At 60.4% G+C, this 453,922-nt stretch carries 435 protein-coding genes, 3 tRNA genes, 6 pseudogenes and 2 riboswitches (2 of these 446 cut by a window edge); of the genes and pseudogenes, 201 read left to right on the top strand and 243 right to left on the bottom strand.

What is annotated here, in order from left to right:
- A protein-coding gene (locus tag OF122_RS13795) for a metallophosphoesterase family protein (RefSeq protein WP_264224781.1) crosses the window boundary here: on the bottom strand, positions 1-282 show its start. The gene continues 549 nt to the left of window position 1, outside the view; 282 of the gene's 831 nt are visible here — the first part of the coding sequence; it begins with the start codon at positions 280-282; the stop codon falls past the left edge of the window.
- Positions 282-1,244 (bottom strand): diacylglycerol/lipid kinase family protein, encoded by a 963-nt coding sequence (locus OF122_RS13800; protein ID WP_264224782.1) that lies wholly within the window; start codon positions 1,242-1,244, stop codon positions 282-284. The genes OF122_RS13795 and OF122_RS13800 overlap by 1 nt, the downstream gene beginning before the upstream one ends.
- Positions 1,245-1,396: 152 nt before the next feature.
- Between OF122_RS13800 and OF122_RS13805 the strand changes: the two genes are divergently transcribed.
- Positions 1,397-2,842 (top strand): MFS transporter, encoded by a 1,446-nt coding sequence (locus tag OF122_RS13805; RefSeq protein WP_264224783.1) that lies wholly within the window; start codon positions 1,397-1,399, stop codon positions 2,840-2,842.
- 113 nt (positions 2,843-2,955) lie between these two features.
- Here the strand turns inward: OF122_RS13805 and OF122_RS13810 are convergent, their stop codons facing one another.
- Complete coding sequence (locus OF122_RS13810) at positions 2,956-3,672, bottom strand: RlmE family RNA methyltransferase (RefSeq protein WP_264224784.1); 717 nt, start codon at positions 3,670-3,672, stop codon at positions 2,956-2,958.
- A complete protein-coding gene (locus tag OF122_RS13815) occupies positions 3,662-4,861 on the bottom strand; it encodes a Ppx/GppA phosphatase family protein (RefSeq protein ID WP_264224785.1) in 1,200 nt (399 codons plus the stop codon). The genes OF122_RS13810 and OF122_RS13815 overlap by 11 nt, the downstream gene beginning before the upstream one ends.
- A 404-nt stretch (positions 4,862-5,265) precedes the next feature.
- Between OF122_RS13815 and OF122_RS13820 the strand changes: the two genes are divergently transcribed.
- Both OF122_RS13820 and OF122_RS13825 read left to right on the top strand, forming a co-directional pair.
- Positions 5,266-5,685, top strand: coding sequence for a hypothetical protein (locus OF122_RS13820; protein ID WP_264224786.1), 420 nt, complete (start codon positions 5,266-5,268; stop codon positions 5,683-5,685).
- A 148-nt stretch (positions 5,686-5,833) separates the two neighbouring features.
- A tRNA-Gln gene (locus OF122_RS13825) sits at positions 5,834-5,907 on the top strand.
- A gap of 147 nt (positions 5,908-6,054) precedes the next feature.
- On the opposite strand, the gene OF122_RS13830 is transcribed toward OF122_RS13825, so the two are convergent.
- Positions 6,055-6,288 carry a hypothetical protein gene (locus OF122_RS13830; RefSeq protein WP_264224787.1) on the bottom strand — a complete coding sequence of 78 codons (234 nt, stop codon included), beginning with the start codon at positions 6,286-6,288 and terminating at the stop codon, positions 6,055-6,057.
- Positions 6,285-6,785, bottom strand: a complete 501-nt coding sequence (locus OF122_RS13835) for a hypothetical protein (protein ID WP_264224788.1) — start codon at positions 6,783-6,785, stop codon at positions 6,285-6,287. Before OF122_RS13835 ends, OF122_RS13830 begins: the two co-directional genes overlap by 4 nt.
- A gap of 110 nt (positions 6,786-6,895) precedes the next feature.
- Between OF122_RS13835 and OF122_RS13840 the strand changes: the two genes are divergently transcribed.
- Positions 6,896-7,636, top strand: a complete 741-nt coding sequence (locus OF122_RS13840; RefSeq protein ID WP_264224789.1) for an SOS response-associated peptidase — start codon at positions 6,896-6,898, stop codon at positions 7,634-7,636.
- A gap of 245 nt (positions 7,637-7,881) precedes the next feature.
- On the opposite strand, the gene OF122_RS13845 is transcribed toward OF122_RS13840, so the two are convergent.
- The 3 genes from OF122_RS13845 to OF122_RS13855 form a co-directional block, all read right to left on the bottom strand.
- On the bottom strand, positions 7,882-8,532 hold the full coding sequence (locus OF122_RS13845) for a GIY-YIG nuclease family protein (protein WP_264224790.1): 651 nt from the start codon (positions 8,530-8,532) through the stop codon (positions 7,882-7,884).
- Positions 8,533-8,546: 14 nt separating this feature from the next.
- The gene (locus OF122_RS13850) at positions 8,547-9,158 is read right to left on the bottom strand and encodes a restriction endonuclease (RefSeq protein WP_264224791.1); all 612 of its coding nucleotides are present in this window, start codon (positions 9,156-9,158) and stop codon (positions 8,547-8,549) included.
- A gap of 110 nt (positions 9,159-9,268) precedes the next feature.
- Positions 9,269-10,422, bottom strand: a protein-coding gene (locus OF122_RS13855) for an IS3 family transposase (protein WP_408636244.1) whose coding sequence is annotated in 2 segments (ribosomal slippage) — positions 9,269-10,146 and positions 10,146-10,422 — 1,155 coding nt in all. Because the reading frame shifts where the segments join, the coding sequence is not laid out codon by codon here.
- 76 nt (positions 10,423-10,498) lie between these two features.
- On the opposite strand from OF122_RS13855, the pseudogene OF122_RS13860 reads away from it, so the two are divergent.
- Positions 10,499-11,436 (top strand): annotated as a pseudogene (locus OF122_RS13860) (IS3 family transposase); the annotation flags it as partial.
- A gap of 287 nt (positions 11,437-11,723) precedes the next feature.
- Complete coding sequence (locus OF122_RS13865; RefSeq protein ID WP_264224793.1) at positions 11,724-13,262, top strand: Fic family protein; 1,539 nt, start codon at positions 11,724-11,726, stop codon at positions 13,260-13,262.
- 264 nt (positions 13,263-13,526) lie between these two features.
- Here OF122_RS13865 and OF122_RS13870 read toward each other — a convergent pair whose 3' ends face one another.
- The 7 genes from OF122_RS13870 to OF122_RS13900 all read right to left on the bottom strand — a co-directional run bounded on the left by OF122_RS13870 (position 13,527) and on the right by OF122_RS13900 (position 21,008).
- Positions 13,527-13,949: a helix-turn-helix domain-containing protein gene (locus OF122_RS13870; protein WP_319019367.1), complete on the bottom strand. Its 423-nt coding sequence runs from the start codon at positions 13,947-13,949 to the stop codon at positions 13,527-13,529.
- A gap of 25 nt (positions 13,950-13,974) precedes the next feature.
- The gene (locus OF122_RS13875; protein WP_264224794.1) at positions 13,975-15,015 is read right to left on the bottom strand and encodes a Gfo/Idh/MocA family protein; all 1,041 of its coding nucleotides are present in this window, start codon (positions 15,013-15,015) and stop codon (positions 13,975-13,977) included.
- A gap of 96 nt (positions 15,016-15,111) precedes the next feature.
- Complete coding sequence (locus tag OF122_RS13880; RefSeq protein WP_264224795.1) at positions 15,112-16,110, bottom strand: ABC transporter permease; 999 nt, start codon at positions 16,108-16,110, stop codon at positions 15,112-15,114.
- Between the two features lie 12 nt (positions 16,111-16,122).
- The gene (locus OF122_RS13885) at positions 16,123-17,637 is read right to left on the bottom strand and encodes a sugar ABC transporter ATP-binding protein (RefSeq protein WP_264224796.1); all 1,515 of its coding nucleotides are present in this window, start codon (positions 17,635-17,637) and stop codon (positions 16,123-16,125) included.
- 108 nt (positions 17,638-17,745) lie between these two features.
- Complete coding sequence (locus OF122_RS13890) at positions 17,746-18,693, bottom strand: sugar-binding protein (protein WP_264224797.1); 948 nt, start codon at positions 18,691-18,693, stop codon at positions 17,746-17,748.
- Between the two features lie 188 nt (positions 18,694-18,881).
- A complete protein-coding gene (locus OF122_RS13895) occupies positions 18,882-19,856 on the bottom strand; it encodes an NAD-dependent epimerase/dehydratase family protein (RefSeq protein WP_264224798.1) in 975 nt (324 codons plus the stop codon).
- Between the two features lie 162 nt (positions 19,857-20,018).
- Entirely contained in the window at positions 20,019-21,008 is a 990-nt protein-coding gene (locus OF122_RS13900; RefSeq protein ID WP_264224799.1) for a sugar-binding protein, read from the bottom strand.
- A 337-nt stretch (positions 21,009-21,345) separates the two neighbouring features.
- On the opposite strand from OF122_RS13900, the gene OF122_RS13905 reads away from it, so the two are divergent.
- From OF122_RS13905 to OF122_RS13915, 3 genes are all read left to right on the top strand, one after another.
- Positions 21,346-22,086, top strand: a complete 741-nt coding sequence (locus OF122_RS13905; protein ID WP_264224800.1) for an ATP-binding cassette domain-containing protein — start codon at positions 21,346-21,348, stop codon at positions 22,084-22,086.
- Positions 22,087-22,158: 72 nt separating this feature from the next.
- Positions 22,159-23,163, top strand: coding sequence for an ABC transporter permease (locus OF122_RS13910; protein WP_264224801.1), 1,005 nt, complete (start codon positions 22,159-22,161; stop codon positions 23,161-23,163).
- A 134-nt stretch (positions 23,164-23,297) separates the two neighbouring features.
- Entirely contained in the window at positions 23,298-24,134 is an 837-nt protein-coding gene (locus OF122_RS13915) for an IS5 family transposase (protein WP_264224526.1), read from the top strand.
- 35 nt (positions 24,135-24,169) lie between these two features.
- Here OF122_RS13915 and OF122_RS13920 read toward each other — a convergent pair whose 3' ends face one another.
- Positions 24,170-25,189 carry a LacI family DNA-binding transcriptional regulator gene (locus OF122_RS13920; RefSeq protein WP_264224802.1) on the bottom strand — a complete coding sequence of 340 codons (1,020 nt, stop codon included), beginning with the start codon at positions 25,187-25,189 and terminating at the stop codon, positions 24,170-24,172.
- A gap of 296 nt (positions 25,190-25,485) precedes the next feature.
- On the opposite strand from OF122_RS13920, the gene OF122_RS13925 reads away from it, so the two are divergent.
- Positions 25,486-26,766 carry an MFS transporter gene (locus OF122_RS13925; RefSeq protein WP_264224803.1) on the top strand — a complete coding sequence of 427 codons (1,281 nt, stop codon included), beginning with the start codon at positions 25,486-25,488 and terminating at the stop codon, positions 26,764-26,766.
- Between the two features lie 550 nt (positions 26,767-27,316).
- Here OF122_RS13925 and OF122_RS13935 read toward each other — a convergent pair.
- Positions 27,317-28,347 (bottom strand): annotated as a pseudogene (locus OF122_RS13935) (IS110 family RNA-guided transposase).
- Between the two features lie 242 nt (positions 28,348-28,589).
- Here OF122_RS13935 and OF122_RS13940 point away from each other — a divergent pair.
- From OF122_RS13940 to tnpC, 4 genes and pseudogenes are all read left to right on the top strand, one after another.
- Positions 28,590-28,808 carry a DUF6500 family protein gene (locus OF122_RS13940; RefSeq protein ID WP_264224804.1) on the top strand — a complete coding sequence of 73 codons (219 nt, stop codon included), beginning with the start codon at positions 28,590-28,592 and terminating at the stop codon, positions 28,806-28,808.
- 111 nt (positions 28,809-28,919) lie between these two features.
- On the top strand, positions 28,920-29,411 hold the full coding sequence (locus OF122_RS13945; protein ID WP_264224805.1) for a hypothetical protein: 492 nt from the start codon (positions 28,920-28,922) through the stop codon (positions 29,409-29,411).
- A 73-nt stretch (positions 29,412-29,484) separates the two neighbouring features.
- Positions 29,485-29,649 (top strand): IS66 family insertion sequence element accessory protein TnpB, encoded by a 165-nt coding sequence (gene tnpB, locus OF122_RS19765; RefSeq protein WP_408636336.1) that lies wholly within the window; start codon positions 29,485-29,487, stop codon positions 29,647-29,649.
- Between the two features lie 68 nt (positions 29,650-29,717).
- A pseudogene (tnpC, locus tag OF122_RS13950) lies at positions 29,718-31,064 on the top strand (IS66 family transposase); the annotation flags it as partial.
- Positions 31,065-31,094: 30 nt separating this feature from the next.
- Here tnpC and OF122_RS13955 read toward each other — a convergent pair.
- Complete coding sequence (locus OF122_RS13955) at positions 31,095-33,167, bottom strand: recombinase family protein (protein ID WP_264224806.1); 2,073 nt, start codon at positions 33,165-33,167, stop codon at positions 31,095-31,097.
- A complete protein-coding gene (locus tag OF122_RS13960; protein ID WP_264224807.1) occupies positions 33,154-33,333 on the bottom strand; it encodes a hypothetical protein in 180 nt (59 codons plus the stop codon). The genes OF122_RS13955 and OF122_RS13960 overlap by 14 nt, the downstream gene beginning before the upstream one ends.
- 306 nt (positions 33,334-33,639) lie before the next feature.
- On the opposite strand from OF122_RS13960, the pseudogene OF122_RS13965 reads away from it, so the two are divergent.
- Positions 33,640-33,867 (top strand): annotated as a pseudogene (locus OF122_RS13965) (transposase domain-containing protein); the annotation flags it as partial.
- A gap of 146 nt (positions 33,868-34,013) precedes the next feature.
- On the opposite strand, the gene OF122_RS13970 reads toward OF122_RS13965, so the two are convergent.
- The 4 genes from OF122_RS13970 to OF122_RS13985 all read right to left on the bottom strand — a co-directional run bounded on the left by OF122_RS13970 (position 34,014) and on the right by OF122_RS13985 (position 41,030).
- Complete coding sequence (locus OF122_RS13970) at positions 34,014-35,051, bottom strand: hypothetical protein (RefSeq protein WP_264224808.1); 1,038 nt, start codon at positions 35,049-35,051, stop codon at positions 34,014-34,016.
- Positions 35,052-35,160: 109 nt separating this feature from the next.
- A complete protein-coding gene (gene gdhA / locus OF122_RS13975; RefSeq protein ID WP_264224809.1) occupies positions 35,161-36,516 on the bottom strand; it encodes an NADP-specific glutamate dehydrogenase in 1,356 nt (451 codons plus the stop codon).
- 225 nt (positions 36,517-36,741) lie between these two features.
- Positions 36,742-38,415, bottom strand: coding sequence for a dihydroxy-acid dehydratase (gene ilvD, locus OF122_RS13980; RefSeq protein ID WP_264224810.1), 1,674 nt, complete (start codon positions 38,413-38,415; stop codon positions 36,742-36,744).
- Positions 38,416-39,062: 647 nt separating this feature from the next.
- Positions 39,063-41,030 (bottom strand): methyl-accepting chemotaxis protein, encoded by a 1,968-nt coding sequence (locus OF122_RS13985; RefSeq protein ID WP_264224811.1) that lies wholly within the window; start codon positions 41,028-41,030, stop codon positions 39,063-39,065.
- Between the two features lie 444 nt (positions 41,031-41,474).
- Here OF122_RS13985 and OF122_RS13990 point away from each other — a divergent pair, with 444 nt between their 5' ends.
- Positions 41,475-41,915 (top strand): pseudoazurin, encoded by a 441-nt coding sequence (locus OF122_RS13990; protein ID WP_264224812.1) that lies wholly within the window; start codon positions 41,475-41,477, stop codon positions 41,913-41,915.
- A gap of 56 nt (positions 41,916-41,971) precedes the next feature.
- Complete coding sequence (locus OF122_RS13995) at positions 41,972-42,661, top strand: NnrU family protein (protein ID WP_264224813.1); 690 nt, start codon at positions 41,972-41,974, stop codon at positions 42,659-42,661.
- Here OF122_RS13995 and OF122_RS14000 read toward each other — a convergent pair.
- On the bottom strand, positions 42,658-43,179 hold the full coding sequence (locus OF122_RS14000) for a DUF2249 domain-containing protein (RefSeq protein ID WP_264224814.1): 522 nt from the start codon (positions 43,177-43,179) through the stop codon (positions 42,658-42,660). The two genes, OF122_RS13995 and OF122_RS14000, sit on opposite strands and share 4 nt — an antisense overlap.
- Positions 43,180-43,350: 171 nt before the next feature.
- On the opposite strand from OF122_RS14000, the gene nirK (OF122_RS14005) reads away from it, so the two are divergent.
- Positions 43,351-44,496, top strand: coding sequence for a copper-containing nitrite reductase (gene nirK, locus OF122_RS14005; protein WP_264224815.1), 1,146 nt, complete (start codon positions 43,351-43,353; stop codon positions 44,494-44,496).
- A gap of 80 nt (positions 44,497-44,576) precedes the next feature.
- Positions 44,577-44,900: a cupin domain-containing protein gene (locus OF122_RS14010; RefSeq protein ID WP_264224816.1), complete on the top strand. Its 324-nt coding sequence runs from the start codon at positions 44,577-44,579 to the stop codon at positions 44,898-44,900.
- Between the two features lie 13 nt (positions 44,901-44,913).
- Here OF122_RS14010 and murB read toward each other — a convergent pair whose 3' ends face one another.
- On the bottom strand, positions 44,914-45,969 hold the full coding sequence (gene murB / locus OF122_RS14015) for a UDP-N-acetylmuramate dehydrogenase (RefSeq protein WP_319019368.1): 1,056 nt from the start codon (positions 45,967-45,969) through the stop codon (positions 44,914-44,916).
- 117 nt (positions 45,970-46,086) lie between these two features.
- On the opposite strand from murB, the gene ccoN reads away from it, so the two are divergent.
- The 8 genes and pseudogenes from ccoN (at position 46,087) to OF122_RS14060 (ending at position 53,243) form a co-directional block, all read left to right on the top strand.
- Positions 46,087-47,736: a cytochrome-c oxidase, cbb3-type subunit I gene (gene ccoN / locus OF122_RS14020; protein WP_264224818.1), complete on the top strand. Its 1,650-nt coding sequence runs from the start codon at positions 46,087-46,089 to the stop codon at positions 47,734-47,736.
- 5 nt (positions 47,737-47,741) lie between these two features.
- Positions 47,742-48,533 carry a cytochrome-c oxidase, cbb3-type subunit II gene (gene ccoO, locus OF122_RS14025; protein WP_264224819.1) on the top strand — a complete coding sequence of 264 codons (792 nt, stop codon included), beginning with the start codon at positions 47,742-47,744 and terminating at the stop codon, positions 48,531-48,533.
- 4 nt (positions 48,534-48,537) lie between these two features.
- Positions 48,538-48,702, top strand: coding sequence for a cbb3-type cytochrome c oxidase subunit 3 (locus tag OF122_RS14030; protein WP_264224820.1), 165 nt, complete (start codon positions 48,538-48,540; stop codon positions 48,700-48,702).
- Positions 48,699-49,583: a cytochrome-c oxidase, cbb3-type subunit III gene (gene ccoP, locus OF122_RS14035; protein ID WP_264224821.1), complete on the top strand. Its 885-nt coding sequence runs from the start codon at positions 48,699-48,701 to the stop codon at positions 49,581-49,583. The genes OF122_RS14030 and ccoP overlap by 4 nt, the downstream gene beginning before the upstream one ends.
- A gap of 221 nt (positions 49,584-49,804) precedes the next feature.
- Positions 49,805-50,620, top strand: coding sequence for a DUF2189 domain-containing protein (locus tag OF122_RS14045; protein ID WP_264224823.1), 816 nt, complete (start codon positions 49,805-49,807; stop codon positions 50,618-50,620).
- An 11-nt stretch (positions 50,621-50,631) separates the two neighbouring features.
- Positions 50,632-52,881, top strand: coding sequence for a cation-translocating P-type ATPase (locus OF122_RS14050; protein WP_264224824.1), 2,250 nt, complete (start codon positions 50,632-50,634; stop codon positions 52,879-52,881).
- Between the two features lie 4 nt (positions 52,882-52,885).
- Positions 52,886-53,032, top strand: a pseudogene (ccoS, locus tag OF122_RS14055) (cbb3-type cytochrome oxidase assembly protein CcoS); the annotation flags it as partial.
- A gap of 79 nt (positions 53,033-53,111) precedes the next feature.
- The gene (locus OF122_RS14060; RefSeq protein ID WP_264224825.1) at positions 53,112-53,243 is read left to right on the top strand and encodes a hypothetical protein; all 132 of its coding nucleotides are present in this window, start codon (positions 53,112-53,114) and stop codon (positions 53,241-53,243) included.
- Between the two features lie 114 nt (positions 53,244-53,357).
- On the opposite strand, the gene OF122_RS14065 is transcribed toward OF122_RS14060, so the two are convergent.
- The 3 genes from OF122_RS14065 to nirK (OF122_RS14075) all read right to left on the bottom strand — a co-directional run bounded on the left by OF122_RS14065 (position 53,358) and on the right by nirK (OF122_RS14075) (position 56,281).
- Positions 53,358-53,828, bottom strand: coding sequence for a pseudoazurin (locus tag OF122_RS14065; protein WP_264224826.1), 471 nt, complete (start codon positions 53,826-53,828; stop codon positions 53,358-53,360).
- A gap of 355 nt (positions 53,829-54,183) precedes the next feature.
- Entirely contained in the window at positions 54,184-55,089 is a 906-nt protein-coding gene (locus OF122_RS14070) for a formylglycine-generating enzyme family protein (RefSeq protein ID WP_264224827.1), read from the bottom strand.
- 73 nt (positions 55,090-55,162) lie between these two features.
- The gene (nirK, locus tag OF122_RS14075; RefSeq protein ID WP_264224828.1) at positions 55,163-56,281 is read right to left on the bottom strand and encodes a copper-containing nitrite reductase; all 1,119 of its coding nucleotides are present in this window, start codon (positions 56,279-56,281) and stop codon (positions 55,163-55,165) included.
- 1,052 nt (positions 56,282-57,333) lie between these two features.
- On the opposite strand from nirK (OF122_RS14075), the gene OF122_RS14080 reads away from it, so the two are divergent.
- Together OF122_RS14080 and OF122_RS14085 are read left to right on the top strand one after the other, a co-directional pair.
- Positions 57,334-57,780, top strand: coding sequence for a hypothetical protein (locus OF122_RS14080; RefSeq protein ID WP_264224829.1), 447 nt, complete (start codon positions 57,334-57,336; stop codon positions 57,778-57,780).
- On the top strand, positions 57,746-58,969 hold the full coding sequence (locus OF122_RS14085) for an NnrS family protein (protein ID WP_264224830.1): 1,224 nt from the start codon (positions 57,746-57,748) through the stop codon (positions 58,967-58,969). Before OF122_RS14080 ends, OF122_RS14085 begins: the two co-directional genes overlap by 35 nt.
- Here OF122_RS14085 and OF122_RS14090 read toward each other — a convergent pair whose 3' ends face one another.
- Together OF122_RS14090 and OF122_RS14095 are read right to left on the bottom strand one after the other, a co-directional pair.
- Positions 58,970-59,332: a YbaN family protein gene (locus tag OF122_RS14090; RefSeq protein ID WP_264224831.1), complete on the bottom strand. Its 363-nt coding sequence runs from the start codon at positions 59,330-59,332 to the stop codon at positions 58,970-58,972.
- A 2-nt stretch (positions 59,333-59,334) separates the two neighbouring features.
- On the bottom strand, positions 59,335-60,543 hold the full coding sequence (locus tag OF122_RS14095; protein ID WP_264224832.1) for an NnrS family protein: 1,209 nt from the start codon (positions 60,541-60,543) through the stop codon (positions 59,335-59,337).
- 129 nt (positions 60,544-60,672) lie between these two features.
- Between OF122_RS14095 and hemN the strand changes: the two genes are divergently transcribed.
- Positions 60,673-62,043, top strand: coding sequence for an oxygen-independent coproporphyrinogen III oxidase (gene hemN / locus OF122_RS14100; protein ID WP_264224833.1), 1,371 nt, complete (start codon positions 60,673-60,675; stop codon positions 62,041-62,043).
- A 215-nt stretch (positions 62,044-62,258) separates the two neighbouring features.
- Here the strand turns inward: hemN and OF122_RS14105 are convergent, their stop codons facing one another.
- The 3 genes from OF122_RS14105 to OF122_RS14115 are packed head-to-tail and all read right to left on the bottom strand — an operon-like array spanning position 62,259 to position 64,599.
- A complete protein-coding gene (locus tag OF122_RS14105) occupies positions 62,259-62,447 on the bottom strand; it encodes a hypothetical protein (RefSeq protein ID WP_264224834.1) in 189 nt (62 codons plus the stop codon).
- A 56-nt stretch (positions 62,448-62,503) separates the two neighbouring features.
- Positions 62,504-63,112: a UbiX family flavin prenyltransferase gene (locus tag OF122_RS14110; RefSeq protein ID WP_264224835.1), complete on the bottom strand. Its 609-nt coding sequence runs from the start codon at positions 63,110-63,112 to the stop codon at positions 62,504-62,506.
- A complete protein-coding gene (locus OF122_RS14115; protein WP_264224836.1) occupies positions 63,109-64,599 on the bottom strand; it encodes a UbiD family decarboxylase in 1,491 nt (496 codons plus the stop codon). The genes OF122_RS14110 and OF122_RS14115 overlap by 4 nt, the downstream gene beginning before the upstream one ends.
- A gap of 125 nt (positions 64,600-64,724) precedes the next feature.
- Here OF122_RS14115 and ubiT point away from each other — a divergent pair, with 125 nt between their 5' ends.
- The 4 genes from ubiT to OF122_RS14135 are packed head-to-tail and all read left to right on the top strand — an operon-like array spanning position 64,725 to position 67,460.
- On the top strand, positions 64,725-65,231 hold the full coding sequence (gene ubiT / locus OF122_RS14120) for a ubiquinone anaerobic biosynthesis accessory factor UbiT (RefSeq protein ID WP_264224837.1): 507 nt from the start codon (positions 64,725-64,727) through the stop codon (positions 65,229-65,231).
- Entirely contained in the window at positions 65,222-66,199 is a 978-nt protein-coding gene (gene ubiU / locus OF122_RS14125; protein WP_264224838.1) for a ubiquinone anaerobic biosynthesis protein UbiU, read from the top strand. Before ubiT ends, ubiU begins: the two co-directional genes overlap by 10 nt.
- A 3-nt stretch (positions 66,200-66,202) precedes the next feature.
- Entirely contained in the window at positions 66,203-67,111 is a 909-nt protein-coding gene (ubiV, locus tag OF122_RS14130) for a ubiquinone anaerobic biosynthesis protein UbiV (protein ID WP_264224839.1), read from the top strand.
- Positions 67,098-67,460 carry a hypothetical protein gene (locus OF122_RS14135; RefSeq protein ID WP_264224840.1) on the top strand — a complete coding sequence of 121 codons (363 nt, stop codon included), beginning with the start codon at positions 67,098-67,100 and terminating at the stop codon, positions 67,458-67,460. Before ubiV ends, OF122_RS14135 begins: the two co-directional genes overlap by 14 nt.
- Here the strand turns inward: OF122_RS14135 and OF122_RS14140 are convergent.
- Complete coding sequence (locus tag OF122_RS14140) at positions 67,457-68,158, bottom strand: Crp/Fnr family transcriptional regulator (RefSeq protein ID WP_264224841.1); 702 nt, start codon at positions 68,156-68,158, stop codon at positions 67,457-67,459. The genes OF122_RS14135 and OF122_RS14140 overlap by 4 nt on opposite strands.
- A gap of 183 nt (positions 68,159-68,341) precedes the next feature.
- Between OF122_RS14140 and OF122_RS14145 the strand changes: the two genes are divergently transcribed.
- From OF122_RS14145 to istB (OF122_RS14185), 9 genes are all read left to right on the top strand, one after another.
- A complete protein-coding gene (locus OF122_RS14145) occupies positions 68,342-68,596 on the top strand; it encodes a DUF2249 domain-containing protein (protein ID WP_264224842.1) in 255 nt (84 codons plus the stop codon).
- A gap of 78 nt (positions 68,597-68,674) precedes the next feature.
- Positions 68,675-70,012, top strand: coding sequence for a hypothetical protein (locus OF122_RS14150; RefSeq protein ID WP_264224843.1), 1,338 nt, complete (start codon positions 68,675-68,677; stop codon positions 70,010-70,012).
- On the top strand, positions 70,012-70,323 hold the full coding sequence (locus OF122_RS14155; protein ID WP_264224844.1) for a DUF2249 domain-containing protein: 312 nt from the start codon (positions 70,012-70,014) through the stop codon (positions 70,321-70,323). The genes OF122_RS14150 and OF122_RS14155 overlap by 1 nt, the downstream gene beginning before the upstream one ends.
- Before the next feature lie 49 nt (positions 70,324-70,372).
- A protein-coding gene (locus tag OF122_RS14160) for an IS3 family transposase (protein WP_408636244.1) occupies positions 70,373-71,526 on the top strand; the annotation gives its coding sequence in 2 pieces (ribosomal slippage) (positions 70,373-70,649 and positions 70,649-71,526; 1,155 coding nt in all).
- A gap of 38 nt (positions 71,527-71,564) precedes the next feature.
- On the top strand, positions 71,565-71,789 hold the full coding sequence (locus OF122_RS14165) for a DUF2249 domain-containing protein (RefSeq protein WP_264227673.1): 225 nt from the start codon (positions 71,565-71,567) through the stop codon (positions 71,787-71,789).
- A gap of 7 nt (positions 71,790-71,796) precedes the next feature.
- Positions 71,797-72,366, top strand: a complete 570-nt coding sequence (locus tag OF122_RS19680; protein ID WP_319019369.1) for an iron-sulfur cluster assembly protein — start codon at positions 71,797-71,799, stop codon at positions 72,364-72,366.
- Positions 72,367-72,463: 97 nt separating this feature from the next.
- Positions 72,464-72,751: a DUF6455 family protein gene (locus OF122_RS19770; RefSeq protein ID WP_408636245.1), complete on the top strand. Its 288-nt coding sequence runs from the start codon at positions 72,464-72,466 to the stop codon at positions 72,749-72,751.
- Positions 72,752-73,708: 957 nt separating this feature from the next.
- A complete protein-coding gene (gene istA / locus OF122_RS14180) occupies positions 73,709-75,202 on the top strand; it encodes an IS21 family transposase (RefSeq protein WP_264224573.1) in 1,494 nt (497 codons plus the stop codon).
- A complete protein-coding gene (gene istB / locus OF122_RS14185) occupies positions 75,199-75,966 on the top strand; it encodes an IS21-like element helper ATPase IstB (RefSeq protein WP_264224574.1) in 768 nt (255 codons plus the stop codon). Before istA (OF122_RS14180) ends, istB (OF122_RS14185) begins: the two co-directional genes overlap by 4 nt.
- Before the next feature lie 373 nt (positions 75,967-76,339).
- On the opposite strand, the gene OF122_RS14190 is transcribed toward istB (OF122_RS14185), so the two are convergent.
- A complete protein-coding gene (locus tag OF122_RS14190; RefSeq protein WP_264224845.1) occupies positions 76,340-78,379 on the bottom strand; it encodes a copper-translocating P-type ATPase in 2,040 nt (679 codons plus the stop codon).
- Between the two features lie 178 nt (positions 78,380-78,557).
- On the opposite strand from OF122_RS14190, the gene OF122_RS14195 reads away from it, so the two are divergent.
- The 3 genes from OF122_RS14195 (at position 78,558) to istB (OF122_RS14205) (ending at position 81,843) form a co-directional block, all read left to right on the top strand.
- On the top strand, positions 78,558-79,352 hold the full coding sequence (locus OF122_RS14195; RefSeq protein WP_264224846.1) for a YdcF family protein: 795 nt from the start codon (positions 78,558-78,560) through the stop codon (positions 79,350-79,352).
- Positions 79,353-79,535: 183 nt separating this feature from the next.
- Positions 79,536-81,062 carry an IS21 family transposase gene (gene istA, locus OF122_RS14200; RefSeq protein ID WP_264224548.1) on the top strand — a complete coding sequence of 509 codons (1,527 nt, stop codon included), beginning with the start codon at positions 79,536-79,538 and terminating at the stop codon, positions 81,060-81,062.
- Positions 81,052-81,843 carry an IS21-like element helper ATPase IstB gene (gene istB, locus OF122_RS14205; protein ID WP_264224549.1) on the top strand — a complete coding sequence of 264 codons (792 nt, stop codon included), beginning with the start codon at positions 81,052-81,054 and terminating at the stop codon, positions 81,841-81,843. The genes istA (OF122_RS14200) and istB (OF122_RS14205) overlap by 11 nt, the downstream gene beginning before the upstream one ends.
- Positions 81,844-81,913: 70 nt before the next feature.
- Here istB (OF122_RS14205) and OF122_RS14210 read toward each other — a convergent pair whose 3' ends face one another.
- From OF122_RS14210 to OF122_RS14230, 5 genes are all read right to left on the bottom strand, one after another.
- Positions 81,914-83,095, bottom strand: a complete 1,182-nt coding sequence (locus OF122_RS14210) for a GNAT family N-acetyltransferase (protein ID WP_264224847.1) — start codon at positions 83,093-83,095, stop codon at positions 81,914-81,916.
- A 194-nt stretch (positions 83,096-83,289) separates the two neighbouring features.
- A complete protein-coding gene (locus tag OF122_RS14215) occupies positions 83,290-84,621 on the bottom strand; it encodes an HlyD family type I secretion periplasmic adaptor subunit (protein WP_264224848.1) in 1,332 nt (443 codons plus the stop codon).
- Positions 84,622-84,624: 3 nt separating this feature from the next.
- Entirely contained in the window at positions 84,625-87,123 is a 2,499-nt protein-coding gene (locus OF122_RS14220) for a type I secretion system permease/ATPase (protein ID WP_264224849.1), read from the bottom strand.
- 16 nt (positions 87,124-87,139) lie between these two features.
- Positions 87,140-89,092, bottom strand: a complete 1,953-nt coding sequence (locus OF122_RS14225) for a hypothetical protein (RefSeq protein ID WP_264224850.1) — start codon at positions 89,090-89,092, stop codon at positions 87,140-87,142.
- A gap of 83 nt (positions 89,093-89,175) precedes the next feature.
- Positions 89,176-90,417 carry a hypothetical protein gene (locus OF122_RS14230; RefSeq protein ID WP_264224851.1) on the bottom strand — a complete coding sequence of 414 codons (1,242 nt, stop codon included), beginning with the start codon at positions 90,415-90,417 and terminating at the stop codon, positions 89,176-89,178.
- Between the two features lie 654 nt (positions 90,418-91,071).
- On the opposite strand from OF122_RS14230, the gene OF122_RS14235 reads away from it, so the two are divergent.
- The 3 genes from OF122_RS14235 to OF122_RS14245 all read left to right on the top strand — a co-directional run bounded on the left by OF122_RS14235 (position 91,072) and on the right by OF122_RS14245 (position 93,285).
- The gene (locus OF122_RS14235; protein WP_264224852.1) at positions 91,072-91,851 is read left to right on the top strand and encodes a helix-turn-helix transcriptional regulator; all 780 of its coding nucleotides are present in this window, start codon (positions 91,072-91,074) and stop codon (positions 91,849-91,851) included.
- Between the two features lie 19 nt (positions 91,852-91,870).
- Entirely contained in the window at positions 91,871-92,368 is a 498-nt protein-coding gene (locus tag OF122_RS14240) for a hypothetical protein (RefSeq protein ID WP_264224853.1), read from the top strand.
- A 170-nt stretch (positions 92,369-92,538) separates the two neighbouring features.
- Entirely contained in the window at positions 92,539-93,285 is a 747-nt protein-coding gene (locus OF122_RS14245; protein ID WP_264224854.1) for an AfsR/SARP family transcriptional regulator, read from the top strand.
- Here the strand turns inward: OF122_RS14245 and OF122_RS14250 are convergent.
- The 5 genes from OF122_RS14250 to OF122_RS14270 form a co-directional block, all read right to left on the bottom strand.
- Positions 93,282-93,455, bottom strand: a complete 174-nt coding sequence (locus OF122_RS14250; protein ID WP_264224855.1) for a hypothetical protein — start codon at positions 93,453-93,455, stop codon at positions 93,282-93,284. The two genes, OF122_RS14245 and OF122_RS14250, sit on opposite strands and share 4 nt — an antisense overlap.
- A gap of 74 nt (positions 93,456-93,529) precedes the next feature.
- Positions 93,530-95,368 carry a glycosyltransferase gene (locus OF122_RS14255; protein WP_264224856.1) on the bottom strand — a complete coding sequence of 613 codons (1,839 nt, stop codon included), beginning with the start codon at positions 95,366-95,368 and terminating at the stop codon, positions 93,530-93,532.
- Between the two features lie 2 nt (positions 95,369-95,370).
- Positions 95,371-97,026 (bottom strand): hypothetical protein, encoded by a 1,656-nt coding sequence (locus OF122_RS14260; protein WP_264224857.1) that lies wholly within the window; start codon positions 97,024-97,026, stop codon positions 95,371-95,373.
- Positions 97,023-98,243, bottom strand: a complete 1,221-nt coding sequence (locus tag OF122_RS14265) for an NAD-dependent epimerase/dehydratase family protein (RefSeq protein ID WP_264224858.1) — start codon at positions 98,241-98,243, stop codon at positions 97,023-97,025. The genes OF122_RS14260 and OF122_RS14265 overlap by 4 nt, the downstream gene beginning before the upstream one ends.
- Before the next feature lie 266 nt (positions 98,244-98,509).
- Positions 98,510-100,006, bottom strand: a complete 1,497-nt coding sequence (locus OF122_RS14270; RefSeq protein WP_264224859.1) for an MDR family MFS transporter — start codon at positions 100,004-100,006, stop codon at positions 98,510-98,512.
- 266 nt (positions 100,007-100,272) lie between these two features.
- Here OF122_RS14270 and ggt point away from each other — a divergent pair, with 266 nt between their 5' ends.
- A complete protein-coding gene (gene ggt, locus OF122_RS14275) occupies positions 100,273-102,003 on the top strand; it encodes a gamma-glutamyltransferase (protein ID WP_264224860.1) in 1,731 nt (576 codons plus the stop codon).
- Positions 102,004-102,402: 399 nt separating this feature from the next.
- Here ggt and OF122_RS14280 read toward each other — a convergent pair whose 3' ends face one another.
- Positions 102,403-103,203 (bottom strand): IclR family transcriptional regulator, encoded by an 801-nt coding sequence (locus tag OF122_RS14280; protein WP_264224861.1) that lies wholly within the window; start codon positions 103,201-103,203, stop codon positions 102,403-102,405.
- Between the two features lie 109 nt (positions 103,204-103,312).
- On the opposite strand from OF122_RS14280, the gene OF122_RS14285 reads away from it, so the two are divergent.
- Positions 103,313-103,531, top strand: a complete 219-nt coding sequence (locus tag OF122_RS14285) for a hypothetical protein (protein ID WP_264224862.1) — start codon at positions 103,313-103,315, stop codon at positions 103,529-103,531.
- 208 nt (positions 103,532-103,739) lie between these two features.
- Here the strand turns inward: OF122_RS14285 and OF122_RS14290 are convergent, their stop codons facing one another.
- Both OF122_RS14290 and OF122_RS14295 read right to left on the bottom strand, forming a co-directional pair.
- On the bottom strand, positions 103,740-105,032 hold the full coding sequence (locus tag OF122_RS14290; protein WP_264224863.1) for a saccharopine dehydrogenase family protein: 1,293 nt from the start codon (positions 105,030-105,032) through the stop codon (positions 103,740-103,742).
- Positions 105,033-105,104: 72 nt separating this feature from the next.
- Positions 105,105-106,265 carry a carboxynorspermidine decarboxylase gene (locus OF122_RS14295; RefSeq protein ID WP_264224864.1) on the bottom strand — a complete coding sequence of 387 codons (1,161 nt, stop codon included), beginning with the start codon at positions 106,263-106,265 and terminating at the stop codon, positions 105,105-105,107.
- A gap of 130 nt (positions 106,266-106,395) precedes the next feature.
- Here OF122_RS14295 and cobF point away from each other — a divergent pair, with 130 nt between their 5' ends.
- The 7 genes from cobF (at position 106,396) to cobM (ending at position 112,677) form a co-directional block, all read left to right on the top strand.
- On the top strand, positions 106,396-107,145 hold the full coding sequence (gene cobF, locus OF122_RS14300; RefSeq protein WP_264224865.1) for a precorrin-6A synthase (deacetylating): 750 nt from the start codon (positions 106,396-106,398) through the stop codon (positions 107,143-107,145).
- A gap of 192 nt (positions 107,146-107,337) precedes the next feature.
- Positions 107,338-108,597: a hypothetical protein gene (locus OF122_RS14305; protein WP_264224866.1), complete on the top strand. Its 1,260-nt coding sequence runs from the start codon at positions 107,338-107,340 to the stop codon at positions 108,595-108,597.
- Positions 108,597-109,229: a precorrin-8X methylmutase gene (locus tag OF122_RS14310; protein ID WP_264224867.1), complete on the top strand. Its 633-nt coding sequence runs from the start codon at positions 108,597-108,599 to the stop codon at positions 109,227-109,229. Before OF122_RS14305 ends, OF122_RS14310 begins: the two co-directional genes overlap by 1 nt.
- Positions 109,226-109,960 carry a precorrin-2 C(20)-methyltransferase gene (locus tag OF122_RS14315; RefSeq protein WP_264224868.1) on the top strand — a complete coding sequence of 245 codons (735 nt, stop codon included), beginning with the start codon at positions 109,226-109,228 and terminating at the stop codon, positions 109,958-109,960. The genes OF122_RS14310 and OF122_RS14315 overlap by 4 nt, the downstream gene beginning before the upstream one ends.
- Complete coding sequence (gene cobJ / locus OF122_RS14320; RefSeq protein WP_264224869.1) at positions 109,957-110,718, top strand: precorrin-3B C(17)-methyltransferase; 762 nt, start codon at positions 109,957-109,959, stop codon at positions 110,716-110,718. The genes OF122_RS14315 and cobJ overlap by 4 nt, the downstream gene beginning before the upstream one ends.
- Positions 110,711-111,922, top strand: a complete 1,212-nt coding sequence (gene cbiE, locus OF122_RS14325; RefSeq protein ID WP_264224870.1) for a precorrin-6y C5,15-methyltransferase (decarboxylating) subunit CbiE — start codon at positions 110,711-110,713, stop codon at positions 111,920-111,922. The genes cobJ and cbiE overlap by 8 nt, the downstream gene beginning before the upstream one ends.
- On the top strand, positions 111,919-112,677 hold the full coding sequence (gene cobM, locus OF122_RS14330; RefSeq protein WP_264224871.1) for a precorrin-4 C(11)-methyltransferase: 759 nt from the start codon (positions 111,919-111,921) through the stop codon (positions 112,675-112,677). Before cbiE ends, cobM begins: the two co-directional genes overlap by 4 nt.
- Positions 112,678-112,697: 20 nt before the next feature.
- Here the strand turns inward: cobM and OF122_RS14335 are convergent, their stop codons facing one another.
- A complete protein-coding gene (locus OF122_RS14335; protein WP_264224872.1) occupies positions 112,698-114,557 on the bottom strand; it encodes a diguanylate cyclase in 1,860 nt (619 codons plus the stop codon).
- Between the two features lie 190 nt (positions 114,558-114,747).
- Between OF122_RS14335 and OF122_RS14340 the strand changes: the two genes are divergently transcribed.
- From OF122_RS14340 to OF122_RS14350, 3 genes are all read left to right on the top strand, one after another.
- Entirely contained in the window at positions 114,748-115,470 is a 723-nt protein-coding gene (locus tag OF122_RS14340; RefSeq protein WP_264224873.1) for a phosphatase PAP2 family protein, read from the top strand.
- A 135-nt stretch (positions 115,471-115,605) separates the two neighbouring features.
- Entirely contained in the window at positions 115,606-116,175 is a 570-nt protein-coding gene (locus OF122_RS14345; RefSeq protein WP_264224874.1) for a TRAP transporter small permease subunit, read from the top strand.
- Positions 116,168-117,553 carry a TRAP transporter large permease gene (locus OF122_RS14350; RefSeq protein ID WP_264224875.1) on the top strand — a complete coding sequence of 462 codons (1,386 nt, stop codon included), beginning with the start codon at positions 116,168-116,170 and terminating at the stop codon, positions 117,551-117,553. The genes OF122_RS14345 and OF122_RS14350 overlap by 8 nt, the downstream gene beginning before the upstream one ends.
- Before the next feature lie 147 nt (positions 117,554-117,700).
- Here the strand turns inward: OF122_RS14350 and OF122_RS14355 are convergent, their stop codons facing one another.
- A complete protein-coding gene (locus OF122_RS14355) occupies positions 117,701-118,804 on the bottom strand; it encodes a TRAP transporter substrate-binding protein (protein WP_264224876.1) in 1,104 nt (367 codons plus the stop codon).
- A gap of 268 nt (positions 118,805-119,072) precedes the next feature.
- Here OF122_RS14355 and mctS point away from each other — a divergent pair, with 268 nt between their 5' ends.
- From mctS to OF122_RS14390, 7 genes are all read left to right on the top strand, one after another.
- Complete coding sequence (gene mctS / locus OF122_RS14360; protein WP_264224877.1) at positions 119,073-120,449, top strand: two-component system sensor histidine kinase MctS; 1,377 nt, start codon at positions 119,073-119,075, stop codon at positions 120,447-120,449.
- The gene (mctR, locus tag OF122_RS14365) at positions 120,446-121,087 is read left to right on the top strand and encodes a two-component system response regulator MctR (RefSeq protein WP_264224878.1); all 642 of its coding nucleotides are present in this window, start codon (positions 120,446-120,448) and stop codon (positions 121,085-121,087) included. Before mctS ends, mctR begins: the two co-directional genes overlap by 4 nt.
- A 96-nt stretch (positions 121,088-121,183) precedes the next feature.
- Positions 121,184-122,308, top strand: a complete 1,125-nt coding sequence (locus OF122_RS14370; protein WP_264224879.1) for a microcin C ABC transporter permease YejB — start codon at positions 121,184-121,186, stop codon at positions 122,306-122,308.
- A gap of 2 nt (positions 122,309-122,310) precedes the next feature.
- Positions 122,311-123,405: an ABC transporter permease gene (locus OF122_RS14375; RefSeq protein WP_264224880.1), complete on the top strand. Its 1,095-nt coding sequence runs from the start codon at positions 122,311-122,313 to the stop codon at positions 123,403-123,405.
- 4 nt (positions 123,406-123,409) lie between these two features.
- Positions 123,410-125,017: an ABC transporter ATP-binding protein gene (locus tag OF122_RS14380; RefSeq protein WP_264224881.1), complete on the top strand. Its 1,608-nt coding sequence runs from the start codon at positions 123,410-123,412 to the stop codon at positions 125,015-125,017.
- A gap of 142 nt (positions 125,018-125,159) precedes the next feature.
- Positions 125,160-127,013 carry an extracellular solute-binding protein gene (locus OF122_RS14385; RefSeq protein WP_264224882.1) on the top strand — a complete coding sequence of 618 codons (1,854 nt, stop codon included), beginning with the start codon at positions 125,160-125,162 and terminating at the stop codon, positions 127,011-127,013.
- A gap of 58 nt (positions 127,014-127,071) precedes the next feature.
- Positions 127,072-128,331 carry an NAD(P)/FAD-dependent oxidoreductase gene (locus OF122_RS14390; RefSeq protein WP_264224883.1) on the top strand — a complete coding sequence of 420 codons (1,260 nt, stop codon included), beginning with the start codon at positions 127,072-127,074 and terminating at the stop codon, positions 128,329-128,331.
- Here the strand turns inward: OF122_RS14390 and OF122_RS14395 are convergent, their stop codons facing one another.
- A complete protein-coding gene (locus OF122_RS14395; RefSeq protein ID WP_264224884.1) occupies positions 128,332-130,458 on the bottom strand; it encodes a putative bifunctional diguanylate cyclase/phosphodiesterase in 2,127 nt (708 codons plus the stop codon). It abuts the gene before it with no gap.
- A 207-nt stretch (positions 130,459-130,665) separates the two neighbouring features.
- On the opposite strand from OF122_RS14395, the gene OF122_RS14400 reads away from it, so the two are divergent.
- From OF122_RS14400 to OF122_RS14425, 6 genes are all read left to right on the top strand, one after another.
- Positions 130,666-130,812, top strand: a complete 147-nt coding sequence (locus OF122_RS14400; RefSeq protein ID WP_264224885.1) for a hypothetical protein — start codon at positions 130,666-130,668, stop codon at positions 130,810-130,812.
- Positions 130,813-130,908: 96 nt separating this feature from the next.
- Positions 130,909-132,069: an alpha-hydroxy acid oxidase gene (locus OF122_RS14405; RefSeq protein ID WP_264224886.1), complete on the top strand. Its 1,161-nt coding sequence runs from the start codon at positions 130,909-130,911 to the stop codon at positions 132,067-132,069.
- On the top strand, positions 132,066-132,929 hold the full coding sequence (nadC, locus tag OF122_RS14410; protein ID WP_264224887.1) for a carboxylating nicotinate-nucleotide diphosphorylase: 864 nt from the start codon (positions 132,066-132,068) through the stop codon (positions 132,927-132,929). The genes OF122_RS14405 and nadC overlap by 4 nt, the downstream gene beginning before the upstream one ends.
- Positions 132,930-133,069: 140 nt before the next feature.
- The gene (locus OF122_RS14415) at positions 133,070-133,642 is read left to right on the top strand and encodes a PadR family transcriptional regulator (protein ID WP_264224888.1); all 573 of its coding nucleotides are present in this window, start codon (positions 133,070-133,072) and stop codon (positions 133,640-133,642) included.
- A 73-nt stretch (positions 133,643-133,715) separates the two neighbouring features.
- Positions 133,716-134,945, top strand: coding sequence for an efflux RND transporter periplasmic adaptor subunit (locus OF122_RS14420; protein WP_264224889.1), 1,230 nt, complete (start codon positions 133,716-133,718; stop codon positions 134,943-134,945).
- Positions 134,942-138,253 carry an efflux RND transporter permease subunit gene (locus tag OF122_RS14425; RefSeq protein ID WP_264224890.1) on the top strand — a complete coding sequence of 1,104 codons (3,312 nt, stop codon included), beginning with the start codon at positions 134,942-134,944 and terminating at the stop codon, positions 138,251-138,253. Before OF122_RS14420 ends, OF122_RS14425 begins: the two co-directional genes overlap by 4 nt.
- A gap of 32 nt (positions 138,254-138,285) precedes the next feature.
- Here the strand turns inward: OF122_RS14425 and OF122_RS14430 are convergent, their stop codons facing one another.
- From OF122_RS14430 to OF122_RS14470, 9 genes are all read right to left on the bottom strand, one after another.
- Positions 138,286-140,178: an ABCB family ABC transporter ATP-binding protein/permease gene (locus OF122_RS14430; RefSeq protein ID WP_264224891.1), complete on the bottom strand. Its 1,893-nt coding sequence runs from the start codon at positions 140,176-140,178 to the stop codon at positions 138,286-138,288.
- 52 nt (positions 140,179-140,230) lie between these two features.
- Entirely contained in the window at positions 140,231-140,557 is a 327-nt protein-coding gene (locus OF122_RS14435) for an ArsR/SmtB family transcription factor (protein ID WP_264224892.1), read from the bottom strand.
- Between the two features lie 99 nt (positions 140,558-140,656).
- Positions 140,657-142,900, bottom strand: coding sequence for a LysM peptidoglycan-binding domain-containing protein (locus tag OF122_RS14440; RefSeq protein ID WP_264224893.1), 2,244 nt, complete (start codon positions 142,898-142,900; stop codon positions 140,657-140,659).
- 51 nt (positions 142,901-142,951) lie between these two features.
- On the bottom strand, positions 142,952-144,538 hold the full coding sequence (cimA, locus tag OF122_RS14445) for a citramalate synthase (protein WP_264224894.1): 1,587 nt from the start codon (positions 144,536-144,538) through the stop codon (positions 142,952-142,954).
- A 27-nt stretch (positions 144,539-144,565) separates the two neighbouring features.
- Positions 144,566-144,940, bottom strand: coding sequence for a VOC family protein (locus tag OF122_RS14450; protein WP_264227675.1), 375 nt, complete (start codon positions 144,938-144,940; stop codon positions 144,566-144,568).
- Positions 144,941-144,981: 41 nt separating this feature from the next.
- A complete protein-coding gene (locus tag OF122_RS14455) occupies positions 144,982-145,482 on the bottom strand; it encodes a GFA family protein (protein WP_264224895.1) in 501 nt (166 codons plus the stop codon).
- Positions 145,479-145,961, bottom strand: a complete 483-nt coding sequence (locus OF122_RS14460; protein ID WP_264224896.1) for a GFA family protein — start codon at positions 145,959-145,961, stop codon at positions 145,479-145,481. Before OF122_RS14460 ends, OF122_RS14455 begins: the two co-directional genes overlap by 4 nt.
- Positions 145,958-147,364, bottom strand: coding sequence for a cysteine--tRNA ligase (gene cysS, locus OF122_RS14465; protein WP_264224897.1), 1,407 nt, complete (start codon positions 147,362-147,364; stop codon positions 145,958-145,960). The genes OF122_RS14460 and cysS overlap by 4 nt, the downstream gene beginning before the upstream one ends.
- Positions 147,365-147,838: 474 nt before the next feature.
- Positions 147,839-148,858: a fumarylacetoacetate hydrolase family protein gene (locus OF122_RS14470; protein ID WP_264224898.1), complete on the bottom strand. Its 1,020-nt coding sequence runs from the start codon at positions 148,856-148,858 to the stop codon at positions 147,839-147,841.
- A 124-nt stretch (positions 148,859-148,982) separates the two neighbouring features.
- Between OF122_RS14470 and OF122_RS14475 the strand changes: the two genes are divergently transcribed.
- Positions 148,983-150,110 carry a DUF2865 domain-containing protein gene (locus tag OF122_RS14475; RefSeq protein ID WP_264224899.1) on the top strand — a complete coding sequence of 376 codons (1,128 nt, stop codon included), beginning with the start codon at positions 148,983-148,985 and terminating at the stop codon, positions 150,108-150,110.
- Here OF122_RS14475 and gltX read toward each other — a convergent pair.
- From gltX to rpiA, 7 genes are all read right to left on the bottom strand, one after another.
- The gene (gene gltX / locus OF122_RS14480; protein WP_264224900.1) at positions 150,055-151,383 is read right to left on the bottom strand and encodes a glutamate--tRNA ligase; all 1,329 of its coding nucleotides are present in this window, start codon (positions 151,381-151,383) and stop codon (positions 150,055-150,057) included. The genes OF122_RS14475 and gltX overlap by 56 nt on opposite strands.
- Complete coding sequence (locus OF122_RS14485; protein ID WP_264224901.1) at positions 151,380-153,050, bottom strand: NAD+ synthase; 1,671 nt, start codon at positions 153,048-153,050, stop codon at positions 151,380-151,382. The genes gltX and OF122_RS14485 overlap by 4 nt, the downstream gene beginning before the upstream one ends.
- A gap of 130 nt (positions 153,051-153,180) precedes the next feature.
- Positions 153,181-154,119, bottom strand: coding sequence for a hypothetical protein (locus OF122_RS14490; RefSeq protein WP_264224902.1), 939 nt, complete (start codon positions 154,117-154,119; stop codon positions 153,181-153,183).
- A 136-nt stretch (positions 154,120-154,255) separates the two neighbouring features.
- Positions 154,256-155,632, bottom strand: coding sequence for a class II 3-deoxy-7-phosphoheptulonate synthase (locus tag OF122_RS14495; protein ID WP_264224903.1), 1,377 nt, complete (start codon positions 155,630-155,632; stop codon positions 154,256-154,258).
- 125 nt (positions 155,633-155,757) lie between these two features.
- On the bottom strand, positions 155,758-157,137 hold the full coding sequence (gene gor, locus OF122_RS14500; protein WP_264224904.1) for a glutathione-disulfide reductase: 1,380 nt from the start codon (positions 157,135-157,137) through the stop codon (positions 155,758-155,760).
- A gap of 109 nt (positions 157,138-157,246) precedes the next feature.
- Entirely contained in the window at positions 157,247-157,810 is a 564-nt protein-coding gene (locus tag OF122_RS14505) for a DUF2059 domain-containing protein (protein ID WP_264224905.1), read from the bottom strand.
- 30 nt (positions 157,811-157,840) lie between these two features.
- A complete protein-coding gene (rpiA, locus tag OF122_RS14510) occupies positions 157,841-158,506 on the bottom strand; it encodes a ribose-5-phosphate isomerase RpiA (RefSeq protein WP_408636337.1) in 666 nt (221 codons plus the stop codon).
- Between the two features lie 172 nt (positions 158,507-158,678).
- Between rpiA and moaA the strand changes: the two genes are divergently transcribed.
- On the top strand, positions 158,679-159,692 hold the full coding sequence (gene moaA, locus OF122_RS14515; protein WP_264224907.1) for a GTP 3',8-cyclase MoaA: 1,014 nt from the start codon (positions 158,679-158,681) through the stop codon (positions 159,690-159,692).
- Between the two features lie 100 nt (positions 159,693-159,792).
- Here moaA and OF122_RS14520 read toward each other — a convergent pair whose 3' ends face one another.
- Positions 159,793-160,269, bottom strand: coding sequence for an Lrp/AsnC family transcriptional regulator (locus tag OF122_RS14520; protein ID WP_264224908.1), 477 nt, complete (start codon positions 160,267-160,269; stop codon positions 159,793-159,795).
- A 325-nt stretch (positions 160,270-160,594) separates the two neighbouring features.
- On the opposite strand from OF122_RS14520, the gene OF122_RS19685 reads away from it, so the two are divergent.
- A complete protein-coding gene (locus OF122_RS19685; protein ID WP_319019370.1) occupies positions 160,595-162,118 on the top strand; it encodes a sensor histidine kinase in 1,524 nt (507 codons plus the stop codon).
- Here OF122_RS19685 and OF122_RS14530 read toward each other — a convergent pair.
- Together OF122_RS14530 and cobT are read right to left on the bottom strand one after the other, a co-directional pair.
- Positions 162,115-162,798 (bottom strand): glutathione S-transferase family protein, encoded by a 684-nt coding sequence (locus tag OF122_RS14530; RefSeq protein ID WP_264224909.1) that lies wholly within the window; start codon positions 162,796-162,798, stop codon positions 162,115-162,117. The genes OF122_RS19685 and OF122_RS14530 overlap by 4 nt on opposite strands.
- Before the next feature lie 86 nt (positions 162,799-162,884).
- Positions 162,885-163,901 (bottom strand): nicotinate-nucleotide--dimethylbenzimidazole phosphoribosyltransferase, encoded by a 1,017-nt coding sequence (cobT, locus tag OF122_RS14535; RefSeq protein WP_264224910.1) that lies wholly within the window; start codon positions 163,899-163,901, stop codon positions 162,885-162,887.
- A 149-nt stretch (positions 163,902-164,050) separates the two neighbouring features.
- Here cobT and OF122_RS14540 point away from each other — a divergent pair, with 149 nt between their 5' ends.
- Together OF122_RS14540 and OF122_RS14545 are read left to right on the top strand one after the other, a co-directional pair.
- Positions 164,051-164,797, top strand: coding sequence for an adenosylcobinamide-GDP ribazoletransferase (locus OF122_RS14540; protein WP_264224911.1), 747 nt, complete (start codon positions 164,051-164,053; stop codon positions 164,795-164,797).
- A gap of 17 nt (positions 164,798-164,814) precedes the next feature.
- Positions 164,815-165,501 carry a retropepsin-like aspartic protease family protein gene (locus tag OF122_RS14545; RefSeq protein WP_264224912.1) on the top strand — a complete coding sequence of 229 codons (687 nt, stop codon included), beginning with the start codon at positions 164,815-164,817 and terminating at the stop codon, positions 165,499-165,501.
- On the opposite strand, the gene OF122_RS14550 is transcribed toward OF122_RS14545, so the two are convergent.
- A complete protein-coding gene (locus tag OF122_RS14550) occupies positions 165,470-166,396 on the bottom strand; it encodes a LysR family transcriptional regulator (RefSeq protein WP_264224913.1) in 927 nt (308 codons plus the stop codon). The genes OF122_RS14545 and OF122_RS14550 overlap by 32 nt on opposite strands.
- Before the next feature lie 97 nt (positions 166,397-166,493).
- On the opposite strand from OF122_RS14550, the gene OF122_RS14555 reads away from it, so the two are divergent.
- The gene (locus OF122_RS14555; protein WP_264224914.1) at positions 166,494-167,117 is read left to right on the top strand and encodes a class I SAM-dependent methyltransferase; all 624 of its coding nucleotides are present in this window, start codon (positions 166,494-166,496) and stop codon (positions 167,115-167,117) included.
- Between the two features lie 6 nt (positions 167,118-167,123).
- Here OF122_RS14555 and dusA read toward each other — a convergent pair whose 3' ends face one another.
- Positions 167,124-168,074 carry a tRNA dihydrouridine(20/20a) synthase DusA gene (gene dusA / locus OF122_RS14560; RefSeq protein WP_408636246.1) on the bottom strand — a complete coding sequence of 317 codons (951 nt, stop codon included), beginning with the start codon at positions 168,072-168,074 and terminating at the stop codon, positions 167,124-167,126.
- A gap of 179 nt (positions 168,075-168,253) precedes the next feature.
- Here dusA and OF122_RS14565 point away from each other — a divergent pair, with 179 nt between their 5' ends.
- Complete coding sequence (locus OF122_RS14565; RefSeq protein WP_264224915.1) at positions 168,254-169,330, top strand: integrase; 1,077 nt, start codon at positions 168,254-168,256, stop codon at positions 169,328-169,330.
- Positions 169,331-169,427: 97 nt separating this feature from the next.
- Here the strand turns inward: OF122_RS14565 and OF122_RS14570 are convergent.
- Positions 169,428-170,557, bottom strand: a protein-coding gene (locus OF122_RS14570; RefSeq protein ID WP_264224916.1) for an IS3 family transposase whose coding sequence is annotated in 2 segments (ribosomal slippage) — positions 169,428-170,314 and positions 170,314-170,557 — 1,131 coding nt in all. Because the reading frame shifts where the segments join, the coding sequence is not laid out codon by codon here.
- 203 nt (positions 170,558-170,760) lie between these two features.
- On the opposite strand from OF122_RS14570, the gene OF122_RS14575 reads away from it, so the two are divergent.
- Positions 170,761-171,102: a hypothetical protein gene (locus OF122_RS14575; RefSeq protein WP_264224917.1), complete on the top strand. Its 342-nt coding sequence runs from the start codon at positions 170,761-170,763 to the stop codon at positions 171,100-171,102.
- Between the two features lie 179 nt (positions 171,103-171,281).
- Positions 171,282-171,566 (top strand): pyocin activator PrtN family protein, encoded by a 285-nt coding sequence (locus OF122_RS14580; RefSeq protein ID WP_264224918.1) that lies wholly within the window; start codon positions 171,282-171,284, stop codon positions 171,564-171,566.
- 361 nt (positions 171,567-171,927) lie between these two features.
- Here OF122_RS14580 and OF122_RS14585 read toward each other — a convergent pair whose 3' ends face one another.
- From OF122_RS14585 to OF122_RS14595, 3 genes are all read right to left on the bottom strand, one after another.
- Complete coding sequence (locus OF122_RS14585) at positions 171,928-173,226, bottom strand: flavin-dependent oxidoreductase (protein WP_264224919.1); 1,299 nt, start codon at positions 173,224-173,226, stop codon at positions 171,928-171,930.
- Positions 173,227-173,316: 90 nt separating this feature from the next.
- A complete protein-coding gene (locus OF122_RS14590) occupies positions 173,317-173,784 on the bottom strand; it encodes a DUF3237 domain-containing protein (RefSeq protein ID WP_264224920.1) in 468 nt (155 codons plus the stop codon).
- A gap of 131 nt (positions 173,785-173,915) precedes the next feature.
- A complete protein-coding gene (locus OF122_RS14595; protein WP_264224921.1) occupies positions 173,916-174,104 on the bottom strand; it encodes a hypothetical protein in 189 nt (62 codons plus the stop codon).
- Positions 174,105-174,191: 87 nt separating this feature from the next.
- Between OF122_RS14595 and OF122_RS14600 the strand changes: the two genes are divergently transcribed.
- The 3 genes and pseudogenes from OF122_RS14600 (at position 174,192) to OF122_RS14610 (ending at position 176,730) form a co-directional block, all read left to right on the top strand.
- Positions 174,192-175,643: an FAD-dependent monooxygenase gene (locus OF122_RS14600; RefSeq protein WP_264224922.1), complete on the top strand. Its 1,452-nt coding sequence runs from the start codon at positions 174,192-174,194 to the stop codon at positions 175,641-175,643.
- 87 nt (positions 175,644-175,730) lie between these two features.
- Positions 175,731-175,940: pseudogene (locus tag OF122_RS14605) on the top strand (glutamine cyclotransferase); the annotation flags it as partial.
- Positions 175,941-176,082: 142 nt separating this feature from the next.
- On the top strand, positions 176,083-176,730 hold the full coding sequence (locus OF122_RS14610) for a phosphoribosyltransferase (protein ID WP_264224923.1): 648 nt from the start codon (positions 176,083-176,085) through the stop codon (positions 176,728-176,730).
- Here OF122_RS14610 and OF122_RS14615 read toward each other — a convergent pair.
- The 17 genes from OF122_RS14615 to OF122_RS14690 form a co-directional block, all read right to left on the bottom strand.
- A complete protein-coding gene (locus OF122_RS14615; RefSeq protein ID WP_264224924.1) occupies positions 176,727-177,194 on the bottom strand; it encodes a host attachment family protein in 468 nt (155 codons plus the stop codon). The two genes, OF122_RS14610 and OF122_RS14615, sit on opposite strands and share 4 nt — an antisense overlap.
- A 23-nt stretch (positions 177,195-177,217) precedes the next feature.
- On the bottom strand, positions 177,218-177,565 hold the full coding sequence (locus OF122_RS14620; RefSeq protein WP_264224925.1) for a hypothetical protein: 348 nt from the start codon (positions 177,563-177,565) through the stop codon (positions 177,218-177,220).
- Between the two features lie 46 nt (positions 177,566-177,611).
- Complete coding sequence (locus tag OF122_RS19690) at positions 177,612-178,136, bottom strand: Gfo/Idh/MocA family protein (RefSeq protein ID WP_332844091.1); 525 nt, start codon at positions 178,134-178,136, stop codon at positions 177,612-177,614.
- Complete coding sequence (locus OF122_RS19695; protein WP_319019372.1) at positions 178,051-178,626, bottom strand: Gfo/Idh/MocA family protein; 576 nt, start codon at positions 178,624-178,626, stop codon at positions 178,051-178,053. The genes OF122_RS19690 and OF122_RS19695 overlap by 86 nt, the downstream gene beginning before the upstream one ends.
- Before the next feature lie 57 nt (positions 178,627-178,683).
- Positions 178,684-179,163: a heme-degrading domain-containing protein gene (locus tag OF122_RS14630; RefSeq protein WP_264224926.1), complete on the bottom strand. Its 480-nt coding sequence runs from the start codon at positions 179,161-179,163 to the stop codon at positions 178,684-178,686.
- A gap of 22 nt (positions 179,164-179,185) precedes the next feature.
- Entirely contained in the window at positions 179,186-179,950 is a 765-nt protein-coding gene (locus OF122_RS14635) for an SDR family NAD(P)-dependent oxidoreductase (RefSeq protein WP_264224927.1), read from the bottom strand.
- A 5-nt stretch (positions 179,951-179,955) separates the two neighbouring features.
- A complete protein-coding gene (locus tag OF122_RS14640; RefSeq protein ID WP_264224929.1) occupies positions 179,956-180,453 on the bottom strand; it encodes a 2,4'-dihydroxyacetophenone dioxygenase family protein in 498 nt (165 codons plus the stop codon).
- A gap of 24 nt (positions 180,454-180,477) precedes the next feature.
- Positions 180,478-181,230, bottom strand: coding sequence for an RraA family protein (locus tag OF122_RS14645; RefSeq protein WP_264224930.1), 753 nt, complete (start codon positions 181,228-181,230; stop codon positions 180,478-180,480).
- Between the two features lie 37 nt (positions 181,231-181,267).
- Positions 181,268-182,026, bottom strand: a complete 759-nt coding sequence (locus tag OF122_RS14650; RefSeq protein ID WP_264224931.1) for an SDR family NAD(P)-dependent oxidoreductase — start codon at positions 182,024-182,026, stop codon at positions 181,268-181,270.
- 7 nt (positions 182,027-182,033) lie between these two features.
- Complete coding sequence (locus tag OF122_RS14655; protein WP_264224932.1) at positions 182,034-183,092, bottom strand: ABC transporter ATP-binding protein; 1,059 nt, start codon at positions 183,090-183,092, stop codon at positions 182,034-182,036.
- 43 nt (positions 183,093-183,135) lie between these two features.
- On the bottom strand, positions 183,136-183,957 hold the full coding sequence (locus tag OF122_RS14660; protein WP_264224933.1) for an aldo/keto reductase: 822 nt from the start codon (positions 183,955-183,957) through the stop codon (positions 183,136-183,138).
- Between the two features lie 40 nt (positions 183,958-183,997).
- On the bottom strand, positions 183,998-184,828 hold the full coding sequence (locus OF122_RS14665) for a carbohydrate ABC transporter permease (RefSeq protein WP_264224934.1): 831 nt from the start codon (positions 184,826-184,828) through the stop codon (positions 183,998-184,000).
- The gene (locus tag OF122_RS14670; RefSeq protein ID WP_264224935.1) at positions 184,825-185,685 is read right to left on the bottom strand and encodes a carbohydrate ABC transporter permease; all 861 of its coding nucleotides are present in this window, start codon (positions 185,683-185,685) and stop codon (positions 184,825-184,827) included. Before OF122_RS14670 ends, OF122_RS14665 begins: the two co-directional genes overlap by 4 nt.
- A 72-nt stretch (positions 185,686-185,757) precedes the next feature.
- A complete protein-coding gene (locus tag OF122_RS14675) occupies positions 185,758-186,984 on the bottom strand; it encodes an ABC transporter substrate-binding protein (protein WP_264224936.1) in 1,227 nt (408 codons plus the stop codon).
- A 237-nt stretch (positions 186,985-187,221) separates the two neighbouring features.
- Positions 187,222-188,397, bottom strand: coding sequence for a mandelate racemase/muconate lactonizing enzyme family protein (locus tag OF122_RS14680; RefSeq protein ID WP_264224937.1), 1,176 nt, complete (start codon positions 188,395-188,397; stop codon positions 187,222-187,224).
- The gene (locus OF122_RS14685; protein WP_264224938.1) at positions 188,394-189,542 is read right to left on the bottom strand and encodes an iron-containing alcohol dehydrogenase; all 1,149 of its coding nucleotides are present in this window, start codon (positions 189,540-189,542) and stop codon (positions 188,394-188,396) included. Before OF122_RS14685 ends, OF122_RS14680 begins: the two co-directional genes overlap by 4 nt.
- A gap of 6 nt (positions 189,543-189,548) precedes the next feature.
- Entirely contained in the window at positions 189,549-189,980 is a 432-nt protein-coding gene (locus OF122_RS14690; RefSeq protein ID WP_264224939.1) for a VOC family protein, read from the bottom strand.
- Between the two features lie 183 nt (positions 189,981-190,163).
- On the opposite strand from OF122_RS14690, the gene OF122_RS14695 reads away from it, so the two are divergent.
- The 5 genes from OF122_RS14695 (at position 190,164) to OF122_RS14715 (ending at position 196,140) form a co-directional block, all read left to right on the top strand.
- Entirely contained in the window at positions 190,164-190,946 is a 783-nt protein-coding gene (locus tag OF122_RS14695) for an IclR family transcriptional regulator (RefSeq protein WP_264224940.1), read from the top strand.
- A gap of 16 nt (positions 190,947-190,962) precedes the next feature.
- The gene (locus OF122_RS14700; RefSeq protein ID WP_264224941.1) at positions 190,963-192,159 is read left to right on the top strand and encodes a mandelate racemase/muconate lactonizing enzyme family protein; all 1,197 of its coding nucleotides are present in this window, start codon (positions 190,963-190,965) and stop codon (positions 192,157-192,159) included.
- Positions 192,160-192,600: 441 nt separating this feature from the next.
- Positions 192,601-194,127 carry an IS21 family transposase gene (istA, locus tag OF122_RS14705; RefSeq protein WP_264224548.1) on the top strand — a complete coding sequence of 509 codons (1,527 nt, stop codon included), beginning with the start codon at positions 192,601-192,603 and terminating at the stop codon, positions 194,125-194,127.
- Complete coding sequence (gene istB, locus OF122_RS14710; protein ID WP_264224549.1) at positions 194,117-194,908, top strand: IS21-like element helper ATPase IstB; 792 nt, start codon at positions 194,117-194,119, stop codon at positions 194,906-194,908. The genes istA (OF122_RS14705) and istB (OF122_RS14710) overlap by 11 nt, the downstream gene beginning before the upstream one ends.
- A 155-nt stretch (positions 194,909-195,063) precedes the next feature.
- Entirely contained in the window at positions 195,064-196,140 is a 1,077-nt protein-coding gene (locus OF122_RS14715) for a CehA/McbA family metallohydrolase (protein WP_264224942.1), read from the top strand.
- Between the two features lie 23 nt (positions 196,141-196,163).
- Here OF122_RS14715 and cueR read toward each other — a convergent pair whose 3' ends face one another.
- From cueR to OF122_RS14755, 8 genes are all read right to left on the bottom strand, one after another.
- A complete protein-coding gene (cueR, locus tag OF122_RS14720) occupies positions 196,164-196,565 on the bottom strand; it encodes a Cu(I)-responsive transcriptional regulator (protein ID WP_264224943.1) in 402 nt (133 codons plus the stop codon).
- Positions 196,562-199,057: a heavy metal translocating P-type ATPase gene (locus tag OF122_RS14725; protein WP_264224944.1), complete on the bottom strand. Its 2,496-nt coding sequence runs from the start codon at positions 199,055-199,057 to the stop codon at positions 196,562-196,564. Before OF122_RS14725 ends, cueR begins: the two co-directional genes overlap by 4 nt.
- A gap of 86 nt (positions 199,058-199,143) precedes the next feature.
- A complete protein-coding gene (locus OF122_RS14730; protein ID WP_264224945.1) occupies positions 199,144-199,830 on the bottom strand; it encodes an RES family NAD+ phosphorylase in 687 nt (228 codons plus the stop codon).
- Positions 199,827-200,237: an MbcA/ParS/Xre antitoxin family protein gene (locus OF122_RS14735; RefSeq protein WP_264224946.1), complete on the bottom strand. Its 411-nt coding sequence runs from the start codon at positions 200,235-200,237 to the stop codon at positions 199,827-199,829. The genes OF122_RS14730 and OF122_RS14735 overlap by 4 nt, the downstream gene beginning before the upstream one ends.
- An 87-nt stretch (positions 200,238-200,324) precedes the next feature.
- Positions 200,325-200,909, bottom strand: coding sequence for a DUF6969 family protein (locus tag OF122_RS14740; RefSeq protein ID WP_408636338.1), 585 nt, complete (start codon positions 200,907-200,909; stop codon positions 200,325-200,327).
- On the bottom strand, positions 200,906-201,349 hold the full coding sequence (locus tag OF122_RS14745; protein ID WP_264224948.1) for a hypothetical protein: 444 nt from the start codon (positions 201,347-201,349) through the stop codon (positions 200,906-200,908). Before OF122_RS14745 ends, OF122_RS14740 begins: the two co-directional genes overlap by 4 nt.
- Entirely contained in the window at positions 201,346-202,560 is a 1,215-nt protein-coding gene (locus OF122_RS14750; RefSeq protein ID WP_264224949.1) for a YeeE/YedE family protein, read from the bottom strand. Before OF122_RS14750 ends, OF122_RS14745 begins: the two co-directional genes overlap by 4 nt.
- 89 nt (positions 202,561-202,649) lie before the next feature.
- Positions 202,650-203,552 carry a sulfurtransferase gene (locus OF122_RS14755; protein WP_264224950.1) on the bottom strand — a complete coding sequence of 301 codons (903 nt, stop codon included), beginning with the start codon at positions 203,550-203,552 and terminating at the stop codon, positions 202,650-202,652.
- A gap of 224 nt (positions 203,553-203,776) precedes the next feature.
- Here OF122_RS14755 and OF122_RS14760 point away from each other — a divergent pair, with 224 nt between their 5' ends.
- Entirely contained in the window at positions 203,777-204,712 is a 936-nt protein-coding gene (locus OF122_RS14760) for an AEC family transporter (protein ID WP_264224951.1), read from the top strand.
- Between the two features lie 98 nt (positions 204,713-204,810).
- Here the strand turns inward: OF122_RS14760 and cfa are convergent, their stop codons facing one another.
- Positions 204,811-205,926, bottom strand: coding sequence for a cyclopropane fatty acyl phospholipid synthase (gene cfa / locus OF122_RS14765; RefSeq protein ID WP_264224952.1), 1,116 nt, complete (start codon positions 205,924-205,926; stop codon positions 204,811-204,813).
- 96 nt (positions 205,927-206,022) lie between these two features.
- Complete coding sequence (locus OF122_RS14770; protein ID WP_264224953.1) at positions 206,023-206,283, bottom strand: hypothetical protein; 261 nt, start codon at positions 206,281-206,283, stop codon at positions 206,023-206,025.
- Positions 206,284-206,467: 184 nt separating this feature from the next.
- Between OF122_RS14770 and OF122_RS14775 the strand changes: the two genes are divergently transcribed.
- The 4 genes from OF122_RS14775 to OF122_RS14790 all read left to right on the top strand — a co-directional run bounded on the left by OF122_RS14775 (position 206,468) and on the right by OF122_RS14790 (position 209,609).
- Complete coding sequence (locus tag OF122_RS14775; protein ID WP_264224954.1) at positions 206,468-206,842, top strand: YciI family protein; 375 nt, start codon at positions 206,468-206,470, stop codon at positions 206,840-206,842.
- Positions 206,839-208,098, top strand: coding sequence for an RNA polymerase sigma factor (locus OF122_RS14780; protein WP_264224955.1), 1,260 nt, complete (start codon positions 206,839-206,841; stop codon positions 208,096-208,098). Before OF122_RS14775 ends, OF122_RS14780 begins: the two co-directional genes overlap by 4 nt.
- 71 nt (positions 208,099-208,169) lie before the next feature.
- Positions 208,170-209,093: an alpha/beta fold hydrolase gene (locus OF122_RS14785; RefSeq protein ID WP_264224956.1), complete on the top strand. Its 924-nt coding sequence runs from the start codon at positions 208,170-208,172 to the stop codon at positions 209,091-209,093.
- A 117-nt stretch (positions 209,094-209,210) separates the two neighbouring features.
- Positions 209,211-209,609 carry a VOC family protein gene (locus OF122_RS14790; RefSeq protein WP_264224957.1) on the top strand — a complete coding sequence of 133 codons (399 nt, stop codon included), beginning with the start codon at positions 209,211-209,213 and terminating at the stop codon, positions 209,607-209,609.
- Between the two features lie 744 nt (positions 209,610-210,353).
- On the opposite strand, the gene OF122_RS14795 is transcribed toward OF122_RS14790, so the two are convergent.
- From OF122_RS14795 to OF122_RS14815, 5 genes are all read right to left on the bottom strand, one after another.
- Positions 210,354-211,901, bottom strand: coding sequence for a carbon-nitrogen hydrolase family protein (locus tag OF122_RS14795; RefSeq protein ID WP_264224958.1), 1,548 nt, complete (start codon positions 211,899-211,901; stop codon positions 210,354-210,356).
- A gap of 165 nt (positions 211,902-212,066) precedes the next feature.
- Complete coding sequence (locus tag OF122_RS14800; protein ID WP_264224959.1) at positions 212,067-213,089, bottom strand: TRAP transporter substrate-binding protein; 1,023 nt, start codon at positions 213,087-213,089, stop codon at positions 212,067-212,069.
- A 124-nt stretch (positions 213,090-213,213) separates the two neighbouring features.
- Positions 213,214-214,356 carry a PQQ-dependent sugar dehydrogenase gene (locus OF122_RS14805; RefSeq protein ID WP_264224960.1) on the bottom strand — a complete coding sequence of 381 codons (1,143 nt, stop codon included), beginning with the start codon at positions 214,354-214,356 and terminating at the stop codon, positions 213,214-213,216.
- Between the two features lie 80 nt (positions 214,357-214,436).
- Positions 214,437-215,147, bottom strand: coding sequence for a D-lyxose/D-mannose family sugar isomerase (locus tag OF122_RS14810; protein ID WP_264224961.1), 711 nt, complete (start codon positions 215,145-215,147; stop codon positions 214,437-214,439).
- An 18-nt stretch (positions 215,148-215,165) separates the two neighbouring features.
- Positions 215,166-217,643 carry a beta-mannosidase gene (locus OF122_RS14815; RefSeq protein ID WP_264224962.1) on the bottom strand — a complete coding sequence of 826 codons (2,478 nt, stop codon included), beginning with the start codon at positions 217,641-217,643 and terminating at the stop codon, positions 215,166-215,168.
- Between the two features lie 111 nt (positions 217,644-217,754).
- Here OF122_RS14815 and OF122_RS14820 point away from each other — a divergent pair, with 111 nt between their 5' ends.
- Positions 217,755-218,237, top strand: coding sequence for a methyltransferase family protein (locus tag OF122_RS14820; protein WP_264224963.1), 483 nt, complete (start codon positions 217,755-217,757; stop codon positions 218,235-218,237).
- A 147-nt stretch (positions 218,238-218,384) separates the two neighbouring features.
- Here the strand turns inward: OF122_RS14820 and OF122_RS14825 are convergent, their stop codons facing one another.
- Positions 218,385-220,274, bottom strand: a complete 1,890-nt coding sequence (locus tag OF122_RS14825; protein WP_264224964.1) for an ABC transporter ATP-binding protein — start codon at positions 220,272-220,274, stop codon at positions 218,385-218,387.
- Between the two features lie 86 nt (positions 220,275-220,360).
- On the bottom strand, positions 220,361-222,226 hold the full coding sequence (locus tag OF122_RS14830; protein ID WP_264224965.1) for an ABC transporter ATP-binding protein: 1,866 nt from the start codon (positions 222,224-222,226) through the stop codon (positions 220,361-220,363).
- Between the two features lie 432 nt (positions 222,227-222,658).
- Between OF122_RS14830 and OF122_RS14835 the strand changes: the two genes are divergently transcribed.
- Positions 222,659-224,344 (top strand): sensor histidine kinase, encoded by a 1,686-nt coding sequence (locus tag OF122_RS14835; RefSeq protein WP_264224966.1) that lies wholly within the window; start codon positions 222,659-222,661, stop codon positions 224,342-224,344.
- On the opposite strand, the gene OF122_RS14840 is transcribed toward OF122_RS14835, so the two are convergent.
- The 9 genes from OF122_RS14840 to ccmI all read right to left on the bottom strand — a co-directional run bounded on the left by OF122_RS14840 (position 224,341) and on the right by ccmI (position 235,884).
- On the bottom strand, positions 224,341-227,238 hold the full coding sequence (locus OF122_RS14840) for a bifunctional [glutamine synthetase] adenylyltransferase/[glutamine synthetase]-adenylyl-L-tyrosine phosphorylase (protein WP_264224967.1): 2,898 nt from the start codon (positions 227,236-227,238) through the stop codon (positions 224,341-224,343). The genes OF122_RS14835 and OF122_RS14840 overlap by 4 nt on opposite strands.
- Positions 227,239-227,250: 12 nt before the next feature.
- Positions 227,251-228,666 (bottom strand): sensor histidine kinase, encoded by a 1,416-nt coding sequence (locus OF122_RS14845; protein WP_264224968.1) that lies wholly within the window; start codon positions 228,664-228,666, stop codon positions 227,251-227,253.
- Positions 228,659-229,330 carry a response regulator transcription factor gene (locus OF122_RS14850; protein ID WP_264224969.1) on the bottom strand — a complete coding sequence of 224 codons (672 nt, stop codon included), beginning with the start codon at positions 229,328-229,330 and terminating at the stop codon, positions 228,659-228,661. The genes OF122_RS14845 and OF122_RS14850 overlap by 8 nt, the downstream gene beginning before the upstream one ends.
- A gap of 52 nt (positions 229,331-229,382) precedes the next feature.
- Positions 229,383-230,903: a Do family serine endopeptidase gene (locus OF122_RS14855; protein WP_264224970.1), complete on the bottom strand. Its 1,521-nt coding sequence runs from the start codon at positions 230,901-230,903 to the stop codon at positions 229,383-229,385.
- A 149-nt stretch (positions 230,904-231,052) separates the two neighbouring features.
- Positions 231,053-231,811 (bottom strand): sulfite exporter TauE/SafE family protein, encoded by a 759-nt coding sequence (locus tag OF122_RS14860; RefSeq protein ID WP_264224971.1) that lies wholly within the window; start codon positions 231,809-231,811, stop codon positions 231,053-231,055.
- Positions 231,812-231,909: 98 nt separating this feature from the next.
- The gene (locus tag OF122_RS14865; protein ID WP_264227677.1) at positions 231,910-232,332 is read right to left on the bottom strand and encodes a cytochrome c-type biogenesis protein; all 423 of its coding nucleotides are present in this window, start codon (positions 232,330-232,332) and stop codon (positions 231,910-231,912) included.
- A gap of 38 nt (positions 232,333-232,370) precedes the next feature.
- Positions 232,371-234,347, bottom strand: coding sequence for a heme lyase CcmF/NrfE family subunit (locus OF122_RS14870; RefSeq protein WP_264224972.1), 1,977 nt, complete (start codon positions 234,345-234,347; stop codon positions 232,371-232,373).
- Positions 234,348-234,353: 6 nt separating this feature from the next.
- Positions 234,354-234,797, bottom strand: a complete 444-nt coding sequence (ccmE, locus tag OF122_RS14875; RefSeq protein WP_264224973.1) for a cytochrome c maturation protein CcmE — start codon at positions 234,795-234,797, stop codon at positions 234,354-234,356.
- A 4-nt stretch (positions 234,798-234,801) separates the two neighbouring features.
- Positions 234,802-235,884: a c-type cytochrome biogenesis protein CcmI gene (ccmI, locus tag OF122_RS14880; RefSeq protein ID WP_264224974.1), complete on the bottom strand. Its 1,083-nt coding sequence runs from the start codon at positions 235,882-235,884 to the stop codon at positions 234,802-234,804.
- A 142-nt stretch (positions 235,885-236,026) separates the two neighbouring features.
- On the opposite strand from ccmI, the gene OF122_RS14885 reads away from it, so the two are divergent.
- Together OF122_RS14885 and OF122_RS14890 are read left to right on the top strand one after the other, a co-directional pair.
- Positions 236,027-237,085, top strand: coding sequence for an FAD-binding oxidoreductase/lyase (locus tag OF122_RS14885; RefSeq protein ID WP_264224975.1), 1,059 nt, complete (start codon positions 236,027-236,029; stop codon positions 237,083-237,085).
- A complete protein-coding gene (locus tag OF122_RS14890; RefSeq protein WP_264224976.1) occupies positions 237,082-239,046 on the top strand; it encodes an FAD-dependent oxidoreductase in 1,965 nt (654 codons plus the stop codon). Before OF122_RS14885 ends, OF122_RS14890 begins: the two co-directional genes overlap by 4 nt.
- Before the next feature lie 5 nt (positions 239,047-239,051).
- Here the strand turns inward: OF122_RS14890 and OF122_RS14895 are convergent, their stop codons facing one another.
- From OF122_RS14895 to OF122_RS14915, 5 genes are all read right to left on the bottom strand, one after another.
- Positions 239,052-240,290: a hypothetical protein gene (locus tag OF122_RS14895; RefSeq protein WP_264224977.1), complete on the bottom strand. Its 1,239-nt coding sequence runs from the start codon at positions 240,288-240,290 to the stop codon at positions 239,052-239,054.
- A gap of 140 nt (positions 240,291-240,430) precedes the next feature.
- Complete coding sequence (locus tag OF122_RS14900) at positions 240,431-240,901, bottom strand: hypothetical protein (protein ID WP_264224978.1); 471 nt, start codon at positions 240,899-240,901, stop codon at positions 240,431-240,433.
- Positions 240,902-240,986: 85 nt separating this feature from the next.
- Positions 240,987-242,354: a sensor histidine kinase gene (locus OF122_RS14905; protein ID WP_264224979.1), complete on the bottom strand. Its 1,368-nt coding sequence runs from the start codon at positions 242,352-242,354 to the stop codon at positions 240,987-240,989.
- 101 nt (positions 242,355-242,455) lie between these two features.
- Complete coding sequence (locus OF122_RS14910) at positions 242,456-243,115, bottom strand: response regulator transcription factor (RefSeq protein WP_264224980.1); 660 nt, start codon at positions 243,113-243,115, stop codon at positions 242,456-242,458.
- 24 nt (positions 243,116-243,139) lie between these two features.
- Positions 243,140-243,439, bottom strand: coding sequence for a hypothetical protein (locus tag OF122_RS14915; protein WP_264224981.1), 300 nt, complete (start codon positions 243,437-243,439; stop codon positions 243,140-243,142).
- A gap of 35 nt (positions 243,440-243,474) precedes the next feature.
- On the opposite strand from OF122_RS14915, the gene OF122_RS14920 reads away from it, so the two are divergent.
- The gene (locus OF122_RS14920; RefSeq protein WP_264224982.1) at positions 243,475-244,059 is read left to right on the top strand and encodes an MBL fold metallo-hydrolase; all 585 of its coding nucleotides are present in this window, start codon (positions 243,475-243,477) and stop codon (positions 244,057-244,059) included.
- A 192-nt stretch (positions 244,060-244,251) separates the two neighbouring features.
- On the opposite strand, the gene OF122_RS14925 is transcribed toward OF122_RS14920, so the two are convergent.
- The 4 genes from OF122_RS14925 to OF122_RS14940 form a co-directional block, all read right to left on the bottom strand.
- Positions 244,252-245,001 carry a glycoside hydrolase family 108 protein gene (locus OF122_RS14925; protein ID WP_264224983.1) on the bottom strand — a complete coding sequence of 250 codons (750 nt, stop codon included), beginning with the start codon at positions 244,999-245,001 and terminating at the stop codon, positions 244,252-244,254.
- A 192-nt stretch (positions 245,002-245,193) separates the two neighbouring features.
- Positions 245,194-246,138 (bottom strand): DUF2793 domain-containing protein, encoded by a 945-nt coding sequence (locus OF122_RS14930; protein ID WP_264224984.1) that lies wholly within the window; start codon positions 246,136-246,138, stop codon positions 245,194-245,196.
- Complete coding sequence (locus tag OF122_RS14935; protein WP_264224985.1) at positions 246,135-248,531, bottom strand: baseplate megatron protein TIM-barrel domain-containing protein; 2,397 nt, start codon at positions 248,529-248,531, stop codon at positions 246,135-246,137. Before OF122_RS14935 ends, OF122_RS14930 begins: the two co-directional genes overlap by 4 nt.
- The gene (locus OF122_RS14940; protein ID WP_264224986.1) at positions 248,528-248,944 is read right to left on the bottom strand and encodes a hypothetical protein; all 417 of its coding nucleotides are present in this window, start codon (positions 248,942-248,944) and stop codon (positions 248,528-248,530) included. The genes OF122_RS14935 and OF122_RS14940 overlap by 4 nt, the downstream gene beginning before the upstream one ends.
- 291 nt (positions 248,945-249,235) lie before the next feature.
- Here OF122_RS14940 and OF122_RS14945 point away from each other — a divergent pair, with 291 nt between their 5' ends.
- The 8 genes from OF122_RS14945 to OF122_RS14980 all read left to right on the top strand — a co-directional run bounded on the left by OF122_RS14945 (position 249,236) and on the right by OF122_RS14980 (position 258,777).
- A complete protein-coding gene (locus OF122_RS14945) occupies positions 249,236-250,222 on the top strand; it encodes a peptidoglycan DD-metalloendopeptidase family protein (protein ID WP_264224987.1) in 987 nt (328 codons plus the stop codon).
- 88 nt (positions 250,223-250,310) lie between these two features.
- Positions 250,311-252,944: an outer membrane protein assembly factor BamB family protein gene (locus OF122_RS14950; RefSeq protein ID WP_264224988.1), complete on the top strand. Its 2,634-nt coding sequence runs from the start codon at positions 250,311-250,313 to the stop codon at positions 252,942-252,944.
- A gap of 204 nt (positions 252,945-253,148) precedes the next feature.
- Positions 253,149-253,946: an ion transporter gene (locus tag OF122_RS14955; protein ID WP_264224989.1), complete on the top strand. Its 798-nt coding sequence runs from the start codon at positions 253,149-253,151 to the stop codon at positions 253,944-253,946.
- Positions 253,947-254,056: 110 nt separating this feature from the next.
- Positions 254,057-255,535 carry an alkaline phosphatase gene (locus OF122_RS14960; protein ID WP_264224990.1) on the top strand — a complete coding sequence of 493 codons (1,479 nt, stop codon included), beginning with the start codon at positions 254,057-254,059 and terminating at the stop codon, positions 255,533-255,535.
- Between the two features lie 118 nt (positions 255,536-255,653).
- Complete coding sequence (locus OF122_RS14965; RefSeq protein ID WP_264224991.1) at positions 255,654-256,091, top strand: hypothetical protein; 438 nt, start codon at positions 255,654-255,656, stop codon at positions 256,089-256,091.
- A gap of 139 nt (positions 256,092-256,230) precedes the next feature.
- Positions 256,231-256,911, top strand: a complete 681-nt coding sequence (locus OF122_RS14970; RefSeq protein WP_264224992.1) for an ABC transporter ATP-binding protein — start codon at positions 256,231-256,233, stop codon at positions 256,909-256,911.
- Positions 256,908-258,236, top strand: a complete 1,329-nt coding sequence (locus OF122_RS14975; RefSeq protein WP_264224993.1) for an FtsX-like permease family protein — start codon at positions 256,908-256,910, stop codon at positions 258,234-258,236. Before OF122_RS14970 ends, OF122_RS14975 begins: the two co-directional genes overlap by 4 nt.
- A gap of 28 nt (positions 258,237-258,264) precedes the next feature.
- Positions 258,265-258,777: a copper chaperone PCu(A)C gene (locus OF122_RS14980; protein WP_264224994.1), complete on the top strand. Its 513-nt coding sequence runs from the start codon at positions 258,265-258,267 to the stop codon at positions 258,775-258,777.
- Between the two features lie 28 nt (positions 258,778-258,805).
- Here OF122_RS14980 and OF122_RS14985 read toward each other — a convergent pair whose 3' ends face one another.
- Complete coding sequence (locus OF122_RS14985) at positions 258,806-259,138, bottom strand: nuclear transport factor 2 family protein (RefSeq protein ID WP_264224995.1); 333 nt, start codon at positions 259,136-259,138, stop codon at positions 258,806-258,808.
- A gap of 57 nt (positions 259,139-259,195) precedes the next feature.
- Between OF122_RS14985 and OF122_RS14990 the strand changes: the two genes are divergently transcribed.
- On the top strand, positions 259,196-259,609 hold the full coding sequence (locus tag OF122_RS14990) for a winged helix-turn-helix transcriptional regulator (protein ID WP_264224996.1): 414 nt from the start codon (positions 259,196-259,198) through the stop codon (positions 259,607-259,609).
- A 105-nt stretch (positions 259,610-259,714) separates the two neighbouring features.
- The gene (locus tag OF122_RS14995; RefSeq protein ID WP_264224997.1) at positions 259,715-259,921 is read left to right on the top strand and encodes a hypothetical protein; all 207 of its coding nucleotides are present in this window, start codon (positions 259,715-259,717) and stop codon (positions 259,919-259,921) included.
- Positions 259,922-260,041: 120 nt separating this feature from the next.
- Here the strand turns inward: OF122_RS14995 and OF122_RS15000 are convergent, their stop codons facing one another.
- On the bottom strand, positions 260,042-260,527 hold the full coding sequence (locus tag OF122_RS15000) for a TlpA family protein disulfide reductase (RefSeq protein ID WP_264224998.1): 486 nt from the start codon (positions 260,525-260,527) through the stop codon (positions 260,042-260,044).
- 332 nt (positions 260,528-260,859) lie between these two features.
- Here OF122_RS15000 and ilvA point away from each other — a divergent pair, with 332 nt between their 5' ends.
- The gene (gene ilvA / locus OF122_RS15005) at positions 260,860-262,374 is read left to right on the top strand and encodes a threonine ammonia-lyase, biosynthetic (RefSeq protein ID WP_264224999.1); all 1,515 of its coding nucleotides are present in this window, start codon (positions 260,860-260,862) and stop codon (positions 262,372-262,374) included.
- A gap of 12 nt (positions 262,375-262,386) precedes the next feature.
- Here the strand turns inward: ilvA and dmeF are convergent, their stop codons facing one another.
- A complete protein-coding gene (gene dmeF / locus OF122_RS15010; RefSeq protein ID WP_264225000.1) occupies positions 262,387-263,367 on the bottom strand; it encodes a CDF family Co(II)/Ni(II) efflux transporter DmeF in 981 nt (326 codons plus the stop codon).
- 26 nt (positions 263,368-263,393) lie between these two features.
- Positions 263,394-263,666, bottom strand: a complete 273-nt coding sequence (locus tag OF122_RS15015; RefSeq protein WP_264225001.1) for a metal/formaldehyde-sensitive transcriptional repressor — start codon at positions 263,664-263,666, stop codon at positions 263,394-263,396.
- Between the two features lie 68 nt (positions 263,667-263,734).
- On the opposite strand from OF122_RS15015, the gene OF122_RS15020 reads away from it, so the two are divergent.
- A complete protein-coding gene (locus tag OF122_RS15020; protein WP_264225002.1) occupies positions 263,735-264,601 on the top strand; it encodes an alpha/beta fold hydrolase in 867 nt (288 codons plus the stop codon).
- Positions 264,602-264,827: 226 nt separating this feature from the next.
- Here OF122_RS15020 and OF122_RS15025 read toward each other — a convergent pair whose 3' ends face one another.
- Genes OF122_RS15025 through OF122_RS15035 form a run of 3 tightly spaced genes read right to left on the bottom strand, consistent with a single transcriptional unit; the run spans position 264,828 to position 266,741 of the window.
- A complete protein-coding gene (locus OF122_RS15025) occupies positions 264,828-265,454 on the bottom strand; it encodes an SCO family protein (protein WP_264225003.1) in 627 nt (208 codons plus the stop codon).
- A gap of 4 nt (positions 265,455-265,458) precedes the next feature.
- Entirely contained in the window at positions 265,459-266,337 is an 879-nt protein-coding gene (locus tag OF122_RS15030) for a copper chaperone PCu(A)C (RefSeq protein WP_264225004.1), read from the bottom strand.
- 50 nt (positions 266,338-266,387) lie between these two features.
- On the bottom strand, positions 266,388-266,741 hold the full coding sequence (locus tag OF122_RS15035; RefSeq protein WP_264225005.1) for a hypothetical protein: 354 nt from the start codon (positions 266,739-266,741) through the stop codon (positions 266,388-266,390).
- A 352-nt stretch (positions 266,742-267,093) separates the two neighbouring features.
- Between OF122_RS15035 and ytfQ the strand changes: the two genes are divergently transcribed.
- From ytfQ to yjfF, 4 genes are all read left to right on the top strand, one after another.
- Positions 267,094-268,068: a galactofuranose ABC transporter, galactofuranose-binding protein YtfQ gene (gene ytfQ / locus OF122_RS15040; protein ID WP_264225006.1), complete on the top strand. Its 975-nt coding sequence runs from the start codon at positions 267,094-267,096 to the stop codon at positions 268,066-268,068.
- Between the two features lie 180 nt (positions 268,069-268,248).
- Positions 268,249-269,766 (top strand): sugar ABC transporter ATP-binding protein, encoded by a 1,518-nt coding sequence (locus OF122_RS15045; RefSeq protein ID WP_264225007.1) that lies wholly within the window; start codon positions 268,249-268,251, stop codon positions 269,764-269,766.
- Positions 269,763-270,776 (top strand): ABC transporter permease, encoded by a 1,014-nt coding sequence (locus OF122_RS15050; RefSeq protein WP_264225008.1) that lies wholly within the window; start codon positions 269,763-269,765, stop codon positions 270,774-270,776. The genes OF122_RS15045 and OF122_RS15050 overlap by 4 nt, the downstream gene beginning before the upstream one ends.
- The gene (yjfF, locus tag OF122_RS15055) at positions 270,773-271,762 is read left to right on the top strand and encodes a galactofuranose ABC transporter, permease protein YjfF (RefSeq protein WP_264225009.1); all 990 of its coding nucleotides are present in this window, start codon (positions 270,773-270,775) and stop codon (positions 271,760-271,762) included. The genes OF122_RS15050 and yjfF overlap by 4 nt, the downstream gene beginning before the upstream one ends.
- A gap of 160 nt (positions 271,763-271,922) precedes the next feature.
- Here yjfF and OF122_RS15060 read toward each other — a convergent pair whose 3' ends face one another.
- The 4 genes from OF122_RS15060 to OF122_RS15075 all read right to left on the bottom strand — a co-directional run bounded on the left by OF122_RS15060 (position 271,923) and on the right by OF122_RS15075 (position 275,674).
- A complete protein-coding gene (locus tag OF122_RS15060) occupies positions 271,923-272,225 on the bottom strand; it encodes a GNAT family N-acetyltransferase (protein WP_264225010.1) in 303 nt (100 codons plus the stop codon).
- Positions 272,226-272,239: 14 nt separating this feature from the next.
- Positions 272,240-273,184, bottom strand: coding sequence for a DUF5996 family protein (locus OF122_RS15065; RefSeq protein ID WP_264225011.1), 945 nt, complete (start codon positions 273,182-273,184; stop codon positions 272,240-272,242).
- 251 nt (positions 273,185-273,435) lie between these two features.
- Positions 273,436-275,508, bottom strand: coding sequence for a recombinase family protein (locus OF122_RS15070; protein ID WP_264224806.1), 2,073 nt, complete (start codon positions 275,506-275,508; stop codon positions 273,436-273,438).
- On the bottom strand, positions 275,495-275,674 hold the full coding sequence (locus tag OF122_RS15075; protein ID WP_264224807.1) for a hypothetical protein: 180 nt from the start codon (positions 275,672-275,674) through the stop codon (positions 275,495-275,497). The genes OF122_RS15070 and OF122_RS15075 overlap by 14 nt, the downstream gene beginning before the upstream one ends.
- 407 nt (positions 275,675-276,081) lie before the next feature.
- Here OF122_RS15075 and OF122_RS15080 point away from each other — a divergent pair, with 407 nt between their 5' ends.
- The 3 genes from OF122_RS15080 (at position 276,082) to OF122_RS15090 (ending at position 279,336) form a co-directional block, all read left to right on the top strand.
- Positions 276,082-276,513 (top strand): universal stress protein, encoded by a 432-nt coding sequence (locus OF122_RS15080; RefSeq protein ID WP_264225012.1) that lies wholly within the window; start codon positions 276,082-276,084, stop codon positions 276,511-276,513.
- A 78-nt stretch (positions 276,514-276,591) separates the two neighbouring features.
- A complete protein-coding gene (locus OF122_RS15085; protein WP_264225013.1) occupies positions 276,592-278,169 on the top strand; it encodes an alanine/glycine:cation symporter family protein in 1,578 nt (525 codons plus the stop codon).
- A gap of 255 nt (positions 278,170-278,424) precedes the next feature.
- The gene (locus OF122_RS15090) at positions 278,425-279,336 is read left to right on the top strand and encodes a beta-1,6-N-acetylglucosaminyltransferase (RefSeq protein WP_264225014.1); all 912 of its coding nucleotides are present in this window, start codon (positions 278,425-278,427) and stop codon (positions 279,334-279,336) included.
- Positions 279,337-279,459: 123 nt separating this feature from the next.
- Here the strand turns inward: OF122_RS15090 and OF122_RS15095 are convergent, their stop codons facing one another.
- The 3 genes from OF122_RS15095 to OF122_RS15105 all read right to left on the bottom strand — a co-directional run bounded on the left by OF122_RS15095 (position 279,460) and on the right by OF122_RS15105 (position 282,655).
- Positions 279,460-279,843, bottom strand: coding sequence for a VOC family protein (locus tag OF122_RS15095; protein ID WP_264225015.1), 384 nt, complete (start codon positions 279,841-279,843; stop codon positions 279,460-279,462).
- A 122-nt stretch (positions 279,844-279,965) separates the two neighbouring features.
- Positions 279,966-281,864, bottom strand: a complete 1,899-nt coding sequence (locus OF122_RS15100; protein WP_264225016.1) for a glucose/sorbosone family PQQ-dependent dehydrogenase — start codon at positions 281,862-281,864, stop codon at positions 279,966-279,968.
- 152 nt (positions 281,865-282,016) lie between these two features.
- The gene (locus tag OF122_RS15105) at positions 282,017-282,655 is read right to left on the bottom strand and encodes a type VI secretion protein (RefSeq protein WP_264225017.1); all 639 of its coding nucleotides are present in this window, start codon (positions 282,653-282,655) and stop codon (positions 282,017-282,019) included.
- Between the two features lie 155 nt (positions 282,656-282,810).
- On the opposite strand from OF122_RS15105, the gene OF122_RS15110 reads away from it, so the two are divergent.
- Complete coding sequence (locus OF122_RS15110; protein WP_264225018.1) at positions 282,811-285,714, top strand: insulinase family protein; 2,904 nt, start codon at positions 282,811-282,813, stop codon at positions 285,712-285,714.
- 3 nt (positions 285,715-285,717) lie between these two features.
- Positions 285,718-286,083: an MmcQ/YjbR family DNA-binding protein gene (locus OF122_RS15115; protein ID WP_408636250.1), complete on the top strand. Its 366-nt coding sequence runs from the start codon at positions 285,718-285,720 to the stop codon at positions 286,081-286,083.
- Here OF122_RS15115 and OF122_RS15120 read toward each other — a convergent pair.
- Positions 286,080-287,393 carry a PQQ-dependent sugar dehydrogenase gene (locus OF122_RS15120; protein WP_264225019.1) on the bottom strand — a complete coding sequence of 438 codons (1,314 nt, stop codon included), beginning with the start codon at positions 287,391-287,393 and terminating at the stop codon, positions 286,080-286,082. The two genes, OF122_RS15115 and OF122_RS15120, sit on opposite strands and share 4 nt — an antisense overlap.
- 229 nt (positions 287,394-287,622) lie before the next feature.
- Here OF122_RS15120 and ilvD (OF122_RS15125) point away from each other — a divergent pair, with 229 nt between their 5' ends.
- The 3 genes from ilvD (OF122_RS15125) to OF122_RS15135 all read left to right on the top strand — a co-directional run bounded on the left by ilvD (OF122_RS15125) (position 287,623) and on the right by OF122_RS15135 (position 292,714).
- Complete coding sequence (ilvD, locus tag OF122_RS15125) at positions 287,623-289,467, top strand: dihydroxy-acid dehydratase (RefSeq protein ID WP_264225020.1); 1,845 nt, start codon at positions 287,623-287,625, stop codon at positions 289,465-289,467.
- Positions 289,468-289,602: 135 nt separating this feature from the next.
- Complete coding sequence (locus OF122_RS15130; RefSeq protein ID WP_264225021.1) at positions 289,603-290,607, top strand: DMT family transporter; 1,005 nt, start codon at positions 289,603-289,605, stop codon at positions 290,605-290,607.
- Between the two features lie 301 nt (positions 290,608-290,908).
- Positions 290,909-292,714 (top strand): ABC transporter ATP-binding protein, encoded by a 1,806-nt coding sequence (locus OF122_RS15135; protein ID WP_264225022.1) that lies wholly within the window; start codon positions 290,909-290,911, stop codon positions 292,712-292,714.
- Between the two features lie 15 nt (positions 292,715-292,729).
- Here OF122_RS15135 and trhA read toward each other — a convergent pair whose 3' ends face one another.
- The 3 genes from trhA to OF122_RS15150 form a co-directional block, all read right to left on the bottom strand.
- Positions 292,730-293,419 (bottom strand): PAQR family membrane homeostasis protein TrhA, encoded by a 690-nt coding sequence (gene trhA, locus OF122_RS15140; RefSeq protein ID WP_264225023.1) that lies wholly within the window; start codon positions 293,417-293,419, stop codon positions 292,730-292,732.
- Between the two features lie 127 nt (positions 293,420-293,546).
- A complete protein-coding gene (locus OF122_RS15145) occupies positions 293,547-294,584 on the bottom strand; it encodes a sensor domain-containing diguanylate cyclase (RefSeq protein WP_264225024.1) in 1,038 nt (345 codons plus the stop codon).
- Positions 294,585-294,693: 109 nt separating this feature from the next.
- The gene (locus OF122_RS15150) at positions 294,694-295,917 is read right to left on the bottom strand and encodes a lytic murein transglycosylase (protein ID WP_264225025.1); all 1,224 of its coding nucleotides are present in this window, start codon (positions 295,915-295,917) and stop codon (positions 294,694-294,696) included.
- Between the two features lie 215 nt (positions 295,918-296,132).
- Between OF122_RS15150 and aac(3) the strand changes: the two genes are divergently transcribed.
- Positions 296,133-296,936, top strand: a complete 804-nt coding sequence (gene aac(3), locus OF122_RS15155) for an aminoglycoside 3-N-acetyltransferase (protein ID WP_264225026.1) — start codon at positions 296,133-296,135, stop codon at positions 296,934-296,936.
- 12 nt (positions 296,937-296,948) lie between these two features.
- Here the strand turns inward: aac(3) and OF122_RS15160 are convergent, their stop codons facing one another.
- Positions 296,949-297,419: an SRPBCC family protein gene (locus OF122_RS15160; RefSeq protein WP_264225027.1), complete on the bottom strand. Its 471-nt coding sequence runs from the start codon at positions 297,417-297,419 to the stop codon at positions 296,949-296,951.
- 158 nt (positions 297,420-297,577) lie between these two features.
- On the opposite strand from OF122_RS15160, the gene OF122_RS15165 reads away from it, so the two are divergent.
- Both OF122_RS15165 and OF122_RS15170 read left to right on the top strand, forming a co-directional pair.
- The gene (locus tag OF122_RS15165) at positions 297,578-297,925 is read left to right on the top strand and encodes an ArsR/SmtB family transcription factor (RefSeq protein WP_264225028.1); all 348 of its coding nucleotides are present in this window, start codon (positions 297,578-297,580) and stop codon (positions 297,923-297,925) included.
- A complete protein-coding gene (locus OF122_RS15170) occupies positions 297,925-298,416 on the top strand; it encodes an SRPBCC family protein (RefSeq protein WP_264225029.1) in 492 nt (163 codons plus the stop codon). The genes OF122_RS15165 and OF122_RS15170 overlap by 1 nt, the downstream gene beginning before the upstream one ends.
- A gap of 46 nt (positions 298,417-298,462) precedes the next feature.
- On the opposite strand, the gene OF122_RS15175 is transcribed toward OF122_RS15170, so the two are convergent.
- Both OF122_RS15175 and OF122_RS15180 read right to left on the bottom strand, forming a co-directional pair.
- Positions 298,463-299,902, bottom strand: a complete 1,440-nt coding sequence (locus OF122_RS15175) for a TrkH family potassium uptake protein (RefSeq protein WP_264225030.1) — start codon at positions 299,900-299,902, stop codon at positions 298,463-298,465.
- A gap of 119 nt (positions 299,903-300,021) precedes the next feature.
- Positions 300,022-300,426: a curlin gene (locus OF122_RS15180; protein ID WP_264225031.1), complete on the bottom strand. Its 405-nt coding sequence runs from the start codon at positions 300,424-300,426 to the stop codon at positions 300,022-300,024.
- Positions 300,427-300,683: 257 nt separating this feature from the next.
- Between OF122_RS15180 and OF122_RS15185 the strand changes: the two genes are divergently transcribed.
- A complete protein-coding gene (locus tag OF122_RS15185; protein WP_264225032.1) occupies positions 300,684-301,871 on the top strand; it encodes a coiled-coil domain-containing protein in 1,188 nt (395 codons plus the stop codon).
- Positions 301,872-301,923: 52 nt separating this feature from the next.
- On the opposite strand, the gene csgH is transcribed toward OF122_RS15185, so the two are convergent.
- The 3 genes from csgH to OF122_RS15200 form a co-directional block, all read right to left on the bottom strand.
- The gene (gene csgH / locus OF122_RS15190; protein ID WP_264225033.1) at positions 301,924-302,334 is read right to left on the bottom strand and encodes a curli-like amyloid fiber formation chaperone CsgH; all 411 of its coding nucleotides are present in this window, start codon (positions 302,332-302,334) and stop codon (positions 301,924-301,926) included.
- A gap of 84 nt (positions 302,335-302,418) precedes the next feature.
- The gene (locus OF122_RS15195; protein ID WP_264225034.1) at positions 302,419-302,853 is read right to left on the bottom strand and encodes a curlin; all 435 of its coding nucleotides are present in this window, start codon (positions 302,851-302,853) and stop codon (positions 302,419-302,421) included.
- 164 nt (positions 302,854-303,017) lie between these two features.
- Positions 303,018-303,467, bottom strand: coding sequence for a YcgN family cysteine cluster protein (locus OF122_RS15200; RefSeq protein WP_264225035.1), 450 nt, complete (start codon positions 303,465-303,467; stop codon positions 303,018-303,020).
- Positions 303,468-303,593: 126 nt separating this feature from the next.
- Between OF122_RS15200 and OF122_RS15205 the strand changes: the two genes are divergently transcribed.
- The 3 genes from OF122_RS15205 to OF122_RS15215 are packed head-to-tail and all read left to right on the top strand — an operon-like array spanning position 303,594 to position 306,905.
- Positions 303,594-305,783 carry a transglycosylase domain-containing protein gene (locus OF122_RS15205; RefSeq protein WP_264225036.1) on the top strand — a complete coding sequence of 730 codons (2,190 nt, stop codon included), beginning with the start codon at positions 303,594-303,596 and terminating at the stop codon, positions 305,781-305,783.
- A gap of 4 nt (positions 305,784-305,787) precedes the next feature.
- Positions 305,788-306,363, top strand: a complete 576-nt coding sequence (locus OF122_RS15210) for a DUF1214 domain-containing protein (protein ID WP_264225037.1) — start codon at positions 305,788-305,790, stop codon at positions 306,361-306,363.
- Complete coding sequence (locus OF122_RS15215) at positions 306,360-306,905, top strand: DUF1254 domain-containing protein (protein ID WP_264225038.1); 546 nt, start codon at positions 306,360-306,362, stop codon at positions 306,903-306,905. The genes OF122_RS15210 and OF122_RS15215 overlap by 4 nt, the downstream gene beginning before the upstream one ends.
- A gap of 2 nt (positions 306,906-306,907) precedes the next feature.
- On the opposite strand, the gene OF122_RS15220 is transcribed toward OF122_RS15215, so the two are convergent.
- A complete protein-coding gene (locus OF122_RS15220; RefSeq protein WP_264225039.1) occupies positions 306,908-307,600 on the bottom strand; it encodes a hypothetical protein in 693 nt (230 codons plus the stop codon).
- Between the two features lie 460 nt (positions 307,601-308,060).
- On the opposite strand from OF122_RS15220, the gene OF122_RS15225 reads away from it, so the two are divergent.
- Entirely contained in the window at positions 308,061-309,212 is a 1,152-nt protein-coding gene (locus OF122_RS15225) for a DUF2336 domain-containing protein (RefSeq protein WP_264225040.1), read from the top strand.
- A 64-nt stretch (positions 309,213-309,276) separates the two neighbouring features.
- On the opposite strand, the gene OF122_RS15230 is transcribed toward OF122_RS15225, so the two are convergent.
- The 3 genes from OF122_RS15230 to OF122_RS15240 are packed head-to-tail and all read right to left on the bottom strand — an operon-like array spanning position 309,277 to position 312,397.
- Positions 309,277-309,612, bottom strand: a complete 336-nt coding sequence (locus OF122_RS15230) for a DUF1491 family protein (protein ID WP_264225041.1) — start codon at positions 309,610-309,612, stop codon at positions 309,277-309,279.
- Between the two features lie 11 nt (positions 309,613-309,623).
- The gene (locus tag OF122_RS15235; RefSeq protein ID WP_264225042.1) at positions 309,624-310,595 is read right to left on the bottom strand and encodes a peptidoglycan-binding domain-containing protein; all 972 of its coding nucleotides are present in this window, start codon (positions 310,593-310,595) and stop codon (positions 309,624-309,626) included.
- Positions 310,592-312,397: a sensor histidine kinase gene (locus tag OF122_RS15240; RefSeq protein WP_264225043.1), complete on the bottom strand. Its 1,806-nt coding sequence runs from the start codon at positions 312,395-312,397 to the stop codon at positions 310,592-310,594. The genes OF122_RS15235 and OF122_RS15240 overlap by 4 nt, the downstream gene beginning before the upstream one ends.
- 328 nt (positions 312,398-312,725) lie before the next feature.
- Between OF122_RS15240 and OF122_RS15245 the strand changes: the two genes are divergently transcribed.
- Positions 312,726-313,001 (top strand): hypothetical protein, encoded by a 276-nt coding sequence (locus OF122_RS15245; protein ID WP_264225044.1) that lies wholly within the window; start codon positions 312,726-312,728, stop codon positions 312,999-313,001.
- A 48-nt stretch (positions 313,002-313,049) separates the two neighbouring features.
- Positions 313,050-313,481: a SufE family protein gene (locus tag OF122_RS15250; protein ID WP_264225045.1), complete on the top strand. Its 432-nt coding sequence runs from the start codon at positions 313,050-313,052 to the stop codon at positions 313,479-313,481.
- On the opposite strand, the gene OF122_RS15255 is transcribed toward OF122_RS15250, so the two are convergent.
- The 10 genes from OF122_RS15255 to OF122_RS15300 all read right to left on the bottom strand — a co-directional run bounded on the left by OF122_RS15255 (position 313,478) and on the right by OF122_RS15300 (position 321,000).
- Entirely contained in the window at positions 313,478-313,963 is a 486-nt protein-coding gene (locus tag OF122_RS15255; protein ID WP_264225046.1) for a DUF6456 domain-containing protein, read from the bottom strand. The genes OF122_RS15250 and OF122_RS15255 overlap by 4 nt on opposite strands.
- The gene (locus OF122_RS15260) at positions 313,950-314,357 is read right to left on the bottom strand and encodes a helix-turn-helix domain-containing protein (RefSeq protein WP_264225047.1); all 408 of its coding nucleotides are present in this window, start codon (positions 314,355-314,357) and stop codon (positions 313,950-313,952) included. Before OF122_RS15260 ends, OF122_RS15255 begins: the two co-directional genes overlap by 14 nt.
- Positions 314,358-314,507: 150 nt before the next feature.
- A complete protein-coding gene (locus OF122_RS15265) occupies positions 314,508-314,930 on the bottom strand; it encodes a MucR family transcriptional regulator (protein ID WP_264225048.1) in 423 nt (140 codons plus the stop codon).
- 134 nt (positions 314,931-315,064) lie between these two features.
- Positions 315,065-315,418, bottom strand: a complete 354-nt coding sequence (gene mnhG / locus OF122_RS15270; RefSeq protein WP_264225049.1) for a monovalent cation/H(+) antiporter subunit G — start codon at positions 315,416-315,418, stop codon at positions 315,065-315,067.
- Positions 315,415-315,741, bottom strand: coding sequence for a cation:proton antiporter (locus OF122_RS15275; protein ID WP_264225050.1), 327 nt, complete (start codon positions 315,739-315,741; stop codon positions 315,415-315,417). Before OF122_RS15275 ends, mnhG begins: the two co-directional genes overlap by 4 nt.
- Entirely contained in the window at positions 315,738-316,217 is a 480-nt protein-coding gene (locus OF122_RS15280; RefSeq protein WP_264225051.1) for a Na+/H+ antiporter subunit E, read from the bottom strand. The genes OF122_RS15275 and OF122_RS15280 overlap by 4 nt, the downstream gene beginning before the upstream one ends.
- On the bottom strand, positions 316,214-317,806 hold the full coding sequence (locus OF122_RS15285) for a Na+/H+ antiporter subunit D (RefSeq protein WP_264225052.1): 1,593 nt from the start codon (positions 317,804-317,806) through the stop codon (positions 316,214-316,216). The genes OF122_RS15280 and OF122_RS15285 overlap by 4 nt, the downstream gene beginning before the upstream one ends.
- A gap of 13 nt (positions 317,807-317,819) precedes the next feature.
- Positions 317,820-318,197 carry a Na+/H+ antiporter subunit C gene (locus tag OF122_RS15290; RefSeq protein WP_264225053.1) on the bottom strand — a complete coding sequence of 126 codons (378 nt, stop codon included), beginning with the start codon at positions 318,195-318,197 and terminating at the stop codon, positions 317,820-317,822.
- Complete coding sequence (locus OF122_RS15295; protein ID WP_264225054.1) at positions 318,197-318,628, bottom strand: MnhB domain-containing protein; 432 nt, start codon at positions 318,626-318,628, stop codon at positions 318,197-318,199. Before OF122_RS15295 ends, OF122_RS15290 begins: the two co-directional genes overlap by 1 nt.
- Entirely contained in the window at positions 318,625-321,000 is a 2,376-nt protein-coding gene (locus OF122_RS15300; RefSeq protein WP_264225055.1) for a putative monovalent cation/H+ antiporter subunit A, read from the bottom strand. Before OF122_RS15300 ends, OF122_RS15295 begins: the two co-directional genes overlap by 4 nt.
- A 203-nt stretch (positions 321,001-321,203) precedes the next feature.
- Between OF122_RS15300 and msrB the strand changes: the two genes are divergently transcribed.
- From msrB to OF122_RS15320, 4 genes are all read left to right on the top strand, one after another.
- Positions 321,204-321,602, top strand: a complete 399-nt coding sequence (msrB, locus tag OF122_RS15305) for a peptide-methionine (R)-S-oxide reductase MsrB (protein WP_264225056.1) — start codon at positions 321,204-321,206, stop codon at positions 321,600-321,602.
- Positions 321,603-321,684: 82 nt separating this feature from the next.
- On the top strand, positions 321,685-323,763 hold the full coding sequence (locus OF122_RS15310; RefSeq protein WP_264225057.1) for a S9 family peptidase: 2,079 nt from the start codon (positions 321,685-321,687) through the stop codon (positions 323,761-323,763).
- Positions 323,764-323,885: 122 nt separating this feature from the next.
- A complete protein-coding gene (locus OF122_RS15315; RefSeq protein WP_264225058.1) occupies positions 323,886-324,485 on the top strand; it encodes a superoxide dismutase in 600 nt (199 codons plus the stop codon).
- Positions 324,486-324,634: 149 nt separating this feature from the next.
- Positions 324,635-325,177 (top strand): response regulator, encoded by a 543-nt coding sequence (locus OF122_RS15320; RefSeq protein WP_264225059.1) that lies wholly within the window; start codon positions 324,635-324,637, stop codon positions 325,175-325,177.
- A gap of 1 nt (position 325,178) precedes the next feature.
- Here OF122_RS15320 and OF122_RS15325 read toward each other — a convergent pair whose 3' ends face one another.
- Positions 325,179-325,709: a hypothetical protein gene (locus tag OF122_RS15325; RefSeq protein ID WP_264225060.1), complete on the bottom strand. Its 531-nt coding sequence runs from the start codon at positions 325,707-325,709 to the stop codon at positions 325,179-325,181.
- A 4-nt stretch (positions 325,710-325,713) separates the two neighbouring features.
- Positions 325,714-327,198 (bottom strand): helicase HerA-like C-terminal domain-containing protein, encoded by a 1,485-nt coding sequence (locus OF122_RS15330; RefSeq protein WP_264225061.1) that lies wholly within the window; start codon positions 327,196-327,198, stop codon positions 325,714-325,716.
- A gap of 136 nt (positions 327,199-327,334) precedes the next feature.
- On the opposite strand from OF122_RS15330, the gene OF122_RS15335 reads away from it, so the two are divergent.
- The gene (locus OF122_RS15335) at positions 327,335-328,657 is read left to right on the top strand and encodes a TIGR03808 family TAT-translocated repetitive protein (RefSeq protein ID WP_264225062.1); all 1,323 of its coding nucleotides are present in this window, start codon (positions 327,335-327,337) and stop codon (positions 328,655-328,657) included.
- 95 nt (positions 328,658-328,752) lie between these two features.
- Here OF122_RS15335 and OF122_RS15340 read toward each other — a convergent pair whose 3' ends face one another.
- Both OF122_RS15340 and OF122_RS15345 read right to left on the bottom strand, forming a co-directional pair.
- A complete protein-coding gene (locus OF122_RS15340; RefSeq protein WP_264225063.1) occupies positions 328,753-329,769 on the bottom strand; it encodes an asparaginase in 1,017 nt (338 codons plus the stop codon).
- Positions 329,770-329,857: 88 nt separating this feature from the next.
- Positions 329,858-330,187, bottom strand: a complete 330-nt coding sequence (locus OF122_RS15345) for an SH3 domain-containing protein (RefSeq protein WP_264225064.1) — start codon at positions 330,185-330,187, stop codon at positions 329,858-329,860.
- Positions 330,188-330,372: 185 nt separating this feature from the next.
- On the opposite strand from OF122_RS15345, the gene OF122_RS15350 reads away from it, so the two are divergent.
- On the top strand, positions 330,373-330,984 hold the full coding sequence (locus tag OF122_RS15350) for a PadR family transcriptional regulator (protein ID WP_264225065.1): 612 nt from the start codon (positions 330,373-330,375) through the stop codon (positions 330,982-330,984).
- Here OF122_RS15350 and OF122_RS15355 read toward each other — a convergent pair.
- The 4 genes from OF122_RS15355 to OF122_RS15370 all read right to left on the bottom strand — a co-directional run bounded on the left by OF122_RS15355 (position 330,974) and on the right by OF122_RS15370 (position 334,164).
- The gene (locus tag OF122_RS15355; protein WP_264225066.1) at positions 330,974-331,204 is read right to left on the bottom strand and encodes a hypothetical protein; all 231 of its coding nucleotides are present in this window, start codon (positions 331,202-331,204) and stop codon (positions 330,974-330,976) included. The two genes, OF122_RS15350 and OF122_RS15355, sit on opposite strands and share 11 nt — an antisense overlap.
- Before the next feature lie 220 nt (positions 331,205-331,424).
- Positions 331,425-332,234, bottom strand: coding sequence for a 3-oxoadipate enol-lactonase (gene pcaD / locus OF122_RS15360; RefSeq protein WP_264227679.1), 810 nt, complete (start codon positions 332,232-332,234; stop codon positions 331,425-331,427).
- 395 nt (positions 332,235-332,629) lie between these two features.
- Positions 332,630-333,997: an alpha-glucosidase/alpha-galactosidase gene (gene melA, locus OF122_RS15365; RefSeq protein WP_264225067.1), complete on the bottom strand. Its 1,368-nt coding sequence runs from the start codon at positions 333,995-333,997 to the stop codon at positions 332,630-332,632.
- 11 nt (positions 333,998-334,008) lie between these two features.
- On the bottom strand, positions 334,009-334,164 hold the full coding sequence (locus OF122_RS15370) for a hypothetical protein (protein WP_264225068.1): 156 nt from the start codon (positions 334,162-334,164) through the stop codon (positions 334,009-334,011).
- A gap of 237 nt (positions 334,165-334,401) precedes the next feature.
- On the opposite strand from OF122_RS15370, the gene OF122_RS15375 reads away from it, so the two are divergent.
- The gene (locus tag OF122_RS15375) at positions 334,402-335,244 is read left to right on the top strand and encodes a helix-turn-helix domain-containing protein (protein ID WP_264225069.1); all 843 of its coding nucleotides are present in this window, start codon (positions 334,402-334,404) and stop codon (positions 335,242-335,244) included.
- 66 nt (positions 335,245-335,310) lie between these two features.
- On the opposite strand, the gene OF122_RS15380 is transcribed toward OF122_RS15375, so the two are convergent.
- Positions 335,311-335,385 (bottom strand) — tRNA-Gln (locus OF122_RS15380).
- Between the two features lie 234 nt (positions 335,386-335,619).
- Here OF122_RS15380 and OF122_RS15385 point away from each other — a divergent pair.
- Positions 335,620-335,696, top strand: a tRNA-Pro gene (locus tag OF122_RS15385).
- Positions 335,697-335,907: 211 nt separating this feature from the next.
- Here the strand turns inward: OF122_RS15385 and OF122_RS19775 are convergent.
- The 5 genes from OF122_RS19775 to OF122_RS15405 form a co-directional block, all read right to left on the bottom strand.
- Positions 335,908-336,198, bottom strand: a complete 291-nt coding sequence (locus OF122_RS19775) for a tannase/feruloyl esterase family alpha/beta hydrolase (RefSeq protein ID WP_408636253.1) — start codon at positions 336,196-336,198, stop codon at positions 335,908-335,910.
- On the bottom strand, positions 336,087-336,998 hold the full coding sequence (locus OF122_RS15390; RefSeq protein ID WP_264225070.1) for a tannase/feruloyl esterase family alpha/beta hydrolase: 912 nt from the start codon (positions 336,996-336,998) through the stop codon (positions 336,087-336,089). Before OF122_RS15390 ends, OF122_RS19775 begins: the two co-directional genes overlap by 112 nt.
- A gap of 229 nt (positions 336,999-337,227) precedes the next feature.
- The gene (locus tag OF122_RS15395; RefSeq protein WP_264225071.1) at positions 337,228-338,562 is read right to left on the bottom strand and encodes an NAD(P)/FAD-dependent oxidoreductase; all 1,335 of its coding nucleotides are present in this window, start codon (positions 338,560-338,562) and stop codon (positions 337,228-337,230) included.
- Positions 338,562-338,726: a hypothetical protein gene (locus tag OF122_RS15400; RefSeq protein WP_264225072.1), complete on the bottom strand. Its 165-nt coding sequence runs from the start codon at positions 338,724-338,726 to the stop codon at positions 338,562-338,564. The genes OF122_RS15395 and OF122_RS15400 overlap by 1 nt, the downstream gene beginning before the upstream one ends.
- A gap of 118 nt (positions 338,727-338,844) precedes the next feature.
- Positions 338,845-339,459 (bottom strand): biotin transporter BioY, encoded by a 615-nt coding sequence (locus tag OF122_RS15405; protein ID WP_264225073.1) that lies wholly within the window; start codon positions 339,457-339,459, stop codon positions 338,845-338,847.
- A gap of 67 nt (positions 339,460-339,526) precedes the next feature.
- Here OF122_RS15405 and OF122_RS15410 point away from each other — a divergent pair, with 67 nt between their 5' ends.
- Positions 339,527-340,447, top strand: coding sequence for an MBL fold metallo-hydrolase (locus OF122_RS15410; RefSeq protein WP_264225074.1), 921 nt, complete (start codon positions 339,527-339,529; stop codon positions 340,445-340,447).
- Here OF122_RS15410 and OF122_RS15415 read toward each other — a convergent pair.
- Positions 340,415-341,233 (bottom strand): DUF1499 domain-containing protein, encoded by an 819-nt coding sequence (locus OF122_RS15415; protein WP_264225075.1) that lies wholly within the window; start codon positions 341,231-341,233, stop codon positions 340,415-340,417. The genes OF122_RS15410 and OF122_RS15415 overlap by 33 nt on opposite strands.
- Positions 341,234-341,237: 4 nt before the next feature.
- Positions 341,238-341,879 carry a pyridoxamine 5'-phosphate oxidase gene (pdxH, locus tag OF122_RS15420; RefSeq protein ID WP_408636254.1) on the bottom strand — a complete coding sequence of 214 codons (642 nt, stop codon included), beginning with the start codon at positions 341,877-341,879 and terminating at the stop codon, positions 341,238-341,240.
- Positions 341,880-342,018: 139 nt separating this feature from the next.
- On the opposite strand from pdxH, the gene OF122_RS15425 reads away from it, so the two are divergent.
- Entirely contained in the window at positions 342,019-342,987 is a 969-nt protein-coding gene (locus OF122_RS15425) for a J domain-containing protein (protein ID WP_264225076.1), read from the top strand.
- Positions 342,988-343,048: 61 nt separating this feature from the next.
- On the opposite strand, the gene OF122_RS15430 is transcribed toward OF122_RS15425, so the two are convergent.
- Positions 343,049-343,999 carry an L-threonylcarbamoyladenylate synthase gene (locus OF122_RS15430; protein WP_264225077.1) on the bottom strand — a complete coding sequence of 317 codons (951 nt, stop codon included), beginning with the start codon at positions 343,997-343,999 and terminating at the stop codon, positions 343,049-343,051.
- A gap of 72 nt (positions 344,000-344,071) precedes the next feature.
- Between OF122_RS15430 and OF122_RS15435 the strand changes: the two genes are divergently transcribed.
- The 5 genes from OF122_RS15435 to OF122_RS15455 all read left to right on the top strand — a co-directional run bounded on the left by OF122_RS15435 (position 344,072) and on the right by OF122_RS15455 (position 346,984).
- Positions 344,072-345,022 carry a histone deacetylase family protein gene (locus OF122_RS15435; protein ID WP_264225078.1) on the top strand — a complete coding sequence of 317 codons (951 nt, stop codon included), beginning with the start codon at positions 344,072-344,074 and terminating at the stop codon, positions 345,020-345,022.
- A gap of 16 nt (positions 345,023-345,038) precedes the next feature.
- Positions 345,039-345,272, top strand: a complete 234-nt coding sequence (locus OF122_RS15440) for an exodeoxyribonuclease VII small subunit (protein WP_264225079.1) — start codon at positions 345,039-345,041, stop codon at positions 345,270-345,272.
- Between the two features lie 15 nt (positions 345,273-345,287).
- Positions 345,288-345,875: an SCO family protein gene (locus OF122_RS15445; protein WP_264225080.1), complete on the top strand. Its 588-nt coding sequence runs from the start codon at positions 345,288-345,290 to the stop codon at positions 345,873-345,875.
- A complete protein-coding gene (locus OF122_RS15450) occupies positions 345,872-346,606 on the top strand; it encodes a TlyA family RNA methyltransferase (RefSeq protein ID WP_264225081.1) in 735 nt (244 codons plus the stop codon). Before OF122_RS15445 ends, OF122_RS15450 begins: the two co-directional genes overlap by 4 nt.
- Before the next feature lie 66 nt (positions 346,607-346,672).
- Positions 346,673-346,984 carry a hypothetical protein gene (locus OF122_RS15455; protein ID WP_264225082.1) on the top strand — a complete coding sequence of 104 codons (312 nt, stop codon included), beginning with the start codon at positions 346,673-346,675 and terminating at the stop codon, positions 346,982-346,984.
- A gap of 60 nt (positions 346,985-347,044) precedes the next feature.
- Here the strand turns inward: OF122_RS15455 and OF122_RS15460 are convergent, their stop codons facing one another.
- The 6 genes from OF122_RS15460 to fabI all read right to left on the bottom strand — a co-directional run bounded on the left by OF122_RS15460 (position 347,045) and on the right by fabI (position 352,547).
- Positions 347,045-347,311 carry a hypothetical protein gene (locus tag OF122_RS15460; protein WP_264225083.1) on the bottom strand — a complete coding sequence of 89 codons (267 nt, stop codon included), beginning with the start codon at positions 347,309-347,311 and terminating at the stop codon, positions 347,045-347,047.
- An 83-nt stretch (positions 347,312-347,394) separates the two neighbouring features.
- Entirely contained in the window at positions 347,395-348,474 is a 1,080-nt protein-coding gene (gene ribB / locus OF122_RS15465) for a 3,4-dihydroxy-2-butanone-4-phosphate synthase (RefSeq protein ID WP_264227681.1), read from the bottom strand.
- A gap of 2 nt (positions 348,475-348,476) precedes the next feature.
- The gene (gene aroC / locus OF122_RS15470; RefSeq protein ID WP_264225084.1) at positions 348,477-349,598 is read right to left on the bottom strand and encodes a chorismate synthase; all 1,122 of its coding nucleotides are present in this window, start codon (positions 349,596-349,598) and stop codon (positions 348,477-348,479) included.
- A 1,018-nt stretch (positions 349,599-350,616) separates the two neighbouring features.
- Positions 350,617-351,054: a group III truncated hemoglobin gene (locus OF122_RS15475; RefSeq protein ID WP_264225085.1), complete on the bottom strand. Its 438-nt coding sequence runs from the start codon at positions 351,052-351,054 to the stop codon at positions 350,617-350,619.
- Positions 351,048-351,674, bottom strand: coding sequence for a histidine phosphatase family protein (locus OF122_RS15480; RefSeq protein WP_264225086.1), 627 nt, complete (start codon positions 351,672-351,674; stop codon positions 351,048-351,050). The genes OF122_RS15475 and OF122_RS15480 overlap by 7 nt, the downstream gene beginning before the upstream one ends.
- Positions 351,675-351,746: 72 nt before the next feature.
- Entirely contained in the window at positions 351,747-352,547 is an 801-nt protein-coding gene (gene fabI / locus OF122_RS15485; protein ID WP_264225087.1) for an enoyl-ACP reductase FabI, read from the bottom strand.
- 144 nt (positions 352,548-352,691) lie between these two features.
- Between fabI and OF122_RS15490 the strand changes: the two genes are divergently transcribed.
- Both OF122_RS15490 and OF122_RS15495 read left to right on the top strand, forming a co-directional pair.
- Positions 352,692-354,104, top strand: a complete 1,413-nt coding sequence (locus tag OF122_RS15490) for an FAD-binding oxidoreductase (RefSeq protein ID WP_264225088.1) — start codon at positions 352,692-352,694, stop codon at positions 354,102-354,104.
- Between the two features lie 56 nt (positions 354,105-354,160).
- On the top strand, positions 354,161-354,721 hold the full coding sequence (locus tag OF122_RS15495; RefSeq protein WP_264225089.1) for a hemerythrin domain-containing protein: 561 nt from the start codon (positions 354,161-354,163) through the stop codon (positions 354,719-354,721).
- Between the two features lie 20 nt (positions 354,722-354,741).
- Here the strand turns inward: OF122_RS15495 and OF122_RS15500 are convergent, their stop codons facing one another.
- A complete protein-coding gene (locus OF122_RS15500; protein ID WP_264225090.1) occupies positions 354,742-355,764 on the bottom strand; it encodes an SDR family oxidoreductase in 1,023 nt (340 codons plus the stop codon).
- Positions 355,765-355,844: 80 nt separating this feature from the next.
- Here OF122_RS15500 and OF122_RS15505 point away from each other — a divergent pair, with 80 nt between their 5' ends.
- On the top strand, positions 355,845-356,405 hold the full coding sequence (locus OF122_RS15505) for a TetR/AcrR family transcriptional regulator (protein ID WP_264225091.1): 561 nt from the start codon (positions 355,845-355,847) through the stop codon (positions 356,403-356,405).
- Here OF122_RS15505 and OF122_RS15510 read toward each other — a convergent pair.
- Positions 356,402-356,635 carry a hypothetical protein gene (locus OF122_RS15510; RefSeq protein ID WP_264225092.1) on the bottom strand — a complete coding sequence of 78 codons (234 nt, stop codon included), beginning with the start codon at positions 356,633-356,635 and terminating at the stop codon, positions 356,402-356,404. The two genes, OF122_RS15505 and OF122_RS15510, sit on opposite strands and share 4 nt — an antisense overlap.
- 378 nt (positions 356,636-357,013) lie before the next feature.
- Complete coding sequence (locus OF122_RS15515; protein WP_264225093.1) at positions 357,014-357,760, bottom strand: SOS response-associated peptidase; 747 nt, start codon at positions 357,758-357,760, stop codon at positions 357,014-357,016.
- 48 nt (positions 357,761-357,808) lie between these two features.
- Between OF122_RS15515 and OF122_RS15520 the strand changes: the two genes are divergently transcribed.
- From OF122_RS15520 to OF122_RS15530, 3 genes are all read left to right on the top strand, one after another.
- Positions 357,809-358,216 carry an NUDIX domain-containing protein gene (locus OF122_RS15520; RefSeq protein WP_264225094.1) on the top strand — a complete coding sequence of 136 codons (408 nt, stop codon included), beginning with the start codon at positions 357,809-357,811 and terminating at the stop codon, positions 358,214-358,216.
- Positions 358,213-358,578: a TIGR02301 family protein gene (locus OF122_RS15525; RefSeq protein WP_264225095.1), complete on the top strand. Its 366-nt coding sequence runs from the start codon at positions 358,213-358,215 to the stop codon at positions 358,576-358,578. Before OF122_RS15520 ends, OF122_RS15525 begins: the two co-directional genes overlap by 4 nt.
- 113 nt (positions 358,579-358,691) lie before the next feature.
- Positions 358,692-358,967 carry a hypothetical protein gene (locus tag OF122_RS15530; RefSeq protein ID WP_264225096.1) on the top strand — a complete coding sequence of 92 codons (276 nt, stop codon included), beginning with the start codon at positions 358,692-358,694 and terminating at the stop codon, positions 358,965-358,967.
- 10 nt (positions 358,968-358,977) lie between these two features.
- Here OF122_RS15530 and OF122_RS15535 read toward each other — a convergent pair whose 3' ends face one another.
- Complete coding sequence (locus OF122_RS15535; RefSeq protein ID WP_264225097.1) at positions 358,978-359,706, bottom strand: TetR/AcrR family transcriptional regulator; 729 nt, start codon at positions 359,704-359,706, stop codon at positions 358,978-358,980.
- A 357-nt stretch (positions 359,707-360,063) separates the two neighbouring features.
- On the opposite strand from OF122_RS15535, the gene OF122_RS15540 reads away from it, so the two are divergent.
- Both OF122_RS15540 and OF122_RS15545 read left to right on the top strand, forming a co-directional pair.
- The gene (locus OF122_RS15540) at positions 360,064-360,555 is read left to right on the top strand and encodes a DUF6653 family protein (protein WP_264225098.1); all 492 of its coding nucleotides are present in this window, start codon (positions 360,064-360,066) and stop codon (positions 360,553-360,555) included.
- A gap of 4 nt (positions 360,556-360,559) precedes the next feature.
- The gene (locus tag OF122_RS15545; protein ID WP_264225099.1) at positions 360,560-361,828 is read left to right on the top strand and encodes a glycosyltransferase; all 1,269 of its coding nucleotides are present in this window, start codon (positions 360,560-360,562) and stop codon (positions 361,826-361,828) included.
- On the opposite strand, the gene rlmN is transcribed toward OF122_RS15545, so the two are convergent.
- The 7 genes from rlmN to OF122_RS15580 form a co-directional block, all read right to left on the bottom strand.
- Positions 361,797-362,849 (bottom strand): 23S rRNA (adenine(2503)-C(2))-methyltransferase RlmN, encoded by a 1,053-nt coding sequence (gene rlmN, locus OF122_RS15550; RefSeq protein ID WP_264225100.1) that lies wholly within the window; start codon positions 362,847-362,849, stop codon positions 361,797-361,799. The genes OF122_RS15545 and rlmN overlap by 32 nt on opposite strands.
- 281 nt (positions 362,850-363,130) lie before the next feature.
- On the bottom strand, positions 363,131-364,006 hold the full coding sequence (locus OF122_RS15555; RefSeq protein ID WP_264225101.1) for a bifunctional helix-turn-helix transcriptional regulator/GNAT family N-acetyltransferase: 876 nt from the start codon (positions 364,004-364,006) through the stop codon (positions 363,131-363,133).
- Positions 364,007-364,038: 32 nt separating this feature from the next.
- Entirely contained in the window at positions 364,039-364,608 is a 570-nt protein-coding gene (locus OF122_RS15560) for a TetR/AcrR family transcriptional regulator (protein ID WP_264225102.1), read from the bottom strand.
- A gap of 59 nt (positions 364,609-364,667) precedes the next feature.
- Positions 364,668-365,573 (bottom strand): lipid kinase, encoded by a 906-nt coding sequence (locus OF122_RS15565; protein WP_264225103.1) that lies wholly within the window; start codon positions 365,571-365,573, stop codon positions 364,668-364,670.
- A gap of 90 nt (positions 365,574-365,663) precedes the next feature.
- Positions 365,664-366,704, bottom strand: coding sequence for an L-threonine 3-dehydrogenase (gene tdh / locus OF122_RS15570; RefSeq protein ID WP_264225104.1), 1,041 nt, complete (start codon positions 366,702-366,704; stop codon positions 365,664-365,666).
- Positions 366,705-367,895 (bottom strand): glycine C-acetyltransferase, encoded by a 1,191-nt coding sequence (locus tag OF122_RS15575; protein WP_264225105.1) that lies wholly within the window; start codon positions 367,893-367,895, stop codon positions 366,705-366,707.
- A 189-nt stretch (positions 367,896-368,084) separates the two neighbouring features.
- The gene (locus OF122_RS15580) at positions 368,085-368,654 is read right to left on the bottom strand and encodes an XRE family transcriptional regulator (RefSeq protein ID WP_264225106.1); all 570 of its coding nucleotides are present in this window, start codon (positions 368,652-368,654) and stop codon (positions 368,085-368,087) included.
- A 257-nt stretch (positions 368,655-368,911) separates the two neighbouring features.
- Here OF122_RS15580 and putA point away from each other — a divergent pair, with 257 nt between their 5' ends.
- On the top strand, positions 368,912-372,586 hold the full coding sequence (gene putA, locus OF122_RS15585; RefSeq protein ID WP_264225107.1) for a trifunctional transcriptional regulator/proline dehydrogenase/L-glutamate gamma-semialdehyde dehydrogenase: 3,675 nt from the start codon (positions 368,912-368,914) through the stop codon (positions 372,584-372,586).
- Between the two features lie 60 nt (positions 372,587-372,646).
- Here the strand turns inward: putA and OF122_RS15590 are convergent, their stop codons facing one another.
- Entirely contained in the window at positions 372,647-373,984 is a 1,338-nt protein-coding gene (locus OF122_RS15590; RefSeq protein WP_264225108.1) for a dihydroorotase, read from the bottom strand.
- A 72-nt stretch (positions 373,985-374,056) separates the two neighbouring features.
- Between OF122_RS15590 and ygfZ the strand changes: the two genes are divergently transcribed.
- From ygfZ to OF122_RS15605, 3 genes are all read left to right on the top strand, one after another.
- Positions 374,057-374,887, top strand: coding sequence for a CAF17-like 4Fe-4S cluster assembly/insertion protein YgfZ (gene ygfZ, locus OF122_RS15595; RefSeq protein WP_264225109.1), 831 nt, complete (start codon positions 374,057-374,059; stop codon positions 374,885-374,887).
- 121 nt (positions 374,888-375,008) lie between these two features.
- Positions 375,009-375,611 (top strand): HD family hydrolase, encoded by a 603-nt coding sequence (locus OF122_RS15600; protein WP_264225110.1) that lies wholly within the window; start codon positions 375,009-375,011, stop codon positions 375,609-375,611.
- A gap of 139 nt (positions 375,612-375,750) precedes the next feature.
- Positions 375,751-376,305, top strand: coding sequence for a hypothetical protein (locus tag OF122_RS15605; RefSeq protein WP_264225111.1), 555 nt, complete (start codon positions 375,751-375,753; stop codon positions 376,303-376,305).
- Positions 376,306-376,369: 64 nt separating this feature from the next.
- Here the strand turns inward: OF122_RS15605 and OF122_RS15610 are convergent, their stop codons facing one another.
- Positions 376,370-377,404: a cell wall hydrolase gene (locus OF122_RS15610; protein ID WP_264225112.1), complete on the bottom strand. Its 1,035-nt coding sequence runs from the start codon at positions 377,402-377,404 to the stop codon at positions 376,370-376,372.
- A gap of 322 nt (positions 377,405-377,726) precedes the next feature.
- Positions 377,727-379,964, bottom strand: coding sequence for a putative PEP-binding protein (locus OF122_RS15615; RefSeq protein WP_264225113.1), 2,238 nt, complete (start codon positions 379,962-379,964; stop codon positions 377,727-377,729).
- A 360-nt stretch (positions 379,965-380,324) separates the two neighbouring features.
- Between OF122_RS15615 and ispH the strand changes: the two genes are divergently transcribed.
- Both ispH and rnhA read left to right on the top strand, forming a co-directional pair.
- Positions 380,325-381,299 carry a 4-hydroxy-3-methylbut-2-enyl diphosphate reductase gene (gene ispH / locus OF122_RS15620; RefSeq protein ID WP_264225114.1) on the top strand — a complete coding sequence of 325 codons (975 nt, stop codon included), beginning with the start codon at positions 380,325-380,327 and terminating at the stop codon, positions 381,297-381,299.
- On the top strand, positions 381,296-381,739 hold the full coding sequence (gene rnhA, locus OF122_RS15625; RefSeq protein WP_264225115.1) for a ribonuclease HI: 444 nt from the start codon (positions 381,296-381,298) through the stop codon (positions 381,737-381,739). Before ispH ends, rnhA begins: the two co-directional genes overlap by 4 nt.
- A 36-nt stretch (positions 381,740-381,775) precedes the next feature.
- Here rnhA and OF122_RS15630 read toward each other — a convergent pair whose 3' ends face one another.
- The 4 genes from OF122_RS15630 to OF122_RS15645 all read right to left on the bottom strand — a co-directional run bounded on the left by OF122_RS15630 (position 381,776) and on the right by OF122_RS15645 (position 386,352).
- Positions 381,776-382,756, bottom strand: coding sequence for a DUF808 domain-containing protein (locus tag OF122_RS15630; protein WP_264225116.1), 981 nt, complete (start codon positions 382,754-382,756; stop codon positions 381,776-381,778).
- Between the two features lie 54 nt (positions 382,757-382,810).
- Positions 382,811-384,847, bottom strand: coding sequence for a glycine--tRNA ligase subunit beta (gene glyS / locus OF122_RS15635; RefSeq protein ID WP_264225117.1), 2,037 nt, complete (start codon positions 384,845-384,847; stop codon positions 382,811-382,813).
- Between the two features lie 167 nt (positions 384,848-385,014).
- Positions 385,015-385,380: a VOC family protein gene (locus OF122_RS15640; protein WP_264225118.1), complete on the bottom strand. Its 366-nt coding sequence runs from the start codon at positions 385,378-385,380 to the stop codon at positions 385,015-385,017.
- A complete protein-coding gene (locus tag OF122_RS15645; RefSeq protein WP_264225119.1) occupies positions 385,381-386,352 on the bottom strand; it encodes an alpha/beta fold hydrolase in 972 nt (323 codons plus the stop codon).
- Positions 386,353-386,461: 109 nt separating this feature from the next.
- On the opposite strand from OF122_RS15645, the gene OF122_RS15650 reads away from it, so the two are divergent.
- Positions 386,462-387,112, top strand: a complete 651-nt coding sequence (locus tag OF122_RS15650; protein ID WP_264225120.1) for a TetR/AcrR family transcriptional regulator — start codon at positions 386,462-386,464, stop codon at positions 387,110-387,112.
- Positions 387,113-387,195: 83 nt separating this feature from the next.
- On the opposite strand, the gene OF122_RS15655 is transcribed toward OF122_RS15650, so the two are convergent.
- A complete protein-coding gene (locus OF122_RS15655; protein WP_264225121.1) occupies positions 387,196-388,215 on the bottom strand; it encodes a polyprenyl synthetase family protein in 1,020 nt (339 codons plus the stop codon).
- A gap of 216 nt (positions 388,216-388,431) precedes the next feature.
- Between OF122_RS15655 and OF122_RS15660 the strand changes: the two genes are divergently transcribed.
- From OF122_RS15660 to OF122_RS15675, 4 genes are all read left to right on the top strand, one after another.
- Positions 388,432-389,220, top strand: coding sequence for a tRNA1(Val) (adenine(37)-N6)-methyltransferase (locus OF122_RS15660; protein ID WP_264225122.1), 789 nt, complete (start codon positions 388,432-388,434; stop codon positions 389,218-389,220).
- 59 nt (positions 389,221-389,279) lie between these two features.
- Positions 389,280-390,143, top strand: coding sequence for a S49 family peptidase (locus tag OF122_RS15665; protein ID WP_264225123.1), 864 nt, complete (start codon positions 389,280-389,282; stop codon positions 390,141-390,143).
- A 2-nt stretch (positions 390,144-390,145) separates the two neighbouring features.
- Positions 390,146-390,367, top strand: a complete 222-nt coding sequence (locus OF122_RS15670) for a hypothetical protein (RefSeq protein ID WP_264225124.1) — start codon at positions 390,146-390,148, stop codon at positions 390,365-390,367.
- Positions 390,368-390,467: 100 nt separating this feature from the next.
- Positions 390,468-391,370: a glycine--tRNA ligase subunit alpha gene (locus OF122_RS15675; RefSeq protein WP_264227682.1), complete on the top strand. Its 903-nt coding sequence runs from the start codon at positions 390,468-390,470 to the stop codon at positions 391,368-391,370.
- Here OF122_RS15675 and OF122_RS15680 read toward each other — a convergent pair.
- Entirely contained in the window at positions 391,367-391,870 is a 504-nt protein-coding gene (locus OF122_RS15680) for a cytochrome b (RefSeq protein WP_264225125.1), read from the bottom strand. The two genes, OF122_RS15675 and OF122_RS15680, sit on opposite strands and share 4 nt — an antisense overlap.
- A gap of 121 nt (positions 391,871-391,991) precedes the next feature.
- Here OF122_RS15680 and OF122_RS15685 point away from each other — a divergent pair, with 121 nt between their 5' ends.
- Both OF122_RS15685 and OF122_RS15690 read left to right on the top strand, forming a co-directional pair.
- Positions 391,992-392,549 (top strand): LemA family protein, encoded by a 558-nt coding sequence (locus tag OF122_RS15685; protein WP_264225126.1) that lies wholly within the window; start codon positions 391,992-391,994, stop codon positions 392,547-392,549.
- Between the two features lie 5 nt (positions 392,550-392,554).
- Positions 392,555-394,435 carry a DUF2207 domain-containing protein gene (locus OF122_RS15690; protein WP_264225127.1) on the top strand — a complete coding sequence of 627 codons (1,881 nt, stop codon included), beginning with the start codon at positions 392,555-392,557 and terminating at the stop codon, positions 394,433-394,435.
- Positions 394,436-394,439: 4 nt separating this feature from the next.
- Here OF122_RS15690 and OF122_RS15695 read toward each other — a convergent pair whose 3' ends face one another.
- The 3 genes from OF122_RS15695 to OF122_RS15705 all read right to left on the bottom strand — a co-directional run bounded on the left by OF122_RS15695 (position 394,440) and on the right by OF122_RS15705 (position 398,823).
- On the bottom strand, positions 394,440-395,309 hold the full coding sequence (locus tag OF122_RS15695; protein WP_264225128.1) for a 4-(cytidine 5'-diphospho)-2-C-methyl-D-erythritol kinase: 870 nt from the start codon (positions 395,307-395,309) through the stop codon (positions 394,440-394,442).
- Positions 395,309-397,015, bottom strand: a complete 1,707-nt coding sequence (locus OF122_RS15700) for a tetratricopeptide repeat protein (protein WP_264225129.1) — start codon at positions 397,013-397,015, stop codon at positions 395,309-395,311. Before OF122_RS15700 ends, OF122_RS15695 begins: the two co-directional genes overlap by 1 nt.
- A gap of 155 nt (positions 397,016-397,170) precedes the next feature.
- Positions 397,171-398,823, bottom strand: coding sequence for an electron transfer flavoprotein-ubiquinone oxidoreductase (locus tag OF122_RS15705; RefSeq protein WP_264225130.1), 1,653 nt, complete (start codon positions 398,821-398,823; stop codon positions 397,171-397,173).
- 58 nt (positions 398,824-398,881) lie between these two features.
- Between OF122_RS15705 and OF122_RS15710 the strand changes: the two genes are divergently transcribed.
- The 3 genes from OF122_RS15710 (at position 398,882) to OF122_RS15720 (ending at position 401,596) form a co-directional block, all read left to right on the top strand.
- Positions 398,882-399,697, top strand: a complete 816-nt coding sequence (locus OF122_RS15710; protein ID WP_264225131.1) for a uracil-DNA glycosylase — start codon at positions 398,882-398,884, stop codon at positions 399,695-399,697.
- 17 nt (positions 399,698-399,714) lie between these two features.
- Positions 399,715-400,608, top strand: coding sequence for an NAD-dependent epimerase/dehydratase family protein (locus OF122_RS15715; protein WP_264225132.1), 894 nt, complete (start codon positions 399,715-399,717; stop codon positions 400,606-400,608).
- A gap of 103 nt (positions 400,609-400,711) precedes the next feature.
- Positions 400,712-401,596: an NAD(P)/FAD-dependent oxidoreductase gene (locus OF122_RS15720; RefSeq protein ID WP_264225133.1), complete on the top strand. Its 885-nt coding sequence runs from the start codon at positions 400,712-400,714 to the stop codon at positions 401,594-401,596.
- Positions 401,597-401,667: 71 nt separating this feature from the next.
- Here OF122_RS15720 and OF122_RS15725 read toward each other — a convergent pair whose 3' ends face one another.
- Entirely contained in the window at positions 401,668-402,597 is a 930-nt protein-coding gene (locus OF122_RS15725) for a DMT family transporter (RefSeq protein ID WP_264225134.1), read from the bottom strand.
- Positions 402,598-402,841: 244 nt separating this feature from the next.
- On the opposite strand from OF122_RS15725, the gene OF122_RS15730 reads away from it, so the two are divergent.
- A complete protein-coding gene (locus OF122_RS15730) occupies positions 402,842-403,729 on the top strand; it encodes an MFS transporter (protein ID WP_264225135.1) in 888 nt (295 codons plus the stop codon).
- Between the two features lies 1 nt (position 403,730).
- Here the strand turns inward: OF122_RS15730 and OF122_RS15735 are convergent.
- A protein-coding gene (locus OF122_RS15735; protein WP_408636244.1) for an IS3 family transposase occupies positions 403,731-404,884 on the bottom strand; the annotation gives its coding sequence in 2 pieces (ribosomal slippage) (positions 403,731-404,608 and positions 404,608-404,884; 1,155 coding nt in all).
- Between the two features lie 107 nt (positions 404,885-404,991).
- Between OF122_RS15735 and OF122_RS15740 the strand changes: the two genes are divergently transcribed.
- The 7 genes from OF122_RS15740 (at position 404,992) to OF122_RS15770 (ending at position 410,092) form a co-directional block, all read left to right on the top strand.
- The gene (locus tag OF122_RS15740) at positions 404,992-405,417 is read left to right on the top strand and encodes an MFS transporter (RefSeq protein ID WP_264225136.1); all 426 of its coding nucleotides are present in this window, start codon (positions 404,992-404,994) and stop codon (positions 405,415-405,417) included.
- 3 nt (positions 405,418-405,420) lie between these two features.
- The gene (gene moaB, locus OF122_RS15745; protein ID WP_264225137.1) at positions 405,421-405,957 is read left to right on the top strand and encodes a molybdenum cofactor biosynthesis protein B; all 537 of its coding nucleotides are present in this window, start codon (positions 405,421-405,423) and stop codon (positions 405,955-405,957) included.
- Between the two features lie 199 nt (positions 405,958-406,156).
- Positions 406,157-407,221: a PA0069 family radical SAM protein gene (locus tag OF122_RS15750; RefSeq protein ID WP_264227683.1), complete on the top strand. Its 1,065-nt coding sequence runs from the start codon at positions 406,157-406,159 to the stop codon at positions 407,219-407,221.
- Between the two features lie 36 nt (positions 407,222-407,257).
- Positions 407,258-407,779, top strand: a complete 522-nt coding sequence (locus OF122_RS15755) for a hypothetical protein (protein WP_264225138.1) — start codon at positions 407,258-407,260, stop codon at positions 407,777-407,779.
- 15 nt (positions 407,780-407,794) lie between these two features.
- On the top strand, positions 407,795-408,178 hold the full coding sequence (locus tag OF122_RS15760; protein WP_264225139.1) for a nuclear transport factor 2 family protein: 384 nt from the start codon (positions 407,795-407,797) through the stop codon (positions 408,176-408,178).
- Positions 408,179-408,219: 41 nt separating this feature from the next.
- On the top strand, positions 408,220-408,861 hold the full coding sequence (locus tag OF122_RS15765; protein ID WP_264225140.1) for a ribonuclease HII: 642 nt from the start codon (positions 408,220-408,222) through the stop codon (positions 408,859-408,861).
- Between the two features lie 94 nt (positions 408,862-408,955).
- Positions 408,956-410,092: a site-specific DNA-methyltransferase gene (locus OF122_RS15770; protein WP_319019373.1), complete on the top strand. Its 1,137-nt coding sequence runs from the start codon at positions 408,956-408,958 to the stop codon at positions 410,090-410,092.
- A 93-nt stretch (positions 410,093-410,185) separates the two neighbouring features.
- On the opposite strand, the gene OF122_RS15775 is transcribed toward OF122_RS15770, so the two are convergent.
- Positions 410,186-411,253 carry an A/G-specific adenine glycosylase gene (locus OF122_RS15775; protein ID WP_264225141.1) on the bottom strand — a complete coding sequence of 356 codons (1,068 nt, stop codon included), beginning with the start codon at positions 411,251-411,253 and terminating at the stop codon, positions 410,186-410,188.
- A gap of 38 nt (positions 411,254-411,291) precedes the next feature.
- Here OF122_RS15775 and OF122_RS15780 point away from each other — a divergent pair, with 38 nt between their 5' ends.
- The 10 genes from OF122_RS15780 (at position 411,292) to OF122_RS15825 (ending at position 419,790) form a co-directional block, all read left to right on the top strand.
- Positions 411,292-411,795: a DUF721 domain-containing protein gene (locus OF122_RS15780; RefSeq protein ID WP_264225142.1), complete on the top strand. Its 504-nt coding sequence runs from the start codon at positions 411,292-411,294 to the stop codon at positions 411,793-411,795.
- A gap of 119 nt (positions 411,796-411,914) precedes the next feature.
- Positions 411,915-412,628 (top strand): DsbA family protein, encoded by a 714-nt coding sequence (locus OF122_RS15785; RefSeq protein ID WP_264225143.1) that lies wholly within the window; start codon positions 411,915-411,917, stop codon positions 412,626-412,628.
- Between the two features lie 24 nt (positions 412,629-412,652).
- Positions 412,653-416,111, top strand: a complete 3,459-nt coding sequence (locus tag OF122_RS15790) for a chromosome segregation SMC family protein (RefSeq protein WP_264225144.1) — start codon at positions 412,653-412,655, stop codon at positions 416,109-416,111.
- A complete protein-coding gene (locus OF122_RS15795; RefSeq protein ID WP_264225145.1) occupies positions 416,111-416,485 on the top strand; it encodes a DoxX family protein in 375 nt (124 codons plus the stop codon). Before OF122_RS15790 ends, OF122_RS15795 begins: the two co-directional genes overlap by 1 nt.
- Positions 416,486-416,701: 216 nt before the next feature.
- Positions 416,702-417,073, top strand: a complete 372-nt coding sequence (locus OF122_RS15800) for an AtpZ/AtpI family protein (protein ID WP_264225146.1) — start codon at positions 416,702-416,704, stop codon at positions 417,071-417,073.
- Between the two features lie 25 nt (positions 417,074-417,098).
- Positions 417,099-417,872: a F0F1 ATP synthase subunit A gene (locus OF122_RS15805; protein WP_264225147.1), complete on the top strand. Its 774-nt coding sequence runs from the start codon at positions 417,099-417,101 to the stop codon at positions 417,870-417,872.
- Between the two features lie 47 nt (positions 417,873-417,919).
- The gene (locus OF122_RS15810) at positions 417,920-418,147 is read left to right on the top strand and encodes a F0F1 ATP synthase subunit C (RefSeq protein ID WP_014129708.1); all 228 of its coding nucleotides are present in this window, start codon (positions 417,920-417,922) and stop codon (positions 418,145-418,147) included.
- A 104-nt stretch (positions 418,148-418,251) separates the two neighbouring features.
- A complete protein-coding gene (locus tag OF122_RS15815) occupies positions 418,252-418,881 on the top strand; it encodes a F0F1 ATP synthase subunit B (RefSeq protein ID WP_264225148.1) in 630 nt (209 codons plus the stop codon).
- Positions 418,882-418,887: 6 nt separating this feature from the next.
- Positions 418,888-419,370, top strand: coding sequence for a F0F1 ATP synthase subunit B family protein (locus OF122_RS15820; protein WP_264225149.1), 483 nt, complete (start codon positions 418,888-418,890; stop codon positions 419,368-419,370).
- Between the two features lie 69 nt (positions 419,371-419,439).
- Positions 419,440-419,790: a RidA family protein gene (locus tag OF122_RS15825; RefSeq protein WP_264225150.1), complete on the top strand. Its 351-nt coding sequence runs from the start codon at positions 419,440-419,442 to the stop codon at positions 419,788-419,790.
- Positions 419,791-419,842: 52 nt separating this feature from the next.
- Here the strand turns inward: OF122_RS15825 and OF122_RS15830 are convergent, their stop codons facing one another.
- From OF122_RS15830 to OF122_RS15865, 8 genes are all read right to left on the bottom strand, one after another.
- The gene (locus tag OF122_RS15830) at positions 419,843-420,892 is read right to left on the bottom strand and encodes a DUF2332 domain-containing protein (protein WP_264225151.1); all 1,050 of its coding nucleotides are present in this window, start codon (positions 420,890-420,892) and stop codon (positions 419,843-419,845) included.
- 96 nt (positions 420,893-420,988) lie between these two features.
- On the bottom strand, positions 420,989-422,539 hold the full coding sequence (gene gcvPB, locus OF122_RS15835) for an aminomethyl-transferring glycine dehydrogenase subunit GcvPB (RefSeq protein ID WP_264225152.1): 1,551 nt from the start codon (positions 422,537-422,539) through the stop codon (positions 420,989-420,991).
- The gene (gcvPA, locus tag OF122_RS15840) at positions 422,536-423,876 is read right to left on the bottom strand and encodes an aminomethyl-transferring glycine dehydrogenase subunit GcvPA (RefSeq protein ID WP_264225153.1); all 1,341 of its coding nucleotides are present in this window, start codon (positions 423,874-423,876) and stop codon (positions 422,536-422,538) included. Before gcvPA ends, gcvPB begins: the two co-directional genes overlap by 4 nt.
- A 27-nt stretch (positions 423,877-423,903) precedes the next feature.
- The gene (gene gcvH / locus OF122_RS15845) at positions 423,904-424,269 is read right to left on the bottom strand and encodes a glycine cleavage system protein GcvH (RefSeq protein ID WP_264225154.1); all 366 of its coding nucleotides are present in this window, start codon (positions 424,267-424,269) and stop codon (positions 423,904-423,906) included.
- Positions 424,270-424,287: 18 nt separating this feature from the next.
- A complete protein-coding gene (gene gcvT / locus OF122_RS15850) occupies positions 424,288-425,433 on the bottom strand; it encodes a glycine cleavage system aminomethyltransferase GcvT (RefSeq protein WP_264225155.1) in 1,146 nt (381 codons plus the stop codon).
- A gap of 67 nt (positions 425,434-425,500) precedes the next feature.
- Positions 425,501-425,613, bottom strand: a riboswitch (glycine riboswitch).
- Between the two features lie 87 nt (positions 425,614-425,700).
- A riboswitch (glycine riboswitch) is annotated at positions 425,701-425,795 on the bottom strand.
- Between the two features lie 117 nt (positions 425,796-425,912).
- On the bottom strand, positions 425,913-426,473 hold the full coding sequence (locus tag OF122_RS15855) for a hypothetical protein (protein ID WP_264225156.1): 561 nt from the start codon (positions 426,471-426,473) through the stop codon (positions 425,913-425,915).
- Between the two features lie 16 nt (positions 426,474-426,489).
- Positions 426,490-426,981, bottom strand: a complete 492-nt coding sequence (locus OF122_RS15860) for a peroxiredoxin (protein ID WP_264225157.1) — start codon at positions 426,979-426,981, stop codon at positions 426,490-426,492.
- Positions 426,982-427,124: 143 nt separating this feature from the next.
- Positions 427,125-427,937, bottom strand: coding sequence for a protein-disulfide reductase DsbD domain-containing protein (locus OF122_RS15865; protein ID WP_264225158.1), 813 nt, complete (start codon positions 427,935-427,937; stop codon positions 427,125-427,127).
- Positions 427,938-428,071: 134 nt separating this feature from the next.
- On the opposite strand from OF122_RS15865, the gene OF122_RS15870 reads away from it, so the two are divergent.
- A complete protein-coding gene (locus OF122_RS15870; RefSeq protein WP_264225159.1) occupies positions 428,072-428,650 on the top strand; it encodes a YqgE/AlgH family protein in 579 nt (192 codons plus the stop codon).
- Here OF122_RS15870 and OF122_RS15875 read toward each other — a convergent pair.
- From OF122_RS15875 to coxB, 12 genes are all read right to left on the bottom strand, one after another.
- The gene (locus tag OF122_RS15875; protein WP_264225160.1) at positions 428,647-431,553 is read right to left on the bottom strand and encodes an EAL domain-containing protein; all 2,907 of its coding nucleotides are present in this window, start codon (positions 431,551-431,553) and stop codon (positions 428,647-428,649) included. The genes OF122_RS15870 and OF122_RS15875 overlap by 4 nt on opposite strands.
- Positions 431,554-431,627: 74 nt before the next feature.
- Entirely contained in the window at positions 431,628-432,224 is a 597-nt protein-coding gene (locus OF122_RS15880; RefSeq protein WP_264225161.1) for a GNAT family N-acetyltransferase, read from the bottom strand.
- Positions 432,225-432,237: 13 nt separating this feature from the next.
- The gene (locus tag OF122_RS15885) at positions 432,238-433,497 is read right to left on the bottom strand and encodes a M16 family metallopeptidase (RefSeq protein WP_264225162.1); all 1,260 of its coding nucleotides are present in this window, start codon (positions 433,495-433,497) and stop codon (positions 432,238-432,240) included.
- Positions 433,498-433,499: 2 nt separating this feature from the next.
- Entirely contained in the window at positions 433,500-434,900 is a 1,401-nt protein-coding gene (gene thrC / locus OF122_RS15890) for a threonine synthase (RefSeq protein ID WP_264225163.1), read from the bottom strand.
- Between the two features lie 34 nt (positions 434,901-434,934).
- Positions 434,935-435,756, bottom strand: coding sequence for an SURF1 family protein (locus OF122_RS15895; RefSeq protein WP_264225164.1), 822 nt, complete (start codon positions 435,754-435,756; stop codon positions 434,935-434,937).
- A gap of 129 nt (positions 435,757-435,885) precedes the next feature.
- Positions 435,886-436,272 carry a DUF983 domain-containing protein gene (locus tag OF122_RS15900; protein WP_264225165.1) on the bottom strand — a complete coding sequence of 129 codons (387 nt, stop codon included), beginning with the start codon at positions 436,270-436,272 and terminating at the stop codon, positions 435,886-435,888.
- A 47-nt stretch (positions 436,273-436,319) separates the two neighbouring features.
- Positions 436,320-437,156: a cytochrome c oxidase subunit 3 gene (locus tag OF122_RS15905; RefSeq protein ID WP_264225166.1), complete on the bottom strand. Its 837-nt coding sequence runs from the start codon at positions 437,154-437,156 to the stop codon at positions 436,320-436,322.
- 17 nt (positions 437,157-437,173) lie between these two features.
- Positions 437,174-437,713, bottom strand: coding sequence for a cytochrome c oxidase assembly protein (locus tag OF122_RS15910; RefSeq protein WP_264225167.1), 540 nt, complete (start codon positions 437,711-437,713; stop codon positions 437,174-437,176).
- Positions 437,714-437,716: 3 nt separating this feature from the next.
- A complete protein-coding gene (locus OF122_RS15915) occupies positions 437,717-437,881 on the bottom strand; it encodes a hypothetical protein (RefSeq protein ID WP_264225168.1) in 165 nt (54 codons plus the stop codon).
- Positions 437,881-438,810: a heme o synthase gene (locus OF122_RS15920; protein ID WP_264225169.1), complete on the bottom strand. Its 930-nt coding sequence runs from the start codon at positions 438,808-438,810 to the stop codon at positions 437,881-437,883. The genes OF122_RS15915 and OF122_RS15920 overlap by 1 nt, the downstream gene beginning before the upstream one ends.
- 87 nt (positions 438,811-438,897) lie before the next feature.
- Positions 438,898-440,553: a cytochrome c oxidase subunit I gene (gene ctaD, locus OF122_RS15925; RefSeq protein ID WP_264225170.1), complete on the bottom strand. Its 1,656-nt coding sequence runs from the start codon at positions 440,551-440,553 to the stop codon at positions 438,898-438,900.
- Between the two features lie 27 nt (positions 440,554-440,580).
- Positions 440,581-441,486 (bottom strand): cytochrome c oxidase subunit II, encoded by a 906-nt coding sequence (gene coxB / locus OF122_RS15930; protein ID WP_264225171.1) that lies wholly within the window; start codon positions 441,484-441,486, stop codon positions 440,581-440,583.
- A 313-nt stretch (positions 441,487-441,799) separates the two neighbouring features.
- Here coxB and OF122_RS15935 point away from each other — a divergent pair, with 313 nt between their 5' ends.
- Positions 441,800-442,294 (top strand): invasion associated locus B family protein, encoded by a 495-nt coding sequence (locus OF122_RS15935; protein ID WP_264225172.1) that lies wholly within the window; start codon positions 441,800-441,802, stop codon positions 442,292-442,294.
- A 159-nt stretch (positions 442,295-442,453) separates the two neighbouring features.
- Here the strand turns inward: OF122_RS15935 and OF122_RS15940 are convergent, their stop codons facing one another.
- Positions 442,454-442,660: a DUF1127 domain-containing protein gene (locus tag OF122_RS15940; RefSeq protein WP_264225173.1), complete on the bottom strand. Its 207-nt coding sequence runs from the start codon at positions 442,658-442,660 to the stop codon at positions 442,454-442,456.
- Between the two features lie 147 nt (positions 442,661-442,807).
- Here OF122_RS15940 and OF122_RS15945 point away from each other — a divergent pair, with 147 nt between their 5' ends.
- Positions 442,808-443,719, top strand: coding sequence for a LysR family transcriptional regulator (locus OF122_RS15945; RefSeq protein WP_264225174.1), 912 nt, complete (start codon positions 442,808-442,810; stop codon positions 443,717-443,719).
- 3 nt (positions 443,720-443,722) lie between these two features.
- Here OF122_RS15945 and OF122_RS15950 read toward each other — a convergent pair whose 3' ends face one another.
- Complete coding sequence (locus tag OF122_RS15950; RefSeq protein WP_264225175.1) at positions 443,723-444,307, bottom strand: MarR family winged helix-turn-helix transcriptional regulator; 585 nt, start codon at positions 444,305-444,307, stop codon at positions 443,723-443,725.
- A 72-nt stretch (positions 444,308-444,379) separates the two neighbouring features.
- On the opposite strand from OF122_RS15950, the gene OF122_RS15955 reads away from it, so the two are divergent.
- On the top strand, positions 444,380-445,357 hold the full coding sequence (locus OF122_RS15955; protein ID WP_264225176.1) for an ATP-binding cassette domain-containing protein: 978 nt from the start codon (positions 444,380-444,382) through the stop codon (positions 445,355-445,357).
- 14 nt (positions 445,358-445,371) lie between these two features.
- Positions 445,372-446,133: an ABC transporter permease gene (locus OF122_RS15960; RefSeq protein WP_264225177.1), complete on the top strand. Its 762-nt coding sequence runs from the start codon at positions 445,372-445,374 to the stop codon at positions 446,131-446,133.
- A gap of 1 nt (position 446,134) precedes the next feature.
- Here the strand turns inward: OF122_RS15960 and OF122_RS15965 are convergent, their stop codons facing one another.
- On the bottom strand, positions 446,135-447,514 hold the full coding sequence (locus tag OF122_RS15965) for a glutamate--cysteine ligase (RefSeq protein ID WP_264225178.1): 1,380 nt from the start codon (positions 447,512-447,514) through the stop codon (positions 446,135-446,137).
- A 101-nt stretch (positions 447,515-447,615) separates the two neighbouring features.
- Complete coding sequence (locus OF122_RS15970) at positions 447,616-448,356, bottom strand: 16S rRNA (uracil(1498)-N(3))-methyltransferase (protein WP_264225179.1); 741 nt, start codon at positions 448,354-448,356, stop codon at positions 447,616-447,618.
- Between the two features lie 72 nt (positions 448,357-448,428).
- Between OF122_RS15970 and ubiA the strand changes: the two genes are divergently transcribed.
- Entirely contained in the window at positions 448,429-449,355 is a 927-nt protein-coding gene (ubiA, locus tag OF122_RS15975; protein WP_264225180.1) for a 4-hydroxybenzoate octaprenyltransferase, read from the top strand.
- Between the two features lie 65 nt (positions 449,356-449,420).
- Here the strand turns inward: ubiA and OF122_RS15980 are convergent, their stop codons facing one another.
- Positions 449,421-449,933 carry a DUF6101 family protein gene (locus OF122_RS15980; RefSeq protein WP_264225181.1) on the bottom strand — a complete coding sequence of 171 codons (513 nt, stop codon included), beginning with the start codon at positions 449,931-449,933 and terminating at the stop codon, positions 449,421-449,423.
- Between the two features lie 266 nt (positions 449,934-450,199).
- Between OF122_RS15980 and OF122_RS15985 the strand changes: the two genes are divergently transcribed.
- Together OF122_RS15985 and OF122_RS15990 are read left to right on the top strand one after the other, a co-directional pair.
- Positions 450,200-451,039: a 3'(2'),5'-bisphosphate nucleotidase CysQ gene (locus tag OF122_RS15985; RefSeq protein ID WP_264225182.1), complete on the top strand. Its 840-nt coding sequence runs from the start codon at positions 450,200-450,202 to the stop codon at positions 451,037-451,039.
- Positions 451,040-451,042: 3 nt separating this feature from the next.
- Complete coding sequence (locus OF122_RS15990; RefSeq protein WP_264225183.1) at positions 451,043-451,279, top strand: DUF4170 domain-containing protein; 237 nt, start codon at positions 451,043-451,045, stop codon at positions 451,277-451,279.
- Positions 451,280-451,290: 11 nt separating this feature from the next.
- Here OF122_RS15990 and OF122_RS15995 read toward each other — a convergent pair whose 3' ends face one another.
- Both OF122_RS15995 and xseA read right to left on the bottom strand, forming a co-directional pair.
- Complete coding sequence (locus OF122_RS15995) at positions 451,291-451,512, bottom strand: DUF2093 domain-containing protein (protein WP_264225184.1); 222 nt, start codon at positions 451,510-451,512, stop codon at positions 451,291-451,293.
- Between the two features lie 46 nt (positions 451,513-451,558).
- Entirely contained in the window at positions 451,559-453,109 is a 1,551-nt protein-coding gene (xseA, locus tag OF122_RS16000) for an exodeoxyribonuclease VII large subunit (protein ID WP_264225185.1), read from the bottom strand.
- Between the two features lie 100 nt (positions 453,110-453,209).
- On the opposite strand from xseA, the gene purD reads away from it, so the two are divergent.
- Positions 453,210-453,922 carry the 5' portion of a phosphoribosylamine--glycine ligase gene (purD, locus tag OF122_RS16005; RefSeq protein WP_264225186.1) on the top strand. The gene runs 547 nt beyond the window's last position, so the window shows 713 of its 1,260 coding nt (coding positions 1-713); its start codon is at positions 453,210-453,212; its stop codon lies off the right edge, out of view.

Below are 453,922 nucleotides of genomic sequence, written 5' to 3' on the forward strand. Positions count from 1 at the left end.
GGCGCTGATGTGCCTGCGATAGTGCCCGTAGGGATTGATGAAGCGCTTGATGAGATTGCGTTCGGGCACGTCATGATTGCCGGGGACGGCTATGAATGGCGCCGGCAATTTATCGAGAAAGTCGCGCGCCCGGACAAACTCGCTGGCGCTGCCGATCTGGGTGAAATCACCGGAAACTACGATCAGATCGGGGTTCTGAAACGCGATTTCGGCAGCGAGCGAGGCCACGACGTTATCGTCGTGACGGCCGAAATGAAGGTCGGAGAGGTGGACAAGTCGCATCAGGCCGGCTGCCCCTGTGCTCCTGTTGTTTCCGACTGCTCATCGGCGATCTCTTTCTTGACCGCCTGGAGCGGGGCCAGAACCGAGAGGGCGCGGGGATAGATCTTGAACCGCAAGGGCGCCTCCATGGATTGGACTTCACCATCTATCATAAGCTGAAGCCTGGGTTTCTTGGATCGAATTGTAACAGAACGCGCCGTCGATATATCGAGCGCGTCATAATCGCGCCAATGACCGGCCAGCATGCCGGTCGCGAGCCTGAACACGTCTCCGGCCCGCAGATGACGCAGCACGTATATGGTCAAAAGCCCAGTATCGAGCTTGTCGCGATGGAAAAATCGGCCCAACCCTTCATCATAGGCATTGGACGCCACTGCGATGGCCTGTACCCGTTCGATCCGCGACCTGCCCTCGCCCGTCGTGATTTCCAACGCCAAACGGCGGGCACGTGAAATGCGGCGGAAGAAATAACGGATAAAGCCGATCTTGGCGCTAAAGCCTTGCCCCCGGATATATTCCCGGCCGGCAGCCAGTTCGGGAATTACCCCGATAACCGCCTTGTGCAGAAAGATGGTCCCATTTACCTCGGAGACGTCGATGGCGAGCGGTTCCATGTCACGCAGTGCCCCGATGGCTTCATCGAGATCGAGAGGCATGCCCAGGTCGCGCGCCAGCAAATTGGCGGTGCCGAGCGGCAGGATGGCAAGATTCTTGTCGGAATGGATGATTGCGGTCGCAAGGGCCGTCACCGTGCCATCACCCCCGGCGGCAATGATTGTGTCTGCGTCGCTGTCGACCGCGTTGCGGATGCGATCGGACAGTGGGGTATGGGGGTCTGCATCAATGGTCACCTCCAGCCCGTGCGCGGCAAACATTGCCTTAAGGGTGTCCGACGTCACCCCCAGCGCCTGCACGGTGCCGGAATTGACGTTAAGAACCAGATGGAAGCGGCGTTGAGACATCATGTTGCCCGATCGGTGAAACCCGATGCGTCAACGCGTTGGGTGGGTGAAAGGTTCGCAGGGTGGAAATTATCCTGTCGGCGCATTGTCAGGCCGCGCCTAAACAGCAATGATACGCCCAACAACAAGACTATCCATTCCGGTTCGGTTTATTGTCCCGCCTCATCCCCCTTATTCTGGCGGTCGCCCTGTTCATGGAAAACATGGACGCGACAGTCATTGCCACCTCGCTGCCGGCGATCGCCGCCGATATCGGTACGACGCCGGTGGCGCTGAAACTGGCGTTCACCGCCTATTTCGTGGCTCTGGCCATCTTCATCCCGATCAGCGCGTGGCTGGCCGACAAGTTCGGCGCCAAGTCGGTCTTTCGCGCAGCGATTCTTGTGTTCATCCTCGGCTCGATCGCATGCGCCTTCTCGGGCTCGCTGCATGAATTTGTCATGGCGCGCTTTCTCAAGGGCATGGGCGGGGCGATGATGAGCCCGCTGGCCCGGCTCATCCTGCTGCGCACCACCGAGCGCAGGGATCTGGTCAATGCGATGGCGTGGCTGACCATTCCCGCGTTGATCGGCCCGACGCTGGGTCCGCCGATCGGTGGTTTTCTCACCACGTTCCTGTCGTGGCACTGGATTTTCATCATCAACGTGCCGATCGGACTGCTCGGCGTCGTTCTGATCACCAAATACCTGCCCGAGGTGGAATCGGCCACGCTACGCCCAATGGATTTTCCGGGATTCTTCCTCACGGCAATCGCTTTTTCAGGGATCGTATTCGGGCTGTCGCTGCTTTCAATGCCCGTGCTTCCGTTCTGGGTCGCTGTCGTCTCCACGACCATCGGCCTTGCCGCGGCCGTCATCTATGTGCCCTACGCATTGCGCATCGAGCACCCTCTTCTCGACCCAAGGCTGTTCCAGCACCCCTCCTACCGCGCCGTCGTGTTCGGCACGACGCTCTTTCTGATCGGCGCTGGCGCCACGCCGTTTCTCTTGCCGCTCATGCTGCAGGTCGGGTTCGGCTATACCCCGTTCGAATCGGGGATGATTACCTTTGTGGGAGCGCTCGGCGCGCTCTGCATGAAGTTTGTTGCCAAACCCATCTACCAGCGCATCGGTTTCCGCACCGCGCTGATGGCAGCCGGCGTCTTTTCGTCTCTCGGGCTGGCCATTAAGGGCACCTTCGTGCCCCAGACCCCGATCGTCGTCATGATGGTGGTGATCTTTCTCGTCGGCCTCATCCGCTCACTGTATTTTACCGGCCAGAATGCCTTGGCATTTGCCGATATCGACGAAGAAGAGGCAGGCCCCGCCACGGCCATTCACTCCGTCATGCGCCCCATAGCCACAGCGCTCGCCGTCGCCATGGCTGGCGGCGTTCTGGAGTTTTCCAGCCAGATGCGTGGCCAGCCGCTGGGGGTTGATGACTTTCACACGGCCTTCTTTGTGATTGCCGCCGTGTCGTTTCTCGCCGTCATTCCCTTCCTGCGATTGGAAAAAGAGGCGGGCAGCGACATATCCGGCCAACGCACCGCGGCCCAACGCCAGGCGGCGCTCGAAAAGACCGAACAGCACGGATATCAGGGCCGCTCGCCGCGCTTTTAGAGCGTGTCCAGATAAAGTGGATGCCACTTTATCGGTTCGGACACGCGACAAAACAAAGACCTAGAGCAATTGAAGCGATTCAAAGAAGCGCTGAAATGTACTAGAGCGCCCTTTCAATCCTGCCGGCTGCCCTTGAACCCCCGCGCCACGAGATAGGTTTCCGCCGATTCCGAACGGCTCGATGGCGGTTTGGCGTGGAAGGTGGTCGCAAAATTGCGCTTGAGCATGGCCAGAAGCTCATGCTCGGTGCCGCCCTGAAACACCTTTGCCACGAACGTGCCGCCGGGCGCGAGCACGTCGAGCGCGTAGTCGGCGGCGATTTCGACCAGCGCGATGATCCGCAGATGGTCGGTCGGCTTATGGCCCGTTGTCGGGGCAGCCATGTCCGAGAGGACGATATCGGCCTTGTGTCCGCCCAGAAGATCGAACAGCGCCTGGGGCGCGTCTTCGTCGGTGAAATCCTTTTGCAGCAGCGCTGCCCCGGGCACCGGATCCATTTCGAGATAGTCGATGCCGACAACCGTGGGGTTTTCAGGATCGGATTTGACCGCCTTGACCGCGACCTGGCACCAGCCTCCGGGCGCCGCGCCCAGATCGACCACTCGCATGCCGGGCCTTAACAGCCCGTATTTCTCGTCGAGTTCGAGCAGTTTGTACGCCGAGCGCGCCCGCCAGCCCTCGGCCCGGGCTCGCGCCACGTAGGGGTCGTTGAGTTGGCGTTGCAGCCAGAGCGTGGACGATGTCGTGCGCTTGCGCGCCGTCTTGACGCGGGTCTTGAGGTCGCGATCGCCGCGGCGCCCCGCGCCCTTGCCGGTCGGCTTATTTGGCATTGCTGCCTCCCCTGCGCCTGCGTCCGGGACGGCCGCGCATCCACACGCGGTCCTCAGACATCATCGAAATCAAAATACCCTCGCGTAGTCCACGATCGGCCACCCTTATGCGCTTGCATGGCCATTCGCGCCGAATGGCCTCGAAAATCGCGCAGCCGGGGATCACCAGGTCGGCGCGCTCCTTGCCGATGCACGGATTGCTGGTCCGCTTGTCATAGCTCATGGCCAGAAGAACACGCATCGTGGCGTCAACATCATCGGCATGCATCCAGAGGCCATCGACCTTGGAGCGCTCGTAGCGTTCGAGCCCGAGATAGAGCCCGGCCAGCGTGGTGACGGTGCCCGAGGTTCCCAGAAAATGCACCGGATGGCTGGCCAGCATGCCGCGCAGCTTGTCCCGGCCACGGAAATGGCGGAGCTGGTCGGTCACGTGGCCCACCATGGCCTCGAAAATCTCCGGCGTCACATCGACGCCGCCGAATTTTTCGGCAATCGAGACAACACCGACCGGCAGGGATTGCCAGGAGCGAATGGAGGCTGACGTCTTGCCCTGATTGCGCGGGCGCCCGCCGCGGAAATCGAGCCAGGCCAACTCGGACGATCCGCCGCCGATATCGAACAGGATGGCGCCCGGCGCATCTGTTTCGATCAGATCGGCGCAGCCGGTCACGGCCAGTTCGGCCTCGGTCTTGCGGTCCACCACTTCAAATGTCAGCCCGACCTCGCGTTTGACGCGGGCGAGAAAGGCCGCCGAATTGGTGGCCGAGCGGCAGGCCTCGGTGGCGATGATGCGCGCCCTTACGCCCTCGTGCTGGGCCAGTTTGTTCCTGCAGATCTTGAGCGCCTCGATCGTGCGGTCCATGGCGGCTTCCGAAAGCCGCCCGGTCTGGCTCAGCCCCTCGCCCAGCCGAACGATGCGCGAAAAACCATCGAGCACACGAAACCCGTTTTCCGTCGGGCGGGCGATCAGAAGGCGGCAATTGTTGGTTCCCAGATCCAGCGCCGCATAGGCGGGCGCGCGCTTTTTGCGCTGCCCTGCGGATTTGGGTTGGGACGTCCACCGCGCTGCACGTTTGGCGCTCGGTTGCGCCTTGGCGTCTTCGCGTTCATGCCGGACAGGCTCGTTTGCGCGCTCGCGCAGAGACGCAGGAGCCGCCGACAGGGCGGTGGACCGACTTGAATCGGTCAACTCGGTTACTCCGTACTGCCCGGTCGCCGATGAGAGCAAGGCAGGCAACAGGCCCGCAATGGCTCGAATGGAAGGCGCCCGAGGCAGATCATTTCAGTTTCGGATCAACGGTAGTCCATCATGGCCCGCAACGCAACGATTGCCACATCGGCCGCCGCACCCGCCGCCTTGCCCAGATATCGCCACAAAACTCCAGTTTATGCCGGCCTTACGGGAGGGGGCCGCAATTGAGCACGGCCGCGCGCATCGCATCTGCGCAATGTCCCTGCCCTTTGCGGCAATAATCCCGCTTCGGCCAATCCGTTTGCCAACGGATAGTCTGCCGACCACTGGACAACAACACAGACCGACCCTGCCAATACGCTGGCTATAGCTGGCCGGGTCCAGCCAAGGACAAATCTAAAGTGACGCGTATTGTCTTATCGCTCCTGCTTGCCCTGTGCGCCGCTTCGGCCATCGCCACCCCATCCAATGCCCGTGATCCCCAGACCGTCATCAACGTCATGCTCAGCGAGCTGGGCAGCGTGCGGCCCTCGGGGTGTCCCGGACGCTGGTGCGCCTGCTATCTCGATACGGTTCTGGCCCGGGCCGGCCTTTTGCCAACGGGTTCGAACAAGGCGCGCGATTTCGCCAATTACGGCGAACAGGCCGATCCGGGCGCTGTCGGATCGATCATGGTCATGGCCAATCACGTCGGCGTGGTCGTGGGCGATTGCGGCAACGGCCAGGTGCAGATCGTCTCGGGCAATTACTCCAACACGGTCGCGCTGGGCTGCTACAGCCCCAGCCGCGCCATCGCCTGGCGCGCTCCGGTCACCCACTAGAGGCCTCAAACCGCGCCGGCGCCTTGTGCGGACGCTTGTGACAAAGAAGTGAAATTGCGGGCTTGAAATCGCCATCGTGTGCCGCTAAACAAGCGCCACTTCCTTCGGCCCCGCGCCGAAGCGAAACGCGCGGCACGCCCGCCTCTGCTGGGGAATAGGTTAACGGTAGACCCACGGACTCTGACTCCGTTAGTCCTGGTTCGAATCCAGGTTCCCCAGCCAATTCTTTTTTGTAAACAGAAACAATGACTTAGCAGGACCTCGTAGCAGGCGATCGTAGCACTTGTTCGATGCACTGAGCTGTGGATATCTTGGAAGCCCGGTCTCTTCTCTTCACCTATGCCCATGTCCAGGCCACGCTCCCGGCGATTACTCCTTCACAAACATCAGCGTGCCGCGGTCGATGTTCTCGATCGTCGTGTAAGGTCGTGACACGTTGAACTCGCCATTGACTGGATCGAAGATCGAGAAGCAAAAACCCACCATATACATGGCGATGGCCTCCTCGTATGTGAGCTTTGGATTTCGCCCGTCCCGACCATTGAGATGGATCGTATAGCGGCCCGGAATTTGCTCGTCGATTGGCGCAGGGTTGGACCTCATCGCGCTACTCTTTGCCGAACCGGCATGTCCGGCGCGTCCTCGTCGGTCAGGGCCCATTGGATGGTGGCGCCACTGGAGCCGCATTGCGGGCAGCGGGCCCAGCGCTCCAGCTTGGACAGACGACACTCGCTCCCATGGGTTGCCACAAGACTGCGCAGGTCCAGTTCGATGGGCGGACAGGCATTGACGCGCTTGAGGGCGTAGTGGCGCCGCAGACAGCGCAGGATCGGCCGCCATCTGTTGTGCTGGGCATCGGAAAGGCTGGCCCACCATGTCACGGACTCCTGAAACACAAAGGCCCGGCAATACCCTTCGGCCACGCGCTTGCATCCGCCGTCCTCGGCGACCTTTTTCTTCCACTCCGCCACCGTGATATCGGACCCATAGCGGCGGACGGCAGTGTGAATTTTCATCTCCCCGTGCCGCTTGCAGTCCTCGCATTTGATGACCAGGACCGGCGGCCCGAATTGTGTGATCTTGTCGGTTTCCTTGAACATGCCGCACCCGATGGACTCTCAAGGGACCGAGTCATAGAATAAGAACAAAATAAGAACAAGATTGCACGTGTTCACATTTTCGGTTGGTATGGGCGAAAGGGAGAAATCCGATGTGCAACCTTTATTCTGTGACCACCAACATCCAGGCCATCCGCGACCTCGTCAAAGGCTTCCGGGTGAACGAGGCGGCCATCGGCAACTTCCCGCCCCAGACGGCCATCTTCCCCGACTACCTCGCTCCCATCGTGCGCAACTTTGAAGGGGAGCGCGAGTTGACGCGGGTGCGCTGGGGCATGCCCACCAGTTCGTTCGTTCAATTCAAGGCCGCCAAGGCCCGAGCGGAAAAGCTGCAGAAAAAGGAAGGACGGGTGCTCAGCGAGGAGGAGTTCAAGACCCTGCTCGAAATGGAGCCAGATCGCGGTGTCACCAACGTGCGCAATGTCGACAGCAAGCATTGGCAACGATGGCTGGCGCCGCAGTTTCGTTGCGTTGTGCCCTTTACCTCGTTTTCCGAGTTCAACAAGGACGCCGGTGGCGATATCTGGTTCGCTTTCGATGACAGCCGCCCGCTGGCGTTCTTCGCGGGCATCTGGGCGCCCCAATGGACAAGCGTGCGCAAGGTCAAGGAAGGCATGGTCACCACCGACCTGTTCGCATTTTTAACGACGGAGCCGAATGCGGAAGTGGGCGCGATCCATGAAAAGGCCATGCCGGTGATCCTGACCGATCCCGACGACATCGAGACATGGATGACAGCACCCTGGGAGGACGCCAGGCGGCTGCAGCGCCCGCTCCCCGACGGCGTGCTTCAGATCGTTGCCAAGGGCGTGAAAGAGGATGGGGCGCAATGATGCTCGTGTCGGCGGTCGATCCGAAAACAAAAGAGCGCGCAAGGCTGCTTTCCCAATACCGCCTTCGTCCAACGACAAATGCGCCCATTCCGGACCAAAGGACCGGGAGAAATACTGTTGTCCACGAGCTTCTGAAGCGACCGAGACGGACGCCAACATGGCTGGCTGATAGTCGGGGCTGAAGACGAGGCGCTTGTTGATGGGCGGCCCATAAGGCCACTCTCGTGTCCCCTACTGAAGGCGATCTAACCCTTCTTTTGACCCACGCCCATCATATTCCAGGGCGGCTGGATCAGTTCTATCAGGCCCGCCTCAAGTCCAGCAGCTGTGGTGACGGGTAGCCCGTTCCAAGTCGTTGTTGGTGGCATTGCCAGATAAATCTCCACCTCTGTTCCAGCGCCAATATGCTCGAGAATGACAGCGTTGATCCTATGGCTCGTTCGCTGCCGAACGTGGCCCGCCCGATAGTTTTGCATCCGCTTGGCAAACCCCACGCGCGTGAGCCCGATATAGCGGACGAAGCCCTCGGTCGCGAAGGCATACACCCCAGGGTCGTGGGGTGCGGGAACACTCAACGCGATCCTACCTTTTTCATCAGAGATCCAGTCGCCCAGCTTGATGAAGCCGGCTTCGACCAGAACGCCAATCGGCGTCGGCTCTGGCACAATCACTTTTCGTAGTCGTCCAGGCGTTGCTGATGGAGGGGTTCCTCCACGTGACAGCCCGACGAGAATGCCTGCGTCCAGCATCACCTTGCGCGCGTGCTGATATCGTATGTCGAGGAGCTCGGCGATCTCCGTCCGCAGATACCCCTCTCGCGCCAGTGCCCGTATCTTGTCGGCTGTTTTCTCCAACCCCTCAACAACAACGGACGCTGGTTTGCGCTCGCTACTCATTCGCGTCGCTCTGTTTATATCGGCCAATACAGCCGGCGCAGCGGCAGGAGCTGTTTGGTCTCGTTATCCAGCTGCTCATAGTTATCGATTAGCGCCGCGACGAGTTCGTCGATATCCATAAGCGACAAGGGAATGTTGGCGCGCTCTGCTTCGTAGCGCGCGTCTTTTGAGAACCCACCAGTGCTGACATATAGACCTTTGTCGTCCTTGTGCCGCCCGCCTAGAAAACTGCGAATTTCCTGGCTGCCCATGGCGCCCTTACGGTGTTTCACTTCGACGACGATGCGTGGACTTTCAAAACCGAAACCATCGGGCGACGCCACAATGTCCTTGCCGCGATCCGGTCCAGCTGGCGAGATCTGAGTCTTGTAGCCCATCGCACGCAATAGGCCGGCTACGAGGCGCTGCATCTGCTCCCAATCGAGTTTTGCGGCCCGATCCTTGATGAACTCCAGCGCCCTGGTTTGCATGTTCTCGGCCAGCACCGCTTCCTCGGCCTCGATGGCTTCCGGCGGATCGGCCGGTGCTTGAGAGGTCATAGCGCGTCGCAAGTCTGCTGCGGCCTCTTTCGGCACAAGGAAAATTGTGGATATCGCGCCAAGGCTATTCTTCGTGTCTGCGCTCAACAAGTCGCGGCTAACTTCCCCGTCCCAACGAACCCTCTTGATATGAGGATGCTCCTTGCGCGCCGGGTCATTGAGCTACCCCCCAATCGCTGGACAGATTTCGGCGTAAATTAAGCTACTCGTTGCACCTGCTGGTCGGGTTGGTTTTGCTCAATGCGCTGCCAATAGATCACGGCAGGCGGTTTACCGCCAAGGGCGGAATGAGGGCGTCGATGATTGTAGAATTCCATCCAGTCGCGGACGCCAGCACGAGCCTGTGATCCAGTTTCCCAAGCGTGCAGATAGACGCATTCGTATTTGAGGGTGCGCCAGAGCCGCTCGACAAAGATATTGTCGAGGAACCGCCCCTTGCCATCCATGGAGATGCGCACTCCCATTCGTCGCAACCGATCGGTCCAGGCAAAGGACGTGAACTGGCTGCCTTGATCGGTGTTCATGACCTCGGGTGGGCCGAACTTGTGGACCGCCTCGTTCAATGCTTCGATGCAGAAGTCTGCCTCCAGCGTGTTCGAGATGCGCCAGGCCAAGACTTTGCGGGTGTGCCAGTCCATGATGGCCACCAGGTAGAGAAAGCCCCGGCGCATCGGAAGATACGTGATGTCCGCAGCCCAGGCCTGGTTCGGACGTTCCACCCTCAATCCCTTTAGAAGATACGGCCAAACCTTGTGTCCCTTGGCCGGTCTCGAGGTATTGGGCTTCTGGTAGATTGGCATCAGCCCCATGAGCCGCATCAGCCGCCGCACGCGCTTCTCGTTCACCAGGTGCCCTTCATTGCGCAGGTGCCAGGTCATCTGCCGGACTCCGAAGAAGGGTGTCTCCAGGAATTGCTCATCGATCCTGCGCATTAGCGCGAGGTTGATCTCGGTCTCGCCTTTCGGCGTGTAGTAGAACGAGGAACGCGAGAGCGACAGCAGCGTGCACTGCTTGCCAATCGAGAGAACGGGGTGATCAGGTTCTATCATCCCCCGTCTCACTTCCCGCCCCAGGGCTTGAGCTTTCGTGACAAAAAATCGTTGGCGACGGCCAGCTCTCCGATCTTGGCGTGCAGATCCTTGACCTGTTCATCGTCAATCTCTGGCTTTTTGCGCCCGCCACGCTCGAACACACCCGATGCCCCTTCGAGTAACGCCCGCTTCCATTGGTGGATCATCGTGGGGTGGATACCGAACCGGCTCGCCAATTCCGATACCGTCTCTTCGCCCTTCAATGCTTCCAGGGCGACCTTCGCCTTGAACTCGGGCGAATGCTGCTTTCGTTTCGACATCTCTGATCTCCATCGTCGAAGACCAGCAGACAACAATTCGTAGCTTACGTCAGCGTCCCATTTTCGGGGAGTAGCTCAGAAGGAACTGGCGCGCGTCACCGAGGAGCGCGACATCTTAAAAAAAGCCACCGCGTATTTCGCCAAGGATGCAAAGTGAGATACGCGTTCATTGCCGAGCATCGCCAGCAGTTCACGGTTCGGGCAATGTGCCGTTGCCTGCGCATCCGACCCAGCGGTTTCTACGCGTGGCTGAAGAATCCGCTGAGCAAGCGGGCGTTGGAAGATGCACGTCAGACGGAGCTCATCAGCAATGCCTGGAAGGAAAGCGGCAGGGTCTATGGCTACCGCAAGCTCCATGACGACCTTCTCGATCAGGGAGAGACCAGTTGTGCCAACCGCATTGCTCGTCTTGCGAGGCTTGCCGGGATCAAGGCGCAGATCGGCTACAAGCGACGGCCCGGCTCCTATGGCGGCAGGCCCTCGATCGTGGTCGACAATACCTTGGCCCGCCAGTTCGATGTGGAGGCTCCAGACAGGGCGTGGGTGACCGACATCACCTACATCAGAACCCAGGAAGGCTTTGCCTATCTGGCCGTTGTCATCGACCTGTTCTCACGTCGTGTCATCGGCTGGTCAATGCACAGCCGCCAGACAACCGACGTCGTGTTGCAGGCTTTGCTCATGGCAGTGTGGCGTCGAAAGCCCAAGAACAAGGTCCTGATTCATTCCGACCAGGGTTCCCAGTTCACCAGCATGGACTGGGCAGCATTTCTCAAGCATCACAATCTTGAGCATTCAATGAGCCGACGGGGGAATTGCCACGACAACGCTGTGGCAGAAAGCTTCTTCAATCTGCTCAAGCGTGAGCGGATACGGCGCAGAACCTATCGAACACGCCAAGAGGCAAGGCAGGACGTGTTCGACTACATCGAAATGTTCTACAACCCAAAACGAAAGCACGTCCGGAACGGGATGCTGTCACCCGTCGAGTTCGAACGACAGCAGGAAAACTAACCCGAGGGTGTCCACGAAACTCGGGGCTATTCAATGGTCGTCTGGTTGCCAGCCAGTTTGACTTTGGGGCGAAGCCAATATGTCAACGTGAGTTGACAAATTTGAGTGCCAATAAAGCGATGCTCTCATTGGTTTTGGCGTCGTAAGGCGGGCGCTAGCGAGACTGATAGACTAAAGATCGTTTTTCACGATAAGCTTCTGTGAGAACCATATTTCATGTGTTAGAATCAAAATTCAGGAAAAAGTAGTTTCTGACACCATACAACTTCGAGTTAGGCACGGTTTTCATGGCTTCGGCCTCTCAGAATCAATTTTCAGGCCCAGTTTCTGTTTTTCAGGAAAGACGCCTTCCTGAAACCGCGACGCCTGCTGGCTACAGCGCGCTGATTGATGCCTATGGGCTCGAAGTCCCCTTGCCGCGCACCCTTTGCGCTATAGGCGCTCATCACCGCATGCTGGAGCAGAGCAGCTGGCGGATCATGACACCACGCCATGCGCCAGACGCCAGCCTGGAAGGCCACCTGACCTTCGCCCTTAAATATGAAGGTCTCGATCTAGCAGTATTGAAACGCTTGTTCCTTTGTGTTGGGCCAGGCCCAATCGAAACCATCGCAAGGGAGAAGCCAGCCGGTACCTATGCGAGGCGCGTCTGGTTTCTCTATGAATGGCTGATCGGCGAGAATTTGGACCTGCCCGATGCCCAGACAGGTAAGTATGTTCCCGTGCTCGATCCTGACCTGCAATGGGGCATCGAAGGTGAAACAGCGCCACGCTACCGGCTGCGCAACAACTTGCCCGGCACCCCGGATTTCTGCCCGTTAGTCTTTCGCACCGGACGGCTCAAAGATTTCATCGCTGACGGCTTGGCGCAACGGGCCAGGGATGTCGTGGCCGATGTGCCGCGCGACGTCCTCGCTCGCACTGCCGCCTTCCTGTTACTCAAGGACTCAAAGTCCAGCTATGCCATTGAAGGGGAAAGCCCGCCCCAGGACCGCATTCAGCGCTGGGGCCGCGCTATAGGAGAAGCAGGCAAGCAGCCGCTTGATGAGCACGAACTGCTGCGCCTACAACGCATCGTTATCGGCGATGCTCGCTTCATCACACTTGGCTTTCGAGATGAAGGCGGCTTTGTCGGCCAACATGACCGGGAAAGCCGCCTGCCGCTGCCCGATCACATCAGTGCGCGGCCAGAGGACCTGCAATCCCTTCTTGCCGGTATGATCGCCTTCGATCATGGCCCAGCTCAACATATGGACGCCGTCATTGCCGCCGCCATCCTCGCCTTTGGCTTCGTCTATATCCATCCGTTCGAAGACGGCAATGGCCGCCTGCACCGCTATCTCATCCATCATGTGCTGGCCGAGCGCGGCTACAATCCGCCCGGCGTTGTCTTCCCGGTCTCGGCTGCGATCCTGGATCAGATCGACCAATACCGCGCTACGCTCGAATCCTATTCGCAGCGCTTGTTACCCAATATCCGCTGGAAGCCAACCGACAAATTCAATGTCCGGATTCTGGACGATACAGGCGATTTTTATCGCTTTTTTGATGCCACCCCGCACGCCGAATTTCTTTATGAGTGTGTCAAGCGAACCATTGAGCACGATCTGCCCTATGAGACAGACTTCCTGCGCCGCTACGATGAATTTCGACGCCATATCGAAGGCATGATCGACATGCCTGAGCGCACCGTCGATTTGCTGTTCCGATTTCTCGATCAGAATGACGGAAAGCTCTCAAACCGTGCCCGCACAAAGGAATTCGATGCGCTCACCGGGGAAGAAGTGACGCGGGTCGAATCCATCTATGATGAGATCTTTGGCTAGGTCGTGTTGAGAAAATGGTACACAAATCAAGTCAGTTCTGATTCAAAACTCCCCTTTATGGGGAGCGATGACGGCACGCGGCGCCACCTACCGCCATAGGCTTAAGGTACGCAGACGTTGCTCGATGCCAGCGACAACTGTGGTCAACAGATGTTGAGGAGTGTCCGGGGGTAGTGCGTCACTGACCGAAGCAATGCGGTCAGCCGCCAAGGTCTCGCCCGTTCAAAACCACCCCCAGTGGCGCGTTTGATCTTCGGCGCTCCATCAGATGAGATCCTCAATGTCAGAAGGGCTCGACTTGCGGCGCGGTTGCACAACCAGTTCAAGGTTGAGAGCCGCGAGCACTTCGGCAAGCGTTCTGAGCTGCGTGCCCGCCTCTCCATTTTCCAGCGCGGAAATGGTCGCCTGCCGGAGCTGTGTTCCGGCGGCTACGTCGGTCTGCGTCAGAGCGCCCTTCTTGCGATAGCGTCGCAGAATTGCGCCAAGCTGTTGGGGCGAGCGTGCGATGTCTATCTTATATCCTCCGACGCCAGTATACGGATTGGCGTATACCATCGCAATATACTGCTTGGAGTATAAAGACTCCTTATACGCCAGCGCGGATAAAATCGATCCATACGGTAGGGCGTATAATCTGCCAGCAGCACCCCTGCCAAAACTTTTTTGAAAGCCCTGCGCACTTGCCAACCCCCGCCCCCCTGCTGACCTTTCGCTAAATGGGCTCCATGCCTGTTCGCTCCCCTTTTTCGACCTGGACCCATGTGCCTGTTCGCTCGCTTTCAAAAATGGCGTCAAGCACATGCATTGAGTTAATAGCGTCCTCAATGCCATAATCACACTCGGCCTTGCCAAGCACGGCCAGCGCAAATGCGTTGGCCATCTCAGTATACTGATCGCTGGGGGCCAAGATCTCGCGACGCGACATATACCCATCATATGTCAGTCCTTGATCGATGATTAGCGCCGTGGCTTCATCTTGCGGTGCATTGTAGGGGATGACAATTTCGACACGTCCCTTAGTGCCGAAAATTTCGATCGACTGGCTGTTGACCAACTGGGTCGAGACCAGAAACACAAGCTGACGCCCCTTGCCAAAGTCGGCGATAACGCTGGCTTGCCGGTCCGTTCCAAAACGTGGGTCCCTGTCGATCAGGGCAATGACCCGCTCGGGCTCGCACTCGAAAAAGAAGCGCCCACCCGTCACCGGATAGCACCCAATATCGAGGATCGCGCCCCCACCAATCTCGGCCATGTTGCGCACGTTGTCCGGGTCATCGTTGAAATAGGAAAACACTGCACGCACTGCCCGCACGTCCCCGAGTTCCCCGGAGCGAGCAATTTCGCGGGCGCGCAGCCATTGCGCATGGAAGCGCACCATAAATCCTTCCATGATCAGTGCATCAGAACGACAGCCGCGCAGCAATTTCGCTTCTTGGGCACTGAGTGCTATAGGCTTTTCACACAGCACATGCTTGCCCGCGGCGTTCGCCGCGATCGTCATTTCAACGTGGCGATGATTTGGAAGCGGGTTATAGATCGCATCGATTTCCGGATCCGCCAGCATCTCTTCATAAGTTCCATAAGCCTTTTCAATCCCGAGTTTATCGGCAGCGGACCGCGCCCTGGCCAAGTCGCGAGAACAGATCGCCGTCACCTCGCAGTGCTCTGACTTCATGATTGCTGGCGTCACCTTCGTCATCCCGATATCAGCGGTCGAAAGGATCCCCCAACGGACTTTTGTTGCTTTGGACACGGATGCTCCTTGATGGCTCTGCTCACGAAATGCGGACGGATTTGACTGTAAGGGCCAGACGTCCCCGGGCCGTCGCCCACGCGATGTGACTTTCGGTCAGGACGTCGCCGCCGCTTGATGATTGAGGGCTTCGAACGCACGTGCCGCGCGCTGCCTCTCGCGATATCTGTTAAATTGCTGGTCGGCCAGAACACCTGCAAGAATGACGCCGCCCATCACCGCAAAATTGAGTGATGACGGGATGCCGAGCAAATTAACGAGGTTCTGAAGTTGCTGGATCAGCACAGCGCCCAAAATGACCCCGACAATTGAACCTTCCCCGCCCCGAAGCGAAAATCCGCCCAGAACGGCCGCAGCAATGGCATAAAGTTCATAGAAGTTGCCGTGCGATGATGGCTGGACCGACCTTGTGAACATCGCAAAGTAGATGGCTGCTATCGAGGTCAGCACTGCGCAAATGATATAGGCCGACGTGATGACGAGGTCAGTTCGCACCCCCGAAAAACGAGCTGCCTCTTCATTCTTGCCTACGGCATAAAGATGCCGACCATAGACGGATCGATGCAACACAAACCAAGCAACGACGCCCAAAACAAGCATAGCGATAAAAGAGTGCGGGACACCCAGTGTCCGGCCGATCGTAACCCATTCGAGACCAGGAAAGCTCGCGCCAAACGGAAAGCCTGCCGTTGCTTCCCCGGTATATCCTCGGGCCACACCTCGATAGATGAGCAGTCCGCAGAGTGTGACCACAAAAGGCTGCATTTTCAGTTTTGTGATCAACAGACCGTGGGCCAACCCCATCAGCGTGCCAGCCATCACAGCAATCATGATCGCCAACGGCCACGGCACCCCGAGCCGCCCGACCAGTTCGACAAACAACACCCCAAGCAGCGCTATCATCGACCCCACGGATAGATCGATACCGCCCGTCATGATGACAAAGGCCTGGCCGATGGCGAACAGCCCGAAAAGGCCGATAAGGTTGGCGGTATTTCCCAGATTGATCGGCGAAATAAACAGCGGGTTGCGCATATAAACGATCGCACCCACCACCAGGATCAATACGGCCAACCACAGATCTTTCTTGTGCATTTTTTGTGTTCCCTAATCTTCCGCGACGGCCAGCTTGAGCACATTGTGTTCTGAAAAGCTCGCACGCAGCAATTCGCCTGCAACCCGGCCCTTCCGCAGGACAACAATCCGATCGGAAACCCCAATGACTTCTTCCATGTCGCTTGAAATCATTACGACGCCGACCCCCGCATCAGCGAGTGCGCGCATGAGTTTGTATATTTCGGATTTGGCCCCCACATCGATACCGCGTGTCGGCTCATCAAAAATGATGAGCTTGGGCCTCATGGACAGCCACTTGCCCAGAACCACTTTTTGCTGGTTGCCCCCCGATAGCTCAGCGGCGTTGCGCAGGACGTCGCCCGACTTGATGGAGAGCCTTTCGCGCTGCTCGAGCGCCCGCACGACTTGTGCCTTGTGAGAAACGAACCCAAAGCGCGCAACAGAGCTCAGGTCTGCGAGCGAAATGTTTTCGCAAATCGAACTTTCGAGCAGAAGACCCGTTTTCTTGCGGTCTTCGGGAACAAGGTAGATGCCGGCGTTGATGGCATCGCGTGGCGAGCCGGGGCGAAACGGGTGTCCGGCCAACGCAAGCTCGCCTTCGATGATTTCGCTGATGCCGAAGATGGCCTCGGCAAGCTCGGTGCGCCCGGCACCGACCAGTCCAGCCACCCCGAGGATCTCTCCGGTGCGAACGTCCAGATTGACGCTTGCTTGCGGGTTGGCGGCAGTTCTGATGCCTTTAAGAGAGAGTATTGTGGACCCGACCTCGCGTGAGGGCGGCGTATATAGTGCCCTAAGGTCACGGCCGATCATCAGCCGGATCATGGCATCATGGCTGATCTCATCTTTTGCCAATTCACCAGCGACTTGGCCGTCCCGCAGCGCCAGGACGCGATCGGCGCACTCTTGGATCTCACCGAGCCGATGGGAAATATAGATAACCGATATGCCGTCGGCTTTTAGGGCGGCAATCACTTTCATCAGCGTCTGTGTTTCAGTCAGTGTGAGGCAAGATGTCGGCTCGTCCATGATCACGACACGAGCATCAATTGAAAGGGCTTTGGCAATTTCCAGCAATTGCCGCTCAGCCAGCGACAAATCCGCAACCGGTGTATCGGGCCCGAAGGTCGCACCCACGCGCATGAGCAGCGGCCTTGCCGCGTCATAACTGGCCTGGTTATCGACCAGACCGATGCCGCGCTGGCGGATTTCGCGGCCCAGGAATATGTTGGCGGCGACATCGAGATTGTCAAAGACGTTGAGCTCTTGGTGAACAAAAGCAATGCCTGCTGCCTGCGATTGGGGAACGCTTAACCGGTCGAAACGCTGGTCGACGAGTACGATTGCCCCCGAACTTGGCTCGATCACGCCGCCGAGCACTTTCATAAGGGTTGATTTGCCTGCACCGTTTTCCCCAATCAGGGCAAGGACCTCCCCTTTGTGAACGCGCAGCGACACCTCGGATAGGGCAACGACCCCAGGGTATACCTTGGAAATGTTTTCGAGCGACAGCATCGGCCGCTGTGTTTCGGTCATGATGGTCATTGGGCTGGTAAAATTCCCGGCGTTGCGCTGGCGAAAATCTTGATTGGGCGTTTTAAACCAGCCATGCCGCACCGGACCCTCGAAGGTCCCGTGCGGCACGGCAAATGATCAGCCGTTGATGCGTGCTTTAAGTTCAGCCTCGAACGCATCCACATTGCTCTGATCGATGACCTTTGTCGGAACGATCATCAGGCCGTCTTCGGGAATCTCCGAAGCATCGCCCTCAAGGAACTTTGCCATCAGGTGCATGCCCTGATAGCCCCACTGATAGGGATCCTGAACCACCGTTCCTGCAAAGGTCCCTTCGCGTACAGCCCCCAGGGTTATCGGATCCTCGTCAAACCCGATGACAGTGATCTCGCCAAGTTTACCGGCGGCCTGTAGGGCCTCATAGATCTTGGGCGGGTTGTATGAGTAAAAGCCGACCATGCAGTCGATATCGGGACTGGCAGCCAAAACATCATCAACGTTTGAGCGTGCACGGGCAAAATCTACATCGTCGCCGCGCACGTCCAGCAGTTCGATACCAGAACCCTCAACGGCCTGGCGAAAACCTGCGATACGCTCGATTGCGTTGTCGGCCCCCAAGAACCCGACAAAGCCCATGCATTTTCCCCCATCGGGCATCGCTTCAAGGGCAATTTCGCCCGCCTGAACACCGGCTAGCGTATTGGAAGAGCCAAGATAGGCAATGCGGTCACTGGTGGGGGCATCACTATCGGTGGTGAACAAAGGGACCTGACCGGCAATACGGTTGAATGCATCCACTGAGTTCTTTGGATCGGCCGAGGAGATCATAATCGCATCGGTACCGGCGGCAACAAGATCATCCATCAGCGCGTTTTGCAGCGCTGCAGTACCCTGGGCGGGATAGCGAAACTGTAGGTCGTAGTCGGGCAGTTCTTGCTGGGCCCTGTTCACGCCGGCTTCGGCGAGCTTCCAGAAATCGGACGCAGCGTTGACCACAAAGGCGAGCTGGGGCTTGTCCTGTGCTAGCGCAGGACCCGTGATTGCTGCAGCAAGAACGGCAACAGACAATGCAAATTTGAAGTTCATTCCTAACCTCCCAAATCGGCGACCAGTGGACATGCTCCGCTGGTCGTCATTTCTCCAATTGACCCGTCCCGCATTCATTTGCGTGAACGGTCGTACATATCCCTGGACGCCCGATCACACCGTGGCGCTGATAGCCACGCGCATCGGATCGTCTTGGATATTGCTGTTTCGAACCAGGCACTTCCGGATCATCCCGGGTACCAGACGGTTCGCGGATCATTGTCGGCGCGGACATAGCTCCACGCCTTTTCGATAAGGTGTTTGGTGTCCACGAGCGGATGCCAGTCAAGCAGCAGGCCGGCCTTGGCATTGCTGAGCCAATTGGAGAAATAGGGCGTAGCAATATCGGTTACGGGCAATTGGCGCGTCGCTTTCAGATGCGCTGCGATCTCAGCGTAATCGACCGGCCGGTCCATCGATATATTGAACAGCTGCCCCTTGGCCGCCGGGTTATCCAGCGCTGCAAGAATTGCGCTGACGAGGTCGCTGACATGCACGAAATTGCGTCTCAGAGGCGCACCATCTTGACCGCGCAGCAAAGGAATTGCCCCATCAGCGATATGGCGGCTGATCTCGGCTTGTGGCAGAAGGTCCTTCCAGGACGGGCCCCCAAACTGAGCCTTAAAGCTCAGCACATGCCGGAAATCGTCTTTCTCCATGATCCATGGCGCGCGAAGGCAGCAGCCATTAATGCCGTACTGGAACTGGTATTGTTCCAGCATGACCTCTTCAATGACCTTGGTTACCGCATAGCAGCCCGGGTAGGCGCGACGGGGCGCGCTCTCGGTGATCGGGTCGCGATAGTCATGGAAGATGTGGCCCACAGAGCAGTCTCCACCCATGAGGATGAACTGGTTTGCACTCTTAGAGCTGCGAAAAGCCTCAAGCAGGTTGAACATGCCTTTGACCCCGACATCCATCGCCAGGTCCGGGGATTCCTTGACTGCGGCCAGGTGCAGGACGTGGGTTACCTCCGACATCGCGGCCGCGACGTCCTCGCGGTCTGAAAGCGAGCCGCGAACGGACTCGACGTTGTCCATTTCAAGCATGCGGTTGTGGCACAAGGCTCTAACGGACCATCCAGCAAAGCGCTCGGCGCTCAGAAAGGCAGGCAGAAAATTTGAACCCACTTTTCCGGTCGCCCCGGTAATCAAAAGTTTCATTGCACTAGTCCTTGGTCCACGGCCGTCACCCGCACAGGTTCGACGTGTCATGGCCATCAGTCTGTTGGCAGGTTTGGGTGCGGGGCTTGTCGAGGGCATAGCACCCAAAGCGCCATGCCCTCTCACCCTTGGGCGAGTGTCGCGTGTCCGGTCCGCCCCGATTTACTGGGCGCAGAAACCCGGCTCTTCGTGGGTGCACACGTCAAGTCCCGTGTAGATCGGATCTTCAACCGCCTCGCCATTGATGAGTTGGATCATGACGTCAGGAGCGCGCTGACCCATTTCAAAGGGTCGCTGGCCGATCTGGGCATGGCTGCGGCCTTCATTAAAGGCTTGGACCTGTGGTGGCAGGGTATCGCCCGCCACAATGATCAATTCGTTGCTCTCAAGGCGGTCCATGACCTGATCGGTGACTTGCGCATAGGCCTGGGGCGCAAACTGAGCCCAGCCGCCGATCAAGATGAAGGCATCCAGGTCCGGATTGGCGGTGAATACGTCCGCCATTTGCTGGTTGGCCAAGTCGATCTGATCATTGGTAAAGACCGGACATCCTTCGATTTCGCTCCAGCCGCCTTCTCCGCTCAGCCGATCGGTACCCTCTGTGCCAGCGATAGTGTCGCGGAAACCGGCGGCGCGAGCATTGATGTTGTCGGCGGCGACGTTGCCCAATTGCAGGCAGATCGTGCCGCCTTCTGGTTTGAGCCGTTGGGCCTGTTCGGCCATCATCACGCCCATCAAGTAATTGTCAGTGCCCAGGAACGTGGCGCGCAGGGAACGATCGGCTTCCGAAAGATCAGCGTCCACCGTCATTACCGGGATATCGGGGGCGATCTCCCGCAGACGGTTGGCCATGGCGGGCGCGTTGGACGGGGAAATGGCAATGGCATCCACGCCCCGCGTGATCAGGTCATCCACGAGCTGGACCTGGCCGGCCTCATCGGCGCTTGACGCCGGGCCGGTGTATAGGCACTCAAAATCAGAGTCCGGATTGTTGGCTCCCCAATCCTGACACCCCAGGTTGATCTGCTCGAAAAATGGATTATCCAGCCCCTTGACCACGATGGCCAGGGTTCTTTTGTCCTGGGCAAGCGCCCCAGGGGCGACTAGCGCGAGTGTAACGGCAATAGCCGAAATTTGACGTACGTACCTCAACTTGAATCATCCTCCCAGTGTTGTACCCAGCCGCGCCCAATCCTTGGGACAATGGCCAGGATGAATTGCCGCTTTCGGGGTGTCCGTGCGCGGCAAAATGGTCCAATCGGCCCGGCTTCGCATTATCGCGCATTATTAGCGATCTTGAGCGGGTACGATTGATTATATAATATGCTAATATTATCGTTCTGCCTCTGATCGTCAAGCCCAATATTCGACATCGGGGGCCGAAAGGTATGTAGCTCTCCGCGCTGTGGCAGTGATAACGTGTGGTTGGTAGGGTCGCAGCGAGTTGAGTTCGGCCCGGCACCTGCAGGGCTGATTACGAGGGGCAAAAATGAGCGCACTCAGACTTGATAATATTAGTAAAAACTTTGGCGCAATTCACGCATTGGACAATGTATCTCTGGCCATTGAGCCAGGAGAGGTGGTTGGGCTGATGGGAGACAACGGCGCGGGGAAATCTACACTCGTTAAAGTCATTGCAGGAAACTTCGCACCCACATCAGGTCAGATCTTTATTTCCAATAAGCCTGCTGAATTTCACAAGCCGCTTGACGCGCAGCGGGCGGGAATCGAAGTCGTGTACCAGGACCTCGCGATCTGCAACAATCTCTCGGCCGCCTCCAATGTGTTTCTTGGCCGTGAGATGACCAAGCCGTTCGGGCCAATCCGCATCGTGGACTATGCCGGGATGCGCGCAAAATCAGCGCAGCTTTTCGAACGCATCAAATCGGAAACCCGGCCACGGGACCTGGTCCGGCGCATGTCGGGAGGACAACGTCAGGCCGTCGCGATTGCACGTACCCTGCTTTATGACGCCCGGATCGTGCTGATGGACGAGCCAACCGCCGCAATTTCGGTCCGCCAGGTTGCCGAAGTCCTCAAGCTCATCCGCTACCTCAGCGACCAGGGCATTGCAGTGGTTTTGATCAGCCACCGCATGCCGGACGTTTTCGAGGTCGCCGACAAGATTGCGGTGCTGCGCCGCGGGCGCCTGGTCGCAAGCAAGAAGGCGAGCGAATCTTCGCCCGAGGAAGTAACCGGGCTGATCACCGGCGCCATCGAGGCAGCCTGAACCAAGAGCTAAAATTCCGCTCCCAATTCCGCTGTTGCAAAAGACAGTCGTGGAGCGATCCGGGGAGAAAATATGTCCAATAGCAACGCTATCCACCAGGTGATTGATCGCTCCGAGCATAAGGACGCGCTCACGCGTCTTGCCAGCCACCAAACCTTCTGGGTGTTCATCGCCGCCCTCCTGGCGTGTCTCGCACTCACGATATTTACCGACACGTTCGCGACCGAACGCAACATCTTCAACGTCACCCGCAACTTCGCGTTCGTGGGAATTATCGCGCTCGGCATGACCGCGGTAATTGCCTCTGGCGGGATCGATCTTTCAGTCGGCTCCACGGTTGCGCTTTCGGCAATGGCGGTGGCCGTTCTGATGTCGTCCGGCTTGCCGATTTGGGTTGGCATCCCGGCAGCCCTGCTGGTGGCAGCGCTCGTGGGCATGGTCAACGGTGCGCTCATTGCCTATGCCGGCATGCCCCCCTTCGTTGTGACATTAGGCATGCTCTCAGTGGCGCGTTCACTGGCGATGGTGCTGTCCAACAACAAGATGATTTACGAATTTGGCCCCGACCACGCCCTGCTGTTGCAGCTCGGCGGCGGCGCCACCTATGGCATACCGAACCCTGTAATCGTGCTCGTTGTTCTAACAGCTCTTACCGCGTTTCTTTTTAGATGGACGCGCTGGGGCCAACATCTTTTCGCAATTGGCGGCAATGAACAGGCTGCCAAGCTGACAGGAATACCCGTCAAGCACCTTAAAATCTCGGTCTATGTATTTGCCGCGCTCATGGCTGGCATTACCGGGGTTCTGGAAGTCGGCTGGCTCGGCGGCGTCACCACAAATCTCGGTCAGGCGATGGAACTTACCGTCATAGCGGCTGCGGTTATCGGAGGAGCCAATCTTGCTGGCGGTGTTGGAACGGCCTTTGGCGCAGTTGTCGGTGCGCTGCTGATCGAGGTGATCCGCAATAGCCTCATTTTGTTGGGCATCAGCACTTTTTGGCAGGGCGCCTTTGTCGGCACCTTCATCGTAATTGCAGTGGCCTTTGACCGCTTTCGCAATTTTCGCTCATCGGAATAACCGCCACCCACGCAACAAGCGCCTCGCAGGACGCACGTATCACTCGGCAATTTCTCAGAGCCCAACCCGAAAAGAGTTGAGCAGTTTCAGCAGGTTGTGATTCAGTTCGGTTGCGAGACTGAACGGAGAACACAATGGCCTGGACCGAAACTGCCCGACACGAGTATGCGCGACGTGGGCGTCGTTATTCAAGCGATCTGACCGACCAGGAATGGGCGATCATCGCGCCCCTCATGCCGCCTGCGCGATCTATCGGTCGACCGAGGACCACGAATTTGCGGTCCGTGATGGATGCTGTGCTCTACATGGCCTCGAGCGGTTGCCAATGGAGCCTGCTGCCAGGAGAGTTTCCGCCACCATCGACGGTGCAGCGCTATTTCTATGACTGGCGTGACAGCGGTTTGCTCGCCATCATCAACCATCACCTGGTGATGATAGCCCGCGAGTGCGAAGGGCGTGAGGCTTCACCCTCGGCGGGCGTGATCGACAGCCAAAGTGTCAAGACCACCGAAAGCGGCGGGGTCCGGGGCTATGATGCAGGAAAGAAGATCAAGGGTCGCAAGCGCCATATCGTCACCGACACGCTGGGCTTAATGGTAGGGCTGGTCGTCCACAGTGCCGATGTCCAGGATCGGGACGGTGCTGCCACCGTGCTCCAATCGATCCGTTCGAGCTTTCCCTGGCTGCGTCATGTCTTCGCCGATGGTGGCTATGCTGGCCCCAAATTACGCGGTTCATTGGCCAAGATAGGCCGCTGGGATCTGCAAATCGTCAAACGCTCCGACACTGCCAAGGGGTTCGAGCTCTTACCGCGCCGCTGGGTCGTCGAGCGCACCTTTGCCTGGTTGGGACGCTGTCGGCGCTTGGCCAAAGACTGGGAAAGATCGGTCGCCAGCGCCCAGGCGTGGATCTTCATCGCACACATCCGAATCCTAACACGGCGGATCGCAAGGCACTGCAATTGCTCATAGAGTTTCGAGTCGGGCACTCAGGCGCTTTGGCGCGATCAACCGAACTGGGCGACGTCTTGCGAGGCTGTATCAGTCGATTCACGCGCGATTAATTCGCACGTGATTTTGGTGCGCGTCGGGGAAAGTTCCAGCCCCCCGACAGTATCGAGCAAAATTTCGGCGGCCGAGCGGCCCATTTCGTAAAGCGGCAGCACGAGCGTTGACAGCGGCGGGTGCAGGTACTGGGCAATTTCACGATCATCAAACCCGATTACCGCGACATCGTCGGGCACGACCAACCCCAATTCCTTGAGCGCATCAAAACATCCCAAGGCCGTCAGATCATTCGCGCAAAAAATTGCGTCTGGCCGATTATCTAGCTTCATGAGCTCATGCGTCATCTCGTACCCGGCTGAGGGCTCCCAGTTGCCCGGCCGCACCAGCGCGGGGTCGAATGGGATGTCATTGCTGGCCAGCGCTTGCTTGTATCCTTTTAGCCGATCACGCGCCGCATCCACTCCGTCTTGTCCATTGATGAACCCGATCCGCCTCCTGCCCATCGCCAACAAGTGCTCGGTGGCTGTCCTTCCTCCGATCAAGTCTCCTGGCAGAACGGAATGGAACTTGCGCTCGTCGTCATAACAATTGACCAAAACAAGACGCCGGCTGGCAAGCAATGGCGGCACCTGAACCCGCCGCGTGAGGATTGTCCCATACAGTACGCCGAGAATGGGAAGGCTGCCCAGTCCCGAAAGGATATTGGTCACGGCGTCGGCATCGCCGTGACTGACCGCTAGCAATACGCTGATGCCATATTCCAGTGCTTTGTCTCTGGCACCCTCGAACGCCAGCGACATCCACGGATCGGTGGATGTCTCGTCAGCGATGAAAACGATCGTTGACTTTCCATCCGGAGCCGCACGAGAACCTCGGCGGACAAATTTATAGTCCAGCTCCCGGGCGGCATCGAGAACCTTTCGACGGGTATGATCAGCGAGTCTCGCACCCTTGCTGCCGCTTAGGACGAGTGAAACTGTGGCTTGGGAGACACCCGCTGCGGCCGCAACGTCCATCATAGTGGCTCGCGCCCCCCCCGGTTTCTTATTGGATTTCGACATCAACTCCGTCGCGCTGCTAGAATTGGGATCAATTTGGTCTGGCTCCATCACGTTCGTATAGCACTATTTCGAGCGTACCCGGCAATTGCGCGGTCGCCAGTGAGCAAAGCAGAAACAAAGCCTCGCTCCCGACTCGATCAGTGGTCTGATCTCTGGATCGGCCATACCGGAAGCTGGTAAGCGAAAAGGCAGGTAAACCATCGGGGGCAGAGGAAACGCTGCCCCCATTTCTTCGTCCTTCAATGAGTAACAGTATGCTGTCTCGCCGCCCGTTGCCTACTTCGGCCAACACCCACGCTTTATATGGCTCGGTCTGGCAGGCTGCCTTACCTTTGATGGTCTTGGCGCTAGGCCACACAATCTCCAACCTCGTGCGAACGCTTCCGGCGGTCTCTGCTGATCTGGTCGCTCAGGACCTGATGGTATCCGCGGGCGATATCGCAGCAATGACCGGATTTTATCATTTGGCGTTCGCTGCCGGACAGATTCCGGTAGGGGTTGCCCTTGACCGCTACAGCGTCAAAGCGGTCGTCAGCACCCTCCTGGGCATCGTTGTCGTAGGGTCGGTTTTTGCTGCGCTCGTGCAAGGGCCGGCAGGCTTTGTCACAACGCAGATTGTTCTGGGCATCGGATGTTGTGGCATGCTCCTGTGTCCCCTCACTTATGCCGCACGAACGACCGACCCGAGCCGGTTTGCCCTCTGGTCAGCCGTGATTTTGGCGATCGGCAACACCGGCATGGTGATTTCGGCAAGCCCGATGGCATGGCTCATCGAGCAGTACGGCTGGCGACTAGCCTATGGTTTGCCCGCACTGTTTGCGCTGATCGTGCTCGTCACTGTGCAGCTGACCATTCGGCCGGTGCGCGCATCGCACGAACTGCCCGCCAGCGTGGGTTCGGAAATTAGAGAAGTGCTGAAAATTGGCATTTCGCCAGTACTTCGCGGTGTTATCGTCCTCGCCTTTGTATCTTTTGCGGTCATGATCGGCGTCCGCGGCATGTGGGGCGGACCCTGGCTGATGGGGGCCAAGGATATGGCTAGGGTCTCGGCAGGCAATGTATTGCTTGTCTTGACGCTCATGCTGATTGCCATGCCGATGATCGTTGGACTCATCGAAAGACGTTTTGGCCGCAGTTACATGTTGTTGGCGGTTGGCCATGTGCTGGCCGGTGTGGCCCTTGTTCTGCTTCCGGCCGGGGCAGAAAACGGCTTGCTTGCGCGCGTGATGGGCGTTGACGTTCTCTCGGCAAGCTTTGATATCACTTTGATTATTGCATTCGGTATCGTGATTTCGGTTCAGCCACTCTTGTTCGCGCTCGGACGCGCCTCCGTCGAACCCCGGCATGCCGGCAAGGCGCTTTCCGCGGTCAACCTGTCATTCTTTGTCGGGGCGGCCATTGTTCAGGCGGCATCAGCTCCAGTGAACGCCTCATTTGGTCTGGCGGGGGTCCTGGTGTTTTTAGGTGTACTCAGTATGCTGGGTGGATTGGCCTTCTGGTTCCTGCGAAAAATTGGGGCCGAAGATGTCCGATGACTTGGGCAGAGGAAAAATCGTCTTGCTCACGAGACCGCACGGCCAAGCATACGGCATGATGAATCGGTCCGGAAGCTCGGATTGGCTGCCTATAACGAGCCGATAGTGGAAATCGAACCAATTTCCGGACCGATGGGATGGTCATCCAACCTTGCAGCGGTTGTGGTTACCTCGCCAAATGGGGCACGATGTTTGGAAGGCGTCGCCGGTCTTGGCGAAACCCTTATCCCAGGATTTGCGCAAGCGGCTTGTCGAGGCCGTTGAAGAGGGCAGTTCGGCGCGGGCGGCGGCTGCGCGCTTTCAGGTGAGCCCTGCGGCGGCGGTCAACATCGTCCGGCGCGCCCGCACCTGGATGACCCGGACATCCACGCCGTCTTCCAGTAGATGGGTGGCAAAGCTGTGCGTTACGCAATCTGCTAAACGAGGCAGTTGCTTCCCGCTGCGCGGAATGATCTCAGCCACGTCCCGGCAGGGACGGCTCGGTGCGTTCGGTAAGGAACGCTGTCGGGTGAATGTCGGCAAATTCATCGGAGGCAGCGCAACTGTAAAATCAGGCAGGGGCAGGCGTTCCTTCGTGCCGATTGAACATCTCGCCTGTTTGAAGCATGGTATGCATGATCACTGCCAACTTGCGCGCCAGGGCGACGGCCGCTCGCTTGAAGCCAAGCCGTTCTTTCAGGCGCAAAGCCGAGACTCGCAAGGTGCTGTTATCCCTCGACCGGTTCAGAAGGACGGCGGCCGCCTCGTATAACAGACCGCGTAGATGACTGTCGCCACGACGAGAGATATGGCCGTCATGATCAATCTCGCCTGACTGGTAGCGCCTCGGGGTCAATCCCACCCATGCGCCCACGGCGCGAGAATTTCTGAAGTTCGCCGGGTCCTCCACGGCGGCAACGTAGGCGGAAGCTGTGACGGTGCCTACACCGGGCACTGACATCAGCAGGCGACAACGTTGGTCTTCACGTGCCATCGCGACGAGCTGTTTGCTCAACTCAGCTGCCCGGTATCGAATATCACTCCAGGCCTGAAGCATTGGCACAACGATGCGCGCCAGCGCTTTTTCACCTTGCAGAAGGTCGCGAACATTGCGCTCGAATACGCTACCCGCGCCTTTAGGCACAACGAGGCCAAAGGTCTTCATCAACCCATGAATTTGGTTGGACATCTGCAGACGCATCTTGAGAAGATGGTACGTGCGGTAATCAACGTGCGGATCAACATGCTGTCGAACCCTTTGACCCGAACCTCTCGATAGAACCCCACCTCGGCAAGATGTGCCAGGCCATCGGCATCGTTCGCATCGGTCTTGTTTACCGCCATGTCGAGCGCGGCCTTGGCATGCCGCGCATCGATACAGATCGCCGGCAGGCCCTCTGCCGTCAGCGCATGGTAGAACCATACCGACAATGGTCCCGTCTCGAACACGACCCGCCGGGCATACGGCGCGCGCTTGCGGATCACTGCGGCAATCAGTTGCGGATCGGACGCGCACTTGCCCCGCCAAATCCTATTGCCGTCCTTCCGGATCGATACTGCCGTCTCTTTCATGGATACGTCGAGACCGATATAGTGCTGCATGGCTGTCCTCCGTTCGATGCCTGGGCCCGGTTCTCATCGTGAGCCCGTACTTCATCCTACCGGGGGACAGCCAGCTGGCCAGACATTCCAACATCGCCGCCATATCAAACGGTGGCCGCCGCTCCCCGCGATTACATCATGTTCGTTCACCCCACCCCATAGCGTTCGTTGCAGTCCACTAGCCCATCCCGAATCTGCTATCGGTTGCCTCAAAACGGATTGGCGACGGAAAGAGACCGACCATGAGACCGAGCCTAAGGGCAAAAGCTATCTCCGTCTGCGACGATAAGATCGTGAAGAAGGGTGAAGGCGTCGGATTGTCATTCTACGCGTTCTTTGCGAACAAGAATGATAACCCTGATCTTCTTATGGAAGCTGCTGAATGGTGGATAAAAACCCATGGCCTGGATCACTTCGAAAAAGCGATCAAAATCCGTGAGATGATCAACGCCGGGCGATAAGAAATGGCTCACCAGGATAGGTCACCGAGCATGAGAAACCATCTGATTCGTCACGGTGCACCCGATTGCCCGCCACAGCCATCGCTATCAAGCAAGGAGTATCGCGGTTGGATGGACGCCTACCGCGCTGCGGGCATCATCGACAATCCTCCCGACTCTCTCAGAACGTGGTTGAAGGCAACTGGGGTGCAAAGCGTGTTTTCCAGTGTTCTGCCGAGATCCGTCCAGTCGGCGAGGGCCCTGGTAGGGTCGGAATATGTGCGAAGCTCAGCCTTGTTCAACGAAGCCGCTATCACAATCCCCCCGCTCTCGTTCCGCATGAAATCTTCTTTTTGGACCACTCTGGGCCGGATTATTTGGTTATGCGGCGGGGCTGCCGAGGAGCATGTTGCGGAATGCCAAGTGCGCGCACGTGCAATCGCAGACGTGTTGATGGAAGCCGCATCCGAATCTGAAACGGTCCTGATGGGTCACGGCTGGATGAACCGGATGACCGGGAAAGAACTGCGCAAAAGGGGATTTGAACGACTTACAGTCACGGCAAACGGCTTTTGGTCTCGCGCCAGTTTTCACAAACCCTCCCAAGCGTTTGGAAACGCATAGAGGGTGACAAGAGCTGCCAGACTGCAACGCACCGCAATCTGACCACGGGTCGCCGGCTGCCGCGACCACCGGCCTGGTTCTGGTGCACGAGCGGCTCGAGGGCTGCAAGTTCGTCTGGCCTCAGGTTCGCAATGGCGTTTTGACGCTTTCTCCCTCCCAGTTTTCTGCTCTGTTCGAGGGCATTGACTGGCGCATGGTGCGCCCGGAAGCCGAGCGTCGACCAACGGTGGCCCAATAGCTGCGGCTCAATGACTCAGGACGCTTTCGGCGATGGCGTCAGGGGCATTGTTGTGCATGATCAAGGTCATGACCGACGCCGCCCTTGCCCAAGAAAACGCCCGCCTCAAGGCGCGCCTCGCCGAGACCGAGGCTGCCCTGGCGGATGCCGTTGAGGCGCAGCGCCGGCTCGAGAGCATCATCAGCGAACTGCGCCGTGATCGGTTCGGGGCGCGCTCGGAAAAGCTCGATCCAGAGCAGTTCAATCTGCCTCTCGAAGACGTCGAGATGGCCCAGGGCATTCTCGATGCAGCTCAGGAGAAGGCCCAACGCGCCCTCAAGGGGGAGAAGGCCGCTCCCAAGCCTTCAGTCAAACGCGATCGCGGCCATCTCCCGGCACATCTGCCGCGGATCGAGAGGGTCATCGAGCCGACCAGCACGCTGTGTCCATGTGGCTGTGGTGAGATGGCACGGATCGGCGAGGACGTTTCGGAGCGGCTCGATATCGTGCCGGCCCAACTGCGTGTCCTGGTCACTCGGCGCCCGCGCTATGCCTGCCGTCGCTGCTCGGGTTCTGTTGTTCAGGCCCATGCACCCGAATACGTTGTTCCGGGTGGATTGCCGACCGAAGCTCTGATCGCCCAGGTCATCGTTTCCAAATTCGGCGATCATCTCCCCTTTTACCGACAGGCCGACATCTATACGCGTCAGGGGGTCGATCTCGACCGGGCAACGCTGGGCAATTGGGTGGGGCGAGCCAGCTTCCATCTCAAGCCGATCGTCGAGCATATGCGCTCCCATCTCCGAGACGCCGATCGCCTGTTCATGGACGAGACCCGCGCGCCGACCCTTGATCCTGGACGAGGACGAACCCGAACCAGCTATTTCTGGGCTGTCGTGCGCGATGATCGCAGTCACGGCGCCGCCGGGCCGCCCATTGTGATGTTCCACTACGCCCGAGGGCGCGGAGCCATCCATGCAAAATCCATCCTCGAAGGCTATCGCGGGCGTTTCCTGCAGTGCGATGGCTATGAGGCCTATGACAAGCTCACCGCCATCGATCGTCCCGAGGGAGGGTGGCAGCTGGTGCGCTGCTGGACCCATGTCCGGCGCCGCTTCATCAAACGACTTCAAAACGATGGTTCGCCCATTGCCGAACAGGCGCTGCGCCATATCGGTGAGCTCTATGCCGTAGAACAATCGGTCCGGGGATTTGCGCCCGAGGTTCGCCTTGCTGCCCGCCGCGAACTCTCGGCTCCCATCACTGCCGCGTTCCGTCCATGGCTCGAGGCCCAGCTCTCGCGCATCCCCAGAACCTCGACGCTGGCCGAAGACATTCGCTACACCTTGAGCATATGGCCTGATCTCATCCGGTTCCTCGACGATGGCCGGCTCGAGCTGGACACCAACCCGGTCGAGAACCAAATTCGGCCCCTCGCGAAGCGTGTTTCATTATGCACTCCATTGCTAAGTGTCTGTAAACATTGGAAGCGTGTTCGCGTCGACGGTGCGACACGGGCGACCTTTCCGGGCTATCGCGGTTTTGATCGTCTCCGACGCCAGGTCTTCGGCACGGATTTGGTACGGCGCACCGCGCACTACCTGAACAGCTGGGAGGGTGCCGGTCTTGATAAGGCGCCTGATCGCGTGGCGTGTAACGCCTAAAGCCTTGGCTGCCTCGGTCATGGTGAGCCATTCGCCATTTTTCTCAGCCGAACGGTAGGCATGGATGCCGCGAACCCGCCGAACCGACGAGACGCGGTGCGCCGTCCAAGTTTTTCCGTGGCCGGTGGGCAAACCCATCCGATTGAGCGACGCGGCGATATGCTCGTCAGACCAACGACCTGCCATGCTTCTCATTACTGCCAACGCATCTTCAGCTGTCGCGCAACCGTGTTCCCCCGCTTGGGGTTTGTGAACACGCAGTTCTGAGTGTTGGCCGCCCCGCCAGTGGATCGTGAGGACGACGTCCCGCACCGCATCGTCAACATCGACGATGATGTCGGCGATCAAGGTCCGGAGCAACTGCTGACGGGCACGCATCGTCACATCAGGCGCATCCCATGCCGCGGAGAGGTTTTCGGCCAAGTTGGCAAAAGCGCTTGGATCAACCTCGATGGTTGATGGGCTTCCGGGCGGTTGGCGTACTTCCAGATCCCGCACCCGGCGTAGCGCTACTTCCCAGTTTTTCTCCAGCTGGGCGGCAATCAGTCGATTGTCTGGATCACAGGCGGCATAGCGGCGCTCGGCGAGATTGGCCTCGTAACGGGCCTGCTGAAGTTCCAGATCGCGGATCTGGCGCTGATTATCTTGTCGTTCCCGGTGCATCCGCTCAGCCTCGAACGCGGCCTCGATCGCCAAGGGTTCTACCGCGCGCAGCAGCTCACGCGCAACAGCCGCGTCCACCCGAGGGCCTCCAAAGGTCATGCATCGGGGCAAGCCCATCATCAGGTTCGGCTTGTCGCAGCGATAGACGGGTCGGCTCTGCGGATTGCCGGTATAGGTGACCGACAGTCGCCGCCCGCACCGGGCACACGTCATCATGCCCGAAAGTAACGCCCGGCCGCCTCGGCCCGATTTCACACCACCGGCGCGACCGTAGTTGTTGAGGGCCAATTGCTGCTGGTTTCGCTCGTACTCGTCCCAGCTGATATAGCCTTCGTGGTGGTCTTTGATGAATACCTCCCACGTCCCGACCGGTTTGCTGTGGCCATAGCTCCGCCGCGCGCGCCCATCGACGATGGAGGTTCGTTTCTCGCTTTTCCCGTAAACATAAACTCCAGCGTAAAACGGGTTTTTGAGCACGGAGATCACGTTGCGATAGCGGATCGGCAGCCAGGTGAAGCTGGTCATGCGCCCTTCATCCGAAGGTCGAGGAAAGTGGATTTGATCGGCCGTCATCGATAACAACACTTGGCGCGCGCTGCCAAGTTCGCCGAAGCGGGTAAAGATGAGCCGGATCACCTCCTGCAAGCGCAGATCAGGGTCGAGCCCGAGACCCGCTTCACGGTGCCAGATGTAGCCGAACGGGACTGACAAGCGCAGTTCGCCACGGCGCGCCTTCGACCTGACAGCATCGTGCATTCGCGTTCTGAGCACGCCGAGCTCGAATTCGCTGATGCTGCCTTTCATGCCCAGGAGCAGGCGATCATTGGGTTGGCAAGGATTATAAACGCCGTCGTGATCGATGACACGGGCCTCGACGAGGCCGCAGAGCTCCAGAAGATGGTGCCAGTCACGGCCATTTCGCGCGAGCCGTGATGCATCCTGACACAAAACAGCGCCCACATTGCCCGCACACAGCCATGCGACCAGCCGATCAAAGCCGGGGCGCGCCACTGTTCCGCTCGCGGATCGCCCGAGATCGTCGTCGATCACCTCCACATCCATGAACCCGTGCTCGCGGGCAATGTCGACGAGGTCGTACTGCCGCCGCTGGCTCTCCAGATTGGTCATGACCTGGGACTGCGATGATTGACGCACATAGACAACTGCCTTGCGCTTCAGGAGTTGGGTGGGGATCAGATCAATTCCGTTCATCGCCGAGCTCCTCGACGATCAGACCGGCGGCCTGCATCAGAAGGTGGGCGAGTGCCCTCGTGGCCTCCGCTTGCTCCACCTCCTTCATCGCGTCCACCTTGCGGGGTTCGAACACCAGGCTCATCTGCCTGCCCGAGGTCGGCACAGGCGCGTCGTGCTGTTTCATCGACTTCCTCCCTTGCGATTCCATTTTCGCCCAGGGAGTGTGTGGGAACAGAAGTCGGCGTGACCAGTCTCTTGAGATCTGACAGTGCCGCAAGATCAACCTGCGGCCCGCCAATTCTCATCTCGGCACAGATCAGGGGGTCCACCATCCAGCCAGGAATCGAGATGATGGTGCCAGAGGGACCGTCAACTCTCAGAAACTGTCCCGTGGCCCGCTGCTGAACCTGCCGAACGGTTACCTTCTGTCCGAAATAGGGATGCCAGCGATAGTGAATTTGCCGCTCTTCCCCGACATGGGCAGAATGAACGGGCGATGGCATTGACCAGAAAAAATGCGTTATTCGCTGGAAACGACGTCGGCGCCGAGAACTGGGCGCTGCTCGCTTCGCTCGTGGCTACCTGCAAAATGAGCAACGTAAATCCCGTCGACTATATCGCCGACACCCTCCGAGCCTTGCTCGACGGCCATCCGAAAAGCCGTATCGAAGAGCTCATGCCATGGGCCTTCAGAAAAGCGTCAAGCCTCGCCGCATAGGGGAGCTAGAAAGCGCTTACACATCATCTGAAAACGGCGTCATCGGGACGTGCGCAGCGAGAATTAAGTGTCCGTCAAACCTATCCAAGTGCGGCTCCCCCGGATGAACGCGGCGTCCCAATGTTCCGATTGCCAGTTTAGTCGCTTTAAGGAATTTCCAGAGCAAAGGGCACAGTGATAACGTCGCCCCCGCCAACAAATTCCACCCAAAGCGCGTAGGCACCCGCTGCAGGAGGTGTGACATGAATGGCCATAGTCGATGAGACAGATCCGACAGCTTCAGCCGCGCCATGCATGGCGTGCTCATCATGGTCCATGGTTCCCTCAGCGCCCATCCCGGCTTCATCGCCCTCAACGTTCGCTTCCTCCGCTCCCGAAGGCATTTCGTGTTCAACAGGTTCGTTTGACGCTGGGTGGTGACTGTGTGCGTGCTCGTGGTACTCGACTGTCTCGGCGTGATGCCCATTCCCGTTGGGCCCGTCGGTCATAGCGTGAGCGTGGACGTAGGCAAGATCTTGGGCACGAACGAAAACAGCGTGCGCGGCAACTCCCAGATAAGGTTCAAGATCGGAGGCGGGCTGGCCGTCCTTTTCAACGGCAAGGGTGATCATCCCCTCCTTGCCGGCCTCCAGATCGGGCGCGCTTAATGTCACCCTATATCCTTGATCAGACGAGACAATCGGCCCATCTTTCACATCGACTGGCGGGGAGCCCAACAGCGTATCGGCTTGGGTGTCCAGATTCCCATTTTCTCCGACCTGCAGCTCGAAGCGCAACACCTGCTGGCCCAAGCCGGAGGGGGCTGCATCGGTATAGATGTGGTACCGGCCCGGTTCGGGAAAGTGAAGTTCGGTTGTAAAACGGCCGTCATCGCCGGCCGCCTTTACGTGTTCGTGAACAAGGTGAGACAGACCAGCATCGGTCGCGAGCAAGTGCAGCTCCTGGGTGAGCTCGACCTCGTATTGGGTGACTCGCTCACCAGTGTGGATGTCAGAATAAGACAGCTCGATGTGTCGAGACAATGGCCCGGTCTCGCTGACAACCATTTCTCCCGAGACCGCCGGTTGAACATTTGGCAGGGCAAAGCTGCCTTCCAGGATCTGATCTTGCGCCAGAGCGGGACCGACCCCTAGAACAGCGATAACCGCAAGACGCGTGGCAGGGACGAGTTGAGGGCGTTTCATGGTGTCTTTCCTTGTTTGGGACTGAAGCTCTTTGGAAGCGGGAGGTTCGTTGGCACCTGACAGTCAAAGCGATTGGGGAGCCGGGCAAGTGCTGGCACAGCCTTTGCCATCAGATAACGCCCAAGGCACGCATCGCCTCGGCAACCCTGACAAATCCAGCTATGTTGGCGCCCAGCACGTAATTGCCGGGGGCGCCGTACTCCTCTGCAGTGCTGGCGCAGGTGTCGTGGATTGCCCGCATGATCTCGGACAAACGCGCCTCGGTCTTGTCAAAGGTCCAGCTGTCGCGCGAGGCATTTTGTTGCATCTCGAGGGCTGATGTCGCGACACCTCCCGCATTGGCTGCCTTGCCAGGCCCGAACATGACGCCGGCGTGTTCAAATATGCGTATCGCTTCGGGCGTGCACGGCATATTCGCCCCTTCTCCCACGGCAACGACACCATTGGCCACCAATGTCTTGGCATCCTTGCCGGTCAGCTCATTCTGAGTCGCCGAGGGCATGGCCACGTCACACGGGATATCCCAGATCGACCCTTCCCCTGACTTGACGAAAAGGGCTCCGTGGGTTTCCCCTTTGAGCGCAACATAGTCGGCGATCCGACCGTGACGGATTTGTTTGACTTCCTTGAGAAGGGCGAGGTCAATGCCGTCTTCGTCAACGACATAACCAGAACTGTCGGACACTGCGACAACTTTGCCACCGAAGGACTGAACCTTTTCCACGCTGTATGTTGCAACGTTGCCCGAGCCCGACACCACCACGGTTTTGTCCTCAAAGCTCAGCCCACGAGTGGCAAGCATGGCGCGTACAAAGTAGGTGTTTCCATAGCCAGTGGCTTCGGTCCTGGCTCGCGATCCGCCGTAAAACAGAGCCTTGCCAGTCAGCACACCGGCTTCATAGCGGTTGGTGAGCCGCTTGTAGCAGCCGAACATATAGCCAATCTCTCGCCCCCCCACACCGATATCGCCTGCCGGAACATCAATGTACTCCCCGATGTGGCGGTGCAACTCGATCATGAAAGATTGGCAGAACCGCATGATCTCGCCATCCGAGCGCCCTCTTGGATCAAAGTCCGAACCACCCTTGCCACCGCCAATCGGCATTCCGGTGAGCGCGTTCTTAAACGTCTGTTCAAAGCCAAGGAATTTGATGATCCCCAGATTGACCGAGGGATGAAACCGAATGCCACCCTTGTAAGGGCCAAGTGCGGAATTGAACTGGACCCGAAAGCCACGATTGATCTGCACCGAGCCTTGATCGTCCACCCAGGGGACCCGGAAAATGATCTGCCGTTCAGGCTCGCAAATGCGTTCGATCAGCGCGTGCTCGAGATAATGGGGATGTTTTGCAATTACCCTGCCCAGACTTTCAAGCACCTCTCGAACCGCTTGTTGGAATTCAGGTTCCCCGGGGCTGCGTCCCAGCACCTGCTCAAGGAGCGGCTCTAACTTTTCGTCGATCATCGCTTACTCCGACTTTGACGCCGCGCTCATGAAAAAGGGATCTGCTCGACCCGGGCTCAGCTTATGTTCCAACGCGCAAGGGCTGCACAGCTATTGCCCCACGAATGCCAGAGCCTCGCACCATTCTCTTTGCGCCAGCGCAAAGATTGAATTGACCGACCAAACCGTGGCGATGGGTAGCGTCAAAGCCATAGCCTGCAATATCAAAGCGTGACGGCGCTGCCTTTATCCCGTGCTGGCGCCCTGGCATGCCGGTCGCGCTGATTGCGCGTACTTGCCCAGAACCCCTCCAGTGTATTTTGGAGCCGGTCGGCGCCAGACCGCTCGCCGCCGTTGCAGCTCTTGATCCTCGACGTCGAGCTCGAGCAATCGCGCCTTGGCGTCAATGGTGATGAGATCGCCCTCTTGCACCAGAGCAATCGTCCCACCCTCGAACGCTTCGGGCGCGACATGGCCCACAACCAGCCCCCATGTTCCGCCCGAGAACCTGCCATCGGTAATCAGTCCAACGCTCTCGCCCAGCCCCTGCCCCACCAAGGCCGATGTGGGCGCAAGCATTTCGGGCATGCCCGGTCCTCCACGAGGCCCCAGATACCGCAGGACCACAATATCGCCGGCCGATATTTTGTTGTCGAGAATGGCGCCTAGGGCCGATTGTTCGTCGTCAAATACGCGGGCTGGACCTTTGAGAACGGTTTTAGATAGGCCAGAAATCTTGGCGACTGCTCCATCGGTCGCGAGATTTCCTTTCAAAACGGCCAGGTGCCCCTCTGGATAGAGTGCTGCGTCCAGGGAAGTTATGACATTTTGCCCCCGAGGCGGTGCCGCGGGCACCAGCTCGAGTTCCTGCGCCAATGTCCGGCCAGTGATCGTGAGGCAATCCCCGTTCAGCTTGCCCGCATCAAGAAGCATCTTGAGCACCTGCGGAACGCCCCCAGCCTGGTGTAGGTCAACTGCCATATATTGGCCAGAAGGCTTGAGGTTGCAGATGATCGGAATCCGCTTGCGAACCGTTTCGAAGTCATCGAGTTCCCATTCCACCCCCGCTGCACGAGCAATCGCCAAATAATGTAGGACTGCATTAGTGGAACCCCCAGTTGCCATGACCAGTGCAACCGCGTTCTCGATCGATTCGCGTGTCACGATGTCGGACGGCTTGAGCCCGTTTCTGACCGCTCTTGCCAAGGTCCGAGCGGATCGATCTGCAGACGCACGCTTTTCCTCATCCGGATTGGCCATGCTGGAGGAGCCAAGCAACGACATCCCAAGCGCTTCAAAAGAGCCCGCCATGGTGTTGGCCGTATACATCCCGCCACAGGACCCGGTGCTAGGACATGCATTGCGTTCAATTCCCTTGAAATCCTCCTCACTCATCGTCCCTGCCATATAAGCACCAACAGCCTCAAAGGCAGAGACAATGGATAGGTCCTGGCCCTTCCATCGGCCAGGCTTGATCGTCCCCCCATAAACATAGATGGAGGGAACATTGGCTCGAAGCATCCCGATCATGCCCCCAGGAAGGTTCTTGTCACACCCGCCCACGACCAGCACGCCGTCCATCCACTGACCTTGCACCGACAATTCTACGCAGTCGGCAATCACTTCGCGGGAGACCAAAGAATACTTCATTCCCTCGGTGCCCATGGCCATACCGTCCGAAATGGTGGGGACGCCAAAAATTTGGGGGTTGGCTCCTTCTTGCTTGATGGCTGCTGCCGCTGCATCAACAAGGCTCTGAAGGCCCGCATTGCACGGGGTGATCGTGGAATGGCCATTGGCAATGCCAACAATAGGTTGATCGAAATCTTTCTCCTCATAGCCCAGAGCATAAAACATGGCTCGGTTGGGTGAACGCGCGATGCCGTGGGTGATATGACGGGAGCGATCATTATGGGCCATTGGGTCCTCCTTGGCAGACTGTGAGACACCTTGATGGTGAGGTAACGGTGAGCTTTCTGGTTTGGTTCGACAGCGCGGACAGTGCGAGCCCGTGTTGGTCCAGACCGCGGGCCGATCTGACCGAGGGCCGAGCGCCCAATCGCCGCTTAACCCGCTAGCGTCATATCGATGTCGCGCTGCTTGTTAAGCAGCACTGAATGGGTGGAACGAAACACCCACCCGGCACAGTTGCACAAAGCACATGGCAAAAATGGCAACCCTCGATCCACCAGGGTTGGCCATCTCAAGCGGCTGCAGCGCGGGCAATTTCCATCCGCCAGCAAAAAAGAGTGGCGTGAGGGCCCACGGGCGGGCCTGACCAGAGGGCGCGGGCTGGGCAAAATTGTAACGCCCCTCCACGTTCATCAGCCCAGTCGCAGCCAGCACACGGCAGTTGGCTGGCCGAAAGTGTGGTCTTGATCCCACCCTGGCCAGAGCAATTCACTGCTCGCCCGCCATGGATGCCCGCCCCGAAAAGGATGCACGCACTTCCCAATCGCGCTGTTTTTTGCCCGAAGGTAGCGAACCGAGTGGATCGGGCACGGGCATGACAACGCCACAACCCTCAACCCCTATTTATCAGTCGGGTCCAGCGTCCTTGGTCGAGATCAGAACTCGTTCCAATCGCTATCGATGGCGGCGTTACCCAAAGAGAGATGGGCGGCCGCCGCGTGTTTTCCATTGTGCTGGAGACCGTGCTTGTCGGTAGCGATGGGCCTGACCCGATCGGCACTGGCAACAGCAGGGGCCGGCTTGTGCGACTGGCTGGTCGCGGTCGCACCCTGGATACGGAAGATCTCCACGATCCGGTCGAGCGCAATTGCCTGCTCCTCGGTCTGGGCGATTGCGGCGTTGGTCTGTTCAACAAGTGCGGCGTTGTGCTGGGTCATCTCGTCCAACTGACGCACCGCGGCGTTGACCTCCTCGATCGAGGCGGCCTGCTCGCGGCTGTCACTGGCAATGGTCTGCATCTGCCCGGTGTTGGCCCGCGCTGCCGCGAGCATGGCCACAAGCTTTTCTGCCGCCTGCGCCACAAGACGTCTGCCGCCATCGACCTCATTGGCCGATTGCTCAATAAGCGTCTTGACCTCCGAGGAGGCTACCGCCGCCGACTGCGCCAGCCGCCGCACCTCGACAGCCACCACCGAAAATCCCTTGCCCGCTTCCCCGGCCCGCGCCGCTTCCACAGACGCATTTAGCGCCAAAAGATTGGTCTGGAAGGCAATGTCGTCGATAAGCTTGATGATGTCGGACACCTTGGCCGAGGATGTGGTAATCCGCTCCATGGCCGAGGTCGCCTCTTCCATCACCTGCCCACCCTCTTCAGCCGACTGGGTGACCGTGGCTGCGGTCTTTGAGGCTTCCAGGGCCCGCTTGGCGTTTTCCAGAACCGTCGCTGCCAGCTGCTCCATGGCCGCCGAAGTCTCCTCGATGGTCGAAGCCTGGCGCGTGGTGCGTTCGGACAGGTCATCGGCGCCCGACAGGATCTCCCCGGTCGCAATCTTTAGGTTCCTTGACGTGTCGCGCAATTGCGCCACCATATCGCTTAGACTTTGCGCAGTGCGGTTAAAGTCAGCTTTGAGCTCATGCCACTTGCTCGGCATATCTTGGGTGACACGATGGCAAAGATCTCCTGCCGCAAGCGCCGACAGACCCTGCGCCAAGACCGTAGCGGCCACTTGATCGGCTTGAGCCTCGCGCTCCTTTTCCTGGTGCGCTGTGGCCCGCTCTTGTTCGGCAGCCATCCGATCGGCGTCGTGACGCTGCCGGGCTTGGGTGGCTTGGGCTTCTGCGGCGCGTTTCTCGATCCCGGCTTGCTTGAAAACTAATACCGCCCGTGCCATGTCGCCGAGTTCGTTTTTTCCATCGGTGGCTGGGACCTCAACGCTGTCGTTACCCGCGGCAAGTTCGCTCATGGCGTTTGTCAGCGCATTGACGGGCCCGGTCACGGACCGGGTAATGGCAAAGGCCGCCCCACCCATGATGGCGACACCTGCCAACAACGCCGCGCCGAGTACTTTTACGTTGTCCCAGAACATATTGGTCAGATCGTCGATATAGACCCCTGTCCCTACGACCCAGCCCCACTCTGTGCCCTGAACGTGGGAAAGTTTGGGTTGAGCCAGATCACTGCCCGGCTTGGGCCACAGGTAATCGACAAAGCCGGAGCCGCTCGCTTGGACGGTCTTGACGAACTCGACAAACAACAGCTTGCCCTCAGGGTCCGCGTTGTTTGAGAGATCTTGTCCATTAAGCTCGGGCTTGAACGGATGCATTACCATCGTGGGGCCCATGTCATTGATCCAGAAATACTCGGTTCCGCTGTAGCGCATGGCTGCAATGGCAGCGATTGCCCGCTCTTGTGCCTCCGGCACGGTCAACTCCCCGGCCCCGGCGCGCGCTGCGTAAGCTTCAACCACCGCGGTTGCACTGTCGGTCAAGACCGACAGCATTGCCTTGCGATTTTCCACCATTCGCTGCTGAGTATTGTGCAGCGAGAAAACGGTGCCCGCGATCATCATGGCCAGCGCTAGCGCGCCCATGATCAACAGCTTTGTGGATATGCGCATGGCCATGATGAGATCCTTTGATATCTGCTCTTTGATGTTGTCCAACAGATGGAGTAAACAATGCACTAAGCAGATCAGCCGACAGTCCTGAAACCGCGAGACAAGCCCCGGTCCGCGCTGTAGAAATACGTATCGACACAGTGTCGCAGGGCTTTTGACTCGAAGTTGGTGGAAATCAGCTGGTTATCGATTGCCTCAAGGCCTTGGTTGCAGGCGGGTGGCGAAAATAAGCCGGTGTCTCTAATCTGGGCCATGGCGTGATCTCGTGCCGATGCTAGACCCCGGCTGGGTGGTTTTGAGATCACACCGAGATTGCACCCTTAAACCTTAACCGGCCCGCTCGATACGGCCGGTTTTTCGTTTGTGTTTGTGCCAGCTCAAAGTTCGATTGGCACGGGCTGGGTATTGAGAGGGCGAACATAACGTTCACCAAAACTCATGGAGACAAAAATGATCAGGACCGCTCTTACCGCCTTGATGCTCACGGTCGGGCTTGCTGGCGCCCCAGCATGGGCCGCCGATCACGAGGTTCAGATGCTCAATCGCGGTGATGCGGGGCCAATGGTGTTTGAGCCTGCTGGCATCAAGATCGAGCCCGGTGACACGGTAACCTTCGTGGCCACTGACCCCGGACATAATGCCGAGACCATCGCGGGCATGTTCCCCCAAGGGGCTGAAGCCTTCCGCACCACGATCGGGGAAACAGTCACCGTCACCTTCGATGTCGAAGGGGTTTATGGCATCAAATGCACGCCTCACTACGCCATGGGCATGGTGGCCTTGATCCAGGTTGGGGACGCGCCCGAAAATCTCGAGCAGGCAAAAGCAACCACGCTTCCTCCCAAGGCAAAGGAGCGATTTGAAGCAGCTTACCAAGAACTGGGGCTCTAGCTTCAAAAAAGGGGGCGCACAAATTACTGCCGCCCCCTTCTTAGCAAGGATGATCGATGCCCGAATTTGCGCTCGCACTCACACTATTTGTCCTGTCCCACCTCGTCCCATCGCTCCCAGGGGTGCGCGCGCGCATCATCGCCATAATCGGCCGCAAAGCCTATCTGATCGGCTACGCAACCCTGTCGGTTGTCCTTCTCGCTTGGGTCTTGCTTGCAGCCGTTTCTGCTCCCGTGTCGGTGTTGTGGATGCCAGCTGGCTGGCAGGCATGGATCACGCTGGTTGTTTCTCCCATCGCACTGTTTCTCATCATAGCCGGACTGATTTCACCCAACCCACTCTCTTTAAGCGCGCGGCGAAGTCAGCTTGGTGAGGCTGGTGCCGTAGTAACAATCACGCGCCACCCCGTGTTCTGGGGATTTGCCCTGTGGAGTGCATCTCATATTCCCCCCAACGGTGATTTGCGGTCACTTCTTCTATTTGGTAGCCTGACCATTCTGGCCGTCTCGGGTTTCTGGCTGTCCGATAAACGAGCACGCAGGGCGCTGGAAGGCCAGTGGCAGGCGCTAGCGCGAACCACTTCGATCATCCCGTTTCTTGCTGTCATTTTGGGACGTACCCGCTTGCGGTGGGACAGCTGGCTCACTCTCGCCCTGTTGCTTGCAATCGCTTTGACATCCTGGCTTGTCCTGGGAGGCCACGCCGCTCTGTTTAGTGCCGATCCAATCAGCGCCACGCGGTATTAGTCGGCTAGCCCTTTTTTTAAAGCCGCGCGGATCATTAGACCAAACCCCTCAACCATATCGTCATAGCTCCAAGCCCATTGATGACCCGCACGTGTGAAACGGTCCAGCCAGTCACCGGGCGGATCTGCCAGGAGCATATAAGCAACGCCACCGCTCCCAAGGCTCTCCACGATATCTTCAACAGCTGCAACCGCAGTGGCGGTATCATGCTTGCTCAGATCGACAAGTCTTGTTGGATCTGGCCAGATCGCAACGTCATCGGCCAGCGGCGAGACACTCAAATTGCGGCGCGGCTGTGGTGTGAAAGTAACCTGCCAACTCCCGTCCGAGACACGCTCTGATCGGCTTTCAAATCCCTTGCGCGACATAACATCCAACAAAGGCACGGGCTTGAATGGTGCTATGAGTACCAAGCTCTGTTGAGGCAATAGCTCCCCGACTACCTGCATAATTTTTGCAAAAGGATCCTGGCCGCTTGCCAGTAGCGGACGGACATCCAGTTTTAAATCACTAGCCACGACAAACGTCCTCCAAATCTAACACCTGTTTTGTGCGCAAACACGCCTTGCTTCTTTTTTCCAGATCAACTTTCCTATCCATTGTGCCGTGCTAGGAATTTGATCAAGGAACCGGCGGCTAGGGCAAAAGTTTCCCAAAGGTTACCTTCAACAACATGGAGAACGCTTGAAATGAAAGTCAAATCAGACCCCACCGATCGCCCCGATGATCACGTGGCATCCAAGCTTTTAGACCGGCGGTCTCTGTTAGCGGGATCAGCCGGGCTGGGACTGGGCGCCCTTCTCGGTGCGCCTCCGGCCCTTGCCCAGCACAACCACAGGATGGTGGTCGCAGACCACGACCACGCAGGCCCGATGAGCGATCGCGTCTATTCGGTCAATCCGGTGCATCCAGACATGGCCGATATTGCCGAAAACCCCGCCAATGTGCCCCCTCCGATCGAGCGCACTGAGCCGGCCACGATTGACGTCGAACTCGAGACTATCGAAGTCGAAGCTCACCTTTCTCACAACAGCACGTTCCGCTACTGGACATTTAATGGGACCGTGCCCGGCCCCTTCATCCGGGCGCGCGTCGGGGACACAATCAACGTGACGCTCAAGAATCATCCCGACAGTTGGATGATGCACAACGTCGATTTCCACGCCGCGACCGGCCCGGGTGGCGGCGCTGAGGCGACATCGGCAGCACCTGGCGAGGAAAAGAGTTTCAGCTTCAAGGCCCTCAATCCGGGCATATACGTCTATCACTGCGCTGTCCCGCCCGTGGCGCTGCACATCGCCAATGGCATGTATGGGCTCATCCTGATCGAACCCGAAGAAGGGCTGCCGCCAGTCGACAAGGAATTTTATGTCATGCAGGGCGAAATCTATACCAATGAGCCCTTTGGCACATCCGGACTGCTTACGGAAAGCTATGAAAAACTGCTCGATGAACGTCCAGAATACTTCGTGCTGAATGGCCACGTCGGAGCGCTTACCGATCATTACCCGATGCGCGCAAATGTCGGTGAGACCGTTCGCATCTACTATGGCGTGGGCGGCCCCAATTACGCATCCAATTTCCATATCATCGGGGAAATTTTCGACAAGGTCTACCTCTATGGTTCGCTGGTCAGCCCCCCGCTCGAAAGCGTGCAGACAGTGATGGTCCCAGCCGGCGGTGCTGTCGCCGTGGAACTTAAATGCGAAGTCCCGGGCCGCTACGTGCTGGTCGATCACGCCCTGTCACGGGTTGAGCGTGGACTTGCTGGCTATCTTCTCGTGGAAGGCGATGCCGCGCCAGACATCTTCGATGCGCCCGAAGAAGCCGAATAAGAACGCGTTGGGGCGGCCATCGGGCCGCCCCAAAAGTTCAACCGCTCACGCTGACCCGACACTTTAAGAGGAAGAGCAGAATGGCGCTTTCCCATGTTGAACCCGGACACTCGCGAAACCTGCTTGGCGACCCTCAGACCACCAGGTCGTCCGCGCTGGTTAAAACCGATGCCTTCGAGGCAATCAAACTCATCGTTCCTCAGGGCCGCTTGATAGCCCCCCATGCTGTTGAGGGCCCAATGACCCTTTATTGTATTTCGGGCCGTATAGCGCTCATCGTCGACGAAAAAGAGGTGGAAATGAAAACCGGCGACTGGCTCTACCTTGAAGGTGGAAAAACGCACGCGGTCCGCGGGATCGAGGACGCCAAATTGATCCTGACGATCATGTATGTTGAAAAATAATGCTAATGGACTTCTACAACGCCCGGGGCTCCTGGACCAAGTCCACCGAGAATTTCTCGTTCACGCACTTGCGGACGTATTCGGCCAGTAACGCCACATCTTGCTGACGAGCACCACCATGATTGATAAGCACCAAGCCATGATCGGCACTGATGCCGGCCCCGCCCCTTCGCATGCCCTTGAGCCCGCACTGCTCGATCAGCCATCCTGCCGACAGCTTGACCCGACCGTCCGGCGTCGGGTGAACGGGTATAGTGGGAAAGTGATTTTGCAGTCGAAGCGCATGGGTTTGCGCTACCACCGGATTGTGGAAAAAAGAGCCAGCATTGCCTATCTGCCGCCAATCGGGCAACTTGCGTTCACGCAAGCTCACCACCGCGTCCTTGATTTGGTCCGGAGTGCCCTGCTCGAGACCCTCAAGCCCACTGTAGCCAACACGCGGCTGCCATTCGCGCGGCAATCTCAACGTCACCTCAACGATAATGAAACGCCCAGGCTCTCTCTTGAAAATGCTGTCTCTGTAGTCAAACCGACACGCCGGACCGTCGAATTCGCAGAACTCAAGTGTGGCAGTATCCAGGGCAACCAAAGACTCGAAAAACTCGGCAAGTTCGACCCCATATGCCCCTATATTTTGCACCGGCCCAGCGCCAACCGACCCAGGAATACCCGCAAGATTTTCAAGTCCGGGCATGTTTTGGGTCAGGGTCCATTCGACCAGCCCATGCCAGGATACCCCAGCCCCGACAGTGACAAAATCGGCCACCCGGGTCCTATCGGTGATCTCACAACCTCCGATCCTCATCAACAAGACGAACGCTTCGATGCGTTCGCTCAAAACGACATTGCTCCCCTCCCCCAGCACGTGAAGGGCAAGTTCATTTCCTCGCGCGTGACGCACAGCATCGATCACGTCAGCCCGACTGTATGCAACCGCACCCAGGCGCGCATAAGACGTAAGGCCGAACGTATTGTGCATGGAAAGTTCAAAATGGCTTATGGGCAGCATCGACTCACACGAGGATGGGAACAGCGGGATGTGGCAAGTCGCCACACGCGCCCGCGACATGAAGTGGACGGTATAGCAGCAGTAGGTAGTATGATAAATCGGACTGTTGACGGACTTTTCCTCCTCGCTATGGTTGGTTTGGGGCCCGTTGATCTATTCCTGGGGGAGAGTTGATTTATGCTAGCGCAACTCACAAGAGCGGAACGTCACAGCTGTATCGCTTTGGTTCTGGTGGTGCTCGGATTGGGCGCTACATTAACGATTGCTGGACTGCGTGATCCGCTCGGCACCCATGGCCTGCTCATCGTAGCCCTCTGCCTGGGCGCGCTGGTCTATCTGGTAAAGGGGTACGATTTGCCCCAGCCGACCGAGGATCGCACAAACGCCTATTATGATGATCCAACCCGGGTCGGGATAGCCCTGACGATGGCATGGGCAATCTTTGGGATGTTCATGGGGGTCTGGGTCGCCGCTCAGTTGGCCTGGCCCGAACTCGAATTCGGGGCTGCCTGGTCCGGCTTTGGACGGCTGCGACCAGCCCATACGACCGGCGTGATCTTTGGGTTTGGCGGCAACGCGCTCATTGCAACATCGTTTCATGTGGTGCAGCGCACCTCGCGCGCGCGCCTTGCAGGTCAGGTCCTGCCCTGGTTTGTTCTTTTCGGTTACAACCTGTTCTGCATCCTCGGGGTCACCGGTTATTTCATGGGCATCACCCAGTCCAAAGAATACGCCGAGCCCGAGTGGTATGCCGATCTTTGGTTGGTGGTGGTCTGGGTCGCCTACTTCGTTTTGTTTCTCAAAACGCTCGCCCGGCGCAAGGAACCTCATATCTACGTCGCCAACTGGTATTATTTGGCTTTCATTGTCGTTGTGGCCATGCTCCATATCGTCAACAATCTCGCCGTGCCGGTTTCGTTGGGCAGCGCCAAGAGCTACGTGGTCTGGGCGGGGGTCCAGGATGCCATGGTCCAATGGTGGTATGGGCACAATGCAGTTGCATTTTTCCTCACCGCCGGATTCCTGGCGATGATGTATTACTATCTGCCCAAGCGGGCCAATCGTCCGATCTTTTCCTATCGGCTTTCAATTCTCAGCTTCTGGGGCATAACCTTCTTTTATATGTGGGCCGGCTCCCACCACCTTCACTACACCGCCCTGCCCCATTGGGTGCAAACACTGGGCATGACATTTTCCGTCATGTTGCTGGTGCCCTCCTGGGCCTCGGCCGGCAATGCATTGATGACGTTGCGCGGTGCCTGGCACAAGGTCAGAGATGACGCGACTCTAAGGTTCATGGTCGTTGCCGCAATTTTTTACGGCCTTTCCACTTTCGAGGGCTCGTTCATGGCCATCCGGCCCGTCAACTCCCTCTCCCACTACACCGACTGGACGGTGGGACACGTGCATGCGGGCGCACTGGGATGGGTGGCTCTCATCACCTTCGGAGCGCTTTATACGGTGGTTCCTTCGCTCTGGAATCGCGCGGGCATGTTCTCCAACAAACTGGTCGAGCTGCATTTCTGGCTCTCGCTGGCCGGAACCCTGATCTATGTGTTTGCAATGTGGAACTCAGGCATTGTCCAGGGCCTGATGTGGCGCACCTATACCGAGGGTAACACTTTGGCCTATTCCTTCGTCGACACGCTGGTGGCCATGTACCCCTATTATATTGCGCGTGCCTTCGGAGGGCTGCTGTTTCTGATCGGAGCAATCGTTGCCGCCTACAACATTTACATGACGGTAAAGAAGGGCCCGGCCATGGTCGAGCAGGCCGATGACACCCCCTTGGGCACACTGCAACACCAGACAAATCCGGCGGAGTAAGAGACGTGGCAGAACTGTTTCACCGGAAAATCGAGCGTACTGCCATCGGATTTGTCCTGGCGATTATCGCGGCCGCAAGTGTGGGGGGGATCGTCGAGATCGTCCCGCTTTTTACCATCGATGAGACTGTGGAAGATGTTCCCGACATGCGGCTGTATACGCCGCTCGAATTGGCAGGGCGCGACATCTATGTTCGAGAGGGATGTTATGCATGCCACTCCCAGATGGTGCGCACCCTGGTCGATGAGGTCGACCGCTACGGCCCCTATTCGCTTGCCGTTGAGTCGCAATACGACCATCCAATGCAGTGGGGGTCCAAGAGGACCGGACCCGACCTCGCCCGCGTCGGCGGCAAATATTCCGACATCTGGCACGTGGCGCACCTGATCAATCCGCGACAGGTAACCCCCGAGTCGAACATGCCTGCCTATCCATGGCTCATGGAGACCGAGCTTGACGTCTATGAGCTGGCCGGCCGACTGAATGCCCAGCGGATGGTCGGCGTGCCCTATACCCAGGAAATGGTCGAGAACGCAGCCACCGATGCCATTGCCCAGGCCGACCCTGAGAGTTCATTTGGAACCGGGCTCGCTGCACGTTACGGCGAAGAAACTCAGGTGAGCTTGTTTGACGGTGTAACAGGAACAGTCACCGAGATGGATGCATTGGTTGCTTATCTGCAGATTCTGGGTCTGCTGACCAATGCGGCCTATGAGCAGAGCCCGGACATGCAGGAGGCGCCCGATGTTGCGGGTGAAGACGCTTCGCAATTGATCTCCCCATCGGTCGAGGAGTGAGGATATGGAGTTTGACCACAGCACGCTCGTTGCCTTTTCCAAGAGCTGGGGCCTGTTCTACCTCATCGCCATGGCCATAGGTGTGATGATTTATACCTTCTGGCCGCGAAATAAGGACAAGTTCCATCGCGCCAAACACAGCATACTCGACAAGGACGACCGGCCATGAGCGAGAAGGAGCGCGACGAGGTCACAGGGGAACAGACCACCGGGCATGAATGGAACGGGATCAAGGAACTCGACACGCCCGTGCCGCGCGGCATTTTGATCTTTGTCATTGTGACCCACGTCTTTGCGGTGATCTGGTGGGTGCTGATGCCAGCTTTTCCGCTCGGTTGGACCTACACACCCGGTGTGCTGGGCATCAATCAGGTAAACAGTGCCAATGAAGCCATCACCGAGATTCAGTCGTCACGCGAAGCCTGGAGCACGGCCGTTTTGGAGTTGCCGGAAGACGAGATCCTGGCGGATGCAGCCTTGATGGAACAGGTCACTGGCGCCGGCCATCAGTTGTTTGGGGACAATTGCGCAGCCTGTCATGGCAGGGATGCCGAAGGCGGCGTGGGTTATCCTGACCTGACCGATAACGACTGGATATGGGGTGACGGCAGCGTAACTGCGATTGCCGATACATTGCGCATCGGCATCAACGCCCAGCATGTCGACACCCGGTTTGCGCAAATGCCGGCCTTTGGTGCCCAACAGATGCTGTCGCGGCCCGAAGTGATAAACGTGGCGCGCTATGTCTACTCGCTGAGCAATCCAGACTATTCCACAGCGGAAAATCTCGAGAGCCTTCAGGCCGGACGCGAGAGCTTTGCAACCAATTGTGCGGGATGCCACGGGGAAGACGCCACGGGCTTTCCTGAGGCCGGCGCGCCCAACCTTGCCGATGGCACCTGGATTTATGGTGGTGAGCTTACCGACATCATTGCGTCCGTGCACGGTGGACGCGTTGGCCATATGCCGTCCTGGGAAGAACGGCTGACCCCAGCCCAGATCCGCACGCTGGCTCTTTACGTGTATTCCTTAGCCAATCAGGTGCCCTGATCATGGGAGACGGCACACCTGCACCAAAGCGAATTCGCACAAGGACATATGTGATCCTGGGAATCGGTATTGCAACGGCGCTGTTCGTGGGCGCCAACGCCCACCTTGTCTTTGTCGCCTTCAGTTCGCAACCTGCATGTGTCGATCACGTCAAGGTCGGCGAGTCCGGGGCCGGGCAGCTCAGTGCTGCCAAGTCGTCATGTTAGTTCTGGAGGGCACCAATGAGTGAAAGCGAAGAACACTACTGGCTGCTAAGTAGACCATCCGGCATTGAAGAGACTCGCAATCCGCACCTGCAGCGCCACTTGCCGCCCTCTCGCGTCTTTTCATGGATAAGATCTGGAGCGCGCGACCTCACCGCCAATCCACTCTCCAGTCTGGTCTACGGGCTTTTGGTCGCGGTCCTTTCCGGGCTTCTCATTTACACGTTTTTCGAATTCAATCTCGACTATGTCCTGTTTCCTGCCCTTTCAGGCTTCATGATCGTTGCGCCATTGGTGGCCATGGGCCTTTATCAAAAGAGTGCCAAACTGGCACAGGGCGAGCGTGTGCGGCTTTCCGACATGTTGGCCGTCAAGGCGCATTCGGGCGGTCAAATGCTGTTTGTGGGGCTCCTGCTTACGCTGCTGGCGCTCATCTGGCTGCGGGCTGCAGTGCTGGTCTACGCCCTGTTTTTCGGCTATCGGGCATTCCCGGGCGCTGACGAATTCATACCACTCATCATCGGCACCCCCGCCGGATGGGGAATGCTGGCCACGGGCATTGTCGTGGGCGGGCTTTTCGCAGCGCTCGGCTTCGCCGTGAGCGCCTTTTCCATTCCCATGCTGCTCGACAGGCGCACAGACGCGCTTTCGGCAATGGGCACCAGCATGGCACTCGTTTGGAACAACCTCCCGGTAATGGTTGCCTGGGGGGCCGTCGTCCTGGTTATGGTCGGCATATCGATCGCGACTTTCCTGTTGGGGCTCATCATCATTTTTCCCCTTCTTGGCCATGCGACTTGGCATGCCTATAGGGATATGATGCCCGAAGGATAAAGGAGCCAAAAATGGACGCTCCGGCTGCACCGCTCGAGCTCGGCAATACGCAAACTGGCAGCGCCCGCGATCTGCTATTCGCAAGTCAGAGTTTGGGAAGCGGACGCTTCCGAACCAGCCTGTCGGTGCCCGGCATGCATTGCGGGGGATGCATGAGCAAAGTGGAAAAGACACTCTCAGCGCTACCCGACGTCGAGATGGCGCGCGCCAATCTGTCCACCAAGCGTGCGACAGTCGAGTGGAAGAGTGCGACGGTGCCGCCTCTGCTCGAGGCACTGGAAACCATCGGTTTTGATGCGCATCTGGTCGATAACGGACCACGTGCCGATCCCCATTATTACCGGCTCATTAGAGCTCTGGCCGTCGCTGGGTTTGCGGCTGCCAACATCATGATGCTTTCTGTCGCCGTCTGGGCCGGTGCCGATGCCGCCACGCGCGAGCTGTTTCATTGGCTTTCGGCGGCGATTGCCATGCCGACTCTGCTCTTTTCAGGTCGCGTGTTTTTTTCGTCGGCGCGCAACGCGTTAAGGCATGGGCGCTCAAACATGGACGTCCCGATATCTGTAGGGGTAATTCTTGCCTTTGGCTTGAGTCTTTACGAGACTGTCGTGGGCGGTGAGCACGCCTATTTCGATGCCTCGGTTACACTGCTGTTTTTTCTTCTTGTTGGCCGAACGCTCGATCATGCCATGCGCGAGCGGGCACGCAGCGCCGTCAAGGGCCTGGCCAGTTTGACGCCCCGCGGTGCCAGTGTGGTGCAAGAAGATGGCAGGTACGCCTATTGTCCTGTTTCCGAAATTGTCCCCGGCATGACGCTCGCACTGGCTGCGGGCGAGCGCCTGCCGGTTGATGGCACTGTCATGTCCGGAACCTCGCTGTTCGACTGCGCAATGGTCACAGGAGAAGGTCTGCCAGTTTCTGTGGGGCCAGGGGATCAGGTGCGCGCGGGGACCCTTAATCTCCAGGCGCCTTTGCACATAAAGGTTCTTGCTGCGGCAAAAGATTCATTTCTTTCCGAGATGATGCGGCTGGTCGAATTGGCAGAGAACGGTCGCAACAGGTATCGTCGACTGGCTGACCGCGTCTCGGAACTCTATTCACCTATCGTGCACCTGGCAGCTTTGCTCACGGGCCTGGTATGGCTGATGGTTTCGGGCGATTGGCACATGGCCGTGACGACCGCCATTGCGGTTCTGATTATTACATGCCCCTGCGCCCTTGGCCTGGCTGTGCCGATCGTACATGTTGTGGCGGCGCGCCGGTTGTTCGAAACCGGCGTGTTGACCAAGGATGGCTCTGCCATCGAGCGCCTCTCGCAGGTGGATACCATCGTATTCGACAAAACCGGGACTTTGACTTCCGGCCACCCGGTGCTCAAGAGCTCGAGCGAAACCAGCCCGGAGATTCTTTCCATCGCCCTTGCCTTGGCTCAAGCCTCCCGACACCCCCTATCGGTATCTATCGCGCGGTCGATTAAATGGGCCGGTTCTATCCCCAGCATCACCGACGTCAATGAAGAGCCGGGCGCAGGTGTTAGCGCCCGGATCGGAGAGACGTCCTATCGTCTCGGGAAGCGTGTATGGGCGTGCGAGACGGGCAAAACGCTACAGAGCGGACCCGATCCCGAAGTCGTCCTGAGCCGGGTGGGTGTCGAGCTAGCCACGTTCCGGTTCACCGATAACTTCCGCAGCGGCGCACACGAAACAGTTGCCAAGCTAAAAAGGGACGGGTTCAAGGTTTTGATGCTCTCGGGAGATCGATCTGAACCCGTTGCGCAATCAGCAAGGGAGTTGGGAATAGAGCAATTTCACGCACAATGCCTGCCTCAACACAAGGTTGAGATCCTCGACCAACTCGCCCAGGAGGGCCGCACAGTGCTCATGGTCGGGGACGGCCTGAACGATGCGCCGTCCCTTGCGGCCGCACACGTCTCGATCGCACCGTCGTCCGCGGCGGACATTGGACGCCAAGCCGCCGACATGGTCTTTACACGCCCCAGCCTGACCTCCGTTCGGGAAGCCATTGTCACCGCCCGAAAGGCGGATCGGCTCGTTCGCCAGAACCTGGCAGCTGCTGTCCTCTACAACGGCATTGCCGTCCCCATTGCTGTACTGGGATACGTAACGCCACTTGTCGCTGCGCTGGCAATGTCGCTTTCATCGATCATTGTAGTGGCCAACGCCATGCGCCTGAGCCGCAGCGGAACAGCAGTGAAAGATCCAGAAGCCGCACGTTACCACCTGCCGCTCGAGGCAGTATGATCCCATGGACGGCGTGCTCTTTCTCATTATCTTGGGGGTCCTCATGGGACTGGCGGGTCTGACCGCATTTCTATGGTCCCTCCAAAGCGGTCAGTATGACGATCTCCAGGGGGCGGCCGAGCGCATTTTGCTTGAGGAGCAAGGCTCCCCCAGCGAGAGCTCGACATCGAGTTCAATTCCGATTCACCAATCGCAAGGAGAGCGGGTGCAGGACAGCACCCGGAAACACAATGATTCTTACCCGCCGCACTAGAGATCGCATTATCATTGCGCTTGCAGTCATTTCCGGAATCATCGTTCTCGTTCCCAGCATGATTTCAGCTGCAATGAGCCTTGTGGGAATTGTCGTCGGCCTGATCTGACCCCCCTCCCGCCCAATGAGCCATCGTATTCCAAAATGAAAGGCCGTCATATGAACAAGACATATGGCGGCCATTTCTCCTGGTGATGAATCAGGGCGGTAAGAGCGACTTCTGCTAATTGTCCTGGTTGGACCCTTCGCTTCCCGAAAGCGCCTGTTCAAATAGCACGGCCATTCGTTCCTGGGCAGCGGGCGGCATGGTGACGTTCTGTGCTTCAGCCGCGTTGGTCTCAGAGTCTCCGACCTCAATAAGCCCGATCATTCCCAATCCGAAGTGGGGCGCGCATTTGTAGCCGTAAAGCCCCTCCTCTTCAAAGGTCACCGAAATCTGTTCGTTGATCTTGCCCTTGAAGGCTTCCGCCCCCTCGGGAAGCATGCCCAAGATAGTTTCGGCGTTATGAGTGGGATCAGTGGGAACGAATGTCACCGTGTCACCTGGCGCGATCTGAAGATAGGCCGGCTCGAAGACCATCATCTCCCCATCGTCTCCACGGTTGAGCATCTGGACTTCGAATTCTTCGGCAAGCACGGGTGTTGCGCCCATGCTCAGCAGGGCAACCACGGCAATTGCTGTTTTCTTCAGCATGGTGTCTCCTTGTGTTGGGTGTACGATGCAAATGCCACCCCAGCGCCCCGTGTTCCATCGGATAGCTTGCGATAATGCCCTGCGGGTCAGTCCGTTTCGTCGTGTATATCGGAGCCACGCGTTGGACCCGGGCAAGCGAGCAGCCGCAAACACATACGAGTTTCAAAAGCGGCGGGGGGCCGAAGCCGTCGGCCGTTCCCGGATAGATTACCTAAGAACTGTGGGTTCGACTGGAACGTAAGATCGTCTCTATAGCCTAGATCTGCGATGCCAGCCGGACCGCCCCTGCGAATTTCGATCGTCGGCATCGATGCCGAGACCAACGGCACCAGACCCATTGCGTGGGTTCCGACGCTCAGGTTCCAGATGGAAACGTGCGTATGAAGTTTCTCACGTAACCGAGCGGGCTTTCATACAAATGCCGCTCCCGTACGAGGCGCATGCCGAGATAGTCGGGCGGCATGCCGGCGGCGCATCCTCCCGATATCGCGTCGCGCATAAATCCCGAGAGATAGGCGATGTGCTGGCCTTGCAGGACCCGAACGCCGCAATTCTCGGTTCGCGATATCTCGGCGCCATCGACGGCCAGCCGGACGCGCGCATAGCAGGTGCTCGTCCACTCCCAGACATTGCCCCCGGTGTCGGCAACGCCGAAAACATTTTCTTCGAACGATCCGAACGGCATTACCGCGGTGCCTGTTTCGCGAGGACGCTGCGCCCCCTCACGATAAGAGCCCAGCCATTTGTCGACGAACGAGTTTCGGGCGTCCGTTTCCCGGACTTCGGGGCGATTGTTCCGAAAATAAGCCGCTTCTTCATCCGTAGGCAGTCGCCAGTGCTGGCCTGTTACGGCCGAAAGCCATTGGGCATAGGAGACGGCATCGAGATAGCTGAGGCCAGTGGCTGGAATGTCGGTCCGAGGAGGAGCGCCGGCCTCGCGGGCCGCACAGGCTCCGTCCATCACGCACAGGTCGTAGTCGGCGGTCGAAACCTGGTATTTCATGACTTCGATGCCAGCTCGCACGAACCGGGATGTGACCGGACCATCTATGACATGGCCTGCGACCGTGAACTCGCCCGGCTCACGATATTGGAACCAGCCGCGCGGGATGCTTATCGTTTCGACCTTGAATTCGGGGGCCGTTGTCCACCCCTCTGCCCTCGGATTGGTCATGGCGATGATGGCGATGCCCAGACCCAGAAGAATGATGAGCGGAGCCGCGATGGTGGCGACCGACAGAAGCTGTGAATGTGTTCTCATGGTCGTGGTCCAAAAAAATGGGCGGCCATCGGTTTCCCGATGAGCCGCCCCGGTTAGCCGTCGATCCCCGCGACTACTGAATTGGCCGCGGCTCAACCAACTGCGTCATGAGGTCGTCATTCCATTCGCCCTCGACCACCATGTGAGCTGTGGCGCCGAGCTGCTCGGCCTCAATGAGGTTGTGATTGACGTACCCATAGACGCCGGGTTGGCGGAACGTGTAGATGGCCGCACCGGCGGCGCCGCCGGGGATATGCCAGGTTTCGAGGTCGAGCAGAGGCGGATTGTTGAAGCTGCCCTCGGCCCAGACATAGTCGCCGTGCCCGCCGATAAGGTGCGGACGGGTATCGCGTATGGCGGTGCTGTGAACGAAGAGCACCGTTTCCCCGACATTGGCGGTCATGGCATTGTCACCTGTGAGAGCACCGACAGCGCCGTTGAACACCACGTGGCTTGGCGTCAGGGTCTTCATCGCGTCCATTGTGCCGCCATACGATTCCCCGAGCGAGGCGAAGCTGATGAACTTGCCGTCTTCATCCTTGGGCACGTAGAAATCGTTCTCGCCGATATAGTAGGCGCGATCATAGGTGATCGGCTCGCCTGCCCCGTCGGTCAGGCCCTCCCGCGGCAGAACCATGACGGCACCGCTCATCCCCGAGACGACGTGCCAGGCAATCATGCCCTCGGGCGCGCAGTGATAGACGAAAACGCCCGGGCGCGTAGCCTTCCAGCGCAGAACCACCTCTTCGCCCGGGTTGACGTGGGTCAGAGCCCCGCCACCCAAGGCACCCGTCGCTGCATGGATGTCGATATTGTGCGGCATCGTGTTCGTCGCAGGGTTGACCAGCGTCAACTCGACATAGTCGCCCTCATGGACCACCATGAGCGGACCGGGCGTCGAGCCGTTGAAGGTCATCGCCTGCACGGTTGTGCCCTGGCGGTCGATCACCTGGGGACGCTCTTCAATTTCAAGCCGAAACTGAACAACGCGCGGCTCACCGGCTGCTGCCTGCTCGTGCTCATGGATGAAAGGGGGGGCAACCAGTTCGACCTGAACGCGCTCGAGCGCCGACACATCCACCGCCTCATCCTGCGCAAAAGCAGGGAGCGACAGCGTCAGCGGGGCAGCAATCGCCGCCGATGCGACGCCAACCAGGAAGGTGCGGCGGAGGATTGCTGTAGTGTGGGTCATATCCATTCTCCTGACTCAATCGGATCATCGCGATCCGTGGTCAGAATGTGGCAGATATGTGTTCGTCCAACTTTGTTCCAGATCAACCAGCGCGAAATACTTTCGTATGATCTAGATCAATTAGTGAGATTGCCGTATTAACAGAAAGGGAAGAGCGTAGCCTCAACATATGCAACCTGGCGTTGCGTCCATTGCACACCAGTCAAAGCAAAAGTGGATATTTGCGGCTCTACGACAAGATAGCATTCTCACCTCTCGTGCGGCATCAACTTGCTCGGTCGGCTTTTCAACGTTGAAACAGAACTGAGATTTCGCTGTGCGAAAATCGGTGCTGCCAGGCTTGACCGGTGTACGCCCGTTCACCAATCGGAACCTTCAAAAAGGAATCCGCATCTTTTGGACATAAACCGTTTGTTGCAGCAGTCTCACTTCAGCCGGTCTCTGAAGTCGATCAGGACCAGGGATTGAACCTCCATACTTGCGCCGACCAAAATGCAGGTCACCAAATCCTGAACCTCCCTAAAGTGCGGCCCCTTCTGGTGCTTGGGCAGAGCCGTCTTGTCCCGGCTGTGCGGGTCGGAGGAAGGCCTTTTCAACATCGCAACATCTCTCCTTTGTTGTCTAACGCAAACAATGAGCCGTCACCCCAACGGCGTCATTGTGCCAGATCAAAGAAGCCCAAGACCCAGGGGACAATATGGGGTTCCCCAGACTTGACCGTGAGCCGACATGGACAACGCAAAAACGATCACGCCAACCGATGTTCCAGATCAAGACGACTTGGCAGGTAAACGGGCATTCGTCCTGGCACTCTGCGCCCGTCTGCGCAGCCATGGACACCTCAGCAATCTCTTCACTCACTTGTCGGAGGGACAATTCGATAGAATTCAGAGCGCCTTTGAGTTCTTGTTTGCGCCGACCCTTTCCGAACGGGAACCGGGCGACTTGGGCGGGGCCAACAGCATTCTTGCCAGTTGGGCTGGCAAAGGGCGTCCTGGTGCCATGCCGAGTGCGGGCTTGCCTGTGCATCGACTTCACCGGTGCGGTGGCTAATGGACATTGCAACCGCGTCCCCAACATTGTTTTTTGAGGATCGAGATCTGACAGCGGTCGTTGAAGAGTTATCGCATCGCGTGCGATGCGATTCCCAACTCGCCCCGATCATGAAGCAAATCGTCGGTAATCGCTGGTCCGAGTTGGAGCTTGGAACTGTGGAACTCTTTTTGGCCATGCTGAAGATGAGATCCCTTCCGGACCTCTCCATGGACCGGCTCAACCGCGCAATTGCGCTACTTTCGCGTCAAGACTGCCGGCGACTGCACGCCCTGTTCCTCGAAGCGGTCTTCACTCACTTTCCATTGCACGACGCCAGCAATTTAGTCGAAGTGGCCGACGACATTCTCGGCTGGATTCAACCACTGCTCGAAGAGACGGAGCTCGGCCGGCGGCAGCGCAAGCTGCTGAATGGAATGGAGCGATGGCGGTCAAACACTATTTAGCCAAGGCGGCTTTGCTGCCGTGACGCCCCAAGCTGGCTACACGCGCAACAGTGCGTTTACGCTCCGCGACGGCGATATTACCTATCCGCCAAGCATGGCACTGCTGTTCTTCGCGTTTGCGCTGGCCAGCGTTCTACCCCTCCCCTTTGTCATTGTCGCTTGGGGTGTTCCAATTCCCGCACGCTGGTGGCATCCACATGAGGCGGTCTTCGGCCTCGGCAGCGGGCTCTGCTCGGGTTTCCTTTTAACGGCGCTGCCTCACTGGCTCGGAACTAAGAGACCTGGCAGGTTGGCCGTTGGTCTGGTTCTGGGCGCTTGGTGTGCGGGGCGCGCTGGTGCGCTGACCTGGGCCTATGGCTTTCAGACAGCATTGATTTTTGGCGACACGGTCGTCTGGACTGCTCTGGCGTCATATGCCATTTGGATCACCCACCGCTCGTCTCGCGTTCGGCCGCGGAAGGTCGCTTGGATTTTGGCGGCCGTCGCCGTCGCGAGCCTCAAGGCGAAGCTGGATATCCTGGGGGATAACCATCCGGCTGCCGCGCTGCGGTGGGGGGAGGCGGCACTTGGTCTTCTCGTGCTGGTTATGCTCGGAAGAATGCTGCCCTCCTTCACGTTCGAACAGCTCAACAAACGTGACCTATCTGCCGTGAGGCGCCGAACCGACAGTCTGGATCATTTTGGCCTCCTTACGGCGGCCGTGTGTCTGGTCAGTTGGAGTTTCTGGCCCCAATCGGTTCCGACCCAAGTGCTGGGCGGGGTCGCGACAGGCCTAAACCTAGTGCGCCTGATGCGACTCAGGGGATGGCGATGCGGCTGGGATCCCAATCTCACTCCGTTTCACATCGCAATGGGGTTCTTCACGCTCGGGCTTTGCCTGATCGCGGCGCAGGGGATCGTTGCCGAGGCGTCACCAACTCACGCCATGCTGGCCGGCAGCATGACCTTGTCGGCGATTGCCGTGGGAGCGCGGATGCTTGAAGGGCATCTTGGAATTAGGGCCCATAAGAGGCTCAGCATGGCAGTGGCGTTCGTCCTTGCCGGCATAGTGCTCAGACTGTTCTCACCGTTCCATCCGCCTGTGTTGATCTGGGCCGCTGGAACCTGGATGACTGGCTTCGGATTTCTGACATTGGCGGTGTACCTGCCAGCGATCGCGCGAGCTATGAACCTGCGCGCCGCGCGATAGTCAGGCCGGCGGAAGCGGCCGAGACAATATGAAGACGGCGACCAGAAGCAGGACCGAACTTTGAATCATCAGTACCGAGACAGAGACCTGCATCAGGGCCGAGACGAGAAGAGTGGCAGCAAGTGATGCCACAGCAATGCTTTTCGCTCGCGCCGAGATTGCACCATAATTGCGCCAGTTCTCAAGCTCCGGACCAAATACCGAATTTCTGGTCAGCATTTCATTCAGTCTCGGCGAACTCTTTGAAAAGCAGAGCCCACTCAGAAGTACGAAGGGCGTGGTTGGCAGCAGGGGCAGCACCGCTCCCAGAACGGCCAAAACCAAAGACACGGCACCGACTGCGATAAGGATCAGCCGTATCATTGCTATGCCCGCTTCGACAGACGCGGTGACATCAGAATCGGCAGGTAGGCCGCTGTGAAGGCCGCAAAGGCGAAAATCCAGAGCAGCCCGCTCACCGAGAAGATGAAGTAGTAGTGTTGCGGGAAAACGGCCACGAGCGGTCGTATGGCGGCGGCAAGAAAGACGTTGACGTAGGCAGCAGTGGCGAGTGCACCCGCCCGTATCGGCCGGCCAGTATGCCCCAACGAGGCGCGCGTCATGACGGCCAAGGTCATCCCGCCGACACAGCCGATCAAAAGCACGTGCATGGCTGCCGCGTACTCGACTATCTGCAAAGCGGACAAGGCGATCATGACCAGGCCGACAACCAGGAAAAGATATGCGACATGCAGCACCAGAACGATAGGTTCTGACGTCGTGCTGTACCCCCGCCAGCGGACCAGTCGAATGAAATTGGCTGCGGCTGCGAGGCACGAGAGAGCAGCCGTTGCGTACCCCTGGGGCGCGACTGTCCAGGCCATCAGCGCAACCAGCAGCAGTACCACAGATAGCTGATCAAATCGGCCGAAGGGGGCGGGCAGCTTCTTGTTCCCGTGCCGGGACATCCAGTTGCGGGTAAAGCTGGGCACGATGCGACCGCCGACCACGGCGATCAATACGACCCAAGCCCCGACCGCCAGCCGCGCGGCGGCCGAGGGGTCTTCTCCGAGATAGACGGATGCAAGGAACCAGATGTTTGCCGTGGAAAGAGTGAGAAGTCCAAACAGGATTTTGAGGTTCTTCCAGTTTCTGCCGGCAACTATTTCACGCATGGCGACGACGGTCAGAGCCGGCAGGAACGCTGCATCGACGACCAAGCTCAATTCCAATCCCGCCAGATCCGGCGCCAGTAAAGCCAAGCGACCGGCCAGCCACACAAGCACCAGAGCGAGAAGCGGAAGGCCGGAAACCGGCAATCGTCCGGTCCAGTTAGGGATAGCAGTCAACATGAACCCGGCCAGAACGGCGGAGGTGTAGCCAAAGACCATTTCGTGGGCATGCCAATTGACACCCCCCAGTGCTCCTCCAGCGGGGAAGCTCGTTGTAAGGGTAATCACCCACATGACCATTGCAAGCACGGCCCAGATGCCGGCCAATAGAAAGAATGGCCGGAAGCCGTAGGAGAGAACAGCCGGACCGGACTCTGCAAGCCCTCTCGGAATTCCGCCGCTTGCCGCCTTTGCAAAAAACACGCACCACTCCACATCTGTTGGTGGAGTGTTTCTCGCCGAAGCGTTCTCGAACGTCTTTGACCTATCGCAAAGACTGCCGGAGCAGGGTGCTTAGTTTTCTGCCCAACCGACGACTTTGCGGGGATCTCGATGATCGCTTCGGATGTGACACTAAGCCAGGATACGGTGATGCGGCTGTCAAAGCCCGTCCCACGCTACACAAGCTATCCCTCCACTCCACACTTCAATAATGATGCCGACGGTGAATCGTACGGCAACTGGCTTAGCGAACTCAACGAAGCGGCCACGCTGTCGCTCTATCTCCACATCCCCTTTTGCGACCGGCTGTGCTGGTTCTGTGCCTGTCACACCAAGCATACGCTGAAATATGCACCGATCAGAAAGTACCTCACCGCCTTGCTGGCCGAGATTCGGTGGGTATCGGAAAAGCTCGGTGGAAAGGGAAAAGTCACCAGCATTCATCTGGGGGGCGGATCGCCGAGCCTGCTCAAGCCGGAAGATCTCGAAGAGTTGAGGGTGGCGCTGCAGTCCGGATTCCGCATCGATCCGGACGTGGAAGTCAGCATCGAGATGGACCCAAACGACCTCACGGGTGAACAATTGGACGGCATGGCCGCGTTCGGGATGACCCGTGCGAGCTTCGGCATTCAGGATTTCAACCCGCAGGTTCAGGCCACCATCAATCGAATACAGACTTTCGAACAGACAGCCAATTGCATCCACGCGGTGCGGGAGCGAGGCATCGGTTCGATCAATCTAGATGTGCTGTACGGTCTGCCCCACCAGACGACAGAGACGGTTCTCGATACAGTCGCGCAGGTTCTTTCACTTGCTCCTGACCGGATCGCGTTGTTCGGGTACGCCCACGTTCCGTGGATGAAGAAACACCAGACGATGATCGAGGAACGTGTGCTTCCTGGTGTGCTCGAGCGTTTCGAACAGCAAGCGGCGGCGGCCCGGCTCATCTCGAGGTCGGGATATGAGAGTGTCGGTTTCGACCACTTTGCCCGACCCCACGACAAATTGGCATTAGCTGCAAGGACGGGCAAGCTCCGCCGGAACTTTCAAGGTTACACCGACGATCGGGCCAGTGCCCTTATTGGCCTGGGCGCATCGGCGATCGGCCGTTTTCCGCAAGGTTACGTTCAGAACGTGACGGCGACATCTGTCTACGAGGCCCAGGTTCTTGGCGGGCGCGCGGCCACTTCAAAGGGTCACTGCCTCAGCACCGAAGATCTTCGCCGCGCCTGGCTGATCGAAGAGCTCCTGTGTCGGTTTCAGGTCGATATCGACGCCGCAGCTGATGGCAACCCGGACCTTCTGAGGGCATTCTTGAGGGATATCGATGTTCTGACAAACAGCGAGGCCAGAACTTTGCTGAGTTGGAACGGAAAGACATTTGGCCTGGCCGAGCAAGCCCGCCCTTTTGTCAGGCACTTTGCGGCGGCGTTCGATAGCTATCTTGCCCGCCAAACCTCCAGACATTCGTCGGCCATCTAGATTCCTCGTCCGCAAGGCTGCTCAAAGAAAAGCTGCGTCCGTGATCTCGGCTTGGAAAAAAAGGGGAATGGGGTGGACGGTTCCAGAGGGCTTGCCATTCCCACAATCTTGGGGATGATAGAGCCATGGAACATTCCCTCAGCTTCCGCCGTCCCGCAAAGGGCTGCAGCGACACTGCCTTGATTTGTTTTCATTGCTCTATCGCATGGCGCTTACTACAAGCGCTTTCCGTCCTGTCCCAAGGTGATCTCCAACGGCTCAAATACAGAGCGAGCAGGATTGGCATGCCCGACAAAGTCGGCGATGGGCCGCTCAGCCATGGCAGTGTTGGTGCGATTGGAAACGGTTGCAAAAGCAGCGGCGCCAGCCACGATTACGGCCAATTCTTCCAACGCGACAGTCATTATGCTCCATCCTGGCACGGCTCGAACTTTCGCTTGCTGGCCTTCTTTGACTCATTTCAGGCGGATAAGCCCTCCCAGCCTCGAGCGAGCTTAGCCACCGGCAGTCGGAGCCCATCGATCATTCTGCACGCGAGCTGGTCTATTGCCTCGTTCATGGTCCTTGCGAGGTAGAAGGGCGGCGAGGGCGGAAAAATTACCGCGCCACTCAGTGTCGCCGTTCGCATCAACTCGATATGGCCAAGGTGAAGGGGCGTTTCCCTAACGGCCAATATCAGTGTACGTCTTTCCTTCAAATGGACGTCGGCGGCTCGGACCAGAAGATTGTCATTGAAGCAGTTGGCGATTGCCGACAACGTTCGAATGGAGCACGGCACGACCAGCATGCCGTCCGTATCGAACGAACCACTTGCTATCGCGGCGCCGATATCATGGATTTCATAGATGTGGTCAGCCATAGCCACAGTCTCGGCCAACCCATTTGCGCCCAGCTCATGGGCAAAATTGATTTCCGCGGCCCTCGAGACGACGAGATGGATTTCGACGTTGCCTTCACTGTGTAGCCGTTCGACGACCGCATGCGCCAATGCCGAACCCGATGCTCCAGAAACTCCCACCACGACGCGGATGGGCCTGAGCAGCTTTCGTGCAAAATCACACTGGCTCATCGGGGGATTCCCAGGTCCATCCAGATGTCATCCACTCGCTTACGGACCGACTCGCTCATCTTCAAGGGCTTGCCCCACTCTCGATCGGTCTCAGACCCGATCTTGTTGGTCGCGTCGAAGCCGACCTTGGTGCCCAGTCCCTGCCGAGCGGTAGAGAAATCCAAGTAGTCCATGGGCGTGTTCTCGGTCAGGAACAAGTCTCTTGGGGCTTCGAATCTGGTGGAAATGGCCCAGATCACGTCCTCCCAGGACCGCACATCGATGTCGTCATCGACAACCACCATCAGTTTGCAGTAACTGAACTGTGGCAAAACAGACCAGAGTCCCATCATGACGCGACGCGCCTGCCCCGCGTAGCGTTTTTTGACCGACACGATCATTGCCCGGTAGGAACAGGCTTCCGGCGGCAGCCACAGGTCTTCGATTTCCGGGAAGGACGTCTTGATCAGCGGAACGAAAAGCGCGTTGAGTGCAACCCCGATGCGCGAAGGTTCATCGGGCGGACGCCCCGTAAAAGTGGACATATAGATCGGCTTCTCAGGCAGCGCCATCGACGACAACACCACTTTGGGAAACCGCGCAACCGAGTTATAGTAGCCGGTATGGTCGCCAAATGGCCCTTCGTCCAGTTCTTCGGAAATCGAGACCCGACCTTCAAGGACAATTTCTGCGGATTGTGGAATCGGGAGGTCCTGTGTCTTGCCTTTCATGACGCCGCAGCGCCGCCGTCTTAGAAGCCCCGAAAATCGCAACTCGTTCATGCCATCCGGGATTGGCATCACCGCAGACAACATGACGGCGGGATCGGCTCCGACGACAATGGCAATGGGCATATTTTCACCCAATGCCTGCCAGGCTCTGAAGTGTCTGGCTCCTCCCCGGTTTCCCAACCAGCGAACGATGAGCGAATCTGCCGAAACCACCTGCATCCTATAAACACCGACGTTGATGTCGGAAGCGTCGTGGGGATCTCGGGTGATTACCAGGGGCCAGGTGATGAGAGGCGCGGGTTCCCCAGACCAGCACCACTGAATCGGCAGCAGCGACAAATCTATATCGTTACCGCGAAGCACTTTGTGCCTGCCTCTCGGCCAGGTTGCGGGGCGAATACCCATCGTAAGCGCGGCACGCGCGAGAGGGATTTTGGCAACAGCGTCATCGAACGATTCAGGTGGCTTCGGTCGATTGAGGGCAGCAAGGTTCTGGCCCAGACCATCAAGGCCATCGACAGTGCACCCAAGCGCAAGGGCGACCCTGTCCACTGTGCCAAAGACGTTCGTCACCAGCGGGATCGAGTATTCCCTGCCCTCCTGATCGGTCGGCCGTTCGAACAGCAGGGCAGGCCCGTCTTTCTCCAACACACGGCGATGAATTTCTGTGATTTCATGCACGACGGAAACGGGTTGGTTAACTCTTACCAGGTCTCCACGGGCCTCCAGCAATGCCAGGAACTGCTTCAAGTCTCGTGCAATGGGAAGGTTTGGCATGCGACCGCTTTCGTTTTCCGCGGATCTTCAGCCTACCGGTGGACGCGTCTTTGACGCAGCGCAAGTAACTCTGCCGAGCTTTGGAATAGGTTCGCCAAGTCGATGCTCTGAAAGGGACCTGGACAATGACTATTCCTCCTCTCGCCCAGCGCCTGATGGCCGCACCTTCCATAGCGCTTATCGAGCGGATCGCTCAATGGGCCTTTGCGACTGTCTTGGATCGACACCCCGGCATTGTAAGGCGCTTGGGCGAGTACGCCCACCGCCGCTATGCCATTGCGCCGACCGATATCCCCTTCGGCTTTCTGGTTTCTCCCGCCGACAGGCGGATATCGGTCCGGCGTTCTCACATGCTGAAGTCGGCTCATGCGACTATATCGGGGCCGATCGTGGTCCTGCTGGCATTGTTGGAGGGCCGCGTCGACGGCGATACCGCATTTTTTGCCAGGCAGATATCGATTCGAGGAGATACCGAGGCGATCCTGGCGCTGCGCAACGTGCTCGACGATGCTCAGATCGATCTGGTCCGCGAACTGTCACCGATGGCGGGGCCGGCCTCACCAATCTTCGCCCACATGGGCACGCATCTTCGCGGATATCTGCTTAAATCGGACCTGGGCCAATGGAGCTGATATGTCCGGCCGGAACGCCGGCCTCATTTCGGGACGCGGTCTCTGCTGGCGCCGACGCGGTATACTGCGGGTTCGCCGACGAGACGAATGCCCGCAATTTCCCCGGCCTCAATTTCTCCCGCGAGGAAATGGCCGAGGCAATCTCATTTGGCAAGCAGCGAGGTTGCCGCACATTCGTGGCGATCAATACGTTCATGAGAGCCGGTGACGAGCGACTTTGGCACCTGGCTGTCAACGATGCGGCCAGCCTTGGCGCCGATGCCCTCATTCTCGCCGATATAGGTCTGATGGCCTATGCGGCCCAGAATCATCCGGATCAACGTCTCCACGTCTCGGTCCAAGCCGGCGCCTCCAACGCCGAGGCTATCGATTTCCTGGTCCAGTCCTTCAACGCCAAACGTGTGGTGCTGCCGAGAGTGCTGACCCTCGACGAGGTCGAAGCCATAGCTCAGGACGCCGCATGCGAGACCGAGGTTTTTGTTTTTGGCGGGCTGTGTGTAATGGCTGAGGGACGATGCTCACTTTCTTCCTATGCCACGGGAAAGTCACCCAACATGCATGGCGTCTGCTCTCCAGCAAGCCACGTTAGTTATCGCGATTCGGGCAAGGAATTGGTTTCCAAGCTTGGCGAGTTCACCATCAACCGGTTTTCGGCGGACGAGCCGGCGGGGTACCCTACGCTCTGCAAAGGGCGCTTCAACGTCTCGGCGGATCCCGGTTACGCGTTTGAGGACCCGGTCAGCCTCGACATCCTCCACGAAGTCGATCGCCTGGAGCGAGCCGGGGTCAAAGCACTGAAGATCGAAGGCCGACAGCGCGGAAAAGCGTATGTGACCAGTGTCGTGGCAACGATCAAGGAAGCTCTGGCAACGCCAGCGGATGACCGCGCTCGACTGGTGGAAAAACTAAGACGCCAGAGCGAGGGCCAGAAGACCACCTCGGGTGCTTATGAAAAGCGGTGGAGGTAGGATATGTCCGGGAACGGCCAATTGGTCCTTGGGCCAATTCCATATCTTTGGGAGCCAAGCGTTTGGCGTGATTTCTACTTCAGGATCGCCGACGAAGCACCAGTCGATACCGTTGTCGTGGGCGAGGTCGTGTGCTCCAAGCGGCTCCATTTCCACGCCCCGCACGAGGAAGTAGTCGTCAATCGGTTGAAGGACGCCGGCAAGTCAGTCCGGCGTGCCGGATTGGGGCTGACAACGCTCAAGCGCGAACGCCAGCACCAGGCAAAGCTTCTCGAGAACGCAGTCGATCCGATTGAGGCGGCAGATATCTCAACATTGCTAGGGGTTTCAGGCCGCCCGCACATTATCGGCCCGATGATGAACACTTACAGCGCAGCCACGGCAGGCGTCTATGCAGCACGTGGAGCAAAGCTGATCTGTCTTCCCCCTGAGCTGCCCCTTGCATCGATCGAGGAAATCGCCAGGCACGCAGCGGATGTCGAGATCGAAGTGCTGGTGTTCGGTCGTACGCCCCTGGCGATATCAGCCCGTTGCGCTCACGCCCGTGCCAAAGGTCACACCAAGGACGACTGTCGGTTTGTCTGTGGGGAAGATCCCGATGGCATGCCCGTCAGAACTCTGGACGGTCAGGACTTTCTCACCTTGAATGGGGTGCAGACCATGTCACACACCTGTCATCTGGTGACAAGCGAGCTCCCACGGCTCAGGCAGGCCGGCGTGCTGCATTTCCGGCTCTCGCCGCAGAACTGCGACATGGTTGGTGTCACGCGCATTTTCCGGTCGTTGCTGGACGGCGAGACAACCTCAGCGGAAGCAAAGAGCCAACTGGAAGCGGTCTATCCAAACGTCCCGTTTTCGAACGGGTTTCTCTACGGTCGCGAAGGAGCAAAGTGGATCAATGCTGGTGCTTAGCCAAAATATCGATACAGAAGCTTCCAAAGACATCACATCAAGACTACGCAGCATTCTGGCGGACTTGGCACCGCAGTGTGCCTGCCATGACGAGCTGGATGCCGCTCTGGTAAGATTCACGCAAAGCGAACGAACCGACGATCTGAAACGCCGCCTGGCTCAGGCTCGTGATGCACGCGACCTCATCCGAGGACTTGTCGAACTCCTCGCCGAACTTGATGAGATCGATGCCGATGAACCTGACAAGACCGCATTCGACGAACTGGGGCTGCTATTTAAGGATATCGAAACTGCTGCGTTGAGAGGTGCGAGGCTGCTAACGGAGACCTTGCTCGCCCCAAACCCCTAACGCTCCGGCCCGCTTTCCGCCAGATCCAGAAGCCGGTCATGATCGCACACCAGCAGCTTTTGCCGACCGGTCGAAACCAGCCCCCGCTCCTGCCATCCGCTCATGATTCGCGAGACCGTATGCAGTGTCGTACCCGACATTTCCGCCAGATCCTGCTTGGAGATCGGGAAGTCAATTCGGATACCCCCGGACTCCGGCTTACCGGATTGTTCAATCAGCCGCAGCACCGTGTGTGCAACGCGGCGCTCCACTTCCTCCGTCGCCATTTCCCTGAGACGGGCATGTGACTCCTGCAGGCGCTGCCCCACTGTCTGCATTGCGCTGACGGCCAGTGCAGCATCCTTTTCCACGAACCGGTCCCAGTAGGACATTGGCCAAGCCAGAACACTACTGTCGACAACAGCAGTCGCTGTTCCGGGATAGTCGACTCTCTGAAGAGCCCGCGCAATACCGAACAGATCGCCGGGCACCACGATCCTGATGATGACCTGCTGGCCATCTTCAGTGACTTGTGAAACCTTCAGCTTTCCCTGGACGAGCACATAAAATTCCCGCGCCTCGCCGCCTTGCTCAAAGACTGAGCGCCCCGTTGAATAGTTTCGTGCGCTCGCGGCCGAAAGGATTTCGTCAAAAGCCTCTTCGCTGAGCCGTTCGAACAGCGAAAACTGCCGCATCTGCTCGCGGGATAAAAGGCTCATTTCGGTGGACTTCGGATGCATCGGTAGTCGAACGCTAGCTGGAAGGGAAGGACAGCGCAATCGAAAACGCGCCTTGGGCCAATCCGCCGCACGAGCAGTGTTCTGTTTGTTCCCCGACAAAGTCGATCTCTATCGGCTCGCCTATGTTTCGGCTTCGTATACTTTAATCCGGAGAACATAAACATGACGAACGAAGCTGCAGCCGATCGGGAGATCGACGTGAGGACACTGGTGCCGGCCCAACGGCATCAAACGATTTTCGCGGTCATCGATTCGCTGGCACCGGGCGACGGATTTGAGCTGATCAACGATCACGACCCCAAACCCCTAAGATATCAGTTGGAGGCCGAATATCCGGGCTATTGCTCCTGGACCTACCTTCAGCAGGGCCCTGAAGTTTGGCGGGTTCAGATTCGCCGGATCACCGCAGCCGCCTGATCTTTCGGCGCCGGATTAACCGGCGCCCCCCTTTTTACGGTTCGATCCATGCCCGGTTCTACGCTTTCAAGATGGTCAATGGGGTTCTTTGCAACCTCTGTCGCCTTTCTCATCGCCGGCCTGGGTTTACTCACTGCCGGCTACGGTTACCCATTTGCTCCTCTGCGGGCACCCCAAACGCTGGTCGTCGTGCATATGCTGGCTTTGGGATGGCTCAGCATGCTCATGTGGGGCGCCTTGTTCCAGTTCGTTCCTGTCCTAGTGAACGCTCCCCTGCAGGGCGAGAACACGTCACTTGCCGTGCTGGGCTTACTCGTCGTCGGAACTGTGCTGCTTGTGTCCGGCTTTGCGCACATGGCGGGGACCGATTACCTTTCCCCGGTGTTGCTGCCTGCCGGGGCATTTTTGCTCTGCTCCGGGTTTAGCTTGGGAATCTATGGCATCGTTCTCACCATTCTCCGAGCTTCCTCGGTTCCGGTGTCGGCCGGGTTTGTTGTTGGGGGACTCGCCGGCTTGGCAATGACTGCAACTCTGGGCGTAGCGTTCACCCTTGGCCTGTCCGGAATGAGACTGGCCGAACCGGTTGCAAGGATAACCGCCGTCGGTGTTCCGATCCATGCCGCGCTGGGTCTTGTCGGTTGGCTAACTCTGACGGCGGCCGGAGTCAGCTATCGCCTGCTTTCGATGTTCATGCTCGCTCCCGAGGTGAGCCAGCGCCGCCAGAAAAACGTGCTAACTCTTGGGGCAATTGCACTGGCCGCGACAATGGCTGGTGCCCTCGTCCTGTTCGGTGGCGCCGACGCAACTGCACTCTTTTGGTCAGCCGGTGCTCTAACGGTTGCGGCAGTCATTTGCTACGCCGGTGACATGTTCGAAATTTACAGAACCCGCAAAAGACGGATGCTGGAGCTTAACAATCAGGTCGCTGCAGCAGGTCTCGCATCCCTGGCCTTCACCACGCTGTTCGCGATGGTTGCCATTGTCTCCGGCACTCTTGGTGACTGGCTGGGGGCACTGGTGTTCCTGTATGCGATGAGTTGGCTCACGACGCTTGGATTAGGGAAGCTATACAAAATCGTCAGCTTTCTGACTTGGCTAGAAGTGTTCGGCCCGAAACTGGGCATGGGCGAAACTCCGCGCGTCCAGGATCTCGTCCATGAGCATAGGGCCCGTTGGTGGTTTGCAATCTATGTCACCGGAACCTGGATCGCCGGCCTCTCCCTTATTGCTGCTGAACACCGGCTTTTCCGATTGGCGTGCGCCGCGGCCCTGTTAGCGACGATGGCGATCGCCGTCGAGATCTGGCGGATCAGAAAGTTGAAAGACCTGCGCGGGAAGTGGCGGATGCTTGCCGTCGAGAGCCCGCACCTTTTGTCCACCTCCATCAACAGGCAACAGAGGCAAGGAGTGCTATGATGAATGACATTGTTGAACTTGATGTCAGGCCCATCCTGGAAGCGGGCGGCGAGCCGTTCGGCGAGATCATGACTGCCATTGCCGCGCTTGGACCCCATCAGCAATTGCGGCTTCTGGTGAACTTCAAGCCTGTTCCGCTCTTTCAGGTGTTGCAACAGCAGGGCTTCGAGTATGAAGCCATTCAGGATGAAACGGGCGACTGGCATGTGACTTTTAGTCGGTCAAGTACCGATCCGGCTTCGGTCACCGATATAGATTGGTCCGTTCCAGCGACCGTGTTAGTGAGCTACTCCCCGAAAATGGGACGCTGACGTAAGCTACGAATTGTTGTCTGCTGGTCTTCGACGATGGAGATCAGAGATGTCGAAACGAAAGCAGCATTCGCCCGAGTTCAAGGCGAAGGTCGCCCTGGAAGCATTGAAGGGCGAAGAGACGGTATCGGAATTGGCGAGCCGGTTCGGTATCCACCCCACGATGATCCACCAATGGAAGCGGGCGTTACTCGAAGGGGCATCGGGTGTGTTCGAGCGTGGCGGGCGCAAAAAGCCAGAGATTGACGATGAACAGGTCAAGGATCTGCACGCCAAGATCGGAGAGCTGGCCGTCGCCAACGATTTTTTGTCACGAAAGCTCAAGCCCTGGGGCGGGAAGTGAGACGGGGGATGATAGAACCTGATCACCCCGTTCTCTCGATTGGCAAGCAGTGCACGCTGCTGTCGCTCTCGCGTTCCTCGTTCTACTACACGCCGAAAGGCGAGACCGAGATCAACCTCGCGCTAATGCGCAGGATCGATGAGCAATTCCTGGAGACACCCTTCTTCGGAGTCCGGCAGATGACCTGGCACCTGCGCAATGAAGGGCACCTGGTGAACGAGAAGCGCGTGCGGCGGCTGATGCGGCTCATGGGGCTGATGCCAATCTACCAGAAGCCCAATACCTCGAGACCGGCCAAGGGACACAAGGTTTGGCCGTATCTTCTAAAGGGATTGAGGGTGGAACGTCCGAACCAGGCCTGGGCTGCGGACATCACGTATCTTCCGATGCGCCGGGGCTTTCTCTACCTGGTGGCCATCATGGACTGGCACACCCGCAAAGTCTTGGCCTGGCGCATCTCGAACACGCTGGAGGCAGACTTCTGCATCGAAGCATTGAACGAGGCGGTCCACAAGTTCGGCCCACCCGAGGTCATGAACACCGATCAAGGCAGCCAGTTCACGTCCTTTGCCTGGACCGATCGGTTGCGACGAATGGGAGTGCGCATCTCCATGGATGGCAAGGGGCGGTTCCTCGACAATATCTTTGTCGAGCGGCTCTGGCGCACCCTCAAATACGAATGCGTCTATCTGCACGCTTGGGAAACTGGATCACAGGCTCGTGCTGGCGTCCGCGACTGGATGGAATTCTACAATCATCGACGCCCTCATTCCGCCCTTGGCGGTAAACCGCCTGCCGTGATCTATTGGCAGCGCATTGAGCAAAACCAACCCGACCAGCAGGTGCAACGAGTAGCTTAATTTACGCCGAAATCTGTCCAGCGATTGGGGGGTAGCTCATAGATCTTCGCGAGCTGGAACCTCCCGAGCCAATGAAGAGAGTTCTGGAGGTGCTGGAAACGCTCGAGGACGGTGCCGTTCTTCGGGCAGTTCTGCTGCGGGAACCCCTGTTTTTGTTCCCGGAGCTAGCTAAGCGCGGCCATATTTGGAAGGGGTCATCAAACGGGTCGAACAGCTATGTGCTTGAGGTTCGAGCAACTCTCAGGGACAGGTCTCGAACCTGAGCGCCGCATGTTCATCCAAACCGAAGAGCTACCGGATTCCGAGGCCATGCTTTTCTGGCCAGGCACTGAAGTCTGTTCCGATGCTCCCGTTCACTTCCTGCGTTCCCACAGGATCGCCGATCACCGGCTCGCACGAAAGTTGCTAGAAATTCGAGGCGTCTCGTCCGTCACACTGCATACAGATTCTGTCACAGTCGAGAAATCAGGGGCGGCCTGGTCACAGTTGAAACCGGCCATCCTGGCAGCAATTACCGAGCATTTCCGATCGTGCGCATTGCGAAGCGAGGATGAGATTCTTCTGGCTGAAATTGAGGCGGCACTGCGTCAAGTGATCGATCCAGAGCTGGGGCTGAACGTTATGGACCTAGGGCTCATTTATGCCCTGCAGCTGGGTAAAGCTGGCCAGGTTCTGATTACGATGACGACGACAACCATCGGCTGTCCCGCCACCACTTACCTGGTCGATGGCGTTCGCGCCGCAGCAGAATCGGTTGCGGGACGCCACGCGGTAAACGTTGAACTGACTTACGATCCTCGATGGACGCCCGAACTCATACGAGATGGCACGCCATATTGAACTTGTCGCGGCGGCGGCCCTCATGAAGCAGTTTGATCCCGATCAAGGATAATGTTCTGCGCCGCGGATATAATTATCGAATGCAACGGAGGATGAAATGGACTTGAGACACTGGGACAATCGTATTGAATTGATGAAGCGGATGGCAGAAGCTTCTGGTCGAGATTTGTTTCTCGCACTGGCACGCGGAAAACTCAGCGGGCTTCAGTTGCGAAGTAGTGCTTTCCGTTGCATCCGCTGCGATCACAGCGACGCCTGCAGAAAGTTGCTTGAGAGCAGTGAACGGGTGACAGCAGTTCCCCAATTCTGCGCGAACAAGGCTGTGTTTGACGCCTTGCCGCCTCTCCAATCAGAGGTCCGAGACTTCAGGAGTGTTTTACCATGAGCAAGACCAAACGTTCTGACCTCCGCAAACCGCATGTGGCTGGAACATTCGGGCGATGCCGCCCATCCAGCGCTGGCTCCTAACCTGCTGTTTTTCACCTCGGCATTGGAGACACGGCCCGTACGGCGGCGGTTTCCCAGCTGGCGTGCGTCGGGCGCAACGATCTCGTTTTCGGTCGGCGGCGTTCAGCAACAGCAGCGCTGGAGTGGGGCTGGACAGCCGCTGGCCCAGTCATTTCTCATGTCTTGACAGCAAGTTACCATCGGGTTTCGCTAACCAAACGCAGTCGTGACTGGAGTTGCTTGGGGCCACTACACCGCGATAGCGTGCTGGTTGGTCCAAGGCGATCGGGGATGGGAACAATACGGCGTTTTTTAAGGCTGTCATGGCTGAGCTCCTTAAGGTGCCAACAGGGTCGTGGCCTTGGCCTTGGGCAAGAGCATGAGAGAAGCGTTCTGCCGCGTGGCTAGCTGTGGCAGACGAAGCGCTCCGCAGTGGTGTGCGCGTATGCTCACTCTACTGGCTTTTCCGCACAGCCGTACAAACCTAATTTGATCAAAGTTTGCGCCTTCGCAAAGACGGAAGGTCGAGCCGGTGCGAAAACTCGGTCGTCGGCATTTAGGCTCCGAGAGCGTAATGCTCGCGTCCAGATGTTGCTTTTCCCGTGGCAGCTTGCCCTCGCGTTCAGGACGCAGGTCGGTGCATTGAGGCTTATGTGACCGTGCTCGCACTCATAAAGACAGCATTCCCAATCAGGTTTTGCTTCTGCCGCGGAGCCAGGTCCCTGTTGTTGCCTCACCGTGGCCCGGGGAAACAGAGCAGTATCCGGCCAACATGAGAACGGCGGTGCAAAATTAGTCCACGGTAGCGGCTGGATTGTCCTGCTGCGGGCGGCTTAAAAGTCGTCCACCTATTTTCCTTCTGCAATTTGTGCGGGAGGGACGAGGGATCTACACCGTGGACTTATATTTGAAGGTTCGTCTGGCTTGCGATGGCGGCATGAGCCAGCGCGAAGCAGCCAGGCATTTCGGCATCTCGCGCGATACGGTTCGCAAGATGATGGCGTATTCTGTTCCGCCGGGCTATCGGCGGCAGGCGCCGGTGCGACGCCCGAAGCTGGACGCGTTCATCGCGATCATTGATCGGTGGCTTGACGAGGACCGGGCGGTCCCGCGCAAGCAGCGTCATACGGCCAAACGCGTTTTTGATCGCCTTCGTGACGAACATGGGTTTGCCGGCGGCTACACGATCATCAAGGACTACATGCGCGAGCGGGACCGGCGCGGTCAGGAAGTATTTGTGCCGCTGGCCCATCCTGCCGGACATGGACAGGCCGATTTCGGGGAGGCTGTGGTTATCATCGGCGGGGTGGAACAGAAGGCGCACTTTTTCGTGCTCGATCTGCCCCACAGCGACGCCTGCTATGTCCGGGCTTATCCGGCAGCTGTGGCTGAAGCATGGGTGGACGGCCATATCCACGCGTTCGCCTTTCTGGGCGCAGTGCCGCAATCGATCGTCTACGACAACGACCGCTGCCTGGTGGCAAAAATTCTTCCTGACGGCACGCGCAAGCGGGCAACGCTGTTCAGCGGGTTTTTGTCCCACTACCTGATCCGGGACCGTTATGGCCGCCCCGGCAAGGGCAATGACAAGGGCAGTGTTGAAGGACTTGTGGGCTATGCCCGCCGCAACTTCATGGTGCCGATCCCCCGATTTGCAACCTGGGACGCGTTCAACCTGTGGCTCGAGGAGCAGTGCCGCAGGCGCCAGGGCGATCGGCTACGCGGGGAGAGCGAGACGATCGGCGAACGGCTGCAACGCGATCTGGCGGCGATGCGGCCGCTGCCGGCATCGCCCTTCGAGGCCTGCGACCAGGCCAGCGGCCGGGTCTCCTCCCAGGCGCTGGTGCGCTACAGAACCAACGACTATTCCGTCCCTGTTGCCTATGGCCATCAGGACGCCTGGATCCGTGGCTATGTCGATGAGGTGGTGATCGGCTGCGGCGGGGAGACCATCGCCCGTCATCCGCGCAGTTATGGGCGCGAAGACATCGTCTTTGACCCACTGCATTACCTGCCGCTGATCGAGCACAAGATCAATGCGCTCGACCAGGCGGCCCCGCTCCAGGGCTGGGAACTTCCCGAGGCGTTCGCCACACTGCGTCGCCTGATGGAAGCGCGGATGGGCAAGCAGGGCCGGCGCGCCTATGTGCAAGTGTTGCGTCTTCTGGAAAGCTTCGATCTGGCCGACCTGCATGCGGCCATAAAGCAGGCGCTGCACCTGGGCGCCATAAGCTTCGATGCCATCAAGCATCTCGTCCTGTGCCGGGCCGAACGCCGGCCACCCAGGCTCGACCTTGCCATCTACCCCTATCTGCCCAGAGCCAGTGTCGAGACGACCTCGGCCAAGGCCTATATGGGTCTGCTGGACCGCGAGGAGGAACTGGCATGAGCAGCGATGCTCCCGAACTCCTGCTTGCCAGCCACCTCAAAGCGCTCAAGCTGCCGACCTTCCTGCGCGAGCACCACAAGCTTGCCCGCCAATGCGCGCTCGAGGACGTGGATCATGTCCGCTATCTTGCCCGACTTGTCGAACTCGAACTGATCGACCGGGAACGGCGCATGGTCGAGCGTCGCATCAAGGCCGCCCGGTTCCCGGCCGCCAAAAGCCTCGACAGCTTCGAGTTTGCCGCCATCCCCAAGCTCAACAAGATGCTGGTGCTGGAACTGGCGCGCTGCGAATGGATCGAAAGGCGCGAGAATGTTATCGCGCTCGGACCCAGTGGCACGGGCAAGACCCATGTTGCGATCGGTCTTGGCCTGGCAGCCTGCCAGAGGGGATTGTCCGTCGGCTTTACCACCGCAGCCGCCCTGGTCAGCGAGATGATGGAGGCGCGCGACGAACGTCGCCTTCTGCGCTTCCAGAAGCAGATGGCTGGCTACAAGCTGCTCATCATCGACGAACTGGGCTTCGTGCCGCTGTCCAAGACCGGGGCCGAGTTGCTGTTCGAGTTGATCTCGCAGCGTTACGAGCGCGGCTCCACCCTGATCACCAGCAATCTGCCTTTCGACGAATGGACCGAGACCTTCGGGTCCGAGCGCCTCACCGGCGCGCTCCTCGACCGCCTGACCCATCACGTCAGCATCCTCGAGATGAATGGTGACAGCTATCGCCTCGCCCAAAGCCGGGCACGCAAAGCCAGCCGCACGTCCTGAAAAACGCAATGTTGGGGGTATCGAACACCGCTCGGGCTACGCCCTCCCGGCGCTCGATACCCCCAACATCAAGTGGCCTGGTTTTGCGCCGCCCAATGGCCGACTTTTACCCCGCCGTTGACAGATCAGCCTGACTTCGGAGCAACAGGCACAGGGCTGGGATGCTGATCAGAACGAAGCCACCATGGTGTTCGAAATCGGATCCGAACTCCGCGTAGGCTATGGCGGCTACGTCGCCTGTTCTGCTTAAGGGTCGAGGAAGGGCCGGCAAACCAGCGCGCCCTTCCTCGTCTGCCGCGTGCATTGATAGCCGACACCGCTTTCCCTCGGCCGCGCAACCCATCTCCGACGGGCTCGTCCGAGCAAAATCTGTCTATCGCGTCATGTCGAGCCGCCGTAGCAACTGAGCGTTGATCGCAACGATGACCGTGCTGGCAGACATTAGCACCGCCCCCACCGCGGGCGCCAGGACGATACCGGCCCAATAGAGCACCCCGGCAGCGAGCGGGATCGCAACAATATTGTATCCGGCGGCCCACCACAGGTTCTGGATCATCTTGCGATAGGTCGCGCGGCTGAGGGTTACGATGCGGGCGATGTCCCGGGGATCAGAACGCACCAGCACCACATCACCGGCTTCGACAGCCACATCGGTTCCCGCACCTACGGCCACTCCGACATCGGCGGTGACGAGAGCGGGCGCGTCGTTGACGCCATCGCCCACCATGGCAACGCGCTTGCCCCGGGCCTGCAGCTCTTTGATCTTGTCGGACTTCTGATCGGGCAGCACGCCGGAAAAGACTGTATCTATCCCAAGCTCTCGACCCACAGATCGCGCAACGGCCTCTGAGTCCCCCGTCAGGATGACGACCTCGATACCCATCGACTGTAGCTTGGCTACTGCCTCCCTAGACTCCGGGCGTACCTGATCGGCGATCGCAAAAACGGCCAAAACGTTCTCGCCCTCCAAAAGATAGATCGCGGCCTGCCCGTTGTCACCAAAGCGAAGGCTTGCGTTCTCCATGTCATTGTCGAGCTCGACATTGCGTTCCCGCAACAACGCCGGCCCCCCAACGGACAAGCGGCGTGCCTCGACAACAGCCTCGACGCCCTTGCCAGCTGCCGCCTCGAAACTCGACGACCGCGGGAGCGCGAGACCTTTGTCTTCTGCGCTCTTGAGCAATGCCTGTGCGATTGGGTGTTCGGAGTCCCGTTCGACTGCTGCTGCGAGCGACAATACCGTATCCGGATCATTTTCCTTCGCGGCGACAATCTCGACCACCCGGTGGGAACCAAGCGTCAATGTTCCGGTCTTGTCGAATACGACCGTGTCGAGATTTCGCGCTTCCTCAAGACCGCGACGGTCCCGAATGAGCAAACCATTGCGGGCACCCAGGGTGGTTGAAATGGCCGTGACCAGTGGAACGGCGAGCCCTAGGGCGTGAGGACAGGCGATGACGAGCACGGTCACCACCCGGGTAACCGTAAAATCGATCTCGGCACCGAGCAGCGACCATGCGGCAAGGGTCGCGACACCGGCAACGATGGCAACGATAGTGAGCAGAAAGGCGGCCCGGTCGGCCAGCGCCTGGGCGCGCGAGCGGGATGATTGTGCTTGAGAAACCAGCCTCATGATGCCGGCCAAGGCCGTCTCCTGACCTGTTTGAAGCACGCGCACTCGAAGGGAGCCCTGCCCGTTCACGGTGCCGCCGAGCACTTCGGATCCATCTGTCTTGTCGACCAGTTGAGATTCCCCGGTAATCATGGATTCGTTGACAGCGCTTTTGCCCGACATGACGACGCCATCGGCCGGAATCGAGGCCCCTGGTCGCACAAGAACGACGTCATCCGTCCTGAGGCCCGACACGGGCACCTCTTCGGTCCTATCTCCTTCAATTACCCGTACAGCCAAATCGGGCAATAACTTCGCCAGTTCGTTGAGTGCGCCTTGCGCCTGGGAAATCGAGCGCATCTCGATCCAGTGTCCCAGCAGCATGATGGTCACCAATGTGGCCAGCTCCCACCACAGCGGGTGACCGTCGAACCCGAGCAAGACGGCAACGCTGTAGACAAACGCAACGGAGATGGCCAGCGAGATCAGCGTCATCATGCCCGGGAGCCGCGCCTTGAGCTCACCGATTGCACTGTTCAGAAACACCCACCCCCCGTAGATGAAGACAACCGTCCCAAAAAGGGCGGGAATGAATTCGGATCCTGGAAACCGTGGCGCCGTATACCCGAACCATTCCTGGATCATCGGCTCCCAAAACACCGTCGGAACTGTGAGGGCCAGTGAGAGCCAGAATTTGTCACGAAACATTGCCACCGAATGCCCCGCATGCTTGTCGCGTGCCGTGATGTCTTCGGTCTCGGCAGTGTCATGGACATGACGGTGTTGTTGGTGCTGATCCATTCCAATCCCTCTTCGCTCTTGCAACAGCCCTACATGTTTTCAGCCACGAGCACTGATCGCGGGTGAGACAACCTAAGGGTATCGTGCTCCTTCCAATGCTGGGAAGGTCAAGTCCTATTCGCGTCAATCCTTTGTTGATGCCGCCAGTGTTAGGTGGCGAAACCAAGGGAGGTTTCCGGTGTTCTTTGCCGTTTCGCAAATTCTCGACTTCTTTCTCACGCCGTCCAACGTTCTGTTGCTGGCCCTTCTGGCGGCGCTGGCGTTTTGGGTCATGAAGATCCGGAAACTGGCTGCCGCACTCGGGATCGTTTCGATTTTGGGATTGGCCCTTGCGGCTTGGTCACCTCTTGGCCCGTTCGCATTGGGCGTATTGGAAAACAGATTTCCCAGGACTGCACTACCCGACGATGTTGCAGGCGTCATCATGCTCGGTGGTGCTGTCGATACGCACATCTCTTTCGACCGGGACACACTCGTTCTCAATGAAGCCGGCGAGCGCATTGTTGAGACCCGCATGCTCGCAGCGCGCTATCCCGAGGCCCAGATCTTTCTTTCTGGCGGTGGAGGACACCTGTCGAACGATGGTAGCCTCACCGAGTCCGAACTGGCGCGACACGCCTTGATCAGTTCTGGGGTTGCCGCCGAACGCCTCACCATGGAAGAACTATCCCGCAACACGTGCGAGAATGCCCGAGAAACGGCCGCCGCTCTTGCTGGGCGCGCGTCCGGCACCTGGGTTCTTGTGACCTCGGCCAGTCACATGCCACGCGCTGTTGCTTGCTTCAGGACCACGAACCTGACGGTTGTACCCTACCCGGTCGATTACCGGACCAAATCCGCAGGCGGCACCTGGCCTGGAACGGCGTCGAACGGGCTCTCAACAACCGACCTGGCGGCCCACGAATGGGTCGGCCTTTTGAGTTATCGTCTGGCAGCGTTCACTGAAGAGACTTTCCCATCGCCGCGGGATTGAGACTGAGCCTTGCTTGGGTTCAGCATCGACTCACATTTGCGAACCACCTGGCTGCGTATCGTAGGCTTGCTGTTGATTTCCGCTGAGAAGTGACCCGGTTCAGGGAGATTTTTCCACTGAGAAGTGACCCATGTTTGAACGCTATCCTGCTCGTTTTGGGCGGGAGATTTAGGAGTGTTGGACATGGCGTTTTTGAGCGTTATCCGGCGCTGGCATTTCCGGGACGGTTTATCGATCCGGGAGATTGCGCGGCGCACGGGCCTGTCCCGGAATACCATTCGCAAATACCTTCGGACCGATACGGTTGAGCCGAAGTTCCAGGTTCCAGATCGGCCAAGCAAGATCGATGCTTTTGCCGAGAAGCTGTCAGGCTGGCTGAAGGCCGAGAGCCGCAAGCCGCGCAAGCAGCGGCGCACCATCAAGCAGATCCATGCTGATCTGGTGAGCCTCGGTTTCGAAGGCTCTTATGGTCGTGTGGCGGCCTTTGCCCGTCGATGGAAAGAGGAACGCCAGCGCGAGCAGAATGTGAGCGGCAGGGGCGTTTTCGTTCCTCTTGTTTTTGAGCCTGGCGAAGCTTTCCAGTTTGACTGGAGCGAGGATTGGGCACTGATCGGGGGCGAGCGGATCAAGCTCCAGGTCGCCCATACCAAGCTCTGCTACAGCCGGGCCTTTATTGTGCGGGCCTATCTGCTCCAGACCCACGAGATGCTGTTTGATGCCCACAACCATGCCTTCCGAGTTCTGGGCGGCGTCCCGCGCCGGGGCATTTATGACAACATGAGGACGGCCGTGGACAAGGTTGGCCGTGGCAAGGCACGTCAGGTCAATGCCCGGTTCTCGGCCATGGCCAGCCACTTCCTGTTCGAGCCCGAGTTCTGCAATCCCGCTGCCGGTTGGGAAAAGGGTATGGTGGAAAAGAACGTGCTCGATATGCGGCACCGGCTTTTCCAGCCCTTGCCACGTGCAAACTCGCTCGATGAGTTGAACGTCTGGCTCGAGCAGCGCTGTGTGGCTCTATGGGAAGAGATTGCTCATGGCGCGGAACCGGGTTCGGTTGCCAATTCCTGGTGCATCGAGACGCCGTATCTGATGACCGTGCCGCGGGCCTTTGACGGGTTCATCGAACATACCAAACGGGTCTCGCCCACCTGCCTGGTTCACCTCGAGCGCGTTCGCTATAGCGTTCCGGCCTCGTTCGCCAACAGACCGGTCAGCGTCAGGGTCTATCCGGACCGCATTGTCGTTGTCGCTGAAGGCCAGGCGATCTGCGAGCACAAGAGGATTATCGAGCGGCATCATGGGCAGGGTCACACCGTTTATGACTGGCGCCATTATCTGGCGGTGATCCAGCGCAAGCCCGGTGCCCTGCGCAATGGTGCACCCTTTGCCGACATGCCCGATGGATTCCGGCAACTTCAGCGCCACCTTCTGGGCAAACCCGGTGGCGATCGTGAGATGGTCGAGATCCTGGCTCTGGTTCTCCATCACGACGAACAGGCGGTGCTGGCCGCGGTCGAGATGGCGCTGGAGGCCGGGGTGCCCACCAAGACCCATATCCTCAACCTGTTGCACAGGCTGATCGATGGCAAGCCGGGAACGGTGCCGCCAGTCAGGGCACCGCAGGCCCTTGTGCTGGGCAAGGAACCGCAGGCCAATGTCGAGCGCTACGATACCCTGCGCGCGGACAAGGAGGTGCGCCATGCGTCATGATCCGGCAAGCGCGGCCCTGATCATCATGCTCAAGAGCCTCAAGATGGCAGGCATGGCCCAGGCAATCAGCGAACTCACCGAACAGGGATCTCCGGCCTTTGAATCGGCCGTTCCGATCCTCTCACAATTGCTCAAGGCCGAGATGGCTGAAAGAGAGACGCGATCCATTGCCTATCAGCTCAAGGTGGCGCGCTTTCCAACCTACAAGGACTTGGCTGGCTTTGATTTTGCCAGTAGCGAGATCAATGAGGCCCTGGTGCGCCAGCTTCATGCCGGCGCCTTTATCGACAAGGCCGACAACGTGGTGTTGGTGGGCGGGCCGGGAACCGGCAAGACCCACATCGCCACGGCACTGGGCATTCAGGCCATCGAGCATCACCGCAAGCGGGTTCGCTTCTTTTCGACCGTCGAACTGGTCAATGCGCTGGAGCAGGAAAAGGCCCAGGGCAAGGCCGGGCAGATCGCCAACCGGCTCATCCATTCCGATCTGGTGATCCTTGATGAGCTCGGATATTTGCCCTTCAGCGCTTCAGGAGGAGCATTGCTCTTCCATCTGCTGAGCAAGCTCTATGAGCGCACCAGCGTCATCATCACCACCAATCTCAGCTTTGCCGAATGGGCCAGCGTATTCGGCGACGCCAAGATGACGACCGCGCTGCTCGACCGGCTGACCCATCACTGCCATATCCTCGAGACCGGAAACGACAGCTTCCGGTTCAAAAACAGCTCGGCCCAAACCGTCAAAACCAAAAAGGAGAAAACACCCGGCTTGACCACCTGACCAATCCCAAATCATATCCATGAGGCGGGTCAATTCTCGGTGAAAATACCGGGTCACTTCTCAGCAGAAATCAACAGTGCGGCTCAATTTCCAGAACCTGATCATAGCCTCGAGCGGCTTCGGCCGGCTTTTTCTCGCGCCACAACTCGGCCGACCGGCGCAGGACGAATGCAAGGCTGCGTGCGTCCAGGCTTGGGGCGCACGCCTCGCGATCCTTGGGCTCGACAAGCACGGATTTGAGATGAAACTCCTGCGCTCCAAAGGAGTATTTGTACGGTTCATTGCCGCGCAGGAAGTCGTATTTGACCATGCCCTGGGCAATGGCATGGCGGATGGCGTAGCCGTGCATCACAAGTCCGGCGGGCAAATCCTGGAACGCCTCGTCGCGTCCGCCAATTAGAAAGTTGTAACTCCCCTTGCGCTGGTCGACGAGAATGGCGAGGGCGCAAATGGCTCGGTCGCCGTGCCAGAGCACGGGCATGAACAGGGTGCCGGTCATAAAGGCGTGCTTGAGCATACGGCGGTTGGTATCCAGGATTGCGGCCAGCCGCTTGCCCTTTCTCTTTCCCCACCTCTGGGTCCAAAGCTCGATCAGCAAGTCCATGTCGCGTTCGAGCGTCGCCGCATCGGTATGGGTGATGCGATACACGTCCGACCCTTCGACCTGGCGCATGTAGCGCCGGATCTTCTGGCGCGTGTTGGAGCTCACGCGCGTCTGCAGGAAATCGTCCCAGTCGCTGGACAGCAGGGTGAAAGGGCAAATGCCGTTGTCCACACCGTCGGGGTTGACCATGGATATGTCGGAGAACCCGAACTCCTGCGGAGAGAAGCGGTTCATGAACAGTTCGGCCCGCCGCGACGAAGCCGCAAGGCTTAGAAAACGCAGGCTGCCCCAGGTCATCTGCTTGAGCCGTTCAGCCATTGCGGGAATGGCTTGGTCCTCATACTCCGGCCGGCAGATGAACCCGTTATAGTCGGACACGTAGTTGCCCGAGAAGCCAAACTCGGTGCTGAACCCCTCGGAGCCGTGCTGGGTCCGGCATCGCAGGGACGTAAAGGCCACCAACGGCGATTCCGGCCCCTCGGCACGTGCTGCCAGTACCAGACCGGTGTGGCCGGGACCGCCCCGCGTGCCGAACAGCCAGTCATAGGAAAGAAAGAATTGGGCTTCCGGATCGGAATCGTACACAGCGATCCAATCCTCTCGCAATGCCCGGAATGCATCAGCCCCCTCAATGATTTCCACGTGCATCGCCTGATCCTCGCATTCAACTTTCTTGCTTTGGACGCCCGAAACCCGAGCCCGAAAGACCGACTGCGCCCAAAGGCCCGTGCCGGGCGCGGTCAGTCGAAATCATGATCTCATTGGCCCGGAGGAGGTGCCTTCCCCCCTGCCCTTCCCGGCTTCCCTCAAACGTGCTGCCCATTTTTTCCAGGACCCTCATTTCAGTTTTCCCGGAAGGCACGCGTCATGCTGTCGGCTATGGGCTTGCTGAGATATTCAAAGAAGGTGCGCTCGTCTGTTTCGATAAGAATCTCGACCGGCATGCCCGGAGTGGGGGTAAAACCGGTGACCCGCTCAAGCTGTTCAGGCGCGATGGTGACGCGCGCCACATAGATCTCATTGGCGGCGTTGCCATCCTCGATCGCATCGGCCGAAATATAGTCGACCTTGCCCTCGAGTATGGGCGTCGTGCGTTGATTGAGCGCGGAAAGCCGGATGTCGGCCGTCTGCCCGAGTTCGAGTTCATCAATCTGCATGCGGGGGATCTGGGCTTCGATGATCAAAGGCACATCGGACGGCAGGATTTCCATTATCGCGCTGCCGCTCTCAATCACTCCGCCCGAGGTGTGGTAGTGCATGCGCACGACGATGCCGTCGGATGGAGACGTGATCACGGTGCGGGAGAGAACGTTCTGGACGCTGTTCATTTCTTCGCGCAGTGTTTCAAGTTCTGCCGAAACGTCCTGGAGTTCAGCCAATGCAGTTTGCCGTTCGGCAGACACAAGCTGGGTAATCTCGCGGCGATGCTGCTCGATTTGAGCAAGGGTCATTTCCGCCTCTGCCTCCATGCGGGCAATATCGCCGTCGGCATCGGCCAGGGCCCGCTGGAGCGAGTTTACGGACGACAGCGTTGTCAGCTGGCGGGCAAAGAGTTCGTTCTGGACGTCGCGGTCCTGCTCCAGGAGCGTCACCTGGCGCTGGAAAGCGGCCAGTTGCGAAGTGATGCCGGTGTGCTGGAATTCGAGTGCCCTGACGTTTTCGGTCAGCACATCGACCCGGTTCTGGATGGCCAGGCGCGCCGTGTCGAAACTCTCTCTCTGGCCGTCAATGATGGACCGGACTTCAGGGTCGTCGATTTCCTCGAGAACCGAAGCAGGAGGCACATAGGCATCGGCACCGTCGACCTGTCCCTGAAGGCGGGCTCGCATGGCCTCAAGCCGGAGCAGGCGCAAGTGAAGTCCGCGCGCGTTCGAAAGCGCGGTTGTCGGGTCGAGGTGAACAAGGTTCTGGCCCTGCACGACCCGGTCGCCCTCCGTCACCAGGAGTTCGCGGATGATGCCGCCCTCAAGGTGCTGGACAATCTTGTTGGCCCCCGTGGCGACAAACGTTCCCGGCGCGATGACTGCGGAAGCGAGCGGAGCGGTGCCTGCCCACACGCCGAAACCGCCGAACGTGACACCCATCAACAGCAAGCCAAACAGCGTCTGCCTGCCGATCGAGCGGGGGACCTCGGAATACCATTCAGGCGCCTTGCTGACTGAGACTAAGGTCATGGCCTACTCCTTGGAGATGCGCGGGCCGGCATTGCCGCCGCCTTCGATGCCCTGGGTCAGGGCCTTGAGAACCTTGGACCGCTCTCCGAACATCGAAACCGAGCCGTTGTTGAGCACCATGATCTTGTCGACAAAGTTCAGCAGGGCGGTGCGCTGGGTAATGGTCACCACCGTTATCCCCTCTTTCTTTGCGTGCAGAAGCGCTTTGGCCAGCGCCTGTTCACCCGGCGAATCGAGATTGGAATTGGGCTCATCGAGCACGACCAGCCGTGGCCCGCCATAAAAGGCACGGGCCAGGGCAATACGCTGCTTTTGCCCACCCGAAAGCGGCGCGCCGTCGGCAGCGACGACCGTTTCATAGCCCTGCGGCAGGGAGGCGATCATTTCGTGCACATCGGCGAGAACGGCAGCGGCATAGATGTCGGCATCGCTGGCATCGTCGCGCATGCGGGCGATATTGGCCTTGATGGTTCCGGGAAACAGCTGCACGTCCTGCGGCAGGTAGCCGATGTTCTCGCCAAACTGGCGCTCGTCCCAGTTGCGCAGATCCATCAGGTCCAGTCTCACGCTTCCCGAAGTGGGCAGGATCGAGCCAACCAGCATTTTTCCAAGCGTGGTCTTGCCGGCCCCCGAATTCCCGATGATGGCCATGGACTCGCCCGGTGCGAGGGAAAACGAGATGCCGTTAAGAATGACCTTCTTGGTGGGAGGGGGAACGTAAAGGATGCGTTCGCAATCGAGACGGCCCTGCGGGTGGGGCAGAAGAAGACGCTGGGTATTGAAGGGCGAGCTTTGCAGCAGCCCCCGGATCTTGCGGAACGAGCCGCGGAAATTGGTGAAATGATGCCAGCCCTCGATAGCCCCCTCGATGGGGGTCAGGGCACGCGCCGCGATGATCGAACCCGCAATCACCATGCCGCCCGTCATTTCCCCCAGAAGCGCCAGGTAGGCGCCCCAGCCGAGCATCGCCACCTGGGTGAGCATGCGGAAGGCCTTCGAGACCGTGGCAATCGTGATATTGCGGTCCTGTGCCCTGACCTGGGCGCGGAGCGACAATGCGGTATCGCGACCCCAGATCTTGACCGCTTCGGGGATCATGGCCAACGCATTGATAATCTGGGCATTGCGCGTCATGGAATCGAGGTGGAGCGTGGCGCGGCTCAGGAAACCGTTGGCATCTGCAAAATGCCGCGACGTCATCCTTTGGTTGATGGTTGCGAAAGCAAGCAGGGCCAGGCACGCGCCGACGACGATGAAACCGAGATGGGGATGGATAAGAAATACGGCCAGTATGAAGATGGGTGCCAGCGGCGCGTCGAGGATCGAGATGAGCGTTCCCGAGGTGATGAACGAGCGCATTTGCTGGAGATCACCCAGCACGTGATATTCCTTGCTGGTGCCGTTGAGGGATGCGCGTGCGGCGGCGCTGAGCACCGGTGCGCCAAGCTGAACTTCAATTTCGACTGCCGTTCGCATCAGGATGAAGCGCCGAACGGCGTCAAGAATGGCCTGGAGCACGACAGCGCCCACAACGACAATCGTCAGCATGATCAAGGTGTCGACCGAGCGGCTGGTCAGCACGCGGTCGGAGATCTGAAACAGGTAGATGGGTATTGCGAGAACAAGAATGTTGGTCGCGACGGTGAAGATCATCACGATGATCATGTTGTACCGGAACGCGTTCAGACCCCGCTGAAAGCTCTCGGCAAAATTGGGCATCGGAGCGCGTTTGTGAAATCCGGATTTGCCGCCGCCACCGCCGCCGCCTCCGCCGGGCGCTCCCGGGCCACCGCCACCACCCGATGTCTTTTGCGCCGGTACCCGTGCGCGCTCGGCGTCGAGCACCGGTGCCATTTCGGGGACTGATTTGGCGAATGGCTCCGTGGTGTCGGTCCGCCCGTCTTCGCGGGCCTTGGCCGTCTCGCGCTGATCGGGTTCCACAGTGTCGGAAGAAGGTTGTGGTGCCTCGCCCCGTGGCGCTGGTTTGTGCGGGGTTTCGGGTTTCGGCGTGGAAACCCGTTCAGCTGCAGCCTGCACCGTTGTCGTCTCGGCCGCTTCGCGCACGGGGCGGTCGCTCCCGGCATCGGCGACTTCGACTTTAGCGTGCTGGGTGGGAATGTTCCGAAAGGATTGAGCCGCGTCTGCAGCGTCCGACAGGAAGTTCCGCGCCGGCGCAAGCGGCCGGTTGCGGTGTGGCTCAAGCTGGGTGACGACTTTGGGCGCAGTCTCTGCCCGATCTGCCGAGTCCGAGATCCCCGGCTCGTCGGCTCGGGCCACAGCTGGACGCGGCGCCGCCGGGGGCACGGGTTCGGCGCGATCAGGGCGCAGGCGTGGTGCCTCAGCCAGTCCCGCAACGGAACGCGGCGCAGGACTGAAGGCCATGGCCTCAAGATCACCGACAGTCCTGTCGATCTCGGCCATCGCCCTGTCGATGGCACTTTCGTTACGGGATGTATGGCGGGACTTCTCGGCGGATTGCGGTGTATCCAGAACTGCGGACATGGCTGGGTCTTTCACTTCAAGCGAGTACGGAATCCATCACATCTGTGGTGGGGCCGAATTCGGGGGCGCCGATGGGGTCGATATCGGGGGTGCTGTTGGCGGGGGTGTCATCGTCAAGAAATGCGATGACTTCATTGGCAAGCGGTTCCTGGCCCGGACCGCTGGCGGGGCCAGCCTCCTCCACCAGGTTTGCCTGGATCAGCATTGCTTCCGAATAGCTTTGGCCCTCGACATACCAGGTCGCTCCATTGCTATCGTAATCGACGATACCGGCGACGTTGACCGCAGCGTTGCCGCCGGTTTCGACCGTCCAGTTCGCGCTCTTGTCGAGAGATTGGCTGTAAAACGCGAGTTGGTCGGCGTCCGAGATTACGTTGACCTGTTCGACATAATTGATGTCGAAGACATTGCCTTTGACGTACAGCACCTTGAGGTTGTCGTAGCCGGCAAAATTGGCATCGGAACCAAAGGCCCCGGGCATCGAATACACACCGGCATCGAGGTTATCCATGGCCTGGCTGTAGTGGCCCGGCATGGCGTTGGTCCATTCGGCCGGCCCGATATTTTCGATCGATGCCTGGTTCCACAGGAGGTTTTCACCGGTTGAAACAGTGCCCTGCTGGCCGGAGAGGGCGCTGAGCATCGAGACTGTGTCGTTGTCGTAAATTATGTTGGTCTGGCAGATGTAGTTGGCGTCATAAAGATTGCCTCCGATCAGTATCAGATCGTAGAACATCCCGAGATCGGAAAAGGCGACGCCATTGATCCCGGCATTGCCACCGGAGCTGACAGTCGTGGTCGTTCCTATTGCTGTAACAACGAGACTGTCATTGTCCGAGGTGAAATTGTACTGGTAGATCCAGTTGAAGAAGATGAGGTCTTCTTCAATGATCGACAATTGCCAATCGGTTGGCATCGCCTCGATATCTGCTTCGGCCTTTTCTGCCCCGGCATCCTTGGTCTGGCTCACAAAGCTGGCAACATTGACCGCCTTGGACGAGGTATCCGACAGGTGCGCCAGCGGGAAACCGTCGGCCACCGTATCCTCGTCCCGCAAGACATTGACCTGGACGATGACGTCCATTTCGTAGGCGTCGCCGGCAACCGCAGTGATTGTGCCCGACACGCCGGCATTGATAATGGTGGCCTGGTTGACCGAAAGATTGCCCCCAGCCTCGATCGTCATCACGGTGTCTTCCGTTTTGGCATCGATGATGATCGGATCCGAGGAGGCTTCTATGGGGTCATCGTTCTCCTGCCAGTTTGATGGCAGGTGATCGACAAGTTCGGGCGCCGCTTGCGTTTGTTGACCATCGGCCCAGGTCCCCGCAAGCGCGTCTCCCTCCGCCGTAGGCGATTGCACGTCTTGGGCAGCCTGCGTGCTGGCTTTGACCCAGGGCGCAATGCCGTCTGGATTCTTCTCCAGCTCGATAGACGTGAATGGGTATGTGACGGCATTTGCCATGGCCGTCAGCGCGCTGATCTCAGCGCCCGACTTGATGGGCGTAGAAATGGGGCCGTCATAATCGCCGATAACGACGACGTCGTTATCGAAAAGGAACTTGTGCTGCTGGGCAACGAACACCACTGAAGGCGGAGCTGGCGCCAAATTGGGGCCGGCATCCAAATTGGGCGGCCTCGTTCCGATATGGGTGGGATCCGGCGTCCAGGGCGGAAGGAGAGGAATATCGATTATGGGCGGGTCGAACCGGAACTGGCGAACGTCAAATATCGCGCCATTGGCGTCATAGCGAGGCGTGTATTCGGTTTCCGGCACGAAATCGACCGGCACATCGGGGGCCGCGAATGGGGACGGTTCGGGGGAGACAAGCAGACTTTCAGGAGGCAGGGGCGCATCATGGGAGAAGCGCTCATATTCCTGGCGCAGGCGCATCTCTTCAATCGCCACGTCAAAATGACCGATGAAGTGAGCTATCGTTTCGCTGAGATAATCTCCGTTGGAAAACATCGCCGCTCCCTTCCCTTACGACCGCATAACAAGCGGGAGTAGCCCCGCGCGCCGGGCGCGCGGGACTGAACGTGTGCGGTAGATCAGAAGCTGTCGCCGCTTGTAGTGGTGGTATCGTTGTTGTCGGCCGAGCCACCAACAATCGAGACATCCACGGCATTCTGCTGCAGGTTCGAACCGAGAACGATGTCCATGTTGAACGCAGAGCCGCTCAACTGGGCACTGGCATCGGCGATCGAAACATCGGGGCCGTCGCCGCCGAACGGATCGTCAACATCGTCCCAGGCAACCTGGGCCGCAATGCCACCGTCGGCCTTCATCTCGAAGCCGCCACCATTGTTCTGGGTGACGTTGTGGAGTGAATCGTTGTCGACGATGTCGGCAACCTGATTGATGGCGAAGCCGATGCCGTCTCCATCACCGAATGCGTCGTTGAAGACGTCCTCGAAATTGACCGAGATCTCCCCGAAGCTCTCGCTATCGTCGTTGAAGGCGTTGTCGTAGGACTTGAATGCGTCCTCGATCTTGACGTCAACGTCGGTATCGGTGGTCTCGGTGTTGTAGGAATCCTCGGTCTTGATATCGGTGTCGATATCAGTGTTGAACGAGTCCTCGGTCTTGGTGTTCACCGAGCTGTCGTTGTTGGAGTGGTGATCGGAGTTGTCGTTGAACGAATCTTCGATCTTCACGTCCGTATCGGTGTTATACGAGTCATCGATATCGGTTTCGGTCTTGACGTCAGTTTCGGTCTTGGTCGAGCTGTCGTTACCGACGTTGTTCATCGCAACGTTGGTCGTGTCGTCATCGCTCTTGTTGAACGAGTCTTCGGCAGTCTTTTCGACAGCGAAATTGGACGTCGAATTGTAGGTCCGTTCGTTGAACGAATCCTCGATCTTCACGTCCGTGTCGATATCGGTGTCATTGTCATTGTCGATATCGGTTTCGTTCTTGGTGTTGGTTTCGTTGAACGAATCCTCGACCTTCACATCCGTATCGATATCGGTGTCGATATCGGTGTCCGTCTTGTTCGACGTCTCATTGAACGAGTCGTCGACTTTGACGTCCGTATCGTACTCCGTTTCAGTTTTCGTCGAACTGTCGTTGTTGGAGTTGTGGTCGGAGTTGTCGTTGAACGAGTCCTCCAGCTTCACATCGGTATCGTACTCCGTCTCCGTCTTGGTCGACGTATCATTGTGAGAATTGTTGTCGGAGTTGTTGTTGAAGGAATCCTCGGTCTTCACATCGGTGTCGATGTCGGTATCGGTCTTGTAGTCGTTGAACGACTCATCGACCTTCACGTCGACGTTATATTCTTCGTCAGACATTGTAGCTCTCCATCGATTTGCCGGCGGTTCGGAGAGCCTCTCTCATTTCAAACGAGGCCAGTTTCCGTGCCGCCTGATTAACGTCTCGCCTGGTCAGAAAACCGAGCGGACGGAGATCGAGGATGCCGAGAGTATGCTCGAACGGTAAGACGACAATTGGAGCTAATGAGGATGAGGTCTGCAGCTCGGCACCATAGGAAATCTGGCCCGATTGACTAGTTCCACCCGCTGGGAGCAGGCACCACCCTCCCCCAAACGGTCTAGTCGATCGCCGATAGCGCACAGCCGATTAGTCCGAAAGCAGGACTTTCATTTCCGATGTGGAAAAAAGAATTAGTCGAACGGTCAGTCACGACCCACACATTACTCTCCCACGAGAGCTGGTGAGATCACGAAACTATGATCAAGGCGCCGAACCAAGACAGGGCCAAGGTCTCCAAATTCCGCATGGAAACCGTATCCCATTGATATACCAGTGGTACTTCGCCTCCCCCAATTGGCTGCAAGAATTGGCTCGGGATAAACTACGGCAGCAACGCTCACTATTTGAGTCACGCTTGAGTCACGCCCTGCCTGTTAACATATTCTTAAGAACTAGGGCAGTCGGCTAGTGCCGATGGCGCAAGAGTTCAGTATCAGGGGAGCGCTGTTATGATGAGAGGATTTCTGGATGTCTTTGGGGGGCGCGAGAGCCACCATTCCAGCGACGAGCCATTCAAGATCGTAATCAATGCGCATGGCGGCGCGTTGTTTGAAGGGCTTGCTCAGCTTCTGGAAGAACACATTGTCAACGCCGCCGTCTTCATATGCGAGGACCTGAAAAAGGTCGGTTCGCCCGATCCGCTGGTGAGATTGTTGCTGGTCCACGCCTCCGACAAAGACACAGTGTCGGGTCAGCTGGAAATGTACCGGACGCTATTTCCCGAGGCCGATGTGGCCATACTGGGGGATTCCGATGCCGAAGAACTCGATTGGAAGACGCTCGGTGAGACATCGGAGGTGCAAGGCTACCTGCCCCTCGATCTCAAACTGCCGGTTTTCCTTGCGGCGGTTTCGCTGGTTCTGAGCGGGGGCCAGTTCTTTCCCGTGCGATCGTTCAAGAACCACGCGGTCTTGTTCAAAAAGGACGTCACCGAACGCCGGAATCTGCCGGACAGGCAGGATGCGTCCCATAACGTCACGGAAACCAGGACCAATCAGCCCGAGCTTCGTGACCTGACCTCGCGTGAACACCAGATCCTGATGCTGTTGGCTCAGGGCCTGCAGAACAAGCTGATCGCCGATCGGATGCAACTGTCAGAGCATACGGTCAAGGCCCACGTTCACAACCTGATGGGAAAGCTTAAAGTCACTAACCGCACCCAGGCTGCGGCAGCTTTCCATGGTTTGGGCGCTCATACGAACTCTGGCGGCCAGAACCTGTCCATGCGTTAGCGAGAAGTGGATTGAACAAATGCCACGTCGGACCGAGCCGTTGCTGCTGCTGATCGGCAAGCTGGTTTATACTTGGAGCAACACCGAAAGCCTGCTCATTGACGTCATGGAACTTCTTATGGGCGTGGACAAGAAAGTGGCGATCGTCACCTATCTCACGCTCAACACCACGCGCGCCAGGCTCGATCTGATCGAACGGCTGTCAAAACTGGAGCACGTGCCACAGGCCACGCGCGACGAGGTGTTTTCCGTCGTGGCGACGATGAAGGCGGCTTCAAAGGTCCGCAACAAATACAGTCACAGCATCTTTTCTTTCGATGAAAGTGGCGACATGGACCGGACGGAACTGCTGCGCATTGCCGATTTCGGCCCGACGCTGCGGTATGGCAAGGTCGAGCCTATCGACGAGCAGGAGCTCCAGCGGCTCTCGGATGCAATACAGATGCTGGTCGCCACCAACCGGGAAATTCACGCGTTTTTAGCGGCGCAACCGCGCGCCCTGCCGCGGTCTGCCTGACGTTTCTTATTATATTGACTTAAGTCAAAAGATGGCGAGCGACGGGGCATAAGATGTCCATGTTGATCGGCGGATACCTTGTGCGTCGTGATCGATAAATCGCCCAGCATTTCAAACTGCTGGCTCTGATCCATTTCGACCTGCAAGAGTATTCGGGTGTAGTTACTGGCATGGGTGGAAGTCGTATATTTGTTGGCACACTCGGAACCTGCGTCCTGCGCGTGGACGGCAGGGTTGTTCCGGGTGTGCCGACCATCTTCCACAAGATTGCAAGCTACCTTCTGATCTCGGGGGAAAACGGTTCCATCTCCCGCCAGCGGCTGCGGGACGTGCTGTGGTCACAGACCGACGATCCTGAACGCGCCTCGGCGAATCTACGCCGCTCGCTGGCCAGGATAAGGGCACTGCAAAAGTTGGCGGATTTTTCGCTGATCGGCTCCAATTTCTCCTCGGTGTATCTGATCGATGATCCCCAGGTCACCTGGGATCTCAGGGACCTGCTTGTCGCGCTTGCCGACAAGCAGTCCGAAATCGGTCCTGGCGTTTATCCCGGTGACTTGCTTTCCAACATCAAGGATGGCGGACCGGAGTTTGAAGACTGGCTGAGCGAGCAGCGCAGCCGGTTGCGCAACCGATTTGCCGAAAGGCTGACCGACGGCATGGCCGATGCCAAATGGGCGCAAAAAAGCTCTTCGGAGCGCAAAATGTTTGCCCAATATCTGCTTGCGGTCGATCCCTGCAACGAGCAGGCGTATCGGTTGCTGATGCTTGAGGCGGCCGCGAACCACAACATTGCCCGGTTGAGGGAGATTTTCGTCCAGTGCGAAGCTGAGTTTCGCCGCGAACTGGGCCTTCCCGTCTCATCGGAAACGCGCGATCTTTACCGTGGGCTGATGCGCGGTCTGACCGGCGGTTAGAAGGCGTGGCGCGTCACGGGGATGGGCTCGATCTGCGCGAAACGCACGGGTTCGAGCCGCTCGACCGGCGCCGGGCGTGGTTCAAATCCCGCCTTGCCGGCCAGCGCCGCGTGCAGCGCGAAGGGCGGCAGCAGGAAGACGAAAAGGAACGCCCAAAGAGGGTAGCGCATGGCGCGGGTTCTCCAAACTTCATCGAACGCGATGAAGCCGGGCCACTATGGGCCCATCCGAACCAACGGGCGTTTTAGGAAGTCGGTTGCATTTTATCTTGTGTTACAGCCGGTGGCGGCAGCATCAGCGGCGCCTCGCGCGGCGCGGTCTGGCCGAAGGCTATCGAAAGCACGGATTCGAGCGTCAGGTAGGACCGCACCAGCCGGAATGCTATGTATTCGGGTAGCCCGACAAGGGCCCCTATCCGGCCGTTGGCCAGCGCCGCAAACGCCGCCATGAGTGCTGGCGCGCCCAGAACCACGGCAATAACCGCCTGGATGGTCAGTGGGCTTTGCGGATTGAAGCGCGCGAAATAATAAAGCACGCCAAAGATCACCAATGGCACCGTCATGGCCCGCCGGCCCGAATTGAGCAGCATGAAGGGCAGGATGATCTTGCCGCGCACCGAAGGCATCCAGCCGTCCAGATAGTCGCGGTTGCGCGATGAGACGTGATAGACCGAGCGGAACCAGCGCATGCGCTGCTCGCGCAGATGCTTCCAGCTTGCCGGAACCTCGGACACATAGGTGACCGTCGGATCGCCGACCACGCGAAAGCCCATCTCGCCGATACGCAGCGACATGTCGGTGTCTTCCCCGTTCATCCCGCCGGTAAAGCCCCCGGCGTCGCGCACCGCCTGTGTGCGATAGATGGCGAGCATGCCGGGCACGCCGACGATGGCGTCAACCGCGCCATAGGCCACCTGATAATAACCGTGCTTGAGCAGCGTCTCGAGGTTTCGGGCCCTGTCGAATTTCCCCGTGCCCGGAGCAATCGGCAATCCCCCAACCACACCGACATCGCCGCGCCAGAAATGGCGCACGGCCCGCCGGACAGACGCGGGAGAAACCTGGGTGTCGGCATCGATGCGAATGACGATTTCCGTCGTGGTCCGGGCGATACCGGAATTGAGGGCGTTCGACTTTCCCGGTATCGGCACGTCGACGACCTGCCCGCGCAGGTGTGGCATCTCCGCAAAGGCCCGTGCCGCCGTATGGGCCGTGCCGTCGGTCGAACAATTGTCCAGCACCAGCACGTGCACCTCCCCGCCATACTGGGCGGAGGCCCTTTCGAGCGCGGCCAGCGTGCGCGGCAGGATGTGGGCTTCGTTATGGGCCGGGATGATGACAGTCACCGGCGGGCAATATCCTGGCTTGCGCCGCAGCAGGGCACGGATGGTCCCGAGCACATAGAGCAGGAAAAACAGGACCGGCAGAAAAAGGAACACCCCCGGCCCCGTGCCGCCGAGCAGCGCGACGGACCGCAAATCGCCCACCAGCGGCAGATCGAGCGTGTCGATCCACAGCGACACCGCAATGCCAGCACCAACGGCCAGCACGATCAGAACAAACGCGATCGCCTTGAAGCGCGGGCTGAACGGGGCGAACGCCGCCCGGCGAGGCATCGTCCCCTGGTCGAGCAAGCGGATCGAAAAGACATAAAAACCGAACAGCCCGGAGAGAATTTCCACCACATGGATCGAATAGACAAAGCCGGTCAGCCGGTAGGCCATGATGTTGATGAGATCAAACGCGGCGCAGACGACGACATAATAGAGTGTGACTTCGAGGAAAAAGCGCAATCGCTGGGGTGCCCCGGCGCCCACCACAGCCGAAAAGGCGACAAAGAACGAGACGATGAAAATGCGCAGCGGGATCGAATGAACGCCCAGATAGGGCGAAAACACGACGTCGCCATTGGGGAACATCGCAGCCAAGGGCTCGGCGTTGACAACCGCGAGCAATGCGGCGGCCACCGCCGTAAAGATCAGGAGTAGGGATGGCGCCGCCCAGACCGAAAGCGGTCGCGTCAGCTTTGCCGGGGCGCTGTCCACCGACCAATAGTCGTGATCCTTTGGCGCGCGCTGCAGCATGGTCAGCGGTCGATCAGCATGACCGCGGCGTCGTCATCGAGATTCTCGATCAGCGCAGCGGCGCGCGGATCGGCGATGGCGATCAGGGCCGGGTCTTTGTCCTCATTGGGTATCACCAGCCAGATCGATTGCGCACCGTCCCCGAATTCACCGGCAAGACGCAGCGCCGATTTGAGCGCTCCTGCTGTGGTCATTTCAAGCCTTGTTACGGCTGTTTCCGCGCCGGGACCGAACGCCACGCTGGTCTGGGCGGGCAGAAAAGATCCCAGCAGGGCCGCAGCGGTACGGGCCTGGCCGCGCGACAGGGGCGTGGCGACCTTGAGCTCGATGGTTTGATCGGCGGCCAGCGCGCGCACCATTTCGGGCCAGCCGCCGGTTGGCTGGACAACCTGCGGTATCAGCCGGGAGGTCGGCAACAATTGTGCCTGCGCGTCGGGGCCGACTCGACAGATGGACTCATTGGGGCTGGTGTCGATCAACTCGACAAGAATGGCGTTGGACAGCGTCTGGATATCGGAGGGCAATGTCACATCGAGAGAAATCGTGTCCCCCTGCCCGTCGAACCGTCCGGTTTCAAGCAGATTGCCGTTGAGCGAGACACGGACCACCCAGTCATTGCCCGGCGCGAGTGTAGAGGTCTTGAGATCGATGACGAAACGGCGCGGCATCAATCCGCCGGGAAGATCGGCGAGGGCGTAGGGAACGGTCCATCGCCGCGAGCCCCGGAAGTTCTTGATCAGCGTTTCCGCCGAAAGCTTATCGACCGTCACCGGCCAGGCATCGGGCTCAGGCTGCAGAGCGGCCGACATCCGGGCGGCCAGCAAGGCATCGATCCCCGCTTTCCCCCAAACCGCAATCCGGCCTCCCGAATCCAGCGTCAGGGCCGATCCTGCGGTTTGCGCCATGACGAGGTCGGGCACCGCGTCATCGGCGGCAAACCACACCTCCATGCCCTTGCGGGCAAGATCCTGCCGGGCCCATATGGCCAGGGCCTGCGTGTCGGCATCGGTTCCCAGTGCCAGCCACGCGGGATCGGACATCGTGGCAATGCGCACGGCGCGGGTATCGACCGGGTCGTCGGTGAACAGCGCCAGCCCGCTATCGGCGCTCAGGGTGATCGCGGCGCCGGAATTGGCGGCATCGACCGGGCACACCTGGCCGCCGCTTGTCGTGCCGCGGCCATCGAGCGTCACGATAAGGGCATTGGACAGCAGATCGCTCTCGCGCAGCGCGATCTCGACTTCGTGGCGAGACTGGCCGGGATCGAGCACGATTTCGCCACGGCGCACACCGTCGACGCTGATCGTGACGCGCCCGTCCCCGTCAGCCCCCAATTGCGCATCGAGCGCGAGCCTGAGCGTACCGGATTTGAAATTGACGCCCGAGGGCAAGGCAAAGCGGATTTCGGTGGAATCGGGAAAGCCCGCCAGCCCAATCCATTGATCGGCCATGGGGCGCGAAATCCAGATTTCGGTGCCACTCCCATTATCGGCCCGAGCGGGTTCGGCCGCGGGAAATTCCAGCCGCGGCAATGCGGATGTGTCCACCGCCGAGGTCAATCGCGCCAGCACCTCGCTATCGCGGGTGTAAGCAATGGCCACCCCCACGATAACGAAGCTCAGGACCGCTATGAACAGCAGTCGCAGCAAGTCCTTCATTGCAGTGCGCGTCGAGGAGGCTCAAGGGGGGAGAAATCGGGCGCATTCTCGTTGGACCAAATCGCTGTTGCCGGAACAGTGCTGAGATTGGCCCGATCAATGAACCGCGCGGCAATGTCCACCGTCTCGCTCATCAGGGCATCGGTGAGCAGGATCGGCTCGAGACCGAGAGTCTTCAACGTCGCGTTCGAGACGGCCAGTTCGTTTTCGGCCGCTTCCTTGCGCGGGTTGTCCACATATTCGATGTGCGCGCCGGTCAGTTCGGAAACCAGCTCGGCCAGATCACGCACGCGGCGGGTCTCGGCCACCTGGTTGATGATGCGGACCGGATCGCCGGCAGCCGGCGGATTGTCCAGCGCCAGGGCGACACAGCGCACGGTATCCTGAATGTGGATGAAGGCGCGGGTTTGCCCGCCCGTCCCGTGAACCGTCAACGGATGACCGGCGGCGGCCTGCATGAGGAACCGGTTGAGCACGGTGCCGTAATCACCGTCATAGTCGAAGCGGTTGATCAGCGCCGGATCGCGCCGGGTTTCCTCGGTCTGGGTGCCCCATACGATGCCCTGATGCAGGTCGGTGATCCGCAGACGGTCATTGCGGGCATAGAACTGAAACATCAGCTGATCCATGGATTTGGTCAGGTGATAGATGGATCCGGGCTTGGTCGGATGGAGGATCGAGCGCGCAAGATTGGCGCCGCCGGGCCCTTCGACACGAACCTGAAGATAGCCCTCGGGGATTTCCAGCCCGTCGCTCTCATAGCCATAAACGCCCATGGTCCCGAGATGAACCAGATGCGCATCGAGCTTGAGTTCGGCCAGCGCGGCAAGAACGTGGTGGGTGCCGCCGATATTGTTGTCGACCGTATAGATCTTGTGGGCGGCATCGCGCATCGAATAGGGCGCGGCGCGCTGTTCGGCGAAATGAACGATGGCATCGGGCTTGACCGACGCCAACAGGCGCCGCAATTCGGAATAGTCCCGGGCTATATCGAGTTCGACGATATCGATGTCGCGCCCGCTGACCTCTTTCCAGGTGTTTAGGCGCTCGTCGATTGACGTGATCGGCGTCAGGCTGGGGGCATCGAGTTCCTGGGCAATCCGGCGCCGCACGAAATTGTCGACGATGACAACTTCATATCCGAGTGCTGAAAGATGAAGCGAAGTCGGCCAGCCACAAAAGCCGTCGCCACCGAGAACAAGAACCGTTTTAGACATAGAATAGGCCTTCCTTCGCAAAGCCTAAGGCTCGGCGAATTGAAAATTCGTCTGACGGTTTCGGCTGTCCCCCAAGACTATTGGCATGCCGCCAACGTACGCACTTCTACGAAAACCTGTCCCGTTGATACCCCTTACGCGAATTAACTCAAGTTGGGATTTTGTGAACGGTACGTTCTTGTAGCCAGTCAAATCGGCCAAAGTCCGTCAGAAAAAAGGCGCCGCCCGAGGGCAGCGCCTTATTTTTACACCTGATTTCCGTCCGGTCAGCGCCCCGGCACCGGCTCGGCGCCCATGGGCTGGGCGGGCGGGCGGCGGATGAAGAACGCCGCCACGATCGCAAACATCGAGATGATCGCCCCGCACAGGAACGCAAGCTGGATGCCCTGCGACATGGCCGGAATCGCCTCCACGCCATCGGCTGCCAGGTCAGCGGCCCGCAATGTCATCAGCGAGACGAACAAGGCGATGCCCGCTGCACCGGCGACCTGCTGGATCGTCCCGATCACCGCGCTGCCGTGCGAATAGAGGTGCCGTGGCAGCGAGCCCAGGCTCGAGGTGAACAGCGGCGTAAACATCAGAGCCAGCCCAAGGCTGAGGACAATGTGCAGCCCGAGGATGAAATAGATCGAGGTGAACTGGTTCAACGTCGTCATGCCCCACAGGACCGCGCTGACAAGGATGGTCCCCGGCACGAGCAGCACTGTGGGTCCGAACTTGTCGAACAGCCTTCCAACGAACGGCGCCATCAGCCCCATGACCAGCCCGCCGGGCAGCAGGGTCAGCCCGGTCTGGGATGCGTCGAGCCCCAGAACGTTCTGCATGTAGATCGGCAGCAGAATGAGCGATCCGAACATGGCCATCATGGAAATCGCCATCATGACGACACTGACCGCGAACACCGGCGTGCCAAAGGTGCGCAGGTCGAGCAGTGCCGCGTCGCGTTTCTGGAGCGCGAACTGGCGCGTGATGAACAGGCCGAGCCCGATCACGCCGACAACCACCGGCACCCAAAGAGGGAAGACGGACGTGCCGCCGCCATGGGAAGCCTCACCGCCCAGGCTGCTCAGACCATAAACCAGCCCGCCAAAACCCAGCGCCGAAAGGACAACCGACAAGATATCGAGCGGCGCCTTGGAGGGCGTCGTGACGTTGACGATCTTGGCGGCACCAAGCGCCAGCGCGGCAAGCGCGATGGGCAGGACCAGATAGAACATCCAGCGCCATTCGAGGTGCTCGAGAATGAAACCGCCAATGGTCGGTCCCAGCGCCGGCGCCACCGAAATGACAATCGAGATGTTGCCCATGGTCCGCCCGCGCGATTCGGGCGGCACGAGGTTCATGATGGTCGTCATGAGCAAGGGCATCATGATTGCGGTCCCGCAGGCCTGAATGATGCGCCCCACCAGCAGCACCTCAAAGCCCGGTGCCAGGCCCGATAGCAGCGTGCCGGCGCTGAACGCGGACATGGCCAGGATAAAGACCGGGCGCGTGTTGAGCCTTTGCAGCAGATAGCCGGTGATGGGAATGACCACCGCCATGGTCAGCATGAAGGCCGAGGTCAGCCATTGCGCCGCGCTGGCGCTGATGGTGAGGTCTTCCATCAGGTGCGGAATGGCCACGCTCATGATGGTCTCGTTGAGAATCACCACAAAGGCCGAAACCAGCAGCAGGCCAATGACCAGCCTGTTGCGGGCCGTGTTATCGGTTTCGCCCAAAGGCGTTTGGGGCGCGGACGCGCCGTTCACATCTGTCGGTGACATTGGATATCTCTTGATCTGGCGGCCCGCCGCTCCAGCGCGCACGCAAATTTGACTGTGCTGAATCTGCCTGTTGAAATCGAAAGTCAAGCCATCGAGTTCAACCCTCTTATTGCTGTCGTCGATGACGGGCGAAAAACACTTGCCCTTACCCCCGTATCGGCTTTCACTGAACGGGCTGACCCACAGGGCAGCCACAATGCCAGCGAAGGGCCGCGCCGCCGTATTGGGGGAGGTGAAGCGACTCGAAACAAAGGATGAGGCCTATCATGCATATTCTACGTCACGGCGGAGCCTTGCTTTCCGCCGCTCTCCTTTCATCAGTGCCGGTCTGGGCACAGGACGTTCCCCAACCCGAAGATACGACAGCCATCGCCGATAACGAATCCGTGATGGCCGAGGATTTCATGATCGCCTCGGCCCATCCACTGGCCACACAGGCCGGCTATGATGTGCTGGCGGCGGGCGGTTCGGCGGCCGATGCGGCCGTTGCCGTCCAGACCATGCTCGGGCTCGTCGAGCCGCAAAGCTCGGGGCTGGGTGGCGGTGCGTTCCTGCTCTATTGGGACGCGGCAACCGGTGAACTCACCACCTACGACGCGCGCGAGAAAGCCCCGCTGGCCGCCGATGGCGATTACTGGCTCGACGAGAGCGGTGAACCCATGGGCTTCATGGACGCGGTGATTGGCGGTCGCTCGGCCGGTGTACCCGGCACGCCGATGCTGCTTGAAACCCTCCATACCGATCACGGGACCATGGATTGGGCAGAGTTGCTCCAGCCCGCCATAGACACCGCCGAGAACGGTTTTACCGTCACCCAGCGGATGGCGGATTCGGTTGCCGGAGCCACCGGTCTCGATACCTTTGTTGAGACGTCCGAGTATTTCTTCCCCGGCGGCGAGCCGATTGCCGAAGGCTCGACCCTGACCAATCAGGCCTATGCCGATACGCTCAAGCTCTATGCCGAAGAGGGCGCGGCGCCTTTCTATACCGGCGAGATCGCCGAAGACATCGTTGCGGCGCTCAACACCAACATCAATCCCGGCATCCTCACCATGGAGGATATGGCGGCCTATGAGGTAATAAAGCGCGATCCGGTCTGCATGGATTATCGCGGCTACGAGGTTTGCGGCATGGGTCCCCCCTCCTCGGGCGCTCTGACCGTCGGTCAGATCCTGGGGGTTCTCGAGCCGTTCGACATTGCCGCCATGGAAGACGGCGTCGCGTTCCGCCACCTGTTCGCCGAAGCGTCCAAATTGGCCTTTGCCGATCGCGGGCTCTATCTGGGCGACAGCGACTTCGTCGACATCCCCGAAGGCTATCTCGATGATGCCTACCTGGCCGAACGCAGTGCGCTGATCGACCCCGACGCCTCGATGGGTACCGCCTCCCCCGGCGTTCCTCCGGGATGGGATGAGGCGCTTCTGGCCTCCGATATCGAACGTCCACGCGCCGGCACCTCGCATTTCGTCATCGTCGATGCCGAAGGCAATGCGATTTCAGCGACAACGACGATCGAGAGCGGCTTTGGCAGCCGGGTGATGACCCGCGGCTTCCTGCTCAATAACGAGCTGACTGACTTCTCGTTCGCACCGGAAGCCGATGGCGCGCCCATCGCCAACAGGGTCGAGCCCGGCAAGCGCCCGCGTTCGTCAATGGCCCCGACCATCGTCTTTGAAAACGACGCTCCGGTGCTCTTGACCGGCAGCCCCGGCGGCGCGGCGATCATCCACTACACGGCCCTGTCGCTGGTCTCGCTGCTCGATTGGGGCATGGACCCGCAGGAAGCCATCGACCTGCCGCATGTGACCAATTTCAACGGCCGCACCAATATCGAGGAGGGTGAAGGCTCTGCCGAACTGGCCGCAGGTCTCGAGGCTCTGGGCCATGAGGTCAACGTCACCAACCTCAACTCCGGCCTGCACGTCATCAAGCTCACCGATGAGGGCCTGATCGGCGCCGCCGACAAACGCCGCGAAGGCGTCGTCATGGGCGATTGATCCCTTTCATGGCTGGCGGCCCCTGTCCGCCAGCCTCCCCCCACATCTGTCAGGGCGTGTATTGGGCCCACGGCATTCACAAAAATCCTCTGCCACCCCGGCCTTGAGCCGGGATCCAGTACACTCGCCCCCGAGAAAGAACCGCCCCCTCTGCCGGCTACGGCTTCCGGTCTTCGCCCGGGATGACGGAAGGTGGAGACGGCATCGACGCCCGGGAATATTCCCGGGGTGAGAGGGCCTGTGTCCGGCCACGGCATTCATAAATGCCCGCTGTCATCCCGGCCTTGAGCCGGGATCCAGTACACTCAACACCCGAGAAAGAACCGCCCCCTCTGCCGGCTACGCATTGCCGGAATCCAGCTCAAGGCCGCGCCCCGAGCAAGGCCGGTCGCGTGTGCCTCAGCGCCCCGGCAGTTGCCCGCCCAGAATAACCGTCAATTCCTTTGCCGCCTCGGCGATCAGCCGCCCCAGCACATGCAACCGTTCGTCGCTGACGCGTACCGCGAGCCCTGAAATCGAAATCGCGCACAGCGCTTCGGCCTGAGCGTTATAGACGACCGCCGCAGCACATCTGAGCCCGGTTACGAACTCCTCATCGTCCAGCGCATAGCCCCGCTGGCGGATGGCGGCGATATCGGCGCGGAGTTCGGAGGCCCTGGTTATCGATTTTTCGGTGATCCTGCGCAGCCCGTTCCGCGATATGGCCGCATCCACGTCGGCGTCGGAATAGCTGGCGAGGATCGCCTTGCCCATGCCCGAATTGACGACCGGCGCCCTGCCCCCGACCCTGGTGATCGCACGCATGATTTCGCGGCTTTCCACCTGGGTCAGCACCACAACCTCCCCGTCGTCGACGATGCCGAGATTGACCGTTTCGCGGGTCTGGTCGCGCAGGCGACGCAAAAGCGGGAGGGCCGGCGCAACGAAATTGCGCTGGCGCACGAACGCCGAACCGACGGTGAACGCACCGCGTCCGACGTGCCACATGCCATCGGAGCGGTCGAACTGCACGAAGCGGCGCTGCTCGAGCGTTGTCAAAAGCCGGTGGACCGTGGAAACCGAAAGGCCGGTGCGCCTGGCCAAATCGGTCAGGCGATAGCCTTCCTCGTCCTCGCCGAGCACTTCGAGGATAGCCATGGCCCGGTCGATCGACTGCACGATACCCGAACGCGGCGGCGGGCTGGTCACCATTTCATTCATGGAGCCGTCCTCTCCTGAAATTTTTTACCATAATCGCATCCGTAATAATAAGTGCCGCGACAATAGGGCTATTCAGCCGGTGAACCAGTCACAAGCGGCGATACCCCCCATGCCCAATCGGACACTCGGCGATCTGCTCGAAAGCCGGCAGAACAGTTTCAACGCCGTGCGCCTGCTTGCCGCCGCCGCCGTGTTCGTTTCCCATAGTTTCCTGCTGCTGCCGTTCGGCGCACATCTCGAGCCGTTCGATGGCGCGACCTACAATCTGGGTCAGATCGCGGTGAACGTGTTCTTCTGCCTGTCGGGCCTGATGCGGTCGCGCTCTTAGCCCTCAATCGCAACCCGGCGCGCTTTGCCTGGGCCCGCACAGGGCTGGCGCTTCTGGCCGCGGTCATCACCGTCGCCATGGGATGGCTGTCATGGACGCTCATCGAGCGCCCCGCCCTGTCGCTCAAGCTGCGAGAAAACATTCTCGTCGCCGCAAACTGAAAAGGGCCCGCCGAAGCGAGCCCTTTCCAATCGTTTCGCTTGCGCGTTCAGCGCTTGCCGGCAACCTTTCCGGCAATGGCGGTCGCAGGCGGCGTCCAGCCCTCGAACGAAAGGTCGCGTTCGCCATTCTCGTCGCGGATCGAGGTCTGGAGCCCCATCTTGTTGAGCAGGCCTAGGAAGGGCTGCGGGGGCAGTTCCTCGACGTTGACCATCTTGTGGCAATCCCAGGTGCCCTTGGCGACAAGGATCGCCGCGGCCACCGGCGGCACGCCCGCCGTGTAGGAAATGCCCTGGCTGCCCACCTCGTTGTAGGCTTCCTTGTGGTCGGCGACGTTGTAGATGAAGACCTCGCGGTCCTCCCCGTCCTTCTTGCCCTTCACCAGATCGCCGATGCAGGTCTTGCCCTCATATTCGGGAGCAAGCGAGGACGGATCGGGCAGCACGGCCTTGACCACCTTGAGCGGCACCACTTCGAGCCCTTCGGCCGTTGTCACCGGCTGCTCGGAGAGCAGGCCAAGGTTCTTGAGCACGGTAAAGACGTTGATGTAGTGCTCGCCGAACCCCATCCAGAAACGGATATCGGGCACGTCGAGATTGCGCGAGAGCGAATGGAGCTCGTCGTGCCCCGACAGATAGGACGTGCGCTCGCCCACTACCGGAAGATCGTCGGTGCGCGAGACCTCGAACATCTTGTTGGTCTGCCACTGGCTGTCCTGCCAGGAATAGACCACGCCGGTAAATTCGCGGAAATTGATTTCCGGGTCGAAATTGGTGGCGAAATACTTGCCGTGCGACCCGGCATTGATGTCGATGATATCGATTGAATCGACAGTGTCGAAATACTCGTCCACCGCCAGCGCCGCATAGGCATTGACGACACCGGGATCGAACCCGGCGCCCAGAATTGCCGTCACACCGGCCTTCTCGCACCGCTCGCGCCGCTTCCATTCGTAATTGCCGTACCAGGGCGGCGTCTCACAAATCTTTTCGGGCTCTTCATGGATGGCCGTGTCGATATAGGCCACACCCGTTTGGATGCACGCCTCGAGCACGCTCATGTTGATGAATGCGGAGCCGACATTGATGACGATCTGCGACCGTGTCTTGGCGATCAGCGCCTTGGTCGCTTCGATATCGAGGGCATCGAGCCGATGGGCCTCGATAACACCGGGCTTTTTGAGGGACTTCTTTTCGAGCACGCTCGAAACGATGGCCTGGCATTTGTCCAGCGTGCGCGACGCGATATGGATATCGCCCAGCACGTCGTTTGCCATTGCAGCCTTATGAGCGACGACCTGCGCCACACCTCCAGCACCGATAATCAGCACGTTCTTTTTCAATTTTCACGAAACACCTTTTCAGAGGTTGAACCAAGCTACGCACGCTGTTCGAAATCGGGATCTCACCCCAGGTTACGACAGGCTCTGCGCGTAGTCCTCAAACGTGAACTCTTTTACGAGTTCCACTTGCCCGTCCAGGTGACGTACCGCGATAGACGGCATCTGGACCCCGTTGAACCAGTTCTTCTTGACCATGGTGTAACCGCCGGCATCGAGGAACGAGATACGGTCCCCAGCCTTGAGTTCGGTCTCGAACTGGAACTCTCCAAAAATGTCTCCGGCAAGGCAAGTTTTGCCGCAGACAATATACGTGTAAGGCCCGCTGTTGGGGGCAACATTTGTGTATTCGCTATAGGTCAGCAGATCGAGCATATGCGCTTCGGTCGATGAGTCAACGATAGCGACGTGCTTGCCGTTATAGACGACGTCCAGCACGGAAACTTCCAGGGTGGTCGATCCGGTGACCGAGGCCTCGCCCGGCTCGAGATAGAGCTGGATGGAATAGCGCTCGCTCATTTCCCGCAGCCGCGCGGCCAGCCTGTCGATCGGGTAATCGGGGTTTGTGAAACGGATTCCCCCGCCAAGGCTAACCCATTCCAATCCATGCAGAATTTCGCCGTAGCGTTCCTCGATGGTTTTGAGCAGCATATCGAGGCTGTCGTACTCGTCGTTCTCGCAGTTGAAGTGGAACATCACGCCCGAGATACGATCCAAAACGGGGTTGACCCGCTCCATGTCCCACTCGCCCAGCCGCGAAAACGGCCGCGCCGGATCGGCGAGGATGAAGTGGGAATGGGACACGCCCGGATTGAGCCGCAGCCCGATCGCCTTGCCCTGCGCCTTTGCCTTGTCGGCATAGCGCTCGAGCTGGTTGACCGAGTTGAAGATGATCTTGTCGCAGTTCGCGATGGCTTCATCGATCTCGTGATCGGCCCAGGCCACCGAATAGGCATGGGTCTCGCCGCCGAACTTTTCGGCCCCGAGCTTGACTTCATTGAGCGATGAGGAGGTCGTGCCGTCCATGTGTTCGGCCATAATGTCGAACACCGACCATGTCGCGAAAGCCTTGAGCGCAAGCACACATTTGACGCCGGAAGCCTGACGCAAATACGATATTTTTTCCAGATTTCGGAGAAGTACCGATTTGTCGAGCAGATAATAAGGTGTCTGTAGCGTCAATTCTTGCGTTCGAACCTCCTTGGTCCCCAAATGCGGGGATGGGCGACGAGCCATAAAAAAAATCCGCGCCGGATGAAACGCGGAAGATGCCCCCATCTAACGATTGGGGATCGGGGACACAAGACCCCAGCTGGAAAATTTTCGGCATCTTTTCGCCCGCATAAACCCATGCTCTAAGAGCGTCATGAAAAAACTCCTCGTCATCGGCATCGGCACGGGCAATCCCGAGCATCTGAGCATGCAGGCCATCGCAGCGCTCAACCGGGCCGATGTGATCTTCATTCCCACCAAGGGCGAGGAAAAATCGGCGCTGGCCGCCATCCGCACGACAATCTGCGAGCGCTACATCTCGCGCCCCTACGCGCTTGTCGAATACCCCATTTCGGGCCGTAACGAAGCCATCGGCGATTATACCCAGCGCGTCCTCGACTGGCACGATCTGATCGCCCAAAGCTATATCGAGATGTTCGCCAAAGCCCCAAAGGACGCCACCGGCGCACTGCTTGTCTGGGGCGATCCTGGCCTCTACGACAGCACGCTGCGCATCCTTGAATCGGTCAAGGCCAAGTCCGATCTCGCCTTCACCATCGAAGTCATCCCCGGCATCACGGCAATTGCCGCGCTGACCGCCGCTTTTGCCATCCCGCTCAACACCATCGGCAACCCGGTGACCATCACCACGGGCCGCAAGCTGGCGGCGGGCTGGCCCGAGGGCGCCGATACGGTCGTTGTCATGCTCGACGGCAAGAAGACCTATGCCAGCATCGATCCCACCGGCCTTCACATCTACTGGGCGGCCTATGCCGGGATGGATGACCAGATCCTCGTCGAAGGCCCCCTCGCCGACGTACGCGACCGGATTTCCACCACCCGCGACGCCGCCCGCGCCCGGCATGGCTGGATCATGGACATCTACCTGCTGCGACGGACCTGAAGCCGCCATGATGGATCCTGGGAATAAATCCCGGGGTGACGGCCGAGTTGGTGATGGCGATAGCGCTCCCCTCCCCCCCTGTCATTCCGGCATCCATCGCCGGAATCCATCCCAACCACGCCGCCACGATCACCGCAGCAAAGTCGGCACTCTCCCCTATCTCGCCCCGCTTCCGCTTGCTAAGAGACGCACATGACAGCATCTCCAACCCCACGCGGCGCCTGCCCGACCCTCGAAAACCCCATGGCCGTGGCCGATGGCCTGCTTGCACGCTTTCGCCCTGAAACTGGGCTTTCCCCCGACCAGCTCACGGCGTTGGCCGACGCCGCGGACGCCCATGGCAACGGGCTGATCGAGGTCACGGCGCGGGGCAATCTGCAGGTGCGCGGGCTTTCCGAATCGTCGGCCGCATCCTTTCGCGACGCGCTTGCCAATGCCGGTATCGCCGCCCAGCCCGCGCCTGCCATCGAAATCTCCCCGCTGGCCGGCGACGATCCCAAGGCCATGGCCGATCCGCGCCCGCTGGCCCGCGCCCTGCGCGCCGTCTGCAACGATGCGCTCGCCCACGGCCCGCTTTCGCCAAAGCTTTCCATCGTGCTCGTCACCGGCGGACAGGTCCTGCTCGACGGCCTCAAGGCCGATATCCGGCTCATCGCCCGCCCCGATGGCTGGGCGCTCGAATTGGGCAGCGATACGCTCGGCGAACTCAACGAAGCCGATATCCCCACAGCCGTGGCGGTCATCCTTGAGGCGCTTCAGGCCGAAGGCCCGCGAGCCCGCGCCAGCGATCTTGCCGCTCCCCCGATTGCCGCGAAAATCGAAAACCTGCGCCCGCTCACCCATTCCAGCGTCCGTCCATCGAGCTACATGGTCGGCCCCTTGAGCCTTTCGGACCATGCCCCGGCCCTGCGCGTCGGCTTGCCCTTCGGCCAGGTGCGCGCGCGCCAGGTTCGCGATCTGGCCCAGATCATGTCCGAACAGGGCGTTGCGGAAGCGCGCACGGCACCGGACCGCTCAATCGTTCTTGTCGGGTTCGACACCTCGACCCTGCGCGATCTTGCCCCGGCCCTTGCGCGGGTCGGCTATTGGACCCGCCCCGACGCAACCGGGGTGAAACTCTCGATCTGCTCGGGCGCCGAAGATACCGACGCGGGTGTCATCCAGGCTGCCGAACTGGCACAGGGGTTTTATTCGGCCGCACCGGAACTGATCGACGGATCGTTCCATATTCACGTTTCCACCTGTGCCAAGGGCTGCCCCCATGCGGGCCGTCCGGGTATCGTGCTCGATGGCAGCCAATTGACGCTTTACCGCGCACCTGACGCCAAACCGCTTGCAACGCTCGATCCTGCCGCTATTGAAACCGGCATCGTTTCTTTGGCCGATCGAATCCGCGATACTCGCCAGCCCGGCGAGACGACGCTTTCGGTTCTTGGCCGGCTGGGGCAGTAATGACGCAATATGACTATATCCGCGACGGACAGGAGATTTACCGCCAGTCCTTCGCCACCATCGGTGCCGAAGCCGACCTTTCGCGCTTCTCGCCCGCCGAGGCCGAGCTCGCCGTTCGCATGATTCACGCCTGCGGCATGGTCGAGGCCGCCAACCATTTCCATTTCGCCCCCGGCTTTGTCGAAGCGGCGCGCGGCGCGCTCGAACGCGGCAAGCCAATTTTCACCGATGCCGAAATGGTGGCGCGCGGCGTCACCCGCTCGCGCCTGCCGGCGGACAATGAAGTGATCTGCGAGATCAACAATATCGAGACCCCCTATCTGGCGCAGGACCACGGCAATACCCGCTCCGCCGCCGCCATCCACATCTGGCTGCCGCGTCTCGAAGGCGCCGTGGTCGCCATCGGCAACGCGCCGACCGCGCTCTTTCATCTTCTCGAACTGCTCCGCGACGGCGCGCCAAAGCCCGCCGCCATCATCGGCATGCCGGTCGGGTTTGTGGGCGCAGCAGAGTCAAAACAGGCACTTAAGGACAATTCCTACGGCGTTCCTTTCGCCATCGTCGAAGGCCGTCTTGGTGGCAGCGCCATGACCGCAGCCGCGCTCAACGCGCTTGCGAGGCCCGGCATATGAGCCAGACACAAGGCAGGCTGATCGGGGTGGGCACCGGGCCGGGCGATCCCGAGCTTTTAACGCTCAAGGCCGTGCGCGCCATTCTCGATGCCGATGTCGTCGCCCATTTCCTCAAGCGCGGTCGCCCCGGCAATGCCCGCGCCATCGTCGCGCCCCACTGGCCGGAAAACGCCATCGAATTGCCGCTGGAATACCCGGTCACCACCGAAGTCCATCGCCACGATCAAAGCTACAAGAGCCAGATCGCTGCGTTCTTTGACGATGCGGCGCTGCACATCGCCCACCATCTCGATCAGGGCAAGACAGTCGCCGTGCTCTCGGAAGGCGATCCGTTCTTTTACGGCTCCTACATGCACATCCATGTGCGCCTTGCCCCCGCCTACCCCACAGAGGTTATCGCGGGCGTCACCTCGCTTTCCGGTTGCTGGTCGCAGGCGGGCGTGCCGCTCATGCAGGGCGACGATATTTTCACCGTGCTGCCCGGAACGCTCGATCTTACCGACCTTCAAACCCGTCTCGGCTCGACCGATAGTGCCGTCATCATGAAGGTCGGCCGCAATCTGCCCAAAATCCGCGAGGCGCTCAAAGCCGCCGGCAAATTCGACAGCGCCATCTATGTCGAGCGCGGCACCATGGACAATGCAGTCGTCCTGCCGCTTAAAGACCGTGACGACAGCCCCGCCCCCTATTTCAGCCAGATCCTGGTTCCTGGCTGGAAGGCGCGCCCATGAGCGGCACGCTGTACGTCATCGGCACGGGTCCGGGCAGTCCCGAGCAGATCACGCTCGAGGCGCAGGCGGCCATTGCCGCCTCGAGCCATTTCTTCGGCTACAAGCCCTATATCGAGCGGCTGAACTTGACGCCCGATCAGGTCGCCGTGCCCTCGGACAACCGCGAGGAACTCGACCGCGCCCGCGCAGCGCTTGCGCTGGCCGCGGAGGGCAATACCGTCGCCATGGTTTCGGGCGGCGATCCGGGGGTCTTTGCAATGGCCGCCGCGGTCTGCGAGGCAATCGACACAGGCGCACCCGAGTGGCGTGGCATCGAACTTATCATCGTCCCCGGCGTCACCGCTATGCTGGCAACAGCGGCCCGGATCGGCGCCCCGTTGGGCAATGATTTTTGTGCCATTTCGCTTTCGGACAATCTCAAACCGTGGGCGATCATCGAAAAGCGTATCCGCGCCGCCGCCGGCGCCGGTTTTACCATCGCATTTTATAACCCCATCTCGAAATCGCGGCCCTGGCAACTGGGCAAGGCGCTTGAAATCCTGCGCGAAATTCTGCCGCCCGAAACCGTCGTATCCATTGGGCGTGGCGTGGGAGTGCACCGAGGGTCCATTGGGCGTCAGGCGCTCTCCGAGGTGAAGCCCGAGACCATCGACATGTCCACCTGCCTCATCATCGGCAATGCCCTCACCCGGGCTATCGAGCGCCCCGAAAAGCCCGATCTCGTTTACACACCGCGCTGGGTGCCCGAACATGGCTGACCGCTGGCTCACCATCGTCGGCATCGGAGAAGACGGGCTCGATGGTCTCACCGATCTCACCAAGTCGTTGATTGCCAATGCGGAAGTGGTGTTTGGCGGCGAGCGCCATCTGCGCCTCGTCCGTGGCATGAACCTCGCCGAACAGCGCCGCTGGCAAAGCCCGATCGAAACCTCGATCGAAGAAGTCGCCCGGCTGCGCGGCCGCAAGCGCGTCTGCGTCCTCGCCAGTGGGGACCCCTTCCATTACGGCATCGGCGCCACTCTGGCCCGCCGCATTCCGGCGGCGGAAATGCTTGTAGTTACAAGCCCTTCCTCGTTTTCTCTCGCCGCCGCCCGCATGGGCTGGCCGCTTCAGGACGTGACCACCCTGTCACTGCACGGACGACCTATCGAGCTGGTTCTGCCGCACCTCCATCCGGGCCGGAAAATCCTCACCCTGACCTCAGATGAAACCGAACCGGCCCGGATTTCGGGGCTTTTGACCGAGGCCGGGTTTGGCCACAGCGCGGTAACGGTTCTCGACGCCCTGGGCGGCCCGCACGAGAAGGTCCGCACCACGCTCGCGCAATCGTTCGATTTCGAAAACATCAGTCCGCTCAACGTTCTGGCAATAGATATCCTCGCGGACGAAAATGCGCGTATTGTTCCGCTGACGCCCGGCCTGCCCGACGACTGGTTCGATCATGACGGGCAGATCACCAAGCGCGAAATCCGCGCGCTGACCCTTTCCGCCCTTTCGCCCCGACGCGGCGAATTGCTGTGGGACATCGGGGCCGGTTCGGGTTCGGTGGGCATCGAGTGGATGCTGTCGGACCCTTCGCTGTCGGCCATCGCCATCGAGGCCGATCCCGTACGCAGTGCCCGCATTGCGGACAATGCGGCTCTGATGGGCGTTCCGGGGTTGACAATCAGAGTCGGGCGCGCGCCGCAAGTCCTTAAAAAACTTGAGCAACCTGACGCCATCTTTATTGGCGGCGGCGGCACCGAGGATGGCGTCGTCGATGCCGCGATCGCCGCCCTCAAGCCCGGAGGCCGTCTGGTCGCCAACGCTGTAACCCTTGAAATGGAAGCGCTTTTGGCGCTGCTCCATCAGCAGATGGGCGGCAGCCTCACCCGCATCCAGATCGCCCGCGCCGAGCCACTGGGCACCATGAGCGGCTGGCGCCCCGCCATGCCGGTCACCCAATGGGTGTGGGTCAAATGAGCGTCCATTTCATCGGCGCCGGACCCGGCGCGGCGGATCTCATAACCGTACGGGGGCGCGACATCCTAAGCCGTTGTCCCGTCTGCCTTTATGCCGGATCGATCGTTCCGAAAGACCTTCTCGACTGGTGCCCCAAAGATGCCCGCCTGGTCGATACCGCCCCCCTCTCGCTCAATGAGATCGAGGCCGAATATCTCGCCGCCCACGCCGCCGGTCTCGACGTCGCACGCCTCCATTCCGGCGATCTTTCCATGTGGAGCGCGGTCGCCGAGCAGATCCGGCGGCTTGAAGCCCATTCCATCCCCTATACCCTCACGCCCGGCGTTCCGGCCTTTGCCGCAGCGGCGGCGGCCCTTGGGCAGGAGCTGACCAAGCCCGCGCTCGCACAAAGCCTTGTTCTGACACGCATTTCCGGCCGCGCGTCCGCCATGCCGCAGCGCGAAACCCTCGCCAATTTCGGCGCCAGCGGCGCCACCCTCGCCATCCATCTGGCGATCCATGCGCTCGATGAAATCGTCGCCGAACTTACCCCGCTTTACGGCCCCGATTGCCCCGTCGCCATCATCGCCTGGGCAAGCTGGGACAAGGAAAAAATCGTGCGTGGAACGCTCGGCGACATCGCGGACAAGATCGCGGCGGATCCCATCGAACGCACAGCCATCATCTTTGTGGGCCAAACACTTGCGGCGGAAGGGTTTTCCGACAGCTCGCTTTACGATGCCGCCTATCAGCGGCGTTTCAGGGGCCGGGACTAACCGACATCCCGCCCCCATCGCTACTCGGCCGCCATCACCCGGTTGCGGCCAGCGGCCTTGGCGGAATAAAGCGCGCCATCGGCCCGGCGAACCAGATTTTCCGGTGTCGAGGGACCTTTGGCCAGATCGTATTCGGCGACGCCGAGACTGGCCGTAACCTCTATTCCCAACTCGGAGGTGGCCGCCCCGGCGATGGCGGTCCGGATACGTTCAGCCACGGCTTCCGCGCCCGTTATATCGGTATCGGGCAGGATCACGGCAAACTCCTCGCCACCATAACGCGCGGCCAGGTCGGTTGGCCGGAGCAGGCTCGCCCTCAGGGCGTTTGCCACCATGACCAGACAGCGATCTCCGGCCTGGTGGCCATGGAGGTCGTTGTAATGTTTGAAGCGGTCCACATCGAGCAGGATCAGGCTTAACGGCGTGCCAGCGCGCCCGCACCGGGCCATGTCGCGCTCCAGTGCATCGTCGAATACCCGACGATTGGCGAGCCCCGTCAGGGCGTCGGTCGAGGCCTGCCGCGAAAGATCGGCATTGGCTTCGATCAGCGCGCGTTCGGCAAGCTTGAGGTCGGTGACATCGGTGACGATGACCAGAGCGGAATCATTGCTGGCCAACTGGTTGCGCAGTTGGAGATAGCTGCCGTTAAACAGTTCCACCGTAACGACGTTTGGAACCCGCAGCAGGCTGGCGACGCGCTCCGCCCAACCTTCAATATCGTCTTCGGGGATGCCGAGCTGCTCGCCGGAGCGCGCGCATTCGAGCAGGATGTCCTTGATGTGCGCGCCGACCACGCGGACATGCTCGGAACGTGGAAATGCCTTGCGGTACTGTTCATTGCAAAACACCAGATAACCGTCGCGATCGAACAGAGCCAGTCCGTCGCTCATTTCCGACATGGCCAGCGAGAGACGGTCCCGGCTTTCGATAAGTTCGCGCTCGAGTTGTTTGACCCCGGTAATATCGACCGTCATTCCCGCAAGACCGACGATCCTGCCATCCTTTCCGGTCAGGGGGACTTTCGAGGTCCGATACCAGCGACGCTCTCCGGATTTTTCAACGATTTCCTCCTCCAGATCCAGGACAGAGGTCCCACTCTCTATGATCCGGCGTTCCTGTTCATAGAGGTGCTGGGCTCGGGCGGGATCGGTAACATCGAAATCGGTCATTCCAATCATCTGGGCAGGATCGGAATATCCCTGGTGGCGGGCGACAGCCTCGTTGACCGTCAGAAACCTGCCGTCGACATCCTTGACGTAAAGAAATTCAGGCGCCTGTGCCAACGCCGCGCGCAGGATGGACCGGTCATAGCCCGCCTGACGGGCAGCAAGCATGGTGAGCCCCATCATCAGCGTGGCCAAAAGGCTGAGTACCGTGCCGGGCAGGATGAGCTCGCCGGCTTCCTCGAGACTGACAATCCTTGTGAGGACAAAGATTATGAACAGCAGGAGCAAAGCCATCGCCAAGGCGAGAAAGACTATCCACAACGGGTTGGGCAATGACGACCGGGCCGAAGCCCTGACCGCAAGGCCGACAAGAGCGGCCGCCGCCATATGGGCAATGCCCAGCGACACGCCGGCCCCACCTTCGAGCAACCGATATGTTCCGGCCATGACAATGGCAATGACGGCGACCAGGGGACCGCTGAAGAATGCGCCAACCGCCACGACGCATGTTCTCAGATCGTAAACCACGCCCGGCACGATCTCGACGGTCAGGAGCATTGTCCCGATAGCCGCGCTGCCAACCAGAACGCCTATACAGAGCTTGCGGACAATCCAACGCTGCTTGTCGAGCCAATCAGAGGCCAGGGACCATATGGAGGAAAACAGGGCCACGACGGCCAGGTTGGCAATAAGGGGCTGCCAAATTTCGGACACGCTACGCACTAACCTCTTTGGTCGTTGTTTCGGCCCCCATTGCGATTATGCCTTACCTCGCCCATCGTGCAAGCGGGGTTACATGATTGGCTAAAATGCCTATTTCTACTGGCTGGCACCCTCAAATTCGGTACGCCCGCGGCTGTGCCGGCCGTTTTCAGAGCCAAGTCAGTCGCCAGTTGGAGATCGCATGCTGTCCAAATTGTTCAAGCACCACTTTTCTCCCAACCGGCTTCAGCGGGTGCGCGATTTCGTATTTGCCGAGCAAGCGATATTGATCGGCATAGGGCTGGCGGCCGCCTTGGTCTTTGCCTTCATTGAAATCGCCGACGAAGTGAGCGAGGGCGAGACACACGAGATCGACATAGCCATTCTCGAGATGTTCCGGGCGCCGGGCGATCCCAGCCAGATGACCGGGCCGTTCTGGTTTCAGGAGGCGGTGCGCGACATCACCGCCCTTGGCAGTTTTTCGGTTCTCACGCTGGTGGTTTCCAGTGTGGTCATCTATCTCCTTCTCACCCGGCGTGCCGGCGCAGCGCTTCTGGTCGCGGGGGCAGTTATCAGCGGCGCGCTGCTTTCCGATCTGCTCAAGGATTTCTTTGACCGCCCGCGACCCGAATTTTCCGCGGTGGCGCATGAACTCTCGGCCAGTTTTCCCAGCGGGCACTCAATGATTTCCGCGGTAACCTATCTCACACTCGGCGCTCTGCTGGCCCAACTGTCGGAACGATGGCGCGAGAAGGTGTTCTTTTTCGGGGTCGCCATCGTCCTGACGGCACTTGTCGGCGTCTCCCGGGTGCTGCTGGGCGTTCATTATCCGAGCGATGTTGTCGCCGGCTGGTCGCTGGGTGCGGCGTGGGCGTTTGCCGCGACGGCATTTGCTTCTATCCTGCGCCGCCGAGGGACCATCTAGAAGCCACCCTGCTACCCAGTTTTACGGGCAAATGTACCGATTTGACCAATCGGGTACGGTGACCGCTTGCAGTTTGCCCGTCCGCGAACTAGCGGTACTATCGATAAAAGCAACCTTCCGTGGGAGGAGGAGCGAATGCGCGCGCTCGCCTTGGCGGTTCAGGCCATCGGTGGCTTGAACCGGCTGATCGGCAACATTTTTGCATGGCTTGCAGTTGGCGTCGTCGCCGTCTGCTTTGCCGTTGTCGTTCAGCGTTACGTCTTTCATACGACTTTTCTGTGGATGCAGGATCTCTACATCTGGCTGAGCGGGGCGATGTTTACCGCCGTCGCCGGATACGCCCTGTTCCGTGACGATCATGTGCGCGTCGATATTTTCTACCGACCCGCTTCGACCAAGCGCAAGGCGATCGCCGATATCGTCGGGGTCGTGATCTTCCTTCTTCCCTTCATGTTTGTCGTCTGGACCTGGGGCCTGCCCTATGTGCAGCGCGCCTGGAGCTTTTTTGAAGCGTCCCAGAACATTGGCGGTATGCCGGGGCTGTTCATACTCAAGACCTTCATCCTGGTGTTTGCGGTCCTGCTCGGCCTGCAGGGCCTTGCCATGGTCGCTCGAGCCATCCTTGTTCTGAACGACAAGGAAGATCTGCTGCCCGAGATGTATCGCTACAGGGTCGAAGGCGAAGAGGAGACGCATCTTGTCTAGCATTGTTATTGGCGAAATCCTCTCGGGCCTTCTGTTTTTCGGCGTCATTGGCGCCCTGTTGCTTGGCTTTCCCGTTGCATTCACGCTGGCCGGCACCTCGCTGATTTTCGGCACGATCGGTTACTTCTTCGGGGTGTTCGACTTTTCCAACATGGGCAACCTCATGGGCCGGTACATCGGCTACATGACCAACGAGGTCCTTGTTGCGGTCCCGCTCTTCATTTTCATGGGCGTGATGCTCGAGAAGTCCAAAATCGCCGAGCAATTGCTTTTGACCATGGGGAAACTGTTCGGTCGCCTGCGCGGTGGATTGGGCATTTCGGTGATCGTCGTGGGTGCGCTTCTTGCCGCTTCCACAGGCGTTGTGGGCGCAACGGTGGTCACCATGGGGCTGATTTCGCTGCCAGCAATGCTGCGCGCCAAATATGACCCAAGTCTTGCTTCGGGCGTAATCTGCGCGTCCGGCACGCTGGGGCAGATCATTCCGCCTTCGACCGTGCTGATTTTCATGGGAGACATGCTCTCCTCGATCAATGCACAGGTGCAGATGGCGCAGGGCAATTTCGCGCCGACGCCCGTGACGGTGGGCGATCTGTTCGCCGGCGCCTTCATTCCCGGACTGCTCCTCGTCGGGCTCTACATCTGTTTCATGATCTACAAGGCGATCACCCAGCCCGAGAGCTGCCCGGCAACGCCAATGACCGAGGAGGAACGCAAGGGCATCGTCAAGGACGTCGCTGTGGCGCTACTCCCGCCGCTCATTCTCATCCTTCTGGTGCTCGGCTCCATCCTCACGGGCATCGCCACGCCTACCGAGGCCGGTTCGGTGGGCGCTGTGGGCGCGACTATCCTTGCTGCGCTGCGCTGGAGACTCTCGTTCAAGGTTCTTCGCGATGCGGCGATGACCACGGCAACCATCACCTCGATGATCTTCGTCATTCTGTTTGGCGCCTCAGTATTCTCAATTGTCTTCCGGGTCATGGGCGGCGACAATCTGGTTCACGAGTTTCTGGCCAATCTGCCCGGCGGCGCCATCGGCGCCATGATAGTAGTCATGCTCATCATGTTCGTGCTGGGGTTCATTCTCGACACGTTCGAGATCATCTTCATCATCATCCCGATCACGGCGCCCATTCTTCTGGCGCTCGGAATCGATCCGATCTGGCTCGGCGTGATGGTGGGCGTGAACCTGCAGACGAGCTTCATGACGCCCCCCTTCGGTTTTTCGCTGTTCTACCTGCGAGGGGTAGCGCCAAACAGGGTAACGACCGGCATGATCTATCGCGGCGCAATTCCGTTCGTTGCGATCCAGATCCTGGCGATAGCCCTGTTGTTCATGTTCCCGCAGCTCATCACCTGGCTACCGTCAATCAACTGAACGATACCAATCGGTCAAACCAAAGGGCCCGTCGATACACTCGGCGGGCCCTTTGGTTTGTTGGCTGCTCCTGCCGCTTGTCTGCAAGGCAACAAAAAAGGGCCCGAACCGAAGTTCGGGCCCCGATGCCTGGAATGATCGGCAGGATCAGTCGAGCGTAAAGTACTGCTCGCGAGCCCGCAGGAAGAGCGAGTCGGTGCCGTCGGTCTTCTGACGGACGATCTTGAACGCTTCGACATAGCTTTCGGCGACCCGCTTGGTGAGTTCGTCGCCATTGTCACGGATGTTGGTGAGGATCTCCTTGGCGGCAACCGCACCTGCTTCCATGATTTCTTCCGGGAACTGGCGAACCGTCACACCGTGGTCGTTGACCAGGGTCTGGAGGGCACGCGGGTCATTGGCCGCGAAGTCGGATGCGACTTCGTCATATTCGGCCTGACAGACGTAGCGCACAAGTTCCTGAAGATCCTGCGGCAGCTCCTGATACTTGGCCTTGTCGACCACGAGTTCGGTCGCCAGACCGGGCTCGATGAAGCTCGGGAAGTAGTAGTTCTTGGCGATCTGGTAGAAGCCGAGCGCGAGGTCGTTATAGGGACCGACGAATTCGGCGGCATCGAGTGTACCGTTCTGCAGTGCGGCGAAGATGTCGCCGGCAGCCAGATTGGTCACCGAGGCGCCGAGCTTTTCCCAAACCTGGCCACCAAGGCCCGGTGTACGGAAGCGCAGCCCCTGAACGTCGGCGACGCCAGTCAACTCGTTGCGGAACCAGCCGCCGGCCTGTGTGCCGGTATCACCGGACAGGAAGCCCTGAACGCCGAACTGGTCGTAAATGTCGTCCCAGATTTCCTGGCCGCCCATGTGGCGAACCCACGCAGCGAGTTCGCGGTTGGTCATGCCGTAGGGGACGCCGGTGAAAAACGACAGGCCCTGGCTCTTGTTCTGCCAGTAGTAGGCGGCGCCGTGGCTCATCTCTGCCGAACCGTCGATGACGGCGTCGAGCGCCTGAAGGCCCGGAACCATTTCACCAGCAGCGAAGACCTGAATCGACAGACGCCCGCCCGAAGCGGCGGTGATCCGATCGGCCAGCCGCTGAGCACCCACGCCCAGTCCGGGGAAATTTTTCGGCCATGTGGTGACCATGCGCCAGGTGATATTGCCCTGGGCAATGGCCGGAGTGGCCAGCGTTGTGGCAGCCGCGGCGACACCTGCGGTCGCTGCGCCGGCCTTCTTGAAGAAGTCGCGTCTTTTCATCAAATCCTCCCTATGGTGCTTTTTGCACCGGCTAGAAACGGTCTTAAGGCCGCGCTTCGAGAGCCGGCACCGTTTTCGAGCGCATCTTCGAAGCGCAGGGCAAAAAAGACTGCATTTGCCTGTCCCCGTCGAGGGCCCGGTTCCTCACGTTACCTGCTTTATTTGCAAAGGCTACCCAGTTTTACGCAGTAAGTGATAATGGACGCGCGCACTATCGGCTACAATCACCCGCAGCCGGCTCATATCCGGTTGGAGGAGAGTTTACGTCATGCAGTTCCGGCACCAGATTCTGGCGCTCGCCATTGTTCCGCTTATCCTTGCCATCGTTGCCATCACCTGGCTGGTGACATGGCAGTCCGCCAGTCTGGCGCGCGCAAGCATCGACACGTTCGAGCGCAACATGGTGCAGGCCAAGCAAGACGAGTTGCTCAACCTCACCAATATGGCGCTGTCGGCAATCGACGGCATTTACCGAGACGCTGGGCCAGACGACGAAGCGGCCAAGGCGCAAGTGAGGGCGATCCTGAACGCGCTCGATTATGGCGAGGATGGGTATTTCTTCGTCTACGACTATGATGGCGTCAACATCGTCCATCCGCGGCAAACCTATCGGCCCGGCCAGAACTGGCTGAGCCTTACCGATCCCAATGGCGATCGGGTGATCTACAATCTGATCGAAAAGGCCAAGGAAGGCGGCGGCCTGCACTCCTATCTGTGGGAAAAGCCTTCTGCTGGAACCATTGCGGAAAAAGTCTCTTTTGCTGTCGGGCTGGATAAGTGGGAATGGATGCTGGGAACCGGCGTTTATCTCGATGACGTGTTCGCCCAGACCGCGGCTGCCCACGAGGACCTTCGCAACACGATCAACTCGACGTTCTTTACGATCGTACTTATCGCGGTGCCAGCGGTGCTGCTGGTGTTCGGAAGCTGGATGGTGCTCAATCTGCATGAGCGCCGGCTCGCGGACAGCAAACTCAAGGAGTTGACCCAGCGAGTCATCGATACGCAGGAAGAAGAGCGCACGCGCATCGCGCGCGAGCTTCACGATGGCATTTCCCAAATCCTGATCGGTGTTCGCTACGCCATCGACCTGGCGAGACGAAAGGTGGAGAATGGCGCTGAAGGGGCTTCCGACGCCATCGGCAAGGGGGCCGACGCGCTTAACGGGGCCATCAAGGAGGTGCGTCGCCTCAGCCACGATCTGCGCCCCGGCGCCCTGGACGATCTGGGGCTTTCAGCGGCGCTCGAGGCACTGACGCACAATTTCGCCGAGCGGACCGGCATCAAGGTCATACTCGAAGCCGTTGCGTTCAAAAACATGCTTCTGCCCGAGGCTCGAACGGCACTTTATCGCGTGGCTCAAGAGGCGCTCAACAATATCGACCGCCATGCCAATGCCAGCGAAGTCACTCTCGCCCTTTCAAGCCCGCATGGTCGCGTTCAGATGGTCATCGCCGATAACGGCAAGGGCTTTTCCCGTGACGCCGGCGCACAGCGCGGCCTGGGCCTGCGCAACATGGCCGAACGCATGGCGCATTTCGGCGGCACGATGCTGGTCGAGCCTTCCCCGAACGGCACGACGCTCCGCGCCACCCTCCCCAAATCGGTCTTTATCCGCCAGTCAAAGCTTGCCGAGGTCGCATGAGCATTCCCAACCCCATCAAGGTGCTCCTGGTCGACAACCACCCTCTGGTGCTCGACGGGCTCAAGGCCATTCTGGAAACCTACGATCATATTGACGTGGTTGGCGCAGCCCCGAGCGCGCGTAGCGCTCTCGACATTGCCCGCGATGCCGGTCCCGACGTGGTGTTGATGGACATCAACATGCCTGAGCTCAACGGGCTGGACGCGATCGAACTGTTCAAGGAACAGTCTCCCGCCACCAAATTGCTGATGCTCTCGATGCATGACAGCCGCGAGTATATTTCGACATCGGTGATGTATGGAGCGTCGGGCTACATCCTCAAGGACGTATCGACCGAGGAGATCATCGAGGCCATAGAGACGGTCGCGGCGGGCGGAACCTTCTTTTCGACCGGCGTTTCGGACGTGTTGCTCGAGCGCGGCGACAGAGCCCAAAAGAGCAAAGCGCTGACCACGCGCGAGCAGGCCATCCTGCTGCTGATCGCGGCTGGAAAATCCAACAAGGATGTGGCCGCAACCCTCGACATCTCCGCACGTACAGTCGAAACGCACCGAAAGAACATCAAGAAAAAGCTCGGTATTGCCACGACCGCCGGATTGACCCGCTATGCCATCGAAAACGGGCTCGTGGGTGGATGACCGCGAAGTCGTGACCGCACCCGGCCCACAAAGCACTTGGCCATCGGTGACAAAACCGACATGGTCGGGCAACTGACTCGCTGACCCGGACCGTCCATGGCCGCCTATATCCTGCGACGCCTGCTTTTGATGATACCGACGGTATTCGGGATCATGGTGGTGTCGTTTCTCGTCATCCAGTTTGCGCCGGGCGGGCCGGTGGAACAGGCGATTGCGCAATACTCGGGAACCGACGTTTCCGCGCTGTCGCGCATTACGGGAACGGCGCAGGGCGACTTTTCCGGCCAGAGCGGCATCGACAACAGCGCGGCCAGCAGCTCCAGCAGCGAACCGCAGGGTGTCTATCGTGGCGCGCGGGGGCTGCCACCGGCCTTTATCGCGCAACTGGAAGCCCAGTATGGCTTCGACAAGCCACCGCTCGAGCGGTTCTTTTCAATGATCTGGGATTTCCTGCGGTTCGACTTCGGGGAGTCGTACTACCGGGACATTTCCGTCATCGATCTGGTCATTGAAAAGATGCCCGTGTCGATTTCGCTCGGATTCTGGATGATGCTGATTTCATACGGCATTTCGATACCTTTGGGGATTGCCAAGGCGGTGCGGGATGGGTCGCGTTTCGATATCTGGACCTCCGGCGTGGTCATTATCGGCTACGCCATCCCGGGCTTTCTGTTCGCCATCCTTTTGATCGTGCTGTTTGCGGGAGGCAGCTTCTGGTCGGTTTTTCCGTTGCGGGGACTGACCTCATCGGGCTTTGCATCCATGCCCTGGTATCAGCAGATCCTTGATTATGCCTGGCACCTGGCTCTGCCGATCGCGGCTATGGCTGTGGGTGCGTTTGCGACATCCACGCTGCTGGTCAAGAACTCGTTTCTCGATGAAATCCGCAAGCAATATGTCGTCACCGCCCGCGCCAAGGGGTTGACCGAGAACCGCGTCCTCTACGGCCATGTATTCCGAAACGCCATGCTGATCGTGATCGCGGGCTTTCCCGGTGCGTTCGTTGGCGCGTTCTTTGGCGGATCGCTGCTGATCGAGACCATCTTCTCGCTCGATGGGCTTGGCCTGCTTGGCTTTCAGTCGGTCGTGACGCGGGACTATCCGGTGATCTTTGCCACGCTCTACATCTTCTCGCTTGTCGGTCTGATTTTGGGGCTGATCTCCGATCTCACCTATATGTGGATCGATCCGCGCATCGATTTCGAGTCGCGAGAGGTTTGAGTTTGGCTGTTTCGTCCATAAACCAGCGCAGGCTCGCCAACTTCCGCCGCAACAGGCGCGGATATATCTCGTTCTGGATTTTCGTGATCCTCGTGGTCGTGACGCTCTTTGCCGAGGCCATCAGCAACGACAAACCCTTGATTGTCTCGTACAATGGCGAACTGCTGTTTCCTGTGGTGATCGACTATCCCGAGAGCAAGTTCGGCGGGTTCCTCGCTGTGACGCAGTATCGTTCCTCGGTTATCCAGAACGAAATCAACGAAAAAGGCTGGGCCCTCTGGCCCTTGTTCCGGTATTCCCATCGCACTGTCGACACCGCCCTGCCCCGGCCAGCGCCTACGCCGCCGAGCTGGCTGATGAGCCAGGAGGAGAACTGTGCGCGCTATCGGCTCGGCGTTGAAGATCCGGGGTGTATCCTGGGCAACATGCATGTACTCGGCACCGATGATCAGGGACGCGATGTGTTGGCGCGGCTGATTTACGGGTTTCGGATTTCGGTGCTTTTCGGGCTTACGCTTACGATTCTATCCTCCGTGGTCGGGATAGTGGCCGGTGCGGTCCAAGGCTATTTCGGCGGCTGGACCGACCTCCTGTTTCAGCGCTTTATCGAAATCTGGACTTCAATCCCTTCACTCTATCTGCTGCTCATCATTTCGAGCGTCATTGCGCCGAGTTTTTGGGTTCTGCTCGCCATTCTGCTGCTGTTTTCCTGGGTTGCCCTGGTGGGCGTTGTGCGTGCGGAATTCCTGCGTGGGCGAAACTTCGAATATGTCAACGCGGCGCGCGCGCTGGGGGTGGGCAACCCGACGATCATGTTCCGGCATCTTCTGCCAAATGCCATGGTCGCAACGGTCACCTTCGTGCCTTTCATTCTCGGCGGTTCGATCACGACACTGACGGCGCTCGACTTTCTGGGCTTCGGGTTGCCGCCGGGATCGCCCTCGCTGGGCGAACTGCTGGCGCAGGGCAAGAACAATCTTCAGGCACCGTGGCTTGGGCTGACCGGGTTTGCGGTTATTTCCATCATGCTGAGCCTACTGGTCTTTGCAGGCGAAGCGGTGCGAGATGCGTTCGATCCACGCAAGACGTTCGGATGACCCAATGACCGATCCACTGCTGAGCATCCGCAATCTCGATGTTTCGTTCCAGCTCGGTGAAAGGCGGATCGATGCCGTCCGGAATGTAAGTTTCGACATCGCGCCCGGGGAAACGCTGGCACTGGTCGGAGAATCAGGGTCAGGCAAATCGGTAACTGCTTTGTCCGTCCTCCGGCTCCTGCCTTACCCTTCGGCGTCCCATCCCCAGGGCCAAATCCTCTTTAGAGGCTCCGATCTGCTGACGGCGAGCGACAAGGCGCTCCGCACAGTGCGCGGCAATGACATCGCGATGATCTATCAGGAGCCGATGAGTTCGCTCAATCCGCTGCACACTATTGAACGGCAGGTCAGCGAAGTATTGTCCGTGCATCAAGGGCTGGGTCGCAGCGCGGCGCGGAAGCGCGTTCTCGAGCTCCTCGATGCTGTTGGCATTCCCGATCCTGAAACGCGGCTCGCTTCCTTTCCCCATCAGCTCTCGGGCGGGCAACGCCAGCGGGCGATGATTGCCATGGCGCTGGCCTGTGAGCCGGAGCTACTGATTGCCGATGAACCCACCACGGCGCTCGACGTGACGGTTCAGGCCCAAATCCTCGATTTGCTGAAATCGGTGCAACAGCGGATGGGCATGGCCATGCTGTTCATCACCCATGACCTCGGCATCGTGCGCCGGATGGCAAACAAGGTCTGCGTCATGCAGAATGGCGAAATCGTTGAGAGGGCAGAAACAGAGACGCTGTTTGCCGATCCACAGCACGCTTATACAAAGCGCCTGCTTTCGTCCGAATTATCCGATATGGCGCCGGTGGTCACCATGACCGGCGCGCCGGTTATGGCAGTGGACGGTCTCAAGGTCTGGTTTCCCATAAAGCGGGGATTGTTCAAGCGCACGGTGGGTCACATCAAGGCCGTCGATGGTGTCGACCTGGTCGTCAGGCGCGGCGAAACGCTGGGCGTGGTGGGAGAATCCGGATCGGGAAAAACGACGCTGGGGCTCGCCATGCTCCGTCTCATTTCATCTGAGGGGCGGATCGTTTTCCTGGGTGACGACATCACCGGGAAGCGGTCACGTGCCATGCGGCGCTATCGCGCCGACATGCAGGTGGTCTTTCAGGATCCCTACGGCTCGCTTTCTCCGCGCATGAGCGTTGGCGACATCATCGCCGAAGGGCTGGCGGTTCATTTTCCCAACATCAAGGCGCAGGAACGCGATGAGAAGGTCAAGGCCGTTATGGCCGAGGTCGGGCTCGAGCCGGAAATGCGGCATCGCTATCCGCATGAATTTTCCGGCGGTCAGCGGCAGCGCATCGCAATAGCCCGCGCGCTAATCCTCGAACCCAAATTCATCGTACTCGACGAGCCGACCTCGGCGCTCGACATGAGCGTGCAGGCGCAAATCGTCAAACTCCTGCGCGACCTGCAGTTGCGCCACAGGCTGACCTATATTTTTATTTCCCACAATCTTAAGGTCGTGCGGGCCATCGCCAGCGAGATTATCGTGATGCAGAATGGCAAGATCGTCGAACAAGCTCAAACCGAAGCGCTATTTACCGCTCCCGAGCATCCCTACACCTGCACGCTGCTGGCAGCCGCCCTCGATGTGGCCATCGGATAAGATATTATCGCGCGTGCCATTGCCCTGGCGCACGAAACTTGCACCGCGCACGGCGCGCTCCCGCAAAAGTGGTATCCACTTTTGAGTAAAGCGCACTAAGATCAACACGAAACCAGCTTCGCCTCGAGAGGGGATTAACGCCATGAAGACGTTTGCTTTTGCCACCGCCTTGCTGACCACATTGTCGCTTTCCGGCGCGGCTGTTGCGCAGGATGATGCGAATTGGGTGCATGCCATTGCCCTTGATGGCACTCCGAAATACGAAGCCGGCTTCGAGATGTTCGACTACGTCAATCCCAATGCCCCAAAGGGCGGCACGGTGCGGCTTCCGGCACTGGGCGGATTTGACACGTTCAACCCCATCCTTCCGCAGGGTGAATCGGCAACGGGCCTGGGGCTGGTCTATGAGACGCTGACCACGCAAAGCGCCGATGAAAACTCTGTCGCCTACGGGCTTCTGGCCGAAGCGTTCAGTTACCCCGATGATTTTTCCTCTGTCACCTTCCGGCTCAATCCGCGCGCCCGCTGGCAGGATGGCGAACCGGTCACCGCTGAGGATGTGCTCTGGAGCTTCGAGCAGGTGATGGAGATTTCTCCGATCTATGCGGAATATTATGCCTCGGTCGAAGATGCTGAAATCACCGGCGAGGGTGAAATCACGTTCTTTTTCAGCGAGGCCGGGAACCGCGAACTGCCTTCAATCATGGGCCAGCTTCTGGTCCTTCCCAAACACTGGTGGGAAGGCGAGAATGCCGAGGGAGAACCCCGAAACATCGGGGCATCCACTCTTGAATTGCCCATGGGATCGGGTCCTTACACACTTTCCAGCTTCGACGCTGGCCGGACAGTCACATACACGCGCGATCCCGACTATTGGGGCGCCGACGAACCGGTCAATGTGGGAACGTCCAATTTCGATGAGTACCGTATCGAGTATTTCCGCGACACCACGGTGATGTTTGAGGCCTTCAAGGCCGATGAATTCGACTGGTGGACGGAAAACATCGCTCGGCGCTGGGCGACAGGCTATGACTTCCCGGCCGTCAATGACGATCGCGTAGTGCTTGAGACGTTCGAGAATGGCTATAATGCCTCCGGCGTTATGTGGGGCTTCGTGCCCAACCAGCGTAAGGAGAAGTTCCAGGACCCGCGGGTTCGTGAGGCGCTGAATTACGCTTTCGACTTCCAGGAATTGAACCGGACGCTGTTCTACGAACAGTACCAGCGCATCGATTCCTATTTCTTCGGCACTGATCTTGCTGCGCCCGATGGACCGCCAACCGGGCTTGAGCTTGAAATTCTCGAGGAGGTCCGTGATCTCATTCCGGCATCGGTATTTGATGCACGCTTTGCCAATCCGACCGGGGGCAGCGAGGAAGCACTTCGTGCGAATTTGCAGGAGGCCCTGCGGCTGTTCAATGAAGCAGGATACACACTTGAAGGAACACAACTGGTCGACGCGAACGGCGAGCAGTTCAGCTTCGAGATCCTGTCGTACGACAATACAATCGAGCCGGTAGCGCTGCATTGGGCCGACAACCTCAATGCGATCGGCGCCAACGTAACGCTGCGGGTGGTCGATACCCCCCAATACACAAATCTGGTCCGCTCGTTCGATTATGACGTGATCTACACCCGTTGGGCCCAGTCGCTCTCCCCCGGCAACGAGCAGCGCTATTTCTGGGGTTCTTCATCGGCCGATGAGCAGGGCTCGCAAAACTACGCGGGTATTTCGGACCCCGGGGTTGACGCGCTGATCGAAAAGATCGTCCTGGCACCGGACCGCGAGACACTGGTTGCGGCAACACATGCCCTCGATCGTGTGTTGCTGGCCATGAACAATGTCGTTCCCAGCTATACGATCACCTACGCCCGCACGGCGCGCTGGGACCGGTTCAGTCATCCTGAAACCCTGCCGGAGTTCTCAATCGGGTTTCCCGATGTCTGGTGGTGGGACGAAGAAAAGGCCGCGGCGACCGGCGGCAATTCACAATAATTGAAAATGACCTGCGCTTGGCGCAGGTCATCAAACACAAGCTCTGGAAAGTCTGACCATGGCTCAGGACGTCATCGTCATCGGTGCCGGCATCGTCGGCGTATCGACTGCAATTCACCTGCTTCGGCGCGGCCGGAGCGTATTGCTCATCGACAAGAACGCGCCCGGTCGGGAGACCTCGTTTGGCAATGCCGGGATCATCCAGCGGGAAGGCGTACGCCCGCACGCCTTCCCGCGCGATCTTGCGACGCTGATGCAGGTGGGCCTGCATCTGTCCACCGCGGCACGCTACGACCCGTTCGCGCTGCCCAAGGTCACCCCTGCCCTGATGCGTTATTGGTGGGAATCCTCGCCCAACCACTACAGCCATGTGGTCAGGAGCTATGCGCCGCTGATCGCCCGGTCGATCGATGAGCATTCCGACCTGATCTCTGCGGCCGGCGCGGAAGATCTGGTTATCAAGAAGGGTTGGTACCTGGCGTTCAGGACAGACGACAAGCTCAAGGCTGAAGCCGCCAAGGCGAAAAAGGATCTCGAACTCTATGGCATCAACCATCGCGTGGTGGATGGCGTGGAAATGGCACGGATCGAACCCGATTTCACCGAAAAGCTGGCCGGAGCGATCCACTGGACCGATCCGTGGACGGTCCGCAATCCGGGCGCACTGGTTGCCAAATATTTCGAGCTGTACAAATCGATGGGTGGCCATTTTCTTGGCGGAGAGGCAACGGGTCTCGAGCAGGACGGCGACAATTGGACGGCTACAGTCGCCGATACGCGCTACACCGCCCGTGAAGTCGTGGTGACCCTGGGTCCGTGGGCTCCTGAAGTCCTTGAGCCATTGGGTTATCGCCTACCGCTGTTCGTCAAGCGCGGCTACCACATGCACTACGGAACGCAGGGCGGCGCTACGCTCAACAACTGGCTGATCGATGCCGAAGTCGGCTACTGCCTTGCGCCGATGGAAAACGGGGTTCGCTTGACGACAGGTGCCGAGTTCGCGCTGCGCGACGCAGCGCCCAGCCCTATCCAGCTCGGCCGTGCCGAGGCCAAAGCGCGGGCGCTTTTCCCGCTCGGGGAACGGCTCGACCCGCAACCGTGGAAAGGGGCTCGCCCCTGCACGCCTGACATGATGCCGATCATCGGGCCAGCGCCCAAACATCGCGGTCTGTGGGTCGGCATTGGCCATGCCCATCATGGCTTCACCCTCGGCCCGGCCACCGGACATCTGCTGGCGCAGGCCATGACCGGCGAGAAGCCCGCAATCGACATCACTCCATTCAGGATGGATCGATTTGCAGGAACTGTTCCCCGGTAGCTAGCCGTTGCTGGTGAGCCTTGGCTCGACCGCTCTGGCTGGGGTTAGCCTCGTAATCAGTTCGAGCGCATCTTTGGCTGGTAGGGGCCGGGAGAACAGAAAGCCTTGAAATTCATCACATCCATGGGCACGAACGGCGTCGAGCTGAGCTTCGGTTTCGACGCCCTCTGCGGTGGTCGCCATGCCCAGACTTCGGCCCAGAGCGATGACTGCCTTGATGATCTCGAAATTGGCGTCCTTGGATCCCACGTCCTCGATGAATGAGCGGTCGATCTTGATCTTGTCGAACGGGAAGGCCCTCAGATACGAGAGCGAGGAATAGCCGGTTCCGAAATCGTCCATCGAAATGCGAATGCCCATGGCGCGCAGGGCATGGAGGGTTTCCAATGTCTGATCGGAATCGCTGAGCAAGACGGATTCGGTGATCTCGAGTTCGAGACGGCTCGCAGGCAAGCAGGCCTCATCAAGGGCCTGCTGGACACTCTCCATCAACCGGCGGCTCTTGAACTGCACGGGTGAAAGATTGACCGCGACACGGATATCTGTGGGCCAGGTTGCTGCTGCCAGGCACGCCTGTCTGAGCACCCATTCTCCCAGTTGCACAATAAAGCCGATTTCCTCGGCGACCGGAATGAACTCGGCGGGCGAGATAAAACCCATTTCCGAGTGCTCCCAGCGCAACAGGGCTTCCATGCAGGATATGGAATTGTTTTCCAGGTCCATGAGGGGCTGGAAAACCAATCTGAACTCGTCGCGAGTCAGACCCAGTTTCAGTCCGCTTTCGATGGCGCGGCGATGCTGCATGGCCGCGTCCATGCCTTTTTCAAAAAAACGGAAATTGCCCCGGCCATCACTCTTGGCGCGATAAAGCGCAAGGTCGGCATTTTTCATCAGCGTTTCGCCATCCGTGCCATCAGTTGGCGCCACAGCTATTCCGATTGAAGTGCCGATGATGACACGATGGCCCTCTATTTCCATCGGGTGGCTGATGGCCGCGACCAGGCGTTCGGCGAGGGCCGCCGCGTCGTTGGGGCTTTTGAGCGGGCCGGCAAGCATGGAGAATTCATCGCCCCCGAGCCGGGCAGCGCATTCATGCTCACGCTTGGCGTGGTTGATGCGCGCCGCAACCTCCTTGAGAACGGCATCGCCTACACCGTGCCCGAGGGTGTCATTAATCACCTTGAAGTGGTCGAGGTCGAAGCACAGCACCGCCATGGTCTCACCGCGACGTATGCGGGATTCTGCCATGGCCATTTCTTCGGCAAACAGCGTCCGGTTGGGCAGGTCGGTCAGAGCATCGTGTCGCGCCAGATGATGAATGCGGGCCTCCGACCGCCGCTGCTCGGTAATGTCCTGATGGGTTTCAACCCATCCACCATCGTCCATCGGCTGGTGAACCAGTGAAATGATCTGGCCGTTCTCGAACTCGCAGATGTCTGCACTGCGTTTCCGATCAGTGATCGTTTGAACCCGACGCTGCAAAAAGGCCATGGGGCCTTCCTTGGGGCGCATTCCGTTCTCGAACCGGTAGTCGAGAATGTCGGTCAGAAGCGTACCGGGCTGGCGTAGGCTCTCGGGAAGATCGTAGAGCATGGCGTAGTTGGCGTTGCAGATCACCAGCCTGTGGTCGGCGTCGATCATGCACAGACCGTGCGCCATATTGTCAACGGCAGTCTCAAATCGAACTGCCTGTTGAGCCAGGTCGGCCTCTCGCTTGGACAGCGCGGTGAGGTGATCGCTGGCATCGGTGATATCTTCGTGGGTAACCAGCCAGCCCGTACCGGCACGGCCCGTATAGGTCGTACGTATGTTGCGGTCGCGAAGATTTTGCTCATACTGGATCGGCGTCTCGCGGCGCTTTTGCCGCTCGAAGCGACTGATCATCGCTTCATAAAGTTCATCAACGCTGTACCCGAAATAATTGCCCGCATCGATTACGGCGCGGCAGCAATCGCGCAGAGTCATGCCAGCATTGAGTGCATCGGCCGCCAGTCCGAACGTCCACGCATAACGGGCGTTGAACAATTCGAGCTTGAAATCCTCACTCCAAACGCACAGCCCGTACGGCATCGCCTCGAGCGCCGCATCTACGGCGTGCGCATTGCTCATTCCCTTGCCGTCCGGCATCCACTTTTCCCCCACGAGCGCCCCTCAAATTGATCGCGCATCATGGGGCGCACCCCTGAAGCAACAGTGAATCCTATCGGTGGATTTGCGGATTTCACGACGAACGCTAACGGAAGGTTAATGCCCGATACGGAACCGAGCGGGTCGGCCGGCGTTTAGGGCCTGCATTGAATACGCTATTGTCTTTTGGATTTTTTGGAGAATTTGATGAGCCGCAATACACTTTATCTTCTGCTTGGCGCCCTGATCGTTGTGGTCGTTGGTTTTGCTATCTATGCCTATCAGCAGGAATCTCAGCCCGACGGCGTCCAGATCGAACTCAACGAACAGGGCATTTCTGTCGAAGGCAACTGACCCAGACCGGCCCATGAAGGCATAATCGTGCTTTCCCCACGCTCCGTGTCCCGCTATTGAGTGCGCAAGGATGCACCAGGATGGGAGGCGGAGCGTATGGGTTTTCCAGCACAAACGATTGGGGATCTCAAGAATCTGGCAAGGCGCCGCGTACCGCGGATGTTTTTCGATTATGCCGATTCCGGTTCCTGGACGGAAAGCACCTATAACGCCAACGAAACAGACTTTTCCAAGATAAAGTTTCGCCAGCGCGTTGCCGTCGACATGACCGACCGCTCGCTGGGCTCGACCATGATCGGCCAAGACGTTGCGATGCCCGTCGCGATAGCGCCGACCGGTTTCGGCGGCATGCAGCATCCCGATGGAGAAATGCTCGGAGCCCGAGCGGCGCGCGCGCTGGGCATTCCATTCACGCTTTCAACCATGAGCATCTGTTCGATCGAGGACGTGTCAGAGGCCACCGGCGGCGCCCCGTTCTGGTTCCAGCTCTATGTGATGCGTGACCGCAAGTTCATGCATAATCTGATCGACCGGGCCAAAGCGGCAAACTGTTCGGCGCTAGTTCTCACGCTGGATCTGCAGATTCTCGGACAGCGGCACAAGGATGCGCGCAACGGGCTCTCTGCTCCCCCAAAGATCAATTTCAACACCGTCTGGCAGCTGGCCTCCCGTCCGCAATGGTGTTTGTCCATGCTCAAGACGCGCCGCCATACGTTTCGCAATATCGTCGGTCATGCAGAAAATGTCGGCGATTTATCCTCGCTGTCGTCCTGGACTGCGGAACAGTTCGATCCCAAGCTCAACTGGTCCGATATCGAGTGGATCAAGGAGCGCTGGGGCGGAAAGGTGATCTTGAAGGGCATCATGGACGCCGAAGACGCCCGCATGGCAGCCGCTTCGGGCGCAGACGCGATCATTGTATCCAATCATGGCGGGCGGCAACTGGACGGCGCACCGTCCTCGATCTCCGCCCTGCCCAGTATCGTAGAAGCGGTGGGCGACAAGATTGAAGTTCACATGGACGGAGGTATCCGCTCCGGCCAAGATGTTTTGCGAGCGCTGTGTCTCGGGGCCAAAGGCGTCTATATCGGCCGGCCGTGGCTCTATGGGCTCGGAGCTGGCGGAGAGGCCGGCGTCCGGCAGGCCCTCGAGATTATCCGCAAGGAACTTGACGTCACCATGGCGCTTTGCGGCGAGCGGGATATCCGCAATGTCGGTCGGCACAACCTCGTCAATCCGGGTGTTTTTTCAGAATGACAACGGCCCATGCTGCCGCGCTCCCTCGCCATGTCGTCGAACGCGCCATCAAAATTGCGTTCGCAGAAGATCTGGGAGAAGCGGGGGACATCACCTCTCAGGCGACGATCGATCCGAAAGCAACGGCGGTCGCTCGCATCAACGCGCGCGGCGCGGGCGTAGTCTGCGGACTCGATTGCGCGGTAGGGGCCTTTTCGTTAATCGGTGCGGGCCTTGAAACAGAAACGTTCGTTGCGGATGGCACCATAGTCTCGGGCGGAGACGCCATTCTTGAAGTGCGCGGCAATGCGCGAAACCTGCTGGCAGCGGAGCGCACGGCGCTCAATTTCCTGACCCATTTGAGTGGCGTCGCAACCCTGACGCGCAGCTTCGTGCTGCAGACCGAAGGGACGGATGCCCGTATCTGTTGCACCCGAAAGACCACGCCGGGGCTGCGGGCGCTGGAAAAATATGCCGTTCGGTGTGGTGGCGGACACAACAATCGTTTCGGGCTGAACGATGCCATCCTGATCAAGGACAATCACATTGCCGTGGCTGGCGGTGTCACCGAAGCCATCGCGGCGGCGAGGGCGTTTGCGGGGCATCTGGTCTCGGTCGAAGTGGAAGTCGACACGCTCGACCAACTTCGCGAGGCTCTGGCGACCGATGTGAACGCCATTCTTCTCGATAATATGGACGAGGACACCCTTGCCCAGGCCGTCGCCATCACCGCCGGACGCGCCAAGCTCGAGGCATCGGGCAATGTTACGCTTGAGCGTGTGGCGGCGATTGCCCGGACGGGTGTGGATTACATTTCGACCAGCCGGATCACCACTGCTGCTGTTCCCCTGGATCTTGGGCTGGACATAAGCATCGATTAGATCCGTTTTTCTCACTCGATCGTAAGACAATCATCGTACGTGGACTGAACCACGTGCGACTCTTCGTCGTATATCTTGGCAAGTGCTGCGCCTTAATATATAGGGCCATCATATTCTTTTCCAGCATATGATCGAGGAACATGAACGTTCGCACTCTATGCCTCTCCTTCCTCTACACTCAGGATGCGAGTGGCTATGAAATTCGCAAGCTTTGCACCGAAGGTGGCGGCGCCTATTTCGTCGAAGCCAGCTTCGGCTCGATTTATCCTGCGCTTGCCAAGCTGGAGGACGATGAACTCGTAACGTCCCGGATCGAGCATCAGGACGGCAAACCGTCCAAAAAGATCTATTCCATTACCGAGGCTGGCCGAGCCGCCTTTTGCGATGCTCTGCACGAACCTTTGGGCGATGATGTCTTTCGCAGCCCTTTCCTGCTTTTCGCTCGTTTTGCACATCTGCTCGACCCCGATCTGGTCAAGTCGCGCATCGAGGACAGGCTGGCCTATCTCGACGCTCAAATTGTCGAACTCAAAGAGCTTCAGCGGGAAATAGAAGGCGGAGATGACACGAGCCATACCAACGACGCATGGGTGATCAGCTATGGCATCACCTGTCTTGAAGTTGCACATCGGCATCTCCATACCCACATGCACTCCTTAATTGCCTCAGCGCGACCAGACAAAGCGCGCGCCGGGCAGCAAGCAGCAGAATAGAGGGCGCTGTTTTATGCAATTTCTCAAGTCTTTTGGTTTATCGTTTTTTATCCTTGCTGGAGCTGCCATTTGGTTGGGCACGGGCACGCTGGTTATGGGCGGCCAGGGTCCTGGAAACGGCGAGCATTCCATTGTCGGTCTCATCGAAGGCGATGATCACGGCCCCATTTCAACAGCGCTGGCCGAGGCCGGCGTCCTCCCCGAGCATTCCCCAGAGACAGTCGAGCAGGCACGTATGACCGTTGCCGAGCGTGTGGCTCAGGCAAACGGGGGACCTGGCGCATCTGTATCGGTACGCACGCAAACGTTTGAACGCCAACAGATGCCGATTGAAGTCACATTGCGTGGCCGCACGACGGCTGCGGCCAATGTTGCGGCAGTCGCCGAAACGGCGGCCGTCGTGGAGACCGTCCATGTCGAAAAGGGCGACCAGGTAGAAGCTGGTGATCTTTTGTGTTCACTTGCACCCGGCACACGCGCCGCGGCTGTTGCACAGGCCGAGGCCGCTCTTGCACAGGCCGAGGCAGGACTTGCTCAGGCTCAACTCGATCTGGAAACCAACACTTCGTTGCGCGAGCGTGGTCTGGCTCCAGCCAATACCGCCAATTCAGTTCAGGTCGCTCTGGCCGCCGCCGAAGCTCAAGTTTCCTCGGCCCAGGCCGCGCTTGACAATGCGAGGGCCGAACTGGATCGGACGGAAATCGTTGCCGAGGTGTCCGGATTGGTTCAGGCCCCTATCGCCACCCGCGGTTCAATGCTCTCTCAGGGCAGCGTTTGCGCGACGATCGTTCAGCTCGATCCAATCGTCTTCTCGGGCTCGGTTGCTGAAGCCAACATCACGCTGGCCCGCACCGGGCTTCCCGCCACGCTGCACACGGTGACCAATCAGGACGCCACCGGTGAGGTGACTTACGTGGCAGCCAGTGCCGACGATGCAACACGTTCTTTCCCCGTCGAAATCGAATTTGCCAATCCCGATTTTTCGATCCGGGAAGGCGTTACGGCCACCGCTACGGTCAATATGGGATCGATGCCGGGGCATCTTCTGCCCCAGTCGGTGCTCACGTTGAACGATGAAGGTGTACTAGGCGTACGGGCCGTTCAAGACGGCATTGTCGCTTTTTACCCTGTGACGATCGTTTCGGATACCAGAGAGGGAGTATGGGTAACCGGGCTTCCTCAATCTGTCGACATCATCACCATCGGCCAGGAATTTGTGATTGAAGGACAGTCGGTGCAGGCCGGGCAGGAAGCTGTTTCGGATGATGCCACTGAGACCTCTGAAGAAGGTGCACCTGCATGACCAGCTTCATCGAGCGCATCCTGCGCATGCCCCGCGTCGTGATGACAATCATGGCGTTGCTGTTGCTCGCGGGCGGGCTTTCCTATTCGGTTCTCCCAAAGGAAAGCTTCCCCGCCATCGACGTTCCGTATCTTTACGTTTCGATCAGCCAGACGGGCGTTTCGCCTCGCGACGCCGAAAACCTGCTGGCCAGGCCGGCCGAAGAAGAACTCAACGGGCTGGACGGTCTGGTCAACATGTCGTCCACCTCGACCACCGGGCATGCTTCGGTGTTCCTCGAATTTGGTGCGAACGTTGATACCGAACAGGCTCTGATCGATACCCGGGCGCGCATTGATGCCATCAAGGCAAACCTGCCCGCCGACGCTGACGATCCGACGGTCAACGAAATCGACATGGTGGGTTACCCCATTATCTCGGTGGCCGTTTACGGTGATGTGCCAGAACGCGAACTGGTGCGCCGCGCGGAGGAACTTCAGACCGCGCTCGAAGGCATCGCGTCAGTTCGCGAAGTCACGCTGTCGGGTGCACGCGACGAAGTTGTTGAAGTCACCATCGACCTGATGCGCCTCGAGGCTTACGACCTCACGGCGAACCAGCTGTTCGACGCTCTGGCCCGCAACAATCTCGTGGTCGCCGGCGGCACGCTCAACACCGGTCAGGGCTCTTTCAGCGTGGAGGTTCCCGGACTCATCACCAGCGCCCAGGACGTCTTCGAGCTGCCCATCAAGACAGATGGCACCAACGTCGTCACGTTTGGCGATATCGCCAACGTCACGCGCACGCTGGAGGACGCCACAGAATACACCAACGTAAACGGCTCCCCTGCCCTGATTCTCGGTGTGAGCAAAAAAGCCGGCACCAACATCATCGAGGTATCCGACACCGTTCGTGCAGTCACCGAGGAACTTGCAGCCGAGTGGCCGCAAGGCGTGGGCCACAGCTTCTTTCTCGATCAGGCTGAAACCACGCTCAGCTTGTTCCGTTCGCTCGAGGCTGCGGTTCTGACCGCTGTGGCGCTGGTGCTTATTACCTGCATTGCCGTGCTTGGCGTCCGCGCCGCGTTCATGATCGGCATGTCGATCCCGCTGTCTTTCATGATCGCATTTCTCTACATGCAGATGACCGGCATGACGATCAACATGATGGTCATGTTCGGGCTGGTGATCGCCGTGGGCGTTCTGGTCGACGACCCCGTGGTGGTCGTCGAATATGCCGAGCGAAAACTGCAGGAAGGTGTCTCCAAGAAAGAGGCCTTCATCCAGGCGATGCACAAGATGTTCATACCGGTCATCGGTGCGACAGCCACAACCCTTGCCGCATTCGTGCCCCTGCTGTTCTGGCCCGGTATCATCGGCAAGTTCATGACCGACCTTCCGACGATCGTGATCGTCGTGATGTCCGCATCATTTGTTTCGGCGCTCATCTTCATGCCGGTTATCGGTGCCGTCATTGCCTCGACCCATGTCGATCCCGAGCGCAAGGAACAAGCCGATATCGTCATGTATCCCGAGAAGTTCCACCCCAAAAAGGTGAAGGGACCGACCGGGATATACGTGCGGCTCATGTCCGTGCTTTTGCGGTGGCCGATCCCAACATTGTTGGTCGGCTTCGGCATCGTGTTCGGAGTATTTTTCGCTTACGCAGCCAACCCTACGGGAACCGAGGCATTCCCAGCCTCCGAGCCTGAATATGCCACGGTTGCAGTGGTTGCCCGCGGCAATTATTCGCCGCAAGAGGTCCGCGACATGCTTGTCGAGGTCGAAGACGAATTGATGCAGGTCCACGGCATTCGGGACATCATCATGCAGTTCGGAACGACTGGCGCCATGGGTACCATGCCGCCCGACACGATCGGCAATTTCCAGCTCCAGCTCGTCGATTACAACCACCGGGTGAAGGCCGAGGAAATCTTCTCCGATATTCGCCAACGCGTTGCCGATATCTCCGGCCTGCAGGTTCAGGTTCTCGCCACCGAGAGCGGTCCACCGGCGGGCAAGGACATCAACATGCGTGTAGAAAGCTCCAGCTACGACAATCTGGCGCCGACCGTCGAACGCATCCGTGATTATCTGGAGAACGAGCTCGCCAATACCGCCGACATCGAGGATGGCCGCCCCTCACCCGGCATCGATTGGCAGGTGACCGTCGATCGTTTGGAAGCAGCCCGATACGGTATCGGCGTGCGCGAACTGGCTCCATATGTTCAGTTGGTAACGTCAGGCGTCAATCTGGGCACCTATCGTGATCAGAGCACAGGGGATGAACTCGACATCAAGGTTCGCCTTCCCCAGGATGAACGCACCTTGGATGCGCTCGATTCCATGCGGATTGCCACATCGCAGGGCATGATCCCGGTTTCGAACTTCATCGATCGGCAAGCGGTTCCCAAGGTCGCGAATATCGAACGGCGCAATCAGACCTATGTGATGCCGATTGCAGCCAATCTGGTTAATCTTCCAGAAGGTGTTTATGCCGCCGATCGCGTCGCCGAACTGCAGGCATGGCTCGATGATCAGGAATGGCCCGATGGCGTGACCTTCGCGTTCGGTGGTGCCGAAGAGCAGATGGGTGATGCCAATGCCTTTATCGCCCAGGCGTTCGGTGCTGCGGTGTTCCTGATCTTCCTGATCCTGCTGCTCGAGTACAACAGCTTCTATCAGGTGTTCGTAACGCTCTCGACGGTATTCATGTCGGTTGCCGGTGTTCTGCTCGGCATGCTCGCTACGGGTATGAGTTTTTCGGCCATCATGACAGGCTTGGGCGTTGTTGCGCTGGCGGGGATCGTTGTCAAAAACGGTATCGTTCTGATCGATACCTACAATGAGTACAACCGCCATCAGCAGGTCGAGCCGGTAACCGCAATGCTACTCACGACGGCGCAACGTGTGCGTCCCGTGCTACTCACCGCATTCCTGACGGCGCTCGGCGTTATCCCCATGTGGGCAAATGTCGAATTCGACTTCCTGCGGCGCGAAATCGTGGTCGGCGGCATCGCCGGATCGTGGTTCATCCACCTTTCGGCGGCGCTGGTAAGCGGGTTGTTCTTTTCGACTGCGCTGACCCTGATCATGGTGCCGGTCATGGTTACGGCCCCCAAGGTCATCAAGGGTCAGGTTGGCAGCCTGTTTAACTGGGTCCGTGGCCGGAAGGCGGCGGAAGCAACGCCCTCTGGCTTTGATGGCATGGCCGTTGAAGTGGCAGGCGACGATGCGGCGCGCCAGCATGTCGTGACCAAGGATACCGAACTGATCGAACGCAATGAGAATGGCGTTACGGTTCTTTCCCGAAGACCCGCAGCCGAATAACAGAAAGGCCCCGCACCATCGCGGGGCCTTTTTTATTCCGCCGGCTGTTCGGCTGGCTTGCGCAAGACAAACCCGTCGGGGTCCTCCTGGGCCACCCTCAGACGCTCACTGGCTTCAGCCGCTTCGCGCTGGCGGTTCCACATCTGAGCATAGAGACCCTTGGCGGCCAGCAGATCGGCATGCCGGCCACGCTCCGCGATCATGCCGTCGCGAAGCACGATAATCTCATCGGCATCCACCACAGTCGATAGCCGATGCGCGATGACCAGCGTGGTGCGGTCCCTGGAGACGGTATCGAGCGCCGATTGGATCTCCCTTTCGGTATGGGTATCAAGCGCCGACGTCGCCTCATCAAGAATCAAGATCGGTGGTGCCTTGAGAATGGTGCGGGCTATCGCAACACGCTGCTTTTCGCCGCCCGAAAGCTTGAGGCCGCGCTCGCCCACCTGAGTCTCGTAGCCGTGCGGCAGGCTGTCGATGAAATCGCCGATCTGGGCCATGCGGGCCGCTTCCCGCACCTCCTCGTCGGTGGCATCGGGGCGGCCATAGCGGATATTATAGGCGATGGTATCGTTAAACAGCACTGTATCCTGCGGCACCATGCCGATTGCTGCGCGCAGCGAGGCTTGCGTAACATCGCTAACGTTCTGGCCATCAATGCTAATGCTGCCCGCGATCGCGTCATAGAACCGATAGATCAGCCGCGAGATCGTTGATTTTCCAGCGCCCGACGGTCCCACAACCGCAATGGTCTTGCCCGCCGGCACCGTAAAGCTCACCCCCTTCAGGATGGGACGATCCGGATCGTAATGGAAATGGACGTTCTCAAAAGAAAGAACCGGCCCGGTGATTTCGAGCGGAGGGGCATCGGGTTTGTCTTCGATTTCAGGGTTCTGGTCGAGAAGGGTGAACATGGCTTCGATGTCTGCCAGACCCTGTCGTATCTCGCGATAGACAAAGCCGATCTGGTTGAGCGGCCGGTAGATCTGCATCATGAAGGTATTGAGCAGGACGAAATCACCAACCGTCAACTCGCCGCGCATTACGCCGAGCGCTGACATGACAGAGAGCACGATCATCCCCAGCCAGAAGATGACCCCCTGTCCGAAGTTGAGCCAGCCAAGGGATGTCCATATGCGGATGGCAGCGCGCTCATAGCCCGACATGGCCTTGTCAAAGCGGTTGGCCTCGAGCTCTTCATTACCGAAGTACTTGACGGTCTCGAAATTGAGCAGGCTGTCGATCGCTTTTGCGTTAGCGTCCGTGTCGCTCTCGTTCATGTCCCGGCGGATCGCTATGCGCCAGTTGGAGGCGCGCACCGTGAAAACCATGTAGAGAATAACCACAGCGGCCAGCACCAGCACATAGACAACGCCGAACAGCCAGCCGAAGATCACGCCCACGATCACGAACTCGACAAGCGTAGGAGCCGTATTGAGCATTGTGAAACGCACGATGGTCTCGATGCCTTTTGTGCCGCGCTCGATAACCCGGCTCAATCCACCCGTCTTGCGCTGCAGGTGAAAGCGCAGCGATAGCCGATGGACATGCGTGAACGTGCGGTAGGCAAGTTGGCGCACGGCATTCTGCCCAACCGAGGCAAAAAGAATATCTCGCAATTGCTGGAACCCGGTATCGACGATCTGGCCGACGCCATAAGCCACGACGAGGATGATGGGCACGGATAGCCCGAGCAATACTGCCGCATCCGGGCCGGAAGTGCCCAGTGCATCAATAATGCCTTTATAGGCGAACGGCACCAGTGTGCTGGCCACTTTGGCCAGCAGCAAAGCCCCAATCGCGAGAACAGCCCGCATCCGCAGGTCGGGCCGGTCAGCCGGCCACATATAGCTCCAAAGGTTGCTAACGGTGGAAAGCAAAGCGCCTTCGTCGGCGCTGACGGTTGATCTTGGCGCCTTGGCCATCAAAATGCTCCGGTATGGAGGAGGAACGGCGATGGAGATGCCGAAAGGTTGATCAGGACGCTTCTGCCGGTTGGCGATCGCAGTGCAAATCTGAACCGTCCAGACCGGAAAGGTAGTCGCCTACCGCCCTGCTAAAGGCCGCGAGCCGGTCCGTGCGCACGCAGTAATTGTTGCGCGTACCTTGGGAGCGACGCTCGATTACCCCGGCATCGAGCAGCACCTTGAGATGCTGGGAAACGGTGCTCTGGGCGAGCGAAAGGCAATCGGTGACGTCGTTACAGCAGCAATTTTCGGCCCGCTGCGCGAGGATGCGCAAAATCTCCAGCCGAACAGGATGCCCCAAGGCCCGCATCAATACCGCAATATCGTCTTCATGCATGGCTTCAGCTTCCATCGTTATTTAACGATAGAGTAAAAGTACGACCGGCGCAAGGCAGCGTCGGCCGGCCGCGCAAAACCAAATTCGGTTACCAGCACCTTATTGGGAAGTGTTCCCGTCGTCATCGGTTTCACCGATCACTTCATCAGTGCCCGGCAGGTCGAAGACCTGACCAGGATAGATTAGATCAGGATTGCGAATCTGGTCGGTGTTGGCCTCGAAAATCTGAGTGTAACGAATGCCTTCGCCATAAACCCGGCGTGCGATCGTCCATAGATTGTCGCCCTGCCGGATAATCGCCAGACCCGTTGCCGTTCGATTTCCATCGCTCACCCCAACCAATGTCGGAATGGCAGGTTCGTCCGTCTCGGCAGACTCAACATCATCAGGTGCTTGGGCTACCTCGGACGGTTCGACGGTCTCCTCAGGTTCAGCGCTTTCGACCGGCTCGGCAGTTTGCGCCGGTTCGACCATGTCTGGAGCGGCTGGCGCCGGGGCAACCGGCGTATCGATAGATACATTGGCCGGTGCCTCTGCCTCCCGACTTGTTGGCGCAGGGCTGGCGCTATCGGCTTCCATTTCGCTTTGCTCGGCCACAACGATGTCTTCGTTCACCATTTCAGGCAATTCAAGGATGAAATCAACTTCCGCGCGACCGACCACCGATCCGTCCTGGGCAAGCATGTCGATCCGAATGCGCTGGCTTTCCTGGTCGAGCACGTCGATCGCTTCGATCAGCCATCGACCGTCGCTCACCTGGGTCGAACCAACGACCTCATTGTCGACGTAAAGCCGCACAGTGAGGCCATCCTCACCGGCGCCGGCAAAGAAGTTGAGGTCGCCATCAATCTCGACGGCGTCAATGGTCGGAGACGTGAGCGCAGGCTGTGGTGCGGCAGCAACCGTTGGCTGCGACAGTGCAGCGGGCGTTTCGATGGTTTCTGCGGATTCTGAAACGGCATCTGGCTCATTGGCGACCTGGGCGGGAGACGGGGGGGCATCGCCCTGATCGGAAAGCGGGGCTCCATCATCCTGGGGCTCAACAGCCGGCGCATCATCAGAGGGGACAGCACCTGGCGCTGGCACATCTGCGGCTTCTGCTGTTGTGACCGGGGAATCTTCAGGCTGACCGACCGACGCCGACGCTTCAGCCGGCTCGGCTTCACCCGCAGCCGGTGTCTCCTCCTGAACCACATCAGCGTCGCTCTCGTCGTCGACAACTGCATCATCAGAAACGACAGTCTCGGCAACGCTTGTTTGCCCTGCCGCTACCGTGCTGTCGGGCGCAGCCACAGGCTGCTCTACCGAAGCATCAGGACCGGCCTGCGGAACGGGCGTCGTTTGCGGAGCACGGGCCGTCTCCTCGACACGGACGCCCTCATCATCGTCGGCTTCAACGGCGGCGCTCGCCGCGTCTTGCTCACCGGAAGGCTGAGTAGGATCTTCTGATTCTTCACTAATGACCGCAACTGTCTCGGCAGATTCGGGCTGGTCCCCCGTTTCATCCTGGGACGCTGCATCGCCTTCCAACCCGGCCACTACGGCGGGCTGCGAGGCGCTCTCACGGGTTTCGGTAACCTCGGACTCGGCGACTTCGGCTTCGGCGACTGCCATGGTTTCGGGAGTTGTCTCGGCTTCTGGCGCGTCCGGCATATTCTCGTCGCCGGCCTGCGCTGCGACTGGACCGTCGAGGCCCTGCAATATCTCGCTTGCTTCGCCGGGTACTGACGCAATCACCAGCGGCTCGCTGGTCCGATCGTCCTGAACAACCACAACTACAGAGGTGTCGGCAAACCGGTTGGTCTCGACATCGAGTATACGAAGCTCGACACCGCCGGTGGGCAGCGGAGCATCGGTCACAAAGGCAAAGTCGCCAGAGGCATGGACTGTTTCGGTACCGATCTGATCGTCATCGGCGAAAATGCGCACTTCGCCCGAGGGCGTGGCACTGCCCGCAATCACCGCCGAACCGTCAGGCTCGACGCGCACGAGGCCAAACGCAGGCATGACGGCCTCGGAAACGCTGGTCGCCGTTTCCTGGCTCCCCACGGTTTCGCTCGCTTCAAGCGGTGTATCGTTGGTGGACGGTGCCTCCTGCGAGCCATCAGCGCCGGCCATTTCCTGCACAGCCTCGCCATCGCCGATCGTTGCCCCCGACCCGCCAAAAAAGGTTTCACTCATGCAGATTGGAAAATCGCCGCGCTGGATGCAGGCAACCGTTCCAGGGCCGGCGATCACGCCTACAGTAACGACGACGGTCGCTGCGGCGGCGCCGACTGCTAGAACGATGGGAGATAGGGGACCGGCCAGTTGAGCCTCCGTAAATGTTTCCGGCCGCCGCATCGGCCAATTCTGCGATTCGCGTGTGCGAAACAGTCTTTTGAACTATAACGGCTAGGCCGTCTTCATCAACTTATAGGTGAACGACTCATACAGGGCCTCGAAGGAGGCATCAATGATGTTGGGGGAAACGCCAACGGTGAACCAGCGCTCTCCCGTATCGTCCCGACTTTCTATCAGCACACGGGTGACCGCGCCCGTGCCGCCGTCCAGGATACGCACTTTGAAATCAACCAGTTCAAGGTCGTCGATCCGACTCGAATACTTCCCCAAATCTTTGCGCATGGCCAGATCGAGCGCGTTGATCGGCCCGTTGCCTTCGGCGACTGACATGAGAATTTCGCCATCAACATCGATCTTGACCACCGCTTCGCAGACTGTAACCATTTCACCCTTGGCGTTATGGCGGCGCTCGATGGCGGTGCGGTAGCTCGTTACATCGAAGAATTTAGGCAGCGTTCCCAACATTTTGTGGGCCAGCATAAAAAACGACGCCTCCGCGCCGTCGTAGGAATAGCCGCGCGCCTCACGTTCCTTGACCTGACGCAACAGCTTGTCGAGCCGCGGATCGTCCTTAGCCATTTTGATATCGAAACGCTTGAGCGTCGTCAGCAAATTGGACTTGCCGGCCTGCTGGGACACCATGATGAGCCGCTCGTTGCCGATGCTTTCCGGCGCCACGTGCTCGTAGGTCGCGGGGTCCTTGGCAATGGCTGACGCGTGGATGCCAGCCTTGGTCGCGAAGGCCGAGGCGCCAACATAGGGCGCCTGCCTGTTTGGGCCACGATTGAGAATTTCGTCAAAGGCGCGCGAAACATGGGTCAGTGTTTCGAGTTTTTCGGCGGTAACACCTGTTTCAAACTGCTCGGAAAACACAGGCTTGAGCACAAGCGTGGGGATCAGAGTCACCAGATTGGCATTGCCGCACCGCTCGCCCAGGCCATTAAGCGTCCCCTGGACCTGCCTCACGCCTGCGCGGACTGCTGCCAACGAGTTGGCCACGGCCTGTCCCGTATCGTCATGGGCGTGGATGCCGAGCCTGTCGCCCGGGGCTACGCTGAGGACATCGGCCACGATCTCTTCAATTTCCGAAGGCATCGTGCCCCCATTGGTGTCGCACAGGACGATCCAGCGCGCACCGGCGTCGAGAGCAGTCTTAACGCAGTCGATCGCATAGGCGCGGTTGGCTTTGTACCCATCGAAGAAGTGCTCGCAGTCAACAAAGGACTCCTTGCCCGCATCAATGGCGGCCCGCACGCTTTCGGCAAGGCTCCTGAGATTTTCCTTCGTAGAAATTCCCAGCGCCAGCTTGACCTGATGGTCCCAGGCCTTGGAAACGTAACAGACGGCATCGGCGCTGGAATTTATGAGATCGGCAATGCCAGGGTCGTTCTCGACTGACCGCCCTGCCCGTTTGGTCATGCCAAAAGCGACAAAATCGGCGCTTTTCGTACGCTTTTCAGCAAAGAACGCGGTGTCGGTGACGTTTGCCCCGGGGTAACCTCCTTCGACATAGTCGATACCCAAACCGTCGAGAAGCCGTGCGATGGCAATCTTGTCCTCAAGCGAGAATTCGATGCCCGTCGTCTGAGCCCCGTCACGAAGGGTCGTGTCAAATAGGTAAAGGCGTTCTTTGGTCATGTGAGGTTTGGTACTTTTTAAAAAATGTCAGGCGGGTGCGTGGCAGACCGCTTCGATATTGTGGCCGTCGGGATCGAAAACGAAGGCGCCGTAGTAATTGGGATGGTAGATTTCACGGACGTCGGGCGCTCCATTGTCACGCGCCCCTGCATCGAGCGCGGTCCGATAAAACGCATCCACATCGGCCCGCGATTTCGCCGCAAATGCGATGTGCAGCTTGCCGGTGCAACGACCGCCCGCCTGCACCCAGAAATCGGGCTTACCATCGCCATAGCCGGCGATCATGCCACCAGGGATTTCAAATTCCTGCAGGCGCTTATAGCCGAGCGTCGCCAAAACCGCATCGTAGAAATCCCGTGATGCCTGGTAGTCGGCAACTGTCAGTCCAAAATGGTCGATCATGCTCATGGTGCTCCTCCGGCGACCACCAGTCTCGGCGTCGCTCATTGCTGCCTCGGGGTCGCCTGCCACTCAGGTGTGTCGTGATCGGGGTGCTGGTGGTTGGTCGCCTTGATGGCGGAAGCCCAGGCTTCCCGGTCGGTCTCGGTTGCGCCGCCATCCTCGATGGACGTGATGGTTTGGAACCAGGTGACCGCCCCTTCCGTGCCGGTGTTGGCACCCGGCGGGAAGGCGTTCGGATTATCGAGCGAGCCGATCATGAGGTTGGTGCGGCCATTGTTGACGTCGTGATAGAACAGCGGCGTGCCGCAATTGGCGCAAAAGCCGCGCTCCACATTATCCGAACTGCGCCAGATGGCCGGCTTGCCGCGGGTCCACACCAAGGTTTCGTCGGGCGCTGCGACAAGCCCGGCAAAAATGCTTCCCGACGCTTTCTGGCACATCCGGCAATGGCACAGATGCGAATTATCGAGAATCTGAGTGGAATGATAGCGCACGGCGCCGCACTGGCAGCCTCCGCTGACCTCCATATCGATGCGGTTCATAGCGTTTCCTCCTTTGGCGGCCAGGATTCCGTGTCATGGTCGGGATGCTGGTTGGAATGAATGCCCGACATGAAGTCGCGCCATTCATCGGTCGTCTCGCGCACCGGCAGGGTGGACAGACCCTCGAAAAAGGACACCCTGTCGCTCAGATTGACCTGAATTTCGGGCGGCACCTTTTCTGGTTCGTCAAAGGCGCCGATGGCCAACTCCAGGCCGAACTTGGTCTCGTAGGCCAGCGGGGTCCCACAATCGCTGCAGAAGGCGCGGCGGGCGGCGTCGGACGACTGAAACCACTTGGGTGTTCCTCGCGTCCAATGCCCGTCGTGGGAGGTGACGAGTGGCCCGAAAAAGCTGCCGAACGCCTTTTGGCACATGCGGCAATGGCAGATCGAGCCGCGTCCGACCAATTTGGTGGCAAATCGGACAGCGCCGCACTGGCAACCGCCGGTCAGGGTTTTGCTGGCTTCGATCGCGCTCATCGCTTGATCTCCCATTTGGTGCGGCGCTCCCCGGTTTCCGGATCCTTGTAGTCCATCAGTTGGATGCCATCCTCCAGCAACTCATTGCGGATGGCGTCGGCTGTGGCGAAGTCTTTGGCAATCAAAGCGCTCAGTCGGGAATCAATCCGAGCTTCGATACCGGACGAATCGTCAGCGTCATTTTTCAAAAGACTGTCGACCGGAAAGCCGAAGAATTCCAAAGTGACGGCGAGGCAATGCGCGGCAGAGATTGTCCCCCGGTTGGCCTTGCGTGCCATGGCATCGAGAACCGTCGATGCGCGGGAGAAATTGAGGTCATCTGCCAGTTCGGCAATCGTGGACGCGTCAGGGGCTGTTTCCTTCCCGGCCCGCGCGGCGCGCTGCCAACTGACGAGTTTGTTCTCGGCCTCTTCCAGCCGTGCAACCGAGAAGTCGATCGGCTCGCGGTAGTGCGTCATCAGCATGGCCAGCCGCAGCACCTCGCCCGGCCATTTCCGTCCACCGAACTTTTCGGTTTCCAGCAGATCGTGGATGGTGACGAAATTGCCTTCCGACTTGCTCATCTTGCGGCCCTCGAGCTGCAGATAGCCGTTGTGCATCCAGTAATTGGCCATCACCTCTGTGCCGTGGGCGCAGCGCGACTGGGCGATTTCGTTTTCGTGGTGGGGGAAGATCAGGTCCAGTCCGCCGCCGTGAATGTCGAAAATTTCGCCCAGAAAGGCTTCGCTCATGGCCGAGCATTCGATGTGCCAGCCCGGACGCCCGCGACCCCATGGGCTCTCCCAGCCCGGCTCAGTGTCGCTCGAGCCCTTCCAGAGCACGAAATCGGCGGGATTTTCCTTGTGACTTTCAACGGCCACGCGGGCACCGGCAATGTTATCTTCCAGATTGCGGCCCGAGAGCTGACCATAATCAGCCATGGAGGAAACGCGAAACAGCACCTCGCCCCCTGCCTCGTAGGCGTGACCTTTGGCGACCAGCCGTTCGATAATGGCGATCATGCCATCGATGTGCTCGGTGGCGCGCGGTTCGACCGAGGGCGAGAGGCAACCGAGCGCGGCTACGTCCTTTTCGAATTGGGAGGCCGTTTTCTCGGTCACCTTGCGGATGGCCTCGTTGAGCGGCAGATCGGGGTAATCGCGCAAAGCGCGGGCATTGATCTTGTCGTCGACGTCGGTGATGTTGCGCACATAGGTCACGTGATCGTCGCCGTAGAGGTGACGCAGCAGGCGAAACAGAACGTCGAAGACGATTACCGGGCGGGCATTGCCGATATGGGCGAAGTCATAAACCGTCGGCCCGCACACATACATCCGCACATTGCTCCCATCGATGGGCACAAAGTCCTCTTTGGTGCGGGTGAGTGTGTTGTGAAGTCTCAGGGTCGGCAGTTGCGACGGCATAAAGTGATGTCCCCAGGCGCAAGAGTTTACGCTGCTGGCAGCGGGTCCACTCCTTTGTGCCGGGAAAATGAAAACCGCGCCGCCAACTTAACGTTAGCGGATAATGGTGCAGCCAATAATGCAGATCAGGCCATTGGTTTTCATGGCGGGCACAATGGACGGGAACAAAAGCCAAATCAAGCATGAAAATAGGGGCGGCGCCGACACGCCACCCCTAGAACGGAGACCTTGGAGTTTAGTCAGAAAGTGTATGCCACCCGTGGCCGGATGGACCGGAACCACTGCCCGTGTTCCGATACTTGAGACTGGCACGGTAAACCCGCCGCGACCATACCGATCACGGAAAGTTTTAGAGCGCCGCTCTTTTGACGGCCGCCAAGCCTGCAGCAAGGCCGAGTACGCCAACTCCTACCGAGCCAACGCGCAGCAGTTCGTCCCGCACGCCGTCAGCAACTCGCCAATGCCGCTTTATGCCTACCGTCCCTCGGCCGACGCCAACAGCTTCACCACTTGTTCGATCGAACCGAAAACAGACCGGTTGTCAGCATCCACCGCGTTGATCCGCACGATGTCGCCAAGAGCCAGGAAAGGCGTGCGCGCTTTGCCGATTTTGCTTTTTTCCGCGGTCCGCGCTTCAGCGATGCAACCAAAGCCGATGCCGTCATGCTTGAGCGGCAATATTTCGTCGTGGGCGTTGGCGACGGTTCCTGACCCGATGATGGTGCCGACACCGAGCTCGCGCGTCTGCGCGGCTGTGACGATCAGGTCGGCGAAATCGAACCGCATGTCCTTGCCGGCATTGGGTTGGCCATAAAGGCTGTTGTTGACGTGCACGCGCACCTTGAGGTGCAACCGGTTATCCTTCCAGCTTTCGCCAAGTTCGTCGGGGGTCACAAATATCGGGGCGAAGCTGGTGGCGGGCTTGGCGTGGAAAAATCCGAACCCGTTCTGAAGGTCGTCGAGGACCAGCCGGCGCAGCGAAACGTCGTTACATATCCCGATCAGCCGAATGGCAGCGCTGGCAACCTCCCGGCTCGGACGCATCGGCACATGGCCGGTGACCACGACCACTTCCGCCTCGAAATCGACGGCAAGGCCATCCTCGGGCACGACAATCGGCCCGGTGGGCGCGACGAAACTGTCCGAACCGCCCTGATACATAAGCGGGCGCTCGTTCTGCAGCTCCTCGTCGCGACTGCCCTTGAGGGTGCGAACCCGGTCGAGATGCACCATGTAGCCCGAGCCGTCGATCCACTGATAAGCGCGAGGCAGCGGCGCCAGCGCTTCGCGAGGGTCGAACGGCATGCCGGCGATCTCGCCATTATTGAGCTGGTCGCTGACGGCACGCAAAATTGGCGCACAGCGCTCCCACTCGTCGAGTGCGTCCTGCAGGTTGGACGCTATGCGCCCAGCAGATGCGAAACGGGCAAGGTCTTTCGAGACGATAACCAGATGTCCGTCGGGACGACCGTTGCGCAGCGTGGCGAGTTTCATAAGTGGATAAGACCGGAAGTGATTGGCATTGGCCGCTAAGATGGCTCATACCTTGGCACAGTTAAAGCCTTGCGTTGAGACAAAAGCCTGATAAGCGGATTGCGATGGTCGCAGCGGGCATTTCATGGACGGTATGATTTCAGTTCGTTGTTCTTTTGCCGGGTCGGTGCGCCTGCTGATTGCCCTTCTGGCATCTCTTGCCTTCATTTTTGCCGATATGTCCGCCGCGATGGCGCAGAATCAGAATTGCGGCCAGATCACCGCCATCCTGCGCGGCATCGAGCGCAACCAGATGTTTCAGAGCTTCAACGGTATCGTGCGCGAACTCCAGAACCGCCAGGTCGAGGTGAGGCAGGCAGAAAGCCAGTGGAGCGCGTCAGGCTGCCAGCAAATTCTCAATGCCGGACAGGCGCTATCGGGTCAGTGCCAGTCGATCGCCCGTTCGATTACTCTGGGCCGCAGCCAGGTCGAACAGCTGACCTCTATGGCCAGGGAAGGCCAGACAATGGCGCAGAACTACCAGCAGGTCATGGCCGACTATCAGCGCTATGGCTGCGACACGGGCCAGTCTGGCGTCACCTTTGACAATGAGGGAACGCGGGGCGGCCTTCTCGACGACATCTTCGGGGGCGGATACGACTATATCGACGGGTCCTTCAATCCATGGAGCACGCAGCAGACGCGCCGCACCGTCTGTGTACGGACGTGCGATGGTTTTTACTGGCCGATCAGCTTTTCGACCACAGACGACTATGTTGGTCAGGACGCCATAAGGTGCCATGAGATGTGTCCGGGCACCGAGGTCGCGCTGTTTTCTTATCGCAACCCCGGGGAGGAACCCGAAGACATGATCTCGCTCTCGGGAACGCCCTACCGGTCGATGTCTTATGCGTTCCGCTTCCGCGAAGAGATCGACACGAGCTGTTCTTGCCAGACCCGTGAAACGGTCGGAACCATCGCCCTTAACGACCAGGGCGAGCAGTCTCGGGCGGTCATTGCCTTCGGCGATCTGGAATTTCCTCTGCCCCAGCCTGACCCGCGTGGCGCCCAGCAAGTCGAGACGGTGGTAGCCGATCTGGTCTATGTGCCATTGCCGCGTCCACGCCCCAGAGCGGATGGCACCGCCGAACCTGCAATCGATCAGCCCGATCTCCAAGGTCCGGAAATGCGGGTCGTCGCGTTTGGAGACAGAGAGGTCAGGATAGTCGGGCCAGAGACACCTTACGTCCCAGAACCGGCAGAAGCGCCTTAAGCTCGGGACCTTCGTGACTGCCGGTCAGTGCCAGACGCAGCGGCAGGAAAAGAGCCTTGCCCTTACGGCCCGATTTTTCCTTGAGAATGCCCGTCCACTGGCCCCAGGTGGTTTCGTCCCAGGGCTCTTCGGGCAAGGTTTCCCGAGCCAGAGCGATGAAGTCCCTGTCATCGTCCGCCACGATAGGCGTGGCGTTGACAACCACCTCTTCATAGAGCGGCACAAGCTGGGAGAGCCTTGAGATGTTTTCGCGCAGCGCAAGCCATGCTGCCTCGGTCATGCCATCGAGAGGACCCAACCGCTTCTGCACCGCCACAAAATCCATGGCATGGACGATGCGTGCATTGAGGGTTTCGAGTTCGGCAGGATCGAAACGCGCCGATCCGTGCGAAATCATCGAAAATTCAAGCTTTTCAGCAATCGCATCGAGATCGGGATACGGCTCGACTGGCAGTGACGTCCCGGTGATCGACGCCATGATGGCAACCGCCAGCGGCTCGTAGCCATCGTCGCGCAACTGGCTGATCGAGAGCGAGCCGAGGCGTTTGGAAAACCCCTGTCCTTCGGCATCCGTCAGAAGATTATGATGGCCAAAGACCGGGGCGGCTGCTCCAAGCGCCTCGAATATCTCGATTTGCGTTCCGGTGTTGGAAACGTGGTCCTCTCCCCGGATGATATGGGTCACGCCCATATCAATATCGTCGACGACCGAGGTGAACGTATAGAGATAACTGCCATCCTCGCGGATAACCACAGGATCCGACATCGAACTCGTATTGACCGTCTGGTTGCCCTTGATGAGATCGTCAAACGTGACGGCACGTCCATCGAGCCGGAACCGCCAATGCGGCCTGCGGCCTTCGGCTTCGAGCTTTGCCTTGTCCTCTGCGGTCAGATCGAGCGCGGCGCGATCATAGATGGGTGGACGACCCAGGGCACGGGCGCGCTTGCGCTTGCGGTCGAGTTCGTCGGCCGCTTCGTAGGCTGGATAGAGCCGTCCTTCTGCAATTAGCCGGTCGCGGGCGGCATCATAGAGCGAGAGCCGATCGGACTGGCGCACCTTGAGATCGGGAACGATACCGAGCCAAGCGAGGTCCGTTTCGATCCCCGCAGCAAACTCTTCGGTCGAGCGGGCGGTGTCGGTATCGTCAAAACGCAAAATGAACTTGCCGGAATTCTTGCGCGCAAACAGCCAGTTGAGAATCAAGGGGCGGGCATTGCCCAGGTGCAGGCGACCCGTGGGCGACGGCGCATAGCGAACAACAACGCTCATCGGGCGACACTCCCGTCACGATATCCCGAGGTAATCGGATATTTCCGTCCAATGCCGAAGGCCTTGGGCGTGAGCTTTGGCCCCGGAGCGGACTGGCGTCGCTTGAATTCGGCGATATAGATCAGCCGCTCTATGCGTTTTACAAGTTCTGCATCGAACCCCTTAGCGACGATCTCGGCCAGCGACAGCTCCTCTTCCACCAGCGCTTCGATGATCGCATCGAGCACCGGGTATGGCGGCAGCGAATCCTGATCGGTCTGATCGGGGCGCAGTTCGGCGCTCGGGGCCTTGGAGATGATCTCAGGTGGAATGACCACGCCAGCCGGGCCACGCACGTCGGTTGGGTAGTAGGAATTGCGCCATTCGGCCAACCCGCAAACCTGCATCTTGAGCATATCCTTGATCGGATTGTATGCGCCGTTCATGTCGCCATAGATCGTGGCATAGCCCACGGCCATCTCGGACTTGTTGCCGGTCGTAATAAGCAATGAGCCGAGCTTGTTGGAAACCGCCATCAGAATGGTCCCGCGCATGCGCGACTGCAGGTTTTCCTCAGTGATATCGGGCGCATAGCCCTCAAAAACCGGCGCGAGATTTTCGTTGACCGCGTCGACGGGCGCGCCAATCGGCACGATATCGTAGCGAACCCCAAGCGTTTCGGCACACGCCCTGGCATCGCGCAAACTGGCTTCCGAGGTGTAACGATAGGGCAGCATCAGGCAATGAACATTTTCAGCGCCCAGCGCATCGACGGCCAGCGCCGCAACCACCGCGGAATCGATACCGCCGGACAGCCCCAATACGACCGACTTGAAACCGTTCTTGTGAACATAGTCGCGCAAGCCCAGCATCGCCGCATGCCAGGGCGCTTCGTTGACCGGGACCAGTTCGGTCACATGGCCCTTGACGCAGTGCCAGCCGGCATCGCCCTTGCGCCAGTCGGAAAGCACCATATCGGGCACGAAACTCTTGCCCTGAAAAGCCAGTGAGCCATCGACATTAATGCCGAAGCTGGCGCCATCGAACACAAGTTCGTCCTGCCCGCCGATCTGGTTGGAATAGAGCATCGGCAAGCCGGTTTCCCGCACGCGCTGGCGAACCAGTTCGAGCCGCAGGCGCTGCTTGTTGCGCCAATAGGGCGAACCATTGGGGCACAACAGGATTTCCGCACCATGCTTGGCCAGCGCCTTGCAGACCGGTTCATGCCAAACGTCCTCGCAGATCGGCACGCCGATCGACAGTCCCTTGATCGTCATCGGTTCGGGCAAGTCGCCGGCGGTGAAATAGCGTTTTTCATAAAAGACGTCGTCATTGGGCAATTCGACCTTGTTCCGCCGGTCGATGATCGCCCCATCCTCGGCCAGAACGACGCTGTTGTAGAGCTTGCCGTCGGTACTCCAGATAGTGGGGAGCAGAACCGAGACATTGAGCCCCTTCGTCGCGCGCGAAAGGGCCCTCGCTGCCTCCATCGCCTCGGTCACGAACTGGCGCTTAAAGAGCAAATCCTCGGGGAAATAGCCGGTCAGGTAGAGTTCGGTGAACATCAGGATGTCGGCGCCCGCCGCCTCGGCCTCCGCCAACGCCTTGCGCGCGGTCGCGAGGTTTTCGGCAATCGCACCGACTTTGGGATTCAGCTGAGCGAGAGCAATGCGGAGTGTATCGGTCACGAAATTCTATGTCCGGCAGTCATGAGAAGCGCGCCAGACTTATAGTGCGCAACGCCCGAGGGCAAGGCGGCGCAAGGCAAAGCCGGGCTGCGAAAACCGCCCGGCTCTGTCGTGATCTTATTTTGGCGTCCTAGAAGGTGCCGGTCAGTTCGATGACAGGGCCCCAGCGGAACAACTCCATGGTGCCTTGGGTTGTAAACCCCTGTGACACAGTCGGGTCCACCGGGTCGCGCGACTCGAAATAGGTCTCAGTTGGGCCGGTGAGATAGTAGCCGCGCACACCAGCCCTAATTGCAAAATTTTCATGTGGCTTGAAGCCAACCATGGCCTCGAGTGCGCCGCCATAGAGGTGACCGGAAATCTGTGGGGCATTGCCCTGTGTCAGGGCCGGATCGATGGAGGCAAGATCAAACGCCCCGTAAGTACCGCTAAGAGATGCGTAGGGAATGGCCGCGGCATCAACCCGTACGTCGAACACATCGTTAAGGTCGGCACGGGCCGTCGCGCCAAGGCGCAGGCCATGAACTTCGAGCGAGTTTGGGTCACTGTTACCGCCGCCCGATTCCATAAGATAGGAGGATCGTCCCATATACGCGGATTCATTGAGATACTGGTAACCCAGGACCCCCCCGAGCGCGAAGCCTTCGGTGTTGACGGGTAGATAACCAAAGTCGACGCCGCCATAGGCAATTGCGCCGGTCGTGGTCGTCTGCACGCCACCGCTAGTTGGTGTTTGGTAGGAATTTTCTATCGCCGCGGCATAGCCGAGATTGCCCTGAACATAGGTGTTGGTCGAACTGTCGTCGATCTTGCCGTGCACTTCGACAAAGTGACTGGAGTCGTCGGCTGTGTAATTCTGCCCGGCAATCGTCGCGCGCTGCCCGCCCATACCGTAGAAATAACGGATCCCGGCCTCGAAATCGAGGCTGTCCTCATATGGCATCATATCGACGGGGTAGGCCGGCTTGAACACAGGCTCTTGCTGCACGCCCCAATCGGCGGCTAACGCCTGGCCGCTTGCGGCGGCAGACAAAAGACCCACGGCAAGGCCTGTGAGAAGACGCGACATTGAGCCCTCCGAACGACGCGAAATAATTTCATTCGTCTTAGTTATGGGCCCGTTAGGGTTAATGTTGGCTAAATGGAAAAACAAAAGGCGCTGCCCCTGGACAGCGCCTTTTCGGATTCAACAGTATTGCGCCCTCTTAATACCCGACGGCCTTGGGGGTGCCATGGGTGCGCTGGCCGTGCATTTCCTCGGCAATAAGGAATGCCAATTCTAGTGCCTGGCTGGCGTTAAGGCGTGGGTCGCAATGGGTATGGTAGCGATCCGACAGCGAAGCTTCGGTCACCGCCGAAACACCGCCTGTGCACTCGGTGACATCCCGGCCCGTCATTTCCACATGCACGCCACCGGCGATGGTGCCCATTTCCCGGTGAATATCGAAGAACGACTTCACCTCGGAAAGGATGCGGTCGAACGGACGGGTCTTGTAGCCGGACGATGCCTTGACGACGTTGCCGTGCATCGGATCACAGCACCAGACAACCGTGCGCCCTTCGGATTTGACCGTTTCGATAAGGCGGGGCAGATGCTCATTGACCTTGTCAGAACCAAACCGCGCGATCAGCGTCAGACGCCCGGCCTCGTCCTTGGGATTAAGGAGGTCCATGAGCCGCTTGAGGTCATCGGAAGACATGGATGGCCCGCACTTGACCCCGATCGGGTTGTTGATGCCGCGGAAATATTCGACGTGAGCATGGTCGGGATTGCGGGTCCGATCCCCGATCCAGATCATGTGACCCGAAGTGGCGTACCAATCGTTGGTGATGGAATCGCGACGTGTCATGGCCTGCTCGTAACCAAGCAGGAGCGCTTCGTGGGAGGTGAAGAACTTGGTTTCACGCAGCACTGGCGTGTTTTCCGGGCTCAGTCCAAGGGCGCCGAGAAACTCGATGGCATCATCGATTTTCTGAGCCACTTCCTCGTAGCGAGGAAACCAATTGGAATCCTTGACGAATCCCATCGTCCATTCATGGACGCGCGAGAGGTTGGCAAATCCGCCAGCGGAAAAGGCGCGCAACAGATTGAGCGTTGCCGCCGACTGCCTGTAGGCCTCGAGTTGACGGTTGGGATCAGGGATTCGCGCCTCGGGCGTAAAATCTATGCCGTTGATGATATCCCCCCTGTAAGAGGGCAACTCGACGCCGTCGATGGTCTCAGTGTCTGCCGAACGCGGCTTGGCAAACTGGCCGGCAATCCGGCCGACCTTGACCACGGGCTTGGATGCCCCGTGGGTCAGAACCACTGCCATCTGCAAGAACACACGGAAGAAATCGCGGATATGGTCGGCGTGATGTTCAGCAAAACTTTCGGCGCAATCACCGCCCTGCAAAAGGAAGGCGCGACCTGCGGCGACCTCGGCCAGACTGGCCTTTAGGTCGCGCGCCTCGCCTGCAAAAACCAAGGGGGGAAACGAGGCGAGCCGGGCCTCGACCGATTCAAGCTCTGTCTGGCTCGGATAGGTCGGGACCTGCAGGATCGGTTTCGTCCTCCAACTGTCAGGTGTCCACGTGCTCATCGTTTCACTCGCTCAATAGATTGTTTGCCGCCCCGAGAAGCCGGGGAGGTCCGGCGGTTTACCAACTACGGCACCCGCTGCCAAGTATTCTATGGTCGAACACGTCGACCGGCTTGCCCGCAAGCTTACGGATTGCATTTTTCGCCATCGACTACGCGATAGCTGGGCGATTTGAAGGTCACAAGTTCCTCGGCCGCGGTTGGATGTACCGCAATCGTGTGGTTGAAATCAGCCATGGTTCCGCCCATCCCCAGCGGGATGGCCACGAGCTGGATCATCTCACCGGCCCCCGGGCCAAGAATATGACACCCCAGAATCCGGCCGGTGTCGGTTTCAGTGATGAGCTTGAGCATCATCTTTTCCTGCCGATCAGATAGCGTATTCATCATCGGGCGAAAGCGGGTCAGATAGACGTCGATCGAGCGATAGCGCTCAGCGGCATCTTCCTCGCTCATACCGACAGTGCCGATTTCCGGTTCGGAAAAGACGGCGGTGGGAATAAGATGATAGGGCACGGTGGTCGGCGTGTTGTTATAGACAGTCTGGGCAAACGCCGCCCCTTCCCGGATGGCCACGGGGGTCAGGGCCGCCCTGCCCGTCACGTCGCCAACCGCATAAATGGATGGCACCGAGGAGCGCGAATACTCGTCGACCACCACGGCACCCGTCTGGTCAAGTTGCACGCCGGCGGTATCGAGCCCAAGATCGCCCGTGTTGGGGTGACGGCCGGTGGCAAACATCACCGCGTCGAAAGTTGCTTCCTCGCCATGGGAGAACGAAACGCACACGCCCTCTCCGTCCTTGCGCAATTTCGAGATGTGATAGCCGTACCGGAACCTGACGCCCCGCTCACGGAGCGCGTCTTCGAGGCCATCGCGCACATCGTGATCGAAGCCGCGCAGGATTCTGTCCCGCCGATAGACCAGCGTCGTATCGACGCCCAATCCGGCAAAGATCGTCGCAAACTCGACGGCTATATACCCGCCGCCTTCAATCAAAATTGTTCTGGGTAGCGATTGGAGATGGAAGGCTTCGTTTGACGTTATGCCCAGGTCGCTGCCCTCAATGTCGGGCTTGAACGGAGCGCCGCCGGTGGCGATCAGAATTCGCTCGGCTTCCAACTGCTCCCCGGTCGAAAGCTCGACCGCGTTAGGGCCTGTCACCTTAGCTCGAGCCTTGAAGATCGTTACGCCGGAACCATCAAGCAGCGTTTCATAGATCCTTTCGAGCCGGTCAATTTCCTTGTCCTTGTTGGCCAGAAGGGTGGGCCAGTCGAATGACGCATCGACCGTCCAGCCGAAACTGGGCGCTACATCAAAAAGATCTCCGAAACGCGATGCATAAACGAAGAGCTTCTTGGGCACGCAGCCGCGGATGACGCAGGTGCCGCCGTAGCGATATTCTTCGACAATTGCGACCTTGGCACCAAGCTGGGCGGAAACCCGTGCAGCCCGCACACCTCCTGATCCCCCACCGATCACGACCAAATCAAACTTCTCGCTCATGGATCCCCGCGCCGCTGCTGTGTTGACGGAACGATATAGGCGCCCGGTGAACACAAAAAAACCCCCGTCCTGCCAGACGGGGGTTAAATCAAAGATGCAGATACCGATCTTATTGTGGCGCCGCCTCCTCGCCTTCAGATACAGGCGCCTCGACCTCGGGGGCATTGTATCCCTGGTCGCGCAGTTCGGAGCGCACACGCGACAGGAACTCGTTGCCTGTGTTGCGGCTCCATACCCCAAGCGCCAGTTGAAGGTCTTCGTTGATGCCCGCATTCTGGCTCAGCAGCTTCTGGCCAACGGGGGTTTCATAAAAACTCACAATCTCTTCGAGTTCTTCGAGAGAAAAGCGAATGGCGTAAATGCGGGCGAACTGATTATAGAGCGGATCGCGATTGGTCAGGTAGCCGTCATATACGGTCTGCAGGGCGTTGATCAGCGGATCGCGCAATGAAGGATCTTCCTGAATCATCAGCCGCATGACCCGCAGGCCCATCTCGACAAGCGTGCGTTCATAGAGCTGGGCTGAATCGGTCATGTCCACATATTCGCGCGCCTTTGCGAGATGCTCGGGCGAGATCTCCTGTTGCGCATTGGCAGGGGCCACGGCCACCAGCGCGGCACCGGACAGAACAAGCGCCGCTACGAGCCGGCGCAGAGTGGGCAGGAAAGTCATTTTGCGTACGGTCCCTTACGAATGATCGGGTTAAGATTTCACATGCTCGGAGAGCTTGATCGTCCCCCCGGGCGTAGCAAGATAGGCGTCGGAACACAAATCGATGAACAGCCCGTGCTGGACGACGCCGGGAATTTCGAGCAGCGCCGAGGAAAGTGCTTTTGCGTCTGAAATACGGCCAAAAGATGCGTCCACGATATAGTGTCCACCGTCGGTAACGAAGGTTTCACCGTCGACGTTTTTCCGTAGCGTTCTTCCGCCCAGAGCATTGAATTGCCCCATCACGTCGGCGATTGCCCGTTCGGTCGCAGCAAGGCCAAAAAGGTTGACCTCGATGGGCAGTGCAAACTTGCCCAGCGTGTCGACAAGCTTGCTGTCATCCGCAATCACGATCATGCGCGCCGAAGCCGCGGCAACGATCTTTTCGCGCAGCAGTGCGCCGCCGCCGCCCTTGATGAGCTGAAAATTCCTGTCGATTTCGTCCGCGCCATCGATTGTGACGTCGAGACCATCGATATCGTCAAGAGTGGTCAGCGGAATGCCGAGCCCGCGTGCCTGCTCGGCGGTCACTTCCGATGTGGGGACACACAGGCACTCAAATCCGTTTGCGACTTCAGCGCCGAGCAGGTCGACAAAGTGTTTTGCCGTCGAGCCGGTGCCGAGCCCGATTCGCATGCCCGAGCGGATTTCCGACATGGCCGCCAGGGCCGCACTGCGCTTGAGGTCTTCGCTCACGTTCTGAAATCTCCCGGTTTTGCCTCTAGAACGGCAGTTCGGAGCTTGTGTCAACGCTACCAATGTCGATACCTGCATAGCCGCGCATCGCACGTGGCTTTTCGCTGCGCGCAATAGCGCCTATATTCGGCTGATGACAGATCACTCGACCCAGCGCCCTCTCGTCGACAGTTTCGGCCGGCACGTCACCTATCTGAGGGTTTCAGTGACCGATCGCTGCGACTTTCGCTGCACATATTGCATGGGCGAAGATATGGTCTTCCTGCCCAAAAGCGAGGTGCTCAGCTTCGAGGAAATCCAGGAGGTCATTGGCGCGTTCGTGAGGCGCGGTGTTCGCAAGGTCCGCCTCACCGGCGGAGAGCCGCTGGTGCGGCGCGACATCATCAAGCTGATCGAAACCCTGTCCGAGAGCCATCTGGCGCGGGGCGAACTCGATGAATTGACGCTCACAACCAATGGTAGCCAGCTCGCAAAGCACGCCGGACGACTTGCGGAGCTGGGCATCCGTCGTGTCAATGTCTCGCTCGATACGCTCGATGGTGAAAAGTTTGCGGCGATCACCCGGCGTGGGCGCCTGCCGCAAGTGCTCGACGGCATCTACGCGGCCCGCGACGCCGGGCTTTCGGTCAAGCTCAACATGGTAGCAATCAAGGACGTCAACGAAGACGAGATATTGCCCATGCTCGAATGGGCACATTCGGAAGGGTTCGAATTGACCCTTATCGAGGAAATGCCGCTGGGCGATGTCAGCTTTGATCGTGCCGATACCCACCTTTCCCTGCGAACTGTTCGCGACCGGATCGCAGAGCGCTTTACACTGACCCCGATTGCCAAGCGCACCGGCGGACCCGCCCGCTATATGCGGGTCGAACAGACCGGCGGCACCATCGGGTTCATCACGCCGCTGAGCCACAATTTCTGTGAAAGCTGCAATCGCGTCCGACTGACCTGCACTGGTCAGCTCTATATGTGCCTGGGACAGGAGGATCGCGTCGATCTGCGCGCCGCCCTGCGCGAGGGCGGACCACAGGGTCTCGATGCCGCGCTCGATCAGGCAATGATCCTCAAGCCCAAGGGGCATGATTTCGTGATTGAACGCCGCTCCGCCCCCGCAGTCGGACGGCACATGTCGGTAACCGGCGGCTAGAGCATTTCAGCGCTTCTATGAACCGCTTCAGTTGCTCCAAGTCTTTGTTTGGTCGCGTGTCCGAACCGATAAAGTGGCATCCGCTTTATCTGTACACGCTCTAGTCGCCGACCACGGCAAACTCCAGCGGCAGCGCTGTCGTATACTTGATCTGCTCCATGGCGAAGGACGAGCTGACATCGGAAAGAGCGATCTTGGAGATCAGCTTTTTATAAAAAACGTCATAGGCCTGAATGGATGGCACGACCACGCGCAAAAGATAGTCGACGTCGCCGCTCATGCGGTAGAATTCGACGACCTCGGTGAAATCCTCAACCACGGCGGCGAATTTGCGCAGCCAGGCATCGTTGTGCTCGTTGGTCTTGACGGCAACAAACACGGTGACGCCCGCATTGACCTTTTCGGGATCGAGCACCGCAACGCGGCGCTTGATGACACCCTCCTCCTCCATTTTCTGGATGCGGCGCCAGCATGGCGTGGTGGACAAACCGACCTTACGGCCGATTTCCGCCACAGGCATCGTGGCATCCTTTTGCAAAAGCTGGAGAATTTTGCGGTCGAGTTTGTCGAGCGCCATAGAAGCCCCTGAAATAGTATTCTTAAAATCAACGAAAATTTCCAGTATTCTGGAAAATCGTCCGCCTCGGCATGGCATTTGACGTGCCAGCATTGCCCGTGTCAAGGCAAACCAATCGGGGTCCGACCATGGCCATTTCTCCCCTTTCGGTTACCCGCAGCCGCCCGGCCAGGGAGCTTTCGGCTGAGTATGGTGAAAATTGCGTCTAACTGTCCGGCACGGCTCAACGTCCTGTTAACCACGCGTGGCTTAGCGTTAAGCCTCGCGTACGGGTTGGCGGGATTTGCTGACCTGATGAGTAGTTGAGTAGCGTAACGAGAGTTCGATGGCGTCCAGCCAGCCAAACCGTGCAACCGAAGCGCCGCGTCGGGGAGAATCGCGCCGTACGGTCCAGCGCGCTGTTCTCGACGCCCGCCAGAAGCTGACATCAAGCTCGGGCACACGGGTCACTTTCGATTATGAACTGCTGGCCGAGTATGCTGGCGCCCGGCTGACAAGCCTTCTTCCCACACTCGCGCTCCTCAGCATCCTCTCGCTTGCCGCCATCTTGTGGATCGATCCGGTCATAGCCGCGCTCTGGGCGAGCGCGGTCGGCATCGCCAATCTGGGCGTCGCCATGATCTGTCGCGGGTTCCGCAAGCAAGACAATACCAGGTTCAACCCCGGGCGGTGGACGCAGACCTTCATAATCGCCGAAACGATCACGGGCCTGTCCTGGGCCACCCTGCCTATCCTCACCATTGCAGGCGGCGGAGAAGATATCCAGATCATCATCTTTGCCATGTTGCTGGTCGGCGTTGCAGCAAATGCGGTCGCCACGCGCACGCTGCCCAGCGCCACGCTGGTCACCACCTTCCCCGGCACGGTGTCGGTGGCGGCCATGCTCATCTGGAGCGGCGGGACGCTCAACTACGCAATGTCGGTTGTGACCATCGGGGCGTTCTTTTTCTTCCTGTTTCTCACCCGCCAGCTCTACAAATCCGAAATCGGCAATCTCGAGCATCAATGGGAAAAAGACGCTCTGATTCTTGAGCTCGAGGAAGCCAGGACGATGTCGGACGAAGCCCGGCGCCATGCCGAGCAGGCCAATATCGCCAAATCGCGCTTTCTTGCCACCATGAGCCATGAGCTGCGCACGCCGCTCAACGCGATCATTGGCTTTTCAGAGGTTCTCAAATCGGAGCTGCTGGGCGCTCACGCTGTTCCGCAGTACAAGGAATACGCGGGCGATATCCACGCGAGCGGGCAACACCTTCTGACATTGATCAACGAACTGCTCGATCTCTCGCGCATCGAGGCCGGCAAGTACGACCTCAACGAAGAGGCCATTTCGCTCGTCGATATTTCCGACGACTGCCGTCGCATGCTCGAAATCCGGGCCCGGTCCAAAAATGTTGACCTTCAGTTCGAGGCCGGAGACTCGCTGCCCAAGATCTGGGGCGACGAGCGCGCCGTGCGTCAGGTGGTCCTCAACCTGCTCTCGAACGCCATCAAGTTCACCCCGCAATCGGGCAAGATCGTTCTCACCGTGGGACGGTCGACCGATGGCGGGCAATTCATTTCTGTTGTCGACAATGGCCCCGGCATCCCCGAGGACGAGATCGAAACCGTTCTGTCCTCATTCGGCCAGGGCTCGCTGGCGCAAAAGACCGCCGAACAGGGCGCGGGGCTGGGCCTGCCCATCGTGCAAAAGATCATGGATCTGCATCAGGGACGGTTCGATCTGTTCTCCAAGCTGCGCTTCGGTACCGAAGTGATCGCCACCTTCCCGCGCGCGCGGGTCATGGAAGGCATCGCGCCGGTGGTCGAGCAGCGCAACAGGCTCGAGATTTATTCCGAAGCCTCCTAAACGGCCCGCAAATCTTCCATCAGCGTTCCAGCCAGCGCAATTTCGGCGTCATGCGGCTCGTCCCGGATGGTCTCCGCAAGCCCCGCCTGGTACCACTCTTTCATGGCCGGCACGGTCAGGAGCCTTTGTGAATACGCCATGGACTTCTCGCCGAGCTCCAACCCATAGGTCTGAATACGGAAGGCAACCGGGCAAAAGAACGCATCGACCGCGGTGAACGTCTCACCGGCGAGGAACGGCCCGCCGAACCGCGAAAGCCCTTCGCCCCAAAGTTCGTCAAGCCGGTCGAGATTGGCTTGCAGCGCCGCGCTGATCTCATGCATGCGCACTCTGACACCCACGTTCATTCCGCAAATGTTGCGCAACGCCGAAAAGCCCGAGTGCATTTCGGCCGTTGCCGAACGCGCCCAAGCGCGTGCCGCTCGATCTGCCGGCCAGACGCTGGAATGGTCCTCAGCGACATATTCGGTGATCGCCAGCGAATCCCAGACCGTCAGATCTCCATCCACCAGGCATGGCACGAGGCCGGTGGGCGAGAATTTACGGAATTCTTCGTAGCTGGAGCCCTGGAGAAAGGGCACGAACCGCTCATCGAATTCGATGCCAAGCGTCTTGAGCAGGACCCAGGGCCGCAGCGACCAGGAGGAATAATTCTTGTTGGCGATATAGAGCGCGTACATGGCATTTCTCCGTCAAAACAAGCGTCACTTACCGGATTCTGGGCAGATTCCGGAAGCACCAGTCCGAGAGGGTTTCGCGGTTCCGCTCAGCCCAGTTTCTCGTCAACGGCAGCTTCCCCGAAGGTCGCCATGTTCTTGTGAACGTGCAGGGCCGTCTTGCACAGGACGGCCGCCAGTGCAGCGCCACTCCCCTCCCCCAACCGCATCCCCAGATTGAGCAAGGGTTTTGCGCTCATCTTTTCGAGCGCGCGCGCATGACCGCCTTCGGCCGAGACGTGACCGAAAAGGCAGTGATCGATAGAAGCGGGATTGACCGCATGAGCGATGGCGGCAGCGGCCGTTGCCACAAACCCGTCGACGATCAGCGGCACCTTCTGGTGCCGGGTCGCGATGATCGCGCCCACCATGGCAGCGATTTCGCGCCCGCCCAGATTGGAGAGAACCTCAAAGGGCGTATTGAGCCGCCCAGCATGACGGGCCAGAGCCCGATCGACGGCATCGGCCTTGCGCTTGAGCCCCGCATCATCGACACCAGTGCCGCGTCCCACCCAGTCGGCGCCGGTGCCGCCATAAAGCCCCGCGTAAATCGCGGCTGCGACGGTGGTGTTGCCGATTCCCATTTCGCCGATGCACAAAAGGTCGACGTCCCCCGCGATGGCCTCCATGCCATAGGCGATGGTTGCTGCGCAGGTCCGCTCGTCCATGGCGGGGACAACCGTTATGTCACCGGTCGGCACGTCCAGGGCCAACTCGAACACCCGCAGATTGATTTCATGCAGCGCGCAAATCTGGGAAATTGCCGCACCACCCTTGGTGAAATTGTTGACCATCTGTTTGGTAACATCAGGCGGAAAGGCCGAAACGCCCTGATCGGTTACCCCGTGATTGGCGGCAAAAATGGCAACCATCGGATCTTCGAATGTCGGTTCGGCCTTGCCCTGCCAGCGAGCCATATGCTCGACCAGAAATTCCATCTCACCCAGCGACCCGGCCGGTTTGGTCAAATGCGCGTCGCGCGCCCGCACCGCCGCAACCGCCGCCTCATCGCCGTCCGGCCCGAGCATCAGGAGATCTTGGAAATCGGTGAAGGCTTGGGCAGACATGGTCGCTCCCGGATTCGAGTGATATGAGGGGCGCTCCTTTTGGGACGAAAAGAGGAAAAACGCAATTGATCGATGCCGACAAGCACAGCAGGACTTCCAACGCCGGCGCGTCGCCCGCAACAGACGGTGGGGTCATCGCAGACCTAGTCATGGCGCTGCGTTTTTTTTCGCGTCTGCCGACCGGGGGGAGACCTCACATCGTCCCCAATCTCGATCGAATCGCGCGTGTGCTGCCACTCGCCAGCATCCTGATCGGGATCGGCCCGGCAATTCTCCTGCTGATCGCCATTGCGGGCGGCATTCCGTTCCTGTTTGCGGCCATTGCGGCCGCCGCTTGCTCAGCCATCGTGACCGGCGCCATGAGTGAGGACGCCGCAGCGGATTCAGCCGACGGGCTGTTTGGAGGCGGCACTGCCGAGCGGCGGCTGGAAATCCTCAAGGACAGCCGCCACGGAACCTATGGCGTGCTCGCCATCGTCTTTGTGGTCGGGCTCAAGGTCGCTGCCCTTTCTTCCCTGGCGGCACATGGCGGATTGGTCGCGGCGTCCGTTTGGCTGGCAGCGGCACTGCTTGCGCGCTCGGGCGGGCTCTATATCGCCATGACGTTGCCACCGGCGCGCATCAGCGGAGCGTCCGCCGCCGCCGGCAGGCTCTCGCGGAACGCTTTCGGGTTCGGGCTCGTTCTCGCTCTCGTCATCGCTGCGGTTCTTGCCGTGCCGTTCGTTGAGCCACTTGGCCTTTTGCTAGGCGCCTCCATCGCCGCAATCATCGCTTTGGGATGGACACGGCTTTGTGATCGGCTGGTGGGCGGCCAAACGGGCGATCTCATCGGCGCTTTGCAGGCGCTGCTTGAAATTGCCCTATTGGCAACCTTTATGCGTATGATCGCTGCTTGAACGCTTTTGGATCTTTCATGCTGTTTGTTGGTTTCGCCATCCTGATCGTGGTCGGCCTTGCTGTCGCCATCAGCGCCGATGCCGGTGCCGTCTTCGGGCTGACGCAAGCGCAGACGGCGAGCGCCATTCCGCTCGTGGTGATCGGAACGCTGATTGCCAGCGCCTTGGTGGGACGCCGGCACAGGCTGGGTGAGATCCTGTCGGGGTTCGTCATCTGGATCGCCATCGGCGGCATTCTGGTGCTCGGTTACACCTACCGAAGCGACCTTGAGCGTATGGGGCAGCGGGTGTTCGGCGCCCTGCAGCCCGGTGCCGCCATCGTCGACCCACAAACAGGAAACGTTCACGTCTCCCGCTCGTTCGGTGGCAGCTTCAGCATCGACACCCGGATCAACGGCACCGAGGTGCCCATGATCTTTGACACCGGCGCCAGCGCCGTTGTCCTGTCCCAAGGCGATGCGGAGGCAGCCGGCATCGATACTGACAGCCTGCGCTATACAATTCCCGTTCAGACGGCCAACGGCACGGGCACTGCGGCTCCCATCCGGATCGAGCAGATCGAGGTGGGCAATATCGTGCGCCGCAATATCCGTGCCTTCGTGGTTGAAGACAGCGCGCTGGAAACCTCGCTTCTGGGCATGACGTTCCTCGAAACGCTCTCGCGCTATACCGTCAGCCAAGACTCCCTGGAGCTTCACGATTGACCTCCGCTCCCGGAGCGAAGGCTTCAGCCAGGAGGTCAAAGACAATGCGCATTCGCGGGCTGGTGCGCAATTCACGGTGTACGGTGAGCCATACGGGCGCCGGCAGGGGCTCCATCTGGGGCAGGATGCGCTCGAGGTCCGGGAACTGATCCGCAGCGTCGGCGAAGGTCAACCCGACCCCTAGCCCTCGCCTGATCAACTCCAGCCCCACCAGCGAGCTGACGCAGAGCCAGCGAAAGTTGCCACGGGTTACCGGTATGCCGCGCTTATTGAGCTCCTGGTCAACGGCGTCGTCGGGGGCAAAGCCGACAAAAGGCGCCTCGGCAAGGTCGCTGGGCTGTGTGGGCCGGCCGAATTTCTCGATAAAGGAGGTTGCCGCGTAGAGCCCCACTTCCGTGTCCCGGCACCGGCGCGTGATCAGATCTTCATGATCGGGCCTGACATGACGAATGGCGATATCGGCTTCCCGGCGCATCAGATCATCGATCGAATTTGAAGCAATGATTTCGACCTCGATTCCCGGCGCAACGGTATAGAGCTTTTGGAGGATGGGCGGGAGAACATGGGCGGCCAGAATGTCGACCGCCGTGATCCGCACCCTGCCCTCCAGCGCCTGCGATTGAGAGGACGCCGTTATGGCAATCCGATCGGCTGCGGCGCCCATGGCGCGCACATGCTCGGCCAACCGCCGCCCACCATCGGTCAGCGCCAGCCGCCGCCCCACGCGCTCGAAGAGCAGCAGGCCAAGATCGCCCTCAAGAGCGGCAATCTGCCTGCTGAGCGTGGGTTGTGTCAGCCCCAAAGCCTTGGCCGCGGCCGAAAGAGAGCCCGCCTCGACGGTCGCGAGGAAGGCGCGCATCTGGTTCCAATCAAAGCCGGGTGGTCTCGTGTTCATGCAAATATGTATAGCGTTCGTACAAAATTGCGCAATTTCTCTATGAGCCGGATTGCAGTAAACTGGGAACAATGGAGCGGGACTGAGGGAAGCTGCGATGACTGCGACAAGCAGGTTCTGGGACAAGACTGCGGACAAATACGCGCGTCTGCCGATAACCCACGAAGACGACTACGAGACAAAGCTCCGGGTCACGCAGGGCTATCTGCGGCCCGACATGCGCTTGCTCGAATTCGGTTGCGGGACCGGCGGAACAGCGATTGCGCACGCCCCTCACGTTGCTCATATCCTGGCGATCGATTTTTCCGAACGCATGCTCGAGAAAGCGCGCCAGCGTGCTCATGAGGCCGAGGTTACCAACATAACTTTCGAGCGCGCCGACATCACCACTTTGCCACTCCCCGACCAACCCTACGACATGGTGCTCGGTTTGAGCATTCTGCATCTGCTCAAAGATCCCGATGCCGTCATCGCCAGAGTCTATCGCATGCTCAGGCCGGGGGGATATTTCGTCTCAAGTACGGCATGTCTGGGGGATACCATGGGCTATTTCAAGGTGTTAGCACCTATCGGACGCGCGCTGGGCCTGCTGCCGATCCTTAAGGTCATGAGCACCGACGAGGTGATCGCCAAGATCAAGCGACCCGGTTTCGAGATCGCCCATCGTTGGAAACCCGGCCCAGACCGGGCGCTGTTCGTGGTGGCGCGCAAGCCGGGGTGATAGCGCTCAGGCGACGCGAACCGCCGCCTGATCGATCTGGGCAAAAGCTGCAGCGATCACTTCGGGCCCTGCGCCAGGCTTGCAGGCTTCGACACTCAGAATCTGCCGGAAACGCCGCGCACCGGGCAGTCCGTTGGCCAGGCCGAGCATGTGGCGGGTGATCTGGTTGAGGCGCGTGCCCTTGCCCAACTCGACTTCCGCATAGGCGGTCATGGCGGTCTCGATGTCATCGAGTGTTACCGCAGCGCGCTCCTCGCCGAATATTTTTTCGTCAGTGACGCCCAAAATCATCGGATCGTGATATGCGGCGCGACCGAGCATGACGCCGTCGGTATGCTGAAGGTGAGTTTCACACTCCTCGAGCGATTTGATGCCACCGTTTATCATCACGGGAAAATCGCCAAGGCGCTGTTTCAGCCGATACACCCGATCGTAGTTCAGGGGCGGTATGTCCCTGTTTTCCTTGGGTGAAAGCCCCTTGAGCCAGGCTTTGCGCGCATGAACGTAGAGTGCGTCTATGCCAGTCGGAACCACCGCATCAACGAAGCGATCGAGGTCGGCCTCGATGTCCTGTTCGTCGATCCCGATGCGGCATTTGACGGTGATCGGGGTGTCGGTCGCCTCGGCCATGCCCAATAGACACTGGGCCACCAACCCCGGTACGCCCATTAGACATGCTCCGAACTGTCCAGATTGAACCCGGTCGGACGGGCAGCCGACATTGAGGTTGATTTCGTCATAGCCGAACCGATCGCAAATCCGGACGGCCTGAGCCAATTCGAGCGGATCGGACCCACCCAGTTGCACCGCCACCGGATGCTCGCTGTCATTGTACCCCAGCAGCCGTTCGGCATCCCCATGCACCAGCGCCGCACTGGTGACCATTTCGGTGAACAAGAGCGCATGCGAGGTCAACTGCCGGTGAAGATAGCGGCAGTGCCGATCTGTCCAGTCCATCATGGGCGCGATAGAAAATCTGCGACCCTCAGAAAGCATAGCTTTTGCGCTTTTTTCAATATATTCCAGCGACATGGGGCTTGCTCGTTTCTGTCGTTTTTTGCTCGTTTATGATCGTGTTTGACCGTTTTGTCGTACCCAGTACAACAATGTCGTACTGAAAAGGAGAATGTCGTACCATGGGCACTATAGTAGAGCGCAAGCGCAGGAACGGCTCAACCGGCTACACCGCTCAAATCTTGATAAAACGCGGGGGCAAGATCGTCTACCGCCAAGCCCAAACCTTCGACCGCAAACAGGCGGCAAATGCATGGATCAAAAAGCGGGAAACCGAACTAGCCGAACCCGGCGCAATCGAACGGGAGAATGCCCCCAAGGGCACTCTTGCCGATGCAATAGATAAGTACACCGAAACCTCGGCCAAGGCCATCGGCAAGACCAAGGAACAAGTTTTGCGTTCTATCAAAGGCTACCCTATTGCCGAATTGGGATGTGACGCAATTCGGTCGGATGACATTGTAGCGTTTGGACGCGAACTTCACCAGAAGATGCAACCCCAAACGGTCGGAAACTACATGTCCCATCTGGCGGCGATCTTTGCCATTGCCCGGCCTGCATGGGGCTACCCGTTGGACCCGCAAGCCATGAAGGACGCCAGCGCAGTGATGCGTCGGTTAGGCTACACGTCGAAATCAAAGAAGCGCGAGCGGCGGCCCACATTGGCCGAACTCGACAAGCTCATGACAGCGTTCAAGGCCAAACGAGCGTTTCGCCCGAATTCAAACCCGATGACTCATATCGTCGCGTTCGCCTTGTTTTCGACCAGACGACAAGAGGAAATCACGCGGATCAAATGGGCCGATCTGGACGAAACCAAGAGCCGCATACTGGTGCGCGATATGAAGCACCCCGGCGATAAGATGGGCAACGACACTTGGGTTAATCTACCGCCCGAAGCGATGGCTATTATCAAAGCCATGCCGCGCGTGCAGGAACGTATTTTTCCTCATGGCACAGACGCAATTTCGGCTGCATTCACGCGCACGTGCCAGGACCTTGAGATTGACGACCTGCGGTTCCACGATTTGCGCCACGAAGGCGCATCCCGGCTCTTTGAAATGGGCTGGCAGATACCAAACGTCGCCGCAGTTACTGGCCATCGCACTTGGGCGAGCCTGCAACGATACACCCATCTCGATCAGGCGGGCGATAAATACGAAAATTGGCCTTGGTTTGAATTTGTGACCAGCGCCTAACCCAGCGTCGGGGCTCCCGGCGCTCTAAATAGCCGCTCCAATGGTGGGGTGGTCGAACCTAAAATGAATAGCCCCGAGTTTCGTGGACACCCTCGGGTTAGTTTTCCTGCTGTCGTTCGAACTCGACGGGTGACAGCATCCCGTTCCGGACGTGCTTTCGTTTTGGGTTGTAGAACATTTCGATGTAGTCGAACACGTCCTGCCTTGCCTCTTGGCGTGTTCGATAGGTTCTGCGCCGTATCCGCTCACGCTTGAGCAGATTGAAGAAGCTTTCTGCCACAGCGTTGTCGTGGCAATTCCCCCGTCGGCTCATTGAATGCTCAAGATTGTGATGCTTGAGAAATGCTGCCCAGTCCATGCTGGTGAACTGGGAACCCTGGTCGGAATGAATCAGGACCTTGTTCTTGGGCTTTCGACGCCACACTGCCATGAGCAAAGCCTGCAACACGACGTCGGTTGTCTGGCGGCTGTGCATTGACCAGCCGATGACACGACGTGAGAACAGGTCGATGACAACGGCCAGATAGGCAAAGCCTTCCTGGGTTCTGATGTAGGTGATGTCGGTCACCCACGCCCTGTCTGGAGCCTCCACATCGAACTGGCGGGCCAAGGTATTGTCGACCACGATCGAGGGCCTGCCGCCATAGGAGCCGGGCCGTCGCTTGTAGCCGATCTGCGCCTTGATCCCGGCAAGCCTCGCAAGACGAGCAATGCGGTTGGCACAACTGGTCTCTCCCTGATCGAGAAGGTCGTCATGGAGCTTGCGGTAGCCATAGACCCTGCCGCTTTCCTTCCAGGCATTGCTGATGAGCTCCGTCTGACGTGCATCTTCCAACGCCCGCTTGCTCAGCGGATTCTTCAGCCACGCGTAGAAACCGCTGGGTCGGATGCGCAGGCAACGGCACATTGCCCGAACCGTGAACTGCTGGCGATGCTCGGCAATGAACGCGTATCTCACTTTGCATCCTTGGCGAAATACGCGGTGGCTTTTTTTAAGATGTCGCGCTCCTCGGTGACGCGCGCCAGTTCCTTCTTCAGTCGCCGGATCTCTGCTGTTTGATCCACATCGTCCGATCCCGAGGGCTTAGAGAACTTCTTTTTCCAAGCATAGAGCGAATGCGGGCTCACGCCGAGACGCTTCGAAACCTCCGCAACGGGGTATCCCCGCTCGGTAATCTGCGCGACCGCATCACGCTTGAACTCATCACTGAAATTGCCAGACCGCATCATGGCCTCCTTGCCTCAAATTTAGGGAAGAAGGCGTCCAGAAATCTAGGGGCTATTCAGACGGCGAATGGCGCGTGGTCGCCAACGGCATTGAAACCGTTCAAATTGAGGAAACCCCTGCCGGGGCGAAATTGGTTCTGGAAAAGAGCGATGGCGGGCGCGTTCAACAGAATCTGACCTTCGCTAAGCACTGAGGCCGCGCGATGAAACCTAAGAATGAGAAATTGGGAACGCACGCGACCCAGTGGCGCTGGGCTTATCTCGACAAGCGATTTTATATGAAACGCGACCCTGAAATTGCAGTATCGCGCCTAATGTTCAATCAATCCTATTTCCTCTGGGAATGCCCTGACGAAGCCGATCCGGCAAGCGTGATCGAAGGCCGCTTTGAATTGCAGATTGAGCGCCGTGGTTTTTATCCTGACAAACCGGCTGGCATGATCACGGTTGAGGGCCAGCGAGTCCTGAACGTGCCGATCACGCGGGCCGAACGGAATAAGAAGCTTTGGGAAGCGCGGCGGGAGAAGGTGGCGAAGGCGGCCTAATAGGGCTGTCCAGTAGCATTAAATTCTCAAAAATCACTTTCAGATTGACATTATCGGATTATTTTGCTATGTAGATGGCATATTTTGCTACATAATAGGCAAAAAGGAGTAAAAATTAGAAAAAGGAATTTTTAGGATGCGTATTTTGGATTTTTCCGCCCGCGTTCGGGCAGGGCTTCTTGACTGAAGCATCGAACGACAACCACAGCACAATCGCCATTTTGTTGGCGCAATACGGCCAGCGCGTCGTGATCCCGGTCGAACAGGTTTGTCGAGATTATTTTAGCCATCTGGACCCTGCCAAATTCGTCCGCAAGGTGAATGAGGGCGCAATTGCTATTCCTATGATGCGAGTGGAGGCCAGCCAAAAAAGCGCTAAAGGCATTCACGTAGCAGACCTTGCCGAATGGCTCGACGCACGGCGGGAAGCAGCGCGCAAAGAATGCAGACAGCTAGCCGCCTAGTCCAATTCGGTACGACGAGAAGTACGACACAACCCACAAAGCGCCTGCGATTCGGGCACGATCCGTCCAGTCCATCATGGGCGCGATGGAGAATTCTCTATTTTTTCGGTCACCTACAGATATTTCCTAAATCATACCGAGATCGGGCCGACCGACATTGCGGTCCTTCGTAATAAATATGCCTTTCACCACCCGATTTTTCAAAGTGTTACCATCTCAATGTAAGCTTGGGTGCGCCGATAAAGTTCAGATATGGGCGATCAGGCCTCCCCAACCAAATCCCGAAAAAATCCTGCTTAGCCAAATGGCTAGCGAAGTTCTGCCTGGTGCGATGCTCTGTTGGATCCCTGTGGGAAGCGCACTAGGCCGGAACGGCACGAGCCAGTGACTGACCCGCCGGGATGGTCGGCGATGCGGCGTTGAGCTGCTCGACGGCAAATCCCGCTGCTGACTTGTATTTGGCCATGAACGCGCTGCGTTCGTGGGATGGAATGACGTCTTCGATGTCCTCGAATACGCCGCCGCACCGCTCGTCGACAATGTTGAGCAGTCCGAACGGTCCGGCGCTGCGGTTGCGCAGGATGACCTGGGAAATCGGGCCGCAAAGCTTTTCATTGTAGGCGGCCAGCGCGGCCGGGGTGATGCCTTTTTCGAGCATGGCGGCACCGAGCACGCGAGCGTCGACGATCGCCTGGCTGGCGCCATTCGAGCCGGTTGGGTACATGGCATGCGCGGCGTCGCCCATCAGTATCACCGGCCCGTCCTGCCATGTATCGACCGGATCGCGGTCGATCATGGGGTTCTCATAGGCGATGTCGGCGCGGCTCAACAGGTCCGGCACGTCCAGCCAGTCATAGCGCCAGTCGGCGAAATGGTCGATGAACTCTTCGACAGCGGTGGGCCGGAACCAGCCGCTGTTCGTCCAGTCCCCGCCGGTCTCAACGGTTCGCTCGGCGATCCAGTTGATGGTGGCAAGCCCGGTTTCAGGATCGACCGGGGAGATGGGATAAAAAACCAGCCTGTGCCGGTGCGTGCCCAGCCCCACGAAGGATGAGCCGGTGCGGATCGGCTTGGCCTTTGTGGTGCCGCGCCACATGATGGCGCCGCCCCAGTTGATGGGAGGCTGATCGGGGTGCATCTGGGCGCGGATTTGAGAGTGGATGCCATCGGCGCCGACAAGCAGCGTGCCCGTCTCTTGCGCCGTATGGCCGTCCGCGAGACGGATTTGCGCGCTAACGGTGCCGTCGGAAGCGTGCTCGTAGCCGGTCACCCTGTGGCCGAGCTTGACGCAGCCGGGCCCGGCGCGCTCGACGAGCTTGTTGTAGAGCAGCATGTGCAGGCGGCCGCGATGGGCCGAATATTGCGGCCAGCTGTAACCGGCCAATAGTCCGCGCGGCTCGGAATAGATGTCGTTGCCGTTGAGCCCGACCAGCGCCCATTCCCTGGATGGCACGCCGATCGTATCGAGATCGTCAGGGCCGATGCCGAGGTCATAGAGCTCGCGGACCGCGTTGGGCTGGAGATTGATCCCCACCCCCAGCGGAGCGAGTTCGCGTGCGGACTCAAATACGGTGAATTTTACGCCGATCTGATGAAGCGTCAGCGCCATGGCCAGACCGCCAATGCCGCCGCCGGCGATGAGTACGCGAGGTTCGGTCACTGATTTCCCCTATCTCTTTTTCGCGGAAACTAGCCAATTGCGGCGGCAGTGTCCAACCCGCCGGCCCGCTCGAGCGGCGATCTTCCGTTGTCAGTCGATGGCGTAAAGATCGATCTGAACGGCATTGGCCAGCCGCGCACCGGTGCCCACGAACATGGTCTTGTTGATCCATGCGTAATCTGGATGGCCGGTCTCGAGCCGGGCACCGCTTCGCATGTAATAGGATTGCGGTGGGCAGGCTTCTCCCGCCGCCAGCCTTTGGATCACGTCCTCGGGGCCGTGCCGGATGCCGAAGTTGCGTATCTCGATTACCGCACCGTCATCGGTTTCGAAGGCGTAGCGCGCATCGAGTTCGGCAATGCCTCCCTCCAGGATCATCTGCCAATCGGCGCCCATGTCGAGAATGCGGCCGGAAATCTTCGGTCCATGCACGCGCCCACCCTTGATGGGTATGACCCGCTTTGTGCCGGCGGCGGACGGTCCCACGCTCACGGGCTTGGAGAGATGGACCTCGAGGGTACAGAAATAGCTAAGGCCGGGGGTAGGAAGAGAGGTCAATATTGGCTCGTCGATGTGGTTGGCGCCGGAAAGCCATAGCCTGACCAGCCGCGAATATCCACCGCCGTTCGTGCGATGGGACCTGCCGCTCAACGTTCCACGCCAGCGTTCTGATCCCGGCGGTCCTGGTGTCAAAGCGCTCGCTCTTTAGTCGTCGTCGAATTATTTCGCGATCCTCCGACCGGCAGGGCGATGGCGCCCGCGGTAAGGACGGTGGCCAGCATCGCCATGTTGTGAAGGTATTTGGGCAAGGGCTCCACATCGCCAAGAAGCGGGAAATAGGCAAAGGCATTGCGCCCATGAAGGGCGTCGTCCGCCATTTTGTATATGTGGTGCACAAGGGGCTTGCTTCAAGACCCTCGCCTCGTCGTAAACGACTTGCCCCTGACACTATGTGAGGCTGAGAAATGTTCAATTTCGATCATCAAGTGATCATCGCCGGAGGCGGCCCGACAGGACTGATGCTGGCGGGCGAGCTGGCGTTGGCGGGCGCAGATGTCGCCATTGTTGAGCAGCGGCCAAACCAGGAGGTTGAGGGCTCCCGAGCGGGCGGCCTGCACCCGCGCTCAATCGAAGTCCTCGACCAACGTGGCATTGCCGATCGATTCATCGCCCAAGGCGAGAAGCACCATGTGGTCCATTTTGCCGGAGCGCTTCTCGATGCCAGCGATCGCCCGTCCCGTCACAATTACACACTCGCACTGTGGCAGGAGAAAATCGAACTGGGCCTCGCCGAATGGGTTTCGGAACTACCGGCGAAATTCTATCGCAGCTGCAAGGTTACCGGCTTCACCGAGCGCGATGACGGCGTATCCGTCGCCCTGGATGATGGCCGGTCACTGGGCGCGCAATATCTTGTCGGTTGCGATGGCGGGCGCAGCATCGTGCGCAAGAAGGCCGGCATCGGTTTTCCGGGCTGGGATTCCGATATCAGCTATCTGATCTTCGAAGCGGAGATGTCGGGCCCGCAACTTGGCATCCGTCACGGCCCGAAAGGTCTTTATGCCATCGGTCCGCTGGACGGCGAAAATCGCTTCCGCGGCGTGATAACCGAGCAAGAACTCGAACGGGGAGACGGACCCGATATCCATGACCTGCGCCGGGCGCTGGCCGCGGCGTATGGCACCGATTTCAGCGTTCGCAACGTCACCTGGCTCTCACGCTTCACCGATGCCGCGCGTCAGGCCGAAACCTATCGCAAAGGCAGGATCCTTGTGGCGGGCGACACCGCCCATGTCCACTCCCCCGCAGGAGGACAGGGGCTGAACATCGGGCTACAGGATGCCGTCAATTTGGGCTGGAAACTCGGCCAGGTGGTCAGGGGAATTTCAGCGGACGATTTGCTGAACTCCTATCATACAGAGCGACACCCCATCGGAGTGGCCCTGCTCAAAAGCACCCTTGCGCTGACCGCGCTGAATCGTGGCGACGAACGGACCAATGCCCTGCGTGAGATGATGGCCAAAGTGATGCAAATGGACGGGCCGCGAAAATGGTATGCGGCACAGATGTCCGGATTGGACGTGCATTACGACCTTGGCGAGGGTCACCCACTGTTGGGGCGGCGGATGCCCGATCTCGACATCACGACCGCAAACGGCCCGACGACGGTCTTCAATCTTCTTTACGATGCCCGGCCGGTGCTGCTGACCTTAGGCGAAACCGAGAACTTCGATATCGCGGATCGGGAAAACCGCATCAAGCTGGTTGAAGCGACGTTGGAGGGAACCATCGAGCTTCCCGTCATCGGTGCGGTCGAAACGCCTGCGGCAGTCCTGATCCGGCCCGATGGACATGTTGCCTGGGTCAAGGATGGGAATCCTGGAAGCCTTGGCGGTGCAATCGCCAAGTGGTTTTGACCGCAACGTGGTACTGACGGGGAATGGAGCAAGGTGGGTGTCCTGTATGATCGTTCGGTTCACTGGATGGGCCATCGACCGGCGTACGGCGAGTTCTGGCATGGCACCTGGGAGAACGGCAGAAGCTATATTCGGCGCATCGATCCTTCTAGCGGTGAAGTGCTGCAGCGACTGGACATGCCGGGCGGGACGGCGGTTTCGGGCCTCGAATCCGATGGCGGCGACCGCTTTTTCTGCGGGGGCGGAGACGGCCCGGTGGTCCGCTCGATCCGAAGACCGAGCCGTATCGTCCCGTAGTGATCGGGAACACCCCCTCGCCTCGGTCCATGCCGGCTTGCGGAACGCCATCTTTTGTCTGAAGCTTCCGAACAGTTCCGAGATTGCACGAACGCATGGCCCACTCTAGCGAACCCGCCAGTCTCTGGCGCAAGGAAACAAAATGAGTTTCGTCAACAGAACCGAGGCTGGTCGCAGGCTGGCGAGGGCCCTCGCAGATTATCGGGACATGGAGCCGGTCGTTTTTGCCCTGCCCCGTGGCGGCGTTCCTGTGGCTGCCGAAATCGCCGAAGCGTTTTCAGTGCCCCTGCATCTTCTCATCGTCCGCAAGATAGGCGTGCCGGGCCAGCCAGAGCTTGCCGCTGGTGCGGTTGTCGATGCCGAACACCCGATCGTCGTGCGCAACGACGATGTGATCCGCGGCGCACGGGTTTCAGAAGCCGAATTCGAAAAGGCGATGCGGGACGAAGTTGAGGAGATCAAACGCCGCCGTTCCGTTTATGTGGGTGAACGAGCATATCCGGAGATCAAGGACAGGATCGTGATTGTCGTGGATGACGGCATCGCGACGGGAGCGACAATGCGAGCGGCTCTGCGGGGGTTGCGCAGCCGCGGCCCCCGACAGATCGTGGTGGCGACCCCTGTCGCGCCGAGCGAGACGCTGAATCTGTTCACACAGGCCGATCAGGTCGTCTGTCTTGAGCGTTTCAGCGATTTCGGCTCGATCGGGGAATATTACGGCGATTTCCGCCAGGTCGACGATGCCGAAGTCATAGCGGCTCTTGAGAAGTCCAGGCGCGCCGAGCGCTAGGCCGGGCGGTCAAGCGCAGCGATGTGACGCTCGATCTCGGACGTCGGATGATTGACGAGATCGCTGGCAAGCTCAGTGACAATCCTGTCGCGGTTCGCCTTTCCGGTGCTCCGAAGGACGCCCAAGGCCTTCGGCGGGGCCACAATCACTATCCGGGTCGACTTGCGCTCCTCGGCTATGCGGTCGAGTTCCCGCGCCGTTTCACTGAGAAACGCCACTTCGGCCTCGGCGTGCCGGTCGGTCTGATCTGAGCCGCTGCGCGAGCCGTCATGGCTGTCATAGACCCGCGTCGGACGGTCCCGGCCCATATCACGGGCGGGCGGGTGAGGCTCTACCTGTACGCTCAAAGGCTTGCGATTGGGTGCCTTCTCATCGCCGGCATTCTCAAAAAACAGCGCCTTGGCGCCATCGCAGACGAGAACCAGTGTGTCCTTGGGAAAAATTGGCCGGCGGGAAGCGCGCATGACCGAGACCTCGCAACTACTTTTCAATGGTGCGGAAGGCGTGGTCGCGATCCGCTGCGGCCAATGTTGTCCCGCTCGGCGCTACCAGCATTGATCGGGATCAATTGGGGCGACGCCCGAGGATTGAGATTCACGCCGGCGAGATCGGTTTCGAACTTGCGTGTTTGATCGTCCAAGGGCAGCAGTTTCGCGCGCTCATGCGTCCAGCGAAGCGCATCTGGTGAAATGATCTTCACTAGCCATCCCGATGCACCATTCTGGCTCACGAGAAAGTCCGGATCCGAGTTTGCTTCGGCGGAGCGTAACCGTCGTTGATCGGCGTCAAGGACCGTCGCCAACTCGAAGACGTGCAGCCTGCTATCGCCAATCAAGGTTTTCACCCAGATGGACTGGCGGGGAGTTTGTCTGCTGGTGGCGCTAAATTTGCACTGGCGCCCAACTATTGCTGCGTTCGCTGGCAAAGATGGCATCGAGCACGGCCATATTGATGATCGCATCGGCCACGTCGTGCTCAAGCGGCTGCTTTGCAGTTATGGCTCGGGCAAAGGCGTTGGCCTGCTCAGTATATTGATCACAGGCGGGCACAATCTCGCGGCGCGCCAATTCTCCACCCAGGCTTTCCCCTTTGTCGATCACGATCGCAGTATGCCGATCGGCCGGCGCATTGAACGGAATTGCTATCTCGAGCCGGCCCGATGGCCCCAGGATCTCCAGAGACTGGGCCGGTACGAGCTGGGTGGCGCTGGTAAAGTTCAGTTGGCGCCCCTCGCCGAAATCGAGCAACACGCTGGCCAACCGATCGGTGCCGAAACCGGGGTCGCGATCAATCAGCGCCAGGGCGCGCACGGGCGTAGCCTCAAAGAAATACCGACCGGCCACAACCGCGTAGCAGCCGATATCGAGTAGCCCCCCCGCCCCCGATCTCGGCCTTGTTGCGCACATTGTCCGGTTCGACGTTGTGATAGGCGAAAAGCGCTCGCATCGCTTTGACCTCCCCCAGCTCGCCGGACCGCACAATTTCCCTGGCCCGCTTCCACTGGGGGTGATGGCGCACCATGAAGGCTTCCCCTATCAGGATCCCCTCTGGCGCCGACCGGAGGCGTCGGGCGTCGTCTGCGGTGATGCCGATAGGCTTTTCACAGAGCACATGCTTGCCCTTGCTTGCCGCCGCCAGGGTAAAATCGACGTGCAGATGATTGGGCAGTGGATTATAGACGGCGTCGATCTGGGGGTCGTCGAGCAACTGCTCATAGCTGCCGTACGCCCTTGGTATGGCAAACCGGTCGGCAACCGCCTGGGCTCGCGCCCCATTGCGCGATGCAATCGCAACGATCTCGGCGTGGGGCGATTTGAGCAGTCCGGGAATGACGTGATTGATGCCGATGGCTGCGGTGGACAAGATTCCCCAGCGGATTTTTTTGTCCCTACTCATGCGCGGCTCCTGTTGATGGCTTGAAAGATTGAACAAGGCGGCCGGTGCGGTTGGCCTTCAGGGCCTGCCGTCTGCTTGCACGGCCCTGAGCGCATCGGCCACCAGGGCATGATCTGCAACGTCGGTCAGGCCGCTCACGGTGGCCGCCCCTATGACACCCGCAGAGCGCACGACGATGGGAATGCTGCCCCCGCTGGCGACGTAGTCGGCTTCGGGAATGCGCCAGCGCTTGGAAAAATCCCAGTTCTTGTGCTGGGCCTCAATACGCATATACAGCGAACTCTTGTGAAACCGCACCGCCACCGCCCGCTTGCGCCGGACCCAATCGATATTGTCGGGCGTCGCTCCGGGCATGAGCGCGAGAAAGACCGGTGCATTGCCATGGGAAACTTCAATGGCGATCGGCAAGCTCTGGCGTGTTGCGGCATCGCGGATATAGGCCCCGATGGCCCAGGCGACGGCATAATCGAAGCGCTCGAGAACGAGGCTCTGGTGTTGGGAGGTCAGCTCTTCAAGCGTTGGTTCGATGGGGCTCATTGGGATGTCCTTGACTGTGGTGCTACATGGCGGAATAGCCGCCATCGACGTTGATGATGGCGCCGGTGACGAAGGCGGCAGCCGGCGAGCACAAGAACAGGGCGGCGCTGGCGACATCGTGCGGCTGTCCCCATCTGCCCATTGGCGTGCGCTCGAGAATGCCGCGAGAGCGTTCGGGATCGTCACGCAGACCTTGGGTAAGAGGCGTTGCGATCCAGCCGGGTGCCACTGCGTTGACGCGGATGGCATCGGGCGCATAGGCGATGGCGAGAGACTTGGTCAGTTGCGCGATACCGCCCTTGCTGGCCGCATATCCGGGCACAAGGCCGCCTCCGAAAAAGGACAGCATGGACGCCATGTTGAGAATGGCCCCGGTTGGCGATCTGGCCAAAGCAGGCCGCGCCGCCGCACAGCAGCGCATGGCACCATTAAGGTTCACCTCGACAATCTGGGCGAAAACCGATGGGTCGAGCTCTTCACCGCGCCGGATGATCCCGGCGCAATTGACGAGGCAATCGAGTTCGCCCAGAGCAGCGACCTCGGCTTCAACAGCCGATGAGTCGCGCACATCGAGCGTGATGGCGGTCGCGCGGGACAATCGGGGGTCGGCGGCCAGGGCTTCGATTTCCTGGTCACTAACGCCGGTGACAGTGACATTGGCTCCGGCCGCGAGAAAGCCTTGCGCGATCGCCGCGCCGATGCCCGAGCTGCCACCCACCACCAGAACGTGCCTATCACAGTACCACTCCTGCGCCCAGGAAAAGCTGACAGGATCGGCTTGTATCATCGGTCTCAACGAATGAACCGGTCGAGGTAGTCGGCGCCCAGCCCGACCGATTCATAGTGCTCGCGACACATGTCGATCTTGCTGAACACGTCCTCGTATCCGGTGTGCCTGTTATCGGAATCGAGATAGATCATCGAGCCGGTGATGTTGAAAAACGTGATCATTTCCGGGCAGTCTTCCGGAACCACAAGCGTATGGATTTCACCGGGTGGCTCGAAGACGTATGATCCGGTCTCGGCAACCCAGTCGTGCTCGAGATAGTGCCAGCGCCCCTTGATCACATAGCCATGCACAGGATTGGGGTGCAGGTGACGCGAGAGCACGCCCGAGCGTCTGACCCGCAAAAGATTGCACCACTGCCCCGCGAGCGTATTGAGCATGAGCGGGCGAAACCAGACGCCTTCGGCCTGGGGCACCCAGACGCGCTCGTCCTCGGGTATGGCGGGCACGGCGATCTCGGCAGCGGCCAGGACGTGCGTTGAACCGTTCATGTTCCGGTACATATATGGTCTCCGATCACTATGAGGTCAGCCCGTGGTGCCCTGCTCGGCTTTCCAGGCGCGATATTCGTCTTCCGCCGCTTCGCTGAGAGGGTAATATTTGCGCAGGTCTCCGCCCTGCGACAGACGAAGGCGCGAGAACTCTTCCCACTCCACGTGATGGCTGCAGCGCTCGATCAATTCCTCGGCCATGGCAACGGGAACCGAGACGACGCCGTCGTCATCGGCGACGATGATGTCTCCAGGCATGACCAGAACATTGCCGCACGCGACCGGCACGTTGACAGCAAAGGGAATGATTTCGGTCTGGGCGTGATAATTGGGCGTCACGCCCCGCACCCAGATGCCAAGATCGAGTTCCTTTGCCTTGGCGGAATCGCGGATGCAGCCATCGACAACGATGCCCGAACCGCCGCGACCGGCCAGGAACGTCAGCATCATCTCGCCGAAAATTCCGCTCGCCATATCGGCGCGCGCATCGACAACGACCATGTCGCCGGCCTGCGCGGGATAAAGCACGTGGCGATGGAGCTGCAGCTCGGGGTTCTCGTACTCGCCGGCGCCATAGATGTCTTCGCGCTTGGGCATGCACAGGAGCGTCAGTGCGGGACCGGCGACCGAATAGCCCTGCCGCAGCGCATTCGGCCCGCGCATATGCGGATTTCGAATGCCCATGAAGGAGAGTTCACTGCTTGCCGTCGCCGATCCGATTGCGGCCAGTGCGTCGCAGATGCGTTTGGCGGGACGCGTTATGTCCTTGATTTCCGATGGTGATTGCACAGCGTGCCTTTCCTGTAATGTGTATCTGCCGGACGCGTCAGATCCACCCGCCGTCAGCGATATGGTTCTGACCGGTGATTGCCGAGGCCTCCTCGGAGCATAAAAACAGCGTCAGCCGGGCGATATCGTCGGGGACGAGCCGGCGCTTGAGAGCCTGACGCTCCTCGCGCATGGCATCGGCCTCGGGCGTGAGCCATTTTGCGATCTGCCGTTCGGTCATGATCCAGCCTGGAGAAATTGCATTGACGCGGATACCGTCAGGGCCGAAATCGCGGGCCAGGGACTTGACGAGACCCAATATGCCTGCCTTTGCAGCGGTATAGAGCGGCATGCCGCCAAAACCGGCCAGCCAGGAAATCGAACTCATGCAGATGATCGATCCTCCGCCCAGTTCGCGCATGCCTTCGATCACGGCCTGGGAAGCAAAGAATTGATGCCGGAAATTGACTGCCATCAGGGCATCAAAGTCCTCCGGGGTCACATCAAGGGCCGGGTGGCGGTCATCGCGTGCAGCGTTGTTGATCAGGATCGCGACCGGTCCCAAAGCGCTCCGCAGATCGGCGATGCCTTTGCGCAGGGCGACAATGTCGGTGATGTCCACGGCAAAAAACCGCGCCGATTGACCTAACGCGGTCAATTGGCTCTCGAGAGCTTCGCCCTCGGTCCGGTCGATATCGAAAAATCCAACATGCGCACCCTGGGCGGCAAACGCGCGTACAATGGCGGCGCCGATGCCACCAGCACCGCCGGTCACAAGGACTGTCTTGCCTTTTAGGTCCGGATAGATCGCAGTCATTATCGTCTCACGCGCTCAATCTTGCGCCAGTTTCGGCATCAAAAAGGTGCAGCCTGTCGGGGTTGAACCGTACGGGCAAAGCGCTGCCCGGACGGCTCGAAATGCGCTCACGGAATACCCCGCTGATGTCCGTCCCAGCGACGGTGAGGGTGACGTGGGTTTCAGAGCCGGTCGGTTCGATCGTAACGATCGTGCCCGAGAGACCGGCTTCATCAAGGACCAGATCTTCCGGCCGAACGCCGAGTTTGACCGCCTGGCCCTCGACCACACCGCGCGTCTGACCGAGAGGGACGACCGTTCCATCGCTCGCGACGAATTGGCCATTGGCGATACGGCCTTCGACAATGTTCATGGCCGGTGAACCGATGAACTCGGCGACAAACAGATTGGCCGGTTCATCGTAGAGTTCGAGCGGTGTGCCGATCTGCTCGACAATGCCGTCGTGCATCACGACTATCCTGTCGGCCATTGTCATGGCTTCGATCTGGTCGTGGGTGACGTAGATTGTAGTCGTACCCAGCCGCTGATGAAGCGCCTTGATCTCGGTGCGCATGGCAACGCGCAATTTCGCATCGAGGTTCGAAAGCGGCTCATCAAAAAGAAACACTTCAGGATCGCGAACGATGGCGCGCCCCATGGCCACGCGCTGACGCTGGCCGCCCGAGAGTTGGCGCGGGTAGCGATCGAGCAGCTTTTCAAGCCCCAGGATACGCGCTGCATCATCAACGCGCCGCGTGACTTCGGGCTTGGGGGTACGCGCAAGATGAAGCGAGAACCCCATATTCTGGGCGACTGTCTTGTGGGGATAGAGCGCATAGCTCTGGAAAACCATGGCGATGTCGCGCTGTTTGGGCGGCAGATCGTTGACCACCCGCTCCGCGATGGAAATCGTGCCGCCCGATATCTCTTCGAGGCCAGCAATCATCCGCAACAGCGTGGATTTCCCGCAGCCCGACGGGCCGACGAGTATGACAAATTCCCCGTCGGCAATATCGAGTGAGACTCCATGAAGGACCTCTACCGCCCCATACGCCTTGCGCGCTTCCTTTATCGATACCGTACCCATTGTCAGTTCCCGTCTGTCGCATTCGCTTGGTGTAAAATGGTGCTCAATCGTCCCAGGCAGGCGCCTTGTCAGGATCGATCATGCGGTCGCCGCGATCGAGCTTGCGGATGGCCCCGATATCGTCCGCGTCCAAAGTGACCCCGGCTGCCGCCATGTTCTGGGCCAGCCGTTCTGAACTGGAAGAGGCCGGAATGACGATGTGCCCCTCGGCCATGAGGAAGGCCAGAGAGATTGCAGCGGCCGAAACGCCATGCTTTTCGCCAATCCCGCCAAGAACCGCGTCCTTGCTGACCTTGCCCTTGGCCAGCGGCATATAGGCCGTGAGCGGCAAGGCTTTTTCTTTGGCGTAGGCCGTGAGTTTTGGGGCTTGAAGGAAGGGGTGCAGTTCCACCTGGTTGGTGCTCAAGGCACCGGCACCCAGCAGCGTCTCGGCCTTCTCGAGCAGGGCTATCGGAAAGTTGGAAACGCCTATGCGTTTCGCCCAACCCTTCTCCTGTGTGTGCGCCAGGGCAAGCATGTAATCCTCGAAAGGCACCGCATCCTTGTCCGATGGCCAATGGATCAGCAACAGATCGACCCCGTCCACGCCAAGGGTCTCGAGGCTCTTTTCGACCGAAGGCAGGAAATCGGGCTTGGCCAGGTTGGTATCGGCGACCTTGGTGGTGATAAAGACCTCCGAGCGCGCCAGCCCGGATCGGCGAACTGCTTCGCCGACGCTGGATTCGGTATCGTAGCTTTGAGCCGTATCGATGTGGCGATACCCGATCTCAAGTGCATTGAGAAGGGCCGAAACGCCGTCCTCGCCCGTGCGCCCGAACGTGCCGAGCCCGAGTTTTGGGATACCTTGGGCGGTCGTTGCGATCATTGTTGCTAACTCCTCGAAACATCTCAAAAATTGGCGGGCTTCAGCCCTTGGTGGCTCCGGCCGTCATTCCGCCGACAAACATGCGCTGCATGGACAGAAACAGGACGGCAATGGGCACCGTCATGATCATGGACGCCGCCATGACCGCACCCCAGTCGGTGTTGAACTCGGTTGTGAATTCGGCAAGCCCGATCGGCAGGGTCTTGACCGAAGAGTCGGTGGCAAAGGTCAGTGCGAAGATGAACTCGTTCCAGGTGGTAACGAACGAATAGACCAGCACCGCGATGATTCCGGGGATGGAGAGCGGCAGGGTGATCCTGAACAGAACCCCGATGCGCGAAGAGCCATCGATAATGGCCGCCTCTTCAAGCTCGACCGGAATGGAGCGGAAATAGCTTGTGAGCATCCACACGGCCAAAGGAAGCGTGATGATCATGTAAACGAGGATCAACCCCAGATAGGTGTTGACCAGCCCCAGCGTGCGCAAGGTGACAAACAGCGGCACGATGATCGCGGCCGTGGGCAGAAGCTGACCGATCAGAACGAAGGACTGATAGAACGTCTTGCCCCTGAACTTGAACCTGGCAAACCCATAGGCGGCAAATATCGCGATGAACAATGCCAAACCGGTCGCGCCGAAAGAGATGATCAGGCTGTTGAGGAAATAGCGTGGCACATTGGATTCAAACAGGACGGCCCGGTAGTTCTCCAGGGTGGGCATGGCGGGGAACCACACCGGAGGGATTGTGTAAAGTTCCCGCAACTCCTTGATCGAAGAGACCCACATCCACAGGAAGGGGAACAGACACACCGCGGCCACGAGCGCCGCACAGACATAGATCAGGACAAAACTTGCTTTGGATCGTCTCACAGCGCCTTCTCCTCTCGGGCCGATGACACCTTGATGTAGATGGCCACGATGACCATCACCGCTGCAAAGAACAGCACGGACAAGGCGGCGGCCTGGTTGAACTGGACCGATTCAAAAGCGAGTCGGAAAATCTGGATGGGCGTGATCAGGGTCAGATTGGCCGGACCGCCTCTGGTGATGGCGTATATCGTCGTGATGTGATTGAGCGCCCAGATCACAAGTAGCAGCGTGACGGCGACTATGACCGGACGAACCTGAGGCAGGGTGACGTGCCAGGTTTCGTCAAGAAAGTTCGAGCCATCTACCCGCGCGGCTTCATAGAGATCCTTTGGGATCGATTGCAGGCCCGCCAGCACCATGATGGAAACGAACGGAAAGAGCTTCCAGACGTTTATCGCGATCATTGCGGGCATCACGGTATCGGGATTGGTGAGCCAGCCGATGGGCTCGTCGATCACGCCGGGCGCCGTCAGCATGTAGTTGATGATGCCGAACTCGGTGTGAAACATCCATGCCCAGGTCAGCGCTGCCACGATACCGGGGACCACCCAGGGAATGACGGCGATCGAGCGCAGGATACCGCGCCCAGGAAACTTCTCATTGAGAAGGATGGCCGTGGCCGTGCCGAGAATGACCTGAAGGACGACCGAGCCGCCAACCCACCACAAAGTGTTGGTGAAGGCGATCGGCGTGGTACGCGCACCCAGGACCCGTTGGAAATTATCGATGCCAACGAAGTTGCCTTGCTGATCGGTGACGCTGAGCAGACCCGTATACATGACAGGATAGGCAATCAGCATGGTCAGCACTATGAGAGCCGGCAGTGCAAACAAAAGCCCCGGGGATATCCGTCCCATGATGACACGCTCCAGAATTGATGAGGATGGAGTGCCAGCCGAATGTCTTCGGCCGGCACTCCTTTGGGAGGCTCAGTACTGGTCCAGGAGATCCTGGATATCGAGAGCCGCATCATCCATCGCGGCCTGAGCATCCTGCTGACCGATCAGAATCCGCTGAATGCCATCGAAATAGGCCTGAGTGATCTGCACCCATGCCGGGTGCGTGGGCACCGGCTGCGTAAAGGGCAGCACTTCGCGATAGGGGGCCAGCTGCGGGTCCTGGAAGCGTTCCATATCCATTGCCGACTCACGGGCTGGAAAGGTGTCGGTGTAAACACCCATATTCTCAGGCTGCGCCATCCACTCGATGAAGATCTTGGCTTCCTCGGGATTGTTGGCGTCGGTCGGGACAATAAAGCTCCAACCACCCAGAATTGCGGACGTATCAGCCCCCTCGGGATGAGGCATGGTCATCACACCGAGATCGATATCGGGATTTTCCTGCGCTATCGACGCCAGATCGAACTGACCGGCCTGATACATCGAGACAGCCTCGGCAATGAAGAGGCGACGGTTGGCCGTGCCGTCATTTTCGAGCGTCGAGGAGGGAGATACGCCATGCTCGACGAGCATGTCTGTATAGAACTCAACGGCCTCGACTGCCTCGGGCTGGTTGACGGTCGCCTCTGTGGCGTCATCGGAGATGATGGAGCCGCCATTCATCCAGATGAAGGGCAATGAACGAAAGATCGTGTTGCCGACCTCGCCGCCGCCGGTGATCGCAAACCCATACCGGCCATCACCGGTCAGCGCCAAAGCGGCGTCGACGAGTTCGGACCATGTCTGGGGAGGACTATCGGGGTCGAGCCCGGCTTCCTCGAAATGACCGCGGTTGTAAATGACCGCCAAGCCCTCGGCTCTGAAGGGAAGTCCGTAGGTCTCACCTTCCCAACGGACATAATCGAGCGCGGCGGGAATGAAATCATCCGGATCATTGATGATGTCGTCAAGCGGCATGACCAGGCCGTTCTGGGCATATCCGGCAATCCAGCCGTGCTGAACATCAATGATATCGGGCGCCGAACCAGATTGCAGCGCCGTGATGACGCGCTGCGGCAGACCATCTGACGTCGTTTCTTCGATCACGATGTCGATATCGGGATGCTGTGCTTCGAACTGCTCGACGAGCTCGGTAGCTCGCGGCGCGTGGAAATTTGGGGACCACCAGGTGACCGTCCCGGCCATTGCGGTTCCGGCCATCATGGCCAGGGTCGATGCACTTGCCGCCAAGACGGCGGTCTTTCTGAAAATCATCATGTTCTCCTCCCTGGGCGAAACATTCGCCAGTTGGGCTCGATATCCGAGCCGTCCAGATCACCGGTCAGCGATATTTGGCGTAGCGGGCTGTGCCGCTCCCGCCGCCTCCACGGCGTAACCACTCTCCCAAGTGGCAAACCAGTTTAAGTTCATATTTGAACTTTGCCAGTTCTACTGTTAACTATGGTTCAAAAAATCCCCGCTTGTCAACTGCGCAGACACACGGGGATTGGACTGTCAGTCGTCGCCTTTACCGAATGTTGCCGCCCCACCGGCGATGCCGGCTGTATTGATCGTTCCGTTGAACAGCGGAACATCGGTGGCGACGTAAGGGAATTGCGCGCAGGCCTCTTCGATCAGTTCGACACCGAGCCCGGGCGCCGTCGGCGCCAGCAGAGCGCCATCCTCAAATTGCAACGTTTCGCGCACAAGTGTCTTGCGCCACGGCACATCCACCGACACCGTCTCGAACACCATGAAATTGGGAATGGCGATTGCCGCGTGAAGCGTCATGGCGTTCATCACAGGCCCGACCGGATTGTGTGGCGCTACCGGAATCAAGCTGGCGTGCGCCATGTGAGCGATGCGCTTGGTTTCGGCCAATCCGCCGGCATGGGACACGTCGGGCTGCAGAATGTCGACCGCTTCCTTCTGCAGGGCTTCGGCAAACCGTGCCGGCTCATACCAGCGTTCTCCGGCTGCGATGGGCACCGGACTGGCGCGGCGCACCTGGGCCAATGCATCGATGTTTTCAGGGGGCGTGGGCTCTTCGATCCAGGTGAGATCATAAGGCGCCAGCGCCCGGCACATGGCTATAGCGGTGGGAACATTGAGACGCCCATGGACATCGAGCATGAGATCGACGTCCGGGCCGACGGCCTCGCGCACTGCTGCGACGATATCGATCGTTTTGGCGCGCTCGGCCCGTGTCATTTCAAGATCGGCGGCGTCAAAGGGGTCCCATTTCAGGGCACGATAGCCCATTGCGACCGCCTTGCGCGCCAGGTCGGCGTACTGATCCGGCGTTGTTGCCCCGAAATACCAATGATTGGCATAGCATTTGACGCGATCGCGATAGCGCCCGCCCAAAAGCTCGTAGGCCGGCACGTTGAGCGCCTTGCCCTTGATATCGAGGAGCGCGGCATCGATCGCCCCGAGCGCCGTTCGGAAAACGGCCCCCGTGCGCCAGTAACTGTCGCGATGCAACTCTTCGATCAATGCATCGCTGGCGAAAGGATCGCGCCCAACCAGAACGCGCTCGAGCTCTTCAAGCGCGGCGACTACAGTAAGCGTTTTCCATTCCAGCGTTGCCTCACCGACCCCATCAAAGCCTTCGTCGGTATAGAGTTTGACGAAAACGAAATTGGTTCGCTGCACATTGGCAACGAAGGTCTTCAGCCCCGTGATTTTCATTGCTCGGCCTCCCTGGTACGCGGATCAAACACCGCTTCGAGCATTTCCCTGTAGTCAGCGGCGCTCGGCTCACGAGGGTTCGTGGCGTGACTGTGGTCGGCAAGCGCGCGCTCGACGATCCAGTCAAACTGCTCGCGCCTCACACCAAGAGCAGCAAGGCCGGGTGGCATGTCGAGCCGCCCATTGAGAGCCTCAAGGGCCCGGGCGAGATCCTCGTTTGGCGCGAGCCCCATGGCCATCTTGAGCCGATCCATCTTGCCGCCCACCGCTTGCGCGTTGAACCGTACCACCACAGGCATGAGCAACGCGTTGAGCGTGCCATGATGGAGCTTGGGTTCGGACAAACCACCCAGCGCGTGACTGAGCGCGTGCACGGCGCCAAGCCCTTTTTGAAACGACAGCCCGCCATGAAGCGCGCCGATCATGAGCTCTGTACGGGCTTCGAGTTCGTTTCCGTTTTTGTATGCGATTTCGAGATTGCGCCATATGCGACCCGCGCCGTCGAGAGCTAAGGCCTCGGCGGTTGGATTGAAGCGCGGCGAAAACAGCGTTTCGATACAATGTGACAGGGCATCAAGCCCCGTGGCAGCGGTCAGGCCAGGCGGCAGACCGAGCGTGAGTTCGGGATCGCAAATGGCACGACGCGGGATCAGGTAAGGGCTAATAAATCCGAGCTTGCGTCCATCCTCCAGGGTCAGGAGCGCAGCGCGCCCGACTTCTGCACCCGTTCCTGCCGTCGTGGGAATGGCGATGACCGGCGCAACCGCCGAAGTGATCCGCTCGACCCCACCATAGATTGCGGCATAAGTTTCGAGTGCCCCTGCATGGGTTGCCGTAAGAGCCACGCCTTTTGCCAGATCGATCGGCGAGCCGCCTCCGAGAGCAACGACCCCGTCGCACCCTTCCTGTTCATACAGCGCACGCGCCGCAGAGACGGCGCGTTCAGTGGGATTAGACGGCGTGTCGAGGAAAGCGACGGCGTCGGGCAATTGAGCCATGACCTTGTCGAGCAGTCCGGTCCCGGCAAGCCCACGATCGGACACCACCAGAGGACGCATGATGGAAAGCTCCTTTGCGGCTGCCGTCAGTTCGGCGACAACGCCCACGCCAAAATCGATTGCTGTCAGGTATGTGATCCGGGCCATAACCGATTACTCCCCCTTCAGCCGCGCAATAGCTTCGGCCTGCATACTGTTGGGAGACATTTCCATGAGCTCGATCCTGTGGCCGTCGGGATCTTCAATCCAAGCCTGACGGTTTCCGTCGGCTCCTTCAACGACCGGCTTGGAAAGTTCGACGCCAGCAGCTTCGAGTTCTCTGGCAGCTACGCCGATATCGGGCACTTCGAGACACAAGTGGTTGTATCCTGTCCTTTCCGGCCCTGGCACGCCCACGCCCTCTCCTCCTGGGAAGATCTCGAGGTATTGCGTGTCGCTCACGCTCAGATAAACAATCCACAGTCTCCCTTCTCGATCGAGCCGGAACATTTCCTGGAACCCCAGCCGCCCGACGTAAAAGGCGAGTGTGGCTTCGATATCGGTCACCTTGATGGCGATGTGTGTAATGCGACTGACTGTCAGCATGAACGAGGGGCCTCCCTGGCACTGTGGCGGCCGATCGAAATACCATCCCGGATCGAACCTCCCTGCAAAGCCCTGCGTCTCCTCCAGGAAAAACAGGGCAAATAAATTCAGATTTGAACTTCAGTAGTTCATATTTCTATGCTAGATGGACAACACCGATTGTCAACTGGAGTTTCCCAGCGCATGGCCGAAATCGCCGAAGACAGCGCCAGCAAGCACACCATTCCCGTGATCGATCGGATGATGGAGGTCCTGACGGCGATCGAGCAGCGTCCGGCAGGACTGACCATTCGTGACCTGACGACTGAACTCGGGCTGCCACGCACAACCGTCTATCGCATCGTCAACACCCTTCAGCACCACGAAATGGTACGGCGGGACGATGCGGGCATCTACCATCTTGGCCGTCGCCTGCTCACATTTGCTTCTCATGTTGCCTCAAGGGCAAGCGAGCTCGACCTTGTGGCCATATGCCAGCCTCATCTTGACCGACTGGCAAGCGAGCTCGGCGAGGGCGTCAAGCTCAGCGTGATAGACAATGACGGCATCCTGGTTCTTGCAGCGGCACAAGGGCGGCGTGAATATGCACTTACGGTCGCTCCCGGACAGCGCATGCCCATTCATGCCGGCGCGGCCAGCAAACTGCTGCTCGCCTTTCTCGAACGCGAGGTTCTCGATTATTGGCTGATCAAGCCTCTCGCGGCCTATACCAGCAAGACAATCACCGATCCCAAGCGGTTGCGCAGTGAACTCACGCGAATTCGACGGCTGGGTTGGGCCCAGGACAAAGGCGAGAATGCGCCGTCGATCCACGCTTACGCCGTGCCGGTCAGAACGCGATCGGGGCGCATGGTCGCTGCCCTGAGCGTCCCTTTTCTGGCTGGCACCGAGCCCAGCCGTATGGAGGAAATCCGCTTGGCTGCACTGGACACAGCTCAAGCCATAACAAAGGACATGTCTGAATAGGGCAGGAGGAGAAGCTGTGAAGATCGTCGACCTGCGATGCGCCATCATTGGCAAAAGCCCGGTGGTGAGGATCGTCACCGATGAAGGCGTTTCGGGGTATTCGCAAGCCGAGACCTGGAAGCCCTACCTCAAACCCCACATTCTGGCCCTGCGCGATGCCTTGATCGGTGAAGATCCACGGCTGGTGGAACGCGTGATGCGCAAAATTCGTCAGCGTGGAGGTTTCAAACCGTGGGGCAGCGCCGTGAGCGTCATCGAGATGGCCCTGTGGGATATCGCCGGCAAGGCTGCCAATGTTCCGGTTCACCGCCTGTTGGGGGGCAAGGTTCGTGACAGCGTCAGGGTCTACAACGGTGCTGTTCGGTTTCCGCTCGCTGGCCATCGGCCGCAAGACTACGCGGCCGATCTCCAGAAAATGATGCAGTCGCCCGAAGGGTTCACCATCATAAAGCAGCCGATCGGGTTTCACTCGGACATGAAACGCGCCGTGCCCGATTTTTATTATGGCGACCCCAGTGCCAGCCCACTGCATGGTGCCCTTGATCGAGGTCCAATTACAGAAAAGGGTCTCAATCACTTTGTCGATTGCGTGGCGGCTATGAAGGAGGTGGCAGGCGACAGGGTCGGTCTGGCGCTGGATTGCGGTCCGGGCTGGATGCTCTCAGATGCGATAAAGCTCGCTCATCGCCTCGAACCCTTTTCGCTAATGTGGGTCGAAGATCTTTTGTCGGGCGATTACACGCCATGGGTGGACGCCGGCAGCTATAGGGAACTCACGCGACGCTCGACCACGCCCGTTCACACTGGCGAGCAGATTTATCTGCGGCACAATTTCAAAGAGCTGATCGAACGTAATGCCGTGCACGTCGTCGGTCCGGACCCGGCGGACGTGGGTGGGATTGCAGAACTCAAATGGATCGCCGAATTCGCCGATATCCACGGCATCATGATGGCGCCGCACGGTACGGCCAATGGTCTGCTCGGCCTGGGTGCCCTCGTTCAGGTTTGCGCCACCCTGCCCGACAATTTCATTGCATTCGAGTACACGATCGGCGATCCCGGATGGTGGTACGATATCATTGAAGGTCTGCCCGATCCCATAGTCGTCGATGGCAAAATCGCTGTATCCGAGCGCCCCGGCATGGGCGTGGACCTGATCCCGGAACGGGCGAGGCCATATCTGGAACCTGACGATCAAGACTTTTTCGACTAGGATTTTCCGGTTCGCCCGGCTGAACATTGCCGCCGTTCATAATCAATATTGGCGCCTGCGCATGATCGGCGGCCCATCCCGAGAATTAGTCTGCCAAAACGTCGCGATGTGGCTCACCAGGTCTCCAGGCTTGAGCGCTTTGGGGCACCATTGAGGGAGCTGCAGGCAAAGATCATTGCCGCAGAGTTGCCTCTGAACGCCATTAGAACGGCGCCGCATGTGTCATGCGGCGCCGTTTGCACAGGAACAGACCAACTAGTTGCTCGTGACCGCGACCTGCTGTGGCAGCGAAATCCGGAGCCAGGATAACATCTGGGCTATCTCCTGTTGTTGATTTCCGCTGAGAAGTGACCCGGTTCAGGGAGATTTTTCCACTGAGAAGTGACCCATGTTTGAACGCTATCCTGCTCGTTTTGGGCGGGAGATTTAGGAGTGTTGGACATGGCGTTTTTGAGCGTTATCCGGCGCTGGCATTTCCGGGACGGTTTATCGATCCGGGAGATTGCGCGGCGCACGGGCCTGTCCCGGAATACCATTCGCAAATACCTTCGGACCGATACGGTTGAGCCGAAGTTCCAGGTTCCAGATCGGCCAAGCAAGATCGATGCTTTTGCCGAGAAGCTGTCAGGCTGGCTGAAGGCCGAGAGCCGCAAGCCGCGCAAGCAGCGGCGCACCATCAAGCAGATCCATGCTGATCTGGTGAGCCTCGGTTTCGAAGGCTCTTATGGTCGTGTGGCGGCCTTTGCCCGTCGATGGAAAGAGGAACGCCAGCGCGAGCAGAATGTGAGCGGCAGGGGCGTTTTCGTTCCTCTTGTTTTTGAGCCTGGCGAAGCTTTCCAGTTTGACTGGAGCGAGGATTGGGCACTGATCGGGGGCGAGCGGATCAAGCTCCAGGTCGCCCATACCAAGCTCTGCTACAGCCGGGCCTTTATTGTGCGGGCCTATCTGCTCCAGACCCACGAGATGCTGTTTGATGCCCACAACCATGCCTTCCGAGTTCTGGGCGGCGTCCCGCGCCGGGGCATTTATGACAACATGAGGACGGCCGTGGACAAGGTTGGCCGTGGCAAGGCACGTCAGGTCAATGCCCGGTTCTCGGCCATGGCCAGCCACTTCCTGTTCGAGCCCGAGTTCTGCAATCCCGCTGCCGGTTGGGAAAAGGGTATGGTGGAAAAGAACGTGCTCGATATGCGGCACCGGCTTTTCCAGCCCTTGCCACGTGCAAACTCGCTCGATGAGTTGAACGTCTGGCTCGAGCAGCGCTGTGTGGCTCTATGGGAAGAGATTGCTCATGGCGCGGAACCGGGTTCGGTTGCCAATTCCTGGTGCATCGAGACGCCGTATCTGATGACCGTGCCGCGGGCCTTTGACGGGTTCATCGAACATACCAAACGGGTCTCGCCCACCTGCCTGGTTCACCTCGAGCGCGTTCGCTATAGCGTTCCGGCCTCGTTCGCCAACAGACCGGTCAGCGTCAGGGTCTATCCGGACCGCATTGTCGTTGTCGCTGAAGGCCAGGCGATCTGCGAGCACAAGAGGATTATCGAGCGGCATCATGGGCAGGGTCACACCGTTTATGACTGGCGCCATTATCTGGCGGTGATCCAGCGCAAGCCCGGTGCCCTGCGCAATGGTGCACCCTTTGCCGACATGCCCGATGGATTCCGGCAACTTCAGCGCCACCTTCTGGGCAAACCCGGTGGCGATCGTGAGATGGTCGAGATCCTGGCTCTGGTTCTCCATCACGACGAACAGGCGGTGCTGGCCGCGGTCGAGATGGCGCTGGAGGCCGGGGTGCCCACCAAGACCCATATCCTCAACCTGTTGCACAGGCTGATCGATGGCAAGCCGGGAACGGTGCCGCCAGTCAGGGCACCGCAGGCCCTTGTGCTGGGCAAGGAACCGCAGGCCAATGTCGAGCGCTACGATACCCTGCGCGCGGACAAGGAGGTGCGCCATGCGTCATGATCCGGCAAGCGCGGCCCTGATCATCATGCTCAAGAGCCTCAAGATGGCAGGCATGGCCCAGGCAATCAGCGAACTCACCGAACAGGGATCTCCGGCCTTTGAATCGGCCGTTCCGATCCTCTCACAATTGCTCAAGGCCGAGATGGCTGAAAGAGAGACGCGATCCATTGCCTATCAGCTCAAGGTGGCGCGCTTTCCAACCTACAAGGACTTGGCTGGCTTTGATTTTGCCAGTAGCGAGATCAATGAGGCCCTGGTGCGCCAGCTTCATGCCGGCGCCTTTATCGACAAGGCCGACAACGTGGTGTTGGTGGGCGGGCCGGGAACCGGCAAGACCCACATCGCCACGGCACTGGGCATTCAGGCCATCGAGCATCACCGCAAGCGGGTTCGCTTCTTTTCGACCGTCGAACTGGTCAATGCGCTGGAGCAGGAAAAGGCCCAGGGCAAGGCCGGGCAGATCGCCAACCGGCTCATCCATTCCGATCTGGTGATCCTTGATGAGCTCGGATATTTGCCCTTCAGCGCTTCAGGAGGAGCATTGCTCTTCCATCTGCTGAGCAAGCTCTATGAGCGCACCAGCGTCATCATCACCACCAATCTCAGCTTTGCCGAATGGGCCAGCGTATTCGGCGACGCCAAGATGACGACCGCGCTGCTCGACCGGCTGACCCATCACTGCCATATCCTCGAGACCGGAAACGACAGCTTCCGGTTCAAAAACAGCTCGGCCCAAACCGTCAAAACCAAAAAGGAGAAAACACCCGGCTTGACCACCTGACCAATCCCAAATCATATCCATGAGGCGGGTCAATTCTCGGTGAAAATACCGGGTCACTTCTCAGCAGAAATCAACACCGGGACTTCATCGCCGGCTCCGAGTCTGGGTGCTGCTTCGGCGAGTTGAGACAGATACGCTATAGAACGGAGGTCGAAATGCCCCAATTGCGCACCGGCCACTGGCTCAAGGGCGACTGGCACGTCCACTCCCGCCACAGCACCGACACGTCCCACAATCCGGTCGGGGCAATCATTGCCTTTGCCGAGGAGATCGGCTTCGACTATCTGGCGATCACCGATCATGACAACCACGTTCTGGGCGCCGTCGCCGATAATACCTGGGCCGATCCCGACCATCGGTCCGAGACGGTTCAACTCTTATACGGCGCGGAGCTGACGGCTCCTCGCGGGCACATCAACATCCTTTCAGCGACCCCGTACGATCACCAGCGGGTCTTTGATGCACGCGACGCGCGAGACTGGGATCTTCTGGCGGTCAAGCGCGAACCGGGAGTGCATTTTTCAGCCAATCACCCCACCACCAAGAACCATTACGGCTATTCCTTCGATCTCGCGGACTCGATCGAGATCTGGAACAAAAGCACCTGGGAGAAAAACATTCCCGCGCAACGCATCTGGGACGACATGCTGCTCTCGGGCCGCATGCTGGGCGCACGAGGCGGCAGCGACGCCCATCATGGCCTGCCTCCCGAACTCGACTTCACGCGCCCGCAAACGCTTGAAGCCACTGCCAATTATGTCGGCACTCCAACCACCTGGCTGTTTGCATCGGAGCGTTCGCCCGCGGCCATCCTTGAAGCATTGGAGCGGTGCCGTGCATCAGTGAGCGCCAACCCCAACAACCCGCGTGTCGAACTCTGGGCCGACACCGATGGCGACGGAATGATGGACATGATGATGGGGGACAACGTCCAGCCAACCGGCCAGCCGATCCAGTTCGAGGTTCGCCTTATCGGGGGGGCCGTTCCGCGCGCGCCCTACAAGGTCAATATCATCAAGAACCGTTCAGACTTCGCATGCCTGCCCATCGACCGCGACACCCAGGTTCTGCGGTTCATCGATACGCCCCTGGCGGGAGAGCGGACCTATTATCGGGTCGAGATCGAAGGCCCGCAATCACCGTTCCCGCAAGTGCCCAATTGCACGACACAGAGCGGAGCCATGGTGGCGATTTCCAACCCCCTCTATTTCAACTACAACCCTGATTTCTAGTGCATTGGCGGCAACGCACGCCATCAGACAGGCACCTCGCCATCCGCGAGCTGAGTGAGGATGGGGCAGTTGGGGCGGTCGTCGCCCGAACAGCAATGGGCGAGATGCTTGAGGGTATCGGCCATTTCCTGAAGCTCGACGATCTTGCGTTCGAGCTCGGCGATATGGTTGGTGGCGATGGCTTTGACGTCGGCGCTGGCACGGGACTTGTCCTGCCACAGGCCCAAAAGCACCGCGGTTTCGTCCATGGAAAAGCCCAGCGTGCGGGCGCGCTTGATGAAGCGCAGCGTATGGACGTCGTCGGTACCATAGACGCGGTAATTGCTGTCGGTTCGGTCGGCAGGAGTGATGAGGCCTATGGATTCATAGTAGCGGATCATCTTGGCCGTTACGCCCGACGCTCTTGCAGCTTGCCCGATATTCATGCGGTTGTGCTCCTGTCATCCCTGGTGAGCGGTGGACTATACCCCCGCAGACGCAGAGCGTTGGTGACGACGCAAACGCTCGACAGCGCCATGGCGCCCGCCGCCAGCATGGGCGAGAGCAGAATGTCGAAGGCCGGAAAAAGCACGCCGGCTGCGACCGGGATGAGCAGCGCGTTATAGCCAAACGCCCAGCCGAGGTTTTGGCGGATATTGGTCATGGTGGCGCGGGAAATGGCGATGGCTTGGACCGCGCCGCGCACATCGCCGCCAACCAGCACCACGCCGGAACTTTCGATGGCCACGTCGGTGCCCGTGCCTATAGCGATACCCACATCGGCAGCGGCCAGCGCGGGCGCATCGTTGATGCCATCGCCGACAAAGGCGAGCTTTCTGCCCTCCGCCTTGAGCTTTGCGATAGCGGCGACTTTGCCCTCGGGCAACACTTCTGCCACCACATGATCGATGCCGAGCTGGTCTGCGATGGCTCTGGCCGTATGCGTATTGTCGCCGGTTATCATTGCGACCTCGAGACCCAGTGCGTGCAGATGGGCAATCGTTTCGGCGCTTGTGGGCTTGATGGGATCGGCCACCGCGACAATGGCGGCCAGCGTTCCATCGATAGCGGCGAAAAGCGGACTTTTGCCTTCACGGCCCAGTCTTTCGATGTCGGGTGTAAACGCGGCGATATCGATACCGAGACGCTCCATGTAGCGGTCTGCACCAACCTCGACCGTGCGACCCGAAACCTTGGCGACAACGCCGAAGCCCGGCACCGAGTCGAAATCTGCAATCTCCGGCAGGACCAAGTCGCGGTTGCGGGCTGCTGTAACGATAGCCTGGCCGATCGGATGTTCGGAGTCGGCCTCTACCGCTGCAATGAGCGAAAGCACCTCGCCATCCTCGAACCCGTCAGCAACGATCATATCGGTCAGTTCGGGGGCACCCTTGGTGAGTGTTCCTGTCTTGTCGAAGGCGATGATCCCCACCGAATGGAGAAGCTGGAGCGCTTCGCCCTTGCGGAACAGTACGCCCAGTTCGGCCGCCCTGCCGGTCCCAACCATGATCGATGTCGGGGTTGCCAGACCCATTGCACAAGGGCATGCGATGATGAGCACAGCGACGGCATTGACCAAAGCGAAGGTATAGGCCGGGTCCGGTCCGAAAACGGCCCAGACGATAAAGGTCAACGCCGCGATGGCCATGACGGCTGGGACAAACCATGCGGTCACCTGATCGACCAGCGCCTGTATTGGCAGCTTGGAGCCCTGGGCCTGCTCGACCAGTCTTATGATCTGGGCGAGCATTGTGTCGCCCCCGATTTTGGTGACTTCGAACCGGAAGCTGCCGGTTGTGTTGATCGTGCCGCCGATGACGGTATCGCCCTCGGTCTTGGCCACGGGTACCGGCTCGCCTGAAATCATCGCCTCGTCGACAAAGGACGAGCCCTCGGTCACCGTCCCGTCCACCGGAATTTTTTCGCCAGGGCGGATGATGACGATATCGCCGACAATGACGCCCTCGAGTGCGATTTCAGCAGGTTCGCCATTGCGCAGCACGCGGGCCGATTTTGCCTGCAGCCCGACCAGCCGCTTTATGGCATCGCTGGTGCGTCCCTTGGCGCGGGCCTCGAGCAGGCGGCCAACCAGAATGAGCGTAACGATGACTGCCGCCGCTTCGAAATAGATGTTGCGCGCCGCGCCAGGCAGCAATTGCGGAGCGAAGGTGACGACGCTCGAGTAGAGATAAGCCGCCCCGGCACCGAGCGCCACGAGCGAATTCATGTCCGGGGCGCGCCGGAAAAGCGCGGGAACGCCCTTGATAAAGAACCGGCGGCCGGGCCCGAACAGCACAGCGCTGGCCAGAAGAAAATAGGCCGGATAGAGCCATCCCATTGGCACCGTCTGCATCAGCCATTGATGGAAGGGCGCATAGAAATGGCTGCCCATTTCCAGAACGAACAGCGGCAGGGTGAGAAGTGCCGAAATGATGACGTCACGCTGCAACGCGCCGATTTCATCGGCCTTTGCCTGTTCGCGGGTCTGGGTGTGCTGATCGGACAGGCGATGGGGCGTATATCCGGCGTTCTTGATCGCTGCTTCGACGGCGGCAAGACCAGACTCGCCGCCCACGACATCGAACGTTGCCCTCTCGGTTGCCAGGTTGACCGAGGCGGAGACGACGCCCGGCGTTGCAGCCAGGGCGTCTTCGACGCGCTTGACGCAGGAAGCGCATGTCATGCCCTCGATGCCGATTTCGAGTTTTTCAGCCGGCAGTTCGTATCCGGCGTCCTTGATGGCTGTGCGCAGGGCAGAGGCGTCGAAATCGGGACCTGGGCTGACGATCAGGGTTTCATTGGCAAAATTGGCATGCGCTTTGATGACGCCCGGCAGATTGGCGGCCGCCGCTTCCACGCGCGTGACGCAGGATGCGCAGCTCATTCCCTCGACGGGAAAGATCAGTGTGGCCGATTGGTGTGAGACAGGGGCGTTCATGGCTTAATTCTTGACTGTGTGAAGCCATGCTAAGGCTTCCCATCATGGTAAGGTCAAGCATTGATATAGGATGGCGTGGGCCACAACTACAGGGCGAAAATGGCGCTGGTGCTGCAATTGCGCACGCGGTCTACGCGGGTGCCGTCCCAGTGGAAATCGAAATGGTCGCCCTGAACCGGGATTTCGATGAGGTCAGGCCAGAAGATACCGATACATTCGCCGCCCGGTGCGCGCACGCTGCGGTAAAGAACGCCATTGCTGCCCGAAGCGCGCAACGTTTTGCCTAGCTTTTGCGGCGGCCCGTAATCGTCGGGCAAGTGACACTCTGCGCATTCGCGCACATCGTGCAGGTCGAGATCGAGCGCATTGACCAGAACGCGGAATTGCGACGTCCAGCCCGGTGCTTCGGCAGTCGCCGCCATAGCTATACCGTGATGATGAGCCACTTCGCGGATGGCTACTTCCTCGCTGCTGCCGGCGCTGTAAACACCGTAGGTTCCGTCGGCAAACCGGCCCGGCCGGTCCGTGCTGACATGAACGAAAGGCGCCATCAACCAGCTTGCCCCCTGCCCGGCCACGCGGCGGTGCGGCGGGATGAGATCGAGGCGTCCCAGATGTTCCCAGACACGGGGGTTGGTTTTTGATTCCGCGGAGGCCAGCGCCTCCCAATCGGCGGGGTCGGCGATGTCTTCGAACAGGTCGATGGGCGGATAGATGGTGCGGATGATCCGAAACGCCCTGGCCCATTCAACCCGGGAAACCGGAACGCTCACCAGCCACCCCGCTCGGCATCGAGATAACTGCGGATGCGGGCCAGAGCGAAAATGGAGCCTTCCGCCATGATATCGACGGGGGTGCGGCCCTCGAGCGCTGCGTTGGGCTTTTTGACCCAGGCATAGCCGCGCGCCGGATCAGCAAAGAGATAGCGCAAGCCCTTATGGATACCCATGAGCAACGAGAGGCGGGTTGCCAGATCGCGGTCGATGCGCCCGACCTCCCCTGCTTTCCAGCGCGCATAGGTCCGGGCGGCGAGACCGCCAAGGATTTCGCGCGCCTCGGCATCGGACAGGTCCCAGCGGGCAAACAGGTTCACAACCGTACGCGCCATCGCGGCGGCTTCGGTCGCCGTGATCTGGGGACGCTCTGGAGCGGCGTTGGCTCTGGGCAGTTCGTGCAACATGCTTTTACCTCTTGGCATAAAATAGGCACAATGATGCCATTTGGCAAGAGCGGGGATAAAAATGTCCTTTGTCACCCTCGGGGGCGGCTAGAGCAGCAGTTCGGAGGTGACTTCGAGGGCCATGTCGTCCCGCACGGCAATATCGCCTTTGGGACGGTGTGCGGCGAGGGTGCGATCGCGCTCGTGAATCAGCGTACGGATTTCGTCATCGTAAGCAGCCAGAACCGCCGTCAGCCAGCGATTGACCAGATAGGAGGGGCGCGGCATGTGGACGTCGAATTTTTCCAACAATGCAATGGTGGGCTCGGCGTCGAGCCAGTCGTCGCCCACTACCCATTGGTTGACCGTAAACAGCCGCTTGAGCTTGCCGAAGGGATCAACGCCAATGGCGATCAGGTGGTGGATCGGGCCGCTGGCGCCCTGGGGCCGGACGAAACAGTGAAAGTGGCCGTGCTCGATGGTTCCGTCGGGCTCGTCGGCAGGGTGCGAGTGATAGAACCACTGAGCGCCGGTTTGCGGATCGAAGACATCGTCCTTGGGGTAATGTGTCCAGACCGAAATGTCGGGCGCGTCGCGCAGGGTTTCGGTCAGAACGGTGAGCCCGCCTTTGGCAAGCACGCTCTCGCAGAAAGCAATTTCGTGCAGAGCCTGGTGGCGGGCATCACTCATCAGTTCACCACGAGATCGGGCGCTTCGACCGCCCCTTCGGGCATGGCCGCCGGAGCCGGTGGCGGCGGGGCCAGTTCGGGCTCGGCCTCCTCGGGCTCCGGCATGGGCGCGGGCGGAGGCGGCGGAGCGGCAAGCTGGCTCGCGGGCTCTTCTGGCATTGGTGCGGGAGGCGGTGGGGCCGAGGCCATCGGCGCTCCAGCCGCGCACGGGGCGGCGGCCACAGGAGCCCCCGCAGCGCAAGGGGCCGCAGCGACCGGCGCACCTGCCGCGCAGGGGGCGCCTGCCGCGCAAGGCGCAACGGCGGGGCTTGCGGTGCCCGCTTCGCTCTGCGCGACGGGATTTGAGGCACGGACAACCGGGTTGGAGATGTGGTCGGCGGCAATCGCCACGGTGCCGAGGGCCAGCGCGGCACCAAACAGAATTGTGTTACGTCCGGTGGTCATTTCTTGGCAAATCCATCAAGTCCGAACAGTGGGCGGGCCCAGATGCCGATAAACGAACCGACAAAGGCGCAGACGAACCACAGCCAACCATGCAGGCTGCCCGAGGCGATTCCCGAAAACAGCGCGCCGATATTGCAGCCGAACGAAAGCCGGGCGCCATAACCCATCAGGATACCGCCCACGGCGGCGGCGATCAGCGAGCCGAGCGGCAATTTCGCCTTGGGCGCGAATTTTCCGGCCAGAGCGGCGGCAAGGCCGGCGCCCAGGATGATACCGAAATCCATGACCGAAGTGTTGTCGGTCAAAACCGAGGAATTGAGCGCCTGCGCCTGAGCGGGCCATGTCCAGAATTCCCAGGTGGCCACGGGAATGCCCACGGCGTCGGCAATTTTGGCGCCCCAGAGCCCGAAGCCATAGGTGATGGACCACGGGTGGCCGGCAACGAGCAGCGTCGCGATATTGAGGATGGCCAGCACCAACCCCGCCCCGACCAACGGCCAGGGACCATAGAGCAGCCAGGACCAGCCAGGGCGCTTGGGAGCGGGCTCGGGTTCAAGATTGCCATGCGCGCGCTTTTCGATGACTGCCGTGACGATGGCAACGAGCGAGAGGGCGATAATGGTCAGCCCGATCGCGGCGGGCAGCCCGAACTGGACCCGCGCATCGATAACGCCAAGCGAGGGCGCTTCGAGCCAGAATGGCAGATGTGCAGTGCCCAGCACTGCGCCGACAATGAAGAAGGCCAGCGTAACCAGCATGCGCGCTGACCCGCCGCCCACGGTAAACAGTGTACCCGAACCACAGCCGCCGCCCAGTTGCATGCCCAGGCCGAACATCGTCGCGCCGACGATGACCGACACGCCGACCGGTGCCAGCGCGCCAACCAGCGGCTGTCCACCAAGATTGCCGGCCGCAATCAGCGGCATCATGGCAATGGCGGTAACCCCGATCATCAGCATCTGGGCGCGCATGCCGCGGCCGCGCTTTTCCACCACCATGCGGCGCCAGCCGCCTGTAAAGCCGAAGGCGCCGTGATAGAGGGCCGCACCAAGTCCACCGCCGATGGCGAACAGAGAGGCCTGACGCAGATCGACGAGGTACCAGATGGCGATGAAACCGAGGATCAGTCCCAACCCGGTCACCAGCGTGGGACCGCGATCAGAGATCGCAGCGGGCAGATAGGACGGGCGATCGAGAGCGACGTCAGACATGTCGGTCTTTCAAAATTTAGGCGTTTTCAAGCGAAACAGATGCCCCGAGCGCCGGGACATCTGCAAGGGCCGGACTGGAGGTCGACCGATTATTCTACCGGGCGCGAGGGATCGGCGGTCCATTCGGCCATCGAGCCGTCATACATTGATGCGTTTTCGTTGCCGAGGATCTCATGCAACCCGAACCAGGCGACCGAAGCCCAATGGCCAGTGTTGCAGAAGACGATGCTGTCTTCATCCGAAGTCACATTCACCGCTTCGAGGAGCGCAGCCACGGTATCGGGCTGGGCAAAGCGGGCATATTCCGAACTGTAGAATTCAGAATGCGGAATGTTCACGGAGCCAGGGATCGTGCCGGCCGTCGCAACGACGGGGCTCTTGGACTGGCCCAAATGCTGTTCCACAGGACGGCCATCGACCAGAACCGTGCCGTTTTCGAGCGCTTCAAGAACGTCATCGGTGGTGGCAATCAGTTCGGGACGCACTTCAGCGGTGAATTCAGCCGCTTGGGGCGCTGCGAGTTCGGCCACGCGTTCGCCGCCGGCCGCATCGAACTGGCGCCAGCCGCCATCAAGGATCGAAACCTCGTCATGGCCGAGATATTTGAACGTCCAATAGACCCGGGTGGCACCACCGATTTCCGAAGAATCGGTGCCCCAGGGCAGGATCACCACGTGATCGTCATTGTCGATCCCGAGCGAACCGATCAGTTCGGCCACCTGTTCGACGGGCGGAATCTGGCCCGGCACGCCCTGCACCTCGGTGCGCCAACCGGCCGATCCGTAAGGAGCGACGACGGAATTGGCGACGTAGGGCAATTCGCCCAGATCGGTGCTTTCGATATTGTCGCGAATGTCGAGGATGACCACATTGTCAGCCCCTGCATTCTCGATCAGCCAGTTGGCGTCGACCAATGGCGTGATTTCGGATTGAGCGAGGGCCGGCACGGTCAGTGCAGCAGAAATGGCCAGTGCCGTTGCGGTCAGGCGCATTGTTTATCTCCCGGTTTCTGAATTGTCCTATTATCGCTCAATGACGATGGAGGTGCGAGGGCTGGGCTGTCAAAATTTGTGTGAGGTGCAAAAAAGCCTGCCAGTAAACAGTTGACCATGAGCATAGGATTGCCCGGCGCGGCAAATCCTGATCGAACAGCCAGAGCTTGGCCAATCGGTTTGAGAGGGCTAGTAGAGGGGTATCCATCAGCGTCCGGCCCTCCATGCTTGCCCTTATCTTTTCCGCCCTGCTGCCCATTGCGCTGATCATCACGCTGGGCCATCTGCTCAAGCGTTTCGGCTTTCTGGGCGAGGGGTTCTGGCCGCAAGCCGAGCGGTTAGCCTATTTCGTCCTCCTTCCGCTCCTTTTCGCCCATGGTCTCTACAAAGCCGACCTTTCCAACGCCCCCATCGGGCTGATCGCTGCGGGGCTTATCGGCCCGGCGGTGATCGGAACATTGGTGCTTCTGGCGGCCAACAGGGTAACGCGGTTCGACGGCCCGGCCCTCACTTCGGTCGTTCAGGGCGGCATCCGCTTCAACAATTATGTCGGGGTCACCGCCGCCGTCGGGTTGCTTGGCGTGCCCGGCGCGGCGCTGGCCGCCGTGGTCAATGCCATCCTGGTTCCTACGGTCAACATCGTGTGTTCACTGGTCTTTGCCCGTTACGGCGATCGCCAGCCCTCCGCGTTGAGCGTGGTCAAATCCATAGCCCTCAACCCGCTGATCCTGGGGTGTGTGGCGGGGGTCCTTCTGCGGTTAACCGGCATCGCTTTGCCGGCTGGCCTCGAAGGCTTCATGCAGGCCATGGGGCAAGCGGCCCTGCCGATCGGCCTGTTGTGCGTCGGGGCGGCGCTCAATTGGGAGGCGCTGGGGCGCGGCATCCGGCCAGCGCTTGTCGCCACCGCCGCGCGTTTCCTGCTCATTCCGGCAATCACTGTGGCGATCTGCCTGGCGGTCGGGCTCACGGGTCCGGCAGCATTGGTGGTGCTGCTGATCCAGTGCCTTCCCACCGCGTCGTCGGCCTATGTCATGGCGCGGCAATTGGGCGGCGATGCGCCGCTTATGGCAGGCATCATCGCCTTCCAGACGGTATTGGGGGTGGTGACCGTCCCGATCACGCTGGTGTTTCTCGCGCCCCTTATTGGTGCCGGGGTTTAGATCAAATCCGCTTTTCTTCGAATCGCAGACTTGATCTGAGTCCTTGTTTTGTCGCGCGTCCGAACCGCAAAACCGTTTCCACTTTTGCTGGATGCGCTCTAGCGCACCGACAAATACCCACCCTGCAGTCCGTCCTTTGAATAGACCACCTGCCACAGATGCACCCAGCGGGCCCGGAAGATGGCGGCGCAGCTCAAAAGGTAATAGCGCCACATGCGATGGAAGCGTTCGCCATAGGCCTCGGAAAGCTCGGGCCATGCGGCTTCGAAATTCTTATACCACGCCATGAGCGTCGGATCGTAATCGGCACCGAAATTGTGCCAGTCCTCCATGACCAGCCTGCCTTCCACGGCAGTCGTTACCTGTTTGGGCGATGGGAGCATGCCGTGGGGGAATATATATTTTTCCAGCCATGGCTCGCCGGCGCGGCGAGTCAAACTCCCGCCGATAGTGTGGAGCAGGAAGAGCCCATCGTCAGGCAGCAACTCGCTGACCTTGGAGAAATATGGCCGGTAGTTCTTGTACCCCACATGTTCGAACATGCCGACCGACACAATCCTGTCGAACTGGCCCTCGAGGTCCATGTAGTCCATGAGCTTTGTTTCGATCGGCAGATCGCCACGGGTGTCGTTGGCATAGGTCATCTGCTCCCTGGAAACCGTGATGCCCAACCCCGAGACACCATAACGCTCAGCGGCGAATTTGAGCAGACCACCCCAGCCCGAACCGATATCGAGGATGCGCATACCCTCTTTCAGACCGATCTTGCGGCAGATCAGATCGAGCTTGGCTTCCTGGGCGGCGTCGAGCGTTTCGGCTTCACGCCAATAGCCGCAGGAATAGATCATGCGCGGGTCGAGCATGCGCCTGTAGAGGTCATTACCGATGTCGTAGTGCTTTTCGCCGACCTCGCGCACGTGCAGCCGCTGTGGATTGAGGACCATGCCCTTGATGGTCAAAAGCGCCAGAGCCGGATCGAATTTGACCCGATTCTGCAATTGCCCGGTCAGGCACCGGTACAAGAACTGGTCGACTGCCTCGCTGTCCCACCAGCCATCCATATAGGCCTCACCCAGCCCCAGTGTCCCCTGGGTCATCACGCGACTGAACAGCCGGTCGTCATGAACCTGGATGTCCCAAGGTCGTGAGCCGCCTACTTCGATGTCGATTTGCGCAAGAAGATCGGTGATAAACGACTTGAACTTTGCCGACATGGCCCCGCTCAAACAAATAATAGTGACGCGCCGAGGCGCGGGGAAAGGATTCTACCTCACTAAAATTTATGGGTGTTGTCCAGTCCCTTGGTCCTCTTACTGCGCCCAGTCTTCCGACTGTCGGGACGGAAGGGAATACCCATCTTCGTCATCTGCCGTTTCCAGAATGCCGATCAGTTCGGCCACCTTGCCCGTCGGCAAATGATCGCCCTCATTGACCCGCGCTTCATCGGCGTCCAGCCACGCCAACGCCTTGGTCAAATCAACCTCGGTGGCTTCGGTCGCCGCGATCTCGGCGGCCAGATGTTCATCGATGGGGCCGAGCACCCGCTCGATCTCGCTGCGCGTCAGCGTCATGGCAATATCTCCAAAAGACCTGCTTACACTCTAATGCAGCACTACCTCTTTGAGTTGCACACCCGCTCTGGCTTTCGGCAGCAACCCGATGCACTCTGCCCTTCCCTTTAACATACAGAAAATTTCACCCGCGCTGTCGGGAACGGCAAACCGGGTGCGTCCTCGCCATACAAGGAGTTTGGCCATGCTCTACGCAATCCTTTGCTACAACGACGAAGCCGCCGTGGGCGGCTGGTCGAAAGAACACGACGACAAGATCATGGCCGATCTTCTCGCCGTCCAGAAGCCGCTGGTCGAAGCGGGCAAGATGGGACCGGTGGCCCGGCTGATGCCAACCACCGCGGCCACGACCCTGCGCAAGACAGCCGGAGAACCCATGGTGCTGGACGGACCTTTCGCCGAAACCAAGGAACAGTTCCTCGGTTTTTATGTCATCGATGCGGAGAGCCTCGAGGAGGTCGTGCAAGTCGTGCGCGATCTGGCCGAGGCCAATCCCGGCATGGGGTCCTATGAGATCCGCCCGGTCCGCGATTATTTTCCCGGAGCGCAAGCAAAGTGAACGACAAAGATGCCGACTGGATTGGCCTGACGCTGGCCGGCGCCCGCCCTCGGGCGGTTGCCGCGCTGTACAGGTATTTTCGCGACCTCGATATGGCCGAGGAAGCCTTCCAGGAGGCCTGTCTGCGCGCACTGAAATCCTGGCCGAAGAACGGGCCACCGCGCGATCCGGCCGCCTGGCTGATCCTTGTGGGCCGCAATTCCGGCATCGACAGTGTGCGCCGCCGCGCGCGCTTCACCGCCCTGCCCGAAGAAGACAAGATTTCCGATACCTCCGATGCCGAAAGCGATATCGCCGAACGGATCGACGATTCGCACTATCGCGACGATATCCTGCGGCTGTTGTTCGTATGTTGCCATCCCGACGTGCCGGCCACCCAGCAGATCGCTCTGGCCCTGCGCATCGTTTCGGGGCTGACGGTCAAGCAGATCGCCCGCGCCTTTCTGGTTTCGGACGCCGCCATGGAGCAGCGCATAACCCGCGCCAAGGCCCGTATCGCGAAATCGGGTGCGAGCTTTGAAACGCCCGATGCCGCCGACCGCGCCGAGCGGGTGGGAGCGGTCGCAGCCATGGTCTATCTTGTATTCAACGAGGGCTACACCTCAGCCGGCGAGCGGTCGGAAACCCGCAACACGTTCGCACAGGAGGCGATCCGGCTGGCCCGGCTGTTGCTCGGGCTGTTTCCGACCGAACCGGAACTGATGGGCCTTCTGGCCTTGTTGCTGATCCAGCAATCGCGCGACGCGGCACGGTTCGACAAGGATGGAAACATCATCCTGCTCGACGATCAGGACCGCACGCTCTGGGATCGGCGCATGATCGACGAAGGCCTTGCCCTGATCGACAAAGCGATGCGGCACCGCCGGCCGGGCGTGTTCCAGGTCCAGGCCGCCATCGCGGCGCTGCACGCCCATGCGGAAACACCGGCCGACACCGACTGGACCGAGATCGAATTGCTCTACCGGGTGCTCGAGAGGCTGCAACCTTCGCCCGTCGTGACGCTCAATCGTGCCGTCGCAGTATCCAAGATCGAAGGGCCGCAAGCGGCGCTCGATCTCATCGAGCCGCTGGCCGATGCGCTGGGCGGCTATTTCTATTTCCACGGATTGCGCGGCGGTCTGCTGAAAGACCTCGGCCGCATCGAGGAAGCGCGCATCGCCTTCGATATTGCCATTGCCCACGCCAACACCACTGCGGAGGCCGTCCATATCCGGGCCCACCTCGACAAACTGGGCGGCTCTCCCTCCGGCGCATAATTTTTTTGCTCTTTTTGTCGGGAAGCAAAATGACCGTCCGTCCTATGGGCATCATACCCCAGGAGGACACCATGTTGATCAAGACCACATTTGCAGCGATCGCTCTTGCGACGCTCGTTTCTTTCCCTGCCAACGCCCAGGAGGCCACCATGGCAGAGACGTTCGACCCCATCCAGCTCAGCACCGAGGTGCCCGTCCCTTCCGAAGACGGAACGGTCAATATCGACGGGCTGAACATGTACTATCAGGTCCATGGCGAGGGCGAACCGCTTCTGCTCATCCATGGCGGACTGATGACCATCGAGGCCTGGGGACCCATCCTTTCCGCGCTTGCTGAAGATCGCAAGGTCTATGCGATCGAACTCGAAGGCCACGGCCGCACTGTCGATCTCGACCGTCCCTTGTCCATGCAGCAGTTCGCGGAGGACGTTTCCGGTTTCATCGAGCAGATGGATCTGGGGCCGATCGATATTGTGGGCTTTTCCATGGGCGGCGGTACCGCAATGGGCGTAGGGGCCCTGCATCCTGAACTGGTCAAGAGCCTTGTTATCATTTCGGCCTCCCACCAGGCGGACGCGATCTGGGATTCGGTACGCGCCGGCTGGCCCCACATGACAGCGGAGATGATGGAAGGCACCCCGATGCTTGCGGCCTATGAAGCTGTTGCGCCCCAGCCCGAGCGGTTCGCCGGATTTGTCGAAAAGATCCGTGACGCGATGGTTTCGGGAGAGCTCGGCTGGACCGACGATCAGGTCGCCTCTATCCCGGTGCCGGTTCTTATGATCATCGGGGACACCGATCTGGTCCAGTTCGACAAGGCTCTTGAAACCTACCAACTGCTCGGCGGCCAGTCCTCGACCGGACCGATGGGGCCAGAGCTCGATACGGCACGTCAATTCGCGGTGATCCCGGCCGCGACCCATTACGACATCGTGTTCAAGACCGACCTGCTGCTGCCGTTGATTGATCGCTTCCTTGCCGCCCAAGCCGATTGATAAACAGATTCAATTGGCTGAAGACCGGATTCAGATGTATCATAATCTGAATCCGGTCTTTTGCGTTAGATGTTGAAAATGAACGTCTTTTTCTGATCCGGCCCGAGGAGGCTCCACATGAAGATCACACCGTATCTCAACTTCGCCGGCGATTGCCGGGACGCGATGACCTTCTACCAGTCCGTGCTTGGCGGTGAGCTGGAAATGACCGCGCACAAGGACACCCCTTCGGCCGAGCATGTCCCCGCCGAGATGCAGAACCAGATCATGCATGCGGCTCTCACCTGGAGCGACGGCAGGCTCTTTGCTTCCGATGCCCCCATGGCGCAGGCCAATTCCTTTTCAGGCGTTTATCTCTCGGTCCACCCCGAAACCGTCGAGGATGCCGACCGCATGTTCGCCGCACTCAAGGATGGCGGCACCGTGGAAATGGAGCTCGAGGAAACCTTCTGGGCCAAGCGCTTCGGCATGCTCTATGACCGCTGGGGCGTCAAATGGATGTTCAACGTGGATTAGGATTGGCGCTACGGCGATCCGGGATACCCTCTCGGCTCCTTCACCACCACTCATCCCACTCCCCATTGTCATTCCGGGAGTGAGAAGCGGTTCGGCCTTGGCCGAAGCCAAAGCTCCGGTGGAGCTTTGGCAGCGCCTGAACGCCTTGAGGCCTATGGCCGAAGGCCCCTCGGAATCCATCATGATGCGTCGCTACACTCCCAACCGCAAAAGACTTATCCCCGCTTCCGTGACCTCCCCCATACTCCCTCTCACGAACCCGCGCATATGGACGCAAGCGCAACGAACGTTTGGGCGGGTTTGGTCCGGGTTCCTTGCGGGTCGCCGCAGGGAAGGCCCAAACGTCACAAGCGCCGGACGGCGTGAACCGGCCGCCTGATCTCGGTTTCGAGACTGGCGCGATTTTGCTAACGCCGTCGTACCGGGGAAACCCGGAGGGGATTGACCCTAGCCTTCTGAAGGGCGACTAAGCCAAAAACCCTGGGCGCGTGGGGCGATGATCGCTTCATATACTAACTAAACATGCGGAGCGTTCATCGCCCCATGCCGTTCTTCGATCCATCCTTCGGCCAATCGTGCCGGTGGCGCGATTGGAGGTGAGAAGGCCATGAGAGCTAAGCTCGAATGGCGATCATGGCCCGAGGCGACATCGCCGTCGGAGGTTTTGGCATGCGTGAAAAGAAAGGCCCCCTCACCCCATCCCAGGTAAGCCAAAGGATGGGCTCAACCTAAATAAGCCTTGCCTTATCCACCATCCTTCCAGCGGATGCGGTAGAGATCGAAGCGGCGGTCGCGGAGGTTTCTGACGGCACCTTGCGAGCGGGCCCATTGCAGGGTCGAAACATTGAGGTCAGCCACAACCACCATCTCGACATTCTCGCTCGCTTCGGCGGCGATCCCGTCGCGGGCGAAGGGCATGTCCGAGGGGGTAAAGATGGAGGAGTGGGCATAGTTGATGTCGAGATTGTCGACATTGGCCAGGTTGCCGGTGATCCCCGAGGTCACGACATAGCACTGGTTCTCGATGGTGCGGGCCTGGCAGCAATATTTGACGCGCAAATGACCCTGCCGCGTGTCGGTGCAATAGGGCACGAACATGATGCGGGCGCCCTGATCGGCCAGACGCCGGGCCACTTCGGGAAACTCGCTGTCGTAACAGATCATCACCCCGACCGGCCCGCAATCGGTGTCGATCACGTCCACGGAGTCGCCACCAACGATCCCCCAGTAATCGCGTTCGTCGGGTGTGGGGTGCATCTTTTCCTGGGCGTGGACCGTGCCGTCGCGCAAAAAGACATAGCAGACGTTCTGGATATCCTCATCCTCGGTGATCGTGGGGTGAGAGCCACCGATGATGTTGATGTTGTATTTGAGCGCCATTTGCTGCATGCGCTCGATGAATTGGGGGGTGTATTCGGTCAGCCGCAGGATCGCTTCATGGGGTGGCTGTTCTGGTTCGCTCGACAGAAGCATCAGCGTGAACAGTTCGGGAAACACCACGAAGTCCGACCCATAGTCGGCCGCCACGTCGGCGAAATACTCCATGTGCGTGAAAAACGCGTCCGCGTCGGCAAACCGCCGCGCCTCGAGCTGCACGGTGGTCACGCGCACCGTTTCGCGGCTGCGCTTGTGCGCCGGACGGGCTTCGTCCTCCTCGTCGTAACGCGGGTTGCGCCACACCATGAGTGCCGCATGGCCACCCGACGCCTTGTCGTCGGGATGATAATTGCGCAACAGCAATTCGGGCTCAAAGCCGAGCTTCATCTGAAAGCTGGCCACAGGATCGCGCACTTCGCGATCCACCACGGCCTGGAAATACTGGCTGGCGCGCGGATAATCCTTCTTGTTGCGGCGATAGCCCGGCAGGCGCCCACCGAAAGCAATACCCTTGAGCCAAAGCTCTTCGCACAGGCGCTGGCGGGCTTCGTACAGCCTGCGTCCGATGCGGTTGCGCTGGCGGCCCGGATCGACGCAGACTTCCACACCATAGAGCCATTCGCCCTTGGCGTTGTGAAGCGAGCCATAACCGGCACCGGTGATGTTTTCCCAGGTGTGCTGCTTGAATATCTGCTTTTCGGCCAATTGCAGCGTGGCGGCATAACCCACGATCTGCCCGTCATAGACCGCAACGAACTGGCCCTCGGGAAAGGCATTGATCTGCCCACGGATCGTGCCGGGAAGATATGGGCCTTCTTCGGGGTAAACCCTCTGGGTCAGCTTGATGATGGCTGGAATATCGCGAATCTTGGCAGTCCGCACCTCAAGGAGCGGCTTGTCGGAAAGTTTGGGCACGGGGTGGAAACCTCGTTATCGATCAAATCAAAATGGATTGTGCCGGCGGCGCGCCGTCAGCCTATAGCACGACAACGCGCCACCGCCACATTGGCTCCAAAGCAAAAGCCCCGAATTGTCGCGTTTCCAAACGAACAGGTGGTTCCCACCTATTGTGGAAAGGCTCTATCGCGTCTCTTCGGCCACCAACTCAAGCGCCCGCCCATACAGCGCTTCGCCGTCGATACCGTTTGCGGCGGTCTCGGCAAACCAGTTGTCTATGGTCACCTGCGCTGCAGCCCGCCAGCGCGCGGTCTCCTCGGCGTCAAGCGTAACGATGGCATTGCCACGCCCCAGCGCCTCATTGCGAGCCACGATATCGTCGGCATCATTGGCCGCACCGAACCGCCCGGCCCACTCCACGCCGGTATTGGCATCAATCACGGCCTTGAGGTCGTCTGGAAGGCTCTCGTAGCTGTCGCGGTTCATGACGAAGGCAAAAGTCTGCGTATAAAGCCCTTGATTGCCTGAGAACTCGGTGTGATGGGAAACGATCTCGCTGGTGCGCAACGCCATCGTTACCTGCCAGGGAATGGTCGCGGCATCGATCACGCCGCGCGACAGACTTTCAGGCACCTGCGGGACGGGCATGCCGATGGCCTCGGCGCCCAGATCGGTCAGCATGGCGGAAATGACCCGAGATCCCCCACGCACCTTCAGCCCGGCGAGATCGTCGAGCGTTTCGATTGGACTGGACGAATGGAAAACGCCGGGTCCGTGGGTATGCACGGCGATCAGCTTGACGTCGGCGAACTCGTCCATGGCGTTTTCTTCGACATAACGCTGGAAAGCACGCGAGGTATCCTCGGCGTTTGTCACGAGGAACGGCATCTCGAACACTTCTGACTTGGGAAAGCGCCCCGGCGTGTAGCCGAGCACCGTCCAGATCAGATCGACCACACCATCCTGGGCCTGATCGAACAGGTTGGGAGGTGCGCCGCCAAGGATCATCGAGGGATAATATTCGATTTTTATCCTCCCCTCCGATTGATCTTCTATGGTCTCGGCCCAGGGGATCAGTCCTTCGCGCGGCACGCTGTCGGTCATGGGCAGGAATTGGTGCAGCCGGAAGGTGAACTCCTGAGCCGGCGCGGACGAAATGGAGGCAGCGCCATAAAGCGCTGCCGCGAGCAGGGTTCTGGTGAACATGATTGGTCCCCAAAATGCACGGGACCAGCAAGGGTGCCTCTCACCCTGTGCGAGTTCGATCCCGCTCCGGGCGCCTGGCAGGGCCCGGGCATCGGTTCCCCCGATGCCTGGCCTGATTATCGCATCACTGCGCCGGGCTCAACCGCAGAATCTGCCCCGGATCTGCGTCGGTGATGAGATAGAGTGCACCGTCGTCACCCTGGGTCACATCGCGGATGCGATGGGGAAAATCGTCGCCGAACAGGAATTCATCACCCACGACATCCTCGCCTTCGAGGTCGATGCGGATCAGATCCGTGCCGGCCAGAGCGCCCATGAAGGCATCACCCTGCCATTGGGGAAACAATTCGCCGGTATAGAACGCAAGCCCCGACGGTGCCGGCGATGGCACCCAGGTCCGCTCGGCTTCCACCAGGTCATCGGGCAGATCTTCGGGCGGATTGATGGGGTCGCCGGAATATTCGGTGCCTTCGGTCAGCAGGGGCCAGCCGTAGTTTCCACCGGGCACGATCTTGTTGAGTTCGTCGCCACCGCGCGGTCCATGCTCTGCCACCCAAAGCTGGTCGGTCTCGGGGTGCATGTCGGCACCCTGCATGTTGCGATGGCCATAGCTCCAGATTTCAGGCAACGCGCCTTCGGTATCGACAAAGGGGTTGTCCTCGGGCACCGATCCGTCGGGCAGGATGCGGATGACCTTGCCGAGATGGGAATCGAGATCCTGCGCCTGGACGCGGAACTCGGCGTCGGACCGTTCACCGGTGGTGATGAACAGATAGCCATCCTCGTCAAACGCCAGGCGCGAGCCGAAATGCAGCGTCGAGGGCAGCTTGGGCCGCTGGGAGAAGATGACTTCAACATCGGACAACTGGGTCATGTCGTCGTTCAGAACGCCACGGGCCACGGCTGTTGAATTCGTCCCCGCCTCATCACCGGGTTCGGCATAACTCACATAGACATAGCGATTGGTTTCAAATTCGGGATCGAGCGCTACATCGAGCAGACCACCCTGCCCCTCAAAGACCACCTCGGGTGTGCCGCCAATCGGGTCGGAAATCGATCCGTCCGCCGTGACGTGCCGCAAATTGCCAGACCGTTCGGTCACCAGCATGCTGTCATCGGGCAGGAACACCATGCCCCAAGGCGATTGCAGCCCCTCGACAACCGGAGCAAGCGTTACCGAACCTGCTTCGGTTTCAAAGGTCTGGGCAATGGCGGGTGCGGTAAGCGCTGTCGCGCAGGCAAGGCCGGCAAGAACTTGGCGGAACATTGTTGACTCCTCGTTGATTGGCACACTTTGCCAATCGTACGAGACATTTCTTGTTCCGCCGCTCCACTATCACGATGGCGTCAGTAGCCCGAGTTGCCCCCGACCCCAAACCATTTTTCATAGTCCGACACCAACAGGTGGATGGGGTCGACGTCTTCCTCGATCTCGGAGAACCGCCCGATGGGATCGAGGAACGTGTTGTCGGTGCGATCGTCGTTGACTGTGGAAACCTCACCGATCAGCACGTCGCCGCCTTCGCCCCAGAACTTGTGCCAGTTGCCCGGCAACAGGGTGACGCTTTCGCCGGGCGACAATTCGAGAATCCCGCCGGCGGGCAGAACACGGCGAATCCCGTCAGTAAACACTTCGACTTCCCCCGAGGTGTCGATGCCCTCGCCGGTTCCGTCGTCATTGTAGAGCTGAAGCGCCAGGGTGGCGCCGCCGCGATTGATGATGTCTTCGGCCTTGATGGTGTGACGGTGCATGGGCGAGATTTGGTCGTGACGCGAGATCATGATCTTTTCCGCATACAGCATGCCCCGCCCCTTGCCGAGATCGGCCGCATCGCCATTGCGCACGGTGAACAGGAACAGGCCCAACCCGTCGAAATCGCCCTGCCCGTAATCGGTCACGTCCCAGCCCAGGCCCGACCGCAGGATGTTGTCGATCTGGTCCTGCTTGTCCTTCATTTCGGACGGCGTCCAATAGGCGAAGGGGGGCAGGATATAGCCGAAAGAGCGGATGAATTCGTCCGCTTCAGAAATGATTTCATTGACGCGGGAACGCTTCATCCCGTGATCTCCGTCTGCTCAATATGTTTCCGCCAAATGGCTGATCCGCAATGAATTTTGGAGATCGTCCAGGCCCGGCGCCGCACCCCTGCGAGGCGAGAAGCTAAGGGTTACCGGACGACCGGGCAAGAGGGTGAAACAGTTGTCCGAGAAATATCCCATAGGTTCGACCTGAGCCGTGACAAAGAAGGCACACGCATCCGATTGCAGGGTGAGTTCGGGACCGTTCACGCCTTGCGCCCAGCGCGCGCTGACCGTTGCTGCGGGCAGATCGTAGTATTTATGGGCGCGCGGAAAGAAGTCGTTTCTGCCGATCAGCGCGCCGTTGCGATCGCGCCATTCGAGCATCAGAAACTGTCCGTCCGCCAATGCCTCGCGTGATACGCGAGCCAGTTCAGATGCAGATTCAAGTCCGAGCGAAACATCGAGTCCGTGCAAGGGTTTGACGACACCTTCCATATCCACTGCGATCATATCGAGCGTAATCTCCGCAGGTGTCGGCCCGTCGTTCATGCCCTTGATGACAATGCCATTGTCATCGGGGATAGCGACGATGCTGATGGGCGCAAAAAAGCGCCTGGCGAGGTAGTGCAGCAGCTTCCACTGGCCGCCGTAATCAAGGCTGGACCAACTCGCCACCGGCCAGATGTCGTTGATCTGCCAGTACAGCATGCCCATGCAGCGCGGCTTGGTGGAGCGCCAGAATTCGATGGCCGTCTTGATGGCCAGCCCCTGCTGAACCTGCGAGAGGAACACCATCTCCTCGAACCCCTTGGGGAAGCGGAAATAGCGGCACATGGTTTCAAGAATGCGGGCATTGCCGCCATCGTTACGCTGGTGGGTTTCCATCACCGGCGAGGAGGGATTGCGATCGGAGGCTTGGGTGAAGCTCTCGATGACATTCATCGAGGTGAATGACTGGAATCCGAATTCGGAGGCAAAGCGCGGCTGCACCGTGCGGTAGTGTTCGAAGGGTTTTGCCGAGTGCCATACATCCCAGAAATGCATGTCGCCGCGCGTATCGATATGCCAGCCGTCGGCGAAATCCAGGTAGCCCAGTGAGGGCGAGGACGGCCAGAAGCGGCGCTGGGGGTCCTCGTCCTCGACGATCTCGGCGAGCAGTTTGGAAAGCCTGTCGTAATTGGCAAGGTGCCGGTCGCGATTGGCTTTTGTTTCGGGATACCAGTTAAGCGAGCCGATCACCTCGTTATCGCCGCACCAAAGGGCAATCGAGGCGTGATGAGAAAGGCGGCGGACCTGCTGGGTGATTTCGGCTTGCACGTCCGCAAGAAATGCGCGGTCGGACGGATAGGGCATGCACGAAAACATGAAGTCATGCCAGATGAGCAGTCCCATCTGGTCGCACAGATCGTAGAACCAGTCCGGCTCGTACTGCCCCCCACCCCAAACACGCAGCATGTTATAGTTGGCGGCTCTGGCGCTTTTCAGCAGGTCTTCGACCACTTCGGGCGTGATGCGCGAGGGGATTGCGTCGGCCGGTATCCAGTTGGCGCCCATCATGGTGATGTCGCGGCCATTGATGCGGCATTTGAAGCTGTGATCGATCTCGTCGGCCTCCACGATCCATTCGAGCTTGCGAAGGCCGATCTTTCGGGTGGCTGTTTCACCGTCGAGGTCGGTGACCAGATCATAGAGCGGCTGGTCGCCCTGCCCTGCGGGCCACCAGAGCTTGGGGCTGTCGATGGTTACCCTGTGTTCGATGAGGTTCTCACCCTTGTCCACGGCGGTGTTGCCGCCGAGGGTCTGGCCGTCAATCGTGTGGGTCAGGGAAACTGTACCAGAATCAAAGGTGTGGACTCTGGTCCTGAGAACCAGATTCACCCTGCCCTTATGGTGATGCTGTTCGACCTGGACGCTTTCGGCGCGCGCCAATGCGGATCGGCGCAATTCAATACGGCCATAGACGCCAACAGGCATCAGGCAGATGCCCCAGTCCCATCCCGCGTGACAGGCGGTCTTGCGTACGAAATTGAGGTGCGCGACCTTCTGGTTCATAGCGGCGTAGGGGATGGGAAAGGGGTGGGCATCGGCACGGGCTTTCGCGACGTCGGGCACCACGGCGAAGGCGATGGTGAGGGTATTTTCCCCTGCCCTTATCTTGCCCGTTACGTCGAGATCGTAGCGGATGAACTGGTTCTGGGTTTGCGCGATCGCCTCTCCGTTGAGAAACACCGTTGCAATGCAATCGACCTCGGAGAGGGTGAGCGTCAGATAGCCTTGTGCCATGTCTGCGGGCACATCAAAGCGCCGCTCGATGGTCCAGGGGGTCTTATAGACCCAAGCAACCGCGTCTTCATTCTGGCCAAAATAGGGGTCGGGAATTTCGCCGGCTTCGAGCAGGGCCGTATGAACGTCGCCGGGAAGCGTTATCTCCCCCGACCAGCCTCGCTCCGGTGCAGAAAGGGAAAAGCGGCCGCCGAGATCGAGCGCCTTGTAATCGATTACCTCTTGGAGTGCGGCGCGTCGTTCGGCCATGGCGTCTCTCCTCCTAACGCTCTGGGATGCTTTGCAGGTGTGGTCTCGCCTTCTACTTTAGTTCAATGTCGAGATGAAATGGAAATCTCCAATTGCGCCCAGGAGGCCATTATGAACGATATCGATCGGGACAATCCCGGCCTGCCGCATCTGCCTCCGACCTATCCGGTCGGATTTCTGGTGCTGGCGACGGTTTTGGAATTTGTGGTGCCGATCCGGTTTCTGGCCCCTCCGGCGCTGTTTTCGCTGCAAACGCTGGTGGGCGGGATGCTGCTTGTCGCAGGGCTCACGCTCGATATCTGGGCGTTCAGGCTGTTCAAAGCCGCAGGGACCAATCCGGAACCTTTCAAACCCACAACGACCATCGTTGCGCATGGCCCCTACAGGTTCACGCGCAATCCGATGTATGTCGGCTTCCTGCTGAGTTTTACCGGCATCGGTCTTCTCTTTGCGCTGGAATGGACCCTTATCGCGCTGCCGGTCTTGTGGTTCGTCCTCGATCGCGTGGTGGTTCGGCGCGAAGAGGCCTATCTCACGGGTAAGTTCGGGACGGATTACGAAACGTTTCTGACAAAGACTCGCCGCTGGCTTTAGAGCCTGTCATGTTGAAATGGAAGCACCTGTGTTGTCGTCCACCGGATGCATCCGGGGTTCGAGCGGGCGCATGCGATGCCGGCCATCTCATAAGCCCGTTCGGGCGTCGGGGCACAGGTGTTTCCATTTCAACATGACAGGCTCTAATCACTCAGCCGCCTCGTCCCTGAGATCGAGGAAGCCGCCGGACTGACGCTCCCAGAGCCGGGCATAGTGACCACCCCGCGCCAGAAGCGCATCATGGGTGCCCTCCTCGACGATGCGGCCATGATCGAGGATGACCAGCCGGTCCATGGCGGCAATGGTCGAGAGGCGATGGGCTATGGCGATCACCGTCTTGCCGTCCATAAGCTTGTCGAGCTGGCTCTGAATGGCCGCCTCCACCTCGCTATCGAGCGCGGATGTTGCTTCGTCGAGCACAAGGATGGGGGCGTTCTTGAGCAGCACACGGGCGATGGCAACGCGCTGGCGCTGACCGCCGGAAAGCTTGACCCCGCGCTCGCCTACCTGCGCGTTATAGTCCGCGCGGCCACGGCTGTCCTTTAAGTCCATGATGAACTCATGGGCCTCGGCGCTTTTTGCAGCGGCAACCATTTCCTCTTCGCTCGCGCCGGTCTTGCCGAACAGGATATTGGCCTTGACTGAACGGTGCAGCAGGGCCGTGTCCTGGGTCACAACCCCGATATTGGCGCGCAGCGATTCCTGGGTAACGGTGGAAATATCCTGCCCATCGATCAGGATGCGGCCGCTCTCGAGGTCGTAAAAGCGCAGCAGCAGATTGACGAGCGTGGATTTGCCGGCGCCCGAATGGCCGACCAGCCCAATCTTTTCGCCGGGGCGAACATCGAGATCGACGCCCTCGATGATGCCCTTGTCGCGGCCGTAGTGAAATCTGACATTTTCGAATTTGATCCCAGCCCCGGTGACCTTGAGCGGCTTAGCATCGGGCGCGTCGGTCAATTCGAGGGGCTGGGCGATGGTTTCCATCGCATTCTGGGCTACGCCGAAATGGCGCATCATGCCGTTGAGCTGCCCCATGAGGCGCCCCTGCATCATGTTGAGGCGTAGCACAAGGCTGAGCGTGAAGGCGATAGCGCCCACGGTGATGGCGTTCGTCGTCCAGAGCTGGATGGCCAGCCAGCCGAAAGCCATGATCATCACGGTGCTGAGAAGGCCCATCGAGGCCCGCATGCCCGTGACGAGACGGGCCAGCCGCGTCGCGGAATCGAGGAAGCGCTCAAAACCCCTTTTGACGTAGGTATCGTTGTCCTCGGCATTTCCGAACAGGCGCAAGGTCTGAACGTTGGCAAAGCTGTCGGTGATGCGGCCGTTGAGCACCGAGGCGTTTTCGGCATTTTCGGCGGCGCGGGCGCGCATGCGAGGCACATAATAACGGGCCATCAAGAGAATCGCCGCGATCCAGATCACGACCAGTGCCGCCATGCGCCAGTCGAGCTGGGCGAACAGAAAAATAGTCGTGCCGGCAAAAATGGTCAGCGCCCAGCCGATCTGAATGACGCTGGAGACGAAATCGTTGAGCGATTGGGCGGCCTGAGACACCTTGGTGACCAGCCGTCCGGCAAAATCATCGTTGAAGAAGCGGATCGACTGGCGCGACACGTAGGCATATGTCTGCCAGCGCACCATGGTGTTGAATCCCCGGCCTATGGTCTGTTCCTCGACCAGCGCCTGGAGCGAGGGGGCAGCAAAGCGCCCGATCACGACAACGGCCAGCATGATGGCAAGTTCGGTGCCGTGGGCGGAAATCAGTCCGGCCCAACCGCCGGTTGCATCGGTGCTTTCGAGCAGGTCGATAAGCCGGCCCATATAGAAAAAGAACAGCGCCTCGAACAACGAGGTGAGGCCGGTAAACAGCAGGACCGCAAGATAGGGTGCCTTGGCCTGGCGGACATAGTACCACAGGAACGCCCAGATGGTGTCGGGCGGCTGGATGTCGCCCTTTTGCTCGAAGGGCTTGATCCAGGTTTCGAAAATTTTGGAGATTCGGGCCGGAAGGCTGAGGGTTTCTTGCGTCATGTATCGATAAATGGTGCCGGCGGGAGATTATGTCAAGATATATCTTAGACATCACCTTCTGCCGCCGCCAGCCTTCCCGTCTTTCGTTATTGCGCGGCGACCTCCTCGGCATCCGCGTCGATGAACCCGCCGGACTGGCGTGCCCATAGGCGGGCATAGGTGCCGCCCATTTCCACAAGCTCGGCATGGGTGCCTTGTTCCACCACCCTGCCCTCTTCGAGGATGATAAGCCTGTCCATGGCCGCGATGGTCGAGAGCCGGTGGGCGATGGCGATGACCGTCTTGCCTTCCATGAGCATGTCGAGCTGGCCCTGAATTGCCGCCTCCACCTCTGAGTCGAGCGCAGACGTGGCTTCATCGAGCACAAGGATCGGGGCATCCTTGAGCAGTACCCGGGCAATGGCGATGCGCTGACGCTGGCCGCCCGAGAGCTTGACGCCGCGCTCGCCCACATGGGCGTCGTAACCTTTGCGACCCTTTGCGTCGACCAACGACAGGATGAAATCGTGCGCTTCGGCCTGACGCGCCGCGGCTATCATGTCCTCATCGGTGGCGTCAGGACGGCCATATTTGATGTTGTCGGCTACCGAACGGTGCAGGAGCGAGGTGTCCTGGGTCACGACCCCGATATTTGCGCGCAGTGAATCCTGGGCCACCGTGGCGACATCGGTGCCATCGATGAAAACGTGCCCGCTCTGGCGATCGTAAAACCGCAGCAAAAGATTGACGATGGTCGACTTGCCCGCACCCGAGCGGCCGACCAGGCCGATCTTTTCGCCAGCGCGGATGTGCAGGTTCAGGCCCTCGATGACCTTGGAGGATGCATCTTCACCCTTCTTGCCGTAGTTGAACGCCACGTCCTTGAATACGATGTCACCCTTCACCCGCTCCAGTCTCGGCGCATCGGGCTCGTCGGCAACGATTGAGGGCAGCGAGAGCGAATTGATGCCATCGCGCACAGTGCCGATGTTCTCAAAAAGCGCCGACATTTCCCACATGATCCACTGGCTCATGCCCTGGAACCGCAAAACGATGGCGGCGGCCGCCGCAACGGCGCCGGCGCTTACCAGATCATCGAGCCAGAGCCAGATGCCGACAAAGCCGACGGCAAACAGCAGCAAGCCGTTGAGGATGGTAATGCCCTGGTTGAGGATCGTCACATAGCGCATCTGACCATGGACGGTGTCGAGGAACTCATCCATGGCTTGCTTGGCATAGGTTTCCTCCCGGCTCGAATGAGAGAACAGCTTGACCGTTGCGATGTTTGTGTAGCTGTCGACGATCCGTCCGGTCATCATCGAGCGCGCGTCGGCCTGAAGCTCGGAAATCTTGCCCAGTTTGGGCACGTAATGGCGGAGCAGCAGGACATAGGCGACCACCCAGACGACAAAGGGCAATGCCAGCCAGACATTGTTCATGGCCGCCAGCACGACGGCGCCGATGAAATAGACGATGACATAGTTCAAGACATCGAGCAGCTTCATCACCGTTTCGCGAACGGCCAGCGCCGTCTGCATCACTTTGGTGGCAATGCGGCCGGCAAACTCGTCCTGGAAATAGCTCATCGATTGGCGGATGAGATAGCGGTGCGCCATCCAGCGGATTCTCTGGGGGAAATTGCCCAGAAGCGTCTGGTGGATAATCAGGTTGGAGATCAGCACCAGCGTCGGCACGACCAGCAGCACGAACAGGCTCATCCAGAACAGCATCGGGCCCTCGTCGGCCAGAAATGTTTCCTTGTCCGCGGCTGAAAGCCAGTCAATGACATTGCCCAGAAACCCGAACAGGGCGATCTCGGCCAGCGCAACGAGCGTCGAGAGCACCGCCATGGCAATCAGCGGCAGCTTTACGCCATCCATGTAGTGCAGGCAGAAGGCCAATAGCGATTTTGGCGGCTGCGAGGGCGCATCGGGCGGATAGGGGTTGAGCAGATTTTCAAACCAACGGAACATCGGACAACCAGAAGGGAAGAGGACAGGCATCACCGCCCGCGCCTTCCCACATGCGCGAACGGAAATAGCGATATTAATTTAGCAAGCTAATACTTGATAAATTTAATTCCGAGCTTCGTCAAGCATTGGCCGGCATAAGGACGATTTCGCGCCGGCGAATCCGACACCCGATAAAACCGGCCAGGCAAGCCGGACAGAATAGCAGCCTTGAGGACGAGTCGCATGTCTCTTCGATGACATATGCTCGGCGCGGCGCAATCCTTAACAAAGCGGAAATATTTTTCTCGGCCCTAAGTGACTCTGCCGACTCAACAATTTTGGCCGGATCAAACACCGGCAAAAAATGCCTATGGACAAGAGTCATTCAACCGATTCAAAGTCTTAGCATCATGGAATTGGTTGGGGCAGCCGCTGGAATGCGGTTGATCGGGCATGGGTTCGGCGGAGTCATCCGGCGTCAGCGATAAGGGATTCGGGGGCACCGCAGGCGGCGTCTTTCAGCGCGCTTCGGCCAGCAGCTTCCCCGCTCCAGTGCTCCTCGTCCTGGTCGCCACTCTGGCTTCGGCCGGCTTTTTCGTTGGCAACGACATCGCCCGCTCCCACGCAGAACTTGAAGAACGCGCCCAACTGGTCGCCGCCCTGGCGGCGGCCCAAATAGAACCCGGACAGTTCTCCACGGCCAGCCCAACCATCCCGCCAGCCCTTTCGGACGGCACACATTTTGCCGTGCTGGCCAGGACCGGGGAGGTATTGTTCAGCTCCGCACCTCAACTGGATGCGGCGTTCCCGCTTTCGCCGGACCACTACGTGCAGGCGACGACAACCTTGTCCGACAACGGCGGAAACCTGGCCGTGTTCGTGCCGAAGCTCTCAATTCTGGAGGATCTCGCCTGGCGCCATGGATGGATCCTTATGGCCTTGTTGTTCGGTATCATCGCGATCAGGCATTCAGCGCGCAAGGCATCGCGACGGCGCACCGCCATGCTTCCGGCCATCGAGGCCGTTCCCTACGGGCTTGCGCATTGGTCCGAGGACGGACGGCTTGTTTGCACCAATCCCGCCTTTACACGTCTCTTGCGGCTTGATCCGGCCGCGACGGCGCCCGGAATATGCTATTCCGATATCAGCAAGACGATCTCGGGCGAGATTTCCGCAAGGCCGGTCCTCGATACAGCACGTCAGCGCGTTGTCGAGGTGGTGCGGGAAGACGGCTCGGTGGTGATGCTGGACGAACGGCCCTGCCCGTCCGGCGGCTTCGTTACGATCGTGACCGACATTACCGAACGCAAGGCAGCCGATCGCCTTCTGGGATCGATCCGCGAAGAACAGCGCCTGTTGGCACGGCGCTATCACGAGGAAAAGATCAAGGCGGAAGCATCGAGCCGCGCCAAGACCAGCTTTCTGGCCCATCTCTCCCACGAAATTCGCACGCCCCTCAACCACATCATCGGCTTTGCCGACATGATCGCGCTGGAGACATTCGGGCCGTTGGGCGACGCCAAATATCAATCCTACGTCGCCGACATCAAATGCGCCGGCGAAAAACTGCTGACCTCTTTTGGGGAAATCCTAGAATTTGCCGAACTCGAAGGCGGTCGCAAGACGCTGAAAAAAGACTCCATCGCAATCGATGATCTGCTTTCGGGCTGTTCGGTCCGTTTTGCCGGTCGCGCCGCCAAGGCAGGCATCCGGCTGGAGGTGGCGCGGCGGACCCGGGGATGGCTTTCCGCCGACCGCCATTACCTCGATCTCATGCTGGCCAACCTCGTCGAGAACGCACTGCGGTTCACACCGGCTGGCGGCATGATCCGGGTCGCCGCCTGGCCGGCGGATAATGGCGTCGTGCTTGAGGTGACCGATACAGGCATCGGGATGAGCGCGGAGCAAATGAGCAGACTTTCCCAACCCTTCGCGCTACCGGATGCAGCCTTCGCGCGCGATCATGACGGCGTGGGACTCGGCATCGCGATGGCGCGCGCCGTCGCCGAACAGAGCGGCGGGCGATTGGCCATCGACTCGCTTGAAGGGGTTGGGACCACAGTGGCAATTTCACTGCCTATGGCACCGCCCACCCAGGACCGGCTTCCGACCCCCATCGCCGCAGCGCGGGCGGCTTAGCCCCGCATTGTTTGGTAGAACTGCGCTGCCGCCTCGCCCACCTCGGCACGCATCGCCCCGATATCGGCTTCCAGCCTGGAAAAGTCCGGATAATTGGCCCGCCGCGCCACCAACTCGCGAAAAGCGGGCGTCCACCCCTCGTCCTTGAGCGGATCAACGAGGCACGCGCTCATCAATTGCAGGATCGTCGCATAGGTCGCATGGATTTCCGCAAGACGTTCGCCTTGCGGCAGGATGCCCGTTTCGGCCAGCCGCAACAGCACTTTGGCCGGCGGCGCCTGTGGCACTTCGAGCTTGGCCCCTTCGAGCAATTGCGCTGTCTGGGCGATGAACTCGAGATCGACCAGTCCGCCATCGTGCAATTTGAGGTCGAACGGGTGTCGGGGCGGGCGCTCCCTGGCCATCAAGGCCCGCATATCTAGCACGTCGCCGACGATCTTTGACCGGTCGCGCGGCAGCGCCATGATGCGGGCGATCTCGGCATCGACGGTTTCGGCCAGCCCCACGTCACCGATGGCCACGCGGGCACGAGTCAGCGCCAGGTGCTCCCAGGTCCAGGCCTCATCGCTCTGGTAGGTTCGGAAGCGCTTGAGACTCGTGGCGAGCGGTCCGGCATTGCCCGACGGGCGCAGACGCATATCGGCCTCGTAAAGCACGCCCTCGGCCGTCGGCGCGGAAATGGCGGCAACCAGCCTCTGGGTAAGGCGCGTGAAATAGGTGGCGACGTCCAGTTCGCGCCCGCCATCCGAACCCGTTGTCCCTTCAGGCACATCGTAGAGCAGGATGAAGTCGAGATCGGAGGTCAGCGTCATCTCCCGGCTGGCCATCTTGCCGAAACCGAGCAGTCCGACCCGCGCGCCAGGGACCGTGCCGTGACGCTGCGCAAAATTTTCACGCACAGCGGCAAACAGGCGCGCCAGCAGCGTTTCGGCGAGCGCTGTGAACTGGCGTCCGGCCTGCTGCGCGGACAGCGCTCCTCCTACCAGCCCGGCGGCGATAAGGAATTTCTGTTCCTGGCCGATGATGCGCGCCCGGTCGATGAGATCTTCAAAGCTGCGGGCCTCGGCCAGAAACGCATCGACACTCGCCACAAGCGAATCCGAGGTTGCGATATCTCCGGCAAAGTGCGGATCGATCAGTCCGTCCACCACATGGGCCCGGTGGATCACGGCTTCGGCCAAACGGGGAGCAGACGACATGAAATCGAGCAGCAATTGGCGCAGATGAGCGTGGTTGCGCAGCAGCGCAAACATCTGCACGCCGGCCGGCAGGCGGGTGAGAAAGTCATTGAACCGGGCAAAGGCGATGTCGGCGTTGCCGCTGTCGGCGAAGGTCTTGAGCAGCCCCGGAATCAGCTCGGTCAAATGCTCGCGCGCCTTTGAGGCGCGGGTCGCGGCATAGCCGCCATAGTGCCATTTGCGGATGGTGGCTGAAACTGCTGCTGGATCGGAAAACCCCAGATTTGCGAGTGTTTCGAGCGTATCGGGATCATCGTCAGAGCCGGTAAAGACCAGATTGCCCAACTCGCCCGAAAGACTTTCACCCTCGGAAAACAGTTCGGCGTAATAGTCCGATACGCGCGCCAGCGCGGCGCGATAATCGGCCTCGAACGCCTCGCGGGTTTCGCACCCCATGAGCAGTGCGATTTCGCCGACACCCTCTTCGGTCTCCGGCATTACATGGGTCTGCTCGTCGCGCAGCATCTGGAGCCGGTTTTCGACCGCCCGCAGGAACCAATAGGTTTCTTCGAGGTCGTCTGCCGCCGCGGCGCTGATCCATTGGCCCGCGACCAGTGCCGCCAGGGCCTTGACGGTGGGTCGCACGCGCAAGTCGGGATCGCGGCCGCCGGCGATCAATTGCTGGGTCTGGACAAAAAATTCGATCTCGCGAATGCCGCCGCGCCCCAGTTTGACGTTATGGCCGAGCACGCGCTGTTCACCGACCTTGCGGTGAATGTTGATCTGGCGCTTCATGGCCTGAATGTCGGCGATCATGGCGAAATCGAGGTGCTTGCGCCAGATGAATGGCGCCAGTTCCTTTAGGAACTGATTGCCCACCCCGATATCGCCCGCGCAGGGCCGCGCCTTGATCCAGGCCGCCCGCTCCCAGTTCTGGCCACGCGATTCATAGTAGCCCAACGCCGCATCAAACGAGATGGCCACCGGGGTCGAGCCGGGGTCGGGGCGCAGGCGCACATCGGTGCGGAAGACATACCCATCGGCGGTGCGGTCCTGCATGATCGAGACCAGGCGGCGGATGATCCGGACGTAGAATTTGTTGTGATCGGCATCGTCGGGCAGCACCGCCACCATGGGATCGTAGAATGCCACGATGTCGATGTCAGAGGAGTAGTTCAGCTCCTGCCCGCCATGCTTGCCCAGCGCAAAGATCGCCAGACCCGAATTGGCGGCACGGGCCTGTTCGACCGGCTGGACCAGCTTCCCCTCACGCGCAGCCTCTGCCATCAGAAAATCGAGCGCCGCTTCGAGCGCGGCATCGGCAAGATCGGACATGCAGCGCGTGGTTTCCCGCGCGGTCCAGACACCACCGATTTCGGCAACCGCAGAGAGCAGCGCCCCGCGCGCCTTGCCGATCCGCAAGCGCTGGGCCAATTCGCTCTCGGCTTCACACGATCCCGCCGATGTCATGTCGGCAATCAATTCGGAAAAGGCGGTTTCCGGCTCGAGCTCTAAAACTCCGGCAAACCATTGAGCATGGCGGATCGCGAGGTCGCGCAGATATGGCGCGGTTGAAAAAACCGGTCCCAGGGTGCCTGCAACGCTTTGGAAAGCAGCACGCTCGCTCTGAGTCAGCGCTTCAACCAAATCGTCCGGCAACGCCGAGCTTCCGGGCGCGCCATCGAGCGCGCGCAATTGCAGCCCCAGTGCGGTCATGACAAAATCGCCTTACGGCGCGGGGAAGGTAATGACGGCTCTTGCGCCAGGACCGTTGTCCTCGAACCGAATGTCGCCCCTGTGCAGACGAACGACGGCCGAAACCAACGCCAGGCCCAGCCCCGCTCCCGGCTCGGTGCGACTGGCTTCCAGTCGCGCGAAACGCTCGAAGACCCGTGTGCGGTCCGCCTCGGGAATGCCGGGGCCCTTGTCAGCGACTTCAATGACGATCCTCCCCGCTTCCCGTCGTGCAGAAATGGCTATCCTGCCGCCTTCGGAACTCTGACCGTACTTTATGGCGTTTTCGACAAGGTTCACAAGGGCTTGACCGATAAGTTCGCGGTTCGCATCGAGTCTGATTCCCGAGGCGATGGAGGTTTCCAGCGTCATGCCGGCGTCTTCGGCCACCGGCGTATAGAGCTCAGCCACATCGGCGACCACTTCACTGAGATCTATGTCGGAGAAGGCTCCGGTCGAGGTGCCCGCTTCAGCCCGCGCAATAAGCAGCAGCGCGTTGAAGGTGCGGATAAGCTGATCGGATTCGGCGATGGTGGTTTCGAGCGCCACCCGCCGCGCCTCCGGATCGGGATTGCGCAGCGCCGCCTCGGCCTTGTTGCGCAGGCGGGTCAGCGGGGTCTTGAGGTCGTGGGCAACGTTGTCGGTCACTTCCTTGAGGCCCACCATAAGCCGCTCGATGCGCTCGAGCATTGCGTTAAGGCTCGTGGCCACGGCATCGAACTCGTCATTGCGGCCGGTTACCGGAACGCGCTCGGACAGATTGCCCGACATGATCTTGTTGGACGTCCCGGTAATGGCGTCAATGCGGCGCAGCACATAGCGGGCCGTCAGTCCGCCGGCGAGAACCGAAAGCAAAATGATTCCGATGACGCCCCCGAAAAACGTCCGCAGGATAATGGCATTGAACCCGCGCCGCTCTCCCACATCCCGACCGATGATCAGCCGCAGGCCGTTGGGCAGTTCGAGCGATTCCACGATGGCCGTACCGCTCGTCTGCACCTCGTCTTCGGGCCCGCCATAGATTTCCCGGCCACGCTCGTAATTGAGCTCGTAACGCCCAGGCTCGGCAAGGACGACCGCTGGAAAGTCCGTGACATTGCCGGCGATCATGACGCCGGTAGGATCGCCAAGATAATAGATGCCCGGCCCTGGCCTGTCGGCCAGCCTCTGGACGGCAAAGGCCACGGCGCGCACGCCCGACTGGTTGGCCAGAAGACGTATCTGGACGATCTCACGCTCGACATCGCGCAGTTGCTCGCGCTGGATCTGGATGGCGCTCTGATAGGCAATCAGCCCCAAAAGCACGATGGCAAAGCCCACAAAGATCGCGATGAACATCGCCGTGAGCCGGACCGTGGTGGTCCGCCACAGCGAGCGCAATCGAAAAGTCCGGGGGGCCGTGTCAGTCACGGATCATGTATCCGGCGCCGCGCACGGTCTGCAGCAGCTGGCGTTGATGACCCTTATCCACCTTGCCGCGCAGCCGCGACATATGCACGTCGATCACATTGGTCTGGGGATCGAAGTGGTAGTCCCAGACATTTTCGAGCAGCATGGTCCGGGTCACGACCCGGCCGGCGTTCTTCATGAGATATTCGAGCAGGCGGAATTCGCGCGGCTGGAGGAGAATGGTTTCGTTTGCCCGCTCGACCTTGCGCGACAAACGATCCAGCGTCAGATCTCCCACCTGATATGAAGTGGCTGCCTCGCTCGGAGCAGACCGGCGCGCCATGACCTCGATGCGGGCGAGAAGTTCGGAAAAAGCGTAGGGTTTGACGAGATAATCGTCACCACCGGCGCGCAAGCCGGTGACGCGATCGTCGACCTCTCCAAGCGCCGACAGGATAAGGACCGGTGTGTTGTCGTCCTCGGCCCGAAGGGATTCTATGATCGAAAGGCCGTCGCGGCGGGGCAGCATGCGGTCGATGATCAAGACATCATATTCCATGCCCGACGCCATGGCGAAACCGGTCTCGCCGTCGCTGGCATGGTGGGTGACGTGGCCGCATTCATCGAGGGCCTGAATAAGGTAGGACGCCGCTTCGCGGTCATCTTCGATAAGCAATATCTTCACTGAACGCCCCCGAAAAAGGGACCGGCCCACAGAGGGCCGATCCCATCGGTTCTTACTCTTCGATCTCAAGCGGGACGCCCACGAAGCGAACCACGCCGTCGCGAGACACTCGCAGGGAGACCGCGGACTTGCCCTCGCTCCGGGCAGCGTCGATGGCAGCTTCGAAGTCCTCAGGCGAGGACACCGCACCGCCATTGGCCTGCTCGATCACGTCACCGGGCATCAGACCGCGAGAGGCCGCCACACTGTCGGCTTCGATGGAATCGACCACCAACCCGTCTCCGTCTTCATTGGGGATCACCGTCACTCCGATCGACGAGCTTGTTGTTTCGGGTTCGGCTTCTTCCGCCGGAGCCTGGGGCGTCGGAGCGGCTTCTTCGTCTTCCTCGAGACGATCGAGGGTCACTGTGATGTCGAGTTCCTCGCCATCGCGAATGATACCGAGCTTGACGTCGGAGCCCGGCGACTGCTGGGAAATCAACCGCGAAAGCTCACGTGCCGTGTTTACACCCTCGCCGTTGACCGAGACGATGACGTCGCCGGATTCGACACCGGCAGCAGCAGCCGGTGCGCCTTCGATGGGCTGGGTAACCAGCGCACCGTTGGAGTTGGCGAGGCCGAGCGCATCCGCCAGATCGTCATTGAGGTCCTGAAGCGACACACCCAGGAAGCCGCGGGTCACAAAGCCCGTCTCCTGGAGCTGGGAAATCACGCTCTGTGCAAGCGAGGCCGGAATGGCGAACGCAATACCGACATTGCCGCCCGAGGGCGAGAAGATGGCGGTGTTGACGCCAACCACCCGACCTTCGGTATTGAACGAGGGGCCGCCCGAATTGCCGCGGTTCACCGCAGCATCGATCTGAAGGAAATCGTCGTAATAGGAGGCGTTGATGTCACGGCCACGGGCCGAAACGATACCAGCCGTTACCGTGCCGCCAAGACCGAACGGGTTACCAACGGCGACCACCCAGTCCCCGACACGGGCCTCATCGGTGGCAAATTCGACGAAGGGCAGATCATTGCGCTCTTCGCGAACCTTGAGCAGCGCCAGATCGGTGCGCGGATCGGTGCCGATGATGTCGACAGCCAACTCGCTGTCGTCCTCAAGCAGCACGGTCACTTCGGTGGCGTCCTGTACGACGTGATTGTTGGTCACGATGTAGCCGTCCGCCGAGATGATGAAGCCAGATCCCACGGCCTGCATGAATTCGCGCGGGCGGTTGGGGCGCTCAGGGTTCGGAGCATTGAAGGGTTCTTCGAACTGCTCGAAGAAGCGGCGCAGCGGATGATCTTCAGGCAGGTCGGGGAATTCGAACTGGAAGTTGGGGCCACGCTGGACCTGCTGGACAGGAACCTCGGAGCTGACCTGCACAGACACGACGGCCGGCGAAACCGACTCTACCAGATCGGCAAAGCCGGTCATGGGGGGCGAGCCGACATTGGTTCCCACCTGCTGGGCAATTGCGGGCTGGGTGTTGACGAAGCCGGCGCCAAGCGTACCTGCCGCGACAATCATTGCCATTGCAGACGCGGCGACCCACTTGCGCTTCGGCGTAGAAAGCATGTTGGACATATTGGAAAAATCCTCTCTGTTACACGCAGTTCATTTCTGCTGTTGGCGTCTATGTAATACGCGCGAGGTTTCCGCACAGTTGCATGCAGATTAAATCTTGGTAATGGAGTGGGCCAAATCGTGACTGAAAGCCGTTCCGATCAAGCGCACTAGCCCCATATCGCCTGCCTGAGCATTTCGAGCGCCATCAGCGTCAAAATCAACTTGAACCCCCTGCGGAAAGTAACCTCGGATACCTTGTCCAGGATGCGACTGCCGATGATCGTCCCCAGAAAACCGGTCAGGATCATGGCAAGGACCAAGGGGAGGTATTGCGCGAACGCAAAGCCGAAAAGAGTAAAGGTGATCGCCTTGGCAGTGTTGTTGAGCGTCATCAGGCTCGCCTGGGTCGCGATCAATTGTCGGCGGTCATCGAGCTTGCGCAGGAAATTGGCGACCAGCGGCCCCACGGCGCCGACGAACATGCCGATCCCGCCAATGATCGTGCCCGCTGCAAAGTCGGCAACAGGTCCGCGTCCCGTCACGCGCGGTTGGGGCACCCACACGCAATAGAGGATGAACAGCCCGATCACCGCCTGGAACAGCGCTTCGGGGATCGACACCGCAAGACTCCCACCCAGAACGATGCCCAGCACGCTTCCCGCGCCGAACCAGACCATCAGACGCCACTGGATATGGGCGCGCTGGACGACGGCGCGGCCGCCATTGGAGCCAAGCTGAACCAGACCATGGACGGGAACGACTACGGCTGGCGGAAAAAACAACCCGAGCGTCGCCAGCATTGCAATACCGCCGCCCAGTGAGAACAAGGCGGTTATCATCGACGCGACGAAACTGACGGCAACCAGCGTCAGCGCGACCCACAAGGAAAGGCCGTCCGGCAAGACTTGAGCAATGTCGAAATTCATATGGCAGGCTCCCTGCCTTTTGATGGCAGAGGCCGTCACCAAGCACAAGCGCGCGTAAGGTTTGGGTTTCCGCAGTGCGGTAAATCCAGGTCCTACCCCTAACTCTTGCGCAGTCTTTCGAGCGCCTTTTCTTCCTCGGAGGATAGACCGGGCTTGCCTGTTACGGTCTTGCGGCGGCGAACGGCCCAGATGGCCAGAACGATCAGTCCACTGCCCAGCAGAATGGGTGTGGCCACCCAGAGAAAGACCGTGTGCCCCCCAAAGACCGGATTGAGCAGTACGAATTCCCCGTAGCGCGCGACGACGAAATCATAGACCTCGGTATCGGTATCACCCGCCACCAGCCTCTCGCGCACCAACAACCGCAGGTCGCGCGCCAGTTCGGCGTCGGAATCGTCGATGGACTGGTTCTGGCACACAAGGCAGCGCAGATTGCCCGATATCGACCGCGCCCGCTGTTCGAGAACGGGATTGTCGAGCACTTCGTCGGGTTGCACTGCGCTTGCCGTCATGGGCAGCATCAATGCCAGCAATACCGAAAGAGCCAAGATCAGGCGCTTCACTGCCCCGCCTCCGCTTGCTTGGCTTTGGACTTGGCGGGCGCGCCGATCCGCATGCGCCGATCGCTCAGGGACAGAAAGCCAGCCCCCGCCATCAGAGCGGTGCCCAGCCAGATCAACAGCACGAACGGCTTGTGCCACAGGCGCACGACCCGACCATCCTCGCCGAAGCGCTCGCCGAACTGCACATACATCTGGCTGAAACCGTAGGTGGCGATCCCTGCCTCGGTGGTCGGCGTGCCGCTCACCGCGTAAACGCGGCGCTCGGAGGTCAATTGCCTGTCACGGCCCCAGGGCGCGTCGATCAGGAAAGCGCCCCGGTCGGCGGAAAAGTTCGGGCCTTCGATGTGAGTTTCACCCTGATAGGAGATTGAATACCCTGCGATATCGACGGCTTCCCCGGCCTGCATCGAAGTGACGATCTCAGTCTGGAACGCCGTGGCGCAGACAATGCCGATCACCGAAACCCCCACGCCGAAATGGGCGATAGCCGTCGACCATGCGGTCTTGGGCAGCCCCTTGAGCCGCTGCCAGCTCTGTGCCCATTTCGTCTTGCCGATGGCGGCTCGCTCGGCCAGTTCGGCAATGGCGCCGACCATGACCCAGATGCCGATGCCCAGCCCGATGGGAGCGAGAGAAATCGGAAAGCCCATAAAGCCGAAGACCAGAAGCGTAAGGACCAGTGTCGCGATCATCGCCGCAAAAAGCCTTTGGCCCACGGCAACCAGATCGCCCCTCTTCCAGGCGAGGAACGGGCCGAACGGGATCAGCAACAACAACGGCACCATCAGCGCCCCGAACGTCAGATCGAAGAACGGGGCGCCAACGGTAATTCGCGCGCCGGTCAGGGCTTCGAGGACCAGCGGATAAAGCGTCCCGATCAGAACGCCCGCCGTAGCCGCCGAAAGAAACAGATTGTTGAGGATCAAAGCGCCTTCGCGGCTGATCGGCGCAAACAGGCCACCATGGCGCAATGTGGAAGCGCGCAGCGCAAACAGCGCGAACGCGCCGCCGATAAAGGCCGCCAGCATGGCCAGGATGATAATGCCGCGCGTTGGGTCCGAAGCGAACGAATGTACCGAGGTCAGGATGCCCGAGCGCACGAGGAACGTGCCGAGCAGGCTCAGTGAAAACGTGATAATGGCCAGAAAGATCGTCCAGATCTTCAGCGCGTTGCGCTTTTCCATGACGATGGCTGAATGGAGCAGCGCCGTTCCGGCCAGCCAGGGCATGAAACTGGCGTTTTCCACCGGATCCCAGAACCACCAGCCGCCCCAACCAAGCTCGTAATAGGCCCAGTACGAGCCCATGGCGATCCCGAGCGTCAGAAACGACCAGCTGGCCAGCGTCCATGGCCGCACCCAGCGGGCCCAGGCCGCATCGATCCGCCCGGAAACCAGGGCGGCCACCGCAAAGGAAAAGCAGATCGAGAACCCGACATAGCCCAGATAGAGCAGCGGGGGGTGGATGGCCAGGCCGATATCCTGGAGCACGGGATTGAGTTCGGTGCCATTGAACGGCGCCGGATCCAGTCGCCAGAACGGGTTCGAGGTAAACAGCACAAAGCCGGAAAACGCGGCGACCATGAGTCCCTGATTGGAGAGCACCAGCGTTTTCAGGTCATCGGGCAGATTGCGCCCGAACGCCGCCACCGCCGCCCCGAACAGGGTCAGGATGAAAACAAACAGCAGCATGGAACCTTCGTGGTTCCCCCAGGTGCTGGTGATCTTGTAGAGCATGGGTTGGAGCGAATGGGAGTGCTCAACCACCAGCCGCACCGAAAAATCATCAACGGCGAACGCTGAAACCAGCGCTGCGAAGGCCAACCCGACAAGCGCGAACTGCAATATCGCCGCCTGCGAAACGAACCGTTGCGCCAACGCGCTGCCGCGCCAGAACGCAAAGCCGGCCCCGGCCTGGACGATGGCCAGAACGAAGGCCAGAACGAAGGCGAAATGTCCCAGTTCGATGGTCACGCTGCGCTATCCTTCCTCGCCCTGCCAGACGCCTTGCTCGCGTAGCGAGTCGGCCACTTCACGGGGCATGTAGGTTTCGTCATGCTTGGCGAGCACATTGGTGGCCAGGAAGGTGCCGTCGGCCTGCACGCTGCCCTCGGCCACAACACCCTGCCCTTCCCGGAACAGGTCGGGCAGAATGCCGGTATAGTGCGCGGTCATCTCGCCGGCGCCGTCATGGACGACAAACACGTTGTTCTCACCATCCTGTTGCCAGCTGCCCTCGAGCACAAGCCCTCCCAGCCGGATCGGCGTTCCCGGCGCTATGCCCGCCTCGGCAATCTCGGTGGGGGAATAGAAAAACACGATCTGGTCGCGCAGCGCGGTCAGGATCAGCCCCGCCGCCAGCGCAAGAATGACACCGAGGCCGGCAATGACGCCGAGGCGTTTCTGTTTGCGTGTCCACGCCATTGGCTTACTCCATCAATCCCGCTTCGCGCCCGAAATCCTCGAGCGCCAGCCTGTCCTGCCCTGAAAGTGCGGCAAGACCGCGTTCGAGGTCGGCCAGCGCCGCATCCTCGCCATCCAGCTCGATGCGCGAGCGCACCAGCTGTATCCATTCGCCCGGGCTGCCGCCTTCGTCGTACAGCCGGGCGGCGAGCCCGTCGACCATGCCGCGGATCATCACGTCCATTGTTGCGTCGGGCTCGCTCTGACCCAATGTTCCGCTCTCAAGCCCTGCCTGCGCGGCCACCAGGCCCGAACGCGCCGTGTCGACCCAGGCCTCCTCGCCGGTGGCAAGGCCCAGCAATTCTTCCCAGAGCGCCACAGCCTCCTCATATTGACCCGATTGGGTCAATTGACCAGCCAGATAGAAGCGCGAACGGACGTGAATCGGGTCCGCCTCCACCGCGCTGCGCAAAAGCGTCATCGCTTCCTCGCTGGCCACGCCGTCATTGCCCAGTATCAGGGCTTCGGCCAGATTGGTTTCCCGGTCCGCCGTCGGCGGCTCAAGCGCCATAATACGGCGCCAGGCGTTGGCGGCCTCGGCAAAACGGCCCTGTTCCATATAGATGGGGGCCAGGACCAGCCATCCGCGCACATCGTCGGGCGTCTGCTCCATCTGTGCTTCCACGGTCGCCACAGCCGCCTCGATATCGCTGGCCGATATCTGGGTTGGCGGTTCACGTTCGGCCAGCGGAAGGGCCGGCAAATCCGCGCGGCCGATCCAGGCGTAAAGTCCCAGGCTTGCTGCCGCGACGACCGGCAAACTCGCAAGCATGATTATCCGGCCGCCGCGCCCGCTCTTTTGCGCCCCGCCCTCTTTTTCATGCAGCATCACTTCGCGCGCCAGTTCCGCCCGCGCTGCTGTCGCTTCGTCGGCCGAAAGTCGGCCCGCTTCGAGATCGCGGTCAATTCCCTCTAGCTGGTGGCGGAAAAAGGCGCGTGCCGCGTCGGGGCTCTCGCCCGTTCCTGTGGCGTGCGGCGGCGTGCGCAGCCCCCAAGCCAAAGCGCCAAGGCTCGCCACAACCAGCAATATCGCGAAAATCCAGAACAAGTGTGAGACTAACCCTTGAAAACCAATGAGATGCCGTTTCTATAGGCCAAACTCGTGCAGATTGCAGTCAGCGATTGGAGCGCGCTTTGCCGCACCTTGGCGCCGATCGGCACCGCAGAGTGAGGGGCCGGACGGGACGGACATGACCGAGCAAGTCAAAACCATTGCCGTGGTCGGCGCCTCCCCTTTTGCGTGGCTTCTAGCAGGGCTTTTGGCGTCTGACCATTCACGAGCAATTGTGCTGCTCAGCCCACCGGCCAATCCCTACGCCCTGCGCGCCCTTCCCTCGCTGTCATTTGCGCCTGTTACACGACCGGAAACCTGGTCGATCCTTTTGAACCACACCCGGCCTGCCTTGCGGCGCCTCTCGCGCATCGTGCCCACCATCGGTGAGCGGATAGACATCCGCGTCCTGGCGCGATCGGCCGAAGCGATCGTGGCGCTGAGCCATATGCGCCATAGCGCCCAAGGCTTCCGCTATCCCGCCGATCCGATCGAAAAAGATGCCAACGGCACCTTCATGGGGCTGCGTGATGTCCGGTTGATCGATGCCGCTGCCCTCTATCGTGCCTCGCCGTCCTGGCTTGCCGCAGCCAATGTGGCGGTGCTCAATTCCCTCGATGGGCTCAAGATTCGCCGCGATGGCAGCGCCCAGTTCGGAACCACGTCCATCGATCAGGTGATCCTGGCCGATGATACCGCCATTATGGAATGGCTGGACGCCGATGAAATTTCCAAGTTCGCGCGCATCGAACATTGGGCCGGCATCGAGACGGCCCCACAGCGCCCTGGACGATACCGGGCCGGCTTCGATCTCGATACAGGAACCGTCTTTGCCCAGTCGGGCGACGGCACCATCCGCGCCGCGGCCCGCAACGACGATGGCAGGGCCCTGGATCGCATTGCAGATTGCCTGTCGCTGGACCCCGCCCCGCGCCTGGCCGCCCGGACCAGCCTTACGCGGCTTTTTTCCCATGATGGCGCGCCGGTGCTCGGCCCCACGCGACGCGACAAGATCTTCGTTGTCGCCGGGCTCGGAACGCTCGATCTGATCCTGGCGCCGCTTATCGCGGGGATCATTGCGGAACAGGCAAGCGGGGTGGAGGCCGAATGGGCAGTTGCCCATGGCACCAATCTGCGGCAACCGCGACGCGAGGTCGCCGAATTCCATCCCGGGCTCGTTGCTGGGGGTGTCCAATGAGCGAAAGCTGTCGCCTTGGCGGCGACCTGCCGCCCGAATTTGCGCGCCCGGTCATCGACCGCACCCGTCCCATCCGGTTCCGGCTCAACGGACGCCCGGTGAGCGGCTTTGAAGGCGATACGGTTCTGTCCGCCCTTCTGGCCAACGGTATTCACACAGCCGGACGCTACGGCGAGGACGTAATCGCGCTCGATGAGCACACCGCCCCACCCATAGTGCTGGAAGGAAACGAGAACCGTCCGGACCTTACCATGCCCATGGCGCTCTGCCCGGCCAGCGATGGCGCATCGTTTGTCTCGGTCGGCCCGCGCCGCACCGTCACCAAAACGCTGCTGGCCCGCTTCCTGCCGCGCCGCAAGGATACGCTTGGCCTGCTCTACAGCACCGGATCTGCCGCGCCGGGCGGCTGGATCGATACCGAAGCGACCCGCCGCATCACCGCCGATGTCGCCATTGTCGGTGGGGGCGTTGCCGGGCTTTCGGCGGCGCTTGCCGCCGCACGCAAGGGTCTGCGCGTCTGTCTTGTCGAAAAGGACGCAACGCTTGGCGGATTGTCGGTGTTTTTCGGCAAGGCGGAAGGCGAGCCGATCCCTGAGGACATGATCGGTGACCTCGCCAGCCAGATCGGAGAGTCCGGGCTCATCACCCTTTCATTGGGCACGCTGGCCTTCGATATTGCCAATTCGGCCATCGAGGCCGTCCGCGTTCACAAGGCCAGCGGGCTGCCCCAGCCCGAACGCCTGTCGGTAAAGGCGGACACCATCGTTCTTGCCACCGGAATGGTCGGCCGCATGCCGATCTTTCCGGGCAACAGGCTGCCGGGTGTGGCCGAGGCAAGCGCCGCGTGGCGGCTGGCTGCACGGTACAACATATGGCCGGGAGAAAACGCCCATATCCATTCGGTGACCAATGTGGGCTACCGCATGGCGCTGCTTGGCGCGGCCAGCGGCAAATCGATCCTGCGCACCAGCGATCCGCGCATCGATCCGCAAACCCGGTTCATCGAATTCTGCAAGGCCTATGGCTACCGGCTGGGTTGGGGCATGGGGATCGGGTCGGTAGCACAGGCGCGCGGCAAAGGGCTGAATGTGCATCTGGCCAATGCCGAAAACGGCACGCCCGAAAACGAGGCCATCGCCTGCGATCGCCTCATCGTTTCGGGCGGCTGGCAGCCCGATCTCGACCTCTGGCTCAAGGCGTCAGGGCCGGTCAGATGGGACGGGAACGCCCAGGCGCTCGTGGCGGACGGCTCTCTCGACGGCGTCGTTCTCGCCGGCAGTGTTGCGGGCTATCTCAGCCTTGGCGGCTGTGTTGCCCATGGCAAGGCTGCGCTTGAAACAGCCATCGACGGGCAAGCGCGCCCTGTCGCCGATCCTCGCATCGACCCCATTTTCGATACGCCGGACGGCCCTCTGCTCGTGTCGCCGCCTGACCGGAACAACGGCGCCTTTGTCGCGCCGGGAGCATCGCGAACCATCGCCGCCCCGATCACGCGCGGTTGGCAGCGCCCCCAGCCCCCCGCCTCCGGACCGTTGGCGGGGCCGCTCACCGCGCTGGACGTCGTTGGAGAAATCGTCACGCAGCGCCTCGATCCCGCGTTTGCGCCGGCACTCTGCGCCGAACGCTGCATCCTGCCGAGGGCACTGGAAAAGACCGCCAACGCCGCGCCCTTGCCGACGCATGTGCCCGAGGGCATGCCGCTCTATCTCGACCACCGCTTCGGCGCCAACCAGATGCAATGGACCCTCACCCCGGCAGAGCACCGGCGCTTTGATCCGGGATGTCTGGTGTTTGCCAACACCGACAACCGCTCACCGCTCGAGGCGATTGGCGTGGTGCTGGCGGACGAGCGCGGAAAGGTCCGCGCCCTGCTCGGCCCCCTGGGGATGAGCACCGGCGATACCGTCTTTATCCGGGATGGCCTGACCGTTCTCGCCGCCCGGCTCGAACAGCCCTTGTAACCTGGCTAGCCCTGCGCGGTTCGGCGTTCGGCGCCGTCGCGGGCCCTGCGCAGGATATCGGCATATTCGGCATTGAAGCGGATTTCGGCCATCTTGATGCCCGCGTCCAGCCGTTCACGCGCCACCGGATCGGCCGGGTTGGTCCGGTACATGTCGAGCGCACGGGTCACCAGCACTTCGACCGTCTGCCCGGTATCGGCCCAGGCCTGATCGAGCAGAGCGTTGACCGCCAGGGAGTCGCGGCATTTTCTGACGGTCATCAGCAGATACAGCCCGTTGAGCGCAGCGAGCACGTCATCGGCATCGACCCTGTCATTGCCATCCCGTGGACGCCGCAGCGCCTGAGTAACGTTGAGCGTGATTTCCTTCATCGGACGTTCGAGCCGCTCGGACAATCGTGCCGTGAGATCGGTCATGATGGTCCCCCACAGCGAACGTCTCTCAATGTCCAGATTGTAGGTAATGGCGCGCATCAGCCTGTGGAACCGGTCAATCGCCTTGCACGAGAAATCGATGTCGGCGAACAGGTTGGGCTGGCTGGCAAGACAGCCGATCTGACTCTGGGCGTGGCTCAGCAGCGCCTCGACCAGCGCGCCATAACCGGCATTGGTGATCCGGGTTTCGGTGTTGCCGCCCGCTATGGCCACCGCCGCCGCCATGACGCGGCTTGGATTGGCCATGTGCCCCACCATGGCTTGCATCCAAAGCGCGCGGGTCAGGGGGTTGGTGATTGAGATCGATTGCAGCGCCGTCGCCAGCGCCGCCTCATCGGAAATCGATCCGACTGCGACGCCGAATTTTCCCGCCTGCACCAGAAGCGGACGCCGCCGCATGGCCATGATGATGGGCGCGAGGCGCAGTCGCGCGTCCTCGCCTCCCATCTGCATCGTGTTGCGGCGCTCGAGCTCGCGATCGTCCTTTTCGGCGACAGCGTTGGCCTTGAGCCTTTCGAGAATTTCGGGGAGCAGCAGGTCGAAGGCTTCCAGAGGATCAGCGCCCGACTCAATCGCGTCGGCCAGTCTCGAAACCGCGTCGCCGGCGATGTCTCGCGCCATCCACGTCCAGACCTTGCCCGCGGTCTCGCGCTCGATGGCGCCCGCAAACCCATGATAGATCGGGGGATCAACCAGAACCCCGGCCAGCGCTTCGAGAAAAGCGTCCTTGCCCGAATCGGCCCCGCGTTTGGCGCCGGCGGCGCCCCGCGGCTGGTTCTTTGCGCCGGGAAATGTATCGGGAAGAGCCATGAAATCCTATAAGCGGTGCTGCGTGAGGGACCGGACGCCGAGGTTATCGGCAACGGGCTAAAAAAACCTTTCAAAGTATTAAAAAAAGGGTGCCGCCAGTGGCGACACCCGTCAATTGCTTTGAGGGTTGGGATAAACGCCTAAGCAGTCACACCCCAGGCGCCATCCAGCTCGCGGCAGGCCTGGCCGGAGCGTGTGTAGGTCTGGCCGCCCACGGTCACGCGGTGCGAGAATTCGCGGCAATCGAGATTGTTGACCCGCACATAGGGCCCGACCGAAACCTGACCGGTCGCCCCGCCCGAGGACCAGGTGCGCGGCGCGCCGGGACGACCGAACTGGAGGGCATAGAACTGGGCGTCGTTTGCTGCCGAGCGCTGGGCCGGGGTCAACTGACCGATAATCGCCGCATCGATATAGTCGTAGCTGCCAGGCTCCAGACGCGCCTGCTGAATGGGCGTCGAATCGCTCGGCGTGACGGTATCGGGCGTCGGGTTGGTCTGAACAGTCGGCTGTGGCATCACCGGCTGGGAGGTCTGGAAGTTTGCCGTGCGGGTACAACCCGCGACCACCAAAGCCAGCGAAACAAGTGCAATCGCCCTCAACATTTTCATTGCGCAATACCTTTCATAGCGGCCCATGAGCCATTTAATGTCTATCTCAGCCAATACGGCCAAATTGCGGTTTGCCGCCCTTGGTTCAAGTCTGTTGCCGTGCCTGACGTGCAGCAGGAAGCCGAAGTGTTGCCCGGAGGCCACCGAGGTCCGAGCGTGTCAGCGTCAATTCTCCCCCGTAAATATCGACGAGTTCCTTGACGATATCGAGTCCAAGCCCGCTCCCCGGCGTTTTTTCGTCTAGCCTGACCCCGCGGCGCAACACATGCTCTGCCTCCGCATCGGTCAGACCCGGTCCATTGTCTTCAACGACGATCTCGACGCTCCGGTTCCCCGCAACATGGGCCTCTCGCGCTGAAAGGCGGACTTCCGAGCGCGCCCATTTGCAGCCATTGTCCAGAAGGTTGCCGGCCATTTCTTCCAGATCGCCCTCATCGCCCCGGAACCACGGGACGTCTGGCGGCAGGTCGATGGCGATATCGCATTGCTTGTTGAGCTTGCCCATGACGCGCCCGAGCCGTTCGAGAACGGCGCGCGTGTCCGCCCTTTTGCCCACCACGCTCGAGCGTGCGGCCAGCCGCGCCTTGTCGAGATAGGTGGAAACGATACGGCTCATGTTGTCGGTCTCGTGGAGCACCGCCTTGGCCAGCGCTGTCTTGCCGCCCTCGGCCTCGTTGCGCAGCACGGCCAAGGGCGTTTTCAGCCCATGGGCGAGATTGCCCACCTGGGCCCGCGAGCGCTCCACTATCTGGGTGTTGGAGCGCAACAACTCATTGAGTTCGTCGGCCAGCGGCGCGATCTCTTGCGGAAAGGCGCCTTCGACGCTGGGCTTGTCGCCCTCGCGCACCGCCTCTATGGCCTCGCGCAGCCGCTCGATGGGTTTCAGGGCAAAGCGCGCGATCATGCCGCTCATGGCGGCCAGGATCAAACCGACCACCGCAAGAACGATAATGGCCTGCCCACGAAACGCGGCGGCGCGGCCCTCCACATCGGTATAATTGCCCGTCACGGTGATGACGTGGCGGCCCAGATCATCGAGCGTCACCCAGCGTTCCACAGCCCGCAGGGTCTGCTGGCCGTAATCGTCGTGGATCATGCCCGAACGGGTGCCTGATGCGTTGAAGGCGCCCACCAGATCGGGCAGCACGGTGCCAACCATGGAGGGAGAGAAATTGACCAGCGTTCCCGCCTCATTGCGGATCTGCCAGTACCAGCCGGAGGTGGGACGCGAAAACCGCGTATCGGCCAGTCCGATCTCGCCGGACGCTGCCGAATCGAGCTCGAGCGTCTGCCCGACCAACGACGAGATCTGCAGATCAAGGCTTTCAGTCAGGTCCCTGTCGAGGGCCTGCGAATAAAGCTCGGTCAGAAGGAACGCCGTCGCGACCAGCGCGACGATCAGCCAGCCTGCCGAAAGCCAGAACAGCCGGAAGGCGATGGAGCCCCGAGTCACTAGAGCAGGTCCAGGAAAAGTGGGAACCGGTTTTCCGTCCGGACCTGCGACCACAAGGAAAATTGAGCCAGTTTCGGGTTTCGCAGAAAGCTGAACACGGCTCAATCCGCCAGGATCTGATAGCCGAGCCCGCGAATGGTCTGGATCAGTTCCTCGGGCAGCTTCTTGCGCAATCGCCCGACGAAAACCTCGATCGTATTGGAATCGCGGTCGAAATCCTGATCATAGAGATGTTCGGTCAGCTCGGTGCGCGAGATCACCTTGCCCTTGTGCATCATAAGGTAGGACAAAAGCCGGAACTCGTGACTGGTCAGCTTTACCGCCTGGCCGTCCACGGTCACCCGGCCCGCCTTGGTGTCGAGCCGCACTTTTCCCGCGGTAATCTCGTTGGACGCATGGCCCGCCGCCCGGCGCACCAGCGCGCGCAGCCGTGCCAGAACCTCTTCCATATGAAAGGGCTTGGCCACATAGTCGTCGGCGCCGGCGTCGATCCCCTGCACCTTGTCGCTCCAGCGGTCCCGCGCCGTCAGCAAGAGAACCGGCATCATGCGGTTTTCGCGCCGCCAGGCTTCGAGCACCGAAATCCCGTCCATGCGCGGCAGGCCGATGTCGAGCACCACGGCATCATAGGGTTCGGTATCGCCCAGGAAGTGCCCTTCCTCGCCATCCGTGGCGCTGTCACAGACATAGCCGGCGTCGGTCAACGCTTCGCAAAGTTGCCTGTTGAGGTTTTCGTCGTCTTCGACAACAAGAATCCGCATCGTCCCGCCCCGCCTGCGTTTGGCCTATTGTGCATTCAACGTGAGATTTCGCGCCTGCCCCGAGGATTCGAGCACCGCAAGCACATAGACCAGCGCCCCGCTCTGCTCACAGACCTTGACGCTCAGTACTTCGGTGGAAGGATCAATCCCCTCGCGCGAGAGCACCGCAGCCACCGGCTGAATGCGCCCTTCAGCGAGGGCGGCCTGGATCGTCGAATTGTCCCAGCATGCGTCCTGCGCGAAAGCGGCTCCCGAGCCGGCGGGAGCAAGCAGGGCCGCGACGACAATCACAGACAAAAAGTGGCTAAAAAGTGCGTTTTTCATATCCGCATCTTTAGCGTGATCTTTCTGAACTTCAAATGAACGTTTGCGGCCTCCCCACCGATCACATCATGGTGCCCTACACCCCATTCGTCGTCGAGGCGGGCGGCAAGCGATATCTCCTCGATACAGGCTTTGCCGACAACGGCCCGGCCGGAACCGGGCTATTGCATGAGAACATGGAAAAGGCCGGCATCGAACCCGCCAGTATCGACGTTGTGCTGATGAGCCATTTGCATGGCGATCATATCAATGGTCTGCGCCGCAAAGACGGATCACTGGTTTATCCCGATGCCACCGTTTACATCCCACAGCCCGAATTCGATCATTGGATGGATGACGAGAAGATGGCTGGCGTTCCCGAAGCTGGGCGCGGGGGCTTTCTTGCGGTCCGGCGTGTGCTGGCCGACTATCCCGAGGGCAAGATCGTGCTCTTCGAGCCTGGCGCGACCGTGGAAGACGTCTTCAAGACCACCCCCTGTTTCGGCCACGCGCCGGGACAAACCGCCTTTACCATCGGGTCGGGAACCGCGAGCTTCAGCTACATTGCGGACGTGGCACACTACCCGGCACTGTTTGTGACCAATCCCGACTGGCACGTCCAGTTTGACATGAACCCCTAGACCGCCCACGTCACGCCATCCTGCAACAGATGAGCGAACAGGGCGGCCTGGTCGGCGGGTATCACTTTCCGTTCCCGTCTCTGGGCGCGATTACCACGGCGCAGCCTGGTGAAACCTATCGCTTCGACACCAAATCGGCCTGATCTCAAGCAGCGGAAACGCCCTTCACCCGAAGGGCGTTTCTGCCGAGGTCTAGCTGTTTGAAAGCTCGCTTTTGAGCCCGCGCCGCAGGAAGATCACCGCCAGTGCCTCCATGACCATCTGCGGCCCCGAATATTCCCCGAACATGGGGATATCGAACCCCAGACTCTGGGCAATACCGACAACCAGCATCAGAGCGCCGACGATATAGGTCTTGTAGCCGTCGAAAACGTTCATTTCCTTGATTTCCTTTGTGCTTTGCGAAGGTGGTTGCAGTCCGACAGCAGAAAGCGCCGTCGCACGAATGTCCGTGACGCGGCTCGTCCAACCCCGCCCGAAGGTCGCCCATGTGGCAAGCCGTTGCAGAAAGCCCATGCGCTGGTCGCACAGCGCTTCGATCAGGGCGCGCGGGTCGCGCTTTTGCACGGCCGCCAGCGTCAACGGCCCCACGAATCCGTCCTGCACCACGCCCACCAGCGCCTGCAGCACCCGCACCGCGCGGTCGGGCCCGGAATTGACCGCATAGTCGAACACGGCGAGGTCCAGTCCCGCCGGAAGCGAGCCCGCTTTGCATCTATCCCAATACAGTGCCTTGTAGATCGCCGACGCCTCGGCCCGCTCCAGCGCCTTGATCTCCGATTTTGGCAGATTCCACCACGGATCGGCCCCGCGCCAGCGGGCCAGCGTTTTGTGGGTGATCCCCATATTGGTCGCCCCGCCCGGATCGGAGGGATGGTCGGCATAACCGCCCTCATGCTCCAAAATCTTGGCAAGGCAAAGCGTCCAGCGCGAAGCCGGCATATTGCTTCTCCCTTTTGAATCAATGATTTGCACCCAATGACTGCCTTCCCAAAGACCCGTCACCCCGGCCTTGAGCCAGGGCCCAGTACACTCGGTGCTTGAGACAGAACCACAAACGCTGCCGGTTCCTGGGTCCCGGGCCCTCGCCCGGGATGACGATGGGGAGGCCAAGAGGCCTGTGGTCCCTCGAAATCAGCCGTTGTTGGAAAACGACAACTCGATCCAGTCGCTCCCGCGCCTGACGAGCATCAGAGCATCCTCGAAAGCATCGAGCACCCGATCGCCGCCCAGCTTCAAATTTCCGGTTCCGTCGCGAAAGGTCAGCGCATTGCCCGCCGTCCCGGTGACAATCAGCGTTGCGCCATCGAACCCACCTTCGATGGTATCCACATCGTCGGTCGTCCCGCTTTCAGGTGTCGGAACCACATAACCGGTCTCGGCGGCCAGAAAGCCTCCGGCAATTGTGGGAAAGCTCACCGCGCACCCCGCAAAGCTCGAAAACCGCACGAACCCGGTTGCGCCTTCCAGGCTCATCGCGGTCTTGAAATCGGCCCCGTCATCGGAGACCTTGAAGGTGAAATCATCATCCCCCGCCAGCCCGATTTCGGCCCGCCCCGACCAACCCGACTGGAAGATCAGCGTCGCGCTGTCGGCCCCGTCCTCCTTGTTGAGCGTCAGCCGCACATCGCCATTGCCGCCCTCTCCATCAGGGATCGCTGTAAACAGAGCCGCTTCGGAACGCACGGCCAGCCGGTTGGTCGCATCAGGGTCCGTTCCGATCCCCATCCCCGCCAATCCATTGAAAAGCGGCGCCCAGTTCCCGGCCCGAAACATTATCGGCTGGCCGCCGGCGATATCCCATGCCAACCAGCCCTCAGCCGGTTCGGCAAACCGCCAGCCGCCCTCGCTCCAGGCCGCCAATTGCCCGTCACGGCCTTCCCACGCCCCTGTCGCCATCGCCCCGATGCCATAGGTGTCGCCCGCCTCGGGATCGGCAGGCGGTTCAATCACCGCCAGCCCGACAAGCCGGATCTGCACCAGCGCATCGAGCAATAGCAGCGCCTCATTGTGGGTCACGTGTTTTTGCGCCTGCTCGGAGGCGATCAGCGGCAGATCGAGCCGCGCCGTCGAACTCATGGATAAACTCCCTGTGCGGCCAGCCCCGCGCCAAGGACCGGGCTAACCTGTTGAACTGTGAAACTGAACCCGCCCGCCGGACCCCCGAAATCGGCTGTCTGGTCGGCCGCCGAATAGGTCCAGCCCGCCGCGCCGACATCTTCGACGCGCACCGCTGTCCCGCCATCGAAAATACAAACCCGATAGTGCTCGGGCACGACGTCGAGCGGAATGTCGCCATAGGTCCAGCCGTTGCCGCCCACCCGGCCCCGCCGGATCCAGCTCAGGGCAATATCGCCGCTCCCGTCGCGAACCGCCCGCAGGTGCATCGGCGCCAGGGGCAGCGCCGTGCCGATATCCACATCAACGCCCAGCGCCGTGCCCTCCGCATCACGCGGCCCGGCATAGGCAAGCAAAGTCCGCGTATCGCCCAGCGCGCTCTGCGGCACTGCAAACCGCACGCAGGAGCCGTTCAAAACCAGCACCCGGTTGCCCGCCGACGCTTCACCGGCCCGCGTCCCGTCCTGCCCCCGCAACAACCCCGTCAGCCGATAGGTCGAAGCCTCGATCAGTTCGGCCTGTTCAAACCCGACCAGTTCCCAATGTCCGGCATCGGTCTCCACCGCCACCCGGTTGCTCGCTGCCAGCACCGCCTGCGGCGCGGCAGACGCCAGATGCCCGCCATACAATGACAGGACGATCCCACCCGCCCGATCCCAAATTCCGCTTGGCCCCGCCGCCAGAGGCTGCGCCAGAACACCCAGCGTCCCTGCCCCCGCCAGCCGCGCCAGCTCGGTTCCCGTTTCGGTTTCGCGCAGGCTGATCGGCCCTGGCCAGGGATCGCACATTGCCGCCGCTACAAGCTCGGTCCCTCCATCGCCCGCCGGCAGATGCGCAATGGTGATGAGCGGGGTCGCGGCAATCGGGGGGCTGATCTGCGGCATGCGTCGCTCTGCAGTGCCTGCCACCCCGTTGATCGTTCCCCCGAAAGCCAAGGCAGAAACCTGCCGCACCGCCCCGTCGCGCACCGTGCCGATCACGAACGGCCCGTCCGCCTGCCCCTCGACGGCCACCATATCGCCCGCCTCGAGCGCCAGCATCGAAGGCGGCAGCGCAAACTCCAATCCGTCCTCGCCCCGGCGCATGGCCCGCAACATGGCTTCAGCCACGCCCCCCGCATCCGCCGGATCGAGCACCAGCCCCATTTCCGCCCCCGCATAGCGTTCGCCTTTCGGCGCCACCGCCAGGGCGGTCGCCGTCTGATAATCGCGGTCCCTGTCGGAATAGCTCAGCGTCAGCCGCCCGGCCCGCTCGGCCCAATCGCCGCGCTTGCGTGAAACGATAGCCCCCTCGCCTGCCACCAGATCCGCGTGCGCCATCTCGACAACCGACCGCGTATCCCCGGCCCGCCAGACGATCCCCGCCTCCCCATCGCGCACCGAAAGTCCCAGCGCCTCGACCAGCCCCGCCGACGCGTCGCGCAGACTGGTCACCGCCTCGATTCCCAGCCCATGCACCATGGGCGCCCGTATATCGATTGCCTCGACCGGCACTCCGAACTCATCGGCCATGGCGGCCAAAAGCTCCTCGGCACTCGCCGCCCCCAACCGCCCGTTCAGCCAATGCCCCGTGTCGTAATTGGCAGCGTCCGACCAGATGTCGGGCATGCCGGGAAACGCCGGATAGGGCCGCGCGTCCCAGCACCAGAGATATATGCGCTCGGCATCGAGCATCGGTGCGCCATAGATGCCCGACACGGGATTGTGCGCCCCCGCTTCCCGCCAGTATTGGTGGCACGCCCGCAGCATCTGGCGCTGGATCAGCGGATCGGGCGCGCCGCTCGAAAATGGCGGTCGCTTGTCCTCGGCGCTTTTGGGGTCGCCAAACGCGTTGGGCGCGTTCGGCCCCTTGTCCACCGCACCGCATCCCAATTCGTCGCACCATGCGGCGGCAAATTGGGGCCCGCGAAACCGTTCGGGATCGTTGGCCGGCATCAGCAGCGCCACAGCGCCATTGGACCAGACCAGCCGCTCCGCGCTCGCCTCATAGCGCGGCGCCTCATTGTAGGGGTGGATCGCCTTGAGCCCCGAAACACCCTCGACCATGACCGCGCGCGCCTCGGCCATGGTTTCGCCCACCAGCGCTATGGGGCTGACGGGTCGCTCGCCGGTCGCAAGTTCGCGGACCCATTCGGCACCGGCCCGTGTCTTGCCCGAGCCGCGTCCACCAATCAAAAGCCAGGTCGTCCAGTCGCCCTTGGGGGCGCGCTGTTCGTCACGGCCCCATAAATCCCAGGCGAAGGTCCATTCGATGACCTCTTCGTCCGGCATCCTGTCGGCATGCTCACGCCAATAGGCGACCCGCTCTTCAAAACCGGCAAGGTCGTCGTCTCCCGCATGGTCATCGACGCTCACTTGCGTTCGATCTCGGCCATGCGTTCGGCCAGCCGTTGCTTGATGGCTCCCATCTCGGCGCTCGGGCGCTTGGTCTTTTCGATCTTGCGTTCGGCATTGTCGAGGTCGATCAGCTTGTCGAGCGATCGCACGAGATTGCCCAGCATTGTCACTTCCGTGTTGCTCACCGATGTCATCTCCTCGTCGAGCAGGTTGAGTTGGCGTTCGAGAACGCGAAACATGCGCCTTATCAGCGTCGTGCGTTGCGTATGGCCGACCGTCGGCTTGCGCATCGGCCAGCCCTTGGCCTTGACGCGCGCATTGATCCCGCTGCGCGAAACGCCGTGACGCGCGGCAATTTCCGAAATCGGCACTTTGCCGGCCTCATATTCCGCCCGCACGGCATCCCAGTCCGGCTCCACCGTCCCGCTCATCGCCCGATCCATCGCTGTCGTTGAAAAAAGGTCCGGTGAGACCCTGCGCCCCGGAGCACCGTGGAGGGGCCGTTGCTCTCGAGTGCGACCCAAACAAGGTCGCGTCCGCAGTAATCTCACCGTGCCACAAATCTAACCGAGCGGCGTGACGCGGGGATAAATCCCCTGGTATTTTTTGAAACTCCCGCCCGCCCGGCGCGTTCAACAGCCGCGCTCCCCTCAAAGCGTCGCCGTAAGATCGCGCCGCCGACGCGGATTTGCGAGAGAGATCAATAGCCCGGAGTTTCATCAATGAACCGCCTCCTGCCCGCAGCCCTTCTTGCCGCTTTCGCCTTGCCCGCCTTCGCGCAGGACGCAACTCTGGAGATGGGCCGCGAACGGTCCGAAGCGTTCCTGTCCGGCGATCTCGAGGCGATCTGGAACGACATGACGCCGCAAATGCACGAAGCCCTCGGTTCGCTCGAGGATCTTTCCGCCTTCCACCAGCAGATCACCACCGATCTGGGCGAAGAAACCGCGATCCTCGACGAAGAGGCGACCGCCCAGGGCGAACTTGCCGTTTACACACGTATTGGCGAGTGGTCTGCGCTCGACACCCCCATTGTCATGGAATGGGCGTTTGCCCCCGATGGCATGATCGCGGGCTTTTTCATCCAGCCCCAGCCCGAGGCCGCTCCTTCGGCCTATTTCGACTATGAAACCAGATCCGATCTGCGGCTGCCCTTTAGGGATGAATGGCACGTCTTCTGGGGCGGGCGCGACATCGCCGACAATTACCACGCCACCGATCCTGCCCAGCGCTTTGCCTATGATTTCGTGGTCCATGAGGACGGCCAGTCCTACACGGGCGATCCCCAACAGCTGGAAAACTACCATTGCTGGGGCCGCGACATTCTCGCGCCCGCCGACGGTCAGGTCATCGCCATGGTCAATGATCTCCCTGACCAGCCGATCGGGCAAACCGATGCGGAAAATCCCGCCGGCAATCATGTGATCCTGGCACTGGCAAAAGGCGAGTTCGCCTTCCTGGCCCATATGCAGCAAGGCTCGATCACCGTGCAGCGCGGCCAGGATGTATCGTCGGGCGATGTGTTGGGGTTGTGCGGGAACTCGGGCAACACGTCCGAACCGCACCTGCATTTCCACCTCCAGACCACGCCTGATCTGAGAGATGGCGAGGGCCTTCCCGCCCAGTTCCAGAACTACATTGCAGATGGTGAACCCGTGGTGCGCGGAGAACCTGTGCGCGGCCAGACGGTTGCTCCTGCCGCGTCCTGAGAGGGAAAAAACCACTTGGGAGAATTTAGGAACCCGATCCCGCCGGGCTGTGTTGTGTCCTGAGAGGCAATCGCACCGGGAGAGCATCATGGACGACACGCATCGCGCGCGCCGCGGCTTTGGCTTTTGGGCCGCAATGGTCATTGGCGCCATCATCGCAATTTTCGGAGTTCCCATTCTCGCCGGCGGCGTCTGGCTCGCTGCGCTCGGCGGGTCCTGGTACTACATTCTCGCCGGTATCGGTCTTCTCATCACCGCATTCTTTCTCTTCCGACGCTCCATGCTCGCCGTGTGGGTTTATCTGGTGACCTTTGCGGGCACCGTTGTCTGGGCGCTCTGGGAGGCGGGGTTTGACGGATGGGCACAGGTGCCGCGCCTCGTGGCGCCCACCGTGGTGCTCGTTCTGGTCCTTGCCACCATTCCCGCGCTGCGCGGACGCTTCGCCCGCCCCGCCAGCACCGCAGCCGCGGCCATTGCGGGCGGATTGGCACTGGCCGGCTCGCTCTCGGTCCTCACGATTTCCCAGCAGGGCACCGCCATAGCCCAGGACGCCCCCGCGGCCGATGAGGCCGCACCGGTGGAAGAAACCGAAGCTCCGGTGACCGAAATTCTGCCCGAGGAACCCGGCGAAGTCCCGGAAGGCCAGGCGCCGACCATCGAAACCGATGAAGCGGCTCCGGTCCAAGGTGCCGCGCCGCCGTCACCCGAAGCCCCTGCGGCGCCGGAAACGGGCGAGGAAGCCACGGGCGATACCACGCCCACCGGCGTTGAAGCGCGCGCGCCCCTCGCCACGATGGAGGTCGGTGAAAACTGGCCCGCCTATGGCGGCACCTATCACGGCACCCGCTATTCCCCCCTCGATCAGATCACCCCCGACAATGTCGGAGAACTGACCCGCGTCTGGGAATTCCATTCGGGCGATCTGCCCGAGGGCGATGCCTCCAGCTATTCGCCCGAAAACACCCCGCTCAAGGTGGGCGACGATCTCTATCACTGCACCGCCATGGGCATCATGGTCGCCATCGACGCCGCGACCGGCCTTGAGGAATGGCGCTACGATCCTGAAGTCCCCACCGATGCCATTCCCTACGGCGCAACCTGCCGTGGCGCCGCCTATTTCGAGGTCCCGGACGCCGATCCCGATGCCATCTGCGCCACGCGCATCCTGTGGGGCACGCTCGACGCCCGCCTGCTCGCCGTCGACGCGCGCACGGGACAGCCCTGCCCCGATTTCGGCCTGGCCGGTGAGGTCTATCTCGAAGAGGGTCTGGGTGACACGGTGCCCGGCTGGTACGCGGTCACTTCGCCCCCCACAATCGTTCGGGGCATCGCGGTGATGGGCGCCCAGGTCAATGACGGCCAGGCCGAAGACGCTCCCTCGGGCGTCGTGCGCGGCTATGATGCGGTTACGGGCGAACTCGCCTGGGCCTGGGATCTGGAAAATCCCGACAGCCGCACCGCGCCTCCCGAAGGGGAAACCTATTCGCGCGGCACGCCCAACATGTGGACCATCGCGGCAGCCGACGAGGAACTGGGGCTGGTGTATCTGCCCCTGGGCAATTCGGCCGTCGATTATTACGGCTCGAACCGCTCGGAGCTGGAAAACGAATACGCCACCTCGATCGTCGCGGTCGATGCAACCACGGGCGATGACGTCTGGCACTTCCAGACCGTCCATAACGACGTCTGGGACTATGATCTGGGAAGCCAGCCCGCGCTGGTCGATTTCCCCACCGGCGAGGGCAGTGTTCCCGCCATCATCGTTTCCACCAAGCAGGGCGACATCTACATCCTCGACCGCGAAACCGGCGAGCCGCTCTTTGCCCCCGAGGAACGCGAAGTGCCCCAGGGCGGGGTCGAACCCGACTATCTCTCGCCCACCCAGCCCTTTTCGACCTACCACACGCTCGCCTTCGAGCCGCTTGAAGAAAAAGACATGTGGGGCATGACACCGCTCGATCAGCTCTGGTGCCGCATCCAGTTCCGCCAGGCCCATTACGAGGGCATCTACACCCCGCCCACCTCCGATCAGCGCTGGATCCAGTATCCGGGCTATAATGGCGGGCAGGATTGGGGATCGCTGGCCGTCGACGAAGAGCGCGGCATCATGATCGCCAATTACAACAACATGCCCAATTACAACCGCCTGATCCCGCGTGAAGAGGCCGACGAGATGGGCGTTCGCGCCATTTTCGAGCCCGAATGGGAGCGCGGCGCGGAAGGTCCGGGACCACAGCTCGGTTCGCCCTACGCCATCGCGGTCAATGCCGGCTGGCGCCAGTCGACGGGGCTTTTGTGCAGCGAGCCGCCCTATGGCGGCATCCGGGCCATCGATCTGGAAACCGGGGAAACGCTCTGGGACAAACCTTTCGGTAGCGCCCGCAAGAACGGTCCCTGGGGTATCCCCTCGATGTTGCCCATCCCTATCGGCACGCCCAACAATGGCGGCCCGATCGTTACGGCCAGCGGCCTGATCTTCATCGCCGCGACAACCGATGATCTCATCCGGGCCATCGATATCGAAACCGGCGAAACCGTCTGGCAGGACACCCTGCCCGGTGGCGGGCAGACAACGCCCATCATCTATGAAGTCGCGGGCCGCCAGTTCCTGGTCATCGCGCCGGGCGGCCACCACTTCATGGAAACCCCGGTCTCGGACGCCGTCATCGCCTGGGCCCTGCCCGAGACCGTCCAGGCGGTCGAAGGCGCCACCGGCGATTAGGAGGACAAGGCTAGCCCTCCCACCTTGGTCATCCCGGGCTCGGCCCGGGATCCAGTAGCCGCCAGCGTCGGCGGTTCCATCTCCGGCGCTGAGTGTACTCGGCCCCGGCGTCCGCCTTGCTGCGCCATCATCGCCCCTTGACCACCCCCATCAAATCCGATTTGGCTTGCCGCGCCGAAATCACTTCAGGATCGTGTGCCCAGGATGCGTGGCCAGCTTGCCCTCTTGCTCTCCTCCCGCCGCTGGGAGCAGTTCATCATCACGGTGATCGTTATCAATGCCATCACGCTGGGGCTCGAAACGTCCCCGGAGGTCATGGCGGCCATCGGCCCGGCGCTCGTCGCGCTCGACTCGATCATCCTGGCGATCTTTGTCGTTGAAATCGCGCTGCAGCTCTACGCGCACGGGTTCAAATTCTTCCGCGATCCGTGGTCGATCTTTGATTTTGCCATCGTCGCCATCGCGCTCATTCCCGCCTCGGGCCCCTTCACCGTTTTGCGCGCCCTGCGCATCCTGCGGGTCTTGCGGCTGATTTCGGTGGTGCCATCGCTGCGCAAGGTCATTGGCGGGCTGGTTGCGTCCCTGCCCGGCATCGCCTCGATCTTTGTCTTGCTCATGCTGGTGTTTTACGTCTTTGCCGTCATGGCGACCAAGCTCTACGGCGCCACATTCCCCCAATGGTTCGGCTCGATCCCAGCTTCGTTCTACACCCTGTTCCAGGTGATGACGCTGGAAAGCTGGTCGATGGGCATTGTGCGGCCGGTCATGGAGGTTCACCCCTCCGCCTGGCTTCTTTTCGTGCCCTTCATCGGCGCCACCGCCTTGACGGTGCTCAACCTGTTCATCGGTGTGATCGTGTCGGCCATGCAGGAAGAACACGATTCCGAAGCCACGACCCAACGCCAGGAATTGCGCAGCGAAACCGAGCTGGTTCTGGCCGAAGTTCGCGCCCTGCGCGCCGAAGTTGCCGAGTTGCGCCGCGAGCAAACGAGCGGAAAATAGCGGCCCCGGCCAGAACTTATCCACCGTCACCGAACCGTCATGCGCAGGTGACCTGACCGTCACACAACACAAATAGCGTCCGCCCCGATCGAAACCCCATGGAGGCAACCATGTTTCGTCGGACGCTAGTGTCTACCCTTTCCATCGCGCTTTGCGCATCCACCGCCCTCGCCCAGGATCTTCCCCAGGCCGGGAGCGACTATTACACTGCGGCTCAGGACGCTCTTGCTGAGCGCATCAACCTGCAGCCCAACACCAACAAGGCAATGAACGTCATCCTGTTCGTGGCCGATGGACAGGGTGTCCATACAAACTACGGCATTCGCCTCTATGAAGGCCAGCAGAACGGATTTTTGGGCGAAGAATATGATCTGCCCCATGACCTGTTCCCCAACTCGGCCATCATCAAGACCTACAACATCAACTCCCAGACTCCGGACTCCGCCCCGACCGCCGGCGCGATGAACACCGGCGTCAAGCAGGTCTTCAACACCATCAACATGGCCGATACCGTCATCCACGACGATTGCTCGACCGAAAGCCCGCTGCGCCTGTTCTCCGAGATGGCTTCGGACGCCGGCATGTCGGTCGGCGCGGTTTCCACTGCGTCCATTACCCATGCCACCCCGGCCGCCGTTTACGCCAAGACTGCCAACCGCAACTGGGAAGGCTCCGCGCCGGAAGGCTGCACCGACATCGCGACCCAGCTCATCGAACAAATGGAAGCTGGCGTGATCGACGTTGCGCTCGGCGGCGGCATCCGCGCCTTTGCTCCGGCAGGCGTCGAGATGGAAACAGGCACCGGCAACCGTGAAGACGATGTCAACCTCGTCGAACGCGCCACCGCCTCTGGCATCCAGTATGTCTATGATGCCGAAACCCTTGCTGCGGCAGACCGCAGCCAGCCGATCCTGGGCCTGTTCTCCAACTCGCACATGTCCTACGAACATGACCGTCCCGAGGACGAACCCTCGCTGGCCGATCTGACCACGGCAGCGATCGAGCAGCTCTCCGGCAATGAAAACGGCTTCTACCTCGAAGTCGAAGCTGGCCGCGTCGATCACGCCAGCCATGCGGGCAACGCTCATCGCACCTTCACCGATGGCGTGGCGTTCTCGGACGCCATCCGTGCCGCTCAGGAAATGACCGACCCGGAAAACACGCTCATCATCGTCACCGCCGACCACGAACATTCGATCGTCTTCAACGGCTATTGCGGCCGTGGCACGCCGATCACCGGTCTGTGCATGGGCGTGGCCAAGGGCCAGGTCGAACATTCGGGAGAGCCCGTGCTGGCCGCCGATGGCCTGCCTTACACCGTGGTCACCTTCGGACAGGGCGCCGGTTCGGTTCTCGTCGAACAGGAAGACGGCACCTATGCCGGTTCGCGTCCCGACCTGACCCAGGAAGAAGCTCAGGATCCTGATTACCTCCAGCAGGCGCTCATCCCGATGGGTTCGGAAACCCACTCCGGCGTTGACGTTGCCCTTTGGGCCACTGGCCCCTGGTCGCACCTGTTCGGTGGCACCATGGATCAGGAAATGATCTTCCACGTCATGAACCACGCTGTCTTCGGCGCCGCCGAATAATCGGTCCCGATCACAAATTTTGGGGAGGGCCGGTCCACCGGCCCTCTTTTCATATCACTGTCACACAACAGGGGCCGCTGCCTGCTAGTATTTTCGCACCAGGCAAAGGAGATTTCCCATGAACCGACGCGGATTTTTCGCCACCGCGTCCGGCGCCGTTCTGGCCGCCCCCTTCATCGTCACCCGTGCCGTGGCCGCCGAACCGCAAGTGCGCCTGCGCGAGCTCTATGAAAAAGACATGAGCTTTACCCCCTTCGCGCTTGAAAACGAGGGGGCACGCGTGGCCATCGAGGGCTTTATGGCGCCCCCGCTCAAGGCGGATTCCAATTTCTACGTTCTGACCAATATCCCCATGGCCGTCTGCCCGTTCTGCTCTTCGGAAACCGAATGGCCCAACGACATTCTGGCCGTCTATGCCCAGCGGGTGGTCGATACCATTCCCTTCAACGTCAAGATCATCACGCGCGGCACGCTCGAGTTGGGCACCTACACCGATCCCGAATTGGGCTTCGTCTCCCGCGTTCGCCTTGTCGATGCCGTGCAGGAACGCGCCTGACCGTACCAAGCGGGTCGCCGCTCTCTGCAGGACACGACACGAACGTCTAGCCCCACCCGATGTCATTCCGGGCCTTATGCCCGGAATCGATCATGACGCCTCTCCACGCCCCTGGCCCCTCGGCACCCCCAGCACGTCCATGACCCTCGGCCTTACCATCACAGACCTTGCGGTCACCGCCCCCTCGGGAAGGACCCTGCTCGCGGTCCCCGCCTTCACCCTGGCGCCCGGCACCTGCCTTGGCGTGCGTGGCCCCTCGGGCGCGGGCAAATCGACCTTTCTTTTCGCCCTTGCCGGGCTGGCCGAAAACGCCAGAGGCGCCGTCACCTGGGACGCAACCGATCTGATGCCGCTTTCGGCTGAAGCGCGCGCCAAATTCCGCCGCCATCATGTCGGCATGGTGTTTCAGGACTTTCTGCTGTTCGAGGAACTGTCCGCCGCCGCCAACGCCGCCCTCCCCGGCGCCTATGCGTCCCGTGCCAGACAATCGGGCATTGCCCAAACCGCCCAATCGGTCCTTGCCCGCCTCGGCATCACCCATGGCGCGCGCACCGTCGAGAGCTTTTCGGGAGGCGAGCGCCAGCGCGTCGCCATTGCCCGCGCCCTTGCGGCAAACCCCGAAATCATCCTCGCCGACGAACCCACCGCCAGCCTCGACCGCAAGACCGCAGATGCACTGATAAACGATCTGGTCACCCTCGCCCGCGACGAGGGCAAGACCCTGATCGCCGTCAGCCACGATCCCGCCGTCCATTCCCGCATGGACCGGGTGATCGAAATCTTCGATGGCCGCATCGTTTCCGACGAGGCCCAGCCATGAACCCCCTCGCCCCGCTGTTCCGCGCCATCGAGTGGATGCCGGTTGTCTGGCAGGACATGACCGTGCTCATCGTCCTGCTCTTGCCCGCCATTATCGTCGGCGCCCTTGTCCTTTTCGGTTTTCGCCCCTTTGCGCTGGTTCGCGCCATGCTCTGGCGCTTCCGCTGGACCAATGTGCTGTTTGTTACCCTGATTGCCGTTTCGGTCGGCATCGGGGTAGGCCTGATTGCCCAGGAGCGCGGTTTGCGCCAGGGCACCGCTCGCGCCGCCGATCCGTTCGATCTGGTCATCGCAGCGCCGGGCAGCGAAATCACCATGCTGTTCGCCGCTGTCTATCTCCAGCCCTCGGACGTCCCCCTGCTCTCGGGCGAAATCTACGATCGGGTCGCCACGGCGCCCGACGTGTCGCTTGCCGCCCCCATCGCCTATGGCGACAGCTACAATAGCTTCCCCATCGTCGGCTCGACGGCCCAGTTCGTCACCCACATGTCCGATACGCTGGCCGAGGGCGAAATGTTTGCCACCCACACCGATGCGGTCATCGGCTCGCGCGTTGATCTTTCGATTGGCGAAAATTTCTCCCCCGCCCATGGCGTTGGCGAGGTGGCCGAAGACGATGCCCACGCAAGTTTTCAATACACCGTATCGGGTCGCATGGCCCCCACCGGCAGCCCCTGGGATCGCGCCATCATCGTGCCGGTCGAAGCGGTCTGGGAAATCCATGGCCTTGCCAATGGCCACGCCCCGCAAAACGCCGATCAACTCGGCCCGCCCTTCGATCCGGCCTATTTCCCCGGCACCCCGGCCATCCTGGTCTCCGCCGAACAGCTCTACGCCAATTACGCCCTGCGCGCCCAGTTCACCACTGCCGAAACCATGGCGTTCTTCCCCGGCGCGGTCCTTGCCAGCCTTCACAGCCTTATGGGCGATGTGCGCCAGGTGATGAGTGTCATGGCGGTCGTGACGCAAATCCTCGTCACCGCGGGCGTTCTGACCGGGCTCGTCATCCTCACGCGCCTGTTCGCCCGGCGCCTCGCCCTTTTGCGCGCGCTCGGCGCCCCGGCCCGGTTCGTCTTTTCGGTGGTCTGGTCCTACGCGGCCACGCTGATCGTCCTGGGCGCCATTGGGGGCGTCGCTGTGGGCTATGGCGCCTCGGCCATCATTTCCCGAATTGTCACCGAGCGCACCGACATCCTCGTCAACGCCACGCTCGGCTGGCCCGAATTCCATCTGGTTGCCGCCTTCGTCAGCCTCACGGTCATCCTTGCGCTGCTCCCGGCGTTCATCGCTCTGTCACGTCCCGTCGTTACCGATCTGCGCAGTTAAGATATAACATTTGCACTGGAGCACGATCATGATCCGCGCCGCCCTCTTTTCCCTCGCCCTTGTCGCAAGCCCGACCTTCGCGCAGGATGACCATTCCGACGAGCATCACGAAGAGCACGCGCAGGAGGAGGACGAGCACGTCTCCGAAGCCAATGGCATCCGCGCCGTCCACGCCTGGGCCAACGCCACCGACGCTTCAACCGCTCTGGTCTATGTCGATATCGAGAACGGCTCGGACGCGCTCGTGACCCTCATTGGCGCCGAAACCGAAATCGCCGCGTCAGCGGAAATCGTCGGGCTGGAAAACACTGGCGGCGAGCTCAGCTACACTGCCATCCCCGCCCTGCCCATCCCGGCCGGCGCCGATATGGTCTTTGCCCCCAACGGCCTCGCCATCGCCCTTTCCGGCCTCACCGGCCCCCTCGCCGAGGGCGAACATTTCGATCTCGAACTGGAATTTGAGATCTTCCATCTCGACCTCGAAGTCGAAATCGAATCCGCCACCGCCACCCAGCACAGCCACGCCGGCCACAATCACTGAGCGGCAACCGGCCGGAAAAATTCGGCGATCACCGGATTTTCAGCCTGGTGATCGCGTCCCCATTGAGGGTGAACGAAAACGTCAGCTTGACCGGACTGCCGGGGAAATCGCCGGCCACCGGGCCCTCGAGTATCCAGGTTCCCGCCTCCTCGCGCGCCGAAACGGGGGAGATTACCGCCCGCACCGCGATAGTGGCGTTTTCGATCCATTCCCGGATTTCCGCCTTGCCCTGCGGATGATGCCCGTCGCCTGAATCGTCGACCACGGCATCCTCGGCAAAGGCGGCGACCATGCCGTCGGCATCCAGCCTCCGGCCAGCGGCGAGATAGGCGGCAATGGGGGCGGGCAGATCGACGATCATTTTATCTCCTGGCAGATCTGTGTTGCGGGAAACTGAAGATGGCTCTAACCTGCCTCGATGACAAGTGCAGACGAAAAAGTAGGGTACTTACCGAAAGGTAAGCGTTATTCCTATTCCGCGCTCAGCGGCGCCCAGAGCGTCCAGAACACGCTCCGGATCGTCGAAGGCCGCTGGAAGCTGGTCATCCTGTTCCAGTTGTTCGGCGGCCAGCGCCGCCGCTTTTCCGAACTCGAGCGCGCCATTCCCGGCATTTCGCAGAAGATGCTCATTCAGCAGCTCCGCCGGCTCGAAGAAGACGGGGTCGTCGCCCGCATCGTCCATCATCAGGTTCCGCCCAAGGTCGAATACCACCTGAACGAATGGGGCCAGGCGCTCTGCCCGGCGCTCGACGCGCTGCTCGTCTGGGCCGAAGCCGCACCCGAGCCTGTGCGTGACGCGCTGATATCGAGCGATCCTCCGCAAGAGGGTTAAGCTTGGCCCGAACACGCGCCCGTTAACCCAGGCTGGCCGCCTGCAACGAAACAGCAGCTGGCCGTTTTCCCTTGCACACCGAACCTCAACAAAGGAGTTCGCGCCATGCAAGGCAAGAAAACCCACGAGCAGTTCGAAAGAAATCTCGAGCACAAATCCGACGTGCCCAAACCCGGCGAGGTCGACCGCCACCCCGAACAGTCCCACAGCCGCGCCCCGCGCGACAAGGACGCTCGCGACAGCGAGTACGCCGTCAGCCGCCACGGCATGAACCAGGAAGACCGCCAGCACAATTCCGGCGGCGATTCCTGAACCTTGTACTGGACGCGCTCTTAGAGCGTGTCCAGCAAAAGTGGAAACGGTTTTGCGGTTCGGACACGCGACAAAACAAGGGCTTAGAGCCAAGGATTTGATTCAATCAAATCCTTGGCTCTAGGGCTCGATTAACGCCATCATTTCGGCGGCGGTATCCGCGTCTGACCACTGGACCGCCCCCTGCCGCCGGAAAACGATCTCTCCGCCGTCATCGACAACAAGCGTGCTCGGATATCCCAAAATCCCGAACACGCTCCCCACATTCCCCTCGATCTGCTGGTAACTCTCCAGCCCCACCCCCAGATCGCCGAGATAATCGGTAATCCGCTCATATCCGGCGGTATCGACCGAAACCACAACCAGTTCGCCCGGCTCCAGCCCCTGCGCAAACGCATCGAGTTGCGGCAATTCCTCAAGGCACGGCGCACACCAGGTCGCCCAGAAATGGACGATCGTCGGCCCGCCTACCAGATCGGACAGCGCCGTCGTCTCCCCCGCCGCATCGCGCACGGTGATGGTCGACAGATCGGCTGCTGTCGCCTGTCCGGATGCAACGCCGGGCACGAGCAGAGCGGCAATCAGCAAATTTCGGGCAATCCTCATCGCAACACCTTCTGTTCCGACCAATGTTTTCGCGCCGATCTCAATATGCGCCTCATCCAGCCCATCGATGCCGTGCCTGTGGCCATCGCCGCTGGATTCCGGGAACAAGTCCCGGAATGACAGAGTGAGTTTGAAGCAATACCATCTCCATACCCCAACATGTCACCCCAGGACTTGTTCCCGGGGTCCATCTAAGGGCCTCTCAGCGCCCCACCCGGCAGTTATTCCCGCAACGTCTCGCCCAGTCGCCCTACCCCTTTCCCACGACACCCAAGTGACACACACGCCCATCGGCGCTATGTCGGGGACAAGACGCGTCCGAAGGCTTTGTCATGCAAGAGATCATCCGCTCCATCCTGTCCTCCTCGGTCTATGACGTTGCGGTCGAAACCCCGCTCGAGAGGATGGGGCCGCTGTCCGACAAGCTCTCCCGCCCGGTCTTTCTCAAGCGCGAAGATCTTCAGCCGGTCTTTTCCTTCAAGCTGCGCGGCGCCTACAACAAGCTCGCCTCGCTCACCGATGCCGAGCGCCAGAAAGGCGTCATCTGCGCTTCTGCCGGCAATCATGCGCAGGGGCTGGCCTACTCTGCCACCCGCATGGGCACGCGCGCGGTCATCGTCATGCCCACCACCACACCTTCGATCAAGGTCGAGGCGGTCAAGCGCCTGGGCGGCGAAGTGGTGATAAAGGGCGACAGTTTCGATGACGCCCGCATTCACGCACTCGACCTGTGCGAAACCGAAAACCTCACCTTCGTCCACCCCTATGACGACCCCCAGGTCATCGCCGGCCAGGGCACCATCGGGGTCGAAATCCTGCGCCAGCATGGCGGCCCCATCGCGGCGATCTATCTGCCCATCGGCGGCGGCGGGCTGGCTGCCGGGGTCGCGGCCTACGCCAAATTCCTGCGCCCCGACATCAAGCTGATCGGGGTCGAACCCGAAGACGCCGCCTCGATGAAAGCCGCGCTGGCCGCCGGGCGTCCCGTGCCGCTGAATGAAGTGGGCATCTTTGCCGATGGCGTTGCCGTCAAGCAGGCGGGCGAGCACACTTTCGACATCCTCAAGGACACGCTCGACGACATCGTCACCGTTTCGACCGACGAGATCTGCGCCGCCATCAAGGATGTGTTCGAACACACGCGCGCCATCGCCGAACCCGCGGGGGCCGTATCGCTGGCCGGGCTGCGCAAGCACGCTCCAACGCTCCAAACCCGTGGCGCCGCCATCGCCATCTGCTCGGGCGCCAACATCAATTTCGACCGTCTGCGCCACGTCGCCGAACGGGCCGAGTTGGGTGAGCGCGCCGAAGCGGTTCTGGCTGTCACGATCCCCGAAAAACCCGGCGCCTACCGCGCCTTTATCGGTCTTTTGGGCGCCCGCGCCATCACCGAATTCAACTACCGCATCGCGCCGGGCAATTCGGCGAACATCTTTGTCGGCATCGGGCTCAAGCGCGGCGATGCGGAAAAGGCCGAGATCATCGCCATGCTGCGTGAACACGGGCACACGGTTCTCGATCTGAGCGACAATGAGGTCGCCAAGCTGCACATCCGCTACATGGTCGGCGGCCGCGTCGAGGGCTTGAGAAACGAATTGCTCTACCGCTTTGAATTTCCCGAACGGCCCGGCGCGCTGCTCAAATTCCTCGAGGGCCTGGCGCCCGACTGGAATATTTCCCTGTTCCACTACCGCAATCACGGCTCGGACTATGGCCGCATCCTCATCGGCATCCAGGTTCCGCCCGCCGAGCGGGACGTGTTTGAAACCTATCTCGATACGCTGGGCTACGCCCATTGGGACGAAAGCGGCAACCCGGCCTATGCGATGTTCCTCGCACCGGCGTAAAGCGGCGCAGGCTCATGCACCCGCGTTCACGCCATCCACCTCGACGGTAACGTGCGAGAGTCTGCCGATCTTTGCGAGACGCGATTTGTAAGCCGAGGGCTGTCGAGGCTCGCTCGACACCAGCGAGACGATAGCCGCGTGATGGCCCGGCCCCACCTGCCAGACATGCAAATCGGCAATCCGGTCGATCTCGGTTTCGAGGGCCGAGCGGATTTGTCCCGGCAGATCATCGCTGTCGGGCGTCCGGTCGAGCAGAACACCGCCGGAATCGCGGATCAGGCCCCATGACCAGCGGGCAATCACCAGCGCGCCGACAACGCCCATGGCCGGATCGGCCCAGTTCCAACCATAGCTGCGGCCCGCCAGCAGCGCCGCGATGGCCAGGATCGAGGTCAGCGCATCGGCTAGAACGTGCAGATAGGCAGCGCGGAGATTGTTGTCGCGCGCGTGATTATGACGACCGTCATGGCTGTGGCCGTGCGCGCCGTCATCGTCGTGGTGATGATGGGCGTGCCCATGCCCGTGATGGTGGGAATGGTCGTCCCTGAGCAGCCATGCGCAGACCAGATTGACCACCAGCCCCAGACAGGCAACGGCGATGGCCTGTTCAAAGCTGATCGCCACCGGATTGGCCAGCCGCGTCAGGCTCTCCCAGCCGATCAGCAGCGCGACCAGCGCCAGAATGATGGCACTGGCGAAAGCCCCGAGGTCTCCGAGCTTGCCGGTTCCGAAGGTGAAGCGCGGGTCGGCGGCGTGGCGGCGGGCATAGAGATAGGTCAGCGCGGTAATCAGCATCGCCCCGGCATGGGTGGACATGTGCCAGCCATCGGCAATCAGCGCCATCGAGCCATAGATCGCCCCGGCACCGATTTCGGCCACCATCATCGCGGCGGTCAGACCTATGACCAGCCAGACGCGCCCCTCGTTGCGCCGATGGTCGCTGCCGAGAAAATTGTGCCCATGGGTGTGGGCCGAAACATCGATTGCTGACATGGGGAAACTCCCGCCGGTAAACCGGCCTATTTCATATAGGTTCGGATGATTTCGATCAGTTCCTGGCCGCCCGCATCGCGCAGCGCGTCGGTCTGGGGTTTCAGCACATGCTCGCGCAGATGGTCCTCCATCACCTCGGCGGTCAGTCCGCTCATCGCCCCGCGTGCCGAAGCGAGTTGGCGCAGAATTTCCGCGCAGGGCTTTTCAGCTTCCAGCGCGCGCTCGATCCCCTCGATCTGGCCCTTGAGCCGGCGCACCCTGGCCGTCAGCTTCTCTTTGTTGCGGATGGTGTGAGACATGGCGATGGCAAACCCGATTTCAATATAGTATAGGGGACTATATTATAATTGGGCGCAATGGTGAAGCCGTGGAATGGACTGAAGACCGGATCGAGTGGACGGCCGACGGAAAGCCCGTCACAATCGGGCTGACGCGCGCCGGTTCCGGGCCGCAACTCCTTTTGCTCCCCGCGCTCAGTTCGATTTCCACCCGGCACGAGATGCGGCCGCTGCAGCAACGGCTCGCCGCCCATTACGCCACACTGGCCATCGACTGGCCCGGCTTTGGCGATCTGCCCCGTCCCAGGATCGATTGGCGGCCGAGCCTCTATCGCGATTTCCTGCGGTTCGTTCTGACCGAAATCGCTCACCCTTTCGCCACCATCGCAGCCGGCCACGCCGCCGGATACGCCCTCGCGCAGGCCACCGCCGCGCCCTCGAGCACCGGCCAGCTCTGCCTTCTGGCCCCAACATGGCGCGGGCCGCTACCCACAATGACAGGCAAGCGCATGGCACTCTTCAAATTTCTGGCCAGGGCCGTCGATATCCCCATAGCCGGCGCGGCACTCTACCGGCTCAACGTCAATGGTCCGGTCATCGGCATGATGACGCGCGGCCATGTCTATTCGGACCCGGCGTGGGTCACGTCGGAGCGGATGGCGGAAAAGCGCAAGGTCACCGAAGCGCCCGGCGCCCGCCACGGTTCGTTCCGCTTCGTGGCCGGCGAGCTCGACCCCTTCGAGACCCGCGAGGACTGGCTCGACGCCGCTCGCCGCGTACCGGGCACCGTTGCCCTGATTTACGGCGAACACACGCCGCGTAAATCCAAGGCGGAAATGGCGGCCCTGGCGCAATTGCCCGGCGTCGGCGCCAGTGTCCTGCCGCAGGGCAAGCTGTCATTTTACGAGGAATACCCCGACGAGACCGCCAAGGCGGTCCTTGAGGCCCTGGCCTAGCCTCTCCCTGCCCCCTTTGTCACCCCGGCCTTGCGCCGGGGCCCGGTACGCTCAACGCCAGAGACAGAACCGCAAACCCCGCTGGTTGCTGGATCCCGGGTCTGCGCCCGGGATGACGTCGATGGAGAAGAACCGGCCCTGTCCTCCCCACCCTTGTCACCCCGGCCTCGAGCCGGGGCCCAGTACGCTCAGCGCCGGTGAAAGGACCGCCCGGAAATCGCCGGCCCTAACCCTCGCCGATCAGCCGCCTGAGCTTGCCCACAGCCGTCTCGGCGCCTTCCCCGTAGGCAATCGTGCCAAACAATTGCCCCGCGCTATCGATCAAAAACACCGAGGCGGTGTGGTTGACGTTATAGCCGCCGCCCTCGAGCGGCGCTTTCTCGGCAAACACGCCCCAGGCATTGATGGCCTTCTCGACCTCCTCGGGCTCGCCGGTGATCCCGGTGATCCGCTCGGAGACCCAGCCAACATATTCGCCCAGAACCTCGGGCGTGTCGCGTTCGGGATCGACGGAAACAAAAAAGGCGTTCACCGCATCGGCGTCATCGCCCAGTTCGGCATACCAGTGCTGCATGTCGCCCAAAGTGGTCGGGCACACATCGGGGCAATGGGTGAACCCGAAAAACACCATTGAGGGTTTGCCGGTGAATACCGATTGGTCGACCGGCGCGCCGGTGTGATCGACAAGCTGGTAATCCCCGGCCCCATATTGCCCCTGGGGCGCTGCGGCCAGTTGGCTGGAGGGGTCGGGCCGCACCTGCGTCGAATACCAAAGCACCCCCGCCCCGGCGGCAGCAACCATAACCAGGGTCCAGAGCACGATACGCACCGTATGAAGCATCGAATTGGCCATCGGATCAGTGCCCCTCATGGCCGGAAGTGTTCATCCCCGATGCCCCGAAGGCCTGCACCGCCAGCTCGATCTCGACCTCGCCGGCCTTCTCGAACACTAGCGTCACCGGCACGGTCTCGCCCTCGACGAACGGGGCGGAAATGTTCATGAACATCATGTGCAGCCCGCCGGGTGCCAGCGTCACGGTCTCACCGGCCGGAATTTCGAGCCCCTCGGGCAATTGCTGCATTTGCATCACGTCATTGACCACCGCCATTTCGTGGATCTGCACGTCCGGCGAAAACGACGATTGCGCCGAGACCAGCCGGTCGGCCTCGTCCCCCTTGTTGGTGATCGTCACATAGCCCCCGCCGACCGGCGCGTTGGGCAGCGTGGCGCGGGTAAAGGCGCCGGTCAGTTCCAGGTCGCCCACGGTGATGGCATCAGAGCCGTCTTGCCCGTGAGAGACCGGCTCGTCCCCAAGGCTCACCGCCGGCTCCCAGCCCAGCGAAACCTCGCCACACATCTGCTCGACGGCAAACACCATGTCAGTCTCGGGCAGGTCGGCGGCAAAGGTGCCGGTAAAGGCGAACGTCTCGTGCCCGTCGTCTGGCACCGAGCCGCCCGACCAGACGATCTGGCTGACCTGACCATCGCTGCCCGGCGTTTCGAGCGTCCAGCCATCCTTGGCCTCGGCGCTGACGTCAACAAAGCCTTGGGGCAGCGTCACACGGATTGTGTCGGTCGGCGCGCCATCGCAGCCATGGGGCAGGACGAGCACGCCCCGGAACTGTTCACCGGGCGCCGATTGGGCGGTCTCAAAGGTCATATGCGCCAGGGCGGGCGAAGCAATGGCAAATGTGGATGCAGCGGCGAGCGCCGCGCGGGAAGCGATGCGGATCATGGATGATCTCCAGCATGAACAAGATTGGTCTGAAAGAAATTCGGCTTCAATCAGGCCAGTGCTGGCGGCGCTCGGGATTTGCGGGTCGAAAACGCGTGCTGCTCGGCCACCAGGTCGTCGGCGAGCGAGAATCGGACCTGACTGAACCGGGTATAGGCCGGCTCATTCTCGCAAGGCGCTTCCGGCAGGTCGGCCACCCCGGCCCGGCAGGCATGACACGGGGAATGGCCCGCACCGTCGCCCTCGGGCGAGCCGCCGCAGAACGAAAGATCGGCGAGAGAATAGGACAACCCGTCATCGGCTGTCGCAATGGCCACAGGCTGATGGGCGAACGAAAGAAACACCACCGCCAGCACCGCCAGCGCCTTGATGATTTCTCCGCCGATGTCGCGCGCAAGGCTCATGCCCTCGCCACCCTCAACCGTTCCGTTTCCTGCGCTTTTACAGCAAGCGGGCAAAAAGCCAATGCGGCCTTTTGTGTCCATGCCCCGCCTCGGCCAACCAGACGATTTCGCGTTTAGTCATACTAATTGACCCATTTTCGCCCCCGCCACCCCCTTCCCGGTTCGCCGCCAGGCCGGAAACCGAACCACGATCCTTACAATGTAACCGATAACACTCCATATTTCCCGGCCTTCCCGGTCCTGACTATTCAAACTTTTTCGGTCTTTACATATAGTAATACTATATGCAATCTTTCCTCCACGGCACGGGTCGGAGGGAGGCTCCGATCGGCGCCATCAGGAGGAAAAATCAATGAAATTCATCAAGCAACTCGCGCTTGGCGTGAGCACTGTCGCCCTTCTCGGATCCGCCGCCATGGCGCAGGAAGGCCTTGAGGGCATGACCATCGGCTTCTCGCAGATCGGCTCGGAATCGGGCTGGCGCGCCGCCGAAACCTCGGTCACCCGCCAGCAGGCCGAAGAATGGGGTGTCAATCTGCAGTTCTCGGACGCCCAGCAGCGTCAGGAAAACCAGATCCGCGCCATCCGCTCGTTCGTCGCCCAGGGCGTCGATGCCATCCTGCTCGCTCCCGTGGTCGCCACCGGCTGGGAAGAGGTTCTGAGCGAAGCCAAGGACGCTGACATACCCGTGGTCCTTCTCGACCGCGGCATCGAGGCACCCGAAGATCTCTATCTTACCTCGGTGGCGTCCGATCAGGTCCTTGAGGGCCGCGTCGCCGGCGACTGGCTGGTCGAGACAGTCGGTGACGAGGAATGCCGCGTTGTCGAACTCCAGGGCACCGTGGGGTCCTCCCCCGCCATCAACCGCAAGCAGGGCTTTGAAGAAGCCATCGCCGATCACGACAACATCGAGATCGTACGCTCCCAGACCGGCGATTTCACCCGCGCTCTGGGCAAGCAGGTGATGGAAGGCTTCCTGCGCGCCGAAAATGGCGGAGCCGACATCTGCGCCCTTTACGCCCACAATGACGACATGGCCGTGGGCGCCATCCAGGCCATCAAGGAAGCCGGCCTCAACCCCGGCGAAGACATTCTCGTCGTCTCGATCGATGCCGTGCCCGACATCTTCACCGCCATCGCCGCGGGCGAAGCCAACGCCACCGTCGAGTTGACCCCCAACATGGCCGGACCCGCGTTCGAAGCGCTTGCCGCCTATCTCAACGATGGTGTGGAACCTGAAAAGTTCATCATCACCGAGTCCAAGCTCTACACGGCCGAGGACGATCCCGAAGGCGAAGCCGAACGCCGCCGCGATCTGGGGTATTGATCGCCTGCCATCGCGCCTGACACAGTGCTGACTGGACCCCGGGAATAAATCCCGGGGTGACAGGCGGCGGTTGGATCGAGCGAGGTGGCCAATCTCTCTGCTGTCATTCCGGGGCTTGTCCCCGGAATCCAGCTGGCAGCTTTGCCGCACGCGCTGCCTTGGTTTGACGGAACGGACTTCATGCCCCAACCCGCCCCCATCCTCGCCGCATCGGGAATCGAGAAATCCTTTCTCTCCCACAAGGTCCTCGACGATGTCGGCATCGAGCTTTTCCCCGGCGAGGTGCATGCCCTGCTCGGCGAGAACGGCGCGGGCAAATCGACCCTCATCAAGATCCTCACCGGCGCCTACACCCATGATGCCGGCACCATCATGCTCGATGGCCAGCCCATCCATCCGCGCGACACCCGCCACGCGCAGGAAATGGGCATCGGCACCGTCTATCAGGAGGTCAATCTCCTCCCCAATATGAGCGTTGCCGACAATCTCTATGTCGGCCGCCAGCCCATGAAATGGGGCCTGGTCGACACAAGAAAGATGCAGCGAGACGCCCGCGCCCTCCTCGCCCGCTACGACCTCAAGATCGATCCCGGCGCCCAGCTCGACAGCTTTTCGGTCGCCGTGCAGCAGATCGTCGCCATCGCGCGGGCCGTCGATATTTCGGGCAAGGTGCTCATCCTTGACGAACCCACCGCCAGCCTTGACCAGCACGAGGTCGAAATCCTGTTCGAGATCGTCCGGCAGCTCAAGGCGCAGGGCATGGCGATCGTGTTCATCACCCACTTTCTCGATCAGGTCTATGAAATCGCCGACCGCGTCACGGTGCTGCGCAACGGCCGCCGCGTCGGCTCGCGCCCCATCGAGGGGCTGGGCCGCATGGACCTTGTCACCATGATGCTGGGCGAAGCGCTCGAACACGAAGACGCCATGCGCATCGGGGTCACCCGCAAGCCCGGCGAGCTCTACGCCTCGTTCAAGAACTATTCCCTCACCGGGAAGGCCGCCCCGTTCGATCTCGATCTGCACAAGGGCGAAATCGTCGGTGTAGCCGGCCTGCTCGGTTCGGGCCGCACCGAAATGGCGCGCCTGCTGTTCGGCATCGACAAGCCCGATACCGGCCAATTGACCGTCGCGGGCCAGCCCGCCACGCTGCGTGAACCACGCGACGCCATTGCACTGGCCTTCGCCTTCGCACCGGAAGATCGCAAGCTCGACGGCATCGTGGGCGATCTCACCGTGCGCGAAAACATCATGCTGGCGCTCCAGGCCCATCGCGGCTGGACGAAACCCATGAGCGGCGCCGAACAGTCCGAACTGGCCGATCGCTACATCAAGGCGCTCGATATCCGCTGCACCGGCCCCGAACAGCCGGTCAAATTCCTCTCGGGCGGTAATCAGCAAAAGGTGGTGCTGGCCCGCTGGCTGGCCACAAACCCCAAACTCCTCATCCTCGACGAGCCCACCCGCGGCATCGATGTGGGTGCCCACGCCGAAATCATCAGGATGATCAACCGGTTGTGCGATGACGGCATGAGCCTGTTCGTCATCTCGTCCGAACTCGACGAAATCACCGCCTATTCCTCCCGTGTCCTCGTCCTGCGCGAACGCGCCATCGCCGGGGAGTTGACGGGCGAAGCGATCAACACCACAGCGATCATGGAAATGATCGCCAGCGAGCCGGAGGCACGGCCCCAATGACCCGCTCGATCTTTTCGGTCATCAAGCCGCAATTTATTGCGCTTGCCGCCATCCTGCTCATCAACTGGATGCTGTTTCCGGGCTTCTTCAACCTCTTCATCCGCGATGGCCGTGTTTATGGCTCGCTGATCGACGTGCTCAATCGCGGCGCCCCGGTCGCCATTCTGGCCATCGGCATGACCGCCGTCATCGCCACGCGCGGGGTCGATCTGTCGGTCGGCGCGGTCATGGCCATTGCCGGCGCGGTCGCCGCCACCATGGTTCAGGGCGATGGCAACGCGCTCATCGTGGTCCTTGGCGCCGCCCTCGGGGTCGGCCTTCTCTGCGGGTTGTGGAACGGCGCCCTCGTCGCCGTGCTCGGGCTGCAACCGATCATCGCCACTCTGATCCTCATGGTCGCCGGGCGCGGCATCGCCCAAACCATCACCGAAGGCTTCATCGTCACCTTCAACGATCCGGGCCTGATCTTTCTCGGTTCCGGCTCCATTCTCGGCCTGCCCACGCCCATCATCATCATGCTGGCGCTGGCCATCATCACAACGCTGGTCATGCGGCTGACCGCCCTCGGCCTGTTCATCGAATCCGTCGGCATCAACCGCTCGGCCTCGTCCTATGCGGGGTTGCGCGCCCGCTCGCTCCTGATCGGTGTTTATGCCTTCGCCGGGTTCTGCGCGGCCATTTCCGGCATCATCGCCGCCGCCGACATTCGCGGCGCCGACGCCAACAATGTCGGTCTGTGGCTCGAACTCGACGCCATCCTTGCCGTGGTCATCGGCGGCACCTCATTGATGGGCGGGCGGTTTTCCATCCCCATGTCGGTCATCGGCGCGCTGATCATTCAGGCCATGAACACCGGCATTCTGGTCTCGGGTTTCCCGCCCGAATTCAACCTGCTGGTCAAGGCGGCGCTCATCATCATCATTCTGGTGGTCCAGTCTCCTCTCGCCGGCCGGGCCTGGCACTTCGCCGCCCGCCCCCGCACCAAACGTTCCGAGGTCAGCCCGAAATGAACCCGCGCTACTGGCCGCTGATCGCCACCATCACCATTTTCGTCCTCGCCTACGCGCTTGCCGTGATGCAGTTCCCGGCGCTGTTTTCCACGCGCGTTCTTGGCAATCTCTTGACCGACAACGCCTTTCTCGGCGTGGCGGCGGTCGGGATGACCTTTGTCATTTTGTCAGGCGGCATCGACCTGTCGGTCGGCTCGGTCATCGCCTTTTCCTCGGTGCTGATCGCGGTGCTCATCACTCAGCTCGGCATCCACCCCCTGCCCGCCTTCGCGATAACGCTGCTGGTCACCACCCTGTTCGGGGCTTCCATGGGCACGATGATCCACTATCTCGAAGTCCCGCCCTTCATTGTCACACTGGCCGGCATGTTTCTGGCGCGCGGGCTGACCTTCCTTCTGACCCAGGATTCGATCTCGGTCAGCCATGATTTCTATACCTGGGTGCGCCAGTTCTATTACGTCATGCCCGGCGGCGGGCGCCTCACCTTCAATGGCGGGCTGATGCTTATTGTCTTCGCCATCGGCATCATCGTCTGCCACCGCACCCGGTTTGGCGCGTATGTCTATGCGCTGGGCGGCAATGCGCAGTCCGCCGCCCTGCTCGGTGTCCCCGTCGCCCGCACGACCATCGGGATTTATGCCGTCTCGAGCTTTCTGGCCGGGCTTTCGGGCGTGGTCTATTCGCTCTACACGTCCTCGGGCTATCCGCTGGCCGCCGTCGGTGTCGAACTCGATACCATCGCCGCCGTGGTCATCGGCGGAACGCTGCTTTCTGGCGGCTTCGGCTTCATGCTCGGCTCGCTGGTGGGGGTGTTCATCCAGGGGATGATCCAGACCTATATCGTTTTCGACGGCACGCTCTCGAGCTGGTGGACCAAGATCGTCATCGGCGGATTGCTGTTCGGCTTCATCGTCCTCCAACGCATTATCATCGCCGCCTCAAAACGCGACTGGCGCAAAAAGAAGGTAGAAGCGGTTCGGGCGTAGAGCGCCTGCCCCCTTGGCCCCCGACACTGCCAACCCTCCCTTGTCACCCCGGCCCTGAGCCGGGGTCCAGTACACTCGGCGGATATGACCGAACCACTGGCTCTGCCAGTTACCGGATCCCGGGTCGAGCCCGGGACAGCGAGGGGGTGTTACTGGTTTCTTATTCCCGCACCTTACCCCGCAGCACATCCTGCCATTCGGGATGCCGCTCGATCTGTGCCTTGGCGAACGGGCATAGCGGGATGATCTTGACCCCCTCGGCCCGCGCGTCCTCGACACCGCGCAGCACCAGCGCTTCGCCTACCCCGCGTCCGCGCAGGGCATCGGGCACGCCGGTATGGTCGATGATCCGCTGGCGCGTGCCCACCTTGGTGTAGGTCATCTCCGCTTCATGCCCGTCGAGACGGACCACGTAGCGCCCCTTGGTCTCGCCATCCTCGCGCTCGATGGTAAAGTCGCTCATCGTCAGAAGTCCTTTCAGATCGCACGCGGCTGGCGCGGCCTGCCGGGATGGCAGTCCAGTTTCGTCCGGTCCCAATTGCCGAGACTCGCTGCCGCATCATAAGTGCTCTGCAAAAAGGCCAGCAGCGTTGCATCGGGATCGTCGGCCTTCCGCACCGCGTCATAGGGCAGAACGAACTCGCCCAGCGTGTCGTGGAAAAACGCCGCCTCGGGCCGGACCGCCGCCTTTGAAAACGCATCGGGCGTTGGGTAGGTGTAGGAATAAAACGCCGGATAATCGATCCCGCCACCGCCCGGCCAGAACCCGGCCGAGGAAACCTCATGGCTATAGGCCTCCCGCGTCACCTCATCGGGCAAGGCGGGAATGCCGCCGGGGTGCAAGGGTGCGTCGCGTCCGGAAAACCGCGTCACCGCCATATCGAAGCTACCCCAGAACAGATGGACCGGGCTGACCTTGCCCAGAAAGCCAGTCCGGAAGGTCTCGAAAACCCGCGTGATCTGCACCAGAGCCCCGTGAAAGCGCCGCACTGCGTCGGCATCATAGGGGCGCTCGGCCACATCCTGAGCAAAAGGAATCGCGTCGGGAATTTCGTTGGGCCTGCCGTCAAACTCGGGGGTCGCACCAATTTCCCGCAGCAGCCCGGCGAACTTTTTGGCGAATCCCGCCACCGACATGGGCTCCAGATCAAACCGGGCACTCGTCCCGTCCGCCGCCATGCCGATCACCGCGTGATCGTGGAAATCGAAAACGATCTCGGCCCCGCCGCCCGCGCCGTCGCTCACCATGCCCGTGGTCAGCCCGCGCGGCGTGACATAGAGCGTGGCGTGCCAGGAATGGTTGACCCATGGCGTGTGCGCCAGCCGGTATTTCCCGACGATCTGGGTAAAAAGATGGAGCGCCGCGCAGCTCTCTTTCCATGGGGTGAAGGGAATATCGGGCCAATTGGCGTTCACAGTCATCGGGGTGCACCTTTTCCGTTTCAAAGAGCGATTTTGCGCAGGTTGGTTCGAGATCGGCAAGGGAGCGGCTGGAGCCGGTCTTGTGGAAAACCTGCCGCCGCGCGGCCGTCCGCCGCCGTGATTTCCCCAGCCGAGAGCGCCCACGGCAATAAATCGAGACTCCTGCGACAATTTGCGCTTAACTTGTTGTTAAGGGGACCAAATGGGTATGCCGGGCTGTTGCGAAGCGTGTTTCATTATGCACTCCATTGCTAAGTGTCTGTAAACATTGGAAGCGTGTTCGCGTCGACGGTGCGACACGGGCGACCTTTCCGGGCTATCGCGGTTTTGATCGTCTCCGACGCCAGGTCTTCGGCACGGATTTGGTACGGCGCACCGCGCACTACCTGAACAGCTGGGAGGGTGCCGGTCTTGATAAGGCGCCTGATCGCGTGGCGTGTAACGCCTAAAGCCTTGGCTGCCTCGGTCATGGTGAGCCATTCGCCATTTTTCTCAGCCGAACGGTAGGCATGGATGCCGCGAACCCGCCGAACCGACGAGACGCGGTGCGCCGTCCAAGTTTTTCCGTGGCCGGTGGGCAAACCCATCCGATTGAGCGACGCGGCGATATGCTCGTCAGACCAACGACCTGCCATGCTTCTCATTACTGCCAACGCATCTTCAGCTGTCGCGCAACCGTGTTCCCCCGCTTGGGGTTTGTGAACACGCAGTTCTGAGTGTTGGCCGCCCCGCCAGTGGATCGTGAGGACGACGTCCCGCACCGCATCGTCAACATCGACGATGATGTCGGCGATCAAGGTCCGGAGCAACTGCTGACGGGCACGCATCGTCACATCAGGCGCATCCCATGCCGCGGAGAGGTTTTCGGCCAAGTTGGCAAAAGCGCTTGGATCAACCTCGATGGTTGATGGGCTTCCGGGCGGTTGGCGTACTTCCAGATCCCGCACCCGGCGTAGCGCTACTTCCCAGTTTTTCTCCAGCTGGGCGGCAATCAGTCGATTGTCTGGATCACAGGCGGCATAGCGGCGCTCGGCGAGATTGGCCTCGTAACGGGCCTGCTGAAGTTCCAGATCGCGGATCTGGCGCTGATTATCTTGTCGTTCCCGGTGCATCCGCTCAGCCTCGAACGCGGCCTCGATCGCCAAGGGTTCTACCGCGCGCAGCAGCTCACGCGCAACAGCCGCGTCCACCCGAGGGCCTCCAAAGGTCATGCATCGGGGCAAGCCCATCATCAGGTTCGGCTTGTCGCAGCGATAGACGGGTCGGCTCTGCGGATTGCCGGTATAGGTGACCGACAGTCGCCGCCCGCACCGGGCACACGTCATCATGCCCGAAAGTAACGCCCGGCCGCCTCGGCCCGATTTCACACCACCGGCGCGACCGTAGTTGTTGAGGGCCAATTGCTGCTGGTTTCGCTCGTACTCGTCCCAGCTGATATAGCCTTCGTGGTGGTCTTTGATGAATACCTCCCACGTCCCGACCGGTTTGCTGTGGCCATAGCTCCGCCGCGCGCGCCCATCGACGATGGAGGTTCGTTTCTCGCTTTTCCCGTAAACATAAACTCCAGCGTAAAACGGGTTTTTGAGCACGGAGATCACGTTGCGATAGCGGATCGGCAGCCAGGTGAAGCTGGTCATGCGCCCTTCATCCGAAGGTCGAGGAAAGTGGATTTGATCGGCCGTCATCGATAACAACACTTGGCGCGCGCTGCCAAGTTCGCCGAAGCGGGTAAAGATGAGCCGGATCACCTCCTGCAAGCGCAGATCAGGGTCGAGCCCGAGACCCGCTTCACGGTGCCAGATGTAGCCGAACGGGACTGACAAGCGCAGTTCGCCACGGCGCGCCTTCGACCTGACAGCATCGTGCATTCGCGTTCTGAGCACGCCGAGCTCGAATTCGCTGATGCTGCCTTTCATGCCCAGGAGCAGGCGATCATTGGGTTGGCAAGGATTATAAACGCCGTCGTGATCGATGACACGGGCCTCGACGAGGCCGCAGAGCTCCAGAAGATGGTGCCAGTCACGGCCATTTCGCGCGAGCCGTGATGCATCCTGACACAAAACAGCGCCCACATTGCCCGCACACAGCCATGCGACCAGCCGATCAAAGCCGGGGCGCGCCACTGTTCCGCTCGCGGATCGCCCGAGATCGTCGTCGATCACCTCCACATCCATGAACCCGTGCTCGCGGGCAATGTCGACGAGGTCGTACTGCCGCCGCTGGCTCTCCAGATTGGTCATGACCTGGGACTGCGATGATTGACGCACATAGACAACTGCCTTGCGCTTCAGGAGTTGGGTGGGGATCAGATCAATTCCGTTCATCGCCGAGCTCCTCGACGATCAGACCGGCGGCCTGCATCAGAAGGTGGGCGAGTGCCCTCGTGGCCTCCGCTTGCTCCACCTCCTTCATCGCGTCCACCTTGCGGGGTTCGAACACTAGGCTCATCTGCCTGCCCGAGGTCGGCACAGGCGCGTCGTGCTGTTTCATCGACTTCCTCCCTTGCGATTCCATTTTCGCCCAGGGAGTGTGTGGGAACAGAAGTCGGCGTGACCAGTCTCTTGAGATCTGACAGTGCCGCAAGATCAACCTGCGGCCCGCCAATTCTCATCTCGGCACAGATCAGGGGGTCCACCATCCAGCCAGGAATCGAGATGATGGTGCCAGAGGGACCGTCAACTCTCAGAAACTGTCCCGTGGCCCGCTGCTGAACCTGCCGAACGGTTACCTTCTGTCCGAAATAGGGATGCCAGCGATAGTGAATTTGCCGCTCTTCCCCGACATGGGCAGAATGAACGGGCGATGGCGGATAATAGAAAACCAGATGGCGCCCGATTGTGGCGCAAAGCCCCCTTCATCCGATCCGTACTTGTGCTGGCGAGTTGAGGGGAAAATGGATGTCGGACATCTATATAGTGGGCTTCGACGGGACCGAAGCTTCGGGGCGCGCCGCTGATCTTGCGGCCAGCCACGCCAGAACATCGGGCGCCACGCTGCATCTGGTGTTGGTACTCGAATGGTCGCCCTACAGTTTTCTAAGTCAGGAAGAGCTGGCCGAACGCCACAAGCGCCGCGAGGAAGAACTGGTTCGCGCCGCAAGGGTCGTCGAGCCGGTCGCCGCGAAATACAGCGCCATGGGCATCACCACCACCCATGAGGTGCGATATGGCCACGCCGGCGAGATCATTTCAGACATCGCCAAAGCGTCGGGCGCCAGGCAGATCTTTGTGGGCCGGCAGGGCTCGCGCAAGCTCACCGATCGCCTCCTTGGCGGGCTGACCATGGCGCTCGTCCAGATCGCCACGGTTCCGGTCACCGTGGTTCCGTAAGGCGTCGCACCAATCAAAAACTTCGCCCGCGTCCGACGGCAAAACGGGCCGGAGCGAAGGTTCAAGGGGATATCAAAAATGAGAAAACTGTTTTTGGCACTGGCGCTGCTGCTGCCATTGTTCGCCCTCCCCGCCTTCGGGCAGGAGGCAACCGAGGAAGCCGCCGAATCCGCGGCCGTGGCGCAGGAGACCATCGAGGAGACCACCCGAACCATCGACATGATGGTCAACGACGCCATTTCACCCATCTCCAACGCTGTCGTCAGCGTCATCTTTTACGCCGTGCCCATCGCAGGCGTGGACCTCCCCCTCATCGTGGGCTGGCTGGTTCTGGCCGCGACCGTATTCACCCTCTATTTCGGCTTCATCCAGTTCCGGGTGTTCGGCCACGCCATCGCACTGGTGCGGGGCGATTATGCCGATCCCAATGATGCGGGTGAGGTCTCTCACTTCCAGGCTCTGGCCACGGCTCTGTCGGGAACGGTCGGCCTGGGCAATATCGCCGGGGTTGGCGTCGCCGTCGCCGTCGGGGGTCCGGGGGCGACATTCTGGATGATTTTGGCCGGTCTATTGGGCATGGCGTCCAAGTTCACCGAGTGTACATTGGGCGTCAAATACCGCAATGAGCTGCCCGACGGGCGTGTCTCGGGCGGTCCGATGTACTATTTGTCCAAGGGCCTCGCCGAGCGCGGCATGACCGGATTGGGCAAATTCTTCGCCGTATTCTTCGCCATCTGCTGCATCGGCGGGGCGCTTGGCGGGGGCAACATGTTCCAGGCCAACCAGTCCTTCCAGCAACTCGTCAACGTCACGGGCGGCAACGGAAACAGCCCGCTCGCCGGCTTCGGCTGGCTGTTCGGATTGGTCATGGCGCTCATCGTCGGCGCGGTAATCATCGGCGGCATCAAGTCGATCGCCAAGGTCACCGAAAAGATCGTGCCCTTCATGGGCATCCTCTATGTCGGCACCGCGCTCGTCATCATCCTGATGAACATCGGTTCCATCGGCTGGGCCTTCTCCCAGATCATCGGCGGAGCGTTCTCGCCCGAAGGCGTCGCGGGCGGTGCCATCGGCGCGCTGATCCAGGGCTTCAGGCGCGCTGCGTTTTCCAACGAGGCCGGCATCGGCTCGGCGGCCATCGCACACTCGGCGGTGCGCACCAAGGAGCCTGCAACCGAAGGCATCGTCTCGCTGCTCGAACCGTTCATCGATACGGTGGTGATCTGCACCATGACCGCGTTGGTCATCATCTTCACCGGCTCGCTCAGCACCGGGCTTACGGGTGTTGAGCTGACCTCGGCCGCCTTCGGCGCGCAGTTCAGCTTCTTTCCCTATATCCTTGCGCTGGCCGTGCTGTTGTTCGCGTTTTCGACAATGCTCAGCTGGTCCTATTACGGGCTCAAATCGTGGACCTATCTGTTCGGCGAGGGCAAGAAAAAGGAAAATGTCTTCAAGATCATCTTCTGCGTCTTCGTGATCATCGGCGCCTCGATGAGCCTGGGTCCCGTCATCGACTTTTCGGACTCGATGATCTTTGCGATGGCGCTGCCCAACATCATCGGGCTGTACCTCTTGATGCCGGTCGTCAAACGCGAGGTGAACCAGTATTTCGCCAAGATAAAGTCGGGTGAGATCCGCAAGATGAAGGGGCATTAGAGCGAGGGGCGCTGGCCCCGTACCCATACTGGCGAGGGGCGGGAACTCCCGCCCCTTTCCGCCGCTCCTTGTAATAGCCGCTTTCAATCGCCATATAGTTAAATACGCTGTGTCGCTCATCGGAGCGCAGTTCTGTCCGGCGTTGTCTCTTTTCGATCAGAAATGGATTTGATTGGTTTTCCTGAGACAGGAAACGCAGTCGCTGTACTCCAGGCTTCCGACAGCTGGCGGCAGCGATCTGGAGAGGTATGCCTGATGATCGCCTATTTTGTGCTCGTTCACCGTTATCCCGCGCAGTTCAAGCGTCTCTTCAAGGCGATTTACCTGACGGGGAACCAATATGTTGTCCATGTGGACAAAACCTCGGGCGCCGAACTGGCGAACGACATTTCGGCCTTCCTCGAGCCCTACCAGGGCGTTGAACTCCTGGAGCCGCAGGATGCGCTTTGGGGCGGGTACAGCCTCGTCGAAGCGGAGCTGCGTGGCATGGCCCGACTGCTCGAAATGGATAGCGGCTGGACCCACTACATCAATCTGTCAGGGCAGGATTTTCCGCTCAAGAGCCAGAAATATATCCGCGAATTCTTCGCCGCAAACCCCGGCAAGCAGTTTATTTGCGCGCTCGATCAGCGCAAGGAACGTCCCGACACCCTGAACCGGATCAGCCACCTGTTCGTCGAAGAGCGAGGAAAGATGACCGCAACCGGCGTTGCACGTCCCTTCCTCTCAAGCGACACGCCCTTTATCGGGACACAGTGGAAAGCGGTCACCCGCAGCTTTTGCGAGTTTGTCTGTCATGATCCCCGGGCTGACCGGTTCAAGACATTCTATCGCAACAGCTTCATTGCGGATGAGGCGTTCTTCCAGACCGTGATCATGAACAGCGGAGATCAGGGCATCGTTATGAACGACGATTTGCGCATGATCGATTGGGTTCCGGATGGCGATATCAAATTGCGCCCCCGCAATTACGGGGAGAAAGATCTCGACCAGCTTCGACGGAGCCCCGACCTTTTCGCACGCAAATTCGATGCAGAGGACGACACCGGGATCCTTTCCCTGCTCGAACGCCACCTGCAGTCACCAGCGGCCAATACCTACAGCGTCCCAAGCCATCAGCCAAAGGCACCTTCCTATGCCAACGCCCTGGACGTCGCCTTCGTTTGATCGGCCCAATTGTGACGATCAAATGCACCGGAAATCATTGACCATCTGATTCCCGGCGGCCGCTTCTGCCATGAAGCCGAACCTGAGGGCGGAAACACAGTTCCGCCCCTTCAACCGGCGCGTTCAAGCACTGTTCAAGTGCAAGATGTTGCCGTCGGGATCCTTGAACCAGACCATCTTGAAGTCGCCCGAGCTGTGGATGCCGTTCTCGAAATCGAGGCCCATGTCGGGATAGTGCTCGAAGGTGACGCCCTTGCCGCGCAGGCTTTCTACAATCCCCTCAATATCCCCTCCGCAATCGAAGACCACGGCGTTGGCCTTGTTGGTGCCGGCAAAGTCGGAGGGATAGACGAGCAGACGGGTACTGCCCGTCTTGTACACCAGCACGCCGCCCATCCCGTCCTCCTCCAGTTCGAGGCCGAGCGTTTCGCTGTAGAATTTGCGCGCGCGCTCTATGTCGCCGACCGCGATGATGGCCGACGAAACCTTGTCCTTTAAATGCGCCATAATGGTTCTCCTCTCATGTTCCTCCTCAAGGACGCGGCAGCCTATTCCGTTCCGACACGACAAAAAGAAAAAGGCGGGATCGCTCCCGCCTTTCCAGAACCTTGGGTTAGAGGCACCGCACACTAGCGGGCCGCTTGAACGTCTTCGGTCGTCAGCACGCCGAAATCATTGCCCCACGAATTGCGGATATACGTCCCGATCTGGGCGATGTCTTCGTCGCTGAACTGGCTGCCGAAAGCGGGCATGTAGCCAAAGCCGTGGACGATGGTGTTGGCAACGAAGCTGGCGTCCGCCAGATTTTCGTTTCCGGCCAGCACCGCACCGGCTCCCCCCTGCCCGCCGGCGCCATGGCACATGGCGCAATTGGCGGCAAATTTGGGGGCGCCCAGATTGGCGACTTCGGTGACGTCAGACTCGCTGGTGATGGCACCGGCAGCCGCTTCGTCGCCCATTTCACCTTCGGCGGGCGCAGATTCGTTCCCGGTGTTGGGATCTTCCCATTCTGCCGGGCCCGCGGCCCCATCTGTGGCTGGCGCGGCGTCGTGGTCATTGCCTTCGACAAGGCCCAGACCGCCGCCTTCTTCACCATAGGTGAACATCAGGATCGAACCGGGATTGTGCAACACGGACGTGTTGAGCCCCTCGCCGAATTTCTGCGCGGCCGAGCCAAACGCGTCCGTTGCGATGAACACCGTCCTGCCGTCGGGCGAAACGATGACGTCGCGATAGCGGTTCTGGGTCGAAAGCCAGGCGGTCGGCAGGCCCTCAGCCTCCGTTCCATCTTCGCTCAGCGCCTGCACATAAAGCGTGCCGTGCTTGAGGGTCGGGATCAGCAGCGAATTGTCCCATTCGGCGATGCCGTTCTCGCCCGCGTCATAGTAACGGACAGAAGACGGAGCGATGGTGGGATCACAGATATAGCCGCAGATTTCCCCGATCGGATAATCGTTCTCAACCACCCAATAGGCCGCCAGCGGATCGACCATGTCGCCTTCAAAGTCGCTTTCTGCGAACTGCGGCACGCTTTCGGGCAGCGGGTCGGCGTTCTGGTCCACATCCTCGGGCGCTTCGCTCCAATTGATATAGGTGTAGGCCTGATCGTCGATATAGCCAGAAACATTGGGCCAGCCGTAATTGCCGCCGGGCTCGATGATGTTTAATTCGTCGCCGCTGGCAGGACCATGCTCGGTTTCATAGAGCGTACTATCGGGTCCGAAATCGATGCCCTGGGGATTGCGATGCCCATAGCTCAGGATGTGGCTTTTGACGCCTTCGATCTCGGGATTGTCCTCGGGAATCGAGCCGTCGAGGTTTAGCCGCAATATCTTGCCTGAATAGGTGTGCCAATCTTCGCTCTCGACCTCATCCTGGGTCGGCAGGGCCTGGGCCAGATTGGGCCGGCGCAGGTTGCGACCGAAATTGGCGCCCTGTTCGCCGATCGAATAATAGAGCTTGTCGTCAGGTCCAAATACGACGCGCCCAGCGTTGTGATCGTTCCACGCCGGCAGGCCCTCGATCAGGACCATCGGATCGACGAGTTGCTGGAGGCTTTCGTCGTAGGTGAAGCGCACGATCTGGGCGGAGGGGTCGGGCTCTTCGGCCGTGCCGTTGTTTATCGTGTAGCCGATATAGACGTAGTCATTCCCCGTGCCCTCGAGCAGTTCGGGATGGAGCGCCATACCCAGCAGGCCCTCGTGCTGTGGCCCGGTATAAACGTCATCGAGCGTGAGGAGCAGCTGCTGGGCTCCCGTCGTCGGATCGACGCGGGTAACTTCACCGCTGGTGCGCTCGGTGACCCAGATCATGTCGTCCGGACCCCAGCGCAGCGCCCACGGATTGGAAAGATCAGTGGTCAGTACGCGAGAGGAAAACAAAGAATTGTCGCCACTTTCGATTTCGACTGGCGTAATCTGTGCGGACACCATGCTCGTGGACAGCATGAGGGCAGCGGCAACCGCGCCTCCCATAAACGCCTTCGCAACCGGAGTCCTGCCTCCGCGTGCTGAATGTCGCGTAGCCATGAGCAATCTCCTGTAAATTTTGAAAAAGTTATGAGTCTGCGGCCACAAAAACGATGCGGCTGCCCGTCAGAAAACGTACAAGCGGCGAGTGCGTTCCACAACAATCAAACTTTACTTGCATTAAATAAATGTGACGGCTTAAGGCGTTGCCTTTACCATCCGCAGGCCAAGCGGACCGGCTGCAGTGCCGTCTCGATTCCCTCGAGCCGGAAACTGACCGTCACCGAGCGCTGGGACTGCGGCGTGGCGCGCACCAACAGCCGCTGGGTCTGTTGCAGTTGCCCGATCACCGCCCGAGCTTCTTCGGTTTCGAAAAATCCGATAGCCAGCCGATCGGGGGACAGATCGACCGATTGGGTCCTGGGGGGCTGGCGGTCGTATTGGAGCGTGATCGCGGCGCTATTGGACGTCGGAGTGCCCATGGCCGAGCCGGCAAAGCTGAACTGAAGCGTGGTCTCGCCATCGACGCACAACACCGTCAGGCGAGCCGGCGCTCGCCCACCGGCCAGTGCGGGAATCAGCTGCTCGGATTCGAGCGTTGCAAATGGCACCTCCGTTCCCTCGATCTGGGAAACCTCGATGCCACTCGTCCAGAGCCCCTGATCGGCATCGGTCTCGCCATTGCCGCCGGTGAACTGACCCGAACGAAAAATCGAATCATAGCAGGCAAGCCGCTCGCTCGCCGGTCCGATAGCGGCGCAACGTTCGGGTGCGGTCTGGGCCAGCGCGGGTATCGGGGCAGCCGAAAATCCAGCCAAAGCCATCATCGCCGCCAACCCAAATCGATTCATCCGCCCGGTCTCCCGCGATATTTTTCATTATTGATCAATGTGGTGGCCCCGAACGCTCAAGTCCATACATTTTCACGACATTGTTTGCGGGAGGTTGGCAGCGGCCATGCTCACTCCTACATTGTCGCACACGTCCCGCCCAAGAGGAGCCCTCCATGTCGCACCACCCCGCCTATGAGTTGATCGCCGAAGAGCAGATCGACGAGGTCAACGCCTTGGTGCGCCATTACCGGCACAAAAAGACCGGCGCAGAGGTACTTTCGCTCATTAACGACGACGAGAACAAGGTGTTCGGCGTATCCTTTGCCACCCCACCCGACGATTCCACCGGCTTGCCCCACATTCTCGAGCATTCAGTGCTTTGCGGCTCGGAAAAGTTCCCCGTCAAAAAGCCGTTTGTCGAGATGCTCAAAGGTTCTCTGCACACCTTCCTCAACGCGATGACCTTTCCGGACAAGACCGTCTATCCGGTGGCCAGCCAGAACCTCGCGGATTTCTACAACTTGACCGAAGTTTATCTGGACGCGGTGTTTTTTCCGCTCCTGACCCGCGAAACCTTCCAGCAGGAGGGCTGGCATTACGAGGCCGAAAGCCCCGATGACCCGCTGATCTTCAAGGGCGTGGTTTTCAATGAAATGAAGGGCGGCTTTTCGTCACCTGACCAGGTCAATTACGCCTACGCGCTGCAATCACTTTTCCCCGACGCAGTCTATTCCAATTATAGTGGCGGCGATCCGCGGGTCATGCCCGACCTGACCTACGAACAGTTCAGAGATTTCCACAAACGCTACTATCACCCTTCCAACGCCCAGATCATTTTCTACGGAAACGACGACCCCGAGAAGCGGCTTGAACTGCTCGATGCCGTGATCTCGCGCTTTGAAAGAGGCGATAAAGCACCGGCACATACGCCACAAAAGCGCTTCGATGCGCCGCGTCGCTATGAAAAGACCTATCCGGCCGACGACGCCAACAAGCGATCGTCCTTCGTCACACTGAACTGGATGGTCGATCCGACCGATGACATCGAGGAACAGCTGGCTCGCACTGTCATGCGCCGCGCACTGGTCGGCAATTCCGCGGCGCCGCTGCACAAGGCCCTGATCGAATCCGGGCTGGGTGAAGCCATCATTTCCTCGGCCATCGAATTGTCCCAGCCGGTTCTCAATTTCGGCTTGCGGGGCGCGGATGGGGACGATGCGGACCGGATCGAGACCCTGATCCTCAACACCCTCGCCCATCTGGCCGAGCATGGCATTGATGATGCGACGATTGAAGCGACGCTCAACTCGCTGGAGTTCGAGTTGCGCGAACGGAACACCGGCGGCTATCCTCGCGGAATTGCTTACTTTTTCGGCGCCTTGAGCAACTGGCTTTATGGCCGCGATCCGCTCGACGGGCTGCGCTTTGAAAAGGCGCTGACGAGCCTCAAGGCCCGCATCGCCTCGGGTGAGAAGGTTATCGAAAATCTCATTCGCACCAATCTGCTCGACAACACCCACCGCACCACTCTGGTCCTGCGCCCCGATCCGGAGCAGGCCGAGCGCGAAGAGGCGGTCGAACGGGCACGGCTCGATGCTGCGCGCGCGGCGATGAACGACGACGACATCATCGCCGCGGTCGAGACCACCAAGAAGCTCAAGGCCCTGCAGAACACTCCCGACAAGCCCGAAGAGCTCGCGAAAATTCCGACCCTGACAGTGGACGATCTGCCGCGCGAGGGGATGAGCATCCCCACTGAGGAATTGGCAGTTGAGGGTGTGCGGACGCTCTATCACGACATCGCCACAAACGGTATCGTCTATCTCGATCTTGGCTTCGATCTCAAAACCCTGCCGCGCGAGCTGCTGCCTTATCTCCCGCTGTTTTCCCGCGCACTCAAGCAGACCGGAACCTCCAAAGCCGATTTCGTCGCGCTCACACAGCGCATCGGGCGCTCGACTGGCGGCATCGGGATTTCGCGCCTCAATTCGGCAATCCTCGACAGCGACGAAGCGGCTGCCTTTTTGATCCTCCGGGCCAAGGCCACATCCGATAAAACCAATGAGATGCTTGATATCGTTCATGATATCCTGACCGATGCCCGGCTGGACAATCGCGATCGCATCCGTCAGATCGTTGCGGAAGACAAGGCGCGAACCGAGGCCTCGCTTGTCCCTTCGGGCCACCAATATGTCTTCACCCGGCTCCGCGCCTCGCTGCACGAAGCCGATTGGCTATCCGAGCAGACTGGCGGCGTCACCCAATTGCTGTTCCTGCGTGAGTTGGCGCAAAAGATCGAGAACGACTGGGCTTCGGTCCAATCGGCGCTTGAGGATATTCGCGCCCATCTCATCAACGCCAATGCGGCAATTGCCAATGTCACAACCGATGGTGCGGCATGGCCGGGGTTTGCGGACGAGCTCAGAGCCTTCATCCAGCGTCTCCCGCGTCACGATTTTGTCCGGGCCGACTGGTCGCCCCTGCCCCATCCGGCCAATGAGGGCCTGACCATTCCGGCTCAGGTCAACTACGTTGCCAAGGGGGTGAACCTCAAGGCGCTCGGCCATGAGCCGTCGGGCGCGCTGTCGGTGGTCACCAAATATCTCGGCACCACCTATCTCTGGGACAAGGTTCGCGTCGAAGGCGGAGCGTATGGAGGGTTCGCGAGCTTCAATCCTCTCGCCGACACCTATGCGTTCGGCTCCTATCGCGACCCCAATCTGGTCGCAACGCTCGAGATCTACGACGCCGCCCCTGCCTATCTGCGCAAGGGCGTTTCACAGTCCGACATCGCCCGTTCCATCATCGGCACAATCGGTGATCTCGACCCTTATCTTCTGCCCGATGCCAAGGGCTATACCGCGCTGGTTCGGACGCTGACGGGCGTGACCGAAGACTACCGGCAAAAGCGCCGCGAGCAGGTGCTCTCGACCTCTGAAGCCGATTTCGCAAAGGCGGCGGATCTTCTCGATGAAGTCGCCCGCAACGGGCATATCGTTGCCATGGGATCGGAGAAATCGATAACTGCCGCAAACCGCGAGCGGAACGGATTTCTCGCCGTTTCCAAGGTGCTGTGAATCATGGCCGCCGGTATCTTCGGCAAGAAGGGTTTTGAGACCTTCGTTTTGGCAATGGCGGGGACCTCACTGGTCGATCAGTGGGAGTCCCATGTCGCCAAGGTCGGCGGCAAGGTGTTCGTTCTTTTGAGCGCCGACAAGGATGAAGCGCATGTCACCTTCAAATGCACCGAAGAGAGCTTTGAACTGCTCACAACGCTCGATGGCGTCGACCAGGCTCCCTATTTTGCCAAGCGCAAATGGGTATCGGTCGCGGAAGGAGCACCGCTGTCCGCGTCCGAACTCGAAGCCTATGTGAAGCGCTCCTATGCGCTTGTGGCCGCCGGCCTGACGCGCAAGGCGCGTCAGGAAATCGGGATCACCGACTAAGCGGCGGTTACGCGCCAGACGATGTGACCAACGTCGTCGGCAACCAGCAATGCACCATCCTTGGCGAGAGCGACGCCCACCGGGCGGCCATTGGAGAATTTCTCATCCTCGGAAAGGAAGCCGCCAAGGATTTCAATGGGTTCGCCTGACGGCTTTCCGTCCTTAAAGGGCACGAGAATAACCTTGTAGCCCGAAAGCTTCGAGCGGTTCCAGGAGCCGTGCTGACCGATCACCATGCCCTCAGGAAGACCAGGGAGCGTACCGGCCGGCAGCCAGCACAGCCCCAGCGAAGCCGTATGCCCGCCAAGTGCATAATCGGGCGCCGTTGCCTTGGCGACCAGATCGGTCCGCTGCGGCTGCACGCGGTCGTCGACCGTGTCGCCCCAATACGAATAGGGCCATCCGTAAAAGCCGCCATCTTTTACAGAAGTCAGATAGTCAGGAGGTGTTTCGTCGCCCAGACCATCACGCTCGTTGACGACAGTCCACAATTTCCCGTCCGGCGGTTCCCAGGCCATGCCGACCGGGTTGCGCAGGCCGCCGGCAAACTCGCGATTCTGGCCTGTCGTCAGATCGAGCTCGACAATGCAGGCCCGACCCTCCTCGACTTCAAAGCCTTCTTCAGCAATGTTGGACAGTGAACCGATCGCAACATAGAGCTTGGTTCCGTCGGCGCTGGGGATAAGGTTCCGGGTCCAGTGGCCGCCATCCTTCATTGTGAAAATGGTCTTGCCCTGAGCCTCGATGCTGGTCTGGCCATCCTCATAGGGGAAAGCAACAACGCTGTTGGAATTGCCCACATAGAGAGTCGAGCCGATCAGGGCCATGCCGAAAGGCTGGTGCTGGCCCTTGAGGAACACTTCGCGGATTTCGGGCACACCGTCGCCATCCGCGTCACGCAACAGCGTGATCTGATTGGCATTGGGAAACGTCGCCCCCGCCCGTTTCATGGTGCGGTTCATGGCGTAATCCATGAAGCCGCTGACCTTACGGGGAATGGTTGCAGATTCAGCGACCAGCACATCGCCATTGGGCAGCGCATAGACCCAGCGGGGGTGCTTGAGTTTCTCGGCGAACACGGCGACCTTGAGGCCCGCCGCCGTTCTTGGTTTGGTGCCGCCAACCCAGCCGCGCGCCGTCGGCATCTTGAGCATGGGAACAGCGCCCTGGGGCTGGGCAGAGGGAATGGACGGCTTTGTGCCGAATTGGGGAGTGTACGTTTTGACGCGCGTATTCCACCACACATAGAAGCCGCCAACGATTGCGACCGCAAGAACCGCGATCACCAGCAAGATTGTCCAGACCGACATAAGGCCCTCCCCGAGGCGAAACTTCCAAAAAGTGATCTATTGCGCGATCCGGCCCGCCGGGGCAACCGAGCAGAACAAATTTCTGCCGTACCGTACGTTACGGTACGGTTTGTCTTTACACTCCGGCCCAGCGGCGTTAGAGATAGGGGGTGGTTCCGGCGGTGACCGAGGAGACGCCGACCGGGACGGGCCAAGAGCCGACAATTTTTCTTTTTCCGCAGGTGACCTCATGCCCGCATATCGCTCTCGCACAACCACCCATGGCCGCAACATGGCCGGCGCCCGCGGCCTTTGGCGCGCCACCGGCATGAAGGATGGCGATTTCGGCAAGCCGATCATTGCCGTCGTCAATTCTTTCACCCAGTTCGTGCCGGGCCATGTGCATCTGAAAGACCTGGGGCAGATGGTGGCGCGAGAAATCGAGCGCGCCGGTGGTGTGGCCAAGGAATTCAACACGATCGCGGTCGATGACGGCATCGCGATGGGCCATGACGGGATGCTCTATTCCCTACCCTCCCGCGAGGTGATCGCCGACAGTGTCGAGTACATGGTCAACGCGCACTGTGCGGACGCCATGGTTTGCATATCCAATTGCGACAAGATCACGCCGGGCATGCTGAATGCCGCAATGCGGCTCAATATTCCCGTGGTCTTCGTTTCTGGCGGCCCGATGGAGGCAGGCAAGGTCGTTCATCGCGACAAGTTGCAGGCCCTCGATCTGGTCGATGCCATGGTGGTTGCCGCCGATGACAGCTACACGGACGAAGAAGTCGCCGCAATCGAGGAGGCCGCCTGCCCGACCTGCGGGTCGTGCTCGGGCATGTTTACCGCCAATTCGATGAACTGCCTTACCGAGGCGCTGGGCCTTTCGCTGCCGGGGAACGGTTCCACATTGGCAACCCACGCCGACCGCAAGCGACTGTTTCTGGAGGCGGGCCATCTGATCGTCGACCTCGCCCGTCGCTATTACGAGCAGGACGACGAAAGCGTTCTGCCGCGTTCGATCGTGACGAAAAAAGCTTTCCAGAACGCCATGGCGCTCGATATCGCCATGGGCGGTTCGACCAATACCGTGTTGCATATCCTTGCCGCCGCCTATGAAGGCGAGGTCGATTTCACCATGGACGACATCGACGCGCTGTCGCGCAAGGTGCCGGTGTTGTGCAAGGTAGCCCCCGCCAAGCAGGACGTTCACATGGAAGACGTCCACCGCGCCGGTGGCATCATGAGCATTCTGGGCCAGCTTGATCGCGCCAATCTGCTGCATCGCGATCTGCCCACGGTTCACAGCGCAACCCTGGGTGACGCGCTGGATCGCTGGGATATTTCGCGGACCAATTCAGAAAGCGTGCGTCAGTTCTTTATGGCCGCACCGGGCGGTGTACGCACGACGCAAGCCTTCTCGACCGAAAATCGCTGGGCCGAACTCGATCTCGACCGCAAGGACGGAGTCATTCGCTCCACCGAGCATGCCTTTTCCAAGGATGGTGGGCTCGCCGTGCTCAAGGGCAATATCGCGCTCAATGGCTGCGTGGTCAAAACGGCCGGCGTTGACGAGTCCATCCTCAAATTCACCGGCAAGGCTGTGGTTTTCGAAAGCCAAGACGATGCGGTCTCCGACATTTTGACCGGCAAGGTGAAGGAGGGCGACGTGGTCGTCATCCGCTACGAAGGCCCCAAGGGCGGGCCGGGCATGCAGGAAATGCTCTATCCGACCAGCTATCTCAAGTCCAAAGGACTGGGGAAGGCCTGCGCCCTGCTGACTGATGGCCGCTTTTCGGGCGGCACATCGGGGCTTTCCATCGGGCACGTTTCACCCGAGGCAGCGCAGGGTGGCGCAATCGGATTAGTGGAAGCTGGCGACCGGATCGAAATCGACATTCCCAATCGCACGATCAACCTTATGGTTTCCGACAGCGAGCTGGAGCGTCGTCGTGCTGCCATGAATGCCAAGGGAGCCGATGCATGGAAGCCGGAAGCGCCGCGCAAGCGTAAGGTGACCACCGCCCTCAAGGCCTATGCCGCCTTTGCTTCGAGCGCCGATCTGGGCGCTGTCCGCATCCTTCCCGAATAGAGAGAATGCCGGCTCTGGGAGCCGGCATCTCCATTTCATATGCGGCGCAGTGCTGCATACGAAATGGCCCCTTGCATAGTGATGCAATTGGGCTAGGTTCGGCCATAACCTCCCCGTTCCTGCCAGGCGTACTTCATGTCCAGTTCGACCATCGGGCACCAGGACCGCCGTTTGTTTGCGATCGGCCTGGCGCTTGTCACCTATATTTTCTTCACGATCTGCGACACCTGCGCCAAATGGATGGCACTTTCGGGCATGCCGCCCACCCAGGTTGCGTTCGGGCGTTATTTCGTGCAGTTCGCCTTCATGGCCGGACTGCTTCTGCCTCAACTGGGGCTGGCCAGCTTCAAGACGGGGCGACCTGTGCTGCAAATCCTGCGCGGTTTCGGGCTCCTTGGCATGACAGCGTTCAATTTTTTTGCGTTGCTCTATCTGCCGCTGACGGTGACGTCCTCGATCATGTTCGGGATGCCGCTGCTCATCACCGCCCTGTCCGTCCCGTTTCTCGGCGAGCAGGTCGGCTGGCGGCGCTGGATGGCCATTCTGGCGGGGTTCGTGGGTATCGTCATCATCATCCAGCCATGGGACGCCAGTTTCCATTGGGCGATTTTTCTGTCTCTGGGCAGCATCCTTTCAGCCGGCTTTTATTTCATCCTGACCCGCAAGCTGACGGAGACCGAAACCACGGCCAGCCTGCAGCTCTATGCCGGGCTGGTTGGCACCGTTTGCCTGTTGCCGTTTGCCCTCGCGAACTGGACCTGGCCCGATGGCCCGTTGACCTGGATCATCTTTCTGGGCGTGGGTCTGGCGGCGATGACCGGGCACCAGATTTCGATCATCGCCCATCGATATGCACCGGCATCTATTCTGGCGCCTTTCGGCTATAGCCAGATCATCTGGATGACGCTGTCGAGCTGGCTGATCTTCAATCAGCCGCCCACGCTGTGGCTGTATGTTGGCGGACCGATCGTTATCGGGTCGGGGCTTTATATCTGGATGCGAGAGCGCCAGCTGGCGAAGAAGGCCGTCCGCCCCGTCACCACCGCCGATGCCGATATCGCGGCTGAAAAGAAGAATGCGGAAGCCCATCCGGCCCGACCATTGCCCGTGGCTTTCTGGCCACCCTTTCGCAAGCGGTAAATTTTTCTACGCCGAGGCTCTTGGCGAGACATTTTTTCGCATTTATAAGAATGTGATTGTTTGGCGCGAACCTACAAGGAGGCGTTGCATTGACGAGTATCACCGCCCCCTCCCAGGGTTATGAGCGCCACCGTTAGGTTGCCAGCCACGCCCCGCGTTCGCCGCCTCTGAAGGCCGCCGCGCATTTTCCTTCATTTGAAGCGACCGTCACACGGGCACAAATCCGTCTGTCGTTCGGCCATACCATTTTCAGTTTATAGGACCGGTGCGCCTGCATCCGCGGCAGCCGGTATCGTGACACATGACTCGCAAGAAACTCGATATCAACGGAGCGACCTATCGGGCCGTCCTTGGTTACACCTTCAGACATTGGCGACGCCAGCCCTGGCGCATCGCTGCAATTTTGGGCTTCATCATGCTGGCGACGCTGGCCGACGTGATGACGCCCTATTTCGCCGGCCGCCTTGTGGAGGCCATCGCATCGGGTTCGGTGGGTGACCAGGCAACCCTGGACGCGACGCTTTCCGCCCTTGGCATTCTCGTTGCCCTCGGTGCGAGTGCGGTTGTTCTGCGGTTCGGCGCCTTCCGCAACATCATTCGGTTGACGCTGTTCATGATGGCGGATGTGGTCAACGAGACCTTCCACCGCGTGCAGCGGTTCTCGACCGACTGGCACGCCAACACTTTCGCCGGTTCCACCGTGCGCAAGATCACACGCGGCATGTGGTCGCTCGATCTCTTGAACGACACGTTGCTTGTCGCGCTCTTTCCCTCAACGATCATGCTGGTGGGCACGACGGTGCTGCTGGCCTCGTTCTGGCCGGTCATGGGGCTGGTGATCGGGTTTGGATCGCTGCTCTTTATTGCCGGGACCATCGGCATCACGGTGGCTTACGTCTCGCCGGCGGCTTCGCTGTCCAATGCCTGGGACACCAAGGTCGGCGGTGCCTTGTCCGACGCCATCGGCTGTAACGCCGTGGTCAAGGGCTTTGGCGCTGAAGCGCGTGAGGAAGCCCGGCTGGGCGGCGTTGTCGCCAAGTGGCAGAAGCGTACGCTGAGAACATGGAACCGCTACAATCTCAACGGCGTAACGCAGGATACCGCTCTGCTCATCCTGCGCGCAACGATCCTGGGCACGGGCGTCCTGCTCTGGCTGCAGGGTGTGGCAAACGCTGGTGACATTACCTTCGTTCTGACGTCGTTTTTTGTGTTGCAGGGGTATCTGCAGGACGTGGGAATGCATTTCCGCAACCTGCAGCGGTCGGTCAACGAGATGGAGGAACTGGTCGAGCTCGACGCCGCACCCTATGGTGTCGCGGACAGACCCGGCGCTGCGCCGATCCATGTCAGCGCTGGTGCGATCGATTTCGAGAGGGTGACCTTCCAGTATGGCGGGCACGAAACCGCCCTCTACAAGGACTTCTCGGTGACGATCAAGCCGGGCGAGCGGGTCGGTCTGGTGGGACATTCGGGGTCGGGCAAGACGACTTTCGTCAAGCTGATCCAGCGTCTGCATGACATCAATGGCGGCCAGATTCTGATCGACGGGCAAAATATCGCCGAGCACACGCAGGCGAGCCTTCGTGGCCAGATCGCCATTGTGCAGCAGGAACCGATCCTTTTCCACAGGACCCTGGCCGACAACATTGCCTATGCGCGGCCCGGTGCAACGCGTTCCGAAGTGATGGACGCCGCCAGAATGGCCAACGCCCACGACTTCATCGTCTCCCTGCCGAAGGGCTATGAGACGATGGTGGGTGAGCGTGGGGTCAAGCTTTCCGGTGGCGAGCGCCAGCGAGTGGCCATTGCGCGGGCGTTTCTGGCCAACAACCCGATCCTGATCCTGGACGAGGCGACGTCGAGCCTGGATTCAGAGAGCGAGTTGCTGATCCAGCAGGCCATCGAACGCCTGATGACCGGTCGTACGACGCTGGTTATCGCGCATCGGCTGTCGACAGTGCGGGCGCTCGACCGGATTCTGGTCTTTGACAAGGGCCGGATCGTCGAGGAAGGCGATCACATGGCACTGATCCGCCGCGAAAGCGGTATCTATCGGCGGCTGTTTGAAAAGCAGGCGCTGGAACTGACCAAGGGGTTGGTGGCCTAGAGCCACCAACCTGCCCTACAGCCGCGTGAGCACCATCGCCTCGAATATTGCGATCAGATGCAAAGTCGCGCCTGTTATCACGAAAGCGTGCCAAAGCACGTTCTGAAATGCCAGCCTTTCCCACAGGTGGAAAATGATACCCGCCGAATAGGCCACGCCGCCCGCCACGATCAGCCAGAGCGCCGTCGTGGGCAGCGCGGCAGCCAGAGCCTGGAAAGCCACGATGCCGCTCCAGCCAATCGCGAGATAAAAAGGGATGGCCAAACGGCCGAAATGCTGCGGCACCAACAGCTTGAGCGCTATGCCGATCAGGGCCGTGGCCCAGACGAAGATCAGCAGCTTATCGGCTATGGCAACATCGCCCAGCGCGACCAGCAGCGGTGTGTAGCTTCCGGCAATGAACAGAAATATGGCTGCTTGATCGACCCGCGCGAGCCAGGCCTTGATCGGGCCCAATGGGCAAAGATTGAACGCCATGGAAGCACTGAGTAGCGCAACGAAAGAACCAACATAGATCGCGACGGCGGCGATTTCCGCGCCGGTCGCGTGAACAACGGCGAGAGTTATCAGCACTGTGCCGGCAATGATGGCTACCAACAGGCCAACGCCGTGGATGATACCATCGGCAATCAACTCGGCAAGCGTGAAGGCTCGCCTGTGTCTCAGGACGTACGCCCTGGCGTTGCGACGCAGATTTGTGCGCATGCCTGCCACCTCCTGGTGCCTTTAACTCAGCCTAACACAGCCATTATAACGCTGTGTAAGGCAGAATGGTGAACCAGGCGCAGAGACTTTCCAAAAACGGAAGATTGCGAGCTTGTATGCCCGCTCTTCAGTGTAGCCCCGGAGGCTGGATGGGGTCGGTTTCCTCCGATAACGCGCCGGTGTCTTTTGGTAATGCCGCAAAGCTGACGCAGTTGCGTCCTGCCTTTTTTGACTCGTAAAGGGCGATGTCGGCCTGGGCAAACCATTGTATCGGCGAACCGAGACGGGCGTCGAATGGGGCTATGCCAAAGCTGGCCGTGACCGAAATGACCTTGCCGGAAAACCGGAAGCGCAATCCGCCGATTTCCTCTCGCAAGCGCTCTGCACACTGGCTGGCTTCATAGGCCATCGTCTCGGGCAAGAGCATGCCGAACTCTTCTCCGCCCAACCGGCCGAGCCTATCGGTGGTTCGAAGACATTCCGCAGCGCGGTTGGCGACCGATTTGAGAACCTCGTCAGCAATCTCGGCCCCAAAGGCCGAATTGACCCGGTGAAATCCATCGATATCGACGAAGATCAGGGTGGCCGGCCGGTCGTATCGCAGCGCTCGCGCATATTCGCGGTCGACCTCGGTCCGGAAACTGCTGCGGGTCAGAGCGCCGGTGAGATAATCGATTTCACTCGGCTGATGCGATGCCAGTTCGGACATCACCAGATGGGCCAGGTGGCTGGCCAGTGTGACCTCCCGCTCACCAAACCGGCGCGGGCCATTGTCCATCATCAGCAACGTGCCGATGACATATCCGTCGGGGGTTTGAAGCGGCACGCCAAGGCACGACCCCATCGTGGTTCCACTAGGGCTGCGTTCGAGGTTGGCGCAGCGAGGGTCGGCCGCAACATCCTCGATCGCTATAGGCTCTCCGGCATCTATGCAAAGAGCAGCGACGGAGCGGTCACGCTCAACCCGTTTGTAGTTTATGCCGCGCGCAGCAAGCACAATCTCGGCGTTGCGGTCGACGATGGAGATCGCCACCATTGGGGCGATGCTGATACGGGCGAGTTCGAGAATGTGGTCCAGGGTCTCGATGGGAGTGACCAAAGCGGCGGTCATCCGGTTGAGCGCCGCCAACCGTCCCTCCTCGCCCGTCGATATTTCCATAACCATGGGACGGTCCTCTTGCCCTCAGGATCGATCTGAGAGCCTACCCTAAATCCCGCATTCTATGGAATTCCAATGGGTTGTATGGTTACCCAGTCCTCACTTCTGAAGGACCCTAGCGCAGCGCAGAAAGCAGGCTGCTCGAAGCGTGACCGTCTGCCAGAAGGCCGGCCGCGCGCTGGAAGGCGATTATTCCCTGGCGAGTTTTGGGGCCGACGACGCCGTCTGGAGTGCCGACATTATAACCTCTGCGATTGAGAAGACTTTGAAGTTCTTCGCGCTGTGAACGGGTCAATCCAGTCTCGTTGGCAGGGAACGAGCGGACAAAGGGACCGACCCCGAGAATACGGTCGGCCAGGTGGCCGACAGCAAGCGCGTAATTGTTTGAATTGTTGTAGCGCTTGATCACATCGAAATTGGCCAGCAGCAGGAAAACCGGGCCGCTGCCGCCCGACGGCATGAAGATGCGTCCCATATCGCCAGCGCGCGGGAAGGTCCGTCCACCTGTGCGACGGACGCCCATGGCCTCCCACTGACCGAGGGTCTGGTTCCCGATATCCCAGGCGCGACCGTAGTCGAAATTGGATGGGAGCTGGACTTCGTAGCCCCAGGTCTCGCCGTTTCGCCAGCCGTGCGATTTGAGATAGTTGGCGGTCGAGGCCAAGGCGTCGGGTATCGAGTTCCAGATGTCGCGCCTGCCATTGCCGTTGTAATCGACCGCATAGGCCACAAAACTGGAGGGCATGAACTGTGTGTGCCCCATTGCGCCGGCCCAGGACCCGACCATTTGCGGCGCGGCGACATGCCCCGCCTGCAGGATCTGCAGCGCAGTCAACAGTTCGTTCTTGAAGAAATCACGCCGGTAATTGCCGTAGGTCAGGGTTGCCAGTGCGTGAATGACGTTGTTGCCACCCATGTACGAGCCATAATTGGTTTCCATGCCCCATATGGCCAAGACGATCTCGGGTTGAATACCGTACCGCTGCTGGGTCCCGCCAAGAGTCTGGCTCCACTCGCCACGCATGCGCTGACCATTGGAAACGCGCGCGGACGACACAGCGTCAGACACGTACTGGCCGGTCGTCTTGACCGTCTCGGGCTGGCTGCGCGTGAGGCTCATGATGCGATCCGAAGGCGCAAAACCGGCAAAGGCCTGCTCGAATATGGCGCGGGAAACGCCGCGGGCGGACGCTTCCGGCCAGACCGAGGCGACGAAATTCTGAACGTTGGCGAAAGCCGGGCGCGGGAGAACGAGCGCTGCGCCAGCAGCCAGGCCGAGCGCCATCGCACGGCGGCGCGAAAGAACTGGAAACTCAATCGTAGGGGCGTCGTTACGCATGGAGGGACCTTTTCCGCTTCCAATCGCAAGCCACCCTGTCACGCCTTTATGGCGATACGCTGTCCGCCCCCAACGGGACAGCATGAGGTGACTTAGCGCTACTGAACAAACTCAATGGGGTGAATCTGCCTGAAGTGACTTAAGGTCGTGTTAAGCACGTTGCCTCACGGCGTTCTGACGCTTAAACTCATGTTCACTCTCTCGTGAGCGCCTGCATGCCCAAGTTTCTGTCTTGTACCGATCTCGTTGCCGATCTTTCCGAAATCGGGGTTCGTCCCGGTGATTTCGTCATGGTTCATGCGGCCATGAGCACTGTGGGCAACCTTATCAATGGGCCGGATACGCTGATCGAAGCGCTTATGAAGACTGTCGGGGCGACGGGCTGCGTTGTGGCCTATACCGACTGGGATGCGCGATACGAAGAGCTTATGGACGGAGCGGGCCGCGTACCCGATGCGTGGCGGGACCGAGTCGCCGGGTTCGATCCGATGCGCTCGCGGGCCGTCCGGGATCATGGTGTCTTCGCCGAGTTTCTCAGAACAACGCCGGGAGCCCTGCGAAGCGCCAATCCGGGGGCGTCGATGGCGGCGATCGGGGCGCGGGCCGAATGGCTGGTTGCCGATCACCCGCTCGATTATGGCTACGGTCCCGGCTCACCACTGGCAAAGCTGGTCGAGGTTGGTGGCAAGGTGCTGATGGTCGGGGCGCCGCGTGATACGATGACGCTCATTCACCACGCGGAATATCTCGCCGATATTCCCCACAAGCGGATCAAACGCTGGGAAGTGCCGTTTGCCGGGCCAGAAGGCACTGTGTGGCGGATGAGCGAGGAATTCGACACCTCCGACGCCGTTGCACCGCAACTTGACGGTATCGATTATTTTACGGCGATCGTGACGTCCCATCTCGATACCGGCCGGGGGCGGCAGGGCAGGATTGGGACGGCGGAGAGTTTGCTGGTCGACGCAAGAGAAATGCTCGAGCACGCCGTGGCGTGGCTCGAGCGGAACGGCCGATAGCAGCGATTTCCATTAAAGCGTCTTGGCCAGCGCTTCGAGCTGGTCGGCACATTGGCCCCAGCCCTCGTGGAAGCCCATCTGCTCGTGCTGCTGCTTGTCTTCCAGCGTCCAGTGTTTGGCGCGGGCGATGTAGCGGGTCTTGCCGCCTTCGTCGGCGAAGGTCAGCTCGCAGGTGAAGAATGCCTTATCGGTGGGCTGCCATCCGGCCGCAAATGCGTCGGTGAAAACCAGTTTTTCGTTGGGCACCACATCAAGATAGATGCCGGGGTTTGGATATTCATTGCCTTCGGGGTCGGCCATTGTGACGGTACAGGCACCGCCGGGGCGGACGTCGATATCGACCTTGGGGGTGGTCCACGGTTTGGGCGCGAACCATTGCTTGATCAAGTCAGGCTCGGTCCAGCAACGGTAAACCTTGTCGCGAGGTGCATCGATCAGGCGATCAAGCACGAGTTCCTTGTCGGTATTGGGCGTGGCAGTCATCGGTCGTCTCCATTTGCAGCGTTGATGCATCCAGGACGTGGCAGGTTGGCCAGAGCCGACAAAATTTCCTATTTTTTTCTTCAGTCCCTGCTCCCGTCTATTGACGCGAGAGGCAATCTGTATATAACTGGTTAGCTATCAATCTCTATGGTTATACAATGACCGAATCCGAACGCCTCGACGCTACGTTCATCGCTCTGGCCGATCCCACGCGCCGTGCCATTCTGGCGCGGCTGATCGAGGGTGAGGCGACGGTGATGGAACTGGCGGCGCCATTTGACATGAGCCAGCCTGCCATTTCCAAGCACATCAAGATGTTGGAGCGAGCCGGCCTGGTCTCGAGAAGCCGCGATGCACAGAAGCGCCCGGTCAAGATCGAAGGCATTGCGCTCAAGGAAGCCACGGACTGGCTGGAGAATTATCGTCAGATCTGGGAAGCAAATTTTTCCCGACTCGACACCTTGCTGGACGAGATGAAGGCTCAACGCAAAAAGGAACAGAACTGATGAGCTTTTCCACCACCCTTACCGTTGCGACACCGAGCGATCTCGAAGTGACCATCGAGCGTATGTTCGATGCCCCCGCCGATATGGTCTTCGATTGCTACACAAAGCCCGATCTCGTCCGGCGCTGGATGACCGGCATGGACGGGTGGTGGGTTTCGACGTGCGATATCGATCCACGACCCGGCGGGACGTATCGCTATGTCTGGTCAGGGCCGAATGGCGAGAGCATGGGGCTCAAAGGCATCTTTCACGAGGTCGAGCGCCCGGTTCGCCTCGTGACGACCGAGTCGTTTGACGACGATTTCGGCATGGGGAAAATGCTGATCGAGACCGCGTTTCATGCCGAAAATGACCGCACGCGGCTCAAACAGACAATCACCTATGAATCCAAGGGTCAGCGCGACGCATCGCTGGCGACCGGAATGACCGATGGCATGGGTATCAGCTTTGCCTCGCTCGACGCGCTGCTTGCCGAACTGGCCGGAAAGTAAAAGCACGCAACCTACCATTGGCCGCGGGCGCGGGGAAAAATATTGCTCAGCGCCGCCAGAACGCGGGACTGAACAGGACAAAAATCGCAAGGATTTCAAGACGTCCGGCCAGCATGGCAAAGATCAGCGCCCATTTGGCCAGCGGCTCGAGCGTGGAGAAATTGCCGGCCGGGCCGATGATATCGCCAAGGCCAGGGCCAACATTTGTGAGGGCTGTGAGGGCACCGGTGAAGGCCGTCAGGGTATCCAGACCGGTAAAGCCGAGGATCAGTGTGACGGCCAAAAGGAGCGCAAGGAAGGCCGAGACGAAATGGTACACCGATTTGAGGGCCTGCCAGGGGACTTCGCGGCCCTCGTAACGCACGACGAACATGCCGTGCGGATAGATCAGTTCCTTGAGCCCGTTGCGCAGCGACTGGAAAATTATGATGAGCCTGTAAGTCTTTATGCCGCCGCTGGTCGAGCCAGCCGCGCCGCCAAGGAATGTGGCGAGCAGGAAAACCACGTTCACGAACGGTCCCCAAAGCGTGTAGTCGGTCGAGGCGAAACCGGTGGTTGTGACCACTGACACTATATTGAACGCCGAATGGACACCCAGTGCACTTGGGTCCGACGGCCAGTGGACAAGCGCCGACAAGAAGACGACGAAGCTCAAAACCGCCAGAATCGAGAGCAGCACCGGCACCTGTGCCTCAAAGGCAGCAGAAATCCGTCCGGTGGTGACCGCCCGCAAGATCGCGATGAACGGCATCGCGCCGCCAATCATGAACACGATGCCGACGACGAGGACCGGAAGGCCGAAATGGCCCATCGACGCATCGTGGGTGGAGTAGCCGCCGGTGGAGACGGTGCTCATTGCGTGGTTGATGGCATCGAAGGTGGACATGCCGGCGACCCAATAGGAGACGGCGCAGGCGAGCGAGAGGGCGAGATAGAGCCCCACCATGGCCCATGAGAACTTGGTGAACCTGGCGAAAGGAGAATCGGCCTGGGCCGAGGATTCGAGCTTGTAGATCTGCATGCCGCCGACGCGGAGGAACGGCAGGAGCAGAAGGCCCATGGCAATGATGCCCAGCCCGCCGAACCACTGCGTCATCGAGCGCCACAGAAGAAGGCCCGGAGGCATGTCATCGAGCCCGGAGAGAATTGTCGATCCGGTGGTGGTGATGCCCGAGGTCGCTTCAAAGACCGCATCGGTAAACCCGATGGAAAGCCCCGAAAGAAACAGCGGCAGCGCAGCGACGATTGAGGTGGACGCCCAGATCATGTTCACGAGCAGGAAGCCGAATTTGAGACTGAAGGGCGGCATTTCGCGCCGTGTGGCGAGCACCATGAACCCCGATGGCACGCCGGCGGCGAGCGCCGAAATGAGAAAGGCCTGCCAGTCCGGATTGCCGACCGAGAGATCGACAAACATCGGGACGAGCATCATGCCCGCAAGAACGAGCGTAAAAAACGCGGTGACGTAAGCAGTTGCACCCAGCATGTCCCGGCCCCTCCAGCGTGGCGCGGGACCGTTTACGCCCATGAGCGGCGGAAATCAACGCCATGATGAAGGGCGCATGCCCGGACGGGCAGCGCCCTCAGTCATAATGGCGGTGCAATTTACCAGCCGAAGACGAAGCCAAGCCCGGTCTGGCCGCCCGACTGGTTGACGTGGGCATCGGTGCCCTCGCCGAACTGGAACAGGCCGTAGCTGTTGTTGCCGCCCTGCTGGTTGAGGGTTCCGTTGTGATTGTTGCCTTCCTGATGGACGATGCCGAGATTGCCGCCTCCGCCCTGGGTGAGGCCGGCCATGTTGTTGATTCCGTTCTGGGTGATCGAGCCGTTCTGGATGCCGTTATAGAGGGCATAAAAGCCCAGGCCGGCCTGCATCATCTGCTGCTGCTCGGCGTTGGCGGGGCTCAGATTGATCGAAACCTGCCCGGCATTGGCGGGGGCCGTGAATGCGGCCAGCGCGATGGCGAGTGCGAGGCCGGCGGCCTTTGCGGTGTTGGTGTTGCGTCCCATGGTCCTGCTCCTTTGGGTTTGTTGCGGCGGTGTTGCGCCTCCATGACCGCGACTATGAGACAAGCGGGCTGAACCGACCTCGAAGGGTACGTTTATCTGGCGTTAATGTTGATCCGGACGCCAAAGCCCTGTCACTTTGGAACCTGCGCAGCGCGTTGCTTGTTGTTCAAAGTGAGGGGCCGGGCCATTGCCGGGACGCTCCTGGACTTTATTCGTTTTCCCAATTCGCTCCGAGAACGGGGCCAAAAGGATTTGCCATGGACGACACCGAAACTTCCGCCCCCAAAAGAAATCCGCTCGTGATCGGACTTGCCGCTGCCGCCGTGCTTGGCTGGGCGGCCTTCGTGATCTTGTGGTTTGCCTCTTCCACATCCACCGGAGGCCTGCGCAATGAGATCAATGCACTGACCTCCGAGCGCGACCAATTGGCAACCGATGTGCGCACCATGGAGGAATCGGGGACCACACTTGAGGATCTTGAGGCCGAAATCGCCAGCCTGACCCAAGAGCGCAACAGGTTGACGGAAGAACGCGAGAGCATTGTCGCCGAACGCGACGAGGCGCAAGCCGCGCTCGAGGGTGCCAACGCCGAGCTGCAAACCGTCACCGATGCACTGGCCGAGCGCGAGGGCCGGATAGAGGAATTGCAGTCCAATCTGGCCGAGGCGGAAAGCTCGTTCTCGGAGGTCCAGGACCGGATTGCCCAGAGCACGGCCGAGTTGGCCGATGTGGGCAGCCGCCTGCAGACCGCCCGCAGCGAAGAAGCCGAGTTGCGCGAAACCGCGGCTCAGTTGACCCAGGAAGCCGCCCAGGCGACGCGCACTTCGGCGGAAATGGAGAGCGAAGTGCAGGCCGCGCGCGAAGCGCAGGCAGAAGTTCAGAACCAACTGGCGCAATTGCGAGCCAGCCAGGCGCAATTCGAGGAGCAGCGGGAAAGTCTGGAAACGACCGTCGCAGATCTCGAGGGACAGCAGACGGAACTGGAAAGCCAGATCGCCGACGCGCAAGCGCAGCGCGACGAGGTGCAGGCCCAGCTTGAAACGCTTACCGCCACCCTTTCGGATCGGACCGACGAACTGGCGGCGATCGAATCCGAAGTCGCAGCCCTTCAGGACGAAGCGGACGCGGCGGCTCAGGCTGCAATCAGCGGAATCGTGCCCGGGCGGTTTGTGGCGCAGGGCGCAGGCACGAACGGCCTGACTTTCCTGTTCGGCGATGACGGCTCGTTCGCGGCCTGGGAGAGCGTGGTGCTCGAAGCTGAATCGGCCGAACCCGATGTCAGCGGCACATATGCTGCGGGCGAGGGATCACTGACCATCGAGGAAATCGACGGCGACAGCTCCGTGCCCACACCCATCGCGTGCGAGATCGTGGCCGGTGACAGCGGGCTGACCATAGAGGGAGACTGCGTGCTCTCGGGTCTGACGTTGCGGCAGGTGCGGTAGCACCTGGGGCATGCAAAGAAAAAGGGGCTCCGATTTCGGAGCCCTTATTTTGTCACGCCCAGCCGCCCTTCGGAACGAGGCAGGTGTGGGTTACGCCGTCCACTTCGACAGTCAACGAGATGTCGTATGCCGGGGCGTTGCCGACCGACACGCGGCCAAGGCTGACGGGACCGGCGGCGTGCGCTGCAAAGCCGCCGCCCTGATTGATTGTCGAGCTGTTGGCGCCGCCCACGGTCTTGACCGAAAGACGGTAGGTGCCGTTTGCGGGGCCTTGTGCATTGTAGATGGCTTCAAGTGCCAAGCCGTTGCCAGTGTCGGTCGACACCACTTCGCACGGTACCGGGCGGGTTGAGCCTGCTACATCGTCGGTCGAGCGGGCGTAGCTGGCAGTACCAACGGCTACGAGCGCGACGACGGTGCCGAGGAGGGAAAGCGAATAGGCCTTGCGGCGATCGATGGTCATCGGATGCGTCCTTCCTTGATGCCGGGTGGGCCCTGTTTTTCGCCCTACCCGGCCTGAGACATGAGGTGAGCCATTCGTGGCCGATCAGGGGCAAACCTGAACGAAGGCGGCGACATTGCCCGACCCGTTCTGATCCACCGAAGCGGTGCAGCCATCGCCAACCTGAACACCCGCGGCGACGTTGCCGTTGCCGTCCTGAGTGAGAACGGAGGTGTGGTTGGCGCCGAACTGGCCAACACCGGCCTCATTGAAATTGCCATTCTGCCAGGTTTCCGACTCGTTGTTCCAGCCGGTCTGGCCGCTGGCGGAAACATTGCCGTGGCCCGATTGATGATGGGTGCTCGAATTCCACCAGCCGTCCTGGAAGACGCCAATGGTGTTGCCGGTGCCCGACTGGGTGCCGCCAGCCGAATGACCCCAGCCGAACTGGTTGATGTAGATACCGTTGGCCATGGCGGGAACGCTCACGGCACCGAAGCTGGCAGCGAGGGTAGCTGCGATGATGATCTTTTTAAACATTGTTCCGTCTCCTGGTTGGGTTGGGCGGGTGTTGCGTACCGCCGGTTGCCTCTTGCAGGATCAGGTTTAGACAAGGTGGCCGGAACGGGCCCTGAACTCGATATTCAGAAAGCGTTCATCACGATTTTTTTCCGCCGGAACCGTCTGACAGCGAGCGGCGGCCCTTATTCGGCCGGCTCCCAATCGACCCAGTCGATGATGTGGCTTTCCCAATCGGAGGTGTCGGCGTCAGCCTCGGCGATGGTGCGGCCGCGTACCGAGATGCCGGCGGCGTGAACCGTTTCGGGATCGCCCGAAACCAGCGGGTGCCACCAGGCCAACCCCCTGCCCTCGGCGATGCGGCGATAGGCGCAGCTTTTGGGAATCCAGGCGATCTCGCGGACCTTTTCAGGGGTAAGCTTGATGCAGTCGGGGACCTTGGCCTGACGGTTGGGATAGTCCGAACAGCCGCAGGTTTCGCCGTCGAGCAGCTTGCAGCGCACATTGGCGGGAAAAATCTGGCCGCTGTCCTCGTCCTCGAGTTTGAGCAGGCAGCATTTTCCGCAACCATCGCACAGCGCCTCCCACTCTTCGGTGGTCATTTCTTCAAGCGGCTTTTCATCCCAGAATGCCATTGGCGGCACCAACTCCACACTTTTAACCCCGTTGGCAAAACCACATAAAATTGTGATGACCGGTGGGAGCTTAACGCCATACAATAGCATTTGTTCGGGACCGAGCGCACCCGGACGGGCAATCAAATGAACCCGAGCAGTAAAAGGCCCAAGGTGCAGGACCCGTTTTACACAAAGCAGAAACGCGCCAAAGGCAAGAACCGGCTGCTCGAGGCCGACGCCTGGCTGGATTCGTTTCTCTATGACGGGATGCGTTCGACAGGAAGAGTCTATACCAGAATTCAGGATTTCTTCTCGCTTTTTTCCGTGCGCGGACTGCGGCGAATTTTCGTCGAGCTGGCGTCGGACGCCTTGAGCTTTGGCGCCATGGGCTCTGTGCTGATGGTGGCGCTGGCGCTTTCGGCCATGGACGCGACGGCATCGGGCGAGTTCAACCGGGCCGAGGACTATTCGGTGATCTTCCTTGACCGGTACGGCAACGAAATCGGGCGGCGCGGCATCAGGGCCGATGATTCGGTGGCGCTGACCGAAATTCCGGACTTTCTGATCAAGGCGACGCTGGCCACCGAGGACAGGCGGTTCTACGAGCATTTCGGCATCGACGTCTGGGGCACGATCCGGGCACTGCTTTCCAATGCCGAAGGGGATTCGAGCCTGCAGGGCGGTTCCTCGATCACCCAGCAACTGGCCAAGAACCTGTTTCTTTCCAATGAACGCACGCTGGAGCGCAAGATCAAGGAGTTGTTCCTCGCCTTCTGGCTGGAAGCCAATTACTCCAAGGACGAAATCTTAAAGCTCTATCTGGACCGGGCCTATATGGGCGGCGGCAATTTCGGGGTGGTCGCGGCGGCGGAATATTATTTCGGCAAGCCCGTGCAGGACATCGATCTGGCGGAAGCCGCGATGCTGGCAGGCCTCTACAAGGCCCCCACCCGGTTTGCACCGCATGTGGACATCGCGGCGGCACGGGGGCGGGCCAATGTCGTGCTCTCCAACATGGTCAATGGGGGCTATCTGACCGAGGGCCAGGTGACGGCGGCACGGCGGCGGCCGGCCGAACCGATCGACCGCTCGGCCGAGGCCAATTCGCCCAACTATTTCCTGGACTGGGCGTTTCTGGAAACCAAGCGGCTGGTGGGTGACAGTACCGAGGTCGGGTTCGTGGTGCGGACAACCATAGACCCCGATCTGCAGGTTCATGCCGAAGACGCCATCATTTCGGTGCTGCGCGAACAGGGCACCGCCTACAATGTGAGCCAGGGCGCGATGGTGGTCATGGAACACAATGGCGCGGTGCGCGCCATGGTGGGCGGAACCGATTACGGACAGAGCCAGTTCAACCGGGCCGTCGCGCCCAACCGCCAGCCAGGCTCGGCGTTCAAACCTTTCGTTTATGCGACGGCGTTCGAGATGCTGGGGCTGACGCCACGCAGCCCGATCACCGATGCGCCGATCTGTATCGGCAATTGGTGCCCGCAGAATTACGGGCGTTCGTTTCGGGGCGGCACGACGATCCGCTCGGCGATGGCGGCTTCGATCAACAGCGTTCCGGTCCGGCTTTCGACCCAGACCGGGCGCGAGCCGATTGCCGAGATGGCGCATCGTCTCGGTATCCGCAACGAATTTCCGGTGACACGTTCGCTGGCGTTGGGGGTGGCCTCGGTCAGCGCGCTCGACATGGCTTCGGCCTATGCGGTTTTTGCCAATGGCGGCTACCGGGCGACCGGTTTCGGGGTGACGCGCATTACGACATTGCGCGGCGAGGTGGTCTATGAGGCCAATCCCGACGAGAACCGCGTGCGACTCCTGGACGAGCAGATCGTGCTGTCGATGAACGACATCCTCAATGCGGTCAATTATGGCGGCACGGGCGGACGGGCGGTCGTCGAGGGTGTGCCGAGCGCTGGCAAGACCGGGACGACGAGTTCGTACCGCGACGCGTGGTATGTGGGCTATACGGGCAATTACGTCGCCTCGGTCTGGTATGGAAACGACAATTACACGGCCATGAACAATCTGACCGGCGGCAGCCTGCCGGCCATGAGCTGGCAGAAATTCATGACCTACGCGCATACCAATATCGAGGTGAAGCCGGTCTTTGGCGTGGACATGGAGCCGCGCCCCTTCATCATCGCAGATGCCGAAGGCGGCGAGGACGGCGAGCAGGCGCCGCAACGCGCGCCAACGCTGGCCCCGGCGGCGGCGATCAAGCTGCTTGATCTGTCGGAGAAAATGCGCCAGTCCCTTGCCGAGGGTGGGAGTGGAACCATCGACCAGGCGGCTGCTCCGGTTGCCGGCGCAAACGAAAGTCTATGACGTCTTGGGACTGATTTTCCGACTGTTGGTTGGCCTTGCGGTCGCCCTCTCGGTGGGGTTCGGCGCAAGCTATTATGCGCTGACCGATGGAAGGCTGTTTGCGGCGGTCCGGGTGGGCTCATGGGCCGCATGGCCCGATATCGGGCAGCCGACACCGAATCCCTACAGCCGGGCCTATCTGGCCCGCAACGGGCACCTCCAGCTTGGCTATGCCGAGGGGCTGCAATTTACGGCAGCCACCGACGATGCAGGCGATCCGCTGGACGCGCGGTGCCAGTACCGGGTGACTGGCAAGGTGCCGGGCGCGAGCTTCTGGACATTGGTGGCAACCGACCTGACGGGCGCAAACATCGCCGCTTCGCGCGAGCTTCCCGCGCTGCACAGCGAACGGGTCGCGCGATGGGACGATGGCGGGCTCAATGCGAGCATCGGCGCCAGCATGGGACCGGGCAACTGGCTGGAAATCGAAGGGACCGGTTCGTTCACCCTCGCCCTGACCCTTTACGATGCCGTGGTTTTTTCAGGCGCCAACACCACAATCGAGGCCATGCCGGCAATCGAGAAGGTGGCTTGTCAATGAGCCGGCTGCTGTTCTGGATATTGGGCGGGGTGGTGCTGGGCGGACTGATCCATCTGGTTGTCATTCTCACCCTGCCCGGCGCGGCAGTGCGCGACGTGTGGCATCGGCTGGAGGACAGCGCGCCGCTCGAAACCCTGGTCGTGTTCGACGATCTGGCCCCGGGCCAAGCCAATCCGTTGGGACTGGACCCCGAACTGCTCTATGGCGTGTGCCGCCTGGAACTGGGCGACGGGCCGGGTATCGTCAACGGGGAGTTGCCGCTGGCGTTCTGGTCGGTCGCGGTGTTCAACAATGACGGGCATGTGATCTATTCCACGACCAACCGTTCGGGATCGGGGGATCTGCTGGATATGGGCCTTTTCAACCCCGCCCAGACCCGGCTTCTGGCCGAGCAGCGTTTCGAGATCGACGAGGGACTGTTGATCGTTGAGGCACAAGGCAACGACGTTGCTGTCGTGGTGCGGCTGGCTCCGCCGCATCCGGCCATGCGGGAGCGCTATCGCGAGGCGCTGTCGCAGCTGAGCTGCTCGACTATCCGGTAGGCCTACTTTCGTACCAGCGGTTCAGGCGTGAACGGCGCCGTCGCGTAACGCGAGGCGATGGCCGTGTCCTTGAAGATCAATCCGTCCCCGCCGGAAAGGCAGAAATCGCCCGCCTGGGCCCGAGCCACGTAAGGTTGCATCCGCGCAAGCTGGGCGTCCACGACGCGACCTTCTTCATGCGGCGTTTCGACGAGAAGACGCTCAAGCGCGACAGAATAGGACTGATAGCGGTAGGTGAGCGCCCGGGTAAACCAGCCGATCGTCTGGTCGTTTTCCCATTTGCGGGCCGCGACCTGCGCCGCCGCGTCGGGGGCGGCGAGTGTCACGTTGGAAACAGCTATGGCGCGCTGGCGGTCCACTTCGATGACGCGGCAGATGGCGGCGAAGGTTGTGGGAATGGTTGCGATGTCGATGGCGATATCATCTGCCACCTTGCGGTATCGGACCCGAGAAGACTGGTACTGCGTGCTGCGCAGGGTCGAATAATAGCGATCCGCGATAAACCGGGTATCGAGATTGGCTGCAATGCGGGTGCGCTGAAGTTCGACGGCTGTGTCGTAGAACCAGTCATGAGCGTGCGGCGCGATGAGGAAACGCCAGACACGGTCATGCATCTCGCGTTCCTGATCGGTCTGATTGAAGGCCGAAACGGGCTCGCCATCGGCTGCAGCGCGCGCATTTCCCAGGGTCGGCATGATACGATCATGGAGCACGCCGGGCGCTGCGCGGCCGAAATCACCCGTTGGCCGGGCGCAGCCGGACAGCAACAAACACGCTACGGCTGCACATGCGCCGCCAAGCAACCAGTCCTTCAAAATCTTCAGCCCTTGCGGGTCCGCCTGATCTTTGGCCCCGGTGCGGGCTTATGCCCTCCGGCCCCGCGCTCATAGCGAACCCCTGTGAACAATATGACCTGCGCGCCCGGTCCGCCGGCTTTTGCCGGTGCAGAGCGGGCATCCTTGGGGCTGAATTTTACCAGCATACCCATAATTGGCCTCGTGGTGCGTCCGGTCCTCCGCTTACCCCAGCCGGCACCATGCCGTCCCGGATCCGAACATTACGCATTAAGACTTCGTCAAGGTTAACAGTCCGCTAACGAATCTCAGTCAATAGTGAGCAACAAGCAAGAGTGGACCGGGGGATCGAGTCGACCAAATGATCGGCTTTCAGCCATACGAAACGTTTCAGCTGCTGATTGAAACCGGCGGCGTCGAGCGGGCCAACACACTTCTGGTGGCCGCATGCGATGCCTATGCGCGACGCAGCAAGCCTTTGGCCGCCGAGGCCGAGCAGTTCGAGGCGTTGGCCCGACGCCTGTTTCCCACAGCCGCACCTACGGCCCGAGCCAAGGCGGCGGGTATTCTGGCGAGCGCGCAGCACCTGACACCCCAGCTCGAAATCCTGGTCTATGACCATCTGGGCACCGGTCTGATCGCCCATCTCGAACGCGCGCAATCGCTTTCAGACGATTTGCTGGAGCGGCTGATCGACAAGGGCAACACGGACGTGATCGCGGCCATCGCCCGGCGCCCTGCCCTGTCCAATGCCATCCTGGCCCGGCTGTTTCCGATCAACAGCCGCAAGGTCTATCGCGCGCTGGCTGCCAACACATCCATTGCGCCCCGTGGCGCCTACCTCAACGCGCTGACCCGTTCCGCCGAGATGGACCACGAAGTCGCCGCGATCCTTGCCGGGCGCGAGGATTTCGACGCGGCGCTTCTGACCGGCGTATTCTTCGATCTGCCCGAGGAGGGCCGGATCAACGTGTTGCGCGCCTATGCCCGCCGCAATCTGCCGCAAGCGCCCATGATGCGGACATTCGAGCAGATTTCGGTGGCCACCAACGAATTTACCGGGGCGCTCATGAAGCTGTTCTCGGAAAACCGCCGGCCAAAGATCACGCGCCTTCTCAGCCAGATCACCGGGCTCGATGAAATGCGTTGCGCCGAAATCGCCCACGACACGAGCGGCGCAGCGCTGTTCGTGGTGCTGCGGGCCTTCGGGTGCACGTCCTATGACGGGCTCAAAGTGCTCATTCATGCGACCAGCCACGATGCCGACCGATCCAAGACACTCGCGAGCTTTGCGCGGATGTTCGATGAAATCAGCGTCCCAGCCATGGTCTATGTGATGAGCGCCTGGCGGGGCGATGTCCGGCCCGCCGAACTCACCCGGCCCGAGTATGCGCGTTTCGTCGAGCCCAGCCGGCGGACACCCGAAGCCAATCCGGCGTCGAGAACCGGGACCGTGGGCGATCAGGCCATCGAGGCTCTCGACCGGATGAAATCCGCGCGCAAGGCGGGCTAGGAACAATCGGCAACCCTGTTGGGGCATCAATGACTGAATGTCGATTTAGTCCTAAGGTCTGGCCCTAGATCAGATCGAGCCCAAGGTCATCGGTGCGACAATCGACAGAGAGGACCCAGAGGTCCTGATCGAACTCGATTTCTCGCGCAATGCGATCCCTGACGGTCTGCGGGTCGGTGCGCTCGAAACGCTTCTGGAACACACGGTCGTCAGGAGGCGTGTCCATCAAGGCGCCGGGGGCCGGGGTAAAGAGCGAGACCGTACCGTCCAGGTGGTCGACTTCGATCCAGATCTGGCCGGCAATCGAATCGCCACGCCGCGAAACGACGCAGAAATTGCCCATATTGTTGTGGCGGCGCACGAAAGCGGCGCACCAGATGTCCGACCGAAGCTGCTGCATGAAGGCCAGCGTTACAGGAAAGCCCCGGCCTCGACCAGCATCTGACGCAGCACGGGGCTGACTTCGCCTGTCGGCCGGTAATTGTTGAAAATCTGGAACTGGCGAATGGCGCGCGCCGTCGCCTCGTCGGCAACACCATTGACCGGCCCTTGCAGGAAGCCAAGACGGCTCAGGCCGCGCTGAATATCGCTGACCAGATCGCCATTAAGAACGGCTGGAACGCTGGGCTCGGCCGTTGCCTCGGGCGCCTGGGGATCGGCGACGGGTACATCGGGCGAAATATCGGCGACCGTCTGGCGCTCGACGCTATTGGCCGGCGTCGGGGCCGTTTCCTGCATCTGGGCGAGAAGCGGGGCGATATCGTCGGTTTGCGGGGCCGCGGCAACCGGGGCCGGTTGCGGCGCCTGAGAGGTTTGCAAGGGAGCTTCCCTTACGGCCTTGATCACCTGAGGCGTTGCGGCGCCGGTGCGCGGGAGATTGAAGCGTGCCTCGAAATCGCGAATGGCGTCAGCAGTCCGGGGGCCGTAATAGCCATCGACAGTGCCATCGAAAATACCCATCGCCTTGAGCTTTTCCTGCAGGTCGGCAATGTCCTGGTTGCCAATGGCCGGGGGTGCGGACTCTTGCGCGGCCGGGGCGGGCGCTTCTGCCTGCTGGCTCGTGGCGGGCGCTGACACAGGTGCGACGGGTTCAGCAACGGGCCGCTGCGGGATCTCGGCGGGCTCGACCACGACCGGCTCGATCGACACAGGTTGCGCGGCACCTGCCGATCCTGACGTAAACAGCGGCGCGGGGTGGCGCGTGTCTTGCAGAAACAGCGCGTTGGTGGCCGCCATCAGGGTCAGACCGGAGATCAGCACAAGGCCGGTCGACGCCATGGGCGAACGGGCAAAACGCGTAGCGCCCCACGAAAGGGCGTGACCGATCATGCTGGCGGCACCAGCGCCTAGAGCGAGGGGAATCTGGGCAATGCCGGCGTTCATTGTGCTGCGCTTCTTTTTTCGTCTTCGAGCCATTTGTTTTCGTCGCTATCGCGCTTGGTCGCGTAAAGATGTTCGATGGTTGCCGAGCTTTTGCCTGCGCCCAGCGGGCCTTCGAGTGGCAGGAGCACGCTTATGGTGGTTCCCAGGCCCTGCTCGGACGCCACATCAAGCAGGCCCCCGTGCAGGCTGACCAGCCCCTTGACGATCGAGAGGCCCAGCCCGGTGCCCTCGTAGCGCCGTGAAAGGCTGTCCTGACCCTGCAAGAACGGCTCGCCGATCCGCTCGACCGTCTCGGGGGGCATGCCTATTCCCGAATCACTGACCGAGATGGCGAGCATTTTGCCCTGGCGGCGCATGGCCAGCGTGACTATGCCACCATCATGACTGAATTTCACGGCGTTGGAGAGCAGATTTATCAAAATCTGCCGGCAGGCCCGCTCATCGCCCATGATCTGGGGCAATTTCTCGGGAACCGCGGCCTCGATGGTGACGGCACGATCGCGGGCCAGGGTTTCAACCATCTGCATGCACGGCTCGACCAGCGCCTGGGGCGCAAACAGTTCGGCGTGAACCTCGAACTTGCCGGCCTCGATCTTGGACATATCGAGCAGCATGTTGACGACGTCGAGAAGGTGATGGCCGCTGCGGCTGATGTGGCCGGCATATTCGGCGTGGGTCGGAGACAGCGTGCCGCCGATCCCTTCGGCCATCATGTCGGAAAAGCCCACAATGGCGTTGAGCGGCGTGCGCAACTCATGGCCGATGGTGGCAAGGAAGCGCGATTTGGCTTCCGAGGCCTCTTCGGCCTGCTTGCGCGCCGCATCGACCTGACGCTCGGCGTCCTTGCGCGCGCTGACATCGCGAAGGACCGCCAACACGTCGTTCGATGAACCGGTGGCACATTCGCCTTCCAGCGGCGCGAGCGCGAATTCGACCCAGATATAGCGCGCTCCGGCGCCCGGTTCGGCATCGTCGCGGCGCAGACGCAGTTCGATGGTGCTTGCCCCGGTGCCATTCGATGCGTCCGAAATGGCCTTGCGGTAAGCGGGACGGTCCATGACATGGACGCGCTCGAAAAGGCCGGCGCCGTCGAGCTCGAAGGTGCGGCAGCCCAGGAGATTGCCCGCAGAGCGCGAAATGAAGACCGGGCCGCCATCCGCGCCATAACGCACCACGGCGCCGAGGATGTTTTCTGCCAATACTGCAAAGGCGCGGGTCTGGGATACCGGGGATTCGGCCGAGATAATTTCGAGCCGGGTGGCACTGATGGCCGCCACCGCCGCGAAAACGGCAAGTGCTATGAATGCGAAGGGTTGCAGCGAGCCTTGCAATGCCGCCGAAACGGGGCCGGTTGCAAATGCACTGGCCAAGAGAACCAGCGCCGGAATGGACCAGGCGAGCACGCGGTATCGGCTCTTGGCGAGGACCTGGCCGTAAAGCGCGGCCATAAGCGCGAAAGCAAGTCCAAGATCGATCATGGCCGGATCGCCCACGGCGATCACTGCGGCGGCTAGGCCGAGCGCCAGGGCGTGAACCGCAATTGTGGGTTCGAAATCGCCGCGCAAAAGCAGGGCACCCGAAACCGCGACAAGCCCCGAGGCGACCATTGTTGCGACCAGGGGTGCAACATTGCCGCCAAAAAGCATGACGAGGGACAAGGCCATCGTCAGACCCAGGCCAGCCATCATTGCGAGTGTGTTGAGCGCCAGAACACGATGCAGCACGGTATTGCGCTGGCCGGACCGTATGGGGGCCGCCGCAAACTGAGAGGCAATAGTGAAATCCGCAAAGGGGTTACGCATGAAATGCTCAACTTTTAGATGCCGCGATACGCTGCGGCCTTGCTTCAGGACGGCGTCCCTCGGCTGGACCACACTTCCACCCAAGCCCTAAGACACCATTAAGTCGGACGGCCTGAGGCAGGCTCGAACCGGAATCGGTGAACGTTCGGGGCAGGTTTCTGGGGGTAGCGTAAACAGAGTCTTGCTTAACGGCGTGCTGTCGAGACCGAAGGCATTTGGACAAAATACGCATAAAATTTTAGGCGAGTTTGCTAAAAATGCTTCACGGCGGAACGCTAGCCTGTCCCTCGACGCTGTCCATATGTCCCGGACGACGAGGTTTGGTTTCATGTTTGTTGTTCGTTCCGCCTTCTGGCTTTCCGCCGCCTTTCTCATCATGGCGCCCAGTGCGGGCATGGATGTCGGCGCTTCAGCGCGCACGACCGGCGAACGCCTGGCCAGCCAGGGCGCCCAGGCGGTCAGCCAAACGCTGATGCCCGCAGACTGCCAAAGCGTCGAGTGCGCCGTGGGGCGGACGGTGTTGGCCCAGATCGCCACGCCGCAGGCAACGGAACCGGCGACAATGAGTGCCTTCCCCCCTCCCCGTCCCGCTTGGGCATACTGATGGACCTGCCCCCTTCCAATGGATGGGATCAGGGACTAAATAGCGGGCATGAATACTACAGCCGCTTTTGACGAAATCGCCGACAATCTGTCCTTCCTCGACGACTGGGAGGACCGGTATCGCTACATCATCGAGCTGGGGCAGAGCCTGGCTCCACTGACCGAAGACGAGCACAGCGCCAGCAACAAGGTGCATGGATGCGCATCGCAGGTGTGGCTGGTGACCGAAAGCGAGCCAAGTGACGCGGGCACGGTGCTGACCTTCCGGGGTGATTCCGATGCGATGATCGTGCGGGGGTTGGTGGCCATTGTCCTGGCGCTTTATTCGGGCCGCACGGCAGCCGATATCGCGGCGACCGACGCGCTTCCGATTCTGGATTCGATCGGGCTGCGCGAGCATCTTTCCACACAGCGCTCGAACGGGCTGGCGGCCATGGTTACGCGCCTGCGCGCTGACGCGCAGGCCGCTGTGCAGGTTTAACCGAACTCGGTGGGTCGCGCACCGTCGCCGAGCCAGTTTCGGGTCGTGGCTGTTTCCCGACCGGTGACGCTGGCGGTCAAGCCGAACCGGGCTGCCAGCGCTTCGAGCCCGATACGCAGCACCAGCTTTGCGCTGCGCCGGGGCCATCCCCGTTCGCGCTCGATATCCTGAAGACCCTTTTCATAGCCGCAGACATCCAGGACGATCTGAGCGCAATCACGGGGCAAATCGGCGTAGATCGCCGCCAATTGCCGCCGGGCATCAAGCGCCATATCGCCAACATCGTCAGTATGCCCGCCGTGCCCCCGATCCACGCGGGGGCCATAATTCATGGTGGTGCGGGCCCGTAGCCGGCTGCGCTCGAACAGCTTCTGCAGACGCGAGGCCGCCTCCAGGTGATGAGCCTCGAGAAAAGCCGGTTCTCCGTTGCGGGCGCGGGACAACTGCCCCAACGCGGCCGGCCAAGCATCAGCCGCGGGCATAGTTGTCCTCCCCGATTGCGATCTCGAGCGCGCAAGGCCGATGTCGCGCCTTGTCGATGCGTTCTTCGAGTTCGAGGAGGCGACGATCGTATTCGCCTCCATCGTCGCGCATGTCCTCGACCTGCCCGCAGGCATAGGCGACCGTTGTGCGGTCCCGACCGAAGAACTGGCCGACCTGGGTCATGGTCATGCCCAAAAGCACGTGACACAGATACATTGCCAATTGCCGAGCGCCAGCCGTGTGCAGGCGCATGCGCGAGGGAGCGAAAAAATCGCAGTACCGCACCCCCGTTTCGGCTGACACGGTGCGGACGACAAGCTTGCAGTTACGTCGTTGCGCCTCCGACAACCGATTACGTTCAAGCCGTGCTGCCGTGGATATCCAAATCGCCATAGGACCACTCTCTCATAGATAGGATATAATTCCTATACGGGAGACGTGGCAATGCGGGGATAAGTGGGTGTCCGGAAATTCAGAAACCGGGAGCGCGGATACGAAAAGGGCCGCTTACGCGGACCTTACACGATTCAAATGTGTTGAGTATCAACCGGCCTTGCGGCCCAGTCCATTGTCCTTGGCCAGCTTGGAACGCGTGGCGGAATAGGACGGCGCGACCATCGGATAGTCAGCAGGCAGGCCCCATTTTTCGCGGTATTCTTCCGGCGAAAGATTGTAGTGGGTGCGCAGGTGCCGCTTGAGCGACTTGAATTTTTTCCCGTCCTCAAGGCAGACGATATAATCGGACGTGACCGATTTGCGCACGGGAACCGCAGGCTTTTTCTCTTCGACCGGGGCGGCGGCTTCTTCCGCGCCAAGCGAACGAAGCGCTGCATGGACTTCCGAAATCAATTTCGGCAGATCGGTCGGGCTGATAGCATTGTGGCTGACATAGGCAGCGACAATTTCTGTACTGTATTCAACAAGGTCCAACTCGGCCCTGTTCTCGGCATTCGCCGGAGCGGTCATCGAAAATCCCTTCTTGCGTATGGGAGCTATTTGCCGGGGCGGGCTGAGCCCGGGGGAACCCCTTACTCCGCAATTAATGTTGTTTTGCTAATTATGCAACCATCGGGCAACAACTTGGCAAAATTTAGAGTGAATTATTCTTTACTTGGCAATCCGCCGGATTTCTCCAGATCATCGACAACGAAGTGTGTCGTGGGACGGTAGCCGGCGATGTAAGACGCCCGCGCCAACAGATGTGCCGAGATGGGCGCAGTCAGCATGAAAAAGACAAAGCCGATCAAGGCGCGCAGAATCACAGAACCGTCAAAGCTGACCAGCGCTATGGCAAGTAGCGTGAGCCCCGAACCGACGGTGCCGGCCTTGGAGCCTGAATGCATGCGGGTATAGAGGTCCGGCAGCCGCACAATGCCGAGGGCGGCTGCGAAACTGAACAAGGCGCCGACGATCACCATAATGCCGGCGAGATAATAGAGCGTCTCGACGATCATTTCCGGCTCTCCTCAAGATGATCTTCGCGAGCGGCGGCGTCGATCTGCCAGCGCTGGAGAATGAACCTGGCGAATGCGACGGTGGACAGGAACCCGACCAGCCCCAATGCAATGGCGATGTCGAGATAGAGCATGAAGCCGGTGCGCAGGGCGATTGCGGCGATATAGCCGATAACCACGGCGATCAGCATATCGAGGCCCAGCACACGGTCGGGCAGGCTGGGGCCAACGACGATGCGATAGATCGTGACGAGAAGCGCCGCGGTGAGAACACCGAGCGAAACCGTGGTGGCCAGATGGAGAAATTCGGGGCCCGACATCATTCAAACACCTCGATGATCCGTGCTTCGAACCCGTTCTTGATCGAAGCGATGACATCCTCGCGGTCGTTCATCTCGAGCACGTGGATGTAGAGCGTCGCGCGATCATCGGACACGTCGACGCTCAACGTACCGGGGGTGAGCGTAATCAGGTTTGCAAGCAGGGTGATCTGAGCATCGCTCGTGACCGTGAGCGGATAGGCGATGATACCCGGAGCAAGCCGCTTTTCCATATTGGGCGAGACGACAAGGATGGCCACCCGCCACGCCGACAAGGCAAGCTCATAGAAAAACAGGGCGGCGAGAGAGATCGCGCGAACAAACCGGCGAGTCATATGGGGCCGATCCACCCGATCACGGATGAACAGGACAGCCATCGCGCCAACGAAGGCCCCGAGCAGAAGATTGAGCAGCGTGAAGGAGCCGGTGACGGCCGCCCAGACCAGCGACAGTGTTATGACCAGAAAGGCAAAGCTCATGGCTGGGGCACCTGTGCAAACACGGCGTCTATATAGCTTGTGGGCGAGAGCATATCATGAGCGGCAATGCCCGATGCGGTAAAGAGCCAATCGGGGAAAAGGCCGAAAACCACGATAAGGGCAAAAAGGGCCGCTGTCGGCACGAGGCCCATGGCAATTTCGCGCCCGGACAAGGGCCGCAAATCGTCATTGGGCTGTTCGGATCGCTCGCCCTCCTGCCCATTGCGCCAGAAGATGTGCGCCCAAAGACGGCTGGCGGCGATGACGGTGAGGAACGAGTTGAACAGGACTGCAAAAACCAGCCACCAGTTTGCGGCGCGGATGCCACCCTCGACCAGCAAGATCTTGGGCCAGATGCCAAGGAAAGGCGGCAGGCCGGAAATGGCAAACACCATGATGACAAAGAGGATCGACATGGGAGCGCTGGCGCCATAGATGCCGCCCATCTTGCGAATATCGCTGGTGCCGCTCATGCGCTCGATCAGGCCCGCCAGAAGATAGAAGGCGGTAACGGTAAGCATGGAATGGAAGGCGTAAAAGATTGCGCCGCCGATGCCATGGGTCGTGCCCAGCGCGAAGCCTGCGAAAATGGCGCCGATGCCACCGATGACCAGAAAGCCCACGGCGCGGCGCAGATTGGTCTGCGCCAAAGCGCCCAGCGGCCCGAGAATAAGCGTCGCGAAGGCGACAACGGCAATCACGGTCTGGATCTGGGCATAGCCTTCGGGCAGCGCCATGGTGAGCACGCGAATGGCGGCATAGGCGCCAACCTTTGTCAGCAGACCGCCAAAGATGGCCGACACGGAAACGGCGGGCGTGTGATAGGAGGCGGGCAGCCAGGCATTGGCGGGAAAGGCCGCCGCCTTTACGCCAAAGGCGAAAAGAAACAGCACCGAGACCGTGACCAGGGGACCGATGGGCAGATCGGCGCCTTTTGCGACCAGATCGGCGAAATTGAGCGTTCCGGTGAGGCCGTAAAGATAGGCGATGGCGACGAGAAAGAACGTGGTCGCGAGGAAATTGAGAAAGCCGTATTTGATGGCGCCATCAAGCTGAAGCTTTCGCCCGCCAAGGATCATCATGCCGAACGAGGAAATCAGCATGACTTCAAACCACACATAGAGGTTGAAGATATCCCCGGTCAGGAACGATCCGCTGACCCCGCACAAGAGCAGCAGCAGCATCGGGTAAAATCCGAAGCGATGCCCCCGGTCAGTCAGCTCGACCTGGGCGTAAAACGCGACGACGAGCGCGGCAATGGACGCGGCGAGCGAAAACAGCGCGCTGGTCATGTCCGCAGCAAAGGTAATGCCGAAAGGCGGCAGCCATTTGCCCATGGTCATGGCGATCGGGCCGCTCTCAAAGACGCGCAAAAGCAGGTAGATGTTGGACACCATGATCGCCAGGATCACCGCCGCGGCAAAGGTAAGCTGGACGTGGCGCTGGTTGCGCAGCATGACGAGCAGACCCGCGCCGAGAAGCGCCAGGGCAACCGGCCACACGACGATCCAATCGGCAGCAGGGGTTGCCACATCGATCATGGCCGTGGGCAGTTCGAGCGAGTCGTATGATGTACCGGCAGTCGCCATTATTGTTTTGACCCTAGTAACTCAGGGGAGGCCGAGGCGCATTTTCAGGCTCGGCGACGCGCATGTTGTCTGTGTTGTCGGCATCGAGTTCCTGATAGGCGCGATAGCCGAGCACGAGCAGGAACGAGAACAGGGCAAATCCAATGACGATGGCGGTCAGGATCAGCGCCTGGGGCAGCGGATTGGTCGACCCTTCGAGCGGGAAATATTCACCCGCCGGAACGATGGGCGGCACCTCGGCCGTCAGCCGGCCAATGGTGAAGATCAGCAGATTGACGCCATTGCCCAGGATCGCAACGCCCAAGAGCATGCGAATGATAGCCTTGGATAAAAGCAGGTAGGCGGCGGCGGTAAAGAACAGGCCGATCAATCCTGCGAGCGCAACTTCCATCAGTCGTCTCCCTCTTCGCCTTCTTCGCCTTCGAGCGCCAGAGCAATGGTGCCCACAGCGCCCACGACGACCGCATAGACCCCGATATCGAAAATCAACGGCGTGGAGAGAGCGATTTCAGTGCCCTCGAACTCGAATATCCACCACAGGCCGGTGAGGAACGGCACGTCGGCGGCCAGCGAGATGAAACCGGCCATGGCGGCGAGCACGACGCCCAAGCCCGCCAAGGCGATCGGATGGACGCGCAACGCCTGTCGGCAGGCGCTTACGCCCGCGGCGATACCGTAAATCGCGATGCCCGACGCGCCGATCAGTCCGCCGATGAAGCCGCCACCGGGTTCGTTGTGGCCACGCAGCAAAACAAAGATGGAAAAGACGATCATCAGCGCCGTCAGCACCGGTGCGGCTGTCTTGAAGATAACGGTATTCATTTCGAACTCCCGATCCTGCGCCCGCGCCCGGCCCTTGCCCCTTGCGTCCCGCTGGTCGAGGCGCGCAGACGGATGAGGGCGAGGATCGCCAGGCCGGCGGCCATGACCACTGAAATCTCGCCCAGCGTATCAATTGCGCGATAGTCCACGAGGATGACGTTGACGACGTTTCGTCCGTGGGCAATTGGCGTACTGGTCGCCCGGAACAGCTCGGTCAGTGACAGATCAAGATCAGTCTGGAGCACGACGAGCAACAATATCGTGATGCCAAGGCCGACCGCCAGGGAAACCATACCGTCGCGCAAGCCGGTTTCGAGGTCGCGGCTGTCAGCTTCATCAAGGTGCAGCCGGGTCATGACGAGAGCCAGGATGATGACGGTCAGGGTTTCGACCATGAACTGGGTGAAGCTCAGATCCGGCGCGCCGAACAGCATGAAGATGACGGCGACCGCAAAGCCCTGAACGCCCAGAGCGACGATGGCGGTAAGGCGGGTTCGGGCGGCAAGGACGGCTACAAGCCCTATAGCCGCTATGCCGATGGCACCCCACTCATAGAAATTGAGCGTTGGCCAGGCCGGCATCGGCGGCAGGCTGTCGGTAACCAGCAGGGGCGCAAAAATGGCAATGGCCAGCACCGTGAACATCAAGAGCAGATACCACTCCAAACGCCCGTGATGGAGAACCCGGGTTACCCGATCGGCGACCCGCACAAGGCCGAACATGAGGGCATCGAAGCCGATATCGAAGGTCCAGCCGATGGCCTCGCCGGTGCGCCGCAGTGTGGAGCGAACCGCATCAGCCTTCCACAGCAGCACACCGCCCAGCGCCCATGTGGCGATGGACGCCCAGACGGCGGGGTTGGTGAGATCGAAGGCGAGATGGATATGGGCATCGACGGCGGAATTGTAGATCGCCCCGCCCGCCGGATCGAGCACGGCGTGATTGAGCCAGTCTGTAAACAGGCCCGCTGAAATGCCGAGGACGGCCAGAGTGACAGGGCCGGAATAAAGGCTCAGCGGGCCTTCATGGGGGGCGTGCGGGGTCGGACGGAGATCGCCCAGGAAGGGTTTGAACGCGATCATGAGCCCGACAACCATCATAAGCGCATTGCCGATGATGAGCACGGCAAGGAACATGAGGTCGGGCCACAGACCGGAGGTCAGCGCCAGATACATTTCTTCCTTGGCCAGAAAGCCGATGGCGATGGGGAAACCTGCCATGGAAAAGCCGGCCAGAACGGCCGCGATAAAGGTGATCGGCATGGCCTCGCGCAGCCCGCCAAGGAGGGTAATGTCGCGCGTGCCGGTGCCATGATCGATGGTACCTGCGATCATGAACAGTGCGCCCTTGAACAGGGAGTGAGCGCAAAGGTAAAGCAGCGCGCCGAGAATGGCCTCCTTGGTACCGAACCCGATGAGCATGACCAGAAGACCGAGCGAACCCAGAGTGGTGTAGGCCAGCATCTGCTTGAGATCGGTCTGTCGAACGGCCAGAGCGCTGCCCATCAAAAGCGTTGCGCCGCCAAAGAGGGTCAGAATCCAGAACCAGGGCTCGGTATCGCCCAGAATGGGCGTCATGCGGGCCAGAAGATACACGCCGGCCTTCACCATGGTGGCCGAGTGCAGATAGGCCGAAACGGGCGTTGGCGCTTCCATGGCGTTGGGGAGCCAGAAGTGCAGCGGAACCTGAGCTGATTTGGCGAAAGCTCCGGTTACGACCAGCAGCATGGCGACGAGATAAAGGCCGCTCTCCTGCGCTGTGCCGGCGGTGACAAGCATGCCGGTCAGCGATTTTTCTCCGGTGATGAGCGCCAAGACGATGAGGCCGGCCAGGAGCGCAAGTCCGCCGCCGCCAGTAACGACAAGCGCCTGAATGGCGGCACGCCGCGCGGCCTGGCGGGAGTGATCGAACCCGATCAGGAGGAAGGAGGTGATCGAGGTCAACTCCCAGAAGACGAACAGGGTGAAGATATTGTCGGCCAGAACAAGGCCGAGCATCGAGCCCATGAACATCAGGATGTAGGAAAAGAACCGTCCCTGGTGGGGATGACCGGCCAGATAGCCGCCGGAGTAAATGACGATAAAGGTGCCGATGCCCGAAATCAGCACCCCGAAGATCAGGCTCAGCCCGTCGATGAAGAAGGAAAACGAAATCCCATACGCCGGAATCCAGTCGAGCCCGACGCGAATGACAGAAAAATCGGCAATCGGGCCGATGAAAGAGAGAAAAGTCGCAAAAATGGCGGCGGGAACAATGGCCAGTATCCAGCCAGCCGATGGCCCGGCAAAAGTCTTGATCCAGGGCGCGAATACGGCCGCTATGAATGGAGCGACCGCGATCAGCGCGACAATCACATCAAGACCTGGTCCCAAGCGAGCCCCCGAACTTCATTTCACCATCCAATCACTGCCGGGCGCAGCCGAAAGGAATCAATGGCGCAAACAGTACCGATCCCCGCCGCAAGCTCAACCAAAACCGGTCGATTGGAACGCAATATTGACCCGGACAGTTGTGATAACCACATTGACACCGGCTGATACAAGTCTGAGTGCACAACCGTCAGGAGTGGCGCAAGATGAACGATACGCAGAAGACATCCAATAGCGAGTGGCGCGATAAATTGACGCCCGAACAATATCATGTAACACGCGAACATGGCACCGAGCGTGCCTTTTCCCATGCCTATAATGTGGAAAAACGCGAGGGCGTGTATCACTGCGTGTGTTGTGACGCGCCGCTTTTCACCTCCGATACAAAGTATGATTCAGGTTCGGGCTGGCCGAGCTTTTTCCAGCCGGTTTCCGAAGATGCGATCAAGGAAATCGACGACAGAAGCCATTTCATGCGGCGCACAGAAATCCGCTGTGCCAATTGCGATGCCCATATCGGGCACGTCTTTCCAGACGGCCCGGCCCCAACGGGCCTGCGCTATTGCACCAACGGGCTTGCACTGGACTTCAAGCCCGAAGAATAGTGGCGACGTTCTTTTAAAATTTTTGCCGAGCCCTTCCGCGTTTCGTTTTTCTGGAAGCGCTCCAGCCTCTCAAGGATAGACCATGACCGACATCGCGCCACCCGTTGCCGCGCAACGCTCCCATTCGGACACGCGGCACGGGATGACCCGCAACGACCCCTATAACTGGCTGCGGGCCGACAATTGGCGCGAGGTCATGGCCGACCCCACTGTCCTGCCCGGCGATATCCGCGAGTATCTCGAGGCGGAAAACGCGTGGTACGAAGCGGGCTTCGGGAAGCCGACCGAGGCGCTGCGCGAGAAGATCTATTCGGAAATCCGCGGGCGGATCAAAGAGGACGACAGTTCGGTCCCCTCGCCTGACGGACCGTTTGCCTATGCTTCCCGGACGCGCGAGGGCGATCAGTATCCGCTGATCGTGCGCACGCCCCGCGACGGTGGCGACGAGAGCGTGCTGCTTGATTGCAACCTCGAAGCCGGCGAGGGCTATTTCGGGTTTGGGGGCGCCGAACATTCGCCATGCCACACGATGATGGCCTGGGCGGCGGACCGGAACGGGTCGGAGTACTACACGATCTTCATCCGCGACCTCGATACGGGCAAGGATCGCGACGAGCGGATCGAAAAATCCGGCAGCGGCGCTGTTTGGGGCAATGATTCAGCGCGGTTCTATTATGTCGAACTCGATGAGAACCACCGGCCCTTCCGGGTGCGCGAGCATGTGCTGGGCACCAGCCAGGCCGATGATGCGATCGTTTACGAAGAAAAGGATGCGGGCTTTTTCGTTGGTGCGGGGATGACGCAATCGCGGCGCTACCTCACCATTTCCGCCCATGACCATCAGACCTCGGAAGTCTGGCTGATCGATGCGGAAAAAGGCGGCGCGCCATTCTGCGTGGAAAAGCGGCACGAGAACACCGAATATTCTCTCGAGGAACGGGACGGCACGCTTTACATCCTGACCAATGACGCTGAGGCCGAAGACTTCAAGATCGTCACCGCTCCGGTCGACGCGCCTGGGGTGGACAACTGGACCGATCTGGTGCCGCACGAGGCGGGGCGGCTGATCCTCGATGTCGAGGTGATCGCCAACCATCTGATCCGGCTCGAGCGCAAGGACGGCCTGCCGCGGATCGTGGTGCGCGACCTGCGCGATGGACACGAGCAGACAATTTCGTTTCCCGAGGAAGCCTATTCGCTGGGGCTGATCCCGGGCTACGAATTCGATACGGCAACGATCCGGTTTTCCTATTCCTCGCCCACCACACCGGCGCAGATTTTCGACCTCGATCTTGCGAGCGGCGAGCGGGTGTTGCGCAAGCAGCAGGAAGTGCCCTCGGGGCACGATCCTGACCTCTATGAAACGCGCCGACTGTTTGCCAAGGCACCGGACGGCGAGGATGTGCCGGTCACTTTGCTTTACCGCAAGGGCCTCAAGCTGGACGGCAGCGCCCCTGCCCTGCTCTACGGATATGGTGCCTATGGGCATTCCATCCCGGCGGGCTTTTCGGTTTCGGTGCTTTCGCTCGTCGACCGTGGGTTCGTCTATGCAATTGCCCATATCCGCGGCGGAATGGACAAGGGGTATCGCTGGTACAAGAACGGGCGCGCGGCGCACAAGACCAACACGTTTTCCGATTTCATCGCCGCAGCGGAAATGCTGATCGAAAAGGGTTATTCGTCCAAGGGCCGAATCGTGGCCGAAGGCGGGTCGGCGGGCGGCATGCTGATGGGCGCCATCGCCAATATGCGGCCCGAATTGTGGGCCGGTGTCATGGCGATCGTGCCGTTCGTGGATGTGCTCAACACCATGCTGGATGACACGCTGCCGCTCACCCCGCCCGAATGGCCTGAGTGGGGTAACCCGATTACCTCGGAAGACGATTACCGGCGGATCGCCGCCTATTCACCCTACGACAATGTCGAGGCCAAGTCCTATCCGCCAATCCTGGTGCTGGCAGGGCTGACGGACCCGCGCGTCACCTATTGGGAGCCGGCAAAATGGGTCGCCAAACTGCGTGCAACCAAGACCGACGAGAACGCATTGTACCTGCGCACCAACATGGATGCCGGCCATGGTGGCGCGTCGGGACGCTTTGAACGGATCAAGGAGACGGCGATCACTTATGCCTTTGCACTGAAATGTGCCCAATTGGCATAAGTTTTCCCGCGCAACCGTTGCACCGGTGTCATGGCGACGGTATATAAGAAGCATTAGCTTGGTAAATTCATGCTCAATTTATCGAGCGAAAGATTTTCAGAACCCTATAAGGAGGCCCTCCAATGAGCTTTTCACTTCCCGATCTGCCCTATGCCTACGACGCGCTCGGCCCGTATATGTCGGCTGAAACGCTTGAGTTTCACCACGACAAGCACCATCAGGCCTATGTGACCAACGGCAACAAGCTGCTTGAGGGCTCGGGCCTCGAGGGCAAGAGCCTCGAAGAGATCGTCAAGGAAAGCTTTGGCAAGAACCAGCCGCTGTTCAACAATGCCGGCCAGCACTTCAACCACATCCATTTCTGGAAGTGGATGAAGCCCAATGGTGGCGGCAAGTCCCTGCCCGGCAAGCTGCAGGCGGCTATCGATTCCGACCTTGGCGGGTTTGACAAGTTCCGCGAGGATTTCCTTGCCGCGGGCGCCGGCCAGTTCGGTTCGGGCTGGGCGTGGCTCACGCTCAAGGACGGCAAGCTGGCGGTGACCAAGACTCCCAACGGGGAAAACCCGCTGGTGCATGGCGGCACACCGTTGCTGGGCGTGGATGTGTGGGAACACTCCTACTACATCGACTACCGCAATGCGCGTCCGAAATATCTCGAAGCCTGGTTCGACAACCTTGTGAACTGGGAATACGTGGCCGAGCTGCACGAAGCCGCCTCGTAATTTATCCCAGTTGGATCAATGCTATATGGCCCGTCTGTCCACAGGCGGGCCATTTGCTTTAAGGTTACCGGTGCCGGCATCTTCCGGCTGCGCGATGAGCGTGTTAAGGCTTGGGTAACCATTGATATCCCATGCCGAGCGAGCCGCCCGTGTTGCCTGTTCCCACCATTGCCGTTCTTTCCAACAGCCCGGCTCTGGCCTCGGTTCTAGGCGCCACATTGCGCAGGGGACATCGCTGGCGGGTGCGCGAATTTTGCGACCACAGGGCACTGGGCGACTATATGCGCATAGCGCCGCTGGCGCTTCTGGTCGCAGATTACGACCTTGAGCGGGTCACGGCGGCGGATGTGGCGCTCTCGATCCGCAACAGCGACGATATCGCCTCACGTCATGTACAGATCATCGCCCTGAGTCGGACCGTCGATGGCGAGATGCGGCGGCAATGCGTGCAGGCGGGCATCGATGAGGTGATCGTCAAACCCATGAGCCCGGTTTATCTCGAAGAGCGGATTGCCGCGCGACTGGGCAACGGAACAGGCGCTTATGTCAGTGCCGAGCCCAGTTATGTGGGACCGGAGCGGCGCAACCGGATTGCGCTGGACGATACGCGGGTCATCCCCGTGGAGCGGCGCGGCGAAAACATCGTCTCGTTTCTCGCGCACAAGGCAATGCGCGAGCAGCGCCCGGACTGATCTAGGTCAGTCGCGCAAGCCTGTTCCAAAGATCGTCGAAAGTTTCCGATATCTGGATGAGGCTATCGATATTGCCGCGCCCGACCCCTGCCACGTCGGCGGCAAAGCCCTTGACCACCTCGTAGGCCCTGCCCTGATTGAGCAGACCGACCGGGCGTTCGCTTTGAGCCCCACCTGCAGCGACCCAGGCGGAATAGAGGGCAGCGACGGTATCGATGCCGCCCGGCAGGCCGATCAGCGCCTGTCCGGCTTGAACAATGCGGGCTGCTGCGGCGGCTTCGGTTTCCTCGGCGATGATTTCAACGCCCTGCGGCACGTCGAGACGGCGAGCGACGGGCCCCGTGGCCACGGTGACGCGGCCACCGCTGGCCAAAGCAGATTCCACGAGCGTTCTTGGCCATTGGCCGTTTCGGGCAATGCAGTGCAGATGGGCACTATTGCGGGCGATGGTGGCACCGGCCTGCCGGTAAAGGGCCTGGTGGGCGGTTACACCGGTATCAGCAAATACGGCGACGGCGCTGAGCTTTGCCATAAGTCTAGCGCCCCCTGGTGAGCGTGCCGAGCACGCTGCGCACAAAGGAATCCCCGGCGCGGCGGGCGACTGTGCGGGCAAAGCTGGTCAGTGCTGCTTCCATCGGCGTTTGCCGGGTCGAACGGCGGGCCGTCTGTTTGGTCCGAGCCTGCTCGATCTTTTCCAATTCCGCCTCGCGGGCGGCGATCTCGGCCTCGCGCAGCGCTTGCGCGGCGCGGGCGTCGAGCAGTTCATAGGCCGACTCGCGATCAAGGCTGGTATCGTAGAGCCCGGAAACCGGGCTTCCGGCGATGACGGTGGCGCGCTCGTCGGTGGTGATCGGCGCCATGCGCGAGGATGGCGGACGGATCAGGGTGCGACCGACGATCGAGGGAATGCCCTTTTCTTCGAGAACAGAAACCAGCGCCTCGCCGGTTCCCAGTTGGGTGATGACTTCGGCGGTGTCAAAATCGGGATTGGGCCGGAAGGTCTCGGCTGCGATCCGGACGGCCTTTTGCTCCTTGGGCGTGTAGGCGCGCAGGGCGTGCTGGATGCGATTGCCCAATTGGGCGAGGACGCCTTCGGGCACATCGGCGGGATTTTGCGTTACAAAATAGACGCCTACGCCTTTCGAGCGCACGAGTTTTACGACCTGCTCGATCTTGTCGAGCAGAACCTTTGGCGCCTCGTCGAACAGCAGATGGGCCTCGTCGAAGAAGAACACCAGTTTGGGCTTGTCAGGATTGCCCACCTCGGGCAGTTGCTCGAAAAGTTCAGACAACAGCCAGAGCAGGAACATCGCGTAGAGCCGGGGCGAGCGCATGAGTTCGTCGGCGGCAAGGATCGAGATGAAGCCGCGCCCTTGCGTATCGGTGCGCATGAGGTCGGAAATCTTGAGCGCCGGCTCGCCAAAGAAGTTCTCGGCGCCCTGCTGTTCGAGGACGAGCAGCGCGCGCTGGATGGCACCGACCGAGGCCGTGGAGATGTTGCCGTAATGGGCGGAAAGCTCGGCACGGCGCTCGGCGACGTGACTGAGGAGCGAGCGCAAATCCTTGAAATCGAGAAGCAAAAGCCCCTCGTCATCGGCCAGTTTGAAGGTGGCGTTGAGGATGCCTTCCTGGGTGGCGTTGAGGTCAAGCATGCGCGAGAGCAGCAGCGGGCCCATCTCGGAAACAGTGGTGCGGACCGGATGGCCCTGACGACCGAAGAGGTCCCAGAAGATGGTGGGAAAGCCTTCGAAGGCGTAGTCGGAAAAGCCGATCTTTTCAGCGCGGGCAGCCAGGAAATCCTTGGGTTCGCCGGGCTTTGAGAGCCCTGCGACATCGCCCTTGATGTCGGCGCAGAAGACGGGGACGCCGGCGCGGGAGAAGCCTTCGGCAAGTATCTGGAGGGTAACGGTTTTCCCCGTACCGGTGGCGCCGGTGATAAGGCCGTGGCGATTGCCGAAACCGAGGTGGAGGTATTCGGGCCGGGTGCTGGTTCCGAGGTAAACGGCGTCGTCGACAAGCATGGGCGGGGTCCGATTCAACAGCGGGGTCCAATCTATAGCGGGGTGCAAGCGCGCACCGCAAGGATTCACTATTGCGCGTAAAAAGGGTGGAGTTGAGTGAAGTTTAGCCTTTAGTTGCCGGAATTCGGAGTGAACCATGAAAATCAACCGGCGCAGATTTATCGCAGCGACACTTATCCCGGCGCTTTCGGGCTCGCTTATGGCGCGGGCAGCCTTTGGCCAAATGGTGCCGGCGTGGCCAGACGCGGCGACGGACCTGACCGGGACGTTGCAGGCGGCGATCGATGGCGCGCGCGACACCGGACACCTGGCCTTGCCCGCCGGACGGTTTTCAACGCGGGGGCTGCGATTGCCCTCCGGGTTCATGCTGACGGGAGTGCCGGGGGCGACCCAGCTGGTTCACCTGGGCAGCGCTCCCTTGCTTGGCGCCGAGGGTGAAGCCAACATCGTTCTGGCCGGACTGTCGATCGACGGCAGCGGTGCGGGCGGCGAGGTGTGGCATGGCGGACTTGTCCACTTTGCCGATTGCGAGAACGTGACCATCCGCGATTGCGTGGTTTCCAATACGGCGCTCAACGGCATCACGCTGATGAAATCATCAGGGCGGGTCGAAAATTGCCGGGTGAGCGGCAGCGACTATACGGGGCTGTTCGTTTACGACGCCGCAGGCGTCTCTATCGAGGGCAACACCATTGCCGAATGCGGCAATGGGGGCATCAGGGTTTGGCGCGGCGAAGCGGGCGCCGACGGCACAATCATTTCGGGCAACCGGATCTCGGGCATCGACTGGGCCGATGGTGGGAACGGGCAGAACGGGAACGGGATCAACATTTTCCGAGCCGACGAGGTGATCGTTTCGGGCAATCATATCTCCGATTGCGCCTTCTCGGCGGTGCGGCTCAACGCCACTAACAACACCCACATCACCGGCAACACATGCCTTGCGAGCGGTGAAGTCGCGATCTTTTCGGAGTTTTCGTTTACCGGCTCGGTGATCGCCAACAACATCATCGACGGGGCCGCAGCTGGCATCTCGATGACCAATTTCAACGATGGCGGGCGGCTGGCGGTGTGCACGGGTAATATCGTGCGCAATCTTTATGAAGGGTCCGAAACCAACCCCGATCTCGATACGCCTTATGGGATTGCGGCGGAGGCCGATGCGATCATTTCCGACAATGTGATCGAGAATGTGCCGGGGACCGGCATCAGTGCTGGCTGGGGACCATATCTTCGCGACGTGACGATCAGCGGCAACTTGGTGCGCGACGTGGATGTGGGCATCGTGGTGAGCGTGGCCGAGGGCGCGGGCGCGGCGAGCATTACGGGAAACACGATCATTGGGGCGCGCCAGCACGAAATGGTTGGCAGCGCGTGGTGGGATGTGATCTCGAGCGATCTGGCGGGGGAGGCCGAGCGGTTTCCGCAGATCGTGGTGGAGGGGAACCGGGTTTCGTAGGCGGTTGCAGCCCGGCGCGAAAGTCGCGGGCGCTGGCGGGTACTGGATCCCGGACCTTCGCCCGGGATGACATTGGGGGAGCGGCGGGCGTTGGTTCAGAGTTTGAGACGCGCGGCCTCGGTGGCTTCGATGTAACTGATTTCGTGGCCCGCCCAGTTGCGTTGGTGCTGGCGGGCGCGGGACTGGAGAACTTTTGCCTGTTCGGGCGTCGGGCGGGAAATTTCGAGCAGAAGGGCGGCGACCATTGCGGTTGCAGCGGGGACGCTGCCATCGTCGCATTTAAGGGCAAAGCCGATCCCCTGTTCGGGCAGGGCGCCGCAATAGATGCCGTCCGCGCCGAATTTGAGCATCAGCCGGCCATCGAATGCCGCCATGGCCTCTGTATCGAACGAGCCGGTGCCACCGACCAGGAAGGGGTGGGATGTGGCAGAGGCAAATATTTCGCGCGCGGCGGCAGCAGTTTGTTCGTTCAACCCCTCGCCTGTGGCCATGCGGGCAAAGCCCTTGGCGAAGGCGTGAATGGGAGCGGCCCATGTGGGGATCGAGCAGCCGTCCGTGCCGCACTTTCCCTCGGTAAGAGGATGATCGATCACCTCTTCGACCGCCTGCCGGACACGCTGCTGGACCGGGTGCTGGAGCGTGGAGTATCCCCTGGGGTCTTCGCCGAGAGCGCGGGCCACGGCGAGCATGCCGGCATGTTTGCCCGAGCAGGCATTGTGGAGAGCGCTGGGCTTTCCCCCTTGCGCAAACAGCGCCTTGCGGGCGGCCGGATCGATGGGCGGATGGGCGCCGCATTCGAGCGCGGCTTCGTCGAGGTCTATGGCAGCGAGCATTGATGCGGCAAGGCCGGTGTGGGCGGGCTCGCCGTTGTGGGACGCACATGTGAGGGCAATGGCCGGACCGGCAAGGCCGTAGCGCGCATTGGCGCCAGTGGCGAAGATCGGCAGGGCCTGCATGGCCTTGATCGCCGAGCGCGGGAAGACCTCGGCGGCAACATCGCCGATCGAGGCGAGGATATTGCCTTTGGCATCGGACACGCAGATAGCGCCCCGATGACGGTTTTCGACCCAGTTTCCACGCACCGATTGCGCCAGGACAGGATTGGCGGCCATAAAAAATCCCCACGAAAAGCTGGACTGGATGGACCGCAGGCCGTGGGGAAAGTCAAGGGTGGAGGTCAGAGTCTTCGGCGTGTCGAGATCAGATTTCTGCGGGAGTGAGATATCTTGAGTTTACCCAGCCCTTGGTGGTGTCACGTTCCACCAGGCACCAATCGCTGGAGTGCTCGACCTCGATGCAGCGTTCGACCCAGACGTGGACGAGCGGGGCGAGGTGGCCGACCTTTTGCGAATAAGATGCGGGCCAGCGGCGGACATTGAGATGATCCCATGTGGCGACGCCGGTGACCAGCGCGAGCGTATCGACGGGATAACCACGAGCCTGGACTGGCGGCGCGAAAATACCCGAGGCGACCAGAAGAAAAAGACCCCCGGCGATGGCGGGCAGAGCAAGACGTGATGAAAGCGACATTTCAGGATCCCCAAAGCGCGAGATGCGCGGTTCAATTTGTCTGTGGAGAATTACCCTGAACCTTTTGAACACACCCTGATTTGACTATTCAGCCACTGTTCAGCACCATGAACAGGTATTAACTCTGGTTAAAGGGGCGGGGGCGTTGCAAAGGGCACATTTATCGGTGCCGGGGAGGTTATTTGATGTCGGCCACACGATTGCTTGTTCTTGCTTTCGTCCGTGCTCACAACCGTGCGCACGGCTATCTTATCGGGCAAGAACTCATGGCCTGGAATGCCGACAAGTGGGCCAACACCAAGACCGGCTCAATCTATCACGCATTGCGGCAACTGGCCAAAGACGGGTTTCTTGAGGAGATCGTTGTCCCGCCCTCCGATACTGCTCCGGCGCGAACCGACTACGCGATCACCGAAGCGGGAGATGCCGAATTCCATCGGATGATGGAAAAGGCTCTCACATTGCCCCAACCGCGCCCGGACATGCTGTGCGCCGGGCTGGTGCTGATGTCCGCCCTGCCACGACGCACTGTGCTCGAGCTTCTGGGCAAGCGACTGGCAACATTGGCGCAGCATAAATCCGAGGTCAGCAAGGCCAATGACAGGGCGTCATTCAGCGGCGTGAATGCCCTGCCCCCGCATGTGGAGGCTCTTCTGAGTTTTTGGACCAGCAATACAGACTGCAACCACGATTGGGTTGCCGGGCTGATCGCAAAGATCGAGGCCGGCGCCTACGTATTTGCCGACGAAGATCCCCAGGCCTTTGGTGTACCGGGGGGAGCACTGGTCATTCCGTAAGCGGCCCCGACCGGTTTCGGCCGGTGCGCGCGGCTGGCTTGTCCATGAAGGCGTCGATGGCCCGCGTTGCACGATGACGGCAGGCGTTCTCCCCTTCCGTGCGGCTCGCGCGGATCTTTTCCATTGCCTGCGCGGGCCGAAGGGGCGGCCACATCCTGATTTTCCAGTCTTTATCGAAAACCGTTCTCACGCGAAATCCGCGATATTCGAACTCGCCCATACCCATCCTCCGCTCTGGGTTTTATGATCGCACGGCACCAGATATGCATGGCGCTAATGTGACGATTTGCGGGCTTTTGATGCCCGTCTGATGCCGTGGATCAAACGCACAAGCCGCCCGCTGACGATTGGTTGCGGACGGCGCAAGGTTATTAATCGAAAGCAATCGAAATCTGGCCGGAACGGCCCGGGGCAAAATCCCGCCGTCGGCCGCGGATTGCTCAGTTGAGCGTGGCCCGGTTCTCAAGTCCGCCGACGAAAACCAGAATGATATCGGCCAGCCGCTCGGGGGTTTCCACGCATGGGAGGTGGCCGGCGCCCTTGATGACTTCGAACCTCGAACCGGGAATGGCTTTGGCCAGACCGCCGACCATTTCGACGGGCGTGGAGCCATCCTGATCGCCCACGACACAAATGGCCGGAACGCCGATCTGTCGGGCTTTTTCGCGAAGATCCGCGTCGCGGATGGCGGCGCAGGTCGCGATATAGCCATTCGGAGACTGACGTTCGAGCATCGTGCGATAACCGGCAAGCTCTTCGCTGCGGTCAGCACGGAATTGGGCCGTGAACCAGTTTGCCATCACCGTATCGGCCAGCGAGGAGATGCCGTTGGCCTCGACTTTGGCGATGCGCTGGTTCCAGCTATCCGCATCGCCCAATTTGGCGGCGGTATCGCACAGGATGAGAGCTGATACGAGATCGCGGCGGTCGATATAGAGCTGCTGGGCTATAAGCCCGCCGACCGACAGCCCGCATATGACGGCCGAACCAAGCCCGGCATGATCCATAATCGCGGCGAGGTCTTCTGCGTGGCGCGCGATGGTCACAGGACCTTCGCCCGTTTCGGACAGACCATGGCCGCGCTTGTCATAGGTGAGGATCGTGAACTTGCCCACGAGGCGCACGATCACATCGCGCCAGATGCGGAAATCTGTACCAAGCGCGTTTGCGAACACCAGTACCGGCCCGTTTTCCGGGCCGCCGATCACCTGATAATGGAGGACTGCATCATCGACTTTGAGAAACTGCATGGGCGCTCCGGGGGTGACATTGTCGCGCATTTCGGCGCATCCGAACCGGGCAACGGTACCCGCTTGTCCGGCACACACTCTAGCCAGATTCGAAGGCCAGACCCAACCTCTCCAGTGACTGGCCGGATCGGTCTGCCGCAGACCGGAGAGGCAATGGTTGCCCCAACATGGCCACATTGCCTCACGAGAACGTGAGGGCCTTCGGTTGCGGCGGACCTCCCCGCTACGGGGGCTGGATCGGCCCGCATCTTTGAGCCCCCAATCTCAGCGGGCCGATCCTTTGCGGGCGTAGTTCTGCATACCGCTCAGTTGCGTATGGCTTTGGCCCTACCGCACGGAGCATCGGCAAGTGCCTGGCCGCAGGGGACGGCATGCCGTCCCGTCCAGCCGGATTGTTATGCGACCTGCCGTTTTTCGAGCCGGGCCCATTCGGGCAAGATCTCGCCATGCGCCTCGAGAAGCGCGTCCACGAGCTTCCATATCTGGTCCAGATCAAGTTCGGCTGCCGTGTGGGGGTCCATCATGGCGGCGTGATAAATATGCTCGCGCTTTTGCTCGACAAGTGCCCGAACCGTCAGTTCCTGAACGTTGATGTTGGTGCGCATCAGCGCGGTCAGTTGCGGGGGCAGCTCGCCGATGGTTGTGGGCTGAATGCCCGAAGCATCGACGAGGCACGGAACTTCGGCCGCGCATGCGTCGGGCAGCGAGGTGATCGCACCATTGTTGCGCACATTTCCGTAGATCACCGAAGGCGCGCCGGTCCAGACCGAATTGATGATCTCGGAGGCGCATTCGTGGCTTGGTTTCACCTCGATGGTATCGGCGTTGCGGTACTTTTCGGCCTGGCTCTTCCAGCGCTCGATCTGCTCGATGCAGCGCTTGGGGTATTCATCAAGGGGGATGCCGAATTTCTCGATAAGGTCCTCGCGACCTTCCTTGATAAAATAGGGGGTATATTCGGCGAAGTGCTCGGAGCTTTCTGTCACGAAATAGCCCAGCCGGATAAGCATCTCGTAGCGCACCTTGTTGGGGCAGCGCGGGTTCCAGCTGCTGGGCTTGGGGAATCTCCCCTCCCAATAGCCGCGCAACAGGTCAGGATAGAGATCACGATAGGATCCATCCTCCATGCGCTCCTCGAAATTGAGGTAGAACGCCATGTGGTTGATCCCGGCCGCGCGGTAGCGAATTCTTTCGATCGGAATGTCGAGGTCGCGCGCCAGTTCATCGGCTGTGCCCTGTACCGAGTGGCAGAGCCCCACCTGCTTGATCTGCGGATATTTTTCCGCGATAGCCCAGGTGTTGATGGCCATTGGATTGACGTATTGGAGCATGATGGCGTCAGGGCAGACCTCCAGCATATCCTCGCAGATCGCCCAGAGGTGCGGCACCGTCCGCACGCCGCGCATGATCCCGCCCACGCCCAGCGTATCGGCGATGGTCTGGCGCAGACCGAATGCCTTGGGAACTTCGAAGTCGATCACCGTGGAGGGCTCATAGCCACCGATCTGGAAGGCCACGACGACGAAGTCCGCACCGTCGAGCGCCTCGCGCCGTTCCAGCGTGGTTGAAACCGTGGCAGGAACGCCCAGCGTCCTGACAATCTTGGAAACGACGATCTCGCTTTCTTCAAGACGGATGGGATTGATGTCCATCAACGCAATATGCGCCCCCGAGAGCGGTTCGCGCTGCAAGATGTCGCCGATGATGTTTTTCATAAACACCGTCGAGCCGGCCCCGATAAAGGCGATTTTGGGGTTTGCCATGAAAAGTTCTCCTAGCGATCGAGCGCGCGATATCTCAAAATGTCGGAAAAACCGACGAAAGTGTGTCCGCTCCGGCCCGAAAAATCCGGCGGCGGTGTTGTGGGCTCGATGGCCGAAACGCCCAGCAGAAGGCCGGTCCCACCGAAGGCCAAGAGATTTCTGCGCACAGCTCCTCCCAACCAATGAAGACGCCCGAGAGGCGAGCCTCCTACTGCACCTCAGACCTCAAGGGTAGCTCTTGCAGAAACTGGTGCAATTCAGATATCCAACCACTTCTTCCGGTTTTTAAAGATCGTCGATTGGTGAAGCCAGCCCCCGACAACCGCCGCGCCGATGCACCACATCCGGGCCCGCGTCCGGACCGGAAATTTTATGCTCATACGCGGGCATTCGGACGTTTCGGGATGCGCTGGTTTGATCCGCAACTGATGAGCGCCGAGCATTGGCACGGCCATATCGAGTTCAACTGGCTGACCGAAGGATCGATGGATTATCGTTTCGACGGTCGCCCGGTGACGCTGCCAGCTGGCCGCATGGTCGTGTTCTGGGCCGGCATCCCCCATCAGACCGTGCAGATTGACCGAGGTCCCTCGGGCGCGGGCCGCCAGTGCAACATCTACCTGCCGCTCGATGTCTTTCTTTACATGCCCAATCTGGGCGCGCTAACCGAAACCATGATGGGGGGAGGCGTCATAGCGTTGCCTGACGATGCAGCGGACAGCGGGCTGCTGCAGCGCTGGTACACCGATTACCGCAGCGGCGATGCCGAGCGGGTCGACATCTTGAAATCCGAAATCGCCAACATGCTCCGGCGCACGGCCATGGTGGGCTGGGATGTGCTTTTGCCGCCCTGGATCGAAAAGCCGACACCGGGCGCCCGCACCACATCCCCCCTGCGCTATGTGGTGGCCATGGTTCGGCACATCATGGAAAATCTCTCGTCGCCTTTGCGCGCCGCCGATATCGCGCAAGTCGTCGGGCTCCATCCCAACTACGCCTTGAACCTTTTCACCCGCGTCATGGGGATCGCGATGCAGCAGTTCGTCATCCGCATGCGACTCATCCGCGCCCGCTCACTGCTGTTCGCCGGAAACATCTCGATTGCCAATGTCGCGTTTGAATCCGGCTTCACATCGCAGAGCCAGTTCTACGAGCACTTCCGCGCCGCCTATGGCATGCCGCCAAGCGCCATGCGCAAAAGCCTTGTGGCGAGCGCAAGCCTACCGGGAAGAGAAAAACCATTCTGACCCATCAATGGCACGGGCGCGAAACAAGACGAGCGCGTCTTCTCAGATCAACAGCTTGCGAGAAATTGGCTGGGGCGGCAGGATTCGAACCTGCGAATGTCGATACCAAAAACCGATGCCTTACCACTTGGCGACGCCCCAAGGCGCGTTGGTTCCTACACCGTTTGCACAGCACCCGCAACACCTCCGGCGCCCGGGTTTGCCATGAGTTGTGAAAATTTCCAGAGCGCGCTCACGGCTCTTGTCGCAAGGCAAATCGGCAGCGAAATTTGCTTGGGCGGCGGGCGCGAACAGGCTTGAACCGGCGTCGGGCGCATTATATAAGGCGCGCAAACGTTGCTCTGTCCGGCCATGCCGGGCTGGCAGCGAGCCTATCGGAGTATAGCGCAGCCTGGTAGCGCACCTCGTTCGGGACGAGGGGGTCGGGTGTTCGAATCACCCTACTCCGACCAAAATAAAAGCCGGGGGCTCCAGAGCCGCCGGCTTTTTTATGCGACAAGGAGGGCCGTTGATGTTGGCACTGCCAATCATGTTTGGCCTGGGAAGCACGGTTCTGCTTTTGGGCGGCTTGCCGGGTGTTATCGGCGCCGTGCGTTTTCTAGCGATACTCGGCTAGTCCAGCGCGATGTCATGGAAGGGCGCCGCAATGCGGCGCCCATGCATTCATTCGGTCACGCAGTGGTAGCTTGACGCTTCGTCGATGTCTCCGTCCCCATTATATCTGGGGAATGCAGGATACTCACATACCGGGCGAGTCCGACCGCGCGTTTCGCTGTTGGTTCCATCGACCATGACAAGGCCGGAGGGCGGAATACCGTTTTCCACCCAGTTGTCGAGCGCGGTCAGCGTATCGATCTGCGGATTGAATGGGGCCCCCCAGTGGAATTCGCCAGGCTCCTGGATGTTGAATTCCAAAAGATCGAAATCTTCAGATGTATCGACAAAATTGGACATGAACTGGAACGCCCGATTAACGTGGTGTGCATTGGGGCCGGACGGCGGGGGTTGATGTACTCGGCCTGGGTGCCGATGTTCATCACGACGCCTTCCAGGCTGTTGTAGCCTTTGTATTCCGACCATCCCCCGATTTCGCAGGGAAGCGTGTATCCGTTGTAATAGACATCGATAACCCGGTCGATCTGTGTCTGGTTCAGGCAGTTTGCAGCGACCTGATCGGCGGGGCATCTGAGGTCTTCGACAATGGACGAGGATATTGCCCGACATTCCGCGGGGTTGCTGACGATCCCGTCTTCCGCACCGTCGAGCGGATCGCGCAGGGTAACCGCCCGTTCGGCGATCGTCTCGACGATTTCCAAAGGAAACCAACCTGCGGAATCATCGCTGTAGATGGCGTCGGCCAGGGCCACACCCCACAGGCGCAATCCCATGAAAAACGCTGTGGGATAGTATGTGATGACCCCATCAGAGGACTCCGGCCAGCGGGTGGCGGCAGTCAGACCTTCGCGCCCCCCGGTTGACCCGCCGAGGAAATAGACGCGTTCGGGGGCCGTATCATAAGCCGTCTCCGCGAGAAGGCTCATCACGTCATAGGCCTTCTTGATATGGGCGTATCCGTAGTTGACCAGAGCCTCGTCATTGCGGGCAAATGCCGCGCCGCCCCCGGACTCCGGCGGATGACCGGAATCGTTGCCGAAGGTTACCCCTGGGCAAGAGAACTGGGCATGCCGGCCGGTCCGCGCAGCGGCACAGTCCTTGAAAAACCAGCGGAAGCAGCGCCTCTCCACCGCCGGCACCGAGCGCCATCACGAGAGATCCCGCATTGCGGGATGATCGATCGATGTCGGGGCTTTCTGCGTATGCTCAGCGCTTCTCCTCAAAAGCGACCGGCCCCACAAATCTACTCGCGCAAGCTGTCGGGATGGTTTTTGTATCCATCCGCATGCAGTTCCAACATGCGCAATGATTGGAACGGGCCTGGAGCCAGCCCTTCAAGAACGCTGCAAATGCAAAAGGAAAAAGCGGCTAACCCGGCGCGTTGATCGTCTTGTCGAGCTCCTCATCGACAGCTTTGGGGTTGTCGAGGGCGCGGGTGGCGGCTTCGTCGGGGCCGGTGATGAGGCGGGCGCCCTTGGCATAGGTCAGCCAGCTCCATAGCCAGTTGACCAAGACGTTGATGCGATTGCGGAAGCCTACGAGATAGGCGATGTGGACGGCACCCCAGAGCATCCAGGCGGGAAAGCCTTTAACTTCGAGCTTGCCGAACTTGCCCACAGCGGCGTAACGCCCAATGGTCGCCATGGTGCCCCAGTCCCGGTAGCGGAACGGGCCCTGTGGGCTTTGGCCCTGTTGCTGCCGAATTATGGCCTCGGCGACATACTGGCCCTGCTGCTTGGCAACAGGCGCGAGGGCGGGCAGTGGCTTGCCATCCTGATCTGCCACAGAGGCAGCGTCGCCGATGACGTAAACGCCGGGCAAATCGGGAACGGTGAGATCGGACGCGACGGAAACCGTGCCGTTCTTGTTGGTTTCCAGCCCCAGCCATTTGCCGACCGGTGTCGCCTCGACCCCTGCGCACCAGAAGATGTTGGATGTTTCAAAAAAATCTTCGCCGGCGAGAACACCATTTTCATCGATGCGTTTTACGGGGGAATTGGTGTGAACCTCCACCCCGAGATGAGCCAGTTTGCGCTCCGTATAGGCACCCAGATGGGCCGGATAGGCGTTGAGGAGAGTATCGACGGCCTCCACGAGGATTACGCGCGTATCGCGAGGATCAATATTGGTGAAATCCTTGGCCAGCGTGGCTTTCGCCAGATCAGCGAGCGCGCCGGCTGTTTCGACGCCGGTGGGGCCGCCGCCGATGACGACGAAGGTCATCAGGCGTTTGCGCAATTGCGGATTGTCGGTGGTTTCGGCCCGCTCGAACGCGAGAAGGACGCGGCGGCGGATGTTGAGGGCATCATCGATGGATTTGAGTGCGGGGGCAAAGGGTCGCCATTGGTCCTCTTTGCCAAAATAAGTGAAGGATGAGCCGGTCGCCACAATCAGATGGCTGTAAGCGATTTCATCGCCACCAGCAGCACGAACGACGCGGCGGGTGGTATCGACCCCTTCAATCTCTTCCATGAGGATCTCGATCGCGCCGCCCTTACCAGGCGAAAGGACGGCTCTGATGGGCACGGCGATTTCTGCGGGCGACAGGGCAGCCGTTGCCACCTGATACAGCAGCGGCTGGAAAAGATGATGGTTGCGCTTGTCGATGATGGTGAATGGCACCCCGGCACGGGCGAGAGTCTTGGCCGCACTCAAGCCCCCAAAGCCAGCGCCAACAATGACGACGCGTCCCTCATCTGTCATCAGTCCTTGCTTTCATCCTTGTGATAGAGATCGTGCGCGGCATGCTCGGCTGCATCTTTCTGGCGCGGCGTGGCTTTGGACGATCTGATAGCGCCATAAGCGATGACAAGGCCGAGAATGACGGCGCCGCCCAGTACGGCGAACAGCCAGGGGAAGGATTCCATTTCGTTCTCCTTTCGATTATGCGCCTTGAAAAGAGAACGCCCTGCACGCCGGGGAGTTGCAAAAACAAAGGGCCGGTCAGTGACCGGCCCTTCACGATTTCATCAGGTCTAGAGCGCCTTACTTGCGCTGAAGCAGGGACCAGCCACCAACGACGGTCATGGCAGCGAAGGCCATCTTGACGATGTCCCAGACGATGAAGGGCTGAACAGCAAGCTGGAAAGCTGAAACCAGGGCATTGGACTGATCGATCCATGCAGCCTGGCCGGCCATGGTGAGCAGCCATGCGAACCCAAACATGAACATCACGATGTTACCGGCCAACATGGCGGTAAAGCCGGTAAAGACGTTGCGCATCGCGCCGCGGTCGGCCAGCCAGCCGATGATGGCGGCCATGACCAAAAAGCCGATCAGGAAGCCACCGGTGGGGCCGAAGAGGTAAGGAATTCCGGCAAAGGCGCCGGCAAAAACGGGAATGCCCACGGCGCCCTGTGCGAGATAGAGACCGACCGTGGCGGTTGCCATGCGGAAGCCAAACGCCCCCGCGATCAGCGCAATGGCCATGGATTGCAGCGTGACCGGCACTGGCCAGACCGGCACATTGACCTTGGCGGCCATGGTGATCAGCAGCGAGCCCAGGAATGCGACGGCAATCGCTGAAACGATGCGTGCAGCCTGCGACTTGGGCTGATAAAGACCGAGAAGCGTGTTCGAAGTGGCTAAAGTCGTGGCCATAACTTGTCCCTTTGGGTTAAAGCCGAAGCAGAGACCATCGTTCTAACCACACACGGCACCGCGCGCAATGCCCGCAAGTTCGGCCTCCCCACCCTATGACCGCGCATTCGACCCTCGCACCGGCGAAATGGTGGAGGTTGCACCCGGCATCGCGCGGATCACTGCACCCAATGCGAGCGCCTACACGTTTACCGGCACCAACAGTTTTCTGATCGGCGGCAATGAGATCGCGGTGCTCGATCCGGGCCCCGACGATGACGCTCATCTTCGCGCGCTACGCGCAGGGATCGGAGAGCGCAAGGTGGTGGCGGTAATACTGACCCACACCCACCGCGACCATAGCGGGCTGGCGCGGCGGCTGGCGGCGGAAACGGGAGCGCCATTATGGTCGAACGGGCCGCACAGGCTCTCGCGGCGGCTCAAGCCGCTGGAATTCAATCCCTTCGGGCGATCAGGTGATTTCAGGCTCAAGCCCGACAGGGTGTTGAACGATGGAGATGTGCTGGTCATTGACGGGATGAAGCTGCGCGTCGTCGCCACGCCCGGCCATTGCGCCAACCATATCGCCTTGGCCCTTGAGGGCCAGGATTTCGTGTTGATGGGCGATCATGTGATGGGGTGGAACTCCACGGTGGTGGCCACGCCCGACGGGGATCTGGGCGATTATCTGACCTCGCTCGACAAAGTCATCGCCCTGCCCCAGACCCGGTATCTGCCCGGGCATGGGGGCGAAATTGCCGATGGACGTGCGTTTGCGCGGGCGCTCAAGGCACATCGGCTGATGCGGAACGGGCAATTGCTCGACGTGGTGCGGCGGGGCCCGACCACACTTTCGGCGGCGGCGCGTGCCGTCTATCCGGGCCTTGAAGGAAAGTTCGCGATGGCGGGAAAGCAAACGCTGCTCTCGCATGCCGAATATCTGGCGGAGCGCGCGGAAATCGGGCTCCGGCGCACCCTATTGGGCGTCCGTCTCTTCCCCCGGCGCTAGCTCGGTCTGCGGCACTGGCAGTTGGTCTGGAACGGGCTGCGCCATATTGTTCTGAATATAGGTCGAAACCCTGTCATCGAGTGCGAGCAGAAACGCCTCAATGGCGCGACCGTTGTCGCCGAGGTCGTGATAGACCGGGTGGAGCGAGGCGGCCCGCAGATCGATCAGCGCGCCTATGGGATTGGGCGCCACGCGGAAGGCGATCTCGTTTTCAAACCCAAGCAGGGAATGACGCAGCGCATTGAGCTGACCGGTGCTGGTTTCAGTCGGCGGCGTCGATGACAGGATTTCCCAACCGTTTGCGCGGGCCAGCGACTGGCCGAGCGAAAACAGGGTTTCAGGGGGCAACTGGTAAATGCGGGTGATGAGGTTGGGAAAGCTGGCCAGCACCGTTTCCGAATCGATTTCGGATTCATTGGGCCGCGCTTCGACCAATTGGGGGGGATCGACCAGGGCTGTGGTTACATCGGCCGTCGAGGGATAGATCTCGCTCAGGGTCAGCGCCATTCCGGCGGGCGCCAGACACACAAGGCCAAGAAAAAAGCCGACGCTGGCCGGGCCCCACCCCCTATCGCCGGTAAACCAGAGCCGGACATAGGCAGCAATGCCGATCAGAAAGGCCAAGGCGCCGCAGACCGTGCCGATCGCCAGGCTGATTTCGAACACGTCGGCGGTGATCTGACCGAAATAATGCAGCCCGGCCGAAATGAGAATCAATGCGGCGGCAAACAGTGCCAGCCTTCGCGCCCAGATCGCCAGTTTCGAGGTGCGGACGAGGATGCGCATGGACTTACGGATAAAGCCGGGTGCGCGACCAGCCCGTGCTGAGATCGGGGCGTGTGAACAGCACCCGGTCATGGAGCCGGAAGGCGCCATCTTTCCAGAATTCGATCTCAAGCGGCTGGATCCGGAAACCAGACCAATGGGCCGGGCGCCCGATTTCACCATCGGCAAACTGTTCGGTCAGCGCCTCGACGCGCTCGACAAGCGCGTTGCGGCTTTGAAGCGGGCGGGACTGGTCCGACGCGTGGGCGCCAATGCGTGACTGGGCCGGGCGCGAAGCAAAGTAGGCATCAGCCTCCGCCTGGCTCACCGGTTCGACCGGACCGCGCACACGAACCTGGCGGCGCAGGCTTTTCCAGTGAAACAGCAACGCGGCCATGGGGTGGGCAAGCAGCTGGCGACCCTTTGCCGATTCGAAATTGGTGAAAAAGACAAAACCCTCGTGAGAATAGCCGTTGAGGAGCACCATGCGAAGATCGGGCATGCCGTTCTGATCCACGCTGGCAACCGCCATGGCATTGGGATCGTTGGGCTCAGTCTCACGGGCCTCTTCGAGCCAATGGGGAAAGAGTTCGAGAGGATCGATAGTGCCATCATAGGCATCGTCGAACAGCAGATCAGTGAGCGAAGCCGTCACGGCAAAATCCATCCCGTCTGGACATTATGGGGGGCCGTGGCCATATAGAACGCAAAGCTGCGGTGCTTCAATGCCCGCAAATCGTGGATCGAAAGGACGTGGCGCTGCCGGACGACAAGCCGGAGCGCCCTTTCAAGGTGTAACAAAGCGAATGCGCGACCCCTATACAGTGCTCGGAGTGTCAAAGAGCGCCAGCGAAAAGGAGATCAAGAGCGCCTACCGCAAGCTGGCCAAAACCTATCATCCGGACCAGAACCCGAACGACAAGAAGGCGCACGAGAAATTCGCCGAGGCGACGGCGGCCTACGACCTGCTTTCGGACAAGACCAAGCGGGGACAATATGACCGCGGGGAGATCGATGCCGACGGCAATCCCAAATTCGCCGGGTTCGGCGGATTCGACCCGTCGGGAATGCGCGGCGGACGCCCCGGCGCGGGCGCCGGAGCGGGCGGGTTCAACGCCGAGGATATTCTCAAGGAATTCATGAGCGGATTTGGCGGCACGCGACGTGGCCCGGCGGGTGGGAATCCGTTCGGCGCGGGCGCGGGCGCGGGCAGCGCCAGTTGGGATCCGTTTACCGGCGCAACGACCGGCGCTGCCGGATCGGCCAAGGGCGAGGACGTTGTGGTCAATCTGGCCGTGTCGCTGGAAGACGCCCATAAGGGCGGCTCGGTCCCTGTTACCCTGCCCTCGGGCAAGACGGTATCGGTCAAGCTCCCCTCACCGCTCGAAGAGGGCCAGCAGGTGCGGCTGCGTGGCCAGGGCAGGCCTTCGCCGCTTACCGGGCAGCCCGGCGATGCGCTGGTGACGGTCAAATTTGCCAGGCACAAGCAGTTCCGCAAGGACGGCCATGATCTGCGCGTTGATGTGCCGATTACGCTCTATGAGGCCGTTCTGGGCGCCAAGGTGCGCGTGCCGACACTGGATGGGGCCGTGGAACTCAATCTGCCGCCGGGACCCGATACGGCAAAGGCCATGCGGCTCAAAGGCAAGGGGTTGTTCGGCAAGGGCGATCTCTACGTCAATCTGCGGATCGTTCTGCCCAAGGGCGGCGACCCGGACCTCGAGAGCCTGATGCGGTTCTGGAAGGATCAAAAGCCCTACAAGGTGAGAGACTAGAGCATTTTTTGCGCTTCTTTGAAGCGCTTCAATTGCTCCAGGTCTTTGCTTTGTCGCGCGATCAGGTGCGCGGCGCTGCCGCCCTTTCAAGCCGATCGTTGATTGCTTCCCCCAACCCATCATGGGGGATGGGAGCAACGGCGATGGCCTTTGTGCCTTCGCTATCGAGGCAAGCCAGGTGGGAAAACAGGTTTCGTGCCGCCTCACGCAGATCGCGGGAGGGCGACAGGTTCAACATCGGTCCCGAGAAGCCCTTTGGTTCGCTCCCGAAAGCGAGATAAGCCTCGTTGCGTTGGGGCGTGGCGGCGTTGAGCCTGAGAGCTGCGTTTGGGGCGTAGTGGCTTTTGAGCATTCCCGGTGCGGTGATGGCAGCATTTGGGGCGGCGATCGCGATGGGGTACCCGAGGACGGTTTCGATGTCCTGCCGCGCAAGGGCACCGGCGCGCAACTGGGTGACCGTATCGTCGGTGACGGCGACGATCGTGGATTCCAAACCGCTTTGGCAGGGGCCGCCGCCGAGAACCGGAACCGCACCGACAAAGGCTGTGCGGACATGGTCGGCCGTGGTGGGTGAGAGTTTGCCCGACGGGTTGGCCGACGGAGCGGCAACGGGACGGCCGAGGGCGGCGATCAAATCGCGGGCCATGGGATGGGCCGGCACACGCAGGCCGACCGTATCGAGCCCGGCCGTAACGAGATCGGAAAGACCTGCGTCGGGTTTGAGGGGAACAACCAGGGTCAATGGACCAGGCCAGAAGGCGTCGGCCAGACGGAGGGCGAGTGGGGGAAAGTCGCCGAAGCGCTCGGCCATTGCCCTATCGGCGCAGTGGGAAATGAGGGGATTGAAGCGCGGGCGGCCCTTGGTTTCATAGATTTTGAGGACAGCATCTGAATTGGTGGCGTCAGCGCCAAGGCCATAGACCGTCTCTGTCGCAAAGGCGCACAACTCGCCCCTGTCAAGCAAGGCTGCGGCTTCGGCAACGGTCTGGGGATCGGTGGGTGCTGGCTTCATCGACGTTGTTTGACAAGCGCCCGGTGCCGCGTCAAGAAGAGGTGACAGCCGAGGCCTAAGATCGGGACCTAGATGACGACCCTTCTCATCAGCCAGACAAACGGGTCTGCGCATGCGACACCGAGCGGCCACGTCGAGCGACAGGAGCGGATTGAAGCTGCGGCCAAGGCATTGTCGCATCCTCGCTTCGGGGCATTGACCCGCGAGATGGCCGGGCCGGGCGATCTTGAGCTGGCCGAACTGGTCCACAGCCGAAAGGTCATGGATACGATTCGTGCCACGCGGCCGGCCGAAGGGATCGGGCAGATCGATCCCGATACATTCGTCTCCTCACGCAGTCTTGAAGCGGCGGCGACTGCGCTGGGCGGGGTGTTGCGGGGTGTTGAGGCGGTTATTCTGGGCGAGGCGCATAATGCGTTCGTGCTGGCGCGCCCGCCGGGGCACCATGCCGAGCGCGACCGCTCGATGGGGTTCTGCCTCGTAAACACAATCGCCATCGCCGCACGGCAGGCGCAGCGGCTCCACGGCGCCGAGCGTGTGGCAATCATCGATTTCGACGTGCATCACGGCAATGGCACGCAGGACATTTTTGCCGACGATCCCTCGGTTTTTTACGCTTCGTCGCACCAGATGCCGCTCTATCCGGGGACCGGCGCGCCGCACGAAGACGGTGTCGGCAATATCGTCAATGCCGCACTACCAGCCGGCAGCGGCGGCGCCGAAATGCGGGTGGTTTACAAGGAGCAGATATTGCCGGCGCTCGATAATTTCGCGCCGGACCTCATCCTTGTATCGGCCGGGTTCGACGCAGAGCGGCGTGATCCGCTGGCGCAGCTCGAATGGGTGGGCTCCGATTTCGCCTGGCTCACGGGAAAGTTGATGGACATTGCCGAGAAGCGCTGCTCAAACCGTTTGGTCTCGATGCTCGAAGGCGGCTACGATCTTGGCGGGCTTGCCTCAGGGGTATCGGCGCATGTAGGCATGCTGCTGACCGGCGAAGCCGGACCCGAATACGACGATTAAAGACAAAGGGGCAGTTATGACCGAGATCGCCGAAATGAGCTTTGAAGCGGCGCTGGACGAACTTGAAAAGATCGTTGCGCAGCTCGAAGGCGGCAAGGCGCCCCTGCAGGAATCGATTGCGATTTATGAGCGCGGCGAAGCGCTCAAGCGCCATTGCGAAGCCCTGCTCAAGCAGGCCGAAGCGCGGATCGAAAAGATCACGCTGGCCAAGGACGGCACGCCCGTCGGCGTCGAGCCGCTGGATCAATAGGTCAGGAATTTCGCAGTGCTGGGAAAAGTGCGCATCGTTCTGTGGGCCCTCGTGGCGCTTGCAGCGGTTTCGGCCACGGTCATCTATCTGACAAAGCCCATCCAGCCCTCGGGTGCGATGTTTGGCGGGCCGTTCGAGATGGTGGCGACATCGACGGGCGAAACGTTTACCCAAGACGATTTGCTGGGCACGCCAACGCTGATGTTCTTTGGCTTCACGCATTGTCCCGACGTGTGCCCCACCACGCTTGCCGAAGCGACCGGCTGGAAGCAGTCGCTCGGGCTTGAAGATGACGAGTTGCGGATCATCTTCGTTTCGGTCGACCCCGAGCGCGATACCATCGAGCATACGCGCGAATATCTGTCCAATTTCGGGCCCGATGTGATGGGGCTGGTGGGCGACGAAGGGCAGACCGAGCAGATCAAACGCTCCTACGGAGTGTTCTCCGAAAAGGTCGAAGCCGAAGGCTCGACCGACTATCTGGTCAATCACACCGCCTCGGTGTTCATGATCGATGCCGAGGGCGACTTTTTCGGCACAATCGCCTGGGGCGAGGACAGCCAAACGGCACTCGACAAGGTGAGGCGCCTCACGGCGTCATGAGACGGATAAGGCTCGATATCGCGCTTGAACAGCGCGGTCTCGTCCAGTCACGGGCACGGGCGCGAGACGCTGTTCTGCGTGGCACGGTGACCGTAAATGGCGCTGCGGCAGGCAAACCCAGCCAACTTGTGGCCGAGACCGATGCCGTTGCGCTGGATGATCCGGCCTCACGCTATGTTTCCCGAGCGGCGCTCAAGCTGGTCGAAGGGCTGGACCGCAGCGGGTTCGATCCCAAGGGCAGGATCTGTCTCGATCTTGGGGCATCGACGGGCGGGTTCAGCCAGGTGCTGGCCGAGCGCGGTGCCCGGTTGATCTATGCCGTCGACGTGGGGCATGGACAATTGCATGATGATGTTGGGGCGCTCGGAAATGTGGTGTCGCTCGAAGGGGTCAATGCCCGCGACCTGACGTCGGAGCTGATTGCGGAGCCAATCGAGCTTCTGGTCTCCGATGTGAGCTTTGTGTCGCTGACCAAGATCATTGATGCCCCGTCAGCCCTGTGCGCGCCGGGAGCGCAGGCAATACTGCTCATCAAGCCGCAGTTCGAGGTGGGACGTGACAATATCGGCAAGGGCGGCATTGTCGTGCCCGGGCCGCATGTGGAGGCGGCGGTTGAGGAGGTTCTGGCCCATATGGACGCACTGGGCTGGGAACGGGCAGGACTATGGCCTTCCCCTATCAAGGGCGGGGACGGGAATGGAGAGTTTCTGGCCGGCTTTCGGCGGCGCTGAAAAATGCTTGCGGACGGGAAATTGGCGGCCTTACTAATAGACCGAGCAGATTTCTGGGGACCCAAGATGAAACACGCAATCGCCACGGCCATACTTGTCGCGAGTGTTCTGTTGAGCGCCTCGGCGCCGGCCTATACGATCAAGGGCGGGGTTCTGTGCGATGAAATCATGGCCGAACACGAGGTCGAAGATTATCACAACATGAACCGCTGGTGGTTGCTGGGGTACTTTACGGCACGGAACATGTATGAGGACGCCGATGTCGGTTACGGCATCGATGACGAAGTGATCTACGAGCGGGCCTACAAATTCTGTTCGGCCAATCTGGTCAAGAATTGGGACGACGCGGCCTATAGCGTTTACAACGACATGCGCTAATTGCTTGTTTTGTCGCGTTTCCGAACCGGATAAGTGGTTTCCATTTATCCTGGAAACGCTCTAGCCGGGGCGGTGCGGGCGGGAGCGTTTGAAGGTCCGGGCGATGGTGCCTGCAGTGCGTGTTTCAAGGTGGGTCAGGGCCTGGTCAAGGCCCTTCCAGCGGCGGCGCAGGCGGCGAACCGAGCGCAAGGCAAATTTTGAGCTGCCGAGCAAAAGGAAAATGGCGAGAGCCATCATCGGCACTCCGACCGGGATGGGCGTCGGCGCCAGAATAGCTCCCACAACAAGGAGCACCAGCGCGACGGGAATCGTTGCGACCCTCCACATATCCGCCAGTCTCCCGATCCTGAGCGATCAGGTCACCGCTAATCGATGTTGGCCACAAATTGATGACGGCGGGCAGTCAATTTCTAATCGGAAATCGTAATTCCGAAGGCCTCAAGTCCGACATAGTGGCGCGAACGTGAGGACATCGGCTTGATGGCGGAGATGCCGAGATCTCGCAGGATCTGGGCGCCGAGCCCGACTTCACGCCATTCGGCATCCCGATCACGCGCCGAACCATGGTCTTCGCGCTCGGCTTCAGCGGCGGCCTTGTCATAGGCGACACCTGCATTGCCTTCGCGCAGATAGACCAGAACGCCACCGGTTTCGGCCAGAGCGGCAATCGATGCGTTGAGCGTTTCGGCGCCACCGAACACGTCGGTCACGATATCCTCACGTTGGAGGCGGACGTTGACCGACGCGCCCTGCCCCACGTCACCGAACACCAGCGCGAGATGCTGCACGCGATCAAACGGGGTTGAGTAGGCATAGGCGATGGCGCGACCGGCGACGGTATCCATCTCGAAGGTCGCGACCCGCTCAACGAGCTTTTCGCGACGCTGGCGGTAGGCGATCAGATCAGCGACCGAGATCAGCGGCAGGCCATGAGTTGCCGCAAAATCGGCGACCTGCTGGCCACGGGTTACCGTGCCGTCATCATTGACCAGTTCGCAGATCACCCCGACATCGGGCAGATCGGCGAGTTTGCACAGATCGACTGCGGCCTCGGTGTGGCCCGAGCGCATGAGGACGCCGCCCCGCCGGGCGATCAGCGGGAAGATATGGCCGGGGCGCGAGAAATCCTCGGCGGCCACATTGCCGTTGGTCAATGCGCGAACAGTTGCGGTGCGGTCCTCGGCGGAGATGCCGGTCGTGGTGCCGTGCTTGAAATCTATGGTGACGGTGAATGCCGTCGAATGCGCGGAATCATTGGTGGCGACCATCGGATCGAGGCGCAGTTTCTGGGCACGCTCGCCAGTTATCGGGGCACAGACGATACCAGAGGTGTGGCGCACGATGAAGGCCATCTGCTCGGGCGTGATGGTGGACGCGGCAGCAATGATATCGCCCTCGCCTTCCCTGTCGTGATCGTCAATCACAACGACCATCTGGCCGCTCTTCATGGCTTCGAGCGCCGCCTGGACGCGCTGATCGGATTCAGAGATCATTACAGATCGTTCCTTCCAAATCCGATGCCGCCTTCGCGGCCGGTCTGGCCGCGGTGGCGCAGCATGTGATCGGCCAAAACGCAGGCCATCATGGCTTCGCCGATAGGCACGGCGCGGATGCCGACGCAAGGGTCGTGGCGGCCTTTGGTGATGATATCGGCGTCCTCGTTTTCCGTGGTGACGGTCTGGCGGGGCGTGAGAATCGAGCTGGTGGGCTTGACCGCAAACCGGGCAACGATGGGGTCGCCATTCGAGATGCCGCCGAGGATGCCGCCGGCCTTGTTGGACAGGAATTGGGGCAGCGGGCGGTCCGAGCGCATCTGATCGGCGTTTTCCTCGCCGGTCAATTCGGCAGCATGCATCCCCTCGCCGATCTCGACGCCCTTGACGGCATTGATCGACATGAAGGCAGCAGCAATATCGGCGGACAATTTGCCATAGATCGGCGCGCCCCAGCCAGCGGGCACGCCTTCAGCCACGACTTCGATAATGGCGCCGACGGACGAACCCGCCTTGCGAATGCCGTCGAGGTAGGTAGCCCAGGTTTCTGCGGCCTTGGGATCGGCGCAGAAGAACGGATTCTGATCGACCTGGTCCCAATCGAAATTGGCGTAATCGATCTTGTGGGGTCCGATCTGGACGAGCGAGGCGCGGATGGTGACATCGGGAATTACCAGCTTGGCGACGGCGCCGGCGGCGACGCGGGCGGCGGTTTCGCGGGCCGAGGAGCGGCCACCGCCGCGATAATCGCGGATGCCGTATTTCTGGAAATAGGTGTAATCGGCATGGCCGGGGCGAAACTTGTCGCGGATGTCGGAATAGTCTTTCGAACGCTGATCGGTGTTTTCGATCATCAACGAAATCGGCGTACCGGTGGTGCGCAAACCGTCTGTGCGCTCGTCCTCGAAAACGCCGGAAAGGATTTTGACCTCGTCGGCCTCGCGGCGCTGGGTGGTGTAGCGCGACTGGCCCGGCTTGCGGCGGTCAAGATCGCGCTGGATCACTTCGGCGGAAATCGGCAGATCGGGCGGCACGCCATCGACGACGACGCCAAGCGCCGGGCCGTGGCTCTCACCCCAGGTGGTGAAGCGGAAAAGATGGCCGAAGGAATTGTCGCTCATGGGAAGTGCCCCTGAAGTGTTGGGGGTGTTCTAGGCAGCGGCAAGGGTGCGGTCAATCATTCGATGGGATTAGCGGGGGCGGCAGCGGGCTGCCAAGGCGCCTTCTTTTCAAGCACGCCAAAACCTCCGACGGCGATGTCGCCTCGGGCTATGATCGCCATTCGAGCTTAGCTCTCATGGCCTTCTCACCTCCAATCGTGCCACCGGCACGATTGGCCGAAGGACGGATCGAAGTAGACGGCATGGGGCGATGAACGCTCCGCATGTTTAGTTAGTATATGAAGCGATCATCGCCCCATGCGACCGGGATTTTTGGCTTAGTCGCCCTTCAGAAGGCTAGGGTCAATCCCTTCCGGGTTTCCCCGGTACGACGGCGTTAGCAAAATCGCGCCAGCCTCAAAATCGAGATCAGGCGGCCGGTTCACGCCGTCCGGCGCTTGTGACGTTTGGGCCTTCCCTGCGGCGACCCGCAAGGAACCCGGACCGACCCCGCCCAAACGTTCGTTGCGCTTGCGTCCATATGCGCGGGTTCGTGAGAGGGAGTATGGGGGAGGTTGAATGGGCGGGGATAAGTTTCTTTGCGGCTGGGGCGTGTGGCGACGCATCATGATGGATTCCGGGAATAAATCCCGGAATGACAATGGGGGAGAGGCATTGATGAGTTTTCTCACGCGCGTATCCGCCCCCCGCGTCATCCTCGGGCTTGACCCGGGGATCCGCTGCATTGGGCAGCCGGTGAAGGGGCTGGGGTGCGATGAGAGGGCGGTGCGTACCACTTCTGCTGCGCTTGCCGACGCGTTGCGGATCCCCGGGTCAAGCCCGAGGATGACGCGCAGGGGGGTGGTGAGTGGTTGGCGATGGAGCCGAGAGCGTGACCTTCCCCATCACTGTCCCGGACCTGATCCGGGACCCAGCGGCGCTGCCGCTGATCTGGAGCATGCGGCAGGGCACATGGGCCCCGGCGTTCGCCGGGGCAGCGATGGTGGGTGGGAGGGGAAAGGTCGGCGCTAGCGTGTGACTAACGCGAGTGCCGGGGGGAGCGGATTTCGCCGCGCATGTTGCCGATGGCGAGTTCGAAATTGTCGGCGATGCGGCGGGCGCGGATCATGAATTCGTGGGTGATCTCGGGCGTAAAAATTTCCCTCGCCGTCTGCTCGAAAAGAGACAGCCAGCGGTCGAAATGCTCGGCCTGGATGGGCAGGCGCAGATGGGGATTGAGCGGACGACCGGAATAACGGCCGGTGCGCAGCATGATCGAGGACCAGAAATCGGTGATCTGGGCGATGTGCTCGTCCCAATCATGGACAGCGCGATTGAAGACCGGGCCGAGGATTTCGTCCTCTCGGGCGCGGGCGTAAAAGACCGCCACCAGTCTGGCGATATCAGGATCGGTGATGTCGGGATGCGCGGGCCCCGGACGGGTCAGCGGATTGTCATCAGGAGATTGATTTACCACGTCTTTTTCGCTGCGTGCAGGGTCATCCGGCCGGCGGAAAAGTGGGCGATGACGCCCTGGGGCGGGGCCCAGTTGAGGACTTCGCCGCGGGCCACGCCTTCGACCAGATGGCGCAGGACACGCAGCACGCCACCATGCGCCACGATGATCGAGTGATGGGTGAGCCCTTGGGCGAAATCGAGAAGCCGCTCGGCAACATCCTGATAGTTTTCGCCGCCTTCGGGCCGGAAATTCCAATAGGTCGCGTCGCGCTGGCCGGGGGCCAGAGCCTCGCGCTCACGGGCGATTTCGTCGTGCAAGAGGCCCTCGAACTTGCCGAAGGAAATTTCGATCAGCCGCTCATCATAGATGATTTCGGGAAGCGGGACGTCGAAGGCGGCGCGCATGCGTTCCATGGTCTCGCTGGCCCGGCTCAGCGGCGAGGCGTACCATTTGAACTTGGCGGGGTCGCTACCGGATTCTTCAAGCAGAAACCGCAGCAGCGGTCCGTTGGAATCGGCCTGGCGTCTGCCTGTTTCATTTAACGGGATATCGCGGCTGCCCTGATAGCGGCGCTCGCGGTTCCAATCGGTTTCGCCGTGGCGCGCGAAGTAAAAATCGGGCCAACTGACCTGGTGCATGGACGAATCAATCATCTATAAATTTGCGGAGCGCGCAGGCTAGCGCGCTCCTGTGACATTTTATCTGGCCGATTATTCGGCGGGCGCATCCTTGGGCATCGCCTTCATGCCGATGATGTTGTAGCCCGAATCAACATAGTGGATTTCGCCGGTGACACCGCTCGAGAGGTCCGAGAGCAGATAAAGCGCCGAGTTGCCGACTTCGTCGATGGTGACGTTCTTGCGCAGCGGTGCGTTTTCCTCGTTCCATTTGAGCATTTCGCGCAGATCGGAAATGCCCGAGGCGGCAAGCGTCTTGATCGGGCCGGCAGAGATGGCGTTGACGCGGATCTTCTGGGGGCCGAGATCGGAGGCGAGATAGCGCACCGAGGCTTCGAGCGCGGCCTTGGCGACGCCCATCACGTTGTAGTTGGGCAGAACCTTTTCCGCACCGTAATAGGTAAGGGTCAGGATCGAGCCGCCATCGTCCATGAGCGCTTCGGCGCGCTTGGCCAATGCCGTGAGCGAGAACACCGAGATGTTCATGGTCAAAGCGAAATTGCCGGGCGTGGTATCGACATAACGGCCCTCAAGCTCTTCCTTGTTGGAAAAGCCGATAGCGTGGACGAGGAAATCGAGCTTGCCCCATTTGGACTTGAGCACGTTGAACACCGCATCCATGGCGTCGGGGTCGGTCACATCGCACGGCAGGACCAGATCGGAGCCGAACTCGGCGGCGATCGGCTCGACGCGGCGGTGCAGCGCCTCGCCCTGATAGGTGAAGGCCATTTCCGCGCCCTGCGCATGCAGCGCCTTGGCAATGCCGTAGGCGATAGAGCGGTTGTTGGCGACGCCCATAATGAGCCCGCGCTTGCCTTCCATCAAACCAGCCATGGTGTTCTCCGATGATCGTTTCATTGTTGGTGGTTTTGGCACAGGGGATGGGAACGGGCAAGGTGGGAAGCGGCCCGGTGCGGTAGCGAATCCCCTGCCCGCCATGCGATAGTTGGTCCAACTGCTTGCAGAAAGACTTTCAAGATGACCCTTTCCAAAGACCAGATCGTGCCAGCCCTTGTCCAGCTTCTCGGCGAGAACAGCGTTGTTTCCGAAGCGGGCGATATGGCGGGTTATGTTTCCGAGCCGCGTCACCGGTTTCACAAGCAAGCCCAGGCAGTGGCCTTGCCTCGAACCGTGGCCGAGGTGCAGGCGGTGATGGAATGGGCCAGCGAAGTTGGCGTACATATTGTCCCTCAGGCGGGAAATACAGGGCTGGTGGGCGGACAGGTTCCGCTGTTCGGGGACGAGGTTATCCTTTCGATTTCCAAGCTCAAGGGCGTACGGAACGTCGATGCTGCGGCCGGCCACATGACACTCGATGCGGGCACGACGCTGCAGGAAGCCCATGAGATTGCCGAGGAAGCGGGGATGCTGTTTCCGCTCTATATCGCCTCGCAGGGTTCGGCGCGAATCGGAGGGGTGCTGGGATCGAACGCCGGGGGCGTGCAGGTGCTTTCCTATGGCAACGCGCGCGAACTTTGCCTGGGTGTCGAGGCGGTGATGGCGGACGGGTCGATCTACAAAGGGCTCAATGCGCTGCGCAAGGACAATACGGGCTATGATCTGAAAGATCTGCTGGTGGGGTCGGAAGGGACGCTGGGGATCATCACGGCGGCGACGCTGAAGCTTTTTCCCAAGCCCGATGCACATGAGACGGCATTGGTCAATGTAGCATCGCCCGAGGCGGCGCTGGAGCTGTTCACGATGATGCGGGCCCGGGCCGGAAATACGTTGACGGCGTTCGAGTTGATGCCGCGGATCGGGATCGATTTTCAGCTCAAGCACAAGATGATGGCGCAGGATCCGACGGCGGAGATGTCGGACTGGTATGTGCTGGTCGAGATTTCGGTGCCCAGGGGTGGCGTGGCGGGCGGGCTGTCACAGGCGGTCGAGGAGGCATTCGAGAGCGGGTTGGTCGGCAATGGCGTGATTGCGGAAACGTTGAGCCAGCGCGAGGCATTCTGGGCGGCGCGCGAGCAGATGAGCGAAGTGCAATCGCGCGAAGGGGCGTCGATAAAGCACGACGTTTCGGTGCCCGTGGCGGCGGTGCCCGAATTGATCGCGCGGGGCAGTGAGGCGGCGCAAAAGGCGGTGCCCGGCATCCGGCCCGTGCCGTTCGGGCATTTGGGCGATGGCAATATCCATTTCAATTTTTCCCAGCCCGAGGGGGCGGATGGCAAGGCATTCATGGATGGCGCGGAAGCGGTTCATGATGCGGTTTATGGCGTGGTGCTCGAGCTGGGTGGGTCGGTATCGGCCGAGCACGGGATCGGACAGCTCAAGACCGAGTTGCTCAGGCAGGTAAAGGACCCTGTGGCACTGAAAATGATGAAGGCGATCAAATCGGCGCTCGATCCAAAAGGGATTCTCAATCCGGGGAAAATGTTGGGGTAGAAATCGAGCTGGCAATGCCTAGATTGGGGCCGATACTAAACGGACCTCACATTGCCATGCTTCTCGATATTGCCTTTCTTGACGATTCCACACGCCCGAGGGCGCCCAAGCTCGAAAATCTAACCGCCCATCAGCGCGCACCGGGCCGGCACCTCAAGATGATCCACGATCATCTGCGGCAGAACGTTACCGTGTTGCGCAACATGATCGATGAGGTGATGGCGGGCGAGAAATCGGTCGAGGAGGTCGAGGCGGAGACCGAAGCGCTGACGATGGTTTCCAACTATCGCCAGTTCGGTAATTTGTGCGGCCAGCATTGCCAGACCGTGCATATGCATCACTCGATCGAGGACGCGCACATCTTTCCCGCGCTCTCTGAAAAGGGTGAGGCCTGGAAGAAGGTGATCGACCGGCTACAGGCCGAGCACGAAATCGTGCATGCGCTGCTCGTCAAGCTGATTGCGGCTCTCAACGCGCTGGTGGGCGATCCGAGCGCTACAAATTTTGCGCAGGCGCGCGAGATCAACGACACACTTGAGCGCGTGCTGCTCTCTCATCTCGGTTACGAGGAAGACGAGATCGGGGACGCGCTGGGGTATTTCGAGATCGGGGTTTAGGGCCCGTTGCCCTACAGACGCTAAACCAATCCCTGCGCGATCAGACTTTCGCCTGTGGCGACGAACGATTTTTCTGCAGGAGTCAATTTGCGGTCGAGCAGACGCACGACACTCGAGGAATCGAGCCGCTTGATCACACCGAGTTCTCCCAGATTGGAGCGGACGTCCCTATCGAACAGCGCGTAGAGACGGACGGCCCAGTCGGGTAGTTCACGCCGGGGGATCTTCTTGGCGTAATCGGGAAATGCGTGGCGCAGCAGAGTTGCGACCTCGGCAAAAAACATGGTGCGTTCTCCCATCGGAAAACGGTGGCCGCCGGCTTCGGGGGAGACCATTGCGGCAAGGTGAGCCTGGGCAACGTCTCGCACATCGACAGCGACGAGTGGAATGCGCGGGGAGGCCGGCACCGAGCCGTTCATCAGCCGCTGGACGAGCGTGACCGAGGTTCCAGGGTCTTCATTGAGTAGCGGTCCGAAAATTCCCGACGGATTGATCGTCGCCAAATCCCGTTCGCGATCGGCTGCGCGCATGATTTCCCAGGCGCGGCGCTCGGCCAGCGTTTTGGACTCGATATAGGGGGTCACGCCTCGGCCCTCGAGATTGGTCCAGTCATTGGCAGTAAACGGGGCGGTACGGGCTTTCTCGTGCCCATAGGCGATGGCGGCCATGGATGAGGTAAGCACAATGCGCTCGACGTCGGCGGCCAGCGCGGCATTGAGAGCCCGTTCAGTGCCGCGAACGGCGGGCCGGATCAGATCGTTCTTGTCCTCAGGCATCCGCAGGACAAAGGGCGAGGCGGTGTGCTGGAGAAAGCGCACACCGTCCATTGCGGCCTGCCAGCCGTCGTCGCTTTCCAGATCGAGGGCCACAAATTCCAGGTTCGCGATATCGGCTCCCGCATTGGCGAGCATCGCCTTGACGCTGTCGGCGCGGGAGAGATTGCGCACGCTGCCGCGCACGGTATAACCGGCATTGAGCAATTGGAGAGCGACATGGCCGCCCAGAAAGCCGGATATGCCGGTGAGAAGAACGCGATCGGTCATGGGTTCTATCCGACGGATTGAAAATATTGAACGATATATACGATATTCGTTCAAAACGTTCAATAGGAGTGTTTCAGGTTTTGGCCAACCTTTCTCCACGGGTATTGGAAAAGCGCCGCCGCATCCTCGATGCAGCGCGCGAGGTGATGCTCAGGACCGGATTTCGCGCGACGACGATGGAGGCGATCGCCAAGGAGGCGGGTATCGCCAAGCCCACCCTCTATGCGCAGTTTTCGGACAAGGACACGCTGTTCGAAGCCCTTATCGAAGAACTGGTCAGCGAGAAGGCCAAGGTGTTCGCCCGCGCTTTCGAGGCCGAGGGGCCATTGGCGGAACGGGTGGGCAACGGGCTGGCAGAGATGTTTGGAGGCATAGCCGACATGCTGCAGGGCTCGCCACATGCAGCCGAACTGGTGAACGAGCCGCAGCGGCTGGCTCACAAATTCAAACGGGCAGACGATGCAGTTGCAGATAGCCTCAAGCGCGCTTTTTCCGATGCCGGAATCGACGATGGCGATCGCCTTGCAACGGTACTCTTGGCGTCGGGGGCAGGGATACTGGGAAAATACCCCGATGGCGACGCCGTGCGCGGCGCCATCAGGCTGTTGTGTGATCGGGTGATCCGGGGCTCTCTGCCTTAAGCGACAAGTCCACTGTCATTGCCGTCATTGGGCTCGAACGAATTGGCGAGTTCCGTCGCCCCTTCGACCACGGCCTCCGCCGCGGCGCGAGCGGCGTCGATGGACTGGAAAATCCGACCATCGAGCGGAAACACGCCCAGCTTGACTGCCATGAAACGGAAATCCTGGCCGTTGGGAACAACGACACCCTGGGGTTCACCGGCAACTGAAATAACGATTGGCTTGGTCATGATCGAACACTCTGCGATACGCGATTCCGCCCAGCCCCGGGCGGTGCTAACAGTCTAATGTGAGGGTCTTGTGACGGGGCGGAGAGGCTAACTATCAGCCGCTATACGCGCCACATCCAGGAGCGACACATGAGACTGGTACGTTTGAGATTAAATCGTACGCAGGTGTCCTCGGACGCGGTCAGGCGTGTCCATGCAGTTTGTGTTACCATGATGCCGTTCTCCAGCCTGACCTCGGGACACCGCACTTGGTGCCACGAGAGATAAATAACAAGGCTTGACGAAAAAATCGAGTGCGTTTGTGTCAAATCGACATGCGAGCACGAAAATTCCTGCTCCAAGAACGAGCGATCGGGGAACCGGTTCCGACCCGAAACCTTAAAAAAGATCGAGCTGTGTCGACTTTTTTGTCTTGACTGTCATGGACTTGTCATTGGTGTCGTCGGGGATCGTTTCGCTCACGGGTGCGATGAGATCGGCCCCCTCGTTGGCGGCAGAATTGACTCGGGTCGAGACGGGATGAAAGGCCATCACGCCGGCCGGTTGAGGCACCACGAAGGGCTCCACCTCGGCGAATCGCACGTTTTTTGTATCGAGCCAGGCATCGATCTGGCCACCCCGCATGAGGGCCGGCATACGGTCGTGAATGTGGGCGACATCTGGTCCGGCAGGCACTGTAATTGTCGCGACGGTATCGATTTCCTCGCCATCGGGGCCCATCCAGCTCGAATAGAGCCCGGCAAGGGCCAAGGGCTCATTGTCCTTGAGGGTGATGTAATAGGGCTGCTTCTTGCCGTTGGGCAGGGTCTGCCATTCGTAATAGCCCGAAGCCGGCAGGATGCAGCGCTTGTGTTTCACCGAGTCGCGGAAGGCGGGCTTGGTCGCCATGGTTTCTGCGCGGGCGTTGACAAGGAGCGGGAACTCCCGCGGGTCCTTGACCCATCCAGGCACCAACCCCCAACGGGCGAGCTTTGCCGTGCGTCGCATGGCATCATCGACCCAAATGGCGATCACGGGCTGGGTGGGAGCAATGTTGTAGCGCGGCACGGACTGAATTAGGTTGTCGGTAGCAAATATCTGGCGCATCGCCTCATCTGGCAAGGTAACCGCGTATCGTCCGCACATGAGTCTTTGTTCTCCGTTCCCGACCACTATAGCAATGGCAGCGAGCACATGAAGCCCGACGCATGCTCGATCGGGCTTTTCAATGGCGATCAGGTGTTGTTGATTCAGCGCGCCTATGCGCCTTTTCTGGGCATGTGGACGTTTCCGGGTGGGCGGATGGAGCCAGGGGAAACCCCGCTCGATTGCGTGCAGCGCGAATTGTTCGAAGAAACCCGGCTTCTGGTTTCCAATCCCATTCAGGTGCTGGTCGAGACTGTGGGAGAAGGCGCAAAGACCTACACCCTGGCGGTGTTTGCAGCCCACTGCCCTATGGCGGCGCCGGTTATCAGCCACGAAATCAGCGATTGGGACTGGGTGCATGTGGACGAGGTGCACGCCTATCGCACGACCGACCACCTCGCCGAGATTGTTCACGCCTGTGCCCAGTGTCTCGGGCTCGCGGGGGTGGAACGATGAAAGCGATCCGGTGCCTGTTTGTTGTGGCGATTCTCGCCGCCCCCTCCTCCGCTCTGGCCGTCGATCCGCCCTATCAGGGGCAGATGGAACGGCTGTCGGAAATCCTGGGCTCGCTCTATATGCTGGCCCCCTTGTGCGGAGACCGCACGACAGATTGGCGCGGGCAGATGGCCGAGTTGATCGAACTGGATGAGCCTGACCCGGATCGCCGGGCACGGCTGGCCGGGGCGTTCAACGCGGGATATGAGGCTTATGCCCGCTTTTACCGCAGTTGCACGCCTTCTGCCGAGGTGGCGATAACACGGCTGTTGACCGAAGGGGATTCGCTGGCGCGTGACATTCATCAACGCTACGCGGAATGAAATTTCCCCGTTGAAGGTCTCGGATGCAACGCTCCGGCCCAATTTGACGCGCCACGTTAACCAATTGGTCATTTCCTCTTAGCAGCGCCCCAAAGGCATGCTAACTAGCGATCATGACCACGCGCACCACATTTCCATTTCCGACCGAATCCGCCGCCATCGAGGCCGAGCAGGAAGAACGTCAGATCGCTCTCGAATATCTGGCGGAAGCCTGGAATTCGGCCGATACGGACGGTGTCGATACCGAAGCGCTGGCCCATGCGGCGTTGTTTGCGGCGATCGCCACGCTGGTGCGCGATTATGGCGAAGAGGCCGTCGCAAAGCTGATCGGGAACATCCCGGATCGAATCAGCAACGGCGAATACACGCTCGACAGGGTGTTGCAGTAGGCTCTTTTCGCTAGCGGGCGGATGCCTCGCCGGCGGGTAGCTGCAAGAGCTTTTCCAACGTCCCGGGTTCGATCCAGGTTAGCGAGCGGTCAGGCAGCCCCAGAAGTCTGTCCACGGCAATCCCCTGCATCTCCATTATGCGATAGAGCCGCTCGAGCGCCGGGCCGCGCTCTCCCCTGTCTCGCTCAACCATGGCGGCAGAGATTGCATCATAGGCGGCGGCGTTGAGATGGAGAATGATTTCGACGCAGCTCTCCGGATCGGGGACGTCGAAGACCTTTTCCGCAACGCCGTCGGCAATGACCCGAGAAATCGCCGGCGCGACAATCGCGGTGATAGCACGCCGGATGCGGTCGAACAGCATGACGTTGCCGGGCTGGAACACAGCGTCGAAAGCCTTGCCGATTTCCGGCGCGGCCTGGGTCTTGCGGATGCGCAATTGCCGCAGAATACGGTTAAGGCGCGTGAAGGGATCGAGCCACGGGTCCTCAAGAATGGGCTCGATGGTTGCCAGCGCCTGCACCGCCATCCGCTCGGCCAGCGCTTCTAGCAGCGCCTCCTTGGATTCGAAATGGTGATAAAATCCGCCTTTTGACACACCGGCCATGGCCATGACATCGCCGATGGTGGTGGCCTCATAACCCTTGTTAGCAAACAACGTTTGGGCGCAGTCCACGAGTTGGGCGCGGCGCGCCTCGGGTGGCAGATTTTTGCGTCGTGCAGTGATGGTTGTATTCATCAATTGAAAAACCGACCGTCGGTCTGTATGATCGAAGCATCATGACATCAAGTTGAGAGCGGGTCCAGAGGCATGTTGAACAAGGGGCGGCAAGGGCCGCAGGGCTGGTGCCGTCCGCGACGATGCCGCGGAGCCGAACCGACATTTGGCCCGCGTTCTGGATACTTTTGCCGGCTTGGACAGGGAAGCGGCAGCGCGGCTCTTTGTGCGTCTGCATCGTCCTTCCTTGTCCCACAGATGTCGATTGGAAATCTGCCGGCTCGCGCCGGGGTATACGCAGTGATCGGGTTGTCCTTTGTTGCGATATTGCCGGCTGCCAGAAACAGGCCCTCAGCGACATGAGAAAGGGAAATCAGCGTGCGGTTGGATAAGGCCATCGAATCGGGGATGGGCATGACGGAGGTTTCCTGGCTGCGTCATGCCAACCCCTGGAGCGTGTGGACACGGCTGTTGAGCGTTCCCGCTTTCGCCCTTGCTGTATGGTCGCGCGAATGGATAGGCTTGTGGTGCCTGGCGCCCATTGCCTTGGTTGTCGGGTTTCTCTGGCTCAATACGCGGATCTTTTCGCCCGCCCACGACATGGAGCGGTGGGAAACGCGGGCGATCATGGGCGAGCGGCTGTGGCTGAAGCGCAGGGAGACTCCCCTGCCCGCCCATCACGCGCGCGCGACGTTCTGGATCATTGCGGGGAGCAGTCTTGGAATTCTGCCGCTGATTGGCGGGCTCTACTGGCTCGACGTCTGGGCGACCGCGCTGGGCATTGTGATGATCGTGGGTGGTCAGATCTGGTTTCTCGACAGGCTGGCATGGCTTTACGCCGATAGCGTCGGCCATATGCAGCAGGATTGAGCAGATGTATCGGATCGCTATCACCACCATGGGCACACGCGGCGACGTTCAGCCCTACATCGCGCTGGCGCGCGGGCTGGCCGGGCGTGGGCACAGCGTGATCCTGCTGGCGCCCGAGCAGTTTACCGGCCTGGTTGCCGAATACGGTATTCCTTTTGCACCGCTGCCCGGAGACTTGCTGGCCCTGCTCGACACGCAGGAGGGCAAGGCGGCCATGGGCAGCAGCAAGGGATTTGGTGCCGGGCTCAAGCTCCTCAAACACATGAGGCCGCTAGGTGAAAGGCTTCTGGATGCCGAGTGGGCGGCGATCAGGGCATTCGGCCCCGATCTGATTGTGTTTCATCCCAAGTCCTTCGCCACACCGCATATGGCTGAGGCGCTGGGCTGCCAGCATGTTCTGGCTTCTCCGTTGCCGGGATTTACACCCACATCGGACTTTCCATCTCCGCTACTGCCGTTCGACAATCTCGGTCCGCTCAACAAGGTCAGCCATGTGCTGGGCACGCACGCGGCGAGCATGCTTTTCCGAAAGCTGATCAAGCGATTTCGTCATGACACACTGGGGCTGGCCGGTCGCAGCACCGCAGATGTTCGATCCCTTGGCACCCTTTACGCCTATTCACCGCAGGTTCTGCCTGTGCCCCGTGATTGGGGACCCGATGTGCTGGTGAGCGGCTACTGGTTTCTCGACACACCCGACTGGCGGCCCGATCCGGCATTGGCCGGCTTTCTCGCTGCTGGGCCGGCACCGGTCTATTGCGGCTTTGGCTCCATGCCGGGCGTGGATTCCCGGGCTATGACCGAGACGATCGTTGCAGCGCTGGCGCAGGCGGGAAAGCGCGGGTTGATCGCTACTGGAGAGGGGGCGCTGGAAATCGTCGAGGATCTGCCTGACGTTCTTGCAATTTCAGCGGCGCCGCACGACCAACTGTTCAAGCATGTCGATGCGACCTTGCATCATGGGGGCGCCGGAACGACGGGCGCGGCCCTGCGCGCCGGCAAGCCAACGGCGATCTGTCCGTTTTTCGGCGATCAGCCCTTCTGGGCACGTCGCGTGGCGACGCTTGGGGCCGGCCCCGCTGCGCTGGACAGGAACAATCTCAGCGTGGACGCTGTGGCCAGAGTGCTTACTGCTATGGATGACCATGATATGCGAGCGAAGGCCGCTCAATTGGGTTCGGCGATCAGGGACGAAGACGGCGTGGCGGCCTCGGTTGACTTTATCGAGCGTCGAATGGCGGCTATCGGGCCGTTGCCAAGGGCGAGCCATTGAGATCTCGCAGCCACAATTGCCCGCAGGCGGCGGTGATGTCGCGGCCCTGGGTGTCGCGCACGACGACGGGGATGCCGGCGCGTTCGAGGCCATGGCGGAAGGCGGCGAGTGTGTGATCGTCGGTGCGGCGCAGCGCCACGCCATCGACGGGGTTCCAGCGCATGAGATTGATGCGGGCCGGTTGGCCGGCAAACATCGCGCAGAGCCGATCGAGATCGGCGTGCGTATCGTTGATGCCGGGCAGGACGAGATAGACGAAGGTGACAATTCGGCTGTGGCGCTCGGCCCATGAAAGGGCGCGGGCGACGACCTCGCCGATATCGTGCTTTTTGGCGCCGGGGATAAGGGCGGCGCGGGTTTCCTGCGTCGTGGCGTGGAGGGAGATGGTGAGGTTAATCTTGAGGTGCTCCTCGCGCAGCGCCTTGAGGGCCTTGGGAATACCGATCGTGGAAATGGTCATGCCAGAGGCCGGCAGGGCCAGCCCTGCCCTGTCGCGCAGGATGCGAATGGCTTTGAGAACGTTATCGTAATTGTTGAGCGGTTCGCCGATGCCCATGAAAACGATGCGGTTGACCCTGGGTCCGAGGCGCACGATCTGTTCGACGATTTCGCCAGCGGAAAGATTGCGTTTGAGGCCCGCCTGTCCCGAAGCGCAGAAGCGGCAGGCGAAGGCGCAGCCGACCTGGGAAGACACGCAGGCGGTATAGCCATCGCGCCGCCGGATGAGGACGGTTTCGATGGCGTATCCATCGGGGAGTGCGAACAGGAATTTTTCCGAGCGGGTGCCGCGATCGCGTGACTTGAGCATCAGGCGGCGCATTTCGGTGCCGTGATGCTCACCCCAGCGTTTCAGGTTGTTGGGCAGGTCGGCATGGGGAGAGAAAAGTGCGCGATAAGAGAGCGTGGGACCGTCGGACGCGGCCAGGCGCGCGAACGCGGCGCTGTCGAGATCAAGGGCGAATGGTTTTTTTGCGGCGCGCGGCGAGGCGGCCGCTGTTCTGGTGAGAACGGCGGAAGACATGGAACTGACGGAATCTGTTATCGGGTCGCATCGGGGATCGACGCAGGGCTATATATAACAGACACGTCGGTTATTATCAAGTGGAGGTGGTTTGAACGTGTCGATGGGCCATCTGGGGGCGTTCGCAGGCCAATCTTGGGCTCTGAGTGTACTAGACCCCGGCTCAAGGGCCGGGGTGACGGCGGGGGATTTGAGGGTGGGGGAAACGGCTGCGCCGCCCGATGCTGGATCGCGAGCATGGCCGGGGTTTGGCTGCGGTGGAGCTTGATGTGCGCTCGAAGCTACAGGCGTTTTTCGAAGAAGAAGTCCGGATAGGGATCGTCGTTGAACCGATCGATTTCGGTCCAGCCGGTCTTGCGGTACATGGCGATTGCTTCGGGGAGCGCGCGATTGGTGTCGAGGCGAAGCACGGTGACGCCAAGGTCACGGGCATTGGCTTCCACGGCGGCCATCAGGCGATGGGCGAGACCGAGGCCACGAGCTGAAGGGGCGACCCAGAGCCGTTTGATTTCGGCATAGCCCCTATCGGTCCCCTTGAGGCCGACGCAGCCGATGGGCAGGCCGTCGGAAATCGCCAGGATGAACGCACCTCGCGGGCGGATCATGTCGATTGCGTCAGGGTCCGCGGAACGTTTGACGTCGAAGCCTTCCTCAAATCGGCGCGCCAGTTCCTCGTAATATTGCCGCAGGCAGAAGCGTGCAGGTTCACTGCGCGGATCGACTTCCTCGAGCGCGATCCGGTCGCGGCCGAGGGCAGAGGCGACCATATCCATGGCAGCCAGAAGCGCCTCGGGGTGCGGGTGCCGGTCCAGCAGGGCTTCGGCGCGTGAGTTGGAAATCTCCTCATAGGCTGCAAATTCGTCTTGGCCGGCCGAGGTCAGGACAAGGCGGCGCCGGCGACCGTCTTGCGGGTCGGGCCGGGTCTCGACCAGCCCTTCATCCTCCAGACCGCGCAGGAGGCGGCTCATCAGGCCCGAGTCGAGACCGAGATAATCGCGCAATTGGGTGATGTCGGCGCGACCGTGGCCGATGGCGTTGAGCACGCGGGCCGAGCCGAGCGGCCGTCCGCGACCAAGAAAGGAATCGTCGAGCGCGCCGACCTCGGAGGTGACGGCGCGGGAGAAACGGCGGAAACGAGCAATCGGATCGTGCGACATGATAGCTGACTTAAGTCAGCTATCTGCATCCGTCAATCGAAATGGTGGTCGGGATAGAGAACCGACAGGATGCGGCGGGTTTGATCGATGACGAAAGTGTTGAGCGGCCCCTGTTTGGCGATCAGCCATTGCATGCAGGCACCCTGGATGACCGACTGGATAAGCGATGCGGCAATGGCGGGATCGTGTGGTTCACCGGGCAGGCGTTCGTGGATGGCGGTGAGGACAAGCGCGTTGCGTTCCCGCGCCAGGCGATTGAGCTCTTGGTCGACGACGTCGTTCCATTCGAGCAGCAGATAGCCGGCGAAATCGTCCCCTGCTCCCATGCCGTCGATGAGATCGGTCAGCATCGCCCAAAGCGGATCGAGGCCGATCTCTTTCGGGGCGGCGGCGAAATAGTCGCGAACCTCTTGCGTGGAGCGCTCCATAACCTTGAAATGAAGGGTTTTCTTATCGGTAAAGCGCTGGATCAGGGCGGCGCGTGAAATGCCGACTTCATTTGCCACGTCACTGAGGGTGAAGCTCGAAGGCCCCTTTGTCAGCAGCACCTTTTGGGCGGCGGCCAGGATCGTGTTGTCAGAATGAAGCTTGGGTCTGGGCATCGGGGCGTCCATCGTGGTCGCCTCTTCGATGACAGAGAGCGGTCCGGTTTGGCAAGGCTTTACGCCGCAGCATTGCCTTCGGGCACGAAGACCGTGATGGCTTTGGGACGGATTTCGAAGCGGGCGGGCGTTTTGGTTATGATGTCGCCATCGACATTGACGTCCATGGGTTGGGCGGTGCGCAACTCAAACGCGACGCATTTTTCGGTGCGCACCTCGCGCCAGGTACCATGCGTGCCGCGACGGAAGGCTCCGAGCATTGTGACCAGTTGCCAGACGTCACGGGCTTCAAGACTGTAGAGGTCGAGCGTGCCGTCATCGATCGTCGCGTCGGCCTCCACAACCGTTCCGCCGCCATAATAGCGGCCATTGCCGACCGCGACCTGGAGCGTCTTGACCTTTGAGGTGCCGCTGGAACTGACGATTTCAGCGTGAAAGGGATGGGCGGTCGAGGCGATCTTGAGGGCTGTCATTGCATAGCCGAGCTTGCCCCAGCGGCGCTTTGTGCCCTTGTCGAGCTTGTTTGCCAGTTCGGCGGAAAGCCCGATGCTCGCTACGTTGAAAAACGGCCGGCCATTGACCAGACCGACATCGATCGTACGGGTGTGGCCTGCAGCGATGATATCGGCTGCGGTCGCAAAATTTTCCGGAATGTGGAGCGTGCGCGCCAGATCGTTCGCGGTGCCCATTGGAATGATGCCCATGGGCAGGCCGGTCTCGATAACAGCCGGGGCCGCCGCGTTCATCGTACCATCGCCGCCGCAGACGATGACCAAATCCACTTCATGGCGACGACGGGCGATATCGGCAGCCAGTTCCTCCGGACTCTGGAAACGCTCGATCACGACCTCAAGGCCGAGAAAGCGCAGCCGTTTGGCGATCGGCTCTACAGCTTCGCTGCCGCGCCTTGCATTGGGATTGACCAGCATCAGGGCGCGGCGGATCTTGGGCGGAACAGGGCTCATGGTGACACTTTCGACAAGAGGCCGGAACGATGAAAGCCGTTGTTAATGTGCCATATAGGGTGAATTTGCGGCGGTCACCTTACCGTTTGCTCATGTTGACCATTCGAGAACGATCTTGCCTGCGCCGCCCTGGATGGCGGACTGGAAGGCGGTGTCGAACTCGGTGGCAGGGAACCGGTTGGTGATGACCGGGCGGATATCGAGCCCCGACTGGAGCATGGCGAGCATCTTGTGCCAGGTCTCGAACATCTCCCGGCCGTAGATGCCTTTGATGGTGAGCATTTTGAGGACCATCTTGGCAAAGTCGTATTCAAACGGTTTGGCGGGCAGCCCGAGCATGGCGATCTTGCCGCCCATGACGAGGTGATCGGTCAGCGTGGCCATGGCGGCGGGGGCGCCGCTCATTTCAAAGCCGACATCGAAGCCTTCATTCATGCCCAGTGATTTCGCGACGGCGCGCAAATCGTCGGATGTGTTGGCGGTGATCACGGCAGGCTCGGTCTTTCTGGCCAGTTCCAGCCGATTGTCGTTGGGATCGGTAATAACGACATGGCGGGCGCCGACATGTTTCGCCACCGCCGCGCTCATGATGCCGATGGGCCCGGCGCCGGCGATCAAGACATCCTCGCCCACCAGATCGAAGGCGAGCGCTGTGTGGACGGCGTTGCCGAGCGGATCGAGGATGGACGCCAACTCGTCATCTACGCTGTCGGGGAGCGGGACGATATTGAAGGCGGGAATTTTGACGTATTCGGCAAAGGCTCCGGGCAGATTGACGCCGACGCCCTTGGTTTCGGGATCGAGATGGAAGCGCCCTGCCCGGCTGGCGCGGGATTTGAAACCAATGACATGGCCTTCGCCCGAAACGCGCTGGCCGATCTTGAGGTGGGTCACGTTGGCGCCGAGCTCAGCAATCGTGCCCGAATATTCATGGCCAACGGTCATGGGTACGGGAACAGCGCCCTGGGCCCAGTTGTCCCATTTATAGATGTGCAGGTCGGTGCCGCAGATACCGGTCTTGGCGACCTTGACGAGAACGTCGTCGGGACCGATTTGCGGGACCGGCACGTCTTCCATCCACAGGCCCGGTTCGGCTTTGGCCTTGACGAGAGCTTTCATGGTGCGGGTCATTCAGATGGCTCCGAGGTCTTTTCCGGCGCTGATGAAGGCGTCAATGGCAAACGAGATGTTGTCGTCGGACAGCCCGGCCGACATCTGGGTGCGGATGCGGGCCTTGCCCTTTGGTACGACCGGGAAGGAGAAGGCGGACACCAGAACCCCCTTGTCCTGCAAGGCCTTGGCCATGCTCTGGGCCTTGACGGCGTCGTGGAGCATCACGGGAATGATGGGAGTTTCGCCCGGCAGGAGATCGAACCCGGCGTCGGCCAAGGCAGAGCGGAAGCGTTTGGTGTGCCGGTCGAGCGTCGCGCGGCGGTCATCGGCCTTTTCGGCGATCTCTATGGCTTTTATGGCCCCGGCGGCGACCGACGGCGGGAGGGCGTTGGAGAAAAGGTAAGGGCGTGCCCGCTGGCGCAGCAGATCTACCACGGGCTGGGGCCCCGCGATGAAGCCGCCCATGGCGCCGCCAAGCGTCTTGCCGAAGGTGCCGGAGATGATGTCGACGCGGTTGCCTGCACCGGTGAGGGCCGGCGTGCCCCTGCCCTTTTCGCCAAGATGGCCGGTGGCGTGGCATTCGTCGATCAGCACGGCGGCCTTGTAGTCTTCGGCGAGGTCACAGATTTCGGGCAATCTAGCGATGTAGCCATCCATGGAAAACACACCATCGGTGACGATGAGCTTGAAGCGCGCACCATCGTCTTCGGCTGCCTGGAGCTGCAGGCGCAGATCATCCATGTCGGAGGTATGGAAGCGGTAGCGCCGGGCCTTGGAAAGGCGCACACCGTCAATGATCGAGGCGTGGTTGAGGGTATCGGAAATCACCGCATCTTCAGGGCCGAGCAGGGTTTCGAAAATGCCGCCATTGGCGTCGAAACACGAACCGAACAGAATGGCGTCGTCCTTTTCGAGATATCGGGCGACAGTCTGCTCGAGTTCTTTGTGAAGCTCATGGGTTCCGCAGATGAAGCGAACCGAGGCCATGCCCGAGCCGTATTTTTCCAGTGCCTTGGCGCTGGCCTCGACCACTTCCGGATCATTGGCGAGGCCGAGATAGTTGTTGGCGCACAGATTGACCATGGTGCGGCCGCCGACGGTGACCTCGCCCTGCTGGGCCGAGCCGATGACCATTTCGGACTTGAAAAGCCCCTCATTACGAATGCCGTCGAGGGTCTGGCTGAGGTGCTGGGCGAAACCGTCCATCATGAGGGCTACTCCTTTTTGTTGGAGGGAGTTTCCAATATATTGGAATTTCCGTCAATGGCATTGGAGGGCCAACGTGACAGGCGTGGGGAGAGTTGCGGCGTGATGGGAAATGTGGAGGCGCTTGGGGTACTGGATCCCGGATCAAGTCCGGGATGACGGTGAGGGCGTGGCACCGGCGAGCGGAAAAGATCAGTTGTAGAGCACGACGAGCCAACCGCTGGCGACGGCGTCCGAGGTGTTGGAAATGGCGTGAGGCACGTCGGCTGAATAGCGCGCGACTTCGCCGGCTGTCAGGGCGGTCGTCGTTTCGCCACTGGTGATGGCGATCCCGTCGGTGAGCGCTGTGAAATGCTCGCGGGTCCGGGGGGCGTGGGGGGCGCTGACAAGAGCGCCGCCGGGCTCGATTTCTACCTGATACCATTCGGTCTTGCCGGCCAGGGCCGGCGGGGAGAGAATTTTCAGCCTACAAGCGCCATCGGGGGAGGCGATCAACGGAACATGATCGGCAGGAACGATGTCGATAAGTGCCGATTTCCGGGCCACCGCATCGCCGGACACGAGATCGGAAAATTCGATATTGAGGGCCTGGGTGAGACTCCAGACAACCGCGAATGTGGGATTGGTTTCGCTCCGCTCGATCTGGCTGAGCATGGAGCGCGACACGCCGGACAGTTTGGCCAGCTGCTCGAGCGTCAGATGCCGCGACTTGCGGGCCATCTGGATCACCGGGCCGATCTGTGGTGGGGTCGTTTCGCTCATGAATTAACGCTTTTAGAGAGGAAACGCTGGGGCGGCAATATTGCCGGCGGAGGTGGAGAATCGCCCGAAACTTCGCATGACGAACGTCATGAAGACGTCGTGTTCTGACAAATTCTGCACAGTTGATGCCATATAGCTCGAAATTCCGTATTTTTTACGAGTTTCTTCGCCCTTATCTCCTAGACCTCCGATGAAACTCGCTTAGTTTCCGCAGCATTCAAGGCATATGCCCGCGCACTCGGGCCAGAGGAGACGTCATGTCCATATCGGTATCCCAGACTTCCCCGTTCGAAGCGTTTTCGGACAGGCCCATAAAGACCGATACGGCACTGCGCGAAGCCATCACTTCAGCCTATCGGCTGCCTGAACCCGAGATCGTTCCGGCACTGATCGACGCGGCAGCGGTTAAGCCGGAACAGGCCAGGGCCATTCGTGCGATTGCCGAGAAGGCCGTTCGGGGCATCCGCGCCAAGGGTGCCGGGGCCGGTGTCGAGGGGCTGATGCATGAATATGCCCTGTCGAGCCAGGAGGGCATCGCGCTCATGTGCCTGGCCGAAGCGCTGCTGCGGACGCCGGACAACTCCACGCGCGACCTGTTGATTGCCGACAAGATTGCGCCGGGCAACTGGCAAAAGCATCTCGGGCTCGACCGCTCGGTCTTTGTCAACGCGGCGACATGGGGGCTGGTGGTAACCGGAAAACTGGTGACGCCGGTCGATGAGTCGGGATTGTCGAATGCGCTGTCGCGGATCGTAGCACGGTCGGGCGAGCCGGTGATCCGGGCCGGCGTGAAGATGGCGATGCGGATGCTGGGGGAACAGTTCGTTGCCGGGCAGGATATCGGCGAAGCAATCAAGAACGCGAGATCGTGGGAAGCCAAAGGATTTGGCTATTCCTACGATATGCTCGGAGAGGCGGCGACCACCGCGCACGACGCGGACCGGTATATGGGCGAATATGTCGAGGCAATTCATGCCATTGGCAGAGGGGCTGCTGGCAAGGGCCCGTATGCGGGGCCGGGCATTTCAATCAAACTTTCCGCGCTGCATCCGCGATATGCCCGCACCAAATATGGGCGGGTGATGGCCGAATTGCTTCCGCGGCTCAAGGAACTGGCGGCATTGGCCAAGTCCTACGACATCGGGCTCAATATCGATGCCGAGGAGATGGACCGGCTCGAACTCTCGCTTGATCTGCTCGAAGCATTGGCCACCGATCCGGATTTCGATGGCTGGAACGGGATTGGATTTGTGGTTCAGGCCTATTCCAAGCGCTGCCCATTCGTTCTGGACTGGATCATCGATCTTGCAAGGCGCTCGAGCCACAGGATCATGGTGCGTCTGGTCAAGGGAGCCTATTGGGACAGCGAGATCAAGCGCGCTCAGATAGATGGGCTGGAAGATTTTCCGGTGTTCACCCGCAAGGTCCATACCGATGTGAGCTATATCGCCTGCGCCAAGAAGCTGCTGGCGGCCCGCGACGTGATATTTCCGCAGTTTGCCACCCACAATGCCCAGACCATGGCGACGATTTATGAACTCGCCGGACCCGATTTCGCGGTTGGCAGTTACGAATTCCAGTGCCTGCACGGCATGGGCGAGCCGCTTTATGAGCAGGTGGTACCCAAGGACAAGCTGAACCGTCCCTGCCGCATTTATGCGCCGGTGGGAAGCCATGAAACGCTGCTGGCCTATCTGGTGCGGCGACTGCTTGAGAACGGGGCCAATTCGAGCTTTGTCAATCAGATCGCCGATGAGGACGTGCCTGTGGACCGGCTGATTGCCGATCCGGTGGAAGTCGCGCGCCAGATTTCGCCGCTCGGTGCTCCCCACGAACAGATCGATCTGCCCAAGGACATTCTGGCCGCCGGGCGGCGCAATTCGCGCGGGATCGATCTGTCCAACGAACAGGCTTTGCGGGCGTTGGAAAAGAGCCTCAAGGCAGGTGCGGAACGGTCATGGGTTGCCAAATCGGAGGATGCCAAGGGCGAGAGCCGGCCCGTGCTCAACCCGGCCGACCATCGCGACGTGGTGGGCGAAGTGATCGAACCTTCAGTGGACCAGATCGACGCAATCATGGCCAGGGCACAGCGCGCCGCACCGGGATGGGCGGCAACACCGCCCGCCGAGCGCGGCGCCATGTTGATGCGGGCGGCAGGCGCCATGGAAAGCCAGATGGAAATCTTCATGTCGCTGGCCATGCGCGAGGCGGGCAAGACTGCAGCCAATGCGATCGCCGAAGTTCGCGAGGCCGTTGATTTCCTGCGCTATTATGGCAAGCAGGTCAAAGAGACCTTTGCCAACGATACCCATATCCCGCTCGGGCCGATGGTGTGCATTTCACCGTGGAATTTCCCGCTGGCGATCTTTACCGGACAGATGTCGGCTGCGCTGGTGGCGGGCAACCCCGTAATCGCCAAACCAGCCGAAGAGACGCCACTGATTGCCCAACTGGCCGTGGATTTGATGCACGCGGCCGGGGTGCCCGCCGACGTGCTTCAGTTTGCACCGGGTGATGGCAAGGTGGGCGCTGCGCTGGTCGGGCATGAAGCGACTTCCGGTGTGATGTTTACCGGCTCGACCGAAGTGGCGCACCTGATCCAGAAGCAGCTTGCCGGACGGACCCTGTCGAACGGCGCGCCGATTCCGCTGGTGGCGGAAACCGGCGGACAGAACGCTCTGGTCGTCGACTCTTCGGCACTGACCGAACAGGTGGTGCTGGACGTTCTGGCTTCCGCTTTCGACAGCGCGGGACAACGCTGTTCGGCGTTGCGCGTTTTGTGCCTGCAAGAAGAAGTGGCCGACAAGACGCTGGATATGCTCAAGGGTGCCATGGGGCAGCTCGATATGGGCAATCCCGACAGGCTGACCGTTGACGTGGGACCAGTGATCACCGCTGAAGCGCGCGATGGGATCAATGCCCATATCGAGGAGATGCGAGGCAGGGGCCGAGCGGTGACACAGCTTGGGCTGCCAACACTGGCGCAACAGGGGACATATGTGCCCCCGACCTTGATCGAGATCAACGATATCCTTGAGCTCGGGCGCGAGGTGTTCGGGCCGGTGCTGCACGTGGTGCGGTTCCAACGCAAGAACCTCGATGCACTGATCGAAAAGATCAACGCGCTGGGATATGGGCTGACCTTTGGGCTGCATACGCGGATCGACACGACGATTGCCGAGGTCTCGTCCAAGATCGAGGTCGGCAACATCTACGTCAACCGCAATCAGATCGGAGCGGTTGTGGGCGTGCAGCCATTTGGCGGGCACGGGCTGTCGGGTACGGGCCCCAAGGCCGGCGGGCCCCTTTATCTAAGGAGACTGGTGCGGACGACCAGTCAGACGGTCTGGGGGTTGCCGGCGCGACAGGCCGGTCCGACGCTGGTGACACTGGCCGAATGGCTGCGCGAAAACAGCCGGAACGACCTTGCCGAGGTGACGCTGAACTATGCCAGCCACCCGGCCATCAACGCCTTTTCCGAACTCGACGGACCGGTGGGTGAGCGGAACACCTATCTGACCAAACCCAAGGGCAAAATCCTGCTCAGCGCCAAGACCTTGACCGGGCTTGTTCATGGGCTGGCCGCGGGGCTGGCCGCAGGAAATCACGTCCTGGTCAAGGCGTCGGGTGATCTTGGGTCGGTAATCCGTGATTTGCCCGAGGATATCAGGCAGCGCGTTGAGGTGGTGCGGAACATCGTACCGGGCTCAGCCCGGGCGGTGTTGGTCGAGGGTGATAGTGAGGCTGTCACTGCAATGGGCAAAGCCGTTGCGGAATGGGACGGCCCGATCGTGACCGTGCAGGGCGCTTCGACCGAAGCGTTGGAGAATGGCGAGGCAGTGTTTGCCATCGACCTGCTGGTCGATGAGGTCTCAACCAGCGTCAACACGGCGGCGGCCGGGGGCAATGCAAGCCTGATGGCTCTGGCTTGAGCGCTCTTTAGGGCCCAATGCCAACCGACCTCTCCCTTGGTAAGGGAGAGGTCAAGTACCTCAATGCTCTGGGCGAAGCGTTTCCATAAAGCGGATGGGCTGACCCTGGGCGGGTGTGACCAGTTCGCCATCCCACATCACGGTGTTGCCGCGGATGATGGTGCCGACCGGCCAGCCCTTGACCGAAACGCCATCATAGGGCGTCCAGCCAGCTTTTGAAGCGACCCAATCATTGGTGATGGTTTGGGTGCGGTTCATATCGACGATGGTGAGATCGGCGTCGTAGCCCACCGCCACCCTGCCCTTGCAGGCGAGGTTGAACAGCCGGTTGGGGCCGTGGCTGGTCATATCGACGAAGCGCTGCAGGCTGAGGCGTCCGGCGTTGACGTGATCGAGCATGATGGGCACGAGGGTTTGAACGCCGGTCATTCCCGATGGTGACGACGGATAGGGCTTTTCCTTTTCCTCGCGCGTATGGGGCGCGTGATCGGAACCGAGAATATCCGCAACACCGTTGGCAACGCCCAGCCAGATGCCTTCGCGATGCTCGGCGTCACGGACCGGCGGGTTCATCTGAGCGTAGGTTCCCAGCCGGGTGTAGGCGGTTTCGTCCAGCGTCAGATGATGCGGGGTGACTTCGACGGATGCGACGTCCTTGTGATCGGCGAGGAAGGCAATTTCCTCTTTTGTCGAAATGTGAAGGACATGAATGCGTTTGCCGGTCTTGCGCGCGATGCGCACAAGGCGTTCGGTGCATTGGAGCGCTGCTTGCGGGTCACGCCAGACAGGGTGGGAGGACGGGTCACCTTCGACGCGGAAGCCTTTCCGGTCTTCAAGCCGGTATTCGTCTTCTGAATGGAAGGCGGCGCGGCGGGAGATGGCCGAAAGGATCGCTTCGACGCCGTCATCGTCGGCGACCAGAAGCGAGCCGGTCGACGAGCCCATGAAGACCTTTACGCCAGCGCAGCCGGGCAGTCGTTCGAGTTTGGGCAATTGGGCGACGTTTTCGCGGGTACCACCGATATAGAACGCGAAATCGCAATGCATGCGATCGGTGGCGCGGGCGATCTTGTCCTCGAAGGTTTCGCGGGATGTGGTCAGCGGATTGGTGTTGGGCATTTCGAAAACGCCGGTTACTCCGCCCATCACGGCCGACAGAGAGCCGGACTGAAGGTCCTCCTTGTGGTCGAGACCAGGTTCGCGGAAATGGACCTGGGTATCGATGACACCAGGAAGGATGGTAAGGCCCGTGCAATCGACATCGTTATCGGCGGTGTCGGACAGAAGCGAGCCAATGGCAGCGATGCGCCCCTTGATGATCCCGATATCAGCGCTACCTATGCCGTCGTGATTGGCCAGCGTGCCGCCTCTGAAAATCGTATCGAAGTGGCGACTCATGGCATACCTCCGGCTCGGCGACTGAATGGGGCGGGTTTAACGGATGGCACAGGAACAAGGCAAGGGCAGCATATGACAATCGAAAAGCGCGCCGACCGGGTGGCCTTCAAAATTTCGGGGCCGGATGCGACCCATCTCCTCCATGATGTCCTGACACCTCCGGTGCTCGAGGATGGCACGGCACGCTGGTTCGCGCTCCTGGCACCGCAGGGCAAGTTGCTCGCCGAGGGGCTAATCGGGTGGGCTGATGGCGCTCACTGGCTCGATGTGCCGGCTTCGGTGGCAGAGAATTTCTTCAAGCGCATGAAGATGTATCGGCTGCGGGCCAAAATGGACATCGAAGTTCTGGCCGAGACCCATGCGGTCGGGTGGTCGGCTGAGGCGCCCCAGATTGGGATCGTCCATCGCGATGGGCGCCACGAAGGACTGGGATATCGCGTAATTGCCCCTCTGGCCGAGTCTGACGATTGGGTCGAAGGTACCGGCCAAGCTAAGGCACGCATTGTGGCGGGTATTGCCGAGATGGGACCGGACTTTCCAACCGAGGACGCTTTTCCGCACGATATCGGTATGGATCATCTGGGCGGGGTCGATTTCAAAAAGGGCTGCTATGTGGGCCAGGAGGTGGTGTCGCGTATGCAGCATCGCGGTACGGCGCGGCGGCGGCCGGTGATCGTGTCGGACATTTCGGCGGGTGAGCGCGGCGATGCGGTGATGATAGGAGGCAAGAACGTCGGCACGATCGGCAGCGTTGTCGATGGCAGGGCTGTCGGTATTGCGCGGATCGACAAGATTACCGATGGCGAGGGAGCAAGCGTTGCCGGCGCACCTGTCTCGCTTGCCCTGCCCGAATGGGCGCGCTACGGTTTTGCAGCGCCGGGCGGCGATTCCGAAGACGATTAGATCACTTCACCGTTTCGTGGAAACGATGAAGCGATCTAGTCCTTGTTTAATCGCGCTTCCGAACCGGATAAGTGCATTCCACTTATCCTGGAAGCACTCTTGAAAGGCAGGACCGAGGGCAATGGCACGCGCACAATCCCGCGCCTGGCAGCGCATGCTTTCGGGGCGTCGCCTCGATCTTTTGGACCCTTCCCCCATCGATGTGGAACTATCCGACATTGCGCACGGGCTGGCGCGCGTGGCGCGGTGGAACGGGCAGACCAAGGGCGATTACGCATTTTCGGTGGCTCAGCATTCGGTGCTGGTGCTCGAGATCGCTTCGGCCATGGATCCAGAGATCGATGACAAGGGGCGGCTCTATGCCCTGCTCCATGACGCGCCCGAATATGTGATGGGCGATATCATCTCCCCTTTCAAGGCTGCCATGGGCGGCAATTATCGCGAGGTGGAGGCGCGCCTGCTTGGGGCTATCCATGTCCGGTTCGGCTTGCCAGCCATCGCGCCGGCGGCCCTGACAAAGCTGATCAAGCGGGCTGATCGGGAGGCGGCGTTCTTCGAGGCGGTCAATCTGGCCGGCTTTGCCCCCGACGAAGCACGGAAGTTCTTTGGAGAACCGACACTTGCAGGGTTCGATCTTCCGGGCTTTGAGCGGCTGATCCGGCCATGGCCGACCCAACAGGCCCACGACCATTTCGTGGATGTGTTCGAGAGCCTGGGCACTTAAGCCCAAATGCGCCTAACTCTCTGTAATCGCTAAAATTTTATTCTCATTTTACCTATTAACCCTTTAGTGCATGAGGCTTTGCGTTAACGGATCGGAAAGGTTGATAAAGCGTTAAGACGCCGTAACCGGAGAGACGTTCATGCGCTTTGACCGATCCCACAACCGCCCCCGCAGGAGCATCGCGCTACGCTATCGGGCCGGCGTTGCGGCTGCCCTGTTTCTGGCCGGAATTTTCGGAGCCGGGCTGGCCACAGTATCGCCGGCACGCGCCGACGGGCTGGTCAGCCACGAGCCGCCCCCACTGACTACGCTGGTGAAGTTCTACGACCGGCAATACGAAATCGCTTATGCGGATCAGGTTTCGCTGGAGCCAATTTCGTCGTCCATCGTGCGCAAGGTGGGTTATGGGCATGTGCGCGACGTCAATATCGCGACGACCACAAGCGGCACCTATTCGAGCGACGGACTGGTTTCGCCGCATGTGCTTTATCCGGGGATAGAGGTAAACCGGGTTTACGACGAACCCCGACACTACCACGGCTATAGCCTTTGGCCCCAGGGATCGAGCTTCATGATCCTGTCGGTTGGCCGCAATCCGGTCAGCGGAAATGTGGTGGTCAACAACGTTTCGGACCGGGGGGTGCGTTCGTGCTCGGCCAGCGGGTCGTTTGTTTCCTGCTACCGGACGTATTAGGCTGATTTTGTAGCGTTATCCGAACCGGACAACCGGTTCCCCACTTGGTCTGGAAACGCTCTGGTTAGCCAAACCGCCAGCCCGGCTTGAACCTGTAAAAGACGTGCAATCCGACCTGGGCCAGCTTGTCCATGTTGCGCGCCCATGCCGGGCGGACATAGGTCGCGTGGTAGTGTGTCGCGTCGGCGACCTCGGTCAGATAGATTTCCTCGTTGAGCACTTCCTGGGTGATGGACTGCGCGAGATCCCAGGCCGCCACTTCCGAAGTGCGGTTGACGTTGGTCTTGCCATCGCATGCAAATGAGAACTGGCATGCATTGCGGCGATGCTGGTTCTGATAGACCACTCCACAGATGGTGTCGGGATAGTTGGGGTGAGCCACGCGATTCATGATGACCTGGGCGACGGCGACCTGGCCGCGATAGCTTTCGCCGCGCGCCTCAAAATAGATGCCCGTCGCCATGCACCACTGTTCACGCTCGGAATAGGTGTGGCTGACGGTGAACTCGGTGGCCGGGGTATTGGCGCGGCCATAGGCCAGCGTTTCGGGAACGCCGACCGGGCTCGGGATATTGGGGTCCCGATCCGCCTGTTCGGAAATAGCGTCGATGGCGGCCAGACCAGATGAGTTGACCATGTCGGGATCGATCGAGGCGACGGAAATGCGTGGCCCCTCGCTCTCAACCTCATCACCCTCGGCAACCATAACGCCCGATTGCTGGGTGGTGTAGGGATCACCAGCGGAACGGGCCGATGCAATCGAGAGCCGCACCGCATCAAAGGCCTGGGAAAAGGCAACAAGATTGACCTCGGGACGCGCCCTGTCGGTCTTGTCGGTTCTGTTGGGGCCCGAGAACATCGCGGACTGGAAAAGCGGAGCCACCGTGCCGGAGATGACGGGCTGGTCGCCCTCGAAATCGAGAGACGCCATCGGGGTTGGGGGAAGTTCGGTTGCGGGATCGACGGCGCGGAAGCCACCGGTCCCGGGGACCGCAAAGCCATAAGCAACGACACTGAGCGTCAGTGCCCCTAGAGCTTTCAAAACTTTTCGCGAGGCACGCGCCGGGTTGGCACGCACCGGGGAGATCCCATACGCCATACTAACGCTTTTCTACGCCACAACACTGACCCGCCGGCCTTACGTCCCGGCCTCGTCGCGCTTCCGAACCGCAAAAGTGGAAACCACTTTTGCTGGAAGCACTCCCAGCCGAGCACCGGAACCCGTGATGAAAAATACGCCATCGTTCCGGTGTCGATCCGACCGGTCTGGCATGCGATGCACAAGTGCAACACCAAGCCGATCAAATGCCGACAATCCCGATGATCGTTGATTAGGGTTATGAAGGTGTAAACACGGGTAAATTGGCACGGAAAAGTTCAGATTGCGGCAACGCCAAGGCATTATCAGGAAGCTTCGATGGTTAACTGGCGTTGTCCGACTGTGCCAGAACCATACGCGCCACCGGCACGCGATAGGGCGAGCAGCTGACATAATCGATGTCCAGCCCGGAAAAAAACCGCAGCGAATTGGTTTCGCCGGCGTGTTCGCCGCAGATGCCGACCTTCAAATGCGGATTGACCGCCCTGCCCCGCTCGATGGCGATGCGGATCAATTCGCCCACGCCGCGCTGATCGATGGTGACGAACGGGTCGACATCATAGAGCCCCCGGCGATGATATGTCGCGAGAAAGGCCGGCGCGTCATCGCGGGAGATGCCATAGGTCGTCTGGGTGAGGTCGTTGGTGCCAAAGGAAATGAAATCGACTTCTTTGGCGATGTCTCCCGCCCTCAGGCATGCGCGGGGCAATTCGATCATGGTGCCGAACGCCAGATTGGCACCGCGCTGGAAGACCGGCGCATTGCCCACGATATCCATGATGCGAGATTTGACCCAGGCGACCTCCCGGGCCGATGTGACGAAGGGCACCATGATCTCAAGATTGACCGGCAGATCCTGATTGTCCATGGCCGCTTCGACGCCGGCCACCAGGGCCCGCACCTGCATGGCAAGAATTTCGGGATAGGTGATGACCAGCCGCACACCGCGATGGCCGAGCATGGGATTGACCTCATCGAGGCGCTGCAAACGCGCCTTGAGCGCCTTGAGCGAGAGGCCCAACGCCTCGGCGGTATCTTCGATATCGTCTTCGCTGCGCGGCAGAAATTCGTGCAGGGGCGGATCGAAGAGGCGCACGTTGACGGGCTTGTTCTGCATTGTCTGGAACAGTGCGGCGTAATCGGCCGCCTGATAATCGACCAGTCCCTCAAGGGCAGTGGCGCGATCCTGCTCGTTTTCAGACAGGATCAGGCGGCGGAGAGCCCGCATGCGCTCGCCGGAAAAAAACATGTGTTCGGAACGCGCCAGCCCGATTCCTTCGGCACCGAAGCTCAGGGCCGTCCGGGCGGCCTCTATGGTTTCGGCATTTGTCCTGACGGCAATCGTGCGGCTGTCGTCAGCCCAGTCCAATAGCCGCGAAAGCGCCCCGCCGATATGGGGACGGGAAAGCGGTAAAGCGCCTTCGTAAATCGCGCCCTCGGACCCATCGATGGTGATGCGCTGGCCGGTCGTGAACGTCTGATCGCCGATCTTGCAGGTGCCGTTTTCGGCATCGATCTGCAAGATCCGCAGGCCGGCAACACAAGGCTTTCCGGTTATTCGGGCCACGACAGCGGCGTGGCTGGTCATTCCGCCCCGAGCGGTGACGAACCCGGTGGCGGCTTTCATGCCCTCGATATCGCCCGGGCCGGTTTCCATGACCACCAGGATGCAATGGCGCCCGCGCGCGCGGCAACGCGCGGCATCGTCGGGGGTAAAGACGATTTCCCCGCTCGCGGCGCCGGGTGAAACGCCGAGGCCCGATGCAATTGCGACTGCCCGATGATCATCGGTCAGGCGCGGATGAAGCAATTGGGAGAGTTGGGTGGGATTAAAGCGCCTCACCGCTTCGGCGGGCATCCAGACCTTGGCGTCGACCCGTTCCACCGCCGCCTCGAGCTGCGCCCCGGCGCTGACCTGAACCGGCCGGGCGGAAACCAGCCGGGCGACATTGCCCTCGATCGATACAACGCAGGCCATGTGCTGGCCCGAAGCAGCGTCGATGGTTTCAATCAGCTTTGCGGTGCTTACAGGCAATTTGGGTAGCGGCTCGCCCGGCATTGCGACCGGGCCAAGTCGACCCGTCGTCGTGTTGCGCGAGAGAAAATGTTCGATCCGGCCGCTGACCGTCGCCTGGACAATGACGATCTGACTGTCACGCGCCTCGCGTTCGGCCTCGCTGGCCCAACCAGCGAGAGGTGGGCCGTAGCTGGCAAAAGCGGCATTGATGGCCTTGCCCATGGCGCGGTGCGGATCGACGGCTTCAAGTTCGTTGGCAGGCGCTGACAACCCCGTGCGCGCGGGCTGGAGGCCGGCGATATGGCGCGGGGCAGAGGTGCGAACGACCAGCTCCGGCGGCTGTTTGCCCGGTGTTACCAGCTTGAAGAGAGTGGTGACCCAGACCTTGCGCAGCGTGTCGGTCCCGGTCTTGCGCTCGGCCTGGAGCGCATCCCACGCCGTCCGGGTGATGGCGATAGTGGGTGCTACTGCGAGCCCGGCATCGGCGGCCACGTGCAGCCAGCGCGCCTTGCCGACCAGAAGACGCAATTGTGCGCGGCTCAAGGAGGGCTTTCCCTGAGCCGGGGCAATTGCGAACATCTGTTGGGAAGGCGCAACCAAGAGAAATAACCCTAACTGAATCGGTGCCATATTGCCTGTGTGCCGGGGTTCGGGCAACAGGGGTGGGGTATTGCCATTTGTCGCGCTCCCGAACCGCAAAAGTCTGCAACTTTTGCTGGAAGCACCGGACCTGCCTGCTCGCGCTTCCGAACCGCAAAAGTCTGCAACTTTTGCTGGAAGCACCGGACCTGCCTGCTCGCGCTTCCGAACCGCAAAAGTCTGCAACTTTTGCTGGAAGCGCTCGTGCAAAAGCTCACAGCAAGGTGGCTTGACTTGGGCAGGGACAAACCGCATGTGAGGACCATGACCGACAAGCCCAGCCTCGACATCCTTTTGTGCGCGCCGCGCGGATTTTGCGCCGGTGTGGATCGTGCCATCCAGATCGTCGATCTGGCGCTCAAAAAGTACGGGGCGCCGGTCTATGTGCGCCACGAGATCGTTCACAACAAGTTCGTTGTGGACGGGTTGCGCGCCAAGGGTGCGATCTTTGTCGAAGAGCTCGAAGAAATTCCCGAGGGCACTGATGCGCCGGTGATCTTTTCGGCGCACGGGGTGGCAAAATCGGTGCCCGCCGAAGCCAAACATCGCAACATGTTCTTTCTCGATGCCACCTGCCCGCTTGTAACCAAGGTGCATGTGGAAGCCCAGCGCCATGCCGAAGAGGGGCATGATATCGTTTTGATCGGGCATCGGGGGCATCCCGAAGTGATCGGCACGATGGGGCAATTGCCGCCGGGCAAGATCACGCTGATCGAAACTGTTGCGGATGCAGAGGCGTTCACGCCGCGCGACCCGGACAATCTGGCGCTGGTGACCCAGACCACGCTGTCGGTGGACGACACAAGCGCCATGGTGATGGTGCTCAAGAGCCGGTTCCCCAATATCGCCGTGCCGGCCAAGGAAGACATCTGCTACGCCACCACCAATCGGCAGGAGGCTGTGAAAGCCGTAGCGCCGCGGGTGGATGCGATGATCGTGGTGGGGGCGCCCAATTCATCGAACTCGATGCGGCTTGTGGAAGTGGGCGAGCGGGCCGGATGCAGGGTTTCGGTGCTCGTCCAGCGCGCCGGAGATATAGACTGGGACCAGTTCGGAGATATTTCTTCGCTGGGCATCACAGCCGGCGCTTCGGCACCTGAATCTTTGGTGGAGGAAGTGATCGGGGCCTTTGCCGAGCGGTTCAACGTCAATGTCGAGATCGCCGTAACGGCGGAAGAAAATATCGCCTTCAACATTCCCCGCGTGTTGCGCCAGCTCGAAGAGGCGTCGGGGCATTGAGCGAAACGGTGATTATCCACACCGACGGGGCCTGTTCGGGTAATCCCGGTCCTGGCGGCTGGGGCGCGGTGCTCGAATACAATGGCACCGTCAAGGAACTCAAGGGCGGCATGGCCCAGACCACCAACAACCAGATGGAGCTGACCGCCGCCATTGAAGCGCTCAATGCGCTCAAGCGCCCCTGCTCGGTGGAAATCCACACCGACAGCCAGTACGTCAAGAACGGCATTCAGGGCTGGCTGCACGGCTGGAAGCGCAATGGCTGGAAGACAGCAGCTAAAAAGCCGGTCAAGAATGTTGAACTCTGGCAGGCGCTCGATGCCGCAACAAAACGGCACACCATCACCTGGCACTGGGTGAAGGGACATGCGGGGCACGACCTCAACGAACGCGCCGACCGGCTGGCGAACGAAGGCATGGCGCCCTTCAAGGGGCGCTAACCTACAGTCATCTCAACTCAAGCGCTGCCAGGTGGCTCAGTGCGCGGCCGGCTTTTGCTTGCGGAACAGGCCTAGCACCGGCGCGATGGCGAATTCGGCCACCGGGATCAGGATAAAACCGATCACGAGGCCGAGTATTCCCGAGATGACAGCAATCGTCAGCCAGTTGAGAGCACCTGCGATGGCTGGGACTGCGCCCTCTACCAAGTGAGCAACGTCTTCAATCCAGTGTTCGGGTCCGGCAAAACCCATGCCTGCCAACCCGTGGACGATGATACCGCCGCCGACCCAGAGCATGGCGGCCGTGCCGACGATGGCGAGCCATTTGAGAAAGACCGGCATGCCCGCGACCAGTCCCCGGCCGATGGCACGACCCCAGCCGGTCTTGCCGTCCTTTGCCAGATAAAGCCCCACATCGTCGGCTTTGACGATCAGGGCCACACCGCCATAAACGAGAATGGTCATGCCAAGGGCCACAATCAGAAGCACCAGTGCCTGGTTGACGACATTGCCGGCCGGGATCTGCGCCAGTGCGATGGTCATGATTTCGGCGGACAGGATGAAGTCGGTCTTGATCGCACCGGCGACCTTTTCCGCCTCGAGTTTTTCGGCACTGGCCGCGGACGGAACGATTTTTTTCTCGTGCTCGTGTGCCTGGTGCGGGAAGAGGCCTTCATAGACCTTTTCGGCACCTTCATAGCACAGATAGGCCCCGCCCAGCATGAGCAGCGGATTGATCATCCAGGGCAGAAACGCGCTGAGCAGAAGGGCAGCAGGCAGAAGGAAGATCAGCTTGTTTTTGATCGAGCCCAGGGCGATCTTGCCGACGATCGGCAGTTCGCGCTCGGGCTTGAAGCCCTGGACGTATTTGGGCGTCACCGCGGCGTCGTCGATCATCGCCCCGGCTGCCTTGGCGCCGGCCTTCATGGCCTGGCCGGCGATATCGTCGACCGAAGTCGCCGCCACCTTGGCGAGGGCGGCGACATCATCGAGAAGGGCGAGAAGACCGACGCTCATGTGAAAATCCTTTGGATTTGGTTTCTCATAATCGCTTGTGAGAGGCCTTGTCCTCTAGCCTGCGACCTTTGAGAAGTCGGCGACCAGATGCATCGTATCGCGCAGGGACGCCAGAAGATTGAGGCGGTTGGCGCGGATGGCAGGATCGGGGTCGTTGACGAGGACGGATTCGAAAAAGGCATCGACGGGGGTGCGGAGCGAGGCGAGCACCGAGATGGCACCGGCGTAGTCGTCGTTTTCGAGACGGGCGGTTACGTCGGTGCGGGCCTGTGCAATGGCTGTGCCGAGGCTCTGTTCCTCGGGGGTGGAAAGCCTTCCAGCATCGATCGGGTCGGCATAGGCGCGGCCGTCCTTTTTCTCCTCTGCGGTGAGGATATTCGCGGCGCGCTTGTATCCGGCGAGAAGGGCCTTGCCGTCTTCGGCAGCGAGCAGCGAGGACAGCGCAGCAACGCGCGAGACGATCTGCAGGATGTCGTCAGTATCTGACGAAATCACCGCATCGACGAGGTCGTGACGGGCGCCGGAATCGCGGAGCGAGACCTTGAGGCGATCATGGAAGAACGAGAGGAGATCGCCATCGGATACGAAGCGGCTGAGCGAGAGCCGCAGCTTGTTGTCCACGATCAGCCGGATCACCCCCAGTGCCGCACGCCGCAGGGCGTAGGGGTCTTTGCTGCCTGTCGGCTTTTCATCAATCGCCCAGAAGCCGGTGAGGATATCGAGCTTGTCGGCAAGCGCGACAGAGATGGCGACCGGTTCGGTGGGCACGCGATCGGAGGGGCCGAGGGGCTTGTAGTGTTCTTCGATGGCCGTGGCGACCTGGGGCCTTTCGCCCTGCGCCAGCGCATAATAGCGGCCCATCAGGCCTTGAAGTTCAGGGAATTCGCCCACCATACCGGTGGGCAGATCGGCCTTTGAGAGTTTTGCGGCGCGTTTTGCGTCTTCAACATCGGCGCCAACCAGCGGGGCGATTTCGGCGGCCAGTTTTTCGATGCGGGAGACCCGTTCGGCCTGTGTTCCCAATTTGGCGTGGAAGACCACGTCTTCGAGCTTGGGCAGATTGTCGAGCAGCGGGGTTTCCAGGTCTGTTTCGTAGAAGAATTTGGCGTCGGACAGGCGGGCGCGGATGACGCGTTCATTGCCCGCAACAATGGTCTTGCCGTCATCCTCGGCGACGATGTTGGAGGTGAGGATGAATTTGTTGGCCAGTTTCCCCGTCGCGCTGTCTCTGAGGCAGAAGCATTTCTGGTTGGCGCGAATGGTGGCGATGATCACCTCCTCGGGGACTTTAAGAAACGTCTCGTCGAACGACCCCATCATGACCACCGGCCATTCGACCAGCCCGGCGACTTCTTCGAGCAGGCCCTCATCGACGATCAGTTCGAGCCCCTGAGCGAAGGCGAGCTGTTCGGCGTCGGTTCTGATGATCTGCTTGCGGCGGTCGATGTCGAGAACCACGCGCGCCTTTTCGAGCGCCTGCACGTAATCGTCAAAGCGCCGGACCTTTATGGCACCGGGGGCCATGAACCGGTGGCCGTAGGTGGTGTTGCCCGAGGTCACGGCACCCAGTTCAAATTCGATCACATCGGGCTCTTCACCTTCGGGGCCAAAGGTTGCGGTGATGGCGCGGAGCGGGCGGACCCATTCCAGCCTGCCGGCACCCCAGCGCATGGGCTTGCCCCAAGGGAAGGTCTTTACGGTTGCGGGCAGAATATCGCGCAAGATATCGATCGCTGGAGCGCCCTTTTTCTCGATCACCGCGACGTAGAAGTCGCCCTTCTTTTCGTCGGACTGGACCTTTGCCTGATCGATGCTCGACAGACCGGCGGCGCGCAGGAAACCATCGAGAGCCTGCTGGGGCGCGCCAACCTTGGGACCTTTGCGTTCTTCGCGCGTGTCGGGCGAAGCGGCAGGCAGACCGGTGACCGTCAGCGCCAGGCGGCGCGGCGTGGCGAAGGCGCCAGCGCTTTCATAAACAAGGCCCTTTTCAACCAGAGCATCTGTTACGGCCTTCTTGAGGTCCTCGGCTGCCCGGCGCTGAAGACGTGCGGGAATTTCCTCGGAAAAGAGCTCAAGCAGCAATTCGGGCATGGTCGGGGTGCCTTGGGCGGGTCTTTGGGAATGTTGGCGAAGCGGTAGCAGGGGATGGGACGAAAGTCCATTGGGGGCGGCCATGGCCGCACCGCAACACTGGAGTTTGCGGTTGCAAGCGCTATGCGGCAAGTTATGTCTCGCCGCATACGCTAGGGACTTTTCGCCTATGGCGTACCGATCACCATGCGATTGCCTTCGCTGTCGCGAAATTCGGCCACGGCTCGGCCGGGCTGCCAGGTGGGCTCGTGCGGTTCGGTGACAATCTCGACCCCCTTGACGCGGAGCGCCTCGATGGTACCCGCCACGTCATCTGCAACGAACACCAGAACGGGCATATCCGAGGGCGTGTCGTTCTCGCGGCGGATGAAGTGCAGATTGGTTTGCGTCCCGGGAAATTTGAGTTCGATCCATCTCCAGCCATCGGCCCCCATCGGCGCGTCTGCAGCCACTTCGCAATCGAGCTTTCCGGTATAGAACGCTTTGGCGCGATCCTGATCGGTAACCGGCAGTTCGGCAAACTGAATGTACATTTAGCTGTCTCCCTGGTTGGCGCCGAACGTCTGGTGCAAGGTTTCGGCGAACGCATCGGCATGGGGCTCAAAGCCCGTATGATCGCCGGGGAATGTGACAGGAACAACGCCCAACGCGTTCACGAGAGCCATGCTGAGTTCCTCGATGGGGCTGCCCCTGGAATCCGCACCGATGCCGACGATCACCCGCGGCGCGCCAGCCTTGAGCGTTTCAACGTCGGGCGTGTAGTGCGAGAGCGGCAACATGGCGTGGGCGAGCCAATACTCGAAATTGCCGCTGACGCGCGCGAAGGTTTCGGCGGCTTCGGGCGACATCTCGAAATCGGGCGCAGCGTCCGCTTCGGGGCTCTCGGACATGCCGGCGGCGCCGAAGAACATTCCCATGGCGGCCTCAACGCCCTCGCTTTTGTAGGTCGCGTGAACCGCCTCATCGAAGGCAATTGCCTCGGCGGGATCCTCGAGCAGCATCGTGGACGGCGGCTCGTGGGCGACAACCGCCTTGACCTTTTCGGGATAGCGTGCGGCGAGGTTGAGCCCGATATGGGCCCCGCCACTGGTCCCCATGACGTAGGCCTGTCCCTGCCCCAGTGCGTCGATCAACGCGGCAGCGTCGTCAGCCTGGATGTCAAGGTCGAGAGGCTGAATGGCCCCATCGAATGTCGAGCGCGAATTGCCGCGCGGGTCGTAAGCGACAACGGTGTAGCGATCTGCCAGCGCATGGGCAAGATCGGCAAAAACCCCGGCATCCTGAGGTCCGCCGGGAATGATGAGAAGCATGGGGCCATGGCCCCAGCTTTCGTAATAGAGCGTTGCGCCGGGCACCTTCAGCGTGCCGGTTTTCGGGGATTGGGTCATTGTCATCTCTGCTGTTGGGGTCATGGGGGCTTCGGCGGATGCCTGCGCCACGGAACTCTGAGGGCCGATCAGAAGACCCGCACCGACCAGAGCCGCCAGCAATCGAAGCTTTCTCATCTCACATCCTTTTTAGAACTAGACCGTCCAGTACTGTGGAGCTTGCGCAGAACTAGACTGTCCAGTACTATATTGTCAATCGCAAACTGATTTGGATGGCCCGGACACGATGCCAAAAGCGGAAACGAATTCAGGAACGGCTATCGAGACGACGCCCCGTTCGGCGCGCAAGCGGCAGGCAATCCTTGAAGCGGCGACAGAGATATTTCTTATCAACGGCTATCTCGGGACCAACATGGACGAGATCGCGGCGCGCTCGGCGGTATCCAAACAGACCGTCTATAAGCACTTTTCCTCAAAGGAGGCCCTGTTCATCGAGATCGTGTCCTCGCTGACCGACAGGACGGGCGACCGCGTCCATGGAGACGCACCGCCGGTCGATCCAGAGAACCTGGCAGCCTATCTGGAGGAATATGCCTTTCGCCAGCTCTATATCGTTCTCAACCCGCGTATCATGCAACTGCGGCGGCTGGTGATCGGCGAAGTGCCGAGGTTTCCCGAACTGGCGCGGGTTCTTTACGAGCGCGGGCCACTGCGGGCGATCGGAATCCTTGCCAATCTGTTCGAGTCACTCAAGGCGCGGGGACTGCTGAGGTTTGACGATTCGATGGTTGCGGCGTCGCATTTCAACTGGCTGGTGATGTCGACCCCGCTCAATCAGGCGATGCTCTTGGGCGACGACGCCATCCCCGACTCCGAAGCACTGCGCAAGGAAGCGCGGGACGGTGTCAGAGTCTTTCTCGCGGCATATGGGCGATAGAGAACTCCGACGGCTCCAACGACCGTTCTTATCTGACGCGATTGTGTACGCTCAGCGCTGACGCCGCGATTTGGCCCCGAAATTCAGTACGCGCGCGAGGTGCAGAATTCAGGGACGCCGAACAGAATGTCGCGTTCAACAGTCTGGGGGATATTGGCCAGCGCGGCGCGGGCCGTTTCGGCGTGCCTTTCGGCCTTTGCCATGGTCTGGGTCAGTGTGTCGTAGCGCGCGAAAATCGCAAGGATCTCGGCCAGTTCGGCCTCGCCGGATTCGGGATTGCCCAATGCCCGTTCGATCGTTTTGCGTTCAGCTTCGCTACCGGCCTGCAGAGCGAGAATGACCGGCAGGGTCATCTTGCCTTCACGCAGGTCATCGCCGGTGTTCTTGCCCAGTGAGCCTTGAGCACCGCCATAATCGAGCACGTCGTCGACAAGCTGGAAGGCCATGCCCAACTCGCGGCCATAGGCGGCAAGCGCCTTGCGCGAAGTGCTATCGGCGCCTCCCGCCATGGCGCCCACTTCGGTGGCCGCCTCAAAAAGCGTTGCGGTTTTTGCGTGGATGATCTTTTCGTAATCCTGAGGCGTCGTCGAGAGATCCCCCGCCTTGGCGAGCTGGAAGACCTCGCCTTCGGCGATGACCGCTGCGGCGCGAGAAAGCACACCCAGTGCATCAATGTCGCGCGATTCCACCATCATCAGGAACGCCTGGCCCAAAAGGAAATCGCCCACCAGGACCGAGGCCTGATTGCCCCATATGGTCCGTGCGGCGGGGCGGCCGCGGCGCATATCGCTTTCGTCCACCACATCATCGTGGAGCAGCGTTGCATTGTGCATGAATTCGACGGCGGCGGCGAAACGGATTTCGTTGCCGCGGACCCGGCTGAACAGGGCGGACGCGGCGAGTGTGAGCATGGGGCGCAGACGCTTGCCACCGGCATCGATCAGATGGTTGGCGACTTCGGGCACCATATCGACCGAACTCTCGGACCGTGACAGGATAAGGCGGTTAACCGCATCCATGCCATCGCCAGTTGCAGCCATCAGATCGTCGATTACCGCCGAGGCGTCGACTAGAGGTCTCGGCGCCAGATTTTCAACCGCCATTGACGTTCAAACTCCCCAAGGAGGGCGATGCCCTCCCGATACAGTGCTTTTAAAGCTATCCGGTTCCATGCCAGAGGACCGTTAGCCAATTGTCTGCTGCCGCGCTCGGGACGGAACAGGAATACCCACTTATTACCGAAACCGTCTATTGTCAGCCCCGCGCCGCGAAAGTGGCATTACACTTTAGGCCAAACATCCAGCGAGGACCCAGTTTTCATGTCGGTAAACCAGCCGCCCGAATTTGTAAAACGTCAACAGCCGGATGCAGACGCATTTCTGGGCGGCAAATTGTCCATAGCCCAACCCGAAAAGGGGTTTCGGGCCGGGCTGGACTCGGTTCTTCTGGGGGCGAGCCTGCCCCAAGGCACACGGCAATTGCTCGACCTGGGGGCGGGAGCGGGCGTAGCGGCGCTATGCGCGCTGGCTCACGAAGAAGGGCTGGAGGCAACGATGGTGGAAAACAACGCCGAAATGGCGATGTTGGCTGCCGCCAATGTGGAGGCCAACAGCTTTACTCACCGCGCGACAATTCTGAAAATCAGCGCCACCGCGACGGGTGCCGAGCGCAAGGCGTTGGGATTGGGCACCGACAGTTTCGACGTGGTGATTGCCAATCCACCGTATTTCGACGCGGGAACCCACGCACCAGATCCGGCGCGGGCGGCGGCGCGACACACGGACGGGGAGGTTTCGGGCTGGGTGCGGACGGCGGTATCCTGCGCGCACGCGAAAGGTGAAGTGATCTTTATCCATGTCGCTCAGGCCCTGCCTCAGCTTCTTGCCGCGTTCAACTCGCGCATGGGCGCCATTACCGTTCTTCCCATCGCGCCGCGGCCCGGCATGGCGGCCAGCCGCGTGCTGGTCAGGGGCCGCAAGGGCAGCAAGGCACCGATGGCGCTGCTTCCGCCATTGATCGTGCATGGCGAAACGGGCAGCGAATATGCCGAACCGGTACGATCCATCCTGCGGGGCGAGACGCGACTGGACTGGCAGGACAGCAAATGAATGCCTAAATGGGGCCAAAGACACTCGCGCAAGAAGCAATTGGACACGGGGAGATATAGGTGACCGCATTTACCGACGGCCAGATCGACGCTCCCAAGCGTCCCTGGTACAAGAGAATTTTCGGCAGCGGCGGACCGGTTATTCCCGTTGTCCGGCTGCAGGGAGTTATTTCTCAGGAGCTCAAGCCCGGCCGGCTCAACATCGCCTCGGTTGCGCCACTGCTTGAAAAGGCGTTCAAGTTCAAGAAAGCGCCTGTGATAGCAATCATCGTCAATTCGCCCGGCGGCTCAGCGGTGCAATCCCGCCTCATTGCCCAGCGCATTCGGCAATTGGCCGATCAGCATGAGAAAAAGGTGCTGGTATTCGTCGAGGACGCCGCGGCCTCGGGCGGCTATTTCATCGCCACGGCAGGCGACGAGATCATCGCCGACCCCTCCTCGCTGGTGGGATCGATCGGCGTGATCATGGCCAGTTTCGGGTTTGTCGATGCGATCGCCAGGCTGGGCATCGACCGGCGGCTCTATACGGCAGGCAAGAACAAATCGACGCTCGATCCGTTCCTGCCCGAAAAGCCTGAAGACATTGAACGCATCAAGCAGATGGAGCTCGATATTCACGACGTTTTCATCGACTATGTAAAATCGCGGCGGGCTTCAAAGATCACCCTGCCCGATGACGAAATCTATACAGGCGAGTTCTGGACCGCCAAGCGCGGGCTGGGGATGGGACTGGTGGACGGTCTGGGCGACCTGCACGGCACGCTGCGCGAGCGGTTCGGCAAGGACGTGACAATCAAATCGATCGCACCCAAGAGGGGCTTGCTGCAACTGCCCAATTTCGGGTTGTCGGCACGCGGCGATATTGCCGGCGACGTTATCGCAAAAATCGAGGACCGGGAAATCTGGTCCCGACTGGGGTTGTAGCCATGGGTATCTCGACACTGGTCACCATTCTGCTGGCGCTGCTGATCGGGATCGGGCTGCGCTCGATCCTGCGCGACTGGCGCAAGAAATTCGCCGAGGACGACTCGCGGGCCCAGGCAAAGCGCAAGGCGCAGATCGAGCGCAACAAGGCCGAGCTGAAATCCGGAGGCGTGGTGACGCTGGAGCGTGGCGACGACGGGGTTTATCGGCCGGGTAAGGAATGACCGGTCGCGCTTGACCTTGGATGGCGGCACAACTACGGTCGCGCCGCTTTCAACAACGGTGTTATCCGGAACAATTATGCCCGAGCTGCACAAGCCCCATATGGACCCCAGGAACTCGTTTCAGGGGCTGATCCTGACCTTGCAGAATTTCTGGGCCGACCAGGGCTGCGTGATCCTGCAGCCCTACGACATGCAGATGGGCGCGGGAACGTTTCATACGGCGACCACGCTGCGGGCGCTGGGGCCCAAGCCATGGAACGCGGCCTATGTGCAGCCCTCGCGGCGACCGACCGACGGGCGCTATGGGGAAAATCCCAACCGGCTGCAGCACTATTACCAGTTTCAGGTGATCCTCAAGCCCTCGCCCGCCAACATTCAGGAGCTTTACCTGCAGTCGCTGGCCGCCATCGGGCTGGACGCGAAACTGCACGATATCCGTTTCGTTGAGGACGACTGGGAAAGCCCGACTCTGGGCGCGTGGGGGCTGGGCTGGGAGTGCTGGTGCGACGGGATGGAAGTTTCCCAGTTCACCTATTTCCAGCAGGTAGCCGGCTTTGAATGCTCACCGGTGCCCGGGGAAATCACCTACGGGCTGGAGCGGCTGGCCATGTATGTGCAGGGGGTCGAAAATGTTTACGACCTCAACTTCAACGGGCGCGAGGGCGACGAGAAGGTCACTTATGGCGAGGTGTTCCTGCAAAACGAGCAGGAATTTTCCAAGTACAACTTCGAAGCCGCCGATACCGAAATGCTGTTCCGGCACTTCAAGGACGCCGAGGACGAGTGCAGGGCCATCCTGGCGGCCGGTCAAGATGGTGATCGCCAGACCATGGCGGTTCCGGCCTATGAACAGGTCATAAAGGCCAGCCACAATTTCAATCTGCTCGACGCGCGCGGGGTCATCTCGGTGACCGAGCGCCAGAGCTATATCCTTCGCATTCGCGAACTTGCCAAGGCATGCGGCGCTGCATGGCTACAGACAGCTGGCGGCGGGGCGGCCTAGCGCTTTTCGGGCACCAGCATCCGGCGCAGCACGTTCGTGCGCAGGACGAAATGCTCGACCAGCGCGCCAGCGGCGTGCACCAGGATCAGCGGGACCAGAATAAAGCGTGCGGCAGAATGGATCGCGCCGGCCGCCTCAATGCCACCGAACCAGGCGGCGGCGCCCACCAGCGGCATGCCGATGATGAAACCGTAGAGCAGATAGTGGGTGGCCAGAGCGATCCAGCGCAGCAGCGCGGGATGCTCGCGGGGCACCGCGGGAACGCCATGGCGGGTCCGAACCGTGATTCGAATGAGGGCAAGGATCAGGATGATCACCCCTCCCACGACATGCAGCCACGCGCCGGTCTCCTCGACCGGAACGGGCATATCACCGTCGATGCGGTCATCAAAGGCTTGCACAATCGGTTCGTGGAACACGAACTGGAAGAGCACCAGCGCTGCAATGAGCCAATGCAGCGTGATCTGCAGGCCGGAATACCCTATAGAATCGTTGGCCATGGCTTGTCCTCCACCCCGATCATCTCCCAACCGCACAAGCCGCACAAGGGTGCACCCAACCCATTGATATCGCCGTGGTATGGTGCCACTCTCCCACGGCAATCGCGCGAGGGCAAAGCGAATGGAATGGGCGATCCTGTTATTGGTCGTGGCCGTTATCGGCTATGCGATCTACATCTACAACACTCTGATCCGAAACCGGCAGCTTGTCGAAGAGGGCTGGTCGGGGATCGACGTGCAGCTCAAGCGCCGCGCCGACCTCATTCCCAACATGCTGGAAACGGTCAAGGGCTATATGGGTCATGAGCGCGAGACGCTGCAGGCGGTGACCGATGCCCGTGCCGCGGTGCAGGCAGCACAAAATGCATCGCCCGGTGCGCGCGGACACGCGGAAGGCCTTCTTTCGGGGGCGTTGGGGCGGCTGTTTGCCGTGGCCGAAGCCTATCCGGACCTTAAGGCCAACACCAACTTCCTCGAATTCCAGGCGGCGCTGCAAACCGTGGAAGATGAAATCCAGCTTTCGCGGCGCTATTACAATGGTGCCGTGCGCAATCTCAACATTGCCGTGGAATCGTTTCCTTCCAACATCGTTGCCAATGTCTTCAAGTTCGAAAAGGCGGAGTATTTCGAGCTGGAAAACGAAGCGGACCGTGCGGTGCCGCAGGTCAAGTTCCAGTAAGGCCGATGTATCGCTTCGTTCTTGCCCTGATCTTGCTCATTTGCGCCGGTCCGGCATTGGCGCGCGAGGAAATCCGCGAATTCAACGCGATTTTCGAAGTGCATGCCGACACGTCCGTGACGATCACCGAGCAGATCGCTGTCAACGCTGAAGGTAATGAGATCCGACGCGGGATATTCCGCGATATTCCGACGCTGCTGGAAACGCCAGATGGGCGGACCATCCGGCTGCCGTTCGAAGTGGTTTCGGTGACGCGCAACGGGGCTGCCGAACCTTTTGCGGTCGAGGGTATTTCGGGCGGGCAGCGCATTCGGATCGGGTCGGCCGATATCTTCCTGCCGACAGGCGTTCATCGATACGAAATCGTCTATCGCATGGATCGCGCGGCGCGGATGTTTAACGATCATGACGAATTCTACTGGAACGCCACAGGCAATTACTGGAGTTTTCCGATCCTGCGGCCCCGGGCGCTGGTGATCCTGCCCGAGGGCGCCCAGATTACCGAGCTCAACGCCTATACCGGCGAATTCGGAGTGAGCGGCGCCGACAGTTCGACCGAGCGGCTGGATGACCGGCGGGCCCGGTTCACGGTGACGCGGGCGCTGCGGCCCGGCGAAGGACTGACCGTTTCGGTATCGTTCGAGAAGGGCATTCTCACTGCGCCTGAAGGCACCGATGCATTGGTGTTCTGGCTTTCCGATTACCGCGATTATGTGGTCCCACTGGCAATGCTCCTGATCGTCGTCGCCTACAACGCCTTGGCTTGGGGCGCAGTGGGGCGCGATCCCGCCAAAGGAGTCATATTTCCCAGATTTTACCCGCCCCAGGGTTTTTCCCCGGCACTTGTCCACTACGTCCATACCATGGGATGGGGCAAAGCAGGCTGGACAGCCTTTTCGGCGGCGCTGATTTCACTGGCCACCAAAGAACTGATCGAAATAGACAAACAGGGAAAAAAGAACACCCTGACGGTGACGGGACGATATCCCAAGGACCGCCTGCCGCCGGGCGAGGCGGTCATCTATGGAGACCTCAAGGCGATGAGCCCGGTGACCATCGACAAATCGAGCGGCCCGGAGCTGAGCAAGACAAAGACAAATTTCATTGCAGCGCTGGAAGCGGAAAACCGCACGGTCTATTTCAACAATCATCGGATTTACATCGTGGGCGGGGTTCTGATCGGTATCTTGTCGCTGGTGGCGATGGTGATTACCGGCGTGCTCGATCCGTTGTTTGTCTTTTTTGCCGCCTTCGCAGCCGTGTTTCTGTCGATCATCGGCACCGCAGCCCGGTCGTTCTGGCAGGGCAGCGGGATCGGGCGCTTTTTTGGCCTGGCCATCATGGGAGTTTTCTTTGCCAATTCAGGCGCCTTCGCTTTGGACGTCCTCGATTTCACCACTATCGATTTTCCGTTCGTGGCAGCAATCACCATTATTGCCGTGACGCTGGTGTTTGCGGTTCTGATGCGGGCGCCGACGGTGCACGGCCGCAAGGTCATGGACGAAATCGATGGGTTCAAAATGTATCTCGAGATCGCGGAGAAAGAGCGCCTCAATCTGCAGGGCGAGCCAGAAATGAGCGTTTCGCGTTTTGAAGCCATTCTGCCCTACGCCATGGCACTGGGCGTGGAAAAGCCCTGGTCCACGCGTTTCGAGAACGATCTTGCCCGTCACGCGGTCAAGGATGCGGGCACCGACTACTCTCCGCACTGGTACAGGGGTGGTGATTTTTCCTCAGGCAATTTCGCACGCACCATGGGCGGGGTTGCGACCGGGCTCAGCGCAGCCATGATCTCGTCCCAGCCGCAAGCATCGAGCTCGTCGGGCTCGGGCGGCGGCGGATCCTCCGGCGGCGGCGGCGGTGGCGGAGGCGGCGGAGGCTGGTAGGGGCTTATTGCCCAAGCAGCGGCGTGGCGGCGACCCAATAGCCCGAGAAGCGTTCACGCAAATCATGGGCCGCCTGATGGGCGGCGGCGGCGCTGCCGTAAAGGCCGAAGCACGTGGCGCCCGAGCCGGACATACGCGCCGTCACACAGCCCGAAGTGGCCGCAAGCGCCTTTACGATGGGTGGGATGGACGGCACCAACTCGGCAGCGGGTGCTTCGAGGTCGTTGCGGGTATCGGCAAGCCAGAGCGAGAGCAGTGCAGCGCGGTCGAGTTGGGTGGGAAGCTCGGGCATGGGTGGGTTGTGCTTTTGGCTCAGCCGCTTGAACACGTCCGGAGTGGAAACCTGTTCGAGAGGATTGACCAGAACCAGATGCATCTGGGGGAAGGTCGCAAGCGGGGCGATATTTTCGCCGATGCCGGTCACCTCGCAGGGCCGGCTCAAAAGGCACATGGGCACATCGGCACCCAGCGTTGCGGCGAGTGCAAAGATGTCTGAATCGGCCACCGGCTGCTCGCTCATCCGAGCGAGAACGCGCAGCACAGCGGCGGCATCGGCTGATCCTCCGCCCAGCCCGGCGGCGATGGGGAGGTGCTTTTCGAGATGAATCTCGATGCCCTCCGGCAAGTGATCTGGGAAGCGCACCCGGAACTTTTCGAGAGCCCGGATGACGAGGTTTCCACGCCCATTGGGCAAATCGGTAGCAAACGGGCCCGAGACGTGAAGCCGGTCCTTGCGCGCTGGCGCCGCCGAAACCAGATCGGCAAGTTCGGTGAATACGCAAAGGCTATGGAGGAGATGAAAACCATCGTCCCGGCGCCCGACAACGTGGAGCGCGAGGTTGACCTTGGCCGGTGCGGGTTCGGTTACCGGCATTAATCCCCGATGGGTGCGCTTGGGTCCAGCCCGTGGAGCAGCTTTGGCGTGGCGCGTTCGGTAACCGCGCCTTCTTCATCTACGTCAATGGCAATGCGCCACTGGAACATGGCCTCGCGCTCGCGCCCGGCCACCCAGTACACATCACCCAGATGGTCGTTGATTTCAGGGTCCGCAGGCAAAAGATTGACAGCGTCCTCGAGCACTTCAACGGCCTCGTCTATGCGGCCCAGCTTATAGAAGGCCCAGCCCAGACTGTCGACGATATAGCCGTTGCGCGGTGAGAGTTCGACGGCCTGCTCGATCATCTTGAGCGCCTCTTCAAGGTTCTCGCCGCGATCCACCCAGGTATAGCCGAGATAATTCAGGACATCGGGGTGGTTGGGCCGCAGTTCGAGCGCCTTGAGAAAGTCGGCTTCGGCCCGTTCCCACTGCTTGGCGCGCTCATAGGAAATGCCGCGCACATAATAGAAGCGCCAATCGTTGGGACGGGCAGGATCAAGCCGATCTATGACCTCTGAATAGGCCTCTGCCGCCTCTTCCCACCGTTGGGCGTAACGCAGCGTGTCGCCCAGGATACCCTGCACTTCCTGATTGTCGGGGTGGGAGACAGCGATATTTTGAAGACGGGAAATGGCGGCTTCACGATCGCCCCGCAGATCGATGTTTTCAGCGAGGCGCACCAGCGCGTTGATACGCAGGGGAGAATCGTTGGGGACGGCCTCGAAGATCGCGTCGGCCTCGTCATAGCGCCCGGCGCTGGCCAAAAGCTCACCAAGTGAAATTGAAATGATCGCCGCTTCGGGATCAAGGTAGTTGGCAAGCCGCAGGAAGCCGACGCCGAGCTGAATCGAACCGTCGCGGGCCAGTGCCGTGCCCAGACCATGAAGCATTTCAGCAGCGCCCGATTGGACGGATCCGGCAAAAAGTCCGGGCCTTTTGCCGTTGGCGATAGGCTCGCGCAGGGAATCGACCACTGGATGTTCGACACCCTGTTCAGCAAAGGCGTCCAACACGGCCTGCGCTTCTTCGAACCGTCCTGCATTGCCTAGCATACGGATGTAGGCTTCGGCGATGCGCGGAACGAGCGGATCGAGCTCGTAAGCCTCGCGGGCCAGATCGATCGCTGCTTCTCGCTCACCGCCGACATCGGCCAGAATGGCACGATGGAAGATGATGAACTCGCCAAACCCGCCCTGCCCGACCTGGCTGAGAATAGCGTTTGCAGCGTCCATATCGCCTTCGCCGACCTTGGCCCAGGCGCGGGTAACCGAGGCGATGATGCCGACCAGCGAGGCCTCCGGCACGCGCGAGAGCAACTGATCGGCCGAGGCGTAACGGCGCTGCTTGAGCGCAACGGACCCCAGAACAAGATGAGCGAGCTCGTCTTCGGGGTTCAGATCGACGACATGCTGGGCCATGGTGGCCGCTTCTGAAATCTCCCCGGCCAGCAGATAGGCAAGGAAAGCCTGGCTGGAGTAGACCGGGTTCTCCCAGTCACGCTCTGCCGCCTGCATGAACAGCGACGCGGCGCGGCGCGCATCGAGCGCATCAATGGCGGCAAGCCCGGCCAGATAGCTGCCCATAGTACTCGACACGCGCATAGGCAGGACGTCCTGCTGCGCGAAAGAAGGCGAAAGTGGAACGCCGACAAAGAGCGCGGCGACGACCAGGGCATGGATCGGCCGTTTAAGCAGCTTTAGCACGATTGTTCCTGAACTCCTCGCTTTGCAGGCCAAAACCGACCCATCATCTCCAATAGCCAAACGCGGCAATCCTGTCGATTGTTGGGCGCAACGGCTAACGAGACCTTTTCACGCAAATGCACGGGGGCCGCAAGCCTTGGCGGCTCACGCGATTTTCACATTCCCGAATAGTTGGGGCCGCTTCCGCCTTCGGGTGGCACCCAGTTGATGTTCTGGGCCGGGTCCTTGATGTCGCACGTCTTGCAGTGCACGCAGTTCTGGGCGTTGATCCTGAACACCGGATCGCCCGCTTCCTCGACCACCTCGTAAACCCCGGCCGGGCAATAGAGCGGCGCGGGTTCGCCATATTTGGGGAGGTTGTCCCGAATCGGCACTTCGGGATCGGTCAGCCGCAAATGGACGGGCTGATCCTCCTCATGGGCGATATTGGCGCGATAGACCGATTCGGTGCGCGAGAAACTGGTTTTGCCATCCGGCTTGGGGTAGGCGATGGGGGTCACTTCGGCGATCGGCTTAAGCCGCGCGAAATCGGGCTTGTCGGAAACCAGGCCACCCAAGGGAGAGAGTTTGGCGAGGCTCGAAACCCACATATCGGCGCCGGCCAGCCCGACCCCCACAAAGGTGCCCAGCTTGCTCCAGAGCGGCTTGACGGCCCGGACGGGATAGAGATCATCGCGGATGCCGGTGGAGAGAATTGCTTCGTCCAGCGTTGCGATTTCGTCATTGGCGCGGCCGGCGGTAATGGCGCTTGCAACTTCGGCGGCGGCGGCCATACCTGAGCGGATGGCGTTATGGATGGCCTTCAAACGCGGCACGTTCATGAAACCAGCCGAGCACCCGATCAGCGCTCCTCCCGGGAAGGCCATTTTGGGAATCGATTGCCAGCCGCCCGACGTCAGCGCGCGCGCGCCGTAGGAAAGACAGGTGGCGCCTTCGAGCAGTTTGGCGATTTCGGGATGCTGCTTGAAGCGCTGGAATTCACCGAACGGTGAAAATGTGGGGTTCTCGTAGTCGAGATGGGCGACCAGCCCCAGATAGATCTTGTTGTCCTGAGCGTGATAGCAAAAGCCGCCACCGCTGGTGGAGTTGCCCATGGGGTAGCCCATGAAATGGGTGACCTTGCCCGGCTTGTGTTTTGCCGGATCAATTTCCCAGATTTCCTTGATGCCTAGCCCGTATTTCTGGGCGGCGCGGCCCTCCGCCAGACCGAATTTCGCGATCAGGCGCTTGGCGAGCGATCCGCGAGCGCCCTCAGCGATAAGTGTATATTTGGCGCGCAGTTCGATGCCGGGGGTGAAGGTCGGCTTCTGGCTTCCGTCACGGGCAACGCCCATATCGCCGGTGACGATACCGAGGATTTCGCCATTCTCGCCGGTAATAAAATCAGCCGCGGCGGTACCGGGGAAGATATCAACCCCTAGCGCCTCGGCCTGTTCGGCCAGCCAGCGGCACAGATCGCCGAGTGAAATGATGACAGCGCCCTTTGTCTTCATGATCGGTGGAATCAGAAGATCGGGGAAAGCGATGGCAGATTTTTCGGTGAGATAGACGAAGCTGTCCTCGGTGACGTCGGGACCGACCGGGGCGCCTTTTTCGCGCCAATCGGGGATTAGGGTGTCAAGACCAGCAGGGTCCATGACGGCACCTGAAAGGATATGACCGCCGATATCGGCGGATTTTTCAACGACGACGATTTCGAGATCGGGGGATTTCTGTTTCAGCGCAATGGCCGCCGACAGTCCGGCCGGGCCGGCACCGACGATCACCACGCCGGTTTCCATCATCTCGCGTTCGATCGCATCGGCCATAAGTCATTCCCAAGTGAGGTGGAAGCGCAGGTCGCGGTGTGACATAACAAAAATTGACATGACAAATCGACAGCTAAATCGCGAAGAAATTCTGGCCACGCTCGACTGGTACGTCGCGGCGGGGATCGATATCGCGGTTGGTGAAGAGCCGGTGGACCGGTTTGCACAGTCGGCAATCAAGCCCGCTCCCTCTCAGCGGCGGACCGCCCCGTCCATCGTAGCGCAAGCGGCGCAGCCCGCGACCCCGCCCCTGCCCGTGGCGGGCGGCCCGGCAGATGTCGATCCAAGCGAGGCGCGCGCAATGGCGTCGAGCGCCACAAGCCTTGAGCAATTGCGCGGCATGCTCGAAACCTTCGACGGGTGCGGGCTGAAACTGCGGGCCACAAATCTGGTGTTTGCCGATGGAAACCCGGATGCCGAGATCATGCTGGTGGGCGAGGCGCCGGGGCGCGAAGAGGACTTGCAGGGCAAGCCGTTCGTGGGCCGATCAGGGCAATTGCTCGACCGGATGCTGGGTGCCATCGGGCTGGACCGGACCAAGGTCTATATCGCCAACACCGTTCCTTGGCGGCCACCGGGCAACAGGACGCCGTCGCCATCGGAAGTTGCCGTATGCCTGCCGTTTCTCTATCGGCAGATCGAACTCGTCGCCCCCAAAGTGCTGGTGGCGCTGGGCGGGGCCTCAGCATCGACGCTTTTCGAAACCAATACCGGGATCACACGATTGCGTGGGCAATGGCGTGACCTGACGGTCGGCTCCCATTCAATGCGCGCGGTGGCAACGCTGCATCCGGCATATTTGTTACGCCAGCCGGCCGCAAAACGGCTCGCCTGGGCCGACCTGCTTTCGGTCAAGGCGGCGCTGGAAACCTAACCAGAAGGATTTTCGCTTTGGGCAAACGCATCGTCTTTACCGGTGGCAGCGGGAAAGCCGGCCGTCATGTTGTTCCTTATCTGCTTGATCAAGGACACGAGGTCTTCAATATCGATCTGCGGCCGCTCGACCATCCGGGCGTCAACACGCTGTCAGCCGACCTGACCAACAGCGGAGAGGCGTTCAATGCGCTCTCGATGCATTTCGGATTTGAAGGTCTTGAGAGTGGAAATGGCCCTGCCCCGGTTGATGCGGTTGTGCATTTTGCCGCCGTGCCCCGCATTCTGCTCAAGCCGGACAATGTGACATTCCAGGCCAATACCGTTTCGACCTACTATGTGATCGAAGCGGCGGTGAAACTGGGGATCCGGAAAATCATCATCGCCTCAAGCGAGACGACCTATGGGGTCTGCTTTGCCGAGGGCGACAAGGATTACCACTGCTTTCCGCTCGAGGAAGACTATGACGTCGACCCGATGGACAGCTACGGGCTGTCCAAGGTGGTCAATGAAAAAACGGCCCGGGCGTTCGCCATGCGCTCGGGCGCCGATATTTACGCGCTGCGGATCGGCAATGTGGTCGAGCCGCATGAATACCCCAAGTTCAAGAACTTCCTCACCAACCCCGCCTCGCGCAAGCGCAATGCCTGGAGCTATATCGATGCACGCGATCTGGGCCAGATCGTCGATCTTGCCATTGCAAAGGACGGGCTGGGCTTTGAAGTGTTCAATGCGGTGAACGATACGATCACTGCAGACGAGCCGACGACGGACTTTCTGGCAAAATGGGCACCCAATACACCGATCATGCGAGAGATGGGGCCAAATGAAGCGCCAATCTCCAACCGGAAAGTCCGCGAAGTTCTGGGCTTTGTCGAACAGCACAACTGGCGGAAATACCTGCCTCGATAGCCACTATCGCCTCGTCAGCATCTTGTAACTCTTCATATTACGTAATATACGAGGTTACGAGATGACCCTGCCGGTGGCGGGTCGGTAGCTATCGAGGTTTTCCATGATTTACGACGTCATCATCGTTGGCGGCAGCTATGCAGGTATGTCGGCCGCCTTTCCCCTGGTCCGCGCACGACGCAATGTTCTGGTCATCGACGGGGGCAAACGGCGCAACCGGTTTGCCAGTCATTCACATGGCTTTCTGACCCAGGACGGAGTGGCGCCCGACGTAATCGCGGCACAGGCCGGCGTGCAGTTGGCGGCCTATCCGACCCTAACCTCGATCGAGGGCAACGCCACCAGCGCGGCAAGGGCCGAGGACGGGTTTACGGTCACGCTTGAGGACGGGCGGAATTTTGCAGGCAAACGGCTGATCCTTGCGCATGGGGTGACCGACACGCTGCCCGAGATCACCGGCCTCAAAGAGCGGTGGGGGCAGAGCGTCTTCCACTGCCCCTATTGTCACGGCTATGAGCTCAATCAGGGGAAAATCGGGGTTGTCGGTGTCGGCGCCATATCCATGCATCACGCCCTGATGCTGCCCGATTGGGGGCAGACGATTTTTCTGCCCAACGGAACGTTCGAGCCCGACGCTGATCAATTGGCTCAGCTTGCTGCCCGTGGCACAGCGTTGGAAACCGGAACGATCGCCGAGATCACGGGAAGGGCCGACGTACGGCTCACCGACGGGCGGGTTCTCTCGTTTGATGGACTGTTCGTTGCCTCGATTGTTTCTCCATCGAGCCCCATTGCCGAACAGCTGGGCTGTGCCATCGAGGAATTGCCCAATGGGCGCCAGATCGTAACCGACGAGATGAAACAGACCAGCGTGCCACACGTTTTTGCCTGCGGAGACGCTGCGCGGGCAGCCGGATCGGTGCCGCTGGCCGTAGGAGACGGAGCAATGGCCGGCGCGGCGTGTCACCGGACTCTGATGTTCGGATAAGACCGCACCAGATTCTTATCTGGTCGTGCCGCCGAACCGCAAAAGTGGGACCACTTTTGCTGGCAGCGCTCCTAAACCGGGCTGGACACCTTGCGCACCTTGGCCCGGTCGAGGCCGAGCATGTGCTCGCGATAGATGATGAAGATGCCGGCGGCGGTGACGATACTGCCCCCGATCAGCATTTCGATGGTCGGCACTTCGTGGAAAACCAGAAAGCCGATGGCGATCGAGAGGATCATCGAGGAATATTCAAACGGAGCGACGGTGGTCAGTTCGGCGTGGCGATAGCTCTCGGTCAGAAGAATCTGCCCCACGCCACCGCAAACGCCGGCCCCCATGAGGATCAAGGCTTCTTCGAGGCTCAACGGCAACCAGCCGAAGGGTATAGAAGCCAGACCAATGACCGTGCTGACCAGCGAAAAATAGATGACGATGGTGGCGCTGCGCTCCGTCTTGACCAGATTGCGCACTGTGAGCATTGCAGCTGCCGAGACCATGCAGGCGGAAAACGCTGCGAGGGCACCGATCGCCTGTGGCCCGAGCGTCGCGGCATCGCTTGAGAGGAAGGTCAGGCGCGGCCACATGATAATGATGACCCCAACGAGCCCCACCACCACCGCGCTCCAGCGGAACAGCCTGATCTTTTCGCGCAGGAACACGGCCGAGAAAATGACGATGAACAGAGGCGTCGCGTAGTTGATGGTTGTGGCTTCGGGGAGCGGCAGGCGCGTAAGGCCAAAAAAGATCAGGATCATGCCGCCTGTTCCCAGGATGCCGCGAAGGATGTGAGAGCCGAGCCGCGTCGTCTTGAAGCCGTCCAGCAACTGCCCACGCATGCCCAGGATGAGAAAGACCGGGACCAGCGCAAAGGCCGAGCGGAAAAAGATCAACTGGCCGACCGGGACCCCTTCAGCCCCCTTGATGACGGCGCTCATGGCAACAAAAACGAAGACCGAGGCGACTTTGAGCCCAATGCCCAGCATCACGTTCCGGCGGGGCATCGCGGTTGCGGACGGGGACTGGGCAGACTCGGACACCGGATAAAGCTTTCGGAGAAAAAATGATGCGCGTGGGCAGGAAGGTCGGCTCTATGGCTAGCCCCGTTTCCCGGACCTGACAAGCGGAGGAACAATTTTTCGGCCTTTGCAGAAACGAATTGCAATGCGGTCACGTTTGCGCGGTAGGCACGACCGGATGAACGCGCTAACCTGCGCCTCAAACAAGAGAACCGCCCAAGGTCCCCACATGTCGCAAATGGTCAAGATTTCCGCACTTTTGATGTCGTCCGCCCTGCTGATGATTGCAGGAGGGATGCACGGGCTTATTTTGCCAGTGCGCGGGGCCGAAGAGGGGTTTTCCCTGCTGGCGCTGGGCCTGATCGGGACCGGCTGGTCCATCGGATTCATTTCCGGATCGATTTCCGTGCCTCATCTGGTGCGCCGAGTGGGCCACATACGGGCCTATGCCGTCATGGCGGCCATTGCCTGCATGACCATTCTGCTCAACCTCATTTTCGTTCACGACGCAGCATGGATTTTCCTGCGCATCTTTTCAGGCTTCTGCTTTGCCGGGGCAGCCATGGTGGTGGAGAGCTGGCTCAACGAGGTTTCGGACAACGAAAGCCGCGGCACCACGTTCTCGATCTATGTGAGCGTGACGCTGTTTGCGTCGACCGCTGGACAGATGATCATCGCGGCAACAGGCGTAGCCGGATATATCCCTTTCGTTCTGGCCGCCATCGCCTATATCGCGGCGGTGCTGCCGACGGCTGTCACCCGCACGCCGCAGCCAGCTCCGCTGCAGGCCGTGAGCCTCGATGTCCGCACACTTTACCAGACGTCCCCCATTGCCGTGGTGGCAGCCTTTTCGGTGGGCATGGCCAACGGGGCCTTCGGCACCCTGGCACCGGTTTATGGTATCGAGCGCGGGTTTTCGACGGCGACGATCGCCTATCTGATGAGCCTCGCCATTGTCGCGGGGGCGATCGCGCAGGTACCCCTTGGACGGCTTTCCGACAGGATAGACCGACGCAAGGTGATGATGGGCGTTGCGATCATCGGTTCCGTAGCAGGCATCTTGGCCATCCTGCTCAATCTGAGCTACCCCCCAATCGCTGGACAGATTTCGGCGTAAATTAAGCTACTCGTTGCACCTGCTGGTCGGGTTGGTTTTGCTCAATGCGCTGCCAATAGATCACGGCAGGCGGTTTACCGCCAAGGGCGGAATGAGGGCGTCGATGATTGTAGAATTCCATCCAGTCGCGGACGCCAGCACGAGCCTGTGATCCAGTTTCCCAAGCGTGCAGATAGACGCATTCGTATTTGAGGGTGCGCCAGAGCCGCTCGACAAAGATATTGTCGAGGAACCGCCCCTTGCCATCCATGGAGATGCGCACTCCCATTCGTCGCAACCGATCGGTCCAGGCAAAGGACGTGAACTGGCTGCCTTGATCGGTGTTCATGACCTCGGGTGGGCCGAACTTGTGGACCGCCTCGTTCAATGCTTCGATGCAGAAGTCTGCCTCCAGCGTGTTCGAGATGCGCCAGGCCAAGACTTTGCGGGTGTGCCAGTCCATGATGGCCACCAGGTAGAGAAAGCCCCGGCGCATCGGAAGATACGTGATGTCCGCAGCCCAGGCCTGGTTCGGACGTTCCACCCTCAATCCCTTTAGAAGATACGGCCAAACCTTGTGTCCCTTGGCCGGTCTCGAGGTATTGGGCTTCTGGTAGATTGGCATCAGCCCCATGAGCCGCATCAGCCGCCGCACGCGCTTCTCGTTCACCAGGTGCCCTTCATTGCGCAGGTGCCAGGTCATCTGCCGGACTCCGAAGAAGGGTGTCTCCAGGAATTGCTCATCGATCCTGCGCATTAGCGCGAGGTTGATCTCGGTCTCGCCTTTCGGCGTGTAGTAGAACGAGGAACGCGAGAGCGACAGCAGCGTGCACTGCTTGCCAATCGAGAGAACGGGGTGATCAGGTTCTATCATCCCCCGTCTCACTTCCCGCCCCAGGGCTTGAGCTTTCGTGACAAAAAATCGTTGGCGACGGCCAGCTCTCCGATCTTGGCGTGCAGATCCTTGACCTGTTCATCGTCAATCTCTGGCTTTTTGCGCCCGCCACGCTCGAACACACCCGATGCCCCTTCGAGTAACGCCCGCTTCCATTGGTGGATCATCGTGGGGTGGATACCGAACCGGCTCGCCAATTCCGATACCGTCTCTTCGCCCTTCAATGCTTCCAGGGCGACCTTCGCCTTGAACTCGGGCGAATGCTGCTTTCGTTTCGACATCTCTGATCTCCATCGTCGAAGACCAGCAGACAACAATTCGTAGCTTACGTCAGCGTCCCATTTTCGGGGAGTAGCTCAATCCGGGCGAGAATCTCCTGCTCTATGGGTTGTTCGCCCTCTATGGGCTGGCGGCCTATTCGCTCTACGCCATCGCCGTGGCGCATGCCAACGACTTTGCCGATGACGGCAGCTTCGCAAAGATTGCCTCGGGCATGCTGCTGGTTTTGGGCTCAGGGCAGATGCTGGGGCCGATTGTCGCCTCTATGACCATGCAATGGTTGGGACCGGTGGCGATGTTCATAGTGCCGGTGGCTTTTCACGGGGCGCTTGCCGCAACCGCCTATTTCCGTATGCGGATCCGCGATGCTGCTCCTGCCGAGGATCGGGCACCGTTCCAGCCCATGCCTTCGGAACGACTGGTGACGGGCGAAACGCTCAATCTCGACCCGCGCTCGGAGGAGAACGGGTTCGAGTTCGAAGAAGATGCCGGAGAAGCGCCCTCCCCGGACGGCATCGAACCGCAACAAGGTTGAACCATGTTTCCCTACAAGATCGACGACAGTCACCCCTTTGTGCCGGTAACATTTGCCATACTGGCGGTTTCCGATACGCGCACGCTCGAGACAGATACGTCCGGAGCCCTGCTCCGGGAAATGATCGAGGGAGATGGCCATCGGGTGTTCGAGCGGGCTGTGGTCACCGATGACCGGGACGCGATCGCCAATCAGGTCAAGGCCTGGGTGGAGGAGGAAGGCATTGATGTTGTGCTCACGACCGGCGGGACCGGCTTTTCGGGCCGCGATGTAACGCCAGAGGCCGTCGAGCCTCTGTTCGACAAGCGCATGGACGGGTTTTCCGTGCTGTTTCACCAGTATTCGGCCACGACCATCGGCACCTCGTCCATCCAATCGCGGACCACGGCTGGGCTCATCGGCACCACATTCGTCTTTTGCCTGCCAGGATCGCGCGGGGCCTGTCGGGATGCCTGGGAGGCGATCCTGAAGTACCAGTTCGACAGTCGGCATGTACCCTGCAACTTCATCGAAGTGATGCCGCGTCTCAACGAGCGCTAACCACAACTTACATCTTTGTTCTTGTTTCGTTCCGATCCTTTCGCTAGGGTTAATGGAACGGGCGAGCCACGATTCGGCTTGTTCCTTTGTCTTTCCGATGGGAGCGCCAGTCATGGCCGAAATAGGACCCAATGTGAGCCATAGCGAAGCGCGGCGTCGCCTTTTCGGGACGCGTGACGTGGACCTGTTGAGCCGACCCATGCTGGAGACGCCAAAGCTGCGCGGGCGCGGTGCGGCCAGCAATGAAAGCGGGCGGTTCGAGCCGCACAAGCGCGAAATGTTCGCCGATGGATGGGAACCTGAACCCGAGGAAGGTTTCGAAACGCGCGAGCATATCGAGAGGGCCAAATCCATCATTACGCGCAATGTCTCCCCCGATATCGGGTTCGACCGTTCGATCAATCCTTACCGTGGGTGTGAGCACGGGTGCTCGTACTGCTTTGCCCGCCCGACGCACGCCTATCTGGGCCACTCGGCGGGGATCGATTTCGAGCGCGACATCTATGTGAAGGTCAACGCTGCAGAATTGCTGCGGGCCGAGCTGGCCAATCCGCGCTACAAGCCAAAACCCATCGCCATCGGCACCAATACGGACCCCTACCAGCCGCTGGAGCGCAAGTACAAGATCATGCGTTCGGTGCTCAAGGTACTGCTCGAGGCGAAGCATCCTGTGACCATTGTCACCAAATCAGCGCTGATCGTACGAGACCTCGATATCCTGACCAAACTCAACAAGCTCGGCCTGGTTTCGGTGGGTATTTCAGTGACCTCGATGGATCACCGGCTGTCGCGCTTTATGGAGCCACGGGCGTCCACGCCATCGCGGCGGCTCGAAGCGATCAAGCTGCTTTCCGAGTCGGGCATTCCCACCCGCATCATGGCCGCGCCCATGATTCCGGCGGTTAACGATCACGAGCTCGAACGCATTCTCGATGCGGGCAAGGCGCAGGGGGCGACGACGGCTTCCATGATCCTGTTGCGGTTGCCCGGCGAAGTGCGCGACATTTTCCGAGAGTGGTTGCTCAAGACCTACCCCGACAAGGTCAAGCACGTAATGAACCTCGTGCGGGACTATCGCGGCGGACGTGACAATGACCCGCGGTTCGGCTCGCGCTTCACAGGCGAAGGGCCCTACGCAGTGCTGATGCAGCAGCGATTTGAAAAGGCTGCCGCCCGGCTGGGGCTGGAGGAGGACGCGATGCCGTTGCGCACCGACCTTTTTGCGCACCCGCAAAAGGAGACAGCGCAACTGAGTCTCTTCTGATAGGATCGACCAATCCCGAGCGGAGGATCATCGGATATGGCCGGAAAGCGACTGGCATGGGCTGTTCTTGTGTTGGTCATGCCGATGGGGGCGGGATGGGCGCAGGAAAGCCCGGCACTCTACCTGACCCCCGGCGGTCTGGACGCGGAAACGGCATATGAGTCCGTTCGTATCGGGATGAATGTGACCAGTCAGACCGATACCGTAAAATCGGCCACAAAGCTTTGGGGTGACGCCGTCGAACAGGGGCGCATGGAAGAGTGTGGCGCTGGCCCGATCGATTATGCGCGCTTTGGCAACGGCGTGACCCTTCATTTTCAGGACGAAACCTTTGTTGGCTGGTCGGCCTCGGCCGAGAGTTCAGCGACATTTGCCAGCGGGCCGGCCATCGGCGCACCGGTGCAAGAGCTCGAGACGCTGGCAGGGCCGGTCGAGACTTTTGAATCGAGCCTGGGGCACGAATTTGGCGGCGAAGATCTGTTCGGCATTGCGGACGGGCCGGGAACAAAGGCCGAAATCGAAGTGTTATGGAGCGGAATATCCTGCGTTTTCAGATAAGCGAGGAGAAGACGGGTGACGGACGCGGCGACACTGGCACAGGAATTCTGGTGGCGGATGGGCACCAATGAGTGGACGCTCGCCGCTGCTCTGTTTGCCGACAACATCGAAATTATCTGGCCGCAATCGGGTGAAGTTATCGGTTCGGGGGATGATTTTGTCGCGATCAACGAGAACTATCCCGCTCATGGCAAATGGACCTTCAAGGTGGAACGGGTAATCGGTTCTGGCGGTCATGCGATCACCGAAACACGGGTTTCGGACGGCACGATCGAAGCCCTCGCCGTATCAATCTTTGAATGCGCCGACGATCGGATCGTTCGGATCACCGAGTACTGGCCCGAGCCATTCGACGCGCCGGAGTGGCGGCGGAAATGGGTGACGCTGCGCTCTGAGTGAAGGGGCTTTATCGAGCCGTAAAAATCGGGTTGGTTCGAGACATGCCCAAAAGTGATTCGAAACCTCTGGTCGTTGATGCACCCAGCTACGAGCTGGAGGCCGCGGCGCTGGCCGGCGGTCATGCGATGGTTGCGGGGATCGATGAGGCCGGGCGCGGGCCGTTGGCGGGACCGGTGGTCGCCGCCGCAGTTGTTCTGGACCCCCTGGCAATTCCCGAGGGGCTCAACGATTCCAAAAAGCTCACCGAAGAGAAGCGCGAAGCGCTGTTCGCCCAGATCATGGCGACAGCGCAAGTGGGGTTTTGCGCCGCATCGGTCGAGGTGATCGACCGCCTCAATATTCGCGGCGCCACGCTGTGGGCAATGTGCCAGGCACTCGATGCCCTGCCCGTTCGACCCGACATGGCACTGATCGACGGGCGGGACGTTCCCGAGGGCCTCTCATGCACTGGGCAGTTCGTGATCGGGGGCGATGGAAAGTCACTCTCGATTGCTGCGGCGTCCATCGTCGCCAAAGTGGTTCGCGATCGGATGTGCCACATCATGGATGTCGGGCTTCCGCACTACCGCTTCGGTCAGCACAAGGGCTATGGCACTGCGCTGCATCTTGAAGCGCTTGCCACTCACGGGCCCTGCGAGATGCACCGGATGAGCTTTGCGCCAGTGCTGGCAGCGCGGCGCTGATCGCCCTTAACCCCAAGTTAACCCTAACATTTAGGCGGCGCTTAACCCTAACGCTGTAGAAATGGCGTGTTAGTTTTGCGTTAGGGTTATCAGTATGTTGCGTACCGGTTCAGCGGCGCGGAAACGCGCGCCGGAGGCTCTTGAAAGCCACCTCCCCATCGACACGATCCTGGTTGGTGACTGCATCGCGCACATGAATGCGCTTCCCGAAGCCTCGGTGGACCTGATCTTTGCCGATCCTCCCTACAACCTGCAACTCGAAGAAGGCCTGACGCGCCCCGACCAGTCCAAGGTCGATGCTGTCGACGACGAATGGGACAAGTTCGAGAGCTTTGCCCATTACGACGCGTTCACTCGCGCCTGGATGGCCGCGGCGCGCCGTATCCTGAAACCCAATGGCGCGATCTGGGTGATCGGCTCATATCACAACATTTTTCGGGTGGGCGCAGCGCTGCAGGATCTGGGGTTCTGGATGCTCAACGACGTCGTGTGGCGCAAGGCCAACCCGATGCCCAATTTCCGAGGCACGCGGTTCACCAACGCCCATGAAACCCTGATCTGGGCCTCACGGAGCCAGAAGAGTCGCCCCACCTTCAACTATGAGGCGCTCAAGCTTTCCAATGACGATACCCAGATGCGTTCGGACTGGCTGTTCCCCATTTGCACGGGCGGTGAGCGGCTCAAGGATGCCAATGATGAAAAGGTCCATCCGACCCAAAAGCCCGAAGCGCTGCTCTATCGCGTACTGATGGCCACGACAAAACCGGGCGATGTGGTGCTCGATCCGTTCTTTGGCACAGGCACGACTGGTGCCGTTGCCAAGAAACTGGGACGGCATTTCATCGGTATCGAACGCGAAAACGCCTATATAAATGCAGCTTTGAAACGCATTGCCGCCATCAAACCGCACGATTTGAATGCCATTGAAACTACAGTGCCCAAGCGGTCTGCACCGCGCATTCCATTCGGTTCGCTGCTCGAGCAGGGATTGATCGCACCGGGCACGAAACTTTTCGACGCTGGCAGGCGTTATTCTGCAGTGGTTCGTGCCGACGGTTCACTGATCAGCGACGACAAAAGTGGGTCAATCCACCGGGTCGGCGCTCTCGTTCAGGGATTTGAGGCCTGTAACGGCTGGACCTTCTGGCACTATGAGGACGGCAGCAAGCTCGCCCCCCTCGATACGCTTCGCGAGCACATCCGGGCTCGCATGGAAAAGCTTTCTGCCTGATTTTGACCTCCAATCAGTCAGGCATTCTGGCCCCCGGTCTTAGTCCGGGGGCTTTTTTTGTCTCATGGCGCACACCGCTGCGGGCATGAGCGATTATCGAATACCCGCAGTCTTGAGCACTTTGCGAAACAGGCTGGGCAGGGCCTCGCTGTCCAGCATCGTCTCCTCGGCCCACCAACCCTCGTCGAGAGGGTTGTCGGCTGTGATCGACCAGACGGTCAGGGTGAGGTGGAAATGAGTGAAGGTGTGGTTGACCTCTCCGACCGCGCGCCAATCTCCGGAAAATGGCAAGGAAACGACGGATTCGACATCGCCCCACGCGCTGCCCGGCGTTTCGGTCATTTTGGCCAGCATGCCCTTCGGCCCGCGCTGGCGGAGGAAAACTTTGCCGTCCGGGTGGCGGATGACGAAGGCATGGCCGTGCCGCCGCGGCTTTTCTGCCTTTGCCGGCGGGACCGGGAAAGCCACGGGATTTCCGGTTTTTGTTCCCCGGCAGTCCGGTTCAAGCGGACACAAAAGGCAATTTGCGCGGCGCGGGGCGCAGATCGTGGCGCCAAGGTCCATCATGGCCTGGGCAAAATCGCCGGCGCGCCCAGGCACTGCATTTTGCACCGTGGCGCGGACCAGAGGCTTTTCCTCACGCACCGGCTTTGACAAAGCCAGATAGCGGGCAATCACACGATCGACATTGCCATCGACCACGGCCACGCGCTCGTCATGACAGATGGCGGCGATGGCAGAGCTTGTGTAGTCGCCGATGCCCGGGAGATCGCGCAGGGCGGCAGCTGTCGTGGGAAATACTCCCCCGTGATGGACAACGACGGCGGTAGCGCAGGCATGAAGATTGCGGGCGCGGGCATAATAGCCAAGCCCTGCCCATTGCACGAGCACGTCATCGAGCGGAGCGGCGGCGAGATCCTGAACGGTGGGCCAGAGCCTTGTGAAAGCCGCGAAATATTTGCGCACCGCGGCGATGGTCGTCTGCTGAAGCATGATCTCGCTCAGCCAGACGAAATAGGGGTTCGGCTTTACGCCTCGGGCCCGATCTGCGGGCGAGACGCGCCAGGGCAGATCGCGCGCGTGGCGATCGTACCAATCGAGAACTGCGTCCGCATCAATGGCAGAAATTTCGGAGTGTTGCATGGAAGCGGTCTGGGCCATATTGAACACCTACAGAGCCAAAGGACATTGGCGCAAGCATGGCTAGCAAATCTCCACCGCCAAAGCGCAGCAACCGCACGGTTCAACTGGGCGACATGATCGGCAAAACGCTCGACCCGGCGCTCAAAAAGCGCGGATTTGCGGGCCGCGACCTGATCGCCCATTGGCAAACCATCGCGCCGCCGCCCTGGGACAAGATTTCCATGCCCGACAAGCTGGTCTGGCCGCGCCGCGATCGCCCTGATCCAGAAGGGGCGATATTGCATCTGCGGTGTCTTGAGGGCCACGGCCTGGCGCTGACCCATGAAGGACAGGCCATTGCTTCAGCCATAAACCGCTATTTCGGCTATCTGATTGTCGGCTCGGTTCGTCTCTCCCCCATGCCGCTGGTGGCCGAAACGAAAAGCCCCGAGCCTCCCCGGACCTTGCCGCGCGCCGCGATTGACAGCATAAGGGCGCAAACGGGCACCATCGAGGATGATGGCCTGCGCGAAGCGTTGGAAAAACTGGGGCGCGGTGTTTTGGGGAAACGCGGCCGATAGCTGTCTGTCGGGTTATTTGTGCCCGATTTCACCGGCATGTGAACGTCCTGCCCCCTTGCCGCCGGATTCGCCCCGTGTAGTGTGCGCCATAATTTGTTGAGCCATTAAGGAGCAAACCATTGCCGCTCAATCGCAGAAACCTGCTGATCGCCGGGTCCAGTGTCGGACTTGCCACGCTCATCTATGGATGCAGCGACTCCAGTGCCGAGGCTGAAGTGACAGCCAATGTCGTCAACGATGCCGAGCCTGAGGCCAGCGGTGACGTCGCACTCTATGACGGATCGGCTATCGAACCGATCAATGGCGATGCGATCAACAATCCCCCTCTGGCCGATCGTCCGATGGGCGGCGTCGATGCGAGCGTGACTGTGGTCGAATATATCTCCCCGACCTGCCCGCATTGTGCGGCCTTCCACATGTCGGCTCTGCCGCAACTCAAGGAAGACTATATCGATACTGGCAAGATCCGCTTTATTGCCCGGCCGTTCCGCCGCAACGTGCTCGATCTGGCCGTCTTCATGGTGGCTGAAGCCGCTGGCGACCAGTACAACGAAGTGCTCAGCGCCTATATGGAAAGCCAGAATGTGTGGGCCGCGAGCAAAAATCCGCGCCAGGCGATCTTCGAAATCGCAGAACAATTCGGGTTTACACAGGAAAGGTTCGAGGAAGTCTTGACCGACCAGGAAATGTTGGCTGCTATCGAAGCGACCCGCGAGCAGGCGCTCAACGAATTCGGGCTGCAAGGCACGCCGACTTTCTACATCAATGGGGACAGGTTCGAGGGCACACCTGACTATGCAGGGCTTTCCGCCGAAATCGAGAATCGCCTCTAACTCCGCCCTTTTTCGAGGCGCGGAATGAAATTTTCGCGCCTCAAGCTCTTAGGCTTCAAATCCTTTACCGATCCCGTTGAACTCGTTCTCGAACCCGGAATCACCGGAGTCGTCGGGCCCAACGGGTGTGGCAAATCCAATCTCGTCGAAGCGCTGCGCTGGGTGATGGGTGAAAGCTCATATAAGGCCATGCGCGCCTCGGGCATGGATGATGTGATCTTTTCGGGCTCGGGCAACCGGCCCGCCCGCAATTCGGCGGAAGTTACAGTCGTTCTCGACAATTCCGACCGCACCGCGCCACAGGCCTTCAATTCGGCCGACACCATAGAGATCTCCCGCCGCATTGAGCGTGAGCAAGGCTCTGTCTATCGAATCAACGGCCGCGACGTGCGGGCGCGCGACGTGCAACTGATGTTTGCCGACGCTTCGACCGGCGCGCACTCGCCTGCCCTTGTACGGCAGGGCCAGATCGGCGAGCTGATCGCCGCCAAGCCGACCCAACGCCGGGCGCTGCTCGAAGAAGCCGCTGGCATTTCGGGGTTACATTCGCGCCGGCACGAGGCGGAATTGCGTTTGCGGGCAGCCGAGCAGAACCTTGAGCGAGTCGACGACATCATCGCCCAGGTCGAAGTGCAGCTTGAAACGCTCAAGCGCCAGGCGCGGCAGGCGACACGCTACCGGGCACTTTCGGGCGACATTCGGCGCGCCGAGGCAACGCTTTATCACATCCGGTGGGTCAAGACGCGCTACGCCGAAAAGGAAACCGAAGCGCAGCAGGGGCGCCTTATCAGCCAGTTGGCCGACGCGTCGCACCTTGAGCATCAGGCCAAGAAACTGGTCGAAGCGATGGATGCCGAGCTGCAACCCTTGCGCGATGCGGATGCCGCGGCGGGGGCCGTATTGCAGCGGCTGACCATTTTGCGCGGGCAGCTAGAGGATGAGTTGCGGCGCGCAAACTCACGCCGGGCTGAACTCGATGACCGGCTCAAACAGATCGATACCGACATTGCGCGCGAGACAGCGCTGATCGGGGACAGCGAAGGGCTGATCGAAACGCTCGAAGGGGAACGGCTCGAACTGGCAGAAGCCGCCGAAGCGGAAAATGAAGCGAGTGAAATGGCCCGCGCGCAAGCCGATGAGGCCCGTGCGGCGCTCGATGAAGCTGAAGCCGCGGCCCGCTCGGCAGCCGATGCGGTTGCCGCGATACGCGCGCAACGCACGCAAGCGACCAGAGCCGCCGAAGAAGCCAGCCAGCGCGTTGGAAAGCTACAATCCCAGCAATCTGATATCGCCCGCGATGTTGCGGCACTTGAAGAAAGCCTTTCGGCCGATCACACGGTCGCCGAACGTCAGGCCACGCTCGACGAGGTCCTTGAGGCGTTCGCCATTGCCGAAGCGGAGGTGGAAACCGCCGAGATCGAGACGGCAGAGGCGGTCTCCGCGCTTGAAGCTGCCCAGCCGCAATTGGCCGATATCGAAGGGAGGCTCAATCGGCTCGAAAGCGAGGCCGAAACACTGGCTCGCGTACTCAATGTCGATGGCGGTTCGCTCTGGCCGGCCATTGTTGATGCGCTTCGCGTAGCGCCGGGAATGGAAACCGCGCTGGGCGCGGCGCTGGGCGATGATCTTGAGGCTTCCGACGATACGGCCGCCCCCCTTTATTGGACAGAGAGCGCAGGACCTGATGACCCGGCATTGCCCGAGGGTGTGGTGGCGCTTTCGAGCCATGTTTCAGGGACCGCCCTGCTCAAACGCCGTCTTGACCAGATCGGCGTTGTCGATAGCGCGGCGGACGGTGCGCGGCTGATGGCTTTGCTCAAGCCCGGACAGCGGCTGGTCAGCACCGATGGCGGGCTGTGGCGGTGGGACGGATTCGTTGCCAAGCCCGATGCGCCCAGCGCGGCGGCACAAAGGCTGGCGCAGCGCAACCGGTTGGCCGAACTCGACAGCGAGATCGCCGGATTGCGCGGGGCGCGAAACGAGGCGCAGGCAACACTTTTTACTTTGCGGACGCGCGTGGAAGTGGCGCGCGAGGCCGAAGTCGCCTGCCGGAGCGCGTGGCGGGAAGCTCAACGAGGCATCGCAGCGGCGCAAGCGGGCGTCGACGCGGCGCAGAAAAATCTGGCGGAGCTGACCGCACGCCGCACGGCGTTGGCCGAATCGCGCGTGCGGATCGAGGAGAATTTGGCCGAGGCCGTGGCCATTGCCGAGGAGGCACAGGCGGCACTGGAAGAGCTCGGGGCCGAAGGTGAGGCTGTACGAGAGGCCGAGATGCGCCAGCGCGCGCTGGCCAATTTGCGCGAAGCGGCCGAGCAGGCGCGGGTGCGGCTGGCCGGGTTCGAAAGCGCGTCGCAAATGCGGACCTCGCGACTGTCGCGGATCGGGCAGGAACTGGAAAGCTGGCAACGGCGACGGGCCGGCGCGCAAAGCCAGATCGAAACGCTCGAGCGCCGTAAGGGCGAAATCGAGGCCCAGATTTCCGAACTCAACGCGACACCGGATGCCTTCGATCTCAGGCGCGCCGAACTTGAGGACCAGATCGAAGACGCCCAATATGCCCGAAAGCGGGCTTCGGACAAATTGAACGAGGCCCAGGGTGCATTTCGCGAGGCGGACAAGGCCGCACGGCTGGCCGCTGAGGGCTTGGCCGATACCCGTGCGGAGATGGCGCGGGTGGAAGAACGGCTCAAGGGCAATATCGCCACTCGCCAGCAGATCGAACGTCAGATCGCCGAAACACTGGGTATATCGGCCGACAAGACCGCCGAGGCCGCCGGCATCAAACCGGAATCCGCCCTGCCTGAAGAATCGGCCACCGAGGCCCGCCTCGACCGGCTAAAGGCCGAGCGCGAGCGGTTGGGCGGTGTCAATCTGATGGCCGAGCAGGAAGCCGAAGAGGTTCAGGACAAGCTCGACAAGATGGTGGCCGACCGCGAGGATCTGATCGCGGCAATCGCCAAGCTGCGCACCGGCATTTCCAACCTCAACCGCGAGGGTCGCGCACGGCTCAACGAGGCCTTCGAGAAGGTCAACAACCATTTCCGCGACCTGTTCACCACGCTGTTCGGCGGCGGGACGGCGGAGTTGACCTTCGTTGAGAGCGACGACCCGCTGCAGGCCGGGCTGGAAATCATCGCCAGGCCGCCGGGCAAGAAGCCCCAGACCATGACGCTGCTTTCGGGCGGAGAGCAGGCGCTGACTGCGATGAGCCTGATCTTTGCGGTGTTCCTGACCAACCCCGCGCCGATCTGTGTGCTCGACGAGGTCGACGCGCCGCTCGACGACGCCAATGTCGAGCGGTTCTGCAATCTTTTGGAATCGATGCGCCAGCGCACCGACACGCGCTTTGTGGTCATCACCCACAACCCCATCACCATGGCGCGCATGGACCGGCTGTTCGGGGTCACCATGCCCGAGCGGGGGGTGAGCCAGCTTGTTTCGGTCGATCTGCGCACCGCCGAAACCTTTCTCGAAGCAAGCTGATGGCAGAACAGTTGGTCGCTTCCGCGCTGATCGTCGCCCGGCTGATGATGGGTTCACTGTTCATCGTGGGCGGGTTGCGCCATTTCTGGGCGCTCGGCCCCATCGCTAGCGTCATGCGCGATCGTGGCGTACCACAGGCAAAAGCCGTACTGATCGCCGGGTCGCTCTATCAGGTCGTGCTCGGCGTTACCCTGGCATTGGGGCTTTTCGTGCCCTACTCGGCGCTTGGACTGATCGGCTTCACCGTTGCGGCCACGATCATGCTGGTCAATTTCTGGGACAAGGCCGAGCCAGAACGGACGGCCTTGTTCGGAGTCTTCATGTCCAACGTCGCCATCGTTGGCGGGCTCCTGGGTCTCGCCGCCACGGCCTGACCTGGCGGGAGAATCCCCCGCCTCGCCATTGTCTTACCACAATGGAAGAGTTGACGGGATGCCGCACCCCCTCACACATCGACTAAGCAATTGATTTTTCGTGTTTTTTTGGCCGCTCCTGCAGCTTGACACCTTGGGGAGCCGCAACTATGGTGCGCGCGACTTTGAAGGCACCCTCTTGCCGGGTGTCCGGCTGGGCTGGAGCGGTGGTTTGAAGTGACCAATCCCGACGACAAACCGGCTCAAGATGGGACTTCCCCGCGTCAATCGGAGACATCCGAACTGGCGGAGCGGATCCGGAAGGCTCAGGAAGCGCGTGCGGCGGCCAACGGCAGCCAGCAGGCGTCCCGGCAGGGCGACATGTCGACACTGGCGCGCGGTTTGCGCATTGGTGCCGAGTTTGTCGCGGCTATCCTTGTGGGGTCAGGTATCGGATACCTGATCGACATGTTTGCAGGGACCAGCCCGTGGGCGCTGCTCATCATGTTCATGGTGGGCTTTGCCGCTGGAATTGTGAATGTCACTCGTGTAGTGGCAGAACTGAATGCAGATAAGACCGCATCGGACGATGCGGATAGTGTGGACTGAAGGGCGAGATAGGGGCTTAAAGACCTTGGCGAACGATCCGATTCACCAATTTGTCATCTATGACATCTTCACCTTCGGGACCATCGGTGGCGACGGGACCGAGGGGAGCGGCATCACGCTCTCTTTTACCAATTCCTCGCTGTTCATGGTGCTGACCACCATCACGATTTGCGCCTATCTCATCCTGTCGACGCGCGGACGCGGACTGGTGCCCAACCGTTGGCAGCTGACCAGCGAGATGGCATATGAATTCGTGGCCAATATGGTGCGAAGTGGCGCGGGCTCGGAAGGGATGAAATTCTTCCCCTTCGTATTCTCGCTGTTCACCTTCATCTTTATCGGGAACATGTTCGGCATGATCCCGTACTTTTATACCTTCACCAGCCAGATCATCGTGACGTTTGCGCTCGCCATGCTGGTGATGACTGTTGTGGTGGCCTATGGGTTCATCAAGAACGGTCCGAAATTCCTCAAACTCTTCGTGCCTTCGGGCGTGCCGGGCTACATCATCCCCATCGTGACGCCGATCGAGGTCATCTCATTCCTCTCGCGTCCGATTTCGCTCTCGGTTCGTCTGTTCGGCAACATGCTGGCTGGCCACATCACGCTCAAGGTGTTCACCGGCTTTGTCGTTTCGCTTGCGTCCCTCGGGGCCGTAGGCATCGCAGGTGCCGTGCTGCCGCTCATCATGGGCGTGGCGCTCACAGCTCTCGAATTCATGGTGTCGGCGGTTCAGGCTTATGTCTTTGCCGTACTGACCTCCATGTATCTCAACGATGCGATCCATCCTTCGCATTGATCTCCACTAGACTCCGTTAAGTTTCAAGGCTTTGAAAGGATCACAAAATGGAAGCTGAAGCCGCAAAGTACATCGGTGCAGGCATTGCATGTTTCGGTATGGCCGGCGCCGCCATTGGCGTGGCCAACATCTTCGGGAACTTCCTCTCGGGTGCACTGCGCAACCCGTCGGCTGCTCCGAGCCAGTCGGGCAACCTCATCTTCGGTTTCGCTGTGACCGAAGCTCTGGGCATCTTCTCGTTCCTGGTTGCCCTTCTGCTCCTGTTCGCGGTCTAATTTACCGCAGCAGTACATTTGAAGGCGGCCGGAGCACGCTTCGGCTGCCTTGCCATGTGCCGGCATTGGCCGGCACACCAGACTTTTCAATTGGCGGATAGCGCATGATTAGCCAGGTCCAGGCACAGGAAACACCACTTCAAGAGGCCGTCGAGCCGCTTGAAGACCACATTATTTCGCTCGAAGAGTCTCCGGACGGCGAAACCCATGAGGTGGTCGGAGCGCATGGCGAAGAACACGTCACGGGCGTGTTTCCTCCGTTCGATGCGACGACATTTCCCTCACAGCTCTTGTGGCTGGCCATCACTTTTGCCGCGCTCTATTTCGTCATGAAAAAGCTCGCGCTGCCCCGGATCGGCGAAATCCTCGAGGAACGCCGCGACCGTATCGAGGGCGATCTTGCCGAAGCCGAACGGCTTCGCCAGAAGACGGACCAGGCAATTGCCTCTTATGAGGCAGCGCTGGCCGAAGCCCGCTCCAACGCCCACGGCATCGCCGAGGCGGCCCGTGCCGAGAACAAGACCAAACTCGACGCTGCGCGTACCAAGGTGGAAACCAACCTCGCCAAGAAGGTTGCCTCTGCCGAAGAACGCATCGCCGCCACCAAGGCCGAGGCAATGGGGCATGTCGACGAAATCGCTGCGGACACTGCACAGGCGGTCGTCGCCCAACTTATCGGCAAGGTGCCCGTCAAGGCCGCGCGCGATGCCGTTGCCAAGGCCAGCAAGGAGTAGTCCGACATGGAACTCGATGCCACATTCTGGGCCTTTATAGCGCTGCTGATCTTTTTCGGGATCGTGATCTATTTCAAGGTACCGGCCTTCGTCACCAAGGCACTCGACAGCCGCATCGCCAAGATCGAATCTGATCTCGACGAAGCCAAGCGTTTGCGTGAGGAAGCCCAGGCGCTGCTCGCGGAATATGAGCGCAAGCGCAAGGCTGCCGAAAGCGAGGCTGAAGAGATCGTGGCCGCCGCGCAGGAAGAAGCCGAACGCATGACTGCCGAAGCTGAAACAGCGCTCGAGGACATGGTCGCACGCCGTACCAAGGCCGTGGAAGACAAGATCGCCCAGGCAGAGGCCCAGGCTCTTGCAGATGTCCGCGCCCGTTCGGCCGATGTCGCCATTGAGGCTGCTCGCCTCATCCTTGCCGATCAGGTCAAAGATAGTGGTGGTGCGCTTGTCGATCAGTCGATCAAGGACGTAGCCAGCCGACTGAATTGAGCGGCCTTCACGCATTGAATTGCGGGCCCTGCGGGGCCCGTTTTTGTATCAGGATCCAGGAGTGTCCAAATGACTATCGAACGCCTTCATCCCGGCTCTCGCATGAGCCAGGCCGTCAAGCACGGCAATACGCTCTATCTGGCCGGTCAGGTGGCTAAGGACGAATTTGCCACCATCGAAACGCAGACCGCCCAGGTGCTCGAGAAGATGGATGCCCTGCTGGCCGAGGCAGGAACGAGCAAATCCAAGGTGCTGTCAGTGCAGGTTCTGCTGACCAACATCGCCGATTTTGCGGCCATGAATTCGGTCTATGACAAATGGATCGATCCAGCCAATCCGCCCGCCCGCGCCTGCTGGGAGGCCCGACTGGCTTCGCCCAATCTCCGGGTGGAAATCATCGCTGTCGCCGCGCTCGACTAAGGCGGCCAGCGCCAAAACAAAATGGCCTCGGAAACGTTTCCGAGGCCATTTTTTATGTCCAGTCGACCCAACGCCCGTGGTAGTCGGACAGACCGACGGTTTCCTTTTCCCCGCCCGGCCAGACCGTCTGCTTGAGCACGGCACCTGCGGCGTGCCCCTCGGCCTCCATGTACATCCAGACCAGGGGCGTTTCTGCAGTCGCGTTTGCCCCTGCCTGCTCGAAGGCTTGGCTGATGCGATCCTTGGCAGCCTTGGACAGATATTGCCAGACGATGGTGTGGAAAAATACCCGAGCCACGCCCGGCTGCGGTGCTTCGGCGAGCTTGGCGACTACCCAGTCAGCGGCGTCGGCCCGCTCGACCTCGTATGGTCGGGACGCGGCCGCTGAAAGTGCGGCTGAAACGCGGCCAATGCGATTATGTTGATCGGCCCAGATGTAGGCCAGCTGGCGCTCGACGCTTTCGGGCGCATGCGGATCAAGTGGATTGCGGTCGCAACCCTGCCGACTTGCGATCTCCAGCTCGACATCGAGCGAAGGAACATGGCCGCGCCATTCGCTCTCGATATTGACCAGCGCATTGCTGTCGCCCCATTCACGATCATCGCCAAGGGCATAGTGGTAGGTGTCAAAGGCCAGGTTCAGCCCTGCGCTGGCCCCGATCTCATAGAGTGCCAACGGCATTTTCAGCCTTTCGGCAAGCCGCAGGGCCATGCCAAGCAGGGCCGATGAGCGCATGACCTCATTGGTCTGGGGCGGGCTGTCGAGAAAATCATGCAGGAAATCGTCGTGCTTTTCGATTGCCGCCTCGATGGCCTCCCACAGTTGGTCGGGCTTGGCTTCCAGCGGCGGATAGAGCGAAGCAAGCTCACGAGCATTGCCTGAGCGGACCAACGCATGAAGCGCTCCTGCGGCCCGCAGGGCGATGGCATCGGCCCGGGCCGAATCGGGCCAATTCAGTATCCGCGCGCCGAAGCGCGACGAATCAGTCAGCCGTTCGGCCAACAGGTCGCACACAATGGCGGTGAATGGGGAGCCCAGACTTCGGCAGGCCTCGGCTTGAAACCGGAAGGTCTCAAGCACGTGGGGGTTCATATTCGACATTGACGCCCTCCGACTAGTACCGTCGAAGTTTAAGGGGTTTGGCGTGCCGATCAAAGGTGTTTTTGCCTCCCCGCGCATGACGGGGAGGCGGGATAGTTATTGCGCGGCTTCAAGTGCGTCGTCTGGCGCGATCCATTTCAGGCGTGGCTGGCGGGCCGCACGGGTCTCATCGAGCCGGCGCAGGGGAGCGCGTGTCGGGGCGGATGTGAAGCGTTCCGCATTCCCCGAGCGCGCGTCCTCGGCCAGTTCGCGCATTGTCATAACGAACGCATCGAGGGTCTGGAGCGACTCGCTTTCGGTGGGCTCAATAAGCATGGCGCCATGCACGACCAGCGGGAAATACATCGTCATGGGGTGAAACCCCTCATCGATCATCGCCTTGGCAAAATCGAGAGTGGAAACGCCGGTGCCCTTTAGAAACTCATCATCAAACAGTGCCTCGTGCATGACCGGCTGCCCATTGAAGGGCGCAGAGAACAGATCTTCGAGCCGTGCCTTGAGATAGTTGGCATTGAGCACAGCATCACGCGCCGCCTGCGCCAGCCCGTCGGCGCCGTGGCTGAGCATATAGGTCAGGGCGCGCACATACATGCCCATCTGGCCATGGAAGGCCGTCAGGCGTCCGAAGGCGCTGCCCTCGACGTGCTCGACAAGATCGATCCCTTCCCCATCCTTGCGCAGGAAGGGAACCGGCGCAAAGGGCGCGAGCGCTTCGGACAGGACAACCGGCCCGGCGCCCGGTCCACCGCCGCCGTGGGGCGTCGAAAATGTCTTATGCAGGTTGATATGCATGGCGTCGATGCCCAGATCGCCCGGACGCACCACGCCCATGATGGCGTTGAAATTGGCGCCGTCGCAGTAGAAATAGGCTCCGGCCTCATGAACGGCCGCCGCAATCTCGATGATCTGGGATTCGAACAGGCCGCACGTGTTGGGATTGGTGAGCATGATAGCCGCGACATCGCCCGACAGCGCCGCCTTGACCGCCTCGACATCGACCGTGCCGTTGTCATTGGCATCAATGGATTTGACCGAATAGCCAAGGAATGCCGCTGTCGCCGGATTGGTGCCATGGGCGCTTTCGGGGACGAGCACGATCTTGCGGTGCCCCTGCCCTTTTGCCGCATGGGCCGCCTTGATGGCCATCATGCCGCACAACTCACCATGCGCGCCGGCCTTGGGGGAAAGCGCAACGGCAGCGGTGTTGGTCAGTTCCATCAGCCAATGGCTAAGCTCTGCCATAACACCGAGCGCGCCCGATACCGTGGAGACCGGTTGCAGAGGGTGGATGTCGGCAAATCCGGGCAACCGGGCCATCTTCTCGTTCAGCCGGGGATTGTGCTTCATGGTGCACGAGCCGAGCGGATACATCCCCGAATCGATGGAATAATTGCGGCGCGACAGACGCACATAATGGCGCATGGCTTCGGGTTCGGTAAGGCCGGGAAGATCCAGCTCGCTTTTACGGCGCAGACCACCGAGACGGTCTTCGGGCACCTCGATATCGGGCAAGTCCACACCTGAGTGGTCGCGGTCGCCGATCTCGAACAGAAGCGGTTCGGCCGGGAGCAGAGCGGCAGGCCCTGAACCGAGAGAGCCGGTTGCGGCGCCTGGAGTGGTGGGGCGACCCTGTGTGTTCATGCTCATGCGATTTCTCCCTTGAGCGCACCGACAAGCGCTGTGATATCGGCGTCGGTCGTCAATTCGGTTGCGGCCAGGATCAGAAGATTTTCGACATCGGGCTTGCCCGGTTCGAGGCGCGAAACCGGCAGGCCGGCGAGAATGCCTTTGGCGGCCAGCGCTTCGACCACGGGTGCGGCGGGTGATGGGAGACGGACGGTCATTTCGTTGAAGAAGGTCTTGTTGAGCACAGCGATCCCCGCGCCCTGCAAAGCATCGGCCAGCGCAATGGCGCGCGAGTGATTGAGCTTTGCGAGCCGCGTCAGCCCTCGCTCGCCCAACAGCGAGAGATGGATGGTGAACGCCAGAGCGCACAGGCCAGAGTTGGTACAAATGTTGGAAGTCGCCTTTTCACGGCGAATATGCTGTTCGCGCGTCGAGAGCGTCAGGACGAACCCGCGCTCGCCGTTGGCATCTACGGTCTCCCCGCACAACCGACCCGGCATCTGGCGCACGAATTTTTCGCGGCAGGCCAGAAGTCCGACATAGGGGCCACCAAAGGTCAATGGATTGCCCAGCGACTGCCCCTCTGCCACCACGATATCGGCGCCGAGCGCGCCCGGCGCCTCAAGCAGGCCCAGGGAGATGATTTCGGTGACAACAACGATCAGCAATGCGCCCTTTTCATGGGCTGCTTCAGCCAGCGCCGAGACATTGCGAAGGTGGCCGTAAAAATCGGGGGTCTGGATGACGATGGCGGCGGTATCGTCATCAATGTGATCGACGATATCGCCCTGCCCTTCCGGCGAGGGCGCAAGGCATTCGAGCCCTTCTTCCCCCGAGAGGTAGGTTACAACCGTGTCGCGGTATTGCGGGTGCAGGCCGCCCGAGAGGAAGACCTTGTTCTTTTTCGTGATGCGCCGCGCCATCAGAACGGCCTCGGCCGTCGCCGTCGATCCGTCATACATCGAAGCGTTGGCCACATCCATGCCGGTCAGGTTTGCGACCTGGGTCTGGAACTCAAAGAGCATCTGGAGCGTGCCCTGCGAGATTTCCGGCTGGTATGGCGTGTAAGCGGTGAGCCATTCCGAGCGCTGAATCAGATGATCGACGGTGGCAGGAACGTGGTGGCGATAGGCGCCCGCGCCCACAAAGAACGGGCCGTCTCCTGCAGCGTGGTTGGCCCTTGCCAGCCCCCGCATATGGGCCTCAACCGCAAACTCGGGCTGATGGTCGGGCAGGTCCGGACTGAACGTGCCCAGAACCGATTTGGGTACCGCGGCAAACAGATCATCGATGGAAGACGCGCCGATCGTGGCCAGCATGTGCTGACGGTCGGCGGCAGAATGGGGGAGATAGCGCATCGCGGCTCCGGTTCAGATCGATAAGGGTCAGGCCGTATGATCGGCGTAGGCGGCTTCGTCCATGAGGCCCTCGAGTTCGGCCTCATCGGACAATTCGAGCTTGAAGATCCAGCCGCCGGCGGCCGGGTCGGAATTGATGAGACCGGGTTCGTCGGACAGTGCGTCGTTGATTTCCGTCACGGTTCCGGAAACTGGGGCGTAGATTTCCGAAGCGGCCTTTACCGATTCAACGACGGCGACTTCCTCGCCCTTCTTGAAACTGGCGCCGACTGCGGGCAATTCGACGAACACGATGTCGCCGAGCTGTTCCTGGGCGAAGCTGGAAATACCGACCGTGCCGATCTTGCCTTCGGTGCGGACATATTCGTGGTCGGTGGTGTAACGGGTGGTCATGGTGAGGTCCCCTCTGGATCAGGCCGGTTTGCGGTAATAGCGCTGTGGAACGAAAGGCATCTTTGCAATGGTGCCGGAAATTGGCTTGCCGCGCACCATGGCGGTTACGGGCGCACCTTCTTTGGCGATGTCGGCTGGCACATACCCCATGGCGATGGACGCCTGCGCCGTTGGGGCAAAAGTGCCCGAGGTGATCCGACCGATGACCGTGCCGCCGGCGTCGACCAGTTCAGCGCCCTCGCGAACGGGCTGGCGGCCCTCAAAGCGGATCCCCACGCGCTTCTCTCGAGCGCCGTTGGCCAAACGCGCAAGGACGGCATCGGAGCCGGTAAAGCCGCCCTCGGTGCGGCGGCGTTTTCCGATGGCAAACAGCAGGCTGGCGGAAACCGGATCGACCGTGTCGGTCATGTCGTGGCCGTAGAGACAGAGCCCGGCTTCAAGCCGCAGGCTGTCGCGCGCGCCAAGTCCGGCCGGCTCAACCAGCGGGTCGGCCATCAGAAGATCGAACAACGCGGGCGCGTCCTCATTGGCAACTGAAAGCTCAAATCCGTCTTCGCCGGTGTAGCCCGAACGCGAGACGTTGACCGCGATGTCGCCAATGAGTGTGGGACCGGCCTGCATGAACCCCAGCGTTTCGGTGATTCCGGAGTGTATGGCGAGCACTTCTGCTGCGCGCGGTCCTTGCAGCGCGATGAGCGAAACATCGTCACGCAAGTCAAATGCCACGTCCGCAGGCGCCTTGGCGCGGATAAAATCGAGATCGTGATGCTTGCGGGCAGCGTTGACCACCATGTACATCACCCCGCCGGGCTCCTGGCCTTCAGCGGGCCGGGTGATGATAAGGTCGTCCTCGATGCCACCCTCTTCGTTGAGCAGCACTGTATAGCGCATCTGGCCGGGCGCCAGGGATCTCAGATCGGCGGGCGTCAGAGCCTCAAGGGCCGCGATTGTCGTGTCGTGATCGGGCCCGGTTATGACCACTTGCCCCATATGCGAGACATCGAAAAGGCTCGCCGCTTCCCGTGTATGATTGTGCTCGGCCACGATGCCGGCATACTGGACGGGCAGCGCATAGCCGCCAAATTCGACCATCCTGCCGCCGGCGGCAATGTGCCGGTCGTAAAGCGCCGTTTTGAGTAGGTCGGTCTGGGCCCCTGCGGCCATATCGGTCTCTCCGGTTACGCGATGGACGGCACCACACAACGACGCATTGGGAAATGCATCGTAACGTAGTGCCCCCTCTGTCGGTCAACCTGAGAGATTTCCCGGGCGGCTTGCTTGCCACAAGACCCGGCTACATCCGTCGGTGGGAAGCTTGTGCTTCCGCTTTCCAGAGTTTTGGTCCGAACCCAGTCTGCATGACGCAGTTTGTGTCCTACCTCTTTCGCCTGGTCGCCTTGCGCCGAGGCGGTATTGCCTCATTGCAGGTTTCCAGGCTCAGCGGTCCCTTGTGCCTGAGAGTTTCCGGGGCGGTTGCTCCTTCGGCGTCCCGGCGCAATGGCCAGGATCTCTCCCGCTGATGGCCGGACCATGGAAGAAAGTGCCGGTCCCGTCAATCTGCTTGTTCTTGTTTATCGCGTTTCGTTTGCACGGCCCCGCGGGCCCGAACCAGAAAAAGTGGCATCCAATTTGCTGGCATCGCTCTAGTTGTCAAAGCCCACGAAAATGGTGATCTGCTCGCCGCCCACATAGGGGATCGCAACGTTTTCCACCGTCTGGCTGAATTCATTGGCGCTTGAAGGGCTGGCCGCGACGGGAACGTCATAGCGCTGGGAGAAGACTGCAAGCCCGTCACGCTGCACTGCAAAGCGCAGCGGCATGGTGATATTGCCCTCGCCGCCCGACGGGCCGATGATGACCCGTCCAACAGCGCCCATCTGTACTGTTATGACGCCGTTTGAGACCACGCAATTGCGCGAAACGCGATCAAGCACGCCCTGATAGCGCAGGGCGCTGGGGTCAGAGGTGCGATTGCCAGCATAAGAGCGATAAAATTCCGCGCCTTCGCGAATACGGATCGGCGGGCATTCGGTGGCAATGGCCGGCATGGCTCCGCTGGCCGCCTGGGCAACCTGGGTCTGGCTCGCGTTGAGATTGGCATAACTCGCGTCGTCGCTGCCGCCGAACATAGAGCCCATCGAACATCCCGCCAGAAGCCCGGCAAGTGCCGCAACCGCCGTAATACGCAACACCGAACCCAACATGGTTCCTATCCTTCCATTAAGCCCTGAGTGCTTCGAGCATCGCAGGCGCACCTGAGTTGGTGACCACGCCCGGCGCTCCCTCGATATTGACGATCTCGGCCACCCCGTTGCGAACCAGCATCGAGGAGCGGATGAATCGGATGCCGAGCCCGCCTCCCGTCATGTCGCGCTCCAGCCCCAGTGCATTTGCCAACTTCCCCAGACCATCGGCGATAAATTCGATCTTGCCAAGGGCCCCGGTCGCCTCGGCCCATGCTTTGACCACATGATGATCGTTGACCGTACCGCAGATGATCGTGTCGACGCCAGCGGCTTTGAGCTGATCGGCGGCGGCCAGATAGCCAGGGAGGTGGTTGAGATGGCAGGTGGGCGTGAAGGCCCCCGGAACCGTAAAGAAAACCACAGTGCCCCTGCCCAGGATATCGGCGCTGGTCGCGTCCTCGATGCCGCGTTCGGTCACGTATTTTACGGGCACCGAAGCGATGGACTGGCCGGGCTGAATGGTCATGGAGATCCTCATACTATGAAACGGCAGACACTGGATGAATGCGGCATGACAAAGGTTGGCCGCTCCCGTCCATGCAAATTTGAGTCGGATTTCTCATAGGAGAATTCTCGGGCCGCGTCGAGATTGACGGAGGCCTTTGCCGTCTATCGAGATGCGCTCTCGGTCCCGGCGAGAGGCCGGATGATCTCGAATGGCCCATCATCGCCGTTGAACGTGAAGCGGGCCTTTGCGTCACGCAACGCTTCGGGCCCCACCCGCCCAAGCAGCGGAAAGGATAACCGGCTCGGCTCCACGATCTCGGGTTCGCCGAAAACGAGGCTCGAACCGGCAATATCGGCGATCATCGAGGTGTGGTCAAAGCCCGGCTCAAGCAGATCGACAATTATGGCCTCGGTGTTCACGTCGAACCGCGCGGCGCCCAGAATACCATCACCGTCGTGTGGCAAGGGGACTGTCGCCAGCGCTTGCCGAATGCGGAAATCGTTGGGGCCGTCAGGCGCCTCGAGCGCTGGTGCTATCTCGATGCTGGCATTAGCCGGCACGCAGACGTCGGAGCAAACGCCCAGGGTAATGTCGGCAACCAAAAGAGGCGAATCGCCCTCAATCGCGACGGCGAGCGGAAAAACTACATGGCCATAAAACGCGTGATCGAGATAGCCTCCTGCAACCTCCCGCTTTGGATAGGGCCACGCGATTTCGACGCCACCGATGTCACGCGAACCTTCGGTGTCGATAATCAGGGGCAGTCCGGTTTCACCGGGCACACGCCAATAGGTTTTGGTGTCAGCGGGCATGTCTATTTCGAGCCCCATCCACACAAGCCCCTCATCGGTGAGGGTGTCGGAGGAGATAAGCCGCACCGAAACGTCCGGAGCAACTTCAACCCAATCGGTTTCCGCGGCGACGCCTACCGCTGATAGAGCGAGCGTCGTGAAGATGGCGATCACAATTTTCATGGATAGACTCATTAGTGCAGCAATGGGGCATGGGAAAGGGAAGCTTGATCATCGCTTCGTGATCGCTGGGCATTTGAAACTTGGCCGGAAGTCTTTACGTTTATGACTGGGCGGCGGACAGAAAGTGAGTTGGCATGGACACGCTCAAAGGACAGTTCCTCGTCGCAACGCCCGATATTGGCGACGAGCGGTTTGCCGAGGCGGTGATTTATCTCGTAGCGCATGGCGAGGATGGCGCCATGGGGCTGGTCGTCAACAAGCCTATGGATGACATGCATCTGTCCGACGTTCTCGCCGAGATCGATCTCGAAGGAGACGATAACGCCATCCGCATACCTGAACGGCTTTTGCACCAAAACGTCTTCAAGGGCGGCCCCGTCGATTCAAGCCGTGGCTTTGTTCTTCACACCTCCGACTATTTCCGCGACGGCAACTCCTTTGCCGTGGACGGCGACGTGTGCCTGACGGCAACGCTGGATGTGCTGCGCGCCATAATGTCGGGCAAAGGGCCAAATGCGAGCCTTTTGGCCCTGGGGTATTGCGAATGGAGCGCCGGCCAGCTCGAGAACGAATTGCGGACCAATGGCTGGCTGACAGCGGCGCCGTCCAAGGAATTGCTGTTCTCGCTGCCTGCGAACAAGAAGTACGAAGCGGCGCTGGCGGCACTTGGCGTCACGCGGGCCACGCTGAGCCCCGTCGCCGGCAACGCTTAAGGCTGTTTACCGGTGAGCTGAGCCTGCAGCCGACGCTGGAGTTCGGCGCCGGGCATGGCCGCGCCGAACGCGAAACCTTGCGCGTAGCGGCAGTTGAGGCTCTTGAGCCGGGCAATCTCATCTTCGGTTTCCACGCCTTCGGCGATCAATGCCAGATCGAGCTCACGCGCCAGGCTGACTACCGAATTGATGATCGGTATCTGGGTATGGGAAATGCCGCTGTCGTCTCGGATCTGCACGAAGGGCGCCGGTAGCTTGATCGTGTCGAATGGGAAGCGGTGAAGATAAGACAGCGACGAATAGCCAGTCCCGAAATCATCGAGCGCCAACCCCAGGCCAAGCTCCTTGAATGCTTCAAGCATATAGACAGCGTGCTCGGGGTTGCCCATCACTTGGCTTTCGGTGATTTCGAGCTTCATATGGCCGGCCACTGACTTGTGCTGCGCCACGAGCGTCTTCATGTCGTTGAGCAGGGTTTCGCTGGTCAGTTGCGCTGCCGACAGATTGACCGAGACGAAGAAATTCTCAGGCAGCTTGATGGCCGACACCCATTGCCGGGCTTGTTCAGCCGCCTCCTCAAAAGCCAGCCGACCCAGTTTTTCGATCTGGCCGGTCCGTTCGGCCAGCGGGATAAAGGCCGACGGGCTGACCTGACCGCGCTCAGGGTGATTCCAGCGCATGAGCGCTTCGGCGCCTACGATGCGATTTCCGTTCTGAATGTCGACGATGGGTTGGTAGAGGAGCTGGAGGTCGCGCCGATCGAGTGCTTCCTTGAGATCGTCTTCCAGAGCCTGGGCATACACGGCGATCGAGCGCGTTGCGGCGCGGAAGGCTTCGATACGGTCGCCGCCGTGGCGCTTGGCGTAGTGCATGGCGAGTTCGGCGTCGCGCAGCACGTCTTCTGCCTTGACGGGCTTGTTGTCGTAAATCGTGATGCCGATCGAAGCGGTAAGCGTCATGTCCCGATCGCCGAAATTGAACGGGTTGCGCAGGGCCTTGCGCATCTGTTCGGCAATATCGGCGATCTTGGATGCCGATTGCTCGGAAAGCAGCACGACGGCGAACTGGTCACCAGAGACGCGTGCCAGGGTGTCCAGCGGCCGCAACAGGCGCGACAGGCGGCGCGAGACGGCCAGAAGCAGCGAGTCGGCAGCCATGTGCCCGATGCGTTCGTCAATGTCGGTGAATTTGTCGAGATCGACGAGGAAGACAGCGGGCTTGACCTCGCTGAATTCGCGTGAGCGCAGCAGCGCCCGCTCGAGCCGGTCGAGAAAAAGCTGCCGGTTTGGAAGGCCCGTGAGGCTGTCGTGAACCGCATCGTGCAGCAGTCGATCGCGCCCGGCGCGCTCGTCGGTTACGTCCTGAAGCGTTCCCACGATGCGATTGACCTGCCCATCGCCACCCAGCACGGGTTTGACCCGCATGCGAAAAGCGCGAAAGCTGCCGTCAAAGCCAGCGATACGGATATCGGAATTGACCTTGCCGCGTTTCAACTCGATCAGCGTATCGAGCGCCGTGCGAAAACGGTCACGGTCTTCGGGATGAACGCGGTCGAGCCAGCGCTTGATGGCACCGCGCAAGGCCCCCTTGCGCTCGCCGAGCCTGATGGCCAGCTCGTCGGAGACGTTCACCCGATCACGATCGATGTTCCAGTCGAAGACGAAATCGCCCGAACCCGTCATGGCGAGCGCCCGGCGCTCGACTTCTGATAGCGCGCCGATCGAGACCTGCCCATCGGAAAACGCGTGCTGGACCGCGGTAAAGCCGAGCAGCATCACGATCAGCACAAGGCCGCCGGCGACGGCAGATTGAGCAATGTCGTTGGAGACCTGCCCCGAAACGACCATCCAGGCATAGGTCAGCCAGGCGAGATAGATCACCCAGGTTGGGACCAGCAGTACGGCGCGGTCGTAGCCACGGATCGATAGCAGCAGAACCAGAAACAGACCCACAAGCCCGATCAGGGCCAGAGACGTTCGCGCGATGCCTGCGGCAAGAGCCGGGTTGAAAAAGGCGTAGATGAAAAGCGCAAGAAAGACCGCCGACAGGCCCAGCGCAACATGGGTGAACCTGAAATGCCATCGGTGCAGATTGAGATAGATGAACAGGAAGGCAAACAGAGTCGTGGCAAGGGCGGCCTCCGCCGCCGCCCGGAAGGGCTGGATAAGCGCGTTGGAAACGCCGATCAGCGGTCCAAATATTCCGAAATCGATCAGCAGATAAGCGAGCACCGCCCAGGCCAGCAGCGCGGTGGCCGGAAAGACCCCCCTGCCCTTGACCACGAACATGATGGTCAAAAAAACGGCTGCAAGGCTCGAAATGCCCAGCACGGTTCCCCGGAACAGCGTGAAGGAGTTCTTGTAGTCGCGATACGCATCGGGCTCCCAGAGATAGAGCTCGGGAAGCGTGGCGGACTGCAATTCGGCAACCAGCGTTACGGTAGCGCCCGGATCGATCACCACGTCGAAGACGTCGGCTTCCGAATCAGGCACCCGTTCGGGGCGCAGTCCATGGCTCGGCGTCAGGGCCGTGATGCGGGCCGATCCGAGATCGGGATGGAAAACCCCCGAACCGGGCAGTCTGAAATAGGGCGCAACCAGCAGGCGCTCGATCTGCACGTCGCTCTCATTGCGCAGCGCGAACACCGCCCAATTGGGATTGGCCCCTTCTGTGATCGAGACGATTTCGATGCGGCGGATAATTCCGTCTTCACCCGGAGCGGTGCTGATCTGAACGCGCCCGTCCTCTCCGGGCAGCACATCAATTGCCGCACCGAGATTGACCGCGTTGATCCCTTCGGGGATCGTGACGACCTCAAAAGCCGCCGCCCGTCCAGCAAGCCCGGCCATTGCCACAAACAGCACGGCCAGGAAGACGAGAAAACGGGCGGACTTAAACGTCATTAATCAACGATCCTAATTCAACATTCAGTGGTAGCGGGATTTCGCGCTGTTTGGCAATCAAGCGAATGCCGGTTTCAACCGGCGAGATCGTCGTAGTGCTCGCGCGTGAGCGCAAACAGCATGTGATCTCTCCACTCGCCGTTGATCTGGAGATAATTTTCGGCGATTCCGATTTCGCGGAAGCCGTTGGCCGTGAGAACGCGCCGTGATGCCGTGTTGTCGGGCAGACACGCCGCCTCGATGCGGTGAAGGTTTAGCGTGTCGAAGACAAACGGCAAGATCAGGGCAACCGAGCGCGTCATAATGCCCTTTCCCGCAAATTGTTCACCCATCCAGTAGCCCAGCGTGACGTTCTGGAAGGCGCGGCGCCGGACATTGGACAGCGTCATGCCGCCGACCAGCGTCGAGAGCCGCCCGCTCTGGGTAAAGATGAACAGCGAAAACTCGGCACCATAGAGTGCGTCACGCCGGTTACGACGCACGCGCGCGGCAAAACTGCGGGCTGAAAGTTCGGCCTCGGACCAACGCGGTTCGAACGGCGTAAGGAAGGTCCGGCTGTCCAGCCGCAGCTTGCGCCAGGCCGCATAGTCGTTCTGGCGCGGCGAGCGCAGCATAAGACCATCGCCACGAATTTCCGGAGTGGTCTGGCGGATGGCCGCGAAGGTGAACATGGAGCGATGGCCCCTATTTGAAACTGTCCGCCACGCGCGAATAATCAGGGATGCCCTTTACCGGACCGATGCCTGCGATTGCCGGCTTGGCTCCGGAAAACATCTGGCCGGCGACGTGGCGCACACGTTCTGCATCGATGCGGTTGATGCGATCGACCGTTTCCTGAAGGGGAATGGGCCGGCCCCACAGGATCTGTTGCCGCGCCAACTGACCGGCCCGTGAGGACGGGCTTTCGAGTGACATCAGGAGCCCCGCCCTGATCTGTGCACGGACGCGGCTGACCTCGGCATCGGTGATGTCGCGGGTCGATTTCTGCAGTTCCTCGAGCATGACGGGCAAAAGTTCTTCCACGTCCTCGGCGCCGGTTGCCGCTGCCACGCCAAACACACCGCTGTCGGCAAAGGCCCAGTGGAAAGCATAGACGGAATAGCACAGGCCCCGCCGCTCGCGAACTTCCTGGAAAAGGCGCGAGCTCATGCCCCCGCCCAGGATCGAAGACAGGATCTGGGCGGCATAAAAGCCATCGGAATTATATGGCCGGCCTTCGAGTCCAAGCACGATATGGGCCTGCTCGTGGTCGGAGACTTCCCTGAACTCGCCCCCGACATAATTGGCTTTTTCCGGCACCGGCGCTCCGGAGCGCTTGAGCTGGTGGAACCGGTCATGGGCAAGATCGACCAGTTCGTCGTGATTGACGTTACCGGCCGCCGAAATCACCATCTGATCACCCACATAGTGCTGATCCATATAGGCGCGGATGGTGTCGGCGCTGAAGCCACGCACCGATCCCTCGGTGCCCAGAATCGTCCGCCCGATAGGCTGGTCGGGAAAGGCCGCTTCCTGAAACAGATCGAAGACGTGGTCGTCGGGATTGTCATGGGTCGCCCCGATCTCCTGACAGATGACCCGCTGTTCACGTGCCAACTCGTTCTCATCGAAGACCGAGTTCTGCAGAATGTCGGAGAGAATATCGGCGGCAAGAGCCACGTCGTCCTTGAGGACGCGGGCGAAGTAGCCAGTATGTTCGATCGACGTCGCAGCGTTGATGTCGCCACCCACCGATTCGATTGTCTCGGCAATCTCGCGGGCCGACCGCCGGGTCGTTCCCTTGAAGGCCATGTGTTCGAGAAGGTGCGAGACACCGTGCTGCTGCTCGGTTTCGCTGCGCGAACCGGACTTGACCCAGACACCCAGCGCCGCACTTTCCAGATGCGGCATGGCGTCGGTGATAACGGTCATCCCATTATCGAGGGTCGTTGTGCGTACGGTCAAAATCAGTCCTCCCAGGCGCGTGTCTTGGCGCGGATATAGTCTTTCACGACGGTCTCGTCATTGGCCAGCACCGTGAAGCGCTCCTCGCGGGTTCCCAGATCGGCCATATGCGCGGGCAGTTCGGGGTGGCGGCCAGTCGCGGCTTCGACCGTTTCAGGGAACTTGGCCGGGTGGGCGGTCGAAAGCGTGATGAGCGGGGTGTGCCCGAAGTTAAAGCCCCTCGCGACCGCGACACCAACTGCAGTGTGCGGATCGATGAGGTAGTTGGAATTGTCCAGAACGTCGGCAATGATCGTTTTGGTGGCCGTTTCGTCGGCCATACCGGTTCCGAATTCCTCGCGGATCTTGTCGAGCGCCGGTTCGGGGATGGTAAAGCCCCCCGATTGAGCCAACGAGGCAAACAAGGCTGCCGTCTTGTCGCCATCGCGGTCGAGCGCTTCGAACAGCAAGCGTTCGAAATTCGACGATACCTCGATATCCATCGAAGGGCTGACGGTTTGCGCCACACCGCGCTTGTCATAACGGCCGAATTTGATGGCCCGACGCAGAATGTCGTTGGAGTTGGTGGCGACCACCAGCTTTTCCACCGGCAAGCCCATGCGCTTTGCGACGTAGCCGGCAAAGATGTCGCCGAAATTGCCTGTCGGAACCACAAAGGTGATCTTGCGGTGCGGTGCCCCCAGCGCAACCGCGGAGGTGAAGTAATAGACCACCTGCGCGGCGATACGGCCCCAGTTGATCGAATTGACGCCGCTCAGTTTGGCACCGTCACGGAACGCGAAATCATTGAACATGGCTTTGACGACCGCCTGGCAATCGTCAAACGTGCCTTCGAGCGCGATGTTGAAAACATTGTCATCAAGCACCGTCGTCATCTGACGGCGTTGGATTTCCGAGGTGCGGCCCTTGGGGTGGAGAATGAAGATGTCAGTGTTCTGGCGCCCGCGGAAAGCTTCGATGGCAGCCGAGCCGGTATCGCCAGAGGTGGCGCCGACAATCGTCGCCCGCTCACCGCGCTGGCCGAGGATATGATCGATAACCCGCGCCAGAAACTGCATGGCGACGTCCTTGAAGGCCAAGGTCGGGCCGTGCCAGAGCTCAAGCACGAAATGGCCCGGCTCGAGTTCGGTCAGCGGAGTAACCGAGGGGTGATTGAACCCGGAATAGGCCGATTTGATCATGGCCTTGAGGTCGTCCTGATCGATCTCGTCGCCCACAAATTTCGAGATCACGGCGAGCGCGACATCCTGATAGGGGCGGTTGCCGAAATTATGGATTTCCTCGGCGGTGAACTCGGGCCATTCGGCAGGAACATAGAGCCCGCCATCCCGTGCCAGTCCGGCCAGCACAACGTCACAAAATCCGAGCGCGGGCGCCTGACCGCGCGTGCTGACATACTGCATTAAAGAAGCACCCTCCTGGACATCGGGATGCACCCTAATTGTCCTTTTCCTCATGAGCAAGATTTCTGGGCCGCCGCTGACGCCAGAGCCAGAAGCCGAGCATTATCGGCGTGATGGCCGCAAACAGATACCAGGTGCCGGCATATTCGAGGTGCCGGTTTGGAAAGGTAATCTGGGTTTCGCCCCCCTGCGGCAGTTCACCGGGCTCTCGCGCGATCCTGTCGAGTGTTACCGGTGCTATCGGCCCGGCCGCATCGTCGAGAAAGGCAGAGAGCCGCTCAGGGTTACGGACCCACTCACGCCGCTCCCCGAAATCGGGGTCAGGGGTAAAACTGTTGGCCTGTTCAGGGCGGCGCGCGATCGCCTCGAGGGTCACCTGGCCCTCTGGCGCATCGCCGCCATCGGCAAAATCGGCGGCAGCGGCATCGGGGATGAAGCCACGATTGACCCAGACGATGCCGCCCTGCTCGAGCGAGAATGGGGCCATGACCCAATATCCGACCCCGCCATAGGGGCCGGCCGGATCGGGCAGGTTGGTGAAAACCAGAACTGTTTCAGTGTTGTCGAACGTGCCGGTCAGTTCAAACCGCGCATAATCCAATGCTTCCGGATCGAGCGCGTCCCAGTCTCCAGGGGCGGGAAATGGCTGGGGCTCAAGGTCGAAGCGAGCTTCGACCGCCGCGATCAACGCCTCCTTTTCGGCGAGGCGTTCGACCTGCCAGGTGCCCAGCGCGATGAACAGAGCGGTCAGCCCTGCCATGAGCACCACGAAGCTGATCTGCCTGAAGCCCCAATAGCTTCGGGGCTGACGGGCATCCGCCGTCAGAGCATTTTCGCTTCTCCGTGAATCGCTCAAACTGCTCTTTGTCCTTACTGGTCGTGCGGGCGCATCGAAAAAGTCTGCAACCTTTTCTGACCGCACTCGACGTTCCCGCCGGGTCGTGTGGTCGAACCGAAAAAGTCTTCAACTTTTTCTGACCGCACTCTAGGTGTCGTCCCGTTCGCCCAATTCGCCGCCGGGCCGCGCGCCGGTCTTGTACTGCAGGTTTATCATAGCGCCCTTGAAGGGTCGCAGCATCAGCAGCGACAGGATCAAGGTCATGGGCAGCCAGATGGCCAGTTGCGCGACAGCGGGCCAACCGAACAGCGCGTCGGTAATGAGCCAGCCGGCCACCACTATCGTTCCGACCGGAAACATGATCAGCACCGCGGGACCATCGCCGCTATCGGCGAAGGAAAAATCGAGCCCGCAGGCATCGCAGCTTTCGGCGACCGTGAGGAAGCCGGTAAAAAGATGGCCTTCGCCACAGCGCGGACAGCGGCCCTTGAGTCCGGTCGCGAGTGGGGAAAGCCCCTCAGAATGTTCAGCCATGTCATGTGCCGGGACCGCTTAAAGCCGCCCCGGCCCTTCCTCGATTATTAGTGGCCGCCGATCGTTGCGCCCCAGGAGCCCCAGACATAGATCGAGGCAAAAAGAAACAACCAGACCACGTCAACGAAATGCCAGTACCAGGCAGCAAACTCGAAGCCCAGATGCTGCTTGGGCGTAAACTGGCCGGCATAGGCGCGGATCAGGCAGACCAGAAGGAAAATGGTGCCGATGAACACATGGAAGCCGTGGAACCCGGTGGCCATAAAGAACGTGGCGCCATAAATATTTCCCGAGAACGAGAAATGGGCCTGCGTATATTCAAGCACCTGGACGGTGGAGAACAATGCACCGAGCAGCACGGTGAGGATCAACCCCCATTTCAGGCCCTCGCGGTCGTCTTCCAAAAGCGCGTGGTGCGCCCAGGTGACGGTGGTACCGGAAAGCAGGAGAACCAGCGTGTTGAACAGCGGCAGATGCCAGGGGTCGAACACTTCGACGCCCTGCGGCGGCCAGACGCCGCCGGTGAAGGCAACGCGACCGACCTGGGCGATTTCATCAGGGTAGAATGCCGCTTCAAAATAGGCCCAGAACCAGGCCACAAAAAACATAATTTCCGAAGCGATGAACAGGATCATCCCATAGCGGTGGTGAAGCTGGACAACCGGGGTATGATAGCCGGAATTGGCTTCCTTGATCACATCAGCCCACCAGGCGAACATGGTGTAGAGCACGCCGACCAGGCCGGCAGCGAACAGCCAGGGCACGCCACCGTGCATCCACATGATGCCGCCGACGGCCATAATGAAGGCCGAGACCGAGCCCACGAAGGGCCACGGGCTCAAATCTACCAGGTGGTAGTCATGGTTCTTTGCATGGGCTGCCATGTTGGGTCTATCCCCCGTTAGGAATCGTGAAATGTGTAAGACAGCGTAATCTGGCGGATTGTACGCAATTCGGAATTTTCGTCGAGGTCCGGGTCGACAAAATAGGTCACCGGCATTTCGACGGTTTCATTGGGCGCGAGCACCTGTTCTGTAAAGCAGAAACACTCGATCTTGTTGAAATAGATGCCGGTGCTTTCCGGCGTCACGTTGAAGCTCGCCGTAGTGCGCAGCGGTTCGTCGGACAGGTTGGTGGCGCGATAGGTAATTGTCGATATGGTGCCGATAGCATTGGTCTCGACGCTGGCCGGCTCTACACGCAGCGGCATGCCGCCATCGACGGTCGCGTCAAACCGGACGGCCATTTCGCGGGCGATAACGCCCTTGGCATTCTGTTCGGCCACCTGGGTTGTTCCGCCATAGCCTGTGACCCGGCAGAAAATGTCGTAAAGCGGCACGGAGGCGAACGACAGTCCCAGCATTACGGTCGGAATGCCGACCAGCCAGAGGAGCGTCTTTTTGTTGCCGCCGGGGGCCGGAGTGTGATCGATCGCCGCCATCGCCTAGAGCTCCCGCACCATGACTTCGGGGCCGAGATTGATGATTGTAATCGCGTAGAAGATAGCAACAAGGATAACCAGCGCGACACCGATGGCGATCGAACGCTTGCGGCGGCGCTTGAGGAAGGCTTCCCTCTGCTGTTCGGTAAGGTTCTGCTCGACGGTCATTAAAGTACTCCGAACCATCTGATCAGGCCCACATCGGCCAGGAGCGCTACGAACAACACAAACAGGTACAGCAGGGAATAGGTGAAAAGGACGCGGGCCCGCCGTTTCATTTCAACGCCTTCCGAGAAGCGAAGACGAACGGCGAGGACCGAGAACACGACACCGAGAATGGTTGCCGGGACGGCATAGAACCAGCCCACCAGACCGGTCAGCACCGGGCCGAACCCGATGGCGGTCAGCAGGACCGTATAGACGACAATCTGGTTCTGGGTGGCTCGCTCGCCGGCAACATTGGGCAGCATGGGGATGCCCGCGGCCTCGTAGTCGCCCTTCTTGTAGAGCGCCAGCGCCCAGAAATGGGGCGGCGTCCACAAAAAGATGATCATAAACAGGATCAGCGCGTCCCAGGAGACCGTCCCGGTCACGGCCGCCCAGCCGATCATCGGCGGGAACGCACCCGCCGCGCCGCCGATCACGATATTCTGCGGCGTCGAGCGCTTGAGCCACATCGTATAAATGACGGCATAGAAAAAGATCGTGAAGGCCAGAAGTCCGGCGGCCAGCCAATTGGTGGCGAGGCCCAGCGTCGCGACGGAAAATCCGGAAAGGGTGATGCCGAAGACCAGCGCGTTCTCGCGCGTCACACGCCCCGAGGGAATGGGGCGGTTCAGCGTGCGGCTCATGATGGCGTCGATGTCGGCATCGTACCACATGTTAAGCGCGCCCGAGGCCCCTGCTCCCACGGCAATGCACAGTATAGCGATAAAGCCGATGACCGGATTGATGCCACCGGGCGCCACCAGCATGCCAACAACGCCCGTAAAGACGACAAGCTGCATCACCCGGGGCTTTAAAAGCTCCAGATAGTCTTCCACCTGCCCGCCCAGATGGACGGATGTGGTCGAGTCGCTGTCGTCTGCGTAAGCCAATGTGAGGTTCCGGCTCGGGTTCTACATCAAAGCGCAACCCGGTCGCCCGGGTTGCAAAGAAGTTGCGGTTCAGACTGACCGTCGTGCTTACTTGAAGCGCGGCAGGGTCTCGAACTGGTGGAATGGCGGAGGCGAGCTCAATGTCCATTCCAGCGTGGTCGCACCCTCTCCCCAGGGATTGTCCGCTGCCTTGCGCTTTTTGGCGAAGGCTTCGAACACCGAGAAAAAGAACACGCCCATGGCAACCAGGGTCACAAGGTACCCCCAGGACGACACGCTGTTCCACAGCGCATAGCTGTCGGGATAATCGATATAGCGGCGGGGCATGCCCGCCAGACCCAGGAAGTGCTGCGGGAAGAAGATCAGGTTCACACCGACGAACATGATCCAGAAGTGCAGTTTGCCCAGGAACTCGCTGTACATCACGCCGAACATCTTGGGGAACCAATAGTACCAGCCCGCAAAGATGGTGAAGACGGCGCCCAGCGAGAGCACGTAGTGGAAGTGGGCAACCACGTAATAGGTGTCGTGCAGGGCGCGGTCGGCACCGGCGTTGGCCAGCACGACGCCGGTTACACCACCTACGGTGAACAGGAAGATGAAGCCCACGGCCCAGAGCATGGGCGTGGTGAACCGCATCGAGCCGCCCCACATCGTGGCAATCCACGAGAAGATCTTAACGCCGGTCGGAACCGCGATGATCATCGTCGCGGCAACGAAATAGCGCTGCGTGTTGAGCGATATGCCGGTCGTGTACATGTGGTGCGCCCACACGATGAAGCCGACCGCACCGATCGCGACCATGGCCATTACCATCCCCAGATATCCGAAGATGGGCTTGCGCGAGAAGGTCGAGATGATGTGGCTGATAATGCCGAAGCCCGGCAGGATCATGATGTAGACTTCAGGATGACCGAAGAACCAGAAAAGGTGCTGGAAAAGGATCGGATCACCACCGCCGGCCGGATCGAAGAACGCCGTGCCGAAATTGCGGTCGGTCAACAGCATGGTGATGGCACCGGCGAGGACCGGCAGAGCCAGCAGCAGCAGGAACGCGGTGACCAGCACCGACCAGGCAAAGAGCGGCATCTTGAACATGGTCATGCCGGGGGCACGCATGTTCAGGATCGTGGTGATGAAGTTGATGGCACCAAGGATCGAGGAGGCACCGGCCAGGTGGAGCGAGAGGATCGCGTAATCCATGGCCGGGCCCGGCTGACCCGAGGTCGAGAAAGGCGGATAGATCGTCCAGCCGCCGCCGACACCCATGGCGCCCGGAGGGCCTTCCATGAACAGGCTCATCAAAAGCAGCAGGAAGGCGGGCGGCAGGAGCCAGAACGAGATGTTGTTCATGCGCGGGAACGCCATGTCAGGCGCACCGATCATGAGCGGCACGAAATAGTTCGCAAAGCCGCCGATAACCGCCGGCATGACCATGAAGAACACCATGATCAGACCGTGCGCGGTCGTGAACACGTTGAACATATGCTTGCCGGCATCGATCGAGGCATCGCCACCGACGCCATAAACCATCTGGGCAAGGCCGGGGAAAATCTGGATACCCGGCTCGGCCAGCTCCCAGCGCATGAAGCCCGAAAGCGCGCCGCCGACGATCCCTGCAACGATCGCGAAGATCAGGTACAGGATGCCGATATCTTTATGGTTGGTGGAATAGACCCACCGCTTCCAACCGGCGGGAGCTCCGTGTGCGGCATCGGAATGAGCTGCTTCAGCGTGTGCCATGTTCTTACCTTCTAATTCTCTTGCCGCTTACTGGATCGACGCCATCAGCGCAGTGTTGGCATCTGCCAGGCTGCCTTCTTCGGCTGCTGCCAGCCATGCATCGAACTGGTCCTGCTCGACGACGCGCACGGCGATGGGCATGAACGCATGGTCCTTGCCGCAGAGTTCGGAGCACTGACCATAGTATATGCCGGTTTCGCGCGCATAGAACCAGGTTTCATTATTGCGGCTGGTGACCGCATCGACCTTGATGCCGAACGAGGGCACGGCAAAGGCGTGCAGAACGTCGGCGGCGGTGACCAGAACACGGACGGTCGTGTTGACCGGAACCACGAGTTCATTGTCGACGGCCAGAAGGCGCGGCTGGTCGGGCTTGTTGGCTTCACGCTGCTCTTCATTGAGCATGATCGAGACGAAGTCGACGCCCTCGTCCATATACTCATAGCCCCAGTACCACTGGTAGCCGGTCGCCTTGATGGTCAGGGACGGCTCGGGGACTTCGACGTCGCCACCAAAGATCTGAGATCCGAGATAGGTGCGCTCGCCATCGGGAATGGTCTGCTGATCGGCCAGAACGCCAAAGGAGGGAATGGCGATCACAAAGAGGACCAACACCGGAACCACGGTCCAGACGATCTCGATGAGCGTGTTGTGCGTCACCTTCGATGGCGTGGGGTTGGTGCGCTGGTTGAAGCGCACGATCACCACGATCAGCAGCACCAGAACCAGAAGGACGATCGCCGTGATGATCCACATCAAGAGGTTGTCATGGAACGCGACTATCGAGTCCATGATGGGGGTAACCGAGGGTTGGAAACCGATCTGACCGGGAGCGGCGTGGCCAGCTTCCTGAGCCGAGGCAATTGCCGGGATCAGCGCAAAAAACAGCGCGGCGAGTGAGGCTCTGACCAGACGGAAAGAAAATCCTGTCACCTGGACTTCTCCTGAACATAATTTGTTATTGCGCTCCCTAGCACGTCCGCTCCGCGCGGCAAATGCCGCACGCTCCCGACTCATGCTGGGTGCCCGATTTTTCTCGGTGCAGCTAAACCACATGTTTTTGACCAAGGCAATTGGACTGGAGGTCACATTTCGTGCGTCAAATTGCGCCAATCGCGCCTTATGGGCGCCCCAGTTGTGGGATTTGTGCCCGGTTTAGCCCGGTCATGTTGACAAGGACCGCCCCCCTGCCCGACACATCGCTAACCACCCGCTTGCCGGGAACTGCCAGGAGACAATAGCTTTCATGCGCCATCTTGCACCCCTTGCCGCCCTTGTGGCCTCTCTTTGCCTCGCCGGCCCGGCATTCGCACAGGGCGCTGTCCGTTCCCAGCACGGGGACTGGCAGATGACCTGCGATCTGGTGCCCGGGGCGACCGACGAACAATGTGCGCTGATTCAGAATGTCACCGCCGAGGATCAGCCCAATGTCGCGCTTTCGGTGATCGTGCTCAAGACAGCCGACCAGGAGGCGCGGCTGCTGCGCGTCCTTGCCCCGCTCGGGGTGCTCTTGCCCAACGGGCTCGGCCTTAACATCGACGGCGAGGATCTTGGCCGCGTGGCGTTCGTCCGCTGCCTGCCCAATGGCTGCGTTGCCGAAGTGGTCATGGACGACGAGTTGATGGCGCAGCTCTCTGAAGGCGAGAACGCGATCTTCATCGTGTTCCGCACCCCCGAGGAAGGCATCGGCATCCCCGTTTCCCTCAACGGGTTCGACGAGGGCTTTGCCGCCCTGCCCTGACCCCAGATGCAAAAAAGCCGGACCGCAAGCGGTCCGGCTGGGGCTAGGAAACAAGGCCAAAGGCAAAATCGACCTTGTTTCGGTCAGGCTCCCTTGACGGTCAGTCGCACCGGCAAAATGCGCAAGGACCAGGAACCCGATCAGGGCTTCAGCAAGGGGTCACCGAAGCCATTCTGCTGCACGCGCATTGCGGCGCGCGTCGAGAAGCTGGCCGGCGGCGGCACCGCCCTGGCGCATCGCTTCTGCGATATCGTAACGGGTCAGACCCATGTCGCTCAGCAGCGATGCATCCATCTGCATCATCGAGCGCAGGGTCGAGCGGCGCATACCGGCACCGAAACGGGATTTGAAATTGAACAGGGCCATGATCTTTACTCCATCACCCCATTCCCTATCGTTTTGATAGAGTTTAATGGGCGGCTTGTGTCTGCACCCGGTAGATAGGGGCTTGCTCTCCATTATTCAAACAAATAGATTTCATTCTCACGATCAATTTTTGTGATGGATTTGGCGATGGCCAGCCCCCTCGACCTGGACCAATTGCAAACCTTTTGCGCCATTGCCGATTGCGGCAGCTTCACCGAGGCTGCGCGACGGGTTTACAAGACCCAATCGGCGGTCTCCATGCAGATCAAGCGGCTTGAGGAGCGACTGGGACAGGCGTTGTTTCTGCGCGATGGGCGCAAGGTTTCGCTGACCACCGAGGGCGAGGCGCTTTACACCCGCGCCCGGCGCATGCTGAAAATCAATGCAGAGATCGTCGACATGTTTTCCAAGGACGATCTGGTGGGAAACATCCGATTTGGCGTGCCCGATGATTATGCGGTCAAGCTCCTGCCCGTAATCCTGTCGAGTTTTCAGCGCACCCATCCGCGCATTACTGTCGACGTGCGCTGCCAGCCATCCGAGGAACTTCTGGCCGGCATGCGCTCGGGGCTCTACGACATCATTGTCTTCACGCAAGGCACCATGCACGAATTCGGCGAGCTGTTCCGGACCGAAAAGATGTATTGGGTGGCGAGCCATGGCGGTCGCGCGCTGGCATCCGACCCCCTGCCGATGGCGTGCGGGCCGTCCTATTGCACGTGGCGGGCTGACGCGGTCGAAGCGCTCAACCGGATCAACCGCGATTTCCGGGTGGCCTATACCTCGTCGAACGCCACGGCGATTTCGTCGGCGGTGCTCTCGGATCTTGCCGTCGGCTTTCTGCCCGAAAGTGCCCTGCAGCCGGGAATGCGGGTCATTTCGCAGGACCAGGGGCTGCCCCGCCTCAACGATGCGCAGATCGCGCTGCTGCGGGCATCACACGCCTATGGCGGGATTTACGATGCGCTGGCCACCCATATCGTGGAAAGTATGGGCAATCTGCCGGGTTTATATTACGCGCGGGACGAAGCAGCCGCCAACCCCTCGGCGGCCGAATAGCGGTCAATCCTCGAACAGGTCCGTGGTCACATCGAGCCCCTTGCGGCCCGCCGCGCGAATGGTGGCCGTCATTGCCCGGGACTCGCGCTCGAACGCGCGGGCCTCCACAAGCCGATCCTCAGGGCCGGCGCCGGCATCGGGGAGGTGTTGCTCGAGCAGGCGCGCGCGCTCATTGTTCAGAGCAGCGCTGATGGTCAGATAGCGATGAACCGCCTCCAGCTCGGCTTCGGAAAAGCCCGAAGTGATCAAGGCGCCGATCTCCTCGAACTGTCCAAAAATTCTCGCGCCGATCGTCCTCATAAGTGGAGTCAGCTCGACCCAGATTTTGCGCCGGTCAGTTTCGTCGCGTTTGCGTTCGATATAACCGGCAGCCTCCAGGCGGTCGATCAGCGCCGTCACCGCGCCGGTCGTCAGCCCCGCCTGCTCGGCCAACTGGCCCGCCGTCATGCGCTGGTTCTGATCGATCAGATCCAGACACCGTCCGTCAGTTCGGTTGATACCGAGAAACCGGTTCATGACTTCGTCGAACCGCGCATTGGCTACCTGGTCCAATCGCACGGCCTGAGAGAGACGCCCGCCAATCGACATCTAACTTGACACTCCATTATCTTGGAAATTAAGATAATTATATATCAAGTTATCGGGACGGACCAGCTTAAAATGACGACAGAGTTTCCGGAGACCATGATTTCAGCGTACGGGCTGAAGCGGGTTTACAAGACAGGGAAATCGGAAATCAACGCGGTCCGTGGCGTCGACTTGACGGTCAAGCGTAGTGAAATCGTCGGTTTCCTGGGCCCGAACGGGGCGGGAAAAACCACGACGCTTAAAATGCTGTGCACGCTGCTCGAACCCACAGACGGCACAGGCACCGTGGCTGGCTGCGATTTGCGCGCCGACCCTGAGGGCGTTCGGCGGCGCATCGGTTATGTTTCTCAGTCAGGCAGCACGTTGGGCGATGCCTTGGCCGGCAACGAGATCGTCGACCATGCCCGGCTTTACGGCATCGACAAGAAAACGGCGGTCGAACGCGGCAAGGCGCTGCTCAAGGCCCTTGATCTCGAAGGCATATGGGACCGCAAGTGTAACGCGCTTTCGGGCGGGCAGCGGCGCCGACTCGATATCGTCATGGGCCTGATCAACGAGCCGATGCTGGTGTTTCTCGATGAACCCTCGACCGGGCTGGACCCGCAGAGCCGGGCGAACCTGTGGGGGCATATCAGCAAATTGCGCGATGAGATGGGCACCACCGTATTCATAACCACGCACTACATGGACGAGGCCGACCAGCTTTGTGACCGCATTCTGGTGATGGACCATGGCGAGATCGTCGCCGAGGGCACGCAGGCCGAGCTCAAGAAGAAGATTTCCGGCGACATGGTAAGCATCACCGTGGCTGAAGAGGCAAGCGTATCGGTTGCACTCGAATTGGCCACCCAACTTGAAGGGGCCGATACTCCCCTTGTCGATGGATGCACCATAAGCCTGCACGTGCCAGAGGGAGGCTCGGTGCTGCCGCGCCTCTTGCGTGATCTCGACCGCAAGGGCGTTGAAATCATCGGCGTGGAGCTCAAACGCCCCACACTCGACGACGTCTTTCTGACCCTGACCGGGCGCTCTCTGCGCGAAGCGGCGTAACGGAGAACAAACCCATGCGCTTTTTCAACGAAACCTTTGTCGTTTTCCAGCGCCAGCTTCGCCTGTCGCTCGCCAACCCCACCTGGATGGCCATTTCGATCCTCCAGCCCATACTTTATCTCACGCTGTTCGGGCCTCTGCTCCAGCAAGTTGCCCAGACACCCGGATTTCCGGCGGGCGACGCCTGGACGGTTTTCGTGCCGGGACTGCTGGTTCAACTCGGCATTTTCGGGGCCTCGTTCGTGGGCTTCGGAATTATCGCCGAGTGGCGCTCGGGGGTCATCGATCGCATGCTCGTCACTCCGGCCAGCCGATGGTCGCTGATCGGCGGGCGCGTCCTGCATGATACGCTCATGGTCATGGTGCAAGGCGCCATCCTGGTGGCTGCGGCAACGCTGATGGGTCTGCGCGCACCTCTCGACGTCATTATCCTCGGGCTGGTTCTGGTGGGCCTTCTGGGCGCGGCGTTTTCGGCCATTTCCTATGGAACGGCGCTGTCGCTCAAAAGCGAAAACGCCTTTGCGCCCCTCGTCAACATGTTCGCGCTGCCCATCCTGCTGCTTTCGGGCATTCTCCTGCCCATGACACTCGCGCCGGGCTGGCTGCAGGTCGCGTCCGATTTCAATCCGATCAAGCACGTCGTTGAAGGACTGCGCGCTGTCTATCGCGGCGAAATCCTCGCTACGGAATCTCTGATCGGCTTTGTGATTGCGCTGATTTTCGTCCTGGTCGGCGCGTGGTTCGGGGCTCGGGTGTTCAAGGCGCAGACGAAATAGTTCAGGCTGCGTGGCGCGCCATGCCGTAGTCGGAAAATACCCGGCTGATATCGCCGTTCCACTCGCCGTGATAGAGGTCCAGCAGGCGCTCGGCGGGTGTCTTGCCGGTCTCGATCGTGTAATCGAGGGGCTTGAGGAACACCGTTTCGTCGGCCCCTTCCCAGTTGAGCCTGTTCCGGGCCTCGAGCCCGGACCGCGCAATAGCCAGCGCCTGTTTGGCGACGTCGAACAGGGTACCGTTGCGGAACGGGGTCTTGAGTGCCAGACGCGGAACCTCGTTGCGGAGCGATTGGCGCTCCTCCTGCGTCCAGTCCTTGACCAGATCCCAGGCCGCGTCGAGCGCGCTCTGATCGTAGAGCAACCCGACCCAGAAGGCGGGCAGTGCGCAGATACCCTGCCATGGCGCCCCATCGGCGCCACGCATCTCGAGAAACTGCTTCATGCGCACTTCGGGGAAAAGCGTGGACAGATGATCTTCCCAATCCTTGACCGTCGGCAGTTCACCCGGCAGTTGCGGCAGCTTGCCATCGAGAAAGTCGCGAAAACTTTCGCCTGCACAGTTGATATATTCGTCGTTGCGGATGACGAAATACATCGGCACATCGAGCGCATAATCGACATAGCGCTCAAAGCTCATCCCATCCTCGAACACAAAGGGCAGCATTCCGGTGCGGTCCTTGTCGGTGTTGAGCCAGATGTGAGAGCGGAATGAGAGCAGGCCGTTGGGTTTGCCGTCGAGGAAGGGCGAATTGGCAAACAACGCCGTCGCCACCGGCTGCAGCGCAAGACTGACCCGCATCTTCTTGACCATGTCGGCTTCGGACGCGAAATCGAGGTTGACCTGCACGGTGGCCGAACGGAACATCATGGAGGTTCCGAGCGTGCCGACCTTCTCCATATATGGCTTCATGATGCCGTAACGACTTTTGGGCATGAGGGGTATGTCACCGAGTGTCCACGTGGGCGTCACACCAAGGCCCAGGAAGTCGATGCCCATCGGATCGGTGAATTTGCGCAACAGCTTTAGATGCTCGTTGGCCTCGGTACAGGTCTGGTGAATGGTCTCCAAAGGCGCGCCTGAAAGCTCGAATTGCCCGCCAGGTTCGAGCGAAATCGCGCCGCCGCCCAAGGGGTTGTTGAGCCCGATCACCTTGTCGCGATCATAGTAGGGAAGCCAGGCGGTTTCGGCCTGCACCTTGTCGAGCAGCGCGCCGATTCCATTTTCGCCCTCGTAAGGCACGGGCCGATGGTCGTCGCGATAGAAGGTGAACTTTTCGTGCTCCGTCCCTATCCGCCAATCCGATTTTGGCTTGCAGCCGCGCGCGATCGCCTCGATCAACTGGCTTTTGGATTCGATCGTGGGCGACGGCTTATCGGCCATAGGGTACCTCGAAGAACAGGGGCATGGTTCCATGCCAGAGCGGCGACAATAGCGGGCGTTGATTTCAGATCAATACCCTTTATCGTCATCTTACGATAAATCTACCAATCGCCAGCGACTGCCTGAATAAGGGCCAGCGCGGCCACCGCAGCGGTGTCAGCGCGCAATATTCGCGGCCCCAGACTGATCGGGAAGACGAAATCGAGCCCCAACAATCTTTCGCGCTCCTCCTCAGAAAATCCGCCCTCGGGACCGATCAACAGGCCCAGTCGCCTGCCTTTGAGTCGGGTCAGCGTTTCCACCGGCGAGGCCGATGCGGCGGCTTCATCGCAAAAGACCAGAATACGGTCTCCATGATTATCGCGCCAACCGGTCACAAGTTTGTCGAAGCCGATCTCGGGCAAAACATCTGGCACGCTCAGCACTTCGCATTGCTGTGCGGCCTCGATGGCGTGGGCTTTGAGCTTGTCGGGATTAAGGCGGGCATTCTGGACATGGCGGGTAATCACAGGCTGGATGAGGCCAGCACCCATTTCGGTCGCCTTCTGGATCTCGTAATCGAGCCGCTTGATCGGCGCGAACCCAAACCAAAGGTCGTTGGCCTGGGTCTGCTCGGCAGTCCGCTCGATCAGGCGCAGCGAAACCCGTTTTTTGGCAACTTGCACGATTTCAGCGAGAAACGCGCCATCGCTGCCATTGAAGACAACGCAATTGTCACCCGGGGCTCGACGCAGCACGTTGACCAGATGGTTCGTCTGATCCTTGTCCAAAGCAATCTCGACCCCGTCCGAAAGCGATGTTTCGACAAAAAGGCGCGGCAGGGTCTTATGGGTACGCGGCATGGGCGGTTGACTTGGGCTTGTGAGTGGTTAGAGCCTTTTTGCCAGACAATGTTCCGGCACAAAAGGCAATCCATGCAGGACAATATTCCCGGTTCGGTCGCCGATGCCCCGAAAGGCAATTGGGTCGATCGCTATGCGCCAGCCTATGCAAAGCCCTACCTTCGTATGTCGCGGCTCGACCGCCCCATAGGCTACCAACTCCTGTTCTGGCCCTGTGCCTATGGGCTGGGACTGGTCAGCGTCGCCACAGGCGGTGCATTCAACTGGTGGCACTTCATCCTGTTTTTCGTCGGCGCCATCGCGATGCGCGGCGCTGGTTGCACGTTCAACGATATTGTCGACCGCGACATCGACGACAAGGTGGCCCGTACGCGGTCGCGGCCCATTCCGTCGGGGCAGGTCAGCGTCAGGCAAGCCGCCGTCTGGCTCGTCGCGCAATCGCTGGTCGGGCTTGCGGTGCTGGTCCAGTTCAACGGGTTTGCGATTATTCTCGGCATCGCCTCGCTGGCTCTGGTGGCGATATACCCATTCATGAAGCGGGTCACTTATTGGCCACAGCTTTTCCTGGGCCTGGCCTTTTCCTGGGGTGCCCTGCTGAGCTGGGCTACGGAAACCGGCGTCCTGGCGTGGCCCGCGTTGGTTCTCTATCTGGGATGTATCGCGTGGACCATCGGGTACGACACGATCTATGCCCTGCAGGATGTCGAGGACGATGCGTTGATCGGCGTTAAATCCACCGCCCGGCTGGCGGGGGAAAACGTTGTCCCCTTCGTCGCAATATTTTACGGCCTGGCCGCGATCCTGTGGGGCATCGCAGCCCTCATGGCGGGAGCGAGTCTTGTATTTTTTGCTCTTTTCCTCGCAACGGTGGCGATACTGTCCTGGCAGGTTCTGACCATCGAGCGCACCAATGGCGGGCGCAGCCTGATGCTGTTCAAATCCAACCATTGGCTGGGGGTCGCGCTGACCGCAGCGTTTGTCATCGAGGGGTTTTTCTAGGCCGATATGCAAAGACCCCGCCAGGGGCGGGGCCGTGCCTGCTTTCGGAAGTCACTCGATTAGAATTACGCCTGCTTTTCGCCCGGCTTGCGGCGGCGGGCAAAGCGGGTGCGGCGTTCGGCTTCGGCCGAGAGCATCCGGCGGCCGTTCGAATTGCCGACCATGACGCCGTCGATCTGCTGGGAATATGCGACAAGCGCACCGTCCCCCGAGCGAATATAGAGCGGCAAGCGCAGCTTGCGACCCCAGTTCTGCCATTCGGCTACGACGTTGGAATTACCCTCCTCCTCAAAGACCCGGTAGTGGAGATCTTCGTTGGAATGGATGAGTTCGATGGCGCTGGAGAGATTGCCTTCGTCGGTAATGCGGGTTGAAACGGCAACGCCGACATATTCGGCGACCGGCACCTTGATCTTGACCGTGACACCGCTCTTGTCGAGTTTGCGCCGCACGGTTACGGTCATCAAGTCATCACGCCGACCGTTATCATTGGCTGCGTTATGAACCCGGTGCCGCGGATAGACCGCGCCTTGCAAAAGAGTCGATGGAAACCCATCGACGATCATGCCGAAAACCATTGTTAGCCTTCCTGTCAACTTCCGAGAGCTTTTTGTTTTGGTGCTCTCTTTTCGTTGGGGCCAATCTAGCGCGGCGCTCTCATCATCGGCTTAAAAAACGGGGTTAAGTTTCTCTTGTGTCAAAATGGGTTAGCGGAATCTCACCCTGTGTAAGAAGCGATTAACCGCACCGCTTGCGCACGCCCGATTATCAGCCTAACAAGGGCCCGAAGTGCCGCCCGCTCCAGCGGAAGGCGCGCGTGACACCGATCGGTTTGGGAGTGGGCATGCCCACCACTGTGCCCAAGGGCATTGAAGACGACATCAAGCTGCTCAAATCGGCGGCAGTTCATGCGGGGATCATCGCGCTCGGTTTTTTCAGAACCGATATGCGGACCTGGACCAAAAACATAACGTCTCCGGTCTCCGAAGCCGATATTGCGGTCGACAATTTCCTGTCCGGCGCATTACGGGCGGCGCGGCCCGATTATGGTTGGCTTAGCGAGGAAACTGCAGACTCCCCAGCCCGGCTGGACCACCAGCGTATTTTCATCGTCGACCCCATCGATGGGACGCGTGGATATATACGTGGTGAGGACAGTTGGACGATTTCGCTTGCGGTGGTCGAGAACGGAGTTGCTATTGCAGGCGTTGTGTATGCTCCGGCGCGCGACGAGATGTATGTGGGTGGACTTGGGCTTGGGGCCACTTGCAACGGCGTAACCCTGCGTGCCCACCGGACTGGCTCGGAAGCACCACTGATACCCGCTCCCGCCGCTGTTCATAACGAGCTTGCCGCAAGCGGGCTGAGCTATAGCAAGGGACCTGCCTATCCCTCGCTCGCCTATCGGCTGGTGCAGGTGGCATCCGGCAAGCTCGATGCGGCGGTTGCACGGCGCGGCGCGCAGGATTGGGACATTGCGGGCGCTGATATCATCCTTTCGGAAGCGGGCGCTCGCTTTGAGGATGTCTGTCTGGGGGCGCCGCGCTACAACGGCACCGATACGCGCCACGCGGCGCTTGCCGCCACCGCCGACATTTCACTATTAACGCCCTTGTGCGATGCCTTGCGCGTCGTCTATGGCTGCCCGCAACCCGATTCCGACAATCCAGAACCACAGGCTTAAGGCATGAGCGAAGCACCGGCCAAACAATTGCTCCACCTCGTCATCGGCGGGGAGATGTCCGATCTCGAAGGCGTCGAGTTCAAAAATCTCGATGAGGTCGATATCGTTGGCGTCTACCCCAACTATGCCTCAGCCTATGCGGTCTGGAAGCAGAAGGCGCAGATGACCGTGGACAATGCGGAGATGCGGTACTTCATCGTGCATATGCACAAGCTGCTGGACCCCGCCGAAGCGCACTAGTTCCTACGGGGTTATTTTTCGCCGATGGATCGCTGATAGGCCGTGAATGCGGCTTTGGCATCGGCGTATGCCTCCTGCTTGTCCACGCTCCAATAGGTCAGATCCTCAATAGGGATGGGCGCATTGGTGATTGCGCAGCGCACAAAGGTGCCCGGCTTGACGACAACGTAGTCGGCATCAAGATAACGAATTTTGGCTTCGGACGGCGCAAAGCCGGAATCGAGAATGTTCATGTGCGACCTTCCTCTACCCTCTGTTTAGCGGGCTTTGGGATGGCGGTCAAAATAGACTTTCCTGTTCGCCGCCGCCACTTTCAGAGCGCGTTTTCTTCCGCGGAATCGGAGGTGCACCGGAAACCGTTGCAGCAATCGAGCCCTGAGCCACGTCGATGGTCAGCGCGTCGCCGGGTTTGACGTCATCGGATGCGCGCACGAGATTGCCGCTGGCATCGGTGACCAACGCGAATCCTCTGGCCAGAACCTGATGATAGCTGACCGATGTCAGCAATTTCGACAGCCCATCGAGCCGCGCCCGACGGGTTTCGACGATGCGGATGAACGCGGGGTCCATACGATTGGAAATCGCATCGAGATGGCGGTGTCCCTGAGCGATTGGTGTTGTGAGTAGGCCGGGGCGCAATCGGCTGGCGATCGGTGAAAACGCAACCCGCGCTCGCCCGGCCCTTGTCTGCAACCCATGGCGACCTCTTGTGCTCGCGGTTTGCAGCCTGTTGGCGGCGGCATCGAGCCTTTGGCGCAACAGACCGACCGCCAGACGGCCAGCGATCCGTTGATGATCCATGGCTTTGGTGTGCTGGGCTGCGCGCAAGCCCGACCCGAGCCGCGCCGTCGCCATATCGAGGCGCTGGCGCTGGGTGGAAACGAGATCACCGGGTCGAGGCAAACCTGCCGCTGCAGCACGGAGACGATCCTTGAGATTGCCGGAGATACGGCGCGCCGCCATGCGCTGACGTGAACCGAGATCATCGACATAGGCGATCAGTTCGCCACGCACCGGAACGGCCATTTCGGCGGCGCCCGTGGGGGTCGGAGCGCGCCTGTCAGCAACGTAGTCCACCAGCGTGATGTCGGTTTCGTGCCCAACGGCGGAGATGACCGGTATTGCCGAACGTGCGACGGCTCGGACCACGCTTTCCTCGTTAAAGCCCCACAGATCCTCGATAGAGCCGCCACCGCGTGCGACGATGAGCAGGTCGGGGCGCGGGATGGGGCCCTCGGGCGGAAAGGCGTTGAAGCCATCGATGGCGGCGGTCACCTCAGGTGCGCAGGTATCGCCCTGCACCCGAACCGGCCAAACAATCACATGAGAGGGAAACCGATCATCGAGACGATGGAGAATATCGCGGATCACCGCGCCGGTCGGAGAGGTCACGACCCCGATCACCCGCGGCAGGTAAGGGAGCTCCTTCTTGCGTTCTGGCGCGAACAGGCCCTCGGCGATGAATTTTTTCCGCCGCTCCTCGAGAAGTGCCATAAGGGCGCCGGCACCAGCGGGTTCGATGTTTTCAATAACAATCTGATATTTCGATGAGCGCGGATAGGTGGTCAGCCGCCCGGTGGCGATAATCTCCAGCCCTTCCTGAGGCTTGAAGGCAAGGCGCGAATAGTTGCCCTTCCAGACCACCGCATCCATGGCGGCGGCGTCATCCTTCAGTGTGAAATAGCAGTGGCCCGAACTGTGCTGGCCACGAAACCCGGAGATCTCGCCGCGCACCCGCACGTACCCGAACTGGTCCTCGACGGTGCGTTTGACCGCTTGGGAGATTTCGGAAACCGTGAATTCGAAGGCGTTGGACTGATTATCGCTCATAGGTGTCGTTGGTGACCGAGCCTTGCGGCGCCGTCAAGGGTGGCGGGTTGTCATCGCACATGATAGAGGGGCGCCAAACTCAAGGCAAAGAGGGTGAGGCATGCGGGTGTTGCTGATCGGATCGGGTGGACGCGAACATGCGCTGGCCTGGAAGATGACGCAATCGGAGCGGCTCGAGAAGCTGTTTGTCGCGCCCGGCAATGGCGGCACCCAGACCATTGCCGAAAATATCGCTCTCGACGTGACCGATCACGCGGCTGTTGTCGACTTTTCGTTACGCGAGAGGATCGACCTCGTGGTGGTAGGACCCGAAGTGCCGCTGGTGGCGGGCATTTCGGACGATTTGCGCGCAGCCGGAGTTGCCGTTTTCGGCCCGTCAAAGGTCGCTGCGCAGCTCGAAGGGTCCAAGGCCTTTACAAAGGCGTTGTGCGACGAGATGGGCATTCCTACTGCCGCGTATGGCAAATTCGACGCGCTCGAACCCGCGCTCGCCTATCTCGATCAGCACGGTGCTCCAATCGTCATCAAGGCCGACGGCCTGGCAGCCGGCAAGGGTGTTACTGTGGCTGAGACGCTGGAAGAGGCGCGAGAGGCCGTGCGCGATTGTTTTTCGGGAGCATTTGGTGCTGCGGGCGCGGAAGTGGTGATCGAAGAATGTCTGGTCGGCGAAGAAGCGAGCCTCTTTGCCATCTGCGATGGCGAATATACCATCCTTTTGCCCGCCGCGCAGGATCACAAGCGCGCCTTCGATGAGGATAAGGGACCCAATACAGGCGGCATGGGCGCCTATGCCCCCGCTCCTGTGATGACCGA

Origin of the sequence: Pelagibacterium flavum (genome assembly GCF_025854335.1) — a bacterium.
In the GTDB taxonomy this organism is placed as follows: Bacteria; Pseudomonadota; Alphaproteobacteria; order Rhizobiales; family Devosiaceae; genus Pelagibacterium; species Pelagibacterium flavum.

Bases quoted from the DNA above. Each gene is read 5' to 3' on its own strand.
- OF122_RS15060 (WP_264225010.1), bottom strand. From the start codon at position 272,225: ATGAGCGACTTTACCATCGAGCGCGAGGATGGCGAGACCAAGGGGCGC.
- cobJ (WP_264224869.1), top strand. From the start codon at position 109,957: ATGAGCGGCACGCTGTACGTCATCGGCACGGGTCCGGGCAGTCCCGAG.
- OF122_RS13925 (WP_264224803.1), top strand. From the start codon at position 25,486: ATGCTGTCTCGCCGCCCGTTGCCTACTTCGGCCAACACCCACGCTTTA.
- OF122_RS15555 (WP_264225101.1), bottom strand. From the start codon at position 364,006: ATGTCGCACGATCCGATTGCTCGTTTCCGCCGTTTCTCCCGCGCCGTC.
- OF122_RS13945 (WP_264224805.1), top strand. From the start codon at position 28,920: ATGGACGCCTACCGCGCTGCGGGCATCATCGACAATCCTCCCGACTCT.
- OF122_RS15510 (WP_264225092.1), bottom strand. From the start codon at position 356,635: ATGACCAAGCCAATCGTTATTTCAGTTGCCGGTGAACCCCAGGGTGTC.
- OF122_RS14865 (WP_264227677.1), bottom strand. From the start codon at position 232,332: ATGCTGCCCATGACGGCAAGCGCAGTGCAACCCGACGAAGTGCTCGAC.
- OF122_RS15065 (WP_264225011.1), bottom strand. From the start codon at position 273,184: ATGACTGTGAACGCCAATTGGCCCGATATTCCCTTCACCCCATGGAAA.
- OF122_RS14595 (WP_264224921.1), bottom strand. From the start codon at position 174,104: ATGGCGGACGACGCCCTTCATGGGCGCAATGCCTTTGCCTATTTCCCG.
- OF122_RS14775 (WP_264224954.1), top strand. From the start codon at position 206,468: ATGCTCTACGCAATCCTTTGCTACAACGACGAAGCCGCCGTGGGCGGC.
- OF122_RS14825 (WP_264224964.1), bottom strand. From the start codon at position 220,274: ATGACGCAAGAAACCCTCAGCCTTCCGGCCCGAATCTCCAAAATTTTC.
- OF122_RS14995 (WP_264224997.1), top strand. From the start codon at position 259,715: ATGCAAGGCAAGAAAACCCACGAGCAGTTCGAAAGAAATCTCGAGCAC.
- OF122_RS15945 (WP_264225174.1), top strand. From the start codon at position 442,808: ATGGCCAGCCCCCTCGACCTGGACCAATTGCAAACCTTTTGCGCCATT.
- OF122_RS14230 (WP_264224851.1), bottom strand. From the start codon at position 90,417: ATGTCTGACGAAGAATATAACGTCGACGTGAAGGTCGATGAGTCGTTC.
- OF122_RS14685 (WP_264224938.1), bottom strand. From the start codon at position 189,542: ATGGCCCGGATCACATACCTGACAGCAATCGATTTTGGCGTGGGCGTT.
- OF122_RS15455 (WP_264225082.1), top strand. From the start codon at position 346,673: ATGAAACACGCAATCGCCACGGCCATACTTGTCGCGAGTGTTCTGTTG.
- OF122_RS14755 (WP_264224950.1), bottom strand. From the start codon at position 203,552: ATGCGCCTGACCGCAACGGCACTGGCCATTTCTGCTGCACTGACCGTG.
- OF122_RS14385 (WP_264224882.1), top strand. From the start codon at position 125,160: ATGAAGACGTTTGCTTTTGCCACCGCCTTGCTGACCACATTGTCGCTT.
- OF122_RS14635 (WP_264224927.1), bottom strand. From the start codon at position 179,950: ATGATACAAGCCGATCCTGTCAGCTTTTCCTGGGCGCAGGAGTGGTAC.
- OF122_RS15330 (WP_264225061.1), bottom strand. From the start codon at position 327,198: ATGCTTGTCGACGACGCCGTTTACCTCGGAACCAGCACCCGGCCCGAA.
- OF122_RS14430 (WP_264224891.1), bottom strand. From the start codon at position 140,178: ATGGCCAAGGCGCCAAGATCAACCGTCAGCGCCGACGAAGGCGCTTTG.
- OF122_RS15690 (WP_264225127.1), top strand. From the start codon at position 392,555: ATGTATCGCTTCGTTCTTGCCCTGATCTTGCTCATTTGCGCCGGTCCG.
- OF122_RS14305 (WP_264224866.1), top strand. From the start codon at position 107,338: ATGACAGCATCTCCAACCCCACGCGGCGCCTGCCCGACCCTCGAAAAC.
- OF122_RS15000 (WP_264224998.1), bottom strand. From the start codon at position 260,527: ATGAGGATTGCCCGAAATTTGCTGATTGCCGCTCTGCTCGTGCCCGGC.
- OF122_RS14060 (WP_264224825.1), top strand. From the start codon at position 53,112: ATGATTCTTACCCGCCGCACTAGAGATCGCATTATCATTGCGCTTGCA.
- OF122_RS14090 (WP_264224831.1), bottom strand. From the start codon at position 59,332: ATGATACGGCTGATCCTTATCGCAGTCGGTGCCGTGTCTTTGGTTTTG.
- OF122_RS15780 (WP_264225142.1), top strand. From the start codon at position 411,292: ATGGCTAGCAAATCTCCACCGCCAAAGCGCAGCAACCGCACGGTTCAA.
- OF122_RS15610 (WP_264225112.1), bottom strand. From the start codon at position 377,404: ATGGCGTATGGGATCTCCCCGGTGCGTGCCAACCCGGCGCGTGCCTCG.
- OF122_RS14985 (WP_264224995.1), bottom strand. From the start codon at position 259,138: ATGATCGTCGATCTGCCCGCCCCCATTGCCGCCTATCTCGCCGCTGGC.
- OF122_RS14950 (WP_264224988.1), top strand. From the start codon at position 250,311: ATGGACGACACGCATCGCGCGCGCCGCGGCTTTGGCTTTTGGGCCGCA.
- OF122_RS15235 (WP_264225042.1), bottom strand. From the start codon at position 310,595: ATGAACGCCGGCATTGCCCAGATTCCCCTCGCTCTAGGCGCTGGTGCC.
- OF122_RS15435 (WP_264225078.1), top strand. From the start codon at position 344,072: ATGACGACCCTTCTCATCAGCCAGACAAACGGGTCTGCGCATGCGACA.
- OF122_RS15225 (WP_264225040.1), top strand. From the start codon at position 308,061: ATGATCGGCTTTCAGCCATACGAAACGTTTCAGCTGCTGATTGAAACC.
- OF122_RS14155 (WP_264224844.1), top strand. From the start codon at position 70,012: ATGAATGACATTGTTGAACTTGATGTCAGGCCCATCCTGGAAGCGGGC.
- OF122_RS14265 (WP_264224858.1), bottom strand. From the start codon at position 98,243: ATGTCTAAAACGGTTCTTGTTCTCGGTGGCGACGGCTTTTGTGGCTGG.
- OF122_RS13865 (WP_264224793.1), top strand. From the start codon at position 11,724: ATGGCTTCGGCCTCTCAGAATCAATTTTCAGGCCCAGTTTCTGTTTTT.
- OF122_RS14835 (WP_264224966.1), top strand. From the start codon at position 222,659: ATGGGTTCGGCGGAGTCATCCGGCGTCAGCGATAAGGGATTCGGGGGC.
- istB (WP_264224574.1), top strand. From the start codon at position 75,199: ATGAGCAGCGATGCTCCCGAACTCCTGCTTGCCAGCCACCTCAAAGCG.
- OF122_RS15830 (WP_264225151.1), bottom strand. From the start codon at position 420,892: ATGTCGAATATGAACCCCCACGTGCTTGAGACCTTCCGGTTTCAAGCC.
- OF122_RS15935 (WP_264225172.1), top strand. From the start codon at position 441,800: ATGCGCCATCTTGCACCCCTTGCCGCCCTTGTGGCCTCTCTTTGCCTC.
- OF122_RS15815 (WP_264225148.1), top strand. From the start codon at position 418,252: ATGATTAGCCAGGTCCAGGCACAGGAAACACCACTTCAAGAGGCCGTC.
- OF122_RS15120 (WP_264225019.1), bottom strand. From the start codon at position 287,393: ATGTCGGTCTGGACAATCTTGCTGGTGATCGCGGTTCTTGCGGTCGCA.
- OF122_RS15770 (WP_319019373.1), top strand. From the start codon at position 408,956: ATGTTGCGTACCGGTTCAGCGGCGCGGAAACGCGCGCCGGAGGCTCTT.
- rpiA (WP_408636337.1), bottom strand. From the start codon at position 158,506: ATGTCGGAAATCCGCTCGGGCATGCGAATCGGGCTCGGCACCGGCTCG.
- OF122_RS14750 (WP_264224949.1), bottom strand. From the start codon at position 202,560: ATGTCTGACGTCGCTCTCGATCGCCCGTCCTATCTGCCCGCTGCGATC.
- OF122_RS14575 (WP_264224917.1), top strand. From the start codon at position 170,761: ATGAAACCTAAGAATGAGAAATTGGGAACGCACGCGACCCAGTGGCGC.
- OF122_RS14725 (WP_264224944.1), bottom strand. From the start codon at position 199,057: ATGAACGCCCCTGTCTCACACCAATCGGCCACACTGATCTTTCCCGTC.
- OF122_RS15855 (WP_264225156.1), bottom strand. From the start codon at position 426,473: ATGTTGGGTTCGGTGTTGCGTATTACGGCGGTTGCGGCACTTGCCGGG.
- OF122_RS15350 (WP_264225065.1), top strand. From the start codon at position 330,373: ATGTCGGCCACACGATTGCTTGTTCTTGCTTTCGTCCGTGCTCACAAC.
- OF122_RS14225 (WP_264224850.1), bottom strand. From the start codon at position 89,092: ATGTTTTCCAACGGAGATTATCTCAGCGAAACGATAGCTCACTTCATC.
- OF122_RS15750 (WP_264227683.1), top strand. From the start codon at position 406,157: ATGCTGGAGACGCCAAAGCTGCGCGGGCGCGGTGCGGCCAGCAATGAA.
- ytfQ (WP_264225006.1), top strand. From the start codon at position 267,094: ATGAAATTCATCAAGCAACTCGCGCTTGGCGTGAGCACTGTCGCCCTT.
- OF122_RS15725 (WP_264225134.1), bottom strand. From the start codon at position 402,597: ATGCCCCGCCGGAACGTGATGCTGGGCATTGGGCTCAAAGTCGCCTCG.
- OF122_RS14270 (WP_264224859.1), bottom strand. From the start codon at position 100,006: ATGTCACCGACAGATGTGAACGGCGCGTCCGCGCCCCAAACGCCTTTG.
- rlmN (WP_264225100.1), bottom strand. From the start codon at position 362,849: ATGTCTTCCGCCGTTCTCACCAGAACAGCGGCCGCCTCGCCGCGCGCC.
- OF122_RS14380 (WP_264224881.1), top strand. From the start codon at position 123,410: ATGACCGATCCACTGCTGAGCATCCGCAATCTCGATGTTTCGTTCCAG.
- glyS (WP_264225117.1), bottom strand. From the start codon at position 384,847: ATGCCCGAATTGCTGCTTGAGCTCTTTTCCGAGGAAATTCCCGCACGT.
- OF122_RS14220 (WP_264224849.1), bottom strand. From the start codon at position 87,123: ATGTCCGCAGTTCTGGATACACCGCAATCCGCCGAGAAGTCCCGCCAT.
- OF122_RS15195 (WP_264225034.1), bottom strand. From the start codon at position 302,853: ATGTTTAAAAAGATCATCATCGCAGCTACCCTCGCTGCCAGCTTCGGT.
- OF122_RS14735 (WP_264224946.1), bottom strand. From the start codon at position 200,237: ATGTTGCACGAACTGCCCAGAGCCAACGCCGCTCCAGAGCGTCCCCAG.
- ygfZ (WP_264225109.1), top strand. From the start codon at position 374,057: ATGACAATCGAAAAGCGCGCCGACCGGGTGGCCTTCAAAATTTCGGGG.
- OF122_RS15170 (WP_264225029.1), top strand. From the start codon at position 297,925: ATGAGCTTTTCCACCACCCTTACCGTTGCGACACCGAGCGATCTCGAA.
- OF122_RS14455 (WP_264224895.1), bottom strand. From the start codon at position 145,482: ATGAACCGCATCGATATGGAGGTCAGCGGAGGCTGCCAGTGCGGCGCC.
- OF122_RS15075 (WP_264224807.1), bottom strand. From the start codon at position 275,674: ATGAAACAGCACGACGCGCCTGTGCCGACCTCGGGCAGGCAGATGAGC.
- OF122_RS15115 (WP_408636250.1), top strand. From the start codon at position 285,718: ATGGCCGCCGGTATCTTCGGCAAGAAGGGTTTTGAGACCTTCGTTTTG.
- OF122_RS15255 (WP_264225046.1), bottom strand. From the start codon at position 313,963: ATGCCCGCGGCTGATGCTTGGCCGGCCGCGTTGGGGCAGTTGTCCCGC.
- mctS (WP_264224877.1), top strand. From the start codon at position 119,073: ATGCAGTTCCGGCACCAGATTCTGGCGCTCGCCATTGTTCCGCTTATC.
- istA (WP_264224548.1), top strand. From the start codon at position 192,601: ATGGCGTTTTTGAGCGTTATCCGGCGCTGGCATTTCCGGGACGGTTTA.
- OF122_RS14245 (WP_264224854.1), top strand. From the start codon at position 92,539: ATGGGTGGAAGTCGTATATTTGTTGGCACACTCGGAACCTGCGTCCTG.
- OF122_RS15200 (WP_264225035.1), bottom strand. From the start codon at position 303,467: ATGGCATTCTGGGATGAAAAGCCGCTTGAAGAAATGACCACCGAAGAG.
- OF122_RS13895 (WP_264224798.1), bottom strand. From the start codon at position 19,856: ATGAAACTTTTGATTACCGGGGCGACCGGAAAAGTGGGTTCAAATTTT.
- OF122_RS13995 (WP_264224813.1), top strand. From the start codon at position 41,972: ATGCCCGAATTTGCGCTCGCACTCACACTATTTGTCCTGTCCCACCTC.
- OF122_RS14800 (WP_264224959.1), bottom strand. From the start codon at position 213,089: ATGTTCACCAGAACCCTGCTCGCGGCAGCGCTTTATGGCGCTGCCTCC.
- OF122_RS14680 (WP_264224937.1), bottom strand. From the start codon at position 188,397: ATGAAAATCACGGGGCTGAAGACCTTCGTTGCCAATGTGCAGCGAACC.
- OF122_RS14660 (WP_264224933.1), bottom strand. From the start codon at position 183,957: ATGATCGCAACGACCGCCCAAGGTATCCCAAAACTCGGGCTCGGCACG.
- OF122_RS14050 (WP_264224824.1), top strand. From the start codon at position 50,632: ATGGACGCTCCGGCTGCACCGCTCGAGCTCGGCAATACGCAAACTGGC.
- OF122_RS13800 (WP_264224782.1), bottom strand. From the start codon at position 1,244: ATGTCTCAACGCCGCTTCCATCTGGTTCTTAACGTCAATTCCGGCACC.
- OF122_RS14145 (WP_264224842.1), top strand. From the start codon at position 68,342: ATGACGAACGAAGCTGCAGCCGATCGGGAGATCGACGTGAGGACACTG.
- OF122_RS15880 (WP_264225161.1), bottom strand. From the start codon at position 432,224: ATGTTCACCTTCGCGGCCATCCGCCAGACCACTCCGGAAATTCGTGGC.
- OF122_RS13905 (WP_264224800.1), top strand. From the start codon at position 21,346: ATGAGCGCACTCAGACTTGATAATATTAGTAAAAACTTTGGCGCAATT.
- OF122_RS14315 (WP_264224868.1), top strand. From the start codon at position 109,226: ATGAGCCAGACACAAGGCAGGCTGATCGGGGTGGGCACCGGGCCGGGC.
- fabI (WP_264225087.1), bottom strand. From the start codon at position 352,547: ATGGCTGGTTTGATGGAAGGCAAGCGCGGGCTCATTATGGGCGTCGCC.
- OF122_RS15630 (WP_264225116.1), bottom strand. From the start codon at position 382,756: ATGAGCGTCGGTCTTCTCGCCCTTCTCGATGATGTCGCCGCCCTCGCC.
- OF122_RS14945 (WP_264224987.1), top strand. From the start codon at position 249,236: ATGAACCGCCTCCTGCCCGCAGCCCTTCTTGCCGCTTTCGCCTTGCCC.
- OF122_RS14555 (WP_264224914.1), top strand. From the start codon at position 166,494: ATGACTGCGACAAGCAGGTTCTGGGACAAGACTGCGGACAAATACGCG.
- OF122_RS19695 (WP_319019372.1), bottom strand. From the start codon at position 178,626: ATGAGTAGGGACAAAAAAATCCGCTGGGGAATCTTGTCCACCGCAGCC.
- OF122_RS14965 (WP_264224991.1), top strand. From the start codon at position 255,654: ATGAACCGACGCGGATTTTTCGCCACCGCGTCCGGCGCCGTTCTGGCC.
- OF122_RS15395 (WP_264225071.1), bottom strand. From the start codon at position 338,562: ATGACAGATGAGGGACGCGTCGTCATTGTTGGCGCTGGCTTTGGGGGC.
- OF122_RS14450 (WP_264227675.1), bottom strand. From the start codon at position 144,940: ATGATCGACCATTTTGGACTGACAGTTGCCGACTACCAGGCATCACGG.
- OF122_RS14250 (WP_264224855.1), bottom strand. From the start codon at position 93,455: ATGCGCTACCCTCTTTGGGCGTTCCTTTTCGTCTTCCTGCTGCCGCCC.
- OF122_RS15990 (WP_264225183.1), top strand. From the start codon at position 451,043: ATGAGCGAAGCACCGGCCAAACAATTGCTCCACCTCGTCATCGGCGGG.
- OF122_RS14390 (WP_264224883.1), top strand. From the start codon at position 127,072: ATGGCTCAGGACGTCATCGTCATCGGTGCCGGCATCGTCGGCGTATCG.
- OF122_RS13835 (WP_264224788.1), bottom strand. From the start codon at position 6,785: ATGTTCAAGGAAACCGACAAGATCACACAATTCGGGCCGCCGGTCCTG.
- cobT (WP_264224910.1), bottom strand. From the start codon at position 163,901: ATGTCTGCCCAAGCCTTCACCGATTTCCAAGATCTCCTGATGCTCGGG.
- OF122_RS15030 (WP_264225004.1), bottom strand. From the start codon at position 266,337: ATGATCCGCATCGCTTCCCGCGCGGCGCTCGCCGCTGCATCCACATTT.
- OF122_RS15645 (WP_264225119.1), bottom strand. From the start codon at position 386,352: ATGAGAAAGCTTCGATTGCTGGCGGCTCTGGTCGGTGCGGGTCTTCTG.
- gor (WP_264224904.1), bottom strand. From the start codon at position 157,137: ATGAGCGAGAAGTTTGATTTGGTCGTGATCGGTGGGGGATCAGGAGGT.
- OF122_RS19770 (WP_408636245.1), top strand. From the start codon at position 72,464: ATGGACTTGAGACACTGGGACAATCGTATTGAATTGATGAAGCGGATG.
- OF122_RS14135 (WP_264224840.1), top strand. From the start codon at position 67,098: ATGCTGGTGCTTAGCCAAAATATCGATACAGAAGCTTCCAAAGACATC.
- melA (WP_264225067.1), bottom strand. From the start codon at position 333,997: ATGGCAAACCCCAAAATCGCCTTTATCGGGGCCGGCTCGACGGTGTTT.
- OF122_RS14105 (WP_264224834.1), bottom strand. From the start codon at position 62,447: ATGACTGTCGCGTTGGAAGAATTGGCCGTAATCGTGGCTGGCGCCGCT.
- OF122_RS15565 (WP_264225103.1), bottom strand. From the start codon at position 365,573: ATGAGCCCTGTTCCGCCCAAGATCCGCCGCGCCCTGATGCTGGTCAAT.
- OF122_RS14285 (WP_264224862.1), top strand. From the start codon at position 103,313: ATGCCCAATCGGACACTCGGCGATCTGCTCGAAAGCCGGCAGAACAGT.
- OF122_RS15500 (WP_264225090.1), bottom strand. From the start codon at position 355,764: ATGACCGATCGCGTTCTTCTCACCGGCATATCCGGCTTTCTGGGCGGC.
- OF122_RS14655 (WP_264224932.1), bottom strand. From the start codon at position 183,092: ATGGGTACGGTATCGATAAAGGAAGCGCGCAAGGCGTATGGGGCGGTA.
- OF122_RS14615 (WP_264224924.1), bottom strand. From the start codon at position 177,194: ATGCGCGCTTCCCGCCGGCCAATTTTTCCCAAGGACACACTGGTTCTC.
- OF122_RS14840 (WP_264224967.1), bottom strand. From the start codon at position 227,238: ATGACCGCACTGGGGCTGCAATTGCGCGCGCTCGATGGCGCGCCCGGA.
- OF122_RS14770 (WP_264224953.1), bottom strand. From the start codon at position 206,283: ATGACGCTGACGCGCAGCGAGATCGAGCGGGTGCTCGGCCCCATCGAT.
- cobM (WP_264224871.1), top strand. From the start codon at position 111,919: ATGAGCGTCCATTTCATCGGCGCCGGACCCGGCGCGGCGGATCTCATA.
- OF122_RS14345 (WP_264224874.1), top strand. From the start codon at position 115,606: ATGCGCGCGCTCGCCTTGGCGGTTCAGGCCATCGGTGGCTTGAACCGG.
- OF122_RS14785 (WP_264224956.1), top strand. From the start codon at position 208,170: ATGTTGATCAAGACCACATTTGCAGCGATCGCTCTTGCGACGCTCGTT.
- OF122_RS13810 (WP_264224784.1), bottom strand. From the start codon at position 3,672: ATGCCAAATAAGCCGACCGGCAAGGGCGCGGGGCGCCGCGGCGATCGC.
- OF122_RS15015 (WP_264225001.1), bottom strand. From the start codon at position 263,666: ATGTCTCACACCATCCGCAACAAAGAGAAGCTGACGGCCAGGGTGCGC.
- OF122_RS15730 (WP_264225135.1), top strand. From the start codon at position 402,842: ATGTCGCAAATGGTCAAGATTTCCGCACTTTTGATGTCGTCCGCCCTG.
- mctR (WP_264224878.1), top strand. From the start codon at position 120,446: ATGAGCATTCCCAACCCCATCAAGGTGCTCCTGGTCGACAACCACCCT.
- OF122_RS14550 (WP_264224913.1), bottom strand. From the start codon at position 166,396: ATGAACACGAGACCACCCGGCTTTGATTGGAACCAGATGCGCGCCTTC.
- OF122_RS14815 (WP_264224962.1), bottom strand. From the start codon at position 217,643: ATGGCCGAACGACGCGCCGCACTCCAAGAGGTAATCGATTACAAGGCG.
- OF122_RS14065 (WP_264224826.1), bottom strand. From the start codon at position 53,828: ATGCTGAAGAAAACAGCAATTGCCGTGGTTGCCCTGCTGAGCATGGGC.
- ctaD (WP_264225170.1), bottom strand. From the start codon at position 440,553: ATGGCACACGCTGAAGCAGCTCATTCCGATGCCGCACACGGAGCTCCC.
- cueR (WP_264224943.1), bottom strand. From the start codon at position 196,565: ATGAATATCGGGCAAGCTGCAAGAGCGTCGGGCGTAACGGCCAAGATG.
- OF122_RS15775 (WP_264225141.1), bottom strand. From the start codon at position 411,253: ATGGCCCAGACCGCTTCCATGCAACACTCCGAAATTTCTGCCATTGAT.
- OF122_RS15345 (WP_264225064.1), bottom strand. From the start codon at position 330,187: ATGTCGCTTTCATCACGTCTTGCTCTGCCCGCCATCGCCGGGGGTCTT.
- OF122_RS15135 (WP_264225022.1), top strand. From the start codon at position 290,909: ATGACTCGCAAGAAACTCGATATCAACGGAGCGACCTATCGGGCCGTC.
- OF122_RS14640 (WP_264224929.1), bottom strand. From the start codon at position 180,453: ATGTACCGGAACATGAACGGTTCAACGCACGTCCTGGCCGCTGCCGAG.
- OF122_RS14395 (WP_264224884.1), bottom strand. From the start codon at position 130,458: ATGCCGGACGGCAAGGGAATGAGCAATGCGCACGCCGTAGATGCGGCG.
- OF122_RS15310 (WP_264225057.1), top strand. From the start codon at position 321,685: ATGACCGACATCGCGCCACCCGTTGCCGCGCAACGCTCCCATTCGGAC.
- OF122_RS13985 (WP_264224811.1), bottom strand. From the start codon at position 41,030: ATGGCCATGCGCATATCCACAAAGCTGTTGATCATGGGCGCGCTAGCG.
- OF122_RS15410 (WP_264225074.1), top strand. From the start codon at position 339,527: ATGCCCGCAAGTTCGGCCTCCCCACCCTATGACCGCGCATTCGACCCT.
- OF122_RS15150 (WP_264225025.1), bottom strand. From the start codon at position 295,917: ATGCGTAACGACGCCCCTACGATTGAGTTTCCAGTTCTTTCGCGCCGC.
- OF122_RS14370 (WP_264224879.1), top strand. From the start codon at position 121,184: ATGGCCGCCTATATCCTGCGACGCCTGCTTTTGATGATACCGACGGTA.
- OF122_RS13960 (WP_264224807.1), bottom strand. From the start codon at position 33,333: ATGAAACAGCACGACGCGCCTGTGCCGACCTCGGGCAGGCAGATGAGC.
- OF122_RS14310 (WP_264224867.1), top strand. From the start codon at position 108,597: ATGACGCAATATGACTATATCCGCGACGGACAGGAGATTTACCGCCAG.
- OF122_RS14970 (WP_264224992.1), top strand. From the start codon at position 256,231: ATGACCCTCGGCCTTACCATCACAGACCTTGCGGTCACCGCCCCCTCG.
- dmeF (WP_264225000.1), bottom strand. From the start codon at position 263,367: ATGTCAGCAATCGATGTTTCGGCCCACACCCATGGGCACAATTTTCTC.
- cobF (WP_264224865.1), top strand. From the start codon at position 106,396: ATGAAAAAACTCCTCGTCATCGGCATCGGCACGGGCAATCCCGAGCAT.
- OF122_RS14435 (WP_264224892.1), bottom strand. From the start codon at position 140,557: ATGCATGAAGACGATATTGCGGTATTGATGCGGGCCTTGGGGCATCCT.
- OF122_RS14470 (WP_264224898.1), bottom strand. From the start codon at position 148,858: ATGAAACTCGCCACGCTGCGCAACGGTCGTCCCGACGGACATCTGGTT.
- OF122_RS14930 (WP_264224984.1), bottom strand. From the start codon at position 246,138: ATGAGTTCGACGGCGCGGCTCGATCTGCCGCTGATCGCCTCCGAGCAG.
- OF122_RS15640 (WP_264225118.1), bottom strand. From the start codon at position 385,380: ATGTACATTCAGTTTGCCGAACTGCCGGTTACCGATCAGGATCGCGCC.
- gltX (WP_264224900.1), bottom strand. From the start codon at position 151,383: ATGAGCGTTGTTGTTCGCTATGCGCCGTCGCCCACGGGTCGCCTGCAC.
- OF122_RS14545 (WP_264224912.1), top strand. From the start codon at position 164,815: ATGCTGTTTGTTGGTTTCGCCATCCTGATCGTGGTCGGCCTTGCTGTC.
- OF122_RS14565 (WP_264224915.1), top strand. From the start codon at position 168,254: ATGGGCACTATAGTAGAGCGCAAGCGCAGGAACGGCTCAACCGGCTAC.
- OF122_RS15460 (WP_264225083.1), bottom strand. From the start codon at position 347,311: ATGTGGAGGGTCGCAACGATTCCCGTCGCGCTGGTGCTCCTTGTTGTG.
- OF122_RS14860 (WP_264224971.1), bottom strand. From the start codon at position 231,811: ATGAATTTCGACATTGCTCAAGTCTTGCCGGACGGCCTTTCCTTGTGG.
- OF122_RS14260 (WP_264224857.1), bottom strand. From the start codon at position 97,026: ATGAAGGACTTGCTGCGACTGCTGTTCATAGCGGTCCTGAGCTTCGTT.
- OF122_RS13990 (WP_264224812.1), top strand. From the start codon at position 41,475: ATGATCAGGACCGCTCTTACCGCCTTGATGCTCACGGTCGGGCTTGCT.
- OF122_RS14715 (WP_264224942.1), top strand. From the start codon at position 195,064: ATGCCCCAATTGCGCACCGGCCACTGGCTCAAGGGCGACTGGCACGTC.
- OF122_RS14115 (WP_264224836.1), bottom strand. From the start codon at position 64,599: ATGCCAAACCTTCCCATTGCACGAGACTTGAAGCAGTTCCTGGCATTG.
- OF122_RS14650 (WP_264224931.1), bottom strand. From the start codon at position 182,026: ATGACTGCGATCTATCCGGACCTAAAAGGCAAGACAGTCCTTGTGACC.
- OF122_RS15825 (WP_264225150.1), top strand. From the start codon at position 419,440: ATGACTATCGAACGCCTTCATCCCGGCTCTCGCATGAGCCAGGCCGTC.
- putA (WP_264225107.1), top strand. From the start codon at position 368,912: ATGTCCATATCGGTATCCCAGACTTCCCCGTTCGAAGCGTTTTCGGAC.
- OF122_RS14915 (WP_264224981.1), bottom strand. From the start codon at position 243,439: ATGAAAAACGCACTTTTTAGCCACTTTTTGTCTGTGATTGTCGTCGCG.
- xseA (WP_264225185.1), bottom strand. From the start codon at position 453,109: ATGAGCGATAATCAGTCCAACGCCTTCGAATTCACGGTTTCCGAAATC.
- OF122_RS15280 (WP_264225051.1), bottom strand. From the start codon at position 316,217: ATGAGCTTTGCCTTTCTGGTCATAACACTGTCGCTGGTCTGGGCGGCC.
- OF122_RS14830 (WP_264224965.1), bottom strand. From the start codon at position 222,226: ATGTTCCGTTGGTTTGAAAATCTGCTCAACCCCTATCCGCCCGATGCG.
- OF122_RS15600 (WP_264225110.1), top strand. From the start codon at position 375,009: ATGGCACGCGCACAATCCCGCGCCTGGCAGCGCATGCTTTCGGGGCGT.
- OF122_RS15875 (WP_264225160.1), bottom strand. From the start codon at position 431,553: ATGACGTTTAAGTCCGCCCGTTTTCTCGTCTTCCTGGCCGTGCTGTTT.
- OF122_RS14990 (WP_264224996.1), top strand. From the start codon at position 259,196: ATGACAAGTGCAGACGAAAAAGTAGGGTACTTACCGAAAGGTAAGCGT.
- OF122_RS15795 (WP_264225145.1), top strand. From the start codon at position 416,111: ATGGCAGAACAGTTGGTCGCTTCCGCGCTGATCGTCGCCCGGCTGATG.
- msrB (WP_264225056.1), top strand. From the start codon at position 321,204: ATGAACGATACGCAGAAGACATCCAATAGCGAGTGGCGCGATAAATTG.
- OF122_RS13830 (WP_264224787.1), bottom strand. From the start codon at position 6,288: ATGAGGTCCAACCCTGCGCCAATCGACGAGCAAATTCCGGGCCGCTAT.
- OF122_RS15560 (WP_264225102.1), bottom strand. From the start codon at position 364,608: ATGCCCAGACCCAAGCTTCATTCTGACAACACGATCCTGGCCGCCGCC.
- gdhA (WP_264224809.1), bottom strand. From the start codon at position 36,516: ATGATCGACGAAAAGTTAGAGCCGCTCCTTGAGCAGGTGCTGGGACGC.
- ccmE (WP_264224973.1), bottom strand. From the start codon at position 234,797: ATGGCGTGGACACGCAAACAGAAACGCCTCGGCGTCATTGCCGGCCTC.
- OF122_RS15520 (WP_264225094.1), top strand. From the start codon at position 357,809: ATGAAGCCCGACGCATGCTCGATCGGGCTTTTCAATGGCGATCAGGTG.
- OF122_RS15575 (WP_264225105.1), bottom strand. From the start codon at position 367,895: ATGATGGACGGTTTCGCCCAGCACCTCAGCCAGACCCTCGACGGCATT.
- OF122_RS15325 (WP_264225060.1), bottom strand. From the start codon at position 325,709: ATGGCAAAGCTCAGCGCCGTCGCCGTATTTGCTGATACCGGTGTAACC.
- ubiU (WP_264224838.1), top strand. From the start codon at position 65,222: ATGGAGCTGATATGTCCGGCCGGAACGCCGGCCTCATTTCGGGACGCG.
- OF122_RS14980 (WP_264224994.1), top strand. From the start codon at position 258,265: ATGATCCGCGCCGCCCTCTTTTCCCTCGCCCTTGTCGCAAGCCCGACC.
- OF122_RS14355 (WP_264224876.1), bottom strand. From the start codon at position 118,804: ATGAAAAGACGCGACTTCTTCAAGAAGGCCGGCGCAGCGACCGCAGGT.
- dusA (WP_408636246.1), bottom strand. From the start codon at position 168,074: ATGGACTGGACAGATCGGCACTGCCGCTATCTTCACCGGCAGTTGACC.
- OF122_RS15050 (WP_264225008.1), top strand. From the start codon at position 269,763: ATGACCCGCTCGATCTTTTCGGTCATCAAGCCGCAATTTATTGCGCTT.
- OF122_RS15285 (WP_264225052.1), bottom strand. From the start codon at position 317,806: ATGGCGACTGCCGGTACATCATACGACTCGCTCGAACTGCCCACGGCC.
- OF122_RS14925 (WP_264224983.1), bottom strand. From the start codon at position 245,001: ATGCCGGCTTCGCGCTGGACGCTTTGCCTTGCCAAGATTTTGGAGCAT.
- OF122_RS14600 (WP_264224922.1), top strand. From the start codon at position 174,192: ATGTTCAATTTCGATCATCAAGTGATCATCGCCGGAGGCGGCCCGACA.
- moaB (WP_264225137.1), top strand. From the start codon at position 405,421: ATGTTTCCCTACAAGATCGACGACAGTCACCCCTTTGTGCCGGTAACA.
- OF122_RS14675 (WP_264224936.1), bottom strand. From the start codon at position 186,984: ATGATGATTTTCAGAAAGACCGCCGTCTTGGCGGCAAGTGCATCGACC.
- OF122_RS13955 (WP_264224806.1), bottom strand. From the start codon at position 33,167: ATGAACGGAATTGATCTGATCCCCACCCAACTCCTGAAGCGCAAGGCA.
- OF122_RS15340 (WP_264225063.1), bottom strand. From the start codon at position 329,769: ATGGCCGCCAATCCTGTCCTGGCGCAATCGGTGCGTGGAAACTGGGTC.
- OF122_RS15375 (WP_264225069.1), top strand. From the start codon at position 334,402: ATGCGCTGGTTTGATCCGCAACTGATGAGCGCCGAGCATTGGCACGGC.
- OF122_RS14140 (WP_264224841.1), bottom strand. From the start codon at position 68,158: ATGAGCCTTTTATCCCGCGAGCAGATGCGGCAGTTTTCGCTGTTCGAA.
- OF122_RS14045 (WP_264224823.1), top strand. From the start codon at position 49,805: ATGAGTGAAAGCGAAGAACACTACTGGCTGCTAAGTAGACCATCCGGC.
- OF122_RS14010 (WP_264224816.1), top strand. From the start codon at position 44,577: ATGGCGCTTTCCCATGTTGAACCCGGACACTCGCGAAACCTGCTTGGC.
- OF122_RS15670 (WP_264225124.1), top strand. From the start codon at position 390,146: ATGGGTATCTCGACACTGGTCACCATTCTGCTGGCGCTGCTGATCGGG.
- OF122_RS14150 (WP_264224843.1), top strand. From the start codon at position 68,675: ATGGGGTTCTTTGCAACCTCTGTCGCCTTTCTCATCGCCGGCCTGGGT.
- hemN (WP_264224833.1), top strand. From the start codon at position 60,673: ATGATCGCTTCGGATGTGACACTAAGCCAGGATACGGTGATGCGGCTG.
- cimA (WP_264224894.1), bottom strand. From the start codon at position 144,538: ATGACCAAAGAACGCCTTTACCTATTTGACACGACCCTTCGTGACGGG.
- OF122_RS14190 (WP_264224845.1), bottom strand. From the start codon at position 78,379: ATGGATCAGCACCAACAACACCGTCATGTCCATGACACTGCCGAGACC.
- OF122_RS14805 (WP_264224960.1), bottom strand. From the start codon at position 214,356: ATGTTCCGCCAAGTTCTTGCCGGCCTTGCCTGCGCGACAGCGCTTACC.
- OF122_RS15090 (WP_264225014.1), top strand. From the start codon at position 278,425: ATGATCGCCTATTTTGTGCTCGTTCACCGTTATCCCGCGCAGTTCAAG.
- OF122_RS15680 (WP_264225125.1), bottom strand. From the start codon at position 391,870: ATGGCCAACGATTCTATAGGGTATTCCGGCCTGCAGATCACGCTGCAT.
- OF122_RS14210 (WP_264224847.1), bottom strand. From the start codon at position 83,095: ATGCACGTGGAAATCATTGAGGGGGCTGATGCATTCCGGGCATTGCGA.
- OF122_RS15070 (WP_264224806.1), bottom strand. From the start codon at position 275,508: ATGAACGGAATTGATCTGATCCCCACCCAACTCCTGAAGCGCAAGGCA.
- OF122_RS19775 (WP_408636253.1), bottom strand. From the start codon at position 336,198: ATGTCCAATTTTGTCGATACATCTGAAGATTTCGATCTTTTGGAATTC.
- OF122_RS13880 (WP_264224795.1), bottom strand. From the start codon at position 16,110: ATGCACAAGAAAGATCTGTGGTTGGCCGTATTGATCCTGGTGGTGGGT.
- OF122_RS14910 (WP_264224980.1), bottom strand. From the start codon at position 243,115: ATGCGGATTCTTGTTGTCGAAGACGACGAAAACCTCAACAGGCAACTT.
- OF122_RS15400 (WP_264225072.1), bottom strand. From the start codon at position 338,726: ATGGAATCCTTCCCCTGGCTGTTCGCCGTACTGGGCGGCGCCGTCATT.
- OF122_RS15145 (WP_264225024.1), bottom strand. From the start codon at position 294,584: ATGGTTATGGAAATATCGACGGGCGAGGAGGGACGGTTGGCGGCGCTC.
- OF122_RS14425 (WP_264224890.1), top strand. From the start codon at position 134,942: ATGACCAGCTTCATCGAGCGCATCCTGCGCATGCCCCGCGTCGTGATG.
- ilvA (WP_264224999.1), top strand. From the start codon at position 260,860: ATGCAAGAGATCATCCGCTCCATCCTGTCCTCCTCGGTCTATGACGTT.
- OF122_RS13885 (WP_264224796.1), bottom strand. From the start codon at position 17,637: ATGACCATCATGACCGAAACACAGCGGCCGATGCTGTCGCTCGAAAAC.
- OF122_RS15105 (WP_264225017.1), bottom strand. From the start codon at position 282,655: ATGAATCGATTTGGGTTGGCGGCGATGATGGCTTTGGCTGGATTTTCG.
- OF122_RS14460 (WP_264224896.1), bottom strand. From the start codon at position 145,961: ATGAGCGCGATCGAAGCCAGCAAAACCCTGACCGGCGGTTGCCAGTGC.
- OF122_RS15335 (WP_264225062.1), top strand. From the start codon at position 327,335: ATGAAAATCAACCGGCGCAGATTTATCGCAGCGACACTTATCCCGGCG.
- OF122_RS13970 (WP_264224808.1), bottom strand. From the start codon at position 35,051: ATGAAACGCCCTCAACTCGTCCCTGCCACGCGTCTTGCGGTTATCGCT.
- OF122_RS15940 (WP_264225173.1), bottom strand. From the start codon at position 442,660: ATGGCCCTGTTCAATTTCAAATCCCGTTTCGGTGCCGGTATGCGCCGC.
- OF122_RS14760 (WP_264224951.1), top strand. From the start codon at position 203,777: ATGCTTGCCCTTATCTTTTCCGCCCTGCTGCCCATTGCGCTGATCATC.
- OF122_RS13890 (WP_264224797.1), bottom strand. From the start codon at position 18,693: ATGAACTTCAAATTTGCATTGTCTGTTGCCGTTCTTGCTGCAGCAATC.
- OF122_RS14085 (WP_264224830.1), top strand. From the start codon at position 57,746: ATGGAATGGAGCGATGGCGGTCAAACACTATTTAGCCAAGGCGGCTTT.
- OF122_RS15660 (WP_264225122.1), top strand. From the start codon at position 388,432: ATGTCGGTAAACCAGCCGCCCGAATTTGTAAAACGTCAACAGCCGGAT.
- OF122_RS15720 (WP_264225133.1), top strand. From the start codon at position 400,712: ATGATTTACGACGTCATCATCGTTGGCGGCAGCTATGCAGGTATGTCG.
- OF122_RS14505 (WP_264224905.1), bottom strand. From the start codon at position 157,810: ATGACTTTCCTGCCCACTCTGCGCCGGCTCGTAGCGGCGCTTGTTCTG.
- OF122_RS14405 (WP_264224886.1), top strand. From the start codon at position 130,909: ATGGGTTTTCCAGCACAAACGATTGGGGATCTCAAGAATCTGGCAAGG.
- OF122_RS13915 (WP_264224526.1), top strand. From the start codon at position 23,298: ATGGCCTGGACCGAAACTGCCCGACACGAGTATGCGCGACGTGGGCGT.
- nirK (WP_264224828.1), bottom strand. From the start codon at position 56,281: ATGACCCACACTACAGCAATCCTCCGCCGCACCTTCCTGGTTGGCGTC.
- pdxH (WP_408636254.1), bottom strand. From the start codon at position 341,879: ATGGATTTTGCCGTGACGGCTTCGCTCACTGATCTGCTGTTCGACGAT.
- cbiE (WP_264224870.1), top strand. From the start codon at position 110,711: ATGGCTGACCGCTGGCTCACCATCGTCGGCATCGGAGAAGACGGGCTC.
- OF122_RS15160 (WP_264225027.1), bottom strand. From the start codon at position 297,419: ATGACTGCCACGCCCAATACCGACAAGGAACTCGTGCTTGATCGCCTG.
- csgH (WP_264225033.1), bottom strand. From the start codon at position 302,334: ATGACCATCGATCGCCGCAAGGCCTATTCGCTTTCCCTCCTCGGCACC.
- OF122_RS15495 (WP_264225089.1), top strand. From the start codon at position 354,161: ATGCTTCTCGATATTGCCTTTCTTGACGATTCCACACGCCCGAGGGCG.
- OF122_RS14255 (WP_264224856.1), bottom strand. From the start codon at position 95,368: ATGCTGCAGCGCGCGCCAAAGGATCACGACTATTGGTCGGTGGACAGC.
- OF122_RS14235 (WP_264224852.1), top strand. From the start codon at position 91,072: ATGAGAGGATTTCTGGATGTCTTTGGGGGGCGCGAGAGCCACCATTCC.
- OF122_RS14415 (WP_264224888.1), top strand. From the start codon at position 133,070: ATGAACGTTCGCACTCTATGCCTCTCCTTCCTCTACACTCAGGATGCG.
- OF122_RS14810 (WP_264224961.1), bottom strand. From the start codon at position 215,147: ATGAAGCGTTCCCGCGTCAATGAAATCATTTCTGAAGCGGACGAATTC.
- OF122_RS19685 (WP_319019370.1), top strand. From the start codon at position 160,595: ATGGCGTCCAGCCAGCCAAACCGTGCAACCGAAGCGCCGCGTCGGGGA.
- OF122_RS14670 (WP_264224935.1), bottom strand. From the start codon at position 185,685: ATGGGACGGATATCCCCGGGGCTTTTGTTTGCACTGCCGGCTCTCATA.
- istB (WP_264224549.1), top strand. From the start codon at position 81,052: ATGCGTCATGATCCGGCAAGCGCGGCCCTGATCATCATGCTCAAGAGC.
- OF122_RS15205 (WP_264225036.1), top strand. From the start codon at position 303,594: ATGAACCCGAGCAGTAAAAGGCCCAAGGTGCAGGACCCGTTTTACACA.
- OF122_RS15085 (WP_264225013.1), top strand. From the start codon at position 276,592: ATGAGAAAACTGTTTTTGGCACTGGCGCTGCTGCTGCCATTGTTCGCC.
- OF122_RS14110 (WP_264224835.1), bottom strand. From the start codon at position 63,112: ATGAGCCAGTGTGATTTTGCACGAAAGCTGCTCAGGCCCATCCGCGTC.
- trhA (WP_264225023.1), bottom strand. From the start codon at position 293,419: ATGCGCACAAATCTGCGTCGCAACGCCAGGGCGTACGTCCTGAGACAC.
- OF122_RS15100 (WP_264225016.1), bottom strand. From the start codon at position 281,864: ATGGCTACGCGACATTCAGCACGCGGAGGCAGGACTCCGGTTGCGAAG.
- OF122_RS14440 (WP_264224893.1), bottom strand. From the start codon at position 142,900: ATGCGGCGGCCGGAAACATTTACGGAGGCTCAACTGGCCGGTCCCCTA.
- yjfF (WP_264225009.1), top strand. From the start codon at position 270,773: ATGAACCCGCGCTACTGGCCGCTGATCGCCACCATCACCATTTTCGTC.
- OF122_RS15095 (WP_264225015.1), bottom strand. From the start codon at position 279,843: ATGGCGCATTTAAAGGACAAGGTTTCGTCGGCCATCATCGCGGTCGGC.
- OF122_RS14960 (WP_264224990.1), top strand. From the start codon at position 254,057: ATGTTTCGTCGGACGCTAGTGTCTACCCTTTCCATCGCGCTTTGCGCA.
- OF122_RS15080 (WP_264225012.1), top strand. From the start codon at position 276,082: ATGTCGGACATCTATATAGTGGGCTTCGACGGGACCGAAGCTTCGGGG.
- OF122_RS15315 (WP_264225058.1), top strand. From the start codon at position 323,886: ATGAGCTTTTCACTTCCCGATCTGCCCTATGCCTACGACGCGCTCGGC.
- istB (WP_264224549.1), top strand. From the start codon at position 194,117: ATGCGTCATGATCCGGCAAGCGCGGCCCTGATCATCATGCTCAAGAGC.
- OF122_RS14940 (WP_264224986.1), bottom strand. From the start codon at position 248,944: ATGAGCGGGACGGTGGAGCCGGACTGGGATGCCGTGCGGGCGGAATAT.
- ilvD (WP_264225020.1), top strand. From the start codon at position 287,623: ATGCCCGCATATCGCTCTCGCACAACCACCCATGGCCGCAACATGGCC.
- OF122_RS15605 (WP_264225111.1), top strand. From the start codon at position 375,751: ATGCGCTTTGACCGATCCCACAACCGCCCCCGCAGGAGCATCGCGCTA.
- OF122_RS15820 (WP_264225149.1), top strand. From the start codon at position 418,888: ATGGAACTCGATGCCACATTCTGGGCCTTTATAGCGCTGCTGATCTTT.
- OF122_RS15035 (WP_264225005.1), bottom strand. From the start codon at position 266,741: ATGAGCCTTGCGCGCGACATCGGCGGAGAAATCATCAAGGCGCTGGCG.
- OF122_RS14215 (WP_264224848.1), bottom strand. From the start codon at position 84,621: ATGACCTTAGTCTCAGTCAGCAAGGCGCCTGAATGGTATTCCGAGGTC.
- murB (WP_319019368.1), bottom strand. From the start codon at position 45,969: ATGTCGCGGGCGCGTGTGGCGACTTGCCACATCCCGCTGTTCCCATCC.
- OF122_RS15545 (WP_264225099.1), top strand. From the start codon at position 360,560: ATGTATCGGATCGCTATCACCACCATGGGCACACGCGGCGACGTTCAG.
- OF122_RS15275 (WP_264225050.1), bottom strand. From the start codon at position 315,741: ATGATGTCGGGCCCCGAATTTCTCCATCTGGCCACCACGGTTTCGCTC.
- OF122_RS13845 (WP_264224790.1), bottom strand. From the start codon at position 8,532: ATGAGTAGCGAGCGCAAACCAGCGTCCGTTGTTGTTGAGGGGTTGGAG.
- OF122_RS15710 (WP_264225131.1), top strand. From the start codon at position 398,882: ATGACAAATCGACAGCTAAATCGCGAAGAAATTCTGGCCACGCTCGAC.
- OF122_RS14885 (WP_264224975.1), top strand. From the start codon at position 236,027: ATGACCGAGCAAGTCAAAACCATTGCCGTGGTCGGCGCCTCCCCTTTT.
- gcvPA (WP_264225153.1), bottom strand. From the start codon at position 423,876: ATGCGCTATCTCCCCCATTCTGCCGCCGACCGTCAGCACATGCTGGCC.
- OF122_RS15490 (WP_264225088.1), top strand. From the start codon at position 352,692: ATGACCCTTTCCAAAGACCAGATCGTGCCAGCCCTTGTCCAGCTTCTC.
- OF122_RS15675 (WP_264227682.1), top strand. From the start codon at position 390,468: ATGGACCCCAGGAACTCGTTTCAGGGGCTGATCCTGACCTTGCAGAAT.
- OF122_RS15995 (WP_264225184.1), bottom strand. From the start codon at position 451,512: ATGAACATTCTCGATTCCGGCTTTGCGCCGTCCGAAGCCAAAATTCGT.
- OF122_RS14855 (WP_264224970.1), bottom strand. From the start codon at position 230,903: ATGTCCAACATGCTTTCTACGCCGAAGCGCAAGTGGGTCGCCGCGTCT.
- ubiT (WP_264224837.1), top strand. From the start codon at position 64,725: ATGACTATTCCTCCTCTCGCCCAGCGCCTGATGGCCGCACCTTCCATA.
- OF122_RS14695 (WP_264224940.1), top strand. From the start codon at position 190,164: ATGGCCGAAATCGCCGAAGACAGCGCCAGCAAGCACACCATTCCCGTG.
- OF122_RS15215 (WP_264225038.1), top strand. From the start codon at position 306,360: ATGAGCCGGCTGCTGTTCTGGATATTGGGCGGGGTGGTGCTGGGCGGA.
- OF122_RS14540 (WP_264224911.1), top strand. From the start codon at position 164,051: ATGGCGCTGCGTTTTTTTTCGCGTCTGCCGACCGGGGGGAGACCTCAC.
- gcvPB (WP_264225152.1), bottom strand. From the start codon at position 422,539: ATGAGCATGAACACACAGGGTCGCCCCACCACTCCAGGCGCCGCAACC.
- nadC (WP_264224887.1), top strand. From the start codon at position 132,066: ATGACAACGGCCCATGCTGCCGCGCTCCCTCGCCATGTCGTCGAACGC.
- OF122_RS15175 (WP_264225030.1), bottom strand. From the start codon at position 299,902: ATGCTGGGTGCAACTGCTTACGTCACCGCGTTTTTTACGCTCGTTCTT.
- OF122_RS15265 (WP_264225048.1), bottom strand. From the start codon at position 314,930: ATGACCGCTCCGGCGAATGCCGAGAACAGGGCCGAGTTGGACCTTGTT.
- thrC (WP_264225163.1), bottom strand. From the start codon at position 434,900: ATGCAGTATGTCAGCACGCGCGGTCAGGCGCCCGCGCTCGGATTTTGT.
- OF122_RS15755 (WP_264225138.1), top strand. From the start codon at position 407,258: ATGGCCGGAAAGCGACTGGCATGGGCTGTTCTTGTGTTGGTCATGCCG.
- OF122_RS15905 (WP_264225166.1), bottom strand. From the start codon at position 437,156: ATGGCAGCCCATGCAAAGAACCATGACTACCACCTGGTAGATTTGAGC.
- OF122_RS15860 (WP_264225157.1), bottom strand. From the start codon at position 426,981: ATGACCATTCAGCCCGGCCAGTCCATCGCTTCGGTGCCCGTAAAATAC.
- OF122_RS15685 (WP_264225126.1), top strand. From the start codon at position 391,992: ATGGAATGGGCGATCCTGTTATTGGTCGTGGCCGTTATCGGCTATGCG.
- OF122_RS15950 (WP_264225175.1), bottom strand. From the start codon at position 444,307: ATGTCGATTGGCGGGCGTCTCTCTCAGGCCGTGCGATTGGACCAGGTA.
- ccoP (WP_264224821.1), top strand. From the start codon at position 48,699: ATGAGCGAGAAGGAGCGCGACGAGGTCACAGGGGAACAGACCACCGGG.
- OF122_RS15650 (WP_264225120.1), top strand. From the start codon at position 386,462: ATGCCAAAAGCGGAAACGAATTCAGGAACGGCTATCGAGACGACGCCC.
- mnhG (WP_264225049.1), bottom strand. From the start codon at position 315,418: ATGATCGTCGAGACGCTCTATTATCTCGCCGGCATTATGGTGATCGTC.
- OF122_RS14240 (WP_264224853.1), top strand. From the start codon at position 91,871: ATGCCACGTCGGACCGAGCCGTTGCTGCTGCTGATCGGCAAGCTGGTT.
- OF122_RS15130 (WP_264225021.1), top strand. From the start codon at position 289,603: ATGTCCAGTTCGACCATCGGGCACCAGGACCGCCGTTTGTTTGCGATC.
- nirK (WP_264224815.1), top strand. From the start codon at position 43,351: ATGAAAGTCAAATCAGACCCCACCGATCGCCCCGATGATCACGTGGCA.
- OF122_RS14955 (WP_264224989.1), top strand. From the start codon at position 253,149: ATGCGTGGCCAGCTTGCCCTCTTGCTCTCCTCCCGCCGCTGGGAGCAG.
- cfa (WP_264224952.1), bottom strand. From the start codon at position 205,926: ATGTCGGCAAAGTTCAAGTCGTTTATCACCGATCTTCTTGCGCAAATC.
- OF122_RS15765 (WP_264225140.1), top strand. From the start codon at position 408,220: ATGCCCAAAAGTGATTCGAAACCTCTGGTCGTTGATGCACCCAGCTAC.
- cysS (WP_264224897.1), bottom strand. From the start codon at position 147,364: ATGCCGTCGCAACTGCCGACCCTGAGACTTCACAACACACTCACCCGC.
- ubiV (WP_264224839.1), top strand. From the start codon at position 66,203: ATGTCCGGGAACGGCCAATTGGTCCTTGGGCCAATTCCATATCTTTGG.
- ispH (WP_264225114.1), top strand. From the start codon at position 380,325: ATGACCGACAAGCCCAGCCTCGACATCCTTTTGTGCGCGCCGCGCGGA.
- OF122_RS15220 (WP_264225039.1), bottom strand. From the start codon at position 307,600: ATGCCGACCCTGGGAAATGCGCGCGCTGCAGCCGATGGCGAGCCCGTT.
- OF122_RS15110 (WP_264225018.1), top strand. From the start codon at position 282,811: ATGTCGCACCACCCCGCCTATGAGTTGATCGCCGAAGAGCAGATCGAC.
- OF122_RS15245 (WP_264225044.1), top strand. From the start codon at position 312,726: ATGTTTGTTGTTCGTTCCGCCTTCTGGCTTTCCGCCGCCTTTCTCATC.
- OF122_RS14495 (WP_264224903.1), bottom strand. From the start codon at position 155,632: ATGAGCACGTGGACACCTGACAGTTGGAGGACGAAACCGATCCTGCAG.
- OF122_RS19690 (WP_332844091.1), bottom strand. From the start codon at position 178,136: ATGTGCGCAACAAGGCCGAGATCGGGGGCGGGGGGGCTACTCGATATC.
- OF122_RS15970 (WP_264225179.1), bottom strand. From the start codon at position 448,356: ATGCCGCGTACCCATAAGACCCTGCCGCGCCTTTTTGTCGAAACATCG.
- OF122_RS15525 (WP_264225095.1), top strand. From the start codon at position 358,213: ATGAAAGCGATCCGGTGCCTGTTTGTTGTGGCGATTCTCGCCGCCCCC.
- OF122_RS15240 (WP_264225043.1), bottom strand. From the start codon at position 312,397: ATGCGTAACCCCTTTGCGGATTTCACTATTGCCTCTCAGTTTGCGGCG.
- OF122_RS14630 (WP_264224926.1), bottom strand. From the start codon at position 179,163: ATGAGCCCCATCGAACCAACGCTTGAAGAGCTGACCTCCCAACACCAG.
- OF122_RS15865 (WP_264225158.1), bottom strand. From the start codon at position 427,937: ATGAAAATTGTGATCGCCATCTTCACGACGCTCGCTCTATCAGCGGTA.
- OF122_RS15810 (WP_014129708.1), top strand. From the start codon at position 417,920: ATGGAAGCTGAAGCCGCAAAGTACATCGGTGCAGGCATTGCATGTTTC.
- OF122_RS15415 (WP_264225075.1), bottom strand. From the start codon at position 341,233: ATGCGCATCCTCGTCCGCACCTCGAAACTGGCGATCTGGGCGCGAAGG.
- ilvD (WP_264224810.1), bottom strand. From the start codon at position 38,415: ATGGCCCATAATGATCGCTCCCGTCATATCACCCACGGCATCGCGCGT.
- OF122_RS14070 (WP_264224827.1), bottom strand. From the start codon at position 55,089: ATGAGAACACATTCACAGCTTCTGTCGGTCGCCACCATCGCGGCTCCG.
- OF122_RS15535 (WP_264225097.1), bottom strand. From the start codon at position 359,706: ATGAATACAACCATCACTGCACGACGCAAAAATCTGCCACCCGAGGCG.
- OF122_RS19680 (WP_319019369.1), top strand. From the start codon at position 71,797: ATGTTCATCCAAACCGAAGAGCTACCGGATTCCGAGGCCATGCTTTTC.
- OF122_RS15980 (WP_264225181.1), bottom strand. From the start codon at position 449,933: ATGGTTTTCGGCATGATCGTCGATGGGTTTCCATCGACTCTTTTGCAA.
- OF122_RS15405 (WP_264225073.1), bottom strand. From the start codon at position 339,459: ATGGCCACGACTTTAGCCACTTCGAACACGCTTCTCGGTCTTTATCAG.
- OF122_RS15580 (WP_264225106.1), bottom strand. From the start codon at position 368,654: ATGAGCGAAACGACCCCACCACAGATCGGCCCGGTGATCCAGATGGCC.
- OF122_RS14975 (WP_264224993.1), top strand. From the start codon at position 256,908: ATGAACCCCCTCGCCCCGCTGTTCCGCGCCATCGAGTGGATGCCGGTT.
- OF122_RS15655 (WP_264225121.1), bottom strand. From the start codon at position 388,215: ATGGCGGTTGAAAATCTGGCGCCGAGACCTCTAGTCGACGCCTCGGCG.
- OF122_RS14900 (WP_264224978.1), bottom strand. From the start codon at position 240,901: ATGAAAATGTTGAGGGCGATTGCACTTGTTTCGCTGGCTTTGGTGGTC.
- OF122_RS15185 (WP_264225032.1), top strand. From the start codon at position 300,684: ATGGACGACACCGAAACTTCCGCCCCCAAAAGAAATCCGCTCGTGATC.
- OF122_RS15955 (WP_264225176.1), top strand. From the start codon at position 444,380: ATGACGACAGAGTTTCCGGAGACCATGATTTCAGCGTACGGGCTGAAG.
- ggt (WP_264224860.1), top strand. From the start codon at position 100,273: ATGCATATTCTACGTCACGGCGGAGCCTTGCTTTCCGCCGCTCTCCTT.
- OF122_RS15915 (WP_264225168.1), bottom strand. From the start codon at position 437,881: ATGACCGTCGAGCAGAACCTTACCGAACAGCAGAGGGAAGCCTTCCTC.
- OF122_RS14280 (WP_264224861.1), bottom strand. From the start codon at position 103,203: ATGAATGAAATGGTGACCAGCCCGCCGCCGCGTTCGGGTATCGTGCAG.
- OF122_RS15250 (WP_264225045.1), top strand. From the start codon at position 313,050: ATGAATACTACAGCCGCTTTTGACGAAATCGCCGACAATCTGTCCTTC.
- OF122_RS15695 (WP_264225128.1), bottom strand. From the start codon at position 395,309: ATGCCGGTAACCGAACCCGCACCGGCCAAGGTCAACCTCGCGCTCCAC.
- OF122_RS15515 (WP_264225093.1), bottom strand. From the start codon at position 357,760: ATGTGCGGACGATACGCGGTTACCTTGCCAGATGAGGCGATGCGCCAG.
- OF122_RS15430 (WP_264225077.1), bottom strand. From the start codon at position 343,999: ATGAAGCCAGCACCCACCGATCCCCAGACCGTTGCCGAAGCCGCAGCC.
- OF122_RS15290 (WP_264225053.1), bottom strand. From the start codon at position 318,197: ATGGAAGTTGCGCTCGCAGGATTGATCGGCCTGTTCTTTACCGCCGCC.
- OF122_RS14295 (WP_264224864.1), bottom strand. From the start codon at position 106,265: ATGGCTCGTCGCCCATCCCCGCATTTGGGGACCAAGGAGGTTCGAACG.
- OF122_RS14530 (WP_264224909.1), bottom strand. From the start codon at position 162,798: ATGTACGCGCTCTATATCGCCAACAAGAATTATTCCTCCTGGTCGCTG.
- OF122_RS14745 (WP_264224948.1), bottom strand. From the start codon at position 201,349: ATGACCACCGGACGTAACACAATTCTGTTTGGTGCCGCGCTGGCCCTC.
- gcvT (WP_264225155.1), bottom strand. From the start codon at position 425,433: ATGGCCGCAGGGGCCCAGACCGACCTACTCAAAACGGCGCTTTACGAC.
- OF122_RS15590 (WP_264225108.1), bottom strand. From the start codon at position 373,984: ATGAGTCGCCACTTCGATACGATTTTCAGAGGCGGCACGCTGGCCAAT.
- OF122_RS13910 (WP_264224801.1), top strand. From the start codon at position 22,159: ATGTCCAATAGCAACGCTATCCACCAGGTGATTGATCGCTCCGAGCAT.
- OF122_RS15960 (WP_264225177.1), top strand. From the start codon at position 445,372: ATGCGCTTTTTCAACGAAACCTTTGTCGTTTTCCAGCGCCAGCTTCGC.
- OF122_RS15965 (WP_264225178.1), bottom strand. From the start codon at position 447,514: ATGGCCGATAAGCCGTCGCCCACGATCGAATCCAAAAGCCAGTTGATC.
- ccoN (WP_264224818.1), top strand. From the start codon at position 46,087: ATGCTAGCGCAACTCACAAGAGCGGAACGTCACAGCTGTATCGCTTTG.
- OF122_RS15530 (WP_264225096.1), top strand. From the start codon at position 358,692: ATGACCACGCGCACCACATTTCCATTTCCGACCGAATCCGCCGCCATC.
- OF122_RS14490 (WP_264224902.1), bottom strand. From the start codon at position 154,119: ATGTCGCGTCTTCTCACAGGCCTTGCCGTGGGTCTTTTGTCTGCCGCC.
- OF122_RS14080 (WP_264224829.1), top strand. From the start codon at position 57,334: ATGGACATTGCAACCGCGTCCCCAACATTGTTTTTTGAGGATCGAGAT.
- OF122_RS15910 (WP_264225167.1), bottom strand. From the start codon at position 437,713: ATGGCGGCGATCGATCACACTCCGGCCCCCGGCGGCAACAAAAAGACG.
- OF122_RS15355 (WP_264225066.1), bottom strand. From the start codon at position 331,204: ATGGGCGAGTTCGAATATCGCGGATTTCGCGTGAGAACGGTTTTCGAT.
- OF122_RS15230 (WP_264225041.1), bottom strand. From the start codon at position 309,612: ATGCAGCAGCTTCGGTCGGACATCTGGTGCGCCGCTTTCGTGCGCCGC.
- istA (WP_264224548.1), top strand. From the start codon at position 79,536: ATGGCGTTTTTGAGCGTTATCCGGCGCTGGCATTTCCGGGACGGTTTA.
- OF122_RS14610 (WP_264224923.1), top strand. From the start codon at position 176,083: ATGAGTTTCGTCAACAGAACCGAGGCTGGTCGCAGGCTGGCGAGGGCC.
- OF122_RS14340 (WP_264224873.1), top strand. From the start codon at position 114,748: ATGCTGTCCAAATTGTTCAAGCACCACTTTTCTCCCAACCGGCTTCAG.
- OF122_RS14690 (WP_264224939.1), bottom strand. From the start codon at position 189,980: ATGCTGACAGTCAGTCGCATTACACACATCGCCATCAAGGTGACCGAT.
- OF122_RS14920 (WP_264224982.1), top strand. From the start codon at position 243,475: ATGAACGTTTGCGGCCTCCCCACCGATCACATCATGGTGCCCTACACC.
- OF122_RS15025 (WP_264225003.1), bottom strand. From the start codon at position 265,454: ATGGCCAATTCGATGCTTCATACGGTGCGTATCGTGCTCTGGACCCTG.
- OF122_RS15900 (WP_264225165.1), bottom strand. From the start codon at position 436,272: ATGGCTGAACATTCTGAGGGGCTTTCCCCACTCGCGACCGGACTCAAG.
- pcaD (WP_264227679.1), bottom strand. From the start codon at position 332,234: ATGCAGTTTCTCAAAGTCGATGATGCAGTCCTCCATTATCAGGTGATC.
- OF122_RS15440 (WP_264225079.1), top strand. From the start codon at position 345,039: ATGACCGAGATCGCCGAAATGAGCTTTGAAGCGGCGCTGGACGAACTT.
- OF122_RS15295 (WP_264225054.1), bottom strand. From the start codon at position 318,628: ATGAATACCGTTATCTTCAAGACAGCCGCACCGGTGCTGACGGCGCTG.
- OF122_RS15045 (WP_264225007.1), top strand. From the start codon at position 268,249: ATGCCCCAACCCGCCCCCATCCTCGCCGCATCGGGAATCGAGAAATCC.
- OF122_RS14895 (WP_264224977.1), bottom strand. From the start codon at position 240,290: ATGGCTCTTCCCGATACATTTCCCGGCGCAAAGAACCAGCCGCGGGGC.
- OF122_RS15450 (WP_264225081.1), top strand. From the start codon at position 345,872: ATGAGACGGATAAGGCTCGATATCGCGCTTGAACAGCGCGGTCTCGTC.
- OF122_RS15985 (WP_264225182.1), top strand. From the start codon at position 450,200: ATGCCCACCACTGTGCCCAAGGGCATTGAAGACGACATCAAGCTGCTC.
- gcvH (WP_264225154.1), bottom strand. From the start codon at position 424,269: ATGACCACCCGTTACACCACCGACCACGAATATGTCCGCACCGAAGGC.
- OF122_RS14475 (WP_264224899.1), top strand. From the start codon at position 148,983: ATGGACGGTATGATTTCAGTTCGTTGTTCTTTTGCCGGGTCGGTGCGC.
- OF122_RS14400 (WP_264224885.1), top strand. From the start codon at position 130,666: ATGAGCCGCAATACACTTTATCTTCTGCTTGGCGCCCTGATCGTTGTG.
- OF122_RS14030 (WP_264224820.1), top strand. From the start codon at position 48,538: ATGGAGTTTGACCACAGCACGCTCGTTGCCTTTTCCAAGAGCTGGGGC.
- OF122_RS14890 (WP_264224976.1), top strand. From the start codon at position 237,082: ATGAGCGAAAGCTGTCGCCTTGGCGGCGACCTGCCGCCCGAATTTGCG.
- moaA (WP_264224907.1), top strand. From the start codon at position 158,679: ATGACAGATCACTCGACCCAGCGCCCTCTCGTCGACAGTTTCGGCCGG.
- OF122_RS15425 (WP_264225076.1), top strand. From the start codon at position 342,019: ATGCGCGACCCCTATACAGTGCTCGGAGTGTCAAAGAGCGCCAGCGAA.
- OF122_RS15705 (WP_264225130.1), bottom strand. From the start codon at position 398,823: ATGGCCGATGCGATCGAACGCGAGATGATGGAAACCGGCGTGGTGATC.
- OF122_RS14790 (WP_264224957.1), top strand. From the start codon at position 209,211: ATGAAGATCACACCGTATCTCAACTTCGCCGGCGATTGCCGGGACGCG.
- OF122_RS15260 (WP_264225047.1), bottom strand. From the start codon at position 314,357: ATGGCGATTTGGATATCCACGGCAGCACGGCTTGAACGTAATCGGTTG.
- ubiA (WP_264225180.1), top strand. From the start codon at position 448,429: ATGCAGGACAATATTCCCGGTTCGGTCGCCGATGCCCCGAAAGGCAAT.
- OF122_RS13840 (WP_264224789.1), top strand. From the start codon at position 6,896: ATGTGCAACCTTTATTCTGTGACCACCAACATCCAGGCCATCCGCGAC.
- OF122_RS14520 (WP_264224908.1), bottom strand. From the start codon at position 160,269: ATGGCGCTCGACAAACTCGACCGCAAAATTCTCCAGCTTTTGCAAAAG.
- OF122_RS13940 (WP_264224804.1), top strand. From the start codon at position 28,590: ATGAGACCGAGCCTAAGGGCAAAAGCTATCTCCGTCTGCGACGATAAG.
- tdh (WP_264225104.1), bottom strand. From the start codon at position 366,704: ATGACCCGCACCATGAAAGCTCTCGTCAAGGCCAAAGCCGAACCGGGC.
- aroC (WP_264225084.1), bottom strand. From the start codon at position 349,598: ATGAGCGACAATTCCTTCGGCCATCTTTTCCGCTTCACCACCTGGGGT.
- OF122_RS15790 (WP_264225144.1), top strand. From the start codon at position 412,653: ATGAAATTTTCGCGCCTCAAGCTCTTAGGCTTCAAATCCTTTACCGAT.
- OF122_RS15870 (WP_264225159.1), top strand. From the start codon at position 428,072: ATGGACACGCTCAAAGGACAGTTCCTCGTCGCAACGCCCGATATTGGC.
- OF122_RS15180 (WP_264225031.1), bottom strand. From the start codon at position 300,426: ATGGGACGCAACACCAACACCGCAAAGGCCGCCGGCCTCGCACTCGCC.
- OF122_RS13920 (WP_264224802.1), bottom strand. From the start codon at position 25,189: ATGATGGACGTTGCGGCCGCAGCGGGTGTCTCCCAAGCCACAGTTTCA.
- OF122_RS15480 (WP_264225086.1), bottom strand. From the start codon at position 351,674: ATGCACCAGGTCAGTTGGCCCGATTTTTACTTCGCGCGCCACGGCGAA.
- OF122_RS15165 (WP_264225028.1), top strand. From the start codon at position 297,578: ATGACCGAATCCGAACGCCTCGACGCTACGTTCATCGCTCTGGCCGAT.
- OF122_RS14820 (WP_264224963.1), top strand. From the start codon at position 217,755: ATGAACGATATCGATCGGGACAATCCCGGCCTGCCGCATCTGCCTCCG.